352 protein-coding genes, 1 tRNA gene, 18 pseudogenes, 2 CRISPR repeat arrays and 1 riboswitch (2 of these 374 running past the window's edge) are annotated in these 461,373 nt (G+C 72.0%); of the genes and pseudogenes, 204 read left to right on the top strand and 167 right to left on the bottom strand.

The features are described from left to right. The 4 genes from uraD to ACWZEH_RS28955 form a co-directional block, all read right to left on the bottom strand. Positions 1-507, bottom strand: the 5' portion of a protein-coding gene (gene uraD, locus ACWZEH_RS28970; protein ID WP_456194020.1) for a 2-oxo-4-hydroxy-4-carboxy-5-ureidoimidazoline decarboxylase. Its footprint begins 12 nt before the window's first position; the window shows 507 of its 519 coding nt (coding positions 1-507); the start codon lies at positions 505-507; its stop codon lies beyond the left edge, outside the window. A gap of 155 nt (positions 508-662) precedes the next feature. Beyond that, positions 663-1,031 carry a helix-turn-helix domain-containing protein gene (locus tag ACWZEH_RS28965; protein ID WP_456194019.1) on the bottom strand — a complete coding sequence of 123 codons (369 nt, stop codon included), beginning with the start codon at positions 1,029-1,031 and terminating at the stop codon, positions 663-665. Further along, complete coding sequence (locus ACWZEH_RS28960) at positions 1,028-1,279, bottom strand: YkoF family thiamine-binding protein (protein ID WP_456194018.1); 252 nt, start codon at positions 1,277-1,279, stop codon at positions 1,028-1,030. Before ACWZEH_RS28960 ends, ACWZEH_RS28965 begins: the two co-directional genes overlap by 4 nt. A 711-nt stretch (positions 1,280-1,990) precedes the next feature. Next, the gene (locus ACWZEH_RS28955) at positions 1,991-3,592 is read right to left on the bottom strand and encodes a peptide chain release factor 3 (protein ID WP_456194017.1); all 1,602 of its coding nucleotides are present in this window, start codon (positions 3,590-3,592) and stop codon (positions 1,991-1,993) included. Between the two features lie 743 nt (positions 3,593-4,335). On the opposite strand from ACWZEH_RS28955, the gene ACWZEH_RS28950 reads away from it, so the two are divergent. Next, on the top strand, positions 4,336-6,021 hold the full coding sequence (locus tag ACWZEH_RS28950; RefSeq protein WP_456194016.1) for a ribonuclease J: 1,686 nt from the start codon (positions 4,336-4,338) through the stop codon (positions 6,019-6,021). Between the two features lie 89 nt (positions 6,022-6,110). Further along, the gene (locus ACWZEH_RS28945) at positions 6,111-6,839 is read left to right on the top strand and encodes a polyamine aminopropyltransferase (protein ID WP_456194015.1); all 729 of its coding nucleotides are present in this window, start codon (positions 6,111-6,113) and stop codon (positions 6,837-6,839) included. A gap of 178 nt (positions 6,840-7,017) precedes the next feature. Here ACWZEH_RS28945 and ACWZEH_RS28940 read toward each other — a convergent pair whose 3' ends face one another. Then, complete coding sequence (locus tag ACWZEH_RS28940; protein WP_456194014.1) at positions 7,018-8,520, bottom strand: SulP family inorganic anion transporter; 1,503 nt, start codon at positions 8,518-8,520, stop codon at positions 7,018-7,020. A gap of 403 nt (positions 8,521-8,923) precedes the next feature. Here ACWZEH_RS28940 and ACWZEH_RS28935 point away from each other — a divergent pair, with 403 nt between their 5' ends. The 3 genes from ACWZEH_RS28935 to ACWZEH_RS28925 all read left to right on the top strand — a co-directional run bounded on the left by ACWZEH_RS28935 (position 8,924) and on the right by ACWZEH_RS28925 (position 10,967). Beyond that, positions 8,924-9,337, top strand: a complete 414-nt coding sequence (locus tag ACWZEH_RS28935) for a MerR family transcriptional regulator (protein ID WP_456194013.1) — start codon at positions 8,924-8,926, stop codon at positions 9,335-9,337. A gap of 508 nt (positions 9,338-9,845) precedes the next feature. Continuing rightward, positions 9,846-10,085, top strand: a complete 240-nt coding sequence (locus ACWZEH_RS28930) for a hypothetical protein (protein WP_456194012.1) — start codon at positions 9,846-9,848, stop codon at positions 10,083-10,085. Between the two features lie 159 nt (positions 10,086-10,244). Next, positions 10,245-10,967, top strand: coding sequence for a TIGR04222 domain-containing membrane protein (locus ACWZEH_RS28925; protein WP_456194011.1), 723 nt, complete (start codon positions 10,245-10,247; stop codon positions 10,965-10,967). 86 nt (positions 10,968-11,053) lie between these two features. Here ACWZEH_RS28925 and ACWZEH_RS28920 read toward each other — a convergent pair whose 3' ends face one another. After that, positions 11,054-11,356 carry a GPP34 family phosphoprotein gene (locus ACWZEH_RS28920; RefSeq protein ID WP_456194010.1) on the bottom strand — a complete coding sequence of 101 codons (303 nt, stop codon included), beginning with the start codon at positions 11,354-11,356 and terminating at the stop codon, positions 11,054-11,056. 42 nt (positions 11,357-11,398) lie between these two features. Here ACWZEH_RS28920 and ACWZEH_RS28915 point away from each other — a divergent pair, with 42 nt between their 5' ends. Both ACWZEH_RS28915 and ACWZEH_RS28910 read left to right on the top strand, forming a co-directional pair. After that, on the top strand, positions 11,399-11,539 hold the full coding sequence (locus ACWZEH_RS28915; protein ID WP_456194009.1) for a hypothetical protein: 141 nt from the start codon (positions 11,399-11,401) through the stop codon (positions 11,537-11,539). Between the two features lie 43 nt (positions 11,540-11,582). Beyond that, complete coding sequence (locus ACWZEH_RS28910) at positions 11,583-12,170, top strand: GNAT family N-acetyltransferase (RefSeq protein ID WP_456194008.1); 588 nt, start codon at positions 11,583-11,585, stop codon at positions 12,168-12,170. Positions 12,171-12,700: 530 nt separating this feature from the next. Here the strand turns inward: ACWZEH_RS28910 and bla are convergent. Then, on the bottom strand, positions 12,701-13,669 hold the full coding sequence (gene bla / locus ACWZEH_RS28905; RefSeq protein WP_456194007.1) for a class A beta-lactamase: 969 nt from the start codon (positions 13,667-13,669) through the stop codon (positions 12,701-12,703). 364 nt (positions 13,670-14,033) lie between these two features. Here bla and ACWZEH_RS28900 point away from each other — a divergent pair. After that, positions 14,034-14,726 (top strand): annotated as a pseudogene (locus tag ACWZEH_RS28900) (IS200/IS605 family accessory protein TnpB-related protein); the annotation flags it as partial. A gap of 29 nt (positions 14,727-14,755) precedes the next feature. Here the strand turns inward: ACWZEH_RS28900 and ACWZEH_RS28895 are convergent. Then, positions 14,756-16,432, bottom strand: coding sequence for an AMP-binding protein (locus ACWZEH_RS28895; protein ID WP_456194006.1), 1,677 nt, complete (start codon positions 16,430-16,432; stop codon positions 14,756-14,758). 458 nt (positions 16,433-16,890) lie between these two features. Between ACWZEH_RS28895 and ACWZEH_RS28890 the strand changes: the two genes are divergently transcribed. From ACWZEH_RS28890 to ACWZEH_RS28880, 3 genes are all read left to right on the top strand, one after another. Then, positions 16,891-19,731, top strand: a complete 2,841-nt coding sequence (locus tag ACWZEH_RS28890) for a helix-turn-helix transcriptional regulator (protein ID WP_456194005.1) — start codon at positions 16,891-16,893, stop codon at positions 19,729-19,731. A gap of 661 nt (positions 19,732-20,392) precedes the next feature. After that, positions 20,393-20,518 (top strand): hypothetical protein, encoded by a 126-nt coding sequence (locus tag ACWZEH_RS28885; protein WP_456194004.1) that lies wholly within the window; start codon positions 20,393-20,395, stop codon positions 20,516-20,518. Between the two features lie 80 nt (positions 20,519-20,598). Beyond that, the gene (locus ACWZEH_RS28880; protein ID WP_456194003.1) at positions 20,599-21,039 is read left to right on the top strand and encodes an SRPBCC family protein; all 441 of its coding nucleotides are present in this window, start codon (positions 20,599-20,601) and stop codon (positions 21,037-21,039) included. A 42-nt stretch (positions 21,040-21,081) separates the two neighbouring features. On the opposite strand, the gene ACWZEH_RS28875 is transcribed toward ACWZEH_RS28880, so the two are convergent. The 4 genes from ACWZEH_RS28875 to ACWZEH_RS28860 form a co-directional block, all read right to left on the bottom strand. Next, a complete protein-coding gene (locus tag ACWZEH_RS28875) occupies positions 21,082-22,251 on the bottom strand; it encodes an XdhC family protein (protein ID WP_456194002.1) in 1,170 nt (389 codons plus the stop codon). Positions 22,252-22,341: 90 nt separating this feature from the next. After that, a complete protein-coding gene (locus ACWZEH_RS28870) occupies positions 22,342-24,726 on the bottom strand; it encodes a xanthine dehydrogenase family protein molybdopterin-binding subunit (protein ID WP_456194001.1) in 2,385 nt (794 codons plus the stop codon). A 2-nt stretch (positions 24,727-24,728) separates the two neighbouring features. Next, complete coding sequence (locus ACWZEH_RS28865) at positions 24,729-25,259, bottom strand: (2Fe-2S)-binding protein (protein ID WP_456194000.1); 531 nt, start codon at positions 25,257-25,259, stop codon at positions 24,729-24,731. Further along, positions 25,259-26,149, bottom strand: a complete 891-nt coding sequence (locus ACWZEH_RS28860; RefSeq protein ID WP_456193999.1) for an FAD binding domain-containing protein — start codon at positions 26,147-26,149, stop codon at positions 25,259-25,261. Before ACWZEH_RS28860 ends, ACWZEH_RS28865 begins: the two co-directional genes overlap by 1 nt. A gap of 407 nt (positions 26,150-26,556) precedes the next feature. Here ACWZEH_RS28860 and ACWZEH_RS28855 point away from each other — a divergent pair, with 407 nt between their 5' ends. Further along, entirely contained in the window at positions 26,557-28,296 is a 1,740-nt protein-coding gene (locus ACWZEH_RS28855) for a PucR family transcriptional regulator (RefSeq protein WP_456193998.1), read from the top strand. Between the two features lie 236 nt (positions 28,297-28,532). Continuing rightward, positions 28,533-29,300 carry a hypothetical protein gene (locus ACWZEH_RS28850; RefSeq protein WP_456193997.1) on the top strand — a complete coding sequence of 256 codons (768 nt, stop codon included), beginning with the start codon at positions 28,533-28,535 and terminating at the stop codon, positions 29,298-29,300. Positions 29,301-29,353: 53 nt separating this feature from the next. Here ACWZEH_RS28850 and ACWZEH_RS28845 read toward each other — a convergent pair whose 3' ends face one another. Further along, positions 29,354-30,211, bottom strand: a complete 858-nt coding sequence (locus ACWZEH_RS28845; protein WP_456193996.1) for a GntR family transcriptional regulator — start codon at positions 30,209-30,211, stop codon at positions 29,354-29,356. A 179-nt stretch (positions 30,212-30,390) separates the two neighbouring features. On the opposite strand from ACWZEH_RS28845, the gene ACWZEH_RS28840 reads away from it, so the two are divergent. Both ACWZEH_RS28840 and ACWZEH_RS28835 read left to right on the top strand, forming a co-directional pair. Next, positions 30,391-31,305 carry a (2Fe-2S)-binding protein gene (locus ACWZEH_RS28840; RefSeq protein ID WP_456193995.1) on the top strand — a complete coding sequence of 305 codons (915 nt, stop codon included), beginning with the start codon at positions 30,391-30,393 and terminating at the stop codon, positions 31,303-31,305. 303 nt (positions 31,306-31,608) lie between these two features. Further along, on the top strand, positions 31,609-32,652 hold the full coding sequence (locus tag ACWZEH_RS28835) for a DUF2637 domain-containing protein (RefSeq protein ID WP_456193994.1): 1,044 nt from the start codon (positions 31,609-31,611) through the stop codon (positions 32,650-32,652). Between the two features lie 88 nt (positions 32,653-32,740). On the opposite strand, the gene ACWZEH_RS28830 is transcribed toward ACWZEH_RS28835, so the two are convergent. Both ACWZEH_RS28830 and ACWZEH_RS28825 read right to left on the bottom strand, forming a co-directional pair. Next, the gene (locus ACWZEH_RS28830; RefSeq protein WP_456193993.1) at positions 32,741-33,226 is read right to left on the bottom strand and encodes an ATP-binding protein; all 486 of its coding nucleotides are present in this window, start codon (positions 33,224-33,226) and stop codon (positions 32,741-32,743) included. A gap of 263 nt (positions 33,227-33,489) precedes the next feature. Then, positions 33,490-34,143, bottom strand: coding sequence for a hypothetical protein (locus tag ACWZEH_RS28825; RefSeq protein ID WP_456193992.1), 654 nt, complete (start codon positions 34,141-34,143; stop codon positions 33,490-33,492). 235 nt (positions 34,144-34,378) lie between these two features. Here ACWZEH_RS28825 and ACWZEH_RS28820 point away from each other — a divergent pair, with 235 nt between their 5' ends. Beyond that, positions 34,379-35,878, top strand: a complete 1,500-nt coding sequence (locus ACWZEH_RS28820; protein ID WP_456193991.1) for a helix-turn-helix domain-containing protein — start codon at positions 34,379-34,381, stop codon at positions 35,876-35,878. A gap of 7 nt (positions 35,879-35,885) precedes the next feature. Here the strand turns inward: ACWZEH_RS28820 and ACWZEH_RS28815 are convergent, their stop codons facing one another. Together ACWZEH_RS28815 and ACWZEH_RS28810 are read right to left on the bottom strand one after the other, a co-directional pair. Beyond that, positions 35,886-37,628, bottom strand: a complete 1,743-nt coding sequence (locus tag ACWZEH_RS28815; RefSeq protein ID WP_456193990.1) for a pyruvate dehydrogenase — start codon at positions 37,626-37,628, stop codon at positions 35,886-35,888. Between the two features lie 76 nt (positions 37,629-37,704). After that, positions 37,705-39,093: a protein phosphatase 2C domain-containing protein gene (locus ACWZEH_RS28810; protein ID WP_456193989.1), complete on the bottom strand. Its 1,389-nt coding sequence runs from the start codon at positions 39,091-39,093 to the stop codon at positions 37,705-37,707. A 186-nt stretch (positions 39,094-39,279) separates the two neighbouring features. Here ACWZEH_RS28810 and ACWZEH_RS28805 point away from each other — a divergent pair, with 186 nt between their 5' ends. Continuing rightward, the gene (locus ACWZEH_RS28805; protein WP_456193988.1) at positions 39,280-39,762 is read left to right on the top strand and encodes a DUF456 domain-containing protein; all 483 of its coding nucleotides are present in this window, start codon (positions 39,280-39,282) and stop codon (positions 39,760-39,762) included. A 27-nt stretch (positions 39,763-39,789) separates the two neighbouring features. Here the strand turns inward: ACWZEH_RS28805 and ACWZEH_RS28800 are convergent, their stop codons facing one another. From ACWZEH_RS28800 to ACWZEH_RS28780, 5 genes are all read right to left on the bottom strand, one after another. Next, a complete protein-coding gene (locus tag ACWZEH_RS28800; protein WP_456193987.1) occupies positions 39,790-40,356 on the bottom strand; it encodes a methylated-DNA--[protein]-cysteine S-methyltransferase in 567 nt (188 codons plus the stop codon). Beyond that, positions 40,353-41,756, bottom strand: coding sequence for a bifunctional transcriptional activator/DNA repair enzyme AdaA (locus ACWZEH_RS28795; protein WP_456199884.1), 1,404 nt, complete (start codon positions 41,754-41,756; stop codon positions 40,353-40,355). The genes ACWZEH_RS28800 and ACWZEH_RS28795 overlap by 4 nt, the downstream gene beginning before the upstream one ends. 135 nt (positions 41,757-41,891) lie before the next feature. Continuing rightward, positions 41,892-43,007, bottom strand: coding sequence for a ribosome small subunit-dependent GTPase A (gene rsgA, locus ACWZEH_RS28790; protein ID WP_456193986.1), 1,116 nt, complete (start codon positions 43,005-43,007; stop codon positions 41,892-41,894). Positions 43,008-43,300: 293 nt separating this feature from the next. After that, the gene (locus ACWZEH_RS28785) at positions 43,301-44,824 is read right to left on the bottom strand and encodes a cellulose binding domain-containing protein (protein ID WP_456193985.1); all 1,524 of its coding nucleotides are present in this window, start codon (positions 44,822-44,824) and stop codon (positions 43,301-43,303) included. Positions 44,825-45,092: 268 nt separating this feature from the next. Further along, on the bottom strand, positions 45,093-46,418 hold the full coding sequence (locus ACWZEH_RS28780) for a radical SAM protein (protein ID WP_266074809.1): 1,326 nt from the start codon (positions 46,416-46,418) through the stop codon (positions 45,093-45,095). A 294-nt stretch (positions 46,419-46,712) separates the two neighbouring features. Here ACWZEH_RS28780 and ACWZEH_RS28775 point away from each other — a divergent pair, with 294 nt between their 5' ends. The 6 genes from ACWZEH_RS28775 (at position 46,713) to ACWZEH_RS28750 (ending at position 55,784) form a co-directional block, all read left to right on the top strand. Beyond that, positions 46,713-47,969, top strand: coding sequence for an FAD-binding protein (locus ACWZEH_RS28775; RefSeq protein ID WP_456193984.1), 1,257 nt, complete (start codon positions 46,713-46,715; stop codon positions 47,967-47,969). A 143-nt stretch (positions 47,970-48,112) separates the two neighbouring features. After that, positions 48,113-49,381, top strand: coding sequence for an ROK family transcriptional regulator (locus tag ACWZEH_RS28770; RefSeq protein WP_456193983.1), 1,269 nt, complete (start codon positions 48,113-48,115; stop codon positions 49,379-49,381). Positions 49,382-49,730: 349 nt separating this feature from the next. After that, positions 49,731-50,996 carry an ABC transporter substrate-binding protein gene (locus ACWZEH_RS28765; protein ID WP_456193982.1) on the top strand — a complete coding sequence of 422 codons (1,266 nt, stop codon included), beginning with the start codon at positions 49,731-49,733 and terminating at the stop codon, positions 50,994-50,996. A gap of 22 nt (positions 50,997-51,018) precedes the next feature. Beyond that, entirely contained in the window at positions 51,019-51,981 is a 963-nt protein-coding gene (locus ACWZEH_RS28760; protein ID WP_456193981.1) for a carbohydrate ABC transporter permease, read from the top strand. Beyond that, the gene (locus ACWZEH_RS28755; RefSeq protein ID WP_456193980.1) at positions 51,978-52,868 is read left to right on the top strand and encodes a carbohydrate ABC transporter permease; all 891 of its coding nucleotides are present in this window, start codon (positions 51,978-51,980) and stop codon (positions 52,866-52,868) included. The genes ACWZEH_RS28760 and ACWZEH_RS28755 overlap by 4 nt, the downstream gene beginning before the upstream one ends. Positions 52,869-52,880: 12 nt before the next feature. Continuing rightward, positions 52,881-55,784 carry a glycoside hydrolase family 2 TIM barrel-domain containing protein gene (locus ACWZEH_RS28750; protein WP_456193979.1) on the top strand — a complete coding sequence of 968 codons (2,904 nt, stop codon included), beginning with the start codon at positions 52,881-52,883 and terminating at the stop codon, positions 55,782-55,784. A gap of 140 nt (positions 55,785-55,924) precedes the next feature. On the opposite strand, the gene ACWZEH_RS28745 is transcribed toward ACWZEH_RS28750, so the two are convergent. Further along, entirely contained in the window at positions 55,925-56,440 is a 516-nt protein-coding gene (locus ACWZEH_RS28745; protein ID WP_456193978.1) for a hypothetical protein, read from the bottom strand. Further along, complete coding sequence (locus ACWZEH_RS28740) at positions 56,437-58,170, bottom strand: PHP domain-containing protein (RefSeq protein WP_456193977.1); 1,734 nt, start codon at positions 58,168-58,170, stop codon at positions 56,437-56,439. Before ACWZEH_RS28740 ends, ACWZEH_RS28745 begins: the two co-directional genes overlap by 4 nt. Positions 58,171-58,554: 384 nt before the next feature. Between ACWZEH_RS28740 and ACWZEH_RS28735 the strand changes: the two genes are divergently transcribed. Together ACWZEH_RS28735 and ACWZEH_RS28730 are read left to right on the top strand one after the other, a co-directional pair. After that, a complete protein-coding gene (locus tag ACWZEH_RS28735) occupies positions 58,555-59,991 on the top strand; it encodes a hypothetical protein (protein WP_456193976.1) in 1,437 nt (478 codons plus the stop codon). 64 nt (positions 59,992-60,055) lie between these two features. Then, entirely contained in the window at positions 60,056-60,814 is a 759-nt protein-coding gene (locus ACWZEH_RS28730) for a hypothetical protein (protein ID WP_456193975.1), read from the top strand. On the opposite strand, the gene ACWZEH_RS28725 is transcribed toward ACWZEH_RS28730, so the two are convergent. The 4 genes from ACWZEH_RS28725 to ACWZEH_RS28710 form a co-directional block, all read right to left on the bottom strand. Further along, positions 60,801-61,220: an NUDIX hydrolase gene (locus tag ACWZEH_RS28725; protein ID WP_456193974.1), complete on the bottom strand. Its 420-nt coding sequence runs from the start codon at positions 61,218-61,220 to the stop codon at positions 60,801-60,803. The two genes, ACWZEH_RS28730 and ACWZEH_RS28725, sit on opposite strands and share 14 nt — an antisense overlap. 225 nt (positions 61,221-61,445) lie before the next feature. Further along, entirely contained in the window at positions 61,446-62,531 is a 1,086-nt protein-coding gene (locus tag ACWZEH_RS28720) for a rhamnogalacturonan acetylesterase (protein WP_456193973.1), read from the bottom strand. Next, positions 62,528-63,946 carry an RICIN domain-containing protein gene (locus tag ACWZEH_RS28715; protein ID WP_456193972.1) on the bottom strand — a complete coding sequence of 473 codons (1,419 nt, stop codon included), beginning with the start codon at positions 63,944-63,946 and terminating at the stop codon, positions 62,528-62,530. Before ACWZEH_RS28715 ends, ACWZEH_RS28720 begins: the two co-directional genes overlap by 4 nt. Position 63,947: 1 nt before the next feature. Next, positions 63,948-65,099, bottom strand: coding sequence for a glycoside hydrolase family 43 protein (locus ACWZEH_RS28710; RefSeq protein ID WP_456193971.1), 1,152 nt, complete (start codon positions 65,097-65,099; stop codon positions 63,948-63,950). A gap of 273 nt (positions 65,100-65,372) precedes the next feature. Here ACWZEH_RS28710 and ACWZEH_RS28705 point away from each other — a divergent pair, with 273 nt between their 5' ends. The 6 genes from ACWZEH_RS28705 to ACWZEH_RS28680 all read left to right on the top strand — a co-directional run bounded on the left by ACWZEH_RS28705 (position 65,373) and on the right by ACWZEH_RS28680 (position 72,509). After that, a complete protein-coding gene (locus ACWZEH_RS28705; RefSeq protein ID WP_456193970.1) occupies positions 65,373-65,780 on the top strand; it encodes a YciI family protein in 408 nt (135 codons plus the stop codon). 43 nt (positions 65,781-65,823) lie between these two features. After that, positions 65,824-66,969: an RNA polymerase sigma factor gene (locus ACWZEH_RS28700; protein WP_456199882.1), complete on the top strand. Its 1,146-nt coding sequence runs from the start codon at positions 65,824-65,826 to the stop codon at positions 66,967-66,969. Positions 66,970-67,119: 150 nt separating this feature from the next. After that, the gene (gene mmuM, locus ACWZEH_RS28695; protein ID WP_456193969.1) at positions 67,120-68,034 is read left to right on the top strand and encodes a homocysteine S-methyltransferase; all 915 of its coding nucleotides are present in this window, start codon (positions 67,120-67,122) and stop codon (positions 68,032-68,034) included. A 250-nt stretch (positions 68,035-68,284) separates the two neighbouring features. Further along, positions 68,285-71,149 (top strand): type 1 periplasmic-binding domain-containing protein, encoded by a 2,865-nt coding sequence (locus ACWZEH_RS28690; RefSeq protein WP_456193968.1) that lies wholly within the window; start codon positions 68,285-68,287, stop codon positions 71,147-71,149. A 29-nt stretch (positions 71,150-71,178) separates the two neighbouring features. Beyond that, entirely contained in the window at positions 71,179-71,811 is a 633-nt protein-coding gene (locus tag ACWZEH_RS28685) for an HD domain-containing protein (RefSeq protein ID WP_456199881.1), read from the top strand. Between the two features lie 278 nt (positions 71,812-72,089). Next, positions 72,090-72,509 (top strand): hypothetical protein, encoded by a 420-nt coding sequence (locus ACWZEH_RS28680; protein WP_456193967.1) that lies wholly within the window; start codon positions 72,090-72,092, stop codon positions 72,507-72,509. Between the two features lie 70 nt (positions 72,510-72,579). On the opposite strand, the gene ACWZEH_RS28675 is transcribed toward ACWZEH_RS28680, so the two are convergent. Further along, positions 72,580-73,143: a Uma2 family endonuclease gene (locus tag ACWZEH_RS28675; RefSeq protein WP_456193966.1), complete on the bottom strand. Its 564-nt coding sequence runs from the start codon at positions 73,141-73,143 to the stop codon at positions 72,580-72,582. Positions 73,144-73,381: 238 nt separating this feature from the next. On the opposite strand from ACWZEH_RS28675, the gene ACWZEH_RS28670 reads away from it, so the two are divergent. Next, positions 73,382-73,612 carry an e9imm peptide gene (locus ACWZEH_RS28670; RefSeq protein WP_456199879.1) on the top strand — a complete coding sequence of 77 codons (231 nt, stop codon included), beginning with the start codon at positions 73,382-73,384 and terminating at the stop codon, positions 73,610-73,612. Positions 73,613-73,807: 195 nt separating this feature from the next. On the opposite strand, the gene ACWZEH_RS28665 is transcribed toward ACWZEH_RS28670, so the two are convergent. Beyond that, on the bottom strand, positions 73,808-74,437 hold the full coding sequence (locus ACWZEH_RS28665) for a tetratricopeptide repeat protein (protein ID WP_456193965.1): 630 nt from the start codon (positions 74,435-74,437) through the stop codon (positions 73,808-73,810). A gap of 193 nt (positions 74,438-74,630) precedes the next feature. On the opposite strand from ACWZEH_RS28665, the gene ACWZEH_RS28660 reads away from it, so the two are divergent. Further along, positions 74,631-75,338: a S1 family peptidase gene (locus tag ACWZEH_RS28660; protein ID WP_456193964.1), complete on the top strand. Its 708-nt coding sequence runs from the start codon at positions 74,631-74,633 to the stop codon at positions 75,336-75,338. A 327-nt stretch (positions 75,339-75,665) separates the two neighbouring features. Here the strand turns inward: ACWZEH_RS28660 and ACWZEH_RS28655 are convergent, their stop codons facing one another. Further along, on the bottom strand, positions 75,666-76,673 hold the full coding sequence (locus ACWZEH_RS28655; RefSeq protein WP_456193963.1) for a homoserine dehydrogenase: 1,008 nt from the start codon (positions 76,671-76,673) through the stop codon (positions 75,666-75,668). Continuing rightward, a complete protein-coding gene (locus tag ACWZEH_RS28650; protein WP_456193962.1) occupies positions 76,666-77,502 on the bottom strand; it encodes an SMI1/KNR4 family protein in 837 nt (278 codons plus the stop codon). The genes ACWZEH_RS28655 and ACWZEH_RS28650 overlap by 8 nt, the downstream gene beginning before the upstream one ends. Positions 77,503-77,736: 234 nt before the next feature. Here ACWZEH_RS28650 and ACWZEH_RS28645 point away from each other — a divergent pair, with 234 nt between their 5' ends. Both ACWZEH_RS28645 and ACWZEH_RS28640 read left to right on the top strand, forming a co-directional pair. After that, positions 77,737-78,789, top strand: a complete 1,053-nt coding sequence (locus tag ACWZEH_RS28645; protein WP_456193961.1) for a LacI family DNA-binding transcriptional regulator — start codon at positions 77,737-77,739, stop codon at positions 78,787-78,789. 65 nt (positions 78,790-78,854) lie between these two features. Beyond that, complete coding sequence (locus ACWZEH_RS28640) at positions 78,855-79,250, top strand: VOC family protein (RefSeq protein WP_456193960.1); 396 nt, start codon at positions 78,855-78,857, stop codon at positions 79,248-79,250. Positions 79,251-79,731: 481 nt separating this feature from the next. Here the strand turns inward: ACWZEH_RS28640 and ACWZEH_RS28635 are convergent. Then, positions 79,732-80,031 (bottom strand): annotated as a pseudogene (locus ACWZEH_RS28635) (VOC family protein); the annotation flags it as partial. 293 nt (positions 80,032-80,324) lie between these two features. On the opposite strand from ACWZEH_RS28635, the gene ACWZEH_RS28630 reads away from it, so the two are divergent. Next, a complete protein-coding gene (locus ACWZEH_RS28630) occupies positions 80,325-81,683 on the top strand; it encodes an RICIN domain-containing protein (protein WP_456193959.1) in 1,359 nt (452 codons plus the stop codon). 166 nt (positions 81,684-81,849) lie between these two features. On the opposite strand, the gene ACWZEH_RS28625 is transcribed toward ACWZEH_RS28630, so the two are convergent. Further along, positions 81,850-82,557, bottom strand: a complete 708-nt coding sequence (locus tag ACWZEH_RS28625) for a helix-turn-helix domain-containing protein (RefSeq protein WP_456193958.1) — start codon at positions 82,555-82,557, stop codon at positions 81,850-81,852. Positions 82,558-82,567: 10 nt separating this feature from the next. Continuing rightward, positions 82,568-83,503 carry an AraC family transcriptional regulator gene (locus tag ACWZEH_RS28620; protein ID WP_456193957.1) on the bottom strand — a complete coding sequence of 312 codons (936 nt, stop codon included), beginning with the start codon at positions 83,501-83,503 and terminating at the stop codon, positions 82,568-82,570. Between the two features lie 82 nt (positions 83,504-83,585). Between ACWZEH_RS28620 and ACWZEH_RS28615 the strand changes: the two genes are divergently transcribed. Beyond that, positions 83,586-84,437 (top strand): NmrA family NAD(P)-binding protein, encoded by an 852-nt coding sequence (locus ACWZEH_RS28615; RefSeq protein ID WP_456193956.1) that lies wholly within the window; start codon positions 83,586-83,588, stop codon positions 84,435-84,437. Positions 84,438-84,488: 51 nt separating this feature from the next. Here ACWZEH_RS28615 and ACWZEH_RS28610 read toward each other — a convergent pair whose 3' ends face one another. After that, positions 84,489-85,661: a YihY/virulence factor BrkB family protein gene (locus ACWZEH_RS28610; protein WP_456193955.1), complete on the bottom strand. Its 1,173-nt coding sequence runs from the start codon at positions 85,659-85,661 to the stop codon at positions 84,489-84,491. 124 nt (positions 85,662-85,785) lie between these two features. Here ACWZEH_RS28610 and ACWZEH_RS28605 point away from each other — a divergent pair, with 124 nt between their 5' ends. From ACWZEH_RS28605 to ACWZEH_RS28530, 16 genes are all read left to right on the top strand, one after another. Further along, a complete protein-coding gene (locus tag ACWZEH_RS28605; protein ID WP_456193954.1) occupies positions 85,786-87,420 on the top strand; it encodes an acyl-CoA dehydrogenase family protein in 1,635 nt (544 codons plus the stop codon). Between the two features lie 427 nt (positions 87,421-87,847). After that, positions 87,848-89,182 carry a GAF domain-containing protein gene (locus ACWZEH_RS28600; RefSeq protein ID WP_456193953.1) on the top strand — a complete coding sequence of 445 codons (1,335 nt, stop codon included), beginning with the start codon at positions 87,848-87,850 and terminating at the stop codon, positions 89,180-89,182. 194 nt (positions 89,183-89,376) lie between these two features. Next, positions 89,377-90,702, top strand: coding sequence for a hypothetical protein (locus ACWZEH_RS28595; protein ID WP_456193952.1), 1,326 nt, complete (start codon positions 89,377-89,379; stop codon positions 90,700-90,702). Positions 90,703-90,798: 96 nt separating this feature from the next. Beyond that, positions 90,799-91,371: a GNAT family N-acetyltransferase gene (locus tag ACWZEH_RS28590; RefSeq protein WP_456193951.1), complete on the top strand. Its 573-nt coding sequence runs from the start codon at positions 90,799-90,801 to the stop codon at positions 91,369-91,371. Positions 91,372-91,518: 147 nt separating this feature from the next. After that, the gene (locus ACWZEH_RS28585) at positions 91,519-91,674 is read left to right on the top strand and encodes a putative leader peptide (RefSeq protein WP_456193950.1); all 156 of its coding nucleotides are present in this window, start codon (positions 91,519-91,521) and stop codon (positions 91,672-91,674) included. Between the two features lie 193 nt (positions 91,675-91,867). Further along, on the top strand, positions 91,868-93,565 hold the full coding sequence (locus tag ACWZEH_RS28580) for a nitrite/sulfite reductase (protein ID WP_456193949.1): 1,698 nt from the start codon (positions 91,868-91,870) through the stop codon (positions 93,563-93,565). Beyond that, entirely contained in the window at positions 93,562-93,792 is a 231-nt protein-coding gene (locus ACWZEH_RS28575) for a hypothetical protein (protein ID WP_456193948.1), read from the top strand. Before ACWZEH_RS28580 ends, ACWZEH_RS28575 begins: the two co-directional genes overlap by 4 nt. After that, positions 93,789-94,499: a phosphoadenylyl-sulfate reductase gene (locus tag ACWZEH_RS28570; RefSeq protein WP_456193947.1), complete on the top strand. Its 711-nt coding sequence runs from the start codon at positions 93,789-93,791 to the stop codon at positions 94,497-94,499. Before ACWZEH_RS28575 ends, ACWZEH_RS28570 begins: the two co-directional genes overlap by 4 nt. Positions 94,500-94,534: 35 nt before the next feature. Next, positions 94,535-95,071, top strand: a complete 537-nt coding sequence (cysC, locus tag ACWZEH_RS28565) for an adenylyl-sulfate kinase (RefSeq protein ID WP_456193946.1) — start codon at positions 94,535-94,537, stop codon at positions 95,069-95,071. Continuing rightward, positions 95,068-96,021: a sulfate adenylyltransferase subunit CysD gene (gene cysD / locus ACWZEH_RS28560; RefSeq protein ID WP_456193945.1), complete on the top strand. Its 954-nt coding sequence runs from the start codon at positions 95,068-95,070 to the stop codon at positions 96,019-96,021. Before cysC ends, cysD begins: the two co-directional genes overlap by 4 nt. A 2-nt stretch (positions 96,022-96,023) precedes the next feature. After that, positions 96,024-97,358 carry a sulfate adenylyltransferase subunit 1 gene (locus ACWZEH_RS28555; RefSeq protein WP_456193944.1) on the top strand — a complete coding sequence of 445 codons (1,335 nt, stop codon included), beginning with the start codon at positions 96,024-96,026 and terminating at the stop codon, positions 97,356-97,358. Beyond that, positions 97,346-97,501, top strand: coding sequence for a hypothetical protein (locus ACWZEH_RS28550; RefSeq protein WP_456193943.1), 156 nt, complete (start codon positions 97,346-97,348; stop codon positions 97,499-97,501). Before ACWZEH_RS28555 ends, ACWZEH_RS28550 begins: the two co-directional genes overlap by 13 nt. A gap of 152 nt (positions 97,502-97,653) precedes the next feature. Beyond that, positions 97,654-98,763, top strand: a complete 1,110-nt coding sequence (locus tag ACWZEH_RS28545) for an aliphatic sulfonate ABC transporter substrate-binding protein (protein ID WP_456193942.1) — start codon at positions 97,654-97,656, stop codon at positions 98,761-98,763. A gap of 38 nt (positions 98,764-98,801) precedes the next feature. Then, complete coding sequence (locus ACWZEH_RS28540; protein WP_456193941.1) at positions 98,802-99,614, top strand: ABC transporter ATP-binding protein; 813 nt, start codon at positions 98,802-98,804, stop codon at positions 99,612-99,614. Then, positions 99,601-100,518 carry an ABC transporter permease gene (locus tag ACWZEH_RS28535; RefSeq protein ID WP_456193940.1) on the top strand — a complete coding sequence of 306 codons (918 nt, stop codon included), beginning with the start codon at positions 99,601-99,603 and terminating at the stop codon, positions 100,516-100,518. The genes ACWZEH_RS28540 and ACWZEH_RS28535 overlap by 14 nt, the downstream gene beginning before the upstream one ends. A gap of 7 nt (positions 100,519-100,525) precedes the next feature. Beyond that, complete coding sequence (locus tag ACWZEH_RS28530) at positions 100,526-101,275, top strand: sirohydrochlorin chelatase (protein ID WP_456193939.1); 750 nt, start codon at positions 100,526-100,528, stop codon at positions 101,273-101,275. A 29-nt stretch (positions 101,276-101,304) separates the two neighbouring features. On the opposite strand, the gene ACWZEH_RS28525 is transcribed toward ACWZEH_RS28530, so the two are convergent. Both ACWZEH_RS28525 and ACWZEH_RS28520 read right to left on the bottom strand, forming a co-directional pair. Further along, a complete protein-coding gene (locus tag ACWZEH_RS28525) occupies positions 101,305-101,688 on the bottom strand; it encodes a nuclear transport factor 2 family protein (protein WP_456193938.1) in 384 nt (127 codons plus the stop codon). Next, on the bottom strand, positions 101,681-102,268 hold the full coding sequence (locus ACWZEH_RS28520; RefSeq protein ID WP_456193937.1) for a DUF1697 domain-containing protein: 588 nt from the start codon (positions 102,266-102,268) through the stop codon (positions 101,681-101,683). The genes ACWZEH_RS28525 and ACWZEH_RS28520 overlap by 8 nt, the downstream gene beginning before the upstream one ends. Positions 102,269-102,328: 60 nt before the next feature. On the opposite strand from ACWZEH_RS28520, the pseudogene ACWZEH_RS28515 reads away from it, so the two are divergent. After that, positions 102,329-102,619: pseudogene (locus ACWZEH_RS28515) on the top strand (MMPL family transporter); the annotation flags it as partial. Positions 102,620-102,688: 69 nt separating this feature from the next. Here ACWZEH_RS28515 and mgt read toward each other — a convergent pair. After that, positions 102,689-103,946, bottom strand: a pseudogene (gene mgt / locus ACWZEH_RS28510) (macrolide-inactivating glycosyltransferase). Positions 103,947-104,100: 154 nt separating this feature from the next. On the opposite strand from mgt, the gene ACWZEH_RS28505 reads away from it, so the two are divergent. Further along, on the top strand, positions 104,101-104,970 hold the full coding sequence (locus tag ACWZEH_RS28505) for a phosphotransferase enzyme family protein (protein ID WP_456193936.1): 870 nt from the start codon (positions 104,101-104,103) through the stop codon (positions 104,968-104,970). A gap of 47 nt (positions 104,971-105,017) precedes the next feature. Here the strand turns inward: ACWZEH_RS28505 and ACWZEH_RS28500 are convergent. The 4 genes and pseudogenes from ACWZEH_RS28500 to ACWZEH_RS28485 all read right to left on the bottom strand — a co-directional run. Next, a pseudogene (locus tag ACWZEH_RS28500) lies at positions 105,018-105,278 on the bottom strand (3'-5' exonuclease); the annotation flags it as partial. 263 nt (positions 105,279-105,541) lie between these two features. Further along, positions 105,542-106,255, bottom strand: coding sequence for a 3'-5' exonuclease (locus ACWZEH_RS28495; RefSeq protein ID WP_456193935.1), 714 nt, complete (start codon positions 106,253-106,255; stop codon positions 105,542-105,544). Between the two features lie 86 nt (positions 106,256-106,341). After that, a pseudogene (locus tag ACWZEH_RS28490) lies at positions 106,342-106,647 on the bottom strand (exonuclease domain-containing protein); the annotation flags it as partial. 102 nt (positions 106,648-106,749) lie between these two features. Continuing rightward, a complete protein-coding gene (locus tag ACWZEH_RS28485; RefSeq protein WP_456193934.1) occupies positions 106,750-107,988 on the bottom strand; it encodes an SAV2148 family HEPN domain-containing protein in 1,239 nt (412 codons plus the stop codon). Positions 107,989-108,351: 363 nt separating this feature from the next. Between ACWZEH_RS28485 and glgX the strand changes: the two genes are divergently transcribed. The 3 genes from glgX to ACWZEH_RS28470 all read left to right on the top strand — a co-directional run bounded on the left by glgX (position 108,352) and on the right by ACWZEH_RS28470 (position 114,619). Continuing rightward, the gene (glgX, locus tag ACWZEH_RS28480; RefSeq protein WP_456193933.1) at positions 108,352-110,520 is read left to right on the top strand and encodes a glycogen debranching protein GlgX; all 2,169 of its coding nucleotides are present in this window, start codon (positions 108,352-108,354) and stop codon (positions 110,518-110,520) included. A gap of 99 nt (positions 110,521-110,619) precedes the next feature. Beyond that, positions 110,620-113,019 carry a malto-oligosyltrehalose synthase gene (gene treY, locus ACWZEH_RS28475; protein WP_456193932.1) on the top strand — a complete coding sequence of 800 codons (2,400 nt, stop codon included), beginning with the start codon at positions 110,620-110,622 and terminating at the stop codon, positions 113,017-113,019. Positions 113,020-113,344: 325 nt separating this feature from the next. After that, a complete protein-coding gene (locus tag ACWZEH_RS28470; RefSeq protein WP_456193931.1) occupies positions 113,345-114,619 on the top strand; it encodes a M14 family zinc carboxypeptidase in 1,275 nt (424 codons plus the stop codon). 448 nt (positions 114,620-115,067) lie between these two features. Here the strand turns inward: ACWZEH_RS28470 and ACWZEH_RS28465 are convergent, their stop codons facing one another. The 3 genes from ACWZEH_RS28465 to ACWZEH_RS28455 all read right to left on the bottom strand — a co-directional run bounded on the left by ACWZEH_RS28465 (position 115,068) and on the right by ACWZEH_RS28455 (position 116,584). Further along, positions 115,068-115,499, bottom strand: a complete 432-nt coding sequence (locus tag ACWZEH_RS28465) for an SSI family serine proteinase inhibitor (RefSeq protein WP_456193930.1) — start codon at positions 115,497-115,499, stop codon at positions 115,068-115,070. Continuing rightward, the gene (locus tag ACWZEH_RS28460) at positions 115,496-115,711 is read right to left on the bottom strand and encodes a hypothetical protein (RefSeq protein ID WP_456193929.1); all 216 of its coding nucleotides are present in this window, start codon (positions 115,709-115,711) and stop codon (positions 115,496-115,498) included. The genes ACWZEH_RS28465 and ACWZEH_RS28460 overlap by 4 nt, the downstream gene beginning before the upstream one ends. A gap of 321 nt (positions 115,712-116,032) precedes the next feature. Continuing rightward, complete coding sequence (locus tag ACWZEH_RS28455) at positions 116,033-116,584, bottom strand: FHA domain-containing protein (RefSeq protein WP_456193928.1); 552 nt, start codon at positions 116,582-116,584, stop codon at positions 116,033-116,035. 180 nt (positions 116,585-116,764) lie between these two features. On the opposite strand from ACWZEH_RS28455, the gene treZ reads away from it, so the two are divergent. Continuing rightward, positions 116,765-118,510, top strand: coding sequence for a malto-oligosyltrehalose trehalohydrolase (gene treZ, locus ACWZEH_RS28450; protein ID WP_456193927.1), 1,746 nt, complete (start codon positions 116,765-116,767; stop codon positions 118,508-118,510). Between the two features lie 93 nt (positions 118,511-118,603). On the opposite strand, the gene ACWZEH_RS28445 is transcribed toward treZ, so the two are convergent. From ACWZEH_RS28445 to ACWZEH_RS28430, 4 genes are all read right to left on the bottom strand, one after another. Continuing rightward, entirely contained in the window at positions 118,604-119,566 is a 963-nt protein-coding gene (locus ACWZEH_RS28445) for an aminoglycoside phosphotransferase family protein (RefSeq protein WP_456193926.1), read from the bottom strand. A gap of 841 nt (positions 119,567-120,407) precedes the next feature. Continuing rightward, positions 120,408-122,570 carry a germacradienol/geosmin synthase Cyc2 gene (gene cyc2 / locus ACWZEH_RS28440; RefSeq protein ID WP_456193925.1) on the bottom strand — a complete coding sequence of 721 codons (2,163 nt, stop codon included), beginning with the start codon at positions 122,568-122,570 and terminating at the stop codon, positions 120,408-120,410. Between the two features lie 184 nt (positions 122,571-122,754). Further along, the gene (locus ACWZEH_RS28435; protein WP_456193924.1) at positions 122,755-123,933 is read right to left on the bottom strand and encodes a damage-control phosphatase ARMT1 family protein; all 1,179 of its coding nucleotides are present in this window, start codon (positions 123,931-123,933) and stop codon (positions 122,755-122,757) included. Between the two features lie 107 nt (positions 123,934-124,040). Continuing rightward, on the bottom strand, positions 124,041-124,688 hold the full coding sequence (locus ACWZEH_RS28430) for a ScbR family autoregulator-binding transcription factor (RefSeq protein WP_456193923.1): 648 nt from the start codon (positions 124,686-124,688) through the stop codon (positions 124,041-124,043). A 669-nt stretch (positions 124,689-125,357) separates the two neighbouring features. Here ACWZEH_RS28430 and ACWZEH_RS28425 point away from each other — a divergent pair. The 5 genes from ACWZEH_RS28425 (at position 125,358) to ACWZEH_RS28405 (ending at position 130,546) form a co-directional block, all read left to right on the top strand. Then, positions 125,358-126,371: a substrate-binding domain-containing protein gene (locus ACWZEH_RS28425; RefSeq protein ID WP_456193922.1), complete on the top strand. Its 1,014-nt coding sequence runs from the start codon at positions 125,358-125,360 to the stop codon at positions 126,369-126,371. 186 nt (positions 126,372-126,557) lie between these two features. Continuing rightward, positions 126,558-129,122, top strand: coding sequence for a sensor histidine kinase (locus ACWZEH_RS28420; protein WP_456193921.1), 2,565 nt, complete (start codon positions 126,558-126,560; stop codon positions 129,120-129,122). 51 nt (positions 129,123-129,173) lie between these two features. Continuing rightward, complete coding sequence (locus ACWZEH_RS28415) at positions 129,174-129,602, top strand: roadblock/LC7 domain-containing protein (RefSeq protein WP_257853794.1); 429 nt, start codon at positions 129,174-129,176, stop codon at positions 129,600-129,602. A 1-nt stretch (position 129,603) separates the two neighbouring features. Further along, positions 129,604-129,963, top strand: coding sequence for a DUF742 domain-containing protein (locus ACWZEH_RS28410; RefSeq protein WP_456193920.1), 360 nt, complete (start codon positions 129,604-129,606; stop codon positions 129,961-129,963). Then, complete coding sequence (locus tag ACWZEH_RS28405) at positions 129,950-130,546, top strand: GTP-binding protein (protein WP_266074929.1); 597 nt, start codon at positions 129,950-129,952, stop codon at positions 130,544-130,546. The genes ACWZEH_RS28410 and ACWZEH_RS28405 overlap by 14 nt, the downstream gene beginning before the upstream one ends. A 147-nt stretch (positions 130,547-130,693) precedes the next feature. Here the strand turns inward: ACWZEH_RS28405 and ACWZEH_RS28400 are convergent, their stop codons facing one another. The 4 genes from ACWZEH_RS28400 to ACWZEH_RS28385 form a co-directional block, all read right to left on the bottom strand. Further along, positions 130,694-131,650, bottom strand: coding sequence for an ABC transporter substrate-binding protein (locus ACWZEH_RS28400; protein WP_456193919.1), 957 nt, complete (start codon positions 131,648-131,650; stop codon positions 130,694-130,696). Positions 131,651-131,754: 104 nt separating this feature from the next. Further along, positions 131,755-132,420 carry an ABC transporter permease gene (locus ACWZEH_RS28395; protein ID WP_456193918.1) on the bottom strand — a complete coding sequence of 222 codons (666 nt, stop codon included), beginning with the start codon at positions 132,418-132,420 and terminating at the stop codon, positions 131,755-131,757. Then, positions 132,417-133,130: an ABC transporter permease gene (locus ACWZEH_RS28390; RefSeq protein ID WP_456193917.1), complete on the bottom strand. Its 714-nt coding sequence runs from the start codon at positions 133,128-133,130 to the stop codon at positions 132,417-132,419. The genes ACWZEH_RS28395 and ACWZEH_RS28390 overlap by 4 nt, the downstream gene beginning before the upstream one ends. Beyond that, the gene (locus tag ACWZEH_RS28385; RefSeq protein ID WP_456193916.1) at positions 133,127-134,251 is read right to left on the bottom strand and encodes an ABC transporter ATP-binding protein; all 1,125 of its coding nucleotides are present in this window, start codon (positions 134,249-134,251) and stop codon (positions 133,127-133,129) included. The genes ACWZEH_RS28390 and ACWZEH_RS28385 overlap by 4 nt, the downstream gene beginning before the upstream one ends. Before the next feature lie 259 nt (positions 134,252-134,510). On the opposite strand from ACWZEH_RS28385, the gene ACWZEH_RS28380 reads away from it, so the two are divergent. From ACWZEH_RS28380 to ACWZEH_RS28370, 3 genes are all read left to right on the top strand, one after another. Then, on the top strand, positions 134,511-135,209 hold the full coding sequence (locus ACWZEH_RS28380; protein ID WP_456193915.1) for a response regulator transcription factor: 699 nt from the start codon (positions 134,511-134,513) through the stop codon (positions 135,207-135,209). After that, a complete protein-coding gene (locus tag ACWZEH_RS28375) occupies positions 135,206-136,732 on the top strand; it encodes a sensor histidine kinase (protein WP_456193914.1) in 1,527 nt (508 codons plus the stop codon). The genes ACWZEH_RS28380 and ACWZEH_RS28375 overlap by 4 nt, the downstream gene beginning before the upstream one ends. 95 nt (positions 136,733-136,827) lie before the next feature. Next, on the top strand, positions 136,828-137,841 hold the full coding sequence (locus tag ACWZEH_RS28370) for an NAD-dependent epimerase/dehydratase family protein (RefSeq protein WP_456193913.1): 1,014 nt from the start codon (positions 136,828-136,830) through the stop codon (positions 137,839-137,841). Here the strand turns inward: ACWZEH_RS28370 and ACWZEH_RS28365 are convergent. Together ACWZEH_RS28365 and ACWZEH_RS28360 are read right to left on the bottom strand one after the other, a co-directional pair. Continuing rightward, the gene (locus tag ACWZEH_RS28365) at positions 137,774-138,928 is read right to left on the bottom strand and encodes a sensor histidine kinase (protein ID WP_456193912.1); all 1,155 of its coding nucleotides are present in this window, start codon (positions 138,926-138,928) and stop codon (positions 137,774-137,776) included. The genes ACWZEH_RS28370 and ACWZEH_RS28365 overlap by 68 nt on opposite strands. A 2-nt stretch (positions 138,929-138,930) precedes the next feature. Then, a complete protein-coding gene (locus tag ACWZEH_RS28360) occupies positions 138,931-139,653 on the bottom strand; it encodes a response regulator transcription factor (protein WP_456193911.1) in 723 nt (240 codons plus the stop codon). A gap of 62 nt (positions 139,654-139,715) precedes the next feature. On the opposite strand from ACWZEH_RS28360, the pseudogene ACWZEH_RS28355 reads away from it, so the two are divergent. Next, a pseudogene (locus tag ACWZEH_RS28355) lies at positions 139,716-140,399 on the top strand (hypothetical protein); the annotation flags it as partial. A gap of 82 nt (positions 140,400-140,481) precedes the next feature. On the opposite strand, the gene msrB reads toward ACWZEH_RS28355, so the two are convergent. The 4 genes from msrB to ACWZEH_RS28335 all read right to left on the bottom strand — a co-directional run bounded on the left by msrB (position 140,482) and on the right by ACWZEH_RS28335 (position 143,937). Continuing rightward, positions 140,482-140,889 carry a peptide-methionine (R)-S-oxide reductase MsrB gene (msrB, locus tag ACWZEH_RS28350; protein ID WP_456193910.1) on the bottom strand — a complete coding sequence of 136 codons (408 nt, stop codon included), beginning with the start codon at positions 140,887-140,889 and terminating at the stop codon, positions 140,482-140,484. A 49-nt stretch (positions 140,890-140,938) separates the two neighbouring features. Further along, the gene (murC, locus tag ACWZEH_RS28345; protein WP_456193909.1) at positions 140,939-142,327 is read right to left on the bottom strand and encodes a UDP-N-acetylmuramate--L-alanine ligase; all 1,389 of its coding nucleotides are present in this window, start codon (positions 142,325-142,327) and stop codon (positions 140,939-140,941) included. Between the two features lie 62 nt (positions 142,328-142,389). Beyond that, complete coding sequence (locus ACWZEH_RS28340) at positions 142,390-142,863, bottom strand: indole-3-glycerol phosphate synthase (protein ID WP_456193908.1); 474 nt, start codon at positions 142,861-142,863, stop codon at positions 142,390-142,392. Between the two features lie 243 nt (positions 142,864-143,106). Continuing rightward, a complete protein-coding gene (locus ACWZEH_RS28335; RefSeq protein WP_456193907.1) occupies positions 143,107-143,937 on the bottom strand; it encodes a pyrimidine reductase family protein in 831 nt (276 codons plus the stop codon). A gap of 37 nt (positions 143,938-143,974) precedes the next feature. Here ACWZEH_RS28335 and zapE point away from each other — a divergent pair, with 37 nt between their 5' ends. The 3 genes from zapE (at position 143,975) to ACWZEH_RS28320 (ending at position 147,711) form a co-directional block, all read left to right on the top strand. After that, positions 143,975-145,075 carry a cell division protein ZapE gene (gene zapE / locus ACWZEH_RS28330; protein ID WP_456193906.1) on the top strand — a complete coding sequence of 367 codons (1,101 nt, stop codon included), beginning with the start codon at positions 143,975-143,977 and terminating at the stop codon, positions 145,073-145,075. Between the two features lie 116 nt (positions 145,076-145,191). Beyond that, a complete protein-coding gene (locus ACWZEH_RS28325) occupies positions 145,192-146,208 on the top strand; it encodes a slipin family protein (RefSeq protein ID WP_456193905.1) in 1,017 nt (338 codons plus the stop codon). A gap of 90 nt (positions 146,209-146,298) precedes the next feature. Then, on the top strand, positions 146,299-147,711 hold the full coding sequence (locus ACWZEH_RS28320) for a PhoX family protein (RefSeq protein ID WP_456193904.1): 1,413 nt from the start codon (positions 146,299-146,301) through the stop codon (positions 147,709-147,711). A gap of 58 nt (positions 147,712-147,769) precedes the next feature. Here ACWZEH_RS28320 and ACWZEH_RS28315 read toward each other — a convergent pair whose 3' ends face one another. Continuing rightward, positions 147,770-148,258 carry an SRPBCC family protein gene (locus tag ACWZEH_RS28315; protein ID WP_456193903.1) on the bottom strand — a complete coding sequence of 163 codons (489 nt, stop codon included), beginning with the start codon at positions 148,256-148,258 and terminating at the stop codon, positions 147,770-147,772. Then, positions 148,255-148,686 carry an ArsR/SmtB family transcription factor gene (locus tag ACWZEH_RS28310; RefSeq protein WP_456193902.1) on the bottom strand — a complete coding sequence of 144 codons (432 nt, stop codon included), beginning with the start codon at positions 148,684-148,686 and terminating at the stop codon, positions 148,255-148,257. Before ACWZEH_RS28310 ends, ACWZEH_RS28315 begins: the two co-directional genes overlap by 4 nt. A 142-nt stretch (positions 148,687-148,828) precedes the next feature. Here ACWZEH_RS28310 and ACWZEH_RS28305 point away from each other — a divergent pair, with 142 nt between their 5' ends. The 6 genes from ACWZEH_RS28305 to ACWZEH_RS28280 all read left to right on the top strand — a co-directional run bounded on the left by ACWZEH_RS28305 (position 148,829) and on the right by ACWZEH_RS28280 (position 154,901). Continuing rightward, on the top strand, positions 148,829-149,686 hold the full coding sequence (locus ACWZEH_RS28305; protein WP_456193901.1) for a polysaccharide deacetylase family protein: 858 nt from the start codon (positions 148,829-148,831) through the stop codon (positions 149,684-149,686). Between the two features lie 18 nt (positions 149,687-149,704). Further along, the gene (locus ACWZEH_RS28300) at positions 149,705-149,923 is read left to right on the top strand and encodes a hypothetical protein (RefSeq protein ID WP_456193900.1); all 219 of its coding nucleotides are present in this window, start codon (positions 149,705-149,707) and stop codon (positions 149,921-149,923) included. 33 nt (positions 149,924-149,956) lie between these two features. After that, on the top strand, positions 149,957-150,697 hold the full coding sequence (locus ACWZEH_RS28295) for an aminoacyl-tRNA hydrolase (protein WP_456193899.1): 741 nt from the start codon (positions 149,957-149,959) through the stop codon (positions 150,695-150,697). Positions 150,698-150,789: 92 nt separating this feature from the next. After that, the gene (locus tag ACWZEH_RS28290; protein WP_456193898.1) at positions 150,790-151,431 is read left to right on the top strand and encodes a hypothetical protein; all 642 of its coding nucleotides are present in this window, start codon (positions 150,790-150,792) and stop codon (positions 151,429-151,431) included. A 111-nt stretch (positions 151,432-151,542) separates the two neighbouring features. Further along, complete coding sequence (locus ACWZEH_RS28285; RefSeq protein WP_456193897.1) at positions 151,543-152,898, top strand: MbnB/TglH/ChrH family RiPP precursor modification enzyme; 1,356 nt, start codon at positions 151,543-151,545, stop codon at positions 152,896-152,898. Positions 152,899-153,296: 398 nt separating this feature from the next. Then, the gene (locus tag ACWZEH_RS28280; RefSeq protein ID WP_456193896.1) at positions 153,297-154,901 is read left to right on the top strand and encodes an alpha/beta hydrolase; all 1,605 of its coding nucleotides are present in this window, start codon (positions 153,297-153,299) and stop codon (positions 154,899-154,901) included. Here the strand turns inward: ACWZEH_RS28280 and hemQ are convergent, their stop codons facing one another. Both hemQ and hemG read right to left on the bottom strand, forming a co-directional pair. Next, positions 154,902-155,633: a hydrogen peroxide-dependent heme synthase gene (gene hemQ / locus ACWZEH_RS28275; RefSeq protein WP_266074984.1), complete on the bottom strand. Its 732-nt coding sequence runs from the start codon at positions 155,631-155,633 to the stop codon at positions 154,902-154,904. A gap of 5 nt (positions 155,634-155,638) precedes the next feature. Next, positions 155,639-157,117 carry a protoporphyrinogen oxidase gene (hemG, locus tag ACWZEH_RS28270; RefSeq protein WP_456193895.1) on the bottom strand — a complete coding sequence of 493 codons (1,479 nt, stop codon included), beginning with the start codon at positions 157,115-157,117 and terminating at the stop codon, positions 155,639-155,641. 157 nt (positions 157,118-157,274) lie between these two features. On the opposite strand from hemG, the gene ACWZEH_RS28265 reads away from it, so the two are divergent. Together ACWZEH_RS28265 and ACWZEH_RS28260 are read left to right on the top strand one after the other, a co-directional pair. Continuing rightward, positions 157,275-158,315, top strand: coding sequence for a DUF4349 domain-containing protein (locus ACWZEH_RS28265; RefSeq protein ID WP_456193894.1), 1,041 nt, complete (start codon positions 157,275-157,277; stop codon positions 158,313-158,315). A 52-nt stretch (positions 158,316-158,367) separates the two neighbouring features. Beyond that, on the top strand, positions 158,368-159,804 hold the full coding sequence (locus ACWZEH_RS28260; protein WP_456199877.1) for an FAD-dependent oxidoreductase: 1,437 nt from the start codon (positions 158,368-158,370) through the stop codon (positions 159,802-159,804). A 25-nt stretch (positions 159,805-159,829) separates the two neighbouring features. Here ACWZEH_RS28260 and ACWZEH_RS28255 read toward each other — a convergent pair whose 3' ends face one another. Further along, on the bottom strand, positions 159,830-160,219 hold the full coding sequence (locus ACWZEH_RS28255) for a hypothetical protein (RefSeq protein ID WP_456193893.1): 390 nt from the start codon (positions 160,217-160,219) through the stop codon (positions 159,830-159,832). A gap of 131 nt (positions 160,220-160,350) precedes the next feature. On the opposite strand from ACWZEH_RS28255, the gene ACWZEH_RS28250 reads away from it, so the two are divergent. Next, positions 160,351-161,166 carry a rhomboid family intramembrane serine protease gene (locus ACWZEH_RS28250; protein ID WP_456193892.1) on the top strand — a complete coding sequence of 272 codons (816 nt, stop codon included), beginning with the start codon at positions 160,351-160,353 and terminating at the stop codon, positions 161,164-161,166. Between the two features lie 544 nt (positions 161,167-161,710). Beyond that, positions 161,711-162,485, top strand: a pseudogene (locus tag ACWZEH_RS28245) (transposase family protein). Between the two features lie 444 nt (positions 162,486-162,929). Here ACWZEH_RS28245 and ACWZEH_RS28240 read toward each other — a convergent pair. Continuing rightward, a complete protein-coding gene (locus tag ACWZEH_RS28240; RefSeq protein WP_456193891.1) occupies positions 162,930-163,361 on the bottom strand; it encodes a 4'-phosphopantetheinyl transferase family protein in 432 nt (143 codons plus the stop codon). Positions 163,362-164,208: 847 nt separating this feature from the next. On the opposite strand from ACWZEH_RS28240, the gene ACWZEH_RS28235 reads away from it, so the two are divergent. The 27 genes from ACWZEH_RS28235 to ACWZEH_RS28105 all read left to right on the top strand — a co-directional run bounded on the left by ACWZEH_RS28235 (position 164,209) and on the right by ACWZEH_RS28105 (position 223,132). Next, on the top strand, positions 164,209-165,126 hold the full coding sequence (locus ACWZEH_RS28235) for a helix-turn-helix transcriptional regulator (RefSeq protein ID WP_456193890.1): 918 nt from the start codon (positions 164,209-164,211) through the stop codon (positions 165,124-165,126). Next, positions 165,119-166,114 carry a helix-turn-helix transcriptional regulator gene (locus ACWZEH_RS28230; protein WP_456193889.1) on the top strand — a complete coding sequence of 332 codons (996 nt, stop codon included), beginning with the start codon at positions 165,119-165,121 and terminating at the stop codon, positions 166,112-166,114. The genes ACWZEH_RS28235 and ACWZEH_RS28230 overlap by 8 nt, the downstream gene beginning before the upstream one ends. 266 nt (positions 166,115-166,380) lie before the next feature. Beyond that, positions 166,381-167,316 (top strand): ACP S-malonyltransferase, encoded by a 936-nt coding sequence (locus ACWZEH_RS28225; RefSeq protein WP_456193888.1) that lies wholly within the window; start codon positions 166,381-166,383, stop codon positions 167,314-167,316. Between the two features lie 49 nt (positions 167,317-167,365). Further along, positions 167,366-168,139 (top strand): thioesterase II family protein, encoded by a 774-nt coding sequence (locus ACWZEH_RS28220; protein ID WP_456193887.1) that lies wholly within the window; start codon positions 167,366-167,368, stop codon positions 168,137-168,139. A 178-nt stretch (positions 168,140-168,317) separates the two neighbouring features. Continuing rightward, the gene (locus tag ACWZEH_RS28215) at positions 168,318-168,572 is read left to right on the top strand and encodes an acyl carrier protein (RefSeq protein ID WP_456193886.1); all 255 of its coding nucleotides are present in this window, start codon (positions 168,318-168,320) and stop codon (positions 168,570-168,572) included. Positions 168,573-168,632: 60 nt separating this feature from the next. Continuing rightward, entirely contained in the window at positions 168,633-169,895 is a 1,263-nt protein-coding gene (locus tag ACWZEH_RS28210) for a beta-ketoacyl-[acyl-carrier-protein] synthase family protein (protein ID WP_456193885.1), read from the top strand. Then, on the top strand, positions 169,889-171,034 hold the full coding sequence (locus ACWZEH_RS28205; RefSeq protein ID WP_456193884.1) for a beta-ketoacyl synthase N-terminal-like domain-containing protein: 1,146 nt from the start codon (positions 169,889-169,891) through the stop codon (positions 171,032-171,034). The genes ACWZEH_RS28210 and ACWZEH_RS28205 overlap by 7 nt, the downstream gene beginning before the upstream one ends. Further along, a complete protein-coding gene (locus ACWZEH_RS28200) occupies positions 171,031-171,984 on the top strand; it encodes a beta-ketoacyl synthase N-terminal-like domain-containing protein (protein ID WP_456193883.1) in 954 nt (317 codons plus the stop codon). The genes ACWZEH_RS28205 and ACWZEH_RS28200 overlap by 4 nt, the downstream gene beginning before the upstream one ends. Then, positions 171,984-172,835 (top strand): alpha/beta fold hydrolase, encoded by an 852-nt coding sequence (locus tag ACWZEH_RS28195; RefSeq protein WP_456193882.1) that lies wholly within the window; start codon positions 171,984-171,986, stop codon positions 172,833-172,835. Before ACWZEH_RS28200 ends, ACWZEH_RS28195 begins: the two co-directional genes overlap by 1 nt. Then, positions 172,832-173,818, top strand: a complete 987-nt coding sequence (locus tag ACWZEH_RS28190; protein ID WP_456193881.1) for an acyl-CoA thioesterase family protein — start codon at positions 172,832-172,834, stop codon at positions 173,816-173,818. The genes ACWZEH_RS28195 and ACWZEH_RS28190 overlap by 4 nt, the downstream gene beginning before the upstream one ends. Continuing rightward, positions 173,815-174,171, top strand: coding sequence for a hypothetical protein (locus ACWZEH_RS28185; RefSeq protein ID WP_456193880.1), 357 nt, complete (start codon positions 173,815-173,817; stop codon positions 174,169-174,171). The genes ACWZEH_RS28190 and ACWZEH_RS28185 overlap by 4 nt, the downstream gene beginning before the upstream one ends. A gap of 1 nt (position 174,172) precedes the next feature. Then, the gene (locus tag ACWZEH_RS28180; RefSeq protein WP_456193879.1) at positions 174,173-174,580 is read left to right on the top strand and encodes a hypothetical protein; all 408 of its coding nucleotides are present in this window, start codon (positions 174,173-174,175) and stop codon (positions 174,578-174,580) included. A 32-nt stretch (positions 174,581-174,612) separates the two neighbouring features. Continuing rightward, the gene (locus ACWZEH_RS28175) at positions 174,613-175,002 is read left to right on the top strand and encodes a hypothetical protein (protein WP_456193878.1); all 390 of its coding nucleotides are present in this window, start codon (positions 174,613-174,615) and stop codon (positions 175,000-175,002) included. Positions 175,003-175,024: 22 nt separating this feature from the next. Next, entirely contained in the window at positions 175,025-176,125 is a 1,101-nt protein-coding gene (locus tag ACWZEH_RS28170) for a beta-ketoacyl synthase N-terminal-like domain-containing protein (protein WP_456193877.1), read from the top strand. Between the two features lie 56 nt (positions 176,126-176,181). Next, positions 176,182-176,421, top strand: a complete 240-nt coding sequence (locus ACWZEH_RS28165) for an acyl carrier protein (protein ID WP_456193876.1) — start codon at positions 176,182-176,184, stop codon at positions 176,419-176,421. Next, on the top strand, positions 176,421-176,867 hold the full coding sequence (locus tag ACWZEH_RS28160) for a 3-hydroxyacyl-ACP dehydratase FabZ family protein (RefSeq protein ID WP_456193875.1): 447 nt from the start codon (positions 176,421-176,423) through the stop codon (positions 176,865-176,867). The genes ACWZEH_RS28165 and ACWZEH_RS28160 overlap by 1 nt, the downstream gene beginning before the upstream one ends. Continuing rightward, positions 176,864-177,343, top strand: a complete 480-nt coding sequence (locus ACWZEH_RS28155) for a 3-hydroxyacyl-ACP dehydratase FabZ family protein (protein WP_456193874.1) — start codon at positions 176,864-176,866, stop codon at positions 177,341-177,343. The genes ACWZEH_RS28160 and ACWZEH_RS28155 overlap by 4 nt, the downstream gene beginning before the upstream one ends. Before the next feature lie 9 nt (positions 177,344-177,352). Continuing rightward, positions 177,353-178,099: a 3-oxoacyl-[acyl-carrier-protein] reductase gene (gene fabG / locus ACWZEH_RS28150; protein ID WP_456193873.1), complete on the top strand. Its 747-nt coding sequence runs from the start codon at positions 177,353-177,355 to the stop codon at positions 178,097-178,099. A 101-nt stretch (positions 178,100-178,200) separates the two neighbouring features. Further along, positions 178,201-178,821 carry a 2-hydroxychromene-2-carboxylate isomerase gene (locus tag ACWZEH_RS28145; protein ID WP_456193872.1) on the top strand — a complete coding sequence of 207 codons (621 nt, stop codon included), beginning with the start codon at positions 178,201-178,203 and terminating at the stop codon, positions 178,819-178,821. Between the two features lie 68 nt (positions 178,822-178,889). Then, positions 178,890-179,102, top strand: a complete 213-nt coding sequence (locus ACWZEH_RS28140) for an MbtH family protein (RefSeq protein ID WP_406724669.1) — start codon at positions 178,890-178,892, stop codon at positions 179,100-179,102. 322 nt (positions 179,103-179,424) lie between these two features. Further along, complete coding sequence (locus ACWZEH_RS28135; RefSeq protein WP_456193871.1) at positions 179,425-201,045, top strand: non-ribosomal peptide synthase/polyketide synthase; 21,621 nt, start codon at positions 179,425-179,427, stop codon at positions 201,043-201,045. Further along, on the top strand, positions 201,042-215,462 hold the full coding sequence (locus ACWZEH_RS28130; protein WP_456193870.1) for an amino acid adenylation domain-containing protein: 14,421 nt from the start codon (positions 201,042-201,044) through the stop codon (positions 215,460-215,462). Before ACWZEH_RS28135 ends, ACWZEH_RS28130 begins: the two co-directional genes overlap by 4 nt. After that, positions 215,459-219,430 (top strand): amino acid adenylation domain-containing protein, encoded by a 3,972-nt coding sequence (locus ACWZEH_RS28125; RefSeq protein ID WP_456193869.1) that lies wholly within the window; start codon positions 215,459-215,461, stop codon positions 219,428-219,430. Before ACWZEH_RS28130 ends, ACWZEH_RS28125 begins: the two co-directional genes overlap by 4 nt. Positions 219,431-219,491: 61 nt before the next feature. After that, positions 219,492-220,760, top strand: a complete 1,269-nt coding sequence (locus ACWZEH_RS28120) for a cytochrome P450 (protein ID WP_456193868.1) — start codon at positions 219,492-219,494, stop codon at positions 220,758-220,760. 49 nt (positions 220,761-220,809) lie between these two features. Continuing rightward, on the top strand, positions 220,810-221,394 hold the full coding sequence (locus ACWZEH_RS28115) for a DUF3995 domain-containing protein (protein ID WP_456193867.1): 585 nt from the start codon (positions 220,810-220,812) through the stop codon (positions 221,392-221,394). Then, positions 221,391-222,347: an ATP-binding cassette domain-containing protein gene (locus ACWZEH_RS28110; RefSeq protein WP_456193866.1), complete on the top strand. Its 957-nt coding sequence runs from the start codon at positions 221,391-221,393 to the stop codon at positions 222,345-222,347. The genes ACWZEH_RS28115 and ACWZEH_RS28110 overlap by 4 nt, the downstream gene beginning before the upstream one ends. Beyond that, on the top strand, positions 222,344-223,132 hold the full coding sequence (locus ACWZEH_RS28105) for an ABC transporter permease (protein WP_456193865.1): 789 nt from the start codon (positions 222,344-222,346) through the stop codon (positions 223,130-223,132). Before ACWZEH_RS28110 ends, ACWZEH_RS28105 begins: the two co-directional genes overlap by 4 nt. 637 nt (positions 223,133-223,769) lie before the next feature. Here the strand turns inward: ACWZEH_RS28105 and ACWZEH_RS28100 are convergent. Next, the gene (locus ACWZEH_RS28100) at positions 223,770-225,755 is read right to left on the bottom strand and encodes an ABC1 kinase family protein (protein WP_456193864.1); all 1,986 of its coding nucleotides are present in this window, start codon (positions 225,753-225,755) and stop codon (positions 223,770-223,772) included. Positions 225,756-225,765: 10 nt separating this feature from the next. Next, positions 225,766-227,916 (bottom strand): MMPL family transporter, encoded by a 2,151-nt coding sequence (locus tag ACWZEH_RS28095; RefSeq protein WP_456193863.1) that lies wholly within the window; start codon positions 227,914-227,916, stop codon positions 225,766-225,768. A 393-nt stretch (positions 227,917-228,309) separates the two neighbouring features. Between ACWZEH_RS28095 and ACWZEH_RS28090 the strand changes: the two genes are divergently transcribed. Both ACWZEH_RS28090 and ACWZEH_RS28085 read left to right on the top strand, forming a co-directional pair. Beyond that, positions 228,310-229,335, top strand: a complete 1,026-nt coding sequence (locus tag ACWZEH_RS28090; RefSeq protein WP_456193862.1) for a polyprenyl synthetase family protein — start codon at positions 228,310-228,312, stop codon at positions 229,333-229,335. A gap of 162 nt (positions 229,336-229,497) precedes the next feature. Further along, a complete protein-coding gene (locus ACWZEH_RS28085) occupies positions 229,498-231,393 on the top strand; it encodes an AfsR/SARP family transcriptional regulator (protein ID WP_456193861.1) in 1,896 nt (631 codons plus the stop codon). Between the two features lie 10 nt (positions 231,394-231,403). Here the strand turns inward: ACWZEH_RS28085 and ACWZEH_RS28080 are convergent, their stop codons facing one another. The 3 genes from ACWZEH_RS28080 to ACWZEH_RS28070 form a co-directional block, all read right to left on the bottom strand. Beyond that, positions 231,404-231,787 (bottom strand): DUF6269 family protein, encoded by a 384-nt coding sequence (locus tag ACWZEH_RS28080; RefSeq protein WP_456193860.1) that lies wholly within the window; start codon positions 231,785-231,787, stop codon positions 231,404-231,406. A 209-nt stretch (positions 231,788-231,996) separates the two neighbouring features. Further along, complete coding sequence (locus ACWZEH_RS28075; protein WP_456199876.1) at positions 231,997-232,467, bottom strand: transposase family protein; 471 nt, start codon at positions 232,465-232,467, stop codon at positions 231,997-231,999. 34 nt (positions 232,468-232,501) lie between these two features. Continuing rightward, on the bottom strand, positions 232,502-232,933 hold the full coding sequence (locus tag ACWZEH_RS28070; RefSeq protein WP_456193859.1) for a helix-turn-helix domain-containing protein: 432 nt from the start codon (positions 232,931-232,933) through the stop codon (positions 232,502-232,504). Between the two features lie 65 nt (positions 232,934-232,998). On the opposite strand from ACWZEH_RS28070, the pseudogene ACWZEH_RS28065 reads away from it, so the two are divergent. Beyond that, positions 232,999-233,304: pseudogene (locus tag ACWZEH_RS28065) on the top strand (rhomboid family intramembrane serine protease); the annotation flags it as partial. Positions 233,305-233,852: 548 nt separating this feature from the next. Here ACWZEH_RS28065 and ACWZEH_RS28060 read toward each other — a convergent pair. Both ACWZEH_RS28060 and hemE read right to left on the bottom strand, forming a co-directional pair. Next, complete coding sequence (locus ACWZEH_RS28060; protein ID WP_456193858.1) at positions 233,853-235,475, bottom strand: glycosyltransferase family 2 protein; 1,623 nt, start codon at positions 235,473-235,475, stop codon at positions 233,853-233,855. A gap of 672 nt (positions 235,476-236,147) precedes the next feature. Beyond that, positions 236,148-237,215 carry a uroporphyrinogen decarboxylase gene (gene hemE / locus ACWZEH_RS28055; protein WP_456193857.1) on the bottom strand — a complete coding sequence of 356 codons (1,068 nt, stop codon included), beginning with the start codon at positions 237,213-237,215 and terminating at the stop codon, positions 236,148-236,150. A gap of 180 nt (positions 237,216-237,395) precedes the next feature. On the opposite strand from hemE, the gene ACWZEH_RS28050 reads away from it, so the two are divergent. From ACWZEH_RS28050 to ACWZEH_RS28025, 6 genes are all read left to right on the top strand, one after another. After that, positions 237,396-238,073 (top strand): DUF3000 domain-containing protein, encoded by a 678-nt coding sequence (locus ACWZEH_RS28050; RefSeq protein WP_456193856.1) that lies wholly within the window; start codon positions 237,396-237,398, stop codon positions 238,071-238,073. A 489-nt stretch (positions 238,074-238,562) separates the two neighbouring features. Further along, positions 238,563-239,219: a response regulator transcription factor gene (locus ACWZEH_RS28045; RefSeq protein WP_042164084.1), complete on the top strand. Its 657-nt coding sequence runs from the start codon at positions 238,563-238,565 to the stop codon at positions 239,217-239,219. Between the two features lie 107 nt (positions 239,220-239,326). Continuing rightward, on the top strand, positions 239,327-240,625 hold the full coding sequence (locus tag ACWZEH_RS28040; protein ID WP_456193855.1) for a ribonuclease D: 1,299 nt from the start codon (positions 239,327-239,329) through the stop codon (positions 240,623-240,625). Positions 240,626-241,166: 541 nt separating this feature from the next. Then, the gene (locus ACWZEH_RS28035) at positions 241,167-242,408 is read left to right on the top strand and encodes a thiolase family protein (RefSeq protein ID WP_456193854.1); all 1,242 of its coding nucleotides are present in this window, start codon (positions 241,167-241,169) and stop codon (positions 242,406-242,408) included. Beyond that, the gene (locus ACWZEH_RS28030; protein ID WP_456193853.1) at positions 242,405-244,543 is read left to right on the top strand and encodes a 3-hydroxyacyl-CoA dehydrogenase NAD-binding domain-containing protein; all 2,139 of its coding nucleotides are present in this window, start codon (positions 242,405-242,407) and stop codon (positions 244,541-244,543) included. Before ACWZEH_RS28035 ends, ACWZEH_RS28030 begins: the two co-directional genes overlap by 4 nt. A gap of 86 nt (positions 244,544-244,629) precedes the next feature. Beyond that, a complete protein-coding gene (locus tag ACWZEH_RS28025) occupies positions 244,630-245,007 on the top strand; it encodes a PIN domain-containing protein (RefSeq protein ID WP_456193852.1) in 378 nt (125 codons plus the stop codon). Between the two features lie 66 nt (positions 245,008-245,073). Here ACWZEH_RS28025 and ACWZEH_RS28020 read toward each other — a convergent pair whose 3' ends face one another. Continuing rightward, the gene (locus ACWZEH_RS28020; protein WP_456199874.1) at positions 245,074-252,441 is read right to left on the bottom strand and encodes an SDR family NAD(P)-dependent oxidoreductase; all 7,368 of its coding nucleotides are present in this window, start codon (positions 252,439-252,441) and stop codon (positions 245,074-245,076) included. Between the two features lie 214 nt (positions 252,442-252,655). Between ACWZEH_RS28020 and ACWZEH_RS28015 the strand changes: the two genes are divergently transcribed. Genes ACWZEH_RS28015 through ACWZEH_RS27990 form a run of 6 tightly spaced genes read left to right on the top strand, consistent with a single transcriptional unit; the run spans position 252,656 to position 258,671 of the window. Further along, a complete protein-coding gene (locus ACWZEH_RS28015) occupies positions 252,656-253,678 on the top strand; it encodes a 3-oxoacyl-ACP synthase III family protein (protein ID WP_456193851.1) in 1,023 nt (340 codons plus the stop codon). Further along, positions 253,675-254,616, top strand: coding sequence for an alpha/beta fold hydrolase (locus ACWZEH_RS28010; RefSeq protein ID WP_456193850.1), 942 nt, complete (start codon positions 253,675-253,677; stop codon positions 254,614-254,616). The genes ACWZEH_RS28015 and ACWZEH_RS28010 overlap by 4 nt, the downstream gene beginning before the upstream one ends. Then, positions 254,613-256,190 carry an AMP-binding protein gene (locus tag ACWZEH_RS28005; protein ID WP_456193849.1) on the top strand — a complete coding sequence of 526 codons (1,578 nt, stop codon included), beginning with the start codon at positions 254,613-254,615 and terminating at the stop codon, positions 256,188-256,190. Before ACWZEH_RS28010 ends, ACWZEH_RS28005 begins: the two co-directional genes overlap by 4 nt. After that, a complete protein-coding gene (locus tag ACWZEH_RS28000) occupies positions 256,187-257,224 on the top strand; it encodes an NAD-dependent epimerase/dehydratase family protein (RefSeq protein ID WP_456193848.1) in 1,038 nt (345 codons plus the stop codon). Before ACWZEH_RS28005 ends, ACWZEH_RS28000 begins: the two co-directional genes overlap by 4 nt. Continuing rightward, positions 257,188-257,448, top strand: a complete 261-nt coding sequence (locus ACWZEH_RS27995; protein ID WP_456193847.1) for an acyl carrier protein — start codon at positions 257,188-257,190, stop codon at positions 257,446-257,448. The genes ACWZEH_RS28000 and ACWZEH_RS27995 overlap by 37 nt, the downstream gene beginning before the upstream one ends. Further along, on the top strand, positions 257,445-258,671 hold the full coding sequence (locus tag ACWZEH_RS27990; RefSeq protein ID WP_456193846.1) for a beta-ketoacyl-[acyl-carrier-protein] synthase family protein: 1,227 nt from the start codon (positions 257,445-257,447) through the stop codon (positions 258,669-258,671). Before ACWZEH_RS27995 ends, ACWZEH_RS27990 begins: the two co-directional genes overlap by 4 nt. A 177-nt stretch (positions 258,672-258,848) precedes the next feature. On the opposite strand, the gene ACWZEH_RS27985 is transcribed toward ACWZEH_RS27990, so the two are convergent. The 9 genes from ACWZEH_RS27985 to ngcE form a co-directional block, all read right to left on the bottom strand. Then, positions 258,849-260,372, bottom strand: a complete 1,524-nt coding sequence (locus ACWZEH_RS27985) for an amino acid permease (RefSeq protein WP_456193845.1) — start codon at positions 260,370-260,372, stop codon at positions 258,849-258,851. A gap of 165 nt (positions 260,373-260,537) precedes the next feature. After that, positions 260,538-262,460, bottom strand: coding sequence for a 1-deoxy-D-xylulose-5-phosphate synthase (dxs, locus tag ACWZEH_RS27980; RefSeq protein WP_456193844.1), 1,923 nt, complete (start codon positions 262,458-262,460; stop codon positions 260,538-260,540). A gap of 245 nt (positions 262,461-262,705) precedes the next feature. Then, a complete protein-coding gene (locus tag ACWZEH_RS27975; protein WP_456193843.1) occupies positions 262,706-263,995 on the bottom strand; it encodes a sugar ABC transporter permease in 1,290 nt (429 codons plus the stop codon). Beyond that, positions 263,992-264,783: an ATP-binding cassette domain-containing protein gene (locus tag ACWZEH_RS27970; protein WP_266075023.1), complete on the bottom strand. Its 792-nt coding sequence runs from the start codon at positions 264,781-264,783 to the stop codon at positions 263,992-263,994. The genes ACWZEH_RS27975 and ACWZEH_RS27970 overlap by 4 nt, the downstream gene beginning before the upstream one ends. Positions 264,784-264,974: 191 nt before the next feature. Next, entirely contained in the window at positions 264,975-266,075 is a 1,101-nt protein-coding gene (locus ACWZEH_RS27965; RefSeq protein WP_456199872.1) for a substrate-binding domain-containing protein, read from the bottom strand. Between the two features lie 133 nt (positions 266,076-266,208). Further along, complete coding sequence (locus tag ACWZEH_RS27960) at positions 266,209-267,420, bottom strand: ROK family transcriptional regulator (RefSeq protein WP_456193842.1); 1,212 nt, start codon at positions 267,418-267,420, stop codon at positions 266,209-266,211. A 218-nt stretch (positions 267,421-267,638) separates the two neighbouring features. After that, the gene (locus ACWZEH_RS27955) at positions 267,639-268,571 is read right to left on the bottom strand and encodes a carbohydrate ABC transporter permease (RefSeq protein ID WP_456193841.1); all 933 of its coding nucleotides are present in this window, start codon (positions 268,569-268,571) and stop codon (positions 267,639-267,641) included. A 4-nt stretch (positions 268,572-268,575) separates the two neighbouring features. Beyond that, positions 268,576-269,502 (bottom strand): carbohydrate ABC transporter permease, encoded by a 927-nt coding sequence (locus ACWZEH_RS27950; RefSeq protein WP_456193840.1) that lies wholly within the window; start codon positions 269,500-269,502, stop codon positions 268,576-268,578. A 112-nt stretch (positions 269,503-269,614) separates the two neighbouring features. Continuing rightward, the gene (gene ngcE, locus ACWZEH_RS27945) at positions 269,615-271,111 is read right to left on the bottom strand and encodes an N-acetylglucosamine/diacetylchitobiose ABC transporter substrate-binding protein (RefSeq protein ID WP_456193839.1); all 1,497 of its coding nucleotides are present in this window, start codon (positions 271,109-271,111) and stop codon (positions 269,615-269,617) included. A 417-nt stretch (positions 271,112-271,528) separates the two neighbouring features. On the opposite strand from ngcE, the gene ACWZEH_RS27940 reads away from it, so the two are divergent. Continuing rightward, a complete protein-coding gene (locus tag ACWZEH_RS27940) occupies positions 271,529-275,335 on the top strand; it encodes a GH92 family glycosyl hydrolase (protein ID WP_456193838.1) in 3,807 nt (1,268 codons plus the stop codon). A gap of 66 nt (positions 275,336-275,401) precedes the next feature. Here ACWZEH_RS27940 and ACWZEH_RS27935 read toward each other — a convergent pair whose 3' ends face one another. Together ACWZEH_RS27935 and acnA are read right to left on the bottom strand one after the other, a co-directional pair. Then, complete coding sequence (locus ACWZEH_RS27935) at positions 275,402-276,493, bottom strand: lytic polysaccharide monooxygenase (RefSeq protein WP_456193837.1); 1,092 nt, start codon at positions 276,491-276,493, stop codon at positions 275,402-275,404. 345 nt (positions 276,494-276,838) lie between these two features. Beyond that, positions 276,839-279,577: an aconitate hydratase AcnA gene (acnA, locus tag ACWZEH_RS27930; RefSeq protein ID WP_456193836.1), complete on the bottom strand. Its 2,739-nt coding sequence runs from the start codon at positions 279,575-279,577 to the stop codon at positions 276,839-276,841. A gap of 419 nt (positions 279,578-279,996) precedes the next feature. Here acnA and ACWZEH_RS27925 point away from each other — a divergent pair, with 419 nt between their 5' ends. The 7 genes and pseudogenes from ACWZEH_RS27925 to ACWZEH_RS27895 all read left to right on the top strand — a co-directional run bounded on the left by ACWZEH_RS27925 (position 279,997) and on the right by ACWZEH_RS27895 (position 285,239). Then, entirely contained in the window at positions 279,997-280,203 is a 207-nt protein-coding gene (locus tag ACWZEH_RS27925; protein ID WP_456193835.1) for a DUF4236 domain-containing protein, read from the top strand. Between the two features lie 75 nt (positions 280,204-280,278). Then, entirely contained in the window at positions 280,279-281,808 is a 1,530-nt protein-coding gene (locus ACWZEH_RS27920) for a UDP-N-acetylglucosamine 1-carboxyvinyltransferase (protein ID WP_456193834.1), read from the top strand. A gap of 51 nt (positions 281,809-281,859) precedes the next feature. After that, positions 281,860-282,342, top strand: a pseudogene (locus ACWZEH_RS27915) (ISAzo13 family transposase); the annotation flags it as partial. Positions 282,343-282,423: 81 nt separating this feature from the next. Next, positions 282,424-283,770 carry an IS4 family transposase gene (locus ACWZEH_RS27910; RefSeq protein ID WP_456193833.1) on the top strand — a complete coding sequence of 449 codons (1,347 nt, stop codon included), beginning with the start codon at positions 282,424-282,426 and terminating at the stop codon, positions 283,768-283,770. Positions 283,771-283,787: 17 nt separating this feature from the next. Further along, positions 283,788-284,528 (top strand): annotated as a pseudogene (locus tag ACWZEH_RS27905) (ISAzo13-like element transposase-related protein); the annotation flags it as partial. A gap of 31 nt (positions 284,529-284,559) precedes the next feature. Then, positions 284,560-284,883 carry a transposase gene (locus ACWZEH_RS27900; protein WP_456193832.1) on the top strand — a complete coding sequence of 108 codons (324 nt, stop codon included), beginning with the start codon at positions 284,560-284,562 and terminating at the stop codon, positions 284,881-284,883. Further along, positions 284,793-285,239 (top strand): transposase, encoded by a 447-nt coding sequence (locus tag ACWZEH_RS27895; protein ID WP_456193831.1) that lies wholly within the window; start codon positions 284,793-284,795, stop codon positions 285,237-285,239. The genes ACWZEH_RS27900 and ACWZEH_RS27895 overlap by 91 nt, the downstream gene beginning before the upstream one ends. Here the strand turns inward: ACWZEH_RS27895 and ACWZEH_RS27890 are convergent. Beyond that, positions 285,211-285,750 carry a hypothetical protein gene (locus tag ACWZEH_RS27890; protein WP_456199870.1) on the bottom strand — a complete coding sequence of 180 codons (540 nt, stop codon included), beginning with the start codon at positions 285,748-285,750 and terminating at the stop codon, positions 285,211-285,213. The two genes, ACWZEH_RS27895 and ACWZEH_RS27890, sit on opposite strands and share 29 nt — an antisense overlap. A 471-nt stretch (positions 285,751-286,221) precedes the next feature. Here ACWZEH_RS27890 and ACWZEH_RS27885 point away from each other — a divergent pair, with 471 nt between their 5' ends. Further along, positions 286,222-287,070: an IS5 family transposase gene (locus ACWZEH_RS27885; RefSeq protein ID WP_456193830.1), complete on the top strand. Its 849-nt coding sequence runs from the start codon at positions 286,222-286,224 to the stop codon at positions 287,068-287,070. Continuing rightward, on the top strand, positions 287,067-287,465 hold the full coding sequence (locus tag ACWZEH_RS27880) for a hypothetical protein (protein WP_456193829.1): 399 nt from the start codon (positions 287,067-287,069) through the stop codon (positions 287,463-287,465). Before ACWZEH_RS27885 ends, ACWZEH_RS27880 begins: the two co-directional genes overlap by 4 nt. Positions 287,466-287,685: 220 nt before the next feature. On the opposite strand, the gene ACWZEH_RS27875 is transcribed toward ACWZEH_RS27880, so the two are convergent. After that, a complete protein-coding gene (locus ACWZEH_RS27875) occupies positions 287,686-288,084 on the bottom strand; it encodes a MerR family transcriptional regulator (protein WP_356310629.1) in 399 nt (132 codons plus the stop codon). A gap of 116 nt (positions 288,085-288,200) precedes the next feature. Here ACWZEH_RS27875 and ACWZEH_RS27870 point away from each other — a divergent pair, with 116 nt between their 5' ends. Beyond that, positions 288,201-288,917, top strand: a complete 717-nt coding sequence (locus ACWZEH_RS27870) for an SDR family oxidoreductase (RefSeq protein WP_456193828.1) — start codon at positions 288,201-288,203, stop codon at positions 288,915-288,917. Positions 288,918-288,922: 5 nt separating this feature from the next. Here ACWZEH_RS27870 and ACWZEH_RS27865 read toward each other — a convergent pair. Together ACWZEH_RS27865 and ACWZEH_RS27860 are read right to left on the bottom strand one after the other, a co-directional pair. Continuing rightward, a pseudogene (locus ACWZEH_RS27865) lies at positions 288,923-289,676 on the bottom strand (transposase). Between the two features lie 125 nt (positions 289,677-289,801). After that, positions 289,802-291,012 (bottom strand): annotated as a pseudogene (locus tag ACWZEH_RS27860) (IS701 family transposase). 1,019 nt (positions 291,013-292,031) lie between these two features. Here ACWZEH_RS27860 and ACWZEH_RS27855 point away from each other — a divergent pair. Both ACWZEH_RS27855 and ACWZEH_RS27850 read left to right on the top strand, forming a co-directional pair. Beyond that, positions 292,032-292,793 carry an AfsR/SARP family transcriptional regulator gene (locus ACWZEH_RS27855; RefSeq protein ID WP_456193827.1) on the top strand — a complete coding sequence of 254 codons (762 nt, stop codon included), beginning with the start codon at positions 292,032-292,034 and terminating at the stop codon, positions 292,791-292,793. A 446-nt stretch (positions 292,794-293,239) separates the two neighbouring features. Further along, positions 293,240-294,091 carry an AfsR/SARP family transcriptional regulator gene (locus ACWZEH_RS27850; protein ID WP_456193826.1) on the top strand — a complete coding sequence of 284 codons (852 nt, stop codon included), beginning with the start codon at positions 293,240-293,242 and terminating at the stop codon, positions 294,089-294,091. On the opposite strand, the gene ACWZEH_RS27845 is transcribed toward ACWZEH_RS27850, so the two are convergent. Further along, positions 294,075-294,833, bottom strand: a complete 759-nt coding sequence (locus ACWZEH_RS27845) for an AraC family transcriptional regulator (RefSeq protein WP_456193825.1) — start codon at positions 294,831-294,833, stop codon at positions 294,075-294,077. The genes ACWZEH_RS27850 and ACWZEH_RS27845 overlap by 17 nt on opposite strands. 162 nt (positions 294,834-294,995) lie before the next feature. Between ACWZEH_RS27845 and ACWZEH_RS27840 the strand changes: the two genes are divergently transcribed. Continuing rightward, positions 294,996-295,385 (top strand): hypothetical protein, encoded by a 390-nt coding sequence (locus ACWZEH_RS27840; protein ID WP_456193824.1) that lies wholly within the window; start codon positions 294,996-294,998, stop codon positions 295,383-295,385. Between the two features lie 40 nt (positions 295,386-295,425). Here ACWZEH_RS27840 and ACWZEH_RS27835 read toward each other — a convergent pair whose 3' ends face one another. From ACWZEH_RS27835 to ACWZEH_RS27800, 8 genes are all read right to left on the bottom strand, one after another. Beyond that, positions 295,426-296,760, bottom strand: a complete 1,335-nt coding sequence (locus ACWZEH_RS27835; protein WP_456193823.1) for an NAD(P)/FAD-dependent oxidoreductase — start codon at positions 296,758-296,760, stop codon at positions 295,426-295,428. Between the two features lie 16 nt (positions 296,761-296,776). Further along, positions 296,777-297,379, bottom strand: coding sequence for a flavin reductase family protein (locus ACWZEH_RS27830; protein ID WP_456193822.1), 603 nt, complete (start codon positions 297,377-297,379; stop codon positions 296,777-296,779). A gap of 76 nt (positions 297,380-297,455) precedes the next feature. Further along, entirely contained in the window at positions 297,456-297,944 is a 489-nt protein-coding gene (locus tag ACWZEH_RS27825) for an SRPBCC family protein (RefSeq protein WP_364743605.1), read from the bottom strand. Beyond that, positions 297,941-300,343 (bottom strand): MMPL family transporter, encoded by a 2,403-nt coding sequence (locus ACWZEH_RS27820; protein ID WP_456193821.1) that lies wholly within the window; start codon positions 300,341-300,343, stop codon positions 297,941-297,943. Before ACWZEH_RS27820 ends, ACWZEH_RS27825 begins: the two co-directional genes overlap by 4 nt. After that, positions 300,340-301,359 carry a hypothetical protein gene (locus ACWZEH_RS27815; RefSeq protein WP_456193820.1) on the bottom strand — a complete coding sequence of 340 codons (1,020 nt, stop codon included), beginning with the start codon at positions 301,357-301,359 and terminating at the stop codon, positions 300,340-300,342. Before ACWZEH_RS27815 ends, ACWZEH_RS27820 begins: the two co-directional genes overlap by 4 nt. Positions 301,360-301,480: 121 nt before the next feature. Further along, positions 301,481-302,908 carry a cytochrome P450 gene (locus ACWZEH_RS27810; RefSeq protein ID WP_360039229.1) on the bottom strand — a complete coding sequence of 476 codons (1,428 nt, stop codon included), beginning with the start codon at positions 302,906-302,908 and terminating at the stop codon, positions 301,481-301,483. A 23-nt stretch (positions 302,909-302,931) separates the two neighbouring features. Next, entirely contained in the window at positions 302,932-303,612 is a 681-nt protein-coding gene (locus ACWZEH_RS27805; RefSeq protein ID WP_360039226.1) for a class I SAM-dependent methyltransferase, read from the bottom strand. 207 nt (positions 303,613-303,819) lie between these two features. Further along, positions 303,820-303,906, bottom strand: a tRNA-OTHER gene (locus ACWZEH_RS27800). Positions 303,907-304,103: 197 nt separating this feature from the next. Between ACWZEH_RS27800 and ACWZEH_RS27795 the strand changes: the two genes are divergently transcribed. Next, positions 304,104-304,868 carry an SGNH/GDSL hydrolase family protein gene (locus ACWZEH_RS27795; RefSeq protein WP_456193819.1) on the top strand — a complete coding sequence of 255 codons (765 nt, stop codon included), beginning with the start codon at positions 304,104-304,106 and terminating at the stop codon, positions 304,866-304,868. On the opposite strand, the gene ACWZEH_RS27790 is transcribed toward ACWZEH_RS27795, so the two are convergent. From ACWZEH_RS27790 to ACWZEH_RS27755, 8 genes are all read right to left on the bottom strand, one after another. Then, positions 304,837-305,325, bottom strand: a complete 489-nt coding sequence (locus ACWZEH_RS27790; protein ID WP_456193818.1) for an SRPBCC family protein — start codon at positions 305,323-305,325, stop codon at positions 304,837-304,839. The two genes, ACWZEH_RS27795 and ACWZEH_RS27790, sit on opposite strands and share 32 nt — an antisense overlap. Positions 305,326-305,430: 105 nt before the next feature. Then, on the bottom strand, positions 305,431-306,678 hold the full coding sequence (locus tag ACWZEH_RS27785; protein WP_456193817.1) for a beta-ketoacyl-[acyl-carrier-protein] synthase family protein: 1,248 nt from the start codon (positions 306,676-306,678) through the stop codon (positions 305,431-305,433). After that, positions 306,678-306,917, bottom strand: a complete 240-nt coding sequence (locus ACWZEH_RS27780; RefSeq protein ID WP_360039214.1) for an acyl carrier protein — start codon at positions 306,915-306,917, stop codon at positions 306,678-306,680. Before ACWZEH_RS27780 ends, ACWZEH_RS27785 begins: the two co-directional genes overlap by 1 nt. Positions 306,918-306,986: 69 nt before the next feature. Continuing rightward, positions 306,987-307,475: a hypothetical protein gene (locus ACWZEH_RS27775; protein WP_456193816.1), complete on the bottom strand. Its 489-nt coding sequence runs from the start codon at positions 307,473-307,475 to the stop codon at positions 306,987-306,989. Next, a complete protein-coding gene (locus tag ACWZEH_RS27770) occupies positions 307,475-307,987 on the bottom strand; it encodes a type II toxin-antitoxin system RatA family toxin (protein ID WP_456193815.1) in 513 nt (170 codons plus the stop codon). The genes ACWZEH_RS27775 and ACWZEH_RS27770 overlap by 1 nt, the downstream gene beginning before the upstream one ends. Further along, positions 307,980-309,206, bottom strand: a complete 1,227-nt coding sequence (locus ACWZEH_RS27765; RefSeq protein ID WP_456199869.1) for an aspartate aminotransferase family protein — start codon at positions 309,204-309,206, stop codon at positions 307,980-307,982. The genes ACWZEH_RS27770 and ACWZEH_RS27765 overlap by 8 nt, the downstream gene beginning before the upstream one ends. Positions 309,207-309,317: 111 nt before the next feature. Continuing rightward, positions 309,318-310,451: an acyl-CoA dehydrogenase family protein gene (locus tag ACWZEH_RS27760; protein WP_456193814.1), complete on the bottom strand. Its 1,134-nt coding sequence runs from the start codon at positions 310,449-310,451 to the stop codon at positions 309,318-309,320. A gap of 289 nt (positions 310,452-310,740) precedes the next feature. After that, on the bottom strand, positions 310,741-312,393 hold the full coding sequence (locus ACWZEH_RS27755; protein ID WP_456199867.1) for an aldehyde dehydrogenase family protein: 1,653 nt from the start codon (positions 312,391-312,393) through the stop codon (positions 310,741-310,743). A gap of 267 nt (positions 312,394-312,660) precedes the next feature. Between ACWZEH_RS27755 and ACWZEH_RS27750 the strand changes: the two genes are divergently transcribed. The 8 genes from ACWZEH_RS27750 (at position 312,661) to ACWZEH_RS27715 (ending at position 323,010) form a co-directional block, all read left to right on the top strand. After that, the gene (locus tag ACWZEH_RS27750; RefSeq protein ID WP_456193813.1) at positions 312,661-313,659 is read left to right on the top strand and encodes a bifunctional lysylphosphatidylglycerol flippase/synthetase MprF; all 999 of its coding nucleotides are present in this window, start codon (positions 312,661-312,663) and stop codon (positions 313,657-313,659) included. Positions 313,660-313,718: 59 nt separating this feature from the next. Beyond that, positions 313,719-316,469 carry a phosphoenolpyruvate synthase gene (locus tag ACWZEH_RS27745; RefSeq protein WP_456193812.1) on the top strand — a complete coding sequence of 917 codons (2,751 nt, stop codon included), beginning with the start codon at positions 313,719-313,721 and terminating at the stop codon, positions 316,467-316,469. 34 nt (positions 316,470-316,503) lie between these two features. Then, positions 316,504-318,147 carry a hypothetical protein gene (locus ACWZEH_RS27740; protein ID WP_456193811.1) on the top strand — a complete coding sequence of 548 codons (1,644 nt, stop codon included), beginning with the start codon at positions 316,504-316,506 and terminating at the stop codon, positions 318,145-318,147. A gap of 231 nt (positions 318,148-318,378) precedes the next feature. Beyond that, positions 318,379-319,479: an SDR family oxidoreductase gene (locus tag ACWZEH_RS27735; RefSeq protein WP_456193810.1), complete on the top strand. Its 1,101-nt coding sequence runs from the start codon at positions 318,379-318,381 to the stop codon at positions 319,477-319,479. Further along, the gene (locus ACWZEH_RS27730) at positions 319,476-320,417 is read left to right on the top strand and encodes a nucleoside-diphosphate kinase (protein WP_456193809.1); all 942 of its coding nucleotides are present in this window, start codon (positions 319,476-319,478) and stop codon (positions 320,415-320,417) included. The genes ACWZEH_RS27735 and ACWZEH_RS27730 overlap by 4 nt, the downstream gene beginning before the upstream one ends. Positions 320,418-320,431: 14 nt before the next feature. Beyond that, positions 320,432-321,415, top strand: coding sequence for a ScbA/BarX family gamma-butyrolactone biosynthesis protein (locus ACWZEH_RS27725; RefSeq protein WP_456193808.1), 984 nt, complete (start codon positions 320,432-320,434; stop codon positions 321,413-321,415). 54 nt (positions 321,416-321,469) lie between these two features. Further along, positions 321,470-322,372, top strand: coding sequence for a hypothetical protein (locus tag ACWZEH_RS27720; protein WP_456193807.1), 903 nt, complete (start codon positions 321,470-321,472; stop codon positions 322,370-322,372). Next, on the top strand, positions 322,369-323,010 hold the full coding sequence (locus tag ACWZEH_RS27715) for a nitroreductase family protein (protein ID WP_456193806.1): 642 nt from the start codon (positions 322,369-322,371) through the stop codon (positions 323,008-323,010). Before ACWZEH_RS27720 ends, ACWZEH_RS27715 begins: the two co-directional genes overlap by 4 nt. 201 nt (positions 323,011-323,211) lie before the next feature. On the opposite strand, the gene ACWZEH_RS27710 is transcribed toward ACWZEH_RS27715, so the two are convergent. Both ACWZEH_RS27710 and ACWZEH_RS27705 read right to left on the bottom strand, forming a co-directional pair. Then, on the bottom strand, positions 323,212-323,529 hold the full coding sequence (locus ACWZEH_RS27710) for a trypco2 family protein (protein WP_456193805.1): 318 nt from the start codon (positions 323,527-323,529) through the stop codon (positions 323,212-323,214). 606 nt (positions 323,530-324,135) lie between these two features. Beyond that, positions 324,136-324,405: a DUF6629 family protein gene (locus ACWZEH_RS27705; RefSeq protein ID WP_456199865.1), complete on the bottom strand. Its 270-nt coding sequence runs from the start codon at positions 324,403-324,405 to the stop codon at positions 324,136-324,138. A 200-nt stretch (positions 324,406-324,605) separates the two neighbouring features. Between ACWZEH_RS27705 and ACWZEH_RS27700 the strand changes: the two genes are divergently transcribed. Beyond that, positions 324,606-325,307: a GOLPH3/VPS74 family protein gene (locus ACWZEH_RS27700; RefSeq protein ID WP_456193804.1), complete on the top strand. Its 702-nt coding sequence runs from the start codon at positions 324,606-324,608 to the stop codon at positions 325,305-325,307. Here the strand turns inward: ACWZEH_RS27700 and ACWZEH_RS27695 are convergent. Both ACWZEH_RS27695 and ACWZEH_RS27690 read right to left on the bottom strand, forming a co-directional pair. After that, positions 325,297-326,358 carry a hypothetical protein gene (locus ACWZEH_RS27695; protein ID WP_456193803.1) on the bottom strand — a complete coding sequence of 354 codons (1,062 nt, stop codon included), beginning with the start codon at positions 326,356-326,358 and terminating at the stop codon, positions 325,297-325,299. The two genes, ACWZEH_RS27700 and ACWZEH_RS27695, sit on opposite strands and share 11 nt — an antisense overlap. After that, positions 326,351-327,328, bottom strand: coding sequence for an LLM class flavin-dependent oxidoreductase (locus tag ACWZEH_RS27690; RefSeq protein ID WP_456193802.1), 978 nt, complete (start codon positions 327,326-327,328; stop codon positions 326,351-326,353). Before ACWZEH_RS27690 ends, ACWZEH_RS27695 begins: the two co-directional genes overlap by 8 nt. 64 nt (positions 327,329-327,392) lie before the next feature. Here ACWZEH_RS27690 and ACWZEH_RS27685 point away from each other — a divergent pair, with 64 nt between their 5' ends. Beyond that, complete coding sequence (locus tag ACWZEH_RS27685; protein ID WP_456193801.1) at positions 327,393-327,665, top strand: helix-turn-helix transcriptional regulator; 273 nt, start codon at positions 327,393-327,395, stop codon at positions 327,663-327,665. Positions 327,666-327,682: 17 nt separating this feature from the next. Further along, positions 327,683-328,129, top strand: a complete 447-nt coding sequence (locus ACWZEH_RS27680; RefSeq protein ID WP_456193800.1) for a hypothetical protein — start codon at positions 327,683-327,685, stop codon at positions 328,127-328,129. Positions 328,130-328,230: 101 nt separating this feature from the next. Here ACWZEH_RS27680 and ACWZEH_RS27675 read toward each other — a convergent pair whose 3' ends face one another. Further along, positions 328,231-328,410, bottom strand: a complete 180-nt coding sequence (locus ACWZEH_RS27675; protein WP_202977438.1) for a hypothetical protein — start codon at positions 328,408-328,410, stop codon at positions 328,231-328,233. A gap of 196 nt (positions 328,411-328,606) precedes the next feature. On the opposite strand from ACWZEH_RS27675, the gene ACWZEH_RS27670 reads away from it, so the two are divergent. Then, the gene (locus ACWZEH_RS27670; RefSeq protein WP_456193799.1) at positions 328,607-329,890 is read left to right on the top strand and encodes a M16 family metallopeptidase; all 1,284 of its coding nucleotides are present in this window, start codon (positions 328,607-328,609) and stop codon (positions 329,888-329,890) included. After that, the gene (locus ACWZEH_RS27665) at positions 329,887-331,203 is read left to right on the top strand and encodes a M16 family metallopeptidase (RefSeq protein WP_456193798.1); all 1,317 of its coding nucleotides are present in this window, start codon (positions 329,887-329,889) and stop codon (positions 331,201-331,203) included. Before ACWZEH_RS27670 ends, ACWZEH_RS27665 begins: the two co-directional genes overlap by 4 nt. Before the next feature lie 321 nt (positions 331,204-331,524). Here ACWZEH_RS27665 and ACWZEH_RS27660 read toward each other — a convergent pair whose 3' ends face one another. The 9 genes from ACWZEH_RS27660 to ACWZEH_RS27620 form a co-directional block, all read right to left on the bottom strand. Continuing rightward, a complete protein-coding gene (locus ACWZEH_RS27660) occupies positions 331,525-332,814 on the bottom strand; it encodes an ABC transporter permease (RefSeq protein WP_456193797.1) in 1,290 nt (429 codons plus the stop codon). Next, positions 332,811-333,740, bottom strand: coding sequence for an ABC transporter ATP-binding protein (locus tag ACWZEH_RS27655; protein ID WP_456193796.1), 930 nt, complete (start codon positions 333,738-333,740; stop codon positions 332,811-332,813). Before ACWZEH_RS27655 ends, ACWZEH_RS27660 begins: the two co-directional genes overlap by 4 nt. A gap of 71 nt (positions 333,741-333,811) precedes the next feature. After that, positions 333,812-334,594: a class I SAM-dependent methyltransferase gene (locus ACWZEH_RS27650; RefSeq protein WP_456193795.1), complete on the bottom strand. Its 783-nt coding sequence runs from the start codon at positions 334,592-334,594 to the stop codon at positions 333,812-333,814. An 18-nt stretch (positions 334,595-334,612) separates the two neighbouring features. Then, on the bottom strand, positions 334,613-335,254 hold the full coding sequence (locus ACWZEH_RS27645; RefSeq protein WP_456193794.1) for a flavoprotein: 642 nt from the start codon (positions 335,252-335,254) through the stop codon (positions 334,613-334,615). Beyond that, the gene (locus ACWZEH_RS27640; protein ID WP_456193793.1) at positions 335,251-337,089 is read right to left on the bottom strand and encodes an ABC transporter ATP-binding protein; all 1,839 of its coding nucleotides are present in this window, start codon (positions 337,087-337,089) and stop codon (positions 335,251-335,253) included. The genes ACWZEH_RS27645 and ACWZEH_RS27640 overlap by 4 nt, the downstream gene beginning before the upstream one ends. Positions 337,090-337,151: 62 nt before the next feature. Beyond that, complete coding sequence (locus ACWZEH_RS27635) at positions 337,152-338,213, bottom strand: T3SS effector HopA1 family protein (protein ID WP_456193792.1); 1,062 nt, start codon at positions 338,211-338,213, stop codon at positions 337,152-337,154. Then, the gene (gene lxmK, locus ACWZEH_RS27630) at positions 338,210-339,268 is read right to left on the bottom strand and encodes a class V lanthionine synthetase subunit LxmK (RefSeq protein WP_456199863.1); all 1,059 of its coding nucleotides are present in this window, start codon (positions 339,266-339,268) and stop codon (positions 338,210-338,212) included. The genes ACWZEH_RS27635 and lxmK overlap by 4 nt, the downstream gene beginning before the upstream one ends. Positions 339,269-339,553: 285 nt before the next feature. Further along, a complete protein-coding gene (locus tag ACWZEH_RS27625; protein WP_456193791.1) occupies positions 339,554-339,724 on the bottom strand; it encodes a helix-turn-helix domain-containing protein in 171 nt (56 codons plus the stop codon). A gap of 820 nt (positions 339,725-340,544) precedes the next feature. Then, on the bottom strand, positions 340,545-342,245 hold the full coding sequence (locus tag ACWZEH_RS27620; protein WP_456193790.1) for an FAD-dependent oxidoreductase: 1,701 nt from the start codon (positions 342,243-342,245) through the stop codon (positions 340,545-340,547). Between the two features lie 183 nt (positions 342,246-342,428). Here ACWZEH_RS27620 and ACWZEH_RS27615 point away from each other — a divergent pair, with 183 nt between their 5' ends. Genes ACWZEH_RS27615 through ACWZEH_RS27605 form a run of 3 tightly spaced genes read left to right on the top strand, consistent with a single transcriptional unit; the run spans position 342,429 to position 345,890 of the window. Then, positions 342,429-343,274: a carotenoid biosynthesis protein gene (locus ACWZEH_RS27615; protein ID WP_456193789.1), complete on the top strand. Its 846-nt coding sequence runs from the start codon at positions 342,429-342,431 to the stop codon at positions 343,272-343,274. Next, complete coding sequence (locus ACWZEH_RS27610) at positions 343,271-344,395, top strand: glycosyltransferase family 2 protein (RefSeq protein WP_456193788.1); 1,125 nt, start codon at positions 343,271-343,273, stop codon at positions 344,393-344,395. Before ACWZEH_RS27615 ends, ACWZEH_RS27610 begins: the two co-directional genes overlap by 4 nt. Position 344,396: 1 nt before the next feature. Beyond that, a complete protein-coding gene (locus tag ACWZEH_RS27605) occupies positions 344,397-345,890 on the top strand; it encodes a phytoene desaturase family protein (protein WP_456193787.1) in 1,494 nt (497 codons plus the stop codon). Between the two features lie 12 nt (positions 345,891-345,902). Here the strand turns inward: ACWZEH_RS27605 and ACWZEH_RS27600 are convergent, their stop codons facing one another. Continuing rightward, positions 345,903-347,519: a YhjD/YihY/BrkB family envelope integrity protein gene (locus ACWZEH_RS27600; RefSeq protein WP_456193786.1), complete on the bottom strand. Its 1,617-nt coding sequence runs from the start codon at positions 347,517-347,519 to the stop codon at positions 345,903-345,905. 566 nt (positions 347,520-348,085) lie between these two features. Here ACWZEH_RS27600 and ACWZEH_RS27595 point away from each other — a divergent pair. From ACWZEH_RS27595 to ACWZEH_RS27555, 9 genes are read left to right on the top strand one after another with little or no spacing between them, the layout of a single operon-like run. Further along, complete coding sequence (locus ACWZEH_RS27595; protein ID WP_456193785.1) at positions 348,086-349,339, top strand: inositol-3-phosphate synthase; 1,254 nt, start codon at positions 348,086-348,088, stop codon at positions 349,337-349,339. Next, the gene (locus tag ACWZEH_RS27590) at positions 349,336-350,286 is read left to right on the top strand and encodes a hypothetical protein (RefSeq protein WP_456193784.1); all 951 of its coding nucleotides are present in this window, start codon (positions 349,336-349,338) and stop codon (positions 350,284-350,286) included. The genes ACWZEH_RS27595 and ACWZEH_RS27590 overlap by 4 nt, the downstream gene beginning before the upstream one ends. Further along, positions 350,283-351,533, top strand: coding sequence for a class I SAM-dependent methyltransferase (locus tag ACWZEH_RS27585; RefSeq protein ID WP_456193783.1), 1,251 nt, complete (start codon positions 350,283-350,285; stop codon positions 351,531-351,533). Before ACWZEH_RS27590 ends, ACWZEH_RS27585 begins: the two co-directional genes overlap by 4 nt. Continuing rightward, on the top strand, positions 351,527-352,702 hold the full coding sequence (locus tag ACWZEH_RS27580) for a Gfo/Idh/MocA family protein (protein ID WP_456193782.1): 1,176 nt from the start codon (positions 351,527-351,529) through the stop codon (positions 352,700-352,702). The genes ACWZEH_RS27585 and ACWZEH_RS27580 overlap by 7 nt, the downstream gene beginning before the upstream one ends. Continuing rightward, on the top strand, positions 352,699-353,526 hold the full coding sequence (locus ACWZEH_RS27575) for an MBL fold metallo-hydrolase (RefSeq protein WP_456193781.1): 828 nt from the start codon (positions 352,699-352,701) through the stop codon (positions 353,524-353,526). The genes ACWZEH_RS27580 and ACWZEH_RS27575 overlap by 4 nt, the downstream gene beginning before the upstream one ends. After that, positions 353,523-355,010, top strand: a complete 1,488-nt coding sequence (locus ACWZEH_RS27570) for a YcaO-like family protein (protein WP_456193780.1) — start codon at positions 353,523-353,525, stop codon at positions 355,008-355,010. The genes ACWZEH_RS27575 and ACWZEH_RS27570 overlap by 4 nt, the downstream gene beginning before the upstream one ends. Continuing rightward, on the top strand, positions 355,007-355,930 hold the full coding sequence (locus ACWZEH_RS27565; RefSeq protein WP_456193779.1) for a sugar phosphate isomerase/epimerase family protein: 924 nt from the start codon (positions 355,007-355,009) through the stop codon (positions 355,928-355,930). Before ACWZEH_RS27570 ends, ACWZEH_RS27565 begins: the two co-directional genes overlap by 4 nt. Beyond that, entirely contained in the window at positions 355,927-357,207 is a 1,281-nt protein-coding gene (locus ACWZEH_RS27560) for a glycosyltransferase family 4 protein (protein ID WP_456193778.1), read from the top strand. The genes ACWZEH_RS27565 and ACWZEH_RS27560 overlap by 4 nt, the downstream gene beginning before the upstream one ends. Beyond that, positions 357,207-358,085: a PIG-L deacetylase family protein gene (locus ACWZEH_RS27555; RefSeq protein WP_456193777.1), complete on the top strand. Its 879-nt coding sequence runs from the start codon at positions 357,207-357,209 to the stop codon at positions 358,083-358,085. The genes ACWZEH_RS27560 and ACWZEH_RS27555 overlap by 1 nt, the downstream gene beginning before the upstream one ends. Before the next feature lie 354 nt (positions 358,086-358,439). Here the strand turns inward: ACWZEH_RS27555 and ACWZEH_RS27550 are convergent, their stop codons facing one another. The 3 genes from ACWZEH_RS27550 to ACWZEH_RS27540 all read right to left on the bottom strand — a co-directional run bounded on the left by ACWZEH_RS27550 (position 358,440) and on the right by ACWZEH_RS27540 (position 362,647). Continuing rightward, a complete protein-coding gene (locus tag ACWZEH_RS27550; RefSeq protein WP_456193776.1) occupies positions 358,440-359,759 on the bottom strand; it encodes an SPFH domain-containing protein in 1,320 nt (439 codons plus the stop codon). After that, complete coding sequence (locus ACWZEH_RS27545) at positions 359,756-361,432, bottom strand: SPFH domain-containing protein (RefSeq protein ID WP_456193775.1); 1,677 nt, start codon at positions 361,430-361,432, stop codon at positions 359,756-359,758. The genes ACWZEH_RS27550 and ACWZEH_RS27545 overlap by 4 nt, the downstream gene beginning before the upstream one ends. Before the next feature lie 312 nt (positions 361,433-361,744). Beyond that, on the bottom strand, positions 361,745-362,647 hold the full coding sequence (locus ACWZEH_RS27540) for a TIGR03619 family F420-dependent LLM class oxidoreductase (protein WP_456193774.1): 903 nt from the start codon (positions 362,645-362,647) through the stop codon (positions 361,745-361,747). Between the two features lie 424 nt (positions 362,648-363,071). Here ACWZEH_RS27540 and ACWZEH_RS27535 point away from each other — a divergent pair, with 424 nt between their 5' ends. Beyond that, positions 363,072-363,731 (top strand): formylglycine-generating enzyme family protein, encoded by a 660-nt coding sequence (locus ACWZEH_RS27535; protein WP_456199861.1) that lies wholly within the window; start codon positions 363,072-363,074, stop codon positions 363,729-363,731. A gap of 471 nt (positions 363,732-364,202) precedes the next feature. Next, a complete protein-coding gene (locus tag ACWZEH_RS27530) occupies positions 364,203-364,628 on the top strand; it encodes a hypothetical protein (protein ID WP_456193773.1) in 426 nt (141 codons plus the stop codon). A 46-nt stretch (positions 364,629-364,674) separates the two neighbouring features. Here the strand turns inward: ACWZEH_RS27530 and ACWZEH_RS27525 are convergent, their stop codons facing one another. Next, entirely contained in the window at positions 364,675-364,866 is a 192-nt protein-coding gene (locus tag ACWZEH_RS27525; protein WP_456193772.1) for a DUF397 domain-containing protein, read from the bottom strand. Further along, positions 364,863-365,756: a helix-turn-helix domain-containing protein gene (locus ACWZEH_RS27520; protein ID WP_456193771.1), complete on the bottom strand. Its 894-nt coding sequence runs from the start codon at positions 365,754-365,756 to the stop codon at positions 364,863-364,865. Before ACWZEH_RS27520 ends, ACWZEH_RS27525 begins: the two co-directional genes overlap by 4 nt. Before the next feature lie 319 nt (positions 365,757-366,075). On the opposite strand from ACWZEH_RS27520, the gene ACWZEH_RS27515 reads away from it, so the two are divergent. Together ACWZEH_RS27515 and ACWZEH_RS27510 are read left to right on the top strand one after the other, a co-directional pair. Continuing rightward, the gene (locus ACWZEH_RS27515; RefSeq protein WP_456193770.1) at positions 366,076-366,300 is read left to right on the top strand and encodes a DUF397 domain-containing protein; all 225 of its coding nucleotides are present in this window, start codon (positions 366,076-366,078) and stop codon (positions 366,298-366,300) included. An 82-nt stretch (positions 366,301-366,382) separates the two neighbouring features. After that, a complete protein-coding gene (locus ACWZEH_RS27510) occupies positions 366,383-366,850 on the top strand; it encodes a hypothetical protein (protein WP_456193769.1) in 468 nt (155 codons plus the stop codon). Positions 366,851-366,961: 111 nt separating this feature from the next. Here ACWZEH_RS27510 and ACWZEH_RS27505 read toward each other — a convergent pair whose 3' ends face one another. Beyond that, the gene (locus ACWZEH_RS27505) at positions 366,962-367,369 is read right to left on the bottom strand and encodes a MerR family transcriptional regulator (protein ID WP_456193768.1); all 408 of its coding nucleotides are present in this window, start codon (positions 367,367-367,369) and stop codon (positions 366,962-366,964) included. A gap of 49 nt (positions 367,370-367,418) precedes the next feature. Here ACWZEH_RS27505 and ACWZEH_RS27500 point away from each other — a divergent pair, with 49 nt between their 5' ends. Further along, complete coding sequence (locus ACWZEH_RS27500) at positions 367,419-368,303, top strand: NAD(P)-dependent oxidoreductase (protein ID WP_456193767.1); 885 nt, start codon at positions 367,419-367,421, stop codon at positions 368,301-368,303. Between the two features lie 514 nt (positions 368,304-368,817). Beyond that, positions 368,818-369,267, top strand: a complete 450-nt coding sequence (locus tag ACWZEH_RS27495; protein ID WP_456193766.1) for an ATP-binding protein — start codon at positions 368,818-368,820, stop codon at positions 369,265-369,267. Between the two features lie 46 nt (positions 369,268-369,313). On the opposite strand, the pseudogene ACWZEH_RS27490 reads toward ACWZEH_RS27495, so the two are convergent. Both ACWZEH_RS27490 and ACWZEH_RS27485 read right to left on the bottom strand, forming a co-directional pair. Next, positions 369,314-369,628 (bottom strand): annotated as a pseudogene (locus tag ACWZEH_RS27490) (hypothetical protein); the annotation flags it as partial. Positions 369,629-369,689: 61 nt separating this feature from the next. Next, entirely contained in the window at positions 369,690-370,313 is a 624-nt protein-coding gene (locus ACWZEH_RS27485; protein WP_456193765.1) for a hypothetical protein, read from the bottom strand. Positions 370,314-370,530: 217 nt separating this feature from the next. On the opposite strand from ACWZEH_RS27485, the gene ACWZEH_RS27480 reads away from it, so the two are divergent. The 6 genes from ACWZEH_RS27480 to ACWZEH_RS27455 all read left to right on the top strand — a co-directional run bounded on the left by ACWZEH_RS27480 (position 370,531) and on the right by ACWZEH_RS27455 (position 378,518). After that, positions 370,531-375,231 (top strand): P-loop NTPase, encoded by a 4,701-nt coding sequence (locus ACWZEH_RS27480; protein ID WP_456193764.1) that lies wholly within the window; start codon positions 370,531-370,533, stop codon positions 375,229-375,231. A gap of 417 nt (positions 375,232-375,648) precedes the next feature. Further along, positions 375,649-375,963 carry a hypothetical protein gene (locus ACWZEH_RS27475; protein ID WP_456193763.1) on the top strand — a complete coding sequence of 105 codons (315 nt, stop codon included), beginning with the start codon at positions 375,649-375,651 and terminating at the stop codon, positions 375,961-375,963. A gap of 234 nt (positions 375,964-376,197) precedes the next feature. Next, positions 376,198-376,365, top strand: a complete 168-nt coding sequence (locus tag ACWZEH_RS27470) for a hypothetical protein (protein WP_456193762.1) — start codon at positions 376,198-376,200, stop codon at positions 376,363-376,365. 29 nt (positions 376,366-376,394) lie between these two features. Then, positions 376,395-376,691: a hypothetical protein gene (locus ACWZEH_RS27465; protein ID WP_456193761.1), complete on the top strand. Its 297-nt coding sequence runs from the start codon at positions 376,395-376,397 to the stop codon at positions 376,689-376,691. Between the two features lie 220 nt (positions 376,692-376,911). Beyond that, positions 376,912-377,652 carry an SDR family NAD(P)-dependent oxidoreductase gene (locus tag ACWZEH_RS27460; RefSeq protein WP_456193760.1) on the top strand — a complete coding sequence of 247 codons (741 nt, stop codon included), beginning with the start codon at positions 376,912-376,914 and terminating at the stop codon, positions 377,650-377,652. 587 nt (positions 377,653-378,239) lie between these two features. Then, positions 378,240-378,518, top strand: coding sequence for a GlsB/YeaQ/YmgE family stress response membrane protein (locus tag ACWZEH_RS27455; RefSeq protein WP_456193759.1), 279 nt, complete (start codon positions 378,240-378,242; stop codon positions 378,516-378,518). A gap of 450 nt (positions 378,519-378,968) precedes the next feature. On the opposite strand, the pseudogene ACWZEH_RS27450 reads toward ACWZEH_RS27455, so the two are convergent. Continuing rightward, positions 378,969-379,573, bottom strand: a pseudogene (locus tag ACWZEH_RS27450) (RNA-guided endonuclease InsQ/TnpB family protein); the annotation flags it as partial. A 460-nt stretch (positions 379,574-380,033) separates the two neighbouring features. Here ACWZEH_RS27450 and ACWZEH_RS27445 point away from each other — a divergent pair. The 3 genes and pseudogenes from ACWZEH_RS27445 to ACWZEH_RS27435 all read left to right on the top strand — a co-directional run. Then, the gene (locus ACWZEH_RS27445; RefSeq protein WP_456193758.1) at positions 380,034-380,456 is read left to right on the top strand and encodes a hypothetical protein; all 423 of its coding nucleotides are present in this window, start codon (positions 380,034-380,036) and stop codon (positions 380,454-380,456) included. Positions 380,457-381,038: 582 nt separating this feature from the next. Beyond that, positions 381,039-381,535: pseudogene (locus tag ACWZEH_RS27440) on the top strand (IS5 family transposase); the annotation flags it as partial. Between the two features lie 449 nt (positions 381,536-381,984). Next, a pseudogene (locus tag ACWZEH_RS27435) lies at positions 381,985-382,233 on the top strand (transposase); the annotation flags it as partial. Between the two features lie 54 nt (positions 382,234-382,287). Here ACWZEH_RS27435 and ACWZEH_RS27430 read toward each other — a convergent pair. Next, a complete protein-coding gene (locus tag ACWZEH_RS27430; protein ID WP_456193757.1) occupies positions 382,288-382,701 on the bottom strand; it encodes a DUF6086 family protein in 414 nt (137 codons plus the stop codon). A 157-nt stretch (positions 382,702-382,858) separates the two neighbouring features. After that, positions 382,859-383,914, bottom strand: coding sequence for a beta family protein (locus tag ACWZEH_RS27425; protein ID WP_456193756.1), 1,056 nt, complete (start codon positions 383,912-383,914; stop codon positions 382,859-382,861). Positions 383,915-384,459: 545 nt separating this feature from the next. Between ACWZEH_RS27425 and ACWZEH_RS27420 the strand changes: the two genes are divergently transcribed. After that, complete coding sequence (locus ACWZEH_RS27420) at positions 384,460-385,428, top strand: lipase family alpha/beta hydrolase (protein ID WP_456193755.1); 969 nt, start codon at positions 384,460-384,462, stop codon at positions 385,426-385,428. 57 nt (positions 385,429-385,485) lie between these two features. On the opposite strand, the gene ACWZEH_RS27415 is transcribed toward ACWZEH_RS27420, so the two are convergent. Together ACWZEH_RS27415 and ACWZEH_RS27410 are read right to left on the bottom strand one after the other, a co-directional pair. Further along, complete coding sequence (locus tag ACWZEH_RS27415; RefSeq protein WP_456193754.1) at positions 385,486-385,878, bottom strand: CoA-transferase; 393 nt, start codon at positions 385,876-385,878, stop codon at positions 385,486-385,488. 60 nt (positions 385,879-385,938) lie between these two features. Continuing rightward, positions 385,939-387,603 carry a long-chain-fatty-acid--CoA ligase gene (locus tag ACWZEH_RS27410; RefSeq protein ID WP_456193753.1) on the bottom strand — a complete coding sequence of 555 codons (1,665 nt, stop codon included), beginning with the start codon at positions 387,601-387,603 and terminating at the stop codon, positions 385,939-385,941. A 146-nt stretch (positions 387,604-387,749) separates the two neighbouring features. Here ACWZEH_RS27410 and hemA point away from each other — a divergent pair, with 146 nt between their 5' ends. Next, on the top strand, positions 387,750-388,946 hold the full coding sequence (hemA, locus tag ACWZEH_RS27405; RefSeq protein WP_456199859.1) for a 5-aminolevulinate synthase: 1,197 nt from the start codon (positions 387,750-387,752) through the stop codon (positions 388,944-388,946). Between the two features lie 13 nt (positions 388,947-388,959). Here the strand turns inward: hemA and ACWZEH_RS27400 are convergent, their stop codons facing one another. Continuing rightward, entirely contained in the window at positions 388,960-390,861 is a 1,902-nt protein-coding gene (locus ACWZEH_RS27400) for an ATP-binding cassette domain-containing protein (RefSeq protein ID WP_456193752.1), read from the bottom strand. Between the two features lie 37 nt (positions 390,862-390,898). After that, positions 390,899-392,608: an ABC transporter ATP-binding protein gene (locus ACWZEH_RS27395; RefSeq protein ID WP_456193751.1), complete on the bottom strand. Its 1,710-nt coding sequence runs from the start codon at positions 392,606-392,608 to the stop codon at positions 390,899-390,901. 413 nt (positions 392,609-393,021) lie between these two features. Between ACWZEH_RS27395 and ACWZEH_RS27390 the strand changes: the two genes are divergently transcribed. The 7 genes from ACWZEH_RS27390 to ACWZEH_RS27360 all read left to right on the top strand — a co-directional run bounded on the left by ACWZEH_RS27390 (position 393,022) and on the right by ACWZEH_RS27360 (position 403,206). Next, positions 393,022-394,041, top strand: coding sequence for an NAD-dependent epimerase/dehydratase family protein (locus tag ACWZEH_RS27390; protein WP_456193750.1), 1,020 nt, complete (start codon positions 393,022-393,024; stop codon positions 394,039-394,041). Positions 394,042-394,046: 5 nt separating this feature from the next. Then, positions 394,047-395,996 (top strand): asparagine synthase (glutamine-hydrolyzing), encoded by a 1,950-nt coding sequence (asnB, locus tag ACWZEH_RS27385; protein WP_456193749.1) that lies wholly within the window; start codon positions 394,047-394,049, stop codon positions 395,994-395,996. A gap of 7 nt (positions 395,997-396,003) precedes the next feature. Next, positions 396,004-397,212: a glycosyltransferase family protein gene (locus tag ACWZEH_RS27380; protein ID WP_456193748.1), complete on the top strand. Its 1,209-nt coding sequence runs from the start codon at positions 396,004-396,006 to the stop codon at positions 397,210-397,212. Further along, a complete protein-coding gene (locus ACWZEH_RS27375) occupies positions 397,209-398,750 on the top strand; it encodes an asparagine synthase-related protein (RefSeq protein ID WP_456193747.1) in 1,542 nt (513 codons plus the stop codon). The genes ACWZEH_RS27380 and ACWZEH_RS27375 overlap by 4 nt, the downstream gene beginning before the upstream one ends. Positions 398,751-398,826: 76 nt before the next feature. Next, positions 398,827-400,341, top strand: coding sequence for a B12-binding domain-containing radical SAM protein (locus ACWZEH_RS27370; RefSeq protein ID WP_456193746.1), 1,515 nt, complete (start codon positions 398,827-398,829; stop codon positions 400,339-400,341). 106 nt (positions 400,342-400,447) lie between these two features. Beyond that, positions 400,448-401,614 carry a hypothetical protein gene (locus ACWZEH_RS27365; protein ID WP_456193745.1) on the top strand — a complete coding sequence of 389 codons (1,167 nt, stop codon included), beginning with the start codon at positions 400,448-400,450 and terminating at the stop codon, positions 401,612-401,614. Further along, on the top strand, positions 401,614-403,206 hold the full coding sequence (locus tag ACWZEH_RS27360) for a carbamoyltransferase C-terminal domain-containing protein (protein WP_456193744.1): 1,593 nt from the start codon (positions 401,614-401,616) through the stop codon (positions 403,204-403,206). The genes ACWZEH_RS27365 and ACWZEH_RS27360 overlap by 1 nt, the downstream gene beginning before the upstream one ends. Positions 403,207-403,265: 59 nt before the next feature. Here the strand turns inward: ACWZEH_RS27360 and ACWZEH_RS27355 are convergent, their stop codons facing one another. The 4 genes from ACWZEH_RS27355 to ACWZEH_RS27340 form a co-directional block, all read right to left on the bottom strand. Next, positions 403,266-404,096 (bottom strand): Moenomycin biosynthesis protein MoeN5, encoded by an 831-nt coding sequence (locus tag ACWZEH_RS27355; RefSeq protein ID WP_456193743.1) that lies wholly within the window; start codon positions 404,094-404,096, stop codon positions 403,266-403,268. Beyond that, a complete protein-coding gene (locus tag ACWZEH_RS27350) occupies positions 404,093-404,938 on the bottom strand; it encodes a geranylgeranylglyceryl/heptaprenylglyceryl phosphate synthase (RefSeq protein WP_456193742.1) in 846 nt (281 codons plus the stop codon). Before ACWZEH_RS27350 ends, ACWZEH_RS27355 begins: the two co-directional genes overlap by 4 nt. Before the next feature lie 547 nt (positions 404,939-405,485). Next, positions 405,486-406,166 (bottom strand): hypothetical protein, encoded by a 681-nt coding sequence (locus ACWZEH_RS27345; protein WP_456193741.1) that lies wholly within the window; start codon positions 406,164-406,166, stop codon positions 405,486-405,488. Then, positions 406,163-406,834: an ATP-binding cassette domain-containing protein gene (locus ACWZEH_RS27340; RefSeq protein WP_456193740.1), complete on the bottom strand. Its 672-nt coding sequence runs from the start codon at positions 406,832-406,834 to the stop codon at positions 406,163-406,165. The genes ACWZEH_RS27345 and ACWZEH_RS27340 overlap by 4 nt, the downstream gene beginning before the upstream one ends. A gap of 453 nt (positions 406,835-407,287) precedes the next feature. On the opposite strand from ACWZEH_RS27340, the gene ACWZEH_RS27335 reads away from it, so the two are divergent. Genes ACWZEH_RS27335 through ACWZEH_RS27325 form a run of 3 tightly spaced genes read left to right on the top strand, consistent with a single transcriptional unit; the run spans position 407,288 to position 410,938 of the window. Beyond that, entirely contained in the window at positions 407,288-408,496 is a 1,209-nt protein-coding gene (locus tag ACWZEH_RS27335) for a glycosyltransferase family 2 protein (protein ID WP_456193739.1), read from the top strand. 40 nt (positions 408,497-408,536) lie between these two features. Then, entirely contained in the window at positions 408,537-409,352 is an 816-nt protein-coding gene (locus tag ACWZEH_RS27330; protein ID WP_456193738.1) for a glycosyltransferase family 2 protein, read from the top strand. Positions 409,353-409,369: 17 nt separating this feature from the next. After that, positions 409,370-410,938 (top strand): glycosyltransferase family 2 protein, encoded by a 1,569-nt coding sequence (locus ACWZEH_RS27325; RefSeq protein ID WP_456193737.1) that lies wholly within the window; start codon positions 409,370-409,372, stop codon positions 410,936-410,938. Between the two features lie 71 nt (positions 410,939-411,009). On the opposite strand, the gene ACWZEH_RS27320 is transcribed toward ACWZEH_RS27325, so the two are convergent. The 6 genes from ACWZEH_RS27320 to ACWZEH_RS27295 all read right to left on the bottom strand — a co-directional run bounded on the left by ACWZEH_RS27320 (position 411,010) and on the right by ACWZEH_RS27295 (position 416,851). Further along, positions 411,010-412,128: a polysaccharide biosynthesis protein gene (locus ACWZEH_RS27320; protein WP_456193736.1), complete on the bottom strand. Its 1,119-nt coding sequence runs from the start codon at positions 412,126-412,128 to the stop codon at positions 411,010-411,012. A 406-nt stretch (positions 412,129-412,534) separates the two neighbouring features. Beyond that, positions 412,535-413,365: an SDR family oxidoreductase gene (locus tag ACWZEH_RS27315; RefSeq protein WP_456193735.1), complete on the bottom strand. Its 831-nt coding sequence runs from the start codon at positions 413,363-413,365 to the stop codon at positions 412,535-412,537. Between the two features lie 245 nt (positions 413,366-413,610). After that, entirely contained in the window at positions 413,611-414,066 is a 456-nt protein-coding gene (locus tag ACWZEH_RS27310; protein WP_456193734.1) for a GNAT family N-acetyltransferase, read from the bottom strand. Positions 414,067-414,276: 210 nt separating this feature from the next. Beyond that, entirely contained in the window at positions 414,277-414,894 is a 618-nt protein-coding gene (locus ACWZEH_RS27305) for a 3-oxoacid CoA-transferase subunit B (RefSeq protein WP_456199857.1), read from the bottom strand. 83 nt (positions 414,895-414,977) lie between these two features. Next, the gene (locus ACWZEH_RS27300; protein WP_456193733.1) at positions 414,978-415,649 is read right to left on the bottom strand and encodes a 3-oxoacid CoA-transferase subunit A; all 672 of its coding nucleotides are present in this window, start codon (positions 415,647-415,649) and stop codon (positions 414,978-414,980) included. Next, the gene (locus ACWZEH_RS27295; protein ID WP_456193732.1) at positions 415,646-416,851 is read right to left on the bottom strand and encodes a thiolase family protein; all 1,206 of its coding nucleotides are present in this window, start codon (positions 416,849-416,851) and stop codon (positions 415,646-415,648) included. Before ACWZEH_RS27295 ends, ACWZEH_RS27300 begins: the two co-directional genes overlap by 4 nt. An 84-nt stretch (positions 416,852-416,935) precedes the next feature. On the opposite strand from ACWZEH_RS27295, the gene ACWZEH_RS27290 reads away from it, so the two are divergent. Further along, on the top strand, positions 416,936-417,826 hold the full coding sequence (locus ACWZEH_RS27290) for a LysR family transcriptional regulator (protein WP_456193731.1): 891 nt from the start codon (positions 416,936-416,938) through the stop codon (positions 417,824-417,826). A gap of 103 nt (positions 417,827-417,929) precedes the next feature. On the opposite strand, the gene ACWZEH_RS27285 is transcribed toward ACWZEH_RS27290, so the two are convergent. Next, a complete protein-coding gene (locus ACWZEH_RS27285; protein WP_456193730.1) occupies positions 417,930-418,682 on the bottom strand; it encodes a DUF1775 domain-containing protein in 753 nt (250 codons plus the stop codon). Between the two features lie 232 nt (positions 418,683-418,914). Between ACWZEH_RS27285 and ACWZEH_RS27280 the strand changes: the two genes are divergently transcribed. Beyond that, positions 418,915-419,676: an IclR family transcriptional regulator gene (locus tag ACWZEH_RS27280; protein ID WP_456193729.1), complete on the top strand. Its 762-nt coding sequence runs from the start codon at positions 418,915-418,917 to the stop codon at positions 419,674-419,676. Between the two features lie 592 nt (positions 419,677-420,268). Next, positions 420,269-422,929: a SpoIIE family protein phosphatase gene (locus ACWZEH_RS27275; RefSeq protein ID WP_456199855.1), complete on the top strand. Its 2,661-nt coding sequence runs from the start codon at positions 420,269-420,271 to the stop codon at positions 422,927-422,929. A gap of 67 nt (positions 422,930-422,996) precedes the next feature. After that, a CRISPR array of direct repeats spans positions 422,997-423,968; the repeat unit is 29 nt; unit sequence GGGGCCATCCCCGCGGGTGCGGGGAGCAG. A gap of 92 nt (positions 423,969-424,060) precedes the next feature. On the opposite strand, the gene cas2e is transcribed toward ACWZEH_RS27275, so the two are convergent. From cas2e to ACWZEH_RS27200, 15 genes are all read right to left on the bottom strand, one after another. Then, entirely contained in the window at positions 424,061-424,417 is a 357-nt protein-coding gene (gene cas2e, locus ACWZEH_RS27270) for a type I-E CRISPR-associated endoribonuclease Cas2e (RefSeq protein WP_456193728.1), read from the bottom strand. Then, a complete protein-coding gene (gene cas1e, locus ACWZEH_RS27265; protein ID WP_456193727.1) occupies positions 424,414-425,385 on the bottom strand; it encodes a type I-E CRISPR-associated endonuclease Cas1e in 972 nt (323 codons plus the stop codon). The genes cas2e and cas1e overlap by 4 nt, the downstream gene beginning before the upstream one ends. A 4-nt stretch (positions 425,386-425,389) precedes the next feature. Further along, a complete protein-coding gene (gene cas6e, locus ACWZEH_RS27260; protein ID WP_456193726.1) occupies positions 425,390-426,169 on the bottom strand; it encodes a type I-E CRISPR-associated protein Cas6/Cse3/CasE in 780 nt (259 codons plus the stop codon). Next, on the bottom strand, positions 426,169-426,891 hold the full coding sequence (gene cas5e / locus ACWZEH_RS27255; protein ID WP_456193725.1) for a type I-E CRISPR-associated protein Cas5/CasD: 723 nt from the start codon (positions 426,889-426,891) through the stop codon (positions 426,169-426,171). Before cas5e ends, cas6e begins: the two co-directional genes overlap by 1 nt. Continuing rightward, the gene (cas7e, locus tag ACWZEH_RS27250) at positions 426,888-428,081 is read right to left on the bottom strand and encodes a type I-E CRISPR-associated protein Cas7/Cse4/CasC (protein WP_456193724.1); all 1,194 of its coding nucleotides are present in this window, start codon (positions 428,079-428,081) and stop codon (positions 426,888-426,890) included. Before cas7e ends, cas5e begins: the two co-directional genes overlap by 4 nt. Then, entirely contained in the window at positions 428,078-428,779 is a 702-nt protein-coding gene (casB, locus tag ACWZEH_RS27245) for a type I-E CRISPR-associated protein Cse2/CasB (protein ID WP_456193723.1), read from the bottom strand. The genes cas7e and casB overlap by 4 nt, the downstream gene beginning before the upstream one ends. Continuing rightward, complete coding sequence (gene casA, locus ACWZEH_RS27240; RefSeq protein WP_456193722.1) at positions 428,776-430,476, bottom strand: type I-E CRISPR-associated protein Cse1/CasA; 1,701 nt, start codon at positions 430,474-430,476, stop codon at positions 428,776-428,778. The genes casB and casA overlap by 4 nt, the downstream gene beginning before the upstream one ends. Further along, a complete protein-coding gene (cas3, locus tag ACWZEH_RS27235) occupies positions 430,469-433,426 on the bottom strand; it encodes a CRISPR-associated helicase Cas3' (RefSeq protein ID WP_456193721.1) in 2,958 nt (985 codons plus the stop codon). The genes casA and cas3 overlap by 8 nt, the downstream gene beginning before the upstream one ends. 243 nt (positions 433,427-433,669) lie before the next feature. After that, a CRISPR array of direct repeats spans positions 433,670-434,919; the repeat unit is 29 nt; unit sequence CTGCTCCCCGCACCCGCGGGGATGGTCCC. Between the two features lie 199 nt (positions 434,920-435,118). Continuing rightward, positions 435,119-435,328: a DUF397 domain-containing protein gene (locus ACWZEH_RS27230; protein ID WP_456193720.1), complete on the bottom strand. Its 210-nt coding sequence runs from the start codon at positions 435,326-435,328 to the stop codon at positions 435,119-435,121. Further along, a complete protein-coding gene (locus ACWZEH_RS27225; RefSeq protein WP_456193719.1) occupies positions 435,316-436,152 on the bottom strand; it encodes a helix-turn-helix domain-containing protein in 837 nt (278 codons plus the stop codon). Before ACWZEH_RS27225 ends, ACWZEH_RS27230 begins: the two co-directional genes overlap by 13 nt. 131 nt (positions 436,153-436,283) lie before the next feature. Next, positions 436,284-436,970 (bottom strand): ABC transporter ATP-binding protein, encoded by a 687-nt coding sequence (locus ACWZEH_RS27220; RefSeq protein WP_456193718.1) that lies wholly within the window; start codon positions 436,968-436,970, stop codon positions 436,284-436,286. Continuing rightward, positions 436,963-437,946 (bottom strand): ABC transporter ATP-binding protein, encoded by a 984-nt coding sequence (locus ACWZEH_RS27215; protein WP_456193717.1) that lies wholly within the window; start codon positions 437,944-437,946, stop codon positions 436,963-436,965. Before ACWZEH_RS27215 ends, ACWZEH_RS27220 begins: the two co-directional genes overlap by 8 nt. Beyond that, positions 437,943-438,851, bottom strand: coding sequence for an ABC transporter permease (locus tag ACWZEH_RS27210; protein WP_456193716.1), 909 nt, complete (start codon positions 438,849-438,851; stop codon positions 437,943-437,945). Before ACWZEH_RS27210 ends, ACWZEH_RS27215 begins: the two co-directional genes overlap by 4 nt. A 5-nt stretch (positions 438,852-438,856) precedes the next feature. Beyond that, positions 438,857-439,825 (bottom strand): ABC transporter permease, encoded by a 969-nt coding sequence (locus ACWZEH_RS27205; protein WP_456199854.1) that lies wholly within the window; start codon positions 439,823-439,825, stop codon positions 438,857-438,859. 20 nt (positions 439,826-439,845) lie between these two features. Beyond that, entirely contained in the window at positions 439,846-441,462 is a 1,617-nt protein-coding gene (locus ACWZEH_RS27200) for an ABC transporter substrate-binding protein (RefSeq protein WP_456193715.1), read from the bottom strand. 232 nt (positions 441,463-441,694) lie between these two features. Next, positions 441,695-441,903: riboswitch (cobalamin riboswitch) on the top strand. A gap of 30 nt (positions 441,904-441,933) precedes the next feature. On the opposite strand from ACWZEH_RS27200, the gene ACWZEH_RS27195 reads away from it, so the two are divergent. The 9 genes from ACWZEH_RS27195 to ACWZEH_RS27155 all read left to right on the top strand — a co-directional run bounded on the left by ACWZEH_RS27195 (position 441,934) and on the right by ACWZEH_RS27155 (position 449,740). Continuing rightward, positions 441,934-442,683, top strand: coding sequence for an energy-coupling factor ABC transporter permease (locus ACWZEH_RS27195; protein WP_456193714.1), 750 nt, complete (start codon positions 441,934-441,936; stop codon positions 442,681-442,683). Continuing rightward, entirely contained in the window at positions 442,680-443,078 is a 399-nt protein-coding gene (locus tag ACWZEH_RS27190; protein WP_456193713.1) for an energy-coupling factor ABC transporter substrate-binding protein, read from the top strand. Before ACWZEH_RS27195 ends, ACWZEH_RS27190 begins: the two co-directional genes overlap by 4 nt. Before the next feature lie 6 nt (positions 443,079-443,084). Then, positions 443,085-443,834 carry a cobalt ECF transporter T component CbiQ gene (cbiQ, locus tag ACWZEH_RS27185; RefSeq protein ID WP_456193712.1) on the top strand — a complete coding sequence of 250 codons (750 nt, stop codon included), beginning with the start codon at positions 443,085-443,087 and terminating at the stop codon, positions 443,832-443,834. Beyond that, positions 443,831-444,832, top strand: a complete 1,002-nt coding sequence (locus tag ACWZEH_RS27180) for an energy-coupling factor ABC transporter ATP-binding protein (protein WP_456193711.1) — start codon at positions 443,831-443,833, stop codon at positions 444,830-444,832. Before cbiQ ends, ACWZEH_RS27180 begins: the two co-directional genes overlap by 4 nt. Before the next feature lie 389 nt (positions 444,833-445,221). Beyond that, entirely contained in the window at positions 445,222-446,982 is a 1,761-nt protein-coding gene (locus tag ACWZEH_RS27175; protein WP_456193710.1) for an ATP-binding protein, read from the top strand. Between the two features lie 92 nt (positions 446,983-447,074). After that, positions 447,075-447,533 carry a roadblock/LC7 domain-containing protein gene (locus ACWZEH_RS27170; protein WP_456193709.1) on the top strand — a complete coding sequence of 153 codons (459 nt, stop codon included), beginning with the start codon at positions 447,075-447,077 and terminating at the stop codon, positions 447,531-447,533. Beyond that, positions 447,530-447,886: a DUF742 domain-containing protein gene (locus ACWZEH_RS27165; RefSeq protein WP_456193708.1), complete on the top strand. Its 357-nt coding sequence runs from the start codon at positions 447,530-447,532 to the stop codon at positions 447,884-447,886. Before ACWZEH_RS27170 ends, ACWZEH_RS27165 begins: the two co-directional genes overlap by 4 nt. After that, positions 447,867-448,484 carry a GTP-binding protein gene (locus tag ACWZEH_RS27160; RefSeq protein ID WP_456193707.1) on the top strand — a complete coding sequence of 206 codons (618 nt, stop codon included), beginning with the start codon at positions 447,867-447,869 and terminating at the stop codon, positions 448,482-448,484. Before ACWZEH_RS27165 ends, ACWZEH_RS27160 begins: the two co-directional genes overlap by 20 nt. Next, positions 448,481-449,740, top strand: a complete 1,260-nt coding sequence (locus tag ACWZEH_RS27155) for a cytochrome P450 (RefSeq protein WP_456193706.1) — start codon at positions 448,481-448,483, stop codon at positions 449,738-449,740. Before ACWZEH_RS27160 ends, ACWZEH_RS27155 begins: the two co-directional genes overlap by 4 nt. A gap of 382 nt (positions 449,741-450,122) precedes the next feature. On the opposite strand, the gene ACWZEH_RS27150 is transcribed toward ACWZEH_RS27155, so the two are convergent. From ACWZEH_RS27150 to ACWZEH_RS27135, 4 genes are all read right to left on the bottom strand, one after another. Next, positions 450,123-451,349, bottom strand: a complete 1,227-nt coding sequence (locus ACWZEH_RS27150) for a cytochrome P450 (protein WP_456193705.1) — start codon at positions 451,347-451,349, stop codon at positions 450,123-450,125. 51 nt (positions 451,350-451,400) lie between these two features. Beyond that, positions 451,401-456,440 (bottom strand): DNA repair ATPase, encoded by a 5,040-nt coding sequence (locus ACWZEH_RS27145; RefSeq protein ID WP_456193704.1) that lies wholly within the window; start codon positions 456,438-456,440, stop codon positions 451,401-451,403. A gap of 77 nt (positions 456,441-456,517) precedes the next feature. Beyond that, positions 456,518-458,563, bottom strand: a complete 2,046-nt coding sequence (locus tag ACWZEH_RS27140; RefSeq protein ID WP_456193703.1) for an SPFH domain-containing protein — start codon at positions 458,561-458,563, stop codon at positions 456,518-456,520. Between the two features lie 294 nt (positions 458,564-458,857). Then, the gene (locus tag ACWZEH_RS27135) at positions 458,858-459,238 is read right to left on the bottom strand and encodes a hypothetical protein (RefSeq protein ID WP_456193702.1); all 381 of its coding nucleotides are present in this window, start codon (positions 459,236-459,238) and stop codon (positions 458,858-458,860) included. 288 nt (positions 459,239-459,526) lie between these two features. Here ACWZEH_RS27135 and ACWZEH_RS27130 point away from each other — a divergent pair, with 288 nt between their 5' ends. After that, positions 459,527-460,588 (top strand): PucR family transcriptional regulator, encoded by a 1,062-nt coding sequence (locus ACWZEH_RS27130; protein WP_456199852.1) that lies wholly within the window; start codon positions 459,527-459,529, stop codon positions 460,586-460,588. Between the two features lie 53 nt (positions 460,589-460,641). On the opposite strand, the gene ACWZEH_RS27125 is transcribed toward ACWZEH_RS27130, so the two are convergent. Further along, entirely contained in the window at positions 460,642-461,124 is a 483-nt protein-coding gene (locus ACWZEH_RS27125) for a DUF6299 family protein (RefSeq protein WP_456193701.1), read from the bottom strand. 232 nt (positions 461,125-461,356) lie between these two features. Between ACWZEH_RS27125 and ACWZEH_RS27120 the strand changes: the two are divergent. Beyond that, positions 461,357-461,373 (top strand): annotated as a pseudogene (locus ACWZEH_RS27120) (DUF5999 family protein); its annotated part runs 97 nt beyond the window's last position; the annotation flags it as partial.

Below are 461,373 nucleotides of genomic sequence, written 5' to 3'. Positions count from 1 at the left end.
GTCCGCTTCGACGAGCCGGGCCAGGCGGATGCGGTTGATCCTCCCCAGCTCGGTGCGGACGCTCTCACGTTCTTGCTCCGGCGTGTTGCCGATGCGCTCCCTGGCCGCGTCGCGCATCTGCTCGCCGGTCCGGCCGGTGGCGCAGACGAGGAACACATGGCCGAACTTCTCCTGGTAGGCGAGGTTCAGCTCCAGCATCTCCGCCTTGAGCCGGTCCGACGCAAAGGCCATGCCGCCCTGCTCCCGCGCGGAGACCGGGTCGCCGGGCCGGGGTCTGCCGATCGGCGGGTGCCCGGCCATCGCCTCGTCGAGGTCCGCCGCGGTCAGCCCGCCCACGGCGGCGTCGGCGGCGGCGTACAGGTCGTCGGCGGCCGGGTAGGGGCGGGCGGCGAGCAGCCGGCGGGCCCACTCCGTGGAGGCGCACACCTCGTGGAGTGCGGCAAGGGCCGCGCTCTCCTCCAGGGCGTTGAAACGGGCCAGGCCCTGCGGCGTGGAAGTGGACGTCACGAAGCCTCCCCGGCCGGGAACGGCCGTCCTGTGGAACGGGCGTACGAACAGCTAACGCCGCCCCGGACCACCACGTCAACAGTTTGTTGAAAAGCGCGACGGCCGGACCGTCCCGAAAACCGGCCGAAGCCCTTCAGGAGCCCTTCAGGAGTCCCTCAGGAGCCCTTCTCCCGGTTGAGGTAGTTGTAGACGGTGAAGCGGCTGACGCCGAGCGCACCCGCCACCGTCTCCACGCCGTGCCGGACGGCGAAGGCACCGCGCGCCTCCAGGCCGCGGACGATCTCCTGTTTGGTCCTGCGGTCCAGGCCTGCGAGGGGGCGCCCGTGCCGGCGCTCCAGCGCGGCGAGGATGTGATCGAGGGAGTCGGCGAGCTGGGGCAGGCGCACGGCGACGGCGTCGGTGCCCTCCCAGGCGAGGACGACGTCGTCGGGACCGGCCTCGCCGGGCGGGAGCAGCTGCCCGCCCATGGCGTCGACGAGCGGCTTGACCGCGGCGACGAACGGCTCGTCCGCCAGGCCGCTCATCCCTTGTCCTCCGCGATCACGTTGACCTGGAGCGAGACCCGGGTCGCACCGGCCTCCAGGCTGCGGCGCAGCAGCGCGTCCACGGCGGCGAGGACCACGTCGGCACCGCCCTCCGCGGTGTTCCCGAACGGCCCGACGTCCACCGAGTCCAGCGCGGCCCCCTCCACGACCTCCCGGGCCACCACCGCATGCGCGGGCGCCTCGTCCAGATCGAAGGGTTCGGTCGTGAATTCCACTCTCAATCGCATTGCGCCCCCAGAACACGCCCCTGAACTGCACTTCTACCCGGATGACCCACCGCGAGGGCACATCGGGGCACAACAGGGAGGCATCAGTCGACCGTTCCACAGCCGCGATACGCCCCGGGCCGATCGACCTCCCCGGGACAAAGCCGCGTCGTCCGCCACGAGGTGACCCTAACCGACCGGCGCGTCCCTCCGTCCCGCACGTGGCCAGGGCGCCCGCGCAGCGCCATGGCCCCATGGCCGGCCCTCGTGAACGCGGCCGCCCCGCCGGCACGTCACGGCGGTGGCCCTGGCCGGCCCGGTGCGGTGTCCATGGCCGTGTGCGGACGCCCTCTCGGACGGCTGGGCGTCTGCGATCGGCACAGAAGCACAAACTCTCACATCGCGGGAGAGTGTGGAGGGCCCGCGCGGCCGATGCCCATTCGGCAGGTGCCCCGAACCCCGTTCAAAACGCAGGCGCCGCACCCGCCGGGAGCCGAAGGCGTCACCGCTCACGCCGAGGACATCCCCCTTCGGCCGGAGCGGTCCGCGAGGACCGCTCCCCCGGCGCGGTGGTCCTCTCGTCGGCCAGGAGGGGCCGGACACCGCCGGGCCGGGGCTGCGGGAGGTGACCGCCGCTTCCCGTACCGCGACGTCGAAGAGACACCTGACCTCCCCAGTGAAACAGGCTCTCGACGCGCAGTGGCCACTGCGCCTGCCACGGGGCCCCGGTGGTCAGTCGTGGGCTGCGACGAGGTGCTCCAGCCGTGCGTCGGGGAACTCCCGCTGGAAGGAGCCCGCCTGCCAGCGGTCGGGGAAGAGGGCGAGCCGGGCCTTGTCCCGGAGGCGGGTGAGGGCCTCGCCCTTGACGATGCGGGAGCCGTTGAGTGCCTCGGCGCCCGCGGCGTCGGTGGCCCGGGCCAGGCGGTAGGGCAGCATCTCCAGCCGCACGGCGGCGGAGAACTCGCCGGCCATCCGCGTGGTGACGACGTCGAACTGCATGGGCCCCACGGCCGCGAGCACGGGCGCCTGCTCGCCGCGCAGGTCGGAGGCCAGGACCTGGACCACACCCTCCTCGTCCAGCTGCGCGATGCCCCGCCGGAACTGCTTGGAACGGGACAGGTCCACCGGCCGGACCACCGCGAAGTGCTCGGGCGCGAAGGTCGGCATCGGCGGGAACACGGCCGGCCCGCCGGTGTGGAGGGTGTCGCCGACCCGCAGCGCGGCGGCGTTGACCAGGCCGACCACGTCGCCGGGGTAGGCCAGGTCGACCATGGAGCGGTCCTGACCGAAGACGCTGTGCGCGTACTTGGTGGCGAACGGCCTGCCGGAGGCGGCACGGATGACGGTCATGCCCCGCTCGAAGACGCCCGAGCACACCCGCATGAACGCGATCCGGTCCCGGTGAGCGGGGTCCATGTTGGCCTGCACCTTGAACACCAGCCCCGAGAACGGGGCGTCCACCGGCCGGCTCCCCCCGCCCTCCAGCACCCGCGGGCCCGGCGGCGGGGCGAGGTCGACCACGGCGTCCAGCAGCAGCCGCACCCCGATGTTGGAGACCGCCGCGCCGAAGAAGACCGGCGTGCTCCGGCCCGCCAGGAACACCTCCCGGTCGTGGACGGCGCCGTCGGCCCGCAACAGGTCCAGCTCCTCGAGCGCCTCGCTCCAGTCCGCGCCCTCCTCCAGCGCCGCGCGATCGGCGGACACGACCTCCTCGCCCGCCTCGTGCGCGCCGCCGGGCGTGCGGGTGTAGCGCAGCATCCGCCCCGGCTCGCGCACGTCGACCAGCCCCCGCAGGTGTCCGGCCTCCCCGACCGGCCAGGTCACGGGGGTGGGCCGGAGGCGGAACTCCCGCTCGATCTCGTCCAGCAGCTCCAGGGCCCCGCGCCCGGGACGGTCCCACTTGTTGATGAACGTGATCACCGGAATGCCGCGGTGCCGGCAGACGTCGAACAGCTTGCGGGTCTGCTCCTCCAAACCCTTGGCCGCGTCCACCAGCATCACCGCGCAGTCCACCGCCGCCAGCACCCGGTAGGTGTCCTCGGAGAAGTCCGCGTGACCGGGAGTGTCCAGCAGGTTCAGCACACACCCGCGGTACGCGAACTGCAGCACCGCCGAGGTCACCGAGATCCCGCGGGCCTTCTCCATCTCCATCCAGTCCGACGCCACCCCGCGCCGCCCGGCCTTGCCGTGCACCGCGCCCGCCTGGGTGATCGCCCGCGCGTGCAGGGCGAGAGCCTCGGTCAGCGTCGACTTGCCCGCGTCCGGATGACTGATCACCGCGAACGTCCGCCGCCGGGCCGCCTCCAAAGCCACCCCCTCCCGGGAAGCACTCATCGCACCGCCCCCGCGTCCCCCGCGGCCCCCGCCGGCCGGGCCAGGGACCCGTGCGGGGAACGGGCGGATCTCTCCGCCTGCCCCGACTGCCGACGCAGGTCCTCACACCGCGCATCGGCTTCGACCCAGTACTTGCGCAACCGTGTCACCAGTTTCTCGTGTACTTCACTGTCACTCTCCGGCAAGGGCGAACCGTCGGGGGGAAGCCGCTCCAGCGGCTCCGGACCGGCCCGTACGTCCTTCGGGCAGAAGCCCGGCGGCCGCGTACTCCGCACCGCCTCGCCCCGCGTACCCACTCTCTCACCGAACCAGCAACCTACTTTGACGTCAGGGTAGGTTACCGATCCCTCACGGCGGTGGGCCCGACGGGCCGCCGCCGTCTTCGTCGTCAAGTGGCGCCGGCCCTCTTTCCCCGAGGGCCGGCGCCGCACACGACCGTCCACGAGCGAAAGCCGACCGTGTCACCGGCCGCCCGATCCCGCACCGGCACCGGGAAGCCCCGCAGAACAAGACCCGGGACGGGCGGACCACCGCGGTCCCGCCTCGTCAGGAACCGCGGCTGACGCCGCACCGCCCCAACGGTCTCACGCCCTCGCACGATCCACGCTTCGCCGTATACTTCGGACCGGGCGCGGACGACGCCCCGGTCATCACCCTACCCAGGCGCGTTCCACGCGCCCGTTTCGGCGCTCCACGGGGCAGGCGGGGAGCCACCTCGGAGAGCTCTCCGATAACGTCGGGATATGAGCCATCCGCACCCCGAACTCAAAGCCGCCCCTCCCCTGCCCGAAGGAGGGCTGAGGGTCACCGCCCTGGGCGGCCTGGGCGAAATCGGCCGCAACATGACCGTCTTCGAGCACGCCGGCAAGCTGCTCGTCGTGGACTGCGGGGTCCTGTTCCCCGAGGAGACGCAGCCCGGGGTGGACGTGATCCTTCCCGACTTCACCTCGATCAGGGACCGCCTGGACGACATCGCGGCCGTCGTCCTGACCCACGGACACGAGGACCACATCGGGGGCGTGCCCTACCTGCTGCGCGAGCGCTCCGACATTCCCGTGGTCGGCTCCAAGCTGACGCTGGCGTTCCTGGAGGCCAAGCTCAAGGAGCACGGCATCCGGCCGCGGACGGTACGGGTCAAGGAGGGCGACCGGCGGGGCTTTGGCCCCTTCGACTGCGAGTTCGTCGCGGTCAACCACTCCATCCCGGACGGGCTCGCCGTGGCGATCCGTACCGGAGCCGGCATGGTGCTGCACACCGGCGACTTCAAGATGGACCAGTTCCCCCTCGACGAGCGCATCACCGACCTGCGCGCCTTCGCCCGCCTGGGCGAGGAGGGCGTCGACCTCTTCCTCACCGACTCCACCAACGCCGAGGTCCCCGGCTTCACCACCTCCGAGCGCGAGCTGAACCCGGCGATCGAGCAGGTGATGCGCACCGCCCCCCGGCGGGTCATCGTCTCCAGCTTCGCCAGCCACGTGCACCGCATCCAGCAGGTCCTGGACGCCGCCCACCAGCACGGCCGCAAGGTGGCCTTCGTGGGCCGCTCCATGGTCCGCAACATGGGCATCGCCCGCGAGCTGGGCTATCTGAAGATCCCCTCCGGGCTGGTCGTCAGCACCAGGGAACTGGAAAAACTCCCCGACCACCGGATCACCCTGGTATGCACCGGATCACAGGGCGAGCCGATGGCGGCCCTGTCGCGGATGGCCAACCGCGACCACCAGATCCGCGTCGGCGAGGGCGACACCGTCCTGCTCGCCAGCTCCCTGATCCCCGGCAACGAGAACGCCATCTACCGGGTGATCAACGGACTGACCCGCTGGGGCGCCCGCGTCGTCCACAAGGGCAACGCCAAGGTGCACGTCTCCGGGCACGCCAGCGCCGGCGAACTCGTCTACTGCTACAACATCGTCAAACCCCGCAACGTCATGCCCGTCCACGGCGAGTTCCGCCACCTGCGCGCCAACGCCGACCTCGCCATCCGCACCGGCGTCGACCCCGACCGGGTCGTCATCGCCGAGGACGGCGTCGTCGTCGACCTCGTCGACGGCCGCGCCTCCATCACCGGCAAGGTACCCGCGGGCAACGTCTACGTGGACGGCATGGAGGTCGGCGGCGCCACCGAGGCATCCCTCAAGGACCGCCTCACCCTGGCCGAGGAAGGCGTCGTGACCGTCGTGGCCATCGTCGACGCCGACACCGGCGCACTGGCCGAGGCACCCGACTTCCTGGCCCGCGGCTTCGTCCACGACGAGACCACCTTCGAACCCGTCGTCCCCGTCATCGAGAAGACGCTGGCCACCGCCGCCCAGGAAGGCGTCGGCGACGCCCACCAGCTCGAACAGCTCGTCGCCCGCGCCGTGGCCAACTGGGCCTTCCGCACCCACCGCCGCAGGCCGCTGATCATCCCCGTCATCATCGACGCCTGACGAGGCCGCCCCCGCCCCCGGGCGGGGGCCACCAGGCGCCATCTCAGCGGCACTGCCCCGTACCCAACGGACATCGGAAAGGTGGACGGATGAGTCCGCGCTTCGAGGAGCTCGACTGGCAGGAGACACCGATCGGTGAGATCAGTCTGCGACGGCGCCGTCATCCGGTCTCGGGCGAGGATGTGTACGAGGTCAAGCTCGGCGACGAGTTCTTGATGTCCAGCCTCTTCACCGCCGGCGAGATCGCGCTGGCGGAGCTGGGTCTGGCGAAGCTGCCGAACACCGAACTGGATGTCGTCGTCGGCGGGCTGGGGCTCGGGTACACCGCCCGGGCGACACTGGACGACCCCCGTGTCCGCACGCTCACGGTGATCGACGCACTCGCGGAGGTCATCGACTGGCACCAGCGGGGCCTGGTCCCCCTCGGGGCCGGGCTGGCGTCGGATTCCCGCTGCCGCCTGGTCCACGGCGACTTCTTCGCGATGGCCGCCGGCACCGGCGGACTGGACCCGGAGGAACCCGACCTCCGGTTCCACGCCATCCTGCTGGACGTCGACCACTCGCCGCGCGATGTGCTCCACCCGCGCCACGCCGCGCTCTACCAGCCGTCCGGGCTCCGCGCTCTCGCCGGGCATCTCCGCCCCGGCGGTGTGTTCGCCCTGTGGTCGAACGACCCGCCCGACGAGCAGTTCCTCTCCGCGCTCACCGAGGTCTTCGCGGAGTCAGCGGCACATGTCGTCGAGTTCACCAACCCCCTGCAGGGCGGTACGTCGGCCAACACCGTCTATGTGGCCGGCACGAAAACAGGCGCGTGTTAAGAGGCTCCACGGGCCGTCCGGGCCGCTTTCCCCGTCGGGCGGCCCTCCCGTCCAAAGGCGGCGGGCCGCGCGCGAGCCGGGCGGACCGGTCCGCGCAGACGCCCCGGTCCGCGTGCCGAAGGCCGCCCTGCCCTGCCACTGAGTGATCAGTGGCAGGGCAGGGCGGCCGGTTCGCCTGTCAGTGGCCGCCGGTGAGTTGTCCGGCGAGGCGCTGGTGCATGTCGGCGCTGGGTGCGTTGAGGCCGACGATGGTGACCTTCTTGCCGCGCTGGGCGTACTTGGTCTCGATGGCGTCCAGGGCCGCGACGGAGGAGGCGTCCCAGATGTGGGTGCCCGACAGGTCGATCACCACGTCGTCCGGGTCGTCCTTGTAGTCGAACTGGTAGACGAGGTCGTTGGAGGAGGCGAAGAACAGTTCGCCGGTGACCGAGTAGACGACCTGCTTGCCGTCGGGGTCGACCACCCCGGAGACGTTGGCCAGGTGGGCCACCCGCTTGGCGAAGATGATCATCGCGGCGACGGTGCCGACGACGACGCCGATGGCCAGGTTGTGGGTGGTGACCACGACGACCACCGTGGTCGCCATGACGACGGTCTCGCCCAGCGGCATGCGCTTGAGCGTCCTGGGCTGGATGGAGTGCCAGTCGAAGGTGGCGACCGACACCATGATCATGACGGCGACGAGGGCGGCCATGGGGATGTCGGAGACGACGGGGCCGAAGACGATGCACAGCACCATCAGGAACGTGCCCGCGAGGAAGGTGGACAGGCGGGTGCGGGCGCCGGAGACCCGTACGTTGATCATCGTCTGGCCGATCATGGCGCAGCCGCCCATGCCGCCGAAGAAGCCGGTGACGATGTTGGCGATGCCCTGGCCGATGGACTCGCGGGTCTTGCCCGAGTGGGTGTCGGTGATGTCGTCGACCAGCTTGGCCGTCATCAGCGACTCCATCAGGCCCACCAGCGCCATGGCGAGGGCGTAGGGGGCGATGGTGGTGAGGGTGTCCATGGTGAAGGGGACGTCCGGCAGGCCCGGGACGGGCAGGGAGGACGGCAGCTCGCCCTTGTCGCCGACCGAGGGGACCGCGATGCCGGCGGCGACGGTGATGACGGTCAGCACGACGATGGAGACCAGCGGCGCCGGGATCACCTTGGTGACCTTGGGGAAGAACACCATCAGGGCCAGGCCGGCGACGATGAGCGGGTAGACCGCCCAGGGGACGTCGCGCATCTCCGGCACCTGGGCCATGAAGATCAGGACGGCGAGCGCGTTGACGAAGCCGACCATCACCGAGCGGGGCACGAAGCGCATGAGCCTGGCCACGCCGAGCGCGCCCAGGATCACCTGGAAGACACCGGCGAGGATGACGGCGGCGATCAGGTAGCCGAGGCCGTACTCGTGGTTGAGCGGGGCGATGACCAGGGCGATCGCGCCGGTGGCGGCGGAGATCATCGCCTTGCGGCCACCCACGACGGAAATGACGACCGCCATGGTGAACGAGGCGAACAGGCCGACGCCGGGGTCGACACCGGCGATGATCGAGAAGGAGATGGCCTCCGGGATCAGGGCCAGGGCCACGACCAGCCCGGCCAGCACCTCGGTACGGAGGATCTTCGGGGAGGCCAGCCAGTCGGGCTTGGACATGCGCAGCTTGGGGGCCGCGGACAGCGGTGAGGACATGCAACCGTTTCTGTTCGGGCGCACACGTCCATGCCGCTGGACGCACACGCGCGTCGTACCGATTCCACAGGATGCGGACTCTCCGGCGGTCCGGCCGCCTTGGCGGGGCCGTGCCGGACAGGGCGGCAACCCCACGGTTGCCGGTCGGGCATCATTACCCGGAAGTCTTCGGGTGCCGTCCGGGCCCGGTCGGGGCCTCGCCACGGCGGTTGCGCTCCTGCCACGCGCCGGGCGGCGGGGACGAGCACAGAGGAAACTGTACCCCGACGTAAGGGGAGGGTGAGGTTTGTCTGCTTATGAAAAGCAGGTAAACAGCCTCCAAGATCCTGTGATTGTTCTCACGCGGACTCAAGAACTTGACGGTTTCGTAAACAGGCGGAGATGTGAAGGAGAAGGTGCGGCGATGAGCGAGCGGCACATGCAGATCGGCGAGGTGGCCGAGCGGACCGGTCTGTCGCTGCGCACCATCCGGCACTACGAGGAGGTGGGCCTGGTCATTCCCTCGGCACGCAGCAAGGGCGGCTTCCGGCTGTACGCGGAGGCCGACGTGGCGCGGCTGATGGTGATCCGCCGGATGAAGCCGCTGGACTTCTCCCTGGAGGAGATGCGGGACCTGCTGGAGATCACCGACCGGCTCGCCGCCACCGACGACCGGCCCGCGGGCGGGGAGCTCGAGCGCCTGCGGGAGCGGCTGGACTCCTACCGCAAGGTGGCCGACGCACGCTGCGAGACCCTGCGGGCCCGGCTGGAGATGGCCGAGGACTTCGCCTCCACCCTGCGCCGCCGCCTGCAGACGGATGCCCGTTCGGGCGCCTGAGCCGCCTCGGTCGTGGTCCGGGCCGAGGAGCGCGGTCCTTCATGGACCGCGCCCCCCGACGCAGCCCGGCCGTGCGACGGTGTTCGGTGTGGGGCGCGCGGTCGGCGAAGCGCCGAAGAGGTGCACGGCGGCGGCCGGGGGACGCTCCGTTCTCGGCGCGTCCCCCGGCCGATCCGGCGCCTGGAGACGGGGCGAGGACAACATGCGGGCCCGGTAAAGCAGTTGCCCACCCGGGCCCCTGCCTCCGCATCATCGTCGGGATCCGACCGCTCATCGCCTTCCGAGGAGACCGCGTTGACGACCGTCCGCTTCCCGGACATCGTCCGCGCCGGCACCGCCGTGATCGGCACACGGCATGTCAAAGGACCCGATCACCAGCAGTCGCTCGTCGACGCCGAAGCGCAGGCAGTGGACCGCGCTCCCCCACCACACGGTCTCGACGCCGTCCACCGGCTCCAGGGGCCCCGTCCGGGGTGCGGATCCATCCGGCGGGCAGCAGCCTGGAGGCATGGCAGATCCAACGGAGCATCCGCACATCGTGGTGCATTCCCCGGCGTTGGACGGCTCGCGCCGGGTCACCTCGGGCGACGAGGCGCTGGGCGTCGCCTCGCACATCGACGACGTGGGCGAGATTCTGCGGCTCGCCGATCTCTACGTCACCGATGTCGGGGGAACCGACCTCATCGAGTGGCAGGGCGGCGGTCCCGAGGACTGGCCGGGCCTGTCGGAGGAGCACCACGAGGCCTGATCCCTACGGGGCTACGGCAGCGGCCGTAGCCCTCCTACGGCACCCTCAAATGAACCTCTGAACCGTGCCCCAAAGGCTTCGGGCACCCCCACCGCCGGGCAGAAACCGCACAAGGGGCCCGTCGGCACGGGGGCGGCGGGCCCCGGTTCAGGGGGAGCCGTGGACGACAGCACCCACCGCACCGACGCTCGGCGGACACCGCACGGGATCGCGCTGCTTTGCGACGGCCCGCGTGCCGCCGTCACCGTCGCCGTCGTCGCCCTGTATCTGCGGGGCGCCCTCGAACCGGGCCCGCCGGGCACGGTACGGACCTCCCGCCCTACGGAGACCGGTGGCACAGGACAACCGCTGCCGCCCCTCCCGCCCGTCGGTGTCCCGCTGGACCCGCCGGCCACCGAAGGCGCAGACGGTGCGGAGCCCGTCGGAAACGCGGAACGGGCCCTGTTCCTGGAGAGCGCGGTGCATGGCGCCGCCCTCGACGAACCCACCGGCCTGGGCGAGTTGGTACGCCACCCCGATGTGCGCTGGGCGGCGGCCGAGGTGCGCGTCGGCCTCGCGGAAGCCGGGTTGCTGACCTACCCCCTGCTCAGGCCGACCCGTGCCGCCCGCCGCGAGGTGCGAGCCCTGCGGGAGCGCCATCCGCTCCCCGCCGTCCGGCGCGGCCTCACCCCGGACGACACGCTGTTCGCCGTCGCGCTGCACGGTGAGGAGGGCCTGCGGGTGTTCGTGCCGCGCTTCGCCCTCCGGGCGGGACTCACCGCCCGGGTGGAGATCCGGGGCAGGAGTCCGCTCCGGCCTTCCCGGGGCTCCGGGACCTACGGCGGCCCCACCCGCAGCCATTACTGCGGGGGCGGGAGCGGTTGCGGTGGGGGCGGTTTCTGACACCGGGCCGCTCCACCCTCCGACATCTCCTTCGGAGTCGAGGTGTGCGACGTGAGGGATGCCGGTGGTGCGGGGCCGGGCGGGTCCTACGACGCGACCACGGCGAGCGTGACGGCGGTGCTCGACGCCGCGACGGCCGCGGCGGTCCGCGCCACCGCCGTGCTCACGGCCTGAGCGCCCCAAATGCCCTTCTCCACCAGCGTCTTCGCACGCTCACGGACCTCGGCCGACCAGGTGAGGGCGGGCCGGAGCGTCCGCAGGGCACCGTTCGACGAGAGCAGTGCGGTCACCGCGGCGGTACGGGCGTCGGGGCTCTCCCCGGCCATCCAAAGTGAACGGCACGCTGGCCGCGGAACGGCACCCCCAAGGCGTGTTCCGGCTGACGGCACACGTCCCGTGGGAGGAGGTGGAGGAAGAAGAGGGGGAAGGGATTGGACGGCCCGAAGGCCGGTGACCGGCGCCCCGCCGACGGCCTCGGCGTCCCGCTGTTCCCGCTCGGCCGCACCGGCACCCCGCGGCCGGTGAACACCCAGGCCTACGCGCTGGGGGCGACCCGCTTCGGGCAAGCCTGAAAACCCGGGGACGTTCCCGCCCCCGTCGTCCGATACTCGGCGCATGCGTACGCACATCCGGCCCGCCGCCCCCGACGAGTTGTCCGCCCTCCAGGACATCGAACGGACCGCCGGCGCCCTCTTCCGCGCCCTGGGCATGCCGGAGATCGCCGACGACGAACCGCCCGCCCTCGCCACCCTCGAGCGCTACCGGCGGGCGGGCCACTGCTGGGTCGCCGCCGACGAACGGGACCGGCCCGCCGCGTATCTGATCGCCGAGCCGGTGGACGACGCGTTGCACGTCGAGCAGGTCTCGGTCCACCCGCGCGCCGCCCGTCGGGGCGTGGGCCGGTCCCTGATCGCCCACGCCGCCGGGCAGGCCCGCGCGCAGGGCCTGGCCGCCCTGACCCTGACCACCTTCACCGACGTCCCGTGGAACGCCCCGTACTACGCCCGCCTCGGCTTCCGGACGCTGACCGACACCGGACTCACGCCCGGCCTGCGCCGGATCCGCGCCGAGGAGGGCGAGCACGGGCTCGACCGGTGGCCGCGCGTATGCATGTCCAGAAGCCTCCAACGGGCAAAATCGCCGGGGCAGGCGGGACGCACGACACGGCCCGAGCGGACGTCTGTCACCCTGCTCCCACAGTGATCGGAACAGCGGCGGAGCACGCCCTTCCCGAGGCCGGGACGAGCCCGGGTCCGGATCTCCTCGGTGGCTGCTGTTCGGGGCCGAGCCTCCGGTCCACCACGTCCGTCGGCTCGTCCTCTCGGACCGGGCACGGGGGAAGGCGTCGGCCGTGCGCTGACGGCGGGCGCGGCCCGCCGGTGGGCGCGGGGCCCCGGCCACGGGGCTGCTTCGCCCCCGGGGGCACAAATCCGGGCGGCGGGCCCGCCGGGCCCCGGCCGTCGAGCAACCGGCGGTCGCTTCCCGCACCCGCCGTGCACCACCGGCGGAAGGGGAACCGCCAAAGGCAGCCGGAGCAAACCGGAGTCCTCGCCTCCCGGACGAAACAGTCCGGTGGCCGCCCCGACAGCCACCGGACGAACCAGCACCGGGCCCCGAGGACGAGATCTGCCGGCGACAGTGGCGGGAGGCCGGCGTGGCCGATACGCGCCCCGTACTGGTCCGCGTTCGAGAGCCGCTTTACCTCGCGGACCGCGTCACGGCCCGACGGCCGGTCACACCCTGCCGAGGGCCTTGGCCAGCGCGGTCGCGGTGGAGGCGATCACCTTGTCGTCGTGCGGGGTGCCGTTGGAGTCGCGGTTGGTGAACACCGACAGGACGATCGGTGCGTTCGAGCCGGGTGTCCAGACGATCGCCAGGTCATTGGCGGTGCCGTAGTTTCTCGCGCCACCGGTGCCGGTCTTGTCGCCGACCGTCCAGTCCTCGGGGAGTCCCGCCCGGATCCGGTTGGCGCCGGTGAGGCTGGCCTTCAGCCAGCCGACCAGCCGCGCCCGGTCGCGGGCGTGCAGGGTCTTACCGGTGGTGAGCTCGGTGAAGGTCCGGGCGGCCGCCGCAGGGGTGGTGGTGTCGCGTGTTTCGCCGGGCTTCCACTCGGTCAGCCCGGGCTCCGGCCGGTCCAGGCGACTCGTCCGATCACCGGTCTCGCGGAAGAACTCGGTCAGCCCGCGTGGCCCGCCGATCTGCTTCAGCAGCATGTTGCCCGCGAAACCGTCGGATTTGGTGATCCCGGCGCGGCACAGCTGTGCGGGTGTCATGCCTGTGTCGGTGTATTCAATGGTCTCCGGGGAGTTCGCGGTCAGATCTGCCATCTCGGCAGGCTTCCAGCGAACCACCTCGTCCATCAGTCCGGGGGCGTCGGTGCGCGCTTTGTGCAACACCGCCGCGCACGCGAACACCTTGAACATGGAGTTGAACGGAAAGCGCTCGTCGGCCCGGTAGCGGACCGTTCTGCCGGTCCCAAGGTCGATGCCCACCGCGCCGATACGCCCGCCGTAGGACTTCTCGAGTTCCCGCAGCGTCCTGTCCAGGTCGAGGCCGGAGTGAGCGTCGCTCTCCGTCCGGGCGGCGACACCGGAGGCGCTCGTCTCACCGGGGACGGTACCCGCCGCACAAGCGAGGCCGCCCAGCAGCGCAGAAGCGGTTAACGCCGCGACCCCTGGTCGCAGTCGGAGATGTGCTGTCATGCCGAAGAGGAGATCAGAAGTCATCAGGGGATGTCCAACGTCGATCTGTCCCATTCCGCCATGTCGGCACCGGTGATCGCCCCACGTGCGAACGACGCCGGGGAACGCGCGGCGTGGCCTTCCCCCACCCACAGGACAGCCGACTGCTCGGGGCGACGACGGCCAACTGTGAAGCGGCCCCGTAGCGGGGAGGTCGGCGACGCCTCCCAACTGCTGGTGATCCGCTTCGGGGTCAGGTGGTTTGCCCCGTGTCGGACGGCATGACGGGCAGGCTGTTCCGCCGGACCGTCGCCCGGTACCCGTCCCGACTGTCCAAACTTCCCTTGTCCCGGCAGCCGCCTCTCACCCCTCGGCCCTCCCCTGCGACGTGGACCGCGTGCGCTGGTACGTGACCGCCTCCTGGCAGAAACCCGTCACGTGCACGATCCCTCCGGCGGCGCCGGCCGGCGGGGTGATCGGTGTGGACACCGACGCCGACCACCGCGACGCCCAGGCCGCCACGCCCTGACCCGGCTGCTGCTGCACTGGTCCCGGAGCTGCGGTGCGCGGGTGATCGCGGTGGAGGACCTGGACTTCACGGCCGGGAAAACCCGCGCGGAACACGGCCGCAGGAAGCGGTTCGGGCAGCTGATCGCCGGCATGCCCACCGGCCGGCTCCGCGCCCGCCCGACCTCCATGGCCGACGCCACCGGCATCACCGCCGTCGACCCCGCCCACACCTCGAAGTGGGGCGCCCAGCACTGGCGGAAACCACTGGCCAGCACCAGCCGGCACGACGCCGCGAGCATCGCGATCGGACGACGCGCCCAGGGCTGTCCCATCCGGCGTCGGACGGCACCGCCCCGCACCCACCGGAGCGATGGATGCGGGCATCGGACCGTCCAGGCCGGACCGGACACCCCCCGGGCGTGAGGGACCCCGCCCCCGCGTTCCCGGACCACGGACACGGCCCGTGCCACCGGACGCGGAGCGGACGCGGTCCGCCAGGACACCCAGCACCGTTCGGGGCGTCCGCAGTGACCAGGAACGGGTCCAGGACCCACTCCTGCTCACCGGCTGGGAACGGTCACCGGAGGCTGGGAACGGTCACCGGAAGTCCTCCTCGCGGTACTCGGCGTCGGATCCCGCCGCCGTGGCCTCACGCAGCTCGATGCGGCGGATCTTGCCGGAAACGGTCTTGGGCAGCTCCCCGAACTCCAGCCGGCGGATCCGCTTGTAGGGGGCGAGCACCTTGCGGGAGTGTTCGAAGAGTTCCCTCGCGGTGTCCGGGCCGGGCCGGCGGCCCTGAGCGAGCACGACGTACGCCTTGGGCACGGCCAGGCGCAGCTCGTCCGGGGCGGGCACGACGGCCGCCTCGGCGACCGCCTCGTGCTCCAGCAGGGCGCTCTCCAGCTCGAAGGGGGAGATCTTGTAGTCGGAGGCCTTGAACACGTCGTCGGCGCGGCCCACGTAGGTGAGGTAGCCGTCGGCGTCGCGGGAGCCGATGTCGCCGGTGCGGTAGTAGCCGCCGGCCATGGCCTCGGCGGTGCGGTCGGGGTCGCCGTGGTAACCGGCCATCAGGCCCACCGGCCGGTTCGACAGGTCGAGCGCGATCTCGCCCTCGGTGGCGCCGGGAGCGCCGGAGACCGGGTCGAGGAACTCGACGCGGTAGCCGGGCCCCGGTCGGCCCATGGAGCCGGTCCGCAGGGGCTGGCCGGGGCTGTTGGCGACCTGGACGGCCGTCTCGGTCTGGCCGAATCCGTCGCGGATGGTGACGCCCCAGGCGCGCCGGACCTGCTCGACGACCTCGGGGTTGAGCGGTTCGCCGGCGGCGACCGCCTCGCGCGGCGGGGTGCGCAGCCCGGTCAGGTCGGACTGGATGAGCATGCGCCACACGGTGGGCGGGGCGCAGAAGGTGGTGACGCCCTCGCGGTCCATCTCGGTCATCAGCCGGGCGGCGTCGAAGCGCGTGTAGGTGGGCAGGAAGACGGTCGCCTCGGCGTTCCACGGGGCGAACAGATTGGACCAGGCGTGCTTGGCCCAGCCGGGTGAGGAGATGTTCAGGTGCACGTCGCCGGGTTTGAGCCCGATCCAGTACATGGTCGCCAGATGCCCGACGGGATACGAGGTGTGGGTGTGCTCGACGAGCTTGGGCTGTGCGGTGGTGCCCGAGGTGAAGTACAGCATCAGAGGGTCGTCGGCGAGGGTGGGCCCGTCGGGCGCGTAGTGCTCTGCGGCGCCGTAGACGTCCTCGTAGGGCAGCCAGGCGTCGCCGGCGCCCGCGCCGACGGCGATGCGGGTGTAGTCGCCGGGCACCTCGTCGAACTTCGCGGTGTCGGCGGCGCGTGTGATCACGTGCCGGACGTGGCCCCGGTCGACGCGGTCGCGCAGGTCGGCGGGGCCGAGCAGCGGGGTGGCGGGGACGACCACGGCGCGCAGTTTCATCGCGGCGAGCGCGGTCTCCCAGAGTTCGGCCTGGTTGCCGAGCATGACGAGCACCCGGTCCTGGGCCCGTACGCCCTGCTGCCTCAGCCAGTTGGCTGCCTGGTCCGAGCGGCGGGACAGCTCGACGAAGGAGAGCCCGGTCCGCCCGCCGCCCTCCTCGACGAGGTGCAGGGCAATGCGGTCGTTGCCGTCCGCGATCACGTCGAACCAGTCGAGTGCCCAGTTGAAGCGGTCGGGACGCGGCCAGCGGAAGCCCTCGTAGGCCGTGGTGTAGTCGTCGCGGTGTTCCAGCAGGAAGTCCCGGGCCCTGCGGAACTCCTCCGTCGCCGTCGCCGTCATGTGGTCTCTTCCGTCGCCGTCGTCATGGGTGCTCCGTCCTCCTCGGTCCCGGACCCTGCCGGGCGGCTCTCTCCCGTCGTCCGATCAGTGACGCAGGTCTCACCTACCCCGAAAGGGGGTGGGGGCTCACTCGGGAGCCGTCACGAAGGGCGAACAGGTGGCAGCCGGCCCGACGGGCTGCTCCGCGGGGCGGCGGATCAGCCGCGCACGCGACGGGACGGCCACCGAGGGGGCCGCGTGGGGAGACGGTGGTCTTCGCACGCGGGGCGGGGCGGTTGCCGTAGGTTTGCGGTGTTCTCGCGGGGTCGGCAATACCGGCGGGCCGGGGTTTTCGACCGGTGTGCAGGGACTTTGGATTTCATCCGCGCGTCCGCTGTTATTTCCCTCACGACGTCGCGCCTCCGGATTTAACTGACCCATTGCCTAATATTGGCCAGGACACGACACAGGAGGGAGCGGTGACCGTGCGCCGGGACTTCAAGGATCCTGCCAGGTGCCGCTCCGACCTGGTCATCGGCAGGGAGGAACCGTTCGCCCAAGCGCGCGAGCAGCTGGCCCGCGGGGGCAGCGTGCTGCTGTACGGGCCCGCCGGAATAGGTAAATCGACCGTGCTGCGGGCACTTGCGGCGGAAAACGCGGGTGGGGCGCCCACGGTGTTGCGCTGCTCCGCCACGGAGTCCGAATCCCACCTTCCGTTCCTGGCGCTGGCGGATCTGTTCGGGCTGGTCCTCGAGAGGGTCTCCGGTGCGCTGCCCGCCGCGCAGCGCACCGCCCTGGAGTCGGCGCTCACCGGCCGCGGCGAGTCCACGCTCCAGCAGGACGGGCTCGCGCTGCGCCTGGCGGTGCTGTCCACGCTGCGGGCGCTGGCCGCCGAGGGACCCGTCCTGATCGTCGCGGACGATCTGCAGTGGCTGGACTCGGCCAGCACGGAGCTGCTGGGCTTCGCCGCCCGGCGCCTGGGCGACGCGCCCGTGCAGATGCTGTGCGCCGTGCGGGCCGAGGGCACCGGAGGGCAGGAGTACGACCGTCATCTGCGGGCCTGCCCGCCGGACACGCACGTGGTGCGGCTGGGCCCGTTCTCCCGTGCCCAGGTGTCAGCGCTGCTCGACCACCGCGGCTACACGGGTCTGTCCCGCACCACGGTCCGTGACATCCACCGCACCAGCGACGGCAACCCGCTGTTCGCGCTCGAACTGGGCCGTGCCCTGGCCGAGAGCCCGGCCCGGCCGCGCCCCGGCGAGCCGCTGCCGGTGCCGACCTCGCTGCGTGCCCTGGTCCTCAGCCGGCTGGAGATGCTGTCGGACGACGCGCGGCGCACCCTGCTGGTGGCCAGCGCCGGTGCCCGCCCCACGCCGGCCCTGCTGCACGCGGCCGGCCGGGACCACGCCGAGGAGGAGACGGCCCAGGCCGCCGCGCTGGGGCTGCTGGCGACGGACCCGGAGGAGCCGGCGCTGCGGTTCGCGCATCCGCTGATCTCGGCCGCGCTGTACGCGGAGGCCCCCGCGCACGAGCGGCGGGCCGCTCACGCGGCGCTGTCCACGGCGGCCTCCGACCCCATCGAACGGGCCCGGCATCTGGCGCTCGCCACGACCGGCACCGACCCGGAGGTGGCGGCCCGGCTCGCCGAGGCCGCCACGCTGGCCCGCGACCGCGGGGCGCCCTCGGTCGCCGCCTCGCTGGGGCTGCTGGCCGCCCGCCGCACCCCGGCCGACACGGCCGAGGGCACGCCGGGCCCGGACGAGCGGCGGCTGCAGGCGGCCGAGGACGCCATCATCGCGGGAGAGGCGGATCTCGCCCGGGACATCGCGCGCGAGGTGCTGACCCGGGCCACGGTGCCCGCGGAGCGGGTGCGGGCGTGGATGGTGGTCATCGAGGCGGCCGGGCAGGCGCTCGGTGAGGTCGACGCGGTCTTCCCGCAGGTACTGGCCGACGCGGGCGACGACCCGCGGCTGCTCGCCCTGGTCCACTACCAGCTGGCCTGGCGGGAGCTGGTGGTCGACGGCGACTTCGACAAGGCCCGGCGGGAGGCCGCGCACGCGGCGGACCTGGCGGCGCGGGGCAAGGACCGGCGCACCGAGCTGATGGCGCTGTCCTTCCAGTCGTCCACCGAGACCCTGATGGGCCACCCGGACGCCCCGGCCACCATCAAGCGGGCCCTGAGGGAACCCCAGGACCCGTATGTGGCCTGCCACCACAACGGCGCGGGCATGGCCAGGTTCCGCTGGCTGCTCATGAGCGACCAGCTGCCCGAGGCCCGTAAGAGCATCACCGGGCTGCTGCGTGAGGCGCGGCGGCGCGGCATGGTCGAGAGCGAGGTGCACTTCCTGCGCTTCCTCGCCGACACGGAGCTGCGCTCCGGGCACTGCGGCCGCGCCCTGGACCTGGCCCGGGAGAGCCTGCGGCTGGCCCGGGACGCCGGGATCGGGGAGGGTGCCTCGGCGATGCTGGCCTCGCTCGCGGAGGCCTGTGGCGGGGACGTGGAGCGGGCGCTGGCGCTGGCGCGGGAGGCCGCGGACCATGCCGAGGTGGACGGCGACCAGATGTACCTCTCGCGCGCGCTGGCCGCCTTCGGCTACGCCCAGTTGGTCGCCGGGGACGCGGCGGGCGCCGTCCGCTCGCTGCGCCGGGTGCGGGAACTGGAACAGGGCATGGGCATCACCGACCCGGCGCGGGGCCGCTGGCACGGCGATCTCGCCGAGGCTCTGGTCCGGATCGGTGAGCCGGGCGAGGCGCAGGAACTCATCAACCTCACCCGGGCGCACGCGCTGCGGCTGGACCGCGCGGGCGTCCTCGCCGTACTGGACCGCGCGGAGGCACTGGTGCGGGCGGCCCGTGGGGAACACGAGACCGCGCAGGAGCAGTTGGCGTCGGCGCAGGAGCGGCTGGGGCGGCTGGGGCACGGACTGGAGGAGGCGCGGGCCGCGTTCGCGCTGGCCCGGCTGCGCGCCCGGCGCCCGGGGGCGGTGCCGGGTCATGCCCCGTACGACGAGGCCGCCCGGCTGTTCAGGCGCTGCCGCGCGCTGCCCTGGCTGCGGCAGGTGGACGCGGCCGTGGCCGCCGGTCCGGTGGAGCAGGAGACGGTGTCCGTGGCCACCTCGGCGGCGCTGGACGGTCTCGCCTCGATGGAACGGCAGGTCGCCTCGCTGGTGATGGAGGGCGCCACCAACCGGGAGATCGCCGCCCGTCTGTTCATCAGCGTCAAGACGGTCGAGGCGACGCTCACCCGGGTGTACCGGAAACTGGGCATCCGCTCGAGGGTGGACATCGTCCGCCTGGCGGCGGGGCGCCGCACGGAGTGATCCCGGGGACCGAGGGTTTTCCCTGTGCGGCTCCCGTAGGGGGTTCCCTCATTGGGGGCTCGCACTGCGGCTCGTAGCGTAATGGTGTGCCGCTCGCCGGGCGCACGGGGCCGGTAGCCCGGTCCTCGTGCGAACCCCCCACCCCGCGCGATCCCCACCGGCAACCGATGAGGAGACCGATGTCCGGGCTCGTCCGCAGTACGAGGACCGCCGCGACCGCTGACGTGATCGCCGCCACCTGATGTCCTGAGTATCCCTCAGGTGATTGCCAGGGGGCGTTGCGGGCTTCCACGAGCAGCCCGCAACGCCCCCTATCCATTCTCCCGGCGTCCCGTCATCGGCGCACGGCTCCGAAGCGGATCCGGAACGCCCCTCGATCATCTCGGTCATCGCGTCCGGTTCAGGACATTCCACGGGGACGTGTAACACCGCGACGGGCATCGGACGCTGAGTCCCACGGGGCCTGAGAAGCGGCCCCTTTCACATGCCGCAGGCCAGAACCCGGAACGACCCCGCGACGAAGGGCTCCTCAGTGACCTCCCATCCCACCGGCACCGATCACACCGGTCGCACCGATGGACCCGACGGATCCGCGCACGGTCCCGGACACGCTCCCGGGCGCCGGTCCGGACCCGTTCGTCTCCCGGTCTACGAGGGCCTCGTGCGCGAGCTCGGGGACGTCCTGGCGGAGACGCGCGAAGTGGCCGAGCGCACGGAACACCAGATGCGCCAGGTGCTGCCGGTACGCCCCCGTACCCGGCCCGCGCCCGCGCCGGCCCCCCGGTGAGCCCACGCGCCGACTGGGCCAGGCGGGTGACGCGTCCCCTACGGGCCCGTCGGCCGGCCCCGATTGCCTAGGATCCCCCTGTGGCCACCTTCCATCTCCGGCGCACGGCGCCCCTCCCGCTCGACGAGGCCTGGCGTCGGCTCACGGAGTGGCCCCGCCACGGGGCGGCGGTCCCGCTCACCCGGGTCACCGTGACCACTCCCCCGCCCACTGGTGAGGGCACGGTCTTCGTCGCCCGCTCGGGCCTCGGCCCGGTCGCCTTCGACGACCGGATGGAGGTGACCGTCTGGCGGCCCCCGGCCGACGGTGCCCCCGGCCTGTGCCGGCTGGAGAAGCGGGGCCGTGTGGTCAGGGGCTGGGCGGAGATCGAGGTCCGCCCGGGACCTGGCGGCCGCACCCGCGTGCTGTGGCGGGAGGACCTGCGCGTCCGCTTTCTGCCCGGCTTCTGCGACCCGGCCCTGCGGGCCGTCTCCCGCAGGGTGTTCGGCCGGGCGGTGAACACCCTGCTGCGGCAGCCGTGACAGCGGACGGGGGCGTCCGCGCCGACGGCGCCTCTTTGTCCGTCACACCGTCGGACCGGATCCGGCGACGGACGCGGAGGCACGACCGGGTTCGCGGTCGCTGTCGCGATGGATCGGGGTGTGGGCGCCGGTGAGGGGGAGGCCGGTGCCTCCTCGGCGGGCGGCGACGATCTCGGCGGCGATGGACACGGCCGTCTCCTCCGGGGTGCGGGCGCCGAGGTCGAGGCCGATCGGTGAGTGCAGGCGGGCCAGTTCCCGGTCGGTGACGCCGGCCTCGCGCAGGCGGGCGTCGCGGTCCAGGTGGGTACGGCGGGAGCCCATCGCGCCCACGTAGGCGACCGGGAGGCGCAGGGCGAGCCGCAGGAGCGGTACGTCGAACTTGGCGTCGTGGGTCAGGACGCACAGGACCGTACGCGCGTCGACCTCGGTGCGCTCCAGGTACCGGTGCGGCCAGTCGACGACGATCTCGTCGGCCTCCGGGAAGCGTGCCCGGGTGGCGAACACGGGGCGCGCGTCACACACGGTGACATGGTGGCCGAGGAACGCACCGGCCCGGACCAGCGCCGACGCGAAGTCGATCGCCCCGAAGACGATCATTCGGGGCGGTGGGACCGACGACTCGACCAGGATCGTCACCGGGGCGCCGCAGCGCGAGCCCTGCGCGCCGATCTCCAGGATGCCGGTGCGGCCCGCCTCCAGCAGCACGCCTGTCTCCGCCACCGCCGTGCGGTCCAGTTCCGGGTGGGCGCCGAAGCCTCCCTCGTACGAGCCGTCCGGGCGGACCGTGAGCGCGCGGCCCACCAGGTCGGGCGGGCCGCCCACGATCCGCGCCACGGCTGCCGCCTCCCCGCGCGCGGCGGCGGCGAGCGCGGACGCGAGCACCGGGCGGGCGGGGTCGGCCGCCCGTACCGGTGTGACGAGGACGTCGATGACGCCGCCGCAGGTCAGGCCGGCGGCGAAGGCGTCCTCGTCGTTGTGGCGGAAGCGTTCGAGGACGGTTTCGCCGTCCTGGAGGGCCTGTCGGCACAGCTCGTACACAGCGCCCTCGACGCAGCCGCCGGAGACCGAGCCGACGGCCGTTCCGTCGGTGTCCACCGCCAGGGCGGCGCCGGGCCCGCGGGGCCCGCTGCCGGTGACCGCCACGACGGTGGCGACCGCGAAGTCACGGCCTTGTACGGCCCACCGGTGCAGTTCCTCGGCGATGTCCAGCATCTGTCGGTCTCCTCGGCAAGGGCCTGCGGGCCTCGGTGGCGGCCGGGGCAGTTGTCCGTCCCGGGCGGCTGCCCCGCGCCGGTGGGTGCGTCACACGGTGCCGGTGAGGTGTTCCGGGCGGACCGGTGTGCGGTTCAGCTCGAGACCGGTCGCGTCCCGGACGGCCGCGAGGACCGCCGGGGTGGACGACAGGGTGGGGGCCTCGCCGACGCCGCGCAGCCCGTACGGCGCGTGGTCGTCGGCGAGTTCGAGCACGTCGACGGGGATGTCCGGCGTGTCGAGGATGGTGGGGATGAGGTAGTCGGTGAAGGAGGGGTTGCGCACCCTCGCCGTCCTCGGGTCGACGACGATCTCCTCCATGACCGCCACGCCCAGGCCCTGGAGGGTGCCGCCCTGGATCTGGCCGGCGACGGACAGCGGGTTGAGCGCCTTGCCCACGTCCTGGGCGCAGGCCAGTTCGATCACCTTGACGAGACCGAGTTCGGTGTCGACCTCGACGACGGCCCGGTGTGCGGCGAAGGTGTACTGGACATGGCCGTTGCCCTGGCCGGTACGCAGGTCGAAGGGTTCGGTCGGCCGGTGCCGCCACTCCTCCTCCACCTCGACGGCCTCGTCCCCGAGGACGTCCACCAGATCGGCCAGCACCTCGCCGCCGCCGGTGACGACCTTGCCGCCCTCCAGCAGCAGTCCGGCCGTCGCCCACGCCGGGTGGTACGAGCCGAACCTGCGCCGGCCGAGCTCCAGGACCTGCTCCCGGACGAGCTCGCAGGCGTTTTTGACCGCGCCTCCGGTGACGTACGTCTGCCGGGAGGCGGAGGTCGAACCGGCCGATCCCACCCGGGTGTCGGCGGGACGGACGGTCACCTGGCCGACACCCAGCTCGGTACGGGCGATCTGGGCGTGGACGGTGACTCCGCCCTGCCCGACCTCGGCCATCGCGGTGTGCACGGTGGCCGCGGGCCGACCGCCGACCACCTCCATCCGTACGCGTGCGGTGGAGTAGTCGTCGAAGCCTTCGGAGAAACCGACGTTCTTGATGCCGACCGCGTAGCCGACGCCGCGTACGATGCCCTCGCCGTGGGTCGTGTTGGACAGGCCGCCGGGCAGCCGGCGCACGTCGGTGCCCTCGCTGCTCTCCCACTGCCGCTCGGGCGGCATCGGCATCGCCTTGACGCGGCGCAGGAGTTCGGCGACCGGCGCCGGGGAGTCGACGACCTGCCCGGTGGGCATGACCGCGCCCTGCTCCATGGCGTTGAGCCGTCTGAACTCCACCGGGTCCAGGCCCAGCCGCCCGGCCAGCCTGTCCATCTGGGCCTCGTAGGCGAAGCACGCCTGGACCGCGCCGAAGCCGCGCATGGCGCCGCAGGGCGGATTGTTGGTGTAGAGGGCGAGGGCCTCGATCTCGACGTCGTCCACGACGTACGGCCCGATGCCGAGGGAGGCGGCGTTGCCGACCACGGCCGGGGAGGCGGAGGCGTACGCGCCGCCGTCCAGGACGATGCGGCACGTGACGTGGGTCAGCTTTCCGTCGCGGGTGGCGCCGTGTTCGTAGAAGAGCTTGGCCGGGTGGCGGTGGACGTGGCCGAAGAAGGACTCGAAACGGTTGTAGACGATCTTGACGGGCTTGCCGGTGCGCAGGGCGAGCAGGCACGCGTGGATCTGCATGGACAGGTCCTCGCGGCCGCCGAACGCACCGCCGACACCCGCCAGGGTCATCCGTACCTTGTCCTCGGGCAGGCCGAGCACGGGCGCCATCTGGCGCCGGTCGGAGTGGAGCCACTGGGTGGCGATGTAGAGGTGGACGCCGCCGTCCTCCTCGGGGACGGCGAGCCCGGACTCGGGGCCGAGGAATGCCTGGTCCTGCATGCCGAAGGTGTACTCGCCCTCGACGACGACGTCGGCGCGCCCGCGGGCCCGTGCCACGTCACCGCGCACGACCGGCTGACGGTGGACGATGTTGGGATGGGCCACGTGGTGGCTGTGGTGATCGTCGCGGTGCTCGTGGACGAGGGGCGCGTCGGGGGCGAGCGCGGAGGCCTCGTCGGTGACGACGGGCAGGTCGCGGTAGTCGACCTTGATCCTGGCGGCGGCGCGGCGGGCGGTCTCCGGGTGGTCGGCGGCGACGATCGCGACGGGCTCGCCGTGGTGGCGGACCTTGCCGTGCGCGAGGACCGGGGTGTCCTGGATCTCCAGGCCGTAGTTCCTCACGTCGGTCGGCAGGTCGTCGTACGTCATCACGGCGTGGACGCCCGGGGTGGCGAGCGCCTCGCTCGTGTCGATGGACACGATCTCGGCGTGCGCGACCGTGGAGCGCAGGATCTGGCCCCAGAGCATGTCCTCGTGCCACAGGTCGGAGGAGTACGCGAACTCGCCGGTGACCTTGAGGGTGCCGTCGGGGCGGAGGGTGGACTCGCCGATGCCGCCCTTGGCCCGGGAGTCCTGCGTGATCCTGGTGGGGACACCGTTCGTCGGCATGCTCAGGCCCTCTCGGACTGGCGGGCGGCCGCGAGGCGGACCGCGTCCATGATCTTCTCGTAGCCCGTGCAGCGGCACAGGTTGCCCGAGAGGGCCTCGCGGATGTCGGCGTCGCTCGGGCTGGGGTTGTGCTCCAGCATCTCGTCGGCGGCGACCAGCAGGCCCGGGGTGCAGAAGCCGCACTGGACGGCACCGGCGTCGATGAACGCCTGCTGGATCGGGGCGAGTGCGCTGCCCTCGACGGCACCGCTCCCGGCGCCGTCCTGCGCACCGCGGGGGCGCTGCCGGGCGAGGTCGGCCAGCCCTTCGACCGTGACGATCTCGCGCCCCTCGGCCTGGCCGGCGGCGACGAGACAGGAGCAGACCGGGACGCCGTCGAGGCGCACCGTGCAGGAGCCGCACTCGCCCTGTTCGCAGGCGTTCTTGGACCCGGGCAGACCGAGCCGCTCGCGCAGCACGTACAGCAGGGACTCGCCCTCCCACACGTCGTCGGCCTCCTGGGACCGTCCGTTGACCGTGAAGTGGACACGCATTACGCGGCTCCCTCGGTGATACGGCGGGTGTCGCGGTACGACTCCCAGGTCCAGGTCAGCGTGCGGCGGGCCATGACGCCGACGGCGTGCCGGCGGTAGCCCGCGGTGCCGCGGACGTCGTCGATCGGGTTGCAGGCGGCGGAGCAGAGGTCGGCGAACCGCTCGGCCACCGACGGAGGGACGGTCTTCCCGTTGTCCCAGAGGCCGCCCTCGTCGAGCGCCGCGTTCAGGAACTCCTCGGCGGCGGTGGCCCGTACGGGGGTGGGCGCCGCCGACCCGATGCCGGTGCGGACCGTGCGGGTGCCGGGGTGCAGGGCCAGGCCGAACGCGCACACGGCGATGACCATCGCGTTGCGGGTGCCGACCTTCGAGAACTGCTGCGGTCCGTCGGCCCTCTTGATGTGGACGGCGCGGATCAGCTCGTCGGGCGCCAGCGCGTTGCGCTTCACGCCGGTGTAGAACGCGTCGATCGGGATGCGGCGGGACCCGCGCACCGATACGGCCTCGACCTCGGCTCCGGCGGCGAGCAGCGCCGGGTGGGCGTCGCCGGCCGGGGAGGCGGTGCCGAGGTTGCCGCCGACCCCGCCGCGGTTGCGGATCTGCGGGGAGGCGACGGTGTGGGCGGCGAGGGCGAGGCCCGGCAGTTCGGCCCGCAGGTGTTCCATGACCCTCGTGTACGGGACGGAGGCACCGAGCCGTACGGTGTCCTCGCCGACCTCCCACTCGGTGAGGTCGGCGACGCGGTTGAGGTCCATGAGGTACTCGGGCCTGCGGTGGTCGAAGTTGATCTCGACCATCACGTCGGTGCCACCCGCGATCGGCACGGCGGTGGGGTGCTCGGCCTTCGCGGCGAGCGCCTCCTCCCAGCTGGCGGGGCGAAGGAAGTCCATGACCGGCTCACTTCTTCTTCTCGTGGGTCGTACGGATCGAGCCAATCCGTGTGCGGCGGGCCCGGCTCGTTCATGGGGGATTCACGCGGAGTGGGCTCAGTACACCGCCCGCTGCTCCACCCGGGTCAGTCACGAAAGGCATGAAGGAGTTGCCTGGCCAGCGGGGGCATCTTGTAGATTCATATGAAAGAAGACCTCGGCAACCTCCTTGTTTTCCTCCGGAAACAACGGACACGGAAAAGACGGAGTACACAGTCCGGGGGACGGCCGACCGTGCCGGATCGGCCACTCCCCCGGGCGCTGTGGGAAAGGCCCTTCGCGGACCTTCCACGGCCTCCGGGCGGGGCCCTCCACAGGCCCATCGTAGACATCGGTACACATCGAGACAGGGAACGGCGGCGACGAGAATGCGGCTGCGCGCACTGCTGGAGACCGACGCGCTGGGGCTCGCGCTGCTCTGCGGCGAGGACGAGCTGGACCGCACCGTGCACGGGGTGATGACCACCGACCTGAGGGACCCCAGCCGCTATCTCTCCGGCGGGGAACTCGTGCTCTCCGGCCTGGCCTGGCGCCGGGACGCCGCCGACTCCGAGCCGTTCGTACGGCGTCTGGTGCAGGCGGGGGTCGTCGCCCTGGCGGCCGGTGAGGCGGAGCTGGGCACCGTCCCAAAGGACCTGGTCGTGGCCTGTGCGCGGCACCGGCTGCCGCTGTTCGCGGTGCACGAGTCGGTGGCCTTCGCGACGGTCACCGAGCATGTCGTACGGCAGGTGTCCGGCGAGCGGGCAGGGGACCTCGCGGCCGTGGTGGACCGGCACCGGCGGCTGATGACGTCGGGCCCGGCGGGCGGCGGCCCGGACGTGGTGCTCGACCTGCTCGGCACCGACCTGGACCTGCGGGCGTGGGTGCTCTCGCCGACCGGGCGGCTGATCGCCGCTTCGAAGGCGGGACCACGGCTGCCCGACGACGTGTGCGTGCGGCTCGCGGCCGAACAGCTGGCGGCCGCCCGCGACGGCCGCCCTGGACCGCACCGGGTGACCCTGGACGACCGGACGACGTACAGCCTCTTCCCGGTGCGCGGCGGCGGGCCCACGGGCCGGGCGGCGGCCGCCCCGCAGGCCGCGCAGCCCGCGCCCGGCGGGCAGGGCGCACCGGCTTCCCCAAAGGTGCGGGACGGCAGGGAGACGGTGCTGTCGGACTGGCTGCTGGTGGTCGAGGCGGACGCCGGGGACTGGGCCGAGGAGCGGCTGGACCTGCTGCACGGGGTCACCCAGCTGATCTCGGTCGAGCGGGACCGCCGGAACGCGGCGCGCACGGTACGGCGCCGGCTCGCGCGGGAGGTGCTGGAGCTGGTGCAGGCGGGCGCGGCGCCGGCCGAGGTCGCGGCCCGGCTGCGGGTGGCGGCGCCGGTGCTGGTGCCCGGTCCCGGGGCCGCGCCGCACTGGCAGGTGGTCGTCGCGCGGGTCGACTGGGACGGCGGCGGGTCCGGGGGCGGGGCGGCGGCGCAGGCGCTGCTCGAGGAGATCCTGGTCGACCCGGCGTCGACGGGGCCCGAGCACTCCGACCGGATCGCGGTGGCGCACACCGGGGACGAGGCGGTCGCGCTCGTCCCGCTGCCCGCGGTGGCGGGCGAGCACGAGGGTGCCGACGGGCGGGGACTTCTCGCCGACTCCCTGCTGGAGTCCGTACGGGAGCCGCTGACGGCCGGTCTGGACGGCGACGGGCGGCTCACCCTCGGGGTCAGCGCGGCCGTGCACTCGGCGGAAGGGCTGCGCGGGGCCCTGGAGGAGGCGCGGCACGCTCGGCGCGTGGCCGCGGCACGGCCGGGCCGGGTCTGCGCGGCCGGTCACCACGAGCTGGCCTCGCACGTCCTGCTGCTCCCGTTCGTCCCCGACGACGTACGGCGGGCCTTCACCGCCCGTCTCCTGGACCCGCTGCGGGACTACGACCGGCGCCACCGCGCCGAACTGATCCCCACCCTGGAGGCCTTCTTGGACTGCGACGGCTCCTGGACCCGCTGCGCCGCCCGGTTGCACCTGCACGTCAACACGCTGCGGTACCGGGTGGGGCGCGTCGAGCAGCTGACGGGCCGTGACCTGTCCCGACTGGAGGACAAGCTGGACTTCTTCCTGGCCCTGCGCATGAGCTGACGGCCCGGCGGCCGTCCGGCGTTCGCGTGGTGGGGGGGGTGGCGCGTGAGGAGGGCGTGCGCCGGTGGGGAATCGCGGGCGCCGTCGGGCAGTCCACCGTTCGGGCCCGTTGATCCACGACTTTGTGAAATCCTTCACCCACCCTCTTGGCCCGGCCCCGTTGTTCGTGCTGAGATGCGGCCACCACTCAACAGCTCGATGGCGTGCTCGGGGAGGGCAACGTGGCGCACACCGCCATGTCTGGTAACGGAACGACCGCTGGTGACGATCCCCTCCAGACCGCGGTATGGCGGTTGCGCTCACGCGCCTGCTGGGCCGACGCCGCCGCCCTGCTCACCCCGGACACCCCGGCAGCGTCGCTGCAGCGGTCGTCTCTCCTGGTGGAGCGGTGCCTGTACACGGAGACGGGCTGGGGCGAGGCCGAGGACGCGCTGCGGACGGCCGAGGCGCTGGCCGACACCGACGACGAACGGGGCGCCGCCGCTTGTGAACGCGGGTACCTGGCCTACGCCGCCACCCTGCTCGCGGTGCGCGACCGGGCCGACGAGGCGCGGGCCGCGCTCGGGCGTGCGGCGGCGCTGATCCCTCCGGGAGCCCCGGCACGGGCGCTGCTGGACTTCCGGCGCGGACTGATCGCCGAGAACCTGGCCCGCTCCCCGCAGTCGGCGCGTGCCGCGTACCGCCGCGCCCACGCGGGCGCCACCGCGCACGCCGACCCACTGCTGCTCTCCGGCACCTGGCGTCACCTCGCCGGACTCGCCCTGCGGGAGGGCGAGTTGGCGGAGGCGCGGCACGGCTTCGCCGAATCGCTGCGGATCCGCGAGGAGTTGGGCTACCTGGTCGGCACGGCCCCGGCCCTGGTCTCCCTCGCCGACACGGAGACCGAGCCGGAGGCGTCCCGTCTGCGCGAGGAGGCCCGCCGGCTGCTGCGCCTGCTCGGCGGCGTCCCCACCTGGCTGTCCCGCCAGCTGGCCCCACCGGCCCCGGGAGCGGCGACGGCGTAGGAACGCCCGCGGCTGCGGTGCCGCGTGCCGGGACGCGGCGGCGCCGCCGTGCTTCAGACCGCGCCGGTGAAGTGCTCCCCCACCAGTGACCGCACCGCGTCCCGGTCGCCCGCGATCAGCGCGTCCAGCAGGGTCGTGTGCTGGTGGGCGTCGGCCACCAGCCCCGCCCGGCCGAGAGGGCCGGGGGCGGTGCCGGCCAGGGGCCACTGGGCGCGGCGGTGGAGGTCCTCGGCGATGCGGACCAGTTGGTCGTTGCCCGCGAGGGCGAGCACCGCCCGGTGGAAGGCGCGGTCGGACTCGGCGTACGTGGCCCGGCAGCCGGAGGAGGCGGCGCGGACGGTGGCCTCGGCGAGGGGGCGCAGTTCGGCCCAGCGCTCGGCGGGCACCGTACCGGCCAGCCGCAGCACCACCGGGACCTCGATCAGTGCCCGGACCTCGGCCAGTTCGGCGAGCTCCCGGTCGCCCCGCTCGACCACCCTGAAGCCCCGGTTGGGCACGACCTCGACCGCGCCCTCGAGGGTGAGCTGCTGCATGGCTTCCCGGACGGGCGTCGCGGAGACCCCGAACCGCTCGGCCAGCACCGGCGCGGAGTACACCGCGCCGGGCCGCAGGTCGCCCGTCACCAGAGCGGTGCGCAGCGCGGCGAGGATCTGCCCGCGCACGGAGGACCGCTGGACGGGCGTCCGGGGCCGGGGAAGGACGGCGGCCGGTTCCCCGTGGGTGTGCTCACCGCGTACCGCGTCGTTTCGGCCGGGTGCGGCGCCGGCCTCCCCGCCCCGTACGCCGGACCGGTCGGGCACCCCGGCCCGGCCCGCTCCCGTACCTGTACGCGCGTCCACGCCCGTGCCCGCGCCGTCCCGCCCGGCCCCGGTGTCACCCGCCCCCGCGAAGCCCTTGGTGCCCTGCCTCACGGGGTCCTCCTCGGGACGTTTCGGTACTTGAGGTCATTACGGCGGCTTGTCAGTCGCTCGTCAAGCACCATACGGGCACGGGCCCCCCGGTTCACATCTCGACGATCTTGGGTAAGGTGAGCCTTACCTTTATCGGCCCGGCGTCGGGCCGGTTCGGCGACACGTGAAGGGGTGGTCCCATGGCAGCGACCGGTTCGGCCGTCGCGGACGCGTACGCCCGCCTGGCGGAGGCCTTCCCGGCACTCGCCGTCACGGAGCTCGCCACCGACGAGGAAACGCCCCGGGGCGGCGCCTGGGTGTCCGCCGACGCGCTCGCCGAGGGGGACGGCGGCTCCGCCCTGGACGCCTTCCTGTCCTGGGACGACAGTCAGGTACTGCGGGACTACGGGCAGCAGGCCCGCCCCGACGTGGTCGCCAGCTTCGGCCTGCACCGCTACGCCTGGCCCGCCTGTCTGCTGATCACCGTGCCGTGGTTCCTGCACCGCCGCGTGCCCCGTTACCCCGTGACCCACGTCTCCTTCGACCGCGCCGCCGCCGGACTCGCCGTGGGCCGCATGGCCGTACGCCCCGACACGTTCGCCTGCCTTCCGGGCGACCCGGCGGCCGCGCTGCCCGGCGCCCGCGTGGTTTCGGACGAGGAGGCCCTGCGGGCCGAGGTGCGCGCCGCCGTCGCCGAGCACCTCGGGCCCGTCCTGACGGGCTTCGGTCCGAGGATGCGCCGGCGCGGCCGCGCCCTGTGGGGCATGGCGACCGACGAGATCGTGGAGAGCCTGCGGTACATCGGACAGTTGCTCGGCGAGGAGGAGCGGGCCCTGCGGGAGCTGGAACTGCTGCTGCCCGGCGCCACCAGGCCGTATGTCGGCGCGGCGGGTTTCCGCCCGGCCACCGGGCCCGACGGCGAGGCCACGCACACCCGGGACCGGATCAGCTGCTGCATGTTCTACACCCTGCGCCCCGACGACGTCTGCGCCACCTGCCCGCGCACCTGCGGCACCGGAAGGCCGAAGGGAGGGGCGGGCGAGGAGGCGGCCACCGGCAAGGTCATCAGCATGCCCACCGAGGAGGTCCTCACGCCGGTGGCGAAGGCGAGTTGACGTCGCGCCACCCGTCGGACCGTCCGCCCGCCCGCTGAATCCGTCCGGCTCCGCACCGCCACGAAGCCCACAGGGCCTTCACGGTCCCCCGCCCGTCGCGAGGCGTATCCACGGAACCACCCGTACGGGCAGTCTCATTCGAACCCGACTCCCGCTCCTCACGCGTCAGTTCGAGCAGAACGCCGCCCCGGTCACCCCCTCGCACTTCAATGGCGGCCACTTGCCCCGAAATCCCCGGAGGAACGGCGGGATTGGGCCACTATGGCGGGCGTTACGCCCCATCCCAATGCGAGGGACCCCTAGATGAGACTGACCGACATATCGCTGAATTGGCTGCTTCCGGGCGCCGTGCTGCTCCTGGGCATGCTGGCGGCGGTGGCGGTGCTCGCGCGCGGCAAGCGCTCCTCGGTCAAGGACACGAGCGCGGACGACTCGTGGGAGCGCAGCGAGGAGCGCCGCAGGCGCAAGGAGGCTCTGTACGGCACCGTCTCCTACCTCCTGCTGTTCTGCTGTGCCGCGGTGGCGGCCGCGCTCTCCTTCCACGGTCTGGTCGGCTTCGGCGAGCAGAACCTCGGCCTGTCCGGCGGCTGGCAGTACCTCGTGCCCTTCGGTCTGGACGGCGCGGCGATGTTCTGCTCGGTGCTCGCCGTGCGCGAGGCCAGCCACGGTGACGCGGCGCTCGGCTCCCGCATACTCGTGTGGACCTTCGCGTTCGCCGCGGCCTGGTTCAACTGGGTGCACGCTCCCCGGGGCGTGGGGCACGCGGGCGCTCCGCACTTCTTCGCGGGCATGTCCCTGTCGGCGGCCGTGCTGTTCGACCGCGCGCTGAAGCAGACCCGCCGGGCCGCCCTGCGTGAACAGGGCCTGGTACCGCGTCCGTTGCCGCAGATCCGCATCGTCCGCTGGCTGCGGGCTCCCCGGGAGACGTACCGCGCCTGGTCCCTGATGCTGCTGGAGGGCGTACGCAGCCTCGACGAGGCGGTCGAGGAGGTCCGCGAGGACCAGCGCCAGAAGGGCGAGACGCGCCGGCGCCGACGCGACCAGGAGCGGGTGGAGCGGGCGCGGCTGAAGGCCATCAGCCGGGGCCACCGCGCTCTCGTGGGCGGCGGTGGCCACCCCATGGAGGCCCCGACGGTGGAACGGGCGGACGACGTGACGACCAAGGAGCCCGCCATAGTGGCGCCGGAGACCGTCCGGCCCGTGCGCTCGCGTCCGTCCCTGCAGCCGGTACGCGGTGGTTCCGATCCGATGACCGTCGACCTCACCGCGGAGGACGACACCCAGGCACTGCCGCGTCTGGACTCCCTCGAGCGCAAGCTCAAGGACCTGGAGCAGCAGTTCGGCTGACGAGGGCGGGACGGGACGGGGCACTCGACGGGACGGAGTACGGCCGCACGGGCCGTACTCCGTCCCGTCGAGTGCGCCGGTGCCGGTGTCAGGCAACGTCCGCTTCGAGTTCGAACCAGACCGCCTTGCCCACCCCGTGCGCCCTGATCCCCCACGCGTCGGCGAGGGACTCGACCAGGACCAGTCCACGGCCGTGCGTACCGTCGTCGGCGGCCGGTACCCGCGGCCGGGGTTCGTGGTCCACGAAGTCCCGTACCTCGACCCGTAATCCACGGGGTCCGACGGTGGCCGTCAGGACCGCCGCCCGGTCGGTGTGGATCAGCGCGTTGGTGACGAGCTCGGTGGTGAGGAGCTCCGCCGTCTCCGACTGTCCGGGCCTTCCCCAGTGCCTGAGCATGTGTCGTAGGTCGTGACGGGACCCGGGCACCGCCCGCAGGTCCGCCCGCCCCAGCCGACGTTGCAGCCTGGCCGCCGCCGGTACCTGCTCCGCGTCCTCGTCGGCCGTTCCGTCCACGGTCGTCACCGAGCCGGTCCCGGCCACCCCGGGACGACCCCCTTGTGCCTGCCTTCTCATGGCCCCCGCCCACGTTCCGGTGTCGATTCCCCCTGCGGCTCGAACACGTCCAGGGGAATCCATGCCCTGTCACCCACGCGGCAGTCATGCGGCGGTCGTAAGGCGTCCTCAAGGCCGGAGATTGGCCGAACTTCAACGGCCACACACATGTGCGGGGCCGTCCTCCCGACCCCCGTGGCGAGAGGACGACCCCGGGTTCGCGGTGGTCGTGCGGTCCGTTGCGGACCATGCCCTTGCGGACAGTTCCCTTCCTGGCGTCAGTGTCAGTACAGCCTGTTGACTGCCTTGGCCGTCGTCTTCCTGAAGGCGGCCACCGGGGCGTCGCCGAAGTCGCCCAGCTGCCCCCAGCTCACGACGGTGACCGTCCTGCCGTCGCGTCCCACCGACAGCAGGTGGATGTCGGTGGCACCCCAGGATGCGTTGGTGTGCAGCCCGTGGACCTGCGCGCCCTCCTCGACCGGCAGCGAGCCGTAGTACCGGCCCTCGGCCTCGATCTCCGGGTCGGACTGCTCGATGCGGTCCGCGCAGGAACGGATCTTCTTGTCGACCAGGGCGGCCAGCGCCTTGCCCTTGGCGGCCGAGCCCGTCACGACCGTGGCCTGCACGGCACCGGTGTCCAGTTCGGTGTGGAAGACCCGGTGCCGGTAGTCGTAGGCCGGAATGCCGTCCTCGCCCAGACAGTGGGCGAGCTCGACCGGGAAGCCGTCGGTGACGGGCCCCGCCGTCCACTCGGACGACGGGTGCGGCGGAAGCTGGGACGCCGCGAGGAACTTGGGTGTGGCGGCCTCCGCCCGCCGTTCCTTCGGCGCCACGTCCGTGGCCGGCGCGGCTCCGGCCGGCCCGGTGAGCGACGTGACGGCGGCGAGTGCGACGAGGGTGATGACGGAGAGCGCGGCGGCCCGGGTGCGCATGGGCATGGGTGTCCCCCGTGAGGAGTGCGTGGTTGGATGCGAGTGCTGCCAGGATGGCCCGGACGGTCCGTCCGGTGGCCCTCGGGGCGACACCAAGAGCATCCGCCGTCCCGGGAGGCAGGCGCAAGCGCCGGCGGCCGTTCCCGGGGGCATGGAACCATCCCAGCCCCTCTGACGTGCAGGTGTATGAGGTGCCTGGGATGCCGTCCCGGGCCCGTCCGGCCCAACGAGTGTGCGCGGGGTGAAGGTGTCGACACAGGACGACGTGGCCGAGTTCGCGGCTCGGCTGCGGGAACTGAAGGAACGTACGGACCGCAGTTACGGCTCACTGGCCCGCCGCCTGAACATGAACACCTCGACGTTGCACCGCTACTGCGCGGGCGAGGCGGTCCCCCTCGACTTCGCTCCGGTGGAACGCTTCGCCGCCCTGTGCGGGGCCTCGGGCGCGGAACGCCTGGACCTCCACCGCCACTGGCTCCTGGCCGTCGCGGCACGGCAACGACCGCGGGCGGGAGAGACGGTGGCGGCGGCCGTGGACGCTCCGTCTGCCACCTCGGCTCCGATCACCGAGCCCGCGGACAGCCGTCCCGCGGAGACGGTCGGTGGCGACGGGGCCGTTGCCGGGACCCACCACGACACCGACGCGGACACCGCTTCCGGGGTCGCCCCCGGCGCCGATCGACCGCCCCCGGACGCGGGCGTCGTCATCGGTCCGCACCCCCCGGCCGGCCGTCCCCTCCCCCGCCCCTGGTACCGGCGCAAGCGCGTCGCGGGTGCCCTGGCCGTCGCGTGCGCGTTACTCGCCGCCGTGGGCACGCTGGCCGCGCTGCCGGACGGCCACCGTTCCTCCCCCGACGACACCTCCCGGGCCACCGCCGACCCCGTACCGACTGGCTTCGTGGACCCCACGGCGCCGGGCCTGCGCGCCTCGTCTCCGCCCGCCTCCGCGTCCGGCTCGTCCGGACGCCCAAAGCCCTCACCGGACGGCTCCGGAACCGGGCGCGGGCCGTTTGGCCCGGCCGCTCCCGGCGGCACCTCCGGGAGTTCCGCGGGGAGCGCCTCGGACGGCTCCCCGGGCGGTTCCTCCAGCGGCTCGTCCGAGGACTCCTCCGCGCCCGCCGGTACGCCTCTCGCCTGGACCGTGGATTCCCAGGCATGGGCGCACGGCTGCGGTCACGACTACGTCGTCGCCAAGCCGCCCGCCCAGGTGCCGCCGCCCCCGGTCCCGCAGGACGCCGGCACCTGGGCGGCCACGCAGGCTGCGGTGCACGGGGGCGAGACGATCGTGAAACTGTCCGTACAGGGGACGTCGGACACGGCGGTCGTCCTCACGGCGCTGCGGGTCCGGGTGACCGGCCGCACCGACCCCGCTCCGGGCAACGCGTACGCCATGGACCAGGGCTGCGGCGGCGCCCTCACCCCGCGGTACTTCGCGGTGGACCTGGACAAGGACCGGCCGATCGCCCGCGCGGTCGCCGGGAACGACGCCGGTACGCCGATCCCGGCGGTCCGTATGCCCTACCGGGTCTCCGCGAAGGACCCGGAGGTACTGGAGGTGACCGCCACGGCCGCGGGCTGCGACTGCCGCTGGTACCTGGAGCTGGACTGGTCCTCGGGGGGCCGCTCCGGCACCGTCCGGATCGACGACGGCGGCCGTCCGTTCCGCACCAGCGGCATCGAGGGCCTGCCCCGCTACGAGTACGACACCTCCAACCGCCGCTGGGCACCCCGAACGGGCTGAACGCCCCCTACGGACGGGGCACGTTGCGCAGGTTGGAACGCGCCATCTGGAGCATCCGGCCGACCCCGCCGTCCAGCACCATCTTCGACGCGGACAGCGCGAAGCCGGTCACCATCTCGGCCTTGATCTTCGGCGGGATGGACAGCGCGTTGGGGTCGGTGACGACGTCGACGAGGGCCGGCCCCTTGTGCTCGAACGCGGACCTGAGCGCCCCGGCGAGGTCCTTCGGCTTCTCCACCCGCACCCCGTACGCGCCGCACGCGCGGGCGACGGCGGCGAAGTCCGGGTTCTTGGTGGCGGTGCCGTGCGAGGGCAGTCCGGCGACCAGCATCTCCAACTCGACCATGCTGAGCGAGGAGTTGTTGAAGACGACGACCTTCACCGGCAGGTCGTACTGGACGAGGGTGAGGAAGTCCCCCATGAGCATGGCGAATCCGCCGTCGCCGGACATCGACACGACCTGCCGGCCCTGGTCGACGAACTGTGCCCCGATCGCCATCGGCAGTGCGTTCGCCATCGAACCGTGCGAGAACGAACCGATGACCCGGCGGCGGCCGTTGGGCGAGATGTAGCGGGCCGCCCAGACGTTGCACATCCCTGTGTCGACGGTGAACACCGCGTCTTCGTCGGCGAGTTCGTCCAGGAGGGAGGCCACGTACTCGGGGTGGACCGGCACGTGCTTCTCCACCTTGCGCGTGTACGCCTTCACCACCCCCTCCAGCGCGTCCGCGTGCTTCTTCAGCATCCGGTCGAGGAACCTGCGGTCGTCCTTGCCCTTGATCCTCGGGGTCAGACAGCGCAGCGTCTCCCGCACGTCGCCCCACACCGCGAGGTCCAGCTTCGAGCGCCGGCCGAGGTGCTCGGGCCGCACGTCGACCTGGACGATCTTCACGTCGTCGGGGAGGAAGGCGTTGTACGGGAAGTCGGTGCCGAGCAGGATCAGCAGGTCGCACTCGTGGGTGGCCTCGTAGGCGGCGCCGTATCCGAGCAGCCCGCTCATGCCGACGTCGTACGGGTTGTCGTACTGGATCCATTCCTTGCCCCGCAGGGCGTGCCCGACCGGAGACTTGATCTTCTGGGCGAATTCCATGACCTCGGCGTGCGCGCCCTGGGTGCCGCTGCCGCAGAAGAGGGTGACCTTTCCGGCGGAGTCGATCATGTCGATCAGGCGGTCGATCTCGGCGTCGCCGGGGCGGACCGAGGGGCGGGAGGTGACCAGGGCGCTCTCGACGGCCTTGTCGGGGGCCGGCTGGTCGGCGATGTCGCCGGGGAGGGTGACGACGCTGACGCCGGAGCGGCCGACCGCGTTCTGGATCGCGGTCTGGAGCAGCCGGGGCATCTGCTGGGGGTTGGAGATCATCTCGCTGTAGTGGCTGCACTCGCGGAACAGCTGGTCGGGATGGGTCTCCTGGAAGTAGCCGAGGCCGATCTCGCTGGACGGGATGTGCGAGGCGAGGGCGAGGACCGGGGCCATGGACCGGTGGGCGTCGTACAGCCCGTTGATGAGGTGGAGGTTGCCGGGCCCGCAGGAGCCGGCGCAGGCGGCGAGACTGCCGGTGATCTGCGCCTCCGCACTGGCGGCGAAGGCGGCGGTCTCCTCGTGCCGGACGTGGACCCAGTCGATGGCGGGGTTGCGGCGCACGGCGTCGACGACGGGGTTGAGGCTGTCGCCGACGACGCCGTAGAGGCGTTTGACTCCCGCGCGGGTCAGGATGTCGACGAACTGTTCCGCGATGTTCTGTTTGGCCATGGTTCCCAGGTGCCCCTTCGGTGTCCGTGAATCCCCGGATCTCCGTTCGGGTTCCATGGAGTCACACCCGGTGGGTTCACGCCTCCCAGACGGCGGCGGCCGTACGGTCGTCCGCGTATCCCTTGACCCGTACCTGGGTGTCGGCGAGGAACGCGGCGAGGCCCGGCGGCCCGGGGCGGGACCACCGCGTGGCCAGGTGGGCGCGGAGTTCCTCCTCGCCGCGCAGCGGGTCGGCGAGGCCGGGACCGCACAGCAGGAGGGTGTCACCCTCGCGGGCGACGGACGTACGGAAACGGAAGGGCTCGCGCAAAGGGCCGGGGGCGGGCTCGTACGGGCTCGGGGGTGTCGGTATGCCGAGGTCCATGGTGAGCCGGTCGCCCTCGGGGGTCTCGGAGGGCGGCGAGCCGAAGCCGAGCACGGCCCCGCCCCGGGCCTCGGTCGCCTCCGGTTCGATGTCCTGCCACGCCCCGCCCCGCAGCCGGAACAGTCCGCCGTCGCCGACGCCGAAGAAGACGCGGGTCCGGCAGTCGGGGTCGGCGGGCAGCAGCAGGCAGCGCAGGGTGGCCGCGTACGCCTCGGGTTCGAGGCCCTGCTCGGCGGCGCCCGCGCGGAGCCTGCCGAGGGTGCGGTCGGTGAGGCGGTGCAGCCCCGACTTGAGGTCGCCGCGCCGGCCTGCCCCGATGTCCTCTGCCAGGCGGGCGTGGCTGAGGCCCACCGCCTTGCCGATCCACCGACAGGCCTCGGCGGCCGCGCGATGCGCACCGGGGGTGCCCCGTACGCCGGTGGCGATCGCCACCAGCACCAGGGCCCGGTCCCCGCTGCCGAACCGGGCGGTCAGCAGGGCCTCCCGCCGCAGTTCGCCCCGGTACCGCGCCGAGTCACCGCGTACGGAGGCGGCCCGCAGGGTGCAGGCCCCGTACCGGGCGCCGTCGAGCACGGTGTCCGGGACCAGGTCGTCCAGTTCGTGGGGGTCGGCGGCGGGCAGCGCGGTGGGCTCGGCGTCGTAGGTGGGCGGCCGGGGGCCCACGTGGCCGCGCGGCGGGAGCGGCGGCTCCACGGGCGGGACGGGGCGAGGGGCCCGGGGTGCGGGGGAAGCGTCGGTGGGGATGGGGCCGGGGGCGGCATCGGGTGGGGCGGGAAAGCCGGTCGCCGGGGTCGTACGGACCAGCGGGGGCCGGGCCGGCGGTGCCCCTTCCGGCGGGCGGAGCGTCCGGCCGCCGGACGGCTGTGTGCCGGACGGGCCCCCTGGGGAGGATCCTCCGCCCACCGGGCCGTCCACCGGGCCGTCCGCCGACCCGTCCACCGGACCGTCCGCCCCCTCGTTCACCGTGCCGGCCGCGGAGTCGAAGCGGTCGTCCAGGGAATCGGGTGCGGGCGCGGAGCCCGTGTCACCGGTGGCACCGTCGTACAACTGCCCCCACCAGTCGTCCTCGTGGCCGGTGGACCAGCCCCCCTGCTCGCTCATACCTTGAATTGTCCACCGCGCGGGCCCGATGAAACCGGAGCACGGGAAATCCGTTCCCGGCGCCGCGCGGCACACGGGACACCGGCCACTCGGGACGCACGGAACACGCTTGTTCGATGTGAGGGGTCGGTGGGGGTCCTTCCCCCCTGGTCTGCGCCGTCGGCCGTCCTCCGGCACCCTGGACAGATGGGAGCGTGGGACCTCCTGCTGACCGGACTGGTGATCCTGCTCGGTCTGTGCGGAGTACTGCTGCCCGGGGTGCCGGGGTCGTGGCTGGTGTGGGCCGCGATCATGTGGTGGGCGCTGAAGGACCCGCGGCCCGTGGCGTGGTGGGTGCTCGTCGGCGCGACGGTCGTCCTGGTCCTGTCCCAGGTGGTCCGCTGGACCCTGCCGCCCCGGCGGCTCCGGGACGGCGGCATCGACGGGCGGGTGCTGGCGTACGCGGGTGCGGGGGCGCTCCTGGGTTTCGTCCTGGTACCCGTCCTGGGCGCGGCCCCGGGTTTCGTGACCGGGGTCTACGCCTGTGAGCGGGTCCGTCTGGGCCGCCACGGCGAAGCGGTGACGGCGACGCGTACGGCGATGCGCTCGGGCGGCTGGAGCGTGCTGACCGAACTGTTCACCTGTCTGCTGATCACTGCGGCGTGGCTCGTCACGGTCGTCTGGAGATGACCCGCCGGCCGGTCCACCGGTCCGCGGCTACGGCCGCAGTGCTCCTTCGTGGGTGAGCAGGCGGACCTTGCGGTCCAGGCCGCCCGCGTACCCGGTCAGCGTCCCGTCGGCGCCGATCACCCGGTGGCAGGGGCGCACGATCAGCAGCGGATTCGCGCCGATCGCCCCGCCGACGGCCCGTACGGCGGCCCTGGAGGCGCCGATTCGCGCGGCGATCTCGCCGTACGAGACGGTCGCCCCGTAGGGGACGTCGCCGAGCGCGGCCCAGACCTTCTGCCGGAAGGAGGTGCCGACGGTGTGCAGCGGCAGCCGGAAGTCCTTGAGCTCACCGGCGAAGTACGCGGCGAGCTGCTCCCCGGCCGCACGGAACGGACCCGGATCCTGCCGCCAGGTCGCCCGCACACTGCGCCCGCCCTTCTGCCCGGGCACGGAGAGCGAGGTCAGCGCCCCGTCCGGGCCGGCGGTGAGAAGCAGCTCCCCGAGGGGACTGTCGACGCTGGTCCAGTACGTGTCCGTGCCTGCACCTGTACCGACCAGGCCGTGCACCGTCGTGCTCGTGGTCGCGTTCGTGGTCGTGGTCGTGGTCGTGTTCATGAGTACTCCAACTCCCCTGCCGCACGCAGGTGGTTCAGGGCGTATGAGCGCCAAGGGCGCCAGTTGTCGGGCAGGTCGGAACCGGGCGGGGCCACGTCCGGGTCGCCGAGCGCACGGGTGAGGATCTCGGCGATGGTACGGACGTCCAGGCCCGGAACGCCGGTCAGGGCACCCGCGGCCTCGTCCCGGTCGGCGCCGGGGTCGAGCCGCACGGCGCCGTCGGCGAGGGCGGCGGTGAGCGCGCCCAGGGGGCCTTTGGGTTCGGCGTCGGCGAGGACGGCCGGTTCGGGGAAGAGGTGGGTGAGGGTGCCGCAGGGGGCGTCGAGCGTCTTGCCGTACCGCTGGACCAGCCGTGCGGCCTCGTCGCGGCCCACCAGGGCCCGTACGGCGAGTTCGGCGGGGTCGGCGGTGCCCGGCGAGCGCAGCCCCGGCCGGGCGGCGACCAGCGGGGCGAGCCGTGCGTCGGCGCCGAGCCGTGCGTCGACGGCGTACGGGTCCGCGTCCAGGTCGAACAGGCGGCGCAGCCGCTGTACGGCGGTGCTCAGGTCGCGGAGGTCGGTGAGGTGGATCCGGGCGTCGAGCCAGCCGCCGGGGCGGGCGCCGGAGCCGGTGCGGGCGGCTCCGGGGTGTTCGTCGACGGCGGTGGTGCCGGTGCCGTACGGAAGCCGGAGTGTGCGCCGGTAGGTGCGGGTGCCCGGGGTGCCGGTGACGTCCTCGACGCCCGGGACGGCCTCGCGTTCCAGCAGGTCGAAGACGGGTCCGGGCTGGTACGGGCCGCGGTGGGCGAGGCGCAGGGGGATACCGGCGGTGGGGGTGGCGGTGCGGTGGCCGGCCCGGCCGCCCCGTGGCGCGGCGGCACGCAGTTCACTGGGGGTGGCGGCGTACACGGCCCGGACGGTCTCGTTGAACTGCCGCACGCTGGCGAACCCGGCGGCGAAGGCGATCCCGGTGACCGGGAGCGTGGTGGTCTGGAGGAGCACGCGCGCGGTGTGCGCGCGCTGCGCCCGGGCGAGCGCGACGGGCCCGGCGCCGAGTTCACCGGTGAGCTGGCGCTGCACCTGGCGGGCGCTGTAGCCGAGCCGGGCGGCCAGTCCGGCGACGCCTTCGCGGTCGACGACGCCGTCGGCGATCAGCCGCATGGCCCGGCCCACGACGTCGGCGCGTACGTTCCACTCGGCGGAGCCGGGAACGGCGTCCGGACGGCACCGCCGGCAGGCACGGAACCCGGCGCCCTGCGCGGCGGCGGCGGTCGGGAAGAACCGCACGTTGCGTCGCTTGGGCGTGATCGCGGGGCAGCTGGGACGGCAGTAGATCCCGGTGGTCCCGACGGCGAAGAAGAACGCCCCGTCGAACCGCCCGTCCCGGCTGCGCACCGCCTCGTACCTGCTGTCCTCGTCCATCACGCCGTCCAGTCTCCTCCGGCCGGAGGGCCCCGGCTGGCGGAAATCGGACACGAAGGGCGGAAGGGGGAGCGGCCGCCCGGGCGTCCGCGGACGGCCGCTGCCGGAGCCCGGGCGGGCAACCTGTGACCGGTGTTACCGCCGGCGGCTGTCGCCGCCCCTCTTCGCCTCCATGGCGGCCCTGCCGATCGCCCCCTTCCGCTTCCAGTCCTTGCGGATCTCGGCGCGGAGGCGTGCGTCGGTCTTGGCGACGATGCGCCGGTTCTCGCGGAGCAGCTTGCGGTAGCTCTCGAGGCGGCGTTGTGGGAGGGCGCCGGTCTCGATGGCCTCGAGGACGGCGCAGCCCGGCTCGCTCTCGTGGGCGCAGTCGTGGAAGCGGCAGCCCCCGGCGAACTCCTCGATCTCGGAGAACACCTGGCCGACACCGCTGCCGGCGTCCCAGAGGCCGACGCCCCGCAGGCCCGGGGTGTCGATGAGGACGCCCCCGCCGGGCAGGGCAAGCAGGTTGCGGGTGGTGGTGGTGTGCCGGCCCTTGCCGTCGACGTCACGGGTGGCCCGTACGTCCATCACGTCCTCGCCGAGGAGCGCGTTGGCGAGGGTGGACTTCCCGGCGCCGGACTGGCCGATCAGGACGGACGTACCCCCGGCGGCGACGGCGGTGAGAACGTCGAGCCCCTCCCCGCCCTGCGCGCTGACGGCGAGTACCGGCACGCCGGGCGCGCTGGTCTCCACGTCCTGGACCAGGTGCGCCAGCGTCACCGCGTCCGGCACGAGGTCGGCCTTGGTGAGCACGACCACCGGCTGAGCCCCGGACTCCCAGGCGAGCGCGAGAAACCGCTCGATCCGGGCCAGGTCCAGCTCGACGGCGAGCGAGACGGCGATGACGGCGTGGTCCACGTTGGCGGCGAGGATCTGTCCCTCGGACCGCTTGGACGAGGTGGACCGCACGAAGGCGGTACGCCGCGGAAGGCAGGCCCGCACATACCTCGGCGTGCCCCCGTCCGGGTCGACGGCGGCCCAGTCCCCGGTGCACACGACCCGCAGGGGGTCGTGCGGAGTGACGAACGCGGTGTCGGCCCGCACGGTCCCGTCACCGGTGACGACATCGCACTGCCCACGGTCGACCCGCACCACACGGCCGGGCAGCAGCCCCTGCGCGCCGTACGAGGAGAACGCGGCCTCCCACCCCTCGTCCCAGCCGAGGGGAGCGAGAGGATGCGGGGAAGCGGACGGAGAAGAGGAGAGGTTCAAGGGAAACCCTTCGAAGGGCGGCCCCGGCACCGCGCATCACAGGCGCGGCAGAAGAAGAGGTGTCAGCCGAGGGCCACGGAGGTGGGATGAACGAACGTCCGGATGCAGACAGCACCCATCGCGGAGACAGCCATCGGTCACACCTCCCTTTCGGCACACACGCACCAACGACAGCAGCGGCCAACGGCCCTGCTCACTTCCGCGCCCAGAGTAGAGCGCCGGTCAGCCGGGCAGCCACCCTTTTTCCGTGCCCGCCGCACCGCGCCATCCGGTACGGGCGCCTTTGGGCCCCGTCACCCGCTCGCGCAGGAGCTGCCGTTGAGGGTGACGTCGGTGGGCGGGGAGTTCTCGCCGGTCCAGGAGGCGAGGAAGCCGAAAGCCAGTTTTCCGCCGGCGGGGACCCTCTTGTTGTAGTCGGCGGGGGTGGCGGTGACGCGGGAGCCCTTCTGGCTCGCTTCGGCGTCCCACATCTGGGTCACGCGCTGGCCGTCTTGGAAGGTGAAGGCGACGCGCCAGGATTCGAGGGGCTCTGTCGTGGTGACGGTCATGGTGGCCTGGAAGCCGTCGGGCCACTGGTTGCCCCGGTCGTACGTGGCATGGCAGACGGCCGGCTTGCCGGGCGCGGTGGTCCGGGGCGGGGAGGCCGTGGCGGAGGTGCTGCCCTGCGGTTCGGGGTCGGGGTGGGGGGCGGAGCCGGGGCCGGTGCCGGTGGCCGACCGGTCCGGGGCGCGTCCGCCGGCGGGGGGTGTGCGGGGGTCGGTGGGTGCGGCGCCGGAGGCCGCGGCGGGTGGGACTGCGCCGGGGCCCGCGGGCGGGTACGCATTCGGGTCGGCCACCGCCCGGCGGTCGGCGTCGGGGCGGGTCGCGCCGTCTTCCTCCGCTCCGCCGAACTGCGTCAGGGAGACGGCGAGCGCGGCTCCCGACACCAGGACGGCGGCGGCCATCAGCCGGTTGCGGACGACGCGCGCCCGCTCCGACGCGCCGGCCCCGGCTCCGCCCACGCCGGGTCCGTCGGGGCGGCCGGGGCCGAGGCGGGCCTCGGCCGCGCGGCGGCGGCGCTCCAGGTAGGCGAGGCCGCCCCAGCCGATGACCCCGCCGGTGAGCGCGACGGGCAGTCCGCCGCCGTGCAGCCGCAGGCAGGCCGCGGCCTCGGCGCACTGCACGCAGACGGCGAGGTGCCGGGACAGGTCGTCGGGGGTCTCGGCCGCGGGCGAGCGGGTGACGGCGTCCAGCAGCCGGGCGTAGCTGCGGCATTGCGCGTCCATCGGGGAGTCGAGGTGGTTGCGGTGGCAGCGGTCCCGGAACAGGCGGCGGACCTGGGTGAGTTCGTCCGCGGCGGTGGCGGGGTCGAGGCCGAGCCGGCGGGCCACCAGGGGCAGCGGCAGGGACTCCGCCTCGGCCAGCCAGAGGAGCTCGGCGTCGGCCTGCTGCAGATCGCGCAGTCCGCGCAGGGCGATCGGGCGGCTCAGCGGCGGGCCGGTGTAGCGGGCGGCCTTGTCCGAGTGGAGCCACAACCTCAGGTCCGGATCGAGCCGGTGCCCCTGCCCGATGTCCTCCCAGCCCGCGGCAGTGGCGCGGACGGCGGCCAGCAGCAGGGGTATTCGCGGCAGTCTGGAGGAGCGACGGCCGGTGCCGCGCACGGTGCTCGCCTCCGCCTCGCGCACCTCCCGTATGCCTTGTGCGAACGCCTCGCGCGCGAGTTGCGCGGCGGCGGTGGAGCCGGCCGTGCAGAGATCGGCGTACGAGAGCACCGCGTCCCAGCACTCGGAGAACAGTGCCGCCTCGGTGGCGTCCTGAGGGGCCGGCAGGTCGGGCATGAGTCTCCTGCATCCACGAACGAGGTCAACTCGCCATTTTTTTAAGCGCAGTTGGGGAAACCCTCGGGGCGATGGACGAGCTTTTCACGATCTCGACACAACTGACAAGCGCTGTCTCCGCTTCGGGCGGCACGGCGGGAGGCGTGCGCGCCCCCGCCCACGCCTCCCGCCGGAGGATACGCAAGGAAGGCCGGAACGTCTCGGTTCCGGCCTTCCCCGTTCTCCGCTCTCCCGTTTTCCTCTCAGGCGCTCTCGGCCCTCGTGCGTCTCACGCCTCGACGGGCTCCTGCGCCGGGAGGCTGTCCATGAAGGAGCTGACGGAGAACACCGCGCGCCCCGGCCCGGGCTCACCGTAGCCGGGGGGCGAGGACAGGCCGAAGTCGTCCATCGTGGCGCGGTAGGCCTCGAGCAGCCGGATGTGGTACTCCAGCGGCGCGCCCTGCGGGTTGGCCTTGCCCAGCGGGGTCGTCGGCTCGGGGCACCAGGTGGTGAAGCGGGGCGTGATGCCGTGCGACATGAAGAAACGCAGGCCCTCGGTGGTGGAGGCGATGGCCTCGTCGACCGTGGTGAAGCCGAAGGGCTCGGCCATCTCCACGCCTGCCACGAAGTTCGGGATCACGTTGCGCGCGCCGAAGACGTCCGCGGAGTCCAGGATGCGCTTGTGCCACTCGTCGCGGCCGACGTAGCGCTCCTTGCCGGGGCAGTACAGCTCGAACAGGCGGCGGTCCCACACCTCGTAGTTGGGGTGGTAGATCTGCACGCCGTAGTCCTTGAAGCGCTGCACGTCGTCCCTGGGCAGCGCCTGGGCGACGACCTTGCCGATCCAGCGACCGGGGAAGCGCTCCTCGATGGCCTTGGCGTAGTGGCCGTAGAAGTCGGCCTCGTCACGGCCGGCGACCGTCCTGGTGATCGCGCCGCCGGTCAGCGTGTAGGCGGTGGACGCCTTCGCCGTGTCGTACCGGTCGATGATCTCCAGCGCCTCGAGGACCTCCTCGACGTCCTTGACCCCGGTGTAGGGGCGGCCGGCCGCCTTGTGCTGGCGCCAGTTGTGGTTGATGTCGCAGTACTGGCACTCCTCCTTGGCGCCGAAGTACTGGCAGACCCGGAAGACGGTCAGGTAGATCAGGTACCCCCACTGGATCGTGGGGGCGACCTCCATGACGGACTTCCCGTTGGAGAGGGTGTGCCGGTAGTACTCGGGCATTGGCGGCACGCCGACGTCCGAGATGCGCTTCCCGTCGAGGTAGAGGCCGAGGACCCCGTCCTCGTCCGCGGCGACCCGGTAGGGGGAGGCCGGGTTCACCCTCACGGAGACGACGGTGCGGCGCAGGTCGTAGGGGCCGCCGGTGAGGATGATCTCCTCGGGCGGGCGCCGGAGCGCGGCCTCGCCCAGCTCGGGCAGCGTGCCGTGGTCGAAGGAGAAGATGAAGTACGACTTCGGTTTGACCTCACCGCCCTCGTTGTCGCTGAGGGCGGACGGGTCGAAGGCGACCCCGCCCCGGAGCAGGTCCTCCTTGAAGACGGCCTCGCGCGGCACGTGCGGGAACCGCTCCATCAGATCCTCGACCAGCGCGGTACGGCTGCCGCTGCCCATCCCGTGTCTCCTTCCGGTTCGGACGTACGACTCCCGGCTCGGACGTACGACTCCTCACGGTATGCCCCTGCCCGTCGGTCCGTGGTGCCGGGGGCCCCGACGTGACGCGGAGCACTCCCCGGACCTGCAAAGACAGTACGTCTGCGGGCCGCCCGGTGGGCTTCGGTGCCGTGCGGCGCCCCGTACGCGCCCCCGCGGGAAGCGGGAAGGCGGGCCGGGCGACACGTACCCCGGGGCTCGCGATAAATTCCGGCGGGGGCCTCTTCGGCCCCGCACCTCGGGGAAGGACGACCGATGACCGGGACCGTGACCAACTGGGCGGGCAACATCACGTACGCCGCCAAGGAGCTGCACCGCCCGCACACCCTGGACGCGCTGCGCGCGCTGGTCGCCGGGAGCAGCCGGGTGCGGGCTCTGGGCAGCGGGCACTCCTTCAACGGGATCGCCGAGCCGGGCGAGGCCGGCGTCCTGCTCTCGCTCGAGGGCCTGCCCGCGCAGATCGACGTGGACACGGCGGCCCGGGCGGTACGGGTGGGCGGCGGCGTGCGGTACTCGGAGCTGGCCCACCGCGTGCACGAGCGAGGGCTCGCGCTGCCGAACATGGCGTCGCTCCCGCACATCTCGGTGGCCGGTTCGGTAGCCACCGGCACGCACGGCTCCGGGGTCGGCAACGGTCCGCTCTCGTCGGCGGTGCGCGAGGTGGAGCTGGTCACGGCGGACGGTTCGACGGTACGGATCGGCCGTGGGGACGAGGGCCGGTTCGGCGGCGCGGTCACCTCGCTCGGGGCGCTGGGCGTCGTCACGGCGATCACCCTGGACCTGGAGCCGGCGTTCGACGTCGAGCAGCACCTGTTCACCGAGCTGCCGCTGGCCGGGCTGGACTCCCCTCTCTTCGAGACGGTGATGTCGGCCGCGTACAGCGTGAGCCTGTTCACCGACTGGAGGGCGCCGGGGTTCCGGCAGGTGTGGGTGAAGCGGCGTACGGACCAACCGCTGCCGGACTTCCCCTGGGCGCCGCCCGCGACCGAGAAGCTGCACCCCGTGCCGGGCATGCCGGCGATCAACTGCACGGACCAGTTCGGCGTGCCGGGGTCCTGGCACGAGCGGCTGCCGCACTTCCGCGCGGAGTTCACCCCCAGCAGCGGCGAGGAGCTGCAGTCGGAGTATCTGCTGCCGCGCCGGTTCGCCGTCGACATGCTGCATACGATCGACAGCATCCGGGAGACGATCTCCCCCGTACTGCAGACCTGCGAGGTGCGGACCGTGGCCGCCGACGGCCAGTGGCTCAGCCCCTCCTACGACCGGGACACCGTGGCCGCCCACTTCACCTGGGTCGCGGACACGCCCGCCGTACTGCCCGTGGTCCGGCGGCTGGAGGAGGCCCTGGCCCCCTTCGACGCGCGACCGCACTGGGGGAAGGTGTTCACCACCCCGGCGGCGAAGCTGCGCGCCCTCTATCCGCGGCTCGGCGACTTCCGGGCCCTGGCCCGGTCACTGGACCCGGCGGGCAAGTTCAGCAACGCGTTCGTGCGGGACGTCCTGGGCGACTGACCGCACCCCGGTCCCCGACTCGCCCCGCCCCCCGACTTCGTACAGCCCCTTTCCGAACCCCTTGTCGAACGTCGGCGCCGGCCATAGCCTTGCCGCGCGCCGGTGCCGACGCCGCCCGGCACGGCAGTGCGGGCACTGCAGGGATGGGGGCACCTCCGGTGAAGCGCACCTCGCGGGACATCCGTACCGCCAACCGCTACGAGGTGCTGCGCCAGATCATCGCCGAGTCCCCCACCTCACGGCAGGAGCTGGCGGCCGCCACCGGGCTCAGTCTCGCCACGGTGGCCACCCTCGTCGGCGAACTGCTCGGCCTCGGCATGATCGTCGAGGTCGGTTTCGAGGACTCGGCCGGCGGACGTCCGCGCGGTCTGGTGGCCGTCGACGCGGCGGGCGGCGTCCTGATCGGCGTCGACCTCGCCGAGACGTACGTCCGGGTCGAGCTGTTCGACCTCGCGCTGAACGTGCTGGCCCGCGCCGGCGAGGAGATGCGCCCCGGCGAGAACCGGCCCGAGCGGGTCGTGGGCCATGTGGCGTCGGCGGTCGGCTCGGTGGTGGAACGGGCCGGGATCGAGTCCGCGCGGGTGCTCGGGGCCGGGGTGAGCGTGCCGGGCCAGGTGGACCGTGCCACGGGTGTCTCCGAGTACGCGCCGAACTGGGACTGGCACGACGTGCCGCTGCTGGACCTGCTCGCCGAGCGGATCCCCCACCCGCTGTACCTGGACAACCCGTTGCGTGCCTGCGCGGTGGCCGAGCTGTGGTTCGGGGCGGCGCGCGGGCGCGGTGACGCGGTGGTGGTCAACCTCGGGACCGGGGTGGGCGCCGGGCTCGTGCTGGGCGGCGGCGTGCACCGTGGGGTCAGCAACAGTGCCGGCGAGTGGGGGCACACCACGCTCGTCCTGGACGGGCGTCCCTGCCACTGCGGCAATCACGGCTGCGTCGAGACGTACACCGGGGCGCCGGGGATCATGCTGAACCTGCGGGAGGTGAGTCCGCACAGTCCGCTGCTGCGTCCCGACGACCAGACGGCGACCGTCGACGCCCTGGCACGGGGGGTGGCCTCGGGCGACCCGGTGGCGGTCGAGGTCCTCGAGAAGACAGCCCGTTACCTCGGTGCCGGGATCGCCGACCTGATCAACCTGTTCAACCCGGAGGTGGTCGTGCTCAGCAGCTGGGTCGCGGCCGCGTTCGGCGAGCCGCTGCTCGACGCGGTGCGTGAGGCCGTCACCCGGCACGCGCTGCGCCGCCCGCTGGCCGCCACCCGCATCGTGCTCTCCCCGATTCCCACCGATCCGGTCTGCCTGGGCGCGGCGACGTTCGCGCTGGAGGGCGCGTTGCAGGCGGCGCGGAAGGGAACCGGCACACGCGCCGACACGGCCACGCGAGCCCGCGGATCCAGCGCCGGTGAGCCGTGACGTCCCTCGCACCGTCCGCGTCCCGACCCTCGAATCCCGGACCCGGCCGACCCGTTCACCGATCCGTTCACCGATCCGTTCGTCATCCCGAACGGCACACAACGCTTCGTACGGACTTTGCCCAACCCCTTGCCGAAGCCTTGGCCGAAGGTTAACGTCCGGCACCGCAAGGCCTTTCCGCGCCGTCCACCGCACCATCGCCGGAAGCCGTCCGCCGTTCACCGCGGATCCCTCTGCTCCGCGTGCACTGCCCCGTACCGCCGGCGCCGCCCGCACTTCCCCGCACCCGCCCGGGGCGCCTGCTCCGCTCACCTGCCTTTCGAGCCGTACTCGAGACAAGGACGTCGACATGTCGGCATTGGGTACTCACCACTGGGACCGCCGTTCCGTACTGCGGGCGGCCATGGGTCTGGCTGCCGTCGGCGGGCTCGCCGCGTGCGGCGGCAACACCGGCCGGGACGGCGGGTCGGGATCGGGCAAGCGCCTGGTCCAGTACTTCCACGCCTACGGCGAGGCCGGCACCGAGCAGGCCATCAGGCGCTACGCCAAGGCCTACGAGAAGGCCGACGTGGCCACGCAGTGGATCACGGGCTCCAACTTCGAGAGCAAGCTGTTCGCCTCCCTGCTCACCGACAAGGCCCCGGACGTCTTCGAGTTCCATCCGCAGATCCAGCTCGTCAAGAGCGGCCAGGTGGCGGACCTGACCGACCTGGTCGAGCCGGTGAAGGACGACTTCAACCCGGCCGACATCCGGTCGCACACCGTCGACGGGAAGATCTACGGGGTCCGGATGATCGACGACCCGCAGTTCTTCTTCTACCGCAAGTCGATGTTCGAGAAGGCGGGTGTCGGTGTCCCCGCCACACTCGACGATCTCCTCGCGACAGCGGCCGAGCTGACCACGGACAAGGTCAAGGGCATCTATCTGGGCAACACCCTGCACCCGGTCGTCAACCCGATGATCTGGGCGTCCGGCGCCGACACCCTCGACGAGAAGAACGAGATCGCGTACCACACGGACGCGGTGGTCGGAGGCTTCCGTACCCTGCGCAAGCTCTTCACCAGCGGTGATCTGCTGCTCGACGCGCCGACCGACTTCTGGGACCCCTCCGCGCTCAACCAGGGGCTCACCGCCATCCAGTGGTGCGGCATGTGGGCGATGCCGCAGATGCAGGAGGCGCTCGGTGAGGATCTCGGGATCTTCCCCTTCCCGAAGGTCACCGAAGCGGGCAAACCGGCGGTCACCAACGGCGGTTGGTCGATGTTCGTCAACGCGAAGGGCAGGAACGTCGAGGCGGCCAGGGAATACGTGAAGTGGCTGTGGATCGACCAGAAGGAGTACCAGGAGGACTGGGCGCTCTCCTACGGCTTCCACATCCCGCCGCGCACCTCGATCGCCCGGTCCGCCGACAAGCTCAAGTCGGGCCTGCCGGCCGAGGGTGTCAGGCTGTTCAACGAGTTCGGGCACTTCGACAACATCGGCTGGACCCAGGCCATGATCAGCGCCCTGGAGGACGTCCTCGCCGACTGCGTCCGCAAGGGCGGTGATCCTCAGAGCGCGCTCGACAAGGCCGACACGACGGTCGACCGCGAGCTGCAGAAGCTGTTCGGATAGACCGCGGACGGGCAGCGACGAGATGTCGACCACCACCGCGCGCGGTGCCGCCCGCCCCGCCCCGGCCAAGGGCTCCCCCCGGCCGCGGCGGCCACTGCGGACCAGCAGCACCTTCAACTTCTGGCTGTTCACCGGGCCCTTCCTCCTCGGCCTGCTGATCTTCGTCTACGTGCCGATCCTGTGGAGCGCGTGGCTGTCCTTCTTCGAGGCCCGGTTCACCGTCACGCCCAGCGAGTTCACCGGCTTCGAGAACTACCGGGTCATGCTGACGGACGACCGGTTCATGGGCTCCCTCGGTACCTTCACGGTGTTCGCGGCGCTCATCGTCCCGACCACCTGGGCGCTGTCGCTGGCGCTCGCGCTCGCGGTGAACCGGCTGCGGTTCATGCGGGCCTTCTTCCGTTCGGTCTTCTTCCTGCCGACGGCGGTGAGTTATGTCGCCGCCTCGCTCGTCTGGAAGATGTCCATCTTCAACGGGGTCCGCTTCGGTCTGGCGAACACCGTGCTCGGCGTGTTCGGGGTGGACGACACCGCGTGGCTGGCCGACCCGAACCCGCCCTGGTACTGGCTGGTCATCGTGACCGTACGGCTGTGGCTCCAGGCGGGCTTCTACATGATCCTGTTCCTGGCCGCGCTGCAGAACATCCCGCGCGAGCTGTACGAGGCGGCCGCCATCGACGGGGCCGGGCCCGGCTGGCAGACGTTCCGGTACATCACACTGCCGCAGTTGCGCGCGACCTCGACGGCCGTGGTCCTTCTGCTGCTCGTGGCCGCCTACCAGGCCTTCGACGAGTTCTTCAACCTGCTGAACAAGACCACGTGGGGGCGCCCGCCGCTGGTCGAGCTGTACTACAAGGCCCTGGGCGACAACCAGGACTACGGCGCGGGCAGCGCGGGCGCGCTGATCCTCACGCTGCTGATCTGCCTGGTGACGCTGTTGCAGGGCCGGTTCATGGGCTTCGGCCGGGGGGAGGACGGCAGATGACTTCCGGTACGCCGAAGACGGCGGGCCCCGCGCCGAACCGGTCGCGCCGGGGCGGCCCGCGCGCCGGTGTGCTCGGGTCCGCGGGCCTGTACGCCGCGACCGGCCTCGCCGCGCTCCTCTTCCTGGTCCCCTTCTACCTGATCGTCCGAGGCGCCCTGTCCACCGATCCCGAGATCACCGGCGAGGAGTGGACGTTCTTCCCGTCGGACATCCAGTGGGGCAACATCACCGAGCCGTTCGACGACCCGACGGTCGACTTCGCCCGGTCGCTGTGGAACTCGGCGGTCGTCGGAACACTGCACACGGTCGGCACCCTGCTGGTCTGTTCGCTCGCCGGATACGGGCTGGCCCGCATCCCCTACCGGCACGCCGGCAAGGTCTTCTACGCCGTCCTGGGGACCCTGATGGTGCCGACGGCGGTCACCTTCGTGCCCAGTTTCGTGCTCGTGTCGTCCCTCGGCTGGGTGGACAGCTACCGGGGTCTGATCATTCCGGGCCTCTTCAGTGGTTTCACGTGCTTCCTCTTCCGGCAGTACTTCCTGGGGTTCCCGAGAGAACTGGAGGAGGCGGCGCGGGTGGACGGGCTCGGCTACTGGGGCGCGTACTGGCGTGTCGTCGTCCCGAACTCGCTGAACTTCTTCGCCGCCATCGCGACGATCACCTTCATCAGCGGCTGGAACTCCTTCCTGTGGCCGCTCGTCATCGGCCAGGACCCGAGCGCCTGGACCGTCCAGGTCGCCCTCTCCTCCTACATGACCAACCAGACCGTCAACTTCCATCTGATCTTCATGGCCACGGCCATTTCCATCCTGCCCCTGGTCTGCGTCTTCCTGTTCCTCCAGCGCTGGCTGGTCCAGGGCATCGCGCAGACCGGCGTCAAGGGCTGACCTAGGAGACCGATGTCTTTGCGCACGCGCACCACGGCGACCGACTACGTGGAGGACGTCTCCCCCGGCCGCGGGACCCTTCCCCCGCGTGCCCGGTACGCGTCCTCGGACGCGGCGTCCCTTTCCCTGAACGGCAGGTGGCGGCTGCGCCTGTCGGCGACCGCCGACGCCGAGGACGACGCGTTCGGCGTGCCCGGCTACGACGCCGCCGACTGGGCGGAGGTGACCGTCCCCGGCCACTGGGTCCTCCAGGGCGACGGCGCCTTCGGGGGCCCCGTCTACACGAACCACCTCTACCCGTTCCCCGTCGATCCGCCGTACGTCCCCACCGAGAACCCGACCGGCGACCATCTGCGCGTCTTCGACCTGCCGAAGGGCTGGCCCGCCCCGGCCGAGGGGGACGACGCCGTGCTGCGCTTCGACGGGGTCGAGTCCTGTGCCCGGGTGTGGCTGAACGGCACGGACATCGGGGAGTTCAAGGGTTCGCGACTGCCGCACGAGTTCGCGGTCGGGGCGTTGCTGAAGCCCGCCGGGAACGTGCTCGCGGTCCGCGTCCACCAGTGGTCGGCCGGTTCGTACCTGGAGGACCAGGACCAGTGGTGGCTGCCCGGCATCTTCCGTGACGTGACACTGCTGCACCGGCCGGCGGGCTGCGTCGGCGACTTCTTCGTGCACGCCTCCTACGACCACGTCACCGGCGAGGGCACCCTGCGCGTCGACGTCGACACCGACTCCGGTGCCGGCGGGCGGGTGACCGTACCGGAGCTGGGCATCGACGTCGCGACCGGGGAGAGTGTGACGCTGCCGGTCGACCCCTGGTCGGCGGAGACCCCACGGCTCTACGGCGGGGTGCTCGCCACGGCAGGTGAACGCGTCCCGCTGCGCGTGGGGTTCCGCACCGTCGCCCTGGAGGACGGCCTGCTCAAGGTCAACGGCCGGGCGGTCCTCTTCAAGGGCGTCAACCGGCACGAGTGGCACCCCCGGCGGGGCCGCGCTCTCGACGTGGACACCATGCGCGAGGACGTGCTGCTGATGAAGCGGCACAACGTCAACGCCGTCCGCACCTCCCACTACCCGCCGCACCCCGCCTTCCTCGACCTGTGCGACGAGTACGGGCTGTGGGTCGTCGACGAGTGCGACCTGGAGACCCACGGCTTCGTCGAGCAGGGCTGGCGCGACAACCCCGCCGACGACGACCGCTGGACCCCCGCCCTGCTCGACCGCGCCGCCCGCATGGTCGAGCGGGACAAGAACCACCCGTCGGTCGTGATGTGGTCGCTCGGCAACGAGGCGGGCACCGGCCGCGGCCTGACCGCGATGGCCGACTGGATCCACTCCCGGGACCCCGCCCGTCCGGTGCACTACGAGGGCGACATCGACTGCCGTGACACGGACGTCCACTCACGGATGTACCCGCCGCACGCCGAGGTCGAGCGGATCGCCCGCGGGCTCGACGGCGGCTCCCGCCGGCGCCGTCGACTCCCGCTGATCCTCTGCGAGTACGCGCACGCCATGGGCAACGGCCCCGGCGGACTCGCCGACTACCAGGCCCTGTTCGAGCGGTACGACCGGCTCCAGGGCGGCTTCGTCTGGGAGTGGATCGACCACGGCGTACGGCACCCCACGCTCGGCTACGCGTACGGCGGCGACTTCGGCGAGGAGCTGCACGACGGCAACTTCGTGTGCGACGGGCTGCTGTTCCCGGACCGTACGCCGTCGCCGGGGCTGGTCGAGTACAAGAAGGTGATCGAGCCCGTCCGCATCGAGGCCGGTGAGGCGGACGGCACCGTGCGGGTGACCAACCGGTACGACTTCGCCGACCTGTCCCATCTGGAGTTCGAGAGCTCCTACCAGATCGACGGGCTGCCGACCGGGGCGCACCGCCTCACCGTGCCCGCGCTGGCCCCCGGCCGGTCGGCCGAGGTCGAGCTGCCCGAGGCACCGGACGGAAAGGGCGAGGAGGTCCAGTGGACGGTACGCGCGCTGCTCGCCCACGACACCGACTGGGCGGGCCGTGGCCACGAAGTGGCGTGGGCGCAGCGGACGGTGGCCCCTCGCGCCCCCGTGGCCGCCGCGACCGGCGTACGGCCCGCCGTCCGGGGGGACGGGATCACGCTGGGCCCGGCGTCCTTCGACGCGCGCACCGGCGCGGTGCGCACGATCGCCGGTGTTCCGGTGAGCGGGCTGCGCCTGGACGTGTGGCGGGCGACGACCGACAACGACGACGGCGCGCCCTGGCAGTCGGACACCCGGTACGGCCTGCTCTGGCGTGAGCTGGGCCTGCACCGCATGCGACACCGGACGGTCGCCGTCGGGACGGACGGCGACGCCCTGGTCGTACGGACCCGGGTGGCGCCCGCCGGCCGGGAGACGGGGCTGCGGGCGGCGTACCGGTGGACGTCCGACGGCAGGCACGTGCGGCTGACCGTCTCGGTCGTACCGGAGGGCGACTGGCGGGTGCCGCTGCCCAGGCTCGGCATCCGCTTCGGGCTGGAGGGCTCCCCAAAGGACGCCGCCCTCTGGTTCGGCGGCGGGGGCGAGGCGTATCCGGACACCAGGGCCGCGTCCAGGGACCTGCTGTGGGACGCGAGCATCGAGGATCTTCAGACGCCCTACGTCCGCCCGCAGGAGAACGGCGCGCGGGCCGACGTACGCTGGGTGGAGCTGGGCGGCCTGCGGATCGAGGGCGAGCCGGAGTTCTGGTTCACGGCCAGGCCCTGGACCACCGAACAGCTGGACGCGGCCCGGCACCTCACCGACCTCGTCCCCGGTGACACGGTGTGGGTGAACCTCGACCACGCCCTGCACGGCATCGGCTCGCAGTCCTGCGGTCCGGGCCCGCTCCCGCAGTACGTGCTGAGGGCCGAGCCCGCGGAGTTCTCGTTCGTCTTCTCCGGGCGGCCGGATTCCGGCTGAGCCGGGCGGACCGCCTCCCGCCGGGCACGGGAACGTCTGTGCGAGTCCTGTGTCCGGGTACTCGACCGAACGCCCCCGTGGCGGCCCGGCGGTGCGGGGCCGCCACGGGGGCGTGGGCGTGCGGGCCGGGGGTGGGCCGGTCAGTGGTCCGCGCAGCAGGGCGTGGGGTCCGGGTACTCGAAGGGGACGAGGGTGCCGCCGGCGGCGGGCGCGGCGGTGAGGACGAGTGCGCCTCCCTGCCACTGCGGCCGGACGTGGTCCCGCGTCACCATCCGTGTCCCGGGGTCGGGTTCACCCGGTGCCCCGAGGACCGTCACGCGGTCGATGGCGGAGCCCGCGAGCAGTTCGGCGACCGTCGTCGTGCCGGTGAGCGCCGAGGCCCCCGGGTAGAGGACGGCACGGCCGACTCCGTCGGGCGGGCCGGGTGACAGGTCGCCGTGTCCGGCCGCGGTGAGCCGCGCCCACGTGGTGCGCAGGTGCGGCTTTGACGGCAGGGTCAGGGAGACGACGACACGCGGGCGGTCGCCGCGCACCAGGTGCGTACAGCCGAACGTGCCCTCCGGCAGGTCCAGTTCGGCTGCCAGCCGCTGGAGCAGGTGGTCGGCGCCGCGCAGGTCCCCGGTGCCCGCGTCGACGGTGACGGTGTACGGCGTCACGAGGGCAGGACCCACACGGGGTTGGAGTAGAACCACAGGTCGCGCCACGGGTCGGCGTCACCGACGACGTCGATGGCGGGGCCTGCCGGGTCGACCTTCGCGCCCATCGCGCCGACGGCGGACCGGTTGCCGTCACAGCCGCGCAGCCGGACGTACAGCGGGCGGTCGACGCGGCCGAGGTCGTACGTGACCCGGACCGTGCCGGCCGTCTTGTCGATGTCGTACGAGCGGGTGACCTTCGCGGTGGGCGCGGTGAAGGTGTCCTTGTCGGCGACGGGGCCGGTGACGTCGCCCTGGATGACGTCCACGCGGGCCAGCTTCGGTATGAAGCCCGCCCAGTTGGTGCCACCGGCGAGTGCGATGTCGGCCGTCAGGGTGACCCTGGTGCCCTTGCGTACGTGCAGCGCGCCGCCGAGGGTGGCCCAGCGGCTCCCGCCGGAGACCCGGACGTCCAGGCCGCTGATGAGCTGGCCGTGGTCGACCCAGATGCGGCCGGCGCGGATGCCGTCCATGACCGCGGCGTAGGAGAAGCCGTCGGCGCCGACGTGGGTGCGGCTGTACTGGCCGGGCCAGTAGTCGCCCTGGGTGACGTCGATCTGCCCGCCGTAGACGGGGTCCGGGTAGCGGCCGTCGGTCTTGAAGTCGCCGCCCGTGCCGCGCGCGCCGGTGTCGGCGTAGACCTGGTGGGAGTCGGAGTTGGCGGTGATCCACCAGGGGCGGCCCTCGGCGAGGAGGCTGTCCCACAGTCCGCCGACGGTGGCGGTCATCCAGTCGAAGCCGCCCCAGGTGCGGTAGCTCTCCAGCGGGTAGCCGGCGAAGGAGTTGGCGCCGGGGCTGCCGTCGTAGATGCCGCGGGCGCGGCCCATGCCGAGGGGCCCCGGCAAACCGGCCGCCTGGTGGCCGGGGGCGCCCTCGAAGCCGACGGCGATCTGGTGCTTCGCCGACGTGGCGTCGCGCCAGGCACGGATCTCGTGCGGGGAGTCGATGCCCTTGCGCGCCGGGTGGTTGGCGAGCATCAGGGCGTCCTGGATCTTGCGCCGCTTCACCTGCTCGGCGAGGAACTCCAGGCCCGCGATGGCAATGGCCTCGTTGGCGGGGGTGGAGTTGGACGTGCCGTTCACGCTGCCGTCGTAGTCGTTCTCGAACTGCTTGAGGACGGAGACCTCGTTGCGGCCCGGGTGGACGAAGACGGTGCCGTGCTCGGCGGCCGGGATGTTCCATTCCAGGCCCTGGAAGACCAGCGTGTCCTCGTGGGCGGCGCGGGCCTCCTTGATGTCGGGGTTGACCTTCTCGACGCCGATCTTGGCGTGCGTGATATTGCCGTGGTCGGTGATGACCAGCCAGTCCATGCCGTGCTTGGCGCCCTGGCGGACCTGGTCGACGACGCGGTACTTGCCGTCGTTGCTGTACTGGGTGTGGATGTGGTGGTCACCGGCCAGCCACAGGAACCCCTTGCCCTTGCCCCGGCCGTTGCCGCGGCTGTTTCCACCGGACTGGGCGGGGGCGGCGGCCGCGGTGCTCGTGGAGAGCACGGTGCCGGCCGCGAGGCCGGCACCGAGCAGCCCGGCCCGGCGCAGGAGGGTACGGCGCGACTTCTGCTCCGGGGAGAGGGCCTCGTCGGGCACGGAGGTGTCGAAGGCGGCGGGCAGCGGCGTCGTCGCCTCGTGCCGCTGGTCGTCTCCGTGGTGGTGATGGTGCGGCCCGTGGCCGTGTGTGTGCCCGTGTCCCATGTGCGTGCCTCCTGGATGCCACCGGTGGGGGCGGCTGTCTTCCGCGGCGTAACCACGCCGCGTGTGGAGGATCGAGGCCCCGCGTGAACGTCGCACGACGTGGGGGTGAGCGGCACATGCCCCACGTGCGGCGGCTCGCCGCACCCGCCCGCCCCGTAGCTCTGGGTCGCGGCGCGGACACCGCAGGTCGCGCACCACGGGCGCATCGCTCCGCTCCGGAGGTGCCCGCCCGGCGCCGCGGGCACCGTGCCGCACGCCTCCGTCACGCATCGGGCGGCCGTGCCGGGTGTGGGACGGCGAAAACAACGGTACGGACGTTGAGACGGAGCCGTTTTCCTAGGATGGAACGAACGCGGACGTCCTGTGCCGCCCAACGGGAGGGGGATGAAGCACGCCTTGTCCCAACAGCAGCTCGGCCGCGGTTCGTCGCGGCCCGCTTCCCCGGACGACCCCACCCCTTCCGGCCCGGACACCGGGACGTTTCGGCCGACCCGGTTCGTGGGCTGGCTGGGCGGGTTCGGATGCGCGGCGGCCGGATACGCCGTGTTCCAGTTCCTGTTCGAGGTACTGCCCGACTCCCTCGACGGGGAGGCGGCGAAGTATCTGATCGCCTCGGTGAGCGGTCTCGGCACCGCGCTCGCCGCGTGGCTGGCGGCGGCACTGCTGCGAGCCCGCGCGGCAGCGGCGGCACCGCGGCCGGTGCCCCGGCCCGCGACCGGGGCACCGGCCGGCAACCGGGTTCCCGGTCCGCTTCCGCGGCTCTTCGCGGCCACCCACGACACGCTCGTCGACGAGGTGTCGGTCGTCGACGATCCGGAGCGCGGGCGGCTCGTCGGCTGGTCGCACTCGCTGGGCGAGAGCGCCCCGACCCGCCCCACCTCGGTCGGGACGGCGTACGGAATGCAGACCATGCTGGACCTGGGCACGGCCGACGGACGCCTGTCCATCGGTGAACTCGCCGACACCCTCTGGCGGTTGCGGCTGCCGGACGGCGGCTGGTCGGCACGGTCGCAGGGCACGCGGGCGCGTCCCGAGGTGACCGCGCTGGTGCTCGGCGCGCTCGCCCGCGCGGGGACGCCCCGGGACGGACGGCTGGCGCGCGAGGTGGAACTCTGCACGGCGGCCTTCACCCATGACGCCGACCGCGCGGGCCGCGGGTCGACCCACGTGATGACTACGGTGCTGCGCGGGCTGCTGCGCGCCGCGCCCGACTGCGACGCCCTGCCCCTCCTGCGGGAGGCACTCGTCGACGGGGCGGTGAGCGATCCGCACCGGGACCATCTGCGCTGCTGGGGATACCGGCTCGACCCGCCGTACGGCCACCCGTCACCCGTGCACACCGCGCAGGCGGTGCTCGCGCTCGACCGTGCGGCACGCGTCCTGGGGGAGGGCCCGGCGGTGCGGGCCGCCCGTGAGGACGGCGTGCGCTGGCTGCTGTCCTGCCCCGACGCGCCCCACCACGTCTGCAGGGACCTGGAGAACGGCCGCGAGGAGGTACGCCGTCCCCGCCCCGACGACCCGGCGCGCCACGAGGTGCTGAACGTACGGCACTTCACGGCGTCCTGGGTCGTGCGCGCCCTGCTGTGCCGGGGCTCGCTGGAGGTGGCCCGGCAGGACGGCCTGGAGGAGACCTGGCGGGAGCTGCTGGACGGCGCGGCCGCCTGCGTGCGGGCCGGGCAGCAGGACGGCATCTGGTCCTGGGCGCGGGGCGAGAGCACGGAACTGCGGCGCCCGATGTGGATGACGTACCAAGGCGTGACGGCGCTGCGTGCCCACGCGGTGTGGACCTATCGACCGGACGAGGCGGCTCCGGTCCGTTGACGCGTGCGTGGTCGTGGTACGGACTGCGCGTCAACGGGCGGGAGCCAAAGGAAACGGAGTGCGCATGGGTGGCCGGCAGGTCCTGGCGGCACGGCGGTCACTGGCCGCATCACTGGGCGGTACCTTGCCCGAGCGGGACCACGTGGCCGCGGCGTACGCGGTGGTCGACGAACTCGGCGCACCGGACAGGATCCTGGAGCTGGTCGCCGAACTCGCCTGTGGCGAGGGCGATCCCGAGGAGGCCGCCCGGCTGTCGTACCGGCACGCCCTCGGCTTCGACAAGCTGCTGCTGGTCGACGCCGGCCCGCAGCACATGCTGCGCGCCCATGTGTGGCACGCGGGCGCGGGCGGCACGGGCCGGGAGGACATCCACAACCACCGCTCGGCGCTTGCCTCGCACGTCGTACGGGGCAGGCTGTGGACGGAGTTGTACGAAGAGGTCCCCGGGGGACGGGACGCGGGGCGAACCGGGACGCGGGACGCCGGGATCGAGGCCGCCCGCTTCGAGGAGTCGCTGGCCGAGGGGTCGGCGGACTGGCTGCTGGAGCCGGCGGGTCCGGCGCGGCTGCGGCTGACGCATCTGGGCCGGTACGCGGCGGGCAGCACGTACGCCCTGCCGGCGCACACCCTGCACCGCGCCTGGTGCGACACCCAGGGGCCGACGGTGACCCTGTTCCTGGAGACGGGCGGTCGACGGCGGCGGCACACCGACGTGTTCACTCCGGGCGGCCCGCACGCGGGGGCGGTGCCGAAGGTGCCGATGGACGTGCCGTCCTATCTCGAGTCGCTGGGCTCCCTGGCGGACCTGCTCAGGAGTCCGTGAACGCCTGCCGGACGATGTCCAGGTTGTAGTCGTCGATGTCGACGCGGGTCAGCTCGCCCTGCCGGAGCCAGACATGGTCCTGGTCGGGAGAGGGCAGTGTGACGTCCCGGGACAGCGGGCGCACCAGGAAGTTCTCCTGCCGGTTCCTGACCTCGTTCCCGGCGTACTCGCTCAGGAAGGACGACTCACCGACCTTGCGCACGATCTCGCCGAGCAGGCCGGTCTCCTCCTTGAGCTCGCGCAACGCGCCGTCCGGGGCACTCTCACCCGGTTCGAGCTTGCCGCACGGGACGCCCCACACCCGGGGCAGGAACCTCTCGTGTTCGCTGCGGCGCACCAGGAGTACGCGTCCCTCGTCGTCCCTCACGACCGCTGCCGCCAGCCGTTTGTCGCCGGGGATGTCCATGCCCATGGTTCCTCGGTCCCTCGCCGGAGATGAGTACGAAGGTTCTGATACCCGCGAAAGCGTCAACCGTACCAGGGTCGTCCGGCCAAGGCGGTGACGTCGGCCTCATCCCGTACGGAGCCCCTGCTCACCGCCTGGCTTTCCGCGTGGGCGGTACGCCGGGCGGGGAACAGGCGCGAGGGGGGCCTGCGGCACCCCGGTTCCGGTCGGGGTGCCGCAGGGGCTTCATCCCATCCTGACCCGGCCCTCGGGCACCAGACGCCCGAGGACGAGTTCGTCGCGGACCAGGGCCGCGAACTGTGTGGCTCCGTGAGTGGAGGTATGGGTGTTGTCGCGTTTCTCGTCGTAGAGGTAGAGCGCCTTGGAGCCCTCCGCGCCGAGGGATTCCACCAGCGCCCTGGTCCTGGCGGTGAGGTCGATCAGCGGGACGCCGGCCGCCGAGGCGACGGCGCGGACGACCGCCGGGTGGTCGACGCCGAGCCCGTTGACCAGCAGGGCGGTGTCGTTGTTCAGGGTGCCGTCGGTGTTGAACCAGCGCCGCACGACGGGCGTCACCAGAACCGGTTCACCGCCCTCGGCCCGCACGCCCGCCACCATGGTCTCGAGGTTGGCCCGGTAGGTCGCCTCGTCGGTGGTCTTGTCGTTGTGGGCGAGCTGGATGAGGACGAGGTCACCGGGCCGGATCGACGACCGGACGGTGTCCCACAGTCGCGGGTTCCCCAGATAACTGACCGTACTCTCGCCGGAGTCCGCGTGGTTGGCGACCGAGACGCCCTTGCGCAGGTACTGGGGCAGTTGCTGGCCCCAGCCGGAGTACGGGTCGCCGGGCTGGTCGCAGGCGGTGGAGTCGCCGACGACGAGGATCTGCCGGGTGTGCCGGTCGGCGGCCGGGGTGACCCGGATGTCCGCGAGCGCGGGTGCGGCGCCGCCGATGGTGAGGTCGAGCCCGGGGCTGCCGTCGGGCCCGGTGGGCTCCCCCTCGGGCGTGCGGACGTCGACGGTGAAACCGCGGGAGACCCGCTGCCCGGCCCCGGCGGTGGTCTCCGCGAGCAGCGTGCGCCGGGTCTCGCCGCCGATGGCGGTACGGGAGGCGCTCTCCCCGCCGAGACGGACCTGTACGTCGTAGGTGCCGGGCGGGAGGTCGAAGTGGCAGGCGGTGGCGGTGCAGTTCTCGATGCCCAGGGCCGGCCTGTGGTCCCGCGTCCGGGCGGCGGCGGGAGCGGACGACAGCCCGAGCCCGCCGACGACCGTCGCGGCCGCCACGGCTCCCGCGACGACGGTCTCCGCCGTCCGCCTCCGACGCGTTCTCATGTCCCGCGTGTCCACTGCTGGTTGCTCCCTCCGTTGCAGGTGTACGTGATGAGGGCGGCCGAGTTGGCGGTCGCGCCGCCGGACACGTCGAGGCATTCGCCGGTCGCACGGGACGTGAGGGTCACGTGGGAGCCGGTGGCGGAGACAGACCACTGCTGGGCGGTGGCCGCGGCGGAGGTGGAGCAGTTCTCCTGCGTGACGGTGCTCGCGTTCTCCTGGAGGCACAACGAGCTGTTGCGCACGACGAGTCGGTGGTAGCCGTTGCCGGCCGGCTTGAACCAGAACCGCTGGTTGCCGCCGCCGTTGCAGTCGTACTGCTTGAGCTGGGCGCCCTGCCACAGCGACTGGCTCGTGATGTCGGCGCACTTCCCGCTGTGCCGGGCGATGAGCGTGTGGTACGTGGCGGAGGTCCCGCCGACCGTCCCGGCGGCGGTGTCGACGGTGATCTCGGGCGACCAGGACAGGGACATCGAGGTGGAGGACGGGAAGGTCAGCGGCAGCCACACGTACCGGGAGTCGTTGACCCTGCCGCCGAAGGAGTTGCCCCAGCGGTCCCCGAGATACAGGTAGGACGTGCCCGAGGACCCCTGTACCGGCAGGACGAACGCGGTCTGCGATCCGTAGGCGGTCGCGTCCCCCACGTCGCGCATCGCCGACCAGGGGCCGGCGGGGCTGGTGGCGGTGGCGTACTGCTGCTGGTTGGGGTTCCAGCCGGTGGCGCCGGACGTCAGCATGAAGTACACGCCGCCCCGCTTGAACAGGGCCGGCGCCTCGCGGTGGCCGCCGGGCCACGGGTTGGCGACCAGGCTCGCGATGCCGGTGTGGTCGGCGGTGAGCCGGTAGACGTGCAGGTCGTAGTTCTCGCGGGCGGCCGAGACCATGTAGCCGGTGCCGTCGGTGTCGGTGAAGACGGTGATGTCGCGGGACATGTGCTGCCCCAGCGGGCGGAAGCTGCCCCGCCACTCGTAGTCGCCGTCCACGGTGTCGGAGACGGCGACGGCGGCGCGGGCCTCGCTGTAGTCGGAGCCGTTCTCCTTGTGCATCCACATCACGAACTTCCCGGTGGCCGCGTTGTACATGACCTTGGGGCGTTCGATGTTGGCGGTGGCGAGCTCCGGGTCATCGGCCTGGGTGAGGACGTGGTTGCGGAACTCCCAGTTCTTCAGGTCGGTGGAGCGGTAGGCGTCGACGTACCGGAAGGTGTTGTCGTCGCCCCGGTGCTCGCCGAACCAGTAGTAGTACGCGCCGACCTTGATGATCCCGCCGCCGTGCGCGTGCACGGGGCTTTTGGTGACGTCGGTGAACTGGACGCCGTTGTCGATCGTCTGCGGTGCGGCCCGGGCGGGCCCGGCGGTGGCGAGGGCGCCGGCGAGGGCGAGGCAGAAGGTGAGCACCACCGCGTACAGACGTCTCATGTCACACCCCCGTGCCACTGGTCGCCGCGGTCCCGTCGGCCACGGGGATGCCGAAGTCCGGGGTGCCGTCCGGCTTCCAGCCGAGGGTCTGGACGCGGGTGTGGCGGTTCGGGTCGTCGAGCGGGTCCCCGTTGATCTCCCTGTACTGACGGGCGTGGTAGACGAGGACGTCGGTGCGGCCGTCCTCGGCGACGGTGAAGCAGCTGTGCCCGGGACCGTACTGCCGGGTCGTGTCGTTGCTGGTGAAGACGGGGACGGGCGACTTGGACCAGCTCGCGGTGTCCATGAGGTCGCTGTCGTCGGGGGCGGTGAGCAGACCCATGCAGTAGTTGGCGTCGGTGGCGCTGGCGGAGTACGTCATGAAGACCCGGCCTTGACGCTGGATCACGTACGGCCCCTCGTTGACCTTGTAGCCGACGCGTTCCCAGCCGTACTCCGGTGTGGACAGCCGTACCTGGGGCCCCGTCAGGGTCCACGGGTCGGACATCTCGGAGAGCCAGACGGCGGTGTTGTTGTCCATGCCGGGCTCGTGCTGGGCCCAGGAGAGGTAGCGGGTGCCCCGGTGGGTGAAGGTGGTGGCGTCCAGGGAGAAGGTCTCCCACGCGGTCCTGATCCGCCCTTTCTCGACCCAGGTGCCCCGGAAGGGGTTGGGGTGGGCGTTCTCCAGCACCCAGATGCGGATGGCCCACACGTCCTCGGCGGGCGCGGCGGCGAAGTAGACGTACCACTTGCCGGCGACGCGGTGCATCTCCGGCGCCCAGATGTGGGCGCCCATGTCACCAGTGGGGTGGGCCCGCCAGATCACGGACTCGGCGGCACTTCCCAGCCCGGCCAGCGTGCGGGAACGGCGCAGGACGATCCGGTCGTACTCGGGGACGGTGGCGGTGAAGTAGTAGAAGCCGTCGGTGTGACGGGTGATGTGCGGGTCGGCACGGTTGCGCACGAGGGGGTTCCCGTAGGGGGCCGCCGCCTTCGGTCTGCCGGCGGGCGTGGAGGGGGCGGCCGCGTGGGCCGCCGCGGGGGTGGTGGCGGCCAGGGCGCCTGCGGCGAGGGCGCTCTTCAGCAACAGCCTGCGGGCGGGCGTGGGGGACGGAGCGGATGACGGCTCGGGGAGGTGGGGGCGGGGGTGGGGCAGGTCGTCGGCGCGGCTCATGCGGTCTGCCTCTCGGGGAGGGGAGGTGGTCCGTGCACGGGCTGTTCGGCTCGTTCGTTCCGTTCGGCATACCGAAAGTCATCTGACATGACGAACATCGAACGTCGAAAAGGTAAGCGCTTGTCATGAGTGGGTCAACGGTTCGGACGAGCCGGAGCGGTATGCCCACGGAAGCGAAAAACTTTCGGGTGCCGATGTCGAGAACCCGTGGCCGGCTCCGTCCCCGCAGTGAACGCGACCAGAATGGGTCACACAGCACCGAGGAGAGACACGATGACCAAGTACCTGCTGCTGAAGCACTACCGCGGCGCCCCGGCTGCGGTCAACGACGTGCCCATGGACCAGTGGACGCCGCAGGAGATCTCGGCCCACGTCCAGTACATGAACGACTTCGCCGCCCGGCTCGAGGGAACCGGCGAGTTCGTCGACGCCCAGGCGCTCTCCCCCGAGGGGGCGTTCGTCCGGTACGACGGCGAGGGCCGCCCGCCGGTCACCGACGGCCCGTTCGCCGAGACCAAGGACCTCATCGCCGGCTGGATGGTGATCGACGTCGACAGTCACGAGCGCGCCCTCGAGCTGGCCGGGGAACTGTCGGCCGCCCCCGGGGCGGGCGGGAAGCCGATCCACGAGTGGCTCGAGGTGCGCCCGTTCCTGGCCGCGCCGCCCACCGTCACGGAATGACGACGGAAACGGCCACGGAAACGACGAGTACATGACCTCCGAGGTGAACGAGTTCCTCCTCCGGAGCCTCACGCCGAGCGTGCTCGCGATCCTCGTCCGCCGCGGAGCCGACTTCTCGGCGGCCGAGGACGCCGTCCAGGACGCTCTGGTCGAGGCGGTCCGGGTCTGGCCGGCCGGCCCTCCGCGGGACGCCAAGGGCTGGCTGGTCACCGTGGCCTGGCACCGGTTCCTCGACGCGGCCCGGGCGGACACCGCCCGCCGCCGGCGTGAGGACCGGGTCGACGAGGAGCCGGCCCCCGGGCCCGCGCCCGCGGTGGACGACACGCTCCAGCTCTACTTCCTGTGCGCCCACCCGTCGCTGACGCCGTCGTCCGCGGTCGCGCTCACGCTGCGCGCCGTCGGCGGGCTCACCACCCGCCAGATCGCCCGGGCCTGCCTGGTTCCCGAGGCGACCATGGCGCAGCGGATCAGCCGGGCCAAGCGCACCGTCTCCGGCGTGCGGTTCGAGCGGCCCGGCGACGTCGCCACCGTGCTGCGCGTCCTCTACCTGGTCTTCAACGAGGGCTACTCCGGCGACGTCGACCTCGCCGCCGAGGCCATCCGGCTCACCCGGCAGCTCGCGGCCGCGATCGACCACCCCGAGGTGGCGGGGCTGCTCGCCCTCATGCTGCTCCACCACGCCCGGCGCGCCGCCCGGACCGCGCCCGACGGCAGCCTGGTGCCGCTCGCCGAGCAGGACCGCGGCCGGTGGGACACCGCGACGATCGCCGAGGGGGTCGGGATCCTGCAGGCGGCCCTCGCCCGCGACCGGCTGGGCGAGTTCCAGGCCCAGGCCGCCATCGCGGCACTCCACGCCGACGCCCCCACCGCCGGAGAGACCGACTGGGTGCAGATCGTCGAGTGGTACGACGAGCTCACGCGCCTGACCGGCAGCCCGGTCGTCCGGCTCAACCGCGCGGTGGCCGTCGGCGAGGCCGACGGGCCGCGCGCCGGCCTGGCGGCGCTCACCGCACTGGACGACTCGCTGCCCCGCCACGCCGCGGTGGCGGCGTACCTCCACGAGCACGACGGCGACCTGGCGACGGCGGCACGCCTGTACGCCGAGGCGGCCCGGAAGGCGTCCAACCTCGCCGAACGCGACCACCTGACCCGCCAGGCCGCCCGGCTCAACACCCGCCGGGGGCACTGAGGGGTCGCGCTCGGTTTCTCGGAGTTCCCGCCCGGTGTCTGACGTGGCCCCGTGCCGAGGAACCGCGCAGGACGCCCGCCCGTGCCCTGCCCACGGCCTACGGCCCACGGCCCACGGCTCACGGCTCACGGCTCGACTACCGTCGACGGTATGCACACCGCCCCCGCCCTGGCCGACCTTCTCGCCGCCGGCACAGCCGTTCTCGACGGCGGCATGTCCAACCAGCTGACGGCAGCGGGCCACGACCTGAGCGACGAGCTGTGGTCGGCGCGCCTGCTCGCCGAGGACGCCGGGGCGATCACCGAGGCGCACCTCGCCTACTTCGAGGCGGGCGCGGACGTGGCGATCACCGCCAGCTACCAGGCCACGTTCGAGGGCTTCGCGCGACGCGGCATCGACCACGGCCGGGCCACCGCCCTCCTCGCCCTGAGCGTCGGGGCGGCCCGCGAGGCCGCCCGGCGGGCGCAGGTGTCCCGCCCCCTGCGGGTGGCGGCCTCCGTCGGCCCGTACGGCGCGATGCTCGCCGACGGCTCCGAGTACCGGGGCCGGTACGGGCTGAGCGTGGCCGAGCTGGAACGCTTCCACCGCCCCCGCATGGAGGCCCTGGCCGCCGCGGAGCCCGACGTCCTCGCTCTGGAGACCATCCCGGACACCGACGAGGCCGAGGCCCTCCTCCGCGTCCTGCCCGCCCTCGGCATCCCGGCCTGGCTGTCGTACTCGGCGAAGGGCGACCGCACCCGCGCGGGTCAGCCCTTGGAGGACGCTTTCGCGCTCGCCGCCGACGTGGACGAGGTCATCGCGGTCGGCGTGAACTGCTGCACCCCGAAGGACGCCGACCACGCGGTCGCCCTCGCGGCCCGCGTCACCGGCAAACCCGTCGTGGTCTACCCCAACAGCGGCGAGACATGGGACGCCGGAGCGCGCGCGTGGAAGGGTCGCGCCACGTTCACCGCCGAGCAGGTCACGGGGTGGCGGGAGTCCGGAGCCCGGCTGATCGGAGGGTGCTGCCGGGTGGGCCCGAAGACGATCTCGGCGATCGCCGCGACGCTACGGCGGCCGGCGTAGCGAACGCGCACCGGACGGCCTTCCCGGGCCCTGCTCCCCCACCCCGACCGCTGTCTCCCGCCCGCTGTCCCGCGCCCGCCCTGGGCCTCGCCGCCGCCGACTGCTCGTCGTCCCCCCGGGAGCGGTTGTCAGGGGCAAGCGTTATCCTCACCGAACGCGTGTGACACATGTGTCTTACGACCACCGGGGGGTGTCCGTGCACGGCCGTGATCAGTTTTTCCCTCAGGACTGTCCGGGCGGCCACCCGGGCATGTCGACCGAGGCGGGAATCGACGTCCAACGCCAACTGGAGTCACTGATCCAGGACTTCCGTGCGGGCGATCCTCCGATGCCGGTGATCGTGCTGCACGCCGAGGATCCCGCCGACGACGACCGGGTCACCGGGCTCGTCGACGAGCTGCGCGAAGGGCAGCAGCAGCACGGCACGCGCCTGGCCGTCGCCTCGACCGAGCCGCAACCGGGGGAGGACAGTCCCACGGCGCGGGCCACACGACTCCTGCGCGATCTCGGCGACTCCGGGAAGTGGGGCGACCGGTCCGCCGCCTACCGGCCCTACTCCTTCCCCCGCCTCGGCCTCGTCCGTGCCCTCCAGGAGGCCACCGACGATCCGGAGATGCGCGAGCACTGGCCGACCGCCCCCGCCGGCACTCCGGAGGGCAACACCCAGCGGGAGCAGGCCCGGACCCAGCTGCTGCGCCTCCTGGCCCGGCAGCACTGGCGCCCCCGCAGACCCCCGCGCCGGCAGATACTGCTCACCGACGTGCAGCAGTTCCTCCCCATGGGCGTCCTGGGCGCCTTCACCGCGCTGCTCACCCGCCCCGAGTGGTACATCGCCCTCCTGGCGGGCATAGGGCTGATGGTCCTGCTCGCCGTCCTGAACCACGTCCCCGGCCGCGCCCCTCTCTTCCTGTGGTTACGCAGGGAGAGCCGGTGGTTCCTGACCACGACGTTCCTCCAGTCCGCCGCCCGCCACCAGTCGACCAGTGTGCGGCTGCTGCGGCCCGTCCGCTCCTGGAAGGCCATCGCGGCACGCGCCTACGACGTGGCCGAGGCCCTGCGGGAGGGCGGCCAGTTCCCCCTCCAGCTGTATGTGCTGGCGCTCCTGGAGGACCTGCGGAACAACCACCGGCGCGGCAGCTGGGATCTGCGGGGGTTCAAGCGGACGCGTCCACCGGTGCTGTTCCTGCGCCGGGCAGGACAGGAGAACGGCGGCATCGAACTGATCAGGGCGGTCAGCGACGTCCGCAGCCGGCGCAGCGAACTCGACCCGCTGCTGATCGTGGCGGGCGTGGCGGCGGACGACGCGCCGCTGCTCGACCGCGGCGAGGACGGAAGTCCGCAGGCCTCACCGTCACCGTCACCCTCCCGGTACCAGCCCTCGCGGCTCCAGCAGCGGCTGCGGAACTGGTACGACGAATGGGCCGGCAACCTCCGGGCCGACCAGTCGCCGAGCAGGACGAACGCCCTGCCCTGGGTGCTCAGGATTCCGCTCCCCCGCGAGGAGTTGGCGCAGCTGCGGGAGACGGACTGGCGCTGTGTCAGGGACCGGCACCGGCTGCCCCTGGTCCGCGTGGTGTGGTCGGCGTACAGCCTCGCCCTCGCCGTCGTCCTCGCCTGCACCGCGGGCGGTGTCCACTCCTACGAACTGCACCGGACGTACTGCTCGGCGGGCCTGCTGACCGCCAACCGCGACACCGAACGGCATTCCGCGCCCGGCGACGGCACGGAGTGCGTCGGGATAGCCACCGGGGACGTGCGGTTCGGCGCGTACCTCCGGGACGCGGACGACGAAGAGGCCGACGAGCAGGGCGGAAGACTGCGCGAACTGGAGAACCGGATCCATGACGAGAACGCCAGGGTGCTGCGCAACCACTCCGGCGCCTACGTCACGGTGGTGTACGCGGGACCGCTGAGCTCCTCCAAGCTGAACCCCTCGCCGGTCAAGGGCGTCGAGGAGCTGACCGGCGTGTACCTCGCCCAGCGTGTCGTCAACGAGAACCACACGGTGAAGATGCGGGTGCTGCTCGCCAACGGCGGCGCGGACATGGGACACCAGAGCGAGACGGCCGAGGCGATCGCCGAGTACGCCGAACGCGACCCGACCTTCGTCGGCGTCGTCGGCTTCGGCCGTGACCTGCAGAGCAGCCCCGGTGTCACGGACCGGCTCCACAAGGCGGAAGTGCCCGTCGTCTCCGGCACCAACTCGGCGAGCTACCTGCCGGAGGAGTTCTCCAACTGGTTCAGTCTCGCGGCTCCCGACGAGCACCAGGCAGAGGCGCTCGGTCACGTCGCCCGGCAGCTGCGCACCCCCGGCGGGGCCACGCACGCCCTGGTGCTGGCCCGCGACCTCAAGGGCTCGCAGGACCGTTACACCAGCGAGCAGGCCGCCTACGGCGAGGAGATGCTGAAGCGGGAACGCTTCCGGACGCTGCCCACACGGGAGTACCGGGTGGTGAACGGCGACCCCGAACTGCGGTTGCACGCGGAGCGCATATGCCAGGGAGAGAACGTCCCCTCGGTGATCTACTTCGCCGGACGGGTCGAGGACGTCGGACCGCTGATGACCCAGCTGAGCACCCAGCCGGGCTGCGCGAACAAGGAGATCTCGATCCTCACGGGCGACGACCTGAGCAAGGCCAGGTTCTCCGGCACGGGCGGCAGCGACGGCGTGGCCCCGCAGATCACGCTGTACCACGCGGCCCTGGCCGAACTGGAGGACGCCGCGCCCGCCACCGCCTTCTACGAGGACGCCGCCCGCCACCTCTCCTGGATCGAACAGGACCGGCTCCCGTACGCCACCCCCGACTTCGCCAGCGGCCAGACGGCCCTCTCCCACGACGCCGCGCGTGCGCTGTACTGGGCGGCCAGCCGCGAGGACGTGCCCCAGAGCCTCGCGGCGACCTGGGTCAACCTCAGGAGCGTCAAGCTCGACAGGATGGCCACCGGGACGATCGACTTCACCAACGCGCCCCTGTACGGCGAACGGCACGGCCACAGCATCCTCGTCAAGCGGGTCCGCAGAACCCCGGCCGGTGTCTCGGAGGCGGAGGTCCTGTGCAGCAGAACGGCCGGCGACGTCAAGCCGCTCGACGTGAAGGAGTGCTCGATCAAGTGAACGAAACGGTAATCGCCCAGGATTCCGGGATGAGGATTCCAGGCCCCGAGGAGATCCGCGCGCTGCACGAGAAGCACGCGCCCACCGCCGAGGCGTTCGCGCTCGTCCACACCCACTGCGAGATCGTCTGGAGCATCGCCGGGCAGCTCCTTTCCGCGCCGCACCTCGCCCACCTCGACGCCGACCTGGTCCGCGCCGGCTGTCTCCTCCACGACATCGGCGTCTACCGCCTCTACGGGGACGACGGCCGGCTGGACCACAAGAGCTACGTCCGGCACGGACTGCTCGGTCAGCAGATCCTCGAAGAGGAGGGCTTCCCCGAGGCCCTGTGCCGGTTCTGCTCCCACCACACCGGAGTCGGGATCACCCGGCACGACATCGTGCGCCAGGGCCTCCCCCTGCCTCCCGCCGACTACACGGCGGTGACGCGGGAGGAGCGGCTGGTGATGTACGCGGACAAGTTCCACAGCAAGTCCAGACCGTCGGCGTTCCTCTCCCCCGACGCGTACGCTGCCCACGTCCGCCGCTTCGGCGAGGAGAAGGTGACCGCCTTCCAGGCCCTGCGCGCCGAGTTCGGCGACCCCGACCTCACCCGCCCGGTGCCGGGCGGGGGCGGGGGCGTGGACGTGGACAAGGACGGGAGCCTGGGCGTCCTCCCGTGACCGTCATCGTCCGTCACGGCACGGGCCCGCCGCGACAGCCCCTGTGGAAGCGGACACCCGCGTGGACGGGCCACTTCGCGCCCACCGCCGGTCACGTCACGGGGCGGCGGGAGTCCGGGGCCCGGCCGATCGGTGGATGCCGCCGGGTGGGCCCGAGGACGATCCCGGCGATCGCCGCGACGCCACGACGCCGCGACGCCACAGCGGCCGGCGCGGCGAACGCTCGTCGGTGGATTGCTCGGTCATGACAGGGCCTCTGCGGGTCGGGCGGTGGCGTGGTGAGTGTCGGCGGTAACGCGACGCTGATCGGCAGTGACCAGAAGTCGCCTGGCCAGCGGCTGAGGGGCGAGGGCCGCGAGTTGGTTGATGCGGTCGGCCTCTTCCAGCAGTTCGTTTGCGTGGCTGTCGAGACGGACGGCGTTCCCGCAGCCGGGGCGGCAGTCGAACTGGTTCGGGGCGGTTGCGTCGGGGCCTGGTTCGCAGAGCGCGTTGTCGCGCTTGAAGACGCAGATCAGCGAAGCGTCCGGGTTGTCGAAGAGGACCAGGCCGTCGCGGGCCGGGTAGTCGGCGGCCTGTTCGGCGAACTTCTGGGTGACGGTACGGCCCTCGAGTCGTGGTGCCTGGACGGCGGCGGTGAGGGCTCGTCGGGCGGCGGGCCCTTTTCACCTGCGTTTTCGCAGGTCAGCTCCGTTCGGTGAGTCCGTGGAAGTCCGCTGGTGTGCGCCGTTGGCGGGTCCGGTTGCCGTCAGCGTTGCCGTCAAACGGCATCTACTGTCGTGCGAGTCCAGCGGGGTCGATTGCGATGGGGAACGGGGCGTCCAGGTGCGTGGTCGCGCCGGAGAGTGCAGTCGTCTGCTCCACGTACCGGCCGCCCCGCAGCTCGTAGATGGCGAGCATGGGGGCCGGGTCGAACTCGAGTCGCCAGAAGTGCGGGATGGCTGCCTCGGCGTACAGCATGGGCTTGACCTTGCGGTCCATGGTGCTGTTGCCCGGGGAGACGAGTTCGACGACAAGCTGAACCGCTTCGATGTCGACGGTGACGGGGTCCTCGGCGGTCGCGCCGGCGTCGGCCACGACCAAGTCAGGAACGACCAGACCCGACGGCAGGGCGACATTGACGCCCTCCAGGATCTCCACCGGTGCGCCGACGGCCCGGGCAGCCGCGTCCAGGGCGACGTGGAGGCGGAACGAGGCCCGCTGATGGCGAACTCCGGGAGCGGGGGACATTACGAGGGACTCCCCCAGCAGCTCGTAGCGGGTGGTGCGGTCTTCGGGCAGGGCGAGGACGTCGGCGACGGTCCAGGGCCCTGTGTGGTCGATGGCAACGCTCATTCCCTTTCACCTCCTCGTCCGCCCGGCAGCCGCGGTGTGACTCCGACAGGCGGTACACGGCCAGCATACGGGCGCTCCCACCTGCCGACACCAGGTCTCGCCGGCACGAGCGAGACCCCGAACGCGCGTGCCATGAAGCCCTCCGCCGGAGCGGCGTCGGCAAGGCTCGCCCATGGCTGACCTAGGAGTTGTCCGGGCGATCAAGGATCTCGTTGGGGTGACTCGGCGGAGGGACCTGATGAGTGCTGGGGAGATGAGCCGTGCGGAGGCGGTCGCGCTCGTGCAGCAGACCATGGACGCGGACTACGCCTCGGGCGACGAGGTGGACGGCTGGCTGGACAGGCTGGACAGAGCCCTGGCATGCCCGTCCGGACATGTCAGGGACTTGATCTTCTGGCCGCCGGAGCGGGAGCTTTCGGCTAATGAGGTGGTCGATCAGGCCCTGGCGTATCGGCCAGTCGCTTTGTGAAGTCGGGACCCAACTCCGAAGCCGGATGAGCAGGGCTGCGGTGGTTGCGGTGCCGAGGAAGACGTAGCCGCGCTTGTCATAGCGAGTGGCCACGGCCCGGGACTGCTTCAGCCCGTTGATCGCTCGTTCGACGGTTGCGCTTCTTGTACCGCTCTTCGTCGAAGCCGGGTGGCCGTCCACGCCCCACCGGATGGATCAGTGATCACTGGGCGTAGCCCCTTCGGTTGTCGGCACCGGTGGGTCGTCGGCTGTGATGCGAGCCAGCAGCGTGCGGGCTTCCCGGACTTGGGGGTGGTCCGGATGCAAGAACCGCTCGCAGTCGGTCAGCGCCTCACGGACCGCTGCTTCCGCTTCGCTCCGACGCCCCAGACCATGCAGGGCAGCGGCCGTGTTCACAGCCAGGGCCCCGCTGTGGCCCCGAGTCCGGAGTGGAGTGAGCCGGCGCGCCTCGGTGAGCGCTTCGTGGTGCCGCCCCTGCCCGTTCAGACCGCGCACGAGACCGTAGTGCAAGGCAGCGAGCGTGCTTCCTTCGGCTCGGGGCAGATCGCCCCGGGCGATGGCCTCGGCCTCCTCGTAGCGGGCTTGTCCGCACAGGGCGCGGACCGAGTTGCTCAGCACGCTCAGCTCGATGTCCCATACCGGTACCAGATGTTTCAGGCGGGTCAGGCTACGCAGTACCTCCAGTCCTTCAGCCTCCGCTTCCGCGTAGCGCTCCGCACCGTTGAGGACCATCATGCGGTTGTGCCGGATCTCCAGCAGCAGCGTCCGCTCGGGCCCAGCCATCCCGCTCAACTCTGCTATGAGCGATTCCAGCTCGGCCGGCACCTGCACTCCGCGCCCGTGGACGCAGGCCGCCGCCGTGGCCAGGGCCCTGGCGTACCACGCCACAGCGATACCCCGACCTCGCCTGCGCAGACGTCCCGCTTCCGCCTCGAGCGCCCTGGGGTTGGCGGCTTTCGGCCTGACCGTCCGGGTCCGGGAGGCACACAATGGCAGGCACATGCCATAGGAGGCCGCCGTGAGTCCCACGCGTTCCGAAAGACCCCTGCGAACCGTCGTCCGGGCCGTCGTCGTACTGGCACTGCTCCTCGTCTGGTCCCCCGCCGTCGGATCGGCCGCCCATGCCGGGGAGCGGGCGGGGCGACAGGCGGCCGTCTCGGTGCGCGGGGGCGACACCCTCTACAGCACCGGCGCCCGCTGCACCGTGGGCTTCAACGCCCGCTCCGGCTCCACGCTGTACGCGCTCGTTTCGGGCCGGTGCGCCCAGGGCGCCCGCACCTGGTACGCCGACGCCGCCCTGACCGTCGCCGTCGGCGTCACCGCGGGAGTGAGTTTCCCGGGCAACGACTACGCGAGCATCCGGTACACCAATACGGCGGTCGCCTACCCCGGCGAGGTCTCGCTGGGCGCCGGTACCCGCGACATCACCAACGCGGCGCATCCCGTCGTCGGGCAGTCGATCTGCCACGTCGGGCGGACCACCGGATACCGCTGCGGGACCGTCCAGGCCGTGAACGTCACCATCAACTACGGCGGGGGAACCGTGTACGGACTGTTCCGGTCCAGCATCTGCTCCGAGCCCGGCGACACCGGCGGTCCGGCTTTCTCGGGCAGCACGGCTGTCGGCATCATCGTCGCCGGCAGCGGTAACTGCAGCTCGGGAGGCTCCACCTACTACCAGCCGGTGACCGAATGGCTGTCGGCGTACGGCCTGAGCGTCTACTGAGGCGACCGAACCGGGCCGACCGCGCACGCGAAGCCCCGGCGGACAGAGCCGGGTCGCCGGGGTGTCGTGCGCAGCCGACGGCGGGCCGGCACCGACCGCCTTCCGGCCACTCACCAAGGCCGCGCGGCACGGTCCGACCGAGGATGCGGAGAAGTCGTCCGTGCTGCTCACCGACCGTGATCGCGCCCTCTGCCGGCGCTACGGACACTGGGGGGCCAGGGGATTCCCGGGGTCGGGACCAGGACCGTCAAGGGCTGACTGCCCCGACCCCCGTGCCCCCTTCCCCGTTCCCGCCGTCCCGGAGGCCAGGTCCCCGCGTGCCACATGTCAGAGGAACCCTGTGCGGGGAGCCGTGACCGCGATGGTGTCCTTCACCAGGGCCAGCGCGGCGCCCAGAGGGCTCGAGCGTCCCCCGCTCACGATGACGTCGCCGGCATCGGGACAGCCGAACACCACGGCCTTCTCCGGCCCGACCAGCGCGTACAAGGGGTCGCCGGGCTCCGTCTCCTCCAGTCGGACGCGGACGAGGTGGGGCTCGTCCAGGGAGGCGCTCGCCACGGCTCGCAGGCGGCGCGCCCGGGAGACCGCGTCCAGCGCCGCCCGGGAAGTTCCCTCGCCCACCGGCTCCGCCCGCACCTGTACGGACGCCGGGTCCCATCCCCAGGCCAGCGCTGACAGCAGCCGCACCTTGGTGGCGGCATCCTCACCGGACAGGTCGGACGACGGGTCCGCCTCCGCGGTCCCCCGGCGCTGGGCCTCCCGGACCGCCTCACCCAGCGAGTCGCCCTCGGCGAGGCGGTCGAGGACGAACGTGGCGGTGCCGTTCGGGCAGGCCCGAATCGTCGTGCAGCCCAGACCGCGCAACGAGGTCCTGGCCAGGTCCCCCGCCGGCAGAGCGGCTCCCGTGGCCCCGGAGATCCTGATCATGCTGCCGGCCGCACGGGCCGCTTCGTCGAGGTCCCGCCAGTGGCTGAGCAGGTGGCTCTTGGTGGCCGTGACCACATGAACCCCTCTGCGCAGGGCGACGAGGGCCTCCTCCGCGGCGTGCCGCCGGAGTCGGGGTGAGGACGGGATCGCCTGGACGAACACGCGGGCAGCTGTCCGGTCGAGCGTGTCCTCCAGCGGGGCCAGCGGACTCCACTCCGAGCGGGGCGGCACGGGCTCCCCCTCGCGGAGCCGGCACTGCGCGGAACTCGCCCGGACGACAGCCACGTTCACCCGTACGCCGTGCCGGCGGGCCAGCCCGTCCCCCTGCCGCGCCAGGTGCTCGACGAAGGCCTGGCCGACCGGACCGTATCCGGAGAGCACCACATCGGCCTGGCTCACCTCACGCATGGTTCTCCGCTCCTCTTCGACGTCCCCGTACGGGAGACCAAGCTTCGCATTCCCTCGTGGGAACCCGCGGTGTTCGGCTTCGTTCAAGGAGTGCGCCCAGCGCACGGCCCAAACGAGGCGGGGGGAGGGCCGAAGCCGACCGCAGTGGCGAGTCGAGAGGGCGGGGCGAAGGCCAGTCCCGGATGCCGCTGTTTCCCGGGCGGGTGGTGCGGCTGTCCCAGACCAGGCAGAAATGCCCTGAGGGAAGTTCGTAAGGTGTGGGCCAGTCCCTCAAGTAGCGTTCGCCGGTGACCAGGCTCGTGGCCAGGCCGTCGAAGAGTTCGGCCGGGCTGGACGCCCACTTGGTGGCCTCGACGGCTCCCGATCCGAGACCCATCTCGTAGACGTGGCCGTAGGCCGGGCCGGGACGATGGTCGACGAAGGCGATCCCTCCGTCGATGGGATGCGCGAAGGGCACCCACTGGTGGGCGTGGCCGTAGAGCGTGTCCCCCTCCCAGTACCCGTTGGCGATGAGCTCCGCCAACTCGTCCGCCAGGAACTCGTGCCCCCGCGCGATGCGGTCGGTTCCGATGAGCCGGTGTCCCAGCGGCAGGAACGCGCCGGCGTGGTGGTTGGCCGGCTCCGGATCCGGCATGACGCCGTCGTGCCGCTGCAGAAGTGCTCTCAAATGCGGGTGGAGCGGGAAACCGAGTCGCGCTTCGAGGGCCGCGATCTCCTCGGCGGTGGCAGGCTGCAGCAGGGCGGCCTGATCGATGGGAGCGCGCACCGATAACCAGTGCTCGAAGCGCTCCCACGCCGCATCGAACGCGGCAAGCTCTGTGTCCGTCATGCCGCGACCCTGGACGGCACCACTGACACTCCTCTGCGGCCGCGGGGCGACAGTTGGGCTCCTGCCTCTCCATGTCGACGCGGTGGTCGGAGGGTAGGCGAACCAGTAGAGGTGCGAGGGTGCCTCACGCCCGTCGGCCGTGTGCGGGTTCTTCCCGCCGGGTTGCACCGGACCTACAGTAGGAAGCGCTTTCTATACGGTGGCCCTCGGCTGGGCCGGAGAGGTGGGGTCCCGATGGTCCGTACGGGAGGTACGGGGCGGGTGGGCGTGGCGGCCGGGCCGACGCTGGCGGTCGTGGCCCGCGAGGCGGGGGTGTCCGTGCCGACCGCGTCCAAGGTCGTCAACGGGCGTGAGGACGTGGCCCCGGAGACCCGGCGCCGGGTCACGGAGGCGCTGGACCGGCTCGGCTATGTGCGCAGACCCCGGTTCGACGGGGCGAGGGCACCGCGCATGGTGGACCTCGTGGTGGACTCGCTGGGGAGTTCGGGGTCCGGCGCGGTCCTGCACGGTGCGGAGGAGGCGGCGCACGACGCGGGGCTGGAGATCGTGGTGTCGGCCGCGCTGACCCGCGGCCACTCCGGCCGCCCGGAGCGCGGGTGGCTGGACAAGCTGGTGGCCCGCGGATCGTCGGGGGTCCTGTTCAACCTGGCCGAGCTGGGCATGTCCCAGTACGCCTGGCTGGAGCAGCACCGCATCCCGTTCGTCATGATCGACCCGGTGCTCGAACCCCCGCCCGGCGTCGTGTCGGTGGGCGCGGCGAACTGGCAGGGCGGGGTCACGGCGACCGAGCACCTACTGTCGCTGGGGCACGAGCGCATCGCCGTCGTCGCGGGTCACCGGCACACCCTGTCCAGCGGCGCCCGCGTCGCCGGCTACCGCTCGGCCCTCGCCGCGGCGGGGGTCCGGCAGCGCGCGGAGTACGTGTGCCACGCCGGGTTCGACGAAGCCGCCGCCCGCCGCCGTACCCGTGAACTCCTCGACCTGCCCGAGCCGCCGACAGCCGTCTTCGTCTGCTCGGACGGGATGGCGCTCGGCGTGTACGAGGCCCTGGCCGAACGGGGCCTGCGCGTGCCGGACGGCATGAGCGTCATCGGCTTCGACGACCTCCCCGAGGCCCGCTGGCTCGCCCCCGCGCTGACGACCGTCCGGCAGCCCCTGTCCGAGATGGCGGCGACGGCCCTGCACCTCCTGCTCCGCATCATGGACGGCCACCACCCGGAAAGCACCCGCACCGAGCTGTCCACCCGCCTGGTGGAACGCGCGAGCACGGCACCGCCGCGCGGCTGACCCACGCGCGGGCCGTGTCCGATTCCTTCAAGACCGGGGAGCCGGAGCGCGCCTACGGTGACCCCATGAGTGCACGATTTGATGCCATCGGGCTGGTCGTCTCCGACATGGGCGCCTCCGTCGCCTTCTACCGGCGGCTCGGGTTCGCGTTTCCCGAGGAGGCCGAGGAGCAGGGGCACGCCGAGGCGGAACTGCCGGGTGGGCTGCGGTTGTTGCTGGACACCGAGGAGGTCGTCCGGTCGTTCCACGCCGGGTGGGAGCCGCCTTCGGGCGCAGGGCGGGCCTCGCTCGCCCTGCGGTGCGACAGTCCTGCCGAAGTGGACTCCCTGTATCAGGAGTTGGTGGCGAGCGGTTGTCGGAGCGAACTCAAGCCCTGGGACGCGGTGTGGGGACAGCGCTACGCCACCGTCCTGGACCCCGACGGGAACGGGGTGGATCTGTTCGCACCGCTGGTCCTCTGAGTCGGGAATTCCGTTCGGACGTGCGGGCTTGCCGGATGGCACCGGCCGGGCGGCCGAAGGCCGGGTCGACGCTGCCGGATGAGGAGCGGGCTGCGCCGGAGGGGCGGATGCGGCGCCGTGCGACGCCGTGCGACGCCACAGGTGTGGGCCTCGCGGTGCCGGATATCGTCCCGGTCTGCGCCACCGGCGCGTCGAGCAAAGACGTTGCCGCTCGGCCGGATTCGACACCGCGTGCGGTGGAGCGGCGGTTCGCTAGGCCGGCCGGCGAGCGGACACGGCGGGGCGTCCACAAAACCGTCCACGTCCTGGAGAAGGACACCCGGGCCCGGATCGCCGCATGGAACACCGATCCCAGACCCCACGCCCGGACCAGGGCCGGGGACGAGATCCTCGAACCCCTCGCCGGCCGTCCGAACGGAATTCCCGAGTCGGAGGACCGGGTACCGGACACCTGGTTCCGAGGCGTGACCGATGAGCATCGGAGTGGGGCGAGGCGGGCCTTGAGCAGGCAGAACTCATTGCCTTCGGGGTCGGCCAGGACATGCCGCTGCTCCTCCCCCGTCTGGCCGGTGCCGGCCGGGCGCGTACCGGGCTTCAGAAGGCGTTCGAGCTCGGCGTCCTGATCGCGGTCGGTGGCGTCGACGTCGATGGGCAGCCGGGATTCCCCCTTCTCCGGCTCGTCCCTGTGACTGAGGACGATCGTCGACTGCGGACCACCGAACCCATGACGAAACCTGCTCTCACCCTGGCAAGCGCCGGGAAGGCCACACGCGAAGCTCATGGGATCCCAGCAGTGAAAACGGTCCCGCGACCGTACCGAACGAGGTGAGCGCAGCCGCGTCGTGGCCCAGTCTGCCCCGGTCGGCGCATCGGGATGCTCACCGGTGAACTCACCCCTGACTCTCAGCGCATGGTCGGCTGTTCGTGCTCGGGCAGGTCAAGGTCCGTGCTCCGGCCCTCCGTTCATACCGGTCGGGCAATATGGCTGCGGCGCACCGCCCTACCGGTTGCGGGGCACCACGAGCGTGCGGCCGTTACCCGGCAGACAACCGTGAGACCGAAGGAGAACGAACGATGTCACGCCAGAACAGGCCAGGTGGCGGCACGCCCGCCCACCCGGCCGGCACCGACGGCGGACCATCGGTCCGCCGTGCGGTGGTGCTGCCCTTGGTGGGCGCCGACGCGGAGCAGGCCCCGCTGCCCGCCCCGCGCTGCGGCACGGCCACCACCGGCGTCGCCGCCGTCATGGCCGAAGGCACGGGAAGGGCCGACGGGGCCGGCCGGGGCAAGGCGGAGACACCCTCCACCGACACGGCCACGGCCGAGTCCGGGACGGCCACGGCCGCGGACGAGCCGGAGGAGCGGAAGGCGGCCGCGGACGAGCCGGAGGAGCGGAAGGCGGCCGCGGAACCGGGAGAGGACCGCCGGGAGCGGCCGGGGACAGGGGCGGACATCGCCACGCCGGCCCCCACCGCGTCGCCGGATGCCGCCGGAGGCATCCGGTCCGGGCTGGCTGCCGTACTCGGCGGCGCCCGCCGGTCCGGCGGAGCCGGGCGGGGAAGCGGCGACGGTGACGGCGACGGTGCGCTGGGCAGGCCGAAGGCCCCCATGCTGGCCGCCGCCGGAATCGCCGGGGTGATTCTGATGGCCGTACCGCTGCTGGTCATGGCCGGCAACGACTGGGACGAAGAGCCCGAGGGCCGCGCCGCCGTGGCTGCCGACCCCCAGGCGCTGCACGACGGGGAGGAGGCACAGCCGCCGCACGTTTACGCCGCCAGGACCCCGAAGGACGATGCTCCGTCCGGCTCGTCGAAGGACGACGAGCGCGACGGCGACGAGGGGAAACAGGGGAAGGCGGCGGAGGACGGGAAGGAGGCGAAGGACGGGAAGCAGGGGAAGGACGACGGCACGGCGCCCCCGGACGACTCCGACCCCGCCGACGGCGCGAGCCCGCAGGTCGCCTCGCCGAAGGAGAGGGAGGAGGACGCGGCGAAGGAGCCGGCCCAGCGGGCCGAGAGCAAGGCGGACCAGACGGTCTCCGTCGCCACCGCCCGGATCGTCAACGCCGACACCGGCAAGTGCCTCACCGCGAGTTCCCGGGGAGCCGGGGCGGAACTGGCCATCCAGCCCTGCGGAGCCTCGCAAGGCACCCAGACCTGGTCCTTCCACGACGACGACCGCACCCTGCGCATCGGTGAGGACCTGTGCATGGGGCTGGACGGCGGGTCGGTGAAGGAGGGCACGGCGATACTGTTGCAGCGGTGCGACGGGTCGGACGGGCAGAAGTTCAAGATCAACAGTACCGAGGACCTGGTGTCGCTCAAGGCCGGCAACAAGTGCGTCGACGTGTGGTGGGGCAAGGAGGCCAACGGCACGCCGGTCAAGCTGTGGCCCTGCACCGGCACTGCCAACCAGACCTGGCGGCGCGGCTGACCCCGTCCCCCGGCCCCGGAGGGCCGCCGGACCCAGCCGTCCACGGCATGGGCGTATGAACGGCATGGGCGTATGACAGGTCCCGGGCGCTCCCGCGTACCGCGCGCGAGCGCCCGGGACCCGTCCTCGTACGTGGCGCATCAGAGCCTTTGACCGGGATCCACTTTCACGACAGTCCCCAGCCGTGAGCCGCCAGGAGTCCGCCCAGCGGCAGGCCCGTCAAGTCCCGTACGTCGCGGGAGAGGTGGGCCTGGTCGGCGTAGCCGGTACGGGTGGCCGTCTCCGCGTACGGGGTGCCCCTGCGGGCCAGGGCGAGGGCTCGGCCCAGGCGGAGGATGCGGGCCAGCGTTTTGGGGCCGTAGCCGAAGGCAGTCAGAGAGCGGCGGTGCAACTGGCGTGCGCTCAGGCCGAGTTCGTCGGCGGTTTCGGCGACCGGGCGGCCCGCGTCCAGGGCGGCCACGACCTGTCGAAGCACCGGGTCGGGCAGGGTGGCGACCTCGGCGGCCCGCCTCAGGGCCAGGTCCTCCAGGCCGCGAGCGGGGTCGGCCGCCGCGTTCACCAGAGTGGTCGCTCGGCGTACCTCCGCTGTCGGCCACAGGTCCGCCAGGTCGGGTCGCTGATCCCGCAACTCGTGCGCGGGCACTCCCAACAGGGCGGGGAGGGCGCCGGGGTGGAAGCGGATGCCCGCCCAGGGGCCCGACGTGCCGGCCTCGATGAGGTGGGCGTGGGTGTCGGGGCCCGCGACCAGCAGGCGTCCGTCGTGCCAGAGCAGGTCCATGCAGCCGTCGGGGAGAACCCGGCCCGCTCCCGCGCCGGCCGGGGTGTTGGTCCACACGACCGCGTCCGGCAGCCGTGACGCCCGTTCGCTGTACACGTCGCCCAGGCTACGCGGCCCGCGTCCGCCACTCCTGCGGGCTGACGCCGTACGCCCGTTTGAAGGCCGTCGACAGGGCGAAGGCACTGCCGTAGCCGACGTGGCGGGCGATCGCGCCGAGGGTGTCGTCGGTGTCGCGGAGGCGGTCCGCGGCGAGGGCGAGGCGCCAGCCGGTGAGATACGTCATCGGGGGCTCGCCGACCAGTTCCGTGAAGCGTCGGGCAAGCGCCGCGCGCGAGACGCCGGCCTTCGCGGCGAGCCCGGCGACCGTCCAGGGGTGGGCGGGGTCGTCCTGGAGGAGGCGCAGCACCGGGCCGACGACGGGATCGCCCAGCGCCCCGTACCAGGCGGGCGGTGCCGCCTCGGGGCGGGCGAACCAGGTCCGCAGCGCGGCGATGACCAGCAGGTCGAGCAGCCGGTCGAGGACGACCTCCTGGCCGGGTTCGTCCCGCACGATCTCCGCCGCGAGGACCGGGGTGAGCGGGCAGTCCCAGTCGTCGGCCGTGAGGAAGACCAGGGGCGGGAGCGCGTCGAGCAGACGGCCGCCGATCTCGCCCTGCACCCGGTAGGTGCCGATGAGCATGACCGCGGCGCCGTCGGTCCGGTCGCCCCAGGTGCGGACGTCGAGGTCCATGACACCGTTCAGGGGGCGTCCGTCGGGGTAGTGGCACTCCCCGCCCGGCAGGATCAGCGCCTGCGGTGGGGTGCCGGGGTCGTCGGCGCAGGTGTACGGGTCGGGGCCGCGCGCGATGGCGAGGTCGCCGGGGCGCAGCAGCCGCCGGTCGCCGCTGTCCGGCACCAGCCAGGCCTCGCCCCGGACGAGGAGCATCACGGTCAGCGGGGCGCGGTCCTCGATCCGGACCGACCAGGGCGGGTCGAAACAGGCTCGGATCATGAACGCGCCACGAGCGCGGGGGCCTTCCAGCAGGCCGGTGAGAGCGTCCATGGGCTTCAGCGTAGACGCGGGCTTATGGGAACGAGCCGTTCGGCGATGGTCCGGTGCGGCCCACGGCAGTTGACTCGTAGGCATGACACAGGCCAAGAGCACAGCAGACATGACGGTGGTCGTCACGGGCGCCTCGGGGCGTACCGGGAGCCGGGTGGCGCGGGCGGCCGAGGCGGCGGGGCTCGTGGTGCGGGCGGCGTCCCGGGCCACCGGGTTCGACTGGGAGGACCGTACGACCTGGGCGGACACCCTGCGGGGCGCCGACGCGGCCTACCTCGTGCACCCCTCGGACGTGGGCGCACCGGGGACCGCCGAGGCGGTCGGCGCGCTCGCCGGGCAGGCGCTCGGGCTGGGCGTGCGGCGGCTGGTGCTGCTGTCCGCGCGGGGCGAGGACCAGGCGCTGCCCACGGAGGAGGCACTGCGGGCGTCGGGCGCGGACTGGACCGTCGTACGGGCGGCGTGGTTCGCGCAGAACTTCAGCGAGGGACCGCTGGTGGAGGAGCTGCGCCGGACCGGGGAGCTGGTGTTCCCGGCCGGTGGGGTGCCGGAGCCGTTCGTGGACGCGCGGGACATCGCGGAGGTCGTGGTCGCCGCGCTGACCGGCGGGGAGCGGTACGCCGGGCGGAACCTCACCGTGACGGGGCCACGGCTGCTGACGTTCGGGGAGGCGGTCGCGGAGATCGCGCGGGCGACGGGACGTGAACTGACGTACCGCGCGGTGTCCGCCCGGGACTACGGCGAGGCGCTCACCGGGTTCGGGGTGCCGCCCGAGGAGGCCGGGTTCCTCACCGAGGTGTTCGGCACCCTCCTCGACGGCCGCAACGCGCAGGTGGAGGACGAGGTGGTGCGGCAGGTGCTGGGCGGCCGGGAGCCGCGGGACTTCTCGGACTTCGTACGGGAGGAGGCGGCCGCGGGGACCTGGCGGGCGGTGTGAGTCCGGCCCCGGACTCCCGGACCGTCGGTCCGCCCCCCGGCCCGTCCCGCTCTACTTGCCCTCGTCGGGCGGTGCCTCCTGGTCCCCCGTCCCCTCCCCGTTCCTCGGGTGGGGGTGGTGGCCGCTCTTCGCGTGGGTGCGCAGGCGGGCCGTGACCTCCTCCGGGGGCAGGAAGCGGGACCAGCGTTCGGGGAACTCGGAGGGCATGTCGGGGTCGGCCTCCTCACCGGCCGCCGCGGAGGTGCGGGCGACGTACTCGGCGACCTGCTCCTGCCGCAGCCGCTCGTTCGCCTCGCGGGCGGCTGCCGTCGCGGCGGCCGGCCAGACCCGGTCGATCGCGGCGTTGACCGCGGCCCCGACGAGCACGGCGAAGGCGGCCACGCCGATCCACAGAAGTACGGCGACGGGGGCGGCGAGGGAGCCGTAGATGGTGGGGCCCTCGATGGTGCTGGTCAGGTAGATCCGCAGCAGGAAGCTGCCGAACACCCACATGGCGAGGGCGACCAGCGCGCCGGGCACGTCCTCGATCCACGGGGACCGCACGGGCACGGAGACGTGGTAGAGCGTGGTCAGGAAGGCCACGGACAGCAGGATCACCACGGGCCAGTAGAGGATCTGCACGAGCGTCGTCGACCAGGGGACGACGCTGACCACGGCGTCGGGGCCGGCCACCATGAGGGGCAGCGCGACCGAGCCGATCAGCAGGGCCACGATGAACAGCAGGAAGGCCAGCAGCCGGGTCTTGACGATGCCGCGCACACCGTCGAGGCCGTACATGACGGTGATGGTGTCGATGAAGACGTTCACCGCGCGGGAGCCCGACCAGACGGCGAAGAGGAAGCCGAGGGAGATGACGTCGGGCCGGCCGCCCTCCATCACGTCGTCCAGGATCGGCTCGGCGATCTGGCTCACACCCTGGTCGGACAGCACCGCGCGGGAGGCCTCGATGATGTTGATCCGCACGCTCTGGGTGGTCTCGGCGCCGGTCCAGGTGTCGACGTAGCCGAGCAGGCCGATCAGACTGAGCAGCAGCGGGGGCACCGACAGCAGGGTGAAGAAGGCCGCCTCCGCGGCGAGGCCCAGGATCCGGTACTCCATGCCGGAGTTGACGGTGTCCTTGAGCAGCAGCCAGGCGGTCCTGCGTTTGGAGACATTGCGGTACAGGGCTCGGGCCCGGTGAAGTCGGCCGGAGGGCGCGTCGGGGGAATCGCTTGCTGGCTGCACGGACCAAAGGTATCCGTCGTGCCTGGTCGGCCTCACCCGAAGGGTCTCGGGGTGGTCGTGGGGTGACACGGAGGGGTGATGCGAAGGGGTGATGCGAAGGGCGGTGCCGGGTAGGTTCGTGTTCATGGCAGGTACCACGCACACCGTGACCAACCAGGCGCCGCCGCTGGCGCAGTACGACGTGTTCACCGCCGACCGGGCGCTGACGGAGGCCGTCGAACGGCATCTGGATCCGTCGGTGCTGGAGGAGGGTCTGTCCGAACTGTCGGCGCTCGGACGCAGCTCCGGCTCCGCCCAGGTGCAGGAATGGGGGGTGCAGGCCAATGAGAACCCGCCCCGGCTGCGCACCCACGACCGGTACGGGCACCGGATCGACGAGGTCGACTTCCATCCCGCCTGGCACCGGTTGCTCGGCAAGGGCGTCTCGGCGGGTCTGACGGGCGCGTGGGCGCGACCGGGCGGGCATGTGCGGCGGGCGGCGGGGTTCGTGGTGTGGTCGCAGGTCGAGGCCGGGAACGGCTGCCCGCTGTCGATGACGCACGCGGCCGTGCCCGCCCTGCGCGCGGACCCGGCGCTCGCCGCCGAGTGGGAGCCGCGGCTGACGTCGGCGGTGTACGACCGGGCGCTGCGGCCCGCCCACGAGAAGTCCGGTGTGCTCTTCGGGATGGGCATGACGGAGAAGCAGGGCGGCAGCGACGTACGGGCCAACACGACGTCCGCGCGGCCGCTGGCCGAGGACGGGACGTACGAGCTGACCGGGCACAAGTGGTTCTGCTCCGCTCCGATGTCGGACGCGTTCCTGGTGCTGGCGCAGGCGCCCGGCGGGCTCACCTGTTTCCTGGTGCCGCGCGTGCTCGAGGACGGCTCGCGCAACGTGTTCCTGATCCAGCGGCTCAAGGACAAGCTGGGCAACCGGTCCAACGCGTCCTCGGAGGTCGAGTTCGCGGGGACGTGGGCGCGGCGGGTCGGGGACGAGGGGCGCGGGGTGCGCACCATCATCGGGATGGTGGCGGCGACCCGGCTGGACTGCGTGCTGGGCTCGGCGGGGCTGATGCGGCAGGCCGTGGCGCAGGCGGTGCACCACTGCACGTACCGGGAGGCGTTCGGCGGCAAGCTGGTCGACAAGCCGCTGATGCGCAACGTCCTGGCCGATCTCGCCCTGGAGTCGGAGGCCGCCACCACGCTGGCGCTGCGGCTCGCCGCCGCCTGTGACGACGGGAGCGAGCGGGAGCGGGCGCTGCTGCGGATCGCGGTGCCGGCCGCCAAGTACTGGGTGACCAAGCGGTGTGCGCCCCTCGCGGTGGAGGCGGCGGAGTGCCTGGGCGGCAACGGGTACGTGGAGGAGTCGGGGATGCCCCGGCTGGTGCGCGAGTCCCCGCTGAACTCGGTGTGGGAGGGCGCGGGCAACGTCCAGGCGCTGGACGTGCTGCGCGCGCTGGGCCGGGACCCGCGGGTGCTGGACGCGTACCTCGGCGAGGTCGGGCGGGCACGCGGGGCCGATCACCGGCTGGACGGCGCGATCAAGGACCTGCTGACCGAACTGGCCGACCTGGAGGGTGCCGAGGGGCGCGCCCGGCGGCTCGTGGAGCGGCTCGCGCTGGTGCTCCAGGGCTCGCTGCTGGTGCGGTACGCGCCGCCGCAGGTCGCCGACGCGTTCTGCGCGGCACGGCTGGGCGGTGACGGGGGCGCGGCCTTCGGGACGCTGCCGCACACCCTCGACCTCGCGACGGTGGTGGAACGGGCCCGGCCGCAGGTGTGAGACGGCGGAGGGCCGCTCCGGATGTGAGCTGCCCCGGGGGTGCGACGGCAGGGGTCGTCCGGCGGCGGACCGGGCGGGGCGTCCCGGCCGGGAAGGGCCGGTTTCGACATCCCCGGCACGACGACCCGGTGGTGACGCGGGGGTGGTGCTGCGCCGACACGGCACCACCCCCGCCGCACAGGCCCCTTGGAGCCGTGGACGCCGCTCGGGACGGCGTCGCTCAAGTTTCAGACAGTGCGGGACGGACCACCAGGGTTGCAGGGGGTTGCAACTTGCTGCTGTCTGTGTCCGCGGCGAACGACCCCGTCGGGGACACACGGCACTATGGGAGCGACGACAGCCAGAACGGATCTCGGGGGGCGCGGCCGGTGGGCCGTGTGCTGTCCTCCGAGTCTTTCCCCCGGGAGGACCAGTGCCACTCTCGCCGATGGACGTGAGGCATCTGGCCGGCGTGGACACGACGCGCGCGGCCAGGATGCTGAGTGAGGTCCGCTCCGCGACGCTCTCCGGGCGGCGCGCGCCCGTGGCACCACGGCCGGTGATCGAGGAGTCCTGGGAGCGGGTGCTGCGCAGCGGCGTCGACCCGGACCGCGACGCCCGGGCCGGGCTGCTGTCCCGCGCGGAGGTGCAGCGGCGGCGGGAGAGCTCGGCGCTGCGGCATGTGCTGCCGGTGCTGCGGGAGGGGCTGCTGCCGTTCGCGGACGCCACCCGTCACATCATGGTGGTGGCCGACGCGGACGGCAGGGTGCTGTGGCGGGAGGGCAGCGCGGCGGTCCTGCGCAAGGCGGACGGCATCGGTTTCGCGGTGGGCGCGGACTGGCGCGAGGACGTCGTCGGCACCAACGGTGTGGGCACCCCGGCGGTGACCCGGCGGCCGGTGCAGGTGTTCGCCGCCGAGCACTTCGTACGGTCGCACGCCGCCTGGACGTGTGCGGGGGCGCCCCTGACCGATCCGCGGGACGGGCGGCTGATCGGCGTGGTGGACGTGAGCGGGCCGCTGGAGACGATGCATCCGTCCACGCTGGCCTGGGTCGATTCGGTGGCCAAGCTCGCCGAGGCCCGGCTGCGGGAGCGTCATCTGGAGTCGCTGGAGCGGCTGCGGTCGGTGGCGGCGCCGGTGCTGGCCCGGGCCGGCGGGCGGGCCCTGGTCGTGGACCGGCACGGGTGGACGGCCGCGGTGACCGGAATGCCGTACACGAGACGGCTGGCGCTGCCGGATGCGGTGTCCGCCGGGACGCGGTGGCTGCCGACGCTGGGCCGGTGCTCCCTGGAGCCGCTGGCCGGGGGCTGGCTGGTGCGGACGGCGGACGAGCCGGTGTCCCGCGCGGCGAGCCGCGTCGTGCTGGATCTGCGGGAGCCGCGCGGCGCGTCGGTGGAGGTGTCCGGCGGCGCGGGCTCCTGGTCGCGGAAGCTGAGCCCCCGCCATGCCGAACTGCTGTATCTGCTGGCCGTGCAGCGGGCCGGCCGCAGCGCCGCGGGCCTGGCCGAGGACGTGTTCGGGGATCCGGCCCGTACGGTGACGGTGCGCGCCGAGATGTCCAGGGTGCGGCGCTATCTGGGCGGCTTGCTGGAGCACCGGCCGTACCGGTTCGCGGAGGGCGCCGACATCGACGTCCTGCTCCCGGACGACCCGCGTGACCTGCTGCCGCACTCGACGGCCCCGGCACTGGGCGGCGGTCGCGAGCACCCGCCGACGAGCGGACGCCGGGACCGCGGCCCGGAGAGCCGGCCGAGCCCTCGGCCCGGAAGGTCCGGGCCCTGACGGTCCGGCACAGCACGGTCCGGCACAGCACATCACCGTGCGCCGGGCCGCTTGTTCTGCGGATTTGCCGGGTCCTCACCCCCCTGCGGGGCTGTCTGCCGTAGCATCGCCCCACGAGCCACCCTCACCTGCTCCACGGTCAACGGCCAACAGCCGGATCGCCGGACGCAGTTGGCTCGCCCCGGGAGGACGTTATGAAGCATCGCGGCAGACACCGCCGGCGCAGGCGGGGCAGGGCGCTGCGGGCGACGCTGGCCGGAACCGCGCTCGCGCTCACCGCGGCGGCCACCATGATCAGCACGTCGCAGGCCACCGACGCCGACGACCCCGGGGCGCTGAAGCCGCTCACCAGGGCCGCCGAGACCGCGCCACTGCGGCTGTCCGAGACCCGTGTGCCACCGGAGTGGCTCGACCGGCTCTCCTCCGAGATGGGGCGGCCCGTCGGCGTCCGGACCGTGCTCGACGACACCGACGGTTCCCTGCGCGACGCGGAATCCTGTACGGACGTGGACCGGCGCGGGCTGCCTCTGGAGCCCGCCGCCACGCGCGCGTACTGCTGGGACGGCGCCGACGTCGAGGGCTGGCGTCCCGGCGCCGTCAGCACGTCCGGGGACGCGGACGACGACGGCCACTGGGGCCCGGACCGGGTGGTGCTCTCCGCCTGGAGCCAGGGCGGCACCGAGGCGGACGGCACCGCGGCGCAGGACCCGGCCGTGGCGGGCGCGGGGCAGGGGCTCGCGCGGGTCGCGTTCATCGACGCCGGTGACCCCGACGACCTCCGTTACACCTGGGCGCAGCTCGCCGTCCCGGTCGCCGGGGGGCAGGACTACCGCGGGCTGGTCTCCCCCGTGACGGGCATGGTCTGGTACCAGGACAAGCTGCTGGTCACCGCGGGGCGGGGGGACGGCAGCGCGCTGTACGTGTACGACGTGGACCGCGTCCAGCGGGCCACCGTGGGCGGTTCGACGGTCGGGCGGGTGCCCGGCGGCTGGTCGGCGGCCGGGGCGCGGTACGTGCTGCCCGCCGTCGCCGCCTACCGGACGGCCGACGCGGCCGCCCCGCAGCCGGGCGGCATCTCCCTGGACCGCAGCACGGCGCCGGACAGCCTGGTCGCGCACGAGGCGGTCGCCGAGGACCACGACGGGCCGACCCGGCTGTGGCGGTACGCGTTCGACGACGACGAGGCCCGCGCGGGGCTGCTGGCCACGGACCCGCTGCTGAAGGTGGATCCGGCCGCGGCGTACGAGACGGAGCTGACCCATGTGCGCAGCGTGCTGTCGTACGGGTCGGGCTGGTACCTGGGCCGGGTGACCGGGACGTCGGACGAGCGCGGGACGCTGTGGCGACAGGACACGGAGGGGGCCCGGCCCACCCGGTGCGGGGCGGACGAGACGCACCGCTGCTGGAGCGGCACGTCGGCGTCCCTGTCCTACTGGCAGGAGACCGGCGAGGTGTGGTCCCAGTCCGGCCGCATGCTCTTCGCCCTGCCCCTGACCTCAGTCGACGGCTCGCTGGACTGATCCCGGCCGCTGAACCCGGCCAGGGGCCTGCCGCTGCCCGCACCGCGCGAACCGGGCATTCGACAGGTGTCCGCACCGGGTGGTTCCCTTTCCGGCATGACGACCATCGCCGTGACCACCTGGTCCCTGGAGCAGACCGCGCCCACCGATCTCCGGCCGGCCGCCGTGCCGGAGGGGGACGTACGGGTCGTGCGCGCCGAGGTGCCGTCCCCTGAGTTCAGCCGCTTCCTGTACGCGTCGGTCGGCGGTGACATCCGCTGGACCGACCGGCTGGGCTGGACCTACGCGCGGTGGCTGGAGCACCTGGACCGGCCCGGCACGGAGACCTGGGTGGCGTACGAGCGGGGGACGCCCGCGGGGTACGTGGAGCTCCAGGCGCAGGACGACGGGGTCGTGGAGATCGTCTACTTCGGGCTGGTCCCCGCCTTCCGGGGCCGGCGCATCGGCGGGCACCTCCTGTCGTACGGCGCCGCGCGGGCCTGGGATCTGGCAGAGCGGTGGCCCGGCCGCAAGCCGACCGCGCGGGTCTGGCTGCACACGTGCAGCAAGGACGGCGAGCACGCGATGGACAATTACCGGCGTCGGGGATTCCGGCTGTTCGACACCGTGGTCGAGGACGAGCCCGAGGTCGCCACCCCGGGCCCGTGGCCGGGAGCGCACCCGGCCTGAGCACCGCTCCCTCCGTCGGCCCCTCCGTCACTCCCCCGCCGCACCCCGTCATTCACCCCCCGCACGCGCCCCGCGGCACGTACCCCTCCTGAGCTGCGCGGACAAGACCGTCCGCGCCGCTTGTGACCAAAACCACCATCGTCTCTCATGTCGAGACGAAGGCGTCCGCATCGCGGACGAAGCTGGACTGTGTCCAGATCTCCGTGCCACGCTTCCGTCATGCCTGGAACAGAAATCGCCTTGGTGAGTCGGCGGCACGTCGACCTCGGCCGCATGTCCAGCGCCATCTGTCCGGCGCGCTGAGAGCACGTTCAGCAGCACCCGGCAGTCCTCCTTCGGTCCGCTCCGCTCCGGTCCGCCCTGATCGGTACCGCACGGTTCCGTCCGATTCATCCTCGCTTCACCGAACTCCCGCGCAATGACGCGCCGCGTACCCCTGCACCGTCATGCGCAGGTCAGAGCCGTATCCCCGTCTGTCCCGAAGGACGTGTCAACCATGGCCGCCAGCCCGCAGAACCCTGCCGCCGCGACCCCCCGCCGCAAGGTGAGCCGTCACCGCGGAGAGGGCCAGTGGGCCGCGGGGCACTTCACTCCGCTCAACGGCAACGAGCAGTTCAAGAAGGACGACGACGGTCTCAACGTACGGACACGTGTTGAGACGATCTACTCGAAGCGGGGCTTCGACTCGATCGACCCCAACGACCTGCGCGGCCGGCTGCGCTGGTGGGGCCTGTACACACAGCGCCGCCCCGGGATCGACGGCGGCCGTACCGGTGTGCTGGAGCCCGAGGAGCTCGAGGACCAGTACTTCATGATGCGGGTCCGGCTCACCGGCGGACGGCTCACCACCGAGCAGCTGCGCGTGATCGGCGAGATCGCCGAGACCTACGCCCGCGGCACCGCGGACATCACCGACCGGCAGAACATCCAGTACCACTGGATCCGCATCGAGGACGTGCCCGCGATCTGGGAGCGGCTCGAGTCGGTCGGCCTGTCCACCACGGAGGCCTGCGGCGACACCCCGCGCGGCATGCTCGGCTCCCCCGTCGCCGGGGTCGCCGAGGACGAGATCATCGACGGCTCGGCGGCGCTGGCGGAGATCGCCCGCCGTTACATCGGCGACCCGCGCTTCTCCAACCTGCCGCGCAAGTTCAAGACGGCCGTCTCCGGCTCCCCGCTGATGGACGTCGCCCACGAGATCAACGACGTGTCCTTCGTCGGCGTGGTCCATCCCGAGCACGGTCCCGGCTTCGACCTGTGGGTCGGCGGCGGTCTGTCGACCAACCCCAAGTTCGGGGTGCGGCTGGGCGCCTGGGTGCCCGAGGCGGACGTGCCCGACGTGTGGGAGGGCGTCATCTCCATCTTCCGCGACCACGGGTACCGGCGGCTGCGCAACCGGGCGCGGCTGAAGTTCCTGGTCGCCGACTGGGGGCCGGAGAAGTTCCGCCAGGTCCTGGAGGACGACTACCTGGGCCGCAGGCTGGCCGACGGTCCGGCGCCCGTGATGCCCGCGCAGCAGTGGCGCGACCACATCGGGGCGCACCGCCAGAAGGACGGCCGGTTCTACGTCGGTTTCGCGCCGCGGGTGGGCCGGATGGACGGCTCGCTGCTCACCAAGGTCGCCGCACTGGCCGAGGACCACGGCTCGGGTCGGGTGTCCACCACGGTCGAGCAGAAGATGATCGTCCTGGACGTGCCGCAGGACCGGGTGGACTCGCTCGTCGAAGCCCTGGAGTCGCTGGACCTGCGGGTCAGGCCGTCGACCTTCCGGCGCGGCACGATGGCCTGCACCGGCATCGAGTTCTGCAAGCTCGCCATCGTGGAGACCAAGGAGCGCGGCAGCGACCTCATCGACGAGCTGGAGCGCCGGCTGCCCGACTTCGGGGAGCCGCTCACCATCAACATCAACGGCTGCCCGAACGCCTGCGCCCGTATCCAGACCGCGGACATCGGTCTCAAGGGGCAGCTGGTCACCGACGCCGAGGGCCGGCAGGTCAGCGGCTACCAGGTGCACCTGGGCGGCGCGCTCGGCCTGGACCCGTCCTTCGGCCGCAAGGTGCGCGGCCTGAAGGTCACCTCGGACGAACTGCCGGACTACATCGAGCGGGTCCTGAAGCGTTTCGAGGCGGAGCGCGAGGACGGCGAGCGGTTCGCCACATGGGCGGCCCGCGCGGATGCGGAGGCCCTGTCGTGAGCGAGCGGGCCGCGCCGTTCTACTGCCCGTACTGCGGCGACGAGGACCTGCGCCCCAGTGAGGAGGGCGGGGAGTCCCCCCTGCTCGAGCGAAGCCGAGAGCTCGGGGGAGGGGCCTGGGAGTGCGGGGCGTGCAACCGGGCCTTCCGGCTGAAGTTCCTCGGACTGCTCGCCCAGGGACTCGACCGGCCGGACACGGGACCGGACACAGGAGGGGACCGAATATGACCGCGGTTCAGGAAGAGCGCACCACGGACGAGTTGAGGGCGCTGGCCGAGCAGGCGGGCCGCGATCTGGAGGACGCCTCCGCGCTGGAGATCCTCCGCTGGGCCGCCGGGACCTTCGGCGGGCGCTTCTGCGTGACCTCCTCCATGGAGGACGCGGTGGTCGCCCATCTCGCCTCCCGTGCCCTGCCCGGCGTGGACGTGGTGTTCCTCGACACCGGCTACCACTTCGAGGAGACCATCGGCACCCGGGACGCCGTTCAGGCCGTGATGGACGTCAACGTCATCACGCTCACCCCGCGGCAGACCGTCGCCGAGCAGGACGCCGAGTACGGGCCGAAGCTGCACGACCGCGACCCCGACCTGTGCTGCGCTCTCCGCAAGGTGCGGCCGCTGGAGGAGGGCCTGCGGGGATACCTGGCCTGGGCGACCGGGCTGCGCCGCGAGGAGTCCTTGACCCGGGCGAACACCCCGGTCGTCGGCTGGGACGAGAAGCGGCGGAAAGTGAAGATCTCCCCCATCGCCCGCTGGACCCAGGACGACGTGGACGCCTACGTCGCCGAGCACGGCGTGCTCACCAACCCGCTGCTCATGGACGGCTATGCCTCCGTGGGCTGCAGGCCCTGCACCCGTCGGGTGCTGGAGGGCGAGGACGCGCGCGCCGGCCGCTGGGCGGGCCGTTCCAAGACCGAGTGCGGACTGCACGGCTGACCATGACCGCGCCCTCTACGAACCAGGAGACCGACGTGACGACCGGAGCCACCGTCTGGCTCACAGGTCTGCCGAGCGCAGGCAAGACCACCATCGCCCGCGAACTGGCCGCCCGGCTGCGCGAGCAGGGCCGCCGGGCCGAGCTGCTCGACGGCGACGAGATCCGCGAGTTCCTCTCCGCGGGCCTCGGCTTCAGCCGCGAGGACCGGCACACCAACGTGCAGCGCATCGGGTTCGTCGCCGAACTGCTCGCCCGCAACGGCGTCACCGCGCTCGTCCCGGTCATCGCGCCGTACGCGGACAGCCGGGACGCGGTCCGGGGGCGGCACGAGGCGAACGGCACGTCGTACGTCGAGGTGCATGTGGCGACCCCCCTCGAGGTGTGCTCCGTACGTGACGTGAAGGGCCTGTACGCGAAGCAGGCCGCGGGCGAGCTCACCGGGCTGACCGGCGTGGACGACCCGTACGAGGCTCCCGTCTCTCCCGATCTGCGCATCGAGTCGCAACACCAGACCGTCCGGGAATCCGCCGCGGCGGTGCACGCCCTGCTGAGCGAAAGGGGACTGGCATGACAACCGTGGCCACGGTCACGACCGGTGACGAGGGCACCGGCGGTGCGGCCGGCCCGTACGCCCTCTCCCACCTCGACGCCCTTGAGTCGGAGGCGGTGCACATCTTCCGCGAGGTGGCGGGCGAGTTCGAGAACCCGGTGATCCTGTTCTCCGGCGGCAAGGACTCCATCCTGATGCTGCACCTGGCGCTGAAGGCCTTCGCGCCGGCGCCGGTCCCGTTCTCGCTGCTGCACGTCGACACCGGGCACAACTTCCCCGAGGTCCTCGACTACCGCGACCGCGCGGTCGCCCGGCACGGGCTGCGGCTGCACGTCGCCTCCGTCCAGGACTACATCGACCGCGGTGTGCTGCGCGAGCGCCCCGACGGCACGCGCAACCCGCTGCAGACGGTGCCGCTCACCGAGAAGATCGCCTCCGAGAAGTTCGACGCCGTGTTCGGCGGCGGCCGGCGGGACGAGGAGAAGGCCCGCGCGAAGGAGCGGGTGTTCTCGCTGCGCGACGAGTTCTCCCAGTGGGACCCGCGCCGCCAGCGGCCCGAGTTGTGGAACCTCTACAACGGCCGGCACGCACCCGGTGAGCACGTCCGGGTCTTCCCGCTGTCCAACTGGACCGAGCTGGACGTGTGGCAGTACATCGCCCGCGAGAACATCGAACTGCCGGAGATCTACTACGCCCACCACCGTGAGGTGTTCCGGCGGGGCGGCATGTGGCTGACCGCCGGCGAGTGGGGCGGCCCGAAGGACGGCGAGAGTGTCGAGAAGCGGCTCGTCCGCTACCGGACGGTGGGCGACATGTCCTGCACCGGCGCGGTCGACTCCGGGGCCGACACCATCGAGAAGGTGATCACCGAGATCGCCGCCTCCCGGCTGACCGAGCGCGGGGCGACCCGCGCCGACGACAAGCTCTCCGAGGCCGCGATGGAAGACCGCAAGCGCGAGGGGTACTTCTAGACATGAGCACGATCACGAGCGAGGCGCTCGCGGAGACCACCCTGCTGCGGTTCGCCACCGCCGGTTCCGTCGACGACGGCAAGTCCACCCTGGTGGGCCGGCTGCTGCACGACTCCAAGTCGGTCCTCACCGACCAGCTGGAGGCCGTGGAGCGGGTGTCGGCGAGCCGCGGCCAGGAGGCTCCCGACCTCGCCCTGCTCACCGACGGGCTGCGGGCCGAGCGGGAACAGGGCATCACCATCGACGTGGCGTACCGCTACTTCGCCACGCCGCGACGCCGGTTCATCCTCGCCGACACGCCGGGCCACGTGCAGTACACCCGCAACATGGTCACCGGTGCCTCCACCGCGGAGCTGACCGTCATCCTCGTCGACGCCCGCAACGGCGTGGTCGAGCAGACCCGGCGGCACGCGGCCATCGCCGCCCTGCTGCGCGTGCCCCATGCCGTCCTCGCCGTCAACAAGATGGACCTGGTGGACTACGAGGAGGCCGTGTTCGCGCGGATCGCCGAGGAGTTCACGGCGTACGCGACCGAGCTGGGCGTCCCGGAGGTCACCGCGATCCCGATCTCGGCACTCGTCGGCGACAACGTGGTGGAGCCGTCGGCGCACATGGACTGGTACGGCGGCCCGACGGTGCTGGAGCACCTGGAGACGGTGCCGGTCAGTCACGACCTGGCGCACTGCCACGCCCGGCTGCCCGTGCAGTACGTGATCCGGCCGCAGAGCGCCGAGCACCCGGACTACCGCGGGTACGCCGGCCAGATCGCCGCGGGCACGTTCCACGTCGGCGACGAGGTGACCGTGCTGCCGTCCGGCCGGACCACGACGGTCACCGGGATCGACCTGCTGGGCACGCCCGTGGAGGCGGCCTGGACGCCGCAGTCGGTGACGCTGCTGCTGGCGGACGACATCGACATCTCCCGCGGCGACCTGCTCGTCCCGAGCAAGGACGCGCCGGCCACCACGCAGGACGTCGAGGCCACCGTCTGCCATGTCGCCGACCAGCCTCTGACGGTCGGCCACCGGGTGCTGCTCAAGCACGGCACCCGGACGGTCAAGGCCGTCGTGAAGGACATCCCGGCCCGGTTGACGCTGGACGACCTGTCGCTGCATCCGCACCCCGGCACGCTGGTCGCCAACGACATCGGCCGGGTGAAGATCCGTACCGCCGAGCCGCTGCCGGCCGACTCGTACGCGGACTCGCGGCGCACCGGTTCGTTCATCCTGATCGACCCGAGCGACGGCACCACGCTCACGGCGGGCATGGCCGGCGAGTCCTTCGCCGCCCCGGACCCGGTCAAGGACGTGGCCGAGGACGACGGATGGGACTTCTGACGATGCGTCATTTCCCTGTCCCGGCCTGTGAACCGACCGATGTCCTCGCCACCGACGTCTTCGCCACCTTCGCCAAGGAGGGCGGCCGGATCGGCGGCGGGCAGTTGGGCAGCGGGCAGGGCGGGGTCGCTCGATGCGGGTGACGCTCCCGGCGCACCGGGAGCGCGCGCACCGTTCGCGCGCTGCCCTGGCCCACCGCCGCCACCGCCGAAAACCCGCCGATCCCCCGGCCACGGCCGGCTGAGTACGACCAGCCGAGTACGTGAGAGCCGAGCCACCGAGAGGAACACCTCCCGTGTCCGCCTTCCCCGCCATTGCGCGCCGCGCGTTCGCCGTGACGGCCACGCTGGTCGTCCTGCTCTCCCTGGCCGGCTGCGGCTACGGCTCCCGGGCCAAGGAGAACCCCGGCGCCGAGATAGCCGCCGGGGCGCGAAAGACCGACGGTCTCGACGCGGTGAGGATCGGCCACTTCGGCAATCTGACCCACGGGACCGCGCTGGTGGGCAAGCAGAAGGGCTTCTTCCAGAAGGAGCTCGGCGCGACCGAGGCACGGTACGCGGTGTTCAACGCGGGGCCGTCCGCGATCGAGGCGCTCAACTCCGGTTCCGTCGACCTCGCCTGGATGGGGCCGTCCCCGGCGGTGAACGGCTGGGCGAAGTCGCAGGGCAAGAGCCTGCGGATCATCGGCGGTTCGGCGTCCGGTGGGGTGAAGCTCGTGGTGAACCCGGACCGGGTGAAGTCCCTGGAGGACGTCGAGGGCAAGCGGATAGCGACCCCGCAGCTCGGCAACACGCAGGACGTGGCGTTCCTCAACTGGGCCGCCGAGCAGGGCTGGACGGTCGACGCGCAGAGCGGCAGGGGCGATGTCACGGTCGTCCGCAGCGACAACAAGGTCACCCCGGACGCCTTCGCGGCCGGGTCGGTCGACGGCGCGTGGGTGCCGGAGCCCACCGCGTCGAAGCTGGTCGCCGAGGGCGGGAAGGTCCTGCTGGACGAGGCCTCCCTGTGGCCGGACGAGGAGTTCGTCATCACGAACCTGGTCGTGCGCCAGGAGTTCCTGGAGAAGCACCCGAAGGCCGTCGAGGCGGTGCTCGAGGCGTCGGTCTCCACCAACCGGTGGATCAACGAGCACCCGGACGAGGCCAAGGCCGCCGCCAACGAGCAGCTGGCGGCCGACTCCGGCAAGGCACTGCCCGCCGACGTCCTGGACCCGGCGTGGGAGTCGATCCGCTTCACCGACGATCCGCTGGCCGCCACCCTCGGCACCCAGGCGGAGCACGCCGTGAACGCGGGCCTGCTCGAACGGCCCGCCCTGAAGGGCATCTACGACCTGGAACTCCTCAACGAGGTCCTCGTGGCCGAGGGCGCACCCGCCGTCGACGACGCCGGTCTCGGCACCAGCTGATCCCGGAACCCGAAGAAACGTCCCAGGAGGTGACGACCATGGCCACGACCCTCGCCAAGGCCGCCGACGGCACCGAGGCGGTCACCCACGCCGCCCGGATCGAGCATGTCTCGAAGTCGTTCGCGGGCCCGGCCGGGCAGCAGCTCGTGCTGGACGACATCACGCTCGATGTCGCGCCCGGTGAGTTCGTCACCCTGCTGGGGGCTTCGGGGTGCGGCAAGTCCACGCTGCTCAACCTGGTCGCGGGCCTCGACGCGCCCAGTGCCGGCGCGATCAGCACGGACGGCCGCCCGGCGCTGATGTTCCAGGAGCACGCGCTGTTCCCGTGGCTGACCGCGGGCAAGAACATCGAACTCGCCCTGAAGCTGCGGGGCGTCCCTAAGGCGGAGCGGCGCGGCCGGGCCGAGGAGCTGCTGGAGCTGGTCCGGCTGGGGGGCTCCCACGGCAAGCGGGTGCACGAACTGTCCGGCGGTATGCGCCAGCGGGTCGCGCTGGCCCGCGCGCTCGCCCAGGAGAGCAAGCTGCTGCTGATGGACGAGCCGTTCGCGGCACTGGACGCCATCACCCGGGACGTGCTGCACGACGAGCTGACCCGGATCTGGCGCACCGCGAACACCAGCGGCTCCGCCGCGGGCCGGTTGTCCGTCCTGTTCGTCACGCACAACGTGCGCGAGGCCGTCCGGCTCGCGCAGCGGGTGGTGCTGCTGTCGTCCCGGCCCGGCCGGATCGCCCGTGAGTGGACGGTGGACATCGAGCACCCGCGCCGTATCGAGGACACCGCGGTCGCGGAACTGTCCGTCGAGATCACCGAGCAACTCCGTGGGGAGATCCGCCGTCATGGCCAGCACTGAGACAACCGCGAAGGACGGGCCGGGCGGGCCGGGCGGGACGGACACGAACGACCTCGCCGGTCTCGAGGCGGGCCTCGACGCGCTGGAGACGAGGCAGCAGACCCGCAGGCCCTGGCGTCAGACCTTCGTCCAGAAGATCCTGCCGCCCGTCCTCGCCGTCGCCCTGGTGCTGGCCGTGTGGCAGGCACTGGTCTCCTTCAGGATCGTCGACGATCCGACCAAGCTTCCCTCGCCGGGCGCCGTGTGGGGCGTCGTGCGGGACGCGTGGCTCCAGGGCGAGCTGCTCGGCTACATCTGGACCAGCGTCTCGCGCGGTCTGCTCGGCTTCTTCTTCGCGCTGCTGATCGGTACGCCGCTGGGACTGCTGGTGGCGCGGGTGAGGTTCGTGCGCGCGGCGATCGGCCCGATCCTGTCCGGGCTGCAGTCCCTGCCGTCGGTGGCGTGGGTGCCGCCGGCGGTGATCTGGCTGGGCCTGAACAACCAGATGATGTACGCGGTGATCCTGCTCGGCGCGGTCCCCTCGATCGCCAACGGCCTGGTCTCCGGCGTCAGTCAGGTGCCGCCGCTGTTCCTGCGGGCCGGCCGCACGCTGGGCGCGACGGGACTGAAGGGCACCTGGCACATCGTGCTGCCGGCCGCGCTGCCCGGCTATGTGGCGGGTCTGAAGCAGGGCTGGGCGTTCTCCTGGCGTTCGCTGATGGCCGCGGAGATCATCGCGTCGTTCCCCGATCTCGGCATCGGCCTCGGGCAGCTGCTGGAGAACGGCCGCAACGCGAGCGACATGGCCATGGTGTTCGAGGCGATCCTGTTGATCCTGACCGTCGGTATCGCCATCGACCTGCTCATCTTCAGTCCGCTGGAGCGGTGGGTGCTGCGCAGCCGCGGCCTGCTGGGGAAGGACTGATCCGATCATGCGCCGTCCGGTTCTTCTCGTCATCGCCCACGGCAGCCGCGACCCGCGGCACGCGGCGACCGTGCACGCCCTGGTGCGGCGGGTGCGGTCGCTGCGGCCGGAGCTGCGGGTGGAGACCGGCTTCCTCGATTTCAACGTCCCCTCCGTACCGGCGGTGCTGGACTCCCTCGCGGCGGAGGGTGTGCGCGACGTGGTGGCCCTCCCGCTGCTGCTGACCCGCGCCTTCCACGCCAAGGCGGACATCCCGGCGGTCCTCGCCGACGCGGACGCGCGGCTGCGCGTCCGTCAGGCGGACGTCCTGGGGCCGTCCCCCCTGCTCCACGCCGCACTGGAGCGCCGGCTGTACGAGGCGGGCCTGACGCCCGCCGACAAGTCCTCGACCGGGGTCGTCCTGGCCTCGGCGGGGTCCACCGACCCGGAGGCGATCGCAGTGATCGCAGAAATCGCGCGGGAGTGGCGGCACACCGGTTGGTGCGCCGTGCGGCCTGCGTTCGCCTCCGCGTCCCTGCCCCGCACCGAGGACGCGGTACGCGAACTGCGCGCCCTCGGCTGCGAGCGCGTCGCCGTGGCCCCGTACGTGCTGGCCCCGGGCTTCCTCCCGGACCGCATCGCACGGGGCGCGGCCCTGGCGGACGTCCTGGCGGACGTCCTCGGCCCGGCGCCGGAGGTGGCGCGGGTGCTGCTGCAGCGGTACGACGCGGCACGGACACCGGCGCTGGCGGAGACGATGAGGGCGGTGGGGGCCTGAAGGCCTTGGGGCCGGCGGGGGGGCGGGGCTCAGCCGCCGGTCACCGCGTCCGGGTCGTACAGCGTCCCCTGGTGGAAGTAGAGCAGCCATTTCCGGCCGGTGCGACGCCACAGGGAACTGCGGTGGGCGCACCGGCCGTTGTGGTCCGTGTCGAAGGTGAGATGAACGGTGTCGGGGGCCAGCTGCACGGCCTTCATCCGGGAGACGGTGCCGGTGGGCTCCCCCGAATCGCGTTCGCCGGCGAGCAGCGCGATGATCGCGTCGCGGTCCCAGACCCGTCCGGACGCGCCGATCTCCGTGAACTCCGGATGGAGCAGCCCTCCGACGCGTTCGGGCGAGCGGCGCACCTCGGGGTCGAGGAGTTTCAGTTCGGCCTCGATGGCCGCGTCGGCGGCGGTGTACGGGTCAGTCACGGGTGAGCTCCACGAGCTTGACGACGGTGTTCCAGTTGCGGGTGGTGGCGACGACGCCCCGGGTGGTGCGGGGTCTGGCCAGGCGCTCGGCGAGCCTGGAGCGGCCCAGGCCGTCCGGGGCGTACAGGTACAGGGCGCGCTCGCCGAGGCGGAACTCCTCGGGCAGGTGGGCTGCCCGGTCGATGTCCGCGAAGCGGTCGGCGTCGACGGCGGCGGAGAAGTAGGTGACGTGCAGCTGCTTGGGCGCCAACTCGGCGGCCGGGAACGGGCAGTCGTCGACGACCGCCCGCAGATAGGCGTGGTCGCGCACGATCACGTCGACGGCGAAGCCGAAGTGGCGCTCGACGGCGTCGGCGAGTCCGGCGGCCAGCACGTCCTCGGCCGGCTCCCCGGCGGTGTCCGCGCCCTCGCCCCCCGGCCTGTCGCTGCCGGTGGTGAACACGGCCTGACCGCTCTGGAGATGGGTGCGGACCGCGTCGTGGCCGAGGCCCTCCATCAGGGCGCGCAGATCGGCCATGGGGACCTTTCTGCTGCCGCCCACGTTGATGCCGCGCAGCAGTGCCGCGTATGTCGTCGCCATCCGCACACGATAGGACGGCCGTCGTGCCCCGTGGGAGTGGGCGCGACGGCCGTGCCCGTCGGGACGCTGTCCATGCAGTCCATGAAGCAGAGGGGTGTGGGCCTGGCGGCGGCGGTGCTCATCGACGCGACGATCATCCGGGGCGTGCTGCTCCCGGCGGTGATGGCGCTGCTCGGCGAGCGCAACTGGTACCTGCCGAAGTGGCTGCACAGGATGCCCGACCTGACCCACGACGAGTCACCGGAGGCCGCGGCGGGCGCGCCGCTGGCGAAGGGCGGCGTGGACCAGGGCTCCGGCAGGGGTACGGACACGGGCCACGGCGCCGGCGAGGGCGAGCGGGTGCGGGTCTGATCCGCGGCCGCGGTGGGAGCGGCGAAGGGGCCCGGCTGGTCGCCGGGTCCCTTCCCCGCTCCGGGTCCGTCAGCTCCGCCGGGGCAGCTCCGCCTCGACGAGGTCGGCAGCCCTGCGGGTGCCGCCCTCCTGGGCCATGTCCGCCTGGATCTCCTTGAGCCGCCGGGCGACCCCCGGGTCGCCGGCGAGGTCGAGGGCCGCCGTGCGAAGGGTTTCGGCGGTGGCCTCCCCCGTCGGGACGTGCCGGGCGACGCCGAGGGCCTGGAGCATGTCCGCGTTGCCGAACTGGTCCACGGCCTGCGGTACGGCGATCATCGGCGTGGCCGTGGCCAGCCCTTCCTGGCTGCCGCCCGCGCCCGCGTGGGTGACGAACAGGTCGGCCTGCTTGAGGACCGCGAGCTGCGGCACCCAGGACCGCACCTCGACGTTCGCCGGCGGGTCACCCAGTTCCGCGGGGTCGACGTGCTTGCCGATCTGGAGCACCAGGTGCCATCCGGGCAGGTCACCGAACGCCTTGAGGCACTCCCGGTAGAAGCCGGGCTGCTTGGTGAACGACGAGCCGAGGGACACCAGGACGACCTGCTCCGCGCCGGCCGGCCGTTGCCACTCCCCCTCCGCGCCGCGGTCGCCCTGGCAGGCACCGACGAAGCTGTACACGCTCTCGTCGACCCGGTCGGCGTTCGGCTGCAGCACCTTCGGGATCAGGACGAGGGAGCGCGCCGGCCGGCTCACGAACGGGTCGGGGTGCGTGGTGATCCCGTTCTCCTCCAGCCAGGCGTGGAAGCGGGCGTAGTAGGCCTGGCCGCGCTCGGTCCTGAGCGGCTCCTCCCACATCGGCTCGCCGATCTCCTTCTCGTACCCCTCCCAGGCGACGAGGTTCGGTGAGAGGGAGACCACGGGCACACCCCAGCGGTGGCCGAGCACCCGCGCCGGGTACGAGGTGATGTCGTGCAGCACCAGGTCGGGGGTGTCCCCCTCGTACGCCTCGATCAGCTGCGGGAGTGCCTGGATCGCGTCGTCGAGGAACGGCTCCACGTTGTCCAGGAGCGTGCTGCCCCACGCCTCCGGGTCGTCGTCGGGCGAGGGAAGTGTGGAGTTCCAGGGCTTGACCTCGGCTCCGGTCACGGCGACCTTGTCCGCGAAGACCGGCGGGATGGCGTACGTCACCCGGTGGCCGCGCGCCACCAGCTCGCGGACCACCTCGAGGCTCGGGTTCACGTGGCCGTGGGCGGCGATGGAGAACATGGCGATGTGAGCGGGACTGGTCATGCCCCGCACCCTAGGCGAGACGATACGTCTCGTGCAATCGAATACGGGTACGCCGCAACACCCTCGCCCCCTCGTGGCGGTCCGCCCGCAGACCGGCGCCGGACACCGCACACGGCGTCGACCTGTGCGAATGGGACACTGGGCGACGGCACACGCACGAACGCCGGCATGAACACGAGCGCAGGTACAGGTACAGCCACGGAGGCGGGCGGATGGACGAGGCACGGGCGCGGGACGTCCTGGCGGCGGCGGGCGTACTGCCGGGGCGCGCGGCCGCCGGGGACGCGCGGCTGCTCGCCCTGGGCGAGAACGCGGTGTTCGCCCGGGGCGACCTGGTCGTCAAGGTGGGCCGCGACGGCGGCCTGCTGGAGCGCGCCCGCCGGGAGATGGCGATCGCGCTGTGGCTCGCCGAGGAGAACGTGCCGGCGGTGCGGGCGGCACGGCCGCAGGCACTGCTCGTCGAGGGCCACCCGGTGACGGTCTGGCACCGGCTGCCCGCGCCGGTGCGGCCCGCCGAACCCGGGGATCTGGCCGCGTTGCTGCGGGTGGTCCACGCCCTTCCCGCTCCCGCCTTCGGGCTGCCGCCCCGCGATCTGCTGGGCGGCGTGGAACGCTGGCTGCGGCTCGCGGGCGAGGCGATCGACCCCGGGGACGCGGCGTATCTGCGCGAGCGGCGTGACGGTTTCGTGGCGGCCGCCACGACCCTGAGGCCCCACCTGCCACCGGGGCCGGTCCACGGGGACGCGCTGCCCCGGAACGTGCACGTCGGGCCGGACGGGCCGGTCCTGGTCGACCTGGAGACCTTCTCCGCGGATCTGCGCGAGCACGACCTGGTGGTCATGGCCCTCTCCCACGACCGCTACGGGCTGCCTGCGCAGGCGTACGCGTCCTTCACCGGGACCTACGGCTGGGACGTGCGCGAGTGGGAGGGCTGTGCGGTGCTGCGCGGCGCGCGGGAGACGGCCAGCTGCGCCTGGGTCGCCCAGCACGCCCCGAGCAACCCGAAGGCCCTGGCCGAGTTCGAACGCCGCGTGGCGTCCCTCCGCGACGGCGACCCGACGGTCCGCTGGTACCCCTTCTGACCCGGGCCTGATCCGGCCCTTGGTCCCGGCCCTGATCCGGGTCCCGGTCAGACCCGCTCGCCCGCGGGCTCGCGCAGGGGCCAGGTCCCGTCGATCGTGACGGTGGCGTCGCCCTTGCGGCGCGGGAAGCTCTGGAAGTCCGCCGCCCATTGCGCGTACCACTCGGTCTGGCGGCGGTGCGGCTCCGCCGGACCGAGCGCCGCGACCTTCGGGTGGCGGCCGGCTATCGCGCGGGCCGGCCGGGCGGCGGCGGGGGCGTCGGCCGCCGCGTCGTGCGCGGAGTCGGGAGCGACGCCGTACTCGGCGCAGCCGGTGAACGCCTGCTCAAGGGAGAACCCGTGCGTAGTGACGGTTCGCTCACCGTCGTCTCCCTGGCGGTCGAAGCGGGCGTCAGCAGGGCCAGTGCGTACCGCTGCCCCGAGGTTGTGGACGAGTTCCGAAACCTTGTATCCGAACGGGAAGACGCAGCCGCACCCGCACCGTGAAGATTGTGGACGTCGGCCTTCCACGGCGTCGGATCACCCTCTTTCGCCTCCAGGCTCTCGCACCCGAGGAGGGCTGACCCGCGTGGTCATCGCCTCCGGGGAATGAGCGGCCAGGCCGGCTCGACGACTGCCTTCGGATCCACGGTCCGCCGCAGATAGGCCTGCAAAGAGACCGACTGTTCAGCCGCCGCGCGCACCTGAAGGTCATGCAGATCCGCCAATGACATCAGGCCGACGGGCTGGTGCTTCTCACCCATGCGCCGCACCACGCGGGCGGCGGCCACGGCATCGGCCCTCGCGTTATGCGCGTCATCGAGCGACACACCGTAGTGAGCACACAACGCGTGGAGGGCCCGCTTGCCCTTCCGGTACTTGTCGACGTGCTTGTCGATCACCAGCGGATCGATGACGGGCGCAGGCACACTGCCCAGCCGCTCGCTGACCGACTCGACCTCGTGGCGCCGACACTCGCGGTCCAGCAGTGACAGGTCGTAGCGTGCGTTCATCACCACCAGCGGCGTCCCAAGACGCAGCCCCTCGGCGACGGCCTGCGCGATCTCCTCAATGGCGGAGGCGGCAGGTGCCCCGTGCTCGCGAGCATGGGCCGTCGAGATGCCATGGATCGCCGATGCCTGTTCTGATATCGCCACTCCTGGATTGAGCAGCCAGGTCCGTTCCCCCGCGACGGCTCCGTCCGGATCCAGCTGCACGACCGCCGCCGTCACGATGCGGTCAGTCTCGACGTCGGTACCCGTGGTCTCCAGGTCGAAGGCCATCAACGGCCCACTGATCCAGCTCATCACACGGCCCTCATTCCGGCGTGGACTGCCGGCCGGCGTCGCACCTCGCCATGAGACGCCTGAGACGTGCCTGGCGTGCGGGGATAAAACACGGCGTCGCGGGCGACGACCGGAACGCCCGTGCTCCGGTGACCGGTGAGGACGTCGGCGATCTGGTCGGCGACCCGGTCGGCGGGACCTCCCCCGGCCGTCGCCCGCTCACCGCTGATGCCGTGGACCGCCACCGCGTCCGCCGGGACGGGCACGCCGGGGTCGGCCAGCCACTCCTTGCTCCCCTGCGGCGCTCCGTCCCCGACCTCGATCACGGCTCCCGTGACGATGCGTGCCTCGTGCGGGTCGGTGCCCGTCGTCTCGAGGTCGAAGCCGATCAGCAGCTCCCGGTGCCAGCCCATGGGTGGCCCCCCTTCTGTGTGGTGCGTTCCCCCGGTGCTTCTTACCTTCGCACGCACCACTGACAACCCGAGGGTCGCATTCCGCTTACCGTCACGGACGGTTCACGACACCGGGCGGGAATCCACCCACATCTGCTCGAACTCCTCGCGGTACGTGGGGAACAGTCCAGCTTCTTCGGTCTCGCCCGGTTTGACCACCTTGCTGCCGTTGCGCAGCACCAGCACCGGTGCCTCCATCCCCCGGGCCCGGCGCAGATGGTTCTGCACCACGCCGACGCCGTCGGCCCCGTCCCCGTCGACGAGGTACGCCGTGCAGCGGGGCGTCTCGTCGTAGACGTGGATCCCGAACGCGCCCGGGTCGCGCAGCCGGGAACGCACCCGGCGCATGTGCAGGATGTTCATCTCGACCGCGCGGCCCAGTTCCCCGCGCTTGAGGCCGAGTTCGCGCTCACGGCGCTTGACCGCGCTGGAGGCCGGGTTCAGGAACAGCAGCCGCACCCGGCAGCCGGACTCGGCGAGCCGCACCAGCCGGCGCCCGGAGAAGTTCTGCACCAGCAGGTTGAGGCCGATACCGATGGCGTCCAGGCGGCGGGCGCCGCCGAAGATGTCCTCGGCCGGGAACTGGCGCAGCAGCCGCACGCGGTCGGGGTGGACGGCGACCACGTCCGCGTACCGGTCGCCGACCAGGTCCTCCACCGCGTCGACGGGCAGCCGGCGTGCGGACGGCACGTCCCCGTCCGCGCCGAGCATCTCCAGCAGCCGCGCGGAGGCCCGCTCGGCCTGGTTCAGCACCGCCTCGGACAGCGCCCGGTTGCGGGAGACGACATTGCGGGTCACCTCGAGCTCGTCCAGGGCGAGTTCGACGTCCCGGCGGTCGTCGAAGTACGGCTGGAAACAGGGCCAGTGCTGGACCATCAGCTCCCGCAGTTGCGGGAGCGTGAGGAAGGAGACGACGTTGTCGTCGGCCGGGTCGAGCAGATAACCCTTGCGACGGCTGACCTCGCGCACCGCGACCGCCCGCTGCACCCACTCCTGCCCGGCGGGTCCGGCGGCGGCGACCACCCAGTCGTCGCCGTGGACGGGCTCGTAGACGGGCCGCAGCACTGCGGCCACCACCGAGCGCAGCCGCTGCTCCACGAGGTTCAGCCATATGTAGGCACGGCCGGCCCGCTGGGCACGGGTCCGCACCTCGCGCCAGGCGTCGACGCCCCAGTCCAGGTCCGGCCCGATCGAGCCCGCGTCCATCGGCCGTGCCAGGGACACCGCACCGGGCGGGACCTCCGTGGAGTTTCCCTCGTGACCCTCGTCACCAGGGGGCAGCTCCAACCCTCCCGAGCCCACCCGCGCACCGCCTTCCGCTCCCCCGAGCACTCCCAGCCCCAACGATCAAGGAGAGTACTCCGCTTGCGGTGCGCGATGCAGCCTGATGGCGCGGTCGTTTCTCAACTTCCCCTTTCCGCACCACTGTTCTGCTATGCCCCTCCGCGGCGAGTGCACGAAGTCACAACGTGCATACAGAGGTTGCGGCCGGGGCAGATGCGTGGAGATCCGCGAGGCCACGGAGGGATCACGCCGCGCCGGCCCGCCGGGGACCCCGGCAGCCCGTACGACAGTCGGTATGACAGCAGCACGGCAACGGACGACACGGCAACACTCCGGGCCAAGGCCCCCCATCGGCGCCGTACACCTGAAAGAGTCGCATCCATGCAGGTCTGGCCTGGCGAGGCGTATCCCCTCGGTGCCACGTACGACGGCGCCGGCACGAATTTCGCGGTCTTCACGGAGGCCGCGGACCGAGCAGAGCTGTGTCTGCTGCACGACGACGGCTCCGAGACGGCGGTCGAACTGCGCGAGAGCGACGCGTTCGTGCGGCACGCGTACCTGCCCGGCGTCATGCCGGGACAGCGGTACGGCTTCCGTGTCCACGGGCCGTACGCCCCCGAACGGGGGCTGCGCTGCAACTCGGCGAAACTGCTGCTCGACCCGTACGCCCGTGCGATCAGCGGGTCGGTCCGGTGGGGCGAGGAGGTGTACGGCTACCACTTCGACGCGCCCGACAGGCGCAACGACCTGGACTCCGCGCCGCACACGATGACGTCGGTGGTGGTCAACCCCTACTTCGACTGGGGCGACGACCGGCCGCCCCGGACGGAGTACCACCACACGGTGATCTACGAGGCGCACGTCAAGGGGCTCACCATGCGCCATCCGGGGCTGCCGGAGGAACTGCGCGGCACCTACGCGGGCCTCGCGCACCCGGCGGTGATCGAGCACCTGACCGAACTGGGCGTGACGGCGGTGGAGCTGATGCCGGTCCACCAGTTCGTGAACGACCACCGCCTGGTGGACATGGGCCTGAACAACTACTGGGGCTACAACACCATCGGCTTCTTCGCCCCGCACAACGCGTACGCGTCCTGGGGCGACCGCGGTCAGCAGGTGCTGGAGTTCAAGTCGGCGGTGAAGGCGCTGCACGAGGCCGGGATCGAGGTCATCCTCGACGTCGTCTACAACCACACCGCCGAGGGCAACCACCTGGGCCCGACGCTGTCCTTCAAGGGCATCGACAACCCCTCCTACTACCGGCTGGCCGACGACCCCCGCTACTACACGGACACGACGGGAACCGGGAACTCCCTGCTCATGCGGTCCCCGCACGTCCTCCAAATGATCATGGACTCACTGCGGTACTGGGTCACCGAGATGCACGTCGACGGGTTCCGTTTCGACCTCGCGGCGACCCTGGCACGGCAGTTCCACGAGGTGGACCGGCTGTCGTCGTTCTTCGACCTGGTGCAGCAGGATCCGGTGGTCTCCCAGGTGAAGCTGATCGCCGAGCCGTGGGACGTGGGCGAGGGCGGCTACCAGGTGGGCAACTTCCCGCCGCTGTGGACCGAGTGGAACGGCAAGTACCGGGACACGGTGCGGGACCTGTGGCGGGGTGAGCCGCGCGCGCTCGCGGAGTTCGCCTCCCGGCTGACCGGCTCGTCCGACCTGTACCAGGACGACGGGCGGCGCCCGTTGGCCTCGATCAACTTCGTGACCTGCCACGACGGCTTCACCCTGCACGACCTGGTCTCGTACGACGGCAAGCACAACGCCGCCAACGGCGAGGACAACCGGGACGGCGAGAGCCACAACCGCTCCTGGAACAGCGGTGCCGAGGGCGAGACCGACGATCCGGACGTGCTGCGGTTGCGGGCCCGCCAGATGCGGAACTTCATCGCGACACTGATGCTGTCCCAGGGCGTGCCGATGATCAGTCACGGCGACGAGGTCGCCCGCACCCAGCGCGGCAACAACAACGCCTACTGCCAGGACAACGAACTGGCCTGGCTCGACTGGCCCGCGGAACGGGGGCCAGGCAGCGGCCGTGAACGCGAGGAGGAGGACGGCGAGGGCGCGGGCGAGGCCCGCCTGCGGATGCTGGAGTTCACCCGCGCGATGGTGTGGCTGCGCAAGAACCATCCGGCGTTCCGCAGGCGCCGCTTCTTCCACGGACGGCCGGTCGAGGGCACCCACGACGACCTGTCCGACATCGCCTGGTTCACTCCCGAGGGGACGGAGATGGCCCAGCGGGACTGGGACCAGGCGCGGGCCTCGGCGCTGACGGTGTTCCTCAACGGCAACGCGATCTCGGAGCCGGGCCGGCGCGGGGAGCGCATCACGGACGACTCGTTCCTGCTCATGTTCAACGCCTCCCCCGGCCCGCTGGAGTTCGTGGTGCCCGTCGACCACGGCCCGCAGTGGCAGGTGGTCGTCGACACCGCCCGCGAGGACGGGGTCCCGCCGGGCACCGGCCCGAAGGTGCGGGCCGGCACCCGGCTGACCCTGATCGACCGGAGCCTGACGGTGCTCCAGCGGCCGGTGTGACGGACGGCGGCACGGACGGGGCCGGGGGGACGGGGCCCGTGGCGCGGCAGCGGAGGGACGCATGACAGGAAGGGCGGCAGGGCGGGTACGTACGTCTGCATGACCTCTGAGCGATCTGAGCGACCCGAGCCCTCGGTGCCCACCGCCACGTACCGGCTGCAACTGCAGCCCGACTTCCCGTTCGCCGCCGCGGCGGCCGCCGTGCCGTACCTGGCCTCGCTCGGAGTGTCCCATCTGCACCTGTCACCGGTCCTGGAGGCGGTTCCGGGCTCGCGGCACGGCTACGACGTGACGGACCCCGCGCGCGTGCGGGAGGAGCTGGGCGGTGAGCGGGCGCTGCGGGACCTGTCGCGCGCCGCGCGGGAGCACGGTCTCGGCCTGGTCGTGGACATCGTCCCCAACCACATGGCGATGTCCCCGCGCCACAACCGGGCCCTGCGGGAGGTACTGCGCGAGGGGCCGTCGTCGCGCCACGCGCGGTGGTTCGACATCGACTGGGAGGCGCAGGAGGGCCGGGTGCTGCTGCCGGTGCTGGGCGGGCCGCTCGGCGCGGAGCTCGGCCGGCTGAAGGTGGACGGCGACGTGCTGCGCTACCACGACCACGCGTTCCCGCTGCGCGAGGGCACCGCCCGTCTGCCGCTGCCGCAGCTCCTGGACGCCCAGTGGTACCGCCTCGCGTGGTGGCGGCTGGCCCGCACCGAGCTGAACTACCGCCGGTTCTTCAGCATCTCCGAGCTGATCGGGGTACGCGTGGAGGACCCCGAGGTGTTCGAGGCCACCCACGCCAAGATCCTCCGGCTGCTGCACGAGGGCGTCGTCGACGGGCTGCGGGTCGATCACCCGGACGGGCTCGCCGACCCGGACGAGTACCTGCGCCGGCTGCACGCGGCGACCGGGGGCCGCTGGACCGTGGTGGAGAAGATCCTCTCCGACGGCGAGCCGCTGCCCGCCTCCTGGCCGGTCGCGGGCACCACCGGTTACGACGCCCTGCGGCACGTGGACGGCCTGTTCACGGACCCGGCCGGGGCCGGGGAACTGCTCGGCCGGTACCGGCGGTTCGCGGCGCCGCAGCCGGACCGGGGCGGCGCGTGGGAGGCGACGGTGCGGCGGGCCGGGTACAAGGTGCTCACGCACGAGCTGGCCGCCGAGGTCGACCGGCTGACCCGGGTCGCCCACCGCGTGTGCGCGACGTCGCCCGAGCCCGCGCTGCGCGACCGCGCGCCCTGGGCCCTGCGCACCGCGCTCGAGGAACTCCTGGTCCGGCTCGAGGTGTACCGGCCCTACGCGTCCGTGGACCCGGCCGGCGTGGTCACCGAGGAGGCCGCGGCCGGCGCCCGGCGCGCCTTCGCCGTCCCCGAGGAGGCCGGGGCGGTGGACGTCGTACGGGGTCTGGTGCTCGGGCGGTACGGCGACGGGCCGCAGCAGGTCGAGTTCCGTACGCGGTTCGCGCAGACCGCGTCGGCGCTGCGGGCCAAGTCGGTGGAGGACACGGCGTTCTACCGCTACGTGCCGCTGTTGTCGGCGACGGAGGTGGGTCACGACCCCGGCTCTCCGGCGCTGTCCCCGGAGCGGTTCCACGCGTACTGCGCGCGCGTGCAGCGCGACTGGCCGGCGACCGGCACCGTCGTCTCCACGCACGACACCAAGCGCAGCGCCGATGTGCGGGCCGCGCTCCACGTGCTCACCGAGTGCCCCGGCCGCTGGGCGGACGTCCTGGCGGAGGTGACCCACGTCGGCGAGGGCGTACCGGATCCGCAGCTGGCGTGGGCGGCCTGGCAGACGGTGTTCGGACTGGGCCCGGCGGACCCGGAGCGGGTGACGGGCGCGCTGCTCAAGCATGTGCGCGAGGCAGGCCTGCACACGAACTGGACGGAGCAGGATCCGGCGTACGAGGAGGCGGTGGCCCGGTTCGTGGCGGCGGGGCCGTGCGGGGTCACGGGTGAACGGGTCGCGCGGTTCCGGGCCTCGCTTGAGTCGTACATCCGCGCGAACGTGCTGGGCACCGCCCTGGTCCATCTGACGATGCCGGGCGTGCCCGACGTCTACCAGGGCACCGAGTCCGAGTACCGGGCCCTGGTTGACCCGGACAACCGGCGCACGGTGGACTTCCCGGCCGGGGCGGGGGACGGCGACGGCGCGGACGCGGTCGGCGGCGGCAAGGCGGCGGTGACGCGGGCCGCGTTGCGGTTGCGGGCGCGGCGGCCCGGGGTGTTCGGCGACACGGCGTCGTACGAACCGCTGACCGCCGAGGGGCCGGGGGCCGCGCACTGTGTGGCGTTCGTGCGGTCCGGCGCGGTGCTGACCGCCGTGACCCGGCTGTCGCTGCGGCTGGCGGAGGCGGGCGGCTGGCGGGAGACCCGGCTGGCACTGCCGCCGGGCCGCTGGACCGACGTACTGGTGCCCGGGCGGGGGTTCACGGGGCACGTGCGCGTGGCGGAGCTGTTCGAGCGGTCACCGGTGGCCCTGCTGGAGCGCGCCGGGGACGCGGACGGGGCGTAGGTCCTGTCGTCGGGCCCGTGCCGTCCGCACGGGGGGACGGGGCTCGCGGTGTCGTGCGGGGTCCCGTGCGGCGGGTGGGGAGGTTCCGGCCGAGCCGGGGCGCCCGCACGGCGCCGCCGGGGGCAGGGCGGGCACAAGGGAGACACAGGGGAGTTCGGCGGCCGGGCGTGACGTGTCCGACCGGGCCGCCCGGGCACGTCACGAGGGGCGGAGGTGCCGGTCGTGTGCACCGCGTGCCGTCCCCCGAAGCCTCCCCGTCGCACCCTTGACACCGGTCCGTGGCCGTGGGGTACTGCGGTGTGCGACGACGGGTGGTTGGCGGGGGGTGGGTCTCCTGTTGGAGCTGCGCTACCCGACGGTGGCCGAACTCGTTCTCGCCGCCCGTGCGCTGACGGCCCGGCGGCCCGGCCTGTGCGTCCTGCGGCAGGTGGGACTCTCCCGCGCGGAGCGACCGCTGCACCTGCTGTCGGTGGGTCACGCTCGGCGGGCCGTGCTGGTGGTCGCGGGCGCCCATGCCAACGAGCCGGCCGGCGGGGCCACACTGCTCGCGCTGGCCCGGCGGGCCGTGGCGGAGCGGGAGCTGCGGGACGGCACGTCCTGGCACTTCCTGCTGTGCGCGGACCCCGACGGGGCGAGCCTGCATACGGTGACGAAGCCGGACAGCCTGTATGACTATCATCTGGGCTTCTTCCGTCCTGTCGGCCGGGAACAGCCGGAGTGGGCCCCGTCGGCCCTGCCGCCCGACCGGCTGCCGCCCGAGACCCTGGCCCTGACCGGGGTCATCGACGAGTTGCGTCCCTACCTCCAGGTGTCGCTGCACGGGACCGATCTGGGCGGCAGCTGGGTCCAGCTGACGAGGGACGTGCCGGGGCTCGCCGAGCCGTTCGCGAAGTCCGCCGCGGAACTGCACATCCCGGTGGAGACGGGCGCCTCGGACGCGGCGGGCTGGCCGGCGTCCGGCCCCGGGGTACGGGTGATGCCCGCGGCGGGGGCCGGTCCGGCGTATCCGAGCCTGCCGGACGACGCACGGCACAGCACCTGGTACCACGCGCACCGGTACGGCGGTCTGACGGCGGTCGTCGAGGTCCCGATGTGGGCCGGCGCCCTGGTGGACGATCCGGAGCCGCATCCGGATCCGGCCGAGACGCTGCGGCATCTCGCGGCCCGGCTGCTGCGGGACGCGCGCGAGGTGCGGCAGGTGCTGGAGGAGGCCCGGCCCGGGGCCATGGAGGGCGCCGGTATCGCCGGCGGTCCGCTGCTGCGGGCGGCCACCTGGGGGCTGGAGCTGGTTCCGGGGCTGGCCTCGGACCTGGTCCGCACCCCGCCGCCCGACGGCACCAGGGCGTACGTGGCCAGCGTGGACGCGTTCACGCGCCGGGTGCCGCTGCGGGCGGCGGCGATGCTGCTGCGGGAACTGCGGGAGACCGACGCGCACGCGGCGGCCCGGCTCGAGCGCCTGGTCGCCCTGTGGAGCGACGCGTTCGCCGTGCACTTCCGGGCCCGCTGGGTGCCCGTGGCGCACCAGGTGGAGCATCAGGTCCGCACGGTCGTGGCGGCGGCGCTGCATGCCCGCGGGAGTGCGGGAACGGGAGCGGGCTGACCCCGCCCGCTCCCGGAACCCTCACGGGGCCGGGGTCTGTCCGGCGGACCGTGCCAAAGGCGCGGGGTGCCGGCACGCCCTCCCCCGAGCCCTTAGAGGTCCTTGCACTATGCCCGCCCGGGTCGCGCGGCCCGGCACCGCACCTCGCCGCGTTGCCGAAAAGCCCTGGTAGCTCCGCTACAAGGGCTCTCCGGCGCCTTGCACCGCACGGCACCGGACCACGCGACCTCATCGGGCGGGCATAGTGCAAGGACCCCTTAGAGCCGGGAGGACCCCGGCGGCGTTGTCGTCGGTCGCCGACTCCCCCGTCCCCGGCTGCGCTCGAGCGGGGGACCCCCATCGCGTCGGCGCCCTCCTACGCCTCGCGGCTGAACGCGCCGGCCTCCGCTCACCCCGGCCGGCCGGATGCCGCCGGTCGCCTCCTCCGACCTGATCCGCCGGACAGGCCCTACGGCCCGTCCAGAGCGAACACGGAGCCGGTCCGGGCCTCCATCGCGCACCGGTTCGGGAAGGTCTTTGTGTACTCGACCGGCTGTCCTCGCCACTGCCCGCGCGCATGGGCGGTCACCGGGGCGTAGACCATCGGGCAGTAGGTGTCCCGGGCCGGGATGCCGGTGATGCGCCCGTCCGCCGCGGCGAGTTCCTCGCAGGCTTCGGCCGCGCGCGGGTGCCCCTGGGGCGGGTCGCAGAGGAGCAGGCTGCCGGGTGTCGTGCCGGTCCGGGTCTCGCCCTGGTCCACGCCGAGGAGGAGCCAGTGGTCGGAGTCGGCCGCGCCCTGGGGGTCCGGGTCCGCCTGCGCAGGGGTGGGAACGAGGAAGGCGAGGAGGGCGGACGCCGCCAGCAGCGCGCCCCGTACCGCTTTGGGTGAGGTGTACGTCATTCCAGATGCATCGGCACGGCGCTGCCGGAACCCCAGCCCGGCTCACCCGAACGGGAGGGGGTGCGCGGGTGCCGTACGGCCGGTTCGAACGCGGCGACCACGACGTGCGCCCGGTACTCGACCTGACGTGCGACCGGGATCCAGCGTGTCGCGCAGGTGTCGCGGTGGTCGGTGCACCGCGCGTCGATGAGCCGGTCCGGCTCCGGCGGCACCCCGGCCGGATCGTGACCGGTGGTGGTGACCAGCCGGTGCGGCAGCCCCGCGGTGCGCGGCGCCGGCCTTCGGCCCGCGACGGTGAGCGAGGTCGGCCGGGCGGTGTCCGCGGACGGAAGCGGGCGGACGCCGCCCAGCTCGCCGACGGCCGGATGGCGCAGGAGCAGTGGCGGGGCACATCTCCACGAAGTGACGCCGTCGGTCCGTCGACTCGCCCTTCACCGGGCGCGCCGAGGTACCCATCGTGAGCCACGACGGCGAGGAGGGCGTCAGCACCGTGGAGGGCAAAGGGAGTTCGACGATCTTCCCCGGACGGCCGGTCAGTTCACCGCGAGCCGGTACGTCATCCGTCCGAAGCCGATCTGGTCGCCCTCGCGGACGACGGCCGCACCGACCACCCGACGCCCGTTCACCGTCGTGCCGTTGGTGGAACCGAGGTCCCGCAGCACCCACAGGCCGCCCTGCCGGCGGAGTTCGGCATGCACGCGGGAGACCGTCTCGTGGTGGAGCCGCAGGCCGTTGGCGGGGTCACGCCCTATGCGCAGGGGGTGGGCGGTCGCCGGATGGGGCAGCAGCAGCTTCGGCAGCCGCTCGGCCCGCCACGCCCCGCGCAGCCGTACCGTGAACCCGGAGACCGCCTCCACCGAGCCGAACACCAGGCGCGAGAAGCGACCCTCGGTGGGCAGGTCGGCGGTGAGCGGGACGAGTTCGTCGGGGCACCGGGCCCCGAGCGCGAGCTCCATGCGCCGGATGAACGTGTCATGGGACAGCCGCCCCACGGCGACGCCGTCCCGCAGCACCTTCAGCGCCTTGTCGCGCTCCACGTCGGAGAGCCGCGCGGGGTACGTGTTGAACTCGAATGACGACGTCACACCGCTGATTGTCGGCCAGCGGCGGCCGGACTGTCCAGGAGACGGCACAAGCCCGCACGACCGCCCCCACTCCTGCGGCGGCGACACCCGCCGCAAAGGGAACATTCACCGGCGGATCGACCTCCGATGTACGACCATGGTCTGGCTACATCACGGTGAGCAGACGAAGGGGAACCGTCCGTGCAGTTCGAGGTGTGGGCACCGCAGGCCGGCGATGTGACGCTCCAGTGCGACGGCGTCACGCGCGTGTTGACGCGCGATCCGCAGCGGGAGGGATGGTGGCGCGGTGAGACGGACGCGCGGGACGGCTCCCGGTACGGCTTCGCCCTGGACGGCGGGCCGGTCCTGCCCGATCCGCGCTCGCGCCGGCAGCCGGACGGGCCCGACGCGCAGAGCGCCGTCGTCGACCACGACGCGTTCGCCTGGCGCGCGGTCTGGGACGGACGTCCGCTTCGCGGCGCCGTCCTGTACGAGCTGCACGTGGGCACGTACACGCGCGAGGGCACGTTCGACGCCGCCGCGAAGCGGCTGGAGCATCTCGCCGGGCTGGGCGTCACCCATGTGGAGCTGATGCCGGTGTGTCCCTTCCCCGGCCGGCACGGCTGGGGGTACGAGGGGGTCTCGCTGTGGGCGGTGCACGAGCCCTACGGGGGGCCCGAGGCGCTGAAACGGTTCGTGGACCGGGCGCACGCCCTCGGTCTGGGCGTCGTCCTCGACGTGGTGCACAACCATCTGGGGCCGTCCGGGAACCATCTTCCGCGATTCGGCCCGTACTTCACCGACACCCATCACACCCCGTGGGGCGCCGCCGTCAACCTGGACGCCCCCGGCTCGGACGAGGTGCGGACGTATCTCGTCGAGAGCGCGCTGGCGTGGCTGCGCGACTACCGGATCGACGGGCTGCGCCTGGACGCGGTGCACGCGCTGGCGGACACACGCGCCCGCCACTTCCTCGAGGAACTGTCGGCGGCCGTGGACGCCCTGTCGGCCGACACCGGCCGGCCGCTGTTCCTGATCGCCGAGTCGGACCGGAACGACCCCCGGGACGTCACGCCCCGCGCGGACGGCGGCCACGGGCTGCACGCACAGTGGAACGACGACTTCCACCACGCCCTGCACACCGCGCTGACCGGGGAGTCCCAGGGCTATTACGCCGACTTCGCGCGCGCCCCGCTCACGGCACTCGCCAAGACGCTCTCCGGCGGCTTCTTCCACGACGGCACGTACTCCTCCTTCCGCGGCCGGCGGCACGGGCGGCCCCTGGACCGTACGCGGATCGCCGGGCACCGGCTCCTCGGCTACAGCCAGACCCACGACCAGATCGGCAACCGGGCCCAGGGCGACCGGCTGGCCGCGCTGGTCTCCCCCGGCCTGCTGGCCTGCGCGGCGGCCCTCACACTGACCGCGCCGTTCACGCCGATGCTGTTCATGGGTGAGGAGTGGGCGGCGGGCACCCCCTGGCAGTTCTTCACGGACCACACCGACGCCGGACTCGCCAGGGCGGTGCGCGACGGCAGGCGGCGGGAGTTCACGGCGCACGGCTGGGCCGAGGCCGACGTGCCCGATCCGCAGGACCCCGCCACCCGCGACCGCTCCTGCCTGGACTGGTCGGAGCCGCGGCGCGAGCCCCATGCACGTGTGCTGGCCTGGTACCGGCAGCTCGTCGCACTGCGTCACGCGCAGCCGGACCTCACCGACCCCGACCTCGCCGACATCAGGGTGGTCTTCGACGAGGAGCGGCGCTGGCTCGCCCTCCGGCGCGGGGACGTGCTGGTGGCCGTGAACCTTGCCGGTGAACCGGCCGCGATCCCCCTGGGCGTCCCGCACGCGCGCGTACTCGCCGCCTGGGAGTCCGTCGGTGTACCGGGCGCGGACGGGGTCCTGCACCTGCCCGGCGAGTCGGCGGTGGTGCTGCTGCGGCAGTGAGTGCCCGGTGCGCCGGCCCGCGACCCACGGCCGTGTGCCGCGGGGTGCTTCCGTCGGGTCACGTCCGGCGGGGCACGCGGCTCGGGCACGCGCCTACGGCATGTCCTCGGCGCTGCGCAGGTCCGTCACGCGCTCCAGCATGATCGCCTCCCAGGCCCGGCGCAGCCGGACGCGCAGCAGCGGCAGCGGCATGGGTCCCGGCAGCGGGCCGGTGCCTTTGCCGCCGAGGGCGTCGGCGAGGTGGAGGACCGCGTCGCAGCGGGCCAGCCACAGGCCGCGCAGACAGGGCCGGGCGCCGTAGCCGGCGAGGGTGGCGGCGCGTACGGCGGCCGGGGAGCCCACGGCGAGCGCCAGGCCCGCGATGTCCTCGGCGGGGTCGCCGACCACCGCCCCGGCCCAGCCGAGGACCCCGCGTACCCGGCCGTCGGTGCTGACCACGAGACGCTCCCCGGTGAGGCCGTGGTGGACGAGGACCGGCGAACCGGACTGGGCGGCGAGCCGGCCGGCGGCGGACGGCGTGAGCTGCCGCAGGCGGACGGGTGCGAACTCGTCGGCGGCGGCCAGCCGTTCGGCGGCCTGTCCGGCGGCCCGGCGCAGGGACTCCAGGGAACGCGGGGAGACCCGCGGCACACCGAGCGTCTCCGCCTGCGGCACCGGTACCTCGCGCAGCCCGGTGAGCAGCCCGGCCAGATCGGTCTCACCGACGGCGGACACCCGGTGCTCCTCCGCCGATCCGCCGGACAGCCTGGTGTCCAGGGTGTAGGCCAGGCCCGGTGCCCATTCGCCGTGCGCCGTGCTCGACGGCACCGCGACCGGGATGTGGGGGCGGGCGAGTTCCCGCAGCCGCAGCTCACGGCGTCGGCGCGTGCTCGTCTCGCGGTCGAGTGCGAGGCGCAGCACCTGCCGGGCGCCGACCCACCAGGTGGCGGGACCGACGCCCTCACCGACGGGCAGCACGTCCGGTCCGTCGGCGGTCCCACCCTCCCCTTCGTCCCAAAGGAGGGTACGGACCAGCCGGCGGACGGTGTCCGCGGTGGGTGTCGGTGCCTGGGTCATGGTCGCGCCGCTGCTGTTCGGTGGGCGGGGAGGGGACGTCGGGGCCGCTCAGTCCACTATGACCGCCTCCCCCGCGGCACGCTCCGTACGGGTACGGAACACGTCGTCGGCGGCGGTGCGGGACGAGGACGTACTGCCGGTCATCCGGGCCTCCCGGGGCAGGTGCAGACGCGGGGCTACGAGCAGCATCCTGCCCGGCGGGCGGGGGCGGCGCGAGCCGGTGTGCCGTGTTCGTCCGGCATGTCGCCCGGCCCGGGAGGCCCGGGAGGCCCGGGAGCGGCCCCGCGCGCTCACCGGCCGTCCGCGGAGCACTGATGTGCCCGTCCGGACGCGGCATTCCGGTTCGCGACGGCCCGGGCCCCGTCCCCCGCTCCCCGAGCCCGGGTGACGAGGCCGGGAACGGCCGTGAGCTGTTGGAGGCCACCGCCGCGGTTTGGAGGCCACCGTCGCGGTGGCGCACCGTGAGCGTCACCCCCGCACCAGGCCCGCCGGGAACCACGGGCCCGGCACGTGGACACCGCCCACCGGCGCCCCGGCCCGCTGTCGTCCACGACCTCCACACCGGGCCGGGCGACGACGGGCCGGGGCGCCGGGGAGGGAACGGCACCCGACGCCGTCGGCGCGGTCGGCCCGGCGGCGCGGCAGCGCCCGCGAACCCCGCCCGGCGTTGCAGCCCGGCGAGCCCGTCCGCGCCCTCACCCGTGCCTCCGGCAACGGCCGCCTCTCGGCCGGGCATCGGCCCGGGTCGCAACGCGATCTGTTCCATGGATCGCCTCCGGCTGGAGTGCCACCCGGATCGGCGAGGGCCGACGAGCCACGAAGGAGTGGGACCGACTTCCTCTCAGGTGCGGGTGGCCATGGGCACCGCGGGTGTGCGGTCCGGCAGGAAGCCGTGGGCACGGCCGGAGAGCCACGCGTCCTTGTAGCGGTCCACGCTGCGGTGCCAGTGCAGGATGCCTGCCATCCAGTTCCGCAGGTCCAGCACGTAGTCCCGCATGATCGCGCGTGCCTCCTGGGACAGCTCGAAGTCCTCGTACAGCACGGGCAGTTCATGCGCCACGACGTGCTCGAACTGGTCCAGACGGCGGCTCATCAGGTCGTGGACGATGCCCAGCGCCGTCGGATAGTCGCAGCCGAAGAAGTTCTGCACGACGAGGATCGCGTTGTGGATCTCGCCCTCGAACTCGATCTCCTTCTGGTACGAGAAGACGTCGTTGAGGAGGCAGGCGTAGTCGATGGCCGCGTTCTCCAGCGAGCGGACCGGGCCGCTGCGGTAGACCTCGGGCGGGACGGCCGGGCCGTGGCCCATCCGGCACAGGCCGAGGGTCAGGTCGGAGCCGAAGGTCTGCCGGCGCATCTCCAGGTAGTCGACCGGGTCGGGCACGCGGTGCACGATCTGGTTGCCCAGCTCCCACAGCCAGCTCTCGGTCATGACGTTCACGGCGTTCTTCAGAGGCCCCCGCTCCCCGGGGGTCATGCCCGCCGTGGTGCGGGCCCACAGGTCGGCCAGGCCCCGCTCCATGGCGTTGGCCGCCGGGGGGACGGGTTCGCCGTCGACGGGCATGCAGTCGGACAGGCGAGCGGTGGTCAGCCGGGCGGTGGCCAGGTCACGGCGGTGCCCGTAGACGAGCGGGTAGTAGTCGTCGCCGTAGGTGCCCCAGGCGAGCCACTGCGCGCTGAGGTCGAGGGCCTCGGGAGTGGCGTCCGGGTCGATTCCGGCAGAGCACAGCGCGAGGTCGTAGGCGTCGAGCTTGTCCTCGTCCCACACGCCTTCACTCAGAATGCCGGTCCGCCGGCACCAGTCGACGAGGGTGCCGCGGGAGGCGTCGAGGTGCGGGCTGAGCTCCAGCGGGAACGGCATGCGGATCTCGGGGATCAGGGACGGGCCGACCCTCTGGTACGGCACGTGGGTGTGCGCCCGCAGCCTCGCCGCGCCCGCGGCGGCGAGCAGCCCGCGCACGTCGGCGGCCGAGGTGCCCGCCCCGGTCGGGCCCGCCCACGGGGAGGTATCCCGCGCGCCCTCGTTCATGTACCGGCTGGAGCGCATGTGCCACTCGTGGCCACCGGACTGCCAGTCCTGCAGGCCCTTCGCGTACGCCGCGACGGCCGCGACCTCGTGCGGGGCGAGGCCCTTCTCCAGGGCGAGGGCGGGTACCTCGGTGAACGCGGTGTGCTCGAACTGGTGCAGCCGCGAGGTGAGGATGTCGTTGACGGTGTCGGCGGCCTGCTGGGTGGTGCAGCCGAAGAAGGTCTCCAGGACGAGGACGCCGTTGCTGTTCTCGCCCTCGTCCTCGACCTCGCGCTGGTAGGAGAACAGGTCGTTGCGCAGGTGCACGGCGTCGGAGAACGTCTCCATCAGCACCCGGAGCGGCCTGGTCCCGGCGACGGCGACGGGCACTTCGGCGGTCGCGTACTCGACGAGGCCCGCCGACCACGGGGCGCCGCCGACCTTGCGGCGCATCTCGATGTACTCGACGGGGTTGGCGATCCGCCCCTCGTTGATGTTGGACAGTTCCCACAACGACTCGTTGAGAAGGTGTTCCGTGGCGACGGCGAACCGGGCGCGCCAGTCCTCGGACATCGCGGGCACGGTGCGCGCCCACAGGTCGGCGAGGCCCGCCTCGACCGGGTTGCGCGGCTCGGGCACGGGGGCCGAGGGGTCCAGCGGCATGAACAGCGGCAGCCGGTCCAGGTGGGCCTTTCCGCCCTCGCGGTCCTGGCTGCGTTTGAACAGTTCCAGGAAGTGGTCGTCGAAGAAGAAGACCCACACGTACCAGTCGGTGATCAGGGAGAGGGCGGGCCCGTCGCAGTCGGGGTGGGTGTAGGCGCAGAGCAGGCCGTAGTCGTGCGCGTCGAGATCGGCCTGCTCCCAGACTCCGGATCCCTCCAGCATGCCCATCTCGCGCGCCCACGCCGACGAGTGGGCGCGGGCCCGGTCGAGATGCGGGTTCAGCCGCGCGGGGTGCGGCAGGTAGAAGTGCGGAAGTTCGAACGGCTGGGTCATGGCCCGGCACTACCCGTGGCCCCGTGGCGGCATCCACCGGCCCGGACATGATCACACCATCGCGTGAACCCTCGCCGAAATGCCGAAATTCCGGTGCGGGAGTGCCGGATGCGCGCCTGTGCCACCCGGGCACGGGGTGCGGAGCGCTGGAGAAGACTCACCAAGGTCTTCATGAGTCTTCTAGCTAGGCCCGTACCTGGATCAGCGCGTGGGTGCCGCCGGTGCGCCAGCGCTGCCCCTCGGCCGCGACCAGTGCCTTCTCCGTCGCGGGGGCCAGTCCGGTGACGACATCGGACTTCAGGGTGCGCAGGGCGGCGACCGGTCCGGGGAAGTAGCCGGTGACGTCGGTGAAGGGTGTGGTGGGCGGCCAGGTCCGGTCACCCACCAGGCGGCGGTAGTTGAGGTCACCCTTGACGATGGTGAGCGCGGCCGTGGCGAAGTCGGCGCGGAGGTCGTCGGGCATCTCCTCGTACGGCAGCGGGGAGCAGGAGAACGGGTGGGCGCGGAGGGTGAGCCGGCCGTCGGAGAGGGCGTCCCACAGCCGGCGGCCGTGACCGGCCGCTGCCCCCCGGGCGTCGACCAGTCGGCGCAACGCGTCGACGACGTCGGCGGTCGTGGCGTCGGAGACGTAGTACGGGTACGGCTTGACGTGCAGCACCGCCCGGTCGATGGCGCCGTGGGCCAGCAGGTGTGCGATGAGCAGGAGATCGGGGACGAGTTCGCGTCCGGCGTTGTCCGCGACCAGGACGAGGGTGCCCGCGCGGGAGGAGTCCAGCAGCGACCACAGCCTCTCGCTGTCGTCGGCGACCAGCGCGGGGACGGCCGCCGCGAGGTCGGCCCCCTCGGCGGAGAGCCGGAAGCCGAGGTCGGCGCGGTTGCCCCACAGCGAGCCGTGCAGCAGGGCCTGCCCCCGCTCGTCCGCGGGCCGGTCGGCGAGGTCCTCGAGCGCGGTGAGTTCCCCGTCCGTCGCCGGCGAGTCGAGTTCGGCGCGTTTGGAGGGGCGGAAGGGGTCGATGCCCTGCCAGGGGCCAGGGCCGAAGTAGCCGACCGCTTGCAGCAGCCGGCGGTAGAACCAGCTCTCGGACCACAGCCAGGGCACGTCGTACCAGGACTGTCCGGCGTACGTGTTCATCCCCCAGGCCGCCCAGCGCTCCCGGTCGTGGGCGTCGGCGGGCAGGGGTTCGACGGTGCCCTCGGTGCAGCCGGCCAGCAGGGCGTCGAGCGCGCGTTGTTGATCGGGTTCGTACGGGAAGGCCTCGCGCACCTGCCGGATGATCGCGGGATGCCGCTCGGCGAGCACGCCGTGCGGGAACGAGCCGGGCCGGTTGCCGAGGATCACGGGAGCGGTGGGGGTGTCGGGCATGCGGCTCACCGTAACGCGCGGCGCCGGACGGCGCGTCCGGCCGCTCCGGCGGTGCGGAACGGCCGATGGACCGTCGAAGCCACCCGCGCGGGTCCCGCGGCCCCGCGTCAGACGGGTGCGATCTCCCGCTCCAGCCGTGCGGCCAGGCTGAGATAGCGGGCCCTGCGGGTGACCGGGACCAGGCCCCGGATGAGGAGCTGCCACATCTCCGCGGTGCGGCGGGGCTGTCGGGCGACGGGTTCCCGGCTGCGGCCCACGACGCGGGTGCCGATGAAGAAGCAGACGAGGGAGTGGGCCACGACGTCGATGTCGACCTCGGGGTGGACGTCGGACTCCTTGACCGCGCAGACGAGTCGGGCGGTGACGATGTCCGTCCACTCGGTGAACGGGTGGCGGAGCGGCGGACGGGGCCGGGTGCCCCCGGTGGCGAGGCGGAGCCCGGCCCGCAGGACGGGGTCCTCGGCCGACTGGCGGGCTATGCCGAAGGTCAGGCGCATCAGCGCCTCCAGGGAGGTGTGTCCCCGCAGTTCGGTGTCCCTGGCCAGCCTGCGGCAGGTGGCGGACTGGAGCTCCATGATCGCGTGCGCCAGGTCCTCCTTCGCCGCGAAGTGGAAGTACAGGGCCCCCTTGGTGACGTGGGCGTGCTCGACGATGTCACTGAGACTGGTCGATTCATAGCCTTGTCGGTCGAACAGATCGGCGGCGGCCGTGATGATCGTCGCACGGGTCTGCTCGGCGCGTACCTGCCTCGCCATCGACTGAACTCCTGAGCCGGAAAGGAACGGGTCATGCCGTTTTTTTTAACCCCGCGTACACGATAACTCACCCTGAGGCCGTACCCGTCAACCGGTTCCCCCCAAGACGCGGTACATATCCGGCAATTCGGGTTCCGATGCCGAAAGGAAACAGCGCGTCCGGTATCTGAGTGTGGCAGCCGCGCGGAGGAAAGAGAACGGCGGGCCGCCACGAGGGGGACGCGTCACGACCGGAGGGGACGCCGAGGACGGCCCGCCGGGAGCCGGACGGTGAGCCGCGGCGAAGGGCGGGTGCGGAGCCGTCCGGAATCCCGGGCAGCCGGGGCCCGTGTCCCGCCCGCGTGCGCCGGTGAACAGCCGGGACCGCGAAGGACGTTGGCCGGCGGCCGGTTCGTCCGTACGCCGCGGGGCCGGTTCCGTACCGTCCGCGCGGTTCGGTGCGCAGGGGTGTCATTCCTCCCTGCCGCCACGGAACTCACCGTTCATCACAATGCGGCAGCAGCATCTCACTTCCCGTGGCTGATCACTTGACTACCGGCAGGAGGACGCGATTGGCTCCGGTCCCAGCGGGAGTCACCCGGTCGGCGCACACCCCCGGCCCCGCCCCTGCTCTCGTCCCCTACCCCCGCCCCCTCCCCCAGCTCGGCGTACAGCGAGGTCCGCTCCCTCATGAACACTCGTCCCCCGGCCCATCGTTCCCCGAGACGGCCCGTCCACCTCTCGGCCCTGACGGCAGCCGTCGTCCTGGTGGTGACCGGCTGCTCCGTCTTCGACACGGCCGGCGACTCCTCGGACGCGGAGAACCCGGGCGCGGCCGGCGACGGGATGAGCGTCGTGATGGTCACGCACGGCGGTGAGGGGGACGCCTTCTGGGACCGGGTGAAGAAGGGCGCCGAGGCCGCCGCCGCGAAGGACGGCATCAACCTCACGTACGTGAGCGACGCGGACCCGGACGGCCAGGCCGAACTCGTGCGCAACGCCGTCCGCGACAAGGTGGACGGCATCGCCCTGACGCTGGCCAAGCCGCAGGCGATGAAGGGCCCGGTGGACGAGGCGCGCAAGGCGGGGATCCCCGTGGTCGGACTCAACTCCGGCATCGACGCCTGGAAGTCGGCGGGGCTGCTGGAGTACTTCGGTCAGGACGAGGGCGTCGCGGGGCAGGCCGTCGGCAACAAGCTCAACGAGCTGAAGGCCAAGAACGCCCTCTGCGTCGTCCACGAGCGGGGCAATGTCGCGCTGGAGGCACGTTGCGCCGGCATGCGGAAGACGTTCGGCGGAAAGGTCGAGAACCTCTACGTGGACGGCTCCGACCAACGTGCCGTCTCCGGCATCGTCACCGCCACGCTGCGGCAGGACCCGACCATCGACGAGGTCGTCGCCAACGGCGCTCAGTACGCCCTCGCCATGGCCGACGCCGCCAAGGAGGCGGACACCGGGGCGCACGTCGCCACCTTCGACCTCAACGAGGAGCTGGTGAGGGCCGTCCGCAGCGGTGACATCCAGTTCGCCGTGGACCAGCAGCCCTACCTCCAGGGCTATCTCTCCGTGGACGCGCTGTGGTTGTACCGGACCAACGGCAACATCAGCGGCGGCGGGGTGTCCCCGGTTCTCACCGGGCCGGCGTTCGTCACGAAGACCAACGCCGCCTCGGTCGCCGAGTTCGCGGCCAACGGCACCCGGTGACCGACACATCCCGTGAGGACGTACCCAAAGATTCGGTTACGAACGGGCTGTACGGTCACGTGTGCGGATAACATCCTGCGCATCACCTGTGACGTACCGGACGCACGTCCTCCTGACGCGTCCGCAGCCCGTTCTCCCGCCGCTCTCCGCCCGCTTTTCCGATGATCCGACCGCTCTAGGACGACGATGTCTCCACGGACAGGTGCCCGGCGCCGTCTCGGCTCCATACGTCTCTCGCTGGTCCTCCTGGCACTGGTGCCCACCGTCACCCTCACCGCCATGTGGGGTGTGACCACGATCCAGATGTTCTCGGAGGGGCTGCGGCTCCGTTCCCAGACGGAACTGAGCCGTTCCACCGGCGCGATGGGCACCGACGCGACCCTCGCCCTGCAGCAGGAGCGACGGCTGACCGCCGCCTGGCTGGCCTCGCCGAAGGACTCCCGGGCCGCTCTCGACGCGCAGCGCGAGAAGACCGACACGGCGGTGGCACGGCTGGTCGGACAGGCCGACGCGATCGCCGAGGCACCGGACCGTGTGTCGGACCCGCTGTACTCGGTGCTCGGTTCGGTGGGCAGCCTGGAGTACTACCGGGACCAGGTGGACGCGCCGAGCGACATCACCGCCGAGCAGGCACTCGAGCAGTACTCCTCGATCGTCCAGGACCAGATCCACGCCTTCCAGGAGCTGTCGCAGGTCGACGACGGCGACCTGACCTCGCAGGCCGGGCCGCTGGTATCGCTGGAGCAGGCCGCGGAGATGCTCTCCCGGGAGGACGCGCATCTCACCCTGGCCTGGCCGTCCGGGGAGCTCGACGACGAGTCCTGGGCCGGCTTCGCGGAGCTGGTCACCACCCAGCGCTGGCTGGTCGAGGACCAGATCGTGCCGTCCCTGCGCGGCAGCACCAAGACACAGGCGGAGAAGATCCTGCAGAGCCCCGAGTGGCGGACCCTGCAGGACATCGAGGACGCGGTACGCGACTCCCGTCCCACGGCCGAGGGCGGGAGGATCAGCCTGCCGGACGCCCAGAAGCAGTGGGACGCCGCGCTGGACAGGATCACCCCGCAGTACGCCGCCCTGATCGAGGAGCAGACCGACGCACTGCTCGGCCGCAGCGCCGACGAGGCCCGCGGTCTGCTGCTGACCGCGGCCTCCCTCAGCGCCGGCGGTCTGATCGCCCTGCTGCTGTGCGTCGGCATGTCGTGGCGGATCACCCGCTCGCTGTCCCGCAGACTGCGCGGCCTGCGGGAGGCCACCCTCAGCCTGGCCGAGGAGCGGCTGCCCGAGGTCGTGGCCCGGCTGGAGCGGGGCGAGAAGGTCGACGCCGAGTCGGCGACCACGCCCCTGGACTACGGTCACGACGAACTCGGCCAGGTCGCCCAGGCGTTCAACACGGCGCAGCGCACCGCGGTGCACACGGCGGTCGAACTCGCCGACACCCGGCTCGGTTTCCAGAAGGTCATCCTGGGCATCGCCCGGCAGAGCCAGAACCTGGTCAACCTCCAGCTCAGCAAGCTCGACCTGCTGGAACGCACGCACACCGACCCCGAGGTCCTCAAGGGCCTGTACGAACTGGACTCCACTGCAAGCCAGTTGCGCCGCTACGAGGAGAACCTCGTCATCATCAGCGGTGAGCGGCCCGGCCGGTCGTGGAGTGAGCCGGTCGCGCTGATCGACATCCTGCGCAGCGCCGTCGGTGAAGTCGCCGAGTACCAGCGGGTGGACGTGCAGACCGACGAGGAAGTCGCGCTGGCTCCGCCCGCGGTGGCCGACGTCATCCACCTGCTGGCCGAGCTGATCGACAACGCGACGGTGTACTCGCCGGCGCCGAGCCCCGTAGGGGTGCGCGCCGCTCTGGTGGCCAAGGGCCTCGCCGTCGAGATCGAGGACCGGGGCCTCGGCATGTCCGAGGAGGACTACGCCTCGATCAACACCCAGTTGGCCAGTCCTCCGCAGTTCGACGTGGTGGCGCTCGCCGACGACCTCCGGCTCGGCATGTTCGTGGTCTCCCAGCTGGCCCACCGGCACGGCATCACCGTCACCCTGCGCCCGTCGCCGTACGGCGGGACGACGGCGATCGTGCTGGTGCCGCACGCGATCGTGGTGCGGGAGGCCGCGCGTGCCCCCCAGGAGGCCGCGTTCGCCGTCGACGGTGCGGTGAACGGGCGCCGCCCGGCGGGTGCCGCGAACGGCACGGCCGCTTCGGCGGCCCTCGACGGCGGGGCCACCGGCTCCACGGACCCGGCAGGCGCGGCGGACACGGCACACGCCACGACCGGGACCGGCACCACGGGCAGGGCATCCGCCACGGACGGCCCGGACACCCCGGAGGCCGGGGGCGCCCCGGACACGCGGACCTCCTGGGACGGGCCGCCGCTGCCGTCCCGCTCCGGGGCCCCCGCGCGGACCGCCGCCCGCCCGGCCGGCGCCGCTCCCGCACCCCGGTCGAACGGGCTCACCCCGCTCCCCCGCCGGGTGCCGCAGACCAGCCTGGCCGCAGAACTCCGCGAGGATGCGGCGACACAGACCGTCGAGGACGACGCGGCGAACTTCACGGCGGAACACGCCGCCTCCTCCCTCGCCGGCTTCCAGCGCGGCACGTTCGAGGCGCGTGACGACGCCGCCGGCTCCGACGGCTCCGACGGCGATTCCGTGCGGCCGGCCGCCGATGACAGCATGGCAGCGTCCCCCGGGGCGCCCGCGGAGGCACCCGCCACCTCCGGAGAGTTCCCGACACCACCCGCCGACCGCTGAACGCCGACTGCCGAACGCCGAACGCCGAAACACCGAAGAAGGAACACAGTCATGACACGCCCCATACCCGCCACTCACACCCAGCTCGATCAGCTGCTGACCGGACTCGTGGAGCGGGTCGCCGACGTGAACCAGGCCGTGGTCCTGTCCGAGGACGGGCTGGTGGTCAGCAAGTCCACCGGGTTCCTGCGCGACGACGCGGAACGTCTGGCGGCCACCGCGTCCGGGCTGATGAGCCTCAGCAAGGGTGTCAGCATGGACTTCCGCGGCGGCCCGGTGCGCCAGGCCCTCATCGAGATGGCCAACAGCTATCTGATCCTGACCTCGGCCGGGCCCGGCGCCCATCTCGTGGTGCTCACCGGTCCGGGCGCGGACGTCGGTGTGGTCGCGTACCAGATGAACATGCTGGTGAAGAAGATCGGCGAGCACCTCAGCGCGGCGCCCCGGGGCACGGCAGGTTCCTCCGACTCCGGCGCGTGAGGTGGGCGGAGGCGATTTCCCGGGCCGGCTCGTCCGACCGTTCACGCTGACCGGTGGCCGGACGCGGCCCAGCCGCGCCGACTTCACGCTCATCACGACGGTGACGACGGTCGAGCCGCAGCCCGAGGCGGCCGCCCGGCCGCAGCCCGAGCACACGCGCATTCTGCGGCTGTGCGCGGAGCCCCTCGCGGTGGCGGAACTCGCGGCGCGTCTCGACCTCCCGATGAGCGTGGTCGTGATCATGCTCTGCGACCTGCTGGAGGCGGGCCGGATCACCGTCCGCCCCCCGCACCACGTCACCCGTACCTCCCCGGACCTGGATCTGCTGCAGAAAGTGAGGGACGGCCTTGGCCGGCTCTGACATCACCGCTACGGCGCCCACCGAGCGTCCGGCACCCGACACGGTCAAGATTCTGATCGCCGGGGGCTTCGGCGTGGGCAAGACCACCATGGTCGGCTCGGTCAGCGAGATCGCCCCGCTGCGCACCGAGGAACCGCTGACCATGGCGGGCCTGGGCGTCGACGACCTCGACGGCATCGAGGAGAAGCGTGCCACCACCGTGGCGCTGGACTTCGGCCGGATCACCGTCTCCGACGACCTCGTGCTGTACCTGTTCGGCACACCGGGCCAGCAGCGGTTCTGGTTCATGTGGAACGACCTGTCCCTCGGCGCGCTGGGCGCGGTGGTCCTGGTCGATGTGCGCCGGCCCGAGTCCAGCTTCGCGGCGATCGACTTCTTCGAGCGCCGGGGCATCCCGTTCGTCATCGCCGTGAACGGCTTCCACGGGGAGCACCCCTACCCGGTTGAGGACATCCGGGAGTCGCTGGCCCTCCCGGAGGGCGTGCCGGTGCTGCTGTGCGACGCGCGGGACCGGACGTCGTCCAGGGACGTGCTGATCGCCCTGCTGGACCGGCTGATCGCCGCCGCCACGCCGGCGGGATGAGGCGAGGGCGAGGTGCGGTGGGGCGCGCCGGGAACGCGGGTGGGGCGCGGCCCTCCGCGGACCGCGCCCCACCCCTCGGGGGAGGAATCGTCACCCCGGGGGAGTCCTCGGCCGGCGAGGCGTCCGGGAACGGCCGCCCGCCCCTCGTCAGACCAGTCCGGCCGACTCCAGCCAGGCCTTCGCCACGTCCAGCGGGTCCTTCTTGTCCAGCTGGACCTGGGCGTCGAGGTCGAGCAGGGTCTCGGTGTCCAGCTTGGCGGAGACCTCGTTGAGTGCGTCGACACCCTCCTGGGAGAGGGCGTCCTTGCGGACCAGCGGGGTCACGTTGGCGAATCCGAAGAGGTTCTCCGGGTCCTTCAGGACGACGAACTCCTCCTTCACGATCGTCGGGTCCGTGGTGAAGATGTCCGCCGCCTGCACCTCGTTCTGCGTGAGCGCCGCCTGGGTCAGCGGGCCACCCGCGTCCAGCGCCTTGAACGACTTGAACTCCAGCCCGTAGACGGATTTCAGGCCCTCCAGGCCCTGGCGCCGGGTCTGGAACTCGGGCGAACCGCCGATCACCAGCTTCGACGCGATGTCCTCGAGGTCGGCGAGCGTCGACGACTCGGTGAGGCCGTACTTCTTCGCGGTCTCGGCGTTGACGCCGACCGAGTCCTTGTCCTCGGCCGGCGACGGGTCCAGCAGTGTCAGCTTCTCGTCGAGCTTGGCCTTGACGGCGGTGTTGACGGCCTGTGTGGACTCCTGCTCGGCCTCGGGGTCGAGGTAGGCGAGCAGGGAGCCGTTGTACTCGGGCAGAACGGTGATGGAACCGTTCTTCATCAGACCGTAGGTCGTCTCCCGGCTGCCGATGTTGTGTTTGTAGGTGACCTTGAGGCCCTTGGCTCTGAGTGCCTCGCCGTAGATGTCGGCGAGCAGAGTGCTCTCGGCGAAGTTGTTGGAGCCGACGACGACGGTGCCTGCCTCCGCCTTCTCCTCCTCGAGGGGGTTGTCGGAGGTGTCGCCGGACGAACAGCCCGCGAGCAGGGCCGCCGCGGCGGTGAGCGCGACGGCCGCCGCACCGGTGTGCCTCGTCCTGGACCAGCTGCTCTTGGCGGTATGAGTCATCCACCGATCCAATCCAGCCGCTTCACTCTCCGTCAAGCGCGGCCGGATCACGGTTGGTACTCGTACGCGTCGGACCGCACGACGAGGCACCCCGGCGCCCGCTCCTACCGCCTGCGCACCCCTGGTGACACCACGAAACGTCCCGCCGCCCAGAACAGCGTGAGCGTGACGAGCGCCAGGACCGCCACCAGGGTGGCGCCGCCGACCACCTTCTCGTAGTCGCGCTGGTAGAGCCCGTCGATGATGTACCGGCCGAGGCCGCCGAGGCTGACGTACGCGGCGATGGTGGCCGTCGAGACGATCTGGATGGCCGCCGAGCGCAGCCCGCTGAGGATGAGCGGCAGCGCCACCGGCACCTCGACCTGGAAGAGGATCCGCGACTCGGACATGCCCATGCCGCGGGCGGCGTCCACCGGGGAGGGGTCCACGGTGCGGACGGCCTCGTAGGTGGTCACCAGGATCGGCGGGACGGCCAGGACGACCAGCGGGATCATCACGGGCAGCAGACCGAAGCCGATCAGCAGGACCACCAGCACCAGCAGGCCGAAACTGGGCAGGGCGCGGGCGGCGTTGGCGATGAAGGCGAGCGCGTTCCCGCCGCGGCCGGTGTGCCCGGTCAGCAGGCCGACGGGCAGGCCGATCGCGGTGGCGACGGCGAGCGCCAGCAGCGAGTACTGGACGTGCTCGAGGAAACGCTGAGGAATGCCGTCGTAGCCCTGCCAGTTGGCGCTGTCGCTGAAGAACGCGTTGGCGAAGTCGAGGATGTTCACCGGGCCTCGACCCCGGCTTCTTCGGACCGTCCCAAACGCACGGCGGACCCGGCCCCGGAAACGGACCGCGCGCCACGGGGCATCCAGGGCGTGAGCAGGACCCTGAGCAGGACCAGGAGGGCGTCGCACAGGATCGCCAGGACGGCCATGGTGAGCACGGCGTTCACCGCGAGCTCGGGCCGGTCGTACTTCTGTGCGGCCGCGAGCAGGTTGCCGAGGGCGCCCTGGTTGCCGATCAGGGCGCCGACGCTGACCAGGGAGATGCTGGACGCGGTGGCGACCCGCAGGCCGGCGATGATGGCGGGCGCGGCGATCGGCAGCTGCACCTGGGTGTAGCGCCGTACGGGGCCGAAGCCCATGGCGGTGGCGGCGGCCAGGGTCTCGTCCGGTACCGAGCGCACGCCGTCGACGATCGCCGGGATCAGCACCACCAGGCTGTACAGGGCCAGCGGGATCATCACGGTGAGTTCGGTCTGGCCGGTGTAGTCGATCAGGACGACGAAGAACGCCAGGGACGGGACGGCGTACAGCACGGTCGTCAGGCCGAGCACCGGCGGGTACAGCCAGCGGAAGCGGCCGCACAGCTGGGCGACGGGCAGCGCGAGCAGCAGCCCGGCGGCGACCGGGATCAGCGCCTCCCGCAGGTGCACTCCGATCAGGCCGGTCCAGGTGTGCTGGAGGTCGCTGGGGATGTCGAAGAAACCGTTCATCCGGCGACCTTCCCGTCGCCGGCGCGGCCGCCCCGGTGCGCGGTGCGGATGGCGTCGCCGATGGTCTGCTGGGAGACGACGCCCCGCACCCGGCCGGCGTCGTCCACGGCGACGGCCCAGCCGGTCGGGGAGAGCACGGCGCAGTCGAGCGCGACCCGCAGCGAGTCCACGCCGGGCACGAACGGCCGCCCGTACGGCAGGAGCTGGTCGGTGCGGATGCCCCCGGCGGTCAGCCGGCGCGGCTCGGACCAGCCGAGCGGGCGCCCCTCGTCGTCGGTCACCAGGAGGTGGGCGGCGTCGGCGGCGCCGATCCGCTCGGCGGTGGCGTCCGGCGGGATCACGGTGTCGGTGGCCAGTTCCAGCGCGGCGGTGGTGAGGAAGGAGAGCCGGCGGATGCCCCGGTCGGCGCCGAGGAAGTCCTCGACGAACGCGTCGGCGGGGTCGGACAGCAGCTCGGCGGGCGGCGCGTACTGGGCGAGCCGGCCGCCTTCGCGCAGGACGGCGACCATCGTGCCGAGTTTGACCGCCTCGTCGATGTCGTGGGTGACGAAGACGATGGTCTTGCCCAGTTCCTCCTGGATCCGCAGGAGTTCGTCCTGGAGTCCCTTGCGGACCACCGGGTCGACGGCCGAGAACGGCTCGTCCATCAGCAGCACCGGCGGGTCCGCGGCGAGCGCCCGCGCCACCCCGACGCGCTGCTGCTGGCCACCGGAGAGCTGGTACGGGTACCGCTTGGCCATGGCGGTGTCGAGGCCCACCCGCTCCATCAGCTCCGCCGCCCGCTCCCGGGCCCGCTGCTTGCCCCAGCCGAGCATGCGGGGCACGGTGGCGATGTTGTCGACGATCGTGCGGTGCTGGAACAGTCCGGCGTTCTGGATGACGTATCCCATGGACCGGCGCAGGGTGGTGACCGGCCGGCGCTGGACGTCCTCGCCGTCGAGCAGGATCGTTCCCTCGGTGGGTTCGACCATGCGGTTGATCATGCGCAGGGTGGTCGTCTTGCCGCAGCCCGACGGTCCGACGAGGACGGTGATGGAGCGGTCGGGAATCTCCAGGGAGAGCCGGTCGACCGCCACCGTGCCGTCCGGGTAGCGCTTCGTGACTGATTCGATCCGTATCAAGACGCCGGATGCCCTTCGGATGGCTGGAAACTTCTGGCCGAGACGGCCGCGCGGTCTGCCGCCGGTCGAGTGTAGACGGCACCTGTGACACCGCCCGGGGAACGCGTTGCCCGCGTCCCCGTGCGTCCCGCGTCCGTGGCACGACCGCCCGCCGGACGGGCTGCCCCACGCAGCCACCTGCCCCGCGCCCACCACGGGAAACACCCTTGAACCCCGCTGTTCGGAACACCTTTGGGACCGGGTGCCGCAGTATGGGCGGGTGGAGAAAGTACGACTGCTCGTCGTGGACGACGATCCGCCGATAGCCGACCTGGTGGCGACCGTCGCCCGGTACGAGGGCTGGGAGGCCGTCACGGCCCACTCCGGCGAGGAGGCGCTGCGCCGGGCCGCCGCGTTCCGGCCGGACATCGTGGTGCTCGACGTGATGCTGCCCGACGTCGACGGTTTCGGCGTGCTGGACCGGCTGCGCGGCTCGCGGGCGCTGCTGCCGGTGGTGTTCCTCACCGCGCGTGACGAGGTCGCCGACCGGGTGGCGGGGCTGACCCGGGGCGGGGACGACTACCTGGTCAAGCCGTTCGCCGTGGAGGAGTTGATGGCACGGCTGCGGACGGTGCTGCGGCGCACCGCGGGCGGCGGCCCGAGGTCCGCGGCCCGGCCGGTGCTGCGGGTGGCGGACCTGACGATGGACGAGGACACGCGCGAGGTACGGCGGGGCGACAGGCTGTTGTCCCTGACCCCCACCGAGTACGAGGTGCTGCGCTACCTCGTGTGCCGCTCGCCGGCGGTACTGACCAAGGCCCAGATCCTGGACCACGTCTGGGAGTACGGCTTCGGGGGCCGGTCCAACGTCGTGGAACTGGTCGTCAGCAGGCTGCGCCGCAAGCTCGACGACACCGGAGAGCCGCTGATCCGGACCGTGCGGGGCTTCGGCTACGCGATCCGGCGGGCCGCCGAGTGATCCGGCGCTCGCGGAGGGCGCTGCGGCGGCTGTCGGCGGGCTACCGGGGGCTGCGGCTGGGCACCCGGCTGGCGCTGGGCATCGGGGTGCTGTCGCTGGTCGTGTTCGCGGTCGTCGGTGCGACCCTGACCACGTACATGAGGGACTATCTGGAGCATCAGCTCGGCACGCAGCTGAAGCTGGTGCAGACCGTGCAGGCCAAGGACGCGGCCGCGCACGGCACGGTGCGGCGCAAGCCCTACTACGGCTGGTACACCGCGGTGTACGACGTCTCGGGTGGCTCGGTCGCCCTGCGCAGGCCGGCCGACGTCCCCGGCGACACCCGCGCCTTCTCCGCGCTCGCGCGCAGGATGGCCCACTCCGACACCGAACTGCTGGGCACCGCCCGTATCGACGGCGAGGGCACCTACCGGCTCCGGGGCTGCGAGGTCGAACCCGGGGTGGTGCTGGTGAGCGCCGCGCCGGTGGCGGGGGTCGAGGAGACCGTGGAGCGGCTGATCACCGTGCAGGTCGTGGTGTTCGCGCTGGCCCTGCTGGCGCTGGTGGTGGCGGGGCGGCGGATGCTGCGGCGCGGGCTGAAGCCGCTGAGCGACATGGCCCGCACCGCGCACGGCATCGCGTCGCACGATCTGACCGAGTCGGCGTCCCGGCTGCCGCTGCGCGCCGACGGCCGGGACGGCGGCGCGGAGGTGGCGGAGCTGCGCACCGCCTTCAACAGCATGCTGGAGCACATCGACGCCTCCCTCGCCGTCCGCGCGAAGGCCGAACAACGGCTGCGCCGCTTCGTCGCGGACGCCTCGCACGAGTTGCGCACCCCGCTGATGTCGGTACGGGGCTACGCGGACCTGTTCCAGTACGCGGCCGCCGACGCGCCCGGGGAACGGGAACGGCATCTGGCCCGGCTGCGGGCCGAGGCGGCCCGGATGGGCGTGCTCCTCGACGACCTGCTGCTGCTCGCCCGGCTGGACGCGGCGGAGGCGAAGGCCCCGCAGCGGACGACGGAGGCGGATCTGACGGAGCTGGTCCGGCAGGCCGCCGACGCGTTCCGCGCGAGCCACCCGGACCGCCCCCTGACGGTGACGCCGCCGGGCGGCGCGGGGCCGTGCGGGGTACGGCCACGAGAGGGCGACGACGCGCAGCGGCGGCTGAGGCTGCGGGTGGATCCGCAGCACATCCGGCAGGTGCTGGACAACCTGCTGACCAACGCCGCCGTGCACACCCCGCCCGGCACCCGGGTCGACGTGTCCGTGGCCGTGTCCGGCCCCGACTCCGCCGCGCTGATACGGGTCGCCGACGACGGGCCCGGCATCCCGGCCGAGGACCGGGAGCGGGTGTTCGACCGGTTCTACCGGGTCGACAGGGCCCGCAGCCGTGACCGGGGCGGCAGCGGGCTGGGCCTCGCGGTCGCCAGGTCCCTGGTCCGGGCGCACGGCGGCGAGATCGAACTGGGCGCCGGAGGGCCGGGACCGACGGTCTTCACCGTACGGCTCCCCCTCGACGGGCCGGGCACCGCCGGCCGTTGACGCCGTACCGGGCATCGGCCCCTCCGTCTTACGGGCCGGTGACATGCGGCGCGTGGAGCGGCCTCCGGGCGGGGGCGCGGGCCTAGCGTGACCGTATGCGTGTACTGGTCACCGGCGGTGCCGGGTTCATCGGGTCCCATGTCGTGGAGGTGCTGCGGGCGCGCGGGCACGAGCCCGTGGTGTACGACGTCCACACCGATCCGGCGGCGGACGTGCGCGACGCCGGCGCCGTGCGCGACGCCCTGTCCGGTGTCGACGCCGTCTGCCATCAGGCGGCGGTGGTCGGCCTCGGCACCGGCTTCGCCGACGCCCCCGCGTACGTCTCCCACAACGGCCTGGGCACGGCGGTGCTGCTGGCCGCGATGGAGGAGGCCGGGGTGGGGCGCCTCGTCCTGGCGGGGTCGATGGTGGTGTACGGGGAGGGCCGCTACTCCTGTGCCCGGCACGGGGTGGTGCGTCCCGGCCCGCGCGCCGTCGGCGACCTCGAGGCCGGGCGCTTCGAGCCTGCCTGCCCCGCCTGCGGGTCGCCCCTCTCCCCCGGCCCGGTCGGCGAGGACGCTCCCACCGACCCGCGCAACGTGTACGCGACGACCAAGCTGACGCAGGAGCACCTGGCCGCCGCCTGGGCCCGGTCGACGGGCGGGACCGCGGTGTCGCTGCGCTACCACAACGTCTACGGCCCCCGGACGCCCCGCGACACCCCGTACGCGGGCGTGGCCTCCTTCCTCCGCTCGGCGCTGGCCCGCGGCGAGGCACCCCGCGTCTTCGAGGACGGCCGCCAGCGCCGGGACTTCGTGCACGTACGGGACGTGGCGGCGGCCAATGCCGCGGCGCTGGAGGCCGATACGGCGCGGGGCGTGCTCACCGCGTACAACACGGGCAGCGGCACACCCCACACGGTCGGCGAGATGGCCCACGCCCTGGCCTCGGCGTACGGCGGCCCAGAACCGGTCGTCACGGGCGAGTACCGTCTGGGCGACGTCCGCCACGTCACGGCCGACTCCACCCGCCTGCGCACCGGCCTGTCCTGGAGACCGGAGATCACCTTCGAGGACGGGATGCGCGAGTTCGCGGCGGCGGGGTCCGGTTCTCCGCCGTGGGGAGGGTGACCTCGAAGCGGCAGCCGCCGGTGACGTTGCGGACGGTGGCGGTGCCCCGGTGGGCCTCCACGAGGCCGCGGACGATGGCGAGGCCGAGGCCCGCGCCGGCGGGCGGGGTGCGGGCGTGGGTGCCGCGCCAGCCGGTGTCGAAGACGCGGGGCAGGTCCTCGTCGGGGATGCCGCCGCAGCCGTCCGTCACGGAGAGGACCACGTCGTCGGCAAGGCGTTCGGCCGCGACGGCGACGGTGCCGTCGGCCGGGGTCCGGCGGATCGCGTTGACCAGCAGGTTGCCCAGGACACGGCTCATCTCCCGGCCGTCCACCTCCACGGGCACCGGCTCCACCCGGCCGCCGACGAGCCGTACCCCGTGCTCGCGGGCGAGCGGGTCCGCGCCGGCGAGGGCGTCGCCGACCAGGTCGTACAGGGACATCCGGGAGAGGGACAGGGTGAGGGTGCCCGCGTGGATGCGGGAGAGCTCGAAGAGGTCGCCGACCATGCCGTTGAGGCGTTCCACCTCGGTGCGGATCTGGCGGAGGTAGCGGTCGGGTTCGGCGGCGACGCCGTCCTCCAGGGCCTCGGCCATCGCGCGGAGGCCGGCGAGCGGGGTGCGCAGGTCGTGGGAGATCCAGGCGACGAGTTCCCTCCGGGAGGACTCCAGTGCGCGCTCGCGGTTGCGGGACTCGGCGAGCTTGTCGCTGGTGGCCTGCAGTTCTCTGCCGAGCGCGGCGAGTTCGGCGGTGGCCGGACCGTCGGGAGCGGCGAAGTCCCCGCCGTCGCCGAAGGAACGGGCGGCGAGCGCCAGGTCCCGGCTGCGGGCGACGACCCAGCGGCCGAGCAGCAGCGCGGTCGCCATGGAGACCACGGCGGCCATCGCGACGACGGTCGTCACCACGGTCAGGTCGTGCGCCGAGAGGAACATCGCCTGTGCGACGGCCAGCGTGCCCGCGAGCATCGCGGTGACCGCGACGGCCACGACCACCGCGAGATGCGCGGTGAGCGTCCGCCGCCGGATCAGCAGCAGGACGCACGCGCCGAGCGCCCCGGCCGCGGTGGCGCCGAGGAAGGCGAACAGGGCGATGAGCAGCATGTCGCGCACGCTCAGTCCTCCCCGCTCGCGGGGTCGAAGCGGTAGCCGACGCCCCACACCGTCTGGATGAGGCGGGGCCGTGCCGGATCGTCCTCGACCTTGCCGCGCAGCCGCCGTACGTGCACGGTGACGGTGGACAGGTCGCCGAAGTCCCAGCCCCACACCTCACGCATCAGCTCCTCCCGCGCGTAGGCCCGCCCGGGGTTGCGCAGCAGGAACGCGAGGAGGTCGAACTCGCGGATGGTCAAAGCCAGTTCGGTGCCGTGCTTGGTGGTGCGGCGGGCGGCGGGGTCGACCCGGAGTCCGGCGGCGCGCAGGACACCGGGCGCGGGGGAGGCGGCGGGGCGGGCGCGACGCAGTACGGACTCGACGCGCAGCACCAGTTCGCGGGGGCTGAAGGGCTTGGTCACGTAGTCGTCGGCGCCGACCTCCAGGCCGAGGATGCGGTCGTCCTCGTCGCCGCGCGCGGTGAGCATGATGACCGGCACGGGTCCTTGGCCGCGCATCCGGCGGCACACCTCCAGGCCGTCCATGCCGGGCAGCATCAGGTCGAGCACGACGAGGTCCGGCCAGTGGTCCGCCGCCCTGGCGAGCGCGTCGGGGCCGTCGCCGGCCCGGTCGACGACGTATCCGGCGCGGTCCAGATAGCCCGTGACGATCTCGGCGACGGTGGGGTCGTCGTCGACGACGAGGACCCGGGCGCCGGCCTCCGCGGGTGATTGCTGCTGCTCCATGCGGCCAGCCTCGCACCACGCGCGCGCGTCCGGGGCGGCCGGCCGCCGACGTCCGTGTTCCCGGCTACTTCACCGCCGTCGCCGCCTGGGCCGTCGCCCTGCTCGCCCTCGCCGTGACGGGGCACCGGCCGGCCTGGACGGGCCTGGGATCGGGGCTGCTGTTCGGACTGACCGTGTACCTGTCGTACGGGCTGACGCTGTTCGCGGTGATCGGAGCGGCGGTGCTGCTGCCGGGCGGGTGGCATCGGCTGCCCCGGCTCCTGTCCCGGCTGCTGCTTCCGCTGGTCGGCGGGTTCCTGGTCGTACCGGTGGTGTTCGCCGTACTGGGCTTCGACTGGTGGGAGGCGTACCGGCTGCTGGTGACCCGCTACCACCAGGGGTCGGGCGGAGTCCGGCCCTACGGGTACTGGATCTGGGCGAACCTCGCCTGCACGGTGCTGGTCGCAGGCCCCGCGACGGTGGCCGGACTGCGCCGGTGCGGGAGTGCCCTGGCGGCCCGGCGGCGGCCCGCCCCGCTCACCGGCGGCCCGGTCCGCCGCCTCGTCCTGCTGGTGCTGTCGGCGCTGCTCGCGCTGCTGATCGCCGACCTGTCCGGGATGAGCAAGGCGGAGACGGAACGCATCTGGCTGCCGTTCGTGTTCTGGCTGCTCCCCGCCGGTGCCCTGCTGCCCGCCCCGCGCGCCTGGCTCGCCGGTCAGGCGGTCCTCGCCCTGCTCCTCAACCATCTGCTGCGCACCGGACGGTAGGGCGGGGCTCCCGGGAACCGCGAAGGGGCCGCCGGGTATCCCCGGCGGCCCCTTCGCGTCGGTGCGATGTGCCGTGTGCGGATCAGCTCCCGGCGGGCCGCAGCTTCAGCGAGATGCTGTTGATGCAGTACCTCTGGTCCGTGGGCGTCGCATACCCCTCCCCCTCGAACACGTGCCCGAGATGCGAGCCGCAGCGGGAGCAGCGCACCTCGGTGCGCGCCATGCCGTGCGACCGGTCCTCGACCAGTTCGACCGCGTCGGAGTCCCGCGGGTCGTAGAACGAGGGCCAGCCGCAGTGCGACTCGAACTTGGTCCCCGAGGTGAACAGTTCGGCACCGCAGGCGCGGCACGAGTAGACACCCTCGGTCTTGGTGTCGGTGTACTCACCGGTGAAGGCCGGCTCCGTGGCCGCCTGGCGCAGAACGGCGTACTCGGACGGCGACAGCTCCGCGCGCCACTGCTCGTCCGGCTTCTCCACGTCGTACGACATGAGTCTCCAGCCCTTCCACTCCTACGTCGGCGTTCCCGCTTCGACGTTCTCACTTCGACAGACGGTCCAGGATCAACGGGCCGAGGTCGGTGACGTCGCCCGCTCCCATGGTGAGAACCAGATCACCGGGCTTCGCCATTCCCGCGAGGGCCTCCGGGATCTTTGTCCTGTCGCGCACCGGCGTCACGTCCGCGCCCGCCACCCGCGCCGCGTCGATGATCAGCTCGCTCGTGACGCCGGGGATCGGGTCCTCGCGGGCCGGATAGATGTCGAGGACGACCGAGGAGTCGGCCAGTGCCAGGGCCCGGCCCATCTCCTTGCCCAGCTCCCGGGTGCGGGAGAAGAGGTGGGGCTGGAAGACGACCAGGATGCGGGCGTCACCCGCGGCGGCGCGCATCGCCTCCAGGTCGGCGGTCATCTCGGTCGGGTGGTGCGCGTAGGAGTCGATGACCTGGACGCCCGCCGCCTCGCCCTTGAGCTGCAGGCGCCGGTTCACCCCGGTGTACGCGGCCAGCGCCGGGGCCAGTTCGGCGGCCGGGATGCCGAGCGCGACGCCCGCGGCGAGCGCGGCCACCGCGTTGTGCGCGTAGTGGCGGCCCGGGACGGACACCGTGAAGGTGAGCGGGATGCCCTCGAACTCGACGGTCACCTCGCTCTTCAGTCCCTGCGGTACGACCGACGTCACCCGCACGTCGGCGTCCGCCGCCTCGCCGTACGTCACGGTCCGGACCGAGCCGTCCAGCCGCCGGGTCAGCTCCCGCGCGCCCTCGTGGTCCGACGAGATCACCAGCGTGCCGCCGGGCACGATCCGGCCGACGAACGTCTCGAAGGACTCGTGGATCTCCTCCATGGACGCGTAGTTGGCGTGGTGGTCCAGCTCCACGTTGAGGATGATCGCGACCTCGGGCGCGTACTTGTGGAAGCTGCGGTCCGACTCGTCCGCCTCGGCGACGAAGATCTCGCCGTCGCCGTGCAGCGCGTTGGAACCGGGCACGTCCAGGTCGCCGCCGATGGCGTACGACGGCCGGCGGCCCAGCTCGGTCAGGGAGACGGCCAGCATCGAGGTGGTCGTGGTCTTGCCGTGGGTGCCGGCCACCGCGATCGGGCGCAGGCCGTCCATGAGGGCGGCCAGCGCGTCGGAGCGGTGGACCACGGGCACACCCAGTTCGGCCGCGCGGACCAGCTCCGGGTTGTCCTCGCGGATCGCCGACGACACGACCACGCAGCTCGCGTCGTCGGCCAGGTGCCCGGCGGCGTGCCCGATGTGCACGGTGGCACCCAGCGCGCGCAGCGCCTCGGCGGTGGCGGACTCCTTGGCGTCGCTTCCGGCCACCTCGGCGCCGCGCTGCGCGAGGATCTTCGCGATGCCCGACATCCCGGCGCCGCCGATGCCGATGAAGTGCGGTCGGTCCATGGCGGTAGGAAGGCCGGGTGCCATGCGTGTCTCTCCCCAGTGGTGACGAGTGTCTTCGCGCCCTCGTGGGAAGGCGTCGCCCCAGCCTATGCCTTGCTGTGCGAGAACAGTTTCAGCACCGGCACCCCCACCTTGTGCCGGGCCCGGGAGGCCCAGTCCCGGTGGAAGAACTCCTCCACGTAGTGCGGGTCGGTGAGCACGATCACCTCGTCCGCCCCCGCCTCCCGGACCATCGTTCTCAGCGCGTCCAGGGGGTGGTCCCCGATCAGCCGGCCCCCGGCCTCGTGACCCGCGGCGCGCAGGGCCCGCAGGGAGACCTCCAGGGCCCGCTCCCCCATGGTCTTGGCCTCCTCCCCCTCGGGGGTCTCCCCCTCGCGGACGGCGTCGTCGAGCTCGCCGAGGGCCACGTCGTCGATGGCCCGGAGCAGCCGGTCGGCCTGCTCCCCGCGCGGCTGGAGCAGCACCTGGAAAGTGACCGCCTCGTCGCCGTGCAAGGTGGTGACGAACTCCACGTCGGCGGACGTCAGGGCCTTCTCGATCATCAGTACGCTTGTGAACACCAGGCGCCCCTTCTCGTCAAAGGGCCATGGGCCCTCTTCTCCCCGTGGGCCGAGCCGGGCCCTGCGGAAACCATCCTGCCCCGTGTTCGCACGGGCACTGCCGGATTCAGTCTGCCCGCCGCGGCGCCAAGCGGAACGGAACATTCCGCCGATTACCGGACCAGCGGTAGTCGTCGAACGCGCCTTCGAGTGCTCCTGGGCGCCCCCGAACACCGCCGGAGGGCTCGGACCCGCCCGGTCCGCTCAGGGCCGGGCGTACCGCGTGAACAGGAAACCGTCCTCCTCCAACATCGCCTTCAGCGTGAAACGGCGCGGAAGTGTCACAGTGGGTCCACCGGTGATGCGCTGAGCGTCACCCGCGGTGAGCATCGGGGCCACGGTCAGGCAGAGTTCGTCCAGCACACCGGCCGCCACCAGCTGCCCCAGCAACCGCGGGCCGCCCTCGGTCAGCAGCCGGGTGTGCCCCAGCTCCGCGAGTTCCCGGACCGCCCGTGCCGGGTCCGCACCGGCGCCCTCCCCCGCGGTCACGACCCGGGCCCCGGCCGCCTCGGCGGCGGCGACCCGGACCGAGGGCGCGGCGGCGCCGGTGAGGATCAGGGTGGGCACCAGCGGGGAGGTGAACAGCGGCAGGGAGAAGTCCAGGTCCAGGCTCGCGGACACGACCGCGATCGCCGCCGCCGGCCCCTGCCCGGCGGCTTCCCGCGCCGCCGCGAACCCGGCACGCGCGCGGGCCGGGCGGTAACCCTCCTGCCGAACCGTTTCCGCGCCGACGAGCACGACGTCCGCCAGGGCCCGCAGCGTGCCGAAGACACGCATGTCGGCCGGGCTGGAGATGGGTTGCGAGCGGCCCTCGTGCTGGGCGGCACCGTCGAGTGTCGACACCATGTTGGCCCGCAGCCACGGCCGCCGGACCCCGCCGGGCTCCGGCTCCGGGTAGGCGTACTCGGCGGCCAGTTCGGCCGGGCTCCACTCCCGGCCGCCGCCGTCCTGCGCGGCTCCCGCGCCGTCGCCGGCCGTACCGGCGCTCGCCGCGGGAACTGCTGTTTCGTCGATCACGGGGAACAGGCGTCGCATGAACCGCAGTGTTCCACGCCCCGTAGTATGAGTAAGCGTGTCCTCCTCCCCCGCATCCCGGCCCGGTGTCACAGTCGAAGCGGCCCCGCTGTCCCTGTGCGCCCGTGAGCCGCACGTCCCCGCGGACCGGCTCGTCGCCGAGATGGTGCCGCCGCCGCGGTTCGACGCGGTCCGCTTCGACACGTACGTACCGGACCCGGACCAGCCCAGCCAGACCGAGGCCGTACGTGTCCTCGAGGGCTTCGCGGCGGGTCTCGGCAAGGCCCCCGGCGGCGGTTTCGGCAGGCGCGGTCTGTTCGGCTTCGGGAAGGCGGCGAAGCCCGTCCCGGCCGGCCCCCGCGGCGTCTACCTCGACGGCGGGTACGGCGTCGGCAAGACCCACCTGCTGGCCTCCCTCTGGCACGCCACCCCGGCCGAGCCCGCGCTGAAGGCGTTCGGCACCTTCGTGGAGCTGACCAACCTGGTCGGCGCCCTCGGCTTCCAGCAGACGGTGAAGACGCTCTCCGGCCACCGGCTCCTGTGCATCGACGAGTTCGAGCTGGACGACCCCGGCGACACCGTGCTCGTCTCCACCCTGCTCGGCAGGCTGGTCGAGGCGGGCGTCGCGCTCGCCGCCACCTCCAACACACTGCCGGGCAGGCTCGGTGAGGGCCGGTTCGCCTCGGCCGACTTCCTGCGCGAGATCCAGGGCCTGTCGGCGCACTTCCGCGCCCTGCGCATCGACGGCGAGGACTACCGCCACCGCGGCCTGCCGAAGGCGCCGCCGCCGTACACCGACGAGCTGGTGACCAAGACCGCGTACGCCACCGAGGGCGCCTCGCTGGACGGCTTCGCGGACCTGCTGGACCACCTCGCGAAGGTGCACCCCAGCCGGTACGGCGCCCTGACCGACTCACTCGCCGCCGTGTGCCTCACCGGCGTGGGGCCGGTGCCGGACCAGTCGACGGCGCTGCGTCTGGTCGTCCTCGCCGACCGGCTCTACGACCGCGAGGTGCCCGTACTCGCCTCGGGACTGCCGTTCGACGAGCTGTTCAGCGAGGAGATGCTGAAGGGCGGCTACCGCAAGAAGTACTTCCGGGCCATCTCCCGCCTCACCGCCCTGGCCCGGGACGCCGGCCGGCTCACGGGACCCTCGTAGCCGCCGCCCCGCCCACCGGATGCGTGGCCTCACCCATGGTCTCGGCCGGGGTAACGGGCATATCGTGGCAGAAGTGACCGCAATCGCCTGAAGCGGGCCTCTGACGGGAGGTCGTCATGGTCGAGGAGCTGCTCACCGCGGCCGCCGCCACCGGTGCCGCGGGCGTCGCCTATCTCGCCGCGGCGGCGCGGGTCGTCAAGCAGTACGAGCGGGGCGTGGTCTTCCGTCTCGGCCGGCTGCAGGGCGAGGCGCGCCGGCCCGGGTTCACGGTGATCGTGCCCTTCGTGGACCGGCTGCACAAGGTGAATCTGCAGATCGTCACGATGCCGGTGCCCGCACAGGAGGGCATCACCCGGGACAACGTGACCGTGCGGGTCGACGCGGTCGTCTACTTCAAGGTCGTGAACGCCTCCGCGGCGCTGGTGAACGTGGAGGACTACCGGTTCGCGGTGTCCCAGATGGCGCAGACGTCGCTGCGTTCGATCATCGGCAAGAGCGACCTCGACGACCTGCTGTCCAACCGCGAGAAACTGAACCAGGGCCTGGAGCTGATGATCGACAGCCCGGCGGTCGGCTGGGGTGTGCAGATCGACCGGGTCGAGATCAAGGACGTCTCGCTGCCCGACACCATGAAGCGGTCCATGGCCCGTCAGGCGGAGGCCGACCGCGAGCGGCGGGCCCGGGTCATCAACGCCGACGCCGAGCTCCAGGCGTCCAGGAAGCTCGCCGAAGCGGCCCAGCAGATGGCGGACACGCCCTCCGCGCTGCAACTGCGACTGCTCCAGACCATCGTGGCGGTCGCGGCCGAGAAGAACTCCACACTGGTACTGCCCTTCCCGGTGGAGCTGCTGCGCTTCCTGGAACGGGCGGCCCAGAATCCGGTGCGGCGGGAACACGCCCTCGAGGAGCCCGGCCCGTCGGCCGGCCGGCCGGGGAACGGCGACGGAGGAGGAGCGAGGGAGGAGGAGAGGGACAGGGACGAGGACGCGGGCAGGGACCCGGCCCCGGACTTCGGGCGCCTGGCCCCGGACACAGGCCTCAAGGCCGACCCCGGCCCCGGCGCTCACCCCGGCCCCGACCCCGCCGTCGGCTCCGGACACACGACACGCGAGCGCCCCCGGACCGGCGCGTGACACGTGCTCCGCGCGTGGTTCCCGTGACTCACGGCAGGTGGTAGACACAGCGGGACCACAGTTCCTGTCCGCCAGCAGGAAGGTTCCCCCATGCCAGAAACAGGCACGCCCGAAACAGGGTCCGGCACCGGGTCCCCGCCCTCGACACGACGTCGGCTGCTCGCCCGTTCCGGCGCTCTGGGCATCGGCATCGCGTTCTCCGGCTCCCTCTCCGAGCTCTTCACCCCCGCTGCCGCCGCCGCGCAGCACCTCGGTCATCACGACTACGGCCCTCTCGTCCCCGACCTCGACGGACTGCTCGACCTGCCGAAAGGTTTCCGCTACCGGGTGCTGTCCCGCGAGGGCGACCCCCTGCGCTCCGGCGAGGGTCCGGTCCCCTCCCACCACGACGGCATGGCCGCCTTCGCGGGCGGGCACGGCCGGATCCACCTGGTCCGCAACCACGAGAACCGCGCCGACGCCAGAATCCCGGTCCCGGTGACCGAGGGCCTGACCTACGACCCTCAGGGCAAGGGCGGCTGTACGTCGCTGACCCTGGACCCCCGCGGCCGGGTGCTCTCGGAGCGGGTCGCGATCGCCGGTACGGCCGTCAACTGCGCGGGCGGGCCGACGCCCTGGGACACCTGGCTGACCTGCGAGGAGACCGAGGACAAGGCGGGCACCAACGGCTACGCCAAGGACCACGGCTACATCTTCGAGGTCGACGGCGCCGACCCGCGCCGCACGGGCGCCGTGCCGCTGACCGCGATGGGCCGCTTCCAGCACGAGGCGATCGCGGTCGACCCGAAGCGTGGCGTCGTCTACGAGACGGAGGACGCCTTCGAGCGGCCTTTCGGCCTCTTCTACCGGTTCCTGCCCGACAAGCCGCTGGGCGGCACCGGCTCGCTGCGCGCGGGCGGCCTGCTCCAGGCCATGCGGGTGCCGGGCGTGCCTGACCTGTCCTCGGTCCAGGAGACGGGCGCCCGGTTCGACGGCGTCGAGTGGGTGGACGTACCGGATCCACTGGCCACCGAAACGCCCATCCGTTTCCAGGACTTCGGCACCGGCGTCACGCACGCGCAGAAGCTGGAGGGCTGTTACTGGGGCGGGCGGTCGGTGTACTTCGTGTCGTCCTTCGCCCGCAGCGCGGAAGGATCGGCCGGCGACCACTACGGGCAGATCTGGCGCTACGACCCGGACCGGCGCCGCCTGACGCTGGTGATCGTCTTCGGGCCGGACACCGACGTACAGCTCCCCGGCGAGTCACCGGACAACATCTGCCTCGCCCCCGGCGGCGGCCTGATGGTCTGCGAGGACGGCGACGGCGCGCAGCACGTCTACGGCGTGACCCGGCGCGGCGAGGTGTACGCACTGGCCCGCAACCGCCAGAACAGGGGCACTCCGCAGGACCCGGACTGGGGTGAGTTCGCCGGGGTCGCCTTCTCCCCGGACGGCCGGACGATGTACGTCAACTGCTACGACCCCGGGACGACGTTCGCGGTCACGGGCCCCTGGCGGCGGTGACGGCGCGGGGCCGGCCGGGGCGGTTCGCCCCGGCCGGCCCCCACGGCCCGTACGCGGCTCAGGCAGCCGCCAGCAGGCCGTCCATCTGCCCGATCGACTCGCGCAGCCCGTCGACCATGCCCATCTCGGCCAGCTGCTCCATCTGCTCGCGGGTGTCGAAGACCGAGCGCAGTTCCATCCTGGTCCCGCCCTCGCGCTCGCTGAGCGTCATCCGTACCGCCGTGGTCGGCATCTCGGCGTTCGGCTTGCCGTCCTGGCCGGAGAAGCCGTCGGTGAACTCCAGGGACGTGGGCGGCGCCACCGTCGCGATCCGCCACCAGCCGCCGAACTTCTCGCCCTCCGGGCCGGTCATGAAGTACGTGACCTCCCCGCCAGGGGTGAGGTCGTGCTCCTCCACCGTCGCCGGATAGGTCGGCGGCCCCCACCAGCGCTCCAGCTGCCGCGGGTCGGCCCACAGCTGCCACACCCTCTCGACCGGTGCGGTGAAGTCCGCGATCACGGTGAGGGTCAGCCGGTCGACATCCTTGTCCACGCTCGTGACGGTCATCGGTCCTGTCCTTCCGTCGTTTCCCTGCCGTCGCCCGGCCTCGCCGCGGTTCCGGCGCCGCCTGCGGCCTCGGCCACGGTCCCGGCCCCGGTCCCGGCTTCGTCCGCCAGTAGACCGGACATCCGGTCCACGCGCGCCCGCCAGGCCGTCTCCAGCTCGTCGAGGGCCCGCCGCGCCCTGCCCACCGCGTCGGGGTCGGTCCGCACCAGCTGCTCCCGGCCGCGGCGCCGCTTGGTGACCAGACCGGCCCGCTCCAGCACCGTGACGTGTTTCTGCACCGCGGCGAAGCTCATCGGGTACGCCTCGGCCAGCCGTGACACGGACAGCTCACCCCGCACACAACGACGGAGCATGTCGCGACGCGTCGCGTCGGCCAGGGCGTGGAACAGCCGGTCCACGCTGTCGTCGGTCAAGCCATCTACAACCATTTGGTTGTACGTTAGTCCGGCACGTCCCACACCGCAAGCGGGAGCAGAAAACACACCCCGGACTCGGCCACCCGAGTGGCACCCCATCGCGCCTGCCGACGAACGAAGGGGGATCACCCGACACGGCCCATACGGTCATACGGTGATCACATCGGTACACCGAGTAGCAGCCTTCTGTGCCCTCACCACCGCGCTCGCCGCCCTCGCCGCCTGCGGCGCCGCCCCCCATCCCGCGCGGCTGCCGCGCGGTGCCCCCTCCGCCGGCGCCGCGACACCCCTCACGCACCCGCCCACCCTGGCCCCGGGGCCGGCGGGCCTGACCCCGGTCTTCGAGAACGCCCCCCGGACCGCCGGGAAGACCGTCGCCCTCACCTTCGACGCCGACATGACCGCCGACCAGGGCCCGCGCGCGGCGGCGGGCGAGCGCTTCGACCATCCGCGGCTGATCGCCACCCTGCGCGCACTGAAGGTGCCGTCCACCGTGTTCATGACGGGGCGCTGGGCCGAGGAGTACCCGGACCAGGCCCGTTCCATCGGGACGGACCCGCTCTTCGAGGTCGCCAACCACTCGTACAGCCACTACGCGTTCACGGACGACTGCTACGGCCTGCCGACCGTCGACCGGGACCGGATGCGGGCGGACGTGGAGCGGGCGTACGCGGCGTTCCGCGAGGCGGGGGTGGAGGACCCGATGCCGTACTTCCGCTTCCCCGGCGGCTGCTACGACCGCGAGGCGCTGAAGGCGCTCACCCCGGCCGGTGTCACCGCCGTGCAGTGGGACGTGGTCGGCGGCGACGCCTTCGCCACGGATGCCGACGCGGTGGCCCGGCAGGTCCTGGACGGAGTGCGCCCGGGCTCCGTGGTCGTCCTGCACTGCACCCGCAGCGCGGCCCCGGCGACCGAGCGGGCGGTACGGACGGTCGTCCCGGAGCTGCGCCGCCAGGGCTACCGCTTCGTCAAGGTCTCCGACCTGATCGCGACGGCGAACGGACGCACCTGACCGTCCCGGGCCGGAGGTATGACCGACAACGACTACTGCCTGATCGACGCGACCCGGCCCTCCAAGGCCGACGGGCCTCCGTACGCGGAGTGCGTGCTGTGCCGGGAACCGACGGAGCACCCGGAGTCGTACAAGGGCAGCACCATGTGCCCGGTGTGCATGGGGGTCCCCCCTGTTCGAGCGAAGTCGAGAACTTGGGGGAGGCAGGAGGCCCGGCGCACGGCCTGCTCCGGGTGACGGGAGCGCGGCGCGGCTTGGCAGACTGGCCGTGTGAACAGTGACCAGACCCACGACGGGTCCCGTGGCCGGAACCCGGCTGCCGCGAGCCCTTTCCGCTCCGACCCGGGCTCCCGCGACGAGGTCCCCCAGTTCGTGCTGCCCCTGGTGGCGCGCATCGAGCGGTCGGCGCCCCCGGCCCGCACGGACGCGCTGGAGACGGCGGCCCGCGCGGTGCTGACGATGCTGGCGGACGAGCGGTCGGCGGGCGAGGGCGAGTGGGCGCGGGCGATGCGTGACTGGCAGGACGCCCGCATCCGCAAGGTGGTCCGCAGGGCCCGCGGCGCGGAGTGGCGTCGCGCGAAGGCCCTGCCCGGCATCACGGTCACCGGCAAGTCCGCGGAGGTCCGGGTCTTCCCGCCCGTGCCGCTGGACGGCTGGCCCAAGGACCTGGCCCGCCTCCAGGTCTCCGGCACCGACCTGGACGACCCGGAGCCCCCGCCTCCGGCAGACCCCACGGCCCCGGTCCTCTGGCTGAACCCCGACCTCGGCATGTCGGCCGGCAAGGCCATGGCCCAGGCGGGCCACGCGGCCCAACTGGCGTGGTGGGAGCTGACCGACGAGGACCGCACCGCCTGGCGCGACGCCGGCTTCCCCCTCTCCGTCCGCCCCGCCGGCCCGTCCCACTGGAACACCCTGACCACCAGCGGCCTCCCCCTGGTCCGCGACGCGGGCTTCACGGAAGTCGCCCCGGGCTCCAGCACGGTGGTGGCGGACCACCCGTCCCTGCGCTGAGGCCTCCGTCCGGTGTCAGTGGCGGCCGCGACGCCGGCGGCATCGACGCGGCCCCCTTCTCCCCGCGAGACGGGCACTGTCATGATTCGGCCATGGCCGATACCGCCTCACCCGTATACCGGGCGCGCTACGGCTGGGACCTCAGGGCCACGGGAGTCGTGGCCGTCTGCGCCGTCTTCACCGCGCTTCTGCTGTTCTCCGGCATCCCGCTGTACGTGCGCGTTCCGGGGCTGCCGCTCTTCGGCGTGGGCGGGCTGTTCATAACGTACGTGGCGCTCAGCGGCAAGGTCGCGTTCCGGGTGGACGAGACAGGTGTACTGCTCGGCGGGAGCCCCGCCCGGTACAGGGCCACCACCGCCCATGTGCCGTGGGGCGACATCACCGGTGTGGTGCTCTGGCGACAGACCGCGGGCCGCTCCTCCGTGCCCTGTGTCGGGGTCACCCGGCGAGAGGGCGCCCCGGCCCTGTCCGGTGACGGCCCGGGGGCCCGTGCCGTCCTGGAGCATCTCGTGCCGGTTTTGGCCGATGTCGCGACGGCCTCCCGGGCGGTGACCGGGTGGCGCCTCGACCGGGACCGGCTGAGGGCCGCCGTGGCCCACTTCGCGCCCGGCCTCCCCGTGCACGACCACCGCCAGTACGCCTGCTTCCGGGGCGGGCCGAAACGGTGGGCCCGCCGCGCGCGCCTCCCAACGCCCGCCCGGCGGCTCCTTCCCGAAGCTCAAATGTTGCTCTGAAGGTGGCCGCGACGCGGTTCGGGTGCCGGCTTCGGGGCCATACCCCCGTCACGTCCGGACGGACGTCCGGCGGGGGCCGACGAGGTCGCCGGTGGAGGAGGGGGAGAACACATGGAGCGACTGGGTACGGGGATCGGGTGGCGGCCGGAGATCGCCGGGGACGTCGAGCGGATGCCGGGGATCGACTGGGTCGAGGTGGTGGCCGAGAACGTGTGTCCCGGGCATCTCCCCGAGTCGCTGCTGCGGCTGCGCGAGCGCGGGGTGACCGTCGTGCCGCACGGGGTCGCGCTCGGGCTCGGCGGGGCCGAGCGGCCGGACGCGGGGCGGCTGGAGGCGCTGGCCGAGCGGGCCACGGCGCTCCGGTCGCCGCTGGTCACCGAGCACATCGCGTTCGTGCGGGCGGGCGGCCCGCTCAGCGTCTCCCCCCGGCTCGAGGCCGGTCACCTGCTGCCGGTGCCGCGCACCCGGGACGCGCTCGACGTGCTGTGCGAGAACGTCCGGATCGCCCAGGACGCCCTGCCCGTACCGCTCGCCGTGGAGAACATCGCGGCGCTGTTCTCCTGGCCGGGTGAGGAGATGTCCGAGGGCCAGTTCCTGTACGACCTGGCCGACCGCACCGGCGTACGGCTGCTCATCGACGTGGCCAATCTGCACACCAACCACGTCAACCGCGGCGAGGACCCGGCGAAGGCGCTCGCCGAACTGCCCCTGGAGGCCATCGCGTACGTCCATGTCGCGGGCGGCGTCGAGCGGGACGGCGTCTGGCACGACAGCCACGCCCACCCCGTGCCCCGGCCGGTACTGGACATCCTCACCGACCTCGCCTCCCGGGTCTCCCCTCCCGGTGTGCTCCTGGAACGGGACGAGAACTTCCCCGAACCGGGTGAGCTGGAGCGTGAACTGACCGCCGTTCGGGAGGCGGTGGGGAAGGGGGTGACCGCGCGGAGCACAGCACGGGCGAAGAGCCCCGGTCCCGGCCCCGGCTCCGGCCCCGGCTCCGGCCCCGGCTCCGGCCCCGCAGGGGAAGCCGGCTCCGGCGAAGCCGCGCGGCAGCGGGTCGCGCTCGCCCAGGCGGCGGTGCTGTCCTCGCTGGTCGCCGGGACGCCCGCGCCCGAGGGGTTCGACCGGGTGCGGATGGCCGTGCAGGCGCGGGCGCTCGCCGCGAAGCGGGCGGACGTCGTCGCCAAGGTCGCGCCCGAGCTGCCGGTGATGCTCGGCGAGCGGTACCGGGCGGCCTTCCTCGCCCACGCCCGGAAGCGGCCGATGACCGGGGGCTACCGGCAGGACGCGCTGGACTTCGTCGAGCAGTTGCTGCTCGACTCCGGGCAGCGGGGGCGGCAGCACGGGCAGCTGCCCGTGCGGGAGTTGCGGGAGTGGTGGCTGGAGCGGTCGGGGCCCCGGCCGCGGTCGCGCCGGCCCGCGGTGCGGCTGGCGCGCGCCACGCGGCGGGCGCTGCTGCGGCGTTGAGGCCGGGGCACGCGAGCCGGAGCGGGGGCCGTTTCCGGCACCCGGCCGGTCGAACGGAACATCACGTGCGGACAGCACTCCGTCCGGATGTCGAACAGGACATGACACTTCCAGGACCGTGCCGTTTACGAACAAATCATGCGCCGGGTGCTCCTCCTGCTCGTCTCCTGGACCGTCGCCGGCGCCGCGTGCACCGCGAGCACCACCTGGAGCACGATCCGGGGCACCGTCCGGGCGACGCCTTCGGCCGTCGCCGCACGGGGGACGACCCCGGGCCCGGGGGCGCACGGGAGCACTGACGGCGACACCCGCCGACGGTGCTTGCCCCGCCCCGCCCGCCGGGCGAAGCATCCCTGGTGTCGATCGCCGTGCAATCGGCGTGCACCGAAGGGAACGCGATGAGAACTGCCGTCGTCCACGCGGCCGCCGGGTCCTTGCTGCTCACCGCCCTGGCCGTCGCGCCGGCCGGCGGCTCCACCGCCGTCCCGGGCGCGGCAGAGCTGCGCGGCACCGCGGTGGCCGCGGCGCGCGCCGCGGCCGAGGGCATCGCGTTCGGCCCGTGTCCCGACGCGCAGGACCTGCCGGGCACCATCAAGTGCGGCACGGTCACCGTCCCGCTCGACTACGCCCGCCCGAACGGCAAGCGGATCGAACTCGCCGTCAGCCGCGTCCGCGCCACGCGGAAGGACGGCGGGCGCGCCGTGCCCCGGCAGGGCGCGCTGGTCCACAACCCGGGCGGGCCGGGCTCCGACGGGACGTACTTCCCGCTCATCGGACTGCTCCCCGAGTGGAAGCGCATCGCGGCGGCGTACGACCTCGTGGGCTATGCCCCGCGCGGGGTGGGCCGTTCCGCGCCACTGTCCTGCCAGGACCCGAGGACGTTCGACCAGGGCCCCACGCAGGCGCCGGCGCACCCCTCCCGGGCGTACAAGCAAGAGCGCGTCGCGCGGGCGAAGGCGTACGCGCGCGGCTGCGCGGAGCGGGCCGGCGACTCGCTGCGGCACTACCACTCCCTGAACAACGCCCGTGACCTGGACGTGCTGCGCGCCGCGCTCGGGGAACCGCGGCTGACCTTCATGGGGGCGTCGTACGGGACGTACTTCGGGGCGCTGTACGCCACGATGTTCCCGACGCACGTGAGGCGGATGGTGTTCGACTCGGCGGTGAACCCGGACCCGGCGCGGATCTGGTACCGCAACAACCTCGGCCAGTCGGCGGCGTTCGAGGACCGCTGGGCGGACTTCCTGGCGTGGGCCGCCCGGCACGACGACGTGTACGGGCTGGGCGACACACCGCGCAAGGTGCGGCGCGGCTACGAGACGGCGAGGGAGCGGCTCGCGAAGGATCCGGCGGGCGGGGCGGTGGGGCCGGGCCAGTTGCAGGAGGCGTTCCTGCGGGCCGGGTACCACGACGACCACTGGCCGCACCGCGCGCACGCCCTGTCGGCCTATCTGAAGGGCGATCCCGGGCCGCTGGTCGAACAGGCGCGGGCGTATCCGGAGGCGGCCGTGGAGACGGAGAACGCGCGCTCGGTGTATGTCGCCGTGGAGTGCAACGACGCGCCCTGGCCGACGGACTGGGCGGTGTGGGACCGGGACAACACCCGGCTCGCCCGCCGGGCGCCGTTCGCGACCTGGGACAACGTGTGGGCGAATCTGCCCTGCGCGTTCTGGCCCGCGCCCCGGCAGCGGCCGCTGGACGTGCGCGCCGGCGCGGGCGCGCTGCCTCCGACGCTGATCCTGGCCGCCGAGCGGGACGCGGCCACCCCGTACGACGGGGCCCTGGAGCTGCACCGGCGGCTCGCGGGTTCGGCGCTGGTGACCGAGCGGGACGCCGGTACGCACGGCATCGCGGGCGGGCCCAACTCCTGCGTGAACGGCCATCTGGAGGAGTATCTGCTCACCGGCCGGGTTCCGGGGCGGCGCGCGTCCTGCGCACCGCGCCCAGAACCGGCGCCACGGGCGGAGCCGGAACGGCGTGCGGAGCCCCGGCCTGCGGCCTGATCAGGCGAGGCCCGCGACGAGTTCCGCGATGTCCTTGCGGCGGCCCGTGTAGAACGGGACCTCCTCACGGACGTGCATCCGGGCCTCGGAGCCGCGCAGGTGCCGCATGAGGTCGACGATGCGGTACAGCTCGTCGGCCTCGAAGGCGAGGAGCCACTCGTAGTCGCCGAGGGAGAACGAGGGGACCGTGTTGGCGCGCACGTCGGGGAAGCCGCGGGCCATCTTGCCGTGGTCGGCGAGCATGCGGCGGCGGTCCTCGTCGGGCAGCAGGTACCAGTCGTAGGAGCGCACGAAGGGGTACACGCTCACGTACGCGCGGGGCTCCTCGTCGGCGAGGAAGGCCGGGATGTGCGAGCGGTTGAACTCGGCCGGCCGGTGCAGCGCCATGTTCGACCACACCGGCTCGAGCGCACGGCCCAGCCTGGTGCGGCGGAAGAGGTTGTACGCCTCCTGGAGCTGGTCGCTGCTCTCGGCGTGCCACCAGATCATCAGGTCGGCGTCGGCGCGCAGACCGGACACGTCGTACGTGCCGCGGACCGTCACGTCCTTGGCTGCGAGCCGGTCGAACAGCTCCTGGACCTCGTCGGCGTACCCGGCGCGGTCCTCGGGCAGCACGTCCTTCAGCTTGAAGACGGACCAGAGGGTGTAGCGGATGACCTCGTTCAGGTCCTTGGCCAGCTTGCCCTTGTTCGGGATCCGGTCGGGTGCGGGGGTGGTGGCGTCGTCGCTCATGTCCCTTATTCTCCTGCTCCTCCGTGGAGGGTCTCCCACCGGGTGGCGGTGACGTCCCGCACGTCGTGCGGGGCCCCACCGTGGATCCGGTCTGCGGCGGCGTCGGCGGCGTCGTACGCGCTCGCGATGCACGCGGGGATGCCGACACCGTCGTAGGCCGCGCCGCACACGGCCAGCCCGGGGAGGGCGGCGAGGTGCTCGCGGACGCGGGCCACGCGCGCGTGGTGACCGACGGGGTACTGGGGCAGGCCGTCCTGCCAGCGGGTGACGCGGGTGGCGACCGGGGTGGCGTCCAGGCCGGTGGCGGCTTTCAGATCGTGCCGGGAGACCTCCACGAGGCCGGCGTCGTCGCGGCCGAGGACCTCCGTCTCGCCGTGCCGTCCGACGGAGGTGCGCAGGACCATGAGGTCCGGGTTCTCCTCGTCGATCCAGCCCCATTTGCGCGAGGCGAAGGTGGACGCCTTGATGGTGCGGCCGTCGACCGGCGGCACCAGGAATCCGCTGCCCGCGGGAAGACCGGTCTCCGCGCGGCGGTAGGCGAGCGTGACGAGCGCCATGGAGGCGTACTCGACGCCGGCCAGCTCGGCGGCGGCGGCGGGCGCCTCGGCGCGCAGCAGCCGTGCGGCGGCCGGGGCGGGCACGGCGACGACGACGGCGTCGGCGCGCAGCTCCCGTTCGCCGGTGACGACCCGCCAGCCGCCGGCCGGCTCCCGGCGCAGTTCGGTGACCGGGGTGCCGGTACGGATCTCCCCGCCGCGGGCCCGTACCGACTCGGCGACGGCGAGCGGGAGGGTGCCCACGCCGCCCTCGATGCCCATGAACACCGGTCCGCTCTGCTGTGCGGCAGTGGCGGCGGCCTCGGCCTGGATCTCGCGGACGCCCTCGGTCAGGGAGGCGTGCGTCCGCGCGGCCCAAAACAGCCGGGGGACGGCGGAGCGCATCGAGATCCGGTACGCGTCGCCCGCGTAGACGCCTCCCAGCAGGGGCTCGACCAGCCGGTCGACGACCTCGCGGCCGAGGCGTGCCGCCACGTACTCGCCCACGGCGACGTCGTCGCCGACCTCGGTGCGGGGCAGCTCGGCGTCCTGGCCGATCCGGACGAGGCCCTCGTCGGAGAGCACCCCGGCCAGGGCGGCGGCGGAGGAGGGGACGCCCATGACGTGTCCCTTGGGCATGGGCCGCAGGGCGCCACGGGTCCACAGCGACGCGGTCGCGGTGGCCGGCGGCCGGAGCCGGTCGGTGAGGCCCACCTCCCGGGCGAGGGCCACCGCCTCCGGGCGGCGGGCCAGCATCGACTCGGCACCGAGGTCCACGCGCGCGCCCGCGATCTCGCCGGGCAGCAGCTTGCCGCCGACCCGTTCCGAGGCCTCCAGCACGGTCACCCGTGCCCCGCGCCCGAGCAGCCGGTGCGCGGCGGCCAGTCCGGCGATGCCGGCTCCCACGACGACGACCCGCTGCTCCGCACCCGTGTGTGATCCGCTCATGGCTCCACCCTCTCAGACGCCACCGGAGGTCCCACCAGGGCCGTCCGGCCCTCCCGAGTCCCTACCGTGACCGCTTCGGGACCGTTTCGCGCCGTCGTTGCGCCGCCCTGCGGCGTCGTAGGAACGTCATCGACCGCGAACCCCCGGGGGGACCCGCATGCGCACACGACGATCCGCACGGCCGGTAGACGCCATGACGGGCCTGCTGCTGGCCGCCGGCCTCGCCCTGGCCGGATGCAGCAGCGCCGGCTCGAGCTCCGACTCCGGCGCCTTTGACGACAAGGCCGCCGTCGCGCCGGCCGACGCCCAGGGGGGCACCGAGGAGGGGGCGAAGGGAGGGGCGGCGCGGGACGGGGCCGCAGGCAGCTCGGCGGACGGCTCGCGGGCGACGGCGCCGCCCGCGGACAGGAACACCGCCACGAGCCACATCATCCGCACCGCCTCGCTGACCGTGCGGGTGAAGGACGCGCCGACGGCGCTGGCCGACGCGCGCGCCACCACCGAGACCGCGGGCGGTTACGTCGGCGACGAGAACACCCGTCTGGACGCGGAGGGCCACGAACTCACGCGTGTGGTGCTGCGCGTGCCCGCCGACGAGTACGACGAGGTCCTCGCGGACCTCGAGGGCGCCGGCAGGCTCGTCGAACGCAGCGCGAAGGCACAGGACGTCACCGACCAGGTCGTCGACGTCGAGAGCCGGATCAGGACGCAGCGCGCCAGCGTGGCCCGGATCCGCGAACTGATGGACCGGGCCGCCCGGCTCAGTGACGTGGTCACCCTGGAGGGCGAACTCAGCACCCGCCAGGCCGACCTGGAGTCCCTGCTCGCCCGGCAGGCGTCCCTGAAGGACCGCACGGGTCTGGCCACCATCACCCTGACCCTGTCCGAGACGCGGGTGGAGCAGAGCGCGAAGGCCGGCGACCCCGGGTTCCTGGACGCGCTCGCCGGCGGCTGGGACGCGTTCGTGACCATGCTGCGTTGGCTCGCGGTGGCGATCGGCGCGGCCCTGCCGTTCGCGGCGGTGGCGGCCCTGCTCGCGCTGCTGTGGCTGAAGGCCGTACGTCCCGGGCCGTCCCGCCGCACACGGCCGGCGGCCGCCTCCCCGCCCGTTCCCGCGCCCCGGCCCTCGTCCGCGGGCACGACGGCCCGGACCCCGCAGGAGGCTCCGGAGGAGGCCCCTGAGCCGGATACGAAGTGACCTGCCCCCGTAGCGTGGTCGCATGACCACGAGCACGAGCACGAGCACGGGTATGGGTACGGGTACGAGCACGGGTACGGGTACGGGTACGAGTCCGGAACGCCTGGTGGTGATCGGCGGCGACGCCGCGGGGATGTCCGCGGCGTCGCAGGCGCGCCGGCTGAAGGGGCCCGACGAGCTGGAGATCGTGGCGTTCGAGCGCGGGCACTTCACGTCCTTCTCGGCCTGCGGCATCCCCTACTGGGTGGCCGGCGACGTCGCCGGACGCGACGAGCTGATCGCCCGCACGCCCGAGGAGCACCGCGCACGGCACATCGATCTGCGGATGCGCACCGAGGTCACGGAGATCGACCCCGGCCGAAACCGGGTGCGCGCGCGGGACCTCGATTCCGGCACCGAGTCCTGGACGTCGTACGACAAGCTCGTGATCGCGACCGGCGCGCGGCCGATCCGCCCGGAGCTGCCCGGCATGGACGCCCCCGGTGTGCACGGGGTGCAGACCCTGGACGACGGCCAGGCCCTGATCGACACACTGGGGCGCACGGCCGGCCGCCGCGCGGTGGTCGTCGGCGCGGGGTACATCGGCGTGGAGATGGCCGAGGCGATGATCAACCGCGGCTACGAGGTGACCGTCGTCAACCGCGGCCGGGAGCCCATGGCGACCCTCGACCCCGACATGGGCCGCCTGGTGCACGAGGCGATGGAGGGCCTGGGCATCACCATGGTGAACGACGCCGAGGTCACCGGGCTGCTCACCGGGGACGACGGCAGGGTGCGGGCCGTGGCCACCGCGGACGCCGAGTACCCGGCGGACGTGGTGGTGCTCGGCATCGGAGTGCGCCCGGAGACGGGCCTGGCGCGGGCGGCGGGGCTGCCCCTGGGCAGGCACGGCGGGCTGCTCACCGACCGGTCGATGCGGGTGCGCGGGTACGGGAACGTCTGGGCCGGCGGCGACTGCGTGGAGGTCCTCGACCTGGTCTCCGGTCAGGAGCGGCACATCGCGCTCGGCACGCACGCCAACAAGCACGGCCAGGTCATCGGCTCGAACGTGGGCGGCGACTACGCCACCTTCCCGGGCGTGGTCGGTACCGCGGTCAGCAAGGTCTGCGACCTGGAGATCGCGCGCACCGGTCTGCGGGAGAAGGACGCCCACCGGGCGGGGCTGCGGTTCGAGACGGTCACCATCGAGTCGACCAGCCGTGCGGGCTACTACCCGAACGCCTCCCCCATGACGGTGAAGATGCTCGCCGAGGTGCGCACGGGCCGCCTGCTCGGTGTCCAGATCGTCGGCCGGGAGGGCGCGGGCAAGCGCGTCGACACCGCGGCGGTCGCCCTCACCGCCGGGATGACGGTGGAGCAGATGACCATGCTGGACCTGGGCTACGCCCCGCCGTTCTCCCCCGTCTGGGACCCGGTCCTGGTGGCGGCCCGCAAGGCCACCACGAAGATCCGCGCCACGGCTGGACGGCCGTCGCCGCGTACGTCCTGACAGCCGTCCTCCCGCGCGGTCCCGTCTACGCGGTCCCGTTGATCCGTTCGATCGCCTGCCGCGCCTGCTCCGCCGGAGGCCGCGCATGGTCCGCGGCGGGCCGGGGCGGCAGGGACGACACGGAGGCGCTGGTGCCGCCGGCAGCGGCGAAACCGGCCGCGCCGGTGGCCCCCGCGCCCACGGCAGCCGGTGGCTGCTCCCCCGCCGGCTTCGCGTGCGCGGCGGTGGCCCGCGCCGAGCGCAGACGGTGGCCCACCGCCTCGTCCAGCGTCACCGGCCGCTGCATCTGGGAGGCGAGCCGTCCCGCCTCCTGGCCGAGCCGGGCGACGTCCTCCCAGGAGAGGCGCACCACGAGCGTGAGTTCCGCCTCTCCGTCGGGCAGCGCCTGCATCGCAGCGGTCACTCGGTCGTTCATGGTCTGTTCCTCACGTCGGCCCCGCGGCCCCTTCCCCGCGCCGCGGGCGGTTGGAAAGGGATACGCAGGGCAGGACGACGGTGTTCAGCGGGCGGCGGGTTCGCCCGCGGCCGCGCGGGCACACGTGGGACGTGGTCATCCCCGTTCATGACGTGAATCCGGCACGGCGCACCCCGTGGGTCACCTACGCGCTGATCGCCGCGAACTTCGTCGTCTTCGTGTTCCTCACGCCCGGTGTCGTCGGCTCCCTGACGGGCGGCGGGAGCAGTCTCGCGGAACTGTGCGGCCTCCAGGCGTTCCTGGACCGGTACGCGGCCGTGCCGCAGGAGCTGATCCACCACCGGATGCCGCGCCTGGTGCCCACGGGCGACACGGGGGTGGGTCCACAGGGGCCGGGGTGCGTGGTGGAGCCGCCGGAGTACGACAAGTCACCCGAGCTGAGTGTGCTCACGGCGATGTTCCTGCACGGCGGCTGGCTGCACCTGCTGGGCAACCTGCTCTTCCTGTGGATCTTCGGCAACAACGTCGAGGACCGTATGGGGCACGTGCGGTACCTGCTGTTCTACCTGCTCTGCGGATACGCGGCCGCATACGGATTCGCACTCACGAACACCGGCTCCGCCGCTCCCCTGATCGGCGCCTCGGGAGCGATCGCGGGGGTGCTGGGCGCCTACCTGGTCCTCTACCCGAAGGCCCGCGTCTGGGTCCTCGTCCCCTTCCTGATCTTCCTGCCCCTGCGCCTGCCCGCCTGGATCGTCCTGGGCCTGTGGTTCGTCCTCCAGGCGTTCTACTCCGCCGGCCAGGGGATTTCCGACGCAGGCACCGTCGCCTACGTGGCCCATGTGGTCGGATTCGCGGTCGGCATGCTCCTCGCTTGGCCGCTCAAGCCCGGCACTCGCCCATCGCCGGAGCCGCGCGGCATCCTCTTCGGCCGGCGGGCCCGGTAGAGCCTTCCGCACAAGCGAGCAACACGAAGAGAGGTCCAATAGATTTGCGAATGTGAAATCACAACTCGACATCAACCCGCCATCGCTTGAATGATTCAACTACCTGCAAGAGTTCTGCCGACACTTTGAGCCTCCAGCAGGGCTTGCGCTGACCCATTGCTGATTTACCTGACGAGTCGCCAGTTGACGGCGGGCACCCCATGAGGGCCCCACGGAGCCCGTACAGGAGCCCCAGCGAGGGAGCCCACCGCCCACGACCTGGCCTGCGCACGACTTCCGCTCGTCACGCACAGGACCGCCCCGAGGCGAAGCGACGCACAATGAGCCCTTTCCAACCTGCCGCCGTAGGCTGGCATTTGGACTGACAACGTGATGAAGCCCCTGGTAGATGGGTTTTCAACCAAGAGAACCATCCCCACCAGAGGCTTCACGTGCCTGTCCACCCTTCCCCAAGCTCTCGGCTTCTCCCCCACTCTCGGCTTCGCTCGAGCGGGGGGACCCCCATGAGCGGGGGGACCCCCATGAGCGGGGGAGACCCCATCGCATCGACGTGTCCAGCTCTGCCCTTCGCCTCCTCGCTCAGGAGTTGCGGCGGCACCGCCACGCGATCGGCTCCCGTTGGCGGCGGCTGAGCGCCGGCCGCCAGGCCCTCCTCGCACTCGCCCACCTGCGGGTGGGGCATACTCCCCCAGTCTCCGGCCGGGGGCGCCCCCAACGCCCAGCTCGCGGCCGGGTTCGGCGTCGGAACCACGACCGCATACCACTACGTCACCGAGGCCGTCGACCTCCTGGCCGCCCTCGCACCCAGCCTGGCCGACGCCGTCCGCACCGCGTTGGCGAAGGCGTATCTGCTCCTGGACGGCACGCTCCTGCCGATCGACCGCATCGCCGCGGACCGGCCCTTTCACTCCGGTGAACACAAGAGGCACGGGACGAACGTGCAGGTCCTCGCCGATCCCTTCGGCCGGCTGTTGTGGGCCTCACCGGCCCTGCCCGGCGCCGTCCACGACGTCCGCGCGGCCCGTGGACACGGCATCGTCGACGTCCTTGCCGAGGCCGGCATCCAGTGCTGGGCCGACAAGGGCTGTCGAGGTGCCGGCGGCACGGTCCGCATCCCCTGCCGGGGGCGGTGGGAGACCCTTTCCACCGGTCAGCAGGCGGTGAACCGGTCCCACGCGAAGATCCGCGCACTCGTCGAGCAGGCCATGGCCACCCTCAAGTCCTGGCGGCTCCTACGCGAACTCCGGTGCTCGACCACCCGGATCACCTGCCTCGCCCAGGCCGTCCCCACCGTGCATCTGGCCAGCTCAGACCGATGATGGAAAAGCCTCACTGCATGGACCCTCCGGTCCGCGCCGGTCCGTTCGGCCGGCCACCATGAACCATGTGAAGATTTGGTGCCTCTTGTGCACGTTCCGCTGCAGCCCCAACCGAATTCTGCTAGCGCCGTGAAATCCGGTCGTCGCCCTTCGCCACGCCTCGACCCGAGGCGGGAGAGGACTCGGCCGGCGCCTCTCGCCCGCGTCGGGCGATGAGAGCACCGCGATGCTCCGGGGGAGCGAAGCGCAACCTCCAGGGGGGTCGGGGAAGCCCCTGACCCGGACCTCAGGAAGGACAGAAATGCTACTCGCGAGTTCAGGCGGAGAATCCCTCGAAATAATTCAACTTTCAACAGGAATTGCGCCGGGGAAATTCGAAGGATGAACTCAACCGACGGACTCCTTTCCCTCCCGCATACCGAAGGCCACTTCGCCGGGACGGGCTCAGTTTCCGGTGTAAGGACGCAGCCGGACGGGCCCGGCCGTCCCGGCGGGGAGGGCCACGGAGGCCGTCCAGGCCGCCGGTACTGGCAGGTCGGTGACAGACCACGCGTCGGGCGTGCCGGGCACCCCGGCGGCGACCGTGACCGTGCCGGCGATGGCTGGATATGTTTCCACCAGACCCAGGGGAACCGTGACGCCGACACCGACCGCCCTGAGCGCGGCCTCCTTGCGGGTCCAGCAGCGCAGAAACGCCCGTCGTGATGCGTCCCCGGTGAGGAGGCCGTCCAGCCACCGCGCCTCGGAGGGGGTGAGGACGGTAGGCGCGAGATCCCTGACGCGGATGTCCCGCACCCGTTCGACGTCCACCCGACGGGCACCGCGGCCACGGCGAGCATGCCGCAGCCCGAGGTGCGGGAGATGCTGATCCAGCACGCGACCTTCGGATCCAGCACCGTCGGCGGGCCGTGCTCCCCGTCCCCGCAGCCCGGGCACGGCCTGCGGCCCAGGCGGACCCGCTCCGGCGCCACGTCCAGCAGACCGGCCAGGACGCGGCGCACCGACGCCCGGTTGCCGACGAACTCCGGCGGCGTCGGCCAGGGTACGCATGCGCCCCAGGCGCCGCCTCTCGGAGTCGTCCAGGAGGGCGAGGTCCGCGGCCAGGACCGCCGTCGCCCCCCGCCACCACCACACGGTCGCCCCGTCCGGCGCCTCCTGGACGCCCGGGGATCCACTGGCTGATTCGGTACCGGTCCGGGGTGCGGTCATGTACCGAGACGCCAGGTCGGCCACTCGGCAGGCCGACGACAGATGGCAGTAAGTGGACAGGGACACACCGTGACAATGACTGGACGTCACCGTTCGGATGCTATCCGTACCCGACCCGGAGCCGGTTCCATGGCGCCCACCGGAAGTGCTGCAACTTGCTGACAACCCGGCCGGAGGTTTTGGGTGCAATGATCCGCAAGACCCACCGGGAGGCGTGACTTTACCTGGACTATGCCTGCGCCCCGACGTTGACTGGCTCGCAGCCAGCCCATAATGTCTGAGCTCCGGAGTCGAGCGGACTTGGTCCGCCCCGAGCCCCGTCCGCCGTGTCGTGAATCGCTTTACCTCAACAGGTAGATTGACGATGAATGGATGACTGTTCAGGCAAAGTTAACGGTCAGGAGTCCCTATATACCTTTCGGCAGGAATACAATTCCTGCCATCGGATTTACCAACTTCATCCTCCAGGGCGGAGGATTCTGCTCGCTGAGAATTACGGGGAATAATCGGCGCAATGAAGACTTCCACGTTGAAAACCCATAGTAAAGAACTGGTTTCCGTCGTGATCGGGAAACCTTCATCGGGCGGGGCGGCCGCGGGTCCGGCCGACGGCACCATCGACACGGCCGAAGGCATCAGCAGGATGGAAAGCGCGCTGCTTCAGGCACGTGCGCTGATCGAATCGACGATGTCGCTGCACCGGACCAGGCCGGTGCGCGAATCCCTCGTCCTGCGCACGGGCGATACCGACATCGGTGGCACAGTCACCCGGCTCGTCGGACTGGCACGTCACTCCGTCTCCGTGTCGCTGTCCACCGGCGAGAACGCGTCTGCTGTGTTCGACGCGCTCGCCGCCCACGCGACACCCTCCAAAGAGCGGGCGGCAGGCGGCGGGACGGGCGGCCCGGTCATCCGACTGCTGTGCACGCCGCAGGCGGTGAACAGTTGCAGGCCGAGCGTCGAGGACTTCCGGGACCCCCGGTACGAGATCCGGGTCAACGAAGGGGAGCTGCGCGGCATGCTGATCGTCGACAGCCGGGTCGCCCTCATGCCGACCTCTCCCGGAAAGGCGTGCGACGCAGCGATCATCAAGGACACGGCGTCGGCTCGCGCCCTGGACCTGCTGTTCGCCGGATCCTGGGCCAACGCCCGGTCGCTCGCCGAGTACCAGCGCACGAGTGCGCGCATGCGGACGGAGTCGGTACGACGCATCCTGGAACAGCTGTGCATGGGCCGCACCGACGAAGTGGCGGCACGCGAACTCCGGGTCTCCCTGCGCACGTACCGTCGTCACGTCGCGGAGATCATGCAAGAGCTGGGAGCCAACTCCCGCTTCCAAGCCGGGGTCAGGGCCGTGGAGATGGCACTGCTGCCGCAGCGCGACGATGCCCCCGGCAGAGAGCCCGGCAGGGAATCACAACATCATGGCTGATCCCTATCCTGGTGAACGGCCGCGGTCTGCCACCGCGAAGGGCCCTCGGAGCCACAGCGAGGACACCGGGCAACTCGACGAACAGCCCGCGGACGACCTGGAGCAGACGCTCATGGAGGTCCGTCGGCTGATCGAGGCCACCGTCGCCAAGCACCGCGACCGTGTCGTGCGGGACTCGCTGATCACCAACGTCCCCGCCTGCGTCGGCGAGGTGGCGGCAGCAGCCCTCGGGCTTGTCGCCGAGGCCGAACGGACCATCGACATCGTGCTGGCCGACTCGGAGCACGTCGAGGCGATCAACTCCGTGTACTGGGAGTTGGAGACCAGCCGAAAGAACATCGGACTGCGGCTCCTGTGCACCCAGGCGATGCTCGACAGCGGCGTGGTCCAGCCCCACATGCTGAAGAGCCTTCGGTACGAGGTGCGGGTGGCCAGGGTACCCATGCTCCAGGTGATGATCGTCGACGGGGCGGCTGCCCTGGTGACCTCGCAAGCGGTCATCGGGCGACAGGCCTCGGTGATCCGCGCCACCACCGTGATCGGCACGCTGGGCACCCTCTTCGAAGGACTCTGGCGCCACGCGGTCCGGGTCGAGGAACGGATCGACTTCGGTGACCGCGACCGTGCCGACGTGGCCCGGCAGATCCTGAACTGCCTTCAGGTCGGCATCACCGACGAGGTCGCCGCACGCGAGCTCTCCGTCTCGGTGCGCACCTATCGCCGCTACGTCGCGGAGATCATGGCACTCCTCGGAGCGAGTTCGCGCTTCCAGGCAGGGGTCCGGGCGGCCGAGCTGGGGTTGCTGCCCAAGGGCCGGAAGAGTTCCGCTCGCCCGTCGGCCAAACCGGCCAAGGGGGCGTCCGGGCCACCGGCCCGGCGGGGCGCACGGCGGCAGGACGTGCCGGCCCAGGGAGCGGCACCGGACGTACGCGACGCGGACGGCACACCTCCTCGCGACGGCCGGTTCGACACTGGCAGCTTCCTGTAGCCGTCGTTGCACCCTTTTGACGGAGCCGGTTAGACAGGGACGACACGGACGGCGTCCGCCCCGGGCGGACGACCGGACACCCCTGACCCGAGAGCTCCGGCGGCCCGCGCGTTTCCCGTGCCGCCGGCGATCCGGTGCGCCGCGGGGCCTCTTGGGCCCTCACTCCTCGGCCCGCGGCGCACCGGGGGCGGGGCCCGTCACCCGAGACCAACAGCCGGGTGCGGGCCCCCGTCTCTGTCCCTGCGCCGCCTGGAAGGTGTGGAAAGTTGACCCCGACGCCGATCGGTCTGGTATTCCCCGGACAGGGGACGCAACGTCAAGGCATGGGTGAACCCTGGCGGGACACCGCCGCGTGGAGCCTGGCCGGTGAGGTTTCCCGGCACTGCGGCGAGGACGTCGAGGAACTGCTGCTGCGGACCCCGACCGACGTGCTGCGCCGCACCGACCTTGCTCAGCTCTCGGTCTTCACGGTGGCCTTGATGGCCCACGCGGAGGCGGCGCGGTGCGGGGCGCTGGACGGCGCCGTGGCGTGCGCCGGGCACAGCCTGGGAGAGTACGCGGCGCTGACGGTGGCCGGAGTGCTCACGCTGCCGGACGCCGTCGCCCTGGTGGCGGACCGGGGGCAGGCCATGCGGGACGCCGAGCGACTCCGTCCGGGCACCATGGGCGTGCTCGTCGGGACCGGGCTCCGGGAATCCGAGGCGCTGGCCGCCGAGGTACGGGACGAAGGGCTCGACGTGTGGGTGGCCAATGTCAACGCCCCCGGCCAGACGGGGCTCTCCGGCTCCGCGGAGGGCATCGGGAGGGCGGCGGAACTGGCTCCGGGCATGGGGGCCAAACTCATCCGCCTCTCCGCGGGCGGCGCCTTCCACAGTCCCTTCATGGCGCCCGCGGCCGAGCGGCTGGCCCGGACCCTGCGGGACGTGCGGTTCGCCCCGGGACACCTTCCGGTGGTCGCCAACGTGGACGCCGAGCCGTACACCGGCGACGGGAACTGGGCCGAACTGGCCGTGCGCCAGCTGGTCTCCCCGGTGCGCTGGGAGGAGAGCGTGCGGACCCTGACCGGACGGCTCGGATGCCGGCGGCTCGTCGAGCTGGGCCCGGGGCGTGTGCTGACGAACCTGATCCGCCGGATCGATCCCGACGTCGAGGTGATCCCCGTGGACGGTCCCGGCTCCCTGGAGGGCCTCACCGCCGTGTGACTCCCCCGCCGCTCCGTACCGAACTCCCCGATACAAGAAGCCCGGTGCCATGAACACCCTGAAACACACCCCCGGAAGCGACGCGACGTGGTTCCGGCGCTACCCCCCGTCCGCCCCCACCCGTATGCGACTGCTCTGCCTGCCGTACGCCGGTGGTTCGGCGAGTTTCTACCACTCCTGGGGAGACGCCTTCGGCGACGACGTCGAGGTTCTCGCCGCCCGGTACCCGGGGCGCCAGGAGCGGATCGCCGAACCCTGCCTCGAGACCATGGAGGAGCTGGCCGACGCGGTAACCGCGGCCGTGCTGCCCCTCCTTGACAAGCCGTTGGCACTTTTCGGCCACAGCATGGGGGCCTCGCTCGCCTACGAGGTGGCGGTCCGCCTGGAACGCAAGCACGGCTTCAGCCCGAGCGTGCTCCTCGTCTCCGGCCAGCGGCCTCCCCACGGGCAGCGGCCGCGTACCGCACACCTGGACGGCGCCGAGTCGGTTCTCGCCGAGGTCCGCAAGCTGGGCGGCACCGACGCCGCGCTGCTGGAGGACCCCGACCTGCGAGAACTCGTGATGCCCGCGCTCCTGGCCGACTTCTCCATCGTCGGGCGGTATGCCGAGAAGGGCCCCCGGCCGGCCCTGCCCGTGCGCTGCCCGGTCATCGGATACGTCGGGGACCGCGATCCCAACGTCACCGTGGAGGACGTGGCCGCCTGGGCGGGCGTCGCCCCGAAGGGCTTCGAGCTCAAGGTGATGGAAGGCGACCACTTCTACCTGGCGCCGCGCAGGGACGAGCTCGTCGCCGACCTGGCGTCCCGGCTGCGCCGACACTGAGTCAGGCCACGGCCGGACCCTGCCGGAACCTGTCCGTACCCACTGCCCGCAGAAAAACCCCTGACGTTGCTTGGCAGCTTTGTGCAATGCGGCTTGCCGGAGCGGATAGCCGTGGCTTAGAAATCGTCAGGAACTTACTGGAATTGCCCGTTCGGCAATTCATGAGAGAGGTATCAGCATGGCTGCTGCAACGCGTGAAGAGCGTCTCGTCGTCATCAAGGAAATCGTCTGCGACATCCTTGAGATCGAGGAGGACGAGGTCTCGGAAACGAGCCTCTTCAAGGAGGAACACAACGCCGACTCGCTCCGCGCGATCGAGATTCTCGCGGCCCTGGAGAAGGAGTTCGGCGTGGTCATCAACCAGTCCGAACTGCCGCGCATGGTCAATCTCACGGGCGTGTACGAGGTCGTTGGGGAGCCGGCCGGCTGGTGACCCGTCCGCGACGCCTCCGGGTGGCGCGCGCGTAGGTCGGACGTGGACAAGGAGGTAGGCATGTCGGCAGTGCACGACACCGGTCCGGAGGCAACGGGACGGCACCGGGTGGTCCTGACGGGGCTCGGAGTGGTCTCCAGCATCGGGCTGGGGGTGAAGGAGTTTCTCGGAGGACTGAAGGAGGGCCGCAGCGGGGCCCGGCCCATCACCGTGTTCGACACCGAGGGTTTCGCCCATGCCAACGGCTGCGAGATCGTCGACTTCGAACCGCTGGACTGGATCCGCACCCTGGATGCGGAACAGCTCGGCAGGGCCGCGCAGTTCTCGGCCGCCGCGGCCCGGATGGCCCTGGAGGACGCCGGCCTCGACGCTGCCGACCTGCGCGGCCGACGGGGTCTGATCTCCATCGGCACCACCGATGGCGAGTCCTACGACCTCGATCAGCTGGTCGAGGCCGAACTCAAGGACGGCCCGGAGACGTTCGACCCGATGGCAGCCGGGAGGGTCCCCGCCGGACGGCTCTCCGTCGCCATCGCCCAGGAGCTCGAACTGTCCGACGTCGAGGCCGTCACGGTTCCCACCGCCTGCGCCGCCGGCAACTACGCCATCGGCTACGGCTTCGACGCGGTGCGCTCCGGCGAGGCGGACTACGCGTTCTGCGGCGGCGCGGACGCCATGTGCCGCAAGACGTTCACCGGCTTCTACCGGCTGGGGACCATCGCGCCGGAGCACTGCCGGCCGTTCGACGCCGACCGCAAGGGAATCCTGACCGGCGAGGGCGCCGGAGTGCTCGTTCTGGAACGGCTGGAGTCGGCCCTGGAACGCGGCGCCACCATCTACGCCGAGGTGCTCGGATACGGCCTCAACTGCGACGCCCACCACCAGGTGGCGCCCAACCGGGCCAGTGTCGCCCGCTGCATGGAACTCGCCCTGGACAACGCGGGCGTGAAACCGTCCGAGGTGGACCTGATCTCCGCCCACGGGACGGGGACCAAGGCCAACGACATCACCGAGGCGGGCGCGATCCGCGAGGTGTTCGGCACCCCGCCGCGCACCGTCTCCATGAAGTCGATGCTCGGTCACAGCATGGGCGCGGCCAGCGCCCTGGGCGCCATCGGCTGCGCACTGGCCATCGCCAACCGGTTCATCCCGCCGACGATCAACCACGTCACCACGGACCCCGAGTGCGACGTCGACTGCGTGCCGAACAAGGCCGTCGAGGCCGACCTCAAGGTCGTCCAGAACAACGGACTGGCCTTCGGCGGCAACAACGCCGTGGTCCTCCTGGGCCGGTACGACCGACCTGAGGAGGAAGCATGCTGAGCCGTCCGATCATCGGCATGGGTGCTGTGGCCAGCACCGGAAGAGGTGTCGGCACACTCTTCGAGAACCTGTGCCAGGGAATCACCGGTCGCGCCGAGTTGCGCGGGTTCGACCGCACCCGTTTCCGGGCGCAGCACGCCTACGAGGTGGACAACCGCCCCGCGGAGGGCAAGGACGTACCCGCCCGCGCCACCGCGCTGCTCATCGACGCGATCGCCCAGGCGGCGGCCGAAGCGGGCCTGGGCGAGGACCTCTCCGGCATCCCGATTCTCATCGGGACGGGGCTGCGCGAGCTGCGCTCCCTGGAGCTGTGGTGGCGCGAGGACACCGACCTGGACGACACCGGCCTGCACTTCGGCACCGCGCTGCGCGAGCGGTTCAACGCCGATGTGACGCACACCTTCTCCAACGCCTGTTCCGCCTCCCTGTACGCGCTGGCACTCGGCTCGGACCTGCTGGCGGAGGAAGGCGACCACTCCCCCGGCACGGTGATCGTCGCGGGTGTGGACGTGCTCACCGAGAGCATGTACGGCCTGCTGGAGCGGGTTCACCCGACACCGCCGGACCGGGTGCGGCCCTTCGACCGGGACCGCACCGGAGTCCTCATGGGCGACGGCGCCGCCGCCGTCGTCCTCAGCCGGGAGACCGACGACCGGCGGACGCACGCGCTGCTCCGCAGCGTCGCCGTCAACTGTGACGCCTTCCACGTCACCGCGCCCTCCCCGGAGGGCATCGCGAAGGCGATGCGCAGCGCGTACGACATGGCCGGCGTCAAGCCGAAGGACATCGACCTGGTGATGCTGCACGGCACCGGGACGCTGCTCAACGACGAGGCCGAGGCGACGGCGATGGCCGACGCGCTGGGCGACGCGGCGAGCGGTCCGCTGATGACGGCGATCAAGTCGATGACCGGCCACACCTCCGGCGCGTCCGGGCTGATGGGTCTGGTCATGGGCGTCACCGCCCTCAACGAGGGACGTGTGCCGCCCACCGTCGGTCTGGAGCGGCCGGTCGAGGAGGCCTCGCGGTTCCGTTTCGTGACCGGTGAGGCCGCGTCCGCATCGATGAACGTAGTGCAGCTCAACGCGTTCGGATTCGGCGGCATCAACGCCGTCGCCCTTGTGGAGGCCACCCCGTGAGTGTCGTCGTCAGCGGAGTCTCCGTCCTGCTCCCCGGGGCCGACAGTGCCAAGGCACTGGCGGCCGGCCCCGAGCCCGGCGCCGGGCCGGTCGAACCGGCCGCTCTGGTGGGCAGGAAGGGCCTGCGCTACAAGGACCGGGCCACCCAGCTCGGCTACTGCCTGACCTCCGCGGCCCTGACCGACGCCGGCCTCCTCGGCGAGGACGGCACGGTGTCCGGCGGGGACGTCGGTGTGGTCGTCAGCTCCAACTACGGCAACCTGGACACGGTCGTCCGCGCGCTGGACACCCTGCGGGAGGGCACCGTCTCGGCGACCAGCCCGATGGACCTGCCGAACGCGTCGAGCAACGTCATCGCCTCCTCGGCAGCCATCCGCTACGGCCTGCGCGGCCCCAACCTGATGGTGTGCAACGGCGCGACCTCCGGTCTGGACGCGGTCAGCTGGGCCGCAACCATGATCACGGCGGGCCGCGTGGACCGGGTCCTCGTCATCGGCGTCGAGCCGGACAACGACGTCGTACGCCGGCTGCTCGGCGGTGGGCACGCCGTCGACGGAGGCGCCGCCGTCGTCCTGGAGGACGCGGAAGCGGCCCGTACGCGGGGCGCGAGGGTCCGCGCCGTGCTCGGCCGGTACGTCCGCGGAGCCGGTGTCGGGGCGGTCCTGGAACGGCTGGCCGCCTCCGGTGTGCCGGATCCGGCGTGGTGGCACCTTCCTGACACGGCTCCCGAGGGGATCGGCGCCGGCCTGCTGCCCGGGGTGGAGCGGATCGCCCTGCCCGAGCACTCCGGCCGCGCTTTTGGCGCGCTCGGTGTGCTCCAATGCGCGACGGCCGTCGGCCTGTTCGACGAGTGCGGCGAGGGGCCGGTGTTCGCGGTCTGCGGCACCGACGCCGACGACGCCTCGGCCGGCCTCGTGCTGCTGGAACCCCCGGTCCCGGAGACCCTCTGATGTCCACGTCCGGCGGCCTCGGCACCGAGTCGGTCCGCCGGCGCACCGCCGCCACCGGCGGGCCCCGGCTGCTGCTGGTCCACGGACTGGCGGAGAACGACAGCGTCTGGGACCCCGGCGTCGCGCTGCTGCCCCCCGAGTACGAGGTGTGGACGGCTCGGCTTCCCTGGAGTGCCGAGGGTGTGCCCGACTGGGGGACCGACGGTGATCTCGTCGGTCCCCTGACCCGGGCGCTGGCCGCGGTGCCCGGTGGCCCGGAGATCGTGGTGGCACACTCCATGTCGGCGGACGTCCTGCTGGACCTCGTCGACCGGGAGAGCCGGCGGGGCGGCGACGCACTCGCCCGGTTCGGGATCCGCGGCCTGGTGCTGGTCTCGCCGTTCTACCGGCGCACCGCCGAGGAGTTCGACTGGGACACCATCAGCTACTACCTCAACGACTTCCACCTGATCATGGAGGAGGGCCTGCGGGTCCACTCCGGTGACCGGCTTCCCGCCTCCCTGCGGGCGGCCATGGGGGAGCGGGTACGGGACCGGGTGGGCCCGTACGGCTGGCTGCGCTTCTTCGAGCTCTACCTGCGTACTCCGCAGCTCCGGACGGGCCGGGTCACCGTGCCCTGTCTGGTACTGGGGGGCGAGAAGGACTTCGCGGCACCGCCCGGCGAGAGTGTGGCGCTGGCCGCCGCACTGCCGGACGCGCGAGCACTCGTTCTCCCCGACTGCGGGCACTTCCCGATGATCGAGGAAGCGGAACGGTTCGCCTCCGAGACCGTCACGTTCGTCAACTCCCTTGGGACCGGCGCTCCGCAGCGTGGGCCCGTCCCCGACACAGTTCTGGAGCACCGTCGATGACCATCGTCACGGAGCCCGCCGTCAAGGCGCTCCTCACCGAGACGACCTCCGTCCAGGTCCGCCCCCGCTACGAGGGCTCCAACATCTGCACCTGGATCGGTTTCAAGCACGTCAACTACATGGTCGAGGAGGCGGTCCTCGACCATTTCCGGCAGACCGCTCTTCCGGCCCGCGGCCTGTACGAGGAGCACGGCCTCGGCCTCGACTTCGTCGGGATCGACACCCGCATCCTGCACGCCTTCCACATGGACGACGTCGCCACCGCCGAGGTCGTCCCGTTCACCAAGGACGCGGACGGCACGCTGGGCTTCAAGGTGACCGTGCACGTGGAGCGCAACGGGGAGATTCTGAAGGCCGTCACCTCCAAGGTGCGCGTGTCCCTGCGGATCGACACCTACCTCGACTCCGCGGACGAGGTGCCCGAGCAGGTCGCCCGTTTCGCCGTCGGCCGGCTCGGAGGCGACTTGGAGCCCGCGCCGCTCACCCCGTTCACCTCCGAGGAAACGATCTTGGAGGAGTTGCTGGAGGGCAAGAACGCCTACGGCTGGAAGTGGAACATTCCGTACCCGTACTGCCACTTCACCGAGCGCCTCCAGATGTCCGGCTACCTGAGGCTGATGGAGGAGGGCAAGGACCGGTTCGTCGCGGACCGGGGCATCTCCATCAAGACGCTGCTGGACGACCGCCGGTGGATTCCCGTAGTACCGCGGTCCGAGATCCGGATCCTCGACGAGGCGATGATGGAGGAGGACCTCTACACCACCTACGAAGTGGAGGAGGTCTTCAAGGACTTCACCTACACCACCCGGATGAACTGGTACGTCGTCCGCGACGGCAGCCTCCTCAAGACCGCCACGGGCACCATCGTGCACGGCTACGCGGTCATCAAGAACCGTCGTGACTGGAGCCTGGAGAACTTCGACCAGCACGTGCTGGACGCGCTCAACGGCACGGCACAGCAGCAGCAGCAGCAGCAGCCGTGAACGACGCCTGGGGAGGGAGCGGCGAAAGGACGCCGCGGATCCTGCTGATCGAGAGTCACGGGCCGTGCGCCCCGGTGGACGCCGGCCTGCGGCACGACGCCACGGCGCAGGCCCGGGCCGGGTACCCGGTGCTGATGTACCTGGTGGAGGACGGTTGCCTCCTTGCCCGGCCCGGGACCGACGAGGACCTGGACCGCTTCGAGGAGGCGGGCGGCCGACTGGCCGTCGACCGCTTCTCCCTTGTGCAGCGGGGGATCGAGCATCTCCCGCTGCGTCCCCGGGCGACGGTCTCCGACATGGACGAACTGGCCGGCTGGATCACCGGCCCCGATGTACAGGCGGTGTGGCACTGACATGGCGCGCAGCATTCCGCCCACCGACGTACTGATCACCCTCATGGGATCACCGCACGAGTCGGAGCGCATCACCAGCGCGTTGCGCCTGGTCCAGGCACTGCTGGAACAGGGCCGTGCCGTGCAGGTGTGGGCGTGCGGCTACGCCACCCTGCTCACCCAGAACCCGCTCGGTGAGGACAAGCCGCGCAACCTGGCGAACTGGAACCGGGTGTACCCGTCCACGGCCGCCCTGGTGAAGGACATGCTGGAAACGTTTCCGGGCCGGCTGTACTGGTACGGCTGCCGGTTCTGCAGCGACGACCGGGGTGCGGTGGACCACCTGCCGCAGGTCGTCATGCGGCCCCCGTCCGGCTACGGCGCCAACGTGGCCGCGGCCGGCCGCACCCTTCAGGTGGGGGTCCTGTGATGGCCGGCGGACAGAGCACCGAGGGAACCGGCATGACACAGCGGCGCACTCTGGCCATCGTGGAGAAGGCCTACCGCGGGGCGCTGGAGAAGCAGTTCTTCGACGCCCTGTACCTGGCGGTGGAGCTGAACCGTCAGCTCGGCGGGCTCGACGTGCTGCTGCGCGGACGCGCCGTCACCTACGGCGTGCGTGCCGAGCCGGTCCCCGCGCTGCGGATCGGCAGCCGCACCCTGGACACCCTCACCGACCCCCGGCGGGACCTGCGCACCCTCATGGACGCCGGGGTCCGGGTCCACGCCGAGGAGTCCGGCCTGGCCGCACACGGTCTGTCCCCGGACCGGCTGCTGGACGGGGTGCTGACGGCCTCCGACGGAGACATGGCCCTGCGCTGGCCCGAGTACCGAATGGTCTGTTACCTGTGAACCGAAGGGAAGCGTGGCGGACATGACCACCACCGCAACGGGCGCCGGGCGCCCTGTCATCACCGCGTGGTCCGCGGTGTCGCCGTTCGGCATCGGCCGGACCGCGTTCGCCGAGGGAGTGCGCGAGCGGCGCCCCACCGTCTCCGCGCTCGCCGACACCGAGCCCGCCGGGCCCCGGGGCGACGCCTGCGTGGTCCCCGGCTTCGAGGTCCGTACGGTACTCGGCAAGAAGGGCACCCGGTCCATGGACCGGGTCACCGGACTGGCCGTGACCGCCGTCGGGGCTCTGCTCGACGACACCGAACGGAGCCGGGTCGTCGGCACCGGCGAGGGCGCCGCGCTGGCTCTGGGCACCACCACCGGCAGTGCCCAGAGCATGATGGACTTCACGCGGGATTCCCTCACCGGCGACCAGCCGTTCTTCGTCGACCCGGCACGTTTCCCCAACACCGTGATGAACTGCGCGGCCGGCCAGAGTGCCATCTGGTACCAGCTGAAGGGCCCCAACACGACCATCGCGGGCGGCCGGGCGGCAGGGCTGCACGCCCTGAACTACTCCCGTCGGCTGCTGGCCGCGGGCCACGCCCAGACCGTGCTGTGCGGCGCCGCCGAGGAGTACTCCACCGCCCGCGCCTGGCTCGAACACCACTCCGGTGACGGCGCGCCGAGCGCGCCGCTCGGCGAGGGCTGTGCCGTACTCCTCGTCGAGCCCGCGGCCGGCGAGGACGCCGGACAGCCGGTGCTGGCCGAGATCCTGGCCGTCGAAATGGGCGTCGTGCTCCGTGACGACGTGACCGGCAGCCTCATGGCCTGCCTGCACGGCGCCCTGCGCCGGTCCGGCGTCGACCTCACGGAGATCACCGCCGTCGCCCGCTCCGGTGCTCCCGGGGCGGAGGGCGACGCCGAGACCGCGGCCGTCGGCGAGCTGCTGGCCGGCGTGGACGCGGCCGACCTCACCCAGGTCACGCTGATCGGCGACACCGGCGCCGCCTCCGCCGCCTTCCAGACCGCCGCCCTGCTGGCTCACGCGGAGGACAACCGCGCCGTGGCCGGGAAGGTCGGCCTCGTCACCTCCGTCGACCGGACCGGGACCGTCGGCTGCGCCCTGCTCCGGCTGCGCTGACCGCCGTCCGCCCCGCCGCCGAAACCGAAGAACGAAACGCTGAGAGAGGTACCACCGTGCTGGACAAGGAAGAACTGCGCTCGATCATCGCGCAGGTACTGGACGTCGACACCACCGAGATCACCGACGACGTCAAATTCGTCGACGACCTGGAGGTCGACTCCCTCCTGGCCCTGGAGATCGTGGTCGTCCTGGAGAAGAAGTACGGGGTGAGGCTGCCGGAGTCCGAGCTGCGGCAGATCATCACCCTGCAGAGCGCCTACGACCTGCTGACCGGAAAGCTGCAGGCCGTCTGATGGACGTCCTCGCCGAGCCGCGTCCGGGCGCCCCGGCACCCGACGCGTCCCGGTTCGCCGGAGCGCTCTCGGGGACCGTCGAGGTCCGGCCGTCGGAGAAGGACGGGAGCACCTCCACCCGGTTCACCGTGTCCGCGGACGAGACGGTGCTCCCGGGCCACTACCCGGGCTTCCCGATCTTCCCCGGCGTGTGTCTTGTCGAGTACGTGCACCTGAGCGTCCTCGCCACGGCACCCGCCGAGGAGCCCGAGCCCGAGCTCGTGGCCGTGGAGAGCACCCGGTTCACCGGGCCCGTTTACCCGGGCGACGAGCTGACCGCGGACATCGGCTGGAAGCCGGTGGACGGCGGGGCGTGGCAGTGCCGGGCGAAGATCCGCTCCGGCCGGGGCGACGCCGCGTCGGTGCGTCTGCGCTACCGCCGTGCGACGGAAGGAGCGTCGGCGTGAACGGGCAGACGGAGATCCGCGGCAGGCTGCCGCACCGCTACCCCATGCTGCTGGTGGACCGGGTCACCCAGGTGGAACCCGGCCACTCACTGACCGCCCTCAAGGCGGTCACCTGCAACGAGCCCTGGTACGCGAACCTGGGCCCGGACACCCCCGAGGAGGGTTTCGGTTATCCGAAATCGCTGATGGTGGAGTCCTGGTGCCAGTCCGCAGGCCTGCTGGCCACCTGGGACGCGCCCAACCCCGACGTGCTGACCGGGCAGGTCATGCTGTTCGGCGGCATGACCGGGGTCGAGTTCCACCGCACCGTCCTGCCCGGCGACGTCATGGAGCACCGCGTGCTCGCCGGACGCCGGGTGGACGACACCGTGATGTTCGAGGGCGAGAGCCTGGTGGACGGCAAGACGGTGATGACCGTCGGCCGGATCGTCATGGCCTTCCGTCCGGCAGACGTTCTGAGACCCGAAGCGAGCTGAGCGAAGATCATGCAGGACAACACTTCCCGGGTGGCGCTCGTCACCGGTGGTTCACGCGGGATCGGACGGGCGTGCGTGCTGGCCCTCGCCCGCGACGGTTTCGATGTCGCCTTCTGCTACCGCGCCGACGACGAGGCGGCCCGGCAGGTGGAGAAGGAGGCCGCGGAGTTCGGCGTCCGGGTCATGTCACGGCGGACGGACGTCGCCGACGGCCAGGCCGTGCGCTCCTTCGTCGAGGAGGCCGAGGGCACGCTCGGCTCCGTCGACGCGGCGGTCACCGCTGCCGGGATCACCCGCGACAACCCACTGGTGCTGATGGACGACGACCAGTGGCATCAGGTCGTCGACACCAACCTCAACGGCGTCTACCACCTGTGCCGCGCGGTCGTCTTCTCCATGATGAAGCGTCGCACCGGCGCGATCGTCAACATCTCCTCGGTGGCCGGGGTGTACGGCCACGCCAGCCAGAGCAACTACTCCGCCTCGAAGGCCGGCATCATCGGCTTCTCCCGGTCGCTGGCCAAGGAGGTCGGCCGCTCCGGGATCCGCGTCAACGCCGTCGCCCCCGGGTTCATCGACACCGACATGGTCGCCGCGATGAACGACAAGGCACGCAAGGACATCACCCGGACGATCCCGCTGCGTCGCATGGGCCGTGCCGAGGAGGTGGCCGACCTCGTCGCGTATCTGGTGTCGGACCGGGCCGAGTACATCACCGGTTCCGTCCTGCAGATCGATGGTGGCATCACCATCTGACCCTCTGACCCTCTGACCACCGGACGGCCCGAAGGACCCGGCCGTCCGCCCCCCGGCCCGTCCGTGGCCGGCGGCAGCACTCAGCAAGTTTGGAGGCGGTGATGGCCCGACGGAAGCCACGCTGGTACTTCTCGTTCCGCAGCCCCTATTCGTGGATGGCCTACCGGGACCTGATGGCCCACCACCGGGACGTCGCGGAACGCATCGACTGGCTGCCCTTCTGGGAGCCGGACGCAGAGGCGAGCGGCCACCTGGAGCAGGCCGGCATCAGTCTGCCGTACGTGGCGATGTCGCGGGAGAAGCACCTCTACATCCTCCAGGACGTGCGGCGGCTCGCCCGCGACCGCGGCCTGGAGATGGTGTGGCCGGTCGACCGCCGCCCCCGGTGGGAGGTATCGCACCTGGCGTACCTGGTGGCCGACGAACTCGGCCATGGACAGGAGTTCATCGCGGCGGTCTACCGCGCCCGATGGGAGGAGGGGCAGGACATCTCCGACCCGGCCGTCATCGCATACATCGCCGAGCAGCTCGGCCTGGACCCGGTGCGCCTGTCCACCGCGTGCGACGATCCGGCCGTCCGCGAGCACGGTCTCGGAGCCCTCAACTCGCTCTCGCGCGACGGTGTCTTCGGAGTTCCGTTCTTCATCGACGGCTACGAGAAGTTCTGGGGTGTGGACCGGCTGCCCGGCTTCGTCGCCTCGGTCCGCTCCCGCACCGCCTGAACCAGCCCCGCACCCCGACCCCATCCGCCCCCCCGACCCGCCCACCCTCAGCAACGAAGGAGCCCGACATGGCGACCAACCCGTTCGAAGACGACAACGCGAGCTACTACGTTCTGGTCAACGAGGAGAACCAGCACTCGCTGTGGCCCGCGTTCGCCGAAGTGCCCGCCGGCTGGACCATCGTGTTCGGCGAGGAGAGCCGGCAGGCATGCCTCGACCACATCACCGAGAACTGGACCGACATGCGGCCCAAGAGCCTTGCGATGGCCATGGACGCCTGACAAGGGCATCGCAAGGGGGCGCGACCCGGTATCCCCGGCCGGACGCGCCCCGCGCAGGGGGCCCGGTGGGCGGGTGCGACGCCCACCGGGCCCCCTCCCCTGTACGGGGAGACCCGCCCCGCCCGTCACCGCCGTGCGACAAAGGGCTTTCGGTGGCAGCTTGATGCAGCCGCCATTGTCCGCCTTCCGGAGCCGATGCGACAGTGCTCGGAATTGACCAACATCGGCCATGTCCGGTCGCGGAATTCAACCGCCGGGATACCTGCCGCACACACACTGCGCAATCCCTGCCAAGGCGATCCGCTAGAGGTGGAAGAGAATCATGCTCGCTGGTGACGGAGTACCGCTTACGTCCGCGCAGTCGGGAATCTGGTTCGCCCAGCAACTCGACGCGTCGAATCCGATCTACAACGCCGGCGAATACCTGGAAATTCACGGGTCCGTCGATGTTGCGGTATTCGAGGCCGCGCTGCGGCAGGTTGTGGCCGAGGCGGAGAACCTGCGCGTCACCTTCGTCGAGACCTCCGACGGACCTCGCCAGTACGTCCACCCGGACCCTGAGTGGCAGCTGCGGGTCATCGACGTGAGCGGTGAGGCCGACCCGCGGGAGGCCGCCGAGGCATGGATGCGTGCGGACCTGGCGCAGCCTCAGGACCCGTCGGCCGGGCCCCTGTTCCTCTTCGTGCTCTTCCGGGCCGCCGGCGACCGCTGGTTCTGGCTGCACCGTTACCATCACCTGCTCGTCGACGGGTTCACCGTGGCACTCGTCGCCGGACGCGTCGCCGAGGTCTACACCGCCCTGCTGAGCGGCGGGACGAGCGAGAACCCCTTCGGTTCCCTGGACGACCTCGTGGCCATGGACGCCGCCTACCGTTCCTCGGACACCTTCGACGCCGACCGCGCCTGGTGGGCGGAGAAACTGGCCGGGCGACCCGAGCCGGTCAGCCTTTCCGCCAAGGAACCCACGGCCGCCCGCGGCCTGCTGCGCCGCACCGAGTACCTGAACGCCGGGGCGACCGAGAAGCTCCGTGACGCGGCCCGCGACGCGGGAGTGCCGTGGCCCTGCATGATGACCGCCGCCGTCTCGACCTACCTGCACCGGCTCACCGGCGCGGAGGAGGTCGTGCTCGGCCTCCCCGTCACCACCCGGCTGGGCAAGGCCGCCCGCGGCGTGCCCGGCATGGTCTCCAACGTCCTGCCGCTGCGGGTTCCGGTGAGTCCGGCCGACACGCTCCCCCAGCTGCTGGAACGGATCTCCCGCGAGATGCGCGGCGCCATGAGGCATCAGCGCTACCGCTACGAGGACCTGCGCCGCGATCTGCAACTGCTCGGCGGCAACGAGCGTCTGACCGGTCCCCAGGTCAACATCATGATGTTCGACTACGCCCTCACCTTCGGCGAGCACCGGGCGACGGTCCACAACCTCTGCATCGGCCCCGCCGACGACCTGTCGGTCATCGTCTACGACCGCACCGACGGCCAGGGGCTGCAGATCGACTTCGACGCGAACCCGGAGCTCTACTCCGAGCGCGAACTCGCGTCCCACCTGGAGCGCTTCGCCGGGTTCCTGGCAGAACTGGCCGAGGCCCCGGCCGACCGGGCCGTTGGCGCCCTCGACGTGGCCACCCCGGCGGAGCGCGACGTCGTCCTGGCCGCCGGTGTGGGTGCGGTGGTGGACCGGGCCGGCAACGACGGACCGTCACTGGCGGAACTGTTCGAGGACCGCGCCGCCGGCACACCCGACGCCGTCGCCGTGGTCTGCGGCGACCGGACCGTCTCCTACCGCGAGCTGAACACCACCGCGAACCGGCTGGCACGCCGCCTGGTCACGGACGGCGCCGGACCCGGCCGGTTCGTCGGACTGGCCCTGCCCAGATCCGTCGAACTCCTCACCGCTCTCCTCGCCGTCATCAAGTCCGGCGCCGCCTACGTCCCCATGGACCCCGACTACCCCGCCGACCGCCTCGCCCACATGGTCGCCGACTCCTCCCCCGCCCTCGTCGTCACCACCACCGGCGTGGACCTCGCCGGCCTCGACTGCGGCGACGCCACCGTCCTCGTCCTGGACGACCCCCACGTACTGTCCCACCTCAACGCCCTGCCGGACGGCGACCTGTCGGACACCGAACGCGGCGGCCTGCTCCGCGCCGGCTCCGCCGCCTACGTCATCTACACCTCCGGCTCCACCGGCCGCCCCAAGGGCGTCATCGTCCCCCACGGCAACGTCGTCCGGCTGTTCTCGGCGACCGACCACTGGTTCGGCTTCGGACCCGACGACGTGTGGACCCTCTTCCACAGCTACGCCTTCGACTTCTCCGTATGGGAGATCTGGGGCCCGCTGCTGCACGGCGGCCGCCTCGTGGTCGTACCCTTCGAGGTCTCCCGCTCACCGGAGGACTTCCTGACCCTCCTGGCCGACCAGAAGGTCACCGTCCTCAACCAGACACCCTCCGCCTTCTACCAGCTGATGCGCACCGACGCCGAACACCCCGACCCCGGCGCACGACTCGCACTGCGCTACGTCGTCTTCGGCGGCGAGGCCCTCGACCTCCGACGCCTCGAGGACTGGTACGACCGCCACCCCGACAACGCCCCCCGCCTGATCAACATGTACGGCATCACCGAAACCACCGTCCACGTCACCCACCGCGCACTGGACCGGCTGACCGCCAAGTCCGCCGCGGGCAGCCTCATCGGCCGGGGCATCCCCGACCTCGGGGTACGGGTGCTGGACTCAGCCCTCCGGCCCGCCGCGCCGGGTGTCGTCGGTGAGATGTACGTGGCGGGCGCGGGTCTGGCCGACGGCTACCTAGGCCGGCACGCCCTGACCGCCGAGCGCTTCGTCGCCGACCCCTACGGCCCGCCCGGCACCCGCATGTACCGCACCGGCGACCTGGCACGCTGGGACCACGACGGTGAGCTGGAGTACCTCGGCCGCGCCGACCACCAGGTCAAGATCCGCGGCTTCCGCATCGAACTCGGCGAGATCGAGGCCTGCCTCGAGTCCCACGAGGACGTCGTCCAGGCGGCCGTCGTCGTCCGCGAGGACCGGCCCGGCGACAGGAAACTGGTGGGCTACGCCGTCATGGCCGACGGCCGGGACAGCGATCAGGCCGCGCTCCGGGACCACCTGGCCGCGCTGCTGCCCGATTACATGGTGCCGTCGGCGTTCGTCGCGCTCGACGCCCTGCCGCTGACCTCCAACGGCAAGCTCGACCGCAAGGCGCTGCCCGCCCCCGCGGTGGTCGCCCCCACCGCCGGCCGTGCCCCGGCCACCCCGACGGAGGAGACGCTCTGCGCCGTCTTCGCCGAGGCGCTGGGTGTACCCGCCGTGGGCCCGGACGACAACTTCTTCGACCTGGGCGGCGACTCCATCGTCTCCCTCCAGATGATCGCCCGCGCCCGCAGGGCCGGACTGCGGCTGACCACCCGCGACGTCTTCAAGCACCGCACCCCGGCCGCCCTGGCGGCCGTCGCGGCCACCGGCCCGGCGGCCGTCGGGCCGGTACGGGACGAGCCCGTCGGCCCGCTCGTCGCCACCCCGGTCGTCCACTGGCTCGCCGGCCGCGGCGGCCGCATGGACCGCTACCACCAGTCCACCCTCGTCCAGGTCCCCGCCGGTCTGCGGCAGGAGCACCTCACCGCGGCCCTGCAGGCACTGCTGGAGCGCCACGACGCCCTGCGGACGCGTGCCGTGACCACCGGAGACGGTGGATGGACCCTCGAGGTGGCCCCGGCGGGATCGGTCGAGGCACGGGACACCCTGCGGCGCGTCGGTGTCCCGGACACGGCCGCCGGCCTCCCGTCGGAGCTGCTCGACGAGCGGGCCGACGCCGCCGTCGCCGAACTCGCCCCGTACGACGGCGTGATGCTGCGGGCGGTGTGGTTCGACGCCGGGGACGAGGCTCCCGGACGGCTGCTGCTGGTCGCCCACCACCTCGTGGTCGACGGTGTCTCCTGGCACATCCTGCTGTCCGACCTCGCGGAGGCATGGCAGGCCGCCGCTGCCGGACGCACCCCCGCCCTCCCCCCGTACGGAACCTCCTTCCGGACCTGGGCCCGCGAGCTCCAGCAGTTGGCCCACCGCCCCGAGCGGGTGGCCGAGGCCGAACTGTGGCAGCACCTCGCCTCCGGGCCGGACCCGCTGCTGGGCAGCCGTGCCGCGGACCCGGTGCGGGACACGGCGGCGACGGTGCGCTCGCTCGCGGTGTCGCTGCCGGCCACGGAGACGTCGGCGCTGCTGGGCGAGGTGGCACGGATGTTCCGCGCCCGTGCGCACGAGGTGCTGCTGGCGGGACTCGCGCTGGCGGTGCCGAGGTGGCGCCGGGCGCGTGGCGTGGACACCACCGAAGTGCTGCTGGACGTGGAGGGGCACGGCCGGGAGGACGTGCTCGACGGGGTGGACGTGTCGCGGACGGTGGGCTGGTTCACCAGTCTGTTCCCGGTCCGTCTGGACGCCGGCGGGGAGAACGCCGGGGAGGCGTTGAGCCGCGTCAAGGAGCAGATGCGGGCGGTGCCGGACAACGGCATCGGTTTCGGTCTGCTGCGTCATCTGCACCCGGTGGCGGGGGCCGCGCTCGCCGGCCTGCCGGCCCCGCAGATCGGCTTCAACTACCTCGGCCGCGTCGGTGGTGCGACGGGCGGCGACTGGAGCCCGGTGGCCGGGGAGCGGGCGCTGACGGGCGCCGACGATCCGTCGATGTCCGTGGCACACACCGTCGACCTCAACGCGTACACCCAGGAGACCGCCGAGGGCCCGGTGCTCACCGCCGTGTGGAACTGGGCCGGCGGCCTGCTCACCGAGGCTGAGGCGGGCGCCCTGGCCGGCCTGTGGTTCCAGGCTCTGCGGGAGCTCGTGGACGCGTCCTCGCACCCCGGAGCGGGCGGCTTCACCCCCTCCGACGTGCCGCTGGTACGGCTCACCCAGGAGCAGATCCGGAGCATCGAGGCCGCGCACCCGGCGACGGCGGACATCCTCCCGGTGACGCCGCTCCAGCAGGGACTGCTCTTCCACACCCTGTTCGACGAGGGCGGTCCGGACGTCTACACCGTCCAGTTCCTCTACGACCTGGAGGGCCGGCTGGACGCCGCGGCCCTGCGGGGCGCGGCCGAGGAGATGCTGCGCCGTCACCCCTGTCTGCGCGCGGCCTTCCGGCTCGACGGGCTGGACCATGCCGTCCAGGTGATCCCCGAGTCGGTGGAACTGCCCTGGGTGGAGAGGGACCTGCGGCACCTGGACGCGACCGAGCAGCAGACCGTCCTGGACCGGATGCTGCAGGAGGACCGCGCCGGCCGCTTCGACCTGGCGGCCCCTCCGCTGATGCGCTTCCTGCTGGTCACGCTCGCCGACGACCGGCACCGGCTGGTCTTCACGCACCACCACGTCCTGCTCGACGGCTGGTCCATGCCGCTGTTCGTACGGGAACTCCTCGACCTCTACGCGGGCCGGACCCCGGACCGCACCCCGCCCTACCGGGACTACCTCGGCTGGCTGGCCGAGCAGGACGCGTCCGCCACGGCGAGCGTCTGGCGCGAGGCGCTCCAGGGGCTCGAGGAGCCCACCCTCCTCGCCCCCTCGGTCCCCGACCGGCAGCCGGTCATGCCCGACCAGTTGCTGACCGACCTGCCCGCCGATCTGACCGCGCGGCTCCTGGACACCGCACGCGAACACGGCCTCACCCTCAACACCCTGCTCCAGGGTGCCTGGTCCGTGGTGCTGAGCCGGCTGACCGCGCGCGACGACGTCGTCTTCGGAGGTACGGTCTCCGGCCGGCCGCCGCAGGTCCCCGGTGTGGAGTCGATGGTCGGCCTGTTCATCAACACCCTGCCGGTGCGGGTCCGGATCGTGCCCGGGGAGAGCGCCGTCGCGTTCCTGACCCGGCTGCAGGACGAGCAGACCCGGCTGATGGAGCACCAGCACCTCGGTCTCGCCGACGTTCAGCGGATCGTCGGGATCGGTGAGCTCTTCGACACCATCACCGTGCTGGAGAACTACCCGCTGGACCCGGCGCAGCTGCGGGTGCCCGGCCTCGCCGTCACCGGCATCGACGGCCGGGACGCCACGCACTACCCGCTGAGCCTCGCCGTGATGCCCGGCGAGCGGCTGCACCTGCGGATCAACTACCGGCCCGACCTGTTCGACGCCGATGCCGTCCGGCAGTTGGTGGGTCGCTTCCAGGCGGTCCTGGAGTTCTGGGCGGACCGTCCGCAGGAGCCGGTGGGCCGGATCGACATCCTGCCCGCGGCCGAGTACGAGCACCTGGTCCGCGGCGTCAACAGCACCGCGCGTGACGTCCCGTACGACACCTTCCCGCACCTGTTCTCCGCGCAGGTCACCTCCGCCCCCGACGCCCCGGCCGTACGCTTCGGCGACCGGGTGATGACCTACGGGGAACTGGACGAACGCACCGACCGGCTCGCGGCCGTGCTGGCCGGCCGGGGTGTCGGCCCCGAGCAGATCGTGGCCGTCGCGGTGCCGCGTTCGGCGGAGCTCGTCGTGTGCGTGCTCGCCGTCCTCAAGGCGGGTGCCGCGTACCTGCCGGTCGACCTCGACTATCCGGCCGACCGCGTCGCCTACATGCTGAAGGACTCCCGGCCCACGCTGGTCATCACCACGTCGGCGGCGGCGGACGCGATCCCCGGTGACGTACCGCGGCTCCTCGTGGACCGCCCGGACGACCTCGCCGGGCCCGTCGCGCCCGTTGTCCCGGCGGACGTCACGAGCCCCGCGTACGTGATCTACACCTCCGGTTCCACCGGCCGCCCGAAGGGCGTGGTGGTCTCCCACTCCGGTGTGGCGAGCCTGATCACCGCCCACATCGAGCGCTTCGAGGTCGGACGGGGCTGCCGTGTGCTGCAGTTCGCCTCGCCGTCGTTCGACGCCGCGTTCTGGGAGCTGACGATGGCGCTCCTGTCCGGGGCCGCCCTGGTCGTGGGCACCGCGGAGGAGCTCACCCCCGGCCCGGCCCTGGCGGAGTTCGCCGCACGGCACCGGGTCACCCACGCGACGCTGCCGCCGGTGGTCCTCGGGGCCGCCTCCCCAGGCGACTTCTCCTCGGTCTCGACGCTGGTCGTCGCGGGTGAGGCCACCGCCGGTGAGATGGTCGAACGCTGGTCGGCCGGCCGCCGGATGGTCAACGCCTACGGCCCGACCGAGACCACGGTCTGCGCGACGATGAGCGCCCCCCTCGGCGGCGGCGGACTGCCGCCCATTGGCGGTCCCGTCGTCAACGCCCGGGTGTACGTCCTGGACGCCCACCTCCGTCCGGTGCCGCCCGGCGTCGCGGGCGAGCTGTACATCGCCGGAGCCGGTCTGGCCCGCGGGTACCTGGGGCGCCCGGACCTGACGGCCGACCGCTTCGTGGCCGACCCGTTCGGCGCACCGGGCACGCGGATGTACCGCTCGGGCGACGTCGTGCGCTGGAATCACGACGACCAGCTCGAGTTCCTCGGCCGGGTCGACCACCAGGTGAAGGTGCGCGGTTTCCGGATCGAGCTGGGCGAGATCGAGTCCGTGCTCACCGCCCTGCCGCAGGTCGCCCAGGCCGTCGTCGTGGTGTGTGAGGAGTCCGGCGGCCCCCGCAGGCTGGTGGGCTACGCGGTACCGGCCGAGGGCGCAGCGACCGACCCCTCGGAGCTCCGCTCCGCGGTCGCTCGCGAACTTCCCGACCACATGGTGCCCTCCGCCGTCGTCGTGCTGGAGGCGCTTCCGCTGACCCCGAACGGCAAGCTGGACCGTGCGGCACTGCCCGCCCCCGGGACCTCCGCCGACACCGGCCGCGCCGCCGCCACGGAGCGGGAGAGGATCCTGTGCGAACTGTTCGCCCAGGTGCTCGGCCTGCCCACGGTGGGAGCCGAGAGAAGCTTCTTCGAGCTGGGCGGCGACTCCATCGTCTCCATCCAGCTCGTCTCCCGGGCCCGTGCCCGCGGCCTCGTCATCACGCCGCGCGAGGTCTTCGTCCACCGCACCGCCGCCGCCCTGGCGGTCGTCGCCCGCACCACCGAGGGCGACACCCTGGAGGGTGCCGCCCCGGAGAACGCGGACGACGGCCTCGGCCCGCTGCCGCTCACCCCGATCATGCACTGGCTGCGCACCAGGCCCGGCACCGTCGACGCCTTCAGCCAGTCCGTGCTGGTGCGGACCCCTGCCGGTGCGACGGAGCAGAACCTCGCCGCCGCTCTCCAGGCCGTGCTCGACCGGCACGACATGCTGCGGGTGAGGCTGACCCGTCGTGGACCGCTCTGGGGTCTGGCAGTGGGCGACCGCGGCAGCGTCACGGCAGCGTCCGTACTCTCCCGTGTCCCCGCGGACGGTACGGGGGACGAGGCGTTCGGGAAGCTCGTCGCCGAACACGCGGCGCAGAGCCGCGCCGCGCTGGCGCCCGAGGAAGGCGCCGTGCTCCGGGCCGTCTGGTTCGACGTCGGTCCGGACACGGCGGGCCGGCTGCTGCTGACCGTGCACCACCTGGCCGTCGACGGGGTGTCCTGGCGGATCCTGCTGCCCGACCTGTCGGCCGCCTGGGACGCCGTCCGCGCGCAGCGCGCCCCGCGCCTTCCGGCCGTCGGCACCTCCTACCGCCGCTGGGCCGAGCAGCTCACCACCCTCGCCCAGGAACCGGAGCGGCTCGACGAGCTCGGTTTCTGGACCGACATGCTCGCCGTGCCCGACGCACCGTTCGGCGACCGGCCGCTCGATGCCCGCCGGGACACCGTCGCCACCGCCCGCAGCCTCTCGCTGACCCTCCCCCCGCAGGCCACGGCACCGCTGCTCACCAGCGTGCCCGCCGATTTCCGCACCGGTGTCGGCGAGGTCCTGCTCGCCGGTCTCACCCTCGCCGTCACCGAGTGGCGCCGCCGCCGCGGCCACGACACGGCCGCGGGAGTCCTGATCGACCTGGAGGGCCACGGCCGCGACGAATCGCTGACCGGTGCGGACCTCTCCCGTACCGTCGGCTGGTTCACCAGCCTGCATCCCGTGCGCCTGGAAGCGGACAGCCGGCAGGACCCCGCGGAGACCGTCAAGCGGGTCAAGGAGCGACTGCTGGCCGTCCCCGACGGCGGTGTCGGCCACGGACTGCTGAGCCACCTCAACCCACAGACGGCGATGCTGCTGCACGGCCTGGCGGCTCCGCAGATCGGCTTCAACTACCTGGGCCGCTTCGGCGCCCTGGGGGACGGGGACTGGGCCCCGGCGGGTGACGCGGGTGTGATCGGCGGCGGCGCCGACGACGACATGGCCATGCCCCACGTCATGGAGATCAACGCCGTCTCTCAGGACGGCCCCGAGGGGCCGCACCTCGTGGCCACCTGGACCTGGGCCGGCGAGGTCCTGGAGGAGGCCGCGGTCCGCGAACTGGCCGAGCTGTGGTTCGAGGAACTGCAACTCCTCGCCGCCCCGACGGGTCCGACCGGTCCGGCCGGCGGCCTCACCCCCTCCGACCTGCCGCTCGTCTCCCTGGAACAGCACCACATCGACATGCTGGAGGCCGACCGGCCCGGCCTCGCGGACGTCCTGCCGCTGGCCCCGCTCCAGGAGGGCCTGCTCTTCCACAGCCTGCTGGACGACCGGGCCCCGGACGTGTACAACGTCCAGCTCCACATGGACCTCGCCGGTCCCCTGGACGTCGCGGCGTTGCGCTCCGCGGCCGCCGGGCTCCTGGCCCGGCACCCGAACCTGCGGGCCTGCTTCCGCGAGGACGGGCTGCCGCACGCCGTGCAGCTCGTGCCGAACTCGGTGGAACTGCCCTGGACCGACATCGACCTCGTCCACCTCGGCGAGGCGCAGCGCGCCACCGAGCTCAGCCGGGTGATGGAGAGCGACCGGACCGCACGGTTCGACGTGACCACCGCACCGCTGATCCGCTTCACCCTCGTCCGGCTCGGCGCCGAGCGCCACCGGCTCCTTCTCACCAACCACCACATCCTGCTCGACGGCTGGTCGATGCCCGTCCTGCTCGAAGAGCTGTTCGCGCTCTACGAGACCCGTGGGGACGCCTCGGCGCTGTCTCCGGCCCCGGCCTTCGCCGACTACCTGACGTGGCGGGCCGGACTGGACGACGAGCCGGCGACACGTGCCTGGCACACCGCGCTGGACGGGCTGGAGGAGCCCACCCTGCTCGTGCCCGGGTCCGCCGACGCCACCGTGACGCCCGGCCGGGTCTCCCGGTGGCTCTCCGAGGAGTCCACGGCCGAACTGGCGGCCCTCGCCCGCAGGCACGGCTTCACCCTCAACACCCTGGTCCAGGGCGTGTGGGCGCTGACGCTCGCCGGGCTCACCGGCCGGCAGGACGTGGTGTTCGGCGCCACGGTCTCCGGTCGTCCCCCGGAGGTCCCCGGCATCGAGTCGATGGCCGGTCTGTTCATCAACACCCTGCCCGTCAGGGTCCGGCTGCGTCACGACGAGACCGTCGCGGAGCTACTCACCCGTCTGCGGGCAGAGCAACTGGAGCTGATGGACCACCAGTACCTCGGCCTGTCCGAGATCCAGCGCATCGCCGGTCACGGCGAACTCTTCGACACGCTGGCGGTACTGGAGAACTACCCCCTGGACCCGGAGAAACTGCGGGCCCCCGGGGCACTGGACGTCACCCACATCGACGGCCGCGACGCCACCCACTACCCGGTGACCTTCGTCGTTCTGCCGGGTGAGCGGCTGGAGTTCCGCCTCAACCACCGGCCGGAGCTGCTGCCGGCGGACCGGGCCGAGGCCATGGCCGACCGGCTGACGGACCTGCTGGCCCGTGTCACCACCGAACCGGACCTCCCGGTCGGCCGGCTGGACCACACCACCGAGGCCGAGCGTGAGCGCGTCCTCCACACGTGGAACGGCGCACGCCGCGCGATCGAGCCCCGGACGTTCCCGGCGTTGTTCGAGGCGCAGGTGGCCCGTACCCCGGACGCCCCGGCGGTCGTGTCCAACGACGGTTCGCTGTCGTACGCGGAGCTGAACGAACGGGCCAACCGGCTCGCCCACCACCTCATCGGGCGGGGCGTGGGTCCGGAGCGGATCGTCGCCCTGCTGCTGCCGCGCTCGGTGGACATCGTCGTGGCCCGGCTCGCGGTGATGAAGGCGGGCGGCGCGTACGTGCCGGTGGACCCGGACTACCCGGCCGACCGGATCGCCTACATGATCGACGACGCCCGGCCGTCCCTGCTGCTCACCGTTCACGCACACGCCGACCGCGTACCGGATGTGACGGCTGCCGGCCGGGTGGTCCTGGACCAGCTGGACCTGGACGCCGAGCCGGTCACAAACCCGGTGGACACCGACCGGCCGGCCCAGCTGACCGTGGGTCACCCGGCGTACGTGATCTACACCTCCGGTTCCACCGGCCGTCCGAAGGGCGTGGTGGTCTCCCACCAGGGCCTGGCCACCTTCGCGACGGTGCTTTTTGAGCGGTGCGCGGTCGGTCCGCGCAGCCGGGTGCTGCAGTTCTCGTCGCCGAGCTTCGACGCCTCGGTGCTCGAACTCTGCATGAGCCTGCCGTGGGGCGCGGCCCTGGTGGTCCCCCCGCCCGGCCCGCTCGCCGACGAGGCACTGGGCCGGGTACTCGCGGACCGCGCCATCACACACGCGCTGATCCCGCCGGCGGCACTGGCCACCGTCCCCGCCATAGACCTTCCCGACTTCCAGACGCTGATCGTGGGCGGCGACGCCACCGACGCCGCCCTGGTCGACCGCTGGGCACCCGGCCGCCGCATGGTCAACGCCTACGGCCCGACCGAATCCACCGTCGTCGCCACCCTCAGCGACCCGCTCACCGCCGACGCCGGCTCGGCGCCGCCCATCGGCACCCCGATCGACAACACCCGGGTGTACGTGCTGGACGCGGCGCTGCGTCCGGTCGCCCCGGGTGTGGCGGGAGAGCTCTACCTCGCCGGCGAGCAACTGGCCCGCGGCTACCTGGGGCGGGCGGCGCTGACCGCGGAACGCTTCACGGCCTGCCCGTACGGTGAAGCGGGCAGCCGCATGTACCGCACGGGAGACCTGGTCCGCTGGGGCTCCGACGGGGCTCTGGAGTACCTGGGCCGCGCCGACGACCAGGTGAAGCTGCGCGGCTTCCGGATCGAACTCGGCGAGATCGAGTCCGTGTTGGTGTCCCACCCGGCGGTCGCGCAGGCGGCCGTCCTGGTCCGTGAGGACCGGCCCGGCGACAAGCGGCTCGTCGCCTACACCGTCCCCGGCGCCACCCCCGCACCGGACGCCGGTGCGCTGCGTGCCGCGCTCTCCGCCGCGCTGCCCGCCCCCATGGTGCCGTCGGCCTTCGTCACCCTCGACGCCCTGCCGCTCACCCCCAACGGCAAGCTGGACCGCAAGGCCCTGCCCGCGCCCGAGGTCACCGCCGGCGCCGCCGGTCGCACTTCGCGCGCTCCGCGCACACCGCGTGAGGAGATCCTCTGCGCCCTGTTCGCCGACACTCTCGGCGTGCCGGAGGTCGGCCCCGACGACAGCTTCTTCGAACTCGGCGGGCATTCGCTGCTCGCCACCCGTCTCACCGGCCGCATCCGGGTGGCGCTGGGCGCCGAACTCCAGGTGCGTGCCCTCTTCGAGGCGCCGACCCCGGCCGGCCTCGCCGCTCTCCTGGACGGCGGCACCGTGACCCGGCAGGCGCTCGGGCTCATGCACCGGCCCGAGGCGGTCCCGCTCTCGTACGCGCAGCAGCGGCTGTGGTTCCTCGGCCGTTTCGAGGGTCCGGGGGCGACCTACAACATCCCGCTGGCGCTGCGGCTCACCGGCTCGGTGGACGCTGCCGCGCTGGGCGCGGCCCTGCGGGACGTGGTCGGCCGCCACGAGGCGCTGCGCACCGTCTTCCCCGACACCGACGGCGTGCCGCACCAGCGCGTTCTCGACGCGGACGACACCCGGGCCGAATGGACGGTCGTCGACGTGAACGCGGACGGGCCCGGCCTGGACGCGCTCCTCGCCGAGCAGGTACGGCGCAGCTTCGACCTGGCACGGGATCTGCCGCTGCGGGTGACGCTGTTCCGGGTCGGTGAGCAGGAGCATGTGCTGCTGCTCGTGCTGCACCACATCGCCGCCGACGGGTCCTCGCTGGCCCCGTTGACGCGTGATCTGTCGGGGGCCTACGCGGCGCGGTGCCGCGGTGAGGTACCGGCCTGGAGCGAGCTTCCGGTGCAGTACGCGGACTACGCGTTGTGGCAGCGGGAGGTCCTCGGTTCGGAGAGCGACCCGACGAGCGTGGTCTCGGGCCAGCTGGAGTTCTGGCGCCAGGCGCTGGCGGGGCTGCCGCAGGAGTTGTCCCTCCCGGTGGACCGGCCGCGTCCGGCTCACGCCTCCTACCGCGGTGACGTGGTGCCGTTCGTGCTGGACGCCGAGGTGCACGCGGGACTGGCGGGACTGGCGCGGGAGTCCGGCGCGAGCCTGTTCATGGTCCTGCAGGCCGCGGTCGCGGTCTGGCTGGGCAAGCTCGGCGCGGGCACGGACGTGCCCCTGGGCACCCCCGTCGCCGGTCGCACCGACAGCGCGCTGGACGACCTCGTCGGCTTCTTCGTCAACACGCTGGTGCTGCGCACCGACGCGTCGGGCGACCCGACCTTCCGTGAACTGCTGGGCCGCGTACGGGAGACCGACCTGGAGGCCTACGCCCACCAGGACATCCCCTTCGAGCGGCTCGTCGACCTGGTGAGCCCGGAGCGCTCGCTCTCCCGTCACCCGCTCTTCCAGGTCATGCTCACCCTGGACAACGACGCGAGCGGGAACCTCGCCCTGGCCGACGTCGACGCGGAGATCCTTCCGCTGGGCACCGGTGCGGCCAAGTTCGATCTCGCGCTGAGTTTCGGTGAGCGCAAGGTCGACGACGGTTCGCCGACGGGGCTGGACGGGTTCGTCGACTTCGCCCTGGACCTGTTCGACCGGGGCACGGTGGAGGCTTTCATCGGCCGGCTGGAGCGGGTGCTCCGGGCGGTCGTGGCCGACCCCGACGCCCGGGTCAGCACCGTGGACATCCTGTCCGCCGAAGAACGCACCGACATCCTGACCACCTGGAACGACACCACCACCCCGGTCCTCACCGGGACCCTGCCCGAGCTGTTCCAGGCGCAGGTGGCCCGCACCCCCGCCCACACCGCCCTGGCCGACGCGGGCGGCGAGACCCTCACCTACGGCGAGCTCAACCAGCGCGCCAACCGACTCGCCCGCCACCTCATCGGCCACGGCGCCGGACCCGAGCGCGTGGTCGCCCTCGTCCTGCCCCGCTCCGTCGAACTCCTCGTCGCGGAACTGGCCGTCCTCAAGACCGGCGCCGCCTTCCTGCCCATCGACCCGGCACACCCCGCCGAACGCATCGCCTACACCCTCGACGACGCCCACCCCGTACTCGTCCTCACGGGCCGGACCGACATCCCGGACGCGACGACGGGCGCACGCACCGTCCTGCGCATCGGCGAGCTCCCCCTGGACCATCACGCAGCCGACGACTTGACGGACGCGGACCGGTTGTCGCCGCTGCGTGCGGCCCACCCGGCATACGTGATCTACACCTCGGGTTCGACCGGACGCCCCAAGGGCGTCGTCGTCTCCCACACCGGCATCGGCAACCTCGCCACCGCCCAGATCGAACGCTTCGCCATCACCCCCCACAGCCGCGTGCTGCAGTTCGCCTCACCCAGCTTCGACGCCTCCATCTCCGAGGTCTTCTCCACCTGGCTGAACGGCGCCACCCTGATCACCGCCACCACCAACCACCTGCGCCCCGGCCCCGACCTCGCCCACACCACCCGCGACCTGCACGTCACCCACGCCACCATCCCCCCCGTCGCCCTCGCCGCGATGGAACCCACCGACCTGCCCACCCTCACCACCCTCGTCACCGCCGGCGAAGCCGTACCCACCCAGGTCGTCGAAGCCTGGGCACCCGACCGCCGCATGATCAACGCCTACGGCCCCACCGAAACCACCGTCTGCGCCACCATGAGCACCCCCCTGCCGGGTACGCAGTCGGGTGCCGTGCCGATCGGCGGACCAATCGCCAACACCCGCGTCTACGTCCTCGACAAGGGTTTGCGTCCGGTGGCTCCCGGTGTGGTGGGTGAGTTGTACGTGGCCGGACCCGGCCTCGCCCGCGGTTACCTGGGCCGCCCCGACCTCACCGCCGAACGCTTCGTGGCCTGCCCCTACGGCACACCCGGCGAGCGCATGTACCGCACCGGCGACCTCGTCCGCTGGACCCCGACCGGCGACCTCACCTACCACGGCCGCACCGACCACCAGATCAAACTCCGCGGCCACCGCATCGAGCTCGCAGAGATCGAAGCCGCCCTCCGCAACCAGAACGCCATCCGCCAGGCCGCCGTCACCGTCCGCGAGGACCGCCCCGGCGACCGCCGCCTCGTCGCCTACATCACCACCCACACCAACACCCCCACCGACCCCATCGACTCCGCAACGCTCCGCGACACCCTCCGCGCCGACCTGCCCGACCACATGGTCCCCGCCGCCATCATCACCCTCGACACCCTCCCGCTGACCGTCAACGGCAAACTCGACCGCACCGCACTCCCCGCACCCACGTACGGCAGCCCCTCGGGCGCCGGCCGGGCGCCCTCGGGGCCCGTGGAGACCACGCTGTGCGCGATCTTCGCCGAGGTGCTCGGTGTGGAGACCGTCGGCGTCGACGACGGCTTCTTCGACCTCGGCGGCGACTCCATCGTCTCCATCCAGCTCGTCGCCCGCGCCCGCAAGGCCGGGCTCGCCCTCACCGCCCGCGACGTCTTCCAGCACCGGACCGTCGCCGCGCTCGCGGAGGTCGCCGAGGCCGCCCCCGCGCACGCGACGGAGAACCCGGACGCGGGCATCGGCCCTGTGGACACCACCCCGATCGTCGCCTGGTTCTCCGAACTCGGCGGCCCCACCGACTGGTTCAGCCAGTCGATGCTGCTGCAGATCCCCGCGGGAACACGTCAGGACCAGCTCACCGAGGCGATACAGGCACTCCTGGACCGTCACGACGCACTGCGCAGTCGTCTGCACCGCCGCGCCGACGGCTGCTCCCTGGAGGTGCGTCCACGCGACGAGGTCCGGGCCGGCGCCCTGATCCGGCGTGCCGACGTGCTCGGCATGAACGAGGCCGCCCTGCGGGAGACCATCGCCCGGCACCACGACATGGCGCAGGCCGCCCTCGCCCCCGAGGACGGCGTCATGCTGCGGGCCGTGTGGTTCGACGCCGGGGACGAGACTCCCGGACGGCTGCTGCTGACCGCCCACCACCTCGTGGTCGACGGTGTGTCCTGGCGCATCCTCCTGGGTGACCTGGCCGCCGCGGATGCGGCCGTCGCCGCGGGCCGTCGGATCGAGCTCGACCCGGTGCCGACCTCGCTGCGCACCTGGGCCCGGGAGCTCACCGCTCACACGGCGGAGCGCACCGGCGAACTGCCGTTCTGGGAGCGGACCCTGTCCGGACCCGATCCGTTGCTGGGCGACCGTCCCGCCGACCCGGCCCGCGACACGATGGGGACCGCCCGGTCGCTGTCGGTGTCGCTGCCGGCCCGGGTGACCTCGGCGCTGCTGGGCGAGGTGTCCCAGGTGTTCCACGCCCGGGCGAACGAGGTCCTGCTGGCGGGGCTGGCACTGGCGCTGCCCAGGTGGCGCCGGGCCCGTGGCCTCGACGGTGACGAGGTGTTGCTCGACGTGGAGGGGCACGGCCGGGAGGACGTCCTGGCCGGCGTGGACGTGTCGCGGACGGTGGGCTGGTTCACCAGCCTGTTCCCGGTGCGTCTGGACGCGGGCACCGACGGTGTCGACGCCGCGGTGAAGCGGGTCAAGGAACAGCTGCGGGCGGTGCCCGACAACGGCATCGGTTTCGGTCTGCTGCGCCACCTCGACCCCGAGGCGCGGTCCGTGCTCGCCGAGCTGCCCGTTCCGCAGATCGGTTTCAACTACCTGGGCCGCATGGGCGGCACCGCCGGGCCGGCCGACTGGGCCCCCGCCGCCGAGTCGGACCTGCTGGTGGGTACCGGCATCGCCGACGAGGCGATGGCCGTACCGCATCCGCTGGAGATCAGCGCCGTCGTCCTCGACGGGCAGGACGAGGGTCCCGAGCTCACCGTCACCTGGGTGTGGGCCGAGGGCCTGCTGGACGAGGCCGCCGTCAGGGCGCTCTCGGCCGACTGGTTCGACGCGCTGCGGGAGATCGCCGCGCACGCCGCCCTGCCCGGAGCGGGCGGCTTCACCCCGGCCGACCTGCCGTTGGTGGAGCTCAGCCAGGAGCAGATCGACCGGATCGAGGAGGCGCACCCCGCGCCGTCCGACATCCTGCCGGTCGCGCCGCTCCAGGAGGGGCTGCTCTTCCACGCGATGTTCGACGAGGGCGGTCCGGACGTCTACAGCGTCCAGTTCTCCTTCGGGCTGGACGGGCCGCTGGACGCCGGTGCTCTGCGGACCGCCGCCGAGTCGCTGCTGGCGCGCCACGACAACCTGCGGGCCGCGTTCCGCATGGACATCGCGGACCGCCCGGTCCAGGTGATCCCCGCCGGCGTGGACCTGCCCTGGCAGGAGGCCGACCTCAGTGGCCTCGACGAGGACGCGCAGCGGGCCGGGGTGGAGCGGATCCTCGCCGAGGACCGCGCCACCCGCTACGACCTGTCCGTCGCGCCCCTGCTGCGCTTCACCCTCGTGAAGCTGGCCGACGAGCGCCACCGGCTGGTGTTCAGCAACCACCACGTCCTGCTCGACGGGTGGTCCATGCCGATCGTGTTCGGCGAACTGTTCACCCACTACGCCCAAAACATCGGCGCCGACCGCGACCTGCCGCGCGTCACCCCGTACCGCGACTACCTGGCCTGGGTCGGCGAGCAGGACCGCGCCGTGGCCCTGGACGCCTGGCGGAGCGCGCTGGGCGGAGTGGAGGAGCCGACGCTGCTGGTCCCGGACGATGCCGCGGCCCGGGGCACGGGCCATGAGGCGGAGGTGCCGCAGCAACTGCCCTTCGAGCTGTCGAAGGAACTGACCGCGCGGCTCCAGGAGTGGGCCCGCCGGTCCGGACTGACGCTCAACACCGTGGTGCAGGGTTTGTGGGCGGTACTGCTGGCCCGGTTGACGGGACGGGACGACGTGGTGTTCGGCGCCACCGTCTCCGGCCGGCCGCCGGAGGTGCCCGGCGTCGAGTCGATGGTCGGCCTGTTCATCAACACGGTGCCGGTGCGGATCACCGTCGACCCGGCGGAGACCGTCTCCGCCCTGCTGACCCGGGTACAGGCCGCGCAGAGCGGGCTGATGCCGCACCAGCACGTGCAGCTCTCCGAGATCCAGGGCCTCGTCGGCATCGGTGACCTCTTCGACACCCTCACCGTGTTCGAGAGCTATCCGATGGACGCCGGAGTGCTGGAACTTCCCGGCACCGGGCTGCGGGTGTCCGACGTCGACGGCGCGGACGCCACCCACTACCCCGTCACCCTCGCGGCGCTGCCCGGGGATCGGCTCCGGCTGCGACTGGAGTACGCTCCGGGCCGCTTCCCGCAGGACCGCGCGCAGGCCCTGGCGGCCCGGCTGACCGGGCTGTTCGAAGCGGTGGCCGAGGACCCGGACCGTCCGGTCGGCCGACTGGACGTGCTGACCGCGAAGGAACGGGAGACGGCGTTCGCCGGCGGGAACGCGCTCATGCGCCCGGTGCCCGGGCACCCCGTCCAGACGCTGCTCGAGAACCTGGCCGCCCGCACACCCGACGCGACCGCCGTCGTCTTCAACGGCACCACGCTGACCTGCTCGGAACTCAACGAGCGGGCCAACCGGCTGGCCCGGCTGCTCATCGGGCGGGGCGTCGGCCCGGAGCGGATCGTCGCGCTCGCGCTGCCGCGCGACCCGCAGGTGCTGGTCGCGATGTTCGCGGTACTGAAGGCCGGTGCCGCGTTCCTGACGGTGGACCCCGGGTTTCCGGCGGACCGCATCGCCTACCTGCTCCAGGACTCCGCGCCGACGGTGGTGCTGACCGACAGCGAGGGGGACACCCGCTTCACGGCCGATGGTCTCGGCGCGGGCATCACACGCCTGGTGCTGGACACGGAGGAGACCGGCCGGGAGCTGGCCGCCGCCCGCCCGCAGGACGTGGTGGACGGTGACCGCACCGCGCCACTGACTCCCGCCGCCCCGGCGTACGTCATTTACACCTCGGGCTCGACCGGCCGCCCCAAGGGCGTGGTCGTCCCGCACCACAGCCTGGTCAACCTGTTCCTCGGTCACAAGGAGACGCTCTTCGACCGGCACGCGCGGGCCGAGAGCCCCGAAGGCCGCTTCCGGGTGGCGCTGACGGCCGTGTTCTCCTTCGACACCGCCTGGGACGGCGTGCTGTGGATGCTCGACGGCCATGAACTCCACCTGGTCGACGACGACACCCGTCGCGATCCGGAGGCTCTGGCCGGCTACATCGACCGGGAGCGCGTCGACTTCCTCGACCTCACCCCGGCGTTCGCCGGGCAGCTGGTGGAGGCGGGCATGCTGGCCGACGGCCGGCACCACCCGGCGGTGCTGATGCTCGGCGGCGAGGCCCTCGGCCCCGACCTGTGGTCGCGTCTGCGTGCCGCCCCGCGCACCACCGCGTACAACTTCTACGGCCCGACCGAGGCCACCATCGACAGCGTCTTCCTGCCGCTGTCGGAGAGCGAGAAGCCCCTGGTGGGCCGGCCGGTGCGCAACACCCGGCTGCACGTCCTCGACGGACACCTGCAGCCGGTCCCACCGGGCGTGACCGGTGAGCTGTACCTCGCGGGCGACCAGCTGGCCCGCGGGTATCTGGGCCGCCCGGACCTGACGGCCGGCAGCTTCGTGGCCAACCCCTTCGGGGAGCCCGGCTCCCGCCTGTACCGCACCGGCGACCTGGTGCGGGCCACGGCGGACGGACTGCTGGAGTACCAGGGCCGGACCGACGACCAGGTCAAGGTCCGCGGTTTCCGCATCGAGCTCGGCGAGATCGAGTCCGCGCTGACCGCCGGTCCCGACGTGGCCGCGGCCGCCGTCGTGGTCCGTGAGGACACCCCCGGTGTCCGCCGCCTGGTCGGTTACGCGGTCCCGGCCGCCGGCGCCGCCCCGGAGCCCGCGGTGCTCAGGGAACAGGTGGGGCGGACCCTGCCCGAGTACATGGTCCCCGCGGCCGTCGTCCTGCTGGACGCGCTGCCGCTGACGGCCAACGGCAAGCTCGACCGCAAGGCGCTGCCCGCACCGGACTTCTCGGCGCAGGCGACGGGCCGTGCGGCGGGCAACCCGGTCGAGCAGGCACTGTGCGCGCTCTTCGCCGACGTGCTCGGACTGCCCGAAGTCGGGGTCGACAGCAGCTTCTTCGACCTCGGCGGGGACTCCATCGTCTCCATCCAGCTCGTCGCCCGCGCCCGCGCCGCCGGCCTGGTGTTCTCCCCGAAGGACGTCTTCACCCACCGGACCGTCGCCGCCCTGGCGCCCGTGGTCCGCGAGGCGAAGGACACCCCCGCCGAGGACCCGGACGCCGGTATCGGCACCCTGCCGGCCACCCCCGTCATCCGCTGGCTCCAGGAGCACGGCGGGGCCACCGAGGGGTTCGTCCAGTCGATGCTGGTGCAGGTGCCGGCCGGACTGGGCCTGGAGCACCTGACCACGGCCGTCCAGGCCGTGCTGGACCACCACGACACGCTGCGCATGACCGTGACCCGCGGCGAGGGCGACGCGCCCTGGTCGCTGGAGATACCCGCCCGCGGCAGCGTCCCGGCCACCGAGGCCGTCGTCCGTGTCCCCACGGGCGGCTTCACCGATGCGGACCTGGAGGCACTGATCGCCGCCGAGGCGGAGGCCGCGTGGCGCGCTCTCGACACGGCCGCCGGACGGATGCTCCGGGTGGTCTGGTTCGACGCCGGACCGTCGGCCCCGGGCAGACTGCTGATCACCGCCCACCACCTGGTCGTCGACGGCGTGTCCTGGCGCATCCTGCTCCCGGACCTCGCCGCTGCCTGGCAGGCCGCCGCCGACGGCGAGCAGCCGCGCCCGGCACCGACCGGAACCTCCTTCCGCCGCTGGGCGCAGCGCCTCACCGAGGCAGCCGCCGAGCGGGAGGACGAGGTGGAGCTGTGGCTGGAGATGCTGTCCGGGGAGGAGGCGCCTCTCGGCGCACGTCCGCTCGCGGAGTCCGACACCGCGGCCGGAGCGCGCTCGCTCGTCCTGACCCTGCCCGCCGACCGCACCGAGCCGCTGCTCACCGACGTCCCGGCCGCGTTCCACGGAGGGGTCGACGACGTACTGCTCACCGGACTCGCTCTGGCCGTGGCCCAGTGGCGCCGCCGCCGGGGTCTCGGTGAGGACGGAGCCGTCCTCGTCGACCTCGAGGGCCACGGCCGCCAGGACGTGGTCGAGGGCGCCGACCTGTCCCGTACGGTCGGCTGGTTCACCACCGTGTACCCGGTGCGACTCGACCCCGGACAGCTCGACCGGGACGAGGTGAGGACCGGCGGCGCGGCGCTGGGACGCGCCGTGAAGCGGGTCAAGGAGCAGCTGCGAGCCGTGCCGGACCGCGGCATCGGTCACGGCATGCTGCGCCACCTCAACCCGGCCACGGCCCCCCTGCTGGCCGAGTACCCGGACCCCCAGATCGGTTTCAACTATCTCGGGCGCGTCGGTGCTCCGGGCGCCGAGGGCCGGGACTGGGCCGTGGCACCGGAATCGGCCGCCCTGACCGGAGCCGCCGCCGGCGATCCGGACACCCGACTGGCACACGCCATCGAAATCAACGCCCTCGTCAGGGACCTTCCCGAAGGTCCCGAACTCAACGTCACCTGGACCTGGCCCGACGGGCTGTTCCCCGAGCGGGACATGCGGGATCTGGCGGACAACTGGTTCGACGCCCTCGACGCGCTGACCCGGCACGCCGCCGCTCCGGAGTCGGGCGGCCACTCGCCGTCGGACATGCCACTGGTGAACCTGTCGCAGGCACAACTCGATCTTCTGGAAAGCACGTGGAGGAAGTCGTCATGAATGGTGCGGGACTTGAGGACGTCCTCCCCCTGTCACCGATGCAGGAGGGCATGCTGTACCACGCCCTGCTCGACGAGCAGGAGCTCGACGTGTACGGCGGTCAGATCGCCTTCGATTTCGAGGGCGCCCTGGATGTGGCGGCCCTGAAGGCGGCCGCCGCCGCCCTGCTCCGGCGGCACGCGAACCTGCGCGCCGGATTCCTGCACGAGGGGTTCGACAAGCCCGTGCAGATCATCCCCCGCGAGGTGGAGCTCCCCTGGCAGGAGATCGATCTGACGGACGTGGCGGCCGAGGACGAGCCGCACCGCCTCGAGGCGCTCATGGTCGCCGACCGGGCCCAGCACTTCGACCTGACCGCGCCGCCGCTGGTGCGCTTCAGCCTCGTACGGCTCTCGGGCCGGCGGTTCCGTTTCGTGCTGGCGAACCACCACATCCTGCTCGACGGCTGGTCGATGGCGATCATGCTGCGGGAGCTGTTCGTCCTGTACGCGCAGGGCGGTGACGACACCGGGCTGCCGCGGGTCACTCCGTACCGCGACTACCTCGCCTGGGCCGCCGCCCAGAACCGCGATGAGGCGGCGAAGGCGTGGGGCCGGGCCCTTGCCGGGGTCGAGGAGCCCACCCTGCTGGCCCCGGCCGCCCAGGCCGCCGCCACCGAGCCCCCGCACTACCACCACCACGAGCTCTCCGAGGAACTGACCGCGGCCGTCACGGCCCTGGCCCGCCGTCACGACCTCACCGCCAACACCGTGGCGCAGGCCTCCTGGGGCGTCCTGCTGGGCCGTCTCACCGGCCGGGACGACGTGGTGTTCGGCAGCACCGTCTCCGGCCGCCCGCCGGAGATGGCCGGCATGGAGAACATGGTCGGCCTCTTCATCAACACCCTGCCGGTCCGCGTCCGCCTGGACGCCGGACAGTCCGTCGCCGACCTGCTGCGCCGTCTCCAGGACGAGCAGTCGGAGCTGATGGACCACCAGCACTACGGCCTCTCCGACATCCAGTCCCTCCTCGGCGGTGGCGAACTCTTCGACACCATCACCGCGTTCGAGAGCTACCCGGTCGACACCGACAGCTTCTCCGAGCCCGCCGACGGCCTGCGCGTCACCGGCGTGCACACCACCGACGACAACCACTACCCGTTCAGCCTGGCGATCCTCCCCGGCGAGCGGATGCGGTTGCGCATGGGCTACCGCCCGGATCTCTTCACCGCCGGGCAGGTGGAGCTCATCGGCCTGCGGCTCCAGCACATCCTGGAAAGTTTCACCGCCGCCCCCGAGCAGCTCCTGGGCCGCCTCGACGTCCTCACCGGTGCGGAACGGGAGCGGCTGCTGCGGGCGTGGCGGGGTGCCCGGCCCGAGGCGCCCGCCGCGACGTTCCCGGCGTTGTTCGAGGCGCAGGTGGCCCGTACCCCGGACGCCCCGGCGGTCGTGTCCGACGACGGTTCGCTGTCGTACGCGGAGCTGAACGAACGGGCCAACCGGCTCGCCCACCACCTCATCGGGCGGGGCGTGGGTCCGGAGCGGATCGTCGCCCTGCTGCTGCCGCGCTCGGTGGACATCGTCGTGGCCCGGCTCGCGGTGATGAAGGCGGGCGGCGCGTACGTGCCGGTGGACCCGGACTACCCGGCCGACCGGATCGCCTACATGATCGACGACGCGGCACCGGTGCTGGTCGTGACGACCGGCCACGAGGCGGACCGTGTGCCCGAGTCCACGGCTGCCGGCCGGGTGGTCCTGGACCAGCTGGACCTGGACGCCGAGCCGGTCACAAACCCGGTGGACACCGACCGGCCGGCCCAGCTGACCGTGGGTCACCCGGCGTACGTGATCTACACCTCCGGTTCCACCGGCCGTCCGAAGGGCGTGGTGGTCTCCCACCAGGGCCTGGCCACCTTCGCGACGGTGCTTTTTGAGCGGTGCGCGGTCGGTCCGCGCAGCCGGGTGCTGCAGTTCTCGTCGCCGAGCTTCGACGCCTCGGTGCTCGAACTCTGCATGAGCCTGCCGTGGGGCGCGGCCCTGGTGGTCCCCCCGCCCGGCCCGCTCGCCGACGAGGCACTGGGCCGGGTACTCGCGGACCGCGCCATCACACACGCGCTGATCCCGCCGGCGGCACTGGCCACCGTCCCCGCCATAGACCTTCCCGACTTCCAGACGCTGATCGTGGGCGGCGACGCCACCGACGCCGCCCTGGTCGACCGCTGGGCACCCGACCGCCGCATGGTCAACGCCTACGGCCCGACCGAATCCACGGTGGCGGCGACGCTCAGTGAACCGCTGGTCGCGGGCACGGGTGTCCCGGCCATCGGCCGGGCCGTCGACGGTACGAGCGTCTTCGTGCTGGACGCGGCGCTGCGTCCGGTCGCCCCGGGTGTGGCGGGAGAGCTCTATCTCGCCGGCGAGCAGCTGGCCCGCGGCTACCTGGGGCGGGCGGCGCTGACCGCGGAACGCTTCACGGCCTGCCCGTACGGCGGTCCGGGTGAGCGCATGTACCGCACCGGTGACCTGGTGCGGTCCTCCGAGGACGGGACGCTGGAGTATCTGGGGCGCGCCGACGACCAGGTCAAGCTGCGCGGCTTCCGGATCGAACTCGGCGAGATCGAGACCGCGCTCACGGCCTGCGCGGGTGTCGGCCGGTCCGTCGTGCTGGTCCGTGAGGACCGGCCCGGCGACAAGCGGCTCGTCGCCTACACCGTCCCCCGCGACGTCCAGGGCCCGCCGGTCGAACCCCGAGCGCTGCGCGAGCAACTGGCCGCCACGCTCCCCGAGTACATGGTGCCGTCGTCCTTCGTCGTGCTCCGCGAACTCCCGCTCACCGCCAACGGCAAGCTGGACCGCAAGGCGCTGCCCGCGCCCGAGGAGGCGGCCGGCGGTGTGGGCCGTGCCCCGCGTACCCCGCAGGAGGAGATCCTCTGCGGCTTGTTCGCCGAGATCCTCGGCCGCCCGTCCGTCGGGGTGGACGACAGCTTCTTCGACCTGGGCGGCCACTCCCTCCAGGCCACCCGCCTGGTCAGCCGCGTGCGGTCCGCGTTCGACGCCGAGCTGCCGCTGCGCAGCCTCTTCGAGTCGGCCACCCCGGCCGGGCTCGCCGCCCTCCTCCAGCGGTCCGCGGACGGCCGGCCGGCCCTGGAGTCCCGGCCGCGGCCGGCCGAGGTCCCGCTCTCCTTCGCCCAGCGGCGCCTGTGGTTCCTCGGCCGCTTCGACGACACCAGTGCCGGCTACAACATCCCGCTCGTGCTGCAGCTCGACGGCGACCTGGACCGGCACGCCCTGAGTGAGGCGCTGGCCGACGTCGTCACCCGGCACGAGAGCCTGCGTACCGTCTTCGCCGAGACCGACGGCCGTCCCCACCAGGTCGTCCTGTCCCCGTCCCCGGCCGCCCCGCTCCTTCCCGTCGCCGCCACCGACGACGACCTCGACAGCCGGCTCGCCGACGCCGCGTCCCTTCCGTTCGACCTGGCGGCCGAGACCCCGCTGCGGGCCACCCTCTTCGCCCTCGACGAGCGGCGGCACGTCCTGCTGCTCCTGCTGCACCACATCGCGGGCGACGGCTGGTCGCTCGCGCCCCTCGCCCGCGACCTGTCGGCCGCCTACGCCGCCCGCAGGGCCGGCGAAACCCCCGCGTGGGAGCCGCTGCCGGTGCAGTACGCCGACTACAGCCTCTGGCAGCACGAGCTCTTCGGCGACGAGGACGACCAGGACAGCGTCGGAGCACGGCAGATCGCGCACTGGAAGCAGGTCCTCGCCGGCCTGCCGGAGGAACTGGCGCTGCCCGTCGACCGGCCGCGCCCGGCGCAGGCGAGCCTGCGGGGCGACGTCGTCACCTTCTCGCTCACGCCCAAGCTGCACCGGGGACTCGTCCAGCTGTCCCGCGACAGCCGCTGCAGTCTCTTCATGGTCCTCCAGGCGGGCCTCGCGGCCCTGCTCGACCGGCTCGGCTGCGGCGAGGACATACCCATCGGCACCGCCGTCGCGGGCCGCACGGACGAAGCCCTCGACGACCTCGTCGGCTGCTTCGTCAACAACCTGGTGCTGCGCACCGACACCTCCGGCGACCCGACCTTCCGGGAGCTGCTGAGCCGGGTCCGCGAGACGGACCTCACCGCCTACGCCCACCAGGACGTCTCCTTCGACCGGCTCGTGGAGGTCCTCAACCCGGGGCGTTCCCTCGCCCGGCACCCGCTGTTCCAGGTGATGCTCACGCTGCAGAACACCGAACGGGCCACCCTGGAGCTCCCCGGCCTGAGCGTCGAACCCCGCGCGGTGCAGACCCACTCGGCCCGTTTCGACCTCGCGCTGGAACTGGGCGAGAAGCGCGGCGCCGACGGCGGCCACGACGGACTCGACGGCATCGTCGAGTACAGCACCGACCTCTTCGACCGGACCACTGTCGAGAAGCTCACCACCCGCTTCGTCCGGCTGCTGGAGGCCGTGGCCGCGGACGCGGACCGCACCATCGGCCGGATCGACGTCCTCGGCCCCGTCGAGCGGCACGAACTCCTCGTACGCCGCAACGACACCGGTCACGAGGTGCCCGCCATCACCCTGAACGGTCTCCTGGCCGAGCAGGCGGCCCGCACCCCGGACGCGTCGGCCCTCGTCTTCGAGGACACCACCCTCACCTACGCCGAACTCGATGCCCGCGCCAACCGCCTCGCCCGCCTCCTCGTCGCCGAGGGGGTCGGGCCGGAGGGGACGGTGGCCGTGGCGGTGCCGCGCTCCCCCGAGCTCGTCGTCGCGCTGCTCGCCGTCCTCAAGGCCGGCGCCGCCTACATGCCCGTCGACCCGGACTACCCGGCCGACCGCATCAGGCATCTGCTCACCGAGGCGAGGCCCGCCCTGCTGCTCACGGTCGCGGCGGCCGGACTCCCCAAGGGCCCGGACCTCCGCATCCCCCGGCTGGCACTGGACGACCCGGCGCTGGTCGCCGGGCTCGAGGCGCTCGACGCCGCACCGCTGCCGGACACCGCCCGGCCCGACAACCCGGCATACGTCATTTACACCTCCGGTTCCACCGGCCGCCCCAAGGGGGTGCCCGTGCCGCACCGCGGCATCGTCAACCGGCTGCTGTGGATGCAGGACCGCTACGGGTTGCGCGCCGACGACCGGGTGCTCCAGAAGACGCCGTCCGGCTTCGACGTGTCGGTGTGGGAGTTCTTCTGGCCGCTGATCACCGGCGCCACCCTGGTTCTGGCCCGTCCCGAGGGCCACCGGGACCCGGTCTACCTGGCCGGACTGATCCGCGCCGAACGTGTCACCACGCTGCACTTCGTGCCGTCCATGCTCCAGGCCTTCCTCGCCGAGCCGGCCGCGGCCGGCTGCGGGGAGTCCCTTCGCCGGGTGATCTGCAGCGGCGAGGCCCTCACCGGCGACCAGCGCTCCCGTTTCTTCGAGCTGTTCGACGCCGAGCTGCACAACCTCTACGGCCCGACCGAGGCGTCCGTCGACGTCACCCACTGGACCTGTGAGCCCTCCGAGGGGGCACGCTCCGTCCCGATCGGCCACCCGGTGTGGAACACCCGGGTGTATGTGCTGGACGCGGCGTTGCGGCCGGTCGCCCCGGGTGTGGCGGGAGAGCTCTATCTCGCGGGCGAGCAACTGGCCCGCGGCTACCTCGGGCGCCCCGCGCTGACCGCGGAACGCTTCACGGCCTGCCCGTACGGCGGTCCGGGCAGCCGCATGTACCGCACGGGAGACCTGGTCCGCTGGGGCTCCGACGGGGCTCTGGAGTACCTGGGCCGCGCCGACGACCAGGTGAAGCTGCGCGGCTTCCGGATCGAACTCGGCGAGATCGAGGCGGTGCTCGTGTCCCACCCGGCGGTCGCCCAGGCAGCCGTCCTGGTCCGTGAGGACCGGCCCGGCGACAAGCGGCTCGTCGCCTACACCGTCCCCGGCGTCACCCCCGCACCGGACACGCACACTGCCCCGGAGGCGGACAGCGGCGCACTGCGCAGGCATCTGGCGGCCGCGCTGCCCGAGTACATGGTGCCGTCGGCCTTCGTCACCCTCGACGCCCTGCCGCTCACCCCCAACGGCAAGCTGGACCGCAAGGCCCTGCCCGCGCCCGAGGTACAGAGCGGGGAGCCCGGCCGCGCTCCGGCAACCGCGCAGGAGGCCCTGCTGTGCCGGCTGTTCGGGGAGATCCTCGGACTCGACGCCCCGGCAGGGGCCGACGACAGCTTCTTCGAGCTGGGCGGCCACTCCCTGCTGGGCACCCGTCTGATCAGCCGGATCCGTACCGAGGCCGATGTCGAACTGCCCATCCGGGCCCTGTTCGAGACGCCCACCCCGGCGGGGCTCGCCCTCCTGCTCGGCAACGCCCGACCGGCCCGCAGGGCCCTGTCCCGCGGACCGCGCCCCGAGCAACTGCCCGTCTCGTACGCGCAGCAGCGGCTGTGGTTCCTCAGCCGGCTGGACGGCGCGGAGGGCGCCACGTACAACCTGCCGGTCGTGGTGCGGCTCACCGGTGTGCTCGACCCTGCCGCGCTGGGCGCGGCCCTGCGGGACGTGGTCGGCCGCCACGAGGCGCTGCGCACCGTCTTCCGGGAGTTCGGCGGCAGCCCGGTGCAGCTCGTCCTGGACGGGGCGGCGCCCCGGCTGGACATCGTCGAGGTCAGCGAGAAGGAGCTGCGGGCGGCGCTCGACGCGACCGCGGCGCGCGGCTTCGACATCTCGACCGATCTGCCGCTGCGGGTGACGCTGTTCCGGGTCGGTGAGCAGGAGCATGTGCTGCTGCTCGTGCTGCACCACATCGCCGCCGACGGATGGTCCATGGGTCCGCTGGCGCGTGATCTGTCGGGGGCCTACGCGGCGCGGTGCCGCGGTGAGGTACCGGCCTGGAGCGAGCTTCCGGTGCAGTACGCGGACTACGCGTTGTGGCAGCGGGAGGTCCTCGGCTCGGAGAGCGACCCGACGAGCGTGGTCTCGGGCCAGCTGGAGTTCTGGCGCCAGGCGCTGGCGGGGCTGCCGCAGGAGTTGTCCCTCCCGGTGGACCGGCCGCGTCCGGCTCACGCCTCCTACCGCGGTGACGTGGTGCCGTTCGTGCTGGACGCCGAGGTGCACGCGGGACTGGCGGGACTGGCGCGGGAGTCCGGCGCGAGCCTGTTCATGGTCCTGCAGGCCGCGGTCGCGGTCTGGCTGGGCAAGCTCGGCGCGGGCACGGACGTGCCCCTGGGCACCCCCGTCGCCGGTCGCACCGACAGCGCGCTGGACGACCTCGTCGGCTTCTTCGTCAACACGCTGGTGCTGCGCACCGACGCGTCGGGCGACCCGACCTTCCGTGAACTGCTGGGCCGCGTACGGGAGACCGACCTGGAGGCCTACGCCCACCAGGACATCCCCTTCGAGCGGCTCGTCGACCTGGTGAGTTCGGAGCGCTCGCTCTCCCGTCACCCGCTCTTCCAGGTCATGCTCACCCTGCAGAACGCGGGAGGCAGCGACCTCGAACTGCCCGGTCTGACCGTGCGCAACGAGGACGCCGACACGGGAGCGGCCAAGTTCGACCTCTCCCTGACCTTCGGTGAGCGGTCGGTCGAGGACGGTTCCCCGGCCGGGCTGGACGGGTTCGTCGACTTCGCCCTGGACCTGTTCGACCGGGCCACGGTGGAGGCTTTCATCGGCCGGCTGGAGCGGGTGCTCCGGGCGGTCGTGGCCGACCCCGACGCCCGGGTCAGCACCCTGGACATCCTGTCCGCCGAAGAACGCACCGACATCCTCACCTCCTGGAACGACACCACCACCCCGGTCCTCACCGGCACCCTGCCCGAGCTGTTCCAGGCCCAGGTGGCCCGCACCCCCGCCCACACCGCCCTGGCCGACGCGGGCGGCGAGACCCTCACCTACGGCGAGCTCAACCAGCGCGCCAACCGACTCGCCCGCCACCTCATCGGCCACGGCGCCGGACCCGAGCGCGTGGTCGCCCTCGTCCTGCCCCGCTCCGTCGAACTCCTCGTCGCGGAACTGGCCGTCCTCAAGACCGGCGCCGCCTTCCTGCCCATCGACCCGGCACACCCCGCCGAACGCATCGCCTACACCCTCGACGACGCCGGCCCAGTCCTGGTGCTCACCCGCGACCTGTCCCAGCTTCCGCACACGACGCCCGGCACGCGCACTGTCCTGCACATCGGTGATCTCCCGATCGACGGCCACGCACCGCACGACGACGCCACCACCGACGTCACGGACGCGGACCGGTTGTCGCCGCTGCGTGCGGCCCACCCGGCATACGTGATCTACACCTCGGGTTCGACCGGACGCCCCAAGGGCGTCGTCGTCTCCCACACCGGCATCGGCAACCTCGCCACCGCCCAGATCGAACGCTTCGCCATCACCCCCCACAGCCGCGTGCTGCAGTTCGCCTCACCCAGCTTCGACGCCTCCATCTCCGAGGTCTTCTCCACCTGGCTGAACGGCGCCACCCTGATCACCGCCACCACCAACCACCTGCGCCCCGGCCCCGACCTCGCCCACACCACCCGCGACCTGCACGTCACCCACGCCACCATCCCCCCCGTCGCCCTCGCCGCGATGGAACCCACCGACCTGCCCACCCTCACCACCCTCGTCACCGCCGGCGAAGCCGTACCCACCCAGGTCGTCGAAGCCTGGGCACCCGACCGCCGCATGATCAACGCCTACGGCCCCACCGAAACCACCGTCTGCGCCACCATGAGCACCCCCCTGCCGGGTACGCAGTCGGGTGCCGTGCCGATCGGCGGACCAATCGCCAACACCCGCGTCTACGTCCTCGACAAGGGTTTGCGTCCGGTGGCTCCCGGTGTGGTGGGTGAGTTGTACGTGGCCGGACCCGGCCTCGCCCGCGGTTACCTGGGCCGCCCCGACCTCACCGCCGAACGCTTCGTGGCCTGCCCCTACGGCACACCCGGCGAGCGCATGTACCGCACCGGCGACCTCGTCCGCTGGACCCCGACCGGCGACCTCACCTACCACGGCCGCACCGACCACCAGATCAAACTCCGCGGCCACCGCATCGAGCTCGCAGAGATCGAAGCCGCCCTCCGCAACCAGAACGCCATCCGCCAGGCCGCCGTCACCGTCCGCGAGGACCGCCCCGGCGACCGCCGCCTCGTCGCCTACATCACCACCCACACCAACACCCCCACCGACCCCATCGACTCCGCAACGCTCCGCGACACCCTCCGCGCCGACCTGCCCGACCACATGGTCCCCGCCGCCATCATCACCCTCGACACCCTCCCGCTGACCGTCAACGGCAAACTCGACCGCACCGCACTCCCCGCACCCGACATCACCGCCACCGGTGCGGGCCGGGCTCCCCGGACCGTTCAGGAAGCGCTGCTCTGCGACCTGTTCGCCGAGGTGCTCGGAGTGGAGACCGTCGGCATCGACGACGGCTTCTTCGACCTCGGCGGGCACTCCCTGCTGGCCACCCGTCTCGCGAGCCGCGTCCGGGACGAGCTCGGCGTGGAGCTGCCGGTGCGCAGCGTCTTCGAGCACCCGACCGTGGCCGCGCTCGTCCGGCAGCTCGGCTCGGCGTCCGGGGTACGTCCCCCGGTGCGCGCGGTCGAACGCCCCGCGGAGGTTCCGCTCTCCTTCGCCCAGCGCAGGCTGTGGTTCCTCGGTCACTTCGACGGGCCCAGCGCCGCGTACAACATTCCGCTGGCGTTGAGTCTGACCGGCGACCTGGACCGGGAGGCTCTCGCCGCCGCGCTGCGTGACGTGGTCGACCGGCACGAGAGCCTGCGGACCGTCTTCCCCGACACCGACGGGCGCCCGCGCCAGCTGGTGCTGGAGGCCTCCGCCCTCGGTCTCGGACTGCCGGTCATCGAGGTCACCGAGGCCGAGCTGCCCGGCGCGCTGAGTGCCGCGGCCGGCCACGCCTTCGACCTGACGGCCGATGTGCCGCTGAAGGCGGACCTCTTCGCTCTCGCTCCCGACCGGCATGTGCTCCACCTGCTGGTGCACCACATCGCCGCCGACGGCGCCTCGCTGGCGCCGCTGGCCAGGGACCTGTCCACCGCCTACGCGGCGCGCCGTCTGGCACGGACCCCCGACTGGGAGCCCCTGCGGGTGCAGTACGCGGACTACACGCTGTGGCAGCGGGAGGTGCTGGGCAGCGAGGACGACCCGGACAGCAAGGTCTCGGCGCAGTTGGAGCACTGGCGTACCGCTCTCGCGGATCTCCCCGAGGAGCTGACGCTGCCGACCGACCGGCCGCGGCCCCAGCGTTCCTCCCACCGCGGCGGCCTGGTCCCGCTGGAACTCGATGCCGAGCTGCATGCCCGGATCGCGACGCTGGCACGCCGTACCGGTACCAGCGTGTTCATGGTCCTCCAGGCGGCCACCGCCGCCCTGCTCACCAAGATGGGGGCCGGCTCGGACGTCCCGATCGGCACGCCGGTCGCCGGACGGACCGACAGCGCGCTCGACGACCTCGTGGGCTTCTTCGTCAACACCCTGGTGCTGCGCACCGACACCTCCGGCAACCCGACCTTCCGGGAGCTGCTGGCACGGGTCCGGGACACCGACCTCGCTGCCTACGCCCACCAGGACGTTCCGTTCGAGCGGCTCGTCGAGGTGATGAACCCGGAGCGCTCGGCGGCCCGGCACCCGTTGTTCCAGGTCAACCTGACCTTCCACAACCAGGCCGCCGCCGCGGACGGCCTGGACCTGCCCGGGCTGACGTTCGGCGGTCACCCGGTCGAGCACAGCGTCGCCAAGTACGACCTGGCGCTGAGCCTCACCGAGCAGCGGACCCCCGACGGTTCGGCCGCGGGGATCACGGGTGCTCTGGAGTTCGCCGTCGACCTCTTCGACACGTCCACGGCCGACAGCCTCGCCGAGCGCTTCGTGCGGCTGCTGTCCACGTGGACCGAGGAGCCCGACCGTGCGCTCGACGACGTGCACGTCCTGGACGCGGCCGAGTGGGATGCCGCTCTCGCCGGTGTGGGTGCGGTGGTGGACCGGGCCGGCAACGACGGACCGTCACTGGCGGAACTGTTCGAGGACCGCGCCGCCGGCACACCCGACGCCGTCGCCGTGGTCTGCGGCGACCGGACCGTCTCCTACCGCGAGCTGAACACCACCGCGAACCGGCTGGCACGCCGCCTGGTCACGGACGGCGCCGGACCCGGCCGGTTCGTCGGACTGGCCCTGCCCAGATCCGTCGAACTCCTCACCGCTCTCCTCGCCGTCATCAAGTCCGGCGCCGCCTACGTCCCCATGGACCCCGACTACCCCGCCGACCGCCTCGCCCACATGGTCGCCGACTCCTCCCCCGCCCTCGTCGTCACCACCACCGGCGTGGACCTCGCCGGCCTCGACTGCGGCGACGCCACCGTCCTCGTCCTGGACGACCCCCACGTACTGTCCCACCTCAACGCCCTGCCGGACGGCGACCTGTCGGACACCGAACGCGGCGGCCTGCTCCGCGCCGGCTCCGCCGCCTACGTCATCTACACCTCCGGCTCCACCGGCCGCCCCAAGGGCGTCATCGTCCCCCACGGCAACGTCGTCCGGCTGTTCTCGGCGACCGACCACTGGTTCGGCTTCGGACCCGACGACGTGTGGACCCTCTTCCACAGCTACGCCTTCGACTTCTCCGTATGGGAGATCTGGGGCCCGCTGCTGCACGGCGGCCGCCTCGTGGTCGTACCCTTCGAGGTCTCCCGCTCACCGGAGGACTTCCTGACCCTGCTGGCCGACCAGAAGGTCACCGTCCTCAACCAGACACCCTCCGCCTTCTACCAGCTGATGCGCACCGACGCCGAACACCCCGACCCCGGCGCACGACTCGCACTGCGCTACGTCGTCTTCGGCGGCGAGGCCCTCGACCTCCGACGCCTCGAGGACTGGTACGACCGCCACCCCGACAACGCCCCCCGCCTGATCAACATGTACGGCATCACCGAAACCACCGTCCACGTCACCCACCGCGCACTGGACGCCGAAGGCGCCGCTTCGGCGACGGCCGGCCTCATCGGCGGGCCGATCCCGGATCTGCGGGTGCACGTCCTCGACGCGCGCCTCGCACCGGTCCCCGCCGGTGTCGTCGGTGAGATGTACGTGGCGGGCGCGGGTCTGGCCGACGGCTACCTCGGCCGGCACGCCCTGACCGCCGAGCGCTTCGTCGCCGACCCCTACGGCCCGCCCGGCACCCGCATGTACCGCACCGGCGACCTGGCACGCCGCACCAAGGACGGTGAGCTGGAGTACCTCGGCCGCGCCGACCACCAGGTCAAGATCCGCGGCTTCCGCATCGAACTCGGCGAGATCGATGCCTGCCTCGCCTCGCACCCGCAGCTCGGCCAGGTCGCCGTCGTCGTACGGGAGGACCGGCCGGGCGACCGCAAACTCGTCGGGTACGTCGTCCCCCAGGCGCAGGAGCGGACCGTGGAACCAGAGGAACTGCGCAAGCACCTGCGTACGCAACTCCCCGAGTACATGGTGCCGTCGGCGTTCGTCGCGCTCGACGCCCTGCCGCTGACCTCCAACGGCAAGCTCGACCGCAAGGCGCTGCCCGCCCCCGACTTCGCCGCGGCGGCGGGAGGCCGCGCGGCGCGGACCGAGCGGGAGGAACTGCTCTGCGGCCTGTTCGCGGAAGTCCTCGGACTGCCCTCCGTCGGCGTGGACGACGGCTTCTTCGACCTGGGCGGCGACTCCATCGTCTCCATCCAGCTCGTCGCCCGCGCCCGCAGGGCCGGACTGCTCCTGACCCCGCGCGACATCTTCGAGCACAAGACGGTCGAGGCGCTGGCCACCGTCGCCGCCGTCGTCGACCGCACGGCCGACGAGGGCCCGGACGCCGGCATCGGGACCGTGGGGGCGACGCCGATCGTCCGCTGGCTGGAGGAACGCGGCGGCCCCGTCGACCGCTTCAACCAGTCGATGCTGCTCCAGGTCCCCGCGGGGGCGTCGGCCGGGCATCTGACGGCTGCGCTGCAGACGCTGCTGGACCACCACGACATGCTGCGGGCGCGGCTGACGCGCGGCGCCGAAGGCTGGTCGCTGGAGGTCCCGGACCGCGGCACGGTCGACGCGGGCGACCTGCTGCACCGGGTGGCGCTGCCGTCGGGCCCGGTACGGGCCGAGGTGCTCGCCGAAGCGCTGGAGGAGCACGCCACCGCGGCGTGGGACCGGCTCTCGCCCGAGGACGGCGTCATGGTCCAGGCGGTCTGGTTCGACGCCGGCCCGGACCACCCGGGGCGGCTGCTGCTGGTCGCCCACCACCTCGTGGTCGACGGCGTCTCCTGGCGGGTCGTCACCCCCGATCTGGCCGCGGCGTACCAAGCCCTGGCCGGTGGCGGGAAGCCGGTGCTCGAACCGGTGCCCACGTCCTTCCGTACCTGGGCCCGCCTGCTGAACGAGGAGGCCCACAAGCCCGCACGCGTCGGTGACCTGAGCCGCTGGACGACGATGCTGGCCGCCGCCGAACCACTGCTCGGCGAGCGTCCGCTCGACCCGGCGCGTGACATCCGGGCGACCGCGCGCACCCTCACCCTGTCCCTCGCCCGCGAGTACACCGAACCGCTGCTGACCTCCGTCGTCTCCGCGTTCCACGCCGGGGTGAACGACGTGCTGCTGACCGGATTCGCGCTGGCCGTGGCCGAGTGGCAGGAGAGCCGGGGCCGCAGCACGCGGGGCGTCCTGGTGGACCTCGAGGGCCACGGCCGGACCGAACCGGGCGGCGACACCCCCTGCGACCTGTCGCGCACGGTCGGCTGGTTCACCGGGATCCACCCGGTGCGGCTGGAGACCGGCCACCAGGACTGGGAGCAGCTCACCGCCACCGGCTCGGGCGCGGGCAGGGTGCTCAAGCAGGTCAAGGAGCAGTTGCGGGCGGTGCCCGACAACGGGCTCGGCTACGGGCTGCTGCGCTACCTCAACCCGAACACCCGGGCCGTCCTCGCCGAACTCGCCCCGCCGCAGATCGGGTTCAACTACCTGGGCCGGCTCGGCGGGGGCGGCGAAGCTGCCGAGGCCGCGGACTGGGGCCCGGCGCCCGAGTCGGGCGGGCTCGGCGGCGGCTCCGACGACGCCATGCCGCTCGCGCACCCGCTGGAGGTCAACGCCTTCACCCAGGACGGCCCCGAGGGTCCGCGGCTCGTGGCCACCTGGACCTGGGCCGGGGAACTCCTCGGCGAGGAGGACGTGGCAGGGCTGGCCGAAGGGTGGTTCCGCATGCTCCGCATGCTCGCCGAACACGCGGCCGCTCCCGAGGCCGGCGGCTGGACGCCTTCCGACCTGCCGCTGGTGTCACTGAGCCAGCACGACATCGACGGCCTCGGTGACGACCTCGACGACGACTTCGAGGACGAGTTCGACGACGACTTCGAGGGTTCTGACGCGTTTGACGGTCACCAGGACCGAACGACGCGGCACGACCAGCACGACAACGGACACGACGACGCCGATGCCGGCACCAACTGGAGGAACCGATGACCAAGCCGGCGATCGAGGACGTACTCCCTCTGTCACCGCTGCAGGAGGGGCTGCTGTTCCACGCGCTGCTCGACGAGCAGGGGATGGACGTCTACACGGTGCAGCTGGTGCTGGAGCTGACCGGCATCGTGGACACCGAGCGGATGACGGCCGCCGTCGCCGCGCTCGTCGCCCGGCACACCAGCCTGCGCGCCGGTTTCCGGCACGAGGGCCTGGAGCGCCCGGTGCAGGTGATCCGCAGCCGGGTCCGGCCGCCCTACCGGGAGGTCGACCTCGGCGGGCTGCCCAAGGACGAGCGGCCCGCCGCGCTGGAGCGGGCCCTGGCCGAGGACCGCGCGCGCCGCTTCGACCTGAACCGGCCGCCGCTGGTGCGCTTCACCCTGGTGCGCCTCGGCGAGCGCGAGCACCGGCTCGTGGTGAGCAACCACCACATCCTGCTGGACGGCTGGTCCACACCGCTGCTGGTCAGCGAGCTGTTCACCCTGTACAGGCAGCACGGCGACCCGTCCGGGATGCCGCACGTCACGCCCTACCGCGACTATCTGGCGTGGGTGGCCAAGCAGGACCGGGCACAGAGCGAGCAGGCCTGGCGCGAGGTGCTCGGGGACGTCTGCGAGCCCACCCTGCTGGCTCCCGCGGACCCGTCCCGCCGGCCGGTCCGGCCGCGCCATCACACGCTGGACCTGTCCGAGGAGTTCACCTCGGCGCTAGTGGCGCGGACCCGCGGGAGCGGTCTGACGCTGAACACCGTCCTGCAGGGCGTGTGGGGGCTGCTGCTGGGCCGCCTCACCGACCGGGACGACGTCGTCTTCGGCGGTACGGTCTCCGGGCGGCCGCCGGAGCTGCCCGGTGTGGAGCACATGATCGGGCTGTTCATCAACACCCTGCCGGTCCGGGTCACCCTCGACCCCGCCGAATCGCTGGCCGGGCTCCTGGCCCGGCTGCAGAAGCAGCAGTCCGGCCTCATGAGCCACCAGCAGCTGAGCCTCACCGAAGTGCAGTCCCTCGGCGGCTGGAAGGAGGGTGTCGGCGAGCTGTTCGACACGCTCACCGTGACGGAGAACTACCCCGTCGACCCGTCCGCGCTGGCGGCCGAGGACCCGGGCGACCCGGACGAGCTGCGGGTCACCGGGCTGGTGGGGGAGGACGCCAACCACTACCCGATGAGCCTCGCGGCCGTCCCCGGTCCCCGGCTTCACCTGCGGCTGAGCTACCGGCCCGACCTGTTCTCCGACGAGACCGTGCGGCTGATGGGCGGCCGTCTGGAGGCGCTGCTGCGGGCCGTGGTCGAGGACCCGGAGCAGGCCGTCGGCCGGCTGGACATCGTCTCCCCGCAGGAGCACCGGCGGCTCGTCGACGAATGGAGCCGCGGCGGCGACGGGCCGCGGGCCCGGACCTTCCCCGAACTGTTCGAGGAGCAGGTCCGCAGTACCCCGGACGCCGACGCCGTCGTCGCGCCGGGGGTCCTGCTCCGTTACGCCGAGCTGAACGAGCGGGCGAACCGGCTCGCCCGGCTGCTGGCCGCGCGCGGGGCCGGGCCGGAGAAGATCGTCGCCCTGCTGCTGCCCCGGTCGGTGGACATCGTGGTGGCGCAGCTCGCGGTGCTCAAGTCCGGGGCCGCCTACCTGCCGGTGGACCCGTCCTACCCGGCCGAGCGCATCGCGTTCATGCTCGACGACGCGGCGCCGGTACTCGCCCTCACCGCCTCCGGTGTCACCCTGCCGCAGGACACGCTGCCGGCCGGGCTCCCGGTGCTGCGGCTGGACGACCCGGCCGTCACCGGGGAGCTCGCCGCGCTGCCGGCCCACGACCTGGCCGACTCCGACCGCACCGCCGCGCTGCTGCCCGGTCATCCCGCGTACGTCATCCACACCTCCGGTTCCACCGGCAGGCCCAAGGGTGTGCTGGTGCAGCACACCGGGCTGGCGGCCTTCTCCGCCGCGGTGGCCGAAGGGTTCGCCGTGGACGGCACGGCCCGGGTGCTCCAGTTCGCCTCGCCGAGCTTCGACGCCTCGGTGCTGGAACTGTGCTCCGCGCTGCCGGCCGGAGCCGCGCTCGTCGTGCCCCCGCCCGGCCCGCTCGGTGACGAGGCCCTCGCCGAGGTGCTGCGCGAGCAGCGGGTGACCCATGCCCTGGTGCCGCCGGCGGCACTCGCCACCGTGCCCGTGGAAGGGCTGGCCGACTTCCGCTCCCTGGTCGTCGGCGGCGACGCCACCGGCGCCGAACTCGTGGACCGCTGGGCGCCGGGCCGCCGCATGGTCAATGCCTACGGGCCGACCGAGGCCACCGTCGCGGCCACCCTCAGCGAGCCCCTGACCGCGGGGGGCGGCACTCCGCCCATCGGCCGGCCGGTCCGCGGCACCAGGGTCTACGTGCTGGGGGACACGCTGCGCCCGGTTCCCGTCGGCGTACCGGGGGAGCTGTACGTGGCCGGGGACGGTCTGGCCCGCGGCTACCTGGGGCGTGCGGCACTGACGGCCGAACGGTTCACCGCCTGCCCGTACGGCGGACCCGGCGAGCGGATGTACCGCACCGGGGACCTGGTGCGCTGGACCGACGACGGCCCCCTGGAGTACCTCGGCCGGGCCGACGACCAGGTGAAGATCCGCGGCTTCCGCGTCGAACTGGGCGAGATCGAGTCGGCGCTCGCCGCGCTGCCCGGTGTCGGCCGCGCGGTGCCCGTGGTGCGGGAGAACGCCGGGGGCGACCGGATGATCGTGGCCTACGTCGTTCCGGCGGACCCGGCCGGCCCTGCGGGCTGCCTGGAGCCGGACGCGCTGCGGGCCGGTCTGGCCGGCACGCTCCCCGAGTACATGCTGCCCGCCGCGTTCGTGCGGCTGGACGAGGTCCCGCTGATGCCGAACGGAAAGCTGGACCGCAGGGCGCTGCCCGACCCCGAGTTCACCGTGGCGCTGGGCAGCGGGGCGCCCCGCACCCCCGAGGAGGAGGTGCTCTGCGGTCTGTTCGCCGAGGTGCTCTCGCTGCCCAGGGTCGGCGTCGACGACAACTTCTTCGATCTCGGCGGGCATTCACTGCTGGCGACCCGGGTGATCAGCCGGGCGCGGGCCGCGTTCGGCGTGCGGCTCTCGGTGCGCAGCCTGCTGGAGAACCCGACCGTGGCCGCACTGGCCGCCGAGCTCACCGCCGGTTCCGACCACGACCCGTTCGACGTGCTGCTGCCCCTGCGGCCCGGCGGCTCGAAGCCGGGCGTGTTCTGCCTGCACCCCGGGGCCGGTATCGGCTGGGGCTACTCGGGCCTGCTGCGGCACATCCCGGCCGACCACCCGATCTACGCGCTCCAGGCGCGAGGGCTCGCCCGCGACGAGGAATTGCCCTCCTCCATCCAGGAGATGGCCGACGACTACCTCGCCCGGATCCGCAGCGTCCAGCCGTCCGGTCCCTACCACCTGGTGGGCTGGTCCCTCGGTGGAATCCTCGCGCACATGATCGCCACTCGGCTCCAGGACGCGGGCGAGCAGGTCGGGCTGCTGGCCGTGCTGGACACCGACCCGGACATTCCCTCCGAGGAGCACGCGGATCTCGCGTACGACGAACAGGACGTGCTGGCCACGCTGTTGGACCTCAGCGGCCGGGCAGGGGACCGCGACCCGGCCGAGCCGCTGGTGTACGAGCAGGTGATGGAGGTCCTGCGGGCCGGGGACAGCGCACTCGCCGGCCTGGAAAAGCGCCATATCAGCGCGCTCGCCCGTGTTGGCACCAACATGTCGAGGAGCATCATCCACCCGTACGGCCCTGGTCTACTGGGCATCGTCCGTGGCGATGTCATGCTGACCGTCGCAGGCCGGGACCATGCCTCCCCGCAGGCGATGGCCGCGGCGTGGCGGCCCTTCGTGGAGGGGCGGGTCGACATCCAGGTCGTCGACTGCGGGCACAACGAGCTGACCCGGCCGGGGCCCATCGGCGAGATCGGCCGGGCGCTCGCCGCGCAGTTGCGCGAGCTCCGGTGAACCGCCGGAGCACCCCCGTACCGACGACCCGCCACAGCGCACCCACTTGGAGCAAGCCCCTATGACCAGCGCCACCGCGGCACTGGGCGGAGCCGACGTCGAGGACCGTGAGCTCGACAGCTTCGACCTGACCGATCCCCGGACCTATCAGACGACCGACGTCCACGCCATGTGGCGCCGGTTCCGCGCCGAGCGCCCGGTGCACCGTCATCCGGCGGCCGCGGCGGGACCCGAATTCTGGGTCCTGTCCAAGTACGACGACATCATGAAGGTGTACAAGGACGACGACAACTTCACCTCCGAGCGAGGGAACCTGCTGGTCACGCTGTTGCACGGCAGTGACTCCGCGGCGGGCAAGATGCTCGCGGTCACCGACGGCCCCCGGCACGCGGCGATCCGCAAGCTGATGCTCAAGTCGTTCTCGCCGCGCGCCCTGCGGCACATCTCGGAGCAGGTCGTGCAGCGCACCCGCATGCTCCTCAAGACCGCGGTGGAGCGGGGCGAGGCGGACTTCGCGCGGGACGTCGCCGAGCACATCCCGATCGCCACCATCTGCGACCTGCTGGGCGTCCCCGAGTCGGACCGCGCCTTCCTGCTCGGCCTCAACAAGCAGGCACTCAGTTCCAGTACGGCCGACACCAGCGCCCAGGACTCGTGGCTCGCCCGCAACGAGATCCTTCTGTACTTCGGCGAACTCGCCGAGGAGCGCAGGAGGAACCCGGTCGACGACGTCATCAGCGTGCTGGCCACCGGCGAGATCGACGGAAAGCCGCTCGACGAGGACGAGATCGTCCTGAACTGCTACAGCCTGATCATCGGCGGCGACGAGACCAGCCGGCTGTCGATGATCGGCGGGGTGCAGGCGCTGATGCGTCACCCGGAGCAGTGGAACGCGCTGAAGCAGGGCGAGGTGACGGTGGAAAGCGCCGTGGAGGAGGTGCTGCGCTGGACGACCCCGGGCATGCACTTCGGCCGCCGGGCGCTGCGGGACGTCGAGGTCGCGGGGCAGCGGATCGCCGCCGACGACATCGTCACCCTGTGGAACACCTCCGCCAACCGGGACGAGGACGTCTTCGACGCCCCCGAGACGTTCGACCTGGCCCGCACCCCCAACAAGCACGTGTCGTTCGGCTACGGGCCGCACTTCTGCCTCGGTGCGTTCCTCGGCCGTGTCGAGATCAACGCCATGCTCGACGGACTGCGGACCGTGGCGGACCGCATCGAGCCCAACGGCCCGGTGGAGCCGGTGCTCTCCAACTTCCTCAGCGGCCTGGAGAGCATGCCCGTCCACTTCGAGGCGGACCGTGAAGGGCTCGCCCGGTGGAGCTGAGGGCCGTTCGTTCCACCCGCAGGTCCTGATGAGAAGGAAGAGGAAGACGATGTCGAAGGCACGAGAGGATGCCACGTCGGCGTCCGTGGCCCCGGTTTCCCGAGGGGAGCGGGCCGTCGGGTACTGCGCGCTGATCGCCGGGCTCGCCTACGCCCTGCCGCACCTGTGGTGGGGGCTGGGGATCATGGTCGCCTACCCCGACACCCCCGAGTCGGTGCCGGACGTGGCCTGGCAACGCATGATCGCCTTCTGGGGCATGGGAGCGGCCGCCACTCTCGCCGCCCTCGCGACCACCGCCCTCTTCCGGCCCTGGGGGGACTTCTTTCCCCGGTGGCTCCGCGTCGGGGCGGCCCTGATCGGTGGCACCGGGCTCGCGTTGTGGGGACTCGGCTATGGCTACCTGCGGTTCTTCGTAGCCGTGGGCAGGGTCGAGCCGAGCGCGGAAGTGGCCGCCTCCTTCGGTCCCTGGAACTTCTACTGGTATCCCGTGTTCTTCGTCTGGGGCGCGTCGCTGGTGCTCGCCGGCCTCCACCTGCGCCGCCGCCCCCGCCGTTCGCCCGCCCCCGGGAGCGATGTCCCGCAGCCGGACAAGCGGACCCGGCGGGCCCCGTCAACCATCGAGGTGAACTCGTGACCAACGCCATCGAGGCCGAGGGCCTCCGCAAGAGTTACAAGGGGCACGAGGCCCTGAGCGGGGTGTCCCTCTCCGTGCCCGAGGGAACGGTCCTCGGACTGCTCGGCCCCAACGGTGCGGGCAAGACCACCACCGTCCGCATCCTGGCCACCCTGCTCCGGCCCGAGGAGGGCCGGGCGACGGTCGCCGGATTCGACGCCCTCAACCAGCCCAAGGAGGTACGCCGCCGGATCGGCCTCACCGGCCAGTACGCGGCCCTCGACGAGCGGCTCACCGGCCGCGAGAACCTGCGGCTCATCGGCACCCTGCTGCACCTGGGCAAGGGCCCGTCGCGCCGGAAGGCGGACGAGTTGCTGGAGCGGTTCGAACTCTCCGACGCCGCCGACCGGGTGGTACGGACCTACTCCGGCGGCATGCGCAGGCGGCTGGACCTGGCGGCCAGTCTGATGGTCGACCCGCCGGTCCTCTTTCTCGACGAGCCGACCACCGGACTCGACCCCAGCAGCCGGCTCGTGCTGTGGGGGATGATCCGGGAGCAGGTGGCCAAGGGCGTCACCGTCCTGCTGACCACCCAGTACCTGGAAGAGGCCGACCAGCTCGCCGACCGCATCGTGGTCATCGACTCCGGCAAGGTGATCGCCGACGGCACCGCCGACCAGCTGAAGCAGAAGGTCGGCAACGAGCGCCTCGAGGTCGCCGCGCTCGCCACCGAGGACACCTCCCGGGTGGTGGCCGCGATCGGTGCCCGGCTCGCGACCACCCCGTCGGTCTCCGAGGACGGTCGCATCGTGTCGGTGCCGCTGCCCGACGGGATGGGCGGTGTCGCCGCCGCAGCCGCGGCGGTGGAGGAACTCGGCATCGAAATAGCGGAGTTCGCCGTTCGACGCCCTTCGCTCGACGATGTTTTCATGACGCTGACCGGCCAGAAGGCCAGGGAGAAGGATTCGGCGTGACCGAGACACTGAGTGACGTACGGGCTTTGGTGGGCCGTCACTTCCGGCACATCTACCGCATACCCGAGCAGCTGATCAGCGTTACCATCATGCCGATCGCCTTCGTGCTGATCTTCGGCATGCTCTTCGGCAGTGCCATGACGGTGGAGGGCGGCAACTACCAGGAATACATCATGGCGGGCATCTTCATCCAGGTGATGATGGCCAACATCTCCCAGACGGCCCTGGGCGTCGTCGGGGACCTGAGCAACGGCCTGGTGGACCGATTCCGTTCACTGCCGATCTCCCGTTCCGCGGTGCTGATCGGCCGCACCACCGCAGACATGGCGCTCGCCGCCTGGTCCTGCATCCTGATGGCCGGTGTCGGCTATCTCATCGGCTGGCGCATCCACAACGGACTGCCCAAGGCCCTCGCGGCGTTCGGGCTGCTGCTCCTGCTCGGCTTCGCCATGTCGTGGCTCGGCGCGCTGCTCGGTCTGGCGCTGCGCAGCACCGAATCGGTCAACGCCCTGGCGTTCATGGCGATGATGCCGCTGGTGTTCCTGTCCAACGCGTTCGTCCCGCCGGACGGGCTGCCGACCTGGCTGAGGGTCGTCGCCGAGTGGAATCCGGTCAGCATGGTGGTCACCGCCTGCAGGCAACTCTTCGGCAACCCCACCGTGGGCCTCGGCACGGGGCTGCCGGCCGAGCATCCCATCGCGATGTCGCTGCTCCTGGTCGGTGCCATCCTCGCCGTGGTCATCCCGATGTCGGGCCGCGCCTACAGCACGGCGACCGCCCGCTGAGGGCGACCGCCTCCCTACGCCGAAGGGCCCGGTCGCGTGCTCGGCGGTTTCCACGGGCCGTTGCACCACACGGCCGGTCGGTTTCGTCAGATCAAGGTACGAGTGGTTCATACAGAACGCCCGGCCGGGTTTCCCCGGCCGGGCGTTCTGCGTGGGCGGCCGTGCGAGTTCGGCGGCGACGGCGCCGAGGTGTGCGCCGAGGGGTCGGTTCCTGTCGCAGCCGGCCCCCGACCCCGGACGTGCAGTGCCCGGCAGGCGGCGTTGCGAACCATGTGGGGCTCCGGCCGATCGGCAGCATCTCCCGCGGAGCGTGGCACATCCGCTCCGGGCTCCGTTTCTCGTCCGGCATCGCCTGGGCGGCGTCCCGCAGTACCGGACTCGAGCCGGGCCCGGGGCTCGGAGCGGGGCGTGCGGTCACCCCCGCGGCCCTGAGGGGTCCTTGCACTATGAGCGCCCGATGAGGTCGCGTGGTCCGGTGCCGTGCGTTGCAAGGCGCCGGAGAGCCCTTGTAGCGGAGCTACCAGGGCTTTTCGGCAACGCGGCGAGGTGCGGTGCCGGGCCGCGCGACCTCATCGGGCGGGCATAGTGCAAGGACCCCTGAGCCGCGTGGCCCTTCTGCGGGCCCGGGTGGCCGAGGTCAGCGGCGGCCGCGGGAGAGCGAGAACAGCACTCGCAGCGTCAGCGCCGAGGCGACGAGCAGCAGATTGCACCCGAGCACCTCGAACAGTCCGACCGACGGGGTGATCTCCGGCCCGCCGGGCGTCTGCAGCAGCATCACCCCGACCACCCCGGCCGCACCGCCGCTGAAAGCCAGCAGTACGTCGTGGACGATGCCACGGACGAAGTCGCGGTCACGTTCGTCGGCCAGCACCCGGACGTTCACGCTCAGCCGTCCCTGCTCCAGGGCCTCCGTGATGCGGTCCACCCGGCGCGGCAGCCGGCGCAGGACCGGCAGCAGCGTGAGCATCTCGTCCGCGGCCGCCCGTCCGAGGCTCCCCGGGGCCAGCTTCCGCCGGACCTGGGAGGTCGCGAACCGGCGGGCCTCGGCGATGATGTCGTAGTCGGGGACCAGCCGGCCGAGGGACACCTCCAGCGTCGACAGGGAACGGAACACGGCGGCGATCTCGCCGGGCACGACGAGCCCGTACTTGGTCACCAGCGCGAACAGCGCCGCGAACATGTCCCGGTCCGGCCGGGTCCCCGGGACCAGGTGCCGGGCCATGAACCGGCCCAGGTCACGGGTCAGCCGGTTCTCGTCGGCCGGTTCCGGCCGGTGCTCCACCAGTTCCAGCAGCGCGTCGCAGAGGGCCTGCTGGTCGTTGCGGTGGATCGCGACCAGCAGGTCGCGCAGCGCCGAACGCAGCACCCGGTCGATACGGCCGGCGCAGCCGAAGTCCAGCAGTCCCAGTCGTCCGTCGTCCAGCAGCATGATGTTGCCCGGGTGCGGATCGGCGTGGAAGACGCCGTCGGTCATGATCTGCGCGAGGACGCAGTCCAGCAACGCTCCGGCGAGCGCCGTCCGGTCGAATCCGCGGGCGTCGGCGGACTCGGCGGCCTTGTCGAGCGTCACCCCGTCCAGCCATTCCACCACCAGCACGCGGGCGGTGGTCAGACCGTCGTGGACGGCGGGGATCTTCACTGCCGGGCGTGGGGCCGGATCTTTTGACAGGTGCTGTCCGGCATCGGCCTCCCGCGCGGCGGCGACCTCCTGGGTGTTGCGGGCCTCGGTGCGGAAGTCGAGTTCCTCCCGGAGGGAGGCGCCGAAGCCCTGGACCAGTCCGGTGACTCCGACGGAGCGGCCCCACGCGGTGCGTTCACCGGTCCTCCGGGCGATCCGCAGGAGGATGTCCAGGTCGCGTTCCACCACCTGGCGGGCCCGGGGGCGCCGCACCTTGACGGCGACCGTCCGGCCGTCCCGCAGGCGTGCCCGGTGCACCTGGGCGACGGAGCCGGCCGCCAGCGGCACGGTGTCGAACTCGGCGAACACCTCACCCGGCGGGGCTCCGAGGTCCTCGGTGAGCACCTGCTCGATGTCGTCCCAGGGCTCGGCGGCCGCCGCGCACTGGAGCAGGCTCAGTTCGTCGATGAACTCGGCGGGCAGCAGGTCGTAGCGGGTGGAGAGCACCTGGCCGAGTTTGACGAAGGTGGTGCCCGCCTCCTCAAGGGCCATCCGCAGGGCGCGGGCGTGCTCCGTCCGGGTGGCGCTCGTCGCCGGGCCGGTCAGGCCGGACAGCCGCGGGAGGCGGCCCAGCCCGTGCCGGAGGGCGATCCTGCTGAGCTCCGTGAAGCGCTGGGTGCGCGCCACCCGGCGCTTCACGGAGCGTGGCCAGCGGACGATGCCGCCGACCGACCCGCTGGGCACCACCGCCTCGGACAGGGCCAGGAAGATCATGGCGGCCAGCAGGGCGCAGCCCACCTGGACGGTCACCAGTGCGGTGCCCGCCGCGGTGGGCCCCATCGCGGAACTCACCAGTCCGGTGGTGAGCAGCCCGGTGCATCCGGTGAGCAGGGAGCGCAGCGCGCCGATCCGCAGACCGAGCAGTCTGCGCGCCCCGAAACCGAGTACCACCAGACCGAGGGCGATGGTGCCCACAGCGGTCAGGACGATAACGAACGCGGTCAACGTGAGGAGGTCACGTCGTGGCCGGCTCGGGTGCCGGCGCCGGCGCCGCGTCGTCGCCTTCCGCCGGCCTCCGACCGTCGCTGCCCGGCCACCAGGCCCGTTCGCCGAGCAACGAGGTGACCGCCGGTACCAGCACGAGCGCCATCACGAAGGCGGTGATCAGGATGCCGAACGACACCGCGAAGCCCATCTGCTGGAGCATGCTGTTGGCGGCCAGCATCAGGACGCCGAAGGTGCCGGCCAGGATGACGGCGGCGGTCCCGATGGTGGGCGCCGAGTGGGTCACGGCGAGTCGGACGGCCTCCTGCTGGGTCCTGCCCCGGGCGATCTCCTCGCGGAGGCGAGCCACCATGAGGATGTTGTAGTCGGTACCGATCGCCACCACGAAGAGGTAGACGAACACGGGCAGCGCGAACATCAGCCCGTTCTCGCCCTTGATCTGCTGGAAGACCATGACGGCCGAGCCGAGGGTGGCACCGAAGCCGAGGCCCACGGCCACGATCAGGTACCAGGGAGCGACGGCGCTGCGCAGCAGGAGTCCGAGAATCACCATGATGGCGATGCCGGCAATCGGGAAGACCAGCGAGTAGTCGTGGTCGACGGCGGTGCGGATGTCCGCGAGGACCGCGCTGGTGCCGCCGACGAGCGCCTCGGTACCCTCGGGCGCCGCCCGGTGCGCGGTGTCCCGCAGGTCTCCGGAGACCAGGTCGATGGCCGCCTCCTCTGCGGGGCGGAAGTCCAGGACGACGCTGAACTGCGCCGCGTCCCCGGCGGTACCGAGCATGGCCGGCGAGACGTCGCCGACGCCCTCGACCCCGGAGAGCTTCTCGCGGAACGTCTCCAGACCGGCCGGGTCGAGCCGGGAGCCGTCCTTGGAGGCGACGAGGACCAGCGAGGGGTCGGTCTGCCCGGCGGAGAAGCCACGCTGAAGGTCCTTGGACGCCTGTACGGACTCCAGGTTCTGCGGCAGCGAGCTCTCGCTGTCGAACTCGGCGTTGAAGCCGAAAGCGGCCACGCTCATGACGGCCAGCAGGCCGCCGGAGAGGCACGCCAGGAGGCGGGGCCGCCGCGAGACGAGGGTGCCGAGCCGGCCGGCGACGACGCTCCTGGGCTGCTTCTTCCACGCCTTGGAGGGCCAGAACGCCTTGGTGCCCAGCAGCGAGAAGACGGCGGGCACCAGGGTGAGGGAGGCGATCAGGGTGACGGCCACGGCGATGGCCAGCGACGGGCCCATGGCGCGCAGCATGCCCATGGTGGAGAGCACCAGGGCGAGGAAGGCGACGATGACCGCGCCGGCCGCGGAGGCGATGGTCTCGCCGACCCGCGCCACCGCGTCGATCATGGCCTTCTTGGGCTCCTGTCCCTCCCGCAGCTGCTCGCGGTACCGGAAGAGCAGGAACAGGATGTAGTCGGTGCCGACGCCGAACAGCACCACGATGAGGATGGCGGAAACCGAGTTGTCGGCCTGGAGTCCGCCGAGTTCGGCGGCGGTGGCGATCAGCCCGGTGGCCACCACGAACACCAGAAGGATCAGCAGGACCGGCAGCAGCGCGATGAGCGGACTGCGGAAGATCACCAGCAGCAGCACCACGATCAGCACCAGGGTTGCCAGCATGATCATCGCGTCGGTGTCACCGGAGGACTCGAGGTTGTCCAGCCCGCTGGCGGTCGGCCCGGTCACCCCCATGCTCAGGCCGGTCTTCGCCAGCAGCGGCTTGGCGTCCGCCCGGAGCTGCTTCACCGACTCGAAGAGCGTCTGGTCGTAGTGGTTCTTCGTCGTGGCGAAGACGCTCGCCAGCGCCACCTTGCCGTTGGGCGAGACCGCCTCGGGGCTCGCCAGGACCGACTTCACCTTGTCGTAGCCCTCGGCCTGCAGGGCCTCGGCGATCCGGGTCACCTCCGCCAGGTCGGCCGGCGAGAGCTCGCCCCGGTCGTCCCGCTGGAACACCGCGATGGCGGAGGGCTGCTCCGCCATCGGGAACGCGCGCTGCTGCAGCTCCGTGACGCGTACCGACTCGTAGTGGGACGGCAGGAAGTCCGCTTGGTCGTTGGTGCTCTTCAGCTGCGGCGCGAGCGCGACAGCGGCAACGGTCGCGATGATCCAGGCGATGATCGTCAGCCAGGGCCGGTTGACGGCGGACCGCCCTATCCGTCCGAACATGGTGCTCCTTCGTGCTTCCTGAGCTGGGGGATACCGGGGCCAACGCATGGGGGTCGCCGGTTCTCCTCGCAGTCTGGCCGCCGTGCTCCGCCGCCGACGACGGCGAGCCGCCAACGCGGCAAGAACCTGCCAGGGCCGTTGCCCGCGCTCCAGGCCCGGTGTGACAGTCCTGATGTCCGCAGCGCGACCCGGTGCGACAGTCCTGACGTCCGCAGCGCGACCCGTCGCGGACGCCCTCCGCTCCCCGGCCCGCCGCACGTACCGTCCGGGCCCTGCCGCGGCGTCGGGCGGGCAGCCGGTCGCCAGGAGCGAGCCACTGTGGCGAGCCCCCGCGTCCGGCCGTCCGTAGTGGCCGGCCGGGGAACCCCGTGCCTCATACCCTCAGGAGCCCGGATGAACGTGTTGAGCACCCCGGAGCGCAGTTCCCTCGTATCTGGACTCGCGGCCGACGACCCGGCACTGCGGGACCGGCTGGCCGAGCGCATGCGGACCGTCGAACAGCGCCTCCAGGAGCGCACCGCCCGCACCGACGACCCTCGTGTCGCCCCACTCGTCGGGCATCTCGTCACCACCGGCGGAAAGCGGCTGCGGCCCCTTCTGGTCCTGCTGGGCGCGGAGTTCGGGGATCCGGAGAGCGAGGGTGTCATCGACGCGGCCGTCCTGGCCGAACTCGTCCACGTCTCCTCCCTCTACCACGACGACGTCATCGACGATGCCGGCACCCGGCACGGGGCGGACAGCGCCAACGCCCGCTGGGGAAACCGCCGCGCGGTGTTCGCCGGGGACTGGCTCCTCGCCCAGGCCGCCCAGCTGGCCTGCGAACTCGGACCGCGGGCGGTGCGGTTGAACGCGATGACCGCCGGCCGGCTGGTGCGCGGCCAGTCACTGGAGCTGCTCGGGCCCCAGCCGGGGACCGCGCCCCTGGACCACTACTTCCAGGTGACGTCCGGCAAGTCCGCGTCCCTGATCGTCCTGTCGCTGCAGCTCGGCGCTCTTCAGGCAGGCGCGCCCGGGGCGTACGTCGACATCCTCGCCGAGTACGGCGAGCAACTGGGCCTCGCCTTCCAGATGTCCGACGACCTCCTCGACATCAGTTCGCCCGCCTCCGCATCGGGCAAGGAACCGGGCATGGACGTGGAAGCCGGGGTGCTCAGCCTCCCTGTGCTCCTCGCCCTGGCCGGCGACGACCCGGGCGACGGAGAACTGCGTGCCCTGATCGCCGCCGGACCGGCCGCCGGGACACGCCCGCACCGCCGGGCGCTGGAACTCCTGCGGGACTCCGCCGCACTCGCCACGGCCTCAGCCATGAGGGACGAGCGCCTGGCACTGGCCCGTACCGCCCTCGCAGCCCTGCCTCGGACCCCGGCGCGAAGGATCCTCGGCACGCTCTGCGACTTCATGGCCCACCGCAGGGCCTGAAGCACCTACGGGAGACCGAACATGCCGGGGCACAGCGACACCGTGCACGACCGCATCGCCCGACTCGGGCCCGCGGGAGCGAGCCGCGTCCGGCCGCCCGCCGCACCGTCCGCCCCGCAGCCACGCCCGGCTGTCGGGCCGCGAGGACGGAAACCGGCGGATGTGAACGGCTTCGACCCGTTCGTGTTCCGTGTACTCGGGTCGGTCGAGGCCGAGATCGGCGGACGGACGGTCCCCCTCGGCGGAGCGAAGCAGCGCACAGTCCTCGCGGCGATGCTGCTCGCCGGGGGCCGGTCGCTCTCCGACGACCGGCTCAAGGCCCTGCTGTGGGGGTGCGAACCGCCCGCCACGGCGACGGCCCAGCTCTACACCTACATCTCCCAGCTCAGGAAGTGCCTGGGCACCGGCGTCCGCCTGGAGCGGTACGCCCACGCCTACCGACTGGACACACGGGGCGCCTTCTTCGACTGGACGGCTTTCGAGAGCCTGGTGGACCGCGGTCGCGCGGACCTGACGGCGGGCCGCTACACCGCGGCCGCCGACCACCTCGGGCAGGCGCTCGCGCTACGGCGCGGGCCGGTTCTCTCCAACGTCACCGTCCACCTCAGGGAACGCCAACGGCCCTTGCTGGACGAGGCACTCCTGTCCGCGCGGGAAGACCGGATCGAAGCCGAACTGGCCCTGGGACGGCACGACACGGCGGTCCCGCAGCTGATGCGGCTCGTGATGGAGAACCCCTTGCGCGAGCGGCTGCTCGGCCAGCTCATGACAGCTCTGCACCGGTGCGGCCGGCAGGCGGAGGCCCTCGCGGTGTACGAGCGCGGCCGGCGGATGCTCCGTGACGAGCTGGGGGTGGACCCGGACCGGGCCCTGCGTGACATCCGGCAGTCCGTGCTGACGGGCACCCTCGCGAGGCCCGACGCGCGCGAGGGGGCGGGGATCGCCGGCACGGCCCTCGCCCTGCCGGACGGTGGGCCCCGCCCTGCGGTGGCGCGGGTGCGCGACCGTAGCGTCTGGAGCGGTGTCGTGCCCGCGATGCTGCCCGTCGATGTCGCGGACTTCTCCGGCCGCCGCCGGGAGCTGGAGGGCATCGCGGCCGCCCTGCGCCGAGCAGGGCCCTCCCCCGCCGTGGTGACGGGCGCCGCGGGTACCGGCAAATCGGCCCTGGCCGTGCACGCCGCGCACCGGGCACGGCGAAGCTTCCCGGACGGGCAGCTCCACGCCGACCTGTCCGGACAGTCCGAACACCCCCGCTCCCCCGCCGAGGTACTCGGCTGGTTCCTACGGGCCATGGGCGTCGCGGAGCACAGACTTCCGGCTTCTGTGGAGGAGCGCGGCCAGCTCTACCGCAGTCTGCTCGCCGACCGCCGGATGCTGGTGCTCCTGGACAACGCCGCCGACGACCGCCAGGTCCGCCCGCTGCTGCCCGGCACGGGCGGCTGCCGCACGCTGATCACCGGCCGGGACTCCTTCACCACCCTGCCGGGGGCGCGTCCGGTCACCCTCGGCCCGATGAGCGCCGAGGAGGGCCGCCGGATGCTGAGCGCGATCGTGGGGGCCGAGCGGACCAGGGGCGAGCCCGACGCGGCCGCCCGCATCGTCGAACTGTGCGACCGGCTGCCGCTCGCCCTGCGGATCGTGGCGGCCCGGCTGGCTGCGCACCCGCGCCAACGGCTCGCGGCGGCGGCGGCCCGGCTCGAACCGGAGGAACGCAGGCTCGACGAACTAAGGGCGGGCGACCTCGACGTCCGGGCGGCGCTGTCCTGTGGTCACCGTCGGGTGACCACACCGGTGCGGGCGGCCCTGGGGGTCCTGGCGTCCGGCTGCCCCGACGTCTTCGGCGCACAAGAGGCGGCGAACGTCCTCGGTTGCCCGCAGAAGGACGCCGAGGACGCTCTGGAGAGCCTGGCCGGCGCCCGCCTGCTGGAGGTGTCCGGTCCGGTCCCGCCGCGCTACCGCCTCATGCCGTTGGTACGCCTCTTCGCCCGCGAGCACAACCGCGGGGAACCGGCTTCCCCCGGTAAGCCGGACGGCGGGCGACGGCCGGTCGTCCACTGACGGGACACGGTCAGCCACACCCTCCCGCGTGCCCCTCATCGAGGCCGAACGACCTGGTGCACCCCCCGTCGCCGGTATGCGGCAGCAGCGAACTGCTCAGGGAGTCGATGTAGGTGGCCACCAGATTGCTCCATCGGATGCCGGAGTCGCTGTCCCTCCGGCCGAGCAGCCCCGGGGAGCCGTCGACAGTCTCGGTTCCGCCGAAGCCGCCCTGTTGCACGAGGTCCCAGATCGTGTTCCTGGCGGTCGTCTCGTCGGACACGCTCTGGCCGTTGAGGACCGTCATCAGATTCATCTCCTCCTGTTCCAACCAGGACGTGATCTCCTCCTCCAGTTCAGCCAGCAGCTGGTCGCTGTCGCGGCCGTCCTCCTCATGGGGCGTCATCTCGCCCATAACCGCCTCCCTCGTCAACACGGTTTTGATATCGGTCAGTACGGGAACAGCTTCCGGGAAGCATCTATAAAACGCCTATGGAGAGCGGTCCTGTCCGACTCCGGGGCCGCTCCCGCGGCCCTCCGTCCCTCTCAGGCCCAGTGTCGGTAACGACTTCGGGGACAATTGACGCTGGGGCGTGCTGGCCTGGCGGTCCGGCTGGTGGTTGATCAGCAGGCGGTTGGTCGAGGGAGGACCGGTTCGGTGCTGGTCTCGTGGCGGGTCGCCCGCCGGGCGGAGCGGTCGGAGACCAGTCCGGCGACCGCGAGGTGCGTCTCGGTATAGGTCTCGCGGCGGCCGGTGAACCGCTGCAGAGGCCGCCACTGTTCGTACTCGGCGTTGGTGTGTTCCACACAGATCCGAGCGGAGGACCGGCGGCGACGCCGTTCGCGCCAGGCGTGCTGCTCGCTCAGGGCCGCGTCGCCATTCAGTCTCTTCGGCGGGGCGCCGATCTGGGCGGGGAACTCATTGGCCAGACCCCGATAGCCCTCGTCAACCTCGGCTTCCACCGTCGGGTGCCGGCGGAATTGCTCGGCGGTGCCCTCGGTACGTACGGCGGTTTGGTCGTGCATCCGGCCGGGCCGGACCACACCGCTGAACAAGGTGCGGCCCTGGTCGTCGCTGAAGGTGGTGGTCTTGATGGTGTTCTGCTTCTTCTTGCCGGAGATGAACGCCTTACGTCCGGGGCGTCCCGCGCGCGGGCGGCGGACCTGCTACCTCGGTGCCATCGATTCGCAGGCCAACGCTTTCTGCGTCGGCGTTGGCGAACACGTCCTCCAGTGTGCGCAGCCGCAGCCCGGGCCGGTCGGACACCGCGAAGCCCCGGGATGCCAGCAGCGGGCGGACCTCGCGGATCGCGTCGGAAATGGTGGAGCGGTCCACCCCATACAGCTCGGCCAGTGCCGCATGTGGCAGCCCCAGCCGCAGATGGACAAGGGTGGCCGGCAGCCGGTCGGTGAAGACCAGCTTCTGTTTGCGTCCGGCACCCGCTGCCCGCCTGCGTTCCCCGCCACGCCGCTTGCGCGGCGCGGACTCCCGGGCCGCAGCCCATCTCGGCGCGAGCTCTTCGAGCAACTCGCCGAAGTGTGCGCGAGAGACCCCGGACAAGGAAGGATGGGAACAGGCCGCACGGGCCCAGGTCATCTTCACAACTCACCCAACCTGTGCGGCCCGTCGCGGGCGTCCTCGGCGCCTACCTGGTGCTCCACCCGAGGGCACGCGTCTGGGTCCTCGTCCCCTTCCTGGTCTTCCTGCCGCTGCGCCTGCCCGTCTGGATCGTCCTGGGCCTGTGGTTCGTCCTGCAGGCGGTGTACTCGTCGGGTGGGGGCGTCACCGGCGCCGGAACGGTGGCGTACGTGACCCACGTGGCCGGCTTCGCCGTGGGCATGCTGCTCGCCCGGCCCCTCAAGCCGGGTACTCCCCCGCCGTCCGAACCGGGCGGCGTCCGCTTCGGACGGCAGACCCGACGGACCTGGTAGGGCCACAGGCCAGGAGCCAGGCAACCCAGGGGAAACCTAAAAGATTTCACACAAGCAACATCTGCATTACTGAACCAGTCACCGGTCGCCGAGCGGTTCCATCACTTGCATGTTCTACCAGTTCTCTGAGCCTCCAGCAGGGCTCACGCCGACTCGTCGCCGACTTTCCTGACGATCCGTCAGGAAATAAGCACTCCCTTGTAAGGGGGGCGTCGAGCCCGTCCATCCCTCTCGAAGCGGAGGGCCCCAGGGACTCACAGCCGAGCCGGCAGGCCCTCCGGGCACCTCACGCCGGAGACGCCGTATTGCGAGGCGGCGCGGAACACAGCAGGCACTCCCCGGTTGGCCGAACCGGCGATACTCCACCTCATTCCCCTACCTCGATCAAGCCGATCGTCCGACTTGGCGAATGGCCTTCGAAGGCCCCGAGGAATGACTCGCCGAATGGAGAAGAGATGCCGACGCACACGGGACGAAACCGCCCCGAAAATACCCCTGGAGCAGGCTGCCGGCCACCACCGACAAACCGTCGACACCCTTCCGGTACCTCATCGGCGCACCCGGTGCAGGGCCTTCGCGAGCGGTCCCCGCAGGTGTGCCGGGACGCGGATCAGCTCCCGCAGCCCCGCCCGTCGCGGAACCGCGTCCAGACGGTGGTAGAACTCGCCGACGTCGAGCGCCAGCTGGCGGCCGGCGGTCCAGTACGGGATGACCGCGCGCGAGGGCGTCCCGAGCCGCACGGCCTGCCCGCCCAGGGGCCGGCTCTCCACGTCCCCCCGCAGCGCGACGCTGCGGCCGACACCGAGGACCTGGAAGTACGCGGACACGTCGTGGACGCCACGGTCCAGGGGACCGCCGCCGGCCGCGGTGAGCGGATCGATCCGCATCGTCCCGGCCACCACGGGCCGCCACCGGCCGCCCCTGCCGTTCTCGAGCCGCACGGTGAGATCCGACGCGGGGAACCAGCCGACGTGCTGTCCGCGGTGGGAGAGCCGGATCTCCCCGTAGGCGGCGGTCAGGTGATCGCCGACCGCCCACTCCCCGGCTCCGGCGATCCCCTCGGTCAGCGCCGGATCGAGCACCAGGCGCCCCCCGCGCTCCAGGAGGGTCACCGCCCTGCCGTCCTGGTGGGCCAGGTACATCCGCACCGGGGCGGTGAGCGCGCCGTCGTGCCAGCGGGGCCGGCCGAGTTCCGCGAGGGGCCTCACCTGGCAGATGCGGCGGGCCAGCGACGACAGGGCGTCGAGGCGGCCCTCCTCCAGCAGACGGGCCCGCAGCCGCGTCACCGCCGGAAACCCTTCCCGGACGGACGGCGGGAACTCCTCGAGCACCAGCCGCCGCACCGCCTCGAACCGCTCCTGGACCTGACCGTGGCCGCTCAGCACGTAGGGCTCGCTCATATGGCGGAGGATCTCCACCCGGTAGGTCCGGCGGAGCATCGCGTCCTGCACCGGGCCGGGCGGGGTGTGCGCCCTGACGGTCTGCACGACCTTGCGCAGCCAGCCGAAGTACTCGTCGACGACGAGCTGCCTGCTGCTGGTGTTCCCGCCGTCCTCCCGGCGCATCCAGTAGTAGCAGGGGTAGTCGCCCAGGACCGAGACGCACCGCGCCACCGCGTACGCGTGCGCCATGAACACCTGGTCCTCGAGCCGGCACCGGCCCTCCGGGAACCTGACGCCGTTGTCCAGGAGGAAAGCGCGGCGGAACATCTTGTGGGGCGTCAGGCTCTCGAACAGCGGGTGGTCGCCCACCGTGCAGCGGTCGACCGTGCGGGCGAAGACATTGCTGGCCCGTGCCATGGTGCCCGCCGGTTTGCCGAGGACGATGTCCGATCCGTTGCGTCTGCCCAGGTCGTAGAGCCGTTCCAGCGCCTCGCGGCCCAGTTCGTCGTCCTGGTCGACGAACTGGACGTACTCGCCCCGGCTCAGCCGCACCCCGACGTTCCTCGGTTTCCCCGGCCAGCCGGAGTTCTCCTGGCGGTGCACCCGCACGTGGGGGTGCAGGGCCGCGAGCCGGTCCAGGCGTTCGGCCGAGTCGTCGGTCGAGCCGTCGTCGACGTACACGACCTCGTAGGCGTCGCGGCCGATGCTCTGCCCGAGCAGGCTCTGCGCGCACTTGTCGATGTAGGAGCCCGCGTTGTGGACGGGGACGACGACGCTGACTTTGAGCACGGGATCCACCCTCGTGTCCGACTGGAGGTCGCGGTGGTCTCGGTGTCCGACGGCGGCGGAACGCCGGTTTTGGCACCGTCGTCCGTTCCCGGAACGGCCACGGGTGAGAAACACCTGAGCCCACGGGCGAGGAACGTAACACCGGAGACGGAGCCGCACCGCGAACGAGCGGCACATGCACCCGAATGGCGCACGCACCGGGCGGGCATAGTGCAAGGACCCCTAAGAGCGGTGGGGCTGTCCGTCGTACCGCACTGGCTCAGTGGACGGAGTGCTCCTCCTGTGGGAACACCCCGCCGCCGACGTCCTCGGCGAACGCCTTCGCCGCACTGATGGTCTGCGGGGAAGTGCCGGTTGAACGTCGTCGTCCGGGGGTCGGTGGCGCAGCCGGCCGGCATCACCGCGAGTGGCAAGACGTACGACCCGGCCCACGCAGGCACGGACAACTCCGAGCGCACCAAGCTGGGTTCGACGTGGTTCCACCACACCGCGCTCGGCCTGGTCGACGACGCGGGCACAACGAGCCCGGCGAGACGTGCGACCCGTCGGCTTCGTGGCCGGCATGCTGGTCGCCCGGCCGCCGCGCCCCGGCATCCGCCGCCCCGGAGCCGCGCGGCCTGCTGTTCGGCAGGCGGGCACGGCCCCGGTCCCCGTGGTGAGCGGCCCGTGTGGTCAGCGGGCGGTGACGGTGTGGACGTGCTCCACGAGGCGGGTCAGCGCGTCCGGGTCGGTGGCCGGCATGACGCCGTGGCCGAGGTTGAAGACATGGCCCTCGAGGCCCTCGGCCGCGGCCAGCACCTCACGGGTCTTCGCCTCCACCGCCTCCGTGCCGGCGAACAGCACGGTCGGGTCGAGGTTGCCCTGGAGCGCCTTGCCGGGGCCGACGCGGCGGGCGGCCTCGTCCAGCGGGACGCGCCAGTCGACGCCGACGACGTCCGCGCCGGCCTCGCCCATCAGGCCGAGGAGTTCGCCGGTGCCGACGCCGAAGTGGATGCGGGGCACCCCGTGGCCGGACACCGCGTCGAGGACCTTGGCCGAGGCGGGCAGCACCGAGCGCCGGTAGTCGGCCGGGGCGAGCGCGCCGGCCCAGGAGTCGAACAGCTGGACCGCGGAGGCGCCGGCCTCGATCTGCACGGTGAGGAAGGCGGCGGTGATGTCCGCGAGGCGGTCGAGGAGGTCGGCCCAGAGTTCCGGGTCGCCGTACATCATCGCCTTGGCGTTCTCGTACGTGCGGGACGGGCCGCCCTCGACGAGGTAGCTGGCGAGGGTGAACGGGGCGCCCGCGAAGCCGATCAGCGGGGTGGCGCCGAGTTCGGCGGTCAGCAGGCCGATCGCCTCGGTGACGTAGGAGACGTCCTCGGGGGTGAGGTCGCGCAGCCGGGCCAGGTCGGCGCGGGTGCGGAAGGGCTCCTCGACGACGGGGCCGATGCCGGGCTTGATGTCGAGGTCGATGCCGATCGCCTTGAGCGGGACGACGATGTCGCTGAAGTAGATCGCCGCGTCGACGTTGTGGCGGCGCACCGGCTGGAGCGTGATCTCGGCGACGAGGTCGGGGCGCATGCAGGAGTCGAGCATCGCGATGCCCTCGCGCACCTTGCGGTACTCCGGCAGTGAGCGGCCCGCCTGCCGCATGAACCACACCGGAGTGTGCGGCACGGGCTCACGCCGGCACGCCTTGAGGAAGGCACTGTCGTACGTCTGGGTCGGCTGCTTGCCCCGCGGGCTGACATTGGCGCTCACCCGGCCAGTCTCCCACGGCCCGCCGGCCGCCCCGCACCGCAGGCCGTCCGCACACCCCGACCCGCGCCGGGCCGTGTCCCGTCCCCCCGCGCCACGCCGGTGCGACACGATCCGGACACCGTTGCCCGCCACGGGTGTCCCTCCCCGCGCCGGGGCCTGCTTCCGCTTAACCTTCCCCGCATGGCTGCGGCTCAGGGACGACTGTCGGACGGCACGGGCGGAATGGACGAAGCGAAGGACACCGATGCGGATCTCGGGCTCGGGGGGACGGCGCCCCCGTTGCCCTTCCGGACCGCCGTCGACGCGTTGCGGGGCGCGCGGCTGCGCCCGCAGATCGAAGTGGAGGCCACCCCGGCGCCCAAACGGCTCGCCCCGTACGCGTACGCGCTGGAGGCGGCGGTCGTGGACGGCGACGAGGACCTGGCCGACGGCCGGCTGGTGCTGCTGCACGACCCGGCCGGGCACGACGCCTGGCGGGGCACCTTCCGTCTGGTGACGCTGGTGCGTGCGGAGCTGGAGCCGGAGATGGCGGCGGATCCACTGCTTCCGGAGGTGTGCTGGTCCTGGCTGACCGGTGCGCTCGCGGCGCGCGGTCTGACGTACGGCGAGCCGAGCGGCACGGTCACGCGGGCGAGTTCGCACTACTTCGGCGGGCTGTCCGAGCGCCCCGCCGCCTCGCAGATCGAGATCCGTGCCTCGTGGACACCACGGGAGGGCCAGGGCGGGGCGCCGGACACGGCCACGCACCTGGTGGCGTGGTGCGATCTGCTGGCGCAGGTCGCCGGGCTGCCGCCGGCCGCTCCGGGGGACGCGTCGGTGGTGACGCTCCCTCAGCGGCGGGGCCCGCAGTCGCGCTGAGCCCGCCGCGTCGCCGAGTCCCACGCGGACTCCGATCCCGCGACCCGCACCCGCGTCCCCCGCAACGTGCCGTGCCGAGCCCCGCGTGGGGCTCCCGGCGGTCCTCGAGGCCGGTCTTCGGACCGGTCTCTTCGTCGTTCCCGGGCTGGTCGCCGGTCCGGCCGCCCGACCGGCCGCCGGGCCGGTCTCCTTGTCGACTCACCGGCCTCCCCGCCACCGATCCCCTTGGCAATCCCTTTGGCGACCTTTTTGGGGATCTCTTTGTCGATACGGCCACTTTCGGAAGGGTTACGACGCAGACCGAAACCGTTCGGTCTTCGAATGATCGACCGCGTGTCCGAATTGCGCGGATTGTTACTCACTGGATCGTGATCATTCTCTAAAGGAGACCGGGTTTGCTGCCGAAGACGACTGTGACCTTGAAAGCACGGTTGAGCCCGGCCTCACCCCACGAGCCGGCCCCGTCCCGCCGCCACCCCAGGAGGCCTGGTGTCCGTTCTCCTCGAGCAGCCCGCAAGCCTGGTCGCCTACCGCCCGAACAAGCCGACCGCCATGGTGGTCGTGGCCGACCCCCGCGTCCGTTCCACCGTCACCCGCCATCTGTGGGCGCTCGGTGTACGCGACGTGATCGAGGCCTCGTCCGTCGCGGAGGCTCGTCCCCGCATCGGCAACCCCCGCGACATCTGCGTCGCCGACGTCCACCTGCCGGACGGTTCCGGCCTCACCCTCCTCTCCGAGACCCGGGCCGCGGGCTGGCCCAACGGCCTCGCCCTGTCCGCCGCCGACGACATCGGCGCCGTGCGCAACGCCCTCGCCGGCGGAGTGAAGGGCTACGTCGTCACCGGCACCCGTACCAACCTCGGGCTCCCCTCCCGCCCCGGTGCCGCCCCCATCGGCGGCGCCCGCCTGCACCGCCGCCCTCCGGGTGCCCCGAGCCACCCGGGCGGCTACCGCGAACTGTCCGGCCGTGAGGTCGAGGTGCTGCGACTGGTGGCGGAGGGGCAGTCGAACAAGGCCATCGGCGTCTCGATGGGCCTGTCCGCGCTGACCGTCAAGAGCCACCTCGCCCGCATCGCCCGCAAGCTCGGCACGGGCGACCGCGCCGGAATGGTCGCGGTCGCCCTGCGCACCGGCATCATCCACTGACCTTCCCGGCCGGGCACGCACCGGACTGACTTGTTTACGACCCCCCGGGGCCCGCCGCCGGAACGTTCCGTCGGCGGGCCCCTTCGTGGCATGGATACTCTTGACAGGTGACCGACGCCCACGACACCGCAGCAGACAGTGCCCTGCGAACCACCGGAGGCGCCCCTCCGGACGACGACGGATCTTCTGCTACGGAGGCGCCGATCCCCTTGCTCGAACCGCGCGAGGGCATTCCGCCCGTGATCACGGACGACGACGCCCTCGCCGAAGTGATCGCCGCCTTCGCCGCGGGCACCGGCCCCGTCGCCGTCGACGCCGAGCGCGCCTCCGGCTACCGCTACGGCCAGCGCGCCTACCTCGTCCAGCTTCGCCGCCAGGGCGCCGGGTCCGCGCTGATCGACCCCGTCGCCTGCCCCGACCTGTCGGGCCTGGGCGAGGCGCTGTCCGGCGTCGAGTGGGTGCTGCACGCCGCCACGCAGGACCTGCCCTGCCTGCGCGAGATAGGGATGCTGCCCACCCGTCTCTTCGACACCGAGCTGGCCGGCCGCCTCGCCGGTTTCCCCCGCGTCGGACTCGGCGCCATGGTCGAGAACGTGCTCGGCTTCGTCCTGGAGAAGGGCCACTCCGCCGTCGACTGGTCCACCCGCCCGCTGCCCGAGCCCTGGCTGCGCTACGCCGCCCTCGACGTCGAACTCCTGGTCGACCTGCGGGACGCGCTGGAGAAGGAGCTGGACCGGCAGGGCAAGCTGGAGTGGGCGTGGCAGGAGTTCGACGCGATCGCGTCCGCGCCGCCACCGGAGCCCCGCAAGGACCCCTGGCGGCGCACTTCCGGCATGCACAAGGTGCGCAGGCGCCGGCAGATGGCCGTCGTACGGGAGCTGTGGCAGACCCGGGACCGGATCGCCCAGCGCCGGGACGTCTCACCGGGCAAGGTGCTCTCGGACGCGGCCATCGTCGAGGCCGCGCTCGCCGTGCCGGCCACCGTGCACGCCCTGGCAGCACTGAACGGGTTCGGACCGCGCGTGGGGCGGCGCCAGCTGGAGCAGTGGCAGGCGGCCGTGGACCGGGCGCGGGCGCTGAGCGAGGCGCAACTGCCGCAGCCGGGCCAGCTGGTGACCGGTCCCCCGCCGCCGCGCGCCTGGGCGGACAAGGACCCGGTGGCCGCGGCCCGGCTGTCCGCGGCCCGCGCGGGGGTGAGCGCGCTCGCCGAGCAGCTGAACATGCCGCAGGAGAACCTGATCACGCCGGACACGGTGCGGAGGGTGTGCTGGGAGCCGCCGCAGCCCGCCGACCCGGAGTCCGTCGCGGTCGCGCTGGCGGGGTACGGGGCGCGGCAGTGGCAGGTGGAGCAGGTGACGCCGGTACTTGTCGCTGCGCTGGCGTCCGACGGTTTTGGGATCGCCTAGGCGCCGTCGGCGGGGTGGTCCGCGGGCGGGTGCGGACAGCGAAGGGCGCTCCGCACGACGACCGCTGCAGCCGTGGGACGCACGGGGCCCCGGGGTGCCGCGCGACGCCCCGTCGTGCCGCCGGGTGCGGGAAGCCGGCACGGGGGCGCGGGGCCGGCCCGACGGACGACGTCCAGGCTTCCTGCCGTCGGTGGCGGCCTCCGGGGACGGTTCGCCGTGGCTGGTCGCGCCCACGCGGCGGAGCCGCGGTTCGACGCGGCCCCGCTGTCCCTTGACCGGTTCCGTCGGTCCGGCCGCCCGCGGCGGCGGGTTGCGAAGGGGCCTCGAAGCGGAACAGGGACGTCGAGATCACGCCAAGATCCTCGGAAGGCGTGCGCACCGGCCCCGTCCCGTTCGGTCCGGCGGACTCCGCCGGCGGTGTGACCTTCACCGCTCGGACCCGCGGGACTGGGCAGCTACATTACCCACAAGTAGCATAGGCTCTGAGCGCGCGCTCAACGCAACGCAGCAGTGCCATCCCGCACCCTGGAGGAGAGCCATCGTGCCTCGTACCATCAGGGACGTCGTCTTCGTCGACGGCGTCCGCACCCCGTTCGGCAAGGCGGGCCCGAAGGGCATCTACCACGAGACCCGTGCCGACGACCTCGTCGTGAAGGCGATCCGGGAGCTGCTGCGCCGCAACCCCGGACTCGACCCGAAGAAGATCGACGAGGTCGCGGTCGCCGCGACCACGCAGATCGGTGACCAGGGTCTGACCATCGGCCGCACCGCCGGCATCCTGGCGGGCCTGCCGACCTCGGTCCCGGGCTACTCCATCGACCGCATGTGCGCGGGCGCCCTGACCGCCGTGACCACGGTGGCCGGCTCCGTCGCCTTCGGCGCGTACGACGTCGCCATCGCGGGCGGTGTCGAGCACATGGGCCGCCACCCGATGGGCGAGGGCGTCGACCCGAACCCGCGGTTCGTCTCCGAGAAGCTGGTCGACGAGTCGGCCCTGTTCATGGGCATGACCGCGGAGAACCTGCACGACCGCTACCCGACGATCACCAAGCGGCGCGCCGACGAGTACGCGGTCCGCTCGCAGGAGAAGGCCGCCAAGGCGTACGCCGACGGCAGGATCCAGGCCGACCTGGTACCGGTGTCGGTGCGCCGCACCGCTGTGCCCGACGGCGGCTCCGCCGCGGGTGAGGCGGGCGAGACGGGCTGGGGCCTGGTCACCGCCGACGAGCCGATGCGTCCCGGCACCACCCTGGAGAACCTGGCCGGTCTCAAGACGCCGTTCCGCGTCCACGGCCGGGTCACCGCCGGCAACGCGGCCGGTCTGAACGACGGCGCCACCGCCTCGGTCATCGCCTCCGAGGACTTCGCCCGCGAGAACGGGCTGCCGGTCAAGATGCGCCTGGTCTCCTACTCCTTCGCGGGTGTGGAGCCCGAGGTCATGGGCTACGGCCCGATCCCGGCGACGGAGAAGGCCCTCGCCCAGGCGGGGCTGTCCATCTCCGACATCGGCCTGTTCGAGATCAACGAGGCCTTCGCCGTCCAGGTGCTGGCCTTCCTGGAGCACTACGGCATCGCCGACGACGACGCGCGCGTCAACCAGTACGGCGGCGCCATCGCCTTCGGCCACCCGCTGGCCTCCTCCGGCGTCCGCCTGATGACGCAGCTGGCCCGCCAGTTCGAGGAGCAGCCGCACGTCCGCTACGGCCTGACCACCATGTGCGTCGGCTTCGGCATGGGCGCGACGGTCATCTGGGAGAACCCGCACTTCGAGGGGGACAAGTGAGCACCACCGCCGAACTGTTGAAGGGCGCGGCCGCGCTCTTCCCGGACGAGGTCGTCACGACGGCCCATGTACGCCACTTCGAACTGCCCCTGGGCGCCGGGCGCTTCGCGCTGATCACGCTGGACAACGGCCTGGACCACACCAAGCCGACCACCTTCGGCCCGCAGTCGCTGGCGAACCTGGACGCCGCCGTCGACCAGGTCGAGAAGGAGGCCGCGGACGGCGCGATCGTCGGTGTCGGCATCACCGGCAAGCCGTTCATCTTCGCCGTCGGCGCCGACCTCAAGGGCGTCGAGCAGCTGAAGGAGTGGGACCACGCCCACGCCATCGGCAAGGGCGGCCACGACGTCTTCAAGCGGCTGTCCACGCTCGCCGTGCCCACTTTCGCCTACTACAACGGCGCGGCCATGGGCGGCGGCGTCGAGGTCGGCCTGCACTGCGCCTACCGCACGGTGTCCTCGGCCATCCCGGCGTTCTCCCTGCCCGAGGTCTTCCTCGGCCTGGTCCCCGGCTGGGGCGGCTGCGCCCTGCTGCCGAACCTGATCGGCGCCGAGAAGGCCGTCTCGGTGATCATCGAGAACAGCCTCAACCAGAACAAGCAGCTCAAGGGCGAGCAGGTCTACGAACTCGGTATCGCGGACGCGATCTTCGAGGGCGCGGACTTCCTGGAGCAGTCGCTGATCTGGACGGCGGCCGTCCTCAAGGGCGAGATCGTCGTCGAGCGCCCGGTGATCGACCGCGGTGAGGCCTGGGACCGGGCCGTCGCCAAGGGCCGGTCCGTCGCCGACTCCAAGGTGCACGGCGCCGCCCCGGCCGCCTACCGCGCCCTGGACATCATCGCCGCCGCCAAGAACGGTGACCTCCAGCAGGGCTACGACGCCGAGGACAAGGCGCTCGCCGACCTGATCATGGGCGGTGAACTGCGCTCCGGTCTCTACGCGTTCAACCTGGTGCAGAAGCGCGCCAAGCGCCCGGCCGGTGCCCCGGACAAGAACCTGGCCCGTCCGGTCACCAAGGTCGGTGTCGTCGGCGCCGGTCTGATGGCCTCGCAGCTCGCGCTGCTGTTCCTGCGCCGCCTCGAGGTGCCGGTCGTCCTGACCGACATCGACCAGGAGCGCATCGACAGGGGTGTGGGCTACGTCCACGCCGAGATCGACAAGCTGCTCGGCAGGGGCCGCGTCAACCAGGACAAGGCCAACCGTCTCAAGGCGCTGGTCACCGGTGTGCTGGACAAGGCCGAGGGCTTCGCGGACGCCGACTTCGTCATCGAAGCGGTCTTCGAGGAGATGGGCGTCAAGCAGCAGGTGTTCGCCGAGGTCGAGGCGGTCGCCCCGGCGCACGCGATCCTCGCCACCAACACCTCCTCGCTGTCGGTGTCCCAGATGGCGTCGAAGCTGAAGCACCCCGAGCGGGTCGTCGGCTTCCACTTCTTCAACCCGGTCGCGGTGCTGCCGCTGCTCGAGATCGTCCGCGGCGAGCAGACCGACGACGCCTCGCTGGCGACGGCGTTCGGCGTGGCCCGGAAGCTGAAGAAGACCGCGGTACTGGTCAAGGACGCCCCGGCGTTCGTCGTGAACCGCATCCTGACCCGCTTCATGGGCGAGGTCCAGAACGTCATCGACGAGGGCACCCCGGTCCAGACCGCCGAGAAGGCCGTCGAGCCGCTCGGTCTGCCGATGTCCCCGCTGGTCCTCCTCGAGCTGGTCGGCCCGGCGATCGGGCTGCACGTCTCCGAGACGCTCAACCGGTCCTTCCCCGACCGCTTCACCGTCTCGCCGAACCTCAAGGCGGTCGTCGAGGCCGGCAAGCGCGGCTTCTACGTCCACTCCGCCGGGAATCCCGCCGGGCCGGAACTGGACCCCGAGGTCGCCGCGCTGCTCAAGCAGGGCGACACCGTCCTCACCGAGGAGCAGGTGCGGGCCCGGGTGCTCGACGCGGTGGCGCAGGAGATCGGGCTGATGCTCGAGGAGGGTGTCGTCGCCGAGGCCCAGGACATCGACCTGTGCCTGATCACCGGCGCCGGCTGGCCCTTCCACCTGGGCGGCATCACGCCGTACCTGGACCGCGAGGGCGTCTCCGAGCGCGTCAACGGCAAGCGGTTCCTGGCCCCGGGCGTGGCGAGCGTCCCCGCCTGACCGGCAGGCCCTGACGGAGGGGCGGGCCGCACGGATCGTTTCCGTGCGGCCCGCCCCTCTTTTCCGTTCCGTGGGAGCCTGGCCGCATGGAGAACAGCGCCGCCCTGCTCGTGATCGTCGACGCCGCGAACGTCGTCGGGTCGGTGCCCGACGGGTGGTGGCGGGACCGGCGGGGTGCCGCCGAACGCCTGCGCGACCGGCTGGCGTCGGACGGCCTGCCGGGCCGGTCCGGACCGGTGGAGATCATCCTGGTCGTCGAGGGCGCGGCCCGCGGGGTGGAGTCGGTGCCGGGCGTCCGGGTGGAGTCCGCCCCGGACAGCGGCGACGACCACATGGTCGCCCTGGTGGCCGGTGTCGGTGCCGGCGACCGCCCCGTCCTGGTCGTCACGGCCGACCGCGAACTGCGCCGCAGGGTGACGGCCCTGGGAGCGAACGTCACCGGCCCGCGGTCCGTGCCCCGCTGAGACGCGCGGCCCCGCCCGCTGTACCGGGGTCCCGGCGCAGCGGGCGTCCGCCTCCGTCTGCTCCTGTCACGCCTGCTCTCCGGTGTCCAGGTCCAGTCGCTGGTGGACCAGGCGGGCGAAGTGGGTCAGGGTGCGTCCGGTGGCCAGGTCGGCCGGTGCGAGGCGGATGTCGAAGAGATCCCTCGCCTGGACCAGGAACTGCATGCCCAGCAGCGAGTCCAGTCCGAAATCGGTGACATGGTGCGTGGCGTCCAGGCCCGCCGGATCGGTCTGCAGAACACCCGCGAGGAGCTGGGTGAGCGTGTCGGTGATCCTGTGCACCGCTTCGTCCGCCGGAAGGTCCGCCAGCGTTCGCAGGAGTTCGTTGCGGGCGTCCGGCAGGGCCATGGAGGACGGCGGGGTCAGACGGGTGAACCGGGGGGTGGCCAGGACGGGCAGCAGGTGGCGTGCGGCTCCCCAGCGGTAGCGGCCCGCTCCGGCGACGTCGGTGCCGGCGGCCAGGAGGTGGCCGGCGGTGGTCAGGGCCTCGGCAGGGGTGAGGAGTTCGAGGCCGCGTCCGGCCATGGCGGTCTCCATGCCGCTGCGGGCGACATAGCCGGTTTCACCGATTGGTCCCCAGGCCAGGGCCGTACCTGGTTTGCCGACGCCGTGCCGGGCCCGGGCGAGGGCTTCCAGATAGGCGTTGGCCGCCGCGTAGGCGGCCTGGCCCGGGTTGCCGATGGTGGCGGAGACCGAGGAGTAGGTGAGGAACAGGTCCAGGTCGCGGTCGGCGGTCAGGCGGTCCAGCAGCGCCGCGCCCGCCGCCTTGGGCGCCAGCACGGCGGCGAACCGGTCGTCGGTGAGGTCGGAGAGTGACGCGTCGTCCATGTGCATCGCCGCGTGCACGATGCCGCACAGACGGTGTCCGGTGGCGTCCACGGCGTCGATGACCCGGCGCAGCGCGGCTTCCTCGGTTACGTCGACGGCGTGGGCGGTGACGTGCACGCCGCGGCCGGTGAGTTCCCGGAGCAGGGCGGGCGCCTCGGGAGCGTCGGGTCCGCGGCGGGAGAGCAGGGCCAGGTGCCGGGCTCCGTGGTCGGCCAGCCGGCGGGCGGTGGCGGCGCCCAGTCCGCTCAGTCCTCCGGTGATCAGGTAGGTGCCTTCGCCGTCGAGGCGGAGGGTGCCGGGCGCGGGCTCCACGAGGACCGGTTCGTCCAGGGGGTCGAAGGTGACGACGACCTTTCCGGTGTGCCGGGAGTGCTGCAGGAGGTGGAAGGCCTCCTCGACCCGGGCGGCGGGGTAGACCGTGTGGGGCAGGGGCCGGTAGGTGTGGGAGGTGACCTGCGCGCCGAAGTCCGCGAGGAGACGGGAGCGCAGGGCCGGGGAGTCGATGACGGCGTCGAGGTTGAAGCCGATGAAGGTGAGACTGCGGTCGAAGGGGCGCAGCGCCACCGTGTTGTTGAGGAAGATGTCCCTCTTGCCGAGTTCGATGAAGCGGCCGTTGGGACGCAGGAGGCCGAGGCCCAGGGCGATGGCCTCGCCGCTGAGGGAGTTCACCACGACGTCCACGCCCAGGCCGCCGGTCAGCTTCCGCACCTGCGGGACGAAGTCCAGGCTGCGGGAGTCGAGTACGTGCTCGGCGCCGAGCGTGCGCAGCAGGTCTCGTTTGGTCTCCGTGCCGGCGGTGGCGATGACGCGGGCGCCCTGTCGGCGGGCGCACTGCAGGACGGCCAGGCCCACCGCTCCGGCGCCGCCGTGGACGAGCACGGTCTCCCCGGGGGCGAGGCGGGCCTGGTGGACCAGGGTGTGGTGGGCGGTCAGGAAGGCGACGGGGAAGGTCGCAGCCTCCGTGAAGCTCAGTTCGTCGGGGATACGGACGACGGCGACGGCGGGGGTCGTCGTGTGGGAGGCGAGGGCTGCGGGCATGAGGCCGTAGACCCGGTCGCCGGGCTTCAGGCCGCGTACCCCCGGCCCCACGGCGCGCACGATGCCGGCACCGTCGGTGCCCAGCCCGCGGCCGAGAGGGGTGTTCTCCACCGCTTCGGGCGGCAGCAGACCGTTGGCCCTCATGGGGTCGCGGTAGTTCAGGGCCACGGCCCGCATTTCGACGGTCACCTCGCCCGGTCCGGGTTCGGGAAGGTCCGTCTGCCGCCAGACCAGCCGTCGGTGCAGGCCCGGGTCACGGGCCTCCAGAATGAACGGCGTGCCGGCGGGGGCGCCCGGGGCTTCGCTCGCCGGATGCTGGACCTGCCGGGGGACGAACCGGCCCTGTGCGGTCAGGACGATCTCGTCCTCCTGAACGCTCCGGTCGTCGTCGCCGGGAGCGAGGAGTTCTCCGGCCAGGCGGCGGGCGTCGGCGACGGCGTCGCCGGTGCGATGGCACGAGAGGCGCCGCACGCACAGGTCGGGACGCTCGTTGGCGAGTGTGCGGGAGGCCGCCCAGACGGCCGCGTCGTCCGGGTGCGCCGGCTGTTCCGGGGCCGGGAACAGACCGGTGGGGCGCGTGACGAGCCACACCCGGGGGCTCGTGCGGCCCTTCAGGCCCTCGCAGGCGATGGCCAGGGAGCGCAGGAGGGCCGCGCGGCGGACGGTCCGCGTGACGGTCTCCCGCGGACCGGGTTCGGCGAGCAGCAGGACGACGTGCGGAGCGGAGTCCGCGGGCAGGGCCCCGCGCCAGGCGGCCTCGTCGGGCGCGGTGACGACGGTCGCCTCCCCGAGGAGAGCGGCCAGTGCCCGCGCGGTCGCCGTCTCGGTGTCGTCCTCGACGGCGATCACCCAGGCGGTGCCGGGATCCGCCCGTGGCACCTCGGTGTCCGCTCCCTGGCTGTGGTCCGCCGCGGCGAGGAGGACGGAACGGTCCTCGGGCCCGGTCTGCACCACATCGAAGAAGCCGCACTGCTCCAGCAGCGGTGCCCACCGGTCGCGGGCGAGGACGCGGGAGCCGGGGCGCAGATCGTGGTCGCCGCGCTCCCAGAAGTCGTTCAGCGTGCCGGACAACAGGGCCTGGAGCCGGGCGTGGTGCGGTTCGGTGGCCAGCAGGTGTCCGCCGGGGGCCAGCGTGGTGTGCAGGCGTCGCAGGGTCGCGGCCAGGTCGGTGGCGGTGTGCAGGACGTCGCCCGCCAGGACGAGGTCGAACCCGGCCCGGGGCAGGCCCTGGTCGACCAGGTCGGCGTTCAGGTCCAGGGTGCGGTGGTCGACGAAGTCGTGGTGGGCGAAGCGGTGCTCGGCACGGGCGAGACCGTTGCCGGTGGTGGTCGTGCGGGTGTAGCGGGTCCGGTCGGCCGGCAGCATGGGAAGGGCCGCGGCCGTCAGGGCGCCGGTGGCCGCGCCGACTTCCAGGACGCGCAGCGGACGGTCGGCGGGCCAGCGGGCGACGACGGCGCCGAGCAGTGCCTGCACGGCACGGTGGGCGAAGCGGTGGGCCGGGCCGGTCTCGCGAAGCTGCTCGTACGCGCTGTCCCCGGCCGGCAGGAGATCGCCCGCGTCGGTCTGCCCCCGCACCACCTCGGGCAGATGGCGCAGGTGCCGGTTGAGAAGCAGCGTCTCGGCGCTGTACGCGGGGTGCTCCTCCACCAGGCCGCGCAGCAGTTCCTCGGGCCGGGCGCCGGCGCCGGTCAGCTGCCAGGTCTCCCCGGCCGGCCGGGCGAGGCCGTGCTCGGCCAGCAGGGGCAGCATCAGCCGCGCCAGCCGCCGGTGCCGGGGCTGCAACCCCCCGGCCACCAGGTCACCCGTCGAGAACGGGACCGCGGGGTCGGCGAGAAGGCCGCGCAACGTCTCGGCCCAGCAGTGGGCGCCGGTCCGTTCGGCGGCGGCGACGAACCGGCGGTGGCCGTTGTCGTCCAGGGCGGCGTGTGCGGCGGTGATGCGCGGCCCGGCCGCGCGCGCCATCTCGGTGGGCGGGGGAAGGGGAGAGGGCGGGGCCGGGGACCCCCGGTGGGGTGCGGCCCGCAGAACGGTGCGCTGGACGGCCAGGGGGGTGTCCCCGGTCATGTGTCCGCGGCGGGTGCGGCAGCCGTCGATCTCGGCGGTGACCGTGCCGTCCGCGTCGGCATAGGTGATGTCCCAGCACATCTCGTTGGCGCTGCGGCTGCGCCGTCGCAGGTGTACGACGCCGGCGGGCGCGGGGGTGCGCCACACGCGTACGGATCCGAACACGGTCGGCAGGAAGCCGGCGGATTCCGCCGTCGGCCCGGCGAGGGCCACGGTGGCCTGCAGCGGCGCGTCGAGCAGGACCGGGTGGGCGGTGTAGGAGTCGGCGGCGTGCTGCAGCCGGTAGGAGACCAGCACCTCTTGGTCGCCGGCGTCGATGCGGTCGATGAGCTGGAAGTCCGGCCCGCAGTTCAGACCGATGTCGTGACACGTCCGGTAGAAGTCCGGGCCGTCGGTGCTCCGGTGGCAGCGTGCCCGGAGCGCGTCGACGTCGAGCGGGGCCGGTGCCGTGCCGAGCAGAGTGCGGACCTGGGCGCGTACGACGGGTCGGCACTCCCCGTGGTGTTCCTCGCGGACGCTGATGGTCAGGGCGCCGTCGTCGGGGGTGACCGCGGTCTGCAGGGCGACCGGCGTCGGGTCCGGCCACGGCAGGCGCAGCGGACGGCCGATCTCCAGGTGCCGTACTTCGACCGGACGGTCCATGGCCCGCCGGCCGGCGCTCAACGCCATCTCCACGTAGGCGGCCGCCGGCATGAGCACGTCGTCCCCGATCCTGTGGTCGCCCAGCCAGGGCACCAGTTGCGGCTCGACGGTGCCGTGCCACACGGGGTGCGGGGCCGGCATCCGCTCGCCCACCAGCGGATGGTCCAGCAGGCCGTTGCCACTGGTGCCGCTGACCAGGGCCTGCGGGGTGCCGTGCCAGTACCGCTCGTGCTGCCACGCGTAGGCGGGCAGGTCGACCACACGACCCGGGCGGGGGAAGTACCGGCGCCAGTCGGTCCCGGTCCCGGTGGCGAGCGCGGCGGCGACCGCCGCCGCGGCCTCGCGGGGACCGTCCCCGTCGCGGTGCAGGGTGGTGACGCAGGGGACACCGGTGCGGCGCAGATAGGGGCGCAGCACCGGGTGCGGGCCGATTTCCATCAGGGTGCCGGCGTGCTCGGCGGCGAGGTGGGCGGCGGCCTCGGCGAACCGGACGGGTTCGCGGACGTTGCGCCACCAGTACTCCGCGTCCAGTTCCGGCCCGTTGAGAGGGGTGCCGGTGACGGTGGAGACGAAGGGGATCCGGGCGGGGGCGGGGGCGAGCCCGTCCAGCGCGGCGAGCAGTGGCTCCCTGATGGGGTCCATGGCCCGACTGTGGAAGGCGTAGTCCAGGTCCAGTTCGCGGAAGAAGACGCCGCGGCCGGCCAGCTCGGCGCCCCAGGCAGCCAGTGCGCCGGCGGCCCCGGCGACGGTCACGTCGCGGTCGCTGTTGATGCCCGCGATCTCCAGTGCTCCGTCGTGCTGGAGCAGTTCCCCGCGGGCCTGTTCCTCGGGCAGGCCGACGGCGGCCATGCGGCCCCGGCCCGCCGTGGCGCCCTGGGTGCGGCTGCGCTCGGCGATCACCAGCGCGGCCTGTTCCAGGGTCAGGACTCCGGCGGCGTGGGCGGCGGCCACCTCTCCGACGCTGTGCCCGGTCACCGCCCGCGGCCGCACCCCGTGCGAGGCCAGCAGTGCGGTCAGACCCACCTGTACGGCGAACAGGGCGGGCTGGGCCACCTCCGTGCGCTGCCAGGTCCGGGGGGAGGGGTGGGCCAGCTCCTTGGCCACGGACCAGCCCAGGTGGGGCGCCAGGGCCGCGTCGGCCTCCTCGACGGCCTCACGGAAGGCCGGTTCGCGCTCCAGCAGATCGGCGGCCATGCCCGGCCACTGGGAGGCGTTGCCGGAGAACACGAACGCGATCCCGTCCCGCCCGCTCGTGCGCACGATCGCCCCACGGGCGGGCTCCGCGGCCACCAGCCGGTCCAGCTGCCGTGCGGCGTCCTGCGGGTCGGCGGCCAGTACGGCGGCGCGGTGCGGGTGCGCGGTGCGCCGCACGGTGCTGGTGTGGGCCAGGTCGTAGAACTCCTCGGGCTCCGTCTCCCGCAGCCGCTCCGCCATGCGGCCGGCCATCTGCTCGAGCGCCTCGGGGGACCGTGCGGAGACGACCACCGGCAACGGGCGTTCGCCCGGCACCGGCCGCGGATCGGGCCGCCGGGCAGGGGGCAGGGTGAGGACGGCGTGGGCGTTGGCTCCGCCGAAGCCGAAGGAGCACACTCCCACGGCGGCCCCTTCCCCCAACGTCAGCGGGACGGGTTCGACGGCGGGGGCCAGCCCCAGGCCGTCGAAGTCGATCCGGGGGTTGAGCGGAAGGGCGTGCAGGGACGCCGGCACCAGCCGGTGGCGCAGCACCAGGATCGCCTTGAGCAGGCCCGCCATCCCGGAGGCGGGCTCCAGATGGCCGAGGTTCGTCTTCACCGAGCCGATCGGCAGCGGGCCGCCGCGGCGGTGCCGGCCCAGTGCCCGGCCGATGGCCTCGGCCTCCGCCGGGTCCCCGACCTGGGTACCGGTGCCGTGGGCCTCGACGTACACCAGATCGTCCGCGCCGATCCCGGCTTCCGCGTAGACGGTGTGCAGCAGTGCCTCCTGCGTCTCGGCGCTGGGCACGATCATGCCGGTGCTGCGACCGTCGGTGTTGTTGCCGGTGGCGGCCAGCACGGCGTGGATGCGGTCCTGGTCGGCCACCGCGTCCGCGAGGCGCTTGAGGACGAGCACCGCGCCGCCCTCCGCACGGACGAAACCGTCGGCGTCGGCGGAGAACGCCGCACAGCGTCCGCGCCGCGACAGCATGCCCGCATAGGAGAATCCGGCGAAGGAGTAGGGGGTGGCCAGCACGTTGACGCCGCCGACCAGGGCGACACGGCCGGCACCCTCGCGCAGGGTGCGGCAGGCCCGGTCCAGGGCGACCAGGGCGGAGGAGCAGGCCGTGTCGACGGCCATGCTCGGCCCGCGCAGGTCGAAGGCGTACGACAGCCGGTTCGCCGTGATGGACAGGGTGGCGCCGGGCATGGTGTGCGGGCTCGTGTGGTCCTGCATCATCGTCAGGCCGACGCCGTAGCCGGGGTCGGAGACGCCCACGTACACGCAGGTGTCCGACCCCGCAAGCGACTCGGCCGGGAGGGCGGCGTCGTCCAGTGCCTCGGCGGCCATCTCCAGCAGCAGTCGCTGCTGCGGGTCGACGTGCCTGGCCTCCGCGGGGGACATCCCGAAGTAGGCGGCGTCGAACGAGGCGACGTCCGGGAGGAAGCCGCCGGCGGCGGTGTAGCTGCGGCCGGGCCGCACGGCCCCCGGGTCGACCGTTCTGTCCCTGGGCAGCCGGTCGGCGGGCATCTCGCCGACCATGTCCCGCCCGTCGCGCAGCACGGACCACAGGCCGTCCAGATCGGTGATGCCCCCGGGAAGCCGGCAACCGATTCCCACCACCGCCACGGCCCGTTCGAGCTGCTGCATTGCCAAGTCCCCGCTTCCTCGCGCCGATTGCAGGCATTAGGGCCTGTCGCGAAAGTGACGCCTGCCGCGCGACGCCACTTTCGCGACAGGCCCTGGGCGGAGTGAAGGGCATCGCGGGGCGAAAAAGCCAATGCGGGTCACTCGTTGGGGTGAAGACCGTCGCGTGGAGGGCTTTGCGGCTCGGCGGCGGCGGCTGCGCCGTTACGGTGACGCGGTGCCTGAAGCCCTGCGAGCCCGTGTCGCGGCCGTCGCCGCTCATCTGCCGTCCCGCTACCGGACCATGGACGAGATCCGCGTCAGGATCGCCGAGAACGGCGGCTACGCACCACCGCCCGGCCTGCTGGAGGATCTCACCGGTGTGCGCGGGGTCCATGTGCACGAGGACGGCGAGAACGCCTCCGACCTCGCCGTGGCGGCCGCCCGCAAGGCACTCGACGAGGCGGGCCTGAAGATCGGCGACATCGATCTGCTGCTGTTCGCCTCGACCTCGCAGGACCTGATCGAACCCGCCACGTCACACCTCGTGGCCACGAAACTGGACGCCTCCTGCCCGGTGTTCGACGTCAAGAACGCCTGCAACAGCGTCCTCAACGCCGTGGAAGTGGCCACCTCGTTCATCGAGACCGGCCGCTACCGCACGGTCCTCATCGCCTGCGGTGAACCCGCCACACTGGCCACCCGCTGGCACGTCCCCGACCGGCAGGCCCTGCTGAGGGCCCTGCCCGGCTACACCGCCTCCGACGCCGGTGCCGCGATGGTGCTCACCGCCGGTCCCGCGGGCGAACACGATCCCGGCGTTCTGGCCCTGCGGTTCGTCAGCAACTCCGCCGCCTGGGAGGCCTGCACCGTGGCCGGCGGAGGAAGCATGCACCACCTCTCCGTGCACGACGACCACACCACACTGCGGCTGAACGGGGACCTGCGCCAGGGTGCGCTCGACGTGCTTCCCCGGATCCTGGCCACCGCCGGGGAAGAACTCGAGGCGGCGCGCACCGGTGCCTTCGTCGCCTTCCACCAGATCGCCATGCCGCAGTACCGCGAGACCCTCGACATGTTCTCCCTGCCCGAGGACCGGTGCATGCCCGCGGTGGCCGAGCACGGGAACTGCGCGGCGGCCTCCCTCCCCCTGCAACTGGTCAAGGCGCGGGAGGCCGACCGCATCGAGAGCGGGGACGTGGTGACGATGATCGGCCTGGCCAGTGGTTTCAGCTTCGGCCTGGCTCTCGTCCGGTGGTGACCGCACGAGCCGGCCACGCCCCGGCGCCCCGCTCCGCCGCGCTGGAACGGCTGATGCCGGGCTATCCCGCGCCCCGACACTGGCGGCGCGTGCCGGTCACCGGACAGCACTACCTCGACCTCGGCTCCGGGCAGCCGGTGCTGTTCCTGCACGGCAACCCGGCGTGGAGTTACGTCTGGCGCAAGCTGCTGCACCGGCTCTCCCCGCACGCCCGCTGCCTGGCACCCGACCTGCCGGGTTTCGGACTGTCCCGGCACCTGCGGCCGGCGGACGGGGTCCCCGACCCCTACGAGGCCCAGCTGGAGGGCCTGGACATCCTCCACCGCCACCTGGTGCGGGACGTGGGCCTGCCCGAGCGGGGCTGGACGTTCGTCCTGCACGACTGGGGCGGCCCGCTCGGCGCCGCCTGGGCCCTGCGGCACCCGGGCGTGGTGGCCCGGCTGGTCGTCTGCAACACCGTGGCCTTTCCCTTCCCGGACGGCTTCCGACTGCCGTTCTACCTGCGCTGGATCCGTGACCACCGGCCGGTCGCCGGCCTCGTCCACCTCACCAACGCGTTCGCCCGCACCGCCCTGCGCGCCGGAGTCCACCACCCCTTGCCTTCGGCCGAGCGCCGCGCCCACCTCAGGCCCTGTGCCCGCCGCGCCGAGCGCCGGGCCGTCACCGACGCCGTCCGCGCGATCCCCCGCGGCCCCGCGGACCCCGTGTGGCGGCTGCTCGAACCCCCCGGTGCCGGGGCCGGCCTGTCGGCTCTGCCCATGCTCATCGGCTGGGGCATGCGCGATCCCGTCTTCACTCCGGTCCTGCTGGAGGAGTGGACCCGCCGCTTCCCCCGTGCCGCCGTCCACCGCTTCCCCGACGCCGGGCACTTCGTGATGGAGGACGCCGCCGCCGAACTCGGCGACCGCATCCGTGACTTCCTTCAGGGAGCCTCATGACCGAGACCGTTCCCGGCCTCGCCGCACGCCTGGCCGACCGGCCCGACGCCCTCGCCCTCGTCCGCTGCCGCAAGGGAGCCTCCCGGACGGTCAGCCGGGGCGAACTGGCGCGGGGCTGCCACCACATCGCGCGAGCCCTGTACGACGTCGGCGTCCGGCCCGGCCACAAAGCCGTCGTGATGACCCGCGACGCCTACGACCTCACCGCCGTCTCGTACGCCCTCGGGGCGCTCGGCGCCGTTCCCGTCCTGATCGAACCGCGCGCCGAGGTGGGTCGTTGCCTGCGGGACGTCGCCCCGGACGTCTTCATCGGCGAGCCCCTGGCCCACCTCGGTCGCCGGGTTTTGGGGTGGGGCCGCCCGCACGTCCGAATCCCCCTGGTCACCGGCCCCGCGCCGCTCCTCCCGGGACGGCGGCTGGTCACCCGGGCGCCGGCCGGCGGCGTCCCGCCCCTGCAGGTGCGGGAACCCGACGGCGACGAGCCGGCCCTGATCGCCTTCACGTCCGGTTCCACCGGACGGCCCAAGGGTGCCGAGTACCGCCACGCCACCCTGGCCGGACAGCTCGACGCGCTGTCGACGCTGATGGGCCCCCGGCCCGACGACGTACTCCTCGCGGGGTTCCTGCCGGTCGCACTGCTCGGCCCGCTCCTCGGCCCGACCACCGTCGTCCCGGCCGTGAATCACCTGGCCCCGGCCCGCACGCCGCCGGAGGAACTCGTCGAGCCGATCCTGAAGCACCGGGCCACCATCGTCCTGGCGTCGCCCGCGGTCCTCACCCTGATCGCCGGCCACTGCGCCCGCCGCGGCATCTCGCTGCCCTCGGTCCGGCAGGTGCTGTCCTTCGGAGCCCCGTTGCGCGTCCGCCTCTGCGACGCCCTGCGCGACGTCGTGCCGGACGACGCCGAGATCCTCAGCGTCTACGGCGCCACGGAGTGCCTGCCCGTCTCCGCGATCGGCGACCACGACCTGCGGGCCTCACGCATGCGGCCGCCCACCGGGCACGCCGGCACCTGCCTGGGCCGGCCGCTGCCCGGCATCCATGCCCGGATCCTGGACCCCGACGCCACCGGACTCGGCGAGATCGCCGTCACCGGCCCCACCGTCAGCCCCGCCTACCACGGGCGCCCCGACGCCGACTCCGCCACCAAGAGCGTCACCGGCCGTGGCGTGCTGCACCGCACCGGAGATCTCGGCCGGCTCGACGACCAGGACCGCCTGTGGTTCCTCGGCCGCAAGGCCCACCTGGTCACCGGCACCGGCTTCACCCTGGCCACCGAGGACGTCGAGGCCGCGGCGGACACCGCCCCCGGCGTCCGGCGCACCGCCCTGGTCGGGGTCGGCACGGCCGCGTACCGGCTGCCCGTCCTGTGTGTGGAGCTCCTGCCCTCCGCCTCCCGCGCCGCTGCCCTGGAAGCCGTCCGCGCCGTCGTGAGGGACCATCCGGAAGGGCACCGCGTCGGCACCCTGCTGCTCCATCCCGGCTTCCCCACCGACCCCCGGCACAATTCCAAGATCGACCGCCCACGACTGGCCGACTGGGCCGCCAGGCGCCTGCGCGGGAGGGCTCGGTGAAGGTACTGGTCACCGGGGGAAGCGGCTTCCTCGGCCAGGAGATCTGCCGTCGGCTGAGCGCACGCGGCGTCGTCGCCTCCTCCCTGGGCCGCCGCCCCAGCGCCACGCTGGAACGGCTGGGTGTCCGGCAGCACCTGGGCGATCTCGCCGACGCCGCCGCGGTCTCCCGTGCCGTCGCCGGCCAGGACGCCGTCGTCCACAACGCCGCCCTGGCCGGCGTCAGCGGCCCGTCGCGGCCCTACTGGGCCACCAACGTCGTCGGCACCCGTCACGTGATCGAGCAGTGCCGTGCCCACGGGGTGCGCACGCTCGTGTACACCTCGACCGCCAGTGTCGTCTTCCGGCCCGGTGGCCTGGAAGGTGTCGCCGAGGACCTTCCCTACGCCCTGCACCACCTGGCCGCCTATCCCGCCACCAAGGCCCGGGCCGAGGCCCTGGTCCTGGCCGCCCACGGCCCGGAGCTGGCCACCGTGTCGTTGCGTCCGCACATCATCTGGGGGCCGGGCGACCCGCATTTCGTCCCCGCCCTCGCGCGCGCCGTGCGGGCCGGCCGTCTGCTGATGCCCGGCGACGGCGGCAACCTCATCGACACCACCCACGTCCGTACCGCCGCCCACGCCCACCTCCTCGCTCTGGACCGTCTGCGGCAGTCACCGACGGCGGGCGGCCGCGCCTACTTCATCGGCCAGGGCGACCCGCGTCCCCTGCGCGACATCACCCGGCACTTCCTGCGGGCCGCCGGCATCGGCGCCCGCTGGTGCGCCGTCCCGCCCCGGCTGGCCACCGCCGCGGCCGCCGTCAGCGACACCTGCCTGCGCATGACCCGCAGCCCCCGCACCCACGCCCTGAGCCGCTTCCTCGTCGCGGAACTGCTGCACCCGCACCACTTCGACCTCACCGCGGCACGCCGCGGCCTGGGTTTCGAGCCACCGATCGGATTCGAGGCCGGTCTCGCGGAACTCGCCCCGCTCGCCCCGTACCACAGCAAGGACACCCCGTGCCGGAAACCTACGACGCCGTCCGCTCCATCCTGACCAGCGCCTTCCGCGTCCCCGAGGACGAGATCCAGCCCCAGCTCACGCTGGGACAGCTGGACCTGGACTCCCTGGCCCTGACGGAGCTGGTGCTCATCCTCCACGAACGCTTCGGGGTGAAGGTCGGCAGCGAGTACGCCTCCCGCACCACGACCGTCGCCCAGGTCGCCGACCACCTCGACGCGCTGCGCGCGGGCGGCACGGGGGCGGTGGCCTCCTCGTGACCGAGCCCGTCGCCGTCACCGGCCTCGGCCTGGTCACCTCCGCCGGAGAAGGTGCCGACGCCACCTGGGACGCGGTCTGCCGGGGCGTGGGCACCGCGGCCCACGATCCGGAGCTGGCCGCCCTGCCCGTGGACTTCTCCTGCCGCGTCCCCCTTTCGCGCGAAGCCCTGGGCCGGCGGGTCGGACGCACCGCCTGGCGCATGTCCCGGAACGCCCAACTGGCGGTGCTCGCCGCCCGTGAGGCGGTCCACGACGCCGGCCTCGGCCCCGGGACGTGGAACGGTGACCGGGTCGCCGTCGTCATCGGCTGCGGGCTGGGGGCGGATGCGGCACGCGAGGAACAGGCCAGGCGCCTGGAGGAACGGGGCGCCGACATGGTCTCCGCGCTCACCATCCCCCTGATCATCCCGAACATGGCGGCCGGTGAGGTCTCCATCGACCTCGGGGCCCGCGGCCCCAGTCTCGCCCCGGCCACCGCCTGCGCCTCCGGCGCCACCGCCGTCGCCGTGGCCCGCGACCTTCTCGCGACCGGCCAGTGCGACGTCGCGGTGGCCGGGGCCACCGAAGCCGCCGTCACCCCGCTGACGGCCGCCGGTTTCTGGCGTGCGGGCACCCTGGCCCGGCGCACCGACGCGGTCGCCGGCGCGTCCCGGCCCTTCGCCGCCGACCGTGAGGGCTTCGTCCTGGCGGAAGGCGCCGGCATCCTCGTCCTGGAGCGGACCGCGGACGCGGCCGCCCGTGGTGCACGTACCCGTGCCCGGCTCGTGGGCTGCGGCAGCACCTCGGACGCCCACCACCCCACCGCGCCCGCCCCGGACGCCCGGGGCACGGAGAGGGCCCTGCGCACCGCACTGGCGGATGCGGGCCTGACCCCGCACGACGTCGGCCACGTCAACGCCCACGGCACCTCCACACCGCTCAACGACGCCGGCGAGGCGGCACTGATCGCCCGCGTGCTGCCGCACCGCCCCAGCGTCACCGCGCCCAAGGGCGTGCTCGGTCACAGCCTGGGGGCGGCGGGCGCCGTCGAGGCGGCACTGACGGTGCTCACCCTCCAGCACCGCACGGTGCCGCCGATCGCGAACCTGCGGGCCCCGGCTCCCGGATTCGACATCGACTGCGTCACCGGGGGACCCCGTCGGCAGGACGTCCGCGTCGCCGTCAGCCACTCCTTCGGCTTCGGCGGCCACAACGTCGTCCTCGCTCTGGCCAGGGCCTCCTGACCGGCTCGGCGACCGGACGGGGACGGCGGCGTCCCGTGGTCACGCGTGCGGGGCGCCCCCGGTGGTGAAGCACCGCCGGGGTCTCCCGTTCGCGTCGTGCCGGGCCCGCGGGCCCGGCGCCGCACCCGATCCGGTCCGGACGCAGGACCCCGGCGGTTCGGGACCGGGCCCGGCGGTTCAGTGGGGGTTCGGGCCGGACGGTGTGAGGGGCTCCCCCGGCTCCGTCCCCTCGCCGCGTCCCAGGCGGCTGTGGCTGCGGCTGTAGAGGAAGTAGACGACGACGCCGAGCGCCATCCAGACGCCGAACCGCACCCAGGTCTCGGCGGGCAGGTTCAGCATCAGCCACAGCGAGGCGGCGACCGACAGGATCGGCAGGAACGGCACCCACGGGGTGCGGAAGGCGCGCGGCAGGTCGGGGCGGGTCCGGCGCAGGATGATCACGCTGAGCGCGACGATGACGAAGGCGAACAGCGTGCCGATGTTGACGAGTTCGGCGAGTTCCGTCAGCGGGGTGAAGCCCGCGAGGACCGCGATGACGACGCCGAGCAGGATGGTCGGCCGGTGCGGGGTCCTGAACCGGGGGTGGACGCGGGAGAAGAAGCGGGGCAGCAGTCCGTCCCGGCTCATCGCGAAGAACACCCGGGTCTGGCCGAGCAGCAGGATCATGCAGACCGTGGTCAGGCCGACGGCGGCGCCGAAGCTGATGAAGCCCGCGTACCAGGGATGCCCGGTGGCCTTGAACGCGTCCGCGAGCGGGGCGTCCACGGACAGCTCGCTGTAGTGCTGCATGCCGGTGACGACGATCGACACGGCCACGTACAGCACGGTGCAGATGAGCAGCGAGCCGAGGATGCCGCGGGGCATGTCCCGCTGCGGGTTCCTGGTCTCCTCGGCGGCCGTGGCGACGATGTCGAAGCCGATGAAGGCGAAGAAGACCACCGAGGCGGCGGTGAAGATGCCCATCACGCCGAAGTTGGACGGCGCCCATCCGAAGATCAGCTGGATGAGCGGTGAGCTGAGACCGCCACCGGCCTCGACGGGTCGCGCCTCGGGGATGAACGGGTCGTAGTTGTCGGCGGTGACGAAGAACGCACCGGCGACGATGACGACGAGGACGACGATCACCTTGATGGCGACGACGACCGAGGTGACCCGGGCGGACAGCTTCATGCCGAGGACGAGGACGCCGGTGAGGACCAGCACCAGGGCCGCGGCGAGGATGTCGAAACCGAAGCCCTCGGCGCCGTCCCGGACACCGAGCGAGGCGGGCAGCTGCCAGCCCGCGTTGTCCAGCAGCGAGTGGATGTACCCGGACCAGCCGACGGCCACCACCGCCGTGCCGAGCGCGAACTCCAGGACCAGGTCCCAGCCGATGATCCACGCGGGCAGTTCGCCCAGGGACGCGTACGAGAAGGTGTAGGCGGAGCCCGCCACGGGGACGGTGGAGGCGAACTCGGCGTAGCAGAGCGCGGCGAGCGCGCAGACGACTCCGGCCACCGCGAAGGCCAGGGCCACCGACGGCCCGGCGTTGTTCTTGGCGACCGTACCGGTGAGGACGAAGATGCCGGTACCGATGATGACACCGACGCCGAAGACGGTCAGATCCAGCGCGGACAAGGACTTCTTGAGCGCGTGTTCCGGTTCCTCGGTGTCACGGATGGACTGCTCGACCTTCTTCGTCCGGAAGAGGGTGTTGCTCACGGCTGCCTCCCACGCTGCGTCGTCCCCGGCATGATCGGGAGGGGACCTGAAACGTGTGCCCCGGCACAGGCGTGCTCACGCGAACGGGTCGCCCGTACCACTCTTCACAGTGGCACGGGCGACCCGTTCGGGTGTATCGGCGGAAGGAACCGGGTCGGTCGCGCGTCAGTCGCGGGCCGGTTCGACCGAGTCGGTGGTGGAGCGCGCGTATCGGCCGTCCAGCTTCGAGACCAGGCCGGTGACCTGGCGGGCGATGTCCGGGGCGGTCAGGCCGATCTCCGCCATGACCTCGGCGCGCGAGGCGTGGTCGAGGAAGCGCGGCGGGATGCCGAAGTCGCGCAGCGGCACGTCGACGCCGGCGTCGCGCAGGGCCTGCGCGATCGTCGAGCCGACCCCGCCGACGCGGGAGTTGTCCTCGACGGTGACGACGACGCGGTGCTTCTCGGCGAGCGGGGCCATGGCCTCGTCGACGGGCTTGACCCAGCGCGGGTCGACGACGGTGGTGGAGATGCCCTGCCGGTCGAGCAGTCCGGCGATCTCCAGGCACATCGGGGCGAGGGCGCCCACGGAGACCAGCAGCACGTCCGGGGCGTCGGTGCCGGGCTCGCGCAGGACGTCCATGCCGCCGACGCGGCCCACGGCCGGTACGGCGGGTCCGACGGCGCCCTTGGAGAAGCGGACCACGGTCGGCGCGTCGGTGACCCGCACGGCCTCGCGGAGCTGGGCGCGGACCTGGTCGGCGTCGCGCGGGGCGGCCAGCCGCAGCCCGGGGACGACCTGGAGGATCGACATGTCCCACATGCCGTTGTGGGAGGCGCCGTCGGTGCCGGTGATGCCGGCCCGGTCCAGGACGAAGGTGACGCCGCACTTGTGCAGGGCCACGTCCATCAGCACCTGGTCGAAGGCGCGGTTGAGGAAGGTCGCGTACACGGCGAACACGGGGTGGACCCCGCCGTGGGCCAGGCCCGCGGCGGAGACGGCTCCGTGCTGTTCGGCGATGCCGACGTCGTAGACCCGGTCCGGGAACCGTTTGGCGAACCTGTCGAGGCCGACGGGCTGGAGCATGGCCGCGGTGATGGCGACGACGTCCTCGCGCTCCTCGCCGAGTCTGACCATCTCCTCGCCGAAGACGGACGTCCAGTCGGCGCCGGAGGAGGCGATCGGCAGGCCCGTGTCGGGGTGGATCTTGCCGACGGCGTGGAAGCGGTCCGCCTCGTCCGCGAGGGCGGGCTGGTAGCCGCGGCCCTTCTCGGTGAGGCAGTGCACGATCACCGGACCGCCGAAGCCCTTGGCGCGGGTGAGGGCGGACTCCAGCGCCCCGATGTCGTGGCCGTCGATGGGTCCGACGTACTTCAGGCCCAGGTCCTCGAACATGCCCTGCGGGGCGATGAAGTCCTTGAGGCCCTTCTTGGCGCCGTGCAGGGTGTCGTAGAGGGGCCGGCCGACTACCGGGGTGCGCTCCAGGACCTCCTTGGTGCGGGCCAGGAAGCGCTCGTAGCCGTCGGTGGTGCGCAGGGTCGCGAGGTGGCTGGCGAGGCCACCGATGGTGGGCGCGTAGGAGCGCTCGTTGTCGTTGACGACGATGACCAGCGGGCGGTCCCTGGCGTCGGCGATGTTGTTCAGCGCCTCCCAGGCCATGCCGCCGGTGAGCGCGCCGTCGCCGATGACGGCGACGACGTGGTCGCCGGTCTTCCTCAGCTGGTTGGCCTTGGCGAGGCCGTCGGCCCAGCCGAGGACGGTGGAGGCGTGGCTGTTCTCGATGACGTCGTGCTCGGACTCGGCCTGCGAGGGGTAGCCGGAGAGGCCGCCCTTCATCTTCAGCTTGGAGAAGTCCTGCCGGCCGGTCAGCAGTTTGTGCACGTAGGACTGGTGTCCGGTGTCCCAGAGCACTTTGTCCCTGGGGGACTCGAAGACGCGGTGCAGGGCGAGGGTGAGCTCCACCACGCCCAGGTTGGGGCCGAGGTGGCCACCGGTCTTGGAGACCGCGTCGACGAGGAAGGTCCGGATCTCCTCGGCCAGCCGGTCCAGCTCCTCCAGGGTGAGCCGGTCCAGATCGCGCGGTCCCCTGATGCGGGTCAGCAGCGGCACCCGTGCCTCCTTGCAGTAGAGCTGATCGGGCTGTTGCCGGGCTCGTCGAGTCTAATGTTCCGGTCGGGCGCCCTGCGTCCGGGCGGTGCGTCGTACGTCACGCCCTCGGTCCTGCCCGTGACCGGACCGCGCGACGACACGTGCCGCGGCACGTGACCGACATGCCTGTGCCCGGTACCGCGCGGGTACCGGGCACAGGCGTGCTTCGCGGACGGTGCCGCCGCGGGAGCGGCGGGCGAAGGCGGCTAGGCGCGGCCCGCCGTCTTCTGGGTCCTGCGGGTGACGGCGTCGATGACGACGGTCGCCAGCAGCACGCCACCGGTGATCATGTACTGGACCGGCGAGGCGATGCCCTCGAGGGCGAGGCCGTACTGGATCGAGACGATCACCAGGACACCGAGGAGCGCGTTCCAGGTGCGGCCACGGCCACCGAAGAGGGACGTACCGCCGATCACGGCCGCGGCGATGACGTTCATCAGGAACTCACCGGTGCCCGCGCCCTGGTTGGCGGAGGCGATCTTCGAGGCGACGAAGAGGCCGCCGATCGCGGCGAAGGTGCCGGCGATCGCGAAGACCGAGATCCGGACCATCTCCACGTTGATGCCGGCACGGCGGGACGCCTCGACGCTGCCGCCGAGCGCGAAGACCTTGCGGCCGTAGGCGGTGCGGCGCAGCAGGAAGTCGGTGAGCACCAGCACCGCAAGGAAAATCACCACGGCGAGCGGGAGGCCCTTGTGCTGGTTGTAGACGATCGCCACGGCGAAGGCGACGACGGCCAGCAGCACGGTGCGCACGATGATGTCGTTCAGCGGGCGCGAGGGGATCCCGGCGGCCTCGCGGCGGCGGTTGCCCAGGAACGCGGCGAGGAAGTAAGCGACGACGGCCACGACGGCGAGGCCGTAGGCGGCCGCGACATCGGTGAAGTAGTAGCTGGTGAACTTCCCGACGATGCCGTCGCTGTCCAGGTTGATCGTGCCGTTGCTGCCCAGTATCTGCAGCATGAAGCCCTGCCAGAACAGCAGGCCGGCCAGGGTCACGGCGAAGGCGGGGACGCCGATGCGGGCGAAGAAGAAGCCGTGGATGATGCCGGCCACCGTGCCGGTGAGGATGGCCAGCACCAGGGCCAGCACCTCGTTCATCCCGTGCGAGACGTTCAGCACCGCGAAGGCCGCGCCCGCGACACCGCTGACCGAGCCGACCGACAGGTCGATCTCGCCGAGCAGCAGCACGAAGACGACGCCGACGGCGATCATGCCGGTGCCGACCATGGCGACGGACATGTCGGAGAAGTTGCCGGCGGTGAGGAAGTTGGAGTTCAGGCCGGTGAAGATGGCCCAGATGACCACCAGTCCGATGACGACGGGAACGGACCCGAGGTCGCCGGCCTTCATCTTGCGCTTGAAGTCGCCCAGGTAGCCGGCGAAGCCCTGCTCGCGGACCAGCAGCCGGGGGTCGACGGCGGTGACCGCCGCGGGGGCCGCCCCGGTGTTCTCGACCGTGTGGTCCGCGGGCGTCGAGGTCTTTTCGGTGCTCACTTGCTGACCTCCCCATTGGTACGCGCCGCACGACGGGTCACGGCGTTCTCCGTGGCGCCGGTGATGGCGGAGATGATCTCTTCCTGCGAGGTCGACTTGACCTCGAAGATGCCGTTGTTGCGCCCGAGGCGCAGGACGGCGACCTTGTCCGCCACGGCCTTGACGTCGGCCATGTTGTGGCTGATGAGGATGACCGCGTGGCCGCGCTCGCGCAGCCGCTCGACCAGGTCGAGGACCTGCGCGGTCTGCTCGACGCCGAGGGCGGCGGTGGGCTCGTCGAGGATCACCAGCTTGGGCTCGCCGAGCATGGACCGGGCGATCGCCACGACCTGGCGCTGGCCGCCGGAGAGCGAGGCGATCGGGATGCGGACGCTGGGGATGCGGATCGACAGCGTGTCGAGCAGCTCCCGGGAGCGGCGCTCCATCTCCACCTCGTCCAGGACACCGCGCTTGCGGATCTCCCGGCCCAGGTAGAGGTTGCCGACGACGTCGATGTTGTCGCACAGCGCGAGGTCCTGGTAGACCGTCGCGATGCCCAGGTTCTGGGCGTCGTGCGGCCTGTTGATCTGGACGGCCTTGCCGTCCCACTCGATGACGCCCTCATCGATGGGGTGCACGCCGGCAATCGTCTTGACCAGCGTGGACTTTCCGGCTCCGTTGTCGCCCACCAGGGCGACCACCTCACCGGCACGGACCTCAAGCTCTACGTCGGTGAGCGCCTGGACGGCACCGAAACGCTTGGAGACCCCGCGCAACGCCAGCACGGGCGTAGCGGACACGTGAACCATCTCCTTCGCCGCCTGACCCGGCGGGAGGTTGTGCAGAAGTTTGGGGGGTGTTCCGACCGGCGCCCCGCGTAGCTTGCGGGGCTGGTGTGTGCGGGGCGCCGGCGGAGCTCATGGCAGTCGGTCCCTCACGGGAGTCCGGTGTGGACTCCCGTACGACTCGGGGGACTTGAGGACTGCTGGGATCAACCGGTCTACTTGAGACCGATCTTGTCACAGGCGGCCTTGTACTTGGCCGTGCAGATCTCCTTGACGGTGTAGACACCGTCCTTGATCACGGTGTCGTTGATGTTCTCCTGGGTCAGCGACACGACCGGGACGAGCACCGAGGGCACACCCTTGGTGGTGGGGCTGTCGACCGAGTCCTTGGCGACGGAGTCCAGCGACTTGCCCTGGGCCAGCGCGACGGCCATCTCGGCGGCGGCCTCGGCCTCCGGGGCGTACGGCTTGTAGACGCTCATGTACTGCTCACCGGTGACGATGCGCTGCACACCCGCGAGTTCGGCGTCCTGGCCGGTGACCGGGACGTCGATGCCGGCGGCCTTCAGAGCGGTGATGATGCCGCCCGCCATGCCGTCGTTGGCGGAGTAGACGCCGACGATCTTGTCCTTGCCGATGGCGGAGATGGCGCCTTCCATGTTGGCGTTGGCGTTCTCCGGCTTCCACTCCTTGGTGTCGTACTCGCGGCCGACCTTGACCTTGCCGTCGAGGACGGAGTGCGCGCCCTCCTTGAACAGGGCGGCGTTCGGGTCGGTGGAGGAGCCGTTCATCATGACGATCTGGCCGTCCTCGGCCTTGTCGCCCAGCGCCTCGAGCAGGGCCTCGCCCTGCGTCTTGCCGACCGTCACGTTGTCGAACGAGGTGTAGGCGTCGATCGGGCCCTCGGCCAGGCGGTCGTAGGCCACGACCGGGATGCCGGCGTCCTTGGCCTTCTTGACCGAGCCGGCGATGGCCTTGGCGTCCACCGCGTCCAGGATCAGCACGTCGACCTTGTTGGTCACCATCGTGTCGACCTGCTGGTTCTGCTGGCTGGCGTCCTGCTTGGCGTTGGCGTAGATGACCTCGGCCTTGTTGTTCGTGAGCTCCTTGATCTTCTTCTCGATCAGGGGCTTGTCGAACTTCTCGTACCGCGCGGTCTGGTTCTCCGGCAGGAGCAGACCGACCTTGATGTCGTCGCCCTTGGCGGCGGAGTCGCCCGAGTCGCTGTTGTCGTCACCGGACTCGGCGGCACTGCCGCAGGCGGCGAGAGAGACGGCCAGTGCTCCGGCGGCTACGGCAATGGCGGTACGACGCATACGCGTGTTCACTTCAGAAACCTCCCTGACGAGGCCGCGACGTTGCGGCCGAGGTGGCTGGAAGTCAACTCGGCCACACGTGCGACGTCAAGAAGTAAATCCTTAACGAGATGGCAACGGTGCCAATCGTTCTCTAAGTGAAGGCGGGGGAGGCCGCGGCGAGGGTGCCGTTCGCCGTACCGTCCAACAGGGTCGAATCGCCCATTTCGCTCAGGGCGAGGGCGAGGGCTCCGAGCACCTCCGCACGTCCCCCAAGTGCCCCGGGGAGTACGGACAGTTGGCGTGCGGCGCTGGGGATCGCGTAGCGGCCCACGGACTCCCTTATGGGCCCGAGGACCAGCTCACCGGCCTCGGCGAGGTCACCGCCGAGGACCACTCTGCTCGGGTTCAGCAGATTGCAGAGATTGGCGACTCCGCTGCCGATGTGACGGCCCACGTCGGCGATCACCCTGCGGCAGCCCGGATCGCCGTCCCGCGCCAGCCGTACGACACCTTCCATGGTCAGGTCCGTGCCGTGACTGGACTGGAGCAGGGGCAGCACGTAACGGGCCGCCGTGAAGGTCTCCAGGCAGCCGCGGTTGCCGCAGCGGCAGACGGGGCCGGACTCGTCGAGCGTGATGTGCCCGATCTCACCCGCGGTGCCGCCCGGCCCCCGGTAGATCTTCCCGTTGATCACCAGACCGGCGCCGACCCCGCTGGCCACCTTGATGTACGCCAGGTCGCGCACGCCCCGGCCGCTGCCCCAGACCATCTCGCCGAGGGCACCCAGGTTCGCGTCGTTGTCCACGTGCACGGGCACGCCGAGCCGCCCCCGCAGCTCCTCGGCGGGCCTGGTGCCGGTCCAGCCGGGCAGGATCGCGGTCGAGCCCAGGGTGCCGGACTCCACGTCGATCGGTCCGGGCACGCCGAGGCCGACCCCGGCGATCTTGGCGCGGTCCACGCCGGTCGCCCCGATCAGCCGGTTGACCAGTTGTTCCGCCCGGTCGAACCCCTGGGCCGCGGAGGCGTCCACGTCCAGCGGCTCGGACTCCTCGGCGAGCACCTGGTGGGCCAGGTTCCCGACCGCGACCCGCAGGTGGGTGTGCCCGAAGTCCACGCCCACGACGATCCCGGCGTCCCCGCTCAGCGAGACGCTGCGGGCCCGGCGGCCGCCCGAGGAGGTGGGCGTGACCTCGACGGTCCCGCTCTCCTTCAGTTCCCGGACGATGTTGGACACCGTCGCCGCCGAAAGGCCCGTGGTCCTCGCGATCTCGGCCTGGGTGAGCGAGCCGGCCAGACGTACTGCCCGGACGACCCGCTCGAGATTGGCTCGGTGCAGCGACGACTGCGACCCCGGAGTCTCCACGACGACCTCCTGCGCGCGGGGCCGCTTCGGTGAGGCCCCGTTCCGTGTCCAACTAGTGAACTCTAAGATGAGCTGTTCGGGTCGCCTCCCGTCAAGAGGTTGAACCGTTTCCGGGTCCTTGGACACACGTGCGCCCGCCGCTGTCCGGGTGAAAGCGGCGGGTGCGCGAGGCGATCCGGAGGGTGACGTCGGATCCGGCGCGGTCCGGGCGGCGGACCCTACTTCAGGGCGCCCGCGGTGAGGCCCTGCACGACCTGGCGCTGGAAGACGACGTACGCGGCGAGCACCGGGAGCATCGCCATCACGAGGCCGGCGAAGAGGCCGGACCAGTCCCCCTTGTAGCCCTGGCTGACGGCCAGCTGCACCAGGCCCTGGGTGAGCACGTGCTTGTCCTCGTCGGTGTTGAGCACGGTGGGCAGCATGTACTGGTTCCACTGGCCCAGGAAGTTGAAGATCCCCACGCTGATCAGGCCCGGCCGGGCCATCGGGAGCATGATCTGGAAGAACGTCCTGCTGTGCGAGGCGCCGTCCACGAACGCGGCCTCCGCCACACTGCTGGGCAGCGTCCGGAAGAACGCGGTCAGGAAGAACACCGTGAACGGCAGCGAGTACGCGATGTAGACCAGGATCAGCCCGTGGATCGTGTTCAGCAGGCCCATGTTGTTGACGACGTAGAACAGCGGGACCAGGGCGAGCATGATCGGGAAGCTCATGCCGCCGATGAACAGGTAGTAGATGAAGCGGTTGCCCGGGAACTCGAAGCGGGCCAGCACGTAGGCGGCCATCGAGCCCAGCACCAGGGTGCCGGTCAGGGAGCCGCCGACCACGAGGACGGTGTTGAGGAAGTAGTCGCTCATGTCGGCCTGGATCCAGGCCCGCGACCAGTTGTCGAAGTGCAGCGACTCTGGCAGCGACCAGGGTGAGCGGAAGATGGAGGCGTCGTCCTTGAAGGACGTCATCACGGCCCACACCAGGGGCAGCACCACCATGATCGCCCAGATCACCAGGACGCCGTGCGAGAAGACGTTGAGGACGCCGCCCTCCCGCCCCTCCTTCGGCTCCTTCGCGGGCGTGCCGGGCGGCGGGCCGGTCCTGGCGGGGGTGACACCGGACCCGGCGGGTACGGGTGCAAAGGGCTCGGTCGTCTTCATCGGATCAGTACTCCAGCCGCTCGCGCCGCCCCAGCTTCATCACGAGGGCGGCGAACGCCAGCGTGACGAGGAGGAGGGCGACACCGATGGTGGTGGCGTAGGCGGCCTGGCCGTCGCGGAACGCCTTCTGGTACACGTACAGGACCATGACGGTGGTCGAGTAGTCGGGGCCGCCGGGACCGGTCGTCATGATCTGTACGACCGCGAACGACTCGGCGCCCAGTGCGAGGATGCCCATGTAGACCCAGCCGGACTGCACGGTGTCCCACAGCAGCGGCAGGGTGATGCGGAAGAAGGTCGTGAAGCGGCCGGCGCCGTCCAGCAGCGCCGCCTCGTAGAGGTCCAGCGGGATGGAGGCCATCCCGGCGGAGAAGAGGACCACGAAGAAGCCGACCGTGGACCAGACGAGGACCGCCATCACGCACCACAGGGCGAGGTTCGGGTCGCCCAGCCAGATCGGCTGGATGCCGTCGAGCCCGACGCCGCGCAGGAGCGAGTTGATCGCGCCGCTGTCCGGGTTGTACGCGAACGCGAACAGCAGGGCGACGATCGCGATGGAGAGCACCTGCGGGAAGAAGTAGACGATCTTGTAGAAGGCGGAGCCCCGGACCCCCGAGATCACCGGCCCGCCGCGGCGCCGCCGGCCGCCCACGTTGATCATGAAGGAGAGGAACAGCGCCAGACCGATCGTCACCACCGGTACCAGCAGGGCGAACAGCAGGCTGTGCTGCAACGACTTCCAGAAGATGTCGTCGTCCAGCATGCGTGCGTAGTTGGCGAACCCGACCATCTCGAAGTCGGGGCTCAGACCGGTCCAGTCCGTGAACGAGTAGTAGATCGACTGGACGAACGGCCAGACGACGAAGAGCGCGTACAACCCCAGGGGAACCGCCAGGAACCCCACGATGAACCGGTACTTGCCGTGCTGCATGTGCTACGACCCCGATCTGCGCGCGGGCTGCCACCGGGGCCCGCCCGGCAACGGCGTACCGGACGGGCCCCGGTGACGGGTGCTCACTGCTTTCTCCGGTTGCTCCGGTCGTTCACCGGTGCTTGTAGTGCTTGATCGACGAGTCCTTGGCGGTCTCGTCGGCGAAGGCCTGGATCTTCTTGATGGTCTCGGCCGGGGTCGCGCGGCCGGCCATCATCTCGCCGAGCCCGGAGACGCCGATCTTCTCCTTCTGGAGCTGCACGTACCAGTCCTGCAGGCGCGGGTTCACCACGTTCTCCCCGGCCACGTCCAGCGCGGCGACACCGGACCTGAGGCCCGGGGTCAGCTCGATGCCGTCGGTGCCGCCGTTGTACGCGGTCAGTGACTTCACCTTGCCCGTGAAGTTCTTCGAGGACGCCTCGCCCAGCATGATGCGCAGCTGTTCCATGCCGCCGGCCGCGTTCGCCGCCTTGGCGGGGACGACGAAGGGCTCGCCGCCGGAGGCCCAGATGGTGCCGAAGGGCAGCTTGTCCGAGGAGTCCAGGCCGGTGGGTGCGGAGACGGCGAGGTCGAAGTCGTCGGGCATGACGTTGGCCGCCTCGTTCTCCACCCAGGAGCCGTTCGGGATGAACAGCGCGTCGCCCTTGGCCCAGGCGGTCTGGGACTGGATGTGGTCCAGGCCCGGAGTGCCCTTGAGGACGTACCCCTTCTGCTGGAGTTCGTAGTAGGCCTCGAAGCACGCCTTGACGGCGGGGTGCTTCCAGGCGTTCGGCTCCAGGTTGTCGATGGCGTCGAGCACCTCGCGCCCGCCGACCTTGCCGATCATCGGGTACAGCGAGAAGGGGATGTAGTACGGGTACTTGCCGGCGTAGGTCCAGCCGGCCATGCCCTTCCTCTTGGCCTTCGCGCAGACCGCGAGCATCTGGTCCCAGGTCTCGGGGTACTGCTCGTCGAGCGAGTCCAGCGCCTTCTGCGAGTACCAGACGCCGTAGACCGTGTAGGCGTAGTAGAGGATCCAGACCTGCTCGCCGTCGAACTGGCCCATCTCGACGATGCCGGGGCGCAGCGTGTCGCGGACCTTGGTGCCCGGGTCGTCGTAGGAGGGGGCGTCCAGCAGCGGGGTGAGGTCGGTGAGCTGCTTCTTGCCGACCAGGGTGCCCATGTCCATCTGCTCGGCGCCCGAGTTGTCGATGAGGTCGGGCGGGGTGCCCTGGTTGAAACGCGGCTGCAGGGTGGACTGGATCTTCTGGGTGGCGGAGAATTTCACCGTCGCGCCGGGAAACGCCTTCTCGTACACCTTCACGGCGTCCTCGGCGTACTCCTTGCCGAAGCCGCCGTCGAACAGGACGAATTCCATCCGCGCGGTGTCATTGACGCCGAGCGGGTTCTTCGCGGTCTTCTTGCCCGCCTCGGCCTTCTCCTGGTCGTCCCCGCCGCCGCTGGCGCACGCGGACAGGAAGCTCATCGTGGGGACGGAGATCAGGCCGAGCGCCGCGGACCGCTTGATCAGGTCGCGGCGGCCCACCCTCGCGGCCGGGCGGACGGGGGTGCGGCGGCCGAGAACGCCTCGCTCGCGGGTGCCGTCGTACTCGGCGGAGTTGGATCCCATGCTCAAGTCCTCGCCTTCTCCAGGACTCAGGCGGTGAACCGGATCCTCCCCGGCACCGCGTTCGGGTCGTGCTGGGTCGTGCAGGAAGTGCGGGCAGTGCAGGACGGGGTGGCGCGTGCTGTTCGGGAGCTGTGAAGAAGCCCGGAGTGCCGACAGGTATAGTCCACTTTCCGCCGACGGAGCAAGATCGGACACAAGGTTCGCCGGTGGTCTTTTCCGAGTTGAGACCTGGCGGAAATATGAGTGGCCCTCGTGTTCCGAACCGGAAGAATCCCTGCCTCCAAGTCCGAAGGCCGCATTCAACACCCTTGACACCACGCGCCCCTTGACCCACTACTGGTGCTTGCGCAGCGATTCTGACAACGTTGTCCAGCCCAGGGAGGGTGCTCGCGCATGCAGCACGGAGTTCGGCACAGAATGCGGCACAGATGGGGCCCGGCGGTCGTCGCGACGACCGCCTTCGCCGTGGCGGGGGCCTCCCCGGGCGTCGCGGTGGCACTGCCCGGAGCGCCCGCGAAGGCGGACCGGGAGTTCACTTCGTCGTTCGAGGCCGGTGAACCCGCCCCCGACTGGCTGAACACCGTCGACACCACACCGGGCGGCAAGAAGCGCGCCTCGGGTGTCGACGGCGGTTACAGCAGCGGCATACCGGGCAACGTCACCGACCACGTCACGGACGTGCGCGCCAGCTCGGAGAACGCGGGCGGCGGGGAGGTGAAGGAGAACCTCGTCGACGGGGAGCCCGGCAGCAAGTGGCTGGCCTTCACCTCCACCGGCTGGGCCGAGTTCGACCTGGACGCACCGGTCGAGGTGGTCCGGTACGCGCTCACCTCGGCCAACGACTTCGCCCCGCGCGACCCGCGGGACTGGACCCTGAAGGGTTCGGCCGACGGCGAGAACTGGACGACCCTCGACACCCGTTCGGGCGAGACCTTCGCCGAGCGCTTCCAGACGAAGACCTACGACCTGGACGCGTCGGCCGTCGCCGGGTACCGGCACTTCCGGCTGGAGATCACCAGGAACGGCGGGGCGACCGCTCTCCAGCTCGCCGACGTCCAGTTCTCCACCGGCGACACCGAGGAGCCGGTCCCGCAGGACATGCTCTCGCTGGTCGACCGCGGCCCGAGCGGCTCCCCGACGGCGAAGTCGGGCGCCGGATTCACCGGAAAGCGTGCCCTGCGTTACGCCGGCCGGCACACGGCCGAGGGGCGCGCCCATTCGTACAACAAGGTCTTCGACGTCAACGTGAGGGTCGACCGCCGTACGGAGCTGTCGTACAAGATCTTCCCGTCGATGGCGGACGGCGACCTCGACTACGACGCCACGAACGTCTCCGTCGACCTGGCCTTCACCGACGGCACCTACCTGAGCGACCTGCGCGCCACCGACCAGCACGGCTTCCCTCTGACGCCGCGGGGCCAGGGCGACGCCAAGGTGCTGTACGTCAACCAGTGGAACAGCGTCGAGTCGGGGATCGGCTCGGTCGCGGCCGGCAGGACCGTCGACCGGATCCTGGTCGCCTACGACTCCGCCAAGGGCCCGGCGAAGTTCCGGGGCTGGCTGGACGACGTGTCCCTGAAGCCGGTGAAACCCGAGCGGCCGAAGGCCCACCTGTCCGACTACGCGGTGACGACCCGGGGCACCAACTCCAGCGGCGGCTTCTCACGCGGCAACAACTTCCCGGCGACCGCCGTACCGCACGGCTTCAACTTCTGGACGCCGGTGACCAACGCCGGTTCCCTGAGCTGGCTGTACGACTACGCGCGCGGCAACAACGCGGACAACCTGCCGACGATCCAGGCGTTCAGCGCGAGCCATGAGCCGAGCCCCTGGATGGGCGACCGGCAGACCTTCCAGGTGCTGCCGTCCGCCGCCTCCGGCACCCCGGACCTGGGCCGTGAGGAACGGGAGCTGGCCTTCCGGCACGAGAACGAGACCGCGCGGCCGTACTACTACGGGGTGCGGTTCGAGAACGGCCAGAAGGCGGAGATCGCGCCGACGGACCACGCGGCGGTCATGCGCTTCACCTATCCCGGCGACGACGCGAGCGTCCTGTTCGACAACGTCACCGACCAGGCCGGCCTGACCCTCGACGAGGAGAACGGCACCTTCAGCGGCTACTCGGACGTGAAGTCCGGGCTGTCCACGGGCGCCACCCGGCTGTTCGTGCACGGCGAGTTCGACAAGCCGGTGACGGAGGGCTCCGCCGAGGGCGTCAAGGGCCATCTGCGGTTCGACGCGGGCAAGGACCGGACGGTCACCCTGCGCCTGGCCACCTCGCTCATCGGCGTCGACCAGGCGAAGGACAACCTGCGCCAGGAGATCCCCGAGGGCCGGTCCTTCGACTCGGTCAAGCGCGACGCCCAGCGGCAGTGGGACGAGCTGCTCGGCAAGGTCGAGGTCGAGGGTGCCACCCCGGACCAGCTGACCACGCTCTACTCGAGCCTCTACCGGCTGTACCTGTACCCGAACTCGGGCTTCGAGAAGGTCGACGGCACGTACAAGTACGCCTCTCCCTTCTCGAAGATGACCCGGCCGGACACCCCGACGCACACCGGCGCGAAGATCGTGGACGGGAAGGTGTACGTCAACAACGGCTTCTGGGACACCTACCGGACCACCTGGCCGGCGTACTCCTTCCTGACCCCCTCCAAGGCGGGTGAGCTGGTCGACGGGTTCGTGCAGCACTACAAGGACGGCGGCTGGACCTCCCGCTGGTCCTCCCCCGGCTACGCCGACCTGATGACCGGCACCTCCTCGGACGTCGCGTTCGCCGACGCGTACGTCAAGGGCGTGGACTTCGACGCGGAGGCGGCGTACGACGCGGCCGTGAAGAACGCCACCGTCGTGCCCCCGTCGTCGGGCGTCGGCCGCAAGGGCATGGAGACCTCGCCCTTCCTCGGCTACACCGGCACCGAGACGCACGAGGGCCTGTCGTGGGCCCTGGAGGGATACCTCAACGACTACGGCATCGCCCGGATGGGCGAGGCCCTGTACGAGAAGACCGGCGACAAGCGCTACGAGGAGGAGTCCGCCTACTTCCTCGACCGGGCCCAGGAGTACGTCAACCTGTTCGACTCCGAGGCCGGGTTCTTCCAGGGGAAGAACACGAAGGGCGACTGGCGCGTCGAGTCCTCGAAGTACGACCCGCGGGTGTGGGGCCACGACTACACCGAGACGAACGGCTGGGGCTACGCCTTCACCGCCCCGCAGGACAGCCGGGGCCTGGCCAACCTGTACGGCGGGCGCGACGGCCTCGCGGACAAGCTCGACGAGTACCTCGCCACCCCGGAGACGGCCTCCGCCGAGTTCGTCGGCTCCTACGGCGGTGTCATCCACGAGATGACCGAGGCGCGGGACGTCCGGATGGGCATGTACGGGCACTCCAACCAGGTGGCCCACCACGCCCTGTACATGTACGACGCGGCCGGGCAGCCCTGGAAGACGCAGGAGAACGTCCGTGAGGTGCTGTCGCGGCTCTACACCGGCAGCGAGATCGGGCAGGGCTACCACGGGGACGAGGACAACGGCGAGCAGTCGGCCTGGTTCCTGTTCTCCTCCCTCGGCTTCTACCCGCTGGTGATGGGCAGCGGCGAGTACGCCGTCGGCTCCCCGCTGTTCAAGAAGACGACCGTGCACCTGGAGAACGGCCGCAAGCTGGTCGTCAAGGCGCCGAAGAACAGTGCGAAGAACGTGTACGTCCAGGGTCTGAAGGTCAACGGCAAGAGGTGGGACAAGACCTCACTGCCGCACTCGGTGCTCGCGAAGGGCGGGGTCCTGGAGTTCGACATGGGCCCGCGGCCCTCGTCATGGGGCACCGGCAAGAAGGCGGCGCCCGTGTCGATCACCCGGGACGACGAGGTGCCCACGCCCCGCGAGGACGTGCTGAAGGGCGGGGGCGACCTGTTCGACGACTCCTCGGCGACCGGCGCCACGGTGTCCACGGTCGACCTGCCCGTGAGCGGGAGGACGAAGGCGGTCCAGTACACGCTGACGTCCTCGGAGCAGGCCGAGGCGCCCACGGGCTGGGTCCTGCAGGGGTCGTCGGACGGCACGACGTGGAAGACCCTCGACAAGCGCGACAGGCGGGAGGACGACACGGACGTCTTCCGCTGGGACCGGCAGACACGGGCCTTCTCGGTGGACAGGCCGGGGGCGTACGGCCACTACCGGCTGGTCCTCGACGGTGAGGCGGCGCTGACGGAGGTGGAGCTGCTGAGCTGAGCCGGTCGTGCGTCGCGGGCGGGTCCGGGCCGTGGTGGCCCGGACCCGCCTCGTCGTGGCGCGCCGTCAGCCGACCCGGCAGGGCAGGCTCGTCGTACTGTCACCGCCGGGGCCGGAGACGACATAGCCGAAGGTGGCGCTCTGTCCCGGACTCAGCGAGCCGTTGTGGCCGGCGTTGTGGACCATGACGTCCTGGCCCTGATAGGTGGCGTCGCCGTTCCACAGACTGTCGACCCGCTGGCCGGCCGGGAGGGTCCAGTCGACCATCCAGCCGAGCATGGGGACGTCACCGCTGTTGGTGACGGTCACCTGGGACTGGTGGCCGCCGTTCCAGCTGCCCGTCGTGCTGCGGGTGGCGGTGCACTGGCCGGGAACGGGCTCGGTCGGCGGGTTGCCGGGGTCCTTGATGCCGGTCACCTCGCCGTTGCCGCCGTCGAAGACGACGTCGGAGCAGGAGTAGAAGGTCTCCGCGCTGTCCGAACGCTGCCAGACCATGTAGACGATGTGGCGGCCGGACTTGCCCTCCGGAAGCTGCCCGGTCCAGGAGTAGTTGGCGTCGACGGTGCCCGGGGACCCGTTGAGCGACGGGTGGTCGACGGAGAGGAACGGCTGTTCCTCCATGTCGTCCCAGGTGAGGTTCCGTGTCGGGTCGAAGCCGTCCTTGGTGATGTACACGTAGAACCAACCCGGGTGCGCGGCCCAGGCGTTGTAGGAGAAGTCGACGGTGGCGCCCGAGGTGAGGTGGGTGAGCGGCCAGTCGTCGCGCGGCTGGTTGAAGCCGGTGAAGCTGGAGTTGCCGCCGCTGCACAGCTGCCCGTCCGGCACGAAGCCGTCGGTACGGCCGGCGCCGTCGGAGCGCAGTACGGAGAACCAGTTGTAGAACGGCGTGGTGCCGCTGACCTGTGCGGCGGCCTTGCACGCCGGGTTGACCGGCTTGATCTCGCCGGTGTCGGTCAGCCCGTCCTGCCAGCACAGGAAGGTGCGGCTGGCGGGTTTCATCGGCGTCCCGTGCGCCTCCGCCTCGCCGCCCGCGGTCACGACCAGGCCGACGGCGGGAATGGTGGCGAGGAGGGAGACGAGGACCAGGAAGAGGGCTCTGGCGCGGGTGGGGAGTGGGGGCCGGGGAGCGGTGCCGCTCCTCGTTTTTGTCGTGATCATGACATACCTGTCCGTCGCTGCGGGTGCTACGGGTCACGGGTCGTGCGCATGGGTGCGCGCGCTGCGCGCGGTTGCGTCGCGCGTGCGGTCGCACGGGTACGCGTGGGGCCGAGCGAGATGGGAGCATCCTGCGACGGGTTCCGGTCCGGCGAAGGATGGGAGCGCTCCCACCCCACTCGTACGGGGAAGGTAGCGCCGCGGGCTCCGGTTGTAAACGGATCGCGCAACGAGAACCGGCGCGGGGGGCGGTTACGAGCCGTTCCACCGCCGGGGCGGGGCCGGGCCGACGACAGGGGCCGCACCCCGTCGGACGGGGTGCGGCCCTCGGCTGTCCCGCGCCGCCGCCTACTTGCTGATCAGGCTGCGCAGCACGTACTGCAGGATGCCGCCGTTGCGGTAGTAGTCCGCCTCGCCGGGGGTGTCGATGCGGACGACCGCGTCGAACTCGACGCCCGTGTCGGTGGTGACCTTCACCGTGCCCGGGATGGTGCCGTTGTTCAGCTCGGTGACGCCGGTGAAGGAGAAGGTCTCCTCGCCGGTGAGGCCGAGCGTCTCGGCGGTGTGGCCCTCCGGGAACTGGAGCGGCAGGACGCCCATGCCGATGAGGTTCGAGCGGTGGATGCGCTCGTACGACTCGGCGATGACGGCCTTGACGCCGAGCAGCGCGGTGCCCTTGGCCGCCCAGTCGCGGGACGAACCGGAGCCGTACTCCTTGCCCGCCAGGACGACCAGCGGGATGCCCTGGTCGATGTAGTTGCGCGAGGCGTCGTAGATGAACGACACCGGGGCCCCGTCCTCACCTTCGGCGGACCTCGTGAAGTCGCGCGTGTAGCCGCCCTCGGTGCCCGGCGCGATCTGGTTGCGCAGGCGGATGTTGGCGAACGTACCGCGGATCATGACCTCGTGGTTGCCGCGGCGGGAGCCGTAGCTGTTGAAGTCGCGGCGCTCGACGCCGTGCTCCGTGAGGTACTTGCCGGCCGGGGTGTCGGCCTTGATGGCACCGGCCGGGGAGATGTGGTCGGTGGTGACCGAGTCGCCGAGCTTGGCGAGGACGCGGGCGCCGGCGATGTCCTCGACCGGGGCCGGGTCCATGCCCATGCCCTCGAAGTACGGGGGCTTGCGGACGTAGGTGGACTCGGTGTCCCACTCGAAGGTGTTGCCGGTCGGGATCGGCAGCGCCTGCCACTGGGCGTCGCCGGCGAAGACGTCGGCGTAGGACTTGGAGAACATGTCCTCGCCGATGGTGTTGGCGACGACGTCGTTGACCTCGGCCTCGGTCGGCCAGATGTCCTTCAGGAAGACGGGGTTGCCGTCCTGGTCCAGGCCGAGGGACTCGCGGGTGATGTCCACCGTCATCGAGCCGGCGAGGGCGTACGCGACGACCAGCGGCGGGGACGCCAGGTAGTTCATCTTGACGTCGGGGTTGATCCGGCCCTCGAAGTTGCGGTTTCCGGAGAGAACAGAGGTGACGGCGAGGTCGTGCTCGTTGACGGCCTGGGAGACCTCGTCCGGCAGCGGGCCCGAGTTGCCGATGCAGGTGGTGCAGCCGTAGCCGACCAGGTTGAAGCCGACCTTGTCGAGGTACGGCGTCAGGCCCGCCTTGTCGAAGTAGTCGGTGACGACCTTGGAGCCCGGGGCGAGGGTGGTCTTGACCCACGGCTTGCGGGTCAGGCCCTTCTCGACCGCCTTCTTCGCCACCAGGGCGGCGGCGACCATGACGTACGGGTTCGACGTGTTGGTGCAGGAGGTGATGGCGGCGACGGTGACGGCGCCGTGGTCCAGGTCGTACTCGGTGCCGTCGGCGGCGGTGACCTTCACCTTGTTGCTGGGGGCGCCGTTGCTGATGGCCGGGGCGTCGGAGGCCGGGAAGGACTCCTTGCTGGCCTCGTCGACGTCGCCGCCGTCCTTGACGTAGTTGCGTACGTCCTGGGCGAACTGGGCCTTGGCGTCGGCGAGGACGATGCGGTCCTGCGGGCGCTTCGGGCCGGCGATGGACGGCACGACGGTGGACAGGTCCAGCTCGAGCTTCTCGGAGAAGTCCGGCTCGGCCTGCGGGTCCAGCCAGAGGCCCTGCTCCTTGGCGTACGCCTCGACGAGGGCGACCTGCTGGTCGCTGCGGCCGGTCAGGCGCATGTAGTTCAGCGTCTCGTCGTCGATCGGGAAGATCGCGGCGGTGGAGCCGAACTCCGGCGACATGTTGCCGATGGTGGCGCGGTTGGCCAGGCTCGTCGCGGCGACGCCCTCGCCGTAGAACTCGACGAACTTGCCGACGACGCCGTGCTTGCGCAGCATCTCGGTGATGGTCAGCACCAGGTCGGTGGCGGTGGTGCCGGGCCGCAGCTCGCCGGTCAGCTTGAAGCCGACGACGCGCGGGATCAGCATGGAGACCGGCTGGCCCAGCATGGCGGCCTCGGCCTCGATGCCGCCGACGCCCCAGCCCAGGACACCGAGGCCGTTGACCATGGTGGTGTGCGAGTCGGTGCCGACCAGGGTGTCGGGGTAGGCCTTGCCGCCACGGGTCATGACGACGCGGGCCAGGTGCTCGATGTTCACCTGGTGGACGATGCCGGTGCCGGGCGGGACGACCTTGAACTCGTCGAAGGCGGTCTGGCCCCAGCGCAGGAACTGGTAGCGCTCCTTGTTGCGGCCGTACTCCAGGTCGACGTTCTGCTTGAACGCGTCGTTGGTGCCGAACTTGTCGGCGATGACGGAGTGGTCGATGACCAGCTCGGCCGGCGCCAGCGGGTTGATCTTCGCCGGGTCGCCGCCCAGCTCCTTGACGGCCTCGCGCATGGTGGCGAGGTCCACGACGCAGGGGACACCGGTGAAGTCCTGCATGATCACACGGGCCGGGGTGAACTGGATCTCCTCCGACGGCTGGGCCTGGGAGTCCCAGGAGCCGAGCGCACGGATGTGGTCGGCGGTGATGTTCGCGCCGTCCTCAGTGCGGAGCAGGTTCTCCAGCAGCACCTTCAGGCTGTAGGGAAGGCGCGCGGCGCCCTCGACCTTGTCCAGCCGGAAGATCTCGTACGACTCGTCGCCCACCTGCAGCGTGCTGCGGGCGTCGAAGCTGTTCGCCGACACGACAGTCTCCTTCATTGATGTGCGCGTACCACCACACCGCAAACCCTTTGCGGCTACCGCCACGTGGTGCCGCCACTACCCCTCGACGGATCCGCTAAGGTAAGGCTAAGTTAGGCATCCCTTACCGGATCGCGGCGGCTGCGGTGCACCTCGGCAGATATCTCGATGTCGAGATAACCCTAATACACGACGGCCGAATGGTCATGCGCGGGCCCGCACCGGACCTCCGCATGCCCGGACCCCGGGCACCCCACCCCTTCCGGGCACCCCGCCCGTCCCCGGCGCACCGACCGGAACGGCTCGCTCCCGCCCCGCTCCCCCGCGACACCCGCCGCCCGTCATCACGGGGCCCGGACGGGGTATGCGCACGGGGAGGGCGTCACGGACCCGACGTCACGGACCCAGGGAGGGAGACAGGGATGCCACTCACGTTCCGCAAGAGCTTCAGGATCTTTCCGGGGGTGCGGCTCAACATCAACAAGCGCTCCTGGTCCATCACGACCGGCGGCGGACGCGGGCCGCGCCACACCACGAGCAGCACCGGACGCCGTACGACGTCGATGGACCTGCCCGGACCCTTCGGATGGCGCCGCACGACCAGCACCCGGCGCGGCAGGCGGCACTGACTCCGCATCACCCGAACAGCCCAGCCACGGAGCCCCCGGGAGGCGCCATCTCATATCTGAGATAGCCTCAGTCTCATGTCAGACGACTACCTCGTACGCATCGGCAAGCTCATCCGTGACGCCCGGCAACACCGCGGCTGGACACAGGCACAGCTGGCGGAGGCACTCGCCACCAGCCAGAGCGCCGTCAACCGCATCGAACGCGGCAACCAGAACATCAGCCTTGAGATGATCGCCCGTATCGGTGAGGCGCTCGACAGCGAGATCGTCTCCCTGGGCTACTCCGGTCCGATGCACCTGCGGGTCGTCGGCGGCCGCCGCCTGTCGGGCGCCATCGACGTGAAGACGAGCAAGAACGCGTGCGTGGCACTGCTGTGCGCCTCCCTGCTCAACAAGGGCCGCACGGTGCTGCGCCGCGTCGCCCGCATCGAGGAGGTGTACCGCCTCCTGGAGGTCCTGGGTTCGATCGGCGTCCGCACGCGGTGGATCAACGAGGGCGTCGACCTGGAGATCGTGCCGCCCGCCACGCTGGACCTCGACTCCATCGACGCGGACGCGGCCCGCCGCACCCGCTCCATCATCATGTTCCTCGGCCCGCTGCTGCACCGCACGGACCGCTTCATGCTGCCGTACGCCGGCGGCTGCGACCTCGGTACGCGCACCGTCGAGCCGCACATGATCGCGCTGCGCAGGTTCGGCCTGGAGATCGCCGCGACGGAGGGCCAGTACCACGCGGTGGTGGACCGTTCCGTCAGCCCCGACCGGCCGATCGTGCTGACCGAACGCGGGGACACGGTCACCGAGAACGCGCTGCTGGCCGCCGCCCGGCACGACGGCGTCACCGTCATCCGCAACGCCTCGTCCAACTACATGGTCCAGGACCTGTGCTTCTTCCTGGAGGCCCTGGGCGTCAGGGTCGAGGGCATCGGCACCACCACGCTCACCGTGCACGGCATGGAGAGCATCGATGTCGACGTGGACTACTCCCCCTCCGAGGACCCGGTCGAGGCGATGAGCCTGCTCGCCGCGGCCGTCGTCACCGAGTCCGAGCTGACGGTCCGCCGGGTGCCGATCGAGTTCCTGGAGATCGAGCTCGCGGTCCTGGAGGAGATGGGCCTCGACCACGACCGCACCCCCGAGTACGTCGCGGACAACGGCCGCACCCGGCTGGTCGACCTCACGGTCCGGCCCTCCAAGCTGGAGGCGCCGATCGACAAGATCCACCCGATGCCGTTCCCCGGCCTGAACATCGACAACGTCCCGTTCTTCGCGGCGATCGCGGCGGTGGCGCAGGGCCAGACCCTGATCCACGACTGGGTCTACGACAACCGCGCCATCTACCTGACCGACCTCAACCGCCTCGGCGGCCGGCTGCAGTTGCTGGACCCGCACCGGGTCCTGGTCGAGGGCCCCACCCGCTGGCGCGCCGCCGAGATGATGTGCCCGCCGGCCCTGCGCCCGGCCGTGGTCGTCCTGCTGGCGATGATGGCCGCGGAGGGCACGTCGGTGCTCCGCAACGTCTACGTCATCAACCGGGGGTACGAGGACCTGGCGGAGCGGCTGAACTCGGTGGGGGCGCAGATCGAGATCTTCCGGGACATCTGACCGGCAGATGCCGCCGCAACTCCTCTGACCTGCGCTGATGTGGGTCAGAGGGGGTGCAGCGGCACCTCCCGGGAGGGGCAGTTCCGCTATATCAACGAACAGGCCAAGACCCATCAGGACGCCGGCGATCCGGTGATCAGCGTGGACACGAAGAAGAAGGAACTGGTCGGCGGATACAAGAACGCCGGCCGGCAGTGGCGGCCCGAGGGTGAACCGGTCCAGGTCAGCACGCACGACTTCCCCGGCAAGGAGCTCGGCAAGGCGATTCCGTACGGCATCTACGACCTGGCCGCCAATACCGGCTGGGTGAACGTCGGCACCGACCACGACACCGCCGCCTTCGCGGTCGCCTCCATCCGCCGCTGGTGGCATGGAGCGGGGCGGGCCGCACACCCCCTCGCCCGGCGACTGCTCATCACCGCGGACGCGGGCGGCTCCAATGGCTACCGCACCCGCGCCTGGAAGGCCGAACTCGCCGCTCTGGCCCTGGAAACAGGGCTGGAGGTCACCGTGTGTCACTTCCCTCTCGGGACTCAATGCCGTTGCTTGAGTGTGCCAAGCAGTTCCCAGTGACGTTGAGGAAGCACGGTCGTTGGACCCGGCATGCATCCGTGGGTGGGAATATCCGATCATGTGCGGCTGGGAGTGGTGACCCGCTGGGTGACCCCGGAGCTCGTCGCCGACGTGCTGGAGAAGTGCGGGGTCCGCGACAAGAAGTCCGGCGCCCTGCCTGCCGGTTTCATGGTCTACTTCACGCTCGCCCTGGCCCTGTTCCAGCAGGACTCCTACGACGACGTGGCAGAGCAACTGGTCCGTACCATCCCGGAGTTGAGCGAGAGCATCCCCAACAAGTCGTCCTTCACGCGGGCGCGCAGGCGCCTGGGGCCGCAGGTCCTGGAAACCATGTTCCGTGAGCTGGCCGGCCCGCTGGCTCCCGTCGGTTTGCAGAGCGCCTTCTACCGCGGGATGCGCCTGGCCGCAGTGGACGGGTTCGTGCTGGATGCGCCGGACACGCCGGTCAACCGGGCCGCGTTCGGCGGACCGGTCAAGAACGGCCAGCCCGCGGGGTTCCCGCAGGCGCGGGTGGTGACCCTGACCAAGTGCGGCACGCACGCGCAGATCGACGCGGCGGTGGGCGGATTCAACGGCGGCGAGCCGGAACTGGCGATCAAAATGGCCGACGCGGCTGCCGGAATGCTGGTCATCATGGACCGCGGCTTTCCCGGCGTGGCGCTGTGGAAGGCATACACCGGGACCGGGGCCCATCTGCTGATCCGGGCCCGGTCGAGCGTCGCTGCTCGCCCGGTCGAGTATCTGCCCGACGGCACCTACCTGGCGAGGATGAACCTGGCCGGGCAGAAGGGCGCGCACCCCGGTGGGGTGCTGGTCCGGGTGATCGAGTACCGCGTCGACGGCGGCGAGGTGGTCAGGCTGTTGACCGATCTGTCGGACCCGATTGCCTATCCGGCGGCGGAGCTGGCGGAGCTCTACCACGCGAGATGGGAGGCGGAGTCGGCGTTCCGGCAGATCAAGACCTTCCAGCGCGGGCCGGCCGAGGTCCTGCGCTCGGGTGACCCGGATCTGGTGCGTCAGGAGGTCTGGGCACATCTGGTGGTGCACCACTGCCTCACGCAGGTCATCATCGCTCTGGCCGAGGACAACGGGATCGATCCGGGCCGGGTCTCCTTCGTCAAGGTCCTCAAGCACGCACGGCGCAGTGTGGTCCGCCAGTGCGCGGACACGCCCACGAAGATCAAAGAGTTCCTGGTGGTGCTGGCGGTGAAGGTGTATCGGAAACTCGACAACGGCGTCAGGCGCCTGCGCGAGGCAGACCGGCACCTGAAGCGTCCGGACTCGAAGTACTCCTCGAAGCTCTCCTACCGGATCAACACCCGGGACCGGCGGCCGACGCGGCGGGTCACAGCCAAGGTCATCACGCTGCAGCCCGCGATAGTTCGGTAGTCAAGCAACGGCATTGTCCCGGGACTTCAAAGTGGAACAAAATTGAGCACAGGCTGTTCTCCCACATCACCATGAACTGGCGGGGCAGGTCGCTGACCAGCCACGAGGTCATCGTGAACAGCATCGCCGCGACCACCACCCGCACCGGCCTGAGCGTGACCGCTGAACTCGATACCGACACCTACGAGACCGGAGTCCGTATCGCGGGCAGACAGATGGACGCCCTGCCTCTGACTCGCCACGCCTGGCACGGCGACTGGAACCGCACCCTCCGGTCCGAGGCGTATGCCCAGGTCAGTACCGCCCCGGACCCCTTCGACCAGCCCAGCCCCGACCTCGCATGGCTGTGCCACCCGGTCCTGACCGGACTGGCGCCGCACGAATGGGACACCCTGATCGCCACGCTGACCACACTCCACGAGGCCCAACGCGAGACACACCTGGACAAACGGCGCGGCCACCGGCCTCGTCTGGCCGCCCCCGGCACCAGCCGCCGCCCCCTCCTCACCCTCGCCGACCGGCTCCTGGCCGTTCTCCTCCACTACCAGCACGGCCTGCCCCAGGTCGCCATCGCCGCCGTGTTCGGCGTCCGGCCCGAGACGATCAACAGGCGCATGAGAGAGACCCGTGAGCTACTGGCAACCACGGGTCACGAACTCCGCCCCGCTGAACGCCAACTCGCGACCCCGGACGACCTGTTCGACCTGGCACACGAGGCAGGTAGCGCCCCCACACCAGAGATCAAGACAGCGGGTTAATGATCTGCGAGCCCCAACTTCGCGGCATTGGATGGTCGACGCGATCCGCTTCCTCGTCGACAACGGAATCAAGTGGCGGGCGATGCCGGTGGACTTCCCCCTCTGGGACCGGGTCTACGCGTTCTTCCGTCGCCGGTGGGACAAGGGCCTGGTCAAAGAGTTCCATGACCGGCTGCGTGGGAAGGCCCGTGAGGCGGCCGGCCGGGATCCGGAGCCGACCGCGGGCATCATCGACGCCCGCGGTCGGCCAAGGCCGCCGCGTCCGTGCCGGCGTCCTCACGCGGCTTCGACGGCGGGAAGAAGACCAACGGCCGCAAGCGGCACATCGTGGTCGACACGACAGGACTGCTGCTGACGGTCATGGTCACCGCAGCGAGCGCGACCGACCGGGAGGCGGGCCAGGTCCTGCTGGCCCGGCTGGCCGAGCGGTCCTTCCTGCTGAGGCTGGTCTGGGCCGACGGCGGCTGCACCGGGCCCCTGGTCGACTTCGCCGCGAAGGTGCTGCGCCTCACACCCACGGTCGTCGAACGCAATGCGGACGCTTCGGGCTTTGTGGTGCTGCCCCGCAGGTGGGTGGTGGAGTGGACGTTCGGGTGGCTGATGCGCTCCCGCCGCCTGGCCCGCGACTACGAGGGGCGGACCGACACATCCGAGGCGATGGTGCTGTGGTCGATGACCATGGTCATGAGCCGCCGCCTTGCGAAACGGTGACACTGAGGGAGCCCGGGGTGTTCTCGACGAGCCAGCCCCGCGCGGCCAGGCGCTTCGCCTTGGACCGCACCCCTTCGATCTTCGCCGGGACCGGCTCGAGGTCCAACGCGTCGGCGAGTTGCCGGCAGATCGCCAGCCCTTCGCCGGACCGCTCACGGCCGGCCAGGACGTGCATGATCCGCTGGTAGTCCGGCGACAGCACCGAAACGTCAAGCCCCTCCCGCCACACCGGGACCACCGGGACCACCGGGACCACCGGGACCACCGAACGGGACACCGCCCCGGGCACCGCCGGTTCCGGCCCAATCGGCCGGGCATCCCCGAAAACTTGCGCGTCCTTGAGCTCGCCGGACTCGGACAGCACCTGGCTCACCGTCTCCTTCGCGATCACCAGGCGATTCTGCGCGGCCTCCGCCTCCTTCAGCTTGGCAACGAGCCGGTCCAACTCGTTCCGCAGCGACTCCACCCGCATCCGGGCAGCAACCTCCCGCTCCTCCAGCAACCCCGTCACCGACGGCATCCGGCACCTCCACCAAAGAGGGAGCACGACCTGTCATCTCTACTGCAGGAAAGGCGACCTCACGCCTGACCATCGGAAACCCGGCGATCACACTCGGAAAGACAACAGCTTCTGATGGAGGCCGAGTTGGTCAGAGGCAGGAGGTATCAGAGAGGATTCGTCGGCAGGCACGGACTTCCCAGGACCACAGAGCGTAGAGAACTCCATGATCACGGACGTCCGTGCCTGTTCCGCATCGGACCCCGCCCAGCCCGGGCATCCGTCAGGAAGCGGACGTCAGCCGACTACGCCGAAGCCCTGCACCTACCCCGCCCCATGAACGGACCAGCGAGCGCCTCACCACGTAGGACACGGTCTTAGTGGGCGGTTCGTGAGTCTTTGAGTGGTTCTGCTGTCGCCTGATGGTGTGGCGGCAGGACGGAATCCGCCGGTCCACGGGTGCTGATCTGGTGAGGTGACCGGGTGAGTGAACGCAAGTTGTACCCGAGTGACTTATCGGACGAGCAGTGGTCATTGATCGAGCCGGTGATCACCGCGTGGAAGGACCGGCACCGCTCGGTCAGCGGCCACCAGGGCGCCTACGACATGCGGGAGATCGTGAACGCGATCCTCTACCAGGGGCGAACCGGCTGCCAGTGGGCCTATCTCCCGCACGACCTGCCGCCCAAGAGCGCGACCTACTACTACTTCGCCGCCTGGCGGGACGACGGCACCGACCAGGTCATCCATGAACTTCTGCGCTGCCAGGTCCGTGAACGCGCCCGCCGATTAGAGGACCCGACCCTGGTGGTCCTGGACACCCAGAGTGTCCACGTGGCCGCCGGGGTCCCTGCCGCCACGACCGGCCATGATCCGGCCAAGCGGGTGCCCGGCCGCAAACGCGGACTGGCCGTGGACGTCCTCGGCCTGGTCATCGCAGTCGTCGTCCTCGCCGCGAACACCCACGACAACGCCGCGGGCATCCTCCTGCTGGACCAGGTCGCCGAGCACGCCGGCGGAAGCGTCCGCAAAGCCCTGGTCGACCAGGGCTTCAAGAACCAGGTCGTCGCGCACGGCGCCGGCCTGGGCATCGACGTCGAGATCGTCGCACGCGACCCGCAGGTCAAGGGGTTCGTGCCGCAGCCGAAGCGATGGAGGGTCGAGCAGACCTACGGCATCCTGATACTGCACCGCCGCCTGGTCCGCGACTACGAGCACCGCCCTTCCTCCTCCGCCTCGCGCGTCTACTGGGCGATGACCCACGTCATGACCCGCCGCCTCACCGGCGCGAACGCCCCCACCTGGCACGAGGCGAAGGCGGCGGCAGGGTGAACCTCCAGCCCCTGCTCGACGCCCTGGACCTCCAGGAAGACGCCGCCCGGGCCCTGGCCGACGACCTCCGCACGCAGATTGACGGCCTGCAGACCCGGCTGCGGGAGGCCGAGATGCACCTCGAACACCTCGCGATCACCCGCACGACCGTCACCGGCCTCGCCGACCGGCTCCCGAACGTCGCACCGGACCTGCCCGAGCACCCGGACTACCCCCGCATCCTGACCGCCTTCAACCAGACAACCGGACCGCTACGGGCCAAGGACGTCTGCGAAGCCCTGGGCCACGACCTGCTGCCAAAGAACGTCGAAGGCACCCGCGCCAAGCTGAAACGCCTGGTCAAACTCGGGATCCTCACCGAGGCCGACACCGGCAACTTCGCCAGGAAGCAATAGCCGACGCAACCTTGCTCCAACCTCAGCCGGAAATGGACATCACCCCACGAACCGCCCACTTAATACTCCAGCCGTGGATCGCGATCTTCATGTCTGGGCGGTTTGTCGTTGGTAGTGAGCGTTTTCAGCGTGACCACTGATCGGGTGACGGGATCGGTTCTCGCAACGCACGAGGCTCCCGCGCCGTCCACCACATGGCTTCCTGCCAGGAGAAGGACGTCTACGGGGCGGGACTTCTTGCGGCTGCCTGGTCGAGTGTGGCCGGACACGAGTCGGCGTCCGGGTGTGTGGCGAGGGCGATCAAGGCGTCGAGGCGTTGGCCCGCCGCCTGCAACTCGGCGACCTTCGCCGTCGTGCGGGCACGTTCGTCAAGCAAGCGCGCCAGCAACTCGGGACCGACGTGGCGTGCATCGATGGCCGGCAGGAGTGCGGCGATCACGCGGCTGGTGAGCCCGGCTGTGTAGAGCTCGCGGATCAGCCGTACACGGTCCTCCGCCGACTGCGAGTAGACACGCTGTCCTCCTGCCGTGCGCGAGGAACACAGCAGGCCCTGCTCCTCGTAGTAGCGCAAAGCGCGGGTACTGACACAGGCCCGGTCGGCCAGCTCTCCGATACGCACTGTGACTCGCCCCTCGCTCTGCGATGTCCGATTTGCCTTTGACGTTGACGTCAAGTTCTAGCTTAGGCGCGAAGGGCGGGAGTGATCGCCGTCCTCCGCCCGATGAAAGGATGATCATGGACATCGCTGGTTCCACCGCGCTCGTGACCGGAGCCAACCGGGGCATCGGCCAGCGCTTCGTTGACGAATTGCTGGCCCGCGGGGCCGAAAGGGTCTACGCGGCGGCCCGCAGCCCGGAGACGATCACCGCATCCGACCCCCGCGTCAGCCCGCTGTACCTGGACCTCCTCGACGAGAAGTCGATCACGGATGCGGCCGCCATCGCACAGGATGTGACACTGCTGGTCAACAACGCTGGCATCGCCACGGGAGCCAACCTGCTGACCGACGACCTGGACGACGTCCGGCGGGAACTGGAGACGCATCTTTTCGGCACGCTCCGCGTCATCCGCGCCTTCGCTCCGGTCCTAGCCACCCACGGCGGCGGAACGATCGTGAACGTCCTCTCCGTACTGTCATGGACCGCCACCCCTCAGGGTTCGGGCTCCTACTCCGTCGCCAAAGCCGCCGAGTGGAACATGACCAACGGCGTACGCGTCGAGCTCGCCGGACAGAAGACCCTTGTCCAGGGTGTCCACCTGGGGGCAGCGGACACCGACATGATGGCGGGCACCGACGTCCCCAAGATCGATCCCGTCGACGTCGCACGCGCCAGCCTTGACGGTGTGCAGAGCGACTCCCTCGAAGTGTTGGTCGACGACCCCAGCCGCTTCGTCAAGGCGGCCCTGGCCGGCGACCCGGCACAGCTGTACGGCCCTGCGCCCGCCGGGTGAGCCTTTCAGCTTTGCCTCTCCAGCGTGAGTACGGCCTTGGTGATGACGGTCATGCGGTTGGGGCGGGCTGATGCGGGATCTTCGGAAGATCTGCCAGGTCTTCAGGCGTGCCATGCCGCGTTCAACCGGAGCTCGGGCTTGGGCGAGGGCGCGGTTGACGGTGCGCTGGGTGGGGGTGAGTTCCCCGCCGGGCGGTCGCCTGACCCCGGTGGTGACCCAGGGGTCGGCGCCTTGGTAGGCGCGGTCGGCCAGGACAGGGACACCTTGTCGCTCGCAGATTCGGATGATGCGGTGGGTGCGGGCCGCGGTCAGGTCGTGAGCCCGTCCCGGCAGGGCGGGTGAGATCCACAGGACCCTGCCACCGGGGGCGGTGACGACTTGGACATTCACCCCGTGGCGGCGGTGTTTGGCCGAGTAGTCGGCGCGACTGTCACCGACGCGGTCGCATTCGGCGAGGGCCCCGTCCAGGAGTACGAATTCGGGGTCTTCCTCGCGCAGTGTTTTCAGTAGGCCAGGCGCGCGGGCGGCGAGCATGCCTGCGACCGAGGTGACGTAGGCATGGGCGGTGCCGACGGATATCCCGAAGCCGGCGGCAATGTGGGCGAGGGTGTCGTGACGATGCAGGTACACGAGCGCGACGAGCGCACGCTGGTGCGGCGGGAGCTTGCAACGGCGGTCACCTTCGCGGGTGACGATGAGCATCGTGACCCACTCGACCAGGGCGTGAGGCAGATCGAGTGCGGCAGGGTAGGGGACCAACGAGGCTCCTGTGCCGATGGGTTGAGGCTTCGAACATCTCCCTCAACGGCACGGGGGCCTCGTGCGTTTCGGCCCCGCGCCCGCCAGCAACGCCGTCACCCGACCGGTGGCCACACTGAAAAGGCTCAGTGACTGGTCTGGGATCGGGCCTGGTGGCGGCGTCGCCAGTGGGGGACCAGTTGAGCTGGTGGGCCGCTTCACGTGTGGGGCGGACGGTGAGCGCGGTGAACAGGTGCTGGATCTCGTTGCAGGTCAGCGGTATCAACCCGTCCGGCTTCGGCTCGCGGGCGTGTTCGTCGGCGCGGACGACGGTGAGGAAGGCGTGGGCGAGCATCGCGAGGGTCACCCAGCGGTGCCAGGACGTCCAGCGCCGGACCTGGTGTTCGTCCAGTCCGGCCAGGCCCTTGCCGGACTGGAAGGTTTCCTCGACCGTCCATCTGCGTCCGGCGACCCGCACCAGGGTGGACAGCGGCACCTGGATGGCTGAGTAGCAGCGGTAAAAGGCGAGTTCACGGGTGCACCGGTTGCGGCGGACGAGCAGCTGATGGTGGCCGGGCCGGTCGTCGGCGATATCGGCCGGGGCCCAGTCGTAGAAGCCGTGCCCCTTGGCGCCTGCGCCGGCGGAGAGCTTCTGCCAGGCCCGCGCGGGGAGCTTCTTGACCAGGGCGTCGGCACGGAGCTTGCCCGCGGGGGTGGTGACCTGGTGGTCGCGGGCGACGGCGAGCACGTAGCCGATCTCGCGTCTTTCCCGCTCGCTTCGCAGGTGCGGGTTACCTCCGTGGACTTCATCACCGGCCACCCAGGATGCGGCGACGCCTGCATCCAAAGCGCGGCCGATCATGCGGGCGGCGAGGGCGGGTTTCGTGGTGAAGCCGACGGCGTCGGGTATCCCGGCGGCCCGGCAGCGGGCCGTGTCCTCGGTCCAGGAACGCGGGACATACAGCTCCCGGTCGATCGACGCGTGCCCGAGCGGGGTGGAGTAGGCGAGGTAGACGACGACCTGGCTGTTTTCGATGCGTCCGGCGGTTCCGGTGTACTGGCGCTGGACGCCGACTGTGTGCGTGCCCTTCTTCAGGTCGCCGGTCTCGTCCACCAGCACCGCGTCCTGGTGGTGTAGCCGCTCGACGACGAAGCTGCGGATATCGTCGCGTACCGCGTCGGCATCCCACCTGGCCCTCGACAGCAGATGCTGCAGACCGTGGGGGGCCGTATCTCCGGCATGCTCGGCGAGCGTCCAGCAGTTCTTGCGCGGCAGGTCCGCCGGCAGCCCGAGCACGAACGCCCGTGCCCGGCGCCGGGGTTCCACCCGCACGAACCGCCCCGCGATACGGCCCATCAGGACCTCGAACGTCTCCTGCCAGCGGCCAGGATCTATGCTGTGACCTGCGGCCACCGTCTGATCTTCTGTCTTCACACACCGATGATCACCGGTGGCCGCGCCCGTTCCCGGACCAGTCCCGGCCAGCAAGATCGCAATCTACAGCTGGAGCATTAATCCCTTTCGCAGGTAAGCGTTCGACGAACGTGCGCGACAAGGAGATGACAAGAAACGTGGGTTACGATGCGACCTGCTTGCGCAATACCTTTCGAGGGGTGATGACGATGCACCGGCCTCGGCCTTTGGTCGATGAATTCAGATCCGGACGTTCCTTGTTACCGGCGGTTCGATCCGTGTCCCCGTGGACGCGCACCCAAGGTGATTACCGCACAGTAGGGGTTTCCTCCGACAGAGACGAGCACCGGCGTTATGGATGAGGCGATCGACCGCAGCGGCGACACACGCGCCACCGAAGGCTCCTCCGCGAAGCCCGCCCGGGAAGTCCTGCCGTCATTCATGGTCACGGAGGCGGGTTCGGGCGAACGGGGGGACCTCGACCACGATGACCGTCGCCCGCACCTCGCGCCGGCGCACAGCCAGCTAGTCCGCCACGTCCGCTGCCGTCAGACGGCTTGTGCGGCACCGCCCCCCGACGCTCCGCACCGCGCCTGCCGAGACAGGCCGGACGCGCGACGGGCACCCGGGCCGGAGCGCGCCCGCACCAGAGCAACCGGCGGGTCCCGGCCCGCGTCCTGACAGACAGGGCGTCCGCTTCACGCCCCTTCCGCCGACCGCCGAAAGGGTGAATGCGATACGCCGCCACGCGGCACGATGACCCGGCGCCGGTAATCACCGGCCACCTTACCGACCAGTAAGCCTCCGTGCGGCGCGGCGGCGAAAACTGCATGTCGTGCGGGTCCCCACGGCCTGTATTTTCCGCGCCTCTCACTCGACTCTATTTCCGTTCCGGGAGGAAGGCTTCCTCCCTTTCACGCGGACGACTCCGACCGTCAGTCATTCACAAAAGGTGCATGCTCATGGAAATAAAGCTCCTCGGTCCCTTGGAGGTTCGTGAGGAGGGCGTGTACGTGCGCATCCCCGGCGAGAAGCTGCGGACCGTCATCGCCGTCCTCGCGCTCTCTTCCGGGCGTCCGGTGTCCAGGCGCGACCTCATAGACGAGTTATGGGGAGAGGAACCACCCCGGAATGCCGAGAATTCACTGCACGGCCACATCGCACGACTTCGCCGCGTACTGGCGACCCGCAGCGGAAAGCCCGGCCTCCGGAAAGTCATCGAGACCTCTCCGTCCGGCTATGCCCTGATCGGATCCGAAATCGAGGTCGACGTCATCCGCTTCGAGAAAATCGTCCGGCGCGCCGAATCCCTTGATGACGGGCACTTGGAAGAGGCCGCCGCACTTCTCACCGAAGCGACCAAGCTGTGGCGCGGTCCGGCACTGATGGACACCGGACAGGGAGACATCTGCCGCATGTCGTACAGTCGGCTCCAGCAGCTATGGCTCACCGCTTCCGAAAAACTGTTCGACATCCGCCTTCAGCTGAATCAGCACCGCTTGATCCTTTCCGAGCTGGAGCAGATGCACGCCACGTACCCGTACCACGAACACTTCTGCGCTCAGCTCATCACGGCCCTCTACCGCACCGGCCGGCAGGCGGACGCACTGGACACGTACAACCAGATGTGCGAACGCCTCGCCCACAGCCTCGGGCTCGATCCCGGACGTGACCTGCAGGAGCGGTTCCACGGAGTCCTGCGTCAGGATCCGGCGCTGCTCTGACCTGCGGCCGCCACTTTGACCGCCGCCCGGGCGACCGACGCAGCGACCGGTACGGCGACCGCCGGCGGGACGACCGATCGCGGCGACCCCGCGCCCCTCGCCTCCGGCCCCCGAGGCGTCGCACCGGACCACGCCCGCCCACTTTTATCCGTCGCGGCGACAGCATTCACACCGTGCGCGCCAGTTGTCACCCGCATCGCATTTCGTCCCGCTCAATCCGAGGCGCACCGACCCCATGTCCGAAAACCCACACGGAGAACAAGTTCATGATTAAACTACTTTTCGGCCTAGATGAATCGATCCTACACAGGAGAAGTGGCGACCGGAACGCGGGAGTATACCGAAGGTATACGAAGGGTGCGAGATCGGCCCCTACCACTGAAATTTCCCAACTTCGCATCAACGGTGTGGCGGGCTGACCGGATGCTTCAACTTCACAGTAAAATATGAGCATGAACTGGTTATCTGTTGGGCATGACCGAGAGGGGCGCCCCTCTCCCATGCTCGAGTTCGGGCTACTGGGGCCATTGGTCGCTTACTCGCATAGCGGGCCCCTCACCATCGGACCACCGAAACGACGAGCACTCCTCATCCGGCTGCTGCTGGAAAGAGGGCGCGCCGTTCCGCTCGGAACCCTGCGCGAGGACCTGTGGCCCGACAGTCCCTCGTCGAGTTCCGTCTCCTCCGTGCAGGCCCACATCAGCAGGCTCCGCGACGTGCTGGAACCGGGACGGACCCGGCGCGGCGGCACGAGTGTGCTGGTCCGCGAGCCCATGGGGTACGCGCTGCGGGTCCCCTTCGAGGCCCAGGACATCTGTCACTTCGAGCGGATGCTGAAAGACGCGCGGCGGCTTCTGCGGCTGGACCGCGTCAAGGAGGCCGACCAGGAGGTCACCGCCGCGCTGGCCCTGTGGCGGGGAGCCCCGCTCGCCGAGGCGACGGACTACCTCTTCGCCTCCCGGGAGATCACTCGACTCAAAGAAGCCCACATGCTGGCGCAGGAGTTGAGGGTGTCCATCCTGATCACCGAGGGGAATCTGGAGGCGGCTCTCCTGGCGGCGGAGGAACTCACCGCCCGTACCCCGCTACGCGAGGTCGCCTGGGAGATGCTGGTCTCCACGCTGTACCGGTCGGGCCGGCCCGCCGAAGCACTGCACCGGTACGCGCGTCTGCGTGAACTGCTCATGGACGAACTCGGCATAGCCCCGGGCCCCCGGCTCCAGTGGCTGCAGGGCAAGATCCTGCGGCAGGAGGAACTGCCGCACGACCATGCGTACAGCTTCAGTTCCTCCGCGTGAGCGGCCGTACCGAGGACAGGGCGGGCTCGCGCTCCGGCGGGCCCACCGTCCGGACGACCGTGTGCCGGGCGAACAGGGTGCTGGGCCGCAGGCCGAACATGGCGTGGAATGCGCTGCTGAAGTGCGAGGGGCTGGCGAATCCCGCCTCCACGGCGGCCGTCGACAGGTCGGGCCAGGTCTCCAGCAGTTCCGCGACCCGCAGCATCCGGGCCCACATCCGGTAGCGCCGGAAGGTGGTCCCCGTCTCCGCGCGGAACAGTCTCAGGAACGCGGAGACGCTGAGCCCCGCCTCGGCCGCCAGGTCCTTCGCCGCCACCCGTCGGCCGTGCGGCCCGTCCATGTGTGCCGTCGCCCGCCGCACCCGTGGGTCCCGCCGCTCGCCGAGACCGTCCGGACCAGCCCAATCCAGCCACTCCCGGACGTCCGCCAGCGGTGCGCAGCCAGTCAACAGCGCAGCGCGACGGGCTAGTTCGTCCTCGTACGCATGATCCGTGGCCAGCTCCGCGGTGCCGCCCATCCGCCGGCGGCAGGAGCGCTCGCGTTCCGAGGCGGGGTCGAAGTAGCAGAAGGCCATGCGGACGCCCTCGGCCACGATGCGGTGCCGGACCCGGGCGGGCACCAGAGCCGTTCGGGTGCGGCACCGAAAGCCGTGCTGCAGCTCGACCGTGAACGGCCCGTCGAGACCCAGTGCCAGACAGCTCACCGCACCGAAGTGGAAGTCCAGCTCCAACGAGGGCCCCACGTACAGGGCCTGCCCCGGCCACAGCCACAAATCGGCGCGATCACAGCACGTTTCTGAAAGCACCGCCGGACGCATACGGACATGCTAATCGCTGTCGGCACGCGCCCGTCCGCCGTGCCGCACGGCCCCCGCCTTTCCGCGAACGAACGAAGAGATGACATCATGTGGACCGAACGCCTCATCACCGCACTGCTGTTCATCGTCGGTGCGATCAATCTGCTGCCCGGTTTCGTCGCGGTGGCGCCGTCCCGGATCAGCACGGCGTACGGGGTCTCCCTCGACGGCGCCGACTCCGTCGACCTGACCTTGCTGCTGCGGCACCGCGCCGTGCTGCTGGGACTGGTCGGGATCGGCCTGCTGTGCGCGGCGTTCGTCCCGTCGCTGCGGATTCCCGCCATGGTCGCCGGAGCCGTCAGCATGGGCACGTTCCTGCTGTTCGCCTACACCACGCCGGAACTCAACAGCGCCAACATGAGGGTCGCCCGGATCGACATCGCCGCCGTGGCGCTGCTGGCGACGACGGCGGTACTGGTCGGCCGCAAGGGCGCCTGAGCGTGTGCCGTCCCGTCCCCGCGGCGGGGACGGGACACGGTCACACCGCGGTGGCGGCGCCCCGTTCCATCAGGTGCAGGGCGGCGCCGAGCAGCGGCCGGGCGGGGCCCGGCAGCGGTGCCCGGGGAGCACGGGAGCGGTGCCAGGGCAGCCGGTCCCCCACCCCCTCGGTCAGGGCCCGGGCCACGTGGGCACCGTGCGCGACCGACATGGCCAGGCCGTGGCCGCAGCAGCCGCCCACGTACCAGACGTCCCGGTGCCCGCGGAGCGGGCCGACCACCGGCAGGCCGTCCGTGGTCATCCCGATGCGACCGGACCAGCGATGGGTGACCTCGGCCTCGGCGAGCGCCGGATGCAGCCGCCGCAGCCGTTCCTCCAGCCAGGCCCACACCCGCACCGCGCCGGAGTCGTCGGGCACCGGTGCGAGCAGCGGCCGTCCCCCGCCGAGCACCAGCCGCCCGTCGGGAGTCGTCCGGAAGTACGGGGCCAGCGGGTGGGCGTCGATCAGCGCACAGCCGGCCCCGCCCCCCAGCGCCCGGCGCACCTCCTCGGGCAGCGGCTCGGTGGCGACGGCGTGGACGAGCAGCGGCAGCACCGTGCCGACCGGCAGTCCGAGGTTGCCGGCCGCCGCATTGACGGCCAGCACCGCCTTGCCGGTGCGCACCGTACCGCCCGGGAAGGCCAGACAGGTCCCGGCGCCGGAGCTGTCCGGCCGCAGGGCCAGCAGCGGGCTGTTGCCCAGGAAGCGGACCCCCTTGGCGGCGCACGCCCGGGCCAGCGCCCCGGTGAGTGCGGCCGGGTCCAGCGTGGCGGCCCGGTAGGACAGTCCGGCGTGGTACGGCACGTCCGTCCGGTCGCGGATGTCCGCGGCGGAGAGGACCGGCACGTCCAGGCCGAGATCGCGGTACGCCGCCGACTGCCGGGCGAGGGCGGCCAGCCCGTCGGCGGTGCGGGTGGCCACCACCTGTTCGCCCGTACGGACGGTCCCGGTGACGCCCACCCGGGCGCACAGCTCGACGGTCCGCTCCACCGCGTCGACGCTGGCCAGGTACATCCGGCGGGCGACGTCCGGGCCGAAACGGCGGACGGCGCGGTCGACGGGCGGACCGACCCTCGGCCCGAGCAGGCCGGTGCCGCGCCCGCTGGCCCCTGCCGCGGGACCCTCGGCGTCGGCGACCACGATGTCCAGGGAGGGGTCGCGGTCGGCCAGGTGGTACGCGGTGGAGAGCCCGGCGAGCCCGGCACCGACCACCGTCACGTCCGCGTCGAGCACACCGCTCACCCGTGGCGGCGGGGCCTGCTCCGCACCGGGGGGCGCCGCCGGGTCCTGGCCGGGTGTCGTCCAGCACGGCCGGCCGGCCGCAGGTCTCGTCATGGCTTCTCCAGGGGGGTCATCGTGTCTCCGGGGACGGTCGCTGGTCGGTCCCGAGGGAGATCAGCGCGTTCTGGTCGGCCAGGGCGTGGAAGGACCGGTCGTGCCACAGCAGCGGCCGACCCTCGGCCGAGCGCACCGCCGCGATACGGCCCACCACCAGGCAGTGGTCCCCGTAGCCGCGCACGTCCTCCGTCAGGCAGACCGACCAGCCGAGGGTGTCGTCCAGCACTGGCACGGTCAGCTCGGTGCCGTGGTCCACCTCCGCGAACCGCTCGGCGGCTCCGGCCCGGGGGTCCGCGAAGAGTTCGGCGCGCGCCCGCTGGGACTGCCGCAGCAGATTGACGGCGAACCGGCCCTGCTCCTCGATCGCGGCCAGGGTCCGCGAGCCGGTGCCCAGACAGACCAGGAGCAGCGGCGGATCGGCCGAGAGCGAGGTGACCGCGGAGGCTGTGCTGCCGACCGGGCCGTCCGGGCCGCGTGTGGTCACCACCGTCACGCCGGACGCCAGCCTCGAGTAGAAGTCCCGGCAGGCGGCCTGACCGGCCTCCGGCAGGGTGAGCGGGACGGACGCGAGCGCGTGCGGCTCACCGGGTGGTGGTCCGGCAGTGGCCTGACGCATCACCGGGCTCCTTTCTGAGAGTTCGTCATTCGCAGAGCACGGTGGCGTCTCCGGATACTCGCCGGCCGGGGACCGGTCACCCCGCTTCGAGCGCGTCGCGCAAGGCCACCAGGGTGGCGCGGGCCGTGCGGCGGTTGCGGTCCCGACGCCGCACCACTCCGGTGAGCAGCGGGGCGGTGGCCGTGAGCAGCCGGCCGTGCAGTCCGCGCCGCCGGTCGTACCACTCCTCCGTCACCTCGCACCCTCCGGGCACCTCGGTGAAGCGGTAGGTCCAGCGGGAGAGCGGGACCCCGAAGAAACTGACATCGAAGGAGAACTTCTCGCCGGGGACGGACTCCACCACCCGGCACATGGTCACCCAGGGCAGCCAGGAGGCACGGTTGCGGCCCACGAAGCGGGTGCCGGGCTGCGGGCGGACGCCCGACCCGGGGAGCCAGGCCCCCCGGCACTCCGGGCTCCACTCCCCCATTCGCCGCACGTCGCTGACCGCGGCCCAGGCCGTCTTCGGCGGCACCTCGATGGTCAGCCGCTCGGTCACGGCGGGGCCGTTCCTCGGTTCGCTCACCGCTTCACCTCTTCGACATCACGGGATTCGGCCGTCCGGGCCCTCCGGCCCGGCAGCCACCAGTTCCAGCGGGCCATCAGCCGCATCGTGGCCGGTACCACGAGCAGCCGTACGACGGTCGCGTCGAGGGCGATCGCCACCGCCATGCCGATCCCGATCTGCTGGATGGGCAGGACCCCCGCGAACGCGAACGCCGTGAACACCGCCACCATCAGGACGGCGGCGCCCGAGATCAGCGGTGCGGTGGCGGCCATTCCGCGGGCCACGCTGCCGGTCTCGTCGCCGGTGACGAGGTAGTCCTCCCGGACCCGGCTGAGCAGGAACACCTCGTAGTCGGTGCTCAGACTGAACAGCAGGGTCACCAGCAGCACCGGGACGAAGTTCGTGAGGTTGCCGTTGCTGTCGAAGCCCAGCAGGCCGCTGCCCCAGCCGTCCTGGAAGACCAGCACCAGGATTCCGTAGGTAGCGGCCATCGAGACCAGGTTCATGAGGATCGCCGACAGCGGCAGGAACACCGACCGGAAGGTGACGAGCAGCAGGAGGTAGATGACGGCGAGCATGGTGGCGACGACCGGCAGCATGCTGTCCGAGATCACCTTGTTGGCGTCGACGCCCTCGGCGGTCTCACCGCCGGTCCACACCTGCCAGCCGTCCGTCCCGGCCAGCGGAGCGGACGTGGTGCGCACCGACTCCAGGAGCTCCCGTACGGACGCGGAGGACGCGGTGCCGTCGCCGACGACCTCGATCACCAGGGCGCGGCCGTCGGCCGGGACGAAATGCCGTACGGCGCTGCGCAGATCGGCCGGCAGCCGCTCGTCGGCCGGGGGTGCCAGGGCCGCGAACGGGCGGGCGGCGTCCACCTGGCGCAGTGGGGTGACGACGGAGTCGACGCGTACCACCCCGGGCAGCCCGGCCAGGTCGTCGTGCAGGTCGAGCAGCCGGGCCGAGTCGGCGGCCGGACGCTCCCATAGGGGTGCGTCGGACTCCACGACGACCTGGACCGGTGCGGCGCTGCCCACGCCGAACTGGTTCTTGGCGGTGTCGTAGCCCTCGCGCACCGCCGTCCCGGTGGGCACCACGCCGGCGTCCGGGGTGAAGGTCTCCAGCCTCAGCGACGGCGCTGCCAGGATCCCCATGCCCACGAGGCTGACGAGCAGGAAGGCGACGGGCCGGCGCATCACGCTGCGGCTGACGGACGCCCACCGGCTCGGCCGGTCGTCCTTGCCGGCCGGTGCGCGGCGGCCGATCCTGCCCCATTCGATCCGCGGGCCGAGCCACTGCAGCAGGACGGGCAGCAGCAGCACGCTGGTCACGATGGAGAAGGCGACTACGACGACCGCGCCGAGCGCCATCGACCAGATGACGTTGAGGTCGACGAGGAAGAGGGTCGACATGGCGGCGACGATGGTGACGCCGGAGGCGACCACGGTCTCGCCGGAGGTGCGCAGGGTGCAGGCGACGGCCCGCTCCACGGCGTCGGCGGCGGGGCCGGGGCCTTCGGCACGCAGTTCGTCCTTGAAGCGCATGATGACGAAGAGGGAATAGTCGACGCCCACGCCGAGGCCGAGCATGGTGGCCGCGTTCTGGACGAAGACGGACAGCTCGGTGTGGCGGGCGACGACCGCCAGCAGTCCCAGGGTGAGGACGACCGAGGTGATGCCGACGAGCAGCGAGGCGAGGGCGGCCGCCACACTGCGGAAGAGCAGCAGGAGGACCAGGGCGATCAGCGGCAGGGTGATCAGTTCCGCGCGGAGCAGGCCCCGTTCGCTGAGGTGGTTCACCTCGCCCCACAGCGCCGCCTGGCTGACCAGGGAGACCCGCAGTCCGCGGGGCTCGTAGACGTCGCTCAGGTCCTCCTGGATGCCGGGCAGGACACGGCGGGCGGTGCCGTCGTCGAGCGAGGAGCCGAGCCGCACGAGCACGGTGTGCCCGTCCTCGCCGACGAAGGAGCGGCGGGCCCGGTCGCCGGTGAGGGAGGTGTAACCGTAGTCGCTGGTGATCTTCAGCCCGGGGTCACGGGTGACGTGCTCGACGGCGTCCCGGACCCTGTCGTCGAAGGCGGGGTCGCCCCGCTCGTGCCGGGTATCCTCGACGACGAGGGTCAGGGAGGTGGCGCCGCGCCCCTCGAACCCGTGGGTGACCCGCTCAGCGGCGGCCTGCGAGTCCGAGCCCGTGACGTACCAGCCGCCGCCGCTCAGCGCGTCGGCAAGCTGGGTCGCTCCGTAGCCCGCCACCAGGATCAGCAGGACCCACAGGGCGGCCAGCGGCCGGCGGCGGCGACGGGTGAACCGGGCGGTCCCCGCGGCCATCCGGGCCACCCGTCCGGAGTCGCCGGGTGCCTCGCCCGCGGCACCGCCGCCGGACGGCGCCACGGGGGTCCGGGACGTCTCCTGGGTCATGCACGCATCGCGATTCCGTGCGCGCGGTCGTCGGTGAGGATCTCCATCAGGGCGCGGTTGCCGGCGCGCAGGCGGGCCGTGCGACCGGTGATCTTGTTGGTGATCTCCAGCTCGCAGGCGGCGATCTTGGTGTTGAGGCAGTGCTTGATGCCGCCCGGCGGGTTGTAGTAGTTCAGCCCGACGAACTGCTCGGGCCGGGCGTCGAAGCGTCCCCGGACGGACACGGTGTCGTCGCCGCCGACGAAGTTCCAGTAGAAATAACCGAAGTCGGCTTTCGCGGTCAGCGCCTGGCGCAGGGAGACCAGGGAGTACTCCCGCTCCTGGTGGCGCAGGACCATGAAGGTGACCATCGGCGTGGTCACCGGGCCGACGACCCGGGTGCGCCCGGTGACGATCTCCAGAAAACTGTCGGGTGCGTCGTCGAAGCCCGCGACCTGGCCGAAAGCGTAATAGTCGGTGTGCCTGCTGCCCCAGTTGTGGCACTGGCTGCCGGTCCAGCCGTCGATGTCGATCCGCCGGCCGTCCACGGTGAGGCTGCCGTCGTAGACCGCGAGCGGCACACCCACCAGGTTCTTGGCCTTGGGGAAGCCGCCGGTGAACATCTTCGGCGGCAGCAGCAGGAGCGGCGGCTCGTCGCCCTTGTACGTCAGGTCCCAGGCGATCCGCGCGTTGGTGCCCGTGGCCTCGCCGCGCAGGGCGCCCGGTTCCAGCACGCTGTCATGGACGCGCGCCCCGAAGGTGTCCCGGTCGAAGGCGCACTCGGAGATCGGGAACTCTTCCTTGGCGACCACGTGTTCGCCGGTGACCCCGTCGAAGTAGATCGCCCACAGCTCACCGATGGCCGCCTCGGGCATGTCGGTCGGGCTGAAGATGGTGTACCTGATCCAGAAGGCCCGCGGCTCCGTGGGGTGGTTGCCACGCTGGTAGAAGCTCTCGTAGTGCCCCTCACGCTGCCCCGGCCGGTAGAGCGTGCGGTTGAGAGTGTTCGCGTCGGCGGTGGTGTAGTCGGTGTGCATGGGTCCCGTCTCCTCCGGTCTGCTGTACGTGGACACGGCAGGTGTGGCTGTCGGTCGGCAGGTCGGAGCCTGCGTCCGGTCCCCGGTCGGCTCGGCGCGGCCGGGGAAGGGACGCCGGCTCTCAGTCCGCCGTGGTGCCCGCGGCGACCGGGACGGCCGCGGGCCGCGGGGCGTGGCGGCGTTCGTGCAGGGTCATGGCCATCCCGTACTTGGGCCGCAGGGTGATGGTGGCGTGATTGACCACGCGGTGCGACGGGATGTGCCGGAAGTCGTACCGCCTGATGAGCGCGGCCAGCAGCAGGTGCGCCTCCAGCAGCGCGAAGTGCTTGCCGATGCACAGGTGCGGACCGGCCCCGAAGGGCATGTACGCGAACCGGTAGCGGCCCTTCTTCTCGGCCGCCCCGAAGTGCCCGGGGTCGAAGCGCTCCGCGTCGGTCCAGTGGTCCGGGTGGCGGTGGATGTTGAACAGGTTCACCAGGATCCGGGAGCCCTTGGGCACGTGGTGGCCGCCGAGCACGGTGTCCTTGAGCGCGAGCCGGGGCACGATCGGCGCCGAGGGATACATCCGCAGCGCCTCCTCGAAGATCTGCAGGAGGTAGGGCATCCGCTGCAGGTCCGCCACCGTCGGCATGCGGTCCCCGAGTTCGCGGTCGACCTCCTCCTGGGCCCGGCGCAGGATCTCCCGGTGCTGGGAGAGGAGGTAGAAGGCCCAGGTGAGCGTGACGGCGGTGGTCTCGTGGCCCGCCGCGAAGGTGGTGATGATCTCGTCGCGCAGCTCGCGGTCGGTCATCCCCTGACCGGTGTCCGCGTCCCGGGCGGCGAGCAGCATGTCGAGGAGGTCCTTGGCCCCGCCCTCGGGTGTGCCGGCCGCCCGGCGCTCCTCGATGAGGCCGTACATCATCCCGTCGAGCCCCTCCATGACCTGCTGGAAGCGGCGGTTGCGAGGGGTGGGCCAGGTGGTCGGCGGGCTGAAAGGGTTCTGCAGCCGGTCGAAGGCGTAGTTGACGGCGACGTCCACGGCTTCGGGGCTGAGCGCGTCGCGGGTCCGGCTGACGTCGGTGCTGAACATGCAGCGGCTGACGATGTCCAGGGTGACCCGCATCATTTCGCCGTGCACGTCGACCTCGGCGCCGGTCGGGTAGCTGCGTTCCATGAAGGCGAGTTGCTCGGTGGTGGACTCCACCATGGCGCGGAACATCCCCGACAGCGCCTGCTTGGAGTAGATCGGCTGCATCATGCGGCGGTTGCGCATCCAGCTCTCGTGGTCGTCGCTGGTGAGCAGGCCCTCCCCGAGGATGAGCCGGAGCGGGTTGTCCGGGCCGAGCTTGCCGTAGGAGGGGCTGTCGGTGAGCACCTCGCCGGCCAGTTCGGGGCTGGAGACGCCGTGCACCACGACGGTGCCCAGCCGGTAGCGGACGAGGTCGCCGTGGGCCTTCCACCCCTGGTGCATGGCGTCCAGGATGTCCTTGCGGAAGTCCACGATGTTGCCGAGCAGCGGCAGGCCGCCTGCTTCCGGTGCGGGTCCGTTGTGCTGCTGCCCCGTTGTCATGCTCGATGTCCTTTCCGCAACTGTCACTTGCGTCCGAGCGCGCAGACCCAGCCGAGCGAGCGGCGCGGCTCGGAGACGAACCGGACGTCCTTGAACCCGGCCTTGGCCAGCATGTCGGTCAGTTCGGCGCCGGACAGGATGCGCAGTCCGTCGCGTTCCGAGCGTTCGGTGAACTTCTGGCCGAAGTACCGCTGGAGCAGCGAGGGATCGGCCGAGGCCTCCCGGCTCATCTCCAGGGTGATCGCGATCTGTCCGCCCGGCCGGAGCACCCGGTGGGCCTCGGCGAGGCCGCGCATCGGGTCGGGCCAGAAGTAGAAGGTCTCGATCGCGCTCACGTGGTCGAATCCGGCTTCCTCGTAGGGGAGTTCGGCGGAGTCGCCGTGCCGGACCTCGACGCGGCCCCGGGCGATGCCGTCGGCGTTGCGGCGCACGGCCTGACTGACCATGTCCATCGAGTAGTCGACACCCGCGACGAAGCCCTGCGGGGTCCGTTCGGAGATCAGCTTGACCGCCATGCCACCGCCGCATCCGACGTCCAGGACCCGCTGGGTGCGCCGGATGTCCATGTGTTCCAGCGCCCACACCGTCAACGAGCGGTGCTGGAGCGTCATCAGGTGACCGACGAGCTGCCCAGCCGTGCCGTTGGGCTGCCGGAAGTTCGCCTCGACGACTTCCAGAGGCTTCTTCAAGAGCGTGCCGATCATCCGGTGGTCCTTTCGCGGCTGACGGTGTGACGGACAAACCCGACCGGCGGCGCGAGAGGGCCGCCGGGGCTCCCGCCCGGTTGAACGGCACCGGTGGACACGCGCGGCCGATCGTCGGGGCCCTCCCGGTGCGCCGGCAGCGGGTCCGTGGCGCGTTCCGACCCTCCGGGGACATGGATCGCACGATCCGTCCGCGGAGGGTCTGCGCGGAGAGGGCAGGATTCGAACCTGCGAGGGCTTTCACCCGGTCCGAATCGCTCCGGAACCCCGTTGGGCCGCTTCGGGTACCTCTCCTTGCGGCGAGCCGGGTGGCTTTCGCCCGCTCGCCGATGTCCATAATCCTGCCGCCTGCCCCTGAGATTCCTCTGAGACGGTCCTGAGATCGCGGACTCACTCGCATCAACGGCGGTCGACGGTAGGAGACATCCAACCGGTCGGCCGGCTGCGTACCCCCGCTGTCCGGGTATCCACGGCAACGAAAGAGAGAGCCTGTGCTGGAATCACCGAAGCCCACGGCGGAACTGAACGATCCCTGCTGCCTCGGCGAGGGAGAGGCGCGGCGGCTCCTGGCCGGCTCGCCCTGGCACCGGATGGTGGTGCTCGGCGACGGCCGGGCCGAGCGGCGTCCGGAAGCGACCGAGGGCTATCTGAGTGTTCCGTGGCCCACCCGGGTCGCGGACGCGCTGCGGGAGGTGGACCCGCGGTTCGCCTGTCTCGATCTGCTGAACGCGCGGGTGCGGCAGGCCGCCCAGGTGCGTTCGCGGCAGCTCCCGGAAGCGCTGGCCTTCGGAGGGGACCTCGCGGTGGTCCATCTGAGCGGGCACGATCTGCTGGGGCCGGGGCTCGCGTCCGACGCCGTCCGGACGGAACTCACCCGGATCATCGCCCCGCTGCGCGAACGCGGCTACGACGTCGTGCTGATGGACCCCTTCGACCTGACGCGGTCGGCCGCCGGCCGGGTCGAGGACACCGAGACGGTGAGGATGCGGCAGCGGGCCCGGACCAAGCGCTCCCGGGCACTGGCGCTGCGGCACGGAGCCCTGCACGTCGACCTGTCGGAGGGTCCCCCGGAGCGCGGTGCCGGGGTGTGGGGCGGCATCGGTACGGCCTTGAACGGCCGGGGGCACGCGGTGACGGCGGCGGCCGTGGTGCGGGCGCTGGGCGGGATGCGCGGACGTTCCGCCGGCTCCGCCCCGGGTTCCCTGGACGCCACCGGGCTCCGGCCTACGGAACCCGGTTCTCCAGCGTCAGCTTGAGCCGGCCGAGTGTGGCGCGCATCCCGGCCCGGTTGGCGAGGTGGCGCCGGTCCGGCCGCGTGCCGGTGAAGATCCGGCCGAGCAGGCCGGTGAACCCGCCGCGCCGGCCGGTCCGCAGGTCCTGCCAGTACTCGGTCACCAGGGTGCCGCCGTCCTGAGCGGCGAACCGGTAGCCCCACAGAGCCACCGGGAGCCCGAAGGTGCTGACCTGGAAGGCGAACACGGCGCCCGGTTCGGCCCTGGTGACCCGGCAGGAGGTGAACCAGACGAACGGACCTTTGCGGTTGAAGCCGATGAACCGGGCTCCGGCGGCGGCGGGTCCGGGGGGCACCCCGCGCACGGCCCGGCACTCCGGGCTCCACCGCCCCATCGACCGCACGTCGGCCACGGCTGCGTACGTGTGGTCGGCAGGCGCCTCGATGAAGACGCTCTCCTCTATCTGCCAGTGACGTTCCACCGGAACGGTCGGCTCCCTTCTGCGGCGCGGCGCCCGCCGGCCCGAAAGGGCGGCGCGCCGTCCGGTCCCGCGTCGGCGTACGATGTCAAGTGGGACATGCGCTCGTCAAGCCCGGGTGAGGACGAGCACCGCGTTCTGCCCGCCGAAGCCGAAGGAATTGCTGACGACCACCTCGACCGGCATCCAGCGGCCCTCCTTGGCCAGCACCTCCAACTCGATCTCGGGGTCCAGGCTCTCCAGGTTGGCGGTCGGCGGGACGAACGAATCGGCCAGCGTGAGCGCGGACACGGCCGCCTCGATCGCTCCGGCGGCGGACAGCGAGTGCCCCGTGACGCCCTTGACCGACGTGACCAGCGGCCGGTCCCCGAGGACGCCGTGGATCAGCCGGGCCTCGGTGGCGTCGTTGATCAGGGTCGCGGTCCCGTGCGCGTTGACGTGGTCCACCTCCTGAGCGGTGACGTCGGCGTCCCGCAGCGCCGCCCGCAGCGCGAGCGTGGCCCCCTTGCACTCGGGGTCGGGGGCGGTCGGGTGGTAGGCGTCCGCGGAGGCACCGTAGCCGCTGACCATCGCCCGGATCCCGGCCCCGCGCGCCCGCGCGTCCTCGGCCCGTTCCAGGACCAGTACGGCCGCGCCCTCGGCCGCGACGAAACCGTCTCGGTCGGCGTCGAACGGACGGGAGGCGGCACGGATGTCGTCGGTGCGCTTGGAGAGCGCCCCCATCTGGCTGAACCCGGAGACCAGCGAGGGTGTCAGCGGTGCCTCCGTGCCACCGGTGATCACCACGTCGCAGGCCCCCGAGCGCAGCAGCTCACGCGCCGTGCCGATGGCGGTCGTACCCGAGGCGCACGCGGTGGCCGTCACCATGGACGGCCCCTGTGCGCCGAACTCCATCGACACGTACCCGGCGGCCATGTTGGCCGAGAGCATGGGGATGAACCGCGGAGAGACCCGGCGCGAGCCGGAGTCGAGCAGCCGTCGGTGCTGGGTCTCCCAGGTCTGGGCACCGCCGATGCCGTTGCCGATCACCACCGCCACGCGGGCACCGTCCCAGGTCTGCGGATCCAGGCCGGAGTCGGCCACCGCCTCGATCGCGGCGGCCAGGAGCAGCTGGCTGGAGCGGTCGAACTGCCCGGCCCGGCGCCGGCCCAGCACCTCGACCGGGTCGAATCCGGGCACCCGGCAGACGAAGTCGGCCGCGATGTCCGCGAGTTCCGGGACCTTCACCGCCTCGGTGCCCGCCCCCTGCCGGATGCCTTTCCATGAGGCGTCGGTGCCGGTTCCGGCAGGGGTCATCATGCCGAGGCCGGTGATCGCCGCCTCGAAACGTCCGCGCCTCCCGTTCCTGCCGGGCATCAGGCCGCGACCGCTTTCTTCTCGATGTGTTCGGCCGCCTGGGCCAGCGTGGAGTCGGGGCCGACCTCCTCGTTGGTCAGCACGACACCGAACTCCTCCTCGACGGCGACGGTCAGCTCGACCAGCGCGAGCGAGTCCATCTCCAGGTTCCCCAACGTGTCGTCCGGACGAAGGCTGGGGGCCTCCAGTCCGAACCCATCGGCCAGCAGCTTGATCAGACGGTCGTAGACGTCACTCATGACAGGCTCCCTGTGGTCGGGCGGCCAGCCCGGGTGCGGGCCGGCCGCGGGCGCGGGTGGTCCGCGCGGTCAGTGGTGGGCGGGCACACCGGCGGGCGTGCCGGCGGCAGGTCCGCCGGTGTGCTCGTAGTGCTCACGGAAGGCGGTGTACGCCGGGTGCGGCTCGGGTTCGAAGCGCAGCGCGAACGGCTTCAGGAAGTTGCCGAACAGAGCGCGGTCCCCGAAGAGGTGGATGGGGATGGCCAGCAGGGCCCACTCGGCGCCGAACAGCCAGATCCAGGCGAGGACGACCAGGCCCTGGGTGACCAGGCTGTGCATCACGTTGTAGAGGACGAAGTAGACCTTGGAGATCCGCTTGTCGGGGCTGCGCCGGTAGGCGAAGGCCCCGGGCAGGTACCCGATCAGGTCGATGTAGACGAAGAGCCCGACGGCGGGCAGCCAGCGGACCTCGTCGAGGTGGGCGAAGAAGAGGACGACGGCCACCACCAGGCCGAGCGCGTACTCGAGGCGGATCAGCCGGTAGGTGGTGGGCGTCTCGAAGAGGTTTCGGCCGTCCATCAGCCCACCGCTCCGGCGCTCGGGACGGGAGCGGACGCCTCCGCGACGGCACGTGCCGTGACGTCGTCGCCCACCACGGATGCCCGGCCCTCGAACAGCCCCAGTACGACACGGGCGATGGTCTCCTTGAAGACCCGCTGCGCCACCGGGTCGAGGATCCCGGCCAGGCTCGGGATGCCGAAGTCGAAGTCGGCGGAGAAGTCGACCAGGCTGTCCGGCCCGTCGGCGCCAATCCGCCAGGTGCCGGAGAACTCCGCGAAGTCTCCGTCGATCTGCTCGAAGGAGATGACCAGGCCGTCCCGGTCGAACCGGTCGGCCTCGGTCCACCGCAGGACGCCGTTGCGGAAGTAGACCTCCCAGTCGCTGGTCTCCTCCTCCGGCGAGACCTGATGGACGGTCACGCTTCGGACCACGTCGGTGAATTCCGGATAGCGGGCGAAGTCGTAGATGCGGTCGAACACGGTCCCGGGGGCGACACCGTCGATGCGAAGAAGTACGGATGCGTTACGCATGGCTGCGGCTGCCTCCTGTGATGGGCGAGTAGCGAGCCGCCTGTGCGCGGCACGCCCGGTCGAATGCCTCGTAGAGGAAGTCCAGGTCGCTGCGGACCAGGACGGCGGGCGGGGTGAGGCGGAGAACCAGATGGGAGTTGAGGGAGTGGTTGGCGATCACTCCGTTGGAGATCAGCTCGATCAGCAGGTCTCCGGCGGGTCCCGGCTCGGCGAACTCGATGCCCAGCAGCAGCCCCCGGCCGCGCACCTCGCGGACGACGTCGCCGTAGTGCTCCACGGCGATCCGGCGGAGCCGCGGCAGCAGTTCGTCTCCGAGTTCGCGGGCGCGGGTGACGAGGTCGCCCTCCCGGATCGCCGCGATGGCGCCGCGGGCGGCGGCCATGGCGAGCGGGGCCCCGGAGAAGGTGGAGGTGTGCAGGTACGGGTCGCGGTCGAAGACGGAGAACGCCTCACGGGTCGCCGCCACGGCCGACACCGGGACCACGCCGCCGCTGAGTCCCTTGCCGACGAGCATGATGTCGGGCTTGACGTCCTCCGCGTCCGCGCCCCACCAGGTGCCGAGCCGGCCCAGGCCGGTTTGGACCTCGTCTAGCACCAGCAGCGCGCCCTGCCGGTCGCAGGCGTCCCGCACGGCCTTCAGGTAGCCCGGCGGCGGGATGACCACTCCGGCCTCGCCCTGCACCGGCTCCACGAAGACACAGCATTCGCCGGGAGTCTCCGCGAGCACGGCCTCCAGAGCCGCCGCGTCGCCGAACGGCACGTGCGTGGTCTGCGGCAGCAGCGGCTGGAACGGGGTACGGAAGAGATCGTTGCCGGTGAGGCTGAGCGCGCCGATCGTCTTGCCGTGGTAGCCGCCCGTGGTGGCGACCAGCCGCCGGCGGCCCTTGGTCCGGGCCATCTTGAGCGCGGTCTCCGCGGCTTCGGCGCCCGAGCCCGCGAAGTGCACGCGGGTCAGTCCGGCCGGCACGACCGAAGTCAGTGCCTCGGCGGCCAGAGCGGCCTGCGGCTCCAGGAAGACCCGGGTGGCGATCGGATGCGCCTGCAGCTGCTCGGTGACGTGCCGGATCACCGTCGGGTGCCTGGCTCCGGCCAGGAAGACGCCGTAGCCACCGCAGTTGAGGAAGCGCTTCCCCTCGGCCGTGGTGACCCAGGCGCCCTGCGACTCCACTTCTACATGGCCGCCGAACATCTCGCCGAGCGTGGCCCGGCCCCGGTTCATGTGGGTGCGGTACAGGCGGCCGAGCTCGTCGCGGCCGGGCACACGGCGGGTGCCGGTGTCTGCTGCGGGAGTCGTCGTCGATCCAGTGGGTGCGATGGTCACGGTGTCTCCTCAGGCCAGGCGCAGCGGTCGGCCCGCTGCGTGCTCCAGGTACGGGCCGGTGAAACTCGACCGCGACGGCGGGTGGAATCCGATGCCGTGCGACGAGGCGGCGATCACGGCGGTGTCGGACGCGCTCATGAAGGCCGTCCCGCCGAGCAGTTCCACGGCCAGGTCGCGGGCATCGGCCAGCGCCTCCTGCGCCGCGTAGCGGGCGACCAGTGCCTGGGCGAGGGCCTCGTTGCCGTTCTCGCCGTCCCGCACGCGGCGGGCCACACCCTCCAGCAGCTGGGCCGCCGCCTCCAGCCGGATCAGGACGCGCGCCCGGTCCGTCTCGCTGCCCCGCCGCCCGTCCACGGCCCGTTCGACCAGACCGCTGACCATGCCCAGGTAACAGCTGGAGATGAGCAGTTCGAACCAGATGAGACCGACGGTCTGGAGGTCGTCCATCTCCCCGGGGTCGGCGGTGTTGGGCATCAGCAGCTGCTCGTCCACGAAGACCTCGGACAGCCGGATCTCGTCGCTCTCGGCGCCCGCGAGCGTGCTGCTCTTCCAGAAGGGGTGCACGGTGATGCCGGCCGTCGTCGCCGGGATCAGCAGGACGGCCATCTGCTCGGTGCCGTCGTCGGCGGGCAGCGCCACACTGGCGGTGAGCAGGTCCATGGAGTGGGCGAGGCTGCACGGCTTCTTGGAGCCGTCGATCAGGTAGCCGCCCTCGCTCTTGCGGGCCGACATCGTCGGCGACAGGATGCCCTGGCCGGGCCGTCCCTCCGCGAACCCGGAGGCGACCAGGAGCCGTTGCTCCGCGACCCCTTCGAGCAGGGCCCACTCCATCCCGGTGCTCTGTACGCTGGCCGCGAGGCTGAACAGGGTGGCGACGGAGAAGTGGTGCATGGTGGTCGCCACCGCCAGGGACGGGGCCCGGGAGGCCAGGGCGCGGGTCACGGCCATCGCCTCCAGGGGGTCGGCACTGTGCCCGCCGTACTCCTTGGGGATCACCAGTGCGGGTCCGCCGCACTCCCGGAAGTGGCGGATGGCCGGGCTGCCCGGCGCCTCCAGTTCCGCCAGTGGAATGTCCGCGAGGCGGTCGAGCAGGCCGGGGAGGAAGGATTCACAAGTAGCGCGTGCCGCTTCAAGTGGGCGCATGGTCTCCATACCTTTCTTCATGGGTTGATCGCGGTCATTCGTAAGCTCGGGACACCCAGGGATGCCGGGTGTGGCTGTCATGGTGTCGCCGCATTCGTGGCTCAGAGAGATTGGCCGCCCGGCATCCCGCGACGGCTCGGCTGCTGATGGGGATGCGCGAACCGAATCGCTCGTATGGACGTGACAGCGAGGCCGTCTGCTGGGAGAGCACAGAAGAACGACGAAGGAGGGACTGGTGCCCGAACTGTGGGCGGGGACGGATACGGGCAAGGCCGAACACCACTCGGTGTCACGCGCCGGCCGCTGCGGTCCCGTCCTCGCCCCGCATCGCCTGCCAGGCTCCGAACACGGCCTCCCGGGGGCGGATCCCGCCGTCGGAGATGCTCACGCCCTGGATGTGCGAGGTGCGCAGGACGGGGTAGTTGGCCTCGCCGTACACGCCGCCGGTCAGCCCGGTGCCACCGTGCGTGGGCAGGCCGGGCAGGAAACCGATGTGGGAGTCGTTCACCTTCAGCAGGCCGCCCTGGGTGATCCGGGTCACGAAGTGCTCGACGACCTCGGGGTCGCCGGCCCACACCGAGTTGCGCAGCCCGTAGGGGTTGCTGTTGACGAAGTCGACGAACCGGTCCAGCAGGACGGCGTCCGGGGCCGGCTCGGCCGCGATCACCGGCAGCAGTGGGAAGAACGTCTCGTGCCGGACGGCCTGCACCTCGCGGGCCCCCTCCAGTCCCCGGACGAGGACCACCGTGGGCTCCAGGAAGATTCCCGCGGCGTCCCGGGTCCCGTCGTCCTGTATGGCGTGGCCACCGCAGACCAGTTCGGCACCGCTCGACAGAGCGTCCTCCAGGCACGCGAAGAACTTCTCGTTGCGCAGCACGGGAGTGAGCAGGACGTCCTCCTGCCGCACCGACCCGCCCCGCACGTCCGCGGCCTTCTCGGCCAGCAGGACCGTCAACCGGTCCACGACGTCCGGGTGCACGAGCACCTGGTTGGGGATCATGCAGAGCTGGCCGGAGCCGTAGAAGCTCTCGGTCAGCGCCTCGGCGGCATACTCGAGGTCGGCGTCCTTCCAGACCACCACGGTGTCGTTGCCCGCGAGTTCGAGGATCGGCTTCTTCCCCGCCGCCACGCAGCGCTCCTGGAAGCGGATACCGGCCTCGCTGCTGCCGAAGTACATGATGTCGTCGACAAGCGGGCTGTCGAGCCAGGCCGAGAGCATCGGCGCCGGGTCCCCGCAGACCACGTTCAAGGTGCCGCCGGGCGCGCCGAGTTCCTCCAGGACGGGCGCCACGATCTCGTGCAGCACGTACATGACCCCCAGCGGGGCGCTGCGCGGAGCGCGGACGACCAGCGAGTTGCCGGCCATGAGCGAGGTGACGCCGAGCAGCGCGCTCGACAGCGGGGCGTTCTGCGGCGGGTTGAGGCAGACCACGCCGTCCGGGCGGCGGCGTACGGAGATCCGCCGTTCGCCGTGCCGCGACTCGTGCAGCATCTGGCTGCGGTAGAAGGCCAGCGACTCCGGCGAGAAGCACTCCAGCGCTCCGGACACCTGCCAGCGGGCCAGCGCCAGCGGGTGGCCCTCCCGCAGCAGGATCTCGATCGTGCGGTCGGCCTGCTCGGTCAGCCGGCGGTGCAGCAGGGCACCGAACCGGTCCAGCCGCTCGTCGAGGGGGAACGCGTTCCACTCGACGGTCGCGCGGGAGGCCGCCTCGACGGCCTGCAGCACGGTCTCGCGGTCGGCTCGCGCCACCCGTCCGACGATGCTGCCGCCGGGCAGTTCCTCGGGGGACAACCGTCCGCTCTCCAGTTTCCGTTTCAGTGTCAGGCTGCTGAACGCGTCCCGCAGCAGCGCGTCCGAGTCGACCACGTAGACCCACTGGTCGCTCGGCACGTTCTTGCCGTCGACGAGCGAGGCGTAGGTCAGCAGACCGCTGCCGTCCACCGCGGTGCCGACGGCGTCCTCATGGTGCGACGCCCCGGGCGTCGTACGGGCACTGCTCACGCGGGTCCTCCGCTCTCCTGCCCCCCGCAACCGCGGAGGCCGGGAAGGAAATGTTCGACGTCCTGCTTCCTCGCACAGGACTGTTACAGCGCGGCCTGACAATCGGCGGAGACCGGCCTGAGACGGATGTGTCAGGCCGATGAGAGAGAGATCGGCAACGATCTGCCGGGAGTTCAGCCACCGCTTTCGTGACGACAGGGGGAAACGATGACCGCCGTCAACCGTGAGATCGACCGAGGAGAGGTGGTCGCCGCCCTCCGGGAGAGCGCGGACAATCCCAGCGCCTTCCTCGCCCTGAACGCCGGCAACGCCTACTTCTCGGACCCGTCGGTGAAGGGTGTCGTCGCCTACCGCGAGGCCGGCCGGTACCTGATGCAGTTCGGTGGCGTCTTCGCGCCCGAGGCCGACCGGGAGCGCCTGCTGCGGGCGTTCCTCGCCTTCGCCCGTACGGCCCGCCGCAAGGTGGTCGCCGTGCAGCTCCAGCGGTCCGACGCGGAGCTGTACGACCGCTGCGGCTTCACCGTGAACCAGGTCGGTTCCTCGTACGCGCTGCGGCTGCCGGACCACACCCTGCGCGGCACGAAGTTCATGAAACTGCGCAACAAGATCTCCAAGGCCAGGCGGGCCGGCCTGGAGGTGACCGAGGTCCCCTACGACCGGGCCGCCGACGAGCTGGTCGACATCGACCGCGAGTGGCTCCGCTCGAAGGGCCGGCACGTCAAGGAGATCGAGTTCCTGGTCGGTGAGCTCGGCGGCTCCGTCCAGGAGCACCGGCGGCTGCTGCTGGGACGCCTGGAGGGCCGGGCGATCGGCTACATCTCCTACTCCCCGGTCTACGGCTCGCGCCCCGGCTGGCTGCACGACCTCAGCCGCCGCCGGGCGACCGCTCCGCCCGGGGTGATGGAGGCCATCAACCTGCACGCCCTGGAGACGTTCCGGGACGAGAAGGCCGAGTGGCTGCACTTCGGCTTCACCCCGTTCGTGGGTCTGTCCGCCGACCACGAGGTGCCGGGCGCCAGCGGCCCGACCACCCGCTTCATGCGCTTCATGGCCGAGCGCGGGGAGAAGGTGTACCCCTCGGCCAGCCAGCTGGCCTACAAGGAGAAGTGGGGCCCCGACCTGGTGCTTCCCGAGTACCTGGCCTTCCACGGCCGCGCCAGTCTCCCGGCCGTCTGGCAGATGCTCCGCGTCACCAAGTCCGTCTGAACCTCCCGGCACCGCACCCGCCCCACGGGCCGGGGGAAGAGCCAGCGTAAGGAATCGAGTTGTCACTCACCGCAGGACCCGAGCAGCGCTCCTCGAGCGTCCTCACACCGACCAGCGAACATTCCCGGGTCGCCGCGCACGCCGGTGGGAAGGGCGCGAACCTGCACGCTCTGACCGCGGCCGGCTTCCGGGTGCCGGACTGGTCGGTGATCGGCCTCGACGTCTTCGCGGAGTTCTCCCGGGACAGCGGCCTGGACGAGCGGCTGGCGGACCTGTTCGGCGACGGCTGGCAGGACCGGGCCGGCGAGGTGGCGGCCGAGGCCGCCGGGCTGATCGCGACGGCGCACCTCGGCGACGGCGTCGCCGCGGCCGTCGCCGCCGCCTACCGGGAGGCCGGTGGCGGTCTGGTGGCCGTCCGCTCCTCGGGGGCGGAGGAGGACGGCGCCGAGCACTCCTTCGCCGGTCAGTTCGACAGCTTCCTCAACGTCCGCGGCCTCGATCAAGTCACCGAGCACGTGCGCCGGTGCTGGGCCTCGGCATTCTCCGAGCGCTCCCTGCACTACCGTGCGCAGCGCGGGCTGCCCGCGGGCACCGGCGGTGTCGCCGTCGTGCTGCAGCGCATGGTGGCCGCCGAACGCAGTGGGGTGCTGTTCACTGCGGACCCGGTCTCCGGGCGCACGGACCGCCAGGTGGTCAGCTCCGTCTACGGGCTGGGCGAGGCGCTGGTCTCCGGCGCGGTCGACGCCGACACCGTGGTCCTGGACGCGGCGGACGGTACGACGGTGAGCACCGTGATCGGGGACAAGCGGGAGCGCTACGGCGCGGGCGCGGGCGCCGGCTGCGAGGTGCGGCCGGTCTCCGACGAGGACCGCGGGGTGCTGTCCCTGAGCCCCGGTGACCTGGGTCGGCTGCACGAACTGGGCACGCGCGTCGCGGGCCACTACGGCGTCCCGCAGGACATCGAGTGGGCGATCGCCGACGGCGAGCTGTGGGTGCTGCAGAGCCGCCCCGTCACGGCCCTCGGCACTACGGCGGACTACGCGGCGGCGCCCGTCGGCGAGGAGCGCCTCTGGGACAACTCGAACATCATCGAGAGCTTCAGCGGGATCGTCTCCCCCCTCACGTACAGCTTCGCCGCCGACACCTACGCCAAGGTGTACGAGAGTTACGCCCGGGCCCTGGGGGTCGGCGGCGAGCAGCTGCGCGAGGTGCGGGAGTGGACCCCGCACCTGCTCGGGTACTTCCACGGGCGGGTCTACTACAACCTGCACCACTGGTACCGCATGGTGCGGCTCGCGCCGTTCTACCCGCTCAACCGGCGGGTGCTGGAGAAGTCCCTGGGGGTGGCCGAGAGCATCTCCGACGAGAGTGCCGACGCGCTCCATCCCTTCACCCCGCGGCCGGGTGTGCGCGGCCGGGTGTCCCGGCTGGGCCGCACCGCCGTCTTCGCCCGCAGATTCCTGACGATCCGCCGCACCATGGAGACGTTCCACCGGGACTTCTACCGCGCCTACGCGGTGTTCGACGGCGTCGACTACGAGGCGCTGCCCGGCGACGAGACCTACCGCCGCTTCCGCCGGCTGCAGCGGGACCTCATCGAGAAGTGGGGCCCGATGCAGGCCCTGGACGCCACCATCCTGCTCTCCGTCGGCATGCTGGCCCTGCTCACCCGCAGGTGGCTGCCCGACGCCCCCGAGTGGTTCACCTGGGCTGCGGCCGCTCCCGGCGCCGACGTCGAGTCCGCCGAACCGGCACGGGCGCTGATCGCGCTGGCCGCGCGGGCGCGGGTCGACGACGCCGTGCGGAGCCTGCTGGAGAACACTCCCGACGACGCCGCCCACCAGGCCCTGCGCGACGGCGGCCACACCGGTTTCCTGTCGGACGTGGACGCGTACATCGCCGCCTACGGATACCGCAGCCTGGACGAACTCAAGCTGGAGGTGCCCGACTTCCGCCAGGACCCGACCGGGCTGTTCACCCTGCTACGCGACGCGCTGCCGGGTGCCGCGAACCGCCCCGACGGGGGCCGGGGCGGCGAGGCCGACGCGTACCTCGACGCCCATCTGCGCGGTCCCCGGCGCCGGGTCTACGAGCTGGTGCGGCGCAAGGCGCGGGCCGCGCTCACCGACCGGGAGCGGCTGCGGTTCTGCCGTACCCGTGCGTTCGGCTCCGTGAAGGGCATGCTGCGGGCCCTTGGCCGCGACCTGGCCGGCGCCGGGGCGCTCGACGACCGGGACGACGTGTTCATGCTCCGCCTGGAGGAGATCGGCGGCGCCTACGAGGGCACGGTCGCGCACACCGAGCTGCGCGAGCTGGCCGCGATGCGCCGTCGGCAGCTCGCCGCGGACGCCGCACTGACCGCCCCGCCCCGGTTCACCACCCGTGGTGCCCCGTACTGGTCGGGCAACCTCGAACTGGCCGGCTGGACCAGCGGCCCGGCCGCCCGCAGCGGCGCCCGCGAACTGCGCGGCACCCCCTGCTGCCCCGGTGTCGTCGAAGGGCTCGCGGTGGTCACCGACGCCCCCCGCGCCGTCGACGGCGGCATCCTGGTCGCCTACCGCACCGACCCCGGCTGGGTGACGGCGCTGCCCTCGGCGGCCGCACTGATCATCGAACGGGGCAGCCCGCTGACCCATGTGGCCGTCGTCGCGCGGGAGATGGGCATCCCCACCGTGGTGCAGGTCGACAACGCCACCACCGAGATCCGCACCGGCGCACGGCTGCGGGTGGACGGCGCCCTCGGCACTGTGACGGTGCTCGACGACCCGGCGCCGGACGACGCGGCGCCCGACCCCGGCGGCCGGCCCTGACCCCGCCCGTACCCCCAGGACGGAGACACTCCCGTTGATCCTCACCGAGGACTATCTGCAGGACCTGCTCGACAAGACACTGCCCCAGGTGCGCTCCGGCGACTGGGCCGTGGTGCTCGAGGGTTCCATCGCCGAGGGGTTCGGCAACTCCGGCTCGGACATCGACTTCCTGCTGATCGGGCGCAGCGAGGACGACCTGCCGACCATGCCCTCGCTCTTCTTCGTGGACGGCCGCCGGGTCGAGGTCCGGACGCGTTCCCTGCGTCAGGTCACCGAGCAGTTCACCGCCCTGAAGGCGGACGAGCGGCGCGTGGGCAGGATCTCCGAGGACCTGCTGAACCGGTGCCAGCGGCTGCTGCACAGCTTCCCGCTGCGCGGCCACGCCCTGGTCGACGAGGTCAAGGCGCAGTTCCCGCAGGAGCGCTTCCGCACGGTCGCCGCGGACTGGTGGGCGCACGCCGCCAGACAGTCCCTGCGCCACGCGATGGCGATGCTGTGCCTCGGGGAGGACGAGGAGGCCGTGGACTGGGCCCGCTCCGGCCTGGTGCAGGCGGTCAAGTCGTGGGCGGCGGTGCGCGGCGAGACCTACCTGGAGCCCAAGTGGCTCTCCATGCAGCTGGACCGCGCACAGCGGCCCGGGGTCCGGGAGCGCTACTGGGAGCTGGAGTCCGGCGGAACCGGCATGGACGCCGACGCCCGTGTCGATGCCTGTCTGGCGTTCGCCGCGGAGCTGGGCGTCACAGGTGTGCCCCACCGGCCGGAACGGCTGGCCGTGGAACGCCGGCCCGGTGTGACCACCTGGCAGGTGGTGGAGCGCGTCCATGTGGTGCGCGGGCGCAGCGACGTGTTCGCGTTCGGTGAGCGGGCCGGCCGGGTGTGGCGCTCGCTCGTCCTGGGCAGGCCGCTGCCCGAGGCGCTGGCCGGGGCCCGTGCCGCCGGCGGCTCGGAGGCGGGACCACTGCTGGCGCAGTTCCTGCGGCTCGGACTGGTCCGGCTGACCTGGAAGGGCGGCGGCACCGTCACACCGGCCCTGCCGCTGGCCTCGCCGCCCGGTCCGCTGACTCCGCCGCCCAGTACGGTCCGGCCGTTGCTGTCGCTGCGCGGGGCGGCGGTCTCCGGTCCCGACGCGGTCGATCTGGTGCCGCTGCCTGCCGCACGGTTCTCCGCGGCGGCGCTGGCGCTGGTCTTCTCCAACATGGTGGTCGAGAACGCCAGGGAGGATCTGGCGGGCGCCGTGCGGCGCAACCAGTGGAGGGTGGCCGAGGTCGCGGCGCACCGTGCCGCGCAGAGCGCGCTGCGCGGCCTGTTCTGCGCGTACGGGGTCAGCCCGCTGCCGCCGGACCCGGATCTGGTCCGCCGGCTTCCGCTGCTGTCCCTGCCCCCGGACACGCGGCCGATCGGGCCCCTCGCGGACGCCCTGATCCGGGTCGCCGTCGACTCGGCGGAGAGCGCCGAGCGCGTGTCGCTGGAGCTGGAGGAGTTCATCGGCGTGGTGCGGGAGGCGGCCGGCGCGGACGCCTTCCCGGCCTCCTTCGACTCCCCCGACACCTGGCGGGCCACCCTGGAACTCGGTCACGACTGGGTGCGGGTCGCCGCCCACTTCGACGCGGACCTGCCGCTCGAGGAGGTGCGCGACCTCGTCGCCAGCAGCGGGGCGCAACCTCATCAGGCGGGGTGACCCCCGGCCCGCCGCCGCCCGCGCGTCCTTGCGCCGCCCACCCGCCCACCCGTCCTTCCACCGCCCGCGCCCGCTCCGCCGGCCGCACCGGCACCCGCCCCGCCCCGCCCGGCTCCGGCCGTCCGCGTGGGGTCCGGCCCCGATCACCCGACCGCTGCGCGGCGTCCGACCGCGCGACATCTGGAGGCAGACCGTGAGACCCACCATCCGCGACCACCACCGGGGGCTTCGATGAACGGGGGCCCGACCGTCCTGGTCACCGGCGCCGGCGGGTTCCTGGGCGCCGAGGTCACCGCACGCCTCCTCGCGGCCGGCCACCGGGTGCTGGCCCTGCTGCACCGCAACGGCGACATTGTCCGTAACAGCGGAAAGCGGCTGAAGGCTCCGCAGGGCTCGCTGACACGGCTCACCGGCGACATCACCCGGCCGGGGCTCGGACTGGACGCGGAGCAGCTGCGCCTGGCCGCCGGAGCCGACCGGATCGTGCACTGCGCAGGCATCACCGACTTCGGGCTTCCCGCCCAGCTGTACCAGGACGTCAACGTCACCGGGACGGAGAACGTCCTGACCCTGGCCAAAACCCACGGCACACCACTGGTGCACGTCAGCACGGCGTACGTGGCCGGTGAGCGCGACGGCACCGTCCAGGAGGACGAACTCGACGTCGGCCAGCGGTTCGGCAACACCTACGAGAGCAGCAAACTGCGCGCGGAGACCCTGGTGCGCGAGGCGGCCGGGGACGGACTGCCCGTTGTGGTGATCAGGCCGAGCATCGTGGCGGGCGAGCGGCGCACGGGCCAGGTCCGGGACTACAAGACCCTGTATCCGGTGGTCAGGCTGATCACCAAGGGACGGGTCAGGACCATCCCGGGCCACTACGACGCGCTCCTCGACCTGGTTCCGGTCGACTACGTGGCGGACCTGATCGCCGAGGCGGCAACCCGTTTCGAGGACGCCCGGGGCCGTACCATGCACGCCGTCGCGAGCCGTCCCCTCACCCTGCGGGACCTGTCCGACGTGCTCGCCGAGTACCCCTCGTTCCAGGTGGCGAGGTGGGTTCCGTCCAGTGTCTTCTCGGAGGACGCCCTCCCGGTCGGCGAGCGTCTGTGCCACGAACGGGTCATCTCCCTCTACACCGCCTACATGAGTCGCCGGATCCGCTTCGACAACACCGGCACGGTCGCCTTCAGCCGCTTCCCGGTCCCCGTCGGCGGACCTCCGTACCTGCGGAAGCTGCTCGACCACGGTCTGAAGACCGGCTACCTGGGCGCCCCCTCGCCCGGCACCGCCGAATCCTTACTGGTCACAGCGGGAGAGGGCGGCACGCCATGAGCACCGCGACGACCGAACCGGGCCACGGCATCGAGGTGTCGCCCCTGCTGACCTGCAGCCCGCGCAAACAGCGGCTGTACGGCGCGGACACCTACTTCCAGGAGAGTTTCGAGCAGCTCGGGGCACTCACCGACGACGTCACCGGCTTCGCCCACCGGCACGCGGCACTGCTGCTCAAGCCGGACGCCGTGGTGGCCCGCAGGCTGCTGCCGGCCCTGGACTGGCTCGCCGAGCGGGGTTTCCGCGTCGTGGCCGCGGCGCCGACCCGGCTCAGCAGGACCGCCGTCCGGTCGCTGTGGTACTTCCAGTGGAACCTCGCCACTCCGCAACGGCGCCGGCTCGCCGGGCTGTTCCTCCACTCGACCTCCTCGCTCGTCCTGCTGGTGCAGTCCGAGGCCGAGACGGACGTCCCGGCGTCGGTGGTGCTCACCGGGCTGAAGGGACCGACCGACCCGGACGCCAGGGTGCCCGGCCAGCTGCGCCATCTCCTGGGCCGCTACAGCTATCTGCTCAACCTGGTGCACACCCCGGACGAACCCGCGGACGTGCTGCGTGAGCTGGCGGTCCACTTCGACGACGACACGCGCGACCGCCTCTTCCGCGGGGCGCTCTCGGGCGCGGACGCCACCGCGCACGCCACCGAAGTGGCCGAGCGGATGTACGCGGACACCAAGCCCCGCGAACTCGACTTCGAACCCGCCGTCGAGCGTCTGCGCATCGCCGTGGCCGGCCGGGACGGACTCGATCCGGCCGCCGCCCCGCGGGAGCTGCTGGAGTCCGCCTGGGCCCACGGCGTGGACCTGGATCCGTGGGACGCCGTCATCGTCGGCTCCACGGTGCTGCCGATGCGGCAGCCCGGCCGCGCCCCGGTGCTGGACGGATCCAGTGCCGACATGTGGCGCAGTCACCTGACCGCCCTCCGGAGCGACCTCACCTGAACGAGGAAACACTCATGCAATTCGCCAGGACCCTTCCCCGTGCGCTGGTGCACCGGCAGGCGGTGGCCGAGGTCTTCCTGACCGACGCCGAGCGCCACGGCGAGGACAACGTGCTCCTCGCCGCGCAGCTGCCCCGCCACCACGTCTTCTACGACGACACCCTCGGCCCCCGCACCCGTCACGACCCCTTCCTGCTGCTGGAGACGTGCCGCCAGGGCATCTTCGTGGTGGCGCACCGCTACCTCGGCGTGTCCGAGAACGACAAGTTCCTGCTGCGCTCCGTCGAGTACGAGGTGACCGACCCGGACGCCCTGGTGCACGGCGTCGCGCCCGCGGAGGCGGTCCTCGCGGTGCGGATCGAGGACCGCTTCGGGGACCGGCGCCGTCCGAAGGGGCTGCGGCTGCGCTTCGAGGTCACCGTCGACGGGCGCGAGGCCCTGCTGGCCCGCATCTCCTTCTCGTGGCTGCCGCCGGGGACCTGGCAGCGGATGCGCGACGTCCGGCGTGACGCGCTCGGCCTCTTCGGGCGGCCGGTCGCCCTCCGTGTGCCGCGGATCGATCCCTCGCGGGTCGGCCGCCGCGATCCGGCCAACGCCGTCATCTCGCCGCCGGGCGTCACCCCCGACGGGGGACTCACGGCCCGCCTGGCCGCCGACACCACTCATCCGACCCTGTTCGACCACTGGGTCGACCACGTCCCCGGCATGCTGGAACTGGAGGCCCTGCGGCAACTGGCGGTCGTCGCCGCCGCGGACGCCGGCACCGTGCGCACGGCCTCGGCGCTGCCCGTGGGCCTGTCCGCACGGTTCCGCCGTTTCGCCGAACTGGACCTCCCCCTGACGTGCACCACCGCTCCGGCGTGGCGGGGTGCCGGGCTGGAGTGCGCCCTGGAACAGCACGGCACACCGGTCGTCGAGGCCCGCCTCACCCTCGCCGACCGGGATCCGGCCGCCGGCCTGACGGAGGTCTCCGCGGGCCGGAGCGCCCACGGGGTCTGACCCCGGCGACACGGCCCACCCCACGACACGCAACCGAGCGAGGGATCTCCCCACATGACCACCGTCGCCGCACACCGGGTGCCGGGCCGACTGGGCCGCTTCACCCTGCGCACGTTCCGGCCCCAGATCTACGTCACGTACGGCGTCCTGTGGGTCTGCGCCCTGGAGGGCTCGGCGGTCGCGCTGACGGGAACGTCCTGGCGGCCGACCGGGGCGACCTGCGTACGGGCCGTCAGCGTCGTCCTGGTCCTGCTGTTCCTTCGCATGCTGGACGAGCAGAAGGACCTGGAGTACGACCGGGTGCACCATCCGGAACGGCCCCTGGTGACCGGTGCGATCAGTGCCGCCGAGCTGCGCGGCGCCATGGCCGTGCTCGCCGTCGTGGCGGCGGGGCTCAACGCGGCCCTGTCGGCGACGGCCGTCCTCCTCGTCCTGGCGGCCTTCGCCCACGGGCTGCTGGCGGCCCTCCTGGAGCGCGTGTCGGCGGCGGTGCGCGACCGGCAACTGCTCAACCTGGCGGTCGTCTGCCCGGTGCAGGTGCTGCTGGGCTGCTACGTGTACGGGTCCACGGCCGCCGCCGGCACCGTCACCGCCGACTGGCGCGGTGCGGTGCTGATCGTGCTGTGCGTCTGCGTGTTCCTGCACTTCGAGTTCGCCCGCAAGACGGCGTGGGAAGCACCGCCGGGCGCACGCCTGTACTCGGCGGAGCTCGGCACCGGGCCCAGTGTCCTGATCGTCATGGGGCTGGTGGCCGGCGCGGTGGCCTGCCAGATCGTCCTGTTCGCGGCCGACGGCGGGTCGCTGTGGCCGCTGTCCTGCCTGCCCGCCGTACTTCCGCTGTGGGGCGCCCGGCGGTTCTCGACCGCGCGCCGGGGTGGCTGGCCGCTGCTCCCCGCGACGGGCTTCGTGCTGGGGACCCATCTCGCCCTGGCCCTGCAGGCGGTGGCACTGCGGTGAACACGGAACTCCCCCTCTCTGCGACGGAGGTGCTCACCACCACCCGTTCCGTCCGCCGGGGCCTGGATCTGGACCGCGAGGTGGCCCCGGAGCTGGTCGAGGACTGCCTGCGCGTCGCCCTGCAGGCGCCCAACGGCATGAACCGGCAGAACTGGCGCTGGATCGTGCTCACCGAGCCGCGGATCCGCGCGGAGGTCGCCGAGGTGTACCGCGCCGCGTTCCTCGCCCGCAACGCCTCGGCCCTGAGCCGGCTGGACGAACTGCCCGCGGCGACACGCTCCACAGTGACCGCGGGCCGGCAACTGGCCGACCGGCTGCACCGGGTGCCCGTGCTGGTCGTCCCCTGTCTCGAACTGGCCGACGGGGCGCTGTCGGAGGGCAACCAGGCCGGGCTGTGGGCCTCGCTCCTGCCGGCGGCGTGGAGTTACGCCCTGGCCGCCCGCAGCCGCGGCCTGGTCACCGCGTGGACAGCGGTCCATCTGGACCGCGAGCAGGAGGTCGCCGACCTGCTGGGGTTGCCGCCCGCCGTACGCCAGGGCGCACTGCTGCCGACGGCATACCCCCTGCGGTCCACCTTCCGCCCCGGCCCACGGCTTCCGCTGGAGTCGGTCCTGCACCGCAACGGCTGGCAGGGCTGAGACGGCCGCGCCCCGTGCCGGGTGCCCGCGTACGGCCCCGCCCGGGACAGTATTCCGGACAACGCTCCCCTCGGCACGGGACGCGCGGTGGCGGAAGATGATGTTCCGGACGGGACCCGGCCACGGCCCAACCTCCACACCTCCGACGCGACCGGCGAGGGCGTCTGGAAGCCGGACCAGGTCGAGGCGCTCTGGAGGTGATCACTCGTGCACCGTGTAGGCGACTTCTCCCCCGGCGGAGGTGTGCGGCTCGATGATGACCCGGGCCGTGTGCGTGGAGGTCTTGCCGCGAAACCGCTTCCGGAAGCCGTCCAAGACCCAGACCTTCAGTCCGCCCTGGCGCTCTCGTGAGTCGCTCATGGCGCTGGTCATCTCCAGCTCGATGCTGCTGTGCTGAAATCGCAGGGGGTTATTTCCGCTCCCATGTGCCGCAGCCGTCAGCTCGTCATACGTCGCCTGGACGGCTTCCTTCAGACCGACCACCGCAAGTGCCCCCGCCGTCAAGGACTGGAAGGGCAAACGCTGAACCTCATCGGCAAGTTGTCGTTGCTCGGACGCCGAAGGCCGGGGGCCTTTCCCCTCTGCCTATGCCGTTACCCCTTCGCGAACCGTGGCGACTTGGCATCGGGCGGCGGATCGGGGACGTCGCTCATCACGCTCTTGAAGGCGTCGGAGGGCCCGTCGGGCATCAGGACCCCACGATCCCGCAAGGTATCGGCTGAGCGCCAGACGCTCCACATCCAGGTTCCAGTGCTCTCGTCGAGAACGAGGCGTTCGACGAGCCCGTACTGCCGTACAGAGCCGAAAGACGCCCGTCAGCAGTGGAAGTCCCCTGGGACTTTTCTGGGACTTCCAGCCCCATCAACCGGCACGAGCGTGAAAGAAGCGAAAGGTCATTCGCGCAGGTCAGCGGCCATTACATGCCCATCACGGCAGGTCACGGCGCTCGCTGGTCTCTTCCGGGACATCTGATCGACAAACACCGCCGCCCCTCTCCTGACCAGGTGAAACGCTGGTCCGGAAGGGGACGGCGTCCTCTGTGGGACTTCTCCGGGCCTTCGCGCCCGAGCGGAGGCTGTGCGAGCTGCGGCCCGGCGCTGTCCGGGCCGGGGCCGGACAACCGGCTCAGGGGGAGGACGCTGACGGTCCGGGCCGGGGTGGCCGGACCGGTGCCTCCGTCCGGACCCGGACCGCCGCCTCGACCATCTGATGGACTCCGAGCAGCAAGGGCGGCGCGGCCGGAGGGGGATAAGCCGGAGGGGGACAACGGGCCCGACGTGTCCGCGCCGCACAGGCCACGCCGACGGCTGCGGCACCGGGGACGGGGACGGGGACGGTCTCCGCGCTCCGGCACCTCTGCGTCCCCGGGCCGGCCGACGGGTCCTTTGGCCCCACCGGTCCGGTGGGGCAGGACGGCGTCGGCACGGCCGCGTCCCGGTGACCGGAGTCGGTGGCCGGAGTCGGTGGCCGGGATCGGCCGCGCGGGACCGGTGGTGCGGGAACGGCGGTGGGTAGGTGCGTTCCGGAGAGCAGAGGTGAGGATCTTCCTCACCGACGATCGGCCCCACCCGGACACCGAAGGAACGGACACAGCGATGGAACCCCCCACGGCAACCTCCACGGAGACCTCCGGGACGGCCTCGGCCACCCTGGGCGAGCAGCTCCTGCTCCTCTCGCTGGACGACGAGTCCGGCACCGCCAAGGAGTCGGCGAAGGTCGCCCCGGCGATCGCCGCGGCCGCGCTGGTGGAACTCGCGCTGGCCGGCCGGATCGACGTGACCGGCGACAAGGTCACCGTCGTCGACGCGACGCCGCCGGGCGAGCCCGCCCTGGACGCCGCGCTCGACGCCGTCGCCGGCAGGGAGAAGCCGGGCAGCACCAAGGACTGGATCAACCGGCTGAAGACGGACGCCGTGGCCCGGGCGAACGCGGGTCTGGTCGAGAAGGGGCTGGTCCGCGAGGAGAGGAAGAAGGTGCTCGGCCTCTTCCCCGTGCGCCGCTACCCGGAGGCCGACGGCTCGGTGGAGGCGGCGGTACGGCAGCGCCTGCACGCGGTCGTCCTGCAGGGCGCGGTGCCGGACGAGCGTACGGCGAGCCTGGTGGCCCTGCTGCACGGAGCGAAACTGCACCGCCTGGCCTTCCCCGGCGCCGACGCGCGCCGGGTGGAGGCGGCCATGGAGTCGATCTCACGGGGCCGGTGGTCCGCGACGGCGGTGCGTCACGTCGTGAAGGCCGCGGAGGACGCGCTGACGGCGATCATCGCGGTGACGGTGACGACGACGATCGTCACGAACTGACGCTCCCGGGAGCCGTGCCCCACTGGACAGTGGGGGCGCCGTCCTCGGCGAGCGCCTCCGCCAGCAGGTCGCAGTAGCGGCGCAGGTCCTCGTGCCAGCCGACGAACGACGCGAAGTCCCGCATGTGGACGGCGAGCCGGAGTGTGGCCGCGCGTTCGGTGCCGGACGGGAGGGCGGCGACGCCGGCGGTGCCCGTACCGCCGGCGTAACCGGAGAGCAGGGCGTGCGCCGCCGCCGGGTAGTCGACCGGTGGTCCCTGCCCGGCGGCGCCGAGACCGCGTGCGGCGGCGGCGCGCAGTTCGTGCAGCTCTCCGAGGATCCAGCCGAGGTCGAGGGCCGGGTCGCCGCCGGTGACCTCCTCGCCGATGAGCAGGGCGGCCCGGCCGCCGGCGGCGGAGGGGACCAGCCAGCCGGTGCTCGGCGCGCCGTGCAGCAGGACCGCGCCCGACCCGCCGGGTGGTTCGTTCGCGGCCTCGGACCAGTCGGTCAGCCGGGCCCACAGTGAGGGGCCGAGCCGGATGCGGGCCAGTGCGCGCAGCCGGGTCGCTCCCGGAGTGCTCTCCTCCCCCACGGCCCAGGCGCGAAGCCGCCGCAGGCCGGGGTGGGGCGGCCGCTGCGGGAAGTCCCACGGCTCCCGGTGCAGCCGCCGCAGTGTCCTGCCCGCGTCCGCCAGCGCGCTCACCGCGAGCCGGTGGGCGGCGCTGTCGCCGGAGGGCAGCAGCCGGGCCACCGAGACGGCGCCCTGCACCCGGTACAGCACGCCCTGGCGCGCCGCACCGTCCGGCGCCGGGCCTCCGGTCCACTCCCCCAGGGCGAGCCGGGCACCGGGCCGGCCGTCCGCCGCGTCACCGGCGGCGATGCCGGCCCGGCGCAGGGCCGCCTCGACCGGCGCCGCGGGAAGGCGCTGCGCACGGGTGTGGGCCGGCCCGGGTGCGCGCAGCCAGCTGAATGCCGTGCCTCCGTGGTGTCGCACGGTGATCCGCAGATAGCGGGTGCCGTACTCGCGCACGGTGACCGGTTCCGCTTCCCGGGCGGTGACCGGCTCAGCCACCGTGCCGCCGCCGGACCGCCTCGATGATCTCCCGGGCGTCCCGGAACGCCGCGTCCCGGCCCTCGGTGAAGAGCACCCCGCCGCAGTTGAGGATCACCTCGTCCACCCCGGCGCCCCGGTACTCCTCGAGGCGGGCGGCGATGTGGTCCGCCGAGCCGAACACGTAGGTGCCGCTGTCCACCAGGGCGGCGGCACCGGCCCTCGGGTCGGACGGATCGGCCCGCACACCGGCGCGGCGCAGCATGTCGGTGTAGTGGTCGGCCGCCAGGTGTCCGGAGGCGGCCGTGTGCGCGAGGACGTACGGGTCCCGGCCGCTTCGCTCCACCGCGACGTGGACGACGGTCGCGACACGGCAGCGGGCGTCCCGGTCCTTGGCGCCTTCCTCCAGGGCGGGCAGCAGGGTCCCGGCGACGTATCCGGGCGGGGTCATCCAGGTGATGGCGACGTCCGCGACGCCGCCGGCGGTGCGTGCCATGTTGGGGCGCAGTACTCCCACGCCGACCTCCACGCCCGGGTGGTCCATGGGGATCAGCCGCCCCCGCAGCGCGTGGTAGTCACCCGCGTGGTCGACGATCTCCCCGTCGAGCAGCGAGCGGACCGTGCGCAGGTAGTCGGCGGCCATCGTGCGCGGGCTGGGATAGGTACGTCCGTTGAGGCTGCGTACGAACGCCGGTGCGCCGACGCCGTATCCGGCCACCACCGTCCTCCCGGTCAGCAGGGCCAGGGAGCGGGCCTGCAGGGCGGCCTCGTACGGGTGGCGCAGCGGCATCAGGGTCACGCCGGTGCCGACGGGGACGCGCACCCCGGCGCCGGCGAGGTGGGCGAACGCCTGGTGGGTCTCCACCTTGAGCGACTGGCCCGTCCACAACCGGCGCGCGCCGGTGTCGCGCACCAGCTCGGCGAAGGGCCGCAGGGCGTCCGGGGTGTCGGGCATGTTCGGCACGAGCACGCTCGGGAGCACGTCGGTCACAGGTAATCCTGCCTTCCCGTAGCTATTTCTTGACGAGTTGTTGTGTTAGCACTACATTCCTCGCATGAGCCCAGTGAGTCATCGCGAGGGAATGCCGATCTACAACCAGCTGAGAGTGCTGCGCGCGGAGCGCGGTCTCAGCAGGGTCGCGCTGGCCGAACTGGTGGAGGTACACCCGCAGACCATTGGCGCCATCGAGCGGGGTGACTACTTCCCGAGCCTCGATCTGGCCTTCCGCTTCAGCGACGTGTTCGACCTTCCGGTCGAAGCGATCTTCAGTCGCCGGCCCTTCGCCCCGCTGTCCGCCCAGCTGTACAAAAAGGAGGAACGCACGTGAGCCGGGAAGGTTTTGACATGACGACGAGTCCGGTCCGCGGTCCCATCCGCCCCGTGGCGCTCTCGCTCTGCGCGCTGAGCGCCGCCATGGTGGTGCTGTCACTGGTCTCGGACGGCAACGCGTTCTCCGACTCGTGGTGGCTCGTGGGCTTCGCCCTGTGGCTGCTGCTGTGGGGCGTGCTGCGCTCGATGACCCGGGGCGTGGCCGAACGGCCGGTGGCGGGACTGGACGAACGCGAGCGCGGGCTGCGCGACCGGGTCTCCTTCATCGGGTACCAGTGCGCGATCGCCGCCGGCATGGCCGTCGTCCTGCTCATGGTCGTCTTCCAGAACGACCCCGGGATGATCGAGCGGATGCCCGGACTGCTGACCACGCTGATGCTGACGTCGTCGGCGCTGCCCTCCATCATCCTGGGGCTGTCCGACACGGGCGTCGAGGACGCCGAGTCCTACCAGGACGAGTGAACCGGCCGCGGGAAACCGGCGACCCGCTATCGTGCGGCAGGGCGGGTGCCCACCGATTGCGGCGGTGGGCACCCGCCCTGTTTCTCAGCGGATCACGCGATTCAGCAGGAGTGGTCGAAGGTGTTGTCGATCGACACCGCCGAGACGGCGGACGCGGCGGAGATGCACGCCTGCGACGAGGTGGTGATGGTGATGGTGGCGCCCGGGGCCTCGACCGCGGGAACGATCTCGTCGGCGGCGGCGTAGGCGGAGTAGCCGCTGATGAGGGACTGGGTGTTCATATTCACTCCCATGGGTGTGAGCGGAATCGGATGGTGACCGGATCGGCGATTTCGGCGATCACGTTCTCCGGCCGTGCCAGAACCATTCCCCGGCCGGTGCCGCGATGGCAATGGAGTTGGCCGCATGCGGACACTGGCCGCTATCGGTCAACGCCCCCCGTTGAGTGGTGAGTTGCCTCGACCTATGCTCATCCGGATGATCCGGACTCAATTGCGCCGCCTGGAATTGGACAATGGTCTGCGGGTACTGCTGGCACCGCATCCCGTCGGCGCCTCGGTCGGCCTCGCGGTGCACTACGGCGTCGGTTTCCGGACCGAGCCCAAGGGGTACACGGGCCTCGCACACCTCTTCGAGCACCTTGTCTTCCAAGGCGGTCGCGGTGCCGCACCCGAGGGGTATCTGCCCCGGCTCCAGCGCGCCGGCGGTTTCGGTGACGCCCGGACCCGCCAGGACGTGACGGTCTACTACGCCGCCGCGCCGGCCTCCGCCGTGGAAATGCTGCTCACGCTCGAGGCGGACCGAATGCGGGCCCCTTGTATTTCCGCGCAAACCCTGCGCACGCAGACCGCGGTGATAGACGAGGAGATCCGCCTCATGGTGCGCAATCGTCCGTACGGCGCATTCCCCTGGGTACTGCCGCGCGCCCTGCACTCGCGCGCGGAGAACACCAGGGACGGGTACGGCGAAACCGCCGACCTCGCGGCCCTCGACATTCCGCGGTGCGAAAGGTTCTTCGCCGACCACTACGGACCCGAAAACGCCGTGGTGACACTGACCGGCGCGTTCGACCCGGGGTCGGCGGAACGTCTCGTACGCGGCCACTTCGAATCCGTGCCGGCGCGTCCGTCGGTGGCCGCGCCGGACGCGCACGAGCCGTCGCCGGATCGGGAGCGGCGGCTGACGGTCGCCGACCCGCACGCCAAAACGCCCGCCGTGGCGGTGGGTTACCGGATGCCGGACCCGGTGACCGAGCGCGCCGACTATCTCGCGCACCTGGTCCTGGCCGCGCTGCTCGGCCAGGGCAGACAGGCCCTGCTGCGTCGCGGACCGGCCGCCGCGCAGATGACGAGCCTCTCGGTGGGCTGCGGCCTCTTCGGGCTGCCGCTGGACACGACGGGGCCCGATCTGCTGACGCTGTTCGCCGTGCACGAGCGCGGGGCCGAGGACGTCCTGGCCGCGCTGGACGGCACGCTGGAGACACTGGTGGAGGACGGGGTCGACCCGGGCCTGCTGCGTGCCACGACCGCGCGCTGGGCCGCGGGGGCGCTGCGCGAACTCGGCGATCCGGGCACCCGGGCACAGCTGCTCGGCCTGCGCGAAACACTGTTCGGCGAGGCCGAGTTGACGCAGACGCTGCCGGAGCTGGTACGGACCGGGGTGACCGGGGAACAGGTGCGCCGGGCCGCCGCCCGGCTCACCTCCTCGCACCGGGCGGTCGTGCGCCTCGTACCGGCCGGGGTACGCGGGAGGGCGGCGTGACCGGGGGCTCGGGGCCGGGCCCCGCGGACGGGCGGCTGCCGCTGCCCGACATCGACACCATCCTCGTCAACGGACTTCGTGTAGTGGTCTGTTCGGCTCCCGTCGTCCCCCTCGTGGAGATCCGCCTCACCGTTCCGTACACCGCGGGGGAACCCGGCGAAGTGACCCGGTGCCAACTGTTGGCCACGACCCTGCTGCGAGGCACCGCGCACCGGGACGCGGACGCCCACGAGGCCGCTCTCGCCGCACACGGCGCCACCCTGGACGCCGCCGCGGACGCGCACCGGTTCACCTTCGTCGGGCACACCATGGCCGACGCCCTGCCCGACGTACTCGCCCTGCTGGCCGAGACCGTCCGCGAGCCGCGGCTGACGGCGGACGCCGTCCGCCCCGAGCGCGAGGCGCTGGTACGCCGTATCCGGCTGGCCACCCACCAGCCGGCGGCCCTCGCGCAGCACGCGCTGCTGCGGCGGCGGTACGGCGACGAGACCGCCGCCCTGCGACAGCCGGCACCCGAACCGGCGGCCTCCTGCACACCGGACGACCTGGCCGCACTGCACGCGCGGCATCTGGGCGCCCGGGGCGCGGTGCTCGTGCTGGTCGGTGACCTGCGGCCGAAGGACGCCGTCGCCGCGGTCGCGGACGTCTTCGGGTCGTGGGGGCCGGGGCCGGCGGGCGACGGGCCCGACGCGCCGTCGTGGTTCGCGGGCGGACCGCTGCTGTGGGTGGACCGGCCCGGCGCCGTCCAGAGCGTGATCCGGCTAGCCACCCCCGCGCTGCCCCGCACGGACCCGGGTTACCCGGCCCTGCATCTGGCGCAGTTGGTCTTCGGCGGATCCTTCGCCTCCCGGCTGGTCGCGTGCCTGCGGGAGGAGAAGGGGTACGCCTATCAGCTCGGCTCGGGCATGGAGTCGGTGCCGGGGGCCTCGACGCTGATGGTCGAGGCCGACACCGCCGCCGAGCACACCGTGCCGGCCCTCGCGGTGATCAGGGCGGAGCTGGAGCGCATGGCGGCCGAGCCGCCGTCGGCGGAGGAGGTGGACGCCGCCCGGAGCTACGCGGCCGGCTCCACCGCTACGGCGATGTCCTCGCCGGGCGCGCTGGCGTCCGGTCTGGCGAATCTGCTGCACGTCGGTGTCGGTTCGGACTGGCTGCACAACTGGGGGCCGCTGCTGGAGGGCGTACCGCACGACGCGGTCGTCGAGGCGGCCCACCGGTTCTTTCGCCCCGCCGGTTTCACGGGCGTGGTCGTCGCCGACGAGGCGGCGGTGGCACCGCTGCGCCGGGGTGCCACCGGCGAACTCGACTTCTGACGGATCGAGGGGGCTGTGCTCGCGCGTGGTCCACGCGCGAGCACAGCCCCCTCGGGGACGTGCGCCGACCGGGCGGGTCAGCCCCGGCTCTTCTTGATCCCCGCGATCACGGCGACGGCGAGGGCGATGGCGATGACGATCCAGAGGGTGGTGCTCATGAGGTACTCCTCAGTTGTCGGGTGGCCCGGCGGGCCGGGTGGATGTGGTGCGAACAGGGGTGGGGGACGAAGAACCGGAGTGGGGACGAAGGACAGGAGTGAGAGGTGACGGACAGGAGTGGGGGGACGGGCAGGAGTGGAGTGACGGGCAGGGGCGGCTTCCTCAACGCAGCCTCAGTGCCTCGGCGAGCGGAACCCTGGAGCCGCTGCGCAGCACGCTGTTGGCGTACATCCGCCCGGCGACCCGCGTCATCGCGGCCAGCGCGGCGGCCGCCAGGGCCAGGGAGAGGGCGATCTGCCAGACGGGGGCGATGCCGAGCAGCATGCGGGCCGGCATCAGGATCGGGCTGAGCGGCGGTACGAGCGACAGCCACTCGATCAACGGGTCGTGCGCGTTCTTGCTCAGCAGGGCTATGCCCAGCACGAACGGCGTGGTGATGAGCAGCATCACCGGTTGCGCCACCCCTTGGAGATCCTCCTGCCGTGAGACGCGCGCGGCCGCCGCGGCCAGCATGGCGGCGAAGAGGAAGAAGCCGAGCAGGAACCAGACGCCCAGCGTCACCAGAGTTCCGCCCATGGCGGTCGGCAGGGTGACGGTGCCGGTGCCCTGCGCGAGGGCCACCGCCGCACCGCCGAGCAGCACGAGCTGGGTCAGGCCGACCACGGCCACCCCGATCAGTTTCCCGGCGAGGAGCTGCCAGGGGCGGATGGTGGAGAGCAGCAACTCCACGACGCGGCTGGTCTTCTCCTCCACCACGCCCTGCGCCAGCATGATCCCGTAGAAGACGAAGAAGAAGTACAGCAGCCCGGTGGAGGCGAGGATCAGCGCGAACTGCTCGGCCGCGCTGTTCTCCGAGGGGTCCAGGGCGTCGACCTCCACCGTGGCCGAGGCCACGCGTTGCCTGAACTCCACGGGGTCCACGCCCGCGCGTTCCAGTTCCCTGGTGGCGCGTTCCTCGGCGGCCGCGGCCTGTATCACGGCGAGCAGGTCCTCGTCCGCCTCGTGTTCCACGGACAGGGTGAGCTGCTCGCCGGCTCCGCCGCCGAGCACGGCGGAGAGTTCCCCGTCGCGCAGGAGCCGGTCGGTGCGGTCGCCCTCGACGGGGACGAACTCGAAGCCACCCCTCTCCTCGGCCACCGCGGCGAGCACCGGGCGCAGCGCCGAGGCCTCTCGTTCGACACCGACCCTGGTCGGCCCGTCCTGGGCGACGACGATGATCAGGGCGTAGGCGCCGAGCCCGAGCAACAGCCCCAGGGTGCTCAGGACGAAGGACTTCGTCCGCATCCTGCTGCTGATCTCCCGCCGGGCGACCAGGCCCACCGCCCTGCGGGCCGCCGGCGCGCCGGGGCCGGCCTGCGGGCCCGCGGTGCCCCGGTCCGGGGCGGGATTCCGCTCCCCGTCCGGTGTGTCGCGGCCGGTGACCCCGTCCGACGCCCGTGTCGTCGCGTTCATCGCTCGCCGCCCTCGGGCCGGTCGTCCGTCCCGGTGACCAGGTCGCGGTACAGCTCGGTCAGCGGCGGGTGTTCGGACACGAAGGCGGAGACCGGCCCGGTGGCCAGTGCCGCGTGCAGCACCCGCTGGTCGTCCGCGCCCTTCGCCAGGCGAAGCCACGTACGGGTGCCCTCGCGGCTCACGACCTCCACGCCCGCCAGCCCCGCGGCCCAGTTCTCGTCCGCCTTCGGGGCGTCGACCAGCAGTCGGCGGCCGGCGTTCTCGCTCAGCTCCCGGACCGTCCCGCAGGCGATCAGCCGCCCGCCGTCGACGATGCCCACCCGGTCGCAGACCCGCTCGACCAGCGACAGCTGGTGGCTGGAGAACATGACGGGCACTCCGTCGGCGGCCCGCTCGGCGAGCACGTCGCGCATGACGTCCACCGCCACCGGATCGAGCCCGGAGAACGGTTCGTCGAGCACCAGCACCCTCGGTCCGTGGACCAGCGCCGCGGCCAGCTGCACCCGCTGCTGGTTGCCGAGGCTCAGGTTCTGGACCTCCTCGGACGCGTGGGGGGCAAGCTCCAGCCGCTCGATCCACCGGTCCGCCGCGGCCCGCGCGACGGTCGGCGACAGGCCGTGCAGCTCCCCGAGGTACCTCAGGTGTTCGCCGACCTTCATCCGGGGATAGAGGCCCCGCTCCTCCGGCATGTAACCGAACTGCCTGCGGGCGTCGAAGCCGACCGGACGGCCGAGCCACCGCACCTCTCCCGCGTCGGGCGTGAGGACTCCGAGGACGATCCGCATCGTGGTGGTCTTGCCGGCCCCGTTGCTTCCCACGAAACCGAACAGCTCACCGGCGCGGATGTCGAAGGACATGTCGTCCACGGCCCGGCGTCTGCCGTAGCTCTTCCGTACGCCATCGACCTCCAGCGTCGGCCCAACCATGTCACACACCTCCCGATGCAATGCATTGACTTACCGAAGTATTGCGTTAACACAACACCTCGTCAAGTTACTCATACGCTTTGGCGCTCCACCACATAGACGTGTTTCTCCGCCCGGTCCGTGACCGGGCTGCGGTCCCAGTCGGCCCAGCGGCCGGTCACACGCAGTCCCGCGAGCCGGGCCATCACGTCGAACTCGGCGGGCCAGGCGTAGCGGCTGACCTCCGGTACCTTCCGCAGCCGGCCGGAGTCCATGATCGTGTGGACGACCAGGACGGACTGGAGCGACTGGTTCACCTGGATCGTGTCGAGCAGCAGCGCGTCCGGTGCCAGATGGCCGACCCGGGTCGTCGCCTCGGTGAGCCGGTGGTAGACCTGCGGGTTGTACGTCTCGAAGACCGCGGCACCGCCGTCCGCGAGCGCGTCGTGGATACCGCGCAGGCAGTTGATCTGCTGCTCCTGGGTGGGGAGCATGAAGAAGGTGTTGAGCGCGGTGAGGACGAGGTCGTACCGCTCCTCGACGGCCAGCGCGCCGAAGTCGCCCACCGAGGTGGTGACCTCGCCCGTGGGGTCGTTCTCGTGGAGTTTCGCCAGCATCGCCGGTGACGCGTCCACGCCGTGCACCCGGTAGCCGTGCCGGGCCAGCGGAATCGCCAACCGCCCTGTGCCGACGCCCAGTTCCAGCAGTGATGCGGGTGCGGGGCGCAGCTCCCGCAGGAAGGCGACCATGGAGTCGACGGCCGGTCCCGAGGCGGGGTAGAGCGAGTCGTAGACGTCCGCCAGCGACTCCCCGTACGCGCTGCTGTCCTCGGCGGTCGTCCGCTGCCGGGTCTGCCGGGGTGTTTCGGTGGTCATGCGTGCCTCCGTGGGGTGTCAGGCGGGTGCGTGCTCCTGCTCGGGCCCGGTGCGGCCGCCGGGGTCCGGTGCCTCGAGCGCCGCCCGCAGTCCGTCGGCCGCGGCCAGGACCTCGGGGAAGGACGCGGGCGCCCACGCCTCGCGCTTCCCGCTGGTCGTACTGCGGCCGGGGTGGGGCGGGACGACGACCACGTTGCGGCGCGCCCGGAGCCGGGCGGTGTGTTCCGCGTACGCCGCGCTCTCCGCGCCGCCGGGCGGCAGCGCGGGCGCGAGCGCGATCGCCGCGCGCGTGCACTGAAGTGCGAGGACGGAGGGCGAGTCGCCCAGTCCGGCGGCCAGCCTGGCCAGGTAGTTGAGCGTCGCCGGCAGCACCACGACCGCGTCGGGCCACTGGGCGAGGTCGACATGCCTGGCCCTCGGCTCGGGCTCGTCGGGCCACCGGTCCGCCAGTACGTCGCAGCCGCCGATGGCGGTCAGCGCGTCCCGGGTGACGAACCTGGCGGCCGCCTTGGTCAGGACGTAGCGCACCTGCGTCCCCGGGTGCCCGGCCTTCAGCCAGCTGGCCCAGAAGGGCAGATGCGCGGCGGTCACGGATCCGGTCCCGATCACCAGCAGGCGGCGCGCCCCCACCGGTTCCCCCGCGTTCGCCGTACCGGTCACCGGGCCACCGCTCCGGCCACCGGAGCGGACGGCACCGGGCCGCCGGACGGCGCGGTGCCGGGATCGGCCGGGACGGCGCCGGCCGCCCGCCTCGCCGGGTCGCGCAGCGACTGCCCGTGCACCAGCTCCTGGTAGAGCGCGGAGCGCGTCAGCAACTCCTCGTGCGTGCCCCGGTCGACGATGTGCCCCTCGTCCACGACCACGATCAGATCGGCGTCCTGCACCGTGGAGATGCGGTGCGCGACCACGATCACCGCGCGCTCGGCGGCGAGGGTGCGCATCAGCTCCCGCAGCCGTTCCTCGTTCTCGCTGTCGAGCTGTGAGGTCGGTTCGTCGAAGATGACGAGGCGGGTGTCCCGCAGCAGGACGCGGGCGGCCGCCAGCCGCTGCCGCTGGCCCCCCGACAGGTCCTCGGCCCGCCCCAGCTCGGTGTCGAGACCGTCCGGCAGCGCCTTGACGGCACCGCGCAGCCCCAGCGTCTCCAGCGCCCGCCACAGCTCCGCGTCCGGCAGGTCCTGGCCCTGTCCGAGCTGGAGGTTCTGCCGCACCGTGCCCTCCACCAGGGTGAAACTCTGGTCGACGTAACTGATCTCGCCGCGCAGCTGGTGCAGGGGCCACTGCTCGACCGGCCTCCCGCAGACGAGGATGCGGCCCGACTCCGGCAGGAGGAAGCGCTCGGTGAGCGCGAGCAGTGTCGTCTTCCCCGCTCCCGACGGCCCGACGATGGCGGTGAGTCCCCGTGCGGGGGCCGCGAAGGCGGCCCCGTGGATGATGGTGCGCCCGCCGTCCGTGTAGGTGACGTCGTCGAACTCCACCGCGGGCGCGGTCGGCGACGGCTCGACCGGGGAGGTCGCCCCGGAGCTCTCCGGGGCGACGGTGAGCACGCTGTTGAGCCGTCCGCGCGCTGCCAGACCGCTCTGCATCCGGGCCACGCCGGAGACCAGCAGGGTCAGCGGCGCGACGAGTTGCAGCAGGTAGACGATGAAGGCGGCGAACTCGCCGATGCCCAGGTCCCCGGAGGCCAGCCGGGCGCCGCTGGTGACCATCACCGCGATGATCGAGAGCTGCTGGCCGAACTGCATCGTGGGTCCGACCAGGGCGGTCACCCGCGCGACCGACACGGCGGCCCTGCGCGCGTCCTCGACGCTGTGGCCCAGCGTGGACGCCACCTGGCGTTCGGCGAGGAACGCCTTGACCGTGGGCAGGGAAAGGACGGCCGCCGTCATCTGCTGCGACATGGTCCCGATGGCGTTCTGCTGGCGCTCCACACCGCTGCGGATCGAGCGTACGCACAGGAAGATGCCGGCACCGGCGATCGAGAAGGTGGCGAGCACGACGAGCAGCAGGACCCAGTCCAGCACCCCCATGGCGATCAGGGTGCCGACGGCCAGGAAGAGCGAGGACGGTATCTGCGCCACCCCGACGTCCACCACGGAACGCAGCTGCGTGCTGTCGGAGTTGGCGCGCGCGACCAGGTTGCCGGCCCCTTCGCGCCGGACCCACCGCAGCGGCAGGGTCAGGATGTGCGAGACGATGCGGAAGCGCGCCTCGGAGACCAGGCCCTCACCGGCACGGGCGAGCAGGTAGGAGGAGAGCGCCGTCGCCAGTCCGGCGCCCACCGCGAGGCCCGCCATCATGAGCAGCGGGCCGACGGGACGTTCGTCCTCGGCCAGAGCCATCACCAGGTCGCGGACCTGGAGGGGAAGGACGAGGGTGGCGGCGGCGGACAGGAGACTTAGCACCACCGCGGCGGCCACGGTGGCCCTCCGGCCCTCCAGGAGCTGGGTGAAGACACGCAGTTCGTCGGTGCCGTCCGGGCGTGTTTCTCTGGCCATGCTGCTGGACCTCCTGCGGGGTGCGGTCGGGTCGGGCCACCGTCGTTCGCGCGTCCGGCGGTTCAGGCCGGCCGGGGGGCCGTGTGCCAGGGCCAGTCGCCCGAGTCGAGGTTGCGGGCGGGGTCGGCGGGGTCCACGTTCGCCGCGACGCACGCCGCCGCGAGCCCGGCGGCCGTCGGACGCTCGCGCTGCTGTTCCGCGGCGGCCACGAAGGCCCGCGCGACCACGTGCGCCCGGTGTTCGCCGAAGCTCAGTCCGCGCATGCCCGTACGGTCGTCCTTCGGCTCCCACGCGGCCGTCACCCCGGGCGCGACCTCATGGGCGAACGCGGGGGCGGGTCCCTCTGGCAGACCGGTGGCCAGGGCCTCCTCGGTCACCGCGCCGACGGCGTCCCAGGAGCCCGCGCCCAGGTAGACGACCATGCCGTCGTTGCGCGGCAGGCTCGCCGGATTGGAGATGATCTTCGCTCGGTAGGTGACGGAGCGGCTCTCCAGGGCGCTCAGTACGGCACGCCACAGCTCGGGGGCCGCGTCGGCGTCCGCGACCCGCAGGTAGAGCCGCAGCAGATCTCCGCCGCCGGTGCGGCCCGTGCCGCTGTCCACGAGGAAGAAGCCGGGCGAGACGAGCGGGCGGGCCGACGGGAGGTTCATCAGCACCACCGGGCGACCGGCGTCGCCCGCCGTGCGCCCGGTCTCCCGCAGCGTCACCGGGTCCGGGACGCCCACGCGCAGCCCGTCGACCTCCACGACCCGCCGGCCGGTGGCCGAGCGCCGGTCGGTGAGGATCCCCGCGACGACCGTCTCCGGATGCGGTGTCGCCTTCGCCAGCCGTGCCTCGTAGTCGGGCGCGCGCAGGGTCCTGGGCGACTCGCGGTCCTTGACCCCGCGCCCGGTGTGCAGCACCTCGTACAGGGTGCGGGCGAGGGCGAAGCGCATCGCCGAGGGGGACTCGGCGGTCACCTCGTCGTCCCGCACCCGGGCCGTCCGGCCGTCCGGCGCGATGTGTACGTCCTCCAGCGCGAGGCGCAGACCTGCCGACAGCACCGGTGCTGTCGCCCCGTTCGCGGCGGGCCGCTCCGCCGCCCGCTCTCCGTGCGGGACGGACTCTTCGGTGCGCGTGCTCATGAGGCCTCCCCCAGTCCGACCGTGCAAACGAAGCTCCGAGGGTCGAGCAACGCGGTCCTGCCGATGCCCGCCGCCGCCCGGACGATGGCCGACAGCCGGCCGCTCTCCCTGGTCGAGGCGATCAGCCGGTCGATCAGATGCCACCCCGCGTAGGACGTGGCGCGCACCACGAGTCCGTCGTCGTCGGGGCCGCCGCCCTCGCGGTAACCGCGGTGGAACGCGGAGACCAGCGGCAGCACGCGGGCCAGTTCCTCGCTGCCGCGCGCCACGACCTCCTCGTGGGTGAGCACGGCCGAGAACGCGTCGTCCGTCTCCTGCGCGGGAATCCGCAGCACCGCGCGGTGCAGCCATTCGCCGACGTACGCCCCGACATCGCGTGCCGGGTCCCCGAGCCGGAACTCCTCCCAGTCGTTCACGTGGAACGCGGTGCCGGTGAGCAGGAACTGATCCAGCCTCAGGTCTCCGTGGACGGGGACGCGGGCGACCTGGGCCTCGGCCGCTCGCAGCCGCTCCAGTTCCCCGAGCAGCGCGGCGTCGCGCTGCAACAGCCCCCATGCCTGGACGAAGGCGCCGGTGGCGTGGACGTACATCTCCAGCGGCAGCGACCGCAGGTCGTCGACCGGCGGGAACGGATGGGGGTCCGGCCCGGGGAAGTCCTCCTCCCGGAACGGGAGTCGGTGCAGCGCGGCCAGGGTCCGGCCCGCCCGGGCCGACATGGACTCGGTGAACTCCTTTTCCGCGGCGAGTTCACTGCCGGACCTGACGTCGTCCAGCATCCGGAACACCAGCAGTCGGTGTTCCTCGTCTCCGCCGAGGAACTCCGGGCGGGGAAAGGGACGGGCGCCCCTGTCGGCGAGGCGCTCGAACGACACGCTCCTTCGGTATCGCTTCCGGGATTCCTCGGGACTCCCCTTGAGCCGTTTCACGAATACCGAATGACCGGTGTCCGTGACACCGGACCAGTTCTCGTTCCGGCCGGGATAGGAATAGACCTCCGAAGCGCTCAGGGAACCCAACCGGAGCTGCACCAGGAGCTGTTCGACCGATGCGTCCACGGGACTGTCGACAGCCGACGCGGAAGGCCGGCCCTGCGGGTATGTGATCGTTTCGCCTGCCACAGACTTTTTCTATCGCGGGGCGAGGCCTACGGACAACGAAGTGACCGGCATCGGCCACCGCCGACGAGGGTGCGCCGCGTGCCGTGCGGGACGGCCGCCGACGGTGCGAGCACCACCGGGCCCGGGTACCGGGCGGCGGCCGTCGACGGTTTCCTCCGCCAACCGTCGTCGGCCGCCGCCGTATACGCTCCCTCGTCTCTGCGTTTTCCCCGCCCGCGCCGCTCAGATGATTCTTCGACGCACGGCCCAGACCACTGCCTCTATCGGGGTCTCCACGTCGACACGGTCGCATATCGACCGTATTTTGCGCCGCAAGGTGCGGTCGCTCATCTCCATACGGCGGGCCACCTGCGTCATGGTGCAGCCCTGGGAGACGAGTTGGAGAATTCTCAAGTGATCGTTTCCTAGCCTGAGGTGGGAGTCTCTTAAGGAAGTATTACGATTCACCTATCAACCTCGTGGTCGTCCGACGGTGGGGCGCCGGGTTCCGGTGCACTGGAACACTCGAGGAAGGAAATGGCTCACACCTGCCGGATAGCCATCGGCAACAATTGCCCTGACGGTCAGGCGAGGGCCGGAGGGGCCATGACGTCCTGATCCATCTTGCTCAGCAGCATGAGCTTCCCCCTCGACCGAGACCTCGCGAAGCGGCGGTCAATCCGCGGCACCGAGCGCGCCGCCAGTATATGAACCACTGGATCCGCTTGATCAAGACTTTACCCATGTGTCCGACGTCACATCGCGGTTATTCGCACGGAATCCTGGATTCCGAATGTGGCGTCCAACTTCCCGGGTTCCGCAATTCGGCGTCCCGCTTCCCGCTATTCACTGGATTGAGGAGCGCATATCAGAGAGCACCGCGGCGCGAACGCGCCGGGCGACGACCGATGAGTTCCTTCCCACCCCCCGGTCAAACATCACGCCGGTGCGCCACGGACACAGAACGATCATGAGCCGGTGAGGAACCACGGATGCGTACCCCGATCAGCACCGCCTTGAGCCTCCGTCGACTTGAAGTCGCGGGTCCTGTGCGCACAGGACCCGCGGAGGCCCGGTGCCTCCCGTCCTGTGTGCCGGCGGGGCGGGAGGCGACCAGGCCCTCGGCTCACAGCACCGGGGTGGCTCCGGAACCTTCGGGGCCCCTCATGTGGCCGCGCCGGGCAGGGACCGGCCGGTACGCCGGGAGGGAAGCCGGGCCCCGGACGCCGCGGTGTCATCCTCCGGGCGTGGACGGTGGTTCGGTGGCGACCGGTGTGACGGATGTCGACGTGCGGGCGGGGGGAGCCGATGGCGTTGCCGTATCCGGTGTGCGGAGCTTCGCCGGGCGCCGTTTCCCCGCCGACATGGCGCTCATGGCACGCAGCAGCGTGGTGCGGCCTCCCCTGGGAACGCTCCACACATCGTGTCCGCGTACGCCCCACTGTGCCAGCAGGGCGTTGGCCGCCTGAAAGCCGCTGGTGGCAGCGCGCTCCATGAGGGCCACCGGCAGGTCGACGCGCACCAGGTCGCCGGCCAGAACGAGGCAGGGGTCCGGAGTCGTCACCGTGGGCCGGTCTCCGAATCCGCCGGAAGGGAACAGGGGACAGTCGGCGTGCAGTTCGTGACGCTCGTCGATCACCGCGGCGTTCGCCGTCTCCGGATAGACGCGCCGCATCTCCTGGGCCAGTCGGGCCCGCACCCGCTGCGGGTCGGCGTCCTCGGCAAGGGCGTAGGCGTGCAGTTCCACGACACATCCGCCGGTGCGCCGCGCCCATGCCCGTGCCTCGTCCTCGTAGCGGTCGAGGACGCTGATGTTGTCCAGTGGTCCGAATCCGCCGGTGCCCAGGAACGCGGGCCGGTCCGCGTTCAGCGGCCGGTCGAGCCACAGACGTGAGACCAGGAAGGAGGGTGCGCTGCGCAGGCGTGCGATCCGCCGTCGCCAGTCCCGGCCTCCCAGGGTCGGCGAGGTGCTGACGACGCGCTGCAGGCCCTTGGTGTCCGCGGCGAGCACGACGGCGTCGGCGGCGTGTTCCGCGGCCGTCGTTCCGTCGTCGGCCATGACGGTGAACCGTCGCTGCCGCCCGGGCACGACGGCGGCCACGGCGGTCCCGGTACGGACCGTGGCTCCGAGCCGATGCAGATGATCGCGCAGGGGGTCCCATACGGCGGCCGGGAAGGGCTGCCGGGGAACGTCGAAGAGAAGTCCCTCGCTGGAACCGAGGAAATAGATGTGGAACATGACGGCGAGCTCGGCGGCCGAAAGGTCGGCGGGGTCCGCGAAGAAACTGCGGGAGAAGACTTCGAAGGCCAGGTGGTGGGCGCTCGGTGGGAAGCGGATCCGCTCCAGGAAGGTCCGGGCGTCGAGGTGGTCGAGCCTGCGGTAGATCCGGGGCACGTCCACGTCGAAGAGTTGCAGAGCGGCGTGCCGGTCGATCGTCCTGAGGTCCGCGGCACGGAAGGTGGGACTGCGCATCATGAAGGCCGCCGCGTTCCAGGGCGGGGTCGTCGGCAGGCCGGCGAACGTGTCCGTGTGCCCGGTGTCGTGCAGCAGCGGGTAGTCCGGCACGGGCGTCAGGATGTCGAGGCCCGGGTCGATGCGCCGCAGGAGGGCGCGAAGGTTGTAGTACTGCCGGAAGAAGGCGTGGAAGCCGCGTGACATGGTCACGGTGGAACCGTCGCGCAGTTCGGTCGGCCAGCCGGCCAGGCGTCCGCCGAGGTGCGGCCGCTGCTCGAACAGGTCGACCGCCATGCCGCGCTCCGCCAGGGCGACGGCGGCCGTGACACCCGCGATGCCGCCACCGACGACCGCGATGCGAGGCGGCGGCCTCGTGTGCCGGCCCGGCTGGAGGTCTTCGGGAGCGCTGATCCGCACCGCACGCCGGTCGCGTCCCGGCCTGTCTGTCGCACGCGGGATCCTGCGCGGTGTGTGAGTCATCGTCGGAGCGCTTTCCTACTGCTGTCGCCGGCCGGTCGGGCCGGGTGCGGATCGCCCAAGTCTCGATCGCGTGCGGCGGGCGTGCGGGCCGCCGCGCCGTCGTATGGTCCGTCCCGGTGAAGCTTTTGGTACCGGCCCTGCTGCCTCGGCGGTGAAGCCGGGTCGTGTCCTTATGCTCACGACATGGTCCAGGTACAGGAGCGGCCGGCGCTGCGCCGCAGGCCCGGGGCCGGCCGGCGGACAGCCTGGTCGCTGGCCGCGGCCGCCGTGCTGTGCCAGATCCCCTACCCGCTCGTGTCCGGCTCGCGGCGTGATGCGCTCACCGTCGTCGGCGTGGTGGTCTTCTGCCTCGCGTCCGTGGCGGCCGCCGCTCTGCGGCACGGGGTGCGGGGTCCGTTGACGCTGTTGGCGGTGGCGGGGCTGGGCGGCCTGGCGGTCGAGGCCGTGGGGGTGCGTACGGGCTTTCCGTTCGGCGCCTATGAGTACACGGGGACGTTGGGGCCGAGCGTGGCGGGGGTGCCGGTGGTGGTACCGCTCGCCTGGATCATGATGGCCTGGCCCGCGCTGGAGGCGGGACGGTCACTGGCCCCGGTCCGGGGGCGTGCGGGGGCCCGTTCGGCCCGGGTGCGCACGGCGGTGACCGGAGGGTGGGCGCTGGCGTCCTGGGACGTCTTCCTCGATCCGCAGATGGTCGACGCCGGTCACTGGAGCTGGACGCATCCCCATCCGGCGCTCCCCGGAGTGCAGGGTGTGCCGCTCACCAATTTCCTCGGATGGGTGGCCGTGTCCGTCGTCATGATCGCTGCGATGGACGCGCTCTGCGGGCACGCGGTGCGGCGCCCCGCCGAGAACGGCCGGCCCGCCGGCCCGGCCGTCGTGTTGTACCTGTGGACCTACGCCTCCTCGGTCATGGCGTGCCTGGTGTTCTTCAACCGTCCGCAGGTGGCGCTGGTGGGCGGTGTGCTGATGGGGCTGGTCGCCGTCCCGCTGGCAGTGCGGGCGGCAGGTGCCGCCGGGAGACGGAGGTGAGCCGGCTCCACGCCGCGCGGGCGTTGGTCGCGGGGGGCGCGTTGCTGGCGGTCGCCGGCACCGTGCACAGCGCCCTGAACAGCAGAAGCCTGCGCGTCCCCCCGCCGGATCCGGCGCCGGTGGGCGAGTCGGTGTCGCTTCTGATGCCGGTACGCAACGAGGCCGGGCGTGTCGGCCCCGCGCTGCGGTCGCTGCTGGCTCAGGAACGCCTGCTGCGGGCAGAGGTCGTCGTGCTCGACGACCAGTCCACCGATGACACCGCCGCCGTGGTGCGCCGCCTGTGCGAATCGTATCGGCACGCCCGGGTCGTGCACGGCACGGCGCCGAAGCCCGGGTCGCCGGGCAAAGCCCACGCCTGCCATCAGCTCGCGTCGCTCGCGCGGGGCAGCGTGCTGGTCTTCGTGGACGCGGACGTGGTGCTCGCGCCGCACGCGGTGGCCTCCTCGGTGGACCTGCTGCGCTCGTCGGGACTCGATCTGGTCTCGCCCTTCCCCCGTCAGGTCGCCAGGGGACCCGCCAACCGGCTGTTCCAGCCGCTGCTGCAGTGGTCGTGGCTCACCGTGCTGCCACTGCGGCGGGCGGAGACCTCACCGAGGCCGGCGCTGTCCGCGGCCAACGGCCAGTTCCTCGTCGTGGACGCCACCGCTCTGCGCGGATGCGGCGGGTTCGCCGCGGTCGCGGACAAGGTCCTCGAGGACATGGCGCTCGTCCGGGCGCTCAAGCACGCCGGTGGCCGGGGCGGCATCGTGGACGGCAGCCAGATCGCGATCTGCCAGATGTACGACGGCTGGCGCGAGCTGCGGGAGGGGTACGGCAAATCCCTGTGGGCGGCATTCGGGTCCGGCGGGGGCGCGGCAGCAGCGTGCGCTCTCCTCACCTGGGCATACGTGATGCCGCCGCTGGCAGCGTGCCGGGGGTCGCGCTGGGGGGCGGCCGGATACGCCGCGGCCGTGACGGGGCGGGTACTGACCGCGCGGCGCACGGGCGGGCGGTGCTGGCCGGACGCGCTGGCCCACCCGGTGTCCGTCACGCTGCTGGCGGTGCTGACGGGGTGGTCCTGGCTCGGCCACCGCCGCTCCACGTTGTCGTGGAAGGGCAGGCCGCTGCGAGGGCGGTGCTGAGATGTCCCGCATCGCCGTGATCGGAGCCGGCATGGGCGGGCTGGCAGCTGCCGCCCGGCTCGCCCGCCAGGGTCACCACGTCACCGTGTACGAGCGGGCGGCCACCTACGGAGGCAAGCTCGGCACCGTACGCCGGGACGGTTTCGTCTTCGACACCGGGCCGTCGCTGCTGACCCTGCCCGAGGTCTATCGCCGCCTGTTCGCGGACACGGGGGCTCCCTTGGAGCGCTGCGTACCGCTCATGCCGGTCGAGCCGGCCTGCAGCTACCGGTTCGCCGACGGAACCCGGCTGGCGATGCCCGGTGACCCGCGCCTGGTGCCCGGTGTACTGGACGACACCCTGGGTGAAGGAGCCGGGGCGCAGTGGGCCCGGCTGCACGAGGCCTCGGGCGAGTTGTGGCGGCTGGTGGGCGAGAGTGTGCTGCGCCGGCCCCTCGGCGGCCCGGCCGGACTGCTGCGCCGCTCGGCGCGGCCCCGCGGGCTGACCGCCGTCGCCCCCTGGCGCAGCCTGCGGGGCACCGGCCGGCACTACCTGCGCGATCCCCGGCTGCGCATGTGGCTGGAGCGCTACGCCACCTACAGCGGCTCCGACCCGCGACGCGCACCCGCCGTCCTGGCAGTGGTCTCCTACGTGGAACAGCGCTACGGCACCTGGTACGTGCCCGGCGGCCTGCGCCTGCTGGCCGACGCCCTCGAACAGCGGTGCACCGAGCTGGGAGTGCGATTCCGCTACGACTGCCACATCGCCGCAGTGGACACCTCGGCCCGCGGTGTCACCGGCCTCCGCCTGACGGACGGCGGCACGGCGGCGGCGGACGTCGTCGTCTCCGGCGTCGACGCGAAAGTGCTCTACGGCCACCTGACGGCGGACCGGCGCGGGCGCCGCCCCCTGGCCGCCCTCGCGCGCGCCCAGTCCTCGCTCGCCGGATTCGTCCTCCTGCTGGCGCTTCGCGGGCGGGATCCGCGGACACCGCACCATCGCGTGCTGTTCCCGGCGGACTACGACGCGGAATTCGATGCCGTGTTCGGCATGCCGGCCCGTCCCGCCGTCGACCCGACGGTGTACATCAGCGCGCCGGACGACGCCGCGCTGCGCCCCGACGACGGGCATGAAGCATGGTTCGTCCTGGTCAACGCTCCCCGGCACTCCTCGGACGGCACCCGCGGCACCGTCGACTGGACCACTCCGGGACTCAAGGAGTCCTACACCGAACGCGTTCTGGACGTCATGGCCGGCCGCGGCGTCGACGTGCGCCCACGACTGCTGTGGTGCGAAACCCGCACCCCCTTCGACCTGGAACAGCAGACCGGCAGCCTGGGTGGCGCCATCTACGGCAGCTCCTCCAACGGCATCCGGGCCGCCTTTCTCCGGCCGGCCAACCGCTCCCCCGTCCCCGGGCTCTTCCTCGTGGGCGGATCCGCCCACCCCGGCGGCGGCCTGCCGCTGGTGGCGCTGTCCGCGGAGATCGTCGCAGCCGACATCGGCGACGCCTGACCCCGGCGGCCGCTACTTCAGCGCCCGCGCCACCCCGGCCGCCAGCTGCACGAAGCCGACCCCTGCGGCCGCCGTCCAGCCGATGACGCACACCTCGGCCCAGTCCCACCCCGTGCCCGGCGTACCGTCGGGCCACAAGCCGCTTCCCAGGCACGCGACCGCGCACAGCACCACGCGCAGCGGCCGCTCCGCGACACTCAGCGCGCCCACCCCGCGCATCCCCGCCGCACCGGCCCGGGCCCGCAGGTACTCGTGCAACTGGGCAAGACAGGCAGCCGCGAGACACCAGGAGGCCGGCGCGCCCAGGGCGTACAGGACGACGACCAGCAGAAGGTCCGCGACGCGGTCGGACACGGCGTCCACCACGGCGCCCAAGGGGCGGGCCCGGCCGGCCGTCACCGCGACGGCGCCGTCCAGCCCGTCGAGCAGACCCGACACGATCACCAGCGCGCAGGCGGCCAGCGGCCAGCGGCCGCCCTGGGCCGCCGCCCCCACGGCGGCGGCGACCGCCAACGGCCCTCCCACGGAAAGAAGGTCCGGCGGCACGGCGCGCATCAGGCGCGTGCCGGCGCAGCGCCGCGCCAGCACCACCCACGTCGAAGCAAGCATGCTGCCGGAGGGGTCATACCCTCCGTGCTGCTCGGCCCATCGGTCCAGGACGCCGTCACGGCCGCGCGCCCCGAATCCCGCGAACACCTTGCCGCGGCCGTGAGGGGGCGCCCCCGTGGTCGCGGCGGTGTGCTCCCGCGGCTCGGTCGCGGGTTCGTCGGACGGGCCGTCACCCGGGAGGCGGGACATCGCGCAGAGGCGGCCTGCGTGAGTGTCCAGGCACAGCATCAACTGATGGCCGACGAGCAGGACCGTGTGCAGCAGGTACATCCACAGGCCCAGCGCCACGACGGCTCCGGGCACGACGAGTCCGCCGAACGGCACGCTCCAGTCGACCGGGACGGCCAGGAACAACACGAATCCACCGAGGAAGCCGCACAGGAAGGCCCCCGTCACGAACGCGGCCAGAACCGTTGCCCGCAACCCCGCGACGCCCACGCCGACGAACCGGAAGAGCAGGAACACCTCCGTGGAGAGCAGGAGCCACAGCAGGTGGAAGGCCAGGACGGCGGACCAGCCGAGGCAAAGACCGCCGGCATCGGCCAGTCGGGCCAGCGGCGGGCCGGCGTACAGAACGACGCTCATGAGCAGCGGGCCCGCCGCCAGTGCCGGCACCAGCCCCAGCCTGCCCCGCCAGGCGGTGAACGTGTCGTCCCGCGCCGCCACGGGCGACAGGTGCAGGAAGCCTCTGCGCAGTCCCTCTCCGTACACACTGGCGGGCACCAGTGCGACGGCCAGAGCCGGGTAGGACAGCCGAGCCGCCGCGTCGGCCATGGTGCGCAGCCCCGACTGCACTCCGTGCCCGTGCGGCAGCGCGTCCCCGATGTCCTCCGCGGCCCGGCGAAGGCCCTCCCCTCCCACTACGAACACCGACAGCCGTAGCAGGACCAGCACCACGGCGATCACGGCGACCATGGCGAAGAACGTGGTCCCGGCCGCGCTCAGCGCCAACTGCCTGCCGCGCACACCGTCACGCACTTCGGCGACGAGCACGCGAAGCGCGCCCCGCTTCGTGTGCATGGCGCCAGGCGACACCGACTGCTCCTTCGCACGTCTGTCGACTCGTATTCGCGCTGTGCCGCGACGATACACACAGCGCATCCGGTGCGACGGTCGCCGCCCGGCCACGTCACCGGGCACTGTGCGGACCGAAAGCACGCGGTGCGTCGGTTCTGCGGCGGATCGCACCGTGCTGGATCGAGGGGCACGGCCGCCGCATCCGCGACGCACGCTTTGCGCGTACTCACAGCACCGGGATCGATCTCATCCGTTCGGCGCCCGGTATTTCACCCGTTCGGCCGCCCCGCCGGAACGGCTGACCGAGCGGGCCGCACGGTGCGGTGGGCGCGACAAGCGCAGTTCAGCGCGTCACCACGACATGACCGGGAGGCAAACGCCGAAACCGTGACGTCTTTCCGCAGGTGCGTTGACCAGTGGCCGCGCGAACACTCGGTGGCATCGCCGCGGTGCACCCGACTGCGATGCGAGACAAGGTTTCCGCGGACCGCGCAGGAGCGCCGGCCGTGCCCGTGACCCCTGCACGGAGCCCGGCCGTGTCCCCGTGGGCGAAGCGAACGGAGAGAACGATGCACGAGGGACCGACCGAGGCCCGATCCGCCCGGCACAAGACCCCGAAACCGACGGCGGGACGGCTGGGAGCCGCCGTCGTGGGGCTGGGAGGGGCAGTCGCGACCACCGCCGTGGCCGGGGTGGAACTGCTCAGGCTCGGCATCTGCGGACGGGACGGGCTGCCGCTGGCGTCGCGCACGGATCTCGTGCCCTACGAGGATCTGGTGTTCGGCGGCTGGGACATCTCGGCCGACGACCTGGCCAAGGCCGCTCACCTGCACCGCGTTCTGGAACCGGCCCAGATCGAGGCCGCGGCTGCCCGGCTGCAGCAGCTGCGGCCGTGGCCGGCGGTGGCGGACCCGGCCTACTGCCGCGCGGTGACCGGCGCCCATGTCGTGCCGTTCGACAGCCCGCGCGAGCGCACGGAACGCATCCGGGAGGACCTGCGGCGTTTCCGGGACGAACAGGGCCTCGACGAGGTGGTCGTGGTCAACCTCGCCTCGACCGAGCGCCTGCCCGACACCACATCGCCCGCCCTCGCCTCGCCCGAGGCGTTCGAAGCCGCGCTGGACACGGGCGACGGGGCGATCACCCCCGCCATGCTCTACGCCTATGCCGCACTGCGGGAAGGCATGCCGTACCTCAATTTCACCCCCAGCTGCGCGGCCGACGTGCCGGCACTGATACGCCTGGCCGAGCGGCAGGGCGTGCCGATCGCCGGCAAGGACGGCAAGACCGGGCAGACGATGGTCAAGACGGTGCTCGCCCCCGCTCTGCGCTCGCGGGCGCTGCGGGTGGAGGGCTGGTACTCCACCAACCTGCTGGGCAATCGCGACGGCCGGGCGTTGGAGGACCCCGACTCGATGGCCAGCAAGACGGCCACCAAGGAGTCGGTGCTGGACGCGGTGCTCGGTTACCCGGTGGAGGACCACCAGGTGCGCATCGAGTTCTACCGGCCGCGCGGCGACGAGAAGGAGGCGTGGGACAACGTCGACCTCGTCGGCTTCCTCGGCCGCCGCATGCAGATGAAGATCGACTTTCTGTGCCGGGATTCCGTCCTGGCCGCTCCGCTGGTGCTGGAGCTGATCCGGTTGCTGGCCGAGGCGCGGCGCCGCGGGGAGCGCGGAGTGCAGGAGCAGTTCGGGTTCTTCTTCAAGGCCCCGATGACCGCCGACGGGAGCGTCCCGGAGCACGCCCTGCACCGCCAGGAGCAGGCCCTGCTGGCCTGGCTGGACGACAAGGGCCGGACCACGACGGGCGGACGGTCGTGACGCAGGCCGCTCCCCGTTCCGCGCGGCAGGACGGGCGGGTGCCGCGCGGAGCCCTGCGGGCGGTCGTTCCGCTGCTGCGTGAGATCGGCGATCTCAAGAGAGTCCGTACGGCCGGCAGCGGCGCTTCCGTGGCGGAACGTTCCTTCTGCCGTTCGTGGGCGGAGCTGATGCGGGACGGGGATCCCGACCGGATCGCTGTGCGCGCATGCGCGGCCGCCGTGGCCGGCGCGCGTCTGGCCGGGATCGACGGCCCGGTGCTGCGACGGTGCGGGCTGACGGCCGGGGACGCGGTGGACGTGCTGAAGCGGTCCGTCGCCCAGCACGCGGACCGGCTGGACCCGGTGACGGCCGGTCTGCTGGTCGAGGCACTGCCCGACCTGGTGCGGGACCCGTGCGGCACGGACGCGGCCCCCGGGTTCGCGGCCGCGCTGTGCGCCCAGCCCCGGGCGGGCGCCACGTGTCCTGGACGACCGCGGCTGATGGTCGAGCCGCCCGAGAGCCACGGCGACCACTGCTGGGCGGTGGCGGTCTACGGGGTGCTGCTGGCCGAGTCCTTCGGTGCCGCTCCCGGCGACGCCTTCCTGCTCGGCCTGGCCCACCACCTGCACAACGCCGTGCTGCCCGACGCGGGCTTCGCCGGGGAGGAACTGCTGGGCCGGCACCTGCCCACGGTGCTCGCGCGGCTGACGCGACGGCGACTCGCCGGCCTGCCCGGGACGCTCGCCGCGCGCGTGGAGCCGCTGCTCGCTCTGCGTGCGGGGGCCGACGCCCCGGCCGCACGGGCTTTCCACGCCGCCGACGTGCTCGACCGCGTGCTGCAGGTCCGCCACCACGCGCGAGCCGCAGCCTTCACCGCCGAGCAGGCCCTGGAGGACCTGGACCTGGTGCACGCGTGCGCGGTGTCCGGCTTCCACCGGGCGGTGCTGGACGCGGCGGAGACGGCGTGAGGGGCCCGGCGGGCCACGCGGCGGCCGGCCACGCGACAGCCGGCCCCGCGGCGGCCGAGGACCGGACGGCCGGCGGCGCGGCGGGGCCGGGCACGGCCGGCCTGGTCAGCCCCGGCAACGGGGCCCCGCTGCGGGCCTGCGGCCCCGGGCTGCTGTCCGACGGCGAACGGCGCTGGCCCGTCGTGGCGGGCATCCCCTGGCTGCGCACCGGCCGCGAGGAACTGCGTCGGCGGGCGGTGCGCCGCATCGAGGAGGGCGACCCGGACGGTGCCGCGCTCGTCCTGCTCGCCGACACCGACGACTGGTGGGACGGCCCGGCCCCGCCCCCGGGCGATGTGCGTGCCGCGCTGAGGTCGGCCACCCTGCGCGAGGCGGTGACGCTGCTGGGCATGGGCAGGGTCGGGGCGTACTTCCTGCACCGGTGGAGCGATCCGACCTGGCTGGCCGTGCTCGCCCTGACCGCACGGCACTCCCCCGGTCGTCTGCCGGTGCTGGAACTGGCGTGCGGCGCCGGGCACCTGCTGCGGGAACTGCGGCTGCGCGGGCACCGTGACGTGACCGGAATCGACGTGGTCTTCGCCAAACTGTGGCTGGCCCGTCGCTTCGTCGTCCCCGGGGCACGGCTGGTGTGCGCCGACGTCACCGCGCCGTGGCCGCTGCGGCCTTCGGGCCGTCCCGCCCACGTGGCCTGCCACGACGCCCTGTACTTCCTGCCGCGCAAGGAGGAGGTGGTACGGCGCGCGCTGGCGTACGCCGGCGGTGGCGGTGTCGTCCTGGGCCACTGCCACAACTCCCTCGTGAACGGGCCGGCCGCCGGCCTCCCGCTGGATCCGGCCGGATGGCGCGCGCTGCTGCCGGGGGCGGTCTGCTACGACGACGCCGACCTGACCCGCGCCGCACTGGACGGGACGCCTCCCCGGCCGCGAGGAGCCGGGGAGCTGGCCGGCTGCGAGGCCATGGCCCTGGTGAGCGTCCCGCCTCCGCCGCCCGTGCACGGTCCCCTCTCGCCCGACCGGCCCGTTCCCGGGCGGTCCCTGCGTCCCAACCCGCTGTACCACGACGGTCTGCTGCGCTGGCCCGGGGAACGCTGGCGGGACGAGTACGGGCCCGCCGCCCGCTCCTACCTGCCCGACCGCGTCGACCTCTCCCCCGCCCTGCTCGCCGACGCCCGGGCCGGACGGCTGACGCCGCGGGTGGCCGATCTGGCCCGCCGCCGGGTGCTTGTGGACCTCCCGGAGCGATGGTGAACGCGGCGAACGGGCAGGCCGTCCCCGCTCCCGCCGCCGAGTGCCGATGGGCGGTCACCGGCTGCGGCTGGGTGGCCCGGGACCACTTCCTGCCCGGACTGCTGGCGGCCGCCGACAGCGGGGCCGGCGGCCCGTCGCCCCGTCTCGTCGCCGTGACCGACACCGATCCGGCGGCCGCCGCCCGGCTGGCGGTCCGGGCGCCCGGTGCCCGGACCGCCGCCGACCTCACCTCCCTGCTGGCCGTGCACCGGCCCGAAGCGGTGTACGTCGCGACGCCCAACCACGCCCACCGCCCCGCGGCCGCGACGGCCGCGGCGGCGGGGGCCGCGGTGCTGTGCGAGAAGCCGCTGGCCGCCGGCATCGCCGACGCCGAGCGGCTGGTCGCCGCCTGTGACCGGGCGGGGGTTCTGGCGGCGACCGCCTACGACCAGCGTTTCCACCCGGCACACCAGGCCGCGCGGGAGGTGGTGGCCTCCGGGGCCCTGGGAACGGTCACGGCGGTGCGGATCACCTACGGCTGCTGGCTGCCGCCCGCCTGGTCGCCGGACGGCCGCCCGTACGACAACTGGCGCGTCGATCCGGCGCGGGCGGGCGGCGGGGCCGCCCTGGACCTCGCGCCGCACGGACTGGACCTGGTGGGTGTCCTGCTCGGAGGGGACGACGTGGCGGAGTTGACGGCGCTGGTGCAGCACCGCGTCCACCCCTATCCGGTCGACGACGGCGCCGTGCTGGCCGGCCGCACCGGTGACGCGGTCCTGGTCGGCCTGCACGTCGCCTACAACACCCCGGACACGCTGCCCCGCCGCCGGCTCGAGATCGTCGGCACCCTCGGGCAGCTGACCGCCGTCGACACACTCGGCCAGGAGCCCGGGGGGCGGTTGTGGCTCACCGGCGCGGACACCGCGCGCCGCGTTCCCGTGCCGTTCGACACCGACGCGTCCCCCTTCGCCCTCCAGATCGAGAGGTTCTCCGCGGCCGCGCTCGCGGTGCGTGCCGGCCGCCCGGTTCGGCGGACCTGGCCGTGGCCGCTGCACCGCGACCTGGCCCTGCACCGGCTGCTGCTCGAGGCGCTGTCCCGCGCCCGCGCGGTCCGCGCGCCGGACACGTCCCTGCCGCCGGACACGTCCCTGCCGCCGGTCCCGTCCACCGCCGAGGAAGGCCGACGATGACCCTGTCGATGTACGCCTGCACCAACTGCGGACACTGGCAACGGTGGTTCACCACCCCGCCCGCCTGCCCGGTCTGCTGCGACGTACGCAACGCACTGCCCGAGGAGGGCTGGGATCTCTGCGACGAGAAGACGGTCGACGCCCTCCTGGTCGCGGACTGGTACCGGCCCGCGCCGGGCGTCACCGGATTCCGTGCTTCGCCGGTCTTCGGCCTGGGCCCGACGGGCTGGCTGATCGAGGCCGACGGCGGCAACGTCGCCTGGGAAGGCGCCCCCTACTACCCGCCCGACGCGCTGGCCGAGATCGAACGTCTCGGCGGCGTCAGCCGGCTGGGCGCCAGTCACGTTCACGGCTACGGCGCCCTGTGGCAGCTCCAGCGCCGTTTCGCCCCTGGAGTGGTGGCCGTCGGCGTACAGGATCTGCCGTGGACGAAGGCGTTCCGGGTCACCTGGCCGGTGGACGAACGTCTCGAGCTGGCGCCCGGCCTGACCGTGCACCGCACCGGAGGCCACTTCCCCGGCCACTGCGTGCTGCACGACGAACGCCGGAAGATCCTCTTCTGCGGCGACGCCCTCAAGGTCGACCTCGACGGCACCGTGCCGCGGGCCCTGTCCTGCCACAAGGCCTACCACGCCCGGATACCGCTCTCCCACGACGAGGTGCGCCACTACCGGTCGGTGATCGGCGCACTGGACTTCGAGGCGGTGGCCACCCCCTTCGAGTTCGCCTCCCCGGTGACCACCACGGACGTCCTGCGCCTGTTCGACCACCAGCTGGCCGGCCCGCCCGGCACGGCCGCCCTCCGGCTGGGAGGCGACCGGTGAGCGCCGCCGCCGAACACCCGGTGGTGCGGGCCTACCGGGACGCGCTGGCCCCCGGCCGACAGCAGGACTTCGACATCGGCGCGGCCGACCGCACCGGTCTGCCGGTTGTCTCGGCCGACCACCTGGACGCGGCCGGCGTCCGCAAGAACGCCTATGGATACGGAGCGGACCTCACCCGGGCCCGTATCGGCGCCTACGGCGAACTCACCGAGGGAGTCCTGCTCGCACGGCACATGGCCCGCACCGAACGCCGCCGCGCCTCCTACGCGGAACTGGTGCGCGAACGAGGCCGGGACCGGGTCGCCGACCCGGTCGGCCTCGTACTGCCGGCCGGCGCGGACTACGGCCCCGAGCGCCCCCTGGACTGGGTGCCCGCACGCCGCCACCGCACCGGTGAGGACGTCGTGGTGCCCGCCGAGTTCGCCGCCTCCTGCGGCTTCGACCTGCCGGGCGGTCCGCCACCCGGCGGCTGGCTGACCACACCGGTCACCAACGGGCTGGGAGCCGGAGACACCCGGGAACGGGCCCTGTCCCACGCGCTGCTGGAGATTCTCCAGCGCGACGGCAACGCCACCGCGCACCGCGCGATGGACCAGGGCGTGGTCGTCGACCTGGACGAGGTGGACGACCCGGTCACCCGCCGCCTCCTCGACCGGCTCCGGGAGGTCGGCATCGAGGTGCTGCCCAAGCTGGCCTCCACCCAGTTCGGACTGGCCGACGTCCACGTCGTCGGCACGGACGAGACCCCGGGAACGCGCGAGGGCGCGGCAGCGCTGGCCCTCACCGCGTGCGGCGAGGCCGCCCACCCGGACCGCGAGACGGCGTTGCGCAAGGCTCTGACGGAGTACGTCTCCTCCCGCGCGCGAAAAGTGTTCTCCCACGGCCCCCTGGAGACGGTCGCCCGCATCGCCCCGCCCGGGTACCTCGAACGCGAGCTGTCCTCGCCTCTGACGGAACAGGAGCCCAGAGCGCTGTCGGCCATGCGGGCCTGGGCCTCCCTGGACGCCCGGCGGCTGCGGGAGCTGCTGGAGCCCGCCGTGCTGTCCCGGCGGTCCACCGTGTCCTTCTCCTCCCTGCCGACCGTGCCGTCCGGATCGCTCGACGACCCCGCCGCTCTTCTCGAGGACCTGCTCCTGCGCCTGGCGGACTTCGACGTCCTGGTGATCGAGGCGGACGGCCGCGGGGCTCACGCGGTCAAGGTGCTCGTCCCCGGCATGGAGGTGGAGACCATGACCTACGCGAGGATCGGCGAACGCGGAATCCGCAGGCTCATGGAACGCGGGCACCCGCTGGCCGGAGTGGGGCCCCTCCCCCACCCCGGAGCACGGCCGGTGCACCTGACGCCCGGGGCACGCGAACGCCTCGGCGGTCCGGCCTGGTTCGACACCGAGGCCGCGCGGGCGGCGGTGGGGGCGCTGTATCCCCTCTACCGCGAACCCGACCGGCACGCACTGGCCCGCACCACCGCAGGAGCGCCCCGATGACAACACCCTCCGCCGACAGGCTGCGCTACGCCTACAACACCAACGGCATGACCTCGCACCGTCTGCACGACGCGCTGGCCCTGCTGGCCGACAGCGGGTACGACGGCGTCGCGCTCACCGTGGACGTGGCCCACCACGACCCGTTCGCGCCGGATCTGGCCGCCCGCACGGCGTCGCTGGCCCGCCGCCTGGACCGCCTTGGCCTGGGCAGCACGCTGGAGACCGGAGCGCGCTTCCTGCTGGACCCGCGGCACAAGCACGAGCCGACACTGATCACCGCCGATCCGGCCGGCCGGGCCCGCCGCCTGGCGTTCCTGCGCCTGTGCGTGGACATCGCCGCCGACCTGGGCAGTGAGGCGGTCTCGTTCTGGGCGGGCGTCCCGGCGGCGGGCACGGACACCGCCCCCGGCAGGACGGCGTGGGGCCACCTGGTCGAGGGGGCGCGCGCCGTCACCGCGTACGCGGCCGAACGGGGCGTCGTGGCGGCCTTCGAACCCGAGCCGGGCATGCTCGTCGAGGACTGCGCCGGCTACTGCCTGCTGGCGGCTCTCGTCCCCGGCCTGCGTCTGGCCCTGGACACCGGTCATTGCCTGGTCACCGGAGACCTGACACCGGATCAGGCGGTGGTGCGGCACGCCGGGGACCTCGGCGCGGTCGCCGTGGAGGACATGCCGTACGGCCGGCACGAGCACCGCGCCCCGGGCGAGGGCGACATGGACCTGCCCGCCGTCCTCGGCGCGCTGCGCGCCGTGCGGTACGACGGGCTGGTCAGCCTGGAACTGTCCCGCGACGCACACCGCGCCGACACCCTGGCGGGCTCCGCGCTCGAGGCGCTGCGCCGCGCCGAGGGCGCGGGAGCCGGCGGCCCCTCGCACTCCCCCGTCCCGCGCGGCGTCGGCGCACCACAGGGAGCACGATGAGGATCTGCTTCGTCTCACGGCGCTACTGGCCGGCCGTGTCGGGCATGAGCGCCTACGCGGAGAACCTGCTGCGGGCCCTGACCGCGGCGGGCCACGAGGTCACCCTGGTCTCGCAGTACCGCGGCGACCGCCAGGGCCGCGCCGTCTACGGCGGCGGCCCTCCCCCGCCCGAGCGGGTTCCCGACGGTGTGCGCCTGGTGGCGCTGGAATCCCGGGGTGAACAGGCCGTGGGCGACGGGCTGCCGGCGGACTTCGAAGCCGACGTCGCCGCACTGCGCGACACGATCGCCGGCCTGCACGCCCGCGAGCCGCTGGACGTCCTGCACGCCCAGTACGGCTACCCGACGGGGCTGGCCGTACTGGAGGCCTCCGAGCGGCTCGAAGTCCCCGCCGTGGTCTCCATCCAGGGCGGCGACGGCCACTGGGTCGGCACCTGCTGCACCACCCACCGCACGGCGATCCGCAGGGTACTGCGGGACACCCCGGCCCTCCTGATCGGCTCACCGTCCTTCAGGGACGAGGTCGCCGCCCGCCATCACACGGCGGCCGAGCGCTTCACCGTGGTTCCCGGAGCCACCGACACCGATCTCTTCAGCCCCGCGCCCGAACGGCGGCCGGGGGCCCTCGGCGATCCGCCGGTGCTGATCTACCACGGCCGGATCGATGTCCGCAAAGGCGTCCTGGACCTGCTGGAAGCGGTCCGGCTTCTTCACGCCGGGGGAAGACGGCTACGGCTGCGCTTCTCCGGTACCGGCCCCGACCTGGACCGGCTGACCCACCGGGCACGACGGCTCGGCCTGGCCGGCACCGTGGAGGTCCTCGGCCCCACCGGCTACCACGACGCCCCCGCCGTCTACCGCACGGGGGACGTCTTCGTCAGCCCCACCTGGGCCGAGGGTTTCTCCAACACCATTCTGGAAGCGATGGCCAGCGGACTGCCCGTGGTGTCGACCGACGTGGTCGGCGTGGTGGACTGCGTACGGGACGGTCTCAACGGGCTGCTGGTACCACCACGCGACCCCCACGCCCTGGCCGAGGCCGTCGGCCGGATGGTGGACGACGCGCCGCTGCGCGAGCGCCTCGCGCGCACGGCGCTGCGGCAGGTGCGGACCCGGTGGTCGTGGCCGGTGGCCGCCGCGCGCATCTGCGGCGTGTACGAGGAGGTGCGCGCCGCGCGGCCGGCCAAAACGAGGACCGGGGAGACCCGGGCCGGCGACGGCACAGCACCCGTCGTGGACCTGTCCTGCCGGTTCCGTCGCGAACCCCACCTGCTGTGATGCCGCCCGTTCCAGGCGTCGCAGGCGTCCGGACCGCCGTCGCCGTCAGCCCGCACCTGGATGACGCGGTCTTCTCCGTAGGAGGCGTACTGGCGCTGCTGTCCCGGACGGGCTGGCGCGTCCGGGTGATCACCTGCTTCACCGCGTCGGTCGACGATCCCTGCCCCTTCGCGCTGTCCACCCAGCTCGACAAAGGACTTCCTCCCGACGTGGACTACATGGCCCTGCGCCGCGCGGAGGACAGGGCCGCCCAGCGGCGGCTGGGCACCCTGCGACCGGTCCATCTCCCACTGCCCGAGGCCCCGCACCGCGGCTACGACAGCCCGTCGAGGCTTTTTTGGCCTCCCCGCCCCGACGACACGGCGGAAACGGAGCTGCGGCGACTGCTTCGCCACCACGTCGCGTCGGCTGACCTCGTTCTCGCTCCCCAGGCCATCGGCGGCCACGTCGACCACGTTCTCACCGCCCGGGCGGTCGCCGCCGCCGTACCGTCCCCGCGGATCGGCTGGTGGCGCGACATGCCCTATGCCGCCCGGGCGCCGCAGCCGGGCGCGGAGTCCCGGCGCGGCATGCCCAACGGGACGAGTGAGGTGACAGTCGACATCGGCGCCGTCCTGGCGGACAAGACCGCCGCAGCACAGTGCTATACGACCCAGCTCGGCTTCCAGTTCGGTGGTGACGGGCGGACGGGCACGGTCCTGTCCTCGACGGCCCGGTCCGAGGCCCTGCGCGCCGGGAAGTCGTACGTCGCCGGTGAATCGTTGAGGACCGGCCACGCGGCCCGCCGGATGCTGGAGGAATACGCCCTGTACGGAGGGCTCGGTAGTGCGGCAGGCTCCGCGGCGGGACGAAGCAACGCAACCGAGGGGTGCGAGTGATCCCGCCGTCGCCCACTTCGTCCCACCGGGCCCGCGCCCTCCGGCGCCCAGCGGCCCTGGGCCGCTGGGCCGCCGTCACCTCCTACGCGGCCGGCGTCGCCTCCCTCGTCCTCGGCGTCGCAGGCGAAGCCCCACCGCTGCCCGGGGAGGGATCCGCACCGCCCTCCCCGGGAGGCGACGGAAACCCGCACGCCCCCTCCCGCAGCTACAGCGACCGTCCTCCAGGGAGGGGAACTCGCTGAACAGCCGTACGACGGCCCGGACGCCCCGGGCACACACCCGCTGATCGCGTTCGGGGAGGGCTGCCCGCTGCCTCGCCGCGACACCGCGCGGGACCGCGCGGGACCGCGCGCCTCAGGCATCACCGTCCGCTCGTCCACCGTCGGAGTACGGCGTTGCGGACTCGGGCAGCCCCGTCATCCGCGGCAGCAGTTGTGCGGCGATCAGCGTCGAGAGGGCGGAGTGGTCGCCGCTGCCCCCGTCGGTGCGTACGACCACCGGCTGCGGTGCCTTCAGCACCAGTTCCGCTCCCACCTCGAGGCGGCGACGGGCCAGTTCGTACTGCAGCACCGCGCGGTTGTCGCGGTAGGACTGGGCGAGGGCGCGCTGGGCGCGAGCCTCGTTCTCGGCGGAGATCAGGCCGCTGCGGCCGCGGGTCTCGATCTCGAAACGTACCCGCTGGGCGTTGGTCTCCTGCTCCTCGAGCAGCTGGGCGACCTGCTCACGAGCCCTGTTCAACGCGGCCTTCACCTCGACGATGCGCGCGTCGCGCACCTTCTTCGCCCGCTCGATGTCCATGCCCAGGCTGTCGATACGGCGCTTGCGGATCAGGCCCCACTCCTGCTCGTACGCCGTACGTTCCTTGGCGATACGTTCCCTGGTGGCCAGGTGCTGCTGGTACTGGGTCGGCAGCTGGACGTCCGGGATGTTGGAGCCGGTGATGCGCACGCCGTAGCGCGAGAGCTGGCTGTTGAGCAGCTCCTGCATGTCGGCCACGTCCGAGCCCCGCAGGTCGTACGCCCGCTCCGTGCGCATTCTGCGCGCCCGCTGCCGGATGGCGTCCTGAACCGCGCTGGACAGGACCAGGTCGAAGTTGCCCGCGCCGATGGTGCGGACGAACAGCACCGCGTCCGTGATGCGGAACTTCAGGAAGAACTCGATCGACCGCAGCGGGACGTTCTCCTGCGTCGGGCAGGCCATCACCGGGGCCGAATACGGGATCTCGGTGGCCACGTCGACCACGAAGTCCACCCTCGACCACGGGTGCCAGAGGTAGTGGCGGCCGGCGTCCAGGGTGCCGGTGACCGCGCCGTAGCGGGTCAGGACGCCGTGGGTGCCCTGCTCGATCTCGACGATCGAGGAACGCCACCACCAGAGCGCGCCGATCAGGAGGAGGACGACCCCGGCGGCGTAGGAGAGGGTGGCGATCGCGCCGTACGCGATGTCCGCGGCGCTGTCGGCATCCGCCTCACGCAGGGTCAGCATCACGCCCGCAAGGAGCGCGAACAGGCCGAGCCACAGCGGCAGCATCCACCACAGCCTGCGCCGGTGGCGGGGAATGATGACCGGGGTGAGGGCGCCGGACTCGCCGCCGCGGAGCAGCTGGGCGATGTCGCTCCAGGGCGCCACCGCCTCGGAGATGACCGACCTGCGGTTCATACGTGCGGTACTCACTGACCGGCCTCCTCGGAGAAGTCGGTGGCGTCGGGGTTCTCATGCTTCTCGGCCTGTTGTTGGGCTGTCCGACCCGCGGTGGCCGCCGCACCCGCGGCGTCCGCCGTCTCTCCGATCGGCGCCGACGGGACGGTCGGCCGCTCGGCCTCCAGCAGCGTGCCGATCTCCGCCTGGCGTCCGGCGATACGGTCGGCGACCTCGGTCAGCCGCGACCGTACGTCGGCCATGTCCGCCTCGGTGAACAGCTCCTCCCCGCGCTCGCCGACCAGCTCCCGGGCCAGCTGCAGGAAGTCGACTCCGACGGCACCTCTGCCGTCCACCGAGCCTCCGATGCGGACCAGGCGCGGCAGGCGGTCGGCGACCTGCTCGAGGGTGTCGAGGATCTGCTGCTGGTAGCGGTACTCGAGGATCTCCGGAGCCTCGGCCGCGGTCATCGCGCGGATGTCGAGAGCCTGCGCCTCCAGCAGCGCCGCGTTGGCCTTCGCCTCGGACTCGGCCTGGACGTAGCGCTGACGGGCCAGCGCCTGGGCGCGGTTGGTCTCACGCTCCAGGGCGGTGTCCATCTGTGCCTGGTACTGCGCGATGTCGGCCTCGATGGCGGAGAGCGTCTCGTGGCTGGTCGCCAGTTCCTTGCTCAGGTCGCCCTCGTCCTGCTCCTTGCGGAGCATCAGTGCGTACTCGTGGGTGTACGCCTCCTTCGCCATCCGCACCATCTCCGGCGCGGCCAGGTCCATGCGGTACGCACGGTCGGACGGCTCGGCGTGCGTGATGTTGGCGTTGGTCAGCTCGACCGCGGGCCGGAACTGCTGGTTCAGCTGCTCGAGGAGCCGGCCGGTGTCCTCGCCGACCATGTCGTAGATCCCGGCCGCCTCCTGCTCGTAGATGAGGCTGCGGATCGTCTCGCTGACGGCGTTGCTGAGCTTCTCCTCGAAGCCGCGTACCGCACCCAGCGTGTAGACGAACTCGGTCGGGTCACTGATCCGGAACTGGATGAACAGGTCGATCGAGGCCTTCACCCCGCCCTTGGTCGGGGCCTCGCGCACCGGAGCGTTGAACGGGTACTCGCGGGTGGTGTTGAGGATGTACGAGACCCGCTTCCACGGGCTGATCAGGACCACCCGGCCGGGGCCGACGACCTTCTCCAGCTTCCCGAAGCGTGTGATCAGCGCCTGGCAGCCGTCCGGGACCATCACCATGCCCTGACGCCACCACACGAAGAGGACCGCGAGCACGGAGATGATCCAGTAGTGCAGCCCGAAGAGCGGATTGGTCAGCGGGCTGTCGTCCACGGTGGACACGACGGCGGTTCCCACCACGCCCAGGACGAGCAGCGACAGTACCGGCAGCATGCTCAGGAAGGAGCGGCCCTTCGGCAGCACCATGGGGCAGATCGCATGGACCTGCTCCCGGCCCTCGCGCTGCTGCTCGCTCTGGTTGAGCGCTTCGCCGGCCTCGTCGAGAGCGACGGTCTTCTGGTGCATGACCGTGGCTATGGAGCCGCCCTGTTCGCGGGCGGCCGGGAAGTCGGCGGGGTCCATGCCCTCTTCCTGCGGCGGGGACGAATCCCTGCCGGAGCCGTCCTGCCCCTGGTCCTGCTGCCGCCCGGTGCGCCGCCGGATCTCCTCTTCGGCCACCTGCCGCGGGTCGGCACCGGACGCCACCGTCGAGGCCATCCTGCGTAGGTTCTGGGTCCTCGCTTGTGCCACGGTTCTCCCTTTTCTTGTTTCCTGCTCGTCTTTTCGTTCGTCTCGCTTCAGGGCCTACTGCTTGTGCGTGATCTCGATCGTGCTACATGGTTCCGGCCATGTCACACCACGGGCGCGGGTGCGGGCAGCCGGGAGACCGATCGTGACCACACCGATGAGGAGAGGGATGCCCACCGGCGGCGTCGACGGACACCGCAGGGCATGTCGTCGCGGGTGCTTCCCCGGACCGGCCCGCGCCGCGCCACCGGGCCGGCGCCGGCCCCCCGGAGCGACCCGGGCTCAGCCCTTCGCCACGAGCCGGAGGATCTCCCGGGCGTGCTCGAGGGACCCCTCCACGGTGTCCACGTCGTACATCGAGTCGATCATGAAGTGGTCGATGCCCGTCCGCTCGTGGACCTCCTTGACCGTGTCGGCGACCCGCTCCGTGCTCGTGCCGGCGTCGATGTTCACCCGCAGCACGGTGTCGATCGCCTGGGGATCACGGCCGTGCTGCCGGGCCAGTTCGTCGAGCTGCGAGCGCTGCGCGACGAGCCCGTCGACGTCGACGTAACTGGGGACGGCGATCAGCGGCAGCCAGCCGTCACCGCGTCGGGCGACGCGGCGCAGGGCGCGCTCGGACATCGCGCCCAGGTAGAAGGGCGGACGCGGCTTCCGCGCCGGCTTCAGCGGCGAGTGGTGCTCGGGCACGGAGAGCTGCGCACCCTCGTACCGCGCCGGGTCGGTGGTCCAGATGGCGTCGAGGGCGTCGAGCAGTTCCTCCATGCGGGCACCGCGGCGGGTGAAGTCCAGGCCGGCCGCCTGGTACTCCTCGGGGGACCAGCCGACCCCGAAGCCGGGCAGCAGGCGTCCGCCGCTGATCAGGTCGATCGTCGTCAGCGACCGGGCCAGCTGAACGGGCGGGTAGAGCGGGGCGACGAGGACATGGGAGCCCAGCAGCACGCGGCTGGTCGCGGCGGCGGCGACGCCGAGGAGGACGAACGGGTCCGCCGCGGGGTTCAGTTCCTCCGGGATGGTGTTGCCCTGCCCGCCGTATCCCACGACCGGACGGACCGCGGCCAGGTTGCGGTCCCCCACCCACAGGCTGGCACCCCCGGCCTCCTCGATCGCGGAGGCGAACGCGGCCGTCTCGGCGATGCCGTACGCCTGGCGGTGGAACTGGGGGAGGGCGAAACCTGTCTTCATGGCGTCCTTCACACTGTGCTGCCGGCGGCCCGTCACTTCGGCTCCGCACCGGCATGATCATCGGATGTAATCCACCCTAGGCAGGCCCGGGCACGCTCAACATCCGGCACGCCGTACATAGTTGAAGATTCATGAATGATGTCGGGTCGCCAGTTCCCCCGAAGGGTCCGAGGAGCATCCCGCGGCCCGGTGACGACGCGTGAGAGAAGAGGTTCGCAGGCCCTCCCACGGGCTCCACCGCACGGATGGGAAGTGGCTCCACGGCGTACGAGGTTGATCCGGCCCCACCGCTGGGCGGACGGAGGTGCCGGGCACTGGTCCGACAACGGCTTTGCCGCCTCCTCGGATCCCTCGGGGGGATCGGTGGAGCGGTGGGAAGACGCCGGTAGGGTGGGCCATTGTGGACGTGGGGGCAGGAAACGAGATGGTCGCCGTCCCGTCGGGACGGGTGACGCTGTCGGACCGGCGGACGCAGAGCAGTTGGCCGGTCGAGGTCGCGCCGTTCCAGATGTCGGCGTTCCCGGTCACTCAGTCCTGGTACGCACTGGTCACAGGCCGACGGCCGAGTAGTACCCGAGGCGAGCGGCTGCCGGTCGAGGGTGTTTCGTGGTGGGACGCGGTCCAGTTCTGTAACACCCTGTCCCGGCGCGAGGGGCTGACGCCCGCGTACGACCTGTGCGCCGACGCCGGGACGGCCGAGTGGGACACCTCCGCAGACGGGTACCGGCTGCCGACCGAGGCCGAATGGGAGCACGCCTGTCGTGCGGGGACCACTGGCGCGAGGTACGGCCGGCTCGACGAGGTCGCCTGGTACCAGGGCAACTCCGACGGACGGATCCATGCTGTCGGCGGCAGGCAGCCCAACGCGTGGGGTCTGTACGACATGCTGGGCAACGTGTGGGACTGGTGCTGGGATGTCTACGACGCCGAGGTGTACGGCACCTACCGGGTACTCCGTGGCGGTGGATGGGCCGACGAGCACTGGAGCTGCCGGGCGTCGGTGCGGCGGCGCAGCCACCCGACCTTCCGGATCGACGACGTGGGTTTCCGCGTCGCGCGCTCCGCACCACCGCCTCGGCCATGACGGCCTCACTCCGAAACGGCCGGCTGAGCGGGTGCGAACCGTTCCGGGTGCGATGGAGACGCTGATGTGCCCCGGGTTGCGTGGAGTCGGGTTGCCGGGGTCCAGGCGATCAAGGGGATCGAGGGGATCGACTTCGGTTCGAACTCGATGGGTGTGAGCATGCCGAGTGCGGAGTGGCGTCGCCGCCGGTCCGCCCCTGGAGACCCCGCTCACCGAGGGCGGGTCCGGTACCCACCGCTCCCCCCTCACCCCGCCCCCCCGGCCAGGGGCTCCTCCACGACTGACCTGCCCCTGGGGTGGCCCCACCCGGTGGCACCCCAGGGCATGTCCCACCGCTCACCCGAGGAACCAACGCACGTGGTACGTCGAAGCCAGAGCAGCAACCCCCGTTCGGTCGTCGTCCTGACCTCGGGTACGGACTGGGGCACTCGTGCCGCCGGGCAGCGGCGAAGCAGCGGTGCCGAGTCCCCCATGCCCAAGCGGCAGCCCGCGAAGATCAAGGCATTGCAGCAGACCATCGGGACAGCCCGCCTGGCAATCAACACGAAGCACTGGAACGAGGCGCGTTACGCACTCAGCCGGGCCCGGGCCCTCATCAACGCTCTTCCCACCAACGTGACCGTTCAAGAACGCGAGCAGCTCTCAGCGCTCCGCAAGAAGTACGCGGCGCGCAACACGCCGGCCGCGAAGAACGCCAAGCAGGGGAACAAGCAGGGGAAGTCGGCACCGGCCAAGCGGGCGGGCGGCAAGAAGCCCGCCCCGAAAAAGCCCACGGCGAAGAACGTCGTGCAGAAGCCGAAGCCGGCGCCTGTGCGCGACCTCGGTGACCGTCTCATCAACCGCGTCGCCCTCGGCTACGGCCCCACAAACGAGACCAAGGGTTCCCGAACGCGGTGAAGGCGTACCGTTCGCCGCTCCAGCGGACGGCACGCCCTCAAGTCGCTCAGCGCTCCGACGCGAACCGCACGAACTGCCCCCAGCCTTCACGGCCGACGGCGAAGGACGGGCGGGTCACGTCCTTGGAGTCCCTTACGTGGACGGCCTGTTCGACGATCGCGACCTCCACGCAGTCGTCACCCTGGGTGCCGCTGTAGCTGGACTTGAACCAGGCGAGTTCCGACGTACCGCTGCTCATAGCTCTCCTCGCAGTCGCTCCAGCAGGTCCCGGGATTCCCTGGGGTTGAGGGCCTGCGAGCGCAGTGTGTCATAGCGCCGGCAGAGCAGGCTCATCTCTTTCGGGTCGGAGATCAGCCGACCGTTCTGCTGGCCCTCGGAGTACCCGAGCCGCCGCCCCTCCGGAGATTCCAAGATCCGCATGGGCCCGTCCAGGCACCCGTGGAACTCCAACTCCAACGGCACCACTTGCAGCGTCACGTTACGCGGCGCGGTCAGCGCAAGCACATGGTCCAGCATGCTCGTCTGCACCTGCGCGCCGCCCAGCCCGCGTCGGAAAACCGACTCCTCCACGATGAAGCCGAACGGCACTGTCGGCCGGTCCCGCATTATCGTCTGCCGCTCCATTCGGGCGGCGACCTGCGCCTCCGTCTGCTCGTCGGTCAGCAACGGGATGCTGTTGTCGAACACCGCCCGCGCATACGCCTCCGACTGCAACAACCCCGGAACCAACCGGCACTCGTACGTGCACAGGCTCACCGCCTCCCGCTCCAGCCGAGCCCACCGCCGGAACCACGCCGCAAGCCCCGCCTCCCCCCGCGTCAGATGCCGCGCGGCCTTCCGCAGCGCACCGGTGTTGCCGAGCGCCTCCTCCGCCCGCTCCACGAACGCCTCGTCCGGCATCCGCCGCCCCAACTCCACCGACTCGACCGTGTGTTTGGAGTACTGGACCCGGGCGCCCAGGTCGACCCGGCTGAGTCCCGCGTGCTCACGCAGTGCCTGGACGACGGCGCCGAACGTCCGCAGGCTGTCCGACGGATGCGGCTCCCGCTCCCACTCCCCCACCGGAACCGCCCGCGCACCGGCGCTCACGGCCCCGGCCGCCTCCCCCTCGACTCCGACGACGTCCATCCGCCACCCCTTTCCTCTCCTCCGTGCCGTGCCACGGCGGCTCCTCACGCCACCCGCGTTCACCTCCAGCCTGACGGACAATCAGACGTACCGTCCACTCTTCGTGTCCGTACGCTGACTCCGCGTACGGGGTGCCACACTCGTCCCCGCCCCGTCCGACCGCCACTCTGAGGTCACGGAGAGCGAGGAGAAACCGTCCGCGTCCGCCGGTCACCTGCGGAAACACCCGGGCGGCCGCCTCCCCTCCCGTGAACTCCCGCCCGGAGCGGGCGGCGGCGGCCGGACCCGGCCGCGTTCGGACGAGCTGGAAGGTGCAGTCATGCAGAACGGAACCACCCTGTACGCGCTCGACATCAGCGGGGCCTCGTTCACGAAGGCGTGCGGCGGCCCCTGCACCGAGGGGTGCGTGACCCTGGCCCGGATCGGTGAGGACGCCTGGGCCCTGGGCGACAGCAAGCGGCCCAACGCGCAGCCGTTGCGGTTCACCACGGAGGAGCTGGACGCCGCCGGTATCGACCCGGCGCGCTTCGGCCTCGGCGCCTGACCCCTCCCTCCCCTCCCTACCGCCGGCCGGGCCGGGGCCCCTCCCCGCGCCCGGCCGGCCCTTCTCGAAACGGGAACGGCTCGTGCACCACCACGCCTACCTGTGGACCGGTCCGAAGGAACGCTTCGACGACGAGGCCCTGCGGCGCCCCCCGCACCCCGATCCGCCCCCGGCCGGGAGCAGGCCGGAACTGATCGAGCGCTACCGCCAGGTGGCCGCGGAGTTCGCCACGTCGGACCTCCCGCCCCTGGAAACGGCGTACTGGCTCGTCAAGCCCCGCTCACTGGTCCGGGGCACCTGGGAGGAGGCGAAGGAGGCGGCGGCCTGGCTCGGCGAGCGGCTGGCCGAGTACACCCCCCGGCTCGCGTCGGAGGCCGACCGGGACACCGCGCGCCTGGTCCGGCTGGTGGACGCCGCCGCCGAACGCCTGCGCTCGGGCGCCGACGTGTCGTACGGCCACTACCTCGAACGCCCCTCGTACCTCTCCCTGGCCGTGGTGACGTGCTCCCCGAACCGCGCGGTGCCCGAACTGGCCTGCCCGGGCGCGTAGTCGGCCAGGGTCCTCCCGTACCGCGCGGGGCGGGGCTGCCCTCACGCCACCCCGCGCGGGTGCCTCGGCTTCGGCGAACAAGTCGAGCCGAGCCCGGGGCACCCTGGCTGCTCAGGCGGGAACGGGCTCCGTTCCGGCGTCGTCAAAGGGTGGATAGCTTTGGTTGCTCATTCGCTCGGCCGCATCGATGTAGTCGGCAAGAGCGTCGCGGGACTGAGCGAGCCTGTCCATCTGATCGTCCAGTCGCTGCAGCCGTGACCTCATCGCGGCCAGTAACTCGGGACACCCGAGCAGCTCCGGGACCTCTCCGACCGCACAGGGCAGCAGGTACGCGATGTCCTGGGAGGACAGACCGGCGCCGAGCAGGTGGCGAATCTGCTTCACCCGCAGCACGGCGTTCTCGTCATACTCGCGGTAGCCGTTCGCGCCGCGGTCCGGCCTGATCAGGCCCTGAGCCTCGTAGTAGCGCAACTGATGGGCGTTGACGCCCGTCCGATGACTCAGTTCCCCGATCCGCATCGAAACCTCGCTTGACCTTCACACCGGTATCAACGTTGACGATGCTGTCATGAACAGCAAAACCGATACACCCGTGACAGTCATCGGACTCGGACGGATGGGCCAGGCACTCGCCGGCGCGTTCCTGAAGGCCGGGCATCCCACGACCGTGTGGAACCGTACGGCCTCCAAGACCGATCAGTTGGTGGCCGACGGTGCGCGGCCGGCGCCAACGGTCGGCGACGCGCTCAAGACAGGTTCCCTGACGATTGTCTGCGTCACCGACTACCAGGCCGTACACAAGCTGCTCGGCGCGAGCGACGTCGCACTGGAGGGCACGACACTGATCAACCTGACCTCGGGCGACTCGGCCCAGGCCCGGGAAGCCGCCCAATGGGCCGAGCGGCGCGGCGCCCGTTACCTGGACGGCGCCATCATGGCCATCCCCTCGACGATCGGGACCGCCGAGGCGGTGATCCTGCACAGCGGGCCGCAGTCGGATTTCGAGGCGCACAAGCCGACACTCGACGCGCTCGGCACCGCCACCCACCTCGGCGCGGACCATGGGCTGGCGTCCCTGTACGACGTGGCCGGCCTGGCCATGATGTGGAGCGTCCTGAACGCCTGGCTTCAAGGAACTGCCCTGCTCAGGACGGCCGGTGTCGACGCCGCGACGTATGCGCCGTTCGCGCGGCAGATCGCTGCTGGTGTGGCCGAGTGGCTGCCTGGGTACGCCGAGCAGATCGACAGCGGCTCCTTCCCCGCCGAGGTGTCGGCCCTGGAGACCGACGCGCGGGCGATGGCACACTTGATCGAGGAGAGCGAGGCCGTGGGCGTCAACGCCGAACTGCCGAAGTTGATCAAGGCAATGGCCGACCGTTCGATCGCCGCCGGACACGGTGGGGAGCAGTATCCCGTGCTGATCGAAGAGTTCGGCAAACCCCGCAACGACTGACCGATACCGACACCGGGCTCCATCCCCGGCTTTCGCCGACGGGCTGCCCGGATCATGATCACGAACTTGGGAAGCGCCGTCCGGCCAGCAAGAACGAGGTTTGTCGAGGCCCTTGTTCCTGCCACCGCCGGAGGCGCTTCCCGGGTGAAGCACTCTGTCGGGGTCCCACCCCCGCGTCCGTGTCCGGGACGACGACCGCCAGGTCGTCTCCCATGCCGGGCCGCTCAGACAGCGGCCGGCCGGGTGAGCGGTTCTGGCGGCGCCGTCCTCAGCTCAGCGTCAGGTGCACCAGGTCGATCTGCTCGTCACGGGTCCGGCGAGACAGCGACTCTCCCCCGTGACGACGAAGCCGCGCTTCTGGCCACACATCGGGAACCCCCCAGCCGCCTTCCCGCGTTCCTCACACAGCGTGGCGGGAATCCGGCGTACCGCCCGCCTCCCCCACTCGTACGCCCACTCTCCGTACGGGGCGCGGCACTCACCCCCGCCTGCACCCGACCGCCACTCTGACGGCATGAACCACGCAACACCCCAAGTGGGCGCCTCCGTGGGCGCCTTCACCCAGCTGCTGTCGTCCACGCGGCGCGGGGCCCGGCTCGCCCGGCTCCTCGCCGTGGCCGAGCTGCACTCCCGGGGCGCTTCGCAGGATCTCACGGAGCGTGCCGAACTCGTCGTCGCGGAGCTCGCCGCCAACGCCGTCCTGCACGGCCGTGTGCCCGGCCGCTGCTTCCGGCTGACGCTCGTCCTCGAACCGTCCGCCGGCCTCCTCCGCGTCGAGGTCAGCGACGCCCGCGGAGACCTCCATCCGCACCCCCTCCCGGCGGACGCCGAATCCGACGCGCTCCACACCGGCGGGCGCGGTCTGACCCTCGTCACCGCCCTCGCCGACCACTGGGACTGCGTCCCCTACCCGCCCAGCGGCAAGACCGTCCGGGCGGTGCTGACGACACCGGTCGATAAGTGACGGCGGCGGCCGAGGAGAGCCGAGGCTCGCGCGCCCACACCCCCACAGGCAGCGCGGGGAACACGACCACCGAGCCGTCCTTGTCGCGGACGATCTCGATCGCGACGTCCGTCGGGCGGCCGTTGACCGCGACGCCCTCGCCCAGCCGGCGGATCCGGTGCGCCGTGCGCATCAGCCGATCGACCTCACCGGTCGTGAAGACGGGACGCACACTCCTCGGGCGTGCCAGCTCCAGCGTCGACAGGCGCAGCAGGACACCGGCGATGCCCGACTCCAGCTCGTCGAGGCGCTGCTCGTCGCGCCTGAGCGCACGGGTGAAGTTCTCGAACAGGTTGTCGGGCTCGCTCTGGGCGTGCTCGAGCTTGTCGGGCAGCGGATGCACCTCGAGTGTGGCGATCGGCCGGTCGGCACCCTCCATCGGGTCAGGAGTCCATGGACAGCGTGATGCCGAGGTCGAGGCGCATGTCACGGCGCAGGTCATGCAAGAGGCCGCGAGCGGCGTCGAGATGAGCCCGGACCTGCCGGGGGTCGTCCCGCTCGCGAGGGGTTCCCGCGTGCAGCCGCTTGAGGATCCCGTAAGCCTGGTTCAGTTCACGGTTCACGGCCGATGCGACGGTCAGTACGCTGTCGGGCACCACCATCTGGGCCTCCGCATAACAGGCCCGGTAGGCGATGCGTACCTCCTCCAGGTCTGCAAGCTCCTCCATCGGCTCCCGGCCGTCTCCGCCTCCGTCCGAGGGCAGCCGGTGAAGCTCGTTGGCGAGTGCCCCGAAGTAGCGGCGAGCGGCCTGGTTCAGGGCGGTGTAGTTCGCCCGGCGCAGCTCGAATATCCGTTCTTCCTCGCGGGCCTTGCCCTCAGCCCGCCGCAGGTGTTCGGCGTCACGGCGCTCCGCCTCCCGCGACCGCTCCGCGCTGCGCTGGGTCAGCCATGTCGCGCAGAGCGTCCCGCACACACCGACGACAGCCGCGATCAGCACCTCCATCGAAGTGCTCTCCTCCCGGTCGCCGGCCTCGAACGCGGTCGGCATGCCTCTGTCGGCCACCATGCCCGCTGAAGGAAAAGGAAAGCCCAAATCGGCCCGACGCGCTGGCCGTTACGGAAAGATGTCTCGGGTTTCGGTGTGCTTTTGTGGTCCACGTCGGTAATCTGCGGACATGAACCGCGACTCGGCGAAGAGCGACGGGGGCCCCGGCCGCGACGTGTTGGAATCCGGCTTGGCGCTGTTGCGGAGTCACTTACCCCGTGCCAGTTCCGTGAGGATCGTGAAACCGCTCGCGGGCGGTTACACCGATGCCCGGGTAATGCTGTGCGACATCGCCCAGGCTCCGGTCGGTGACGGCAACGGGGTGTTGAACGGCCAGTACATCCTCAAGGCCGGGTTCTCCACCAGGCGTCCGCAGGCCGACGCCCACAACGCGTTCGTGCAGGGCCTGGAGGGGTACGGTCGTACTCGCGTTCCGCAACTGGTCCAGTCGCTCCAGGAATCCGGCACCAGCGTCGATGTGTACGACATCGCCGGGTTCAGCCTCGACCATCTGCGCTCGGCCGAGCACGTGGACGCCGAAGACCGGGAGGAGACCTGCGCCCGGGCCTCCAGGGAACTGCTGAACGCCCAGCTCGCCGTCACGGGCCCCCCGAACTACCAGGGCACCGTCGGCTCGGTCCTGCGCGAGTGGCTCGGCAGCACCTTCCCCGACAACCAGCGCGGCTCCCGCGTTCGCGAGGTGCTCGGCCCCGTGCAGGGGAGCAGACACGTCTTCCGCCACGAGGGCGAGTTGCTGCCGAACCCGCTTGTCCTGCTCGATCCCCACGTCGGCCTCTCCGGACGGGATCTGGCGTGCTTCCGCGGGCCGGCCCACGGCGACCTGCATCTGCGCAACGTCCTGGTCCGGGGCTCCCGCCTGACCAAGGATCTTGCGTACTGGCTCATCGACGTCAACTGGGACGCCCTCACCCCGCTTCTGTACGACCACGCCTACCTGGAGCTGTCCGCGCTGCTGTTCGGGCTGGGCCACTCCACCAGCGGCCGGGTGCTCCCCCTGCTCGCCCGACTCGACGAGCAGCCCCTGACGGTGCCCGTGGAGCTGGATCTCAACGACTCCGGTCTCATCACTCTGCTGCGCCGTATCCGCACCGAGACACGGAGCGTTCTGGCCACCCGCGAGCAGAAACGGGAGGACGTCTGGCAGCAGCAGATGCTCATGGCCCGTGTCGCCGCCGGCCTCAACTGGGCCGCCAAGCCCCTCGATGACATGTCTCTGCGCCACGCCGCCCTGGCCAGCGCGGGCTGGGCGGCGCGGCTGCTGTTGCGGGAACGCCACGCCAAGGTGTGGGTCGAGATAGCCAGAGAGGACCCCATCGGCACCGTGGGCCTCGCGACCAGCTCCAGCGCCACCCCGGTCACTGCGGAGAAGGCCCTCCGCCTGTGGAAGCCCTTCCGGCAGACCCACTCGGGCATGGATCTGTTCCTGGTCTCCGACAGCGTGGCCGCCAAGCCCGAACTGGCCGCACTTGCGCACTGCGGCTGGGCAACGGTGATCGACCTCGATCCGGACAGCGACGGCAACGGCCTGTCCTCGCTCGTCGTGTCCGATCTCACCGAACGGCGCCACGTCAGCGTCTTCGGCGAGAACCTCGATCCGGTCCCCTCCGACAACGCGACCAACTGGCTGATGGCAAACGGCTGGACGAGTCATGACGAGCCGAGCGCCGACTCCGACGACCTGTGGCGCCGCCGCGGCCATCTCAAGCGCGTCAGGGAGCTGGTGGACGCGACCCACGAAGGCACTCCGAACCAGTCCGCCGCCGTCCTGGTCCTGCGCTCCGGACACCGGGACCAGCAGATCGACCGTGTGCTCGACTACATCGACGAACGGTACGACGGCATCGCCAGGAAACTCGAACTGGCACAGTCTCCCGCCATCAACGGGATCGACCTCGACGCCTTCATCACCGTCGTCGCCGAGTCCCTGCCACTGGACAAGAGTGGCACCTCCCCGTCACTGCCCGGTCTCGACGGGAAGCGCTGGGCGCTGAGATGGTCCGATCTCCAGCGCCTTTCGGTTGATCTGGAGGTACTGCACTCCGAAATCCTCTCCGACGGCGTGCCCGCCCAGCAGACGGCGGACGAGTTCTGGCGCGGCCGCCCGCCCACCTGGCAGGAGCTGGAAGTCCCGGTCGATGTCAAGCGTGATGCCTACGACGCCCTGGAGAACGAAATCACCCAGCGGCTGAACGACCACCAGCTCGCCACCGTGCGTCTCGATCACTCCCCCGGCGCCGGTGGCACGACACTGGCCCGCCGCGTGGCCTGGAACCTGCACCGCACCTATCCGACCGTGCTCCTGCGCACCTACTCGGACACCACGGCCGACCGCATCGACGAGATCTATCAGGAGACCGGCTACCCCGCACTCGTGATCGCGGAGTCGGCGATCCTCCCGGACTACGACCGCGACGAACTGGTCCACACCCTGGCCCAGCGCAACACCCGGGCCGTTCTCCTATGGGTGAACCGTACGAACATGCGGCGTAAAGGCGGGCACCAACTGCTCGACCCGCTGCAGGGTGCGGAGCGCAGCCGCTTCCTCAAGAAGTTCCGGGAGCGCGCGGACACCGACCGGGCGCGCCGACTCCTGGACAGTCTGTCCGAGGGAGCCGCCGACGAGGTGGCCGTGCAGAAGCTGTCGCCGTTCTACTTCGGACTGTGCGTCTACGAGGAGCAGTTCGAGGGCATCGCCCCGTACGTACGCAATCACTTCTCCAAGCTGACCCGGGAACAGAAGGAACTCGCCCGCCACCTTGCCCTGCTCACCCGTTACGGCCAGGAACTCGGCCTGTCGATCGTCATGGTCGATTCGTGGATGCGACGCGAACGGCCGGTCTACTCGCCATTGACCAACGCCGAACTCAGCGAACTTCTCGGCCCGGACCTACGTCATCTGGTCGTGACGGAGCGTGGCGCGCTGCGACTCCTGCATCCCCTGATCGCGGAGTACGTCCTCAAGGAGGAACTCGACGGCGAGCAGTACAGCCTCGGCAAGATCTCCGTGGACTTCATCAGGCGGACGACCGCCCTGCTCGGTCCCGACAACAGGACCACCGCACACCTGCTGAACGAGCTGTTCATCAGGCGCACCAACATGGCCAGGGACGGGCAGAGGCCGGACAACTTCTCGGAACTCATCGAGAGCATGTCGACGGAGGCCGGCGCCGAGGTGTTCGAGGTGCTGACCACCGAGTGTCCGGACAACGCGCACTTCTGGAACCATCGGGGCCGTTTCGCCATTTACAAGGTGCGGGCGGACTTCGGCGCGGCCGAGAACTTCGTCCGCACCGCCGTGGAGAAGTCCAACGGGCGGGACGCGACCCATCTGCACACCCTGGGCATGGTCCGCCGGTTCTGGATCGAGAACGCGCTCGAACAAATACTCAGGGACGGTGAGCGTCACACACCGGAAGAACTGCTCGCATCCGTGGAACCGTTGTTCGACCGTGCGATGGAGGCCTTCACGGACGCCGCCAAGTACAAGAACACCGACTACACGTGGTCCACCCCCATCCAGCTCATCGCGACCGTCGTGGAACGCCTCTGGAAGGCCTCGGGTGAGGCGAGCCTCGCGGAGTTCATGGAGAGCGACGCTCCCTCGGCCGTATGGGTGACCGAACAGATAGGCCGGGCCGAGGAGCTTCTCGACAACCTCCGCAACATCAACGCCGAGGGTAACTACTACAAGCGGCTCGACAACCAACTGACCCTGCTGTACGGGGACGTCGAGCGGCTGGTCGAGCAGTGGCAGGAGCTGCGTCGGCGTGGCACGGCGAATCCCGAAATGGACCTGGCCATTGCCCGCACCTTGTACGCGAAGGCCGGACGGGACTGGTCGCAGCTGACCGAGGATCAGGTGCGGACCATCGCCCAGATGGCGGAGGAACCCGTCAACAGCGGCCGTGCCACCAACGCCGACCTGCGGTTGTGGTTCCAGTCCTATCGCAAGCTCCCTGAGTACTCCGAGACGCACGCCCTCGAACGGCTCGCCTGGTTCGCCTCGGAGCGCAACAGCCTGGATGCGAACTACTACCTCTACATCCTGCACTTCCTCATCTGGTACCGCGGCGACGCGCAGGACGAGGAGCGCATCCGCTACTACCTCGAGGAATCCACGCGACTGAGCCGTGCGCACCGCAGGCAGTGGAGCTTCGAGTGGCTCGGCGGCGATTCACGGCCGCATCCGCTGGTGCACTTCAGCGAGATGGGCCAGCAACGCCACGGGTCGACCGGCTTCTGGAGCCACCCCCAGGAGCTGGTGCGGGTGCAGGGCATCATCCAGGAGATCAAGAGTCCTCAGTCCGGAAGGCTGAGGGTCAGGCGCGGCCGTCTTCCGGCCTTCTTCACCCCCCGCAACCGTTTCCGGAAGACCCGTGACATCGAGGCGCCCGTCGAGTTCTACTTGGGCTTCAGCTACGAGGGCCTGCGTGCCTGGGAGCCCACTTATCCCGGGGAGACACCCGAGGCGCTGATCAACGCGGAACCTCCCAGGAAGTCGCCGCTCCTGAGTGCGTCGAGTCCAGCCCTGTCCGTCCCCACGCCCACGCCCACGGACATGAAGGCAACGCCCGAACCGCAACCGGAGGAACCGCCGGCACCCGCGAGCGCTCCGCCCGGCCCGAAGCCGTATCGGGTCGATCCGGCGATACTGCGCTCGCTCGCCGCCCGCCGGAGTGGCCGAGGCGAACCCGCGGATTTCCGAGGAGCCGTCCTCGACCTGGTGCAACAGGCTCGAGGAGAGGAACGCACATTGACCTCACTGGAGCTGGGCAAGACGCTGCAGACCCTGTTCGGGATGGACGCTTACAAGCGGTTCCTCAGGGACACGGGCAGAGGAAAGCTGAAACTCGCCGTGCAGACCCTCGGCTTCAGAATCACGCCGACCCCGCAGGGCTTCGACATCGACCTGCCCTAGGTGCGCTGTCCAGGGAGGGCGCGGGCGCCACGCTCCGCGTCGGCGTCCGGGTGGGTGACGAGGAATCGGCCGCTGAGCGGGGTCGAGGGCGTCGGTGATCTCGGCGAGGTGGAGTTCGCCCCGACCTCGTCGTCCGCACCGGCGAGGGACGCACCACGCTCGCCGTCGTCGACGCCAAGTACAAGGTCGAGAAGGCCGACGGGCCCCTCAACGCCGACCTGTACCAGGCGGGTTCCGCGGCTCCGCCGTTCGCCACACCACCGCCCCTTGGGACCGCGCCTGCGCACCATCGTCCTCGGAGCCGCCCCTCGGCCACCTGTTCACCCCCGCGGAAAGGTCATGGACGCGCGGCACAGGGAGTGTCATGATCACGCGGGTGCCCGGCGTGGGTCCGGTGCACAGGGAGGGAGTAGGAGCATGAGGCTCTACCTCGGCATACCTGTGATTCTGCTGGCCTTGCTCATCGCCGCCTCGGGTGTGGCGGCCATCGCCCGCGGATGGGTGCTTCCCACGAACCGGAAACCCGTCCGCCGCCCGAAGTTCTACGGCTGGGGGCAGTTGGTGGTTGCCCTCGCCCTTTGCTGTCAGGCGGTCTTCGGGCTGATGAGCAACAACCTCGACACCCGGCAGTGGGGGACTCTGACCGGCGGCGTGCTCCTGGTGACCGGTCTCCTCGTGACGGCGGTGAGTCAGCGCACGACTGGACATCAGCAAGGGACCAGCGCGCCCTGAGCGGAGAGCCTGATGATCAGGGCAGTGGTCGGCGGGCTCCGTCGGCCCGACGGCGACCGCTCGCAGTGGGCTCTCACGGCCGGCTGCCGGGCCGGGCCGATCAGAGCCACAGCAGCAGCCTTCACCTTCCGCATCGCCCCAGGCCGGCCCCACCAGAACCGGCATGGGCTCCGCCAACGAGAACGCTCACCGCGCACCCGCCCGTCACCACCATCGGACAGCATCTGGAGCGACATGTTCGAACGACGCATCGGAGCCGTCCTGGCCGCCGCCGGGGCCACGTTGACTTTGGCCGGTGCAGCGATGTACGTCCTGCCCGGGCCCGGCCTCCCTTTCCTGCTCATCGGCCTCGCCGCCCTCGTCACCGGACTCGTCGTGATCGTCACCACGCGCCGCACCTGACCCCTCAGCCGCAGGAGCCCCCCGCCGCCGTGACCTGGCACCGGATCGGCCTGATCCTCTTCTCCCTCACCCTGCTCCCGGCCGGGCTGATCATGGTCACCGGTCACGTGCCGGAGCGTCTGCGCACCCGGCTTGCCCCGTCAGCACCACGCGGCTGGGCGGTCCTCGCGCTGTACGCCGCCGCGCCTCTCAACACGGTCCCCCGTCTGGCCGGCGCCTCACCAGCGATCACCCTGGCCGCTACCGCCACCGCGGGCATGGTGGCCGCAGGCGGATGCGTGGTCGCGGCCATCGCCTCGCACCGCACAACAGGCTCCGCGTCATGACGAGGGCACGGCGCCGACGGCGCGGGACCGGATCGGTCAGCCTCTGGTGGCCACGCTCACCCTTGGACTCCGGCTGCTGCGCCGCTTCACGGACCAGCCCACGGACCTCCTCGTACTCCGGTGAGGTTTCGCAATCAGGACGGTGCCGCCTTCCCGGAGGTCGAACGCCAGGTCGGATTCCCGCCAGCTTCCGGCGCCGGTGCCGACAATGCTCGACCTCATGAACCGACTCGAAGGAAACGTGGCCCTCATCACAGGCGGAAGCCGGGGTATCGGTGCCGCTGTGGCATTACGACTGGCCGAAGAAGGCGCCGACGTCGTCCTGACCTATGAGAACAGCACGGAACGCGCCACCGAGGTGGTGGAGCAGATCAAGGCCGGGGGGCGCCGGGCCCTCGCCCTCCAGGCCGACAGCGCGGTCCCCGAGGCGCTCACCGCCGCGGTGGACGAGGCCGCCGCGATGTTCGGCAGACTCGACATCCTGGTCAACAACGCCGGCGTCTTCCTCGTCGGCCCACTGGAGGACATGGGGGCGGCAGAGATCGACCGCACCCTGGCGGTGAACATCCGGGCGCCGTTCGCGGCGTCCCAGGCGGCAGTTCGCCATATGGGCCAGGGCGGCCGCATCATCAGCATCGGCAGCAACGTCGCCGAGCGCGCGGTCTTCCCCGGACTGGCGCTGTACTCGATGAGCAAGACCGCTCTGCTCGGGATGACGAGGGGCCTGGCCCGAGAACTCGGCCCGCGTGGAGTCACCGTCAATCTCGTGCACCCCGGCCCCACCGACACGGACACCAACCCCGCCGACGGGCCGAACGCCGAGACGATCGCCGGCTTCACCGCTGTCGGCCGCTATGCGCAAGCGGCCGAGATCGCGGCCACGGTCGCCCACCTCGCGAGTGCGGACGGCTCGTACATCACCGGAGCCTCGATCCACGTCGACGGCGGCTTCACCGCCTGACGGACGAGCCCGGCCTCCCGGCCGGGCCGAGGGCCCGGCCCGCGAGAGGGACGGCCGCCGCGTGATCGTCGGGGGTGGTGCGGACTCCTGAGGATCGCACGGTGGCCGCGGACTTTGCTTCGGCGGCTGCCGCCGAGGGATCGGTGGCCTACTCGTGATCAGTGCAGAGGTGGGCAGTGAGGGTCGCGCAGGCCCACTCCTCCCAAGCCCCGGGGGTCCAGCCCCGGTCGCGGACAAAGATCAGGTACAGCTCCGGGCTGAGCACCCCGTACAGCAGGTCGGCGGCGCGGGTGGTATCGACGTCGGGGCGGGCGTCGGGCTTGGAGGTCAGTGCCTTCGCTGCCGCCGCCGCGGCGTGAGCTCAGCCGTACCGGGCAACTTCGGGCAGCGGACGTCGCGCACGGCCGTTCCTCCGCGCGTCCTCGTCGCGGCCCGCAACCCGGCCCGGGCCGTGGCTTTCGACGTCACGCCGCCCCTCCCGGGCCGGGATCCGACAGAACCAAGATGCGGAAGAGACGTTTGTCCGGGCGAGATTGGTGCACACGATGAGCTAACACAACCTTTACACGACGGAGCGGAGACACCCCATGGGCATCATTGCGTGGATCATCATCGGTCTGCTCGCCGGCGCCATCGCCAAGGCCATCATGCCGGGCAAGGACCCGGGCGGCATCATCATCACCATGCTCATCGGTATCGCCGGCGGTCTGCTCGGCGGCTGGCTCGGCAAGGTCATCTTCGGCGTCGACTCCATCGACGGGTTCTTCAACCTCTCCACCTGGATCGCCGCGATCGCCGGCTCCCTCATCCTGCTCGCCCTCTACCGGCTCATCACCGGCAACCGGCGCTCGCACCGTCACGCATGACCCGTAGAGGCATACGCCTCCGAACTCACCTGGACGGCTCCCTCCCCTGTTCGCAGGAGTGGGAGCCGTCAGGGTGTACGGACAACGCGCTTCGGACGAGGGCTGAGCGCGACCGCGTCCGGGCATGTCGACCCGGTGGCGGGCGTGGAGCGGCCGCCCGCTGCACCCCGGCGTGCGCGCCCCTGCGCTCGTCGCCCGCCACCGGGGCACGGAATCCCGCGACCTGGTGATGACGCGCGGGAGAAGGCGTCGCACCGACTGGACGTCCGGGGTCACCCGTACGTCTTTGATTGCAGTGGGACCTCGACGCCCACCACCGCCGAACTCGTCGCCTCCGGCAGGACGGGACGGCGAGGGGCGGTACGGCCGTGCTCGTGCTCGTGCTCGTCAGTGGTCCCGGCCGGCCGGAAGCACGTGACTCCTCCCCCGCGTGAACGCGGGGGCTTCTCGCTATGCCGGGTTGGCGTCGCGACGGACCAGCCCGGCCCGTAGAAACGTTGAGTGCGCCCACTGTGTCCGCTGTGGCCGCGTGCGCGCTGTGGCCGCACGAGACGCAGTGGAACTTCTCCTGGGTGGGCCGGTTCTCCGCTGAGACGTGCCCGCGTTCGGGGCGGGTCCGGGAGGTGTTGCGGGGGTCCACGGCGATCACTTCTCGTCCGGCGCTTTCAGCCTTGGCGTGCAGGATCGTCAGGAACACCCCCCCCCGCCGGCATCCGAGATCGAGTGGTTGAGTCCGGCTTTCGCGGCGGCCCCGTTGGGCAGGAACGCGCCGGCTGTTCGGGATCGGGCTTCGGCTTGGGGGCCTTGACCATGTTGCGGATCCTGAGGTCTTCGTGCGCGATGACATCGTGTGCGCGGATCAGGCCCAAGGCGGTCTTGTGTGCGTGGTCGAGCCGCTGACGGCGGACCTTGCGGTGCAGGTCTGCAATCTTCTGGACGGCCCGTTGGTGGCCGGCGGTGCGCTTGTCGCGCCGGACTCGCGGGAATCTGGCGAGGGCTTGCTGTGCGGCTTCCAGCTTCGCGGCGGCCTTGCGCCCGTGACGCGGGTTCCGAACTTGCCGACAAGCAGCCCTCCGGCAGAGAGGGTGCACTCACCGCAGGTTGTCTCCTGCTTCTCGTACTGGTGGCGGACGTGGCGGCCGGACTGTTGGTCGTCATCGCGCTCGCCGTCCGGGGACTGGGCCGGATGGACGCCGGCTCCGGACAGACAGCGGCCAACGTGCCGCCCCTGGACTGGGTGCCAGTGCCGGGCTTCGGCGCTCCGGCCCTGGCGGTCGGCGTAACGGCCTTCGTACTGCTGCGGATCGGGCACCGGATTGTCGGGGCGGTGCAGCTGACGCTCTGCGTTTTCCCGGCAGTCCACACGCTGAGGTCTTGGCCCTGCCTCAGATGTGGTCGGAGTGGCTGCGCAAGAGGTCGTTCTGGTGGCATTTGGCAGCAGCTTGTCCTGAAGGACGCTCATCAGTGGTTGCTCATACGGTGCCGTCCGGTGTGGCGACAGGCGATACTCGCCCTGTGGACTGGTTCGAGCAGGCTCGGGCGGCGGAACAGCTTCAGGACTGGGACGTGGCGATCGCGTTGGTGAGCATCCACGCCGAGTGCCACTCCAACGATCCGGACATGCACGACAACCATCTGTGGCACATGGATCTGCTTGCCCGTGCGGAACGGGTTCCGGAACTTACGGAGCGCGCTCTCACGGATGTCCACGCACGTCGAAGGCTCAACAGGTCGCTTCGAGAGCGGGGGATGGAGGCGACGCTTCGCAACCGTGCCGAAGACGGTGACCGTGGCGCCCTGTACGTCCTTGTTCGACTGCTGTGCGAGACGAGTCGGGTGCAAGAAGCCCGGCAAGCAGTCCAGGACATTGGCCCGGAGGACCAGTACGCACACCGGATCGTGGCCAGGGGTTACCGGAATGCACCTCGTCAGCCGTGAAATCCCCCATCCGTGATCAACTCGACGACCAGCCGGACCGCCGGTCACAGTAAGCGCGGCCGCAGCACCAGGTTCTGTCCGGCCGATCATGGCCTGTGGGGGGATGCGGTCCATGACTTGTATTCGAAGGGGCCGTGCCGCGTAGAACACCAGCTTCACTTCGGTCGCGGGAACGTGGCTGGGGAAGACCCTGGGTGCGGTATCGCGATGTCCCCGGGCTGTCGGGAGCAGCGAATGCCGCCGTCCGTGTGCTCGAACGGGAGCGATTGTCTCCGGGCGTCGTGGCAGTGGCGTTGAGCGTGTGGTCCGTGCGTGTCCATGGCACCAAACGCCGTTGGAGACGGTGGGAGGCTGAGTTCACCTGCTCTTGCTGCGGTGAGGGCTGGGCCCGGGACAAACTGCAGGACGCTCTGTTCATGCTTCCGCCAAGAGCCGCCGCCGAACTCCGGGTGCAGGTGGAGCGCCTGGACGTGGTGCTCCTCGGGCGAACGCATCACGAGCCGGTGGCAGACCCAGAGCCGGCGTGGTGGCATCGCAGGTGCTGACCGTGCCCATGCCCCCCGTTGATTCGCTGGCTCTTGTATGACTGGTCGGGGCGATCTGACAGAGGCGGAGTGGCGACGTCTCGAGCCGCTCCTTCCGAGAGGCAGCAACCGCTGCGGGCGGTGGCGCGATCATCGCCAGGTGGTCAACGGCATCCTGCACCGGGTGCGGACCGGGGCGCAGTGGCGTGATCTGCCGGAACGCTGTGGGCCGTGGAAGACCGTCCATGAGCGTCATCGGCGCCGGCCGGCCGACGGAGCCTGGGAACGGCTGCTCCAGCAGGTGCAGGCCCAGGCCTATGCCACCGGTGGGATCGACTGGGATGTCTCAGTTGACTCCACCTCGATCCGTGCCCACCAGCAGGCGGCCGGCGCACGGAAGGCGCCGCCACCCGCCGCATCAAAAGGGGCGGCGGCTGTGGCACACCAGAGCGGAAGACCGTGGGTGGGACTGTGCGCCCGCCTGGTGGAGGTGGTGCAGGAGGTGAAGCGCTCGGTCGCTCCCGAGGAGCCTTCACCACCAGGATCCACCTGAGTAGGGCGTCGGCCATTGTCATCCCACAGTTTCTCGCACATGACGGCCGACCGGCCAGCCCAAAACCCCTTCGCCCGCATCCCGAGGAGTCGGCGAGGGCAGTGGGGGCGTTGATCTCGGCAGGAGTGGCGGCCAGGTCCGAACGAGTGGCTGTGACCAGCACATTCGGTACGCGTCCTGGCCGCATCATCAGGTCGGTCGGTCCCATGGCGGCCAGCAGGTCCATGGAACCGTGCCACAGCACCCTGTCATCCACGGTGAAGACCTTCTCGTGCATGCTCTCCCGGTACTCGACCGTGCAGCCCGCCGGTCCGAGCTGTGCCACGAGTTCCGCATGCCGCTCGACCGCCGGTTCGTTCGGCCGTTCCTCCGGGCCCGGGTGTGGATCACGATCTGAACACCCTCGGCGGCCCGCGCGGCCAGGATCCTGGACCATCGGGGCACGCGGGCCTTCGGTCAGATGCTCACCGAGCGCCAGGGCGAACGGTTGCCGCAGTGGCTTGATGCCGTCCGGCGAGACAACCTCCCCGGCCTCCACACGCTCGCCGCAGGCATCGACCGCGACCGGGACGCCGTCGCCGCCGGCCTCACCCTGCCCTGGAGCTCCGGCGTGGTTGAAGGACACGTCAACCGGATCAAGACGCTCAAACACCGGATGTTCGGCCGAGCCGGCTTCGCTCTTCTCCGTAAGCGTGTTCTTCTCTGCACATGGGGCACGACATACGCCCCTGCCACGGGTGCCGGCAGACGAGCCTCAGGGCGCTATGTGCCGGATGAGCTCGTGTGACCTCTGCTGCAGTGCGGCTGTCCACTCCTTTGCCCGGGGATCCGAAGCCGTCCTGAGATAGCGGCTCTCGGCGCGCTCGGCCACCTGCCAGTTCACCTTGATGTTCGCTTTCTCAGCCAAGGCCAGCACCGTGGCAACGAACCCTTCGGACAGGGTGGCCATGATGGCGTGCCTGGTTTTGCCGTGCCAGGCGAGCAGGGCGTCGACGAACGCCGCGAATGCGATGGGGTCGATCCGACACTCGTCGGCTTCCATGGGGCCGATGCCGGACGGCAGCCCCACTTCGGCTTGATAGACGGTGACCTGGCTCATGAACAGCCGGGACGCCCCGTTGGACGGGTTCCACAGGGTTTGGTCGCCCACTTTGTAGTACTGGCTCACGTCAGCCTCTCACTGCTGGTCATAGAGGGTCGACGCTGCGGTCGGTCAGCCCTCCACGAAAAGTGAGCCAGAGCCCGATCCCACGAACGAAGCCACGTCGACCGTACGACGTATCCTGCCACCCCCTTTGCGGGGCACCAGCAGGAGCGGTTCTGGTTCAGCGGAGAGGACTCCGTTCACCGAGGCTCCGCACCACGAACGTGATGTGCTGGATGTTCCCCACCTGGTTCCACGTGGAGTGGTTGCCGGTACTGATGGAGCCCCCGGCCCTGTCGCGCAACCACCTCTCCCCCGCTCCCGTGTCCACACCCCGGAAATCCGCGAGGCCGGTGAGGCAGCCTGCGGCCCGCCGGCTGGCCTCGTCGTACTGCCTACCGTGCGGCACCTTGGACAGGTGGTAGGAGCGCGCGGTGGTGTAGCGCAGCACGCCCCACGGCGGGCCCCCGTTGCGCGAGGGCGGAGTCCGAGTGACGTAGGCGGCGGGGTGGGTGCCGTAGTCGCCGTAGCGCAGTCGGGGCAGGTACGGGCGCTCGCTGTGCCGGATCTCGTGCCAGGTGTCCCAGTCCGTGCGCGGGGCCTCGTACGGGACGCCCTCCCGGAAGTCCTCGGGCGGTTCGGGGAATCCGCCGGCGACGACGGTCACAGTGCGCCAGGAGGTCAGCGGGATCAGGGCGTCCAGGGCACGCAGCGCCTCCTTGGCCGCGTCGGGGCGGTCGGGCAGGACGGTGGCGAGGTCGAGGAACAGGTCGGCGGGATGGCCTGTGGGCAGCCGGTCGAGCAGCGCGGCGACGTCCGTAATCGTGCGGCCGTTCCAGTCGCCGGGGAGGCGTACACGGATACCGAGTCCGTCCTCACGGTGCCGGGCCGCGGCGAGGGCTAGTGACTGCTGGGCGCCGGGGCGCCCGGGTCCGGTGACGGGCCGCAGATTGCGGTCGTCCCACCACTCGGGGGTCAGGACATCGGCCAGGACCGTCGCTTCGGCGTCGTCGGCGAAAGGCGCGTCCAGCCAGGCGGATCCGCGGCGCTGTGCGGTGGAGATGTCACCGGCCTCCTTGGCGATGCGTTCGGCCAGTGGTTTCGGCGGCATCCCGGGGCGGGGCGGCAGCGTCCACAGCGGAACGGCCTGACGCCGCACGTCCGGCGTCAGCGCGCGGTAGGCGGCCGCCGCGTGGGGCCGGGTCGGCAGGACGGGAACGTACAGCGGTACGGACACGGCGTTCCCCCTCGGCGCTGCCCGTGCTCGGTTCTTCCTTCGCTCTCCCGCGCTTCCTTCGCTTTCCTTCAGGGTGAAACCAGTGAAGAAAGCCCGAAAGGGCGCCAATCAGCCACGATCCGGCGAGGGGCGGGGCCGGCACGGCCTCTTCCGACGGGAACGGTTCGCCCGTGTCCCTGTCCCGTCACACGCTGTCCGACCTGCCCTATACGGTCGACGGCCTCGACGGCAGCTCGGAGACGCTAGCCGGGCACCGTTCCGTGCTCAGCGGCAGAACGCCGGGGCTTCACGCCACCGTCCTTGACGGTGCCACAGCGCCGGGCGCCCGCTGCCCTGCCCGGGCTCACGTCCTGCGCGCCGGCAGTGGTCCCGCAGCGCCTTCCCGCTTCTCGAACCTGCCCCGGGAAGCACTCACACCCGTCGGCGCGATCTTCACTCGGCCGGACCATCCCGTGGTGCCCCACCGTTCGGCGGAACGCAGTGTCGTCATGCAGTCACTCCCCCGAACGTTCCCCTCGGACATTCCCCTCGGAGAAAGAGTGGTCATGAAGCACATACGGCACGCCGCCCGGCGGGCACTCCCCCTGGCCGTCCTCCTTCCCACCGCCGCCCTGATGGCCGCCGGCCCGTCCGCGGCCTCCGAGAGCGTCGGCGGTGGTGAACCTCATGAGGGCGCCAGGCCCACCATCGTGCTGGTGCACGGTGCCTGGGCGGACGCCTCGGGCTGGAACGAGGTCATGCGGAGCCTCCAGGCCCAGGGCTATCCGGTGGTCGCCGCCTCGAACCCGCTGCGCAGCCTCTCCGGCGACGCCGACTACCTCGCCGACCGGCTGAAGTCGATCAAGGGCCCCGTCGTTCTCGTCGGTCACTCCTACGGCGGTGCGGTGATCACCAACGCGGCGGCCGGCAACCCGAACGTCAGGTCCCTCGTCTACGTCGCGGGGTTCGCCCCGGACAAGGGCGAGACGGTGCTGGAGCTGATCGCCCGGCACCCCGGCAGCCACCTGACGGACGACCCCGAGGCACCCCTTCCCACCGCGCTGGACGCGGTGCCGCTCGGCGGCGGCCCCGACGACGTGGACCTGTACATCAAGCCGGACACCTTCAGCGACGTCTTCCTGAGCGACCGGCTCGACGCCGCCCGGGCGAACGCCCTGGCCGCCTCGCAGCGGCCCGCGAACGCGGCCACGAGCGGCCAGCCGAGCGAGGGGGCCGCGTGGAGGACGATTCCCTCCTGGTCCCTCGTGGCCACCGACGACCGCACGATCGGTACCGAGAACCTGCGCTTCATGGCCGAGCGGGCGGGCTCGACCACCGTCGAGGTCGATGCCCCGCACGCCGTACTGGAGACCAACCCGGGTGACGTCACCGACCTGGTCCTGCGGGCCGCGCACGGCGCGCGCCCCGGCCTCGCCGAGACGGGTGCGGGCGAGCGGACCGCGCTGCTCGGCGGCGCGGCGGTCCTCGCGGTGGCCGGGGGCGCGGCCCTGGTCGTCCGGTCCCGACGCGCCTGAGGCCGGCCCTGCCAGGGGGGCGGCCCGATGGCCTGCCCGCGGTCCGTGGGCAGACCATCAGTGCGTTCTCGGACAGGCCGTCGCCCCGTGTCCTGCTCCTCCGGGGCGAGCAGCGGCACGTCGAGGCGGCCGGCGAGCCCGTACACCGCGGCGCCGAAGGTCCGGGCGGCCCTGAGTCCCCGGGGGTGATGCCGAAGACCGCGAGGTCCGTGCAGACGCGGTCGACGCGGCGCAGCCCGGTGACCCGGTAAGCGGACAGGTGCAGTCGGGCACCAGCTTGGGGACACCGCTCTTCGTGAGGGGCGTCATCCTGACGAACACCTTCCCGGCGCCGGTCGCCGGGCCCATGGCTCCGCCGACGGCGGGGACGGCGACGGCAGGGATCGCGTCGGGAGCCCCTGTGCGCCAGTTGGCCGGGGCACCGGTGGCCGGCACCTGGAACGCGCCCATGACACGGACGCCGGACGGCCGCCGCCGCGGGCCCGGGCGAAGGCCTCGCGTCGCCGTCGCTCACCTGCCCGGTCCTGCCCCGTCGGACGACTGGAGCAGCGCGGCCAGCTCCGTCTTGAGCACCTTGCCGCTGGAGCCCAGGGGCAGCCGGTCGAGGAAGACCACCCGCCGCGGGCGCCGGTACGCCGCGATGTGCCGCTCGCCCCATGTCACGAGGGAGTCCGCCAGTGCCGCGTCCGGTGTCAGGCCGGCCCGCGGCACCACCACCGCGCACACCTCCTGGCCGTGGACCGGGTCCGGGAGCCCCACCACCGCGACCCCGGCGACGGCGGGATGCCTGAGCAGCGCGTCCTCGACCTCGCGGGGATAGACGTTGTACCCGCCCCGGAGGATCACGTCCTTCTTGCGGTCGACGACGGTCAGGTACCCCTCGTCGTCCAGCATCCCCAGGTCGCCGGTGCGGAACCAGCCGTCGACGAACGCGGCGGCCGTGGCGTGGGGGTCGTCGACGTAGCCGGCCATCAGGTTGTGCCCGCGGACGACGATCTCGCCGACCTCTCCGGCGGGGAGCGGCTCGATGGCGTCCTCCACCGTGGACCGGGCTATGCCGACCTCGACGCCCCAGATCGGTTTGCCGACCGTGCCGGGCTTCCGGGGCCAGTCGCGCTGGTTGTAGGCGACGCAGGGGGACGTCTCGGTGAGACCGTACCCCTCGTAGACCGGGCAGCCGAAGGCGGCCTCGAACGCGGCGAGCGTGCGCACCGGCAGGGCCGAGCCCCCGGAATAGGCGCGGTCCAGCCCCGGCCGCACGGGACGGCGGGAGGCCGCCTCGACGAGGGCGAAGTACATCGTGGGCACCCCCATGAGGACCGTGCAGCCCTCGCTCTCCATCAGGTCGAGCGCCCCTTCGGCGGTGAACCGCCGCATCAGCACGAGGGTCGCCCCGGCGCGGAAGGACGTCCCCATGCCGCAGATCTGGCCGAACGTGTGGGAGAGCGGAAGGCAGCCGAGCAGTACGTCGCCGGCACTCATCCCGAAGGGGGCGAGCATCGTGGTGCCGACGTTCATCACCAGGTTGAGGTGCGTGATCGCCGCGCCCTTGGGGCGGCCCGTGGTGCCGGAGGTGTAGAGGATCACCGCGATGTCGTCCGGTGCCCGGGGCACCGGACCGGTCATCGGGCCGGCGGTGGCCGCGAGTCCGTCGAGCGCGGGGTGCCGGCGGCGGCCGTCGCCCGCGCCGACGGTGAGGACGGGTGCGCCCGCCGCCTCGGCCGCCGCTTCCGCCTCCCCGAGCAACTCGGCGGAGCAGACGAGGGCTCGGGCTTTCGAGTGCCGGAGGATGTGGGCGATGTCGTCGGTCTTCAGCAGCACGTTCACGGGTACCGCGGTCGCCCCGAGGGCGAGGATCGCGAAGTAGGCCGTCGGGAAGTGCGGGGAGTTGGTCACCAGCAGGCCTATCCGGTCGCCGGGGCCGGCTCCCCGTTCGCGCAGTACCGCGGCGTACCGGAGCACCGAGTGCCAGAGCGAGCCGTAGGTGATCCGCTCGGCGCCCGCGACCACCGCGGTGCGATCCGGCCACCGGCCCGCGGAGTCCGAGAGGATCGTGGCCGCCGAAAGGGCCGCACCCCGGGCCGCGGGCGTGCGACCGTCGCGGGTGGGAGGTCCGGCGACAGCGCCGGAGTTCGTCGTGAACCGCTCTGCCGGGGAATTTCCGTAAGCGCTCATCGTGACTCCGGTTCACTCCGTTTCGAGTGCCGGTAAACGGCGGCTACCGGCCGGACGACAGCATGAAACGTCTTCTGTGCAAGACCCGCGGTGGATCCTAGGATGAGCCCGACCCGTTGGGAAGCGAAAAGGAGCGGACCTTGGACATGTCCTCGTACATGGACTTCTTCGTGCGCCTCGCCCACGAAACCGGTGACCGAAAGAGGGAGTTCCTCGAACTCGGCCGCAAGGCGGGTCGGTTCCCCGCGGCAAGCACTGCGGATGGCGAGATTTCCATCTGGTGCAGCAACGACTATCTCGGTATGGGGCAGCACCCGGATGTCCTTGACGCCATGAAACGTGCCGTGGACGAATACGGCGGAGGATCCGGAGGTTCACGGAACATCGGCGGAACCAATCACTGCCATGTGGCTCTGGAGCGCGAGTTGGCCGAGCTGCACGGAAAGGAGGACGCCGTTCTCTTCGCCTCGGGGTATTCCGCCAACGAAGGATCACTGTCGGTGCTGGCCGGTGTGATCGACGGCTGCCAGGCGTTCTCCGATTCGGCGAACCACGCGTCGATCATCGACGGGTTACGGCACAGCGGCGCCCGCAAGTACATATTCCGGCACAACGACGGCCAGCACCTGGAGGAGTTGCTGGCCGCGGCCGATCCGGCCAGGCCGAAGTTCGTGGTTCTGGAGTCCGTGCACTCGATGCGGGGCGACATCGCGCCACTGGCCGAGATCGCCGGCCTGGCCAAGCGGTACGGAGCCGTCACCTTCCTCGACGAGGTGCACGCGGTGGGCATGTACGGCCCGGGCGGAGCGGGCATCGCGGCCCGGGCCGGTCTGGACTCCGAGTTCGCGGTGGTGATGGGGACCCTCGCCAAGGCCTTCGGCATGACGGGGGGTTATGTCGCGGGGCCGGCCGTGCTCATGGACGCGGTGCGCGCCCATGCCCGTTCCTTCATCTTCACCACGGCGCTGCCGCCGGCGGTCGCGGCGGGCGCGCTCGCCGCGGTGCGGCATCTGCGCGGTTCGGACGAGGAGCGCGAGCGGCTGGCGCACAACGCGCGGCTGATGCACGGTCTGCTCCGCGAGCGTGGCATTCCCGTGCTGTCGGACGAGTCCCACATCGTCCCGGTCCTGGTCGGCGAGGACCGGATGTGCCGGCGGATGTCGGTCCTGCTGCTGGAACGGCACGGCGCGTACGTCCAGGCCATCAACGCGCCCAGTGTCCCGGTGGGTGAGGAGATCCTGCGGATCGCGCCCTCGGCGGTGCACGAGGCCGACGGGATCCGCCGGTTCGTGGACGCTCTGGACGGCATCTGGTCCGAGCTGGGGGCCGGCCGGCGCCTCTGAAACCCCGTGGGCGTCACCGTCCGGGAGGGTTCCGAGAAGCGGGCCCGGCGTCCCCGGTTCCGCCTCCCGGGCCTGCGCCCGTCCAGATCCGGCCCATTTCGGCGGAGGTCGCCATGACCTCGTCGAAGGTGCCCGAGGCCTCCACCCGCCCCTCCTCGAGTACCACCACACGGTCGGCCGCGCGCAGCAGAGCGGGCCGGTGGGAGACGGCGAGCACGGTGTGCGTCCCGTCCAGCAGCCTCTCCCACAGCAGGTGCTCGGTCTCCGGGTCCAGGGCGCTGGAGACGTCGTCCAGCACCAGGAGGTCGGGGTCGCCCGCCAGCATGCGGGCGACGGCGGCCCGCTGGACCTGCCCGCCCGACAGGCGCAGGCCGCGTGGTCCCACCACGGTGTCCGCGCCGTCCTGCATCGCCGCGAGGTCGAGCTCCATCACGGCCAGGCGCGCGGCCTCGTCGAAGGCCGCGCCGTCCCGGCCCAGCAGCACGTTCTCCCGCACCGTCCCGCTGAACAGGCGCGGCACCTGCGGGGTGTAGCCGCAGCGCGGCGCCACCAGGAACGACGAGGGGTCGGCGATCGGTTCGCCGTTCCACAGCAGGGTGCCCCGGTCGTGGGGCAGCAGCCCGAGCACGGCCCGGACCAGGGTGCTCTTGCCGGAGCCGACCCGGCCGGTGACTACGGTGACGGTGTGCCGCGCCACCACCAGGTCCACGTCCTCCACGCCGTGGTGCGTCCCGGGGTGGCGGGCCGTCAGGCCGCGCACGGCCAGTTCCCGCAGGGGCGGGGCGGGCTCCGGCGCGGTGTCCGGGACGGCGGTCGTCTTGCCGGTTCCTTCCGGCAGGACCGGCGGACCGGCCGGTTCGGAGTACCTCCGCAGCCGGCCGCCGAGAAACCCGGCGATCCGCCCGAGCGCCACCGAGACCCGCTGCAGCCGCACGGACAGCATGCCGATCGACCCCAGGGCCTCGGTCAGGATCTGCAGGTAGAAGGTGAACAGGGCGAGATCACCGACGCTGAAGGCCTCCTCGTCCATCCGGCCCGCGACCAGCAGCAGCACCACGCCGACCCCGATCGGGGCCGCGTTGCCGATCACCGTGCGTTGGACGACGGCGTACAGCTCCTCCCGTACCGCGGCTTCGGCGCGGGCGCCGTTGAGCCGGGCGACGTGCGCGGTGACCTGCGGTTCGGCAGCGGCGGCCTGCACCGCGCCCACCGCGCCCACCATCTCCCTCAGGGCTCCCGCCACCTCCCCGGACGCGGCCCGGGTGGCCCGGCGGTACCGCAGGAACCGGCTGTGGGCCAGCGTGGTGACCAGTGTCAGCAGGACGAGGAGGGCGAGGAGGGCGCCGGTGACCACGGCGTCGATCCGCATCATCACCGTGACCGACGCGACGACGAACAGCCAGTGGGCGAGGTTCGTCGGCGCCCAGGCCACGAAGAACCCCGTCTCGTCGACGTCCTCGCCCACCGTTCGCAGGGACTCGCCGGGACTGGTACGGGCCGTCACCTCGGGCCCACGCAGGGCCGATCCCAGCAGGGCGTGCCGCAGCCGGGCCGTGGTGCCGTACTGGACCCGCGGCTCCAGTCTGTTGATCATCACCCCGAACTGGAGGAACAGCCGCCCCGCCTCGATCGCGGCCACCAGCGCGATGATCAGCCACACGCCCCCGTTCGCGCCCAGCGCGTCGAACAGCCGCTGGAACAGCACTCCCACCACCAGGGTTCCCAGCCGCAGCAGGATCCACAGACCGGTGAGGGTCCAGTAGGCGCGGGACGAGCCGCGCAGCACGTCCACGAGCCGGCCCAGGACGGACTGCCGCTCCGCACCCTCGTCCACGCGCCCCCTGCCCCGGTCCGCCCGTCCTCTGTTCCCGTCCGCCCGCCCCGCTCCGTCGTCCGCCCGCTCCACGCGTCGCACGCGATCCCCCTCCTGTCCCCTTCCCCCACCGGTCCCCTCACCGGGCGGTCCCGGCCGTGCGCAGGAACGCGTGCAAGCGCGACGAGGCATCGGCCGCGAGGACGGTCCGCTCCCCCTCCTCGGCGACCTTCCCGTCGTCCTCCAGTACCAGGATCCGGTCGGCGTTCAGGAGCAGGTGCGGGCGGTGCTCCACCACGACGGCGGTCCTGCCCTCGAGCAGCCGTTCCAGCGCGGGCACCAGAAGCCGTTCGCTGTACGGATCCAGCCGGGCCGTCGGCTCGTCCATCAGGACCAGTCCCGGATCGCGCAGGAACACCCTGGCCAGTGCGAGCTGCTGTTCCTCGCCCGCGGACATGCCACGGGCTCCGGCGCCGAGCAGCGTGTCCAGGCCGTCGGGCAGGGTGCGCAGCCAAGGGCCGAGCCCGGCCTCGCCCAGCGCGGCGCGCAGCCGGTCGTCGGGAACGGCCCGGTCGAAGAAGGTGAGGTTGTCGCGCAGCGCGGCATGGAAGACGTGCACCTCCTGGGTGACCAGCGCGACCCGGCTGCGCAGCGCCCGGGGGTCGATCTCCGTCACGTCCAGGCCGCCGGCCGACACCGAGCCCGTCACGGGGCGGTGGAGCCCGAACAGCAGCCGGACAACGGTGGACTTGCCGCTGCCGGTGCGTCCCACGACACCGAGGCGTTCGCCGGGACGCAGGGTGAAGGAGACGTCCCGCAGCACCGGCTCGTCGGGCTCGTAGCAGAACGAGACCCGGTCGAAGCGGACGCCGGGCCGTCCGGTCGGCAGCACCCTGCCTCCCGTGCGGGGCGCCGTCTCGTGGCCCAGCAGGTCCCTCAGCCGCTGGACGCTCGCGGCGGCGTCCTCGAGGTCACGGAAGCGGGTGGTGACCGCGAGCAGGGGGCGGCGCAGCAGCATGGCGTAGGACAGGGAGGCGAAGGCCGTCCCGGTGGAGAGTTGTCCCCGGGAGTGCAGCCAGGCGCTGACCGCCAGGGCGAGGACGACGCTGACGGCGGACAGGCCCTGCACCGTGGCGGGCCAGCGGACCGAGACGCGGGCCGCGTCGCGGGCCTTTCGGTACAGATCCTCCTGCCGGTCGCCGAGCTGCCGCAGCGTGTACCGCGAGGCTCCGTTGGCCCGGAGGTCCTCCGCCGCCGCCAGGCGCTCCTCGAGGAAGCCCTGCAGGTCCGCCGCGACCCGCTGCCGCGCGGTGACGAAGGGCATGGCGCGGCCCACCAGGGTCCGCAGCAGCAGGAGAGTGCCGACTGCGAACGGGGCGAACACCACGGCCAGCCGCCACTCCAGTCGGAACAGGGCGACGAGGATGCCGACGATCAGCAGCGCCTGCGCCAGCAGTTCCAGGAGCAGCGCCGACATCACCGCGGCGAGCCGGGTGACGTCGCCGTCCATCCGCTCGACGAGTTCACCGGGAGGGTGCTCGCGGTAGAAGCCCGGTGGCCGGCTCAGGCAGTGTCCGACCAGGTCCGCGCGCAATCGGTTGGTGCTGCGCCAGGCGACCCGCGAGGCCAGCGCCTCGGTGCCCACGGTGACCACGAGCACCCCCACGGCGGCCGTCAGGGACCAGACGGCGAGGCCCCTCAGCGTCTCCTGGGAGTCGCCGGAGAGTGCCCCGTCGATGAACCCGCGCAGCAGGTAGGGCGCCACCAGCTGGAGACCTATTCCGGTGGGAACCAGCAGAGCGAGCAGCGTCATGGCGGTCCGTTCGCCGCGCAGGTAGCGGACAAGCATGGAAAGGTGCCGTAACGGACTGCCTGCCAACGCGTCCCTCCCCCATTCGCCCGGCGGCGAGCGGCCAGCATAAAGTCCCGTGCGCCTCCTTGTGAATGACGCCTCGGCAGCGGTGGCCGCGATGCGCTCATTCTGCGGGAATGCCGATAGCGGACGCCGCCCCGGGCAGGCACCGCAGCGCGCTATTGCTCGTGATTGACGCGTGCTGTTAGACTCCCCAGGCCTCTTGGTCCGGACATGTGTTTCTCGACGCCAAAAGCCTGGTCAGCCGCGCTTTTCAACGCCGTACAGCGCCACGGCGACCGCGCGGGCCGGCCGGTCGAGCCGGAGGCAGACGCGCGCGTACGTGCACCGCAATGCACCGCCCAAGCACCGCCTTGATCAGCCACATGTGAGCGAAACAAGGGGGATTCATGTCGAGCGACACACGCAGAACGGACTTGCCGGACGACAACGTTCTGGTCACCGGTGCAGCCGGTTTCATCGGGTCGCATCTCGTGACCGAATTGAGGAGTTCCCGCAGAAACGTTGTGGCGTTGGACCGGAGGCCCCTCCCGGACGACTCGAGGAGGCAGTCGCCACCCCTTTCCGGATCACTCCGGACGATACGCGGCGACCTCAACTCGTTGAATCTGGTGGACTGCCTGAAAAGCACCTCGACGGTCTTCCACCTGGCCGCGTTACCCGGGGTCCGCCCGTCATGGACCCAATTCCCCGAGTACCTCCAGTGCAACGTACTGGCGACCCAGCGTCTGCTGGACGCCTGTGTGCGGGCAGGCGTGGAACGCGTGGTGGTCGCCTCCTCCTCCAGCGTGTACGGCGGCGCGGACGGCGCGATGAGCGAGGACGACCTGCCCCGTCCGCTCTCCCCCTACGGTGTCACCAAACTCGCCGCGGAGCGGCTGGCCCTGGCCTTCGCCGCCCGTGGCGACGCCGGACTCTCGGTCGGCGCCCTGAGGTTCTTCACCGTCTACGGCCCCGGCCAGCGACCGGACATGTTCATCTCCCGGCTGATCCGGTCGACGCTGCGGAACGAGCCCATCGAGATCTACGGCGACGGAACCCAGATACGCGACTTCACCCACGTGTCCGACGTGGTGCGGGCCCTGGTGCTGACCGCGTCGGTCCGGGAGCAGGGCAGCACGGTCCTGAACATCGGCACCGGGAGCGCCGTCTCGGTCAACGAAGTGGTGTCCATGACCGCGGAGCTGACCGGCCTGCGCCCGTGCACCGCGTACGGCTCCGCCCGCATCGGCGACGTCCGCTCGACCACCGCCGACGTGCGGCGGGCGGAGCGCGTCCTGGGCTTCACGGCCCGGATGGGCCTGCGGGGAGGTCTTGCCACCCAGATCGAGTGGACCCGGCGGTCGTTGGCCCGCGCGCAGGACACCGTCCCGGTCGGCGGCTCCACGACGCCCACGCCGCGGCTGTAGTCGGCATGTGCGGCTTCGTCGGATTCAGTGACGCCGGCGCCGGGCGGGAAGGCGCGCGGGCCACGGCCGAGCACATGCTCGCCGCCGTGGCGCACCGCGGCCCCGACGGCTCGGACTGGCTCCATCACCGGGGTGTCACCCTCGCGCACTGCGCCCTGACCTTCACCGACCCGGACCACGGCACGCAGCCGTTCGTCTCCGCGTCGGGAGCCACCGCCCTGGTGTTCAACGGCGAGATCTACAACCACGCCGAGCTGCGCGCAGAGGTCCGGGCCGCCGGTGTCACGCTGCGCACCGCCAGTGACACCGAAGTCCTGGTGGAACTGTACGAGTTGCAGGGAACGCGGATGCTCGACCGGCTGCGGGGCATGTTCGCCTTCGCGCTGCACGACGCCCGCACCGACACCACGGTGCTGGCCCGCGACCCGATGGGCAAGAAGCCCCTCTACTACACCCTCGTGCCGGACGGCATCGCCTTCGCGTCCGAACTCACCGCCCTGCTGCGGCACCCCGCCGCACCGCGCACTCCCGACGTCCGGGCACTCGCCGACTACCTGGTGTTCCAGGCGTTCTGCGCCCCCGCCTCGGCCGTGTCGGGGGTGCGCAAGGTACGGCCCGGCAGCTGCGTCACCCACCGGCACGGGGAGTCGAGCGAGACCGAGTTCTGGCGGCCCCGCCTGGCCCCCGGTGTCCGGCCGCACCGCGGCCCGGGACGGCGGGAGGCCGCCCGGCGGTTCGAGGAGCTCTTCCGCGCCGCGGTCGCCCGCCGGATGACCAGCACCGACCGCCGCCTCGGTGTCCTGCTCAGCGGCGGTCTCGACTCCAGCGCGGTAGCCGCGGTGGCCCAGCAGCTCCTGCCGGGACAGCCGGTGCCCACCTTCAGCGCGGGGTTCGAGGACCCGGACTTCGACGAGAGCGACCACGCCCTGGCGGTGGCACGCCATCTGGGCACCGAACACCATGTGGTGAGGATCGGCGGACCCGACCTCGCGGGTGTGGTGGAGTCCGAACTGGCCTTGGCCGACGAACCGTTGGCCGACCCCTCCCTGCTGCCCACGCGCCTGGTCTGCCGGGCGGCCCGCGAGCACGTCCGGGGCGCTCTCACCGGCGACGGCGCGGACGAACTCCTTCTGGGGTACCGCTACTTCCAGGCCGAGCGGGCGATCGAGCTGCTGCTGCGCGTCCTTCCGGCCCCCCGGCTGGAGGCTCTCGTCCGGCTGCTGGCCCGCCGGCTGCCGGCCCGTTCCGGCAACCTCCCCGTGACGGCGGCCCTCGGCCTGCTGGCCAAAGGACTGCAGGCGTCCCCGGAGCACCGGTTCTACCTCTCGACGGCGCCCTTCGCCCCGGGCGCGCTGCCGCAGCTGCTCACTCCCGAGGCCGGGGCCGAACTGACCGGGCACGACCCGTTCGCCGAGGTGTCGCGCCTGCTCCGGGGGCAGCCCGGCCTCTCCGGAGTCCAGCTCAGCCAGCTCGCCGTGACGACCCACTTCCTGCGGGACGTGATCCTCACCAAGACGGACCGGGGCGGCATGCGCAGCGCCCTCGAACTGCGTTCCCCCTTCCTCGACCTGGACCTGGTCGAGTACGGCAACTCCCTGCCCACCGGTCTGAAACTGCACCGGTTCACCGGCAAGTACCTGTTGCGGCAGATCGCCGCCGACTGGCTTCCCCCCTCCGTCGTCCGGCGGACCAAGCTGGGCTTCCGCGCGCCGCTGGCGGCCCTGCTCCGCGGCGAGCTGCGGCCCCTGCTCCTGGACACCCTCTCCACGGCGTCCCTTCGCCGCGGCGGCCTGTTCGACCCCGGGGCGGTGCGCCTGCTGATCGACGACCACCTCGGCGGCCGGCGGGACACCTCCCGCAAGCTGTGGGCCCTCCTGGTCTACCAGCTCTGGTTCGAGAGCCTGACGGCCCGGCCCCACGCCTCCGAGTCCCCCGCGTACCCGGCCCTCTCCTAGGAGACCCATGGCTGCTCCCGACCGACCGCTTGTTCAGGTGCTCTCCCCCCGGACCTGGGGTGAGTTCGGCAACTATCTCGCCGCGACGCGCTTCTCCCGCGCGCTCCGGAGCGTGATCGACGCGGAGGTGACCCTCCTGGAGGCGGAGCCGATCCTCCCGTGGATCGGTGAGGCCGGGGCGGAGATCCGGACCATCTCGCTGGAGAGTCCCGACGCCGTCGTCCGCAACCAGCGGTACATGGCGCTCATGGACCGCCTCCAGGCACGCTTCCCGGAAGGGTTCGAGGTCGACCCCGCCCCCGCCCAGCAGGCCGACCTCGAGCCGCTCACCCGTCATCTGCGTCGGACCGCTCCGGACGTGGTGGTCGGCACGAAGGGGTTCGTGGCGAGGCTGTGCGTGGCCGCCGTCCGGCTCGCCGGGACGTCCACCCGGGTCGTCAGCCACGTGACCAACCCCGGGCTGCTGCAACTGCCGCTGCACCGCAGCCGGTACCCGGATCTGACACTCGTCGGCTTCCCCCGGGCGAAGGAGCACCTGCTGGCCACGGCCGGCGGCGACCCGGAACGCGTGCGGGTGGTGGGTCCGCTCGTCGCGCAGCACGATCTGCGGGACTTCATGACCAGCGAGTCGGCCACCTCCGACGCGGGCCCCTGGGGCGACGGTCCGGGCCCGGACCGGCCGCGGGTGATCGTCTTCTCCAACCGCGGCGGGGAGACGTACCCCGAGCTGGTGCGGCGCCTCGCCGTCCGGCACCCCGGCATCGACCTCGTCTTCGTCGGCTACGGCGACCCGGAACTCGCCCGTCGCACCGCGGCGGCCGGGCGGCCCCACTGGCGGTTCCACAGCGTCCTCAGCCAGACCGAGTACTTCGACTACATCCGGCGTGCCTCCCGGTCCAGGTACGGGCTCCTGGTGTCGAAGGCCGGGCCCAACACCACCCTCGAGGCGGCCTTCTTCGGCATACCGGTCCTGATGCTCGAGTCGGGACTGCCCATGGAGCGGTGGGTGCCGGGACTCATCGACGAGGAAGGGCTGGGCCGCGCCTGCGCCACCCCCGAGGAGCTGTTCAAAGCGGCGGACGACTGGCTGACCCGTCCGTCGGTGATCGAGGTGCACAAGAAGGCCGCGGTCTCCTTCGCCGAATCCGTACTGGACCAGGACGCGGTGACGGACAGGATCGGAGCCGCCCTGAGGGCCCTGCTGGACGCCCGGTGACCGTCCGCCCCCCGGCCGCGTCCGCCCCCCGCCTCCACCTGGTGGCGCAGGGCGGCGGGGTGCGTGTGGAGGGCGACGAGGAGGCGCGCCTCGGACACCCCCTCACCGGTGACCACCTGGACCCGGGCCCGCCGGCCGAAGGCGTCTTCGCCGGGTGGCGCTGGGACGGCGGACGCCTGGTGGCCCGCAACGACCGCTACGGCGTCTGCCCCCTCTTCTACCGGGCCGGCGGCGCCTCGTTCGCGCTCTCCCCCGACCCGCTGGCGCTGCTGCCGGACGACGGACCCGCCGAGCTGGACCACGACGCGCTCGCCGTCTTCCTCCGGCTGGGGTTCTTCCTCGCCGAGGACACGGCCTTCGCCGAGGTCCGCGCGCTGCCCCCGGCCGCCACACTCACCTGGGACACCCGCGGACCACGGCTGCGGTCCGGCGGGCCGCCGCGTCCCGGGCCCGCCGCCATGACCGGGACACAGGCGGTCGACGGGTTCGTCGACCTGTTCCGCGCCTCGGTGGCCCGCCGGCTCGCCGGTGAGCCGTACGACCTGCCGCTCAGCGGCGGCCGGGACTCGCGGCACATCCTGCTCGAGCTGTGCCGCCAGGGCGCGCCCCCGCGTCGGTGCGTCAGCGGCGCGAAGTTCCCTCCCGATCCGGGGGCCGACGCTCGCGTCGCAGGCGTCCTCGCGGACCGGCTCGGTCTGCCGCACACGGTGGTACCGCGTCCGCGGGCGCAGTTCCGCGCGGAGCTCTCCGCCCTGCCGGCGCAGGGCATGACCACCCTGGACGGCGCGTGGACCCAGCCGCTCCTGGCCCACCTGCGCCGCCACACCCGCGTCTCGTACGACGGTCTCGGCGGCGGGGAGCTGGCCCAGAACCCGAGCATCGGGTTCATCCGGACCCATTCCTACGACCCCACCGATCTGCCCGGCCTCGCGGACCGGCTGCTGGCCGCAGGGCGGACCGGCCCTCACGTGGAACACCTGCTGGGCCCACGGACGAGCGCCCTGTGGAGCAGGCAGGCGGCCCGGCGGCGTCTCGTCACCGAGCTGGCCCGGCACGCGGGCAGCGCCTGCCCGCTCAGTTCCTTCTTCTTCTGGAACCGGACCCGGCGCTCCATCTCCGCGGCTCCGTTCGCCCTGGGAGACGGGCGGCTCCTGACCCACACCCCCTATCTCGACCACGACCTCTTCGACCACCTCGCCACGGTGCCGCACCGCCTCCTGGCCGACGGGGCCTTCCACGACCGGGCGCTGCACAAGGCCTTTCCCGAGCACGCGGACCTGGGGTTCGCCTCGTCGGTGCCCCAGCGGCACGGTCCCGTGCTGGTCGCGCACCGGCTGGCGTACCTCCTGCGGTTCCTCGCCCACGCGGTGGCCGTGGAACCGCACTGGTGGCGCAGCCCGGACCGCTTCCTGCAACGGCTGCTGGCCGCCGGCCGGGGAGCCGGCGCACCGCAGCGTGTCAGCCGGCTGCAGCCCCTGGCGCTCTACCTGCTGCAACTGGAGGGCCTCGCCACCCGGCGGGCCGGCCACCGGCCCTGAGGACCGGACACCACAGACCCGTCACCCCGCCCACCCCACGAGACATCAGCCGCAGGGCCCAGAAGGAGCGCATCGTATGCGGAAGACATTGCCCGTGATCAGCACAGGTCTCGCCGCGGGGGCGGCGTCGGGCGGCTGCTCGACCCCGGCCGTGGCCCCGGCCCGCCCGGGAATACCTCTCTGGCGCAAACGCAAGCTGCGGATCGCCCTGGTGCGCCATCACGACCTGTGCCTGAACACCCGACAGATAGCCCGGGTCCAGAAGCGGGCCGGTGTGCTGCCGCACCTCGGACTGGGCTACATCCACACCGCGCTCAAGTCGGCCGGGTTCCACAACGTCATCCAGGTCGACACCCCCGCTCTGGGACTCGACAGCGAGGGGCTGCGCAAACTGCTCGCGGACTTCGAGCCGGACCTGGTCGGGGTGAGCACCACGACGCCCGGCCTGCCCGGTGCCATCGAGGCGTGCGAGGCGGCCAGGAGCACCGGGGCGAAAGTGATCCTGGGCGGGCCGCACACGGAGGTGTACGCGCACGAGAACCTCGTCCACGAGTCCATCGACTACATAGGCGTCGGCGAAGGCATCACGATCATGCCGGAACTGGCGGAGGCGATGGAGCAGGGCGAGGATCCGGAGGGCATTCGCGGCCTGGTGACCCGCAAGCACGACGGCGGTGCCGCGCCGATGGTGAACCTGGAGGATGTCGGCTGGCCCGAACGCTCCGGGCTTCCGATGAACCGCTACTACTCGATCATGGCCCCCCGGCCGTTCGCGACGATGATCTCCAGCCGTGGCTGCCCCTTCAAGTGCAGCTTCTGCTTCAAACAGGCCGTGGACAAGAAGTCCATGTACCGCAGTCCCGAGGACGTCGTCGGCGAGATGACGGAGCTCCAGGAGCGGTGGGGGGTGAAGGAGATCATGTTCTACGACGACGTGTTCACCTTGCACCGCGGCCGGGTGCGGGAGATCTGCGGGCTCATCGGCGAGAGGGGCCTCAAGGTCCGCTGGGAGGCGCCCACCCGCGTCGACCTGGTGCCCGAGCCGCTGCTGGAGGCGATGGCCGGGGCCGGGTGCGTGCGGCTGCGGTTCGGCATCGAGCACGGCGACACCGAGATTCTCGAGCGGATGCGCAAGGAGAGCGACATCGAGAAGATCGAGAAGGCCGTCACCTCCGCCCACGAGGCCGGGATCAAGGGCTTCGGGTACTTCATCGTCGGCTGGCTCGGGGAGACCCGGGAGCAGTTCCGCAGGACCGTCGACCTCGCCTGCCGGCTCCCGCTGGACTACGCCAGTTTCTACACCGCGACGCCCCTGCCCGGCACCCCCCTGCACACGGAGTCCGTGGCCGCCGGCCAGATCCCGCCCGACTACTGGGACCGTTTCGTGCAAGGCGAGTTCGACGCGCGGATCGGGTATCTGGTGCCGGACGCGCAGGAGCGTGCCCAGCGCGCGTACCGGTCCTTCTTCATGCGCCGTTCCATGGTCAGACCGCTGGTTTCGCACATGGCGGTGACCGGCCAGTGGCGCAACACGCTGGAGGGCCTGCACAGCCTGCACCGGTCCACGTCCAACACCGACCGTGACTTCTGAGCCCGCGGCCCCGGCCGTCCCGTGTCCGCCGGACCGTCCGGGGCCACCGGTCCGCCTCAACCGTCCACTCGCGCGGCGCAGGCGCCGGCCGGCCGGCGAGGGGTTCGTGACACATCATCTGCGCAGCACCATGGCCCGCGGGTTCCGGCCCCCGCAGTCCTGGGCGGTCCCCGTCCGGCACGTCCTGCCGGGTCTGCGGGCCGACGGGACCCCGCGGGCCGAGGAGGCCGCCGAGGCGCTGCGCACGCCCGCCGGGCAGCCGGGCATCGCCCTGGTTCTGCCGACCTACGTCTCCCGGGTGCCCCTGGCGCGGCAGCGGGAGTGGTTCGGCGCGCTGCTGGACCAGGCGGCCACGGTGGCGCGGGACCACCCCCGGGTGCCCCTGGTGCTGTTCGTCGGCATGCAGTGGTCGTCGGCCGAGGAGGAGGAAGAGTCGCTGCGGCGTCTGCGGGTGCTGCTGGACGACGCCCGGACCCGGCTACCCGGCCTGCGGGTCTGCGGTCTCTCGCTGCCCGGGCCGGGCAAGCCCCGCACGCTCAACGGGGCGATCGCGGTCGCCGAGCTCCTCGGCTGTGCGGGCATCGGATGGGCCGACGACGACGTGATTCTGGAGGAGGGCTGCCTGTCCCGGCTGGTACGGGACTTCCTGGGAGCGGGCTGCCGCGGGGCGGTGGGCGCGACCAAGATCGCGCACACCCATGAGTACGCCACCTCCCTGCTGCTGTCCCGGGCCAAGGCGATCGCCGCACCGGCCACGAACTACCCGCACGGCTGCTGCATCCTGGTGGCCGCCGACGTGGTGGCCGGCGGCCTGCCGGGACGCTACGTGTCCGACGACGGCTATGTGTGCTTCCGCCTCCTCGACCCCGCCCTGCCCGACCCGCTGGCCCACCTGCGGCTGGTTCCGGACGCCCGGTGCCACTACTACGTGGCGGGGCCGGCGGGCGAGACCCGGCGCAGGATCCGCAGGCTGCTGCTCAACCACCTCGTCGACGTCGCCGACTGGCCCCTGCCGGTGGTCCGTCACTACTTCGGCCACGTCCTGTTCGGCGGCATGTGGCCCCTGACCGGCTTCGACTCCTCCCGCGGTGCCCGCCACGGCCTGAAGAAGGCGTTCATCAAGTGGCTCTACTTCGCCTGGTTCGCGGGCATCGGGAGCGAACTGTACGTGCGCGGGCTCTCCGGCAAGCCACTGCGCGGCATCGAGTGGGCTCCGTACTCGGACATCCGCAGACTCACTCCGTCATCCTCACCCACGCGTCAGGAGAGCTGATGAAGGTCCTCTCGCTCCATTCCGCCGGCCACGACACCGGCGTCGCCTACTTCGAGGACGGACGGCTGGTCTTCGCCGTCGAGACCGAACGGCTCACCCGGGTCAAGCACGACCACCGCTGCGACGTCGCCCTGCGGCACGTGCTCGACCAGGAGTGCGTGGACGCCGACGGGATCGATCTGGTGGCCGTCAGCACGCCGGTCCGCAGCGGGCTGCTGCGCATACCCGACATGGACCGGGCCCTGGAGCGGACGGCGGCCGGCGCCCTCCACCACCGGACCGTGTGCGAGATGCTGGGGCGCCGGGTGGAGTGCGTCGTGGTCACCCACGAGGTCTCCCACGCGGCGCTGGCCGCCCACTATGCGGGCTGGGAGGAGGGCACCGTCGTTCTCGTCAACGAGGGCCGCGGCCAGCTCACCCGCAGCTCCCTGTTCCGGGTGTCGGGCGGGGCCCTGAGGTGGGTCGACAAGGACCCGCTGCCCTGGTACGGCAACGGCTTCGGGTGGACCGCGATCGGGCACCTCCTCGGCTTCGGCCCGAGCCCCAGCGTGGCCGGCAAGGTGATGGCCATGGGCGGCTATGGGCAGCCGGACGCCCGCATCCGCGAACAGCTGCTGGCGGTGGACCCGGAGGTGATGAACGACCGGGAGCTCGCGGAGCGGGTGCGCGCGGACCTGGCCGGCCGGCCCGAGTTCGACTCCGGGTTCGAGACGGCGTCGCATGTGGTGGCGACGTTCCAGGAGATGTTCACCGGGGCCGTGCGGGAGGTGCTCGACCGGCACGTGGCGCGCACGGACACCGGGGTGGGGCCGATCGCCCTCGGCGGCGGGTGCGCCCTGAACATCGTGACCAACTCGGTGCTGCGGGCGGAGTACGGGCGGGACATCGCCATCCCGCCGGCCTGCGGGGACGCGGGGCATCCGACGGGCGCCGGCCTCTACGCCCTCTCGCAGGTGGCCGGGGTGAAGCCGGAGCCGTTCGGCGTGTACCACAACGGCGGGGGCGAGTCCCGCGCCGACGTCCTGCGGGCGGTGGAGGGTGCGGGACTGCGGGCCGTCGCCTACGACCGGTCCGCGGTCGCCGGGGTGCTGGCCGCGGGCGGGGTGGTGGCGCTGACGCAGGGAGCGGCGGAACTGGGGCCGCGCGCGCTGGGGCACCGGTCGCTGCTGGGCAGTCCCGCGGTGTCCGGCATGCGCGAGCGCATGAGCGAGAAGCTCAAGCAGCGCGAGTGGTACCGGCCGCTGGGCGCCGTGATGCGCGACGAGCGCTTCGCCGAGCTGTACCCGGGTCAGGCACCGTCGCCGTACATGCTCTTCGAGTACCGGCTGCCGGACGGGACCGCGCCCGAGGCGCGGCACGTCAACGGCACCTGCCGGATCCAGACCCTGGGCCCCGACGAGGACCGGCTGTACGGTCTGCTCGACGCGTTCGAGGGGCTGAGCGGCGTGCCCGCGCTGATCAACACCTCGCTCAACGGCCCGGGCAGGCCCATCGCGCACACCGCCCGGGACGTGCTCGACGACTTCGCGCACACCGACGTCGACCTCTTCGTGTTCGACGACCTGATGGTGCGGGGCGACTCGGCACGGTAGCCCGCCGGATCCCGGGGAAAACGGGGCGGCCGGCCGGAGAGGCTCCGGCCGGCCGTCGGTCACTCCCCCGAATGCCGGGGGAGCAGCCGCGTCAGCACGTCGTCCGTGTAGAGGTGGACGACCGGCACCAGGCCGGGTGCGCCGGGCGGCGCCCCCACCGCGGCGAGGGCCTGCTCGCGCAACTCCTCCAGCAGGTCCGCGACGTCCTGGCCGGCCACCACTCCGGTCCGCATCAGATGGGCGAGGTTGCCGTCCCGCTCGCCGTTGCGGTCGTAGTCGGTCAGGTCGTCGGCCACGGTGATGGTCATGGCGAAGGCCTCTGCGAACTGCCGCACGGCGTAAGCCGGTTGGCCGCCCCCGCCGGAGGCGGCCGCGAGCTCCCCGTAGCGGCCGAGGAAAGCGGCGCCGTAGGTGCTCGCGTGGGCGCGCCATTCCTGGAGGTTCGCCGCGCGGGTGCGTTTGGTACGTATCTGGCCGCCGCAGAGGTGGACGGCGTCCCGCTCCAGGATGTCCGTCACCGCCTTGGGGTCCTGGGCCAGGGACTCCAGCTCGTGGAGCGCCCGCAGGTGCAGACGGAGGCAGACGCAGGCGAGTTCGACCCGGTCGAGGCCGGTGTCGTCGTCCATCAGGTCGTCGAGGAGCTTCATGGCGACGATGTCGAGGGCCAGGGCGCGGGACACCGCGGCCCGCCGGTGCGGGTCCGCCGTCCACTCGGTGAGGAAGTGGGGGACCCTCAGGTACAGGCGGAGGGCGGCGGTGTGCGCCACCAGGTCCGGCGATCCCTCGGTCCCGGCGACGCACCGCGTGACGTGGTCGCGGTTGGCGGCCTCGGCGGCGAGCATGGACTGCGTGTAGTCCGCGGGCAGGGCCGTGACCGGGGCGGCCGTCACCGCCCGCCCCCCGGGCGGGCCGGTGCGTCGGGCCGTCCCCCGCCGATCTCCTCGAGGGTGGTCCGCCAGTCCGGATGCTCCAGGGCTCCGGCGAACCCCACACGGTCCGCCCCGCTGTCGAGGTACTCGGCGACCTGTCGGCCGGTGCGGACGTTGCCGCTCACGAAGAGGACCTGGTCGGGGCCGAGCCCTTTGCGAAAGTGCCGTACGACCTCGGGCGGCACGTGGTCGTTGCGCGAGTACAGGTACACCATGTGGAAACCGAAGGTGCGGGCCACGTGGACGTGCCGGTCGATCTCCTCGGTGGAGGTGGTGCTCACCGGCATGGTGCCGAGCAGGTCCCCGGTCCGGTGGTCCTCGCCGAAGGTGAGGGCGACGGTCAGGAGCAGCTCGGGCCACTCCTCCCGGGGTATCCGGCCGGGGAAGGCGGCCAGGGTCTCGAGAAAGCTCTTCCAGACGAAGTAGTCGTCGTCCGAGCCCAGCAGCGCGGGCAGCAGGACCGCGTCCGCGCCGCGGACCACCGGGAAGCCGGTTCCCGGGCGCGGCGGGAAGTGCAGGACGACCGGTAGCGGGGTGACCGCCTTCACCGACGCCACGTACGGTTCCATGTGCGACGCGAACGACTCGTAGTCGGTGCTGGCCAGAATGATGGCGGCGAAGCCCAGCCGCGTGAGCTCCGCCGCCTTCTCGACCGCCTCCGTCACCGGGACCTTGAAGGGGTCGATGATGTGGACGGGGCCCGGCCGGTGCTCGCGCAGCCGGGCGAGCACGCGTCCCGGTCGCCAGAGCGGTGGTGCGGCGTGGAGTTCGGTGTGGTGGTCCAGCTGCGGTAAGGCGTTCACCAGCGTCTTCCCCCTTGTCGTCCGGACGGTTCGCGTGACGGGGTGCCGGCCGCGTCGCGCGTTCGGATGAGGTGTCGCACGTTGGGATGGAGGTGCGGGGCGCCCTGGTCCTCGGGGTCGTTCCCGAACTGGCAGCGAGTGGTCGTCACGGCGTCGTCGACGCCGGTGCGGGCGCCGCGTTCCGGCGCCTCCTCACGGTTTTCCGCTATGCCTGTCCGGGGAACTGCGTGACCGTTCCGGAACCCGCTGGGGTCGAAGGAGCGGAGAAGCGCTCCGGAATTCTTCGGCGAGCCCGTCCGGTGGATTCACCGGCGGACGAACCAAGGGCGTCGTTCACGTACTCCCCTTCCATTGGAGAGACGAACAGCGGGTCCACCGGGCCGCCTCGAGGACATGGGGCGGCAGGGCGGTTGCCGATACTACACGCGTTCGTTTCGGCAGGGTAGGGAGAGTCGGTACGACGGTTATGAATGTCCGTCGCAGCAAAGCAGGAACGCCCCGGCGGTTTTGTGCCGCGCGGGGCGTTTCCAATGGTCCGGGGCGCAATTCACGCGAATTGCAGATGACGTCGGCGACGCAATCGGCCCGCCGTCACGCATCCGCTCGCCACGGCCAGCAGCAGTGCCACTCCGAGGGCGTGGGCCACCCCCGAGCCGAACGACCCGGCGTCCGCGCCGTCGACCGCGTAGGTGATGATCTCCCGGGTCGACCAGAAGGGCAGTACCTTGGCCGAATCCTTGGCCGGGTCCGTCACCATCTGGGCGCCGATGACGGAGATCAGCAGCAGGGCGCCCTCCATGTCCCGTGGCACGACCGCCCCGAGCAGCAGTCCCAGTGGCACCGCGACCAGCGTGGTCAGGGCCAGTTCCACCATGACGGCCTGCGGGTGCTGTACGTCCTGCCCGGTCAGGATCACCACGGCGTAGAGGGCGGAGACGCCCATGCCCGCGGTGAGGAGGGCCAGCAGGCGCCCCAGGAAGAGCTGGAGCGGACGGAACCCGGAGAGGGCCAGGAGCGGTTCGATCTCCCGGCCGCCGACCGTGGAGAAGAGGGCCGCGGCGCTGACCGCGAAACCCACACCGAGGCTGGCGAACCGGACGGCCTGCCCGGTCTGGTCGTACCGCCCGAGGTAGAAGACGAGCGGAACCAGCAGCAGCAGGCCCAGCACGCCCCTCCGGCGCAGCAGTTCACGGAAGGTCATGTCCGCCATCCGCAGGGTGGCTGTCATCGGATGCCCCTGTCCTTGCCGGGGGTGAGGTCCAGCACCTGGTCCACCCGGTCGAGTTGGTTGAGCATGTGAGTCACCACGACCACGGCCTTGCCCGCCTCCCGCCACGCCCAGACGCTCCGCCAGAAGTCCACGTAGGAGCCGTGGTCGAATCCCTGGTAGGGCTCGTCGAGCAGCAGCAGGTCCGGTCCCCCCAGGGCCGACAGGACGACGTTCAGCTTCTGGCGGGTTCCTCCCGACAGGTCCTTGGCCAGGACGCCCCGCGCCGGGGCCCAGTCGAGCTCTCCCGCGAGTTCCCGGCCGCGGTGGTGGGACTCCTTCCGGCTCAGGCCCCGGCCGGTGCCGAAGAGGGTGAAGTGCTCCTGGGGAGTCAGGAAGCCCATGACGCCCGCGTTCTGCGGGCAGTAACCGAGGTTGCCGGAGACGGTGACCTGTCCCTTGTCGGGGGAGAGCAGTCCGGCGCAGATCTTGAGCAGGGTGGACTTGCCCGCTCCGTTGCTGCCGACGATCGCGGCGACCTCGCCCGCGTGCACGACAAGATCGACCCCGGTCAGGACGCGGCGGCGTTTGTAGCGCTTCACAATGCCGCGTGCCTGCAGAAGAATCTTGCGGTCGGCGGGCTCGGACATGCCGTGGAACCCCTGCCGGGCACCGACGGAATAGCCCATGACTGCCACCTTTCTGCCGACCGCGACAAATCGGCACGCGTTGCCGGCCTCAATGGTCAGGATTCGCGACTCGGCCGGGTTCATCACCCCGGCCGCCGCTCGCACGACTCAGCCTGCCACACGCGGCGTGCGCAACGGTCGGGACCGCGATCACCCGTGAGTTCGGGCCTCCACAAACCGGCTTCGGGGATTCTAACGGGGCGGCCGGGCGGAGTACGGGAGTCGGGCCCTCGTATTCCGGCCATATCCCGCCGATGCCCGGAGCCACTCTTGCCGACCGGTCTAAGGGCTGGTTAGCGTACCGACCCAGCCACATTCATCGCTCACTTGTGCGTTGCTCGTACCAGCGTTTTCTCCCTCTCCGGAGTCTGCTGCCGGGGCGGGAGCGGACGGGGCCGCACCCCGTGTCAGGGCAAGAGGGAATTCTGCTCGAGAACGACGAAGGGGACGTGGATGCGCGGGGGGACCGTGGACCGTCGTGTCTGGTGGCAACGGGCCGTGGCCCGCGGTTTCGCGCCGCCGCCGGCGCGCCCCACCCCGTTCGTCCTGGTGGGGCGTGAGGGACCGGGCCCGGACGTCCGGGGCGAGGTGCGCGAGGACGCCGTGATCGGCGCGCGGCCGGGCGGGCCGGCGTTTCCGCTGCCGTCCGGCGGCCTCGGGGTGCTGCTGCCCACCTACGTGGGGCGGTGCGACGCCGGGGCGCACGAGCAGACGTTCCGTCACCTGCTGGGCTCCCTGGCCGAGGTGGGAGAAGCGCACCCGTCCCTGCCGCTGACCCTCTGGGTGGGCATGCAGTACGGCCCCGGGGAGGACGAGGAGGCGCTGCGCAGACTGCGCCGGCTGTACGCGCTGGTCCCCGAGGACCTGGCCCTCACCCTGGTCGGCCTGGCCCTGCCCGGACCGGGGAAGCTGCGCACGGTGAGCACGGTCCTGCGGCTCTCCGAGGATCTCGGCTACACCGGCTGGCTCTGGACGGACGACGACATCGAGATCGCTCCCCGCTGCCTCGCCCTCCTGGTCTCCCGGTTCCACGAGCGGGGGGAACGGGGCGCGGTCGGGGCCCACTCGGTGGCGCTGGCCAGGGAGACCGCCACCTCGCAGGCCATGGACCGGGTCTCCGGGGTCACCGCTCCGCCGAAGGCCTGCCCCGCGGCGGCCTGCCTGGTGGTCGCGACGGACGTCGTGGGCACCGGCATTCCGGTCAGACGCCTGACCGACGACGGGTACGTGGTGTTCGAGCTGCTCGACGCCGAGGCGTCCGATCCCCTGCACGACCTGGAAGTGCTGCCCGAGGCCCGGATCAGCTTCTACCGCGTCAGCCGCACCCACGACACCTTCCAGCGACTGCGCCGCTCCCTCTACAGCCATGTGACCTGCGTCGCCGACTATCCCTGGCCCACCGCGCGGGTCTACCTCACCCGCGTCCTCTTCCACGGTCTGTGGCCGCTCGCGGCGTGGGACAACAGCCGCGGCCCGGTGCGCGGAACGCAGCGCTGGCTGGTCAAGGGGCTGCACTTCACCTGGTTCTGCGGGGTGGCCGGCTCCCTGGCCGTCCGGGGCGCGGCGGGACGGCCCCGGCGCCGGGTGGCGTGGGGCGACGAGGGGGACTTCCGCAGCCCCACCGTCGAGGAACCCGCCGCGGGATCGGCTGCCGGGCACTGACACACGAGGCCGCCCCGAGGGCGGTCCAAAAGGAGACCCTATGGCGACAGCAGGGCCGGCCGAGGCGGTGGTGACCGTCATCCTGCCCCACTACGACTGCGCGGCGTATCTGGGTGCGGCCGTCGGGTCGGTGCTCTCCCAGGACCGCCCGGACCTCCGTCTGACGGTCGTGGACGACTGCTCCCCCGACGAGAACTGGGTCCCCGAACTCCATCCGTACGCCGGCGACCCACGGCTGACCGTGCTGCGCACCTCCCAAAACGTCGGCCACCTGCGGATCAAGAACAAGGTCATGGAGTCGGTGGAGACCCCCTACGTGGCCTTCCAGGACACCGACGACCTCAGCCTGCCCGGCCGGCTCCGCCATCAACTGGCCCTGTTGGAGAAGGGCACGGCCGACCTGGTCGGCTGCGCCTACTCCTACATCGACGAGGCGGGCCGCACGACGGGACGGCGGCGCATGCCCCGCAACGGCAACCTGTGGATGCGGCTGGGGCGGACGACCGTGCTCCTGCACCCGTCCTCGGTGGTACGGCGCTCCGTGCTCGAGACCCTCGGCGGCTTCGACGGCACCGCGCGGCTGGGGGCCGACACCGACTTCCATCTCCGGGCGGCCCGCCTGTACCGGCTGCGCAGCGTGCGCAAGGTGCTCTACCGGTACCGGATCTGGCCCAAGTCGCTCACCCAGGCGCCGGAGACCGGGTTCGGGTCCGCGGAGCGCCGGGCCTACACCGAGGCGCTGACCGTCCGGGAGGAACGGCGGCGACGGGCACGCACCCGTGAGGAGTTGCTGCCGCTGCTGGTCGCCCCGCCCAACGACATCGACTTCACCCTGACCCGGATCGATCTCGGTTAGCCGGCGGCGGGGGCGACATGGACGACACCCCGGCACAGACCGTGGACGAGGCGCTGCCTCCCGTCTCGGTGGTGGTGGCGGACCCGGACGGCGACGGGCAGCGCACGGTGCGCACCCTCCTCGCCCAGACGGTACGGCCCGTTTCGATCACCCTGGTGACCACAGCCGGGAACACCCCGACGGCCCACGATGCCAGGTCTCCCGGTGGGTCCGGGCCCTCCGCTGCCGCGGCGCCGCCCGTACGCGTCGTCCGGTGCGCCCGCGAGGGCCTCGGGCCGGCGTGCGTCGACGCGGCCAGGGACGCCCGGGCACCGTACGTCGCCGTTCTCCGCGGCGGCGACGAGGCACTCCCCCACTGGCTGTGGCACCTGTCGCGAGCGGTCCGCGACGGAGGCGGGGACGGCGCCGAACCGGTCGGCCTGGTGCAGTGCGGCACGCTTCGGCTGAGGGACGACGGTCTCGTGGACGGGTTCACCCTGCCGCCCGGGTCCCCGGGGACCCGGCCGTCCCCCGCGGATCTCCTGGAAGGCGCCTACGCGGTGCGGCGCGAACTGCTGGACTCGGACGGCGGTACGGCTCGCTGGGTCAGCGTACCCAGGCTGCTGGTCCGCCGACGGACCGCCGCCGAAGACCCGGGGGCGGTCCTGGCCCCCGGAGCGCGCGTCGCGGGGCGCGTCCGCCTGGTCCGGTACGGGTACCGGCCGCCCCCTGCCGGACCGCGGAACGGAAACACCCCCCGGCTGGTGTCGGTGGTCGTCCCGGTGCGCAACGGCGCCCGCACGCTCGCCGCCCAGTTGACCGCCCTGGCCCGGCAGACCGGTGCCGTCGCGTACGAGGTCCTGGTCGTCGACAACGGTTCGACGGACGCCACCCGTGAGGTAGCCGCACGCGCGCGCGCCGAACTGCCGGGCCTGCGGATCGTCGACGCGTCCGGCCACGCCGGTGAGAGCTGCGCACGCAACCGGGGAATCGCCGCGGCACGCGGTGACTTCATCGCGTTCTGCGACGCGGACGACGTCGCCGACGCCGGCTGGCTGGCCGCGATGGCTCAGGCGGCCAAGGAGGCCGATCTGGTGGGAGGCGGGCTGGACACCTCCGTACTCAGCCCGGGCCGCGCCGACGAGCAGCCCCTGCCGATGGACGCGCAGACGGATTTCCTGCCGTTCGCCCGGGGGGCGAACAGCGGCGCCTGGAAGGATGTCCTGACCGCGATGGGCGGCTGGGACGAGCGCTACCGCGGCGGCGGGGAGGACATGGATCTCTCCTGGCGGGCCCAGCTCTGTGGTTACCTCGTCCGTTACGCGGGCGACGCCCGGATGCACTACCGGCTGCGGGACGAACTCCGGACGCTGGCACGGCAGAAGTGGAACTACGGCCGTTCCGGCGCCCAGTTGTACGCCGCCTACCGGCGCGCCGGGTTCGAGCGGCGCGCCGGCCGCGTGGTCGTCATGAACTGGTGCTGGCTGCTGCTGCACGTTCCGGACCTGGTGCGATCGCCGGTGCTGCGACGGCGCTGGATCCGCTACGGAGCGCGTCTGGCGGGGTTCCTGGCGGGAAGTGCGCGGCGGGGCGTCCGGTACCTGTGAGGGGCGGGCGACCGGCACCCGCGAAGGGCCGGACCGCCGCCGTGCCGGCCCGGCGCGCCGCCCGCCCGGGGTCAGACCAGCCGGTGACCGGGGTCCTGCGTCACCGGGTCGCCTGCCATGACCAGGCAGGTGTCACGCAGGGCGGCGACGACGGCGTGGTCCTCCCCCCAGGCGTCGAGGTCCGGTCCGTCGCCGGACTTCAGGGCCGGCACCGGCACTTCCATGATTTTCGGGTGCACGTACCGGACCGGGTATTCGGAAGGGGACACCAGTGATTCGGTGAGCTTTTCCCCCGGTCTCAGCCCGACATAGTGGACCGGGAGTTCCACGCCCGCGTGCGCGATGACCCTTCTGGCTATGTCGAGAATCCGGACCTGTTCCCCCATGTCCAGCACGAGGGCGTGGCCGACACTGCCCAGTGCGGCGGACTGGATGACCAGTTCCACGGCCTCCTGGACGGTCATCAGATAGCGCGTCACCTCGGGATGGGTGACCGTCACCGGGTGGCCGGCCGCGATCTGCCGGGCGAAAACGTCGAGAAAGGATCCCTGGCAACCGAGCACGTTGCCGAATCGCACGCTCACATACGGCCTGCCCGCCTGGATGGCGGCCGCCGCGGTGAGCCCCTCGGCTATGCGTTTCGAGTATCCGAGCACGCCGACCGGGTCGACCGCCTTGTCGGTCGAGATGTTCACCAGGAACGCGGCGTCCACGGCCAGCGCCGCATCGAGTACCGCCCGGGTGCCGAAGACATTCGTCTTCACGGCCTCTCCGGGGAACTCCTCCAGGATGGGCACCCATTTGAGGGCCGCCGCGTGAAAGACGATGTCCGGCCGGCACCGGCGGAACAGCCGGGTGAGCCCTCTGGAGTCCCTGATGTCCGCGAGGAGGATGACGGGCCGCACCGACGAGGAGCTCTCGATGCCGCTGGCCGCCAGGTGGAGGGCCGTCTCGTTCCGGTCGAGCATCATGAGGCTCTCGGGTCCCCACAGGCTGAGCTGACGGCACAGCTCCGACCCGATGTAGCCACCGGCTCCGGTGACCAGGATCCGCCGGCCGCGCAGGAATCCGGCACTGCTTTCGAGACCGGTGCTTATCCGCTGCCGACCGAGAATCCTCTCGAGATCCCCGACGAGATGCCCGCTGCCCGGCAGGTGCGCACCATACCCTGCTGAATTATCGTCAAACATGCAGTCACACTTCCTTTTTGACAAGAGTCATGACTGACGTGCCGACCAATACGACGAGCTGGACCGACGTATCGTCCTGGTGCTTTCTTCGCCGACACCATCACGCTGCCTCCCCGGACGCGCGTGCGCCCGGGGACCACATTCCGGCGGCCGGTTCGCCACCTGCTGCGCCGGCTCCGTCGACGTCGGGCATGTCCTCGTTGACGTCCGAGGGCGACCGGGAAAATCACTTTATCGAGAGGCGGCACGGTGCGGGTGAATTTCCTCAACTGCCTCCGCGCGCACCGAAAACGCCGCAACCGGGGCACTCGGTCCCGCGGGCGAGGGCCCCACCGGAGAGGCGGCCCGTTCTCCGGCGCGGTCCGCCCGGCGCACCCGGCCGCGCCGAGTGGTAAGCCGGGCCGGCTCACGGGCCGCCGGGGCCGAGGAATTCGCGCGCGCCCCGCAGACGGGTCCGGACCCGGCCCCGGGTGGCGTCGGTGACGAGACGGATGTCGAGGTCTCCCGGCGGGGCCACGTCGCCGCGCAGACCGGCCGGCAGCCGGGCCGGGTCCAGCCCGTCCCGCCGGGCTATGAGGACGCCCAGGTCGTGACGGTTCATCGCGTCGGGTCCCGCCACGTGGAACACACCGGATCCGTCCGACTCCGTGATCTCCAGAAGAGCCGAGGCCAGGTCGTCGACATGGACCGGACAGCGGGTGTCGTCCGTGAACAGGACACCGGTGCGTGTGCCGGCCACCAGGGCGTGCACGGCCTTCTCGTGGGCGGACCGTCCGTGTCCCACGATGAGCGACGTGCGCACCACGGCGGCCTCGGGCACCGCCACCCTGACGGCCGTCTCCGCCGCGGCCTTGGCGGCTCCGTACGGGGTGACGGGGTCGGGGAGTGCCTCCTCCGGATAGTGGACGTCGGCGCCGGAGAACACCGCGTCGGAGGAGACGTGGACCAGCCGGCAGCCGGCGCCCGCCGCCTCCAGGGCGAGCCGGGCCGCGCCGTCGGCCGTGACCGCCCAGTCGGCGTGTCCGCTCGACGCGTTGATCACCGCGGCCGGCCGGGCCCGGACCAGCACCTCCCCCATCCGGCCCGGGTCGCGGAGGTCGGCCCGGTACCAGGTGACCGACGGCAGGTCCCCGGGGCTGGTCCGGTAGGTCGCGGCCACGTCCCATCCGGCGGCGACGGCCCGGCGGAGCACCTCGTGTCCGAGGAACCCGCTCCCGCCGACGACAAGAACTCTCACGCACCGCCCCCTGACGTCCGGCCCGCCCCGATCCGCCCCACTCCGCTTTCAGGAGTACGGGACGGCGGCCCGCGCGGCCGTGTCGAGCCGTGATCCCCGGGGCCCGATGCTACTGAAGGCCGGGCCCTACGGGGAGGGTGCCGACGGTCGGTACGTCGTTCTTTGCGTGCCGGGCCTCAGGGACGCGCGCCCGACGACGGAGCCCGAGCGCGGGAGCGGTCGCCCGGGCCGGTGGACCGGAGTCCTCAAAGCGCCCTCGTCATGAACGTGCTGCTCGGGTCGGGCCGGTAGTCCGCGAAAGGCTCGCAGGGGGCGAACCCGAACTTCTCGTACAGGTTCCTGGCGGGCAGGAAGAACTCGGCCGAACCGGTTTCCAGGCTCAGCCGCGTGAACCCGGCGCGCTCGGCCTCGGTGAGGATGTGCTTCAGCAGCAGGGACGCGATTCCGCTCCGCTTACGCGTCGGGGCGGTGCGCATCGACTTCAGCTCCGCGTGACCCGCGTCCAGCCTCTTGATCGCACCACAGCCCACCAGGGTGTCGTCGTCGATGACCGACCAGAACGTGATCCCGGGCTTGCGGAGCGCGCCGAGATCGAGGGCGTGCTTGCTCTCCGGCGGTGTGATGGACCGCATCTGCCGGACGTGCTCTTCGAGGAACGCGACGATCTCCGGGCCGGAGAGGTCGTCCACTACGATCTTCACTTCGTTCGTCCTTCTTCGGGACTTCCGGGACCGGTCACGCTCCCGGGCTGCTCGAGGTCGTGACCGGTCCTCGTGCTCGACGAGTTGCCCCCGAGCACGGGCAGGGACCGGTACGGGTGGGCCGTTCGGAGTCGATCATGCTACGTGAGGAGCGGGCGGCGGGGACCGGGCGCGGGCGGTGAGCCCTCGTGCCCGGCCCTCGCCCGTGTCTCACGCCTCCGGGGCGAGCAGCGGCACGTCGAGGCGGCCGGCGAGCTCGTCCACCGTGGTGCCGAAGGTCTGGGCGACCCTGACTCCCCCGGGGGTGATGTCGAAGACCGCGAGGTCCGTGTAGACGCGGTCGACGCAGCGCAGTCCGGTGAGCGGGTAGGCGCAGTCGGGCACCAGCTTGGGGGCGCCGGTCTTCGTGAAGAGCGTCATCATGACGAACACCTTCCTGGCGCCGGTCGCCAGGTCCATGGCCCCGCCGACGGCGGGGACGGCGTCGGGCGCTCCCGTGTGCCAGTTGGCGAGGTCGCCGGTGGCCGAGACCTGGAACGCGCCCATGACGCAGATGTCCAGGTGACCGCCGCGCATCATCGCGAACGAGTCGGCGTGGTGGAAGTAGGCGGCTCCGGGCAGTTCGGTCACCGGCACCTTGCCCGCGTTCGTCAGGTCGGGGTCGGCCTCGCCCTCCTTCGCCGCGGGCCCCATGTTGAGCATGCCGTTCTCGGTGTGCAGGACCACACCGGAGTCGGCGGGCAGGTGGTCGGCGACGAGGGTCGGCTGCCCGATGCCCAGGTTGACGAAGGCACCCCGGGGGATGTCGCGCGCCACGAGGGCGGCCATGTCCTGCTTGCCCAGCGGGCCCTGATGGTTCGTCGCCCCCTGGTCGTTCGTCGCATTCTGATCGTTCGTCACTCGGGTCGTGGTCATGCGGGGCCGGCCTCCTTCACCACACGGTCGACGTAGATGCCGGGGGTCACGACGGTTTCGGGATCGATGGCGCCGGTCTCGACGATCTCGCGGACCTGTGCGATCACCGTGGTCGCGGCGGTGGCCATGACCGGGCCGAAGTTGCGGGCGGTCCTGCGGTAGACGAGGTTGCCCATGCGGTCGGCTCGGTGGGCGCCGATCAGCGCGACGTCACCCTTGATCGGGTACTCCAGCACGTAGGTGCGGCCGTCGATCTCGCGGGTCTCCTTGCCCTCCGTGAGGAGGGTGCCGACGCCGGTGGGGCAGAAGAAGGCGCCGATGCCGGCCCCGGCCGCCCTCATCCGCTCCGCGAGGTTGCCCTGGGGGACGACCTCGAGTTCGATCCTGCCCGTGCGGTAGAGGTCGTCGAACACCCACGAGTCCTTCTGGCGCGGGAAGGAGCAGATCACCTTGCGGACCCGCCCCTTGGCGAGCAGCGCGGCGAGTCCGGTGTCGCCGTTGCCCGCGTTGTTGGAGACGACGGTGAGGTCCTTGGCACCCTGGCGTATGAGGGCGTCGATCAGGCCGACCGGCATGCCGGCCATGCCGAACCCTCCGACGAGCACGGTCGAGCCGTCCTCGGTCCCGGCCACCGCCTCGTCGGCGTGGTCGCACAGCAGGGTGGTCACCGGCTTCCTCCCGCGACGTTCTCCAGGACCACGGCGAGCGCCTGGCCGACTCCGATGCAGATGGCGGCGACGCCCCACCGCTGCCCCGACTCCCGGAGCCGGTGGGCGAGGGTGCCCAGGATCCTGCCGCCGGAGGCGCCCAGGGGGTGGCCGAGCGCGATCGCGCCGCCCTTGGCGTTGACGGTCTCCGGATCGACGCCCCAGGCGTCGACGCAGGCCAGCGACTGGACGGCGAAGGCCTCGTTGAGCTCGACGGCGGTGACGTCGGACCAGGTGATCCCGGCCCTCTCCAGAGCCCGGTTCGCCGCCTCCACGGGGGCGTATCCGAACATCTGCGGGTCCAGCGCGGACACGCCCCGGCCGGCGATGCGGGCGACGGGGTCGGTGCCGATGCGCGCGGCGGCGGCGCCCGAGCCGAGCAGGACCGCCGAGGCGCCGTCGCTCAGCGGGGAGGCGTTCCCGGCCGTGATGACGCCGTCGGGGCGGAAGACGGGCTTGAGTCCGGCCAGCTTCCCGGCGGTCGAACCGGGGCGGATCCCCTCGTCCCGCGTGACGGTCGTGCCCTTGGCGTCCGTGACGACGGGCACCACCAGGTCGTCGTAGAAGCCCGCGTTCCAGGCGTCGTCGGCGAGGTTGTGGGAGCGGGCGGCGAACTCGTCCTGCCGGTCCCGGGCGATGGAGAAGCGGTCGGCGAGCTGCTCGTTCGCCTCGCCCAGGGAGACGGTCCACTCCTTCGGCATGCGCTGGTTGACCAGCCGCCATCCGAGCGTGGTGGACACGGCGCTCACGTCCCCGGCGGGGAACGCGCGCGAGGGCTTGGGCAGGACCCAGGGCGCCCTGGTCATCGACTCGACCCCGCCGGTGAGCACGATGTCCACGTCGCCGGTCTCGATGGCGCGGGAGGCGATGAGGGCGGCGTCCAGGGAGGAGCCGCACAGCCGGTTGACGGTCGTGGCGGGGACCGAGGTGGGCAGTCCCGCGAGGAGTACGGCCATCCTGCCGACGTTGCGGTTGTCCTCGCCCGCGCCGTTGGCGTTGCCCCAGACGACGTCGCCGATCTCCGCCGGGTCGAGCGCGGGGGTCTTGGCCAGGGCCCCGGTGACAGCCACCGCGGCGAGGTCGTCGGGCCGGACGTCGGCGAGGGCCCCCGTGAACTTGCCGAAGGGCGTTCTGGCCGCTGCGTAAAGGTAGCTGTCGCTCACGCCCTCACGGTACGAGCGCCCGCTTCATCATGTCCAAGACCTGATCCGCATCGATTCATAAGGACGCCTTATAAAATGGGGCGTATGGAACTCCGTCAGCTCCGCTCCTTCCTCGCCCTGGCCGAGGAGTGCCATTTCGGGCGTGCGGCCGCCCGGCTGCACGTGGCGCAGCCGGCCCTGTCCCAGCAGATCAAGCAGTTGGAGCGGGAGCTGGGCCTCCCGCTGTTCCACCGGTCCACCCGACGCGTCGAGCTGACCGAGGCCGGCCGTCACCTCACCGACTACGCACGCGCCCTCGTCACGGAGGAGGAACGCGCGCGGACCCATCTGCGGGAGCTCGCCACCGGTCACGCGGGCCGGGTCTCGGTCGGCTTCATCGGCACGGCCACCTACGACGTCCTGCCGAAGGTCGCCCGCACCGTACGGGCGAAGCTGCCGGGCATCACCCTGGACCTGCGGGGTGAGCTTCTGACCCCGCTGCTCGTCGAGGGCCTGCTCTCCGGCACGTTCGACCTCGCCGTCCTGCGGGGCGCGGTGTCCAGGGAGAACATCCGCACCACGCCGCTGCGGTCCGAGCCGCTGGTGGCCGTGCTGCCGTCCCACCACCGGCTGGCGGGCCGTCGGAGCATCCCGCTGAAGGCCCTGGCCGACGAGCCGTTCGTCGTCCACCCCTCCCGGTCCCGGTCCTCGATGTACGACCTGGTCCTGTCCGCCTGCCGGCGGGCCGGCTTCCGGCCCGCCCCGCTCATCGAGGTCGGCGAGACCGCCACCCTGGTCGTCCTCGTCGCGGCAGGCCACGGCGTGGCCCTCGTACCGCAGTCGGTGCAGAGCCTGAGCCTGGACGGCGCGACCTACGTACCGCTCACCGGCCCCGAGTCCGTCGACCTGGTACTGGCCCGCCGCACGCACCGCGTCCCGGCCGCGGCCGAGCAGGTCGCCTCGGTGATCGAGGACTGCGTCCGTGGCCATCCGTGACGAACGCCCGTCCGACCCGAGAGGGGCGGGCTGCGGCACTCGCGCGGCAGTGCGGCATGCGGCAACCCGTCTCTCGTCCGTGGAGGCGTGCTGCGCGTCCACGTCACTGCCGGGCGGCGCCCCGGCGGCGGAGGAGGAAGGCCACGGCGGCGGCCGCGACGAGGACCACCGCGGCGATTCCGGCCCACGCCGCGGCGGACAGGCCGCCGTCCTCCGCCTCGCCGTCGGCGGCCGCGGTCCGGGCGGACGGCGATGCCGTCGTCTCCTCGGCGGCCGGGGCGGGAGACGAGGCCGGGGCGCTTTCGGGTGCGGTGGGCGAGGGAGCGACCGACGCGGCTCCGGGGGCGGCGTCCTCGAGTTCGAGGACCGGGGCCTCGTTGCCATGACCGTGGCCGTGGCCGTCACCGCCGGGCTCCGTCAGTTCGATCCACCGGTCGACGCGGCCGTCGCTGTAGCTCTGGAGCGTCTTGAACGCCAGCTCCTTCGCGTCGGGGAGCTGACGGACGACCACCGAGTACTCCACGTCCTCGCCGGCCTCCACGGCGGGGCCCTCGACGGTGTAGCCGTCGTCGGTGGCGGTGAGCTTCCAGCCCTTGGGGCCCTCGCCGTAGGTCACGTCCGTGGGCTCGATGCCCTCGGGCAGGACCACCCGCAGCCGGGTGATGCCGGCGTCGGCGGACTCCGAGGCGGCGGCGAAGGTGAGCGTGACGTCCTGGGCGAGTGCCTGGGCGTTGTCGGACTCGACGTGGACGTGGGCGACGGCCGGTGCGGCAGCCAGAAGAAGGGCGGCGGCGGTCGCCGCGGTGACCAGGGCCGGACGGCGTACGGCGCGCGGGCGGACGGGGGAAGGGAACACGGCTGCTCCAGGCATGGGTGAGTGCGGGGCGCGCTCATCATGGGGCATCGGGCGTCCACTTGGCAGGCGGTCCGGCGACAGCCCGGTACTTCGGCTCGAATCATGCCTTCCGGTACGTCGTCCGTTCGCCGCGGCCGGCCGGACCGCGGCGGCCGTGGCCGACACCGTGACCGACGGAATCGCCGCGGGCACCCCCTTGCACCCGTTTCCACTCAGCGGAAGGATGCCGCTCATGGCAGGCAACGCCGCGACACCCGGACGCTCGGTGACCAGCCGCGCGCTGGCGGTCCTGGGCGCCTTCGACGTGCGGCACCGGCAGCTCAGTCTCACCGGCCTCGCGGCCCGGGCCGGTCTCCCGGTCGCGACCGCGCACCGGCTGGTCGGCGAGCTCGTCGCATGGGGTGCGCTGAGCCGCACCGACTCGGGCGAGTACGTCGTCGGACGCCGCCTGTGGGACATCGGCCTGCTCGCGCCCGTGCACACCGGGCTGCGGCAGACCGCCTCCCCGTACCTCCACGACCTCTACGGCGCGACCCTCGCCACCGTTCACCTGGCGGTGCGCGACGGCCGGCGGGCGCTGTACGTCGACCGGCTCTCCGGACACGCCTCGGTGCCGGTGGTCAGCTCGGTCGGCGCACGTCTGCCGCTGCACGCGACGGGCGTCGGCAAGGTACTTCTCGCGCACGCCCCGGACGACGTACGGGCCGAGGTGCTCGCCGACCTCCCGCGGATCACCCCGTACACGGTGAGCCGGCCGGCCCAGCTGCGGCGCCAGCTCGACAAGGTGCGCGAGGACGACTACGCCACGACGGTGGACGAGATGAGCCTGGGCGCGAGTTCCGTGGCCGTGCCGATCCGGTCCGGCGGGGACGTGGTCGCGGCGCTCGGCGTCGTCGCGCCCGGCCTCGGACGCGACCGGCCACGGCTGGTCAGCGCCCTCCAAGTGGCGGCCCGGGGCATCGGACGCAGCCTGCCGGGACCGGCCGGCGGCTGAACCGGACCCCGCCGGCGGGAAGACCGGCGGACCACGGCGGGCGCACACCTGACTCCGTCGGCACGCGCGGCGACGGTTCCCCCTCGGGGCCGGTGACGCCGGACGGCCCCGTCCGAGGGACCGGAGCGGCTCCGAGCGAGTACCGTTGACCCGTTCGTGAGGAATGCGAAGAACATCCGAGTGGTACCCGCGGGGGCCCGGGCTCGCGGGGCCCCGGCACCAAGGCACCACGGCGCCCCGGCGTCCGCGGGGCGTGGCAGCGCGAGAACCCCGCCCCGCCGGGCGTCTCCCGCCGGGTTGCAGGTCGGGCGGCACGCCGGGCGGACGGCAGGGGTCCGGCGGACGGCGACCGTCCCGGGGCGGCCCGGACATCGCCGCGGAGGAGGTGGACGAAGCAGTGGCCGCACACTCCCGTCGCCCTCCCACCACGTCACCCGGCTCCTTCGGAGGCCTCGCCGCACGCGTGCGATCCGCCCGGCGCCGGGACCGGCGGGAGGACCGGCAGCAGGACCGGCAGCAGGACCGGCGCGGTGACGGTTCCTGGTCCGCGCGACACCCGGGGCGATCGCGGGACCTGCTCCGGGTGCGCAGCGTGGCCGGCCAGGTGTTCGTGCTGCAGATCCTCCTCGTGGGCCTGATCGTCACCGCCGCGCTGGTCGCCCTCGTGCTCCAGGCCCGGCGCGACAGCACCCGCGAGGCCGAGTCCCGGTCCCTGGCCGTCGCCACGACGTTCGCCCGCTCCCCGCAGACGGTGACGGCGATGACCGGTCCCGACCCCTCCGCGGTACTGCAGCCGGTCGCCGAGAGGATCAGACGGGCGACCGACGTGGACCTCGTCATCGTGTACTCACCGGACGGGGTCCGTCTGACGCACCCGGATCCCTCCAGGATCGGGAAGGCCGTCGAAGGCCCGTTCGAGACGCCGACCTCCCCCCGGACACAGCAGGTCGACACGTCCAGGGGCCGCTCGGTGGTCGCGTACGCCCCCCTCACCGAGCCCGACGGGACGACGGTCGGCTCGGTGGGGGTCGGGATCACGGTCGCCAGGGTGGCCGGCTCGGCGGCCGAGGAGCTGCCGGTGCTCCTGGGAGCCGCGGGCGCGGCCCTGGCCCTGTCCGCGGGCGGCACCGCCCTGGTGAGCCGGCGGCTGCTGCGCCAGACCCACGGCCTCGGTCCGGTGGAGATGACCCGGGTGTACGACCACCACGACGCGGTGCTGCACGCGGTCCGGGAGGGGGTGCTGATCATCGGCGGGGACGGACGGCTGGTACTGGCCAACGACGAGGCGCGGCGGCTGCTGGAGCTGCCGCCGGACGTGGAGCGGCGGGCCGTCTGCGACCTCGGCCTGGACCCGGCCGTCACCGACCTGCTGACGTCGGACCGGGTGGCCACCGACGAGGTGCACCTCACGGCGGACCGGCTGCTGGCGGTGAACAAGCGGCCCACCGGTCCTCACGGCGGGCACAGCGGAAGCGTGGTGACCCTCAGGGACACCACGGAGCTGCGGACCCTCTCGGGGCGGGCGGAGGTGGCACGCGAGCGGCTGACGCTCCTCTACGACGCGGGGACACGGATCGGCGCCGCCCTCGACGTGGAGCGCACCGCGTGGGAGCTGGCGCAGGTGGCGGTTCCGCGCTTCGCCGACATCACCACCGTCGATCTCGCCGAGGGGGTGCTGCGCGGCCAGGAGCCGGACGTGGCGGTCACCGGTCTGCGCCGTGCCGCCGCGGTCGGCGTCGACGCCGACCGGCTGATGCCGGTGGACCGCTCGATCCCTCTCATGGCCCACACGCCCCAGGCGCTCTGCGTGGAGACCGGGCAGGCGGTGCTGCAGGCGGACCTGAGTACTGCCCAGGCATGGCGGGCGCTGGACCCGGAACATGCCGGCCGTGTCGTGGAACACGGAGTCCATTCCCTGCTCGCGGTGCCGCTCCTGGCGCGCGGCACGGTACTGGGCGTGGTGACCTTCTGGCGCTCGCGGGGTACGGAGCCGTTCGGTCCGGAGGAGACGCCGTTCGCCGAGGAGCTGGCCGCCCGTGCCGCGGTGGCCCTCGACAACGCCCGTCGCTACACCCGCGAGCACGCCCTGGCCGTCACCCTCCAGCGCAGTCTGCTGCCCCGTGGCCTGCCGGACCTGAGCGCGCTGGAGGCGGCCCACCGCTATCTGCCGGCCCAGTCCGGTGTGGGCGGGGACTGGTTCGACGTCATCGAGCTGTCCGGGGCCCGGGTCGCGCTGGTGGTCGGGGACGTGGTGGGGCACGGTCTGCACGCGGCGGCCACCATGGGGCGGCTGCGCACGGCGGTGCACAACTTCGCCACCCTGGACCTCGCCCCCGACGAACTGCTGGCCCGCCTGGACGACCTGGTGGCCCGGCTCACCCGGGAGCAGGCCTCCCAGGGCGACGACGAGGGCCTCATCGGGGCCACCTGCCTGTACGTGGTCTACGACCCGGCCTCCGGCAGGTGCAGCGCGGCCCGCGCCGGTCACCTGCCGCCCGCCCTCGCCCGGCCCGACGGAACCGTGGACTTCCCCGAACTGCCCGCCGGCCCGCCGCTGGGACTGGGCGGCCTGCCCTTCGAGAGCGTCGAGTTCCAGGTGCCCGCGGGAAGCCGGCTCGTGCTCTACACGGACGGGCTCGTCGAGGACCGCACCCGGGACATCGACGTCGGCCTCGAGATCCTGCGGGACACGCTCTCCCGCCCCGGCCGGTCCCCCGAGCAGACCTGCGAGGCCGTACTCGAAGCCCTCCTGCCCGACCACCCGACCGACGACATCGCCCTGCTGGTCGCCCGCACCCGTGTACTCGACCCCGGGCAGATCGCCGGCTGGGACGTGCCCCGCGACGCGGCGGCCGTCTCCCGGGTCCGCGCCGACGTCACCCGGCAGCTGGCGGACTGGGACCTGACCCACGCGGGCTTCACCACCGGGCTCATCCTCAGCGAACTGGTCACCAACGCCATCCGGCACGGCACCGCCCCCATCCACGTCCGCCTGCTGCGGGACCGCCGCCTGATCTGCGAGGTCTCCGACGGCAGCAGCACCTCACCCCATCTGCGCCAGGCGGCGACCACGGACGAGGGCGGCCGCGGCCTGTTCCTCGTCGCCCGCTACGCCGAACGCTGGGGCACCAGATACACACCGAACGGCAAGGTCATCTGGGCCGAACAGTCACTGAACGGAACGCCGGGCGGACCCGGCGGCGCCATGAGCGGCGACGAGGTACTCGACCTGTGGCCCGACGCGACCCTCTGACGAAGCCGGGGCGTCCCTTTCGAGCCCGGAGAACAAGCGCCCTCCACACGTACCCCATGATGAAGGAGGGCCCATCCCCGCGGGTGCGGGGAGCAGGCCATCATCACCGTGGGCATCGTGGTGGTCGGAGGGCCATCCCCGCGGGTGCGGGGAGCAGCCGTTGAAGAACGAGGGGGAGTGGCGTGGGCAGGGGCCATCCCCGCGAGTGCGGGGAGCAGGTGTCGGGTTCCCCCTACATTCAATGTGTCGGGGGGCCATCCCCGCGGGTGCGGGGAGCAGACCCACGGGTCCTTCGCGACGCCGATGAGGATGGGGCCATCCCCGCGGGTGCGGGGAGCAGGGGGAGATCGAGGCCGCGATCGAAGCGTCGCAGGGGCCATCCCCGCGGGTGCGGGGAGCAGGGGCCATCCCCGCGGGTGCGGGGAGCAGAGTCTGGAGACCGACGACGAACCGCAGGACCGGGGGCCATCCCCGCGGGTGCGGGGAGCAGGGCGGCAGGGACCACAGGACGGCCTCGGGCCAGGGGCCATCCCCGCGGGTGCGGGGAGCAGCCGGTGAGCTGCGCGGCATGCGCATCGACCGCGGGGCCATCCCCGCGGGTGCGGGGAGCAGACCGCGTGCACCGCGTGCGCCTGCACCGCCCGGGGGCCATCCCCGCGGGTGCGGGGAGCAGGTCGGTGCCGTCGCCCTGCCGGGTCGCCTCCAGGGGCCATCCCCGCGGGTGCGGGGAGCAGAGAGAGTCCTCATGAGCACTACCCACATCCGCGGGGCCATCCCCGCGGGTGCGGGGAGCAGTCCGCGCACGAGTTCAAGACGTCCATCGAGGCGGGGCCATCCCCGCGGGTGCGGGGAGCAGTCTTCCGGGCGGGGAACGATGGGCTCGAAGTCGGGGCCATCCCCGCGGGTGCGGGGAGCAGTGACGCCCGGACCATTCGGCCCGATGTCCTTGGGGGCCATCCCCGCGGGTGCGGGGAGCAGATCCGTGCCCAGGTAGATGCCGTTGTGGTCGAGGGGCCATCCCCGCGGGTGCGGGGAGCAGGCTGTGTGGCCTGCGAGGTTGTCGAGGGCAGCGGCAGTTCTGGAGTACTTTCACTGATTCCGGCGATCCTCTTGAATCGCGCATAACGCGCATCAAGGTCGCCCGAAACGGCGGCGCTTGGATGTCTTGCTCCAACCTCGTGGCGGGGCCGTCGTAGGACCGGGTCCGTCAGATTTGGGGTTGGGGCGGCGGATCAGGGTGATGCCCTCGTGGTCGATCGGGCGCCAGTTGTGGTCGTGGGTGCGGAAGGTGAAGCCCTGTTCATTGTTCGTGGTGTGGGCAAGTAGGGCACGGCCCTGACCGGCGTATTGCTGGACCTCGTCCCACAGCACGTCGCGGATGCGCGCCGACGGGTTGCCGATGAAGACGCCGGCGGAGATCTCGAGGAGCCAGCGGGTGAGGAACCCGCGGAGGCCTGCTGGGCAGTTGGTGAGGACGATCACGGTCACCAGGTCATCTCCCCGTCCCCCTCGTCCGGACCGCCGTAGTTGCGGCCGGAGGCGACGTCGTGGCCGCCGTCGCTCTGGAGCGTGACGACGTCCCGGTCGTCACCCGGTCCGGCGGAGGGTGCGGTGTCCTGCAGGAGAAGGCGTTTGATGTCGTCGACGCAGCGGTCCAGCAGGGATGTCTCGTTGATGCGGTCGCGCAGCGCGCGGCGGGTACGCGGGCCGACCTCGTCCTCGTCGTCCGCCGCGATGTCGAAGGCCAGCGGGATGCCGATCTCGGTCTTGTAGAGATCGGCGACGTCGAGGACGAAGGACAGTTCGTGGCCGGAGTGGACGAAGCCGAGTGCCGGGCTGCAGCCGAGGGATGCGACGACCGCGTGGGCGATGCCGTACATGCACTGGGCGGCGGCCGTGACCGCCTGGTTGACCGCGTCGCCGCTGGTGAAATCGCCGGAAACGTATTTACGTCCGCGCCACGGGATGCCGGTGCGGGCGGCCTCGGCCTTGTAGCAGTCCTTGACGCGTCGGCCTTCACGGCCGAGGAGTTCGTGGCGGGTGAGGCCGGCGGGATCCTCGTCGGGGAAGCGCAGCCGGTACATGTCGCGGGCGACGGCGAGGCGGCTGCGCGGGTTGGCCCACTGGCGGGCCTGCGCCTCCATGAGAGCGGAGGAACGGCTCAGGGCGCGGCCGCCTGCGTAGTAGCGCACGCCCTGTTCCCCCACCCAGCACACGGCGGCGCCGGTCTCACCCAGCACGCTCATCGCCTGATGGGTGATGCGGGTGCCGGGGCCGAGGAGAAGGGTGCCGATGGTCGCCGACGGGATGTGGGTGGTGCCGTCTGCGTCCTCGGCGGTGATGGCGTTGGCGTCCCGGTGCACGGTGCAGCGCTCCAGGTAGACGAAGGAGAGCCGTTCGCCGGCACGGGTGAGCTGACGCGGGGTGAGGGCGGCGCGCCGGGAGACCGTGGTCACCCTCTCACCCCGCCGTGCCGAGCGGTGCCAGGGTGATCAGGCCGCAGCCGTACGCCTTGGCCTTGCCGATGCCTTGGGTGAGAGTACGGCGCAGGAGCGCGGGATCGGCGACCTCAAGGCGGCCGTCGAAGGTGACGGTGACCAGGCTGACGGGCGGCTTACGGCTGCCGGGACCGGCGTTGCGGGACTTGTCGAAGGCGAGGGTGCGCTTGTCACTGACGGTCAATTCGTACCGGTCGCCGTGGTGCGGCTGCCGGGTATGGGTGGTGCCGCTGGGCAGCAGGCGCTTCTCGTCCGGTTTCTCCAGGACGCGGAAGCCGCACATCTCCTGCTTCTTGAGGAGCCAGCCCATCTGGTGCACCGCGGTGAGGTGTGCTGTGCGCTTGGTCGGTTCGCCGTCCTTGCGACGAGCGTGGTGGACCGGATTCGCGGTGAGCCTGAACGCCCACCGGTCTCCTGCCGCCAGCCGGTCGAGGAACGGGCCGTAGGGCCTGCTCTGCCAGCCGGGTCGGTCCGGGTCCGCGGCAGCGGCCGCAGGCCAGCCTGCCTGCTCGACGAGGTGGGTCAGGTCGGGCCGGTCGGGACTGACCACGTACAGCATGACCTCGGCCCGTGCTGTCTGGTCCAGGCGCCACAGCACGCGCGGGGCGTCGGGCGTCGGCACGTCCGTGGGCAGCAGTGCGGGGAAGGACGACATGACGGCGGCGTGCATGGCCTGCGGCGAGGAGAGGAGACGGCGGGCGCCGGGGCGCGCGGTGTTCACGCGGAAGCGGGTGAGGAACATCAGGCGCTCTCTTCGTCCAGGGCGTCGAACGGGTCGTGCCGCGCCAGTTGCCGGGCGGACGGATTGGGGATGCGTACACGGTCGCCGAGCTGGGTGCGCAGGGCGTGTCGCCGGTGTTCGGCGGCGAAGCTGAGCGGCTGGTCCCGCAGGACGTCGGCAGCGTCCTGCTCGTCCTCGCCTGCCTCGCGCAGCACGGTCAGCTCGATCTCGTCCCGGCCGCGGTACTGCCTGCGGTACCAGGCGGATGCCTGCCACGGCACCTCGCGCAGCACCTCCATCAGTCCGCCCTCGTCATGGAGACCGAGTTCGACCGGCAGGGCGGGCGGACAGGAGCGCCGCCCCAGGAACGGCGCGTACACGGGGGCGCGCAGCGCGGCGTCCAGCTCGGCAAGGAGCGGGCGGTCGCCTTCGAGAGCGGCGACGAAGACGGCGTCGGCGAGGTAGAAACGCTCGGACAGCGGCATGGACTTGCCGGTGACGCCGTGGTGGGCCGTGTGGAAGTCCCGCAGCCGAGTGCCGGGCTGGTCGATCCGTACGCCGAACTTCAGCGCGGCCAGCTCTGCCAGCCTCTCGTCGTCGCCCCGTTCGATGCCGGCCGCGGCGGCGAGCATGCCGATGACGCCGCTCTTGGTCGGCGCGGACTCGGTGGTGCGGCGGGTGAAACGGGCCGAGGCCCCCCAGGACTGCAGGGGGCCCGCGAGCCGGAGGGTGAGCACGCTCATGCGGGCTTCTCCAGGCGCTCCACGACGGCCTGGCCGACGGCGGCGACGAGTTCGCCGATGTTCTGCGACTCGGTGCCGAGCCCGGCGAGCTTCTGGGTGTTCGGGCCGACCCGGAGGATCCAGGTGAGGGTGGAGTCCTCGTCGCCGTACGCCCGCTCGATGTCGGGGATGTACTCGGCGAGGCGGTCGGACGCCTCGCGGACGTGGCCGCCCTGGTCGCCGCGCACCGGGTCCTCGAAGGCTGCGACGAAGCTGACGGGCCGGGTGGTGCGCAGCTTGACGACCACGGCGTCCGGCAGCGTGTGGTGCCCGAAGGTGTTGATCTTTCCGGTGGGCAGCGAGGCGACGAAGCCGTGGACGAAGGCCTCGACCGCCCGGCGGACGGGGTCGGTGCGCGGCTCCTCCTCCCGCAGCCCCTGGCCGAGGGTGTCGGCCAGCTGGTGGACGCCGAGAGCCGCGTAGCGGTAGAGGGTGGCGGAGTTGAAGTCGACGGTGCCGATCATGCCGGCGCCGGTCTCCGCGTCGGTGTTCTCGTCGTCGACGGCGGTGTAGTAGTCGGACTCGTTCTCGACGCGGTGGACGCTGATGGCGTGGGCGACCTGGACGGCGGCGTCGACGTTGATGTCCGCGGCGTCGGCGACCATGCGGCCGAAGAGGGCGATGTCGACGGAGTGGCGGGTGTCGGCGAGTTCCTTGGCCTTGTCCTTGTTCTTCTTGTCCTTCAGGAAGGCCGTGATGTCGGCGGCGCCGTCCACGGCGAGGCGGGCCAGACCGTCGAGCTGGCGGGCGCTGAGGAACACCAGGTACTTCGCCTCGGGCGCCGGGGCCGACTCGCCTTCCTTGGCGGAATCGGCCTTGCGCTTGGGAACCTCGGTCTTCAGACCGGTGGCCTTCACGGTCTCGTCCGCGATGCGCAGCACGGCCTCACGAGTGAGCGAGGAGTCGAGTCCGGCGATCCGGTCGGCGACCGCCTCCACGATCTTCTTGGTGCGCACACCGAGTTCGCTCGGGTCCAGCAGCTGCTCGTCCTTGAAGTAGGTGCGCGTCGCCCGCTTCCATGCCTGGCTGGAGACGCGGGCACGCGGCACTCCCCCGTAGACCGCACTCTTGGGCGCCCCGGTGTCGTCGCGGTTGAGGTTGCTGGGCGGAACGGTCTGCAGGGCGTGCACGTCGAGGAAGATGCGGTTCACGAGGCGTCCTTGTCGGTGTCCGTGGTGCTGGTGGTGTCGGTGTCGGCGGCCACGCCTGCGGCAAGGGGCGGACGGCCGTCCTTGGGCTTGTCGTGCCAGGCGTGGAAGGAGCGGCCCCATTCCCTGCGGACGGCGTCTGCTCCGCCGGGCCGCTGCCAGGTGTGGAGCTGACCGGCGAGCAGCGCGTAGTCGAGCTCGATGCCCTCGCGGCGCAGCAGGACGACGATGTCGCGCAGTCGCTGGGCGAGGGTGGCCAGATCGGAGGCGGTGCCGGCGCGGACCAGGCGCTTGTGCACGGGCTCGTCGATCTCGCCGGGCTTCATCATCCGGCGTACGGCGGCGCCGAGCCCCCGGCGCCGGTCCGGCCGGTCGGCCTGGTGCATGCCGGCGGAGCGGGACTGCTGGTGCAGCGCGTAGAGAGTGAGCGCGACGTGCAGGGCGTCCTCGGCCCGGACCAGTTCGCTCTCGCTCATCGGCCGGGCGCCGTCCGGGGTGTGGTGCAGAGGGCCGGTGTCGATCAGGGCCCACAGGTCGGGCAGCTGCCCGGCCTCCCGGCCGGCGCCGCGCCGGAGCCGGGCCAGAGCCGCGACGGCGTGGGACCGGTCGGCGAGGTAGCCCTTCTGCAGGTCGTCGATGTGCTCGGCGGCGAGCCGGGCGACCCGTTCGCGCGGGGTGACAGGTGCGGTGACGGTGGTCATGCGGGTGCCTTCGCGGTGGTCTCGGGTGCCGGCGCTGCGTCCGTGTCCGGCGGCATATCGGTGGAGTCGGGACGGCCCAACCCCTTGTGCAGAGCGGCGCGGAACCACTTGCCGGCGAGCGCGGAGTTGAGCCACTCGGTGCCGTGCTTGAGCTGTACGGTCCGGCCCTGCCAGGCCGCGTCCCCGGCCGCGTCCATCAGACGGTCGCCGAGCAGCCCGACGATCCCGTACACCTGCTGCTGCCAGGCGGTGCGCTGCGCGTGCGGCTCGTCGGCGTCGGCGAGGTGGGCGAGCCAGGTGCGGTACGGGGCCTCGAGGAGCCCGTAGGCGAGATCGCGAGCGGTGGAGCGGGGCCCGTCACTCTCGGTGCCGGCCGCGCGGGCCAGGTGGGTGGCGAGATCACCCAGGGCGTTGACCGCGACATCGGCGTCGGCAACGGCTGCGACGGCTTGCTCGGCGTAGCGCCGGTCCTGCTGGTGGAGCAGGACGACAGCCATGGATACGTGGTCGTCGACGACCTCGTCGATCACGGACTGCTGTGTGCCGTAGGTGGCGCCGACAATCCGGGCCCGGACGAGGAAGCCGCGCGGCAGTTCCCCTTCCGTCACCAGGCGGGCCACCCACTCCAAAATCCCCGGCCGCAGGTAGGCAGCCGCTTCCGCCCCCTGGGCCCTGTCGACCTCGCCTGCGACCAGTGAGCCGACCCCGCGCCAGGCGGCGCGCTCGGGAGCATGCTCGCGCGGCAGGTACACCGGACTTCTCTTGAGCTTCTTCTCCTGGGGCTTGCTGCGCCGCCAGGCGGTCATCGGCTCCCGATACTGACGGTCTCGTGCGGGCAGCGGATCGCCGTAGCCGAGGACAATGCCGTGCACGCCTCTCTCGTCGAAGTGCAGACGCAGGCGCCGCGTCTGCCAGGTGTACAGGTCGCGTACGCCGGTCGGGGCGCGCTCCGCACCACCCGGGCCGCAGGGTTCCCTGCGCCACGCGGGGGCGTCCTGGTCGTCGATCTGAAGGTTGGAGGTGTCGGCGGCCACCAGGTTCAGCAACAGCGTCTCGCGCAGGGTGCGGCCTTCGACGAAGACGCCGCCGAGGTTCCCGGCCCAGCCGACGCCGAGCGGGTAGACCTTGCCGCCCTTGGCCCGCTTGTCGCCTTCCACACCGGTCTTGATGCCGGAGGTGTCGTAGGCATGCGCGTGGACGACCCAGCGGGCCGCCTCCGCGAACGTGAGCCGCTCGACGGTGGGCATGCGGGCGGTGAAGAAGGGCGCGCCGTTGGGCACGTCGGCCACGATCCGGTTGAGGGAGAACACCTCGTCCTTCGCCGTCCGGAGCCCAGCGGTCTGGAAGAACGGCGCGTCGCCGCCCAGCAGGTCGAACCGCCCGCGATGCGCCTCGAGGTACACCCTGACTGGAGCGAAGCAGTTCTCCTCGGCCCACAGCTCCGACCACGCGTCGATGTCCTGCGGTCCCTCGAGTGCGTCGTGCGCGACGGCAAGCAGCAGACGCACCAGGGCGAACTCCTGGGTGGGCAGGTCACCGACGACGCGCCGCAGGTCGTGCGCCTGCTCGAACACCTCACGCAGCGACAACTCGTCCTGCGTGCCGTCGCGTCGGAGCACCGGAATCCACGGCCGGGTGGTGAGGTCGAACGACAACACACCGTCGCCGCTGCTGCTGCTCTGGTCGGTTTCAGGCACGGGTCACCTCGAGGCCGTCGCTCTTGCTGTACCGGAGAGAGAAGCCTGCCAGCCGGGTCCGACAATCCTCGTCGAGCGGCAGGATCAACTGGCCGGCGAGCCAATGACTGCCCTTCACCTGCCAGGCGGCCACGTACAGCTCCTCGAGCTCGGCGAGCGCCCGGTCCATCACGTCCGCGTAGCTGAACTGGATCGGAAGCCTCAGTCCGCAGCTTGCCGCGGTGCGCGCCGCCAGGGCGGCCGGCACCTGGTCGGTGGGAAGTGCCAGCCCAGCCAGCACGCGGCCCTTGCGGTCAGGTTCCAGCCACGGCACCGTGGCCAAGGTTCCGTCGGCACGCCGCTGTACGACCACGACCTCGAGACTCTCCCGGCTGTCGCGTACCTGGGCCTTGCCGACAGCGGTGTCGTCCGCGTCGCCGACGCCTGCCGCGACCCAGCCGAACAGCGGCCTACCGGGCTTGGCAGCCGCGTCGAGCCGGAAGGTCGCAGCCCGTTCGGCCTGGTCCGCGCGGTGCTCCTCGTACCGTGCGCGAGCGGCTTCGAGCGCGTCGGCCCAGCCGGCCGGGCCGTCAGGACCGTCGGCGTACGCCCGTTGCACCAGCGGACTGATGTCGCTCGGCAGCCGTACCGGTCGACGCGGGCCGCCTTCGTTTCCGCCGTCATTTCCGCCGTCGAGGTGCGGCAGCAGGGCTGCGGCGGAACGCAGCAGCGCGTACGCCCCGTACACGGCGACCGAGCCGCGTACCGGTGCGGGCACGCCCGCGGCCCAGTCGACGCCGGTGACCAGGCAGCGCGCCGTGCGCAGCCGCTCGGGCCGGTCGGCCTGCTCCTCCCCGCCACGCAGGTGGCGGTGGAGACGCCCCATGCGCTGCAGCAGCAGGTCGACGGGGGCGAGGTCGGTGACCAGGAGGTCGAAGTCGACGTCGAGGGACTGCTCCGCGACCTGGCTGGCGACAACGATGTGCGCGGCGCCATCGGGCCGTCCCTCGGCCTTGCCGGGCGGCCCGAAGCGCCGCAACAGGTCTGCGTCCTTGGCGGCCCGGTCGACGTCGATGAAGCAGGAGTGGGCGACGGTCACGTTCGCGTCGCCGAACCTCTGACGCAGCACGGCTGCCGCATCAAGAACCCGGCGGACGGTGTTGCGTACGACGAGGACGCATCCGCCGTCGGCGAGTTCAGCCTCCAGCCGGTCGGCCAGGATGTCCAGGTCGTCCTCGATGCGTTCCAGCTCGACGTCGATGGTGCGGCCGGAGGCTGCCGGGTGACGCATGACGGGCGTACCGCCGGGTGTGACGGCCGTCAGGAGCGGATAGCCGCCGGACTCGGCGACGGCGTCGAACGCTGCCGCGGTGTCACCCGTCGGCCTGCCCGCGTACGCCTCCGCCAGCTCCCGCCGTCGGCCGGAGGGCAGGGTCGCGGAGAGCACCACGACGGGTACGCGGTAGGCGCCGAGCCACGACAGCACCCGATCGAGGTAGACGCTCATGTAGGTGTCGTAGGCGTGTGCCTCGTCGATGACGACGACCTTCCCGGCAACCGCGAGGTGACGCAGCGCCAGGTGACGGCTCTTGAGTCCGGCGAACAGCAGCTGGTCGATCGTGCCCGCGACGAACGACGACAGCATGGCCTTCTTCCGACCGCGCAACCATGCGTGGGCGACAAGCTCGGCCGGGGCGGCACGCGTACCGTCCGACGGTCCTCGCGGGGCGGGCTGCGGCGCGTCGACATCGACGGCGACGACACGGCCGCTGCTGCGCATGAGGTCGGCGAAGTCCTCGTTGAGGGCCGCCTTCGAATGGGCGAGAAGAACGGAGTGGCGAGTCCCGTCCTCAGAGGGAAGCCGCTCCAACCAGTCCAGCAGACGGGGGAACATCGCGCTGCCGGTGGCCATCGTCGGCAGTGCGAAGAACACGCCGCCCGCGCCTGAGCGGGCCGCGAGGATCTCGGCGGCGGCCAGCGCCGCCTCGGTCTTCCCCTCCCCCATCGGCGCCTCGATCACCATCAGCCCCGGCTCGTCCATCGTCCGCGCCAGCTCGACGGCCGCCTCCTGCACCGGCCGGACTTTCGCCCCCGGCGGCAGGTCGAAACGGGCCGCGAACAGCTCTTGCGTGTCTGCGGTCGGCTCCTCAGGGCGCCACGGTCCGGGCAGGTTCAGTCCACGCCAAGCCGCGGCGATGCGCTGCTCACTGGTCCGTGGGACATCCTGCGGAAAGTAGGGGAACAGGTCCGGGTTGCTGGCGATCCAGTCGGAGACGATGACGAGCGCGGTGAGCAACACCTGCACAGGCTGCGGCAGTCTCACCGCCCGCCAGTCATTGAGGCGTTCCCGTACGCCGAACTCCTCCGCGCACGCCTCGAGCAACCCCTCCTGCACCTGCTGCCACAGATCCCGGCTCGCGCCGGGTGTCCTCAGCAGTTCGGGGTGGTTGTCGAGTGCGTTGATCTGGCCGTGCTCAGGAGGTACTCCGTGGTGTCCGCCCAGCGCCACCGCGAACTGCCCGGTCTGTCTTGCCGTCCATCCGTGCCGCTCCTCCAGCCACTCCCCCAGCAACATCTGTCCGGCAAGCCCGTGTGGTGCGAGCCTCCGGTCCAGCCCCATCGCCGACTGGGAGCGCATCTCGAGCCCGTGGTCCCGCATGGTCTGCGCCAGCGACTCGACCTGACAGGCGAAGGCCGGCGTCGCCTTACCGAGATCGTGCACACCCGCAAGCCACACTGCGAGCCGCCGGGCGTCCCTCTCCCCTTCCGGCAGCGCGTCGGCAACCAACTGCCGTACACCCACGGGCAGCCACTCGTCCCACAGCCGCCCGGCAACAGCAGCACTGTCCTCCATGTGCCGCCACAGCGGCAGCCACCCGTCAGAGTCCCAGTCGTGCTTCGCCCACACGGTCAACACCGGGCCAGCAAGCCTGGCTCGCAGCCCCGTGCGGGCGCCCCCCTCGTTCGCCATGCCAGATGTATACAAGGTGAGGGCGGCTCACGAAGGACGCATGAAGGAAACGCGGGGAATCTGCTCCCGACGGAGCCGAAACCGCACGACAGTTCCGCTCGCTACGTAAGGTGGAACCTTTACGCTGCGACCACTTAAGAAACGCAAGACGAGGCACGAATGAACCAGATGACCAATTTGCCGGTTTCCTTGAAAGTATGCAAAACCACGTCCTCGCCAAGATAAACTCCCAGGTCACGCAGTCTGCTCCCCGCACCCGCGGGGATGGTCCCCCGACGCCTCCGGCGAGCAGCCCACCCGCGGCCTGCTCCCCGCACCCGCGGGGATGGTCCCTTCAGCCCGTACCGGGCCACGGACGCGGCCTTCTGCTCCCCGCACCCGCGGGGATGGTCCCACCCGGCTCCACCAGTACTACCTTGACCACGGCTGCTCCCCGCACCCGCGGGGATGGTCCCTCATCGAGAAGTCGGGCACGGACGACGACTCGCTGCTCCCCGCACCCGCGGGGATGGTCCCCCGGGCGCGCATCTTCCGGACGTCCTTCCGGACTGCTCCCCGCACCCGCGGGGACGGTCCCGCGGTCACCGAGGACTTCCAGACGGCCGCGGACTGCTCCCCGCACCCGCGGGGATGGTCCCGCTAGCCCGACGTGACGCGTTTGTCTGAGCTGCTGCTCCCCGCACCCGCGGGGATGGTCCCACCGCATGGTTCATCCAGGGCAAGGCCCTCGACTGCTCCCCGCACCCGCGGGGATGGTCCCCGTCCACCGGCCCTGGCGGGTACCTTGACCGGCTGCTCCCCGCACCCGCGGGGATGGTCCCGGCCCTGCCGGCGCTGCGGCACAGTCTTCATTCTCCTCCCCGCACCCGCGGGGATGGTCCCCTCGTATGGTCCACCTCCCCCGACGGCAGCACCTGCTCCCCGCACTCGCGGGGATGGTCCCCCGCTCGACTGCCGGTAGCTGTCCTGGAAGACCTGCTCCCCGCACCCGCGGGGATGGCCCCGAGGCGATGCGCCCGGTGGCCGCCGTCCTGCGCTGCTCCCCGCACCCGCGGGGATGGTCCCACCCAGCGGGCCTACGCGCACGGTCTGACGCTCTGCTCCCCGCACCCGCAGGGATGGTCCCGTCACCAAGGATCCGGAGATGCGCTGGACGAACTGCTCCCCGCACCCGCGGGGATGGTCCCTTGACGCCGTTGATCTGCCGTTCCGGCATGACCTGCTCCCCGCACCCGCGGGGATGGTCCCTGGGCGGTCTCGTAGTCGATGTCGACGAGGTCTCTGCTCCCCGCACCCGCGGGGATGGTCCCACGACCGGCCGGTGGCGCATCGTCCCCGCCCTCTGCTCCCCGCACCCGCGGGGATGGTCCTCATACGCCGGTACAAACGCCGCGCCGCCGCCGCTGCTCCCCGCACCCGCGGGAATGGTCCCATTCAGAACGTCGGGCTGCGGGACGTGACTGTCTGCTCCCCGCACCTGCGGGGATGGGCCCTGGTGCGGGTGGATGTGCGGGATCCCAACCTGTTGCCCCCCAGGTCCGCGGGGTGCATTCGGCAGTGGCGAAGCCGTAGGGACCCCTCGTCCTCACCTCCGACATCGTGGGCTTTTCCGCGCAGCCTCACCGACCGACAAACGGCCCCGTACTCACCCATCGGTGTGCGCGGGGCCGTAGTTGTCTTTCGTGGTGCGGGTCAGGTGTCCAGCGCGCCGTTCTTCACGGCAGACACGAAGGACGCCCAGCCACCAGCCGGGAACACCAGGACCGGGCCGTTCGGCGCCTTGCTGTCGCGGACGGGGACGGCTATGGCGAAGCCGTCGGAGACCTCGACGCAGGCGCCACCGTCCGAGTTGCTGTAGGAGCTCTTGCGCCACGTCACGACGCTCGGGTCTATGGTTCGCACGGCACTTCCTCCAACAGACTCAGGGCGAACTTGCGTGACTCGGCCGGGGTCAGCGCCAGGTCACGCACTGCATCGTAGGCACCCTGCAGCTTCTCGACCGCCGTGTTGTCCTCGATCAGGTCACCACGGTGCGCGTTCTCCGTGTACGCCACGGTACGGCCCTGCGGCAGGCGCAGGAACCAGACGTCGGTACTGTCGAGCCCATACGGGCCTGCGCTGAACGGCAGGACCTGGACGACGATGTTGGGGCGCTCCGACATCTCGGTCAGATACTCCAACTGGCCGCGCCATTCAGAAGCGTCCAGCAGGGCAGTGCGCAGGACCGCTTCGGAGAGGATGGTCCGGAACCGCGGCGCGTCCTTTCCTTCCAGAAGCTCCCGGCGCCCGGTCCGGGCTTTCACCTGCCGTTCCAGTTCCGCCCCTTTGATCCCGCCCGCCGCCAGCACCTCCCGTGCGTACCCCTCCGTCTGCAGCAGTCCCGGCACCACGCTCACCGCGAAGTGCCACAGGCTCACCGCCTGCGCCTCCAGCGCCATGTACCGCCGGTACTGTTCGCGGAACTGCGTGTGGTCCCCGGCGGCCAGCTCCCACAGGGCCAGCAGCATCCCCGGGGCCCCGTAGTACTGGTCGAGGGCCTGGGCGACCTCGGGGCTGCCCAGGGTGTCGCCCTTCTCCATCTTGCCGAAGAGCGACCAGTCCCAGCCCAGCCGCTCTCCGAGCTGCCGCAGGCTGACGCCCTTCTGGGCCCGCAGCCGTCGTAGTTCCTCGGCGAACCGCTGACGCGGTTCCTGGCTGCGGCTCGTGACGACGCGGCGCTGCGACAAGGCCGTTCACCTCCACGGACGGTGCGGAAGGCGCGTCCGTCCTCGTTCGCGTGACGCGCCGAGTACGCAACCTAATGCGTGGTGTTGGGGGAATATCGCCGTTTCACGCCGATTCACCCGGTCGTATTCCCCTACCGCGTGCCCGCCGTCGCCTTCTCCGGGGTCACCACCGTGTTCCAGTGGACCGTGCGGTCGCACCAGTGGTCGAGGAGGACGTGGTCGTGGCCCACGGCCAGGAGGCCGGCGCCGGTTTCGGTGCGGTAGGCCTCGACCACCGCCACCAGGGCCGCCGTCGTCGACGCGTCGAGCATCGCGGTCATCTCGTCGCAGATCAGCCAGCGGGGGCGGAGCACCAGTGCGCGGGCCAGGCAGGCGCGTTGGAGCTGGCCGTCGCTGACCTCGTGGGGGCGGCGGGTGAGGAGGTCGGGGGTGAGGCCGACGGTGGTGGCCAGTTCCGGGACGCGTTCGGGGACGGTGTCGCGGCGGCCGGTGGCGCGCAGGGGTTCGGCGATCAGGTCGGCGAGGCTCAGGCGGGGGTCGGCGGAGAGGCGGGGTTGCTGGAAGACCACGCCGAAGGTGGTGCGCAGGTCTCGCGGGGCCCGGTGGCGCCAGTGGCGTACCGGGGTGCCGTCCAGGAGGAGGGTGCCCGCGTCGGGGCGGTGCAGGAGGGCGGCGACCCGGGCCAGGGTCGACTTGCCGCAGCCGCTGGGGCCGAGCAGGCCGACGGCCTCGCCGGGGGCGACGGTCAGTGAGGCGTCGCGTACGACGGGGGCCGAGCGTCGGTCGTAGCCGGCGGTGATGGCGCGCAGTTCAAGCACGGGCGGTCTCCGGAACGGGGTCGGCCTCGACGACGGGGTGGTGGCAGGCGGCCGTGGTGGTCAGGGGCGGGAGGGTGGCGCAGGTGGGGGTGGCCCGGTCGCAGCGGGGGGCGAAGGCGCAGCCTTCGGGGAGGGCGCCGAGTTCGGGGGGCATGCCGGGGATGGGGGTGAAGGCTCGGTCGGGGAGGGCGTTCAGGAGGCCCCGGCTGTAGGGGTGGCTGGGGCCGGGGGTGCCGAAGAAGGTTTTCGCTTCGGTGAGTTCGACGATGCGGCCCGCGTACATGACGGCGACGCGGTCGGCGATGCGTTCGGCTGCCGCCAGGTCGTGGGTGATGATCAGGAGGGCTCGGTCGCCGGCGGCGTCGACGTGGCCGCGGAGTTCGTCGACGGTGTGGTCGACGAGGTCGCGGTCGAGGCCGGTGGTGGGTTCGTCGGCGAGGAGCAGGGGTGCGTCGCCGACGAGGGCGAGGGCGGTGGCGGCGCGCTGGGCGAGGCCGCCGGAGAGTTCGTGCGGGTGGCGGTCGAGGTGGTCGGCGGGGAAGGCCGCGCGGGCGGCGGCCTTTTCCCCGGCTGCGCGCAGGGCCGCGCGGCCGCGTACGCCGGTGAGTGCGGCGACCGTCTCCTCCATCTGTGCGCGGATGGTGCGGACGGGGGTGAGGTGGGCGGCCGGGCTCTGCGGGATGAGGCCGATGCGCCGGCCGCGCACGGTGCGGGCGAGGGTGCGTTCGTCGGCGGCGAGCAGGTCGAGGTCGCCTAGGAGGGCGCTGCCGGCGGTCTGCGCGTTGGCGGGGAGCAGGCCGAGGAGGGCGGAGGCGAGGACGGACTTGCCGCAGCCGCTCTCGCCGACCAGGGCGAGGCATTCGCCGGGGGCGACGTCGAAGTGGGCGTCGGTGACGGCGGCGACGGGGCCCGGGCCGGGTACCAGGAAGCGCACCGACAGTCCGCGGACCGACAGCACGGGAGGTCGCTCGGTCACAGCATGAGCTCCGATCGGCGGCGGGGGTTGATCCGCTCCCGCCACACTCCGGCGAGTCCGGCGATGGCGAGGGTGGGGATGATCAGGAACAGGCCGGGGAAGAGGGTGGGCCACCACTGTCCGGCGAGCAGGGTGCCGCGGGCGCCCTGGATGAGGGTGCCGAGGCTGGCGGTGTGGGTGGGCAGGCCGAGGCCGAGGAAGGACAGCGCCGATTCGTGCCACATGGCGTGCGGGATCATCAGGACGGCGGCGAGCCCCGCCTGCGGCAGTACCCCGGGCAGCAGGTGGCGCAGGACGACCCTGCGGCGGGAGGCGCCGCCGGAGACGGCCGCGTCGATGTACGGGCGGGAGCGCAGGGAGAGGACCTCGGCGCGGACGATGCGGGCGGTGGACAGCCAGTGGGTGGCGGCGACCGACACCACCACCGGCCACACGCCCGGCCGGAACATGGCGACGATGAAGATGCCGAGCAGGAGGTGCGGGACGGAGGAGATGGTGTCGACCAGGCGCATGACGAGGCGGTCGACCCAGCCGCCGAGTGCTCCGGCGGTGGCTCCGACGGCGGTGCCGATCACGGTGGCGGTGAGTGCCGCCACGACTCCGACGAGCAGGGAGACCCGCAGGCCGTAGACGCAGCGCAGCAGCAGGTCGCGGCCCACGTCGTCGGTGCCGAAGGGGTGGGCCCAGCTCGGCGGGAGGAGCTTCGAGGCGAGGTCGACGGCCTGCTGGTCGAGCTGGACCAGCGGCGGGACGAGCAGGACCGCGAGGGCCGTGAGGGCGACCAGGGTGGCGGAGACGCGCAGGCGCAGGGTGTGGGTGGAGCGGCGTGCGGTGCCGCGTGAGCGCCACCCGGTCCCCGCCGCGGGTACGGTCGCGTCGGCCTTCGTGACGGTGGTGTCAGTCATCAAAATCACATCTCACTGAGCTTCACCCTCGGGTCGGTCAGTCCGTACAGGAGGTCCGCCAGGAGGTTTCCGGCGAGGACGGCGGCGGTGGCGAGGGTCGTCAGCGCGGCCAGGAGCGGGAAGTCGACGGCGGTGGCCGCCTCGACGGTGGCGGCGGCGATGCCGGGCCAGCTGAAGACGGTCTCCACCAGCAGGGCCCCGGTGATGAGTTCGGGTACGCGGGAGCCGATCAGGGTGAGGACGGGCAGGAGGCCGGAGCGCAGGGCGTGGCCGAGGAGCACGGTGCGTTCGCCGAGGCCGCGGGCGCGGGCGCCGCGTACGGGGTCCTCCGCGAGGGCGTCGCCGACGCCTTGGCGTACGTACAGCGTGAACCAGGGGAGCTGGGAGAGGGCGAGGACGCCGGCGGGGAGGATCAGGTGGTGTGCGACCTGTCCCGCGGTGACGTGTTCGCTGCCGGTGTCGGTGAGGCCGCCGGCCGGGAGGACGCCGAGTTGGAGGGCGAACAGCCAGACGGCGAGCAGGGCGATCCAGAAGACCGGTGCGGCCTCCAGGGAGTACGCGAGGGAGGTGACCGCGCGGTCGAGGGGTGAGCCGGGGCGGCGGGCGGCGAGCACACCGAGCAGGGTGCCGAGCAGGACGGCGACGGCGAACGCGGCGGTGCACAGCAGCGTGGACCACACGATCCGCTCGCCGATGGCCTCGGCGACCGGTTGGCGCAGCACGCTGGACTGGCCGAGGTCGCCGGTGACGGCGGAGGTCAGCCATTCCCACCACTGGGCGGCGAAGGGACGGTCCACTCCGAGGTTCTCGCGGAGCCGGTCGAGGGTCTCCTGGTCGGCGCCGAGGGCGGCGGTGCCGGCGTAGGCCTTGACGGGGTCGAAGGGGGAGGCGGCGGCGATGGCGAAGACGCCGAAGGTGACGACGAGCAGGACGGGCACGGCGAGCAGGGCCCGCCGTGCCACGAGGCGGGCCATGGGGCCCCAGGGCAGTGCGGTCACTTCTTGGGCTGCCAGTTCTCGGCGTTCCACCAGGGGCCGCTGGCGAAGCCGTGCTCGTGCGGTTCGACCTGGGTGGTGAGCCCGTCCCAGCGGTCGGCGAGGACGTAGAGGTGGTCGATGTGGGTGAGGAAGGTGTAGCCGGGGTTCTTGGCGAGTTCGCGCTGGAGGTCGTCGTAGGCGGCCTTGCGGTCCTCGGGGTCCTGGCTGCGGCGGCCGGTGTCGAGGGCCTCGTCGACGGCGGGGTTGTCGTAGCGGGCCATGTTGTTGAAGCCGTCGCCGGCGAGGGAGGAGTGGAGCAGGGTGTAGAGGCCGAAGTCGGGGTCGCCGGTGCTTCCGAAGCCGGCGAGGACGGCGTCCTCGCCCATCCGGGGTTCGATGACCTCCCAGGTGGCGCCCTCGACCTTGACGTCGATGCCGGCCTTCTTGGCGTCGGAGGCGTAGGCGAGGGCGTGGTCCTGGCGGACCTTGTCGCCGGAGGGGTAGAAGAGGGTGAAGGCGGCCCGGGTGCCGTCCTTGGCGCGGATGCCGTCCTCGCCGTCCCGGCCGGTCTTCCAGCCGGCCTCGTCGAGGATGCTGCGGGCCTCGTCGAGGTCCTGGGGGCGTTCGATGTCCTTGGTGTACCAGGGGTCGTCCAGGGGCAGCGGGCCGTAGGCGGGGCGGCCGGCTCCGTCGAGGATCTTGTCGACCATGGCCTCGCGGTCCACGGCGAGGTCGAGGGCGCGGCGGATCGCGGTGTCGCCGGTGACCTCGTTCGCGGTGGGGAGGGTGACGGCGCGGAAGTCGTAGGAGGTGGCCTGGTAGGTCTTGCGGCCGTCGTCGTTCTTGAAGGTGGCGGCGAGGTTGGGCGGGAGGGCCGCGCCGTCGAGGTCGCCGGAGCGCAGGCGGGTGGCGCGGACGTCGTCGTCGGCGATGACCGCCATGGTGAGCTTTTTCACCTTCGGGGCGCCGCCCCAGTAGTCCGGGTTCGCCTTGAAGGTGAGCTTCTCGCCCTTGCTCCAGCCGGTGAGGACGTACGGTCCGGTGCCGACCGGCTCGGTGTTGAAGGCGCCGGTGTTGGGGTCCTGCCCGGCGGTGATGTGCTCGGGGACGATGGGCAGGACGGTGCGGGCGGCGAAGGCCGCGTACGGGTACCTGAGGGTGAAGACGACCTTGTCGTCGCCGTCCGCGCGGACCTTCTCGACAGCGTCCAGTTCGCTCTTGGCGGTGTTGTTGGTCTTGTCGTCGAGCACCGTTTCGTACGTGTGGACGACGTCCTCGGCGGTGAGGGGTTCGCCGTCGCTGAACGTCACGCCGGAGCGCAGGGTGTAGGTGTAGGTGCGGCCGTCGTCGCTGATCTCGGGCAGGGCCTTCGCCAGGGCGGGCTCGAGTTCCAGGTCCGCGTCCCGGGCGAGCAGTCCGTCGAAGATCTTGGAGTTGCCGTCCTTGCCGTAGCCGAGCAGGGGGCTGAGGGTGTCGGGTTCGGAGGGAACGCCGATCACCACGGACTCGGCGGACCCGCCGCCGTCCGCACCGGCGTCCGAGCCGCCGGTCGGCGCCGAGCAGGCGGCGGCCAGCGCGAGCGCGGCGGCCGTGGTCGCCGCGCCGGTGGTACGCCGTATTCGTCGGGTCGTCATCGAACCTCACACCTCTGCTGACTGGAATACGTTGTTGCATATTAATTGCAGCAAGGTTCTGCCCAGGGCCCCGGCCCCTCATGCCGACGTTTCGGGGAACAGCGGCCGCCGGGTGCCGCCCCTGTCATCGGCGTGCGTCGGGTGTCAAGGCCGCAGGTGTGCGCCGGGGTACGAGCTGTGCGGCGCCGTCCGCGCGCCCCCGGCACCCGCTTGTCACCGGGCCGGAGCCGGTCTACTGTCGCCACGCCTTGGTGAACGGGAAATCCGGTGCGACACCGGTGCGGCCCTCGCCACTGTGATCGGGAAGTCCGGCTCCGGCCCCTGGTCCTGTCCCCGACAGGACCGACGGGCAGCCACTGGGTCCCCCCTGGGACCCGGGAAGGCGGAGTTCGGGCGGTGGTACCCGTCAGCCAGGAGACCGGCCAAGGCGCGTCAACCATCCACGAGGTGCTGGAGAGGGTCTGCCGAGTCATGCACATTGCCGAAGGTTTTCTGCCACCGGCGCACGCGGTCGCCTGGGGTGTCGCGGCGGCGCCGTTCGTCGTCCACGGCGCCCGGTCACTCATCCGTGAAGTCAGGGAACATCCCGAGAGCACGTTGTTGCTCGGCGCCTCGGGAGCGTTCACCTTCGTTCTGTCCGCGCTGAAACTGCCGTCGGTGACCGGGAGTTGCTCCCACCCCACCGGCACCGGGCTGGGCGCCATCCTGTTCCGGCCGCCGGTCATGGCGGTGCTGGGCACCATCACCCTGCTGTTCCAGGCCCTGTTGCTCGCCCACGGCGGGCTGACCACGCTGGGCGCCAACGTCTTCTCCATGGCGGTCGTCGGGCCGTGGGCGGGGTACGGCGTGTACCGGCTGGTCCGGCGGTACGGGGCGCCGCTGATGGCGGCCGTGTTCTGCGGCGCGTTCGTCGCCGACCTGTCCACGTACTGCGTCACCAGCGTGCAGCTGGCGCTCGCCTTCCCCGACCCGGGGAGCGGGTTCCCGGGCGCGCTCGGGAAGTTCGGCTCCATCTTCGCCGTCACGCAGATCCCGCTCGCGGTGAGCGAGGGGTTGTTGACCGTGCTGGTGATGCGCCTGCTGGTGCAGTCCAGCAGGGGTGAACTGACCCGTCTCGGCGTGTTGGTGGCCAAAGCCGCCCGCAACAGGCCTGCCGCGTCGGCGCCGGCGCCGGCGACGGCGGGGACGGGAACGGGAACGGAATCGGAGGTGGCGCGATGACCAGGAACGCGAGGATCAACACGCTGCTGCTGCTCGCCGTGGCCGCGCTCGCGGTGCTGCCGCTGGCGCTCGGGCTCGGCGACCACAAGGAGGAGCCGTTCGCCGGTGCGGACGGTGAGGCTCGGACCGCGATCACCGAGATCGAACCGGACTACGAACCGTGGTTCTCGCCACTGTACGAACCCCCGTCCGGTGAGATCGAGTCGGGGCTGTTCGCCCTCCAGGCCGCCGGCGGCGCGGGGGTCCTGGCGTACTACTTCGGGGTGCGGCGCGGACGCCGGCAGGGTGCGGAGCGGGCACGGGAGCAGCAGCCGGTGCCCGGCACCGGACCGGACACCGGACCCGGCGCCGACGCGGGCGCGGGCGCGGCGGTCTCCCCCGGGCCCCGGGCCTGATCGCGCGTGCTGCCGATCGACGCGGCGGCGCACAGCAGTCGCTGGCGCCGCCGTCATCCGGTGGACAAGGCCGTGCTCGGACTGGGGCTCACCGTGCTCGCCGTCTCCCTGCCGCCGTGGCCGGGCGCGGCCCTGGTGCTGGTGACCGCGCTCGCGGTGCTGCTGGGCCCGGCGGGGGTGCCGGGCCGGCGGCTGTGGCGTGCCTACCGGGTGCCGCTGGGCTTCTGCGTCACCGGGGCGCTCACGCTGCTCGTGCAGGTGGGCGGACCGGACGGGTTGGTGTCGCCGGCCCCTGAAGGGCCGCTGCGCGCGGTTGAGTTGCTGCTGCGCACTTCGGCGGCGTCCCTCGGGGTGCTGCTGTTCGCGTTCACCACGCCGATGTCGGACCTGCTGCCGCGCCTGGTGCGGGCCGGGGTGCCCGCACCGCTGGTGGACGTGGCCCTGGTGACGTACCGCATGAGCTTCCTGCTGCTCGACTCCGTGCGCCGGGTCGGTCAGGCGCAGGCGGCCCGGCTGGGGCACACCACCCGGGCGGCGTCGTGGCGTTCGCTGGGCGGGCTCGGCGCGACGGCGTTCGTCCGGTCCTTCGACCGGGCGGCGCGGCTGCAGGCGGGGCTCGCCGGACGCGGCTACGACGGCACGTTGCGTGTCCTGGTGCCCGAGGCGCGCATCTCCGTACGGTTCACGGCCGTGAGCGTGCTGCTGCTCGTGGCGCTGGCCGCCGCCACCCTTCTCCTGGAAAGCCGGATGTCATGAGCGCTCCCCCGCCGAACGGTCCCGCGCGGAACGATCCCGCGCGGAACGATCCCGCGCGGAACGATCCCGCGCGGAGCGGTCCCGCACCGGACGATCCCGCGCTGGTCGCCCTGCGCGACGCGTCCTTCGCGTACGAGGACGGTCCGGCCGTGCTGAGCGGCCTCGACTTCGAGGTGCGTCAGGGGCGCGCGCTCGCGCTGCTGGGCCGCAACGGCAGTGGCAAGACGACGTTGATGCGGCTGCTGAGCGGTGGACTGCGGCCGAGCGGGGGCGAGTTGACGGTGGAAGGCCGGCCCGTGCGATACGACCGCAAGGGGCTGACGCGGTTGCGGACGACGGTGCAGCTGGTGGTGCAGGACCCCGACGACCAGTTGTTCGCGGCGTCCGTGGGGCAGGACGTGTCGTTCGGGCCGCTGAACCTCGGGCTGTCCGACACGGAGGTGCGGGCGCGGGTCGCACAGGCGCTGGCCGCGCTCGGCATCACCGCGCTCGCCGAGCGGCCCACCCATCTGCTGTCCTACGGGCAGCGCAAGCGGGCCGCGATCGCGGGGGCGGTGGCGATGCGACCGCGTGTCCTGGTCCTGGACGAGCCGACCGCGGGCCTCGACCCCGACGGTCGGGAACGGCTGCTCGCCACCCTCACCGGGCTGCGTGAGCGGGGCACCACGGTCGTCATGGCCACCCACGACGTGGACCTCGCCCTGCGCTGGGCCGACGACGCGGCGCTGCTCACACCGTCCGGGGTGCGTACCGGGCCGGCGGCCGTGATGCTGGCCCGTACGGACCTCCTCGCGGCGGCCGGGCTGCGGCTTCCGTGGGGCATCGCGGCCGCGCACCTGCTGCGTGCGTGGGGGCTGCCGGCCGATGGGGGCGCCGCCCCTCGCACCCCGGAGGAGCTGGCAGCGGTCGCCGCGACCTGCCGGCGGAGTGCTCCGCCCACTGACCGCATCACCCGGAAAGTCCCCCTTACCGGTGATCCCGACGACCCCGCGTCGTGAATCCGTACAATCACAACAGCGTTCTACTGCCGTACAGTTGGCCGAAAATCAGCTATCAAGGACAGGGCGGGCGCCCCGAACCGGCTTCGAAGCGGAGGGCGTTGCGGATGCGAGGGACAAGCGGTACCCCTGCTTCCAAGTCTCTCGGCGCGCTGGTGGCCGCCGACAGCCGTACCACGCGGCTGTGTTCCACCCGCAAATTCACGACGAAATCGGCTCCGACGACGGACCACACGCGCAGACGAGGTTTCACCCACATCCGGATGACTAGCATGGGGCCAGTTTTCGTCCGGACAACGGCCGTCCTTTTGGCGGATCCGTCCCGGCCCGCGGTCGGCGCGCGCCGTCGGCTCTTTTCTCCCCGCACTCGAGCACCGAGGGACCGCTGAATGTCAGTGCCTGCACCGCCCAGTCAGCACCGGCCGGAGAAGGCGCCCCAGGCCTCGCCGGCCGTCCCCGCGATCGCCCTGGTGGTGAGCGCGGCGGCCGCGGGGACGGCGGTGGCGACGGCGCCCGCCGCCGCCACCACGTGGACGCTCGTGTCGGCCGTGGTCGCCTGGTGCTGCGTGGCCGTCACGGTCCTCGTCGGCGCCCTGCTCGTCCGCCGGGCCCGCCGGGCGGCCTGGGAACGGGGTGGCGAGGCGGACCGGCTGAGGGAGCAACTGGACCAGCTGAACGCCGAGTCGGCGTACCTGGTGAACGTCACGATGCCGGCCGTCGTCAAACGGCTCCGTGAGGGAACCGGTGCGGGGGACGCCCTCGCGAGCGTGGCCCCGCCGTCCGACCCGCAGCTGCGGCGGATCACGCACTCCTTCGCCACCGCCTGCGCGGAGTCCGCCCAGCACGCCGAGGCCCTGAACACCGAACTCCTGCAGGTCCGGCAGGAGCTGGACGAGATCGCCGCCGAAGTGGAGCGGCTGACGCACAAGGCGCTGCCCGCCGCCGTGGCGAAGCTGCGCGAGGGCAGCTCGGCGGACACCGTGCTCGCCGAGTTCGAGTGGTCGCACGCCCCGATGCTCCGGGCCCCCGCCGAATCGTTCGTCCGGGAGCTGGCCCGCAGCGAGCGCCGGGCCGCCGCCGCGCAGGCCACCTCGGCGAAGTCCCTGAGCCGCGTGCAGGCCAAGGCGGTCAGCATGCTCGCCGACCTGCGGGAGATGCAGGAGCGGCACGGCGAGGAGGTCTTCGGCGATCTGCTGAAGCTGGATCACAGCACGTCGCAGCTCGGTCTCATGACGGACCGCCTCGCGCTGCTCATGGGCGGCCGGTCCAGCCGGGCGTGGAACAAGCCGATCGTGATGGAGAGCATCCTGCGCGGCGCGGTCGGCCGGATCGCCGCCTACCGGCGGGTGCGGCTGCACTCGTCGAGCAGCGCCGCGGTCTCCGGGTTCGCGGCGGAGGGCGTGATGCACCTGCTCGCCGAGCTGATGGACAACGCTGCCAACTTCTCGCCGCCGATCGACGAGGTCCACGTGTACGTGGAGGAACGCAGCGCCGGCATCGTCGTCACGATCGAGGACAGCGGCCTGAAGATGGCGGACGCGGCGATGCGCCACGCCGAGGAGGCGGTGGCCGGCCTCGCGCCCGACCTCGCCTCGCTGCAGGGCACGCGGCTCGGTCTCGCCGTCGTGGGACGGCTGGCGACGAAGTACGGCATCGATGTCAACTTCCGGCCGTCCTCGCGCGGCGGCACCGGCGTCGTCGTCCTGCTGCCCCCGCAACTGCTCGCCCAGCAGCGGGACCCGGGCCCCGGGCAGGCCACGGGCCGCCCGCCCGTCGCCCCGCCCGTGGCCGGGGCCACGCCCGCACTCCCCGCCACACCTGCGCCCGCGCCCGCGCCCGCCGCGGAGACGCCCCGCACCGCACCGCCGCAGCCTGCCGCCGAGCGGCCCTCCGAGCGGCCGAAGCTCCCCGAGCAGGGCAGGTCCCGAAGCGCCACGCCGAACGGGCTGCCCGTCCGCAGACCCGGACGCACCATGGCCGAGGCGGAACACGAGCGTGAGCAGCGCCGGTCCTCCGCCGGCCCTGCGAACGACACCCCGGCGGACGGTCCGCCGCGCGACGCCGGCTCCCGCTTCGGTGCCTTCCACCGGGGACGCCAGTCCAAGAACAGGACCGGCGGACCGGAATCCGGGCCGCCGGCGTCCGCGTAGGCCCACGCCCTCGTCTCCCCGTACGGCGCCCGGGGCATCGGCGTCCCATCCCCCCTCCCCCGCTCGAGTTCGTGAGATTGGAGAAACGGGCGGTGACCGGTCAGCCCGGCACCACCGTCCCGACACCCACCATGCAGACCACCGACAACAGCCTCACCTGGCTTCTGCAGAATCTCCTGGAGCGCACCCCGGGCACCCGGCACGCGCTGGTGCTGTCCCGGGACGGCCTCAAGCTGTGCTGGTCCGAGCATCTGTCGCTCGACCAGGCCGACCAACTGGCGGCGATCTGTTCCGGAATCCAGGCGCTCGCCCAGGGCGCCTCCGTCGAGTTCGGCGACGGGACCGGCGGGGTGCGTCACTCCATGACCGAGTTCCACGGCGGCCTGCTGTTCATCGTGGAGGCCGGTGAGGGGGCGCACCTGGCGGCCCTCGCGGACGAGAGCGCCGACCCGAGCGTGGTGGGCCATCAGATGACGGAGCTGGTCGAGCAGATCGGGGAGCACCTGCGGGCCGAGCCCCGGACGTCCGCCCAGGGAAGCGCCACGTCGTGATGCGCAGGCCCGTGGACACCGGTGACCCCGACCGTCTCTACCTGGTCACCAACGGACGCAGCCGCACCGACGACTCGTTCGACCTGGTCACCCTCGTGGTCAGTGAGTGCGAGCCCACCCCCGGAATGCAGTCGGAGCATGCCCGGATCCTCGACCTGTGCCGTCATCCGACGGCCCTGGTCGAGATCGCCGCGGAGCTGAACCTGCCCATCACCGTGGTGCGGATCCTGCTCGGCGACCTGCTCGCCACGAGCCGCATCACGGCCCGCCATCCGCACGCGGCGAAGGCCGTCGCCTCGCTCCCCGATTCCGCCCTTCTCCAGGAGGTTCTCCATGGGCTCCGCAACATCTGAGCTCCCCTCCCGTCGCACGCCCCTGGCCGACGCCGCCGAAACCGGCCTGAAGATCGTCATCGTGGGTGGTTTCGGCGTCGGCAAGACCACCCTGGTCCACTCGGTCAGCGAGATCCGTCCGCTGACCACCGAGGAGGTCATGACGCAGGCGGGGATCGGCGTCGACGAGCCGGGCGAGGGGACGACGAAGACCACCACGACCGTGGCGTTCGACTTCGGGCGGATCAGCCTCAACGAGCGCATGGTGCTCTACCTGTTCGGCGCTCCGGGGCAGGAGCGTTTCTGGTTCCTGTGGGACCGGCTGTTCTCCGGCACGCTGGGCGCGGTCGTCCTCGTCGACACCCGGCGGATGGACGACTCCTGGTACGCGATCGACCGGCTGGAGCACCACCGGACGCCGTTCGTCGTCGCCGTGAACCGGTTCGAGGACGACGAGGCCCGGTATTCCCTGGACGAGATACGGCAGGCGCTCGCGCTGCCCGACCACGTACCGCTGATCGACTGCGACGCGCGGAGCCGGCATTCCGGCAAGGACGTACTGATCACCCTCGTGGACCACCTCTACGCACTGGCCATGGCCCGGGAGACGACACCGTGACCGACACCGGATCCTCCGCACGGCAGGCCCCGCAGGGCTGCCCCGCCCACCCGGGCGCGGTGCGCCTGGCCGGGCTGGAGTACCAGCAGGCCCCGTCACAGCTGTACCGGGCGCTGCGCCGTGAGCACGGCGCGGTCGCTCCCGTGCTGCTCGACGGGGACATCCCGGCCTGGCTGGTGATGGGCTACTCCGAGGTCACCTATGTGACCCGGCACGACGAACTGTTCGCGCGGGACTCGCGGCGCTGGAACCAGTGGCCGGACATCCCGCCGGACTGGCCGCTGCTGCCGTTCGTCGGATACCAGCCGTCGGTGCTGTTCACGGAGGGCGACGAGCACCGGCGGCGGGCCGGGGTGATCACCGAGGCGCTGGGCGGCGTCGACCAGTTCGAGCTGGCCCGCGACTGCCGGCGGATCGCCGACCGGCTCATCCCCGAGTTCGCGGGGAGCGGGCGCGCGGAACTGATGAGTCAGTACGCGCACGCCGTGCCGGCCCGTGCCGTCGTGCAGATGTGCGGAATGCCGCTCGACACCACCGACACCCGGCAGTTGGTGGACGACCTGCGCATCTCGCTGGACGCGGCCGAGGGCGACGACCCGGTCGCCGCGTACGGGCGGGTGGCCGAACGCCTGACGCAGCTGGTGAAGGAGAAGCGGGAGCGGCCGGGTGCGGACGTCACCTCGCGGATGCTGCTGCACCCGGCGGGGCTGACCGACGAGGAGGTCGTCCAGGACCTGATCTCGGTGATCGCCGCCGCTCAGCAGCCCACCGCGAACTGGATCTGCAACACGCTGCGGCTGCTGCTCACCGACGAGCGGTTCGCGCTGAACGTCTCGGGCGGCCGGCTCAGCGTGGCCGACGCGCTCAACGAGGTGCTGTGGCTGGCCACGCCGACGCAGAACTTCATCGGCCGGTGGGCGGTGCGGGACACACAGCTCGGCGGGCGGCAGATCCGGGCGGGCGACTGCCTGGTGCTGGGGCTGGCGGCGGCCAACACGGACCCGCAGATCTGGCCCGACGGGCACGTCGGTGCGGAGAACTCCGCGCATCTGTCGTTCAGCAACGGTGAGCACCGCTGCCCCTACCCGGCCCCGTTGCTGGCCGACGTCATGGCGCGCACGGCCGTGGAAACGTTGCTGGACCGGCTGCCGGACCTGATGCTCGCGGTGGAGGCGAAGGACCTGTCCTGGCGTTCGTCGATCTGGATGCGAGGACTGTCGGCGCTGCCGGTGCAGTTCACGCCGGTGGTGCATTAGGCCTGTCCGGCGGATCAAGTCGGAGGTGACCGGCGGCATCTCTCCGCCCGGGGCATGCGGGGGCTGGTGCGTCCGGCTGCACGGCGGCGGAGGGCGTCGACGCGATGGGGCCCCTCCTGCTCATGAGGCCCTCCCTGCGCACGGGGGGCCTGCACATGGGCCCCCCGCTCGAGCGGAGCCGGGAGTCAGGGAGGAACCGAGAGCGTGGGAAGTCGGCAACCGACGGCAACGCCGGTGGGGGCACCCCCGCTCGAGGAGCTCGGGGGACGGCGGGCCGGCCCCCGCGTCCTCGGCATCATCCGCCGGACAGGCCCTGGTAGGCGGTGCGGACAGGCGGGCTCCTTGGGGGTGGAGCCCGTGTCCGTCCCGTCTCCTCCGGGGGTCAGCGCGTGACCGGGGTGAAGCGCACCGGCAGGGACTGCGGTCCCCGGGTGAACACCCCCTTCTCGACGGGGTCGAAGCCGTCGGCGAGCCGTACGTCGGGCATGGCGTCGAGGAGCTGGTTCACGCCGATCTCGACTTCGGCCTTGGCGAGCAGGGCGCCCACGCAGAAGTGCCGGCCGAGGGCGAAGGCGAGGTGGTCGGCGGCGGCCGAGAAGGCGGTCGTGGTGGTGAGGTCCTCGCGGAAGACGTCGAAGCGGTCCGGGTCGCGGTAACGGCTCTCGTCCCGGTTGGCGGCGCCGATCAGGCAGGTGACGGTGGCGCCGGCCGGTATGGTGCCGCCGCTGAGGGAGACCTCGGTGGCCGACTGACGCATGATCATGTGGACGGGCGGGGTGTAGCGCAGCGTCTCGGCGAACGCGCCGGGGATGAGGCTGCGGTCCTCGCGGACGGCGGCGAGCTGCTCGGGGTTCAGCAGCAGGTTCGCGAAGATGCCGGCGATGGCCTTGTCGGTGGTCTCGCCGCCGGCGGCGAGCAGCAGGCTGCAGAACGCCTTGATGTCCTCGTCGCTCATCGACACGCCGTCGACCTCGGCGGCGCACAGCGTGGACAGCAGGTCGTCGCCGGGGTTGTCGCGGCGCTGCCGGATGATCGGCAGCATGTACTCGGCGAACTCGCCCCGGGTCCGCTCCCCCGCCGCGGCCACCTCCGGGTCGCCGGAGAGGTTGCCGAGGAAGGCGATGACGGAGGTGTACCAGCGGTGGAAGCGCGCGTGGTCGGCCTTGTCGAGGCCGAGCATGTCCGCGATCACGTTGACCGGGAACCGGGTCGCGTAGTCGGTGACCAGGTCGGCGGAGCCGGTGTGCCGGAAGGCGTCGATGAGCTCGCGCGAGTTGCGCTCGATGAAGGGGAGGAACTTCTCCTGGAGGTCGCTGCCGCGGAAGGCGGGAGCGACCAGGGCGCGGCGCACGGCGTGTTCCCGCCCGCTGAGCTGGAGGATCGTCCTGCCGTGCACGGGCTCGATCTGCCAGTCGTAGTTGTCGGTGGTGAACTGGTTGTTCTTGTCCTTGAAGACGCGCTCGACGTCCTCGTAGCGCGAGACGATGTAGCTCTGGGTGGCCTCGTGCCAGATGAGGGGCGCGCTGTCGCGCATCACGCGGTAGGCGGGGTAGGGGTCCGCGGCGAACTCGGGCGAGAGGATGTCGGGCACCTGCTGCGCGGTGGACATGAAGCTCCCTGGGGTCCAATAACTGATGTACCGCACAAGGTTATTGATCATTCATCGGCCGGGACAGTCCTGTCCTGGGTCCTCTTGGGCGCTTGGCGGTCGTTGGCCGAAAATCGCCCCGCGCGGGTCGGCGGCGCGGGTGATGGCCGACTCGACGGCGGCGATGCGGTCGCCGAGGAGGGCGAGGGCGGCGACGGCGCGGGTGAGGGCGTCGTCGCCGGGTCCGCCCAGGACGTGGGTGCGGACGTGGGCGGCCTTGACCTCGGCCCAGCGGGCGGCCTGTGCGGCGGTGAGTGTGCCGCGCAGCTCGGCGAGCTTGAGCAGGTTCGCCTCGGCGCCGGTGGTGAGGGTCTGCGCCTCGGCCGCGTAGTGGTCGTCGATGACGGCGGAGAGCTCGGCGTCGTTCATGACCGGCTGGATCCGCTGGGCGATCTTGTTCATGTTGCGGTAGGAGCCCTGGAGCCGGAACGGCGGTTCGGTGCGGGCGTCGTCGGACTGGGCGGCGGAGGCGATGTAGGCCTCGTTGACCGCGAGGACCGTGCGGCGGGCGGTGAGCAGGTGGCGCAGGACGGCCAGGACGCGGTCCAGTTCGGTGGGCGCGTACGGGTGGGTGAGCCGGTCGGCGTGGGCGGTGGGGTCGCCCCCGGCGAGGCGGATCAGCAGGTCGAGGTCGCCGCGGTCGCGGCCGGCGAGCGGGGCGAGGACGGTGTTGGCGGTGAGGGCGTTCTCGACGAAGCTGGCGGCGAAGGCGTCGTCCTTGCCGGTGAGGACGTCGCCGAGGTTCCACACGTCGGCGCGGTTGGCCAGCATGTCGGGCACCCGGAAGAGGTCGCCGGACTCGGTGTAGGGGTTGCCGGCCATGCAGACGGCGAAGCGCTTGCCCCGCAGGTCGTAGGTGCGCGGCACGCCTTCCCACACGCCCTCCACGCGGCGGGTGGCGTCGCAGAGCGGGATGAACTTCTGGAGGAGTTCGGGCGAGGTGTGCTGGATGTCGTCGAGGTACAGGAGCGTGTTGTTGCCGGCGGCCAGCGCGAAGTTGATCTTCTCGATCTCCTGGCGCGCGGTGGCGTTCGGCGCCTCGGCCGGGTCGAGCGAGGTCACGAGGCGGCCGAGTGCCGGGCCGCTGACCTTCACCAGGACGAGGCCGAGCCGGTCGGCGACGTATTCCACCAGGGTGGTCTTGCCGTAGCCGGGCGGGGAGACGAGCAGGAGCAGGCCGCCGGTGCCGGTGCGGCCCGACTCGCCGGTGGTGCCGAGCTGTTTGGCGAGGCTGTCCCCGACGAGGGGGAGGTAGACCTCGTCGACGAGGCGGCCCCGGACGAACGACGACATCACGCGCGGGCGGTGGTCGTCCAGGCGCAGCCGGGTGCGCTCGGCGGTGACCAGGGCGGTGCGGCGGCGCTGGAAGGCACGGAACGCGGGGGTGTCGCGGTCCCTGAACTCCTCCGTGCGGGCGAGGAACTCGTCCAGGCGGAGGGTGAGGCGGCGGTCGGTGATGCGGGGGTGGGTGCCGAGCAGGCCGTCCACGGTGACGGTGAGGGGCGCGTCGGACTCGTGGCGGGGCACATCCGGGCAGAGTTCGGCGGCGACGGCTTCGGCGAGGTCGCCGGGGGCGAGACGGCTGCCGGTGGCGGCGGTGTACGCGGACAGCCAGGCCTCGACGAGCTGGCGGCGGGCGGTGAGACCGGTGAGGGCGGGCAGGTCCTCGTCGTAGGCCTCGGTGGCGACGGTGCGGCGGAACTTGTCGAGCAGGGTGCGGGTCTGCGCGCTGATGACGAACCCGTCGGGGCCGGTGGTGAGTTCGTCGAAGAGGTAGGCGGCGGCGGCTTCCGGGCGGGCCGACGCACCGCCCGTGCCGTCGCCGTCCCCGTCCCGGTCCCCGTTCCGGTCGGCGATCCTGCGGGCGAGTTCGGCGCGCAGGTCGGCGAGGGCCGGGGGCGGGCCGAAGGCGTCGCGGACGCGGGCGAGGGAGCGGGCCCGGCGGGTGAGGTCGGCGCGTTCGGGGGCGGTGGTGCCGTGCGTCCAGTGGAGCAGGGCGAGGGCGCGGGCGGCGGGCTCGTGGCGCAGGAGTCCGGCCCCGTCGTGCAGGGGCAGGACGGCGGTGATCAGGGCGGTCGCGTCGTGGTCGTGGACGCCGCGCTCGTATCCCTCGTCGTAGGCCTCCTCGGCCGCCCGGCGGACGAGGGCGGCGAGGTCGTCGGTGCCGTGCAGGGCGTCGGGGCCGTGCTCGTGCAGCAGGCGGGCGGCGAGGTGTTCGGCGCGGTAGACCTCGGGCGACTCGGACGGCAGGTGCCGGTTCCAGTAGCGGCGGCCGTCGTCGAGGGCGGGGTCGGTGACGGGTGCGCGGTAGTCGGTGCCGGTGAGGGCGAAGGCGAGGCCGTCGCCGTGCGGGACGAGGGTGAGGTCGAGGGGCTGGGTGGTGACGGCGAAGCGGTGGCTGCCCAGGCGGATGGCGCGGCCGCCGTCGGCGTAGAGGTCGGTGCGGTCGCGCAGGGCTCGGGCGGCTTCCTGCCGGGCGGAGCGGAGCCGTCCGTCGAGCTCCTCGGCACGGACCCGGTCGCCGAGGTCGCGGAGTTCGCCGGCGGTGCGGCGGACCTTGGCGACCAGGGGGTCGGAGGCGAAGTAGGTGCTGACCTCGTCGGCGTCGGCGAGGGTGGCACAGCGGCGGGCGACGGTCTCCAGGACGCGTTCGGCGGCGGAGGCGAGCTGTTCGGCGCGGCGGGCGCGGGCATCGGTGAGGTTCTGCTTGCGGGCGGCGAACGCCTCGTATATCTCGGTGCGTTGGTCGGCGAGTTCGCCCAGGACGTCGTCGAACTCCGCGAAGCGGGACTCCAGGGTTTCCAGCTGGGCGAGAACACGCGTCAGTTGTTCGTCGCAGGACTCGGGGTCGGCGGCGGCCGCGAGGGCGCCGGTGACGGTCTGGCCGAGCAGGGCGAGTTCGGCGGCGAATCCGGCGCGGGCCTCGCGGTCGCGCAGGCCGCGGCGGCGGGCGTCGAGGGTGGCGCGGGCGCGGTTGACACCGCCGAGTGCTTCGGCGACGCGTTCCAGGACGGCGGTGCGGACGGTCGCGTCGCCGATCTCCAGTCCGGCGACGACCTCGGTCACCGTCCGCAGCCCGTCGGCGAGTTCGTCCAGGCGGGCGGCGACGGGGGCGGCCTCGGCGGCGGTGCCGATCTGCTCGGCGTCGGCGACGAGGCGTTCGACGTCGGCGTGGTGGGCGGCGAAGGCGTCCTCGTGGGCGAGGTGGGCGACCGCGCGCCGGCCGAAGGAGTCGAGGTCGTGGCCGGCGTCGGCGGCGAGTTCGTCGATGCGGGCGTGGTCGGCGTACCGCATCTCCTTCAGGGTCAGCAGATGGCCCTGGGCGTGGCGGAGTTCGGTGAGGCCCGCGACCCAGGCGGCGGCCTCGCGGGGCTGCTCGCCGCGCAGCCGGCGGACCACGGAGCCGATGCGGCCGGCCGCCTCGTCGAGCGCGGCGGCGGCGCGGCGGCCGAGGTCGCGTACGGTCTCGAACTCGGCCAGGACCTGCTGGGCGGTGGTGCGTACGTCCTCCAGCGGGCCGCGCAGGTCGCCCAGTTCGGGTTCGCCGAGCCAGTGGTGGGCGTCGGCCGTGCGGACGCAGGCGGCGGCCAGGGCCTCGTACACCTCGGTCGTCGGGGTGGTCCCGGTGACGGAGCGGACCAGGGACAGACAGGCGGAGACGCCGCGCACGAGGTCGGCGTTGCCGACCCGTTCGAGGGGGCCGTCGCCGACGGGCCGGCCCGCGGCGTGGGTGTCGGAGACGTAGGGCGAGTGCCACAGCTGGAGCGGGTGGACGCGGGCGGGTTCGTCGCCGTCGGGCCGCAGCAGGGTGAGCGCGCCGTCGTCGAAGAGCGCCCAGCCGTGGCAGCCCAGCGGTGCGGCGACCTCCTTGCGGATCACGTTGTAGGACAGGAGCAGGGCGCGGCCCCGGCCGGGGGCGTGGAAGGCGTACAGCACGTCCTCGCCGTTGGGCGAGCGCACCTCGCGTTCGAACTCCATCCCGGTGGTGTCGAGTTCGTACGTCTTGTGGGTGCCGGCGGCGAGGCAGTAGCCGCCGGGGAAGACGATGCCCTGGTCCTCGGGCAGACGCCGGCAGCCCTGGCCGATGCCGTCGAGGCGGACGACGGTCCGGGTGAGGGTGTTGAAGACGAGGTGGCGGTGCGCGCTCTCCTTGTAGGGCAGGACGCGCAGCAGGATCAGCGCGCCGACGCGGGCGTGGGCGATCTCCGCGTCGGCGAGGGACTGGAGCGGCTCGTCGACCGGTTCGGTGTGGATGCCGTCGGGGGTGCCGGTGTCGTTGTCCGTCTTGACGGTGAGGGTGCCGCCGAGGGTGTCGACGAAGAGTTCGTCCTGGACGCGCACGTGCGGGTGCCGGCCGACGACGTGGTCCTCGCGGGTGGTGCGGGTCCATTCGATGTCCGGGGCCGGGGTGCGGGCGTGGTCGCGGTCGCCGCGCGCGTCGAGGAAGGCCGCCCGGCCGTCCTCGGACACCGACCAGCGCAGGACGCGGATGTCGCCGGCCTTCTCGCCGGTCTGGAACACGGCGAGGAGTCTGCCCTCGACGCGGCGCAGCCGCAGCAGGCGGGCCTGGCGGTAGTAGCGGTGCAGGGCGCCGAACTCCCTCAGGAACCCGGGGTCGTCGAGGAGTCCGGGCACGGCGTCGTCGGGCAGTCGGTTCAGGTCGCGGTCGTGCGCGGCGAGGACGTCGCCGACGGCGGTGTCCGTCTCCGGGCGCGGCTGGGCGCCGTAGCCGAAGAGGAGCACGTCGCCCACGGCGACGATGTCGCGGGGCACGCTGGTGCGGTCGGTGCGCAGCCGTTCGGTGCCGGTGAGGCGCAGTTCGGCGGCGCCGAAGGTCTCGATCCGGAGCCGGTTCAGCTCCTCGGTGCGCCGGGCGAGTTCGGCGGCCTGCGCGGTGAGGCGGTCGCGCAGCACCTGGTAGGTGCCGCCGTCGACGGTGTCGTGGACGGCGGTGTCGTGGACGGCGGTGCCCGCGCCCGCCGGGTTGCGCGCGCCCTCGGCGGACTGCTGGTCGGTGCCCGTGCCGGGTGTCTCGTGGGTGCCGGTGGTCATGGCTGCCTCTTGCCTTTCGAACGGGAGCGGTCGGGGAGCCGCCGTCCCCTGTGCGGCGGCTCCCCGACCGGGGGTGGTCAGGCCCTGACGTGGCCGTTCAACGCGGCCAGCGGGGTGTCCGCGAGGCCCAACTCCCCAGCTTTTTCGATCAGTTGCTTGATCTGTCCGGTGTTGTCGCCACCCGTCTGCATCAGCTTCATGAGCAGCGCGGACACCGTCAGGTTCTGTACGTCGGCACTCGACACGGAGCCCAGGATCCGGCTCACGTCGTCGGTGAAGCTCGCCGAGCCGTCCAGCCACGGGCCGGCGAGGGCCTGCGCGGTCTCGGAGTGCTGGACGAACCCGTCGAGGCCCTTGCCGAGCGCGATGGACGACATCAGCCGGTCGAAGAACACGGACTCCCCGCCGACGATGTTGATGTCGGCGTTCTCCAGACCGGTCGCGAGCACCGTGGCCTGGGCCTCGGCGACCTGCCGCTGCACCTCGAGCCCGGCGAGCCGTACGTCCTTCTCCGCCTCGAGGCGCAGCCGGTACTCCTCGTGGCCGCGGGACGCCTCGTCCAGCGCGGCCATCGCCGCCGCCTTCTCGGTGAGGCCGGCGGCCTCCGCCCTGAGCCTGCCGCTGATGCCCTCCGCTTCGGCGAGCGCCTTGGCCCGCGCGCCCTCGGCCTCGGCACGCATCCGGGCCTCGGCCGCCTCGGCCTCGGCACGGCCGGCCTTCTCGATGACCTCGGCCTCCTTGTCGCGGACCCGCACGAGGGCGAGTCCCTCGGCGGCGGCCTCGGCCTGGATGCCCTCGGCCAGCCGGACCTTGGCCTGGGCGTCGAGGTCTGCGCTCTTCAGCCGGGCCTCGGCCAGGGTCAGTTCCTCGGCGGCGCGGTGCGTGGCGGACACCTCGGCGGCCTCCGCGGCCTTGATGTCCTTGACCAGCTTCTCCTGCGCCTCGGCCTCGGCGGCGATGATGACGGCCTGGCGCTGGCGCTCCGCCTCCTCCACGGCCCGCAGCTTCTTGATCGACTCCTCCTGCTCGGCGACCGTACGGTCCACCGCGACGCGCTCCCGGACGACCTCGGCGATGTCGCGCTTCTGGGCCTCGACCTCCTTGTCGGCGGCGATCCGGGTCAGCTCGGTCTCCCGCTCGCGGGCGATGACCTCGAGCATCCGGTCCTTCTCGATGCGCTCGCTCTCCACGGCGATGACCCGCTCGCGGTTCTTGGCGGCGACGGCGACCTCACGGGCCTGGTTCTCGCGCTGCACGCCGAGCTGCTCCTCGGTGCGCAGGAAGGCGCTCTGCGCGCGCAGCCGCTCCTCCTCCACCACCCGCGCCGTCTCGGCTTCCTCGCGGGCCCGTACGGTCTCTATCTCACGGCGCTGCTTGATCTCGGCGTCGGTCTGCCGGCGCTCCAGCTCGAGGATCGCCTCACGCGCGTCGACGTTCTGCCGGGTGATCTCCTTCTCCTCGCCGCGCTGGGCCTCGTTGGTGCGGACGTGTTCCACGGCCGTCAGCTCGGTGATCTTGCGGATGCCCTGCGCGTCGAGCACGTTGCCCGGGTCGAGCTGGGCCAGCGGCGTCTGCTCCAGGAAGTCGATCGCCGCGTCCTCGAGGTGGTAGCCGTTGAGGTCGACGCCGATGACCTCGATGATCCGGTACCGCAGTTCCTCGCGCTTGGTGTAGAGGTCGGTGAAGTCCATCTGCTTGCCGACGGTCTTCAGCGCCTCGGAGAACTTCGCGTGGAACAGCTCCTGCAGCGTGTTCCGGTCGCTGGCCCGCGCGGTGCCGACGGCCTGCGCGACCCTGATGACGTCGTCGACGGTCTTGTTGACCTTGACGAAGAAGGTGATGCGGATGTCCGCGCGGATGTTGTCCTGGCAGATCAGGCCTTCCTTGCCGGCCCGGGTGATCTCGATGGTCTTCACCGAGATGTCCATGACCTCGGCCTTGTGCAGCACGGGCAGCACGATCTGCCCGGTGAAGGTCACGTCGACCTTGCGGACCTTGGAGACGATGAGCGCCTTGCCCTGCTCCACCTTGCGGAACAGCCTGGACATGATGAACAGCACGACGAGTGCGGCGAGCAGGCAGACGCCGACGAGCACGGCGACGCCCACGGTGGCAGCATCCATGGGATACGTCCTTCGGAGCTGGGTGACGGACAGGAGTGAGGGGGTCGGCGCCGGGCGCCGAGCAGTGCGGCGGCGGGGCCGCCCCGGTGCCTCTCGGCCCGGACTGCGCAGGTGGTGACGACGTGACGTGGTGACGGCTCGGTGGTGACGTGGTGACGGCTCTGTGGTGACGTGGCGGCCGTGCGGCGGTGGTGTGGTGGTGTGCGGCACGCGTGGCTCGCGCGGGAGCCGTGCGCCGGCTCCGCCACGGGACACGCCGGGCAAACCGCCCCGGTTCCCGCCCGGTCCGCGGAACTACCGGGACGACCCGGGTTCGTCGGGCACCGGACGGTGCAGCGGACGCACGAAGAAGCGGGTCAGCCGCCAGGCCGCGAAGAGGGCTCCGGGCAGGGCCGGAAGACGCAGCAGCCCCGCGCCGGGTCCCTCGGGGACGTGCGCGTCGAGCAGCACGGTCACGCCGGTGGCGAGCAGCCAGGTGAACAGGGTCAGCAGGGAGAGCGCGAGAGCGACCGGCACCCCGCCCATCCCCCAGGCGTCGAGATCCGCGTCCGAGTCGAAGGCGTGCGGTGTGGTGACGCCGACGGCCACCAGCAACCAGAAGCAGGCCGCCACGACGAGGGCTGCGGTGAGCACGAGCGTGGGCAGGCCCGTGGCGGCCTCCGCGATCATGTGCATCCCCGGCCACCCCCTTTCCCGATCCCCGCGTCCCGCGTTCCGCGTGCCGCGCCCCTGTGACGGCTCGTGCCGCCGGCAGCACCGGCCCCCGGTGGTTCTGGTGCCAGGCGCCTGCCGGTGCCTGGCACCAAAACCGTCCGCGGTGCTCCCCGCGGACCATGATGGCCGGTCAGGCGCCGCTCGTGCATTGCCGGTTTCCGGCAATGTTCACTAGTGTCTGCATGCCGGGTGCGTGATCAGGGGCCGGTCCGAGTGGCGTCAAGGACGCGTCAGGATTTGGGGAGTGATGTGGCGGAGCGGGAGATACCCGAGGACTATCTCGAAGGTTATGCCCAGATCCTGGAGGAGGTCGCGGCCACCGGCCGGCGCCTCTCCCGGGACGAGCTGAGTTCCCGTCGGGCCCTGGGGGAACGGGCCGCGGAGGCGGGCTTCGGTCTGCGCGCCCTGGTGAGCACACACCTGAGCGCCACCCGCGAGGTCTGGCCGCGCGGTCGGGGTGATTCGGCCGAGGAGGCGCTCTTTGCCGTGCAGCAGGCGGTGGACGCGTTCGCCGAGGGCTACGAGCGGGCGCAGCGCCTCGCCGTTCGCCAGGAGGAGGCGGCCCGGCGGGAGTTCATCGACGACCTCCTCTACGGCCGCAGTGACCTGGGCCGGCTCGCCGAACGCGCCGAACGCTTCGGCCTGCGGCTCTCCCACGAGCACGCGGTCGCCGTCGCCCGGGGCCCCGTCGCCTACGACGAGGGCGACGCCGTCCCGCGGCAGGTGGAGCAGGCCCTCAACTCCCGGTTCGGCAACCGCAGCATCCTGCTCACCACCAAGGACGGCCGGTTGCTGTGCATCGCCCCGGGGCACCAGGGCGAGGTGCTCACGCACTTCGCCAAGCAGGCGCACGCCGCCACCGACGGCGGCCAGGTCGCCGTCGGCCGCCCGCAGTCCGGGGCCGGCGGGGTCGTCCAGTCGTACGAAGAGGCCCTGAGCACGCTGGAGATCGCCGAACGGCTGGGGCTGGACGAGCCGGTGCTGCACGCCGCCGAACTGCTCGTCTACCCCGTCCTCGCCCGTGACCGCCAGGCCATGTCCGACCTGGTGCACAGCACCCTCGGCCCGCTCACCTCGGCCCGGGGCGGTGCCGGGCCGCTCCTCGAGACGCTCACCGTGTACTTCGACTCGGGCTGCGTGGCGGCGGAGGCGGCCCGACGGCTCGCACTGAGCGTGCGGGCGCTGACCTACCGGCTGGAACGCATCCACAAGCTCACCGGTGCCAACCCGGCCGACCCCGCCCACCGTTACATGCTCCAGACCGCGGTCATCGGCGCCCGCCTGCTGGACTGGCCGGACGAGCAGCTCTGACCCGGGGGCCGTCACGGTCCTGACCGGCCGGACGGCGGGCGGGCGCCGCTCGTTCAGTCGCGGACCAGGATGACGGCCTGCTGGTGGACCGCGTGGAACTCGGGCAGCAGAAGGCCGTCGACCGTACGCAGCTCGGTGAGGGTGGCCTCGACGTCGGCGGCGCCGGCCTCCACGGCGTCGGCGGGGACCTTTCCGGTGTTCTCCCAGCTGTGGGTCTCGCCGTCGCACACCGCCAGGGTGCCGCCGACGCCGTACCGCGTGGTGGCGTCGCCCTGGTGGACGGAGGAGCCGACGAGGACCGGGCCCGAGGCGTCCAGGCAGCGGTACGTGCCGGAGAGGGTGACTCTGCCGTCGGCGGCGATCCGGCCCTCGGGCTCCACCGTCACGGTCGCGCCGGGGGCGGCGGGAGCGGCGGACGCCGCCGGGGGCGCGGCGGCGACGGCGCCGAGCAGCAGCGCCCCGCCGGCCGCGGCGGCGACGAGGACGGAGCGCACGGACACGGACACGGGGACGGCGGCGGAAGCGGGCAGAGACATGAGGAACCTCCCGGAACTCACGGAATGGGGCAACCACCAATACCGGCGGGGCGGGCCGAAGGCGGTGACCTCACCCCTCCGGTGGCGAGTTGGCGCCGTCCGTCGGGGAACCGTCCCGGGATCGTCCGGGAGCTGTCACGCTTCGCGGCGGACCGCTGCGACGGACTCTCGGCGGGGGCGTGGTCCGGGTGGACGACCCATTCGAATCGATCCACCTGCGTGGAGGTGCGCCATGTGTGCCCACCGGAC

Source organism: Streptomyces yamdrokensis, assembly GCF_053890455.1.
Note: the sequence above shows the minus strand (reverse complement) of the source record. Positions and strands in the feature narration are given on the sequence as shown.

Bases quoted from the DNA above. Each gene is read 5' to 3' on its own strand.
- ACWZEH_RS28325 (WP_456193905.1), top strand. From the start codon at position 145,192: ATGGTCGAGGAGCTGCTCACCGCGGCCGCCGCCACCGGTGCCGCGGGC.
- casB (WP_456193723.1), bottom strand. From the start codon at position 428,779: ATGACCACCGTCACCGCACCTGTCACCCCGCGCGAACGGGTCGCCCGG.
- ACWZEH_RS28755 (WP_456193980.1), top strand. From the start codon at position 51,978: ATGACTTCCGGTACGCCGAAGACGGCGGGCCCCGCGCCGAACCGGTCG.
- ACWZEH_RS27685 (WP_456193801.1), top strand. From the start codon at position 327,393: ATGAGCCCAGTGAGTCATCGCGAGGGAATGCCGATCTACAACCAGCTG.
- ACWZEH_RS27605 (WP_456193787.1), top strand. From the start codon at position 344,397: ATGTCCCGCATCGCCGTGATCGGAGCCGGCATGGGCGGGCTGGCAGCT.
- ACWZEH_RS27335 (WP_456193739.1), top strand. From the start codon at position 407,288: ATGCGCGGGGGGACCGTGGACCGTCGTGTCTGGTGGCAACGGGCCGTG.
- ACWZEH_RS27780 (WP_360039214.1), bottom strand. From the start codon at position 306,917: ATGAGTGACGTCTACGACCGTCTGATCAAGCTGCTGGCCGATGGGTTC.
- ACWZEH_RS27495 (WP_456193766.1), top strand. From the start codon at position 368,818: ATGAACCACGCAACACCCCAAGTGGGCGCCTCCGTGGGCGCCTTCACC.
- ACWZEH_RS28640 (WP_456193960.1), top strand. From the start codon at position 78,855: ATGAGTGCACGATTTGATGCCATCGGGCTGGTCGTCTCCGACATGGGC.
- ACWZEH_RS28175 (WP_456193878.1), top strand. From the start codon at position 174,613: ATGACACAGCGGCGCACTCTGGCCATCGTGGAGAAGGCCTACCGCGGG.
- ACWZEH_RS27940 (WP_456193838.1), top strand. From the start codon at position 271,529: ATGCGGCACAGATGGGGCCCGGCGGTCGTCGCGACGACCGCCTTCGCC.
- ACWZEH_RS27290 (WP_456193731.1), top strand. From the start codon at position 416,936: ATGGAACTCCGTCAGCTCCGCTCCTTCCTCGCCCTGGCCGAGGAGTGC.
- ACWZEH_RS27640 (WP_456193793.1), bottom strand. From the start codon at position 337,089: ATGGCCAGAGAAACACGCCCGGACGGCACCGACGAACTGCGTGTCTTC.
- ACWZEH_RS27515 (WP_456193770.1), top strand. From the start codon at position 366,076: ATGCAGAACGGAACCACCCTGTACGCGCTCGACATCAGCGGGGCCTCG.
- ACWZEH_RS28620 (WP_456193957.1), bottom strand. From the start codon at position 83,503: ATGGACGCTCTCACCGGCCTGCTGGAAGGCCCCCGCGCTCGTGGCGCG.
- ACWZEH_RS28855 (WP_456193998.1), top strand. From the start codon at position 26,557: ATGCGGCTGCGCGCACTGCTGGAGACCGACGCGCTGGGGCTCGCGCTG.
- hemG (WP_456193895.1), bottom strand. From the start codon at position 157,117: ATGAGCGGATCACACACGGGTGCGGAGCAGCGGGTCGTCGTCGTGGGA.
- ACWZEH_RS27190 (WP_456193713.1), top strand. From the start codon at position 442,680: ATGACCAGGAACGCGAGGATCAACACGCTGCTGCTGCTCGCCGTGGCC.
- ACWZEH_RS27810 (WP_360039229.1), bottom strand. From the start codon at position 302,908: ATGACAACGGGGCAGCAGCACAACGGACCCGCACCGGAAGCAGGCGGC.
- ACWZEH_RS27655 (WP_456193796.1), bottom strand. From the start codon at position 333,740: ATGGTTGGGCCGACGCTGGAGGTCGATGGCGTACGGAAGAGCTACGGC.
- ACWZEH_RS27700 (WP_456193804.1), top strand. From the start codon at position 324,606: ATGGAACCCCCCACGGCAACCTCCACGGAGACCTCCGGGACGGCCTCG.
- hemA (WP_456199859.1), top strand. From the start codon at position 387,750: ATGTCCTCGTACATGGACTTCTTCGTGCGCCTCGCCCACGAAACCGGT.
- ACWZEH_RS27180 (WP_456193711.1), top strand. From the start codon at position 443,831: ATGAGCGCTCCCCCGCCGAACGGTCCCGCGCGGAACGATCCCGCGCGG.
- ACWZEH_RS28800 (WP_456193987.1), bottom strand. From the start codon at position 40,356: ATGAACACGACCACGACCACGACCACGAACGCGACCACGAGCACGACG.
- ACWZEH_RS28840 (WP_456193995.1), top strand. From the start codon at position 30,391: ATGGCAGCGACCGGTTCGGCCGTCGCGGACGCGTACGCCCGCCTGGCG.
- ACWZEH_RS28290 (WP_456193898.1), top strand. From the start codon at position 150,790: ATGGCCGATACCGCCTCACCCGTATACCGGGCGCGCTACGGCTGGGAC.
- ACWZEH_RS28720 (WP_456193973.1), bottom strand. From the start codon at position 62,531: ATGAGAACGCGTCGGAGGCGGACGGCGGAGACCGTCGTCGCGGGAGCC.
- ACWZEH_RS27620 (WP_456193790.1), bottom strand. From the start codon at position 342,245: ATGACTCACACACCGCGCAGGATCCCGCGTGCGACAGACAGGCCGGGA.
- ACWZEH_RS27750 (WP_456193813.1), top strand. From the start codon at position 312,661: ATGACCGCCGTCAACCGTGAGATCGACCGAGGAGAGGTGGTCGCCGCC.
- ACWZEH_RS27330 (WP_456193738.1), top strand. From the start codon at position 408,537: ATGGCGACAGCAGGGCCGGCCGAGGCGGTGGTGACCGTCATCCTGCCC.
- ACWZEH_RS28935 (WP_456194013.1), top strand. From the start codon at position 8,924: ATGAGCGAGCGGCACATGCAGATCGGCGAGGTGGCCGAGCGGACCGGT.
- ACWZEH_RS27390 (WP_456193750.1), top strand. From the start codon at position 393,022: ATGTCGAGCGACACACGCAGAACGGACTTGCCGGACGACAACGTTCTG.
- ACWZEH_RS28595 (WP_456193952.1), top strand. From the start codon at position 89,377: ATGAAGCATCGCGGCAGACACCGCCGGCGCAGGCGGGGCAGGGCGCTG.
- ngcE (WP_456193839.1), bottom strand. From the start codon at position 271,111: ATGGGATCCAACTCCGCCGAGTACGACGGCACCCGCGAGCGAGGCGTT.
- ACWZEH_RS27530 (WP_456193773.1), top strand. From the start codon at position 364,203: ATGCCCAAGCGGCAGCCCGCGAAGATCAAGGCATTGCAGCAGACCATC.
- ACWZEH_RS27850 (WP_456193826.1), top strand. From the start codon at position 293,240: ATGAGCATGAACTGGTTATCTGTTGGGCATGACCGAGAGGGGCGCCCC.
- ACWZEH_RS28310 (WP_456193902.1), bottom strand. From the start codon at position 148,686: ATGGTTGTAGATGGCTTGACCGACGACAGCGTGGACCGGCTGTTCCAC.
- ACWZEH_RS28095 (WP_456193863.1), bottom strand. From the start codon at position 227,916: ATGTTCGGACGGATAGGGCGGTCCGCCGTCAACCGGCCCTGGCTGACG.
- ACWZEH_RS27725 (WP_456193808.1), top strand. From the start codon at position 320,432: ATGCAATTCGCCAGGACCCTTCCCCGTGCGCTGGTGCACCGGCAGGCG.
- ACWZEH_RS27820 (WP_456193821.1), bottom strand. From the start codon at position 300,343: ATGACCCAGGAGACGTCCCGGACCCCCGTGGCGCCGTCCGGCGGCGGT.
- ACWZEH_RS27200 (WP_456193715.1), bottom strand. From the start codon at position 441,462: ATGACGACCCGACGAATACGGCGTACCACCGGCGCGGCGACCACGGCC.
- ACWZEH_RS27920 (WP_456193834.1), top strand. From the start codon at position 280,279: ATGTCAGACGACTACCTCGTACGCATCGGCAAGCTCATCCGTGACGCC.
- ACWZEH_RS27525 (WP_456193772.1), bottom strand. From the start codon at position 364,866: ATGAGCAGCGGTACGTCGGAACTCGCCTGGTTCAAGTCCAGCTACAGC.
- ACWZEH_RS28205 (WP_456193884.1), top strand. From the start codon at position 169,889: ATGCTGAGCCGTCCGATCATCGGCATGGGTGCTGTGGCCAGCACCGGA.
- ACWZEH_RS27150 (WP_456193705.1), bottom strand. From the start codon at position 451,349: ATGTCCACCGCGCAGCAGGTGCCCGACATCCTCTCGCCCGAGTTCGCC.
- ACWZEH_RS28750 (WP_456193979.1), top strand. From the start codon at position 52,881: ATGTCTTTGCGCACGCGCACCACGGCGACCGACTACGTGGAGGACGTC.
- ACWZEH_RS27870 (WP_456193828.1), top strand. From the start codon at position 288,201: ATGGACATCGCTGGTTCCACCGCGCTCGTGACCGGAGCCAACCGGGGC.
- ACWZEH_RS27765 (WP_456199869.1), bottom strand. From the start codon at position 309,206: ATGAACCGGGGCCGGGCCACGCTCGGCGAGATGTTCGGCGGCCATGTA.
- ACWZEH_RS28960 (WP_456194018.1), bottom strand. From the start codon at position 1,279: ATGCGATTGAGAGTGGAATTCACGACCGAACCCTTCGATCTGGACGAG.
- ACWZEH_RS28590 (WP_456193951.1), top strand. From the start codon at position 90,799: ATGACGACCATCGCCGTGACCACCTGGTCCCTGGAGCAGACCGCGCCC.
- ACWZEH_RS27950 (WP_456193840.1), bottom strand. From the start codon at position 269,502: ATGCAGCACGGCAAGTACCGGTTCATCGTGGGGTTCCTGGCGGTTCCC.
- ACWZEH_RS28125 (WP_456193869.1), top strand. From the start codon at position 215,459: ATGACCAAGCCGGCGATCGAGGACGTACTCCCTCTGTCACCGCTGCAG.
- hemQ (WP_266074984.1), bottom strand. From the start codon at position 155,633: ATGAGCGACGACGCCACCACCCCCGCACCCGACCGGATCCCGAACAAG.
- ACWZEH_RS28190 (WP_456193881.1), top strand. From the start codon at position 172,832: ATGACCATCGTCACGGAGCCCGCCGTCAAGGCGCTCCTCACCGAGACG.
- ACWZEH_RS28080 (WP_456193860.1), bottom strand. From the start codon at position 231,787: ATGGGCGAGATGACGCCCCATGAGGAGGACGGCCGCGACAGCGACCAG.
- ACWZEH_RS28600 (WP_456193953.1), top strand. From the start codon at position 87,848: ATGGACGTGAGGCATCTGGCCGGCGTGGACACGACGCGCGCGGCCAGG.
- ACWZEH_RS28645 (WP_456193961.1), top strand. From the start codon at position 77,737: ATGGTCCGTACGGGAGGTACGGGGCGGGTGGGCGTGGCGGCCGGGCCG.
- ACWZEH_RS28895 (WP_456194006.1), bottom strand. From the start codon at position 16,432: ATGACGGCGACGGCGACGGAGGAGTTCCGCAGGGCCCGGGACTTCCTG.
- cyc2 (WP_456193925.1), bottom strand. From the start codon at position 122,570: ATGACCCAGCCGTTCGAACTTCCGCACTTCTACCTGCCGCACCCCGCG.
- ACWZEH_RS27580 (WP_456193782.1), top strand. From the start codon at position 351,527: ATGGTGAACGCGGCGAACGGGCAGGCCGTCCCCGCTCCCGCCGCCGAG.
- ACWZEH_RS28760 (WP_456193981.1), top strand. From the start codon at position 51,019: ATGTCGACCACCACCGCGCGCGGTGCCGCCCGCCCCGCCCCGGCCAAG.
- ACWZEH_RS27935 (WP_456193837.1), bottom strand. From the start codon at position 276,493: ATGATCACGACAAAAACGAGGAGCGGCACCGCTCCCCGGCCCCCACTC.
- cas6e (WP_456193726.1), bottom strand. From the start codon at position 426,169: ATGTTCCTCACCCGCTTCCGCGTGAACACCGCGCGCCCCGGCGCCCGC.
- ACWZEH_RS28830 (WP_456193993.1), bottom strand. From the start codon at position 33,226: ATGAGAAGGCAGGCACAAGGGGGTCGTCCCGGGGTGGCCGGGACCGGC.
- ACWZEH_RS27345 (WP_456193741.1), bottom strand. From the start codon at position 406,166: ATGACAGCCACCCTGCGGATGGCGGACATGACCTTCCGTGAACTGCTG.
- ACWZEH_RS28710 (WP_456193971.1), bottom strand. From the start codon at position 65,099: ATGAGCCGCGCCGACGACCTGCCCCACCCCCGCCCCCACCTCCCCGAG.
- ACWZEH_RS27680 (WP_456193800.1), top strand. From the start codon at position 327,683: ATGACGACGAGTCCGGTCCGCGGTCCCATCCGCCCCGTGGCGCTCTCG.
- ACWZEH_RS28865 (WP_456194000.1), bottom strand. From the start codon at position 25,259: ATGCGTGTCCACTTCACGGTCAACGGACGGTCCCAGGAGGCCGACGAC.
- ACWZEH_RS28210 (WP_456193885.1), top strand. From the start codon at position 168,633: ATGTCGGCAGTGCACGACACCGGTCCGGAGGCAACGGGACGGCACCGG.
- ACWZEH_RS27775 (WP_456193816.1), bottom strand. From the start codon at position 307,475: ATGGACGGCCGAAACCTCTTCGAGACGCCCACCACCTACCGGCTGATC.
- ACWZEH_RS28505 (WP_456193936.1), top strand. From the start codon at position 104,101: ATGGACGAGGCACGGGCGCGGGACGTCCTGGCGGCGGCGGGCGTACTG.
- ACWZEH_RS28835 (WP_456193994.1), top strand. From the start codon at position 31,609: ATGAGACTGACCGACATATCGCTGAATTGGCTGCTTCCGGGCGCCGTG.
- ACWZEH_RS27660 (WP_456193797.1), bottom strand. From the start codon at position 332,814: ATGAACGCGACGACACGGGCGTCGGACGGGGTCACCGGCCGCGACACA.
- ACWZEH_RS27535 (WP_456199861.1), top strand. From the start codon at position 363,072: ATGGTCGCCGTCCCGTCGGGACGGGTGACGCTGTCGGACCGGCGGACG.
- ACWZEH_RS28945 (WP_456194015.1), top strand. From the start codon at position 6,111: ATGAGTCCGCGCTTCGAGGAGCTCGACTGGCAGGAGACACCGATCGGT.
- ACWZEH_RS28825 (WP_456193992.1), bottom strand. From the start codon at position 34,143: ATGCCCATGCGCACCCGGGCCGCCGCGCTCTCCGTCATCACCCTCGTC.
- ACWZEH_RS28650 (WP_456193962.1), bottom strand. From the start codon at position 77,502: ATGACGGACACAGAGCTTGCCGCGTTCGATGCGGCGTGGGAGCGCTTC.
- ACWZEH_RS28785 (WP_456193985.1), bottom strand. From the start codon at position 44,824: ATGCCCGACCTGCCGGCCCCTCAGGACGCCACCGAGGCGGCACTGTTC.
- ACWZEH_RS28670 (WP_456199879.1), top strand. From the start codon at position 73,382: ATGAGTGCTGGGGAGATGAGCCGTGCGGAGGCGGTCGCGCTCGTGCAG.
- ACWZEH_RS28465 (WP_456193930.1), bottom strand. From the start codon at position 115,499: ATGACGTACACCTCACCCAAAGCGGTACGGGGCGCGCTGCTGGCGGCG.
- ACWZEH_RS28765 (WP_456193982.1), top strand. From the start codon at position 49,731: ATGTCGGCATTGGGTACTCACCACTGGGACCGCCGTTCCGTACTGCGG.
- ACWZEH_RS28605 (WP_456193954.1), top strand. From the start codon at position 85,786: ATGGCAGGTACCACGCACACCGTGACCAACCAGGCGCCGCCGCTGGCG.
- ACWZEH_RS27805 (WP_360039226.1), bottom strand. From the start codon at position 303,612: ATGATCGGCACGCTCTTGAAGAAGCCTCTGGAAGTCGTCGAGGCGAAC.
- ACWZEH_RS28025 (WP_456193852.1), top strand. From the start codon at position 244,630: ATGGAGAACAGCGCCGCCCTGCTCGTGATCGTCGACGCCGCGAACGTC.
- ACWZEH_RS27600 (WP_456193786.1), bottom strand. From the start codon at position 347,519: ATGCACACGAAGCGGGGCGCGCTTCGCGTGCTCGTCGCCGAAGTGCGT.
- ACWZEH_RS27720 (WP_456193807.1), top strand. From the start codon at position 321,470: ATGACCACCGTCGCCGCACACCGGGTGCCGGGCCGACTGGGCCGCTTC.
- ACWZEH_RS27320 (WP_456193736.1), bottom strand. From the start codon at position 412,128: ATGTTTGACGATAATTCAGCAGGGTATGGTGCGCACCTGCCGGGCAGC.
- ACWZEH_RS28445 (WP_456193926.1), bottom strand. From the start codon at position 119,566: ATGACCCAGGCACCGACACCCACCGCGGACACCGTCCGCCGGCTGGTC.
- ACWZEH_RS27900 (WP_456193832.1), top strand. From the start codon at position 284,560: ATGGTCGACGCGATCCGCTTCCTCGTCGACAACGGAATCAAGTGGCGG.
- ACWZEH_RS28520 (WP_456193937.1), bottom strand. From the start codon at position 102,268: ATGGCGACGACATACGCGGCACTGCTGCGCGGCATCAACGTGGGCGGC.
- ACWZEH_RS28090 (WP_456193862.1), top strand. From the start codon at position 228,310: ATGAACGTGTTGAGCACCCCGGAGCGCAGTTCCCTCGTATCTGGACTC.
- ACWZEH_RS28170 (WP_456193877.1), top strand. From the start codon at position 175,025: ATGACCACCACCGCAACGGGCGCCGGGCGCCCTGTCATCACCGCGTGG.
- ACWZEH_RS28530 (WP_456193939.1), top strand. From the start codon at position 100,526: ATGCGCCGTCCGGTTCTTCTCGTCATCGCCCACGGCAGCCGCGACCCG.
- ACWZEH_RS28815 (WP_456193990.1), bottom strand. From the start codon at position 37,628: ATGGCCAAACAGAACATCGCGGAACAGTTCGTCGACATCCTGACCCGC.
- ACWZEH_RS27340 (WP_456193740.1), bottom strand. From the start codon at position 406,834: ATGGGCTATTCCGTCGGTGCCCGGCAGGGGTTCCACGGCATGTCCGAG.
- treY (WP_456193932.1), top strand. From the start codon at position 110,620: ATGACCTCTGAGCGATCTGAGCGACCCGAGCCCTCGGTGCCCACCGCC.
- ACWZEH_RS28020 (WP_456199874.1), bottom strand. From the start codon at position 252,441: ATGCAGCAGCTCGAACGGGCCGTGGCGGTGGTGGGAATCGGTTGCCGG.
- ACWZEH_RS27420 (WP_456193755.1), top strand. From the start codon at position 384,460: ATGAAGCACATACGGCACGCCGCCCGGCGGGCACTCCCCCTGGCCGTC.
- ACWZEH_RS27615 (WP_456193789.1), top strand. From the start codon at position 342,429: ATGGTCCAGGTACAGGAGCGGCCGGCGCTGCGCCGCAGGCCCGGGGCC.
- ACWZEH_RS28930 (WP_456194012.1), top strand. From the start codon at position 9,846: ATGGCAGATCCAACGGAGCATCCGCACATCGTGGTGCATTCCCCGGCG.
- ACWZEH_RS27145 (WP_456193704.1), bottom strand. From the start codon at position 456,440: ATGACCACCGGCACCCACGAGACACCCGGCACGGGCACCGACCAGCAG.
- ACWZEH_RS28690 (WP_456193968.1), top strand. From the start codon at position 68,285: ATGTCGACCGAGGCGGGAATCGACGTCCAACGCCAACTGGAGTCACTG.
- ACWZEH_RS27840 (WP_456193824.1), top strand. From the start codon at position 294,996: ATGTGGACCGAACGCCTCATCACCGCACTGCTGTTCATCGTCGGTGCG.
- ACWZEH_RS28615 (WP_456193956.1), top strand. From the start codon at position 83,586: ATGACACAGGCCAAGAGCACAGCAGACATGACGGTGGTCGTCACGGGC.
- ACWZEH_RS27380 (WP_456193748.1), top strand. From the start codon at position 396,004: ATGGCTGCTCCCGACCGACCGCTTGTTCAGGTGCTCTCCCCCCGGACC.
- ACWZEH_RS28130 (WP_456193870.1), top strand. From the start codon at position 201,042: ATGAATGGTGCGGGACTTGAGGACGTCCTCCCCCTGTCACCGATGCAG.
- ACWZEH_RS28725 (WP_456193974.1), bottom strand. From the start codon at position 61,220: ATGGACATCCCCGGCGACAAACGGCTGGCGGCAGCGGTCGTGAGGGAC.
- ACWZEH_RS28420 (WP_456193921.1), top strand. From the start codon at position 126,558: ATGTCTCCACGGACAGGTGCCCGGCGCCGTCTCGGCTCCATACGTCTC.
- ACWZEH_RS27460 (WP_456193760.1), top strand. From the start codon at position 376,912: ATGAACCGACTCGAAGGAAACGTGGCCCTCATCACAGGCGGAAGCCGG.
- ACWZEH_RS28675 (WP_456193966.1), bottom strand. From the start codon at position 73,143: ATGAGCGTTGCCATCGACCACACAGGGCCCTGGACCGTCGCCGACGTC.
- ACWZEH_RS28550 (WP_456193943.1), top strand. From the start codon at position 97,346: ATGGGACTTCTGACGATGCGTCATTTCCCTGTCCCGGCCTGTGAACCG.
- ACWZEH_RS27415 (WP_456193754.1), bottom strand. From the start codon at position 385,878: ATGGGCGCGTTCCAGGTGCCGGCCACCGGTGCCCCGGCCAACTGGCGC.
- ACWZEH_RS27565 (WP_456193779.1), top strand. From the start codon at position 355,007: ATGACAACACCCTCCGCCGACAGGCTGCGCTACGCCTACAACACCAAC.
- ACWZEH_RS28535 (WP_456193940.1), top strand. From the start codon at position 99,601: ATGGCCAGCACTGAGACAACCGCGAAGGACGGGCCGGGCGGGCCGGGC.
- ACWZEH_RS28050 (WP_456193856.1), top strand. From the start codon at position 237,396: ATGGCTGCGGCTCAGGGACGACTGTCGGACGGCACGGGCGGAATGGAC.
- cas5e (WP_456193725.1), bottom strand. From the start codon at position 426,891: ATGAGCGTGCTCACCCTCCGGCTCGCGGGCCCCCTGCAGTCCTGGGGG.
- ACWZEH_RS28655 (WP_456193963.1), bottom strand. From the start codon at position 76,673: ATGCGTGAGGTGAGCCAGGCCGATGTGGTGCTCTCCGGATACGGTCCG.
- ACWZEH_RS28285 (WP_456193897.1), top strand. From the start codon at position 151,543: ATGGAGCGACTGGGTACGGGGATCGGGTGGCGGCCGGAGATCGCCGGG.
- ACWZEH_RS28685 (WP_456199881.1), top strand. From the start codon at position 71,179: ATGAGGATTCCAGGCCCCGAGGAGATCCGCGCGCTGCACGAGAAGCAC.
- ACWZEH_RS28775 (WP_456193984.1), top strand. From the start codon at position 46,713: ATGACCGGGACCGTGACCAACTGGGCGGGCAACATCACGTACGCCGCC.
- ACWZEH_RS27545 (WP_456193775.1), bottom strand. From the start codon at position 361,432: ATGGCCTCGACGGTGGCGTCCGGTGCCGACCCGCGGCAGGTGGCCGAA.
- ACWZEH_RS28215 (WP_456193886.1), top strand. From the start codon at position 168,318: ATGGCTGCTGCAACGCGTGAAGAGCGTCTCGTCGTCATCAAGGAAATC.
- ACWZEH_RS27770 (WP_456193815.1), bottom strand. From the start codon at position 307,987: ATGCGTAACGCATCCGTACTTCTTCGCATCGACGGTGTCGCCCCCGGG.
- ACWZEH_RS28280 (WP_456193896.1), top strand. From the start codon at position 153,297: ATGAGAACTGCCGTCGTCCACGCGGCCGCCGGGTCCTTGCTGCTCACC.
- ACWZEH_RS28135 (WP_456193871.1), top strand. From the start codon at position 179,425: ATGCTCGCTGGTGACGGAGTACCGCTTACGTCCGCGCAGTCGGGAATC.
- ACWZEH_RS27325 (WP_456193737.1), top strand. From the start codon at position 409,370: ATGGACGACACCCCGGCACAGACCGTGGACGAGGCGCTGCCTCCCGTC.
- ACWZEH_RS28430 (WP_456193923.1), bottom strand. From the start codon at position 124,688: ATGGCGAGGCAGGTACGCGCCGAGCAGACCCGTGCGACGATCATCACG.
- ACWZEH_RS28780 (WP_266074809.1), bottom strand. From the start codon at position 46,418: ATGGGCAGCGGCAGCCGTACCGCGCTGGTCGAGGATCTGATGGAGCGG.
- ACWZEH_RS28005 (WP_456193849.1), top strand. From the start codon at position 254,613: ATGACCGAGACCGTTCCCGGCCTCGCCGCACGCCTGGCCGACCGGCCC.
- ACWZEH_RS28315 (WP_456193903.1), bottom strand. From the start codon at position 148,258: ATGACCGTCACGAGCGTGGACAAGGATGTCGACCGGCTGACCCTCACC.
- ACWZEH_RS28265 (WP_456193894.1), top strand. From the start codon at position 157,275: ATGCGCACACGACGATCCGCACGGCCGGTAGACGCCATGACGGGCCTG.
- ACWZEH_RS28140 (WP_406724669.1), top strand. From the start codon at position 178,890: ATGGCGACCAACCCGTTCGAAGACGACAACGCGAGCTACTACGTTCTG.
- ACWZEH_RS27785 (WP_456193817.1), bottom strand. From the start codon at position 306,678: ATGCCCGGCAGGAACGGGAGGCGCGGACGTTTCGAGGCGGCGATCACC.
- ACWZEH_RS28255 (WP_456193893.1), bottom strand. From the start codon at position 160,219: ATGAACGACCGAGTGACCGCTGCGATGCAGGCGCTGCCCGACGGAGAG.
- ACWZEH_RS27475 (WP_456193763.1), top strand. From the start codon at position 375,649: ATGAGGCTCTACCTCGGCATACCTGTGATTCTGCTGGCCTTGCTCATC.
- ACWZEH_RS28435 (WP_456193924.1), bottom strand. From the start codon at position 123,933: ATGCCCGACACCCCCACCGCTCCCGTGATCCTCGGCAACCGGCCCGGC.
- ACWZEH_RS27970 (WP_266075023.1), bottom strand. From the start codon at position 264,783: ATGGTTCACGTGTCCGCTACGCCCGTGCTGGCGTTGCGCGGGGTCTCC.
- murC (WP_456193909.1), bottom strand. From the start codon at position 142,327: ATGGCACCCGGCCTTCCTACCGCCATGGACCGACCGCACTTCATCGGC.
- ACWZEH_RS28875 (WP_456194002.1), bottom strand. From the start codon at position 22,251: ATGCTGGACATCGCCGAGGAACTGCACCGGTGGGCCGTACAAGGCCGT.
- ACWZEH_RS28370 (WP_456193913.1), top strand. From the start codon at position 136,828: ATGCGTGTACTGGTCACCGGCGGTGCCGGGTTCATCGGGTCCCATGTC.
- ACWZEH_RS27830 (WP_456193822.1), bottom strand. From the start codon at position 297,379: ATGCGTCAGGCCACTGCCGGACCACCACCCGGTGAGCCGCACGCGCTC.
- ACWZEH_RS27195 (WP_456193714.1), top strand. From the start codon at position 441,934: ATGCACATTGCCGAAGGTTTTCTGCCACCGGCGCACGCGGTCGCCTGG.
- ACWZEH_RS27135 (WP_456193702.1), bottom strand. From the start codon at position 459,238: ATGCACATGATCGCGGAGGCCGCCACGGGCCTGCCCACGCTCGTGCTC.
- bla (WP_456194007.1), bottom strand. From the start codon at position 13,669: ATGACAGCACATCTCCGACTGCGACCAGGGGTCGCGGCGTTAACCGCT.
- ACWZEH_RS28730 (WP_456193975.1), top strand. From the start codon at position 60,056: ATGGGTGGCCGGCAGGTCCTGGCGGCACGGCGGTCACTGGCCGCATCA.
- ACWZEH_RS27855 (WP_456193827.1), top strand. From the start codon at position 292,032: ATGGAAATAAAGCTCCTCGGTCCCTTGGAGGTTCGTGAGGAGGGCGTG.
- fabG (WP_456193873.1), top strand. From the start codon at position 177,353: ATGCAGGACAACACTTCCCGGGTGGCGCTCGTCACCGGTGGTTCACGC.
- ACWZEH_RS27395 (WP_456193751.1), bottom strand. From the start codon at position 392,608: ATGCTTGTCCGCTACCTGCGCGGCGAACGGACCGCCATGACGCTGCTC.
- ACWZEH_RS27675 (WP_202977438.1), bottom strand. From the start codon at position 328,410: ATGAACACCCAGTCCCTCATCAGCGGCTACTCCGCCTACGCCGCCGCC.
- ACWZEH_RS28570 (WP_456193947.1), top strand. From the start codon at position 93,789: ATGACCGCGGTTCAGGAAGAGCGCACCACGGACGAGTTGAGGGCGCTG.
- ACWZEH_RS27540 (WP_456193774.1), bottom strand. From the start codon at position 362,647: ATGAAGACAGGTTTCGCCCTCCCCCAGTTCCACCGCCAGGCGTACGGC.
- ACWZEH_RS27470 (WP_456193762.1), top strand. From the start codon at position 376,198: ATGTTCGAACGACGCATCGGAGCCGTCCTGGCCGCCGCCGGGGCCACG.
- ACWZEH_RS28260 (WP_456199877.1), top strand. From the start codon at position 158,368: ATGGGTACGGGTACGAGCACGGGTACGGGTACGGGTACGAGTCCGGAA.
- glgX (WP_456193933.1), top strand. From the start codon at position 108,352: ATGCAGGTCTGGCCTGGCGAGGCGTATCCCCTCGGTGCCACGTACGAC.
- ACWZEH_RS28580 (WP_456193949.1), top strand. From the start codon at position 91,868: ATGGCCGCCAGCCCGCAGAACCCTGCCGCCGCGACCCCCCGCCGCAAG.
- ACWZEH_RS28850 (WP_456193997.1), top strand. From the start codon at position 28,533: ATGTCTGGTAACGGAACGACCGCTGGTGACGATCCCCTCCAGACCGCG.
- ACWZEH_RS28955 (WP_456194017.1), bottom strand. From the start codon at position 3,592: ATGAGTGCTTCCCGGGAGGGGGTGGCTTTGGAGGCGGCCCGGCGGCGG.
- ACWZEH_RS27455 (WP_456193759.1), top strand. From the start codon at position 378,240: ATGGGCATCATTGCGTGGATCATCATCGGTCTGCTCGCCGGCGCCATC.
- ACWZEH_RS27955 (WP_456193841.1), bottom strand. From the start codon at position 268,571: ATGAAGACGACCGAGCCCTTTGCACCCGTACCCGCCGGGTCCGGTGTC.
- ACWZEH_RS28160 (WP_456193875.1), top strand. From the start codon at position 176,421: ATGGACGTCCTCGCCGAGCCGCGTCCGGGCGCCCCGGCACCCGACGCG.
- ACWZEH_RS28795 (WP_456199884.1), bottom strand. From the start codon at position 41,756: ATGGACGAGGACAGCAGGTACGAGGCGGTGCGCAGCCGGGACGGGCGG.
- ACWZEH_RS27175 (WP_456193710.1), top strand. From the start codon at position 445,222: ATGTCAGTGCCTGCACCGCCCAGTCAGCACCGGCCGGAGAAGGCGCCC.
- ACWZEH_RS27520 (WP_456193771.1), bottom strand. From the start codon at position 365,756: ATGGACGTCGTCGGAGTCGAGGGGGAGGCGGCCGGGGCCGTGAGCGCC.
- ACWZEH_RS27670 (WP_456193799.1), top strand. From the start codon at position 328,607: ATGATCCGGACTCAATTGCGCCGCCTGGAATTGGACAATGGTCTGCGG.
- ACWZEH_RS27485 (WP_456193765.1), bottom strand. From the start codon at position 370,313: ATGGTGGCCGACAGAGGCATGCCGACCGCGTTCGAGGCCGGCGACCGG.
- mmuM (WP_456193969.1), top strand. From the start codon at position 67,120: ATGCACACCGCCCCCGCCCTGGCCGACCTTCTCGCCGCCGGCACAGCC.
- ACWZEH_RS27835 (WP_456193823.1), bottom strand. From the start codon at position 296,760: ATGACGAGACCTGCGGCCGGCCGGCCGTGCTGGACGACACCCGGCCAG.
- msrB (WP_456193910.1), bottom strand. From the start codon at position 140,889: ATGTCGTACGACGTGGAGAAGCCGGACGAGCAGTGGCGCGCGGAGCTG.
- ACWZEH_RS28180 (WP_456193879.1), top strand. From the start codon at position 174,173: ATGGCGCGCAGCATTCCGCCCACCGACGTACTGATCACCCTCATGGGA.
- ACWZEH_RS27205 (WP_456199854.1), bottom strand. From the start codon at position 439,825: ATGGCCCGCCTCGTGGCACGGCGGGCCCTGCTCGCCGTGCCCGTCCTG.
- ACWZEH_RS28870 (WP_456194001.1), bottom strand. From the start codon at position 24,726: ATGCCGACGAACGGTGTCCCCACCAGGATCACGCAGGACTCCCGGGCC.
- ACWZEH_RS28540 (WP_456193941.1), top strand. From the start codon at position 98,802: ATGGCCACGACCCTCGCCAAGGCCGCCGACGGCACCGAGGCGGTCACC.
- ACWZEH_RS28770 (WP_456193983.1), top strand. From the start codon at position 48,113: ATGGGGGCACCTCCGGTGAAGCGCACCTCGCGGGACATCCGTACCGCC.
- ACWZEH_RS27280 (WP_456193729.1), top strand. From the start codon at position 418,915: ATGGCAGGCAACGCCGCGACACCCGGACGCTCGGTGACCAGCCGCGCG.
- ACWZEH_RS28910 (WP_456194008.1), top strand. From the start codon at position 11,583: ATGCGTACGCACATCCGGCCCGCCGCCCCCGACGAGTTGTCCGCCCTC.
- ACWZEH_RS28735 (WP_456193976.1), top strand. From the start codon at position 58,555: ATGAAGCACGCCTTGTCCCAACAGCAGCTCGGCCGCGGTTCGTCGCGG.
- ACWZEH_RS27505 (WP_456193768.1), bottom strand. From the start codon at position 367,369: ATGCGGATCGGGGAACTGAGTCATCGGACGGGCGTCAACGCCCATCAG.
- ACWZEH_RS27140 (WP_456193703.1), bottom strand. From the start codon at position 458,563: ATGGATGCTGCCACCGTGGGCGTCGCCGTGCTCGTCGGCGTCTGCCTG.
- ACWZEH_RS27410 (WP_456193753.1), bottom strand. From the start codon at position 387,603: ATGAGCGCTTACGGAAATTCCCCGGCAGAGCGGTTCACGACGAACTCC.
- ACWZEH_RS28705 (WP_456193970.1), top strand. From the start codon at position 65,373: ATGACCAAGTACCTGCTGCTGAAGCACTACCGCGGCGCCCCGGCTGCG.
- ACWZEH_RS27965 (WP_456199872.1), bottom strand. From the start codon at position 266,075: ATGCGTCGTACCGCCATTGCCGTAGCCGCCGGAGCACTGGCCGTCTCT.
- ACWZEH_RS27760 (WP_456193814.1), bottom strand. From the start codon at position 310,451: ATGCGCCCACTTGAAGCGGCACGCGCTACTTGTGAATCCTTCCTCCCC.
- ACWZEH_RS27160 (WP_456193707.1), top strand. From the start codon at position 447,867: ATGGGCTCCGCAACATCTGAGCTCCCCTCCCGTCGCACGCCCCTGGCC.
- ACWZEH_RS28400 (WP_456193919.1), bottom strand. From the start codon at position 131,650: ATGACTCATACCGCCAAGAGCAGCTGGTCCAGGACGAGGCACACCGGT.
- ACWZEH_RS27635 (WP_456193792.1), bottom strand. From the start codon at position 338,213: ATGAGCACGCGCACCGAAGAGTCCGTCCCGCACGGAGAGCGGGCGGCG.
- ACWZEH_RS28320 (WP_456193904.1), top strand. From the start codon at position 146,299: ATGCCAGAAACAGGCACGCCCGAAACAGGGTCCGGCACCGGGTCCCCG.
- ACWZEH_RS28425 (WP_456193922.1), top strand. From the start codon at position 125,358: ATGAACACTCGTCCCCCGGCCCATCGTTCCCCGAGACGGCCCGTCCAC.
- ACWZEH_RS27555 (WP_456193777.1), top strand. From the start codon at position 357,207: ATGCCGCCCGTTCCAGGCGTCGCAGGCGTCCGGACCGCCGTCGCCGTC.
- ACWZEH_RS27500 (WP_456193767.1), top strand. From the start codon at position 367,419: ATGAACAGCAAAACCGATACACCCGTGACAGTCATCGGACTCGGACGG.
- ACWZEH_RS28235 (WP_456193890.1), top strand. From the start codon at position 164,209: ATGAAGACTTCCACGTTGAAAACCCATAGTAAAGAACTGGTTTCCGTC.
- ACWZEH_RS28940 (WP_456194014.1), bottom strand. From the start codon at position 8,520: ATGTCCTCACCGCTGTCCGCGGCCCCCAAGCTGCGCATGTCCAAGCCC.
- ACWZEH_RS28360 (WP_456193911.1), bottom strand. From the start codon at position 139,653: ATGGAGCAGCAGCAATCACCCGCGGAGGCCGGCGCCCGGGTCCTCGTC.
- ACWZEH_RS28335 (WP_456193907.1), bottom strand. From the start codon at position 143,937: ATGCGACGCCTGTTCCCCGTGATCGACGAAACAGCAGTTCCCGCGGCG.
- ACWZEH_RS28220 (WP_456193887.1), top strand. From the start codon at position 167,366: ATGAACACCCTGAAACACACCCCCGGAAGCGACGCGACGTGGTTCCGG.
- ACWZEH_RS28630 (WP_456193959.1), top strand. From the start codon at position 80,325: ATGTCACGCCAGAACAGGCCAGGTGGCGGCACGCCCGCCCACCCGGCC.
- ACWZEH_RS27595 (WP_456193785.1), top strand. From the start codon at position 348,086: ATGCACGAGGGACCGACCGAGGCCCGATCCGCCCGGCACAAGACCCCG.
- cysD (WP_456193945.1), top strand. From the start codon at position 95,068: ATGACAACCGTGGCCACGGTCACGACCGGTGACGAGGGCACCGGCGGT.
- ACWZEH_RS28950 (WP_456194016.1), top strand. From the start codon at position 4,336: ATGAGCCATCCGCACCCCGAACTCAAAGCCGCCCCTCCCCTGCCCGAA.
- ACWZEH_RS28585 (WP_456193950.1), top strand. From the start codon at position 91,519: ATGTCGAGACGAAGGCGTCCGCATCGCGGACGAAGCTGGACTGTGTCC.
- ACWZEH_RS28495 (WP_456193935.1), bottom strand. From the start codon at position 106,255: ATGAGCTGGATCAGTGGGCCGTTGATGGCCTTCGACCTGGAGACCACG.
- ACWZEH_RS27210 (WP_456193716.1), bottom strand. From the start codon at position 438,851: ATGACTGACACCACCGTCACGAAGGCCGACGCGACCGTACCCGCGGCG.
- ACWZEH_RS28860 (WP_456193999.1), bottom strand. From the start codon at position 26,149: ATGGACTTCCTTCGCCCCGCCAGCTGGGAGGAGGCGCTCGCCGCGAAG.
- ACWZEH_RS27730 (WP_456193809.1), top strand. From the start codon at position 319,476: ATGAGCACCGCGACGACCGAACCGGGCCACGGCATCGAGGTGTCGCCC.
- ACWZEH_RS27650 (WP_456193795.1), bottom strand. From the start codon at position 334,594: ATGACCACCGAAACACCCCGGCAGACCCGGCAGCGGACGACCGCCGAG.
- ACWZEH_RS28810 (WP_456193989.1), bottom strand. From the start codon at position 39,093: ATGAGCGAGCAGGGGGGCTGGTCCACCGGCCACGAGGACGACTGGTGG.
- ACWZEH_RS27735 (WP_456193810.1), top strand. From the start codon at position 318,379: ATGAACGGGGGCCCGACCGTCCTGGTCACCGGCGCCGGCGGGTTCCTG.
- ACWZEH_RS28230 (WP_456193889.1), top strand. From the start codon at position 165,119: ATGGCTGATCCCTATCCTGGTGAACGGCCGCGGTCTGCCACCGCGAAG.
- ACWZEH_RS28115 (WP_456193867.1), top strand. From the start codon at position 220,810: ATGTCGAAGGCACGAGAGGATGCCACGTCGGCGTCCGTGGCCCCGGTT.
- asnB (WP_456193749.1), top strand. From the start codon at position 394,047: ATGTGCGGCTTCGTCGGATTCAGTGACGCCGGCGCCGGGCGGGAAGGC.
- ACWZEH_RS28195 (WP_456193882.1), top strand. From the start codon at position 171,984: ATGTCCACGTCCGGCGGCCTCGGCACCGAGTCGGTCCGCCGGCGCACC.
- cas3 (WP_456193721.1), bottom strand. From the start codon at position 433,426: ATGGCGAACGAGGGGGGCGCCCGCACGGGGCTGCGAGCCAGGCTTGCT.
- ACWZEH_RS27815 (WP_456193820.1), bottom strand. From the start codon at position 301,359: ATGCACACCGACTACACCACCGCCGACGCGAACACTCTCAACCGCACG.
- ACWZEH_RS27575 (WP_456193781.1), top strand. From the start codon at position 352,699: ATGACCCTGTCGATGTACGCCTGCACCAACTGCGGACACTGGCAACGG.
- ACWZEH_RS28805 (WP_456193988.1), top strand. From the start codon at position 39,280: ATGGGAGCGTGGGACCTCCTGCTGACCGGACTGGTGATCCTGCTCGGT.
- ACWZEH_RS28120 (WP_456193868.1), top strand. From the start codon at position 219,492: ATGACCAGCGCCACCGCGGCACTGGGCGGAGCCGACGTCGAGGACCGT.
- ACWZEH_RS27125 (WP_456193701.1), bottom strand. From the start codon at position 461,124: ATGTCTCTGCCCGCTTCCGCCGCCGTCCCCGTGTCCGTGTCCGTGCGC.
- ACWZEH_RS28965 (WP_456194019.1), bottom strand. From the start codon at position 1,031: ATGAGCGGCCTGGCGGACGAGCCGTTCGTCGCCGCGGTCAAGCCGCTC.
- ACWZEH_RS27360 (WP_456193744.1), top strand. From the start codon at position 401,614: ATGAAGGTCCTCTCGCTCCATTCCGCCGGCCACGACACCGGCGTCGCC.
- ACWZEH_RS28555 (WP_456193944.1), top strand. From the start codon at position 96,024: ATGAGCACGATCACGAGCGAGGCGCTCGCGGAGACCACCCTGCTGCGG.
- ACWZEH_RS28300 (WP_456193900.1), top strand. From the start codon at position 149,705: ATGACCGACAACGACTACTGCCTGATCGACGCGACCCGGCCCTCCAAG.
- ACWZEH_RS27560 (WP_456193778.1), top strand. From the start codon at position 355,927: ATGAGGATCTGCTTCGTCTCACGGCGCTACTGGCCGGCCGTGTCGGGC.
- ACWZEH_RS28740 (WP_456193977.1), bottom strand. From the start codon at position 58,170: ATGGGACACGGGCACACACACGGCCACGGGCCGCACCATCACCACCAC.
- ACWZEH_RS28390 (WP_456193917.1), bottom strand. From the start codon at position 133,130: ATGAACGGTTTCTTCGACATCCCCAGCGACCTCCAGCACACCTGGACC.
- ACWZEH_RS28145 (WP_456193872.1), top strand. From the start codon at position 178,201: ATGGCCCGACGGAAGCCACGCTGGTACTTCTCGTTCCGCAGCCCCTAT.
- ACWZEH_RS27925 (WP_456193835.1), top strand. From the start codon at position 279,997: ATGCCACTCACGTTCCGCAAGAGCTTCAGGATCTTTCCGGGGGTGCGG.
- ACWZEH_RS28715 (WP_456193972.1), bottom strand. From the start codon at position 63,946: ATGAGACGTCTGTACGCGGTGGTGCTCACCTTCTGCCTCGCCCTCGCC.
- ACWZEH_RS27370 (WP_456193746.1), top strand. From the start codon at position 398,827: ATGCGGAAGACATTGCCCGTGATCAGCACAGGTCTCGCCGCGGGGGCG.
- ACWZEH_RS27305 (WP_456199857.1), bottom strand. From the start codon at position 414,894: ATGGCCGCCCTCGTGGCGCGCGACATCCCCCGGGGTGCCTTCGTCAAC.
- ACWZEH_RS28415 (WP_257853794.1), top strand. From the start codon at position 129,174: ATGACACGCCCCATACCCGCCACTCACACCCAGCTCGATCAGCTGCTG.